Source organism: Paraburkholderia sp. BCC1876 (assembly GCF_902833695.1).
Classification (GTDB): domain Bacteria; phylum Pseudomonadota; class Gammaproteobacteria; order Burkholderiales; family Burkholderiaceae; genus Paraburkholderia.
The window spans coordinates 399227-796745 of sequence record NZ_CADFGI010000003.1 but is presented as its reverse complement, the minus strand read 5'-3'; the positions used below and the strand labels follow the sequence as shown (position 1 = coordinate 796745).

Sequence of the window (397519 nt, the reverse complement as noted above, 5' to 3'; positions counted from 1 at the left end):
GCGAAGAAGGCTGCGCCTGCCAAGAAGGCTGCCGCGAAGAAGGCAGCGCCTGCTGCGAAGAAGGCTGTTGCCAAGAAGGCTGCGCCTGCTGCGAAGAAGGCTGCTCCCGCTGCCAAGAAGGCCGCTCCCGCGAAGAAGGCTGCACCGGCGAAGAAGGCTGCCGCTCCTGCGAAGAAGGCTGCTCCTGCGAAGAAGGCTGTTGCCAAGAAGGCTGCACCGGCACCCGCAGCGACGTCCGTCACGAGCGCAGCACCGGCAGCGACGGTGAAGACCGCGCTGAACCCGGCAGCAGCATGGCCGTTCCCGACGGGCAGCCGTCCGTAAGTGGTAGCTTGAGCTTGAGAAGTACTTCGACACATCGCGCGATGTGTCCGATGATCGAGTGGCGCTTAAGGTAGGTTGAGAGCGCTACTCGGTCAGGGTCCCGTTGCCGGTTTCCGGCGACGGGACTTTTTTTTGCCTGGCGTCTGGACCTGAAACCTGCTGCCCGGCGCGCTGTGTTTGCCAGGCATCGCTGGCCAAAGCTGAAACCTGCGGGCGAAAAAAAACGCATGCACAGGGGAGGGCATGCGTGTGAGGTCGCCGCGGCGGTGGCCTGAGCCTTGCCGCGCGAGAGGGGAAACTTTAGTGCGTGACGCGCGTCACGCCGCCGCTCGACAGGAGTCGCACGCGGTCGCCGGCACGGAAGATCTCGCCGGTGGCGCTCTGCGTGATGGCGCGCATGTCGCCGTTATCGAGCCGCACGGTGATCTCGAGGCCGTCGTGGACCGCGACGCCGTTCTCGACCGCATTGCCGGCGACGGCACCCGCGAGGCCGCCGATGATGCCCGTGACGATCGAACCGCGGCCGCCGCCGAGCGCACTGCCGGCCACCGCACCCAACGCGCCGCCGCCGATTGCGCCGAGGCCGCTCGGCTGACCGTTGTTCGAACTGATCTTGACGGCGCGCACGCTGTCGACCGTGCCCATGCGGACCGTTTCTTCGCGCTGCGCTTGCGACGCCGTATAGACGTCGGCGGAACTGCTGTTATACGCACACCCCGACATGGCCAGTGAACCGGCGATCAAGGCGGCCACGACCAGGCGACTCGTTGTTCTCATTCCCTAACTCCAATAGCTTTCGGTATTACGGCAGGTCGTATCCGAACGCCTGCTTGAACCGTTCGTTGATCTCCGCCCGCGTGGGCGCGTAGTTTTGCGGGCCCTGGCATTCGATCTTCAGCGCGCCCATCAGGCTCGCCAGACGGCCGGTGGTTGCCCAGCCGAGCTTGTTCTCGATGCCGTACAGCAAGCCGCCGCGAAACGCGTCGCCGCAACCGGTCGGATCGAGCACTTGCTGTGCCTTGACCGGCGGAATGTCTTCGACGCCGCCGGCATGATGGATCTGCGAACCCTGCTCGCCGAGCGTGACGATCAGCGCTTCGACCTTGCCGGCGATCTCTTCGATCGACCAACCCGTTTTGTTGCTCACCAGTTTGGCTTCGTAATCGTTGACAGCTACATAAGTAGCAAGTTCAATCATGCGCCGCAGTGTCGCGCCGTCGAACAGCGGCAAACCTTGACCCGGATCGAAGACGAACGGCACGCCCGCCGCGGCCAGGTGCTCCGAATGCTGGACCATGCCGTCGAAGCCGTCGGGCCCGACGATCGCGAGCGTGATGCCTTTTGCTTCATCGGCGCGATTCAGATGCGACTGCATCATCGCGCCCGGATGGAACGCGGCGATCTGGTTGTTCTCGAGGTCCGTGGTGATCATCGCCTGGGCGGAGTGCGTGTCCGGCACCACCAGCACGTTTTCCGTCGACAGGCCGAGCGCCTTGAAGCGGTCCATGTACAACTGCGCGTCGACCGCGCCGAGCGTGCCCATGATGCGCGCGTCGCCGCCCAGCAGATGCAGCGCGTAAGCCATGTTGCCCGCGCAGCCGCCGAACTCGCGGCGCATGGTCGGCACCAGGAAGCTCACGTTCAGGATATGGACCTGCTCCGGCAGGATGTGCTCCCGGAAGCGGCCTTCGAAAGTCATGATGTTGTCGTAGGCGAGCGAGCCGCAAATCAGCGTAGCCAAGGCGAGGGTTCCTGTGAAAACAATAAAGAAAGCGCGCGACGATACGACAGCGCCGCGCATGAAGCGCGGCGCCGGGGTTCGTGCGCGAAGGTTTTACTTCAGTGCGGCGAGGGCTGCGTCGTAGTTCGGCTCGTCTTTGATCTCACCGACCAGCTCCGCGTGCACGACCTTGTCGTGCTCGTCGAGCACCACCACGGCGCGCGCCGTCAGGCCCGTCAGCGGTCCGCTCGTCACGTCGACACCGTACGCTTGCGCGAACTCGTGACCGCGGAACGTGGACGCCGTGACGACGTTCTCGATGCCTTCGGTCGTGCAGAAGCGCGACGCGGCGAACGGCAGGTCGCCCGACACGACGATCACGGCCGTGTTGGTCAGCTTCGCGGCGGCTTCGTTGAACTTGCGGGTCGACGTCGCGCAGGTCGGCGTGTCGAGGCTCGGGACGATGTTCAGCACCTTGCGCTTGCCGGCGAAATCGGCGAGCGACAGCGACTTCAGATCCTTGCCGACCAGCGAGAAAGCGGGGGCGTTCTGGCCCACCGACGGGAACGTGCCGGCTACGTCGATAGGGTTGCCACCCAGCGTGACTTGACTCATGTTCTTGTGCTCCGGAAATTCGTCAGTGTTGACGATAGATGCGACGGTGAATGCGCCCGATCATGGCCGGGCGCGTGAGGATGCGTTACGGATAAAAAATCTGTACGCGGAAATTGGAGGCGACCGCGTTGCCGGTGTCGAGATGCACGATCATCGTCTGTGTGCTGCGGGCCGGCAGGCCGGCCGCGATCGGAGTGCCGGGCGGGACGTAGTCTTGTGGCCACAGCACGCGGCGCACGGCGACGTTGTTCTGATCGTCGAGCAGCGTGAGTTCGATAGCGGGGTAGGCCAGCGCCACGTTGAAGCGGTTGCGCAGCGGCATCTTCAGTTCGAGCTTGTGCGGGCCGTCGATCTGCCGCAGATCGGACGGTTCGACCTGCAAGCCGTCGATGTCGTGCGGCGGCGTGACGAGGCAGCCGAGTTGCGCGCAGGCTTTCGCGTAGAGCGTCTGCGTCCTCGGGAAGTAGACCAGCACGGTTTCGCGTTGCCACCAGGCGAGTTGCGCGAGCAGCGCCAGCACCAGCAGCACGGCCACCACCGAACCGGCGATGATCCAGCCCAGGCGTCGCGGCTCGGCCGGGCGGGTTTCGCGAACGACCGGGAACGGATCGACGCCGTCGTTCACCGGGTGAACGGAGAACGGTTCGCCACTGGATGCGGCCGCCGCGCCGGAGAAGGCAGTCGGGTCGTCGGTTGCGGAGGTGTTGGCGGTCGATGCGCCGAAGCGCGCCGTCGTGCCGCCGTCGGCATCGGCATCGGCTTCGGCGATAGCGGCGCCGGCCGCCACGCCTGCACCAGCTCCCGCAGCAAAACTGGCCGCGTTAAAACGCGGTTCGTTATCCGGGATGCCATGCAGACTGGCCGACTCCGGCAGAACGGGTTCGTCCAACGAAGGTTCGGAGGACCGATCGGTCTTGTGCCAAACCCGCGGCGCGTCTTCAGCCGGCGGTTCGGTCCGGTAGGCGAACGGTTCGAGCGGCGCGTCGGCCAGCACTGGTTCGTCGTCAGGCGGAACCGGCGTGCTGAATGCGCTGGCCGGCAGATCGGGTTCGTGCGCGTGAGCGTGATGCGGCGTGACCGCTACGCCCGCGCTGGTGGAAACCGGCGAGAGCGGCACAGTGTGGGTGTCGTGCAGCAGGCGATTGTCGACCGCGGCGTCGGGCGTTGGCGCCCACGGATCCCACGCTTCAGCGCTGAAATCGGGGCTCCTGGCGCGAACGCCGGATAACGCTTCGATCGCGGCGGCGGCTTCGACGGGTTTGGCGGTGGAGAAGTCGCCGCCTTCGGTGACGTCGAACAGACTGCTCGAGGCGTCGAATACTTCATGGCAATGCCCGCAGCGCACGAGGCCGCGGCGCAGCGCGAGCTGCGCCGGTTGCAGGCGGAAGACGGTTTCGCAGAAGGGGCAACGCGTTGCCAGGAGCATATTGAGCCGATAAGCCGAAAGGCCGTTGGTTGGACAATACGCCTTATTCTAATGGCTTTCGCGGCGCGTTCCCGACAGACATACCCAACCTTCGTGTTCGCGCCATACGCCGATATCGATCCACTGCGCGTAGACCTGCGCGACTTCGTCCGCCTGGCGCGCCAGAATGCCGGACAACGCGATCTTGCCGCCCGGCTTGACCTTCGACGCCAGCATCGACGCCATCAGCTTGAGCGGGTTGGACAGAATGTTGGCGACCACGATGTCGAACTCGCCGCTCGGGCAGGTGTCCGGCAAACCGTACGTAACGTCCGCGCGGTTGCGTTCGCTGTTCTGACGCGCCGACTCGACCGCTTGCGGATCGATGTCGATGCCGAACACCGGATTCGCGCCGCATTTCTGCGCGAGGATCGCGAGAATGCCGGAGCCGCAACCGTAGTCGAGCACCGACTGCCCGGCCTGCACCGATTGCTCGAGCCATTCCATGCACAGACGCGTGGTGGGATGGCTGCCGGTGCCGAACGCGAGGCCCGGATCCAGTTCGAGCACGAGCGCTTCGGGGTCCGGCGCGTCATGCCACGACGGCACGACCCAGATGCGCTCGCCGATCTTGATCGGATCGAATTGCGACTGCGTGAGCCGCACCCAATCCTGGTCTTCGACTTCCCGCACCGTGAATGACGGCGCGTTCGCGAGGCCAATTTCATTAGCTGCGGCGGTCAGCAGCAGCGCCGGTTCGTGTTCCGGCGCGAGCAGAGCGATCACGCGCGAACGTTGCCACGCGCTGCGATCCGGCGTGAGACCGGGCTCGCCGAACAGCGGCTGCTCGTCGGGCGTATCGGCGTCCGCATCTTCCACCGACACGGACAACGCGCCCAACTCGAGCAGCGCGTCGGAAAACTCTTCCGCGTGCTCGCGTGCCAGCTCGACGATCAATTCCCGGTAGCTCATGGCTTACGCTTCTTCCGGTGCGGCCTGCTGCTTCGCGGCCAGCCGGTTTTCGAGGTAGTGAATGCTGGTGCCGCCTTCGACGAACTTCGCGTCCAGCATCAGCTCGCGGTGCAGCGGGATGTTGGTCAGAATGCCTTCCACCACCATTTCCGACAACGCGATGCGCATCCGGTTGATTGCCTGTTCGCGCGTCGCACCGTAAGCGATCAGCTTGCCGATCATCGAATCGTAGTTCGGCGGGACGAAATAGCCGTTGTAGGCGTGCGAATCGACGCGAATGCCGGGGCCGCCCGGCATATGCCACGAGGTCAAACGACCCGGCGACGGCGTGAACTTGAACGGATCTTCCGCGTTGATCCGGCATTCGATCGCATGACCCTTGAACACGATGTCGCGCTGACGGAAGGCGAGCTTCTCGCCGGCCGCGATGCGGATCTGTTCCTGCACGATGTCGACGCCCGTGATCAGCTCGGTCACCGGGTGTTCGACCTGCACGCGCGTGTTCATTTCAATGAAGTAGAACTCGCCGTTTTCGTACAGGAACTCGAACGTACCCGCGCCCAGATAGCCCATCTTCTTGCAGGCGTCGGCGCAACGATCGCCGATCCGTTCGATCAGGCGGCGCGCGATACCCGGCGCCGGCGCTTCTTCGATCACTTTCTGGTGACGACGCTGCATCGAGCAGTCACGCTCGCCGAGCCACACCGCGTTCTTGAACGAATCCGCGAGGATCTGAATTTCGATGTGCCGCGGGTTCTCCAGGAATTTCTCCATGTAGACCTGCGGATTGCCGAACGCGCGGCCGGCTTCTTCACGCGTCATGTTGACCGCGTTGACCAGCGCCGCTTCCGTGTGGACCACGCGCATGCCGCGGCCACCGCCGCCGCCGGCGGCCTTGATGATGACCGGATAGCCGACCTGGCGGGCAATCTTCACGATCTCTTTCGGATCGTCCGGCAACGCGCCTTCCGAACCCGGCACGCACGGCACGCCGGTCTTGATCATGGTCTGCTTGGCCGTGACCTTGTCGCCCATCATCCGGATCGTTTCCGGGCGCGGGCCGATGAAGGTGAAGCCGGACTGTTCGACGCGCTCGGCGAAGTCGGCGTTTTCCGACAGGAAGCCGTAGCCCGGGTGGATCGCTTCGGCGTCCGTCACTTCAGCCGCGCTGATCAGCGCCGGCATGTTCAGGTAGCTCAGATTGGAAGGCGCCGGGCCGATACAGACCGCCTCGTCGGCGAGCTTCACGTACTTGGCTTCCTTGTCGGCTTCCGAATAGACGACGACGGTCTTGACGCCGAGTTCGCGGCACGCGCGCTGGATGCGGAGCGCGATCTCGCCACGATTGGCAATGAGGATTTTTTCAAACATAGCGGTTTTTCGACTCATCAATGGGCGCCCGGCCGGTCACGGTGCAGGCTGCCTCAGAGGATCGGTCGCGCGCCCCGGGAGGGCGGACGCGCGGGCGGCAGGCGCAAAAAGCGCAAAGCGTGCCGCGTTAGCCGACCACGAACAGCGGTTGGCCATACTCGACCGCCTGGCCGTTATCGACGAGGATTTCCTTCACCACGCCGGCCTTGTCCGACTCGATCTCGTTGAGCAGCTTCATCGCTTCGATGATGCAGATCGTCTGGCCTTCCTTGACCGTGTCGCCCACCTGAACGAACGGCTCGGCGCCCGGCGACGGCGCGAGGTAGAACGTGCCGACCATCGGCGACGTCACCACGTGACCTTGCGGGACGACCGGCGCCGGCGTAGCCGGGGCGCCTGCTGCGGCCGCGGCAGGCGCTTCGCCGCCCGGGAACGGAGCCGGCTGCGCGTATTGCGGCGCGTACGAGGCGGACGGTTGCACGTAAACCGGCGGCGCGTTCTTGACGATGCGCACCTTGCCTTCGCCCTCGGTCACTTCGAGTTCGGAGATACCAGACTCCGAGACGAGGTCGATCAGAGTTTTCAGTTTACGTAGATCCATCAGGAAGCCCCTTTCAATGCGTAAAGTGCCGGCGCATACGCAGCCGGCGCAAATTAGACGTGTTTGGAATCAGCCGCGCGACGAACCGGCGGCGAGCCGGTCGAGCGCGAATTCGAGCGCGTACATATATCCCTTCCAGCCGAGGCCGCAAATCACGCCCTCAGCCTGGTCGGAGAAATACGAGTGATGCCGGAACGGTTCGCGACGATGCACGTTCGACAGATGAATCTCGACGAACGGGATGCCGACCCCCGCCAGTGCGTCCCGAATGGCCACGCTGGTGTGCGTGTACGCGGCGGGATTGATCAGTATGAAATCGGTTTTTTCAGTCCGGGCGGATTGGATGCGATCCACCAGAGCGCCTTCGTGGTTGCTCTGGAACGACGCCAGTTCGACGCCTGCGTCCGCTGCGCGGTCCGCCAGCGCCTGATCGATCTGCGGCAAGGTCACGCGACCGTAGACCTCGGGTTCCCGGGTGCCGAGAAGGTTGAGGTTGGGTCCGTGCAGTACCAGCAGTCGCGTCATGGTCGCTTCTTTTTCCGTGGAATTGGGCGCACTTTAGCGCTGATTAGAGAAACTTGTCTAGTTTCCCGCACGTAACGAGCGACGCGGGCGGCGATTTGCCGTCGCGCCGGGCGCCCATCTTCTCTCAAATTCATGCGATTTGCGCGTATTTTTGCGCGTACCGGCAGGAATCGAGCGTTAAAAGAATGTGAAATTTAAAGCGCGTCGAGGGTCTGCCGGAGCGCTTCCGGGTTGATTTGGCCTAATTTTGTCGAGCGCACATTGCCTTTGGCGTCGATCACCACGGTGAACGGCAGGCCGCCCGCGTTGTTGCCGAAGGCCCGCGCCAGGTCGGCACCGCCAAAGCCGGTAATGTAGATCGGGTACGCCACCTTCACCTTTTGCAGGAACGCCTGGACGTTTTTCTCCGAATCGACGCCAAGTCCAACGAATTGGATGCCTTTCTTCGCGTAATCGCGCTGAAGTTGCGACAGCGCCGGCATTTCCTCGACGCAGGGGCCACACCACGACGCCCAGAAGTTGACGACGATTGGGTGCCCTTTCAGCAAACTTAGCGACTGCGGCTTGCCGTCGACGGTGGTGACCGGCGCGGCCCACAGTTGTTCGACCGCGCTCGGCGCGACTGTGGTTTGCGCCGCGTGGGCGACTTCGCTGTCGCCGCTGAACCAGTGATTGGCCAGCACGCCGCCGCAGGCGGCAACGATCGCGACGAGCGCGCCTGTCAGAATCCGTCTCGTATTCATGGTTATCAGTCTAATTAGTAGAAGGGGTAGCTTCGCTGCTGGTGAGCAACGCTTGAACCGCTTGCAGATTGGCCCGGGCTGTGCGGCCGCGTGCGTCGGCGCGCACCGCGCCGCGCAGGTCGTCGGTTTCGTAAAGCGCGACGTGGATGCCGACCGGCTCCGCCTCGCGCCCTTCGTTTGCCGGACGCCACAGGAAGCTCAGCGTTTCGACGTAGCCGCGTCCGGCGAAATGCCGCGTTTCGGAGACGTCGTACTGGATGTTGGCGTTCAGGAAGTAGATCGCGACTTCTTTCGGGTTGTCGCAGAACACCTGCAGATGAACGTCCGAGTGCTCGCCGGCCGTGCCGCCGAGCACCGCGCCGGTCAGATACGGATTGAACGGCGCTAGCCGCTCCATCCAGTCGACCGCGACACGGCGGAAGCGCCGCAACAGCAGCGGCTGGCTGTCGCCCTGAAAGAGCGACTGGTATTCACGGATTTCTTCTTCGATCTGGTCGTTATCGGGCAGCCATTCGCCGGCAACACGGCTCTCGCCGACTACCTGCCGGGCCGCTTTGCGCTTGGCCGTGGCGTAGTCGAGACCGTCTTCGGCGATCATCCTGGCAGCCGCGATAGCGATTTCTTCGCGCACGCGCAGGGGATCGAAATGTGATTTGCGGACCATCCGGCAATGATACTAGAGATTGATGGCGCGACTTTCCGCCACCGGGCGCTACGCCCCGATGCTGGCCGAACGGCCGGCCCCGCATAGGGCGATCGGGAGCCGTCGGTTACAATAGCGTCCTTCGCAGACGGTCGCTTCGGCATCGTTCCGGCCGCTCTTCTGCACTCCCATCCCACGCAAAAAACGCCCGCGCGGCACGACAGGCTTATGCACATCCACATCCTCGGTATCTGCGGCACGTTCATGGGCGGTCTCGCGGTCCTCGCGCGCGGAGCGGGTCATACCGTGACGGGCTGCGACGCCGGCGTCTATCCGCCCATGAGCACGCAGCTCGAGGCGCAGGGCATCGGCCTGATCGAGGGTTACGACGCCGACCAGTTGAACGGCCTGAACGCGGATCTGTTCGTGATCGGCAACGTGGTCTCGCGCGGCAACCCGCTCATGGAAGCGATTCTCGACCGCGGCCTGCCGTATGTGTCCGGTCCGCAGTGGCTCGGCGAGCATGTGCTGAACGGCAAATGGGTGCTGGCGGTGGCCGGCACGCACGGCAAGACCACCACCAGTTCCATGCTGACCTGGCTGCTCGAAGACGCCGGCCTCAATCCGGGCTTCCTGATCGGCGGCGTGCCGTTGAATTTCGGTGTGTCGGCGCGGCTGACCGATTCGAGTTTCTTCGTGATCGAGGCCGACGAGTACGACACGGCCTTCTTCGACAAGCGCTCGAAGTTCGTCCATTACCGCCCCAAGACCGCGGTGCTGAACAATCTGGAGTTCGATCACGCTGATATCTTCCCGGATCTCGCCGCGATCGAAACGCAGTTCCATCACCTGATCCGCACGGTGCCCGGCATCGGCCGGGTTGTGACGAACGGCCGTGAAGACGCGTTGGAGCGTGTGCTGACGCGCGGTTGCTGGAGCGAAGTGGAGCGTTTCGGCGTGCAGGGCGGCTGGGAAACCCTGCCGGCGGAAGACGGCGTGCCGGTCGACGAGCGTTTCGCCGTGTATCACAACGGCGCGCGCGTCGGCGTGGTCGAGTGGCAGGTGCAGGGCGAACACAACCGCATGAATGCGCTGGCCGCGATCGCCGCCGCGCGCCATGTCGGCGTGCCGCCGGCGCAGGCCGCGCAGTCGCTGGCGAGCTTTCGCAACGTGAAGCGCCGCATGGAAGTGCGCGGCAGCGTCGACGGCGTGACCGTGTACGACGACTTCGCGCATCATCCCACCGCGATCGATACGACCGTGGCCGGCTTGCGCGCGCGCGTCGGCCGCGACAATACGCGGATTCTGGCCGTGCTGGAGCCGCGCTCGAACACCATGAAGCTGGGCGTGATGAAAGCGCAATTGCCGGCCAGCCTTGCCGACGCCGACCTCGTATTCGGCTACGGCGCGGCCGCCGGTCGCGACGCGCTCGGCTGGAACCTCGGCGAGGCGCTCGCGCCGCTCGGCGGCAAGGCGCAGGCTTTCGACAATCTGGACGCGCTGGTCAAAGCCGTGGTTCACGCCGCGCGCCCCGGTGACCAGATTCTGGTGATGAGCAACGGCGGCTTCGGCGGCGTGCATCAGAAGCTGCTCGACGCTCTTTCCGCGCGAGGCGCTTCGTGATTCTTTATCTGCACGGTTTCCGTTCTTCGCCCAATTCGTTCAAGGCGCGCGTGCTGGCGGCGCGTCTGGTCGAACTGGGTCGTAGCGACGAATGGTGCTGCCCGATGCTGCCGGTGTCGCCGCTTGAGACGGTGGCGCTGGTCGAATCGCTGGTGGCCGCGGCCGGCACGAAGCGCGTCACGGTGATCGGCAGTTCGCTCGGCGGCTATTTCGCCACGTATCTGGCGGAAAAACACGGCTGGCCGGCGGTATTGTTGAACCCGGCGGTGGTGCCGCAGCGCGACCTGAGCGCCTATCTCGGCGAGCAACCGTTGTGGCATGGCGGCGGCAGTATCGTCGTCGAGCCGCATCATCTGGACGAGCTGCGCGCGCTCGGTGTCGCGTCGATCACGCAGCCCGAGCGCTATTATTTGCTGGCGGCCACTGGCGACGAAGTGCTCGACTACCGCGAAATGCTCGCGCACTATCCGGGCGCACGCACTACGCTGATCGAAGGGAGCGACCACGCGATCAGCGAGTTCGCGCAATACGTCGATGAGGTGCTGGCCTTTTGCGGCGCGGAAGACGTCGAACCGCCGGCGCCGCGCGAGGCCGCCTGAGTCTGGACGGTCCGGCGAACCGGCGTGCGACAGTAAGCCGCCTGCCGCGTTGCACAAACAGTTTCAACAGGATTCAACCCAGCTTCAACCCGCCGGCGCGCGCATCGCGCCGCGGATCCACTACCACGAACACGTTGCCGTGCCGCGCACGCAAGTCACCGATCGCCGAACCGGGTCGGACGCGCCGGCAGATGCAAGTCAGAACGAGAGTATTGAGTGAACGTTTTCTTCGAGGAATCGGGCAGTTTCAAGGCGGGCAGCGTGCTGTCGCGCCAGGGCGATGCTTTTCAGGTCGAGTTGCCGGGCGGCCGGCGTGCCAAGGTGCGCGCCAAAGACGTGTTGATCGAATTCGAAAAACCGAGCGCGGCCGAGCTGATGCAACAAGCCGACACCGCCGCGCAGGAGATCGATCTGGACTTCCTGTGGGAGTGCGCGCCGGAAGACGAATTCCCGTTCGCCGCATTGGGCGCGGAGTACTTCGGCGGAAGCTTTGGTGCGATCGAGCGTGCCGCTCTGGTGCTGCGCCTGCATGGTTCGCCGGTGTACTTCCGCCGCAAGGGCCGCGGCATGTATCAGCGCGCGCCGCAGGAACAACTGAAGATGGCGCTGGCCGGCCTCGAGCGCAAGCGTCAGCAGGCGCTGGTGCAAGCGGGCTACGAAGACGAGCTGAAGGCTGGCCGCCTGCCGGAAGGTTTCACCGGCAGCAAGGCGCTGGGGCTGCTCACCAAGCCTGACAAGAACACGATCGAATACAAGGCGCTCGAAGCGGCCGCTGCGGCGCGCGGCATTTCGCAGGCGCGTTTGATGCTGGACAACGGCGCGATTCCGTCGGCGCGCGCGCTGCACGAGGCGAAATTCCTGTCGGAGTTTTTCCCGCACGGCACGGGTTTTCCGCCGGTCACGGTCGGCAGCTTGCCGGAAGATTTGCCGGAAGCCGACGTGCAAGCCTTCTCGATCGACGACATCACCACCACTGAAATCGACGACGCGTTCTCCGTCGAGCATCTCGCCGACGGCCGTTTGCGGATCGGCGTGCACATCGCCGCGCCGGCGCTCGGCATTCAGCGTGGCGACGAGGTCGACGAGATCGCTCGCACACGCCTGTCCACCGTCTATATGCCGGGCGACAAGATCACCATGCTGCCCGACAGCGTCGTCGAAGCGTTCACGCTGGCCGAGGGCGGCTTGCGTCCGGCGTTGTCGCTGTATGTGATCGTCAACCGTGAGACCCAGGAGATCGTCGCGAGCGAAACGCGCGCCGAGCGCGTGTTCGTGAAGAACAATCTGCGTCACAACACGCTCGACGAACTCGTCACCGAAGAGGCGCTCGCCGCCGGCACCGGCGAGTATCCACACAAGGACGACATCGCCGTGCTGTGGCCGTTTGCGCAGGCGCTGTTCGAAAAGCGCCAGGCCGCGCGCGCCGTTTACGGTCTGCGCCGCGAGGTGCAGCGCAATACCGACTTCAATTTTTACGTGGAAGGCGAGCACATCACGATCACGCCGCGTCGGCGCGGTTCGCCGCTCGACACGATCGTCGCCGAACTGGCGATTCTCGCCAACTCGTCGTGGGGCGCGTACCTGCACGACCACGGCGTGCCGGGCATCTATCGCACGCAGCGCGCGTTCGGCGCGCCGACCGGCCCGAAGCGCACCCGCATGCAGACCAACGCCGCGCCGCACGAAGGCCTCGGCGTCACGCAATACGCGTGGAGCACGTCGCCGCTGCGCCGTTACGTCGACCTGGTGAATCAGTGGCAATTGATCGCGTGCGTGCAGCATGGCGTGACCGCGAAGCTGGCCGCGCCGTTCAAGCCGAAAGACGCCGATCTGTTCGCCGTCGTACAAGGTTTCGACGACACCTACAGCGCGTATGCCGATCACCAGCGTCGCATGGAGTACTTCTGGTGCTTGCGCTGGTTGAAGCAGGAGAACCGCAAGCAGGTGGTGGCGTCGGTGGTGAAGGGCGATCTGGTGCGCCTCGAAGAGATTCCGTTGCTGCTGCATGTGCCGGGTCTCGGCGTGCATGCACGCGGTACGCGTCTGCAGATGGAAGTCATGTCGCTCGACGAATTGACCGTCGAAGCGTCCGTGCGTCTGCTGCACGTGCTCGACGCGCCGGCCGTGACGAGCGGTAGCGAGGCTGAAGAAGCCGAGGAAGCCGACGAGAGCGAAGAAGAGATCAACGACGCGCCGGACGACAGCGCCGAAGGCGAAGCCGAGGCTCAGGCCGAAGCGGACCTCGACGGTGCCGAAGCGAGCGCCGAGGGCGACAGCGACGCGCAAAGCGCGGATGGCGCTGGCATGACCGACGCAACCGATGCCACCAATGCCGCCGCGGATCAGCACATCGCGGAGCCGGGACGATGAACTCGACCGATTCTCTCGATCGTTACGCGGTGATCGGCAATCCGGTCGGCCACAGCAAATCGCCGTTCATCCACGGGCGCTTTGCCGCGCAGACCGGCGAGCCGGTCGAGTACGGCCACCTGCTGGCGCCGGTGGATGCGTTCGTGCCGCACGTGCGCGCGTTTGTCGAAGCGCGCGGACGCGGTCTGAACGTGACCGTGCCGTTCAAGCTCGACGCGCATGCATTCGCCGACACGCTGTCGCCGCGCGCGGCTGCTGCGGGCGCGGTGAACACCTTGCGTTTCGACGCAAACGGCGTTTATGGCGACAACACGGACGGCTTCGGCCTCGTGCGTGACATCGAAGTGAATCTTGGCGTGTCGTTGAAGGGCGCGCGCATTCTGTTGCTGGGCGCGGGCGGCGCCGCGCGCGGCGTGGTGCTGCCGATGCTGGACCGCGCGCCGCATACGCTGACCATCGTCAACCGCACGGCGGCCAAGGCTGAAGCGCTGGTCGACCAGTTCGCGCAGGCCGCGCGCGCCGCCGCGTGCCGTCTGAGTGGCGGCAGCGCGCGAGCGATCGAGGCGGGCGCTTACGACGTGATCGTCAACGCGACGGCGGGCAGCCTGGACGCGTCGTTGCCCGAGTGCGACGACCGCGCGTTTGGCGGCGGCACGCTGGCTTACGACATGATGTACGGCGCGCAGCCGACGGTGTTCATGGAGCATGCGCGCAAGTTGGGTGCGCGCGGCGCGGACGGGTTGGGCATGCTGGTCGAGCAGGCTGCCGAATCGTTTTACGTGTGGCGCGGCGTGCGGCCTGACGGCGCGCCGGTGCTGGCCGAGTTGCGTGTGTTATTGAGTGCGCCATCGCACGCGTAGGGCGGGCGGTTCACTTTGCCGAATTCACCGATTCGAGGACGGGAAGCACGATGACAGCGACGCGGCACGTGAGCCGGCCAGGTCCGGTGCGATGGATGTTTTATCTGGGCATGGTGGTGGCGATTGCGTGGCTGGCGACGCAGGCGTTTTATTTCGCGCAGATTGCGGTGTGGAATTCCGTTAATCCTTCTTCGACGGCTTTTATGCGGTCGGATGCGTGGCGGTTGTCGCAGGATCGGCCGGATCTGGCTTTGCAGCATACGTGGGTACCGTATGAACAGATTTCGCACAATCTGAAGCGGGCGATTATTGCTTCTGAAGATGCGAATTTTGTTAATAACAATGGTTATGAAACCGATGCTATTTTGCAGGCTTGGGAGCGGAATAAGGCCAAGGGTAAGATTGTTCGCGGTGGTTCCACCATTACTCAGCAGCTGGCGCGGAATCTGTTTTTGTCTCGGGAGAAGAGTTATATCCGTAAGGGGCAGGAGCTTATTATTACCTGGATGCTTGAGACCTTGATGGATAAGCAGCGGATATTTGAAATCTATCTCAACTCCGTTGAATGGGGGAATGGGGTTTATGGGGCTGAAGCCGCGGCTCATTATTATTATAAAACTTCGGCCAGTAAGCTGACCGCCGGGCAGTCGGCCAGGTTGGCGGTTATGCTGCCGCAGCCTAAGTATTTTGATGAGCATCGAGGGTCAGGGTATTTGGCGCAGCGGTCCAGGGTTATTGCTCGGCGTATGGGCGCTGCTGAATTGCCCGATTAATCGGGGTTTTTGCCTGCGCGGCGCTTTGGTGGTGTTTTTTATGGCGTTGGCCTTTCCTTGCTTTGCTTCTGGTCTATTAGCGTTTGCCCTGTGCAGGCGGCACTTACTTTCTTTGCCGCCGCAAAGAAAGTAAGCAAAGAAAGCGGGCTCACACCGCTAATTCTTAAGCGGGTCTCCCGCACAGCCACGGTAGTGGCTCATCTGGAATCTGGGCTCTCGCGCATTCCGCGTTCGTGACACAGCAGTCATTCATCCGGCGGCGCTCCGCGCGCTGTCGCGGTTGTTCATGCACGGCCCCTGCTAAGCGGGGCCCTCGCGCAGCAGCGGTAGTGGCTCATCTGGAATCTGGGCTCTCGCGCATTCCGCGTTCGTGACACAGCAGTCATTCATCCCGCCTCGCGCTGCGCGCTCGCCGGAACGGTCCGCTGGAATAGTGGCCACGCTTGCGTAGCGAGCGCTCTCGATTTCGACTCGACGAAGCGCCGTGAATGTACTTGGCGTCTTATATTCGGCGCAAATGCACGTGCTTTGCGTGCAGAAGTCCGGGCGCACCTCACGCACCGGAAATGCCGGTGTCGGAGCGGTGTAGCTTCATCAACACGACAAATAATCTGCGCTTGAAATTGTGCTGCGTTAATACCGAAAGCGACAATGCACATTCAGCAAATCGGGCACCCCAAAAGGCGTGCCCGTCTGTGTTTTCGAGTGCGGTTCATGATCGCGGTTTTTTCCGTCGCGACGAAATTGCCGCGAGTCACTTTCAGTGCGTAACTACCGGACGCCGCGATGATGTTTTCGAGCGAACTCGCTTGCTCGGAATCGAACCGGTTGCAGAAGTACTCCCGCTAGCTTCCGATGCCTGTTGCGCGGCTTTTGTCAGGAGCTCCGTTGCGTGGCGCGTCGTAAGTTGCATTTGAGGAACACCCTTCGAATCAAGCGCGATGATGCCGTACAACTCACGGTCCACCTCGACCTCTTGACGATATTCCTCGGCGGTTTCGACCCAAAGTCCGAGTAGCGTTCGCTGGCGTGTTCTTTCGTCGAGCGTGATGGCTGGGTTCTGGTAAATCGAAGTCGCTAGCGTCGACAGTGTATTCAGTTGCGCTATTTGCCGTTCAACAAGCCGGAAAGCAGATAACGCCAGTTTCTCGTACTGAATCGCGTCAATACACGGCCGTGATGCGGTTCGAGAATTCTTGGGGGATTTGCTCATGTGCGATCTCCAATGCTGTGGAGTTCCACGTGCGACAGGCTTCGAAACCTGTTTGTCGTGACATGCACGACAAAACGAGTCTAAAACCTACGGCCCGTCGAGTGATCACCCGCGCAGGCTAAATAGAGCGCAACGGCCTCATTTCCGAAATTTCTCAACAGACTTGTCAGAGTTAAAGGTAATCAGCGATGCCGATTGAATCTGCGCTACTTGTGCGCGATTGCGATTGCGATTGCGATTGCTTGAGAGTTTGCGACAGCGTGCTTGCCGCTGTCTGAAAACTGACGTCGTTTCGACGCCGGCCGTTCCGGCGAGTGCGCAGCGCGAGGCGGGAGGAATGACTGCTGTGTCACGGCGCGGAATGCGCGCGAACCCCGATTCCAGATGCACCACTACCGCCGCTGCGCGAGGACCCCGCTTAGCAGGGGCCGTGCGTGAACAACCGCGACGGCGCGCGAAGCGCCGCCGGAAGAATGACGGCCTTGTCACGAGCGTGGAAGGTGCGAGGACTCAGATTCCAGATGAGCCACTACCGTGGCTGTGCGGGGGACCCGCTTAAGAATTAGCGGTGTGAGCCCGCTTTCTTTGCTTACTTTCTTTGCGGCGGCAAAGAAAGTGAGTGCCGCCTGCACAGGGCAAACGCTAATAGACCAGAAGCAAAGCAAGGAAAGGCCAACACTGCGAGAACCCAGCCCAAAACGAGCCCAAAGCACCAAAAAATCCCATTATATGAATCCAACACTCACATATTGGAGCTTTCCAAAAACCGCCCTAGAATCCACTCCAACACGCACAGCGGCGACAAAAAAGTCCCCGCCCAAGCGACAGCAACAAAAAAAACCGGAGACAAACCAAACCATGCCAACCAATCGAAGGCAGCCCCACCACGCCAGTGGCAAAGCGTGCAAAGCGGGCAAATCAGGCCACCTCTCCGGCCCCGCGCTGTAAGCGCAAAAAACCATCGAAAAGCGAATCGCCATGAACAAAGCGATGCCCCACGCCGCGAGCGCGTCCGAAGCTGACCTGGCGCTGCCAGCCGACCACGGAACGCAGGCTGCCGAGCGTGAGCCGATCACGGCCAAACCGCCGCACGCAGCCAGCAATGCAAACGCAAAAGCGAGCGCAAACGCCAGCCCAAAAGCGACCGCGCCCACCCAGCGCCCAGCAGCCGACGAAATCGCCCTCCCCAGCACGCTGCTAGACATCACCCCGCAACAAGCCGGCACACAAACACTGCTCCGCGGTCTCGCGATTCTCGAAGCCGCCGCCGCCGGCGTACGCGATCTGCGCACCTTCGGCGCCGCGCTCGGCACGACCCGCAGCACCACGCATCGGCTGGTCAGCAGCCTCGTCCAGGCGCGTTACCTGCGTCAGGTGCAAGGCGGCTATCTGCTCGGCCCGAAGCTGATCGAACTCGGCACCATCGCGCTCGAACAGATGCCGCTTACGGCGGTCGCGCGTCAGCATCTCGAATCGCTCGCGGAACAAACGCTCGACACGATTCACCTCGGCGTGCGCGACGGCGACGACGTGCTCTACATCGACAAAATCCCCGGCACCCGTGGCCTCGAAATGCGCTCGCGCGTCGGTCACCGTATGCCGCTGGCGTCGACGGGAATCGGCAAGGCGATGATGCTCGACCTCACGCCCGACGTCTGGCAGTCGCTGTTCGACGCGTCGCGTCGCGCGCTCGCCGGCGTCAGCTTCAAACCGGATAACCGTCCCGACGCGCAGACCTTCATGCAGCGCATGACCAGCTACGCAGCCGGCGGCTATACCTTCGATCTCGAAGAAAACGAGGCATCGATCCGCTGCGTCGCGGCGCCCGTGCGCGATGCGTCGGGCGCCGTCGTGGCGGCGCTTTCAGTGGCGAGCACGATTCCGTATATGTCGCTGGAACGGATGGATGAACTGATCCCGGTCGTGCAGCGCGAAGCGCGCGCAATCTCGGAGGAACTCGGCTGGCGTGCCCCGCAACCCGCAACTCGCAGGATCAAACGATGAAGTCAGCGGGTTCCTCCACACCGGCTAAACCTCCCGTCGCCGCACAAGCGGTAGAGGTGGCGGATGTCGTCGCGGCCAATTTCAGCCAGGCCGCGCTGATCGCGCTCGACTGGGGCACGACCTCGCTGCGCGCGTATCTCTTCGACGCAAACGGTCAAGTGCTGGCCACGCACGCCTCGACGGCCGGCATCATGAATCTGCCGCGTCCCGCTGAACAAGGCGGTTTCGACGCGGCTTTCGAAGACGCCTGCGGCGCGTGGCTCAAGCAGGCGCCCGGCGTGCCGGTGATCGCAGCCGGCATGGTCGGCAGCGCGCAGGGCTGGGTCGAAGCGCCGTACGTCGAGGCGCCGGCGAGTGCCGAAGCGCTGGTGGCCGGCATCGTCCGAGTGAAAGCGGCATGCGGCGTGACGCTGCATATCGTGCCGGGCGTGCTGCAACGCGGTGAGTTGCCCAACGTGATGCGCGGCGAAGAGACGCAGATTTTCGGCGCGCTCGGCCAGGAAGCGAACGCGGACAACGCCGCGAACACGGATACCGCCGCCAAACGCGCCCTGATCGGCCTGCCCGGCACGCACGCCAAATGGGCGATCGTGCACGCCAACCGCATCGAACGTTTTCACACCTTCATGACCGGCGAAGTATTCGCGGCGCTGCGCGATCACACGATCCTCGGCCGCACGATGCTGACGCCGGACCATGCGGACACCGCCGCCTTCCTGCATGGCGTGAAAATCGCCCGCGACCGGGGTCAGGCTGGTGTGCTCGCCACGATCTTCAGCACCCGCACGCTCGGTCTCACCGGACAACTGTCGCGCGAGCAGCAACCCGACTATCTGTCGGGCCTGCTGATCGGCCACGAACTGGCCGGCCTCGAAGCCGTGCTGATGCAGCAACAGAATTCGGTCGCGGGACAAAGCCTGCGTCTGATCGGCAATGAAGCGCTGTGCGAACGCTATCGCCTCGCACTGGCGCAATTCGGCTGCACCCAGGCGGAACTGGTCAAGCACGCCACCGAGCGCGGCCTGTGGCGCGTCGCCTCGCAGGCGGGACTGGTCAATCCGGCCGCCCACGCGGCGCGCGCCGGCTAAACGGCCACGCCGCCGCTCACGAAACAAGGAATCGACATGCAACCTCATATCAATTTGCCCGCACCGTATATGCCGCACGCGGGTCTGATCGCGGCCTTCGAGGCATGTCCGCTGATCGCGATCATGCGCGGCGTGACGCCCGCCGACGCGGCCGACCACGCTCAGGCGCTCTATGAAGCGGGCTTTCGCATCGTCGAAGTGCCGTTGAATTCGCCGCAGCCGTTCGACAGCATCGCGGCGATCCGCAAGGCGTTGCCGGCCGACGCGATCGTCGGCGCGGGCACCGTGCTGCATCCGAGCTTCGTCAACGAAGTGAAGTCGGCGGGCGGCGAGCTGATCGTCATGCCGCACAGCGACCCGGAAGTCGTGATCGCCGCGAAAGCGCAAGGCATGGCCTGCTCGCCGGGCGTCGCGACGCCGAACGAAGCCTTCATCGCGCTGAAGAACGGCGCGGACGTGCTCAAGATGTTCCCCGCCGAACAGCTCGGCTGCCAGGTCGTGAAAGCCTGGCGCGCGGTGATCGCGGCGCAGGTGCCGCTGGTGCCCGTCGGTGGCATCACGCCGGACAACATGGGGCCGTTTCTTAGCGCCGGCGCGAACGGTTTCGGCCTCGGCTCCGCGCTGTACAAGCCGGGCCAGAGCGCGGCCGTGACGAGCTCGCATGCGAAGGCGTTCATCAACGGTCTGCGGATTGCCCGCGCCGGGGCGAAGAAATGACACGGCTCGCCGGCAAAGCCGCGTTGATCACTGGCGCCGGGCGCGGCATTGGCGCGGCGATCGCGCTTGCCTTCGCCCGCGAGGGCGCGGCGGTCGTGCTGGCGGAGCTGGATCTCGACAGCGCGCAGCAGACGGCGGAACGCATCCGCTCGCAAACTGGTGCGCGCGTGCTCGCGGTGCGCACCGACGTCACTCAGTCCGCCTCGGTTCAGCACGCGGTGAGCGAGGGCGAACAGGCCTTCGGCCAACAATTGGACGTGCTGGTGAACAACGCCGGCATCAACGTGTTCTGCGACCCGCTGACCATGACCGACGACGACTGGCGCCGCTGCTTCGCGGTCGACCTCGACGGCGTGTGGAACGGTTGCCGCGCGGTGTTGCCGGGCATGGTGGAACGCGGCGCGGGCAGCATCATCAATATCGCGTCGACGCATTCGTTCAAGATCATTCCGGGCTGTTTTCCGTACCCGGTCGCGAAGCACGGCGTGATTGGCCTGACGCGCGCGCTCGGCATCGAATACGCGCCGCGCAATGTGCGGGTCAACGCGATCGCGCCGGGTTACATCGAAACGCAATTGACGCATGACTGGTGGAACGAACAAGCCGATCCGGCGGCGGCGCAGCAGGCCACGCTCGATCTGCAGCCGATGAAACGCATCGGTCGTCCGGAAGAAGTGGCGATGACGGCGGTGTTTCTCGCGTCGGACGAAGCGCCGTTCATCAACGCCAGTTGCATCACCGTGGATGGCGGTCGCTCGGCGCTGTATCACGACTGATTTTTGCAGCACTGTTGCATCGGTTTCGCAGTACCCAAATTGCGCTGGGGCGCAATGAGTTCACCGGACGACGCGCTGGCCGCGTGTGTCATACCCGGTACAAGAAGACGCGGCCAATAACCTTCTCGTTATCAATTAATTAGTCAGGAGACACGCATCATGAAACGTAGAATTTTCCTCACGCTGGCAGCAGCGGCGACGGGTGTGCTCTTCAACGCACCGGTGGCGCAGGCGGCGGACCCGGTCAAGATCGGCTTCCTTGTGAAGCAGCCGGAAGAACCGTGGTTCCAGGACGAATGGAAGTTCGCCGAAATGGCCGCCAAGGAGAAGGGTTTCACGCTGGTGAAGATCGGCGCGCCGTCGGGCGAGAAGGTGATGAGCGCAATCGACAACCTGGCCGCCCAGAAGGCGCAAGGCTTCGTGATCTGCACGCCCGACGTCAAGCTCGGACCGGGCATCGTCGCGAAGGCGAAGGCCGACGGCCTGAAGATGATGACGGTGGACGATCGTCTGGTCGACGGTGCGGGCAAGCCGATCGCATCGGTGCCGCATATGGGCATCTCGGCGTACAACATCGGCAAGCAGGTCGGCGACGGCCTGGCCGCGGAAATCAAGAAGCGCGGCTGGGACATGAAGGATGTCGGCGCGATCGACGTGACCTACGAACAACTGCCGACCGCGCATGACCGCACCAGCGGCGCGACCGACGCACTGGTCGCCGCCGGCTTCCCTAAGGCGAACATCGTGATGGCGCCGCAAGCGAAGACCGACACGGAAAACGCCTTCAACGCCGCCAACATCGCGCTGACGAAGAACCCGCAATACAAGCACTGGGTGGCCTACGCGCTGAACGACGAAGGCGTGCTCGGCGCGGTGCGCGCAGCGGAAAGCCGCGGCTTCAAGGCGGACAACATGATCGGTATCGGCATCGGCGGCTCGGACTCGGCATTGAACGAGTTCAAGAAGTCGACGCCGACGGGCTTCTACGGCACGGTCATCATCAGCCCGAAGCGCCATGGCGAAGAGACCTCGACGCTGATGTACGACTGGATCACGCAAGGCAAGGAACCGCCGATGCTCACGCTGACAACCGGCATGCTGGCTACGCGTGACAACGTCGCCGACGTGCGCGAAAAGATGGGCCTCGCGTCGAAGTAAGGCGTCAGCAAAATCGCAGCAAACGCAGTGCGATGAAGTGAACTGCCGGTGCGTCGTTTCTCCAGGGATTGGGCGCACCGGCAGCAGCAATACAAGATAAGCAGGATGAGTAGTTGAGACAAACAGAGGAGGCGGAAGTGTCAGCGACGCTACGTTTTGACAATATCGGCAAAGTCTTTCCAGGCGTGCGTGCGCTCGACGGTGTGTCCTTCGACGTCAACGTCGGCCAGGTGCACGGCCTGATGGGCGAAAACGGCGCAGGGAAATCGACCCTGCTGAAGATACTCGGTGGTGAATATCAGCCCGACTCGGGCCGCGTCATGATCGACGGCAACGAGGTGCGCTTCACCAGCGCGGCTTCGTCGATCGCGGCGGGGATCGCGGTGATTCACCAGGAACTGCAATACGTGCCCGATCTGACGGTCGCGGAAAACCTGCTGCTCGGCCAACTGCCGAACTCGCTCGGTTGGGTCAACAAGCGCGAAGCCAAACGCTTCGTGCGCGAACGGCTCGAAGCGATGGGCGTGGCGCTCGATCCGAACGCGAAGTTGCGCAAGCTCTCGATCGCGCAACGGCAGATGGTCGAAATCTGCAAGGCGCTGCTGCGCAACGCGCGTGTGATCGCGCTGGACGAGCCGACCAGTTCGCTGTCCCATCGCGAGACCGAAGTGCTGTTCAAGCTGGTGCGCGACCTGCGCGCCGACAACCGCGCGATGATCTACATCTCGCACCGCATGGACGAGATCTACGAGTTGTGCGACGCCTGCACGATTTTCCGTGACGGCCGCAAGATCGCGTCGCATCCCACGCTTGAGGGCGTGACGCGCGACACCATCGTCAGCGAGATGGTGGGGCGTGAGATCAGCGACATCTATAACTACTCGGCGCGGCCGCTCGGCGAAGTACGCTTCGCGGCGAAAGCGATCGAAGGCCATGCGCTCGCGCAGCCGGCCAGCTTCGAGGTGCGGCGCGGCGAGATCGTCGGCTTCTTCGGTCTGGTGGGCGCGGGCCGCAGCGAACTGATGCACCTGGTGTACGGCGCGGATCACCGCAAGGCCGGCGAAATCGTGCTCGACGGCAAGCCGATCAAGGTGCGCAGCGCGGGCGAAGCGATTCGCCACGGCATCGTGCTGTGCCCGGAAGACCGCAAGGAAGAAGGCATTGTCGCGATGGCGACCGTGTCGGAGAACATCAACATCAGTTGCCGCCGTCACTATCTGCGCGCGGGCATGTTCCTCGACCGCAAGAAAGAAGCGGAAACCGCCGACCGTTTCATCAAGCTGCTGAAGATCAAGACGCCGAGCCGTCGCCAGAAAATCCGTTTTCTGTCGGGCGGCAACCAGCAGAAGGCGATTCTGTCGCGCTGGCTCGCCGAGCCGGATCTGAAGGTGGTAATTCTCGACGAACCGACGCGCGGCATCGATGTCGGCGCGAAGCACGAAATCTATAACGTGATTTACCAGTTGGCCGAACGCGGCTGCGCGATCGTGATGATTTCGTCGGAGTTGCCGGAAGTACTCGGCGTGTCCGACCGGATCGTCGTGATGCGCCAGGGTCGGATTTCCGGCGAACTGTTACGCAAAGATGCATCGGAACAAACTGTGTTGAGCCTCGCGTTGCCGCAAAGCTCGACCGCACTACCCGGAACCCAGACCGCCGCTCAGCAGGCAGCCTGACCATCATTTGGACGAAAGTCCGGCAACCCGTGGGGAACGGGAGGAGTCTTCAACATGCAAGCTAGAGAAAACCTCGCGCAACAAGCCGTCAAAGGCGCGGCCGATGCGCTGATTCCGCAGACCACCGACAAGACGAAATGGTGGCAACACGTCACCGAGTACAGCCTGATCGTGATTTTCGTGGTGATGTTCGTCACGATGTCGCTCACGGTCGACCATTTCTTCTCCATTGAGAACATGCTCGGTCTCGCGCTGTCGATCTCGCAGATCGGCATGGTCGCCTGCACGATGATGTTCTGTCTCGCGTCGCGCGATTTCGATCTGTCGGTGGGTTCGACGGTCGCGTTCGCCGGCGTGCTGTGCGCGATGGTGCTCAACGCGACCGGCAACACCTTCATCGCGATTATCGCGGCGGTGGCGGCGGGCGCGGTGATCGGTTTCGTCAACGGCGCGGTGATCGCGTATCTGCGCATCAACGCGCTGATTACCACGCTCGCGACGATGGAAATCGTTCGCGGTTTCGGCTTCATCGTGTCGCACGGTCAAGCGGTCGGCGTGTCGTCGGAGACCTTCATCGCGCTGGGCGGGCTGAGCTTTTTCGGCGTGTCGCTGCCGATCTGGGTCACGCTGCTGTGCTTCATCGTGTTCGGCGTGATGCTCAACCAGACCGTGTACGGCCGTAATACGCTGGCAATCGGCGGCAATCCGGAAGCGTCGCGTCTGGCCGGTATCAATGTGGAACGCACGCGCGTCTACATCTTCCTGATCCAGGGCGCGGTGACGGCGCTGGCCGGTGTGATTCTGGCGTCGCGTATTACGTCGGGTCAACCGAATGCCGCGGAAGGTTTCGAGCTGAACGTGATTTCGGCGTGCGTGCTGGGCGGCGTGTCGCTGCTCGGCGGACGCGCGACGATTTCCGGCGTGGTGATCGGCGTGCTGATCATGGGCACGGTCGAAAACGTGATGAACCTGATGAACATCGACGCGTTCTATCAGTACCTCGTGCGTGGCGCGATCCTGCTGGCCGCAGTGCTGCTCGACCAGTTGAAGAACCGCGGTTCGCGGGATTAACTTACCTAGCTCTGAAAGGAATCGAACGATGTCGTCTCCGGCCAATGCAAACGCCCGTCTCGCGGACACCGCGTTCGCGCGCTATCCGAGTCTCGTCGACCGTACGGTGTTGATCACGGGCGGCGCGACCGGCATCGGCGCATCGTTCGTCGAGCATTTCGCGGCGCAGGGCGCCCGCGTCGCGTTCTTCGATATCGACGCGAGCGCCGGCGAGGCGCTCGCCGACGAACTCGGCGATTCCAAACACAAACCGCTGTTCCTGCCCTGCGATCTGACCGACGTCGACGCGCTGCAAAAAGCGATCGCCGACGTCAAAGCCGCGCTCGGCCCGATCCAGGTGCTGGTGAACAACGCGGCGAACGACAAACGCCACCAGATCGGCGAAGTCACACGCGAGTTTTTCGACGCGGGTATCGCGGTGAATATCCGTCACCAGTTCTTCGCGGCGCAAGCGGTGATGGAAGACATGAAGGCTGCCAACAGCGGCTCGATCATCAATCTCGGCTCGATTAGCTGGATGCTGAAGAACGGCGGGTATCCGGTCTACGTGATGTCGAAATCGGCGGTGCAGGGTTTGACACGCGGCCTCGCGCGCGACCTTGGGCACTTCAATATTCGCGTGAATACGCTGGTGCCGGGCTGGGTCATGACGGAGAAGCAGAAGCGCCTGTGGCTCGACGACGCGGGCCGTCGTTCGATCAAGGAAGGCCAGTGCATTGACGCGGAACTGGAACCGGCCGATCTGGCGCGCATGGCGCTTTTCCTCGCCGCCGACGACAGCAAAATGATCACCGCACAAGACCTCATCGTGGACGGAGGCTGGGCGTGACGGCGAGTCCGCGCACGCAGCCGGCCGCGCTGCTGCTCGACACGCAATGCGCGCTCGGCGAAGGCGCGACGTGGTGCGCGAGCACCGGCCGCTTTTACTGGACGGATATCGAAGGCGCCTGTTTGTGGCGCTACGACCCGAGCGACGGCGACACGACGCAATGGAGCATGCCGGAGCGGCTCGCCACGTTCGCGCTGTGCGCGGACCCGCGCTATCTGCTGCTGGGTCTGGCCACGCATCTGGCGTTTTTCGATCTGACGACGGGCAAGACGCGCCGAATCGTCGACGTCGAACCCGGCATGAACACGCGCGTGAACGACGGTCGCTGCGACCGCCAGGGGCGCTTCGTGTTCGGCACGAAAGACGAAGGCTCGCCGTTGCAGGCGGTGGGCGGGTTTTATCGGCTGAATCACGATCTGTCGCTGGAGCGTTTGCCGTTGCCGGCGCCAGCTATTTCGAACAGCATCGCGTTCAGTCCCGACGGCGCCACGATGTACTACTGCGATTCGCCGACGCGTGAAATTCGCGCCTGCGACTATCGCGCCGACGGCAGCGTCGCGAACGACCGTCTGTTCACCACGCTGACCGACGCCACCGGCGAACCCGACGGCTCGACCGTCGACCGCGACGGCGGATTGTGGAACGCGCAGTGGGGCGGCCGGCGCGTGGTGCGCTACGGCCCCGACGGCGTGGAAACGGAGCGCGTCGACGTGCCGACCGCGCAGCCCAGTTGCGTCGCGTTGGGCGGCGCGTCGCAGGGAACGACCATCGGGCGCGCGCAGCTCGACACGCTTTACGTCACCAGCGCGCGCATCGGTCTCGATTCTGCGGCGCTCGCGAACGACGCAGGCGCGGGTGGCGTGTTCGTCGCGCGTGTCGAAAGGGCGGGTTTGCCGGAAGCGGTGTTCCAAGGTGCGCCCGCATAGCGCAGAATGACGCAGCCGCTTTTTCAGGGCGGCGGCTTGGGGCGGTAGCGTCGATTGCCGCTCAGGCATCTCGTCGCACGTACCAGGCTTTACGCATCACGCGTTACGCAGTGACCTTGAAATCGATTCAGCCGTAAATGCCGCGATCCCAGTGCCCGCAAATTATTAGCCTGCATTGCAGGACCCAGAGGCGACCGGTTCAAGAAAATCGCCCAACAGCATCCGTCAGCGATGACGGCCATGTCCAACGCCTCTCGATGGAGTCAGCTATGACTGTTGCGAATCTTGTTTCCGCCGCCCCGCCGACCTCCCAGAGCCGGCGCTCGCGACTTGCCGCGGCGGCCAATCCGGTGCTGCCGGGGCCGAGCACGTCGGCGGTGGCGGTCGGCGAAAGCAGCGGCGGCGAGCTCGCGTGCATCACGCTCGCCAATACCCATTTGCGCCTCGACGTCGCGCCGACGCTCGGCGGCGGCATCACCCGTTTCGACTGGCGCAACGACGGCGCGCTGACGCCGATTTTCCGGCGCTGCCGCCATGTCGCGGCCGATACACAACCAAACCAGTTGGCCTGTTATCCGCTGTTGCCGTATTCGAACCGCATCGGCGGCGGTCGTTTCGATGTGGCGGGACGGCGCGTGGACGTGCCGCGCAATCGCGCCGACGAACCGTTGCCGATTCACGGCGACGGCTGGCTGTCGGCGTGGCAGGTGGCCGAGTCGGCGCGCGAAAGCGTGCGCCTGACGCTCGATCGCCACGACGGCAAACCGTACGCGTTCCGCGCGGCGCAAACCTATACGCTCGATGGCCCGACGCTTGCCGTCACGCTCGAAATCGAAAACGCGGGGCGCGAGGCGCTGCCGTTCGGGCTCGGCGTGCATCCGTTCTTTGTGCGCGACGCGGATACCGAGTTGTCGGCGGCGGCCGGCGGCCTGTGGCTGTCCGGCGACGACTGGCTGCCGGTGCGCCATGTGCCGGCGCCGCCGGCGTGGCAATTCGGGGTGGCGTATCCGTTGCCGGATACCGTCGTCAATCATGCTTTTACCGGCTGGAGCGGGCAGGCGGCCGTGGTGTGGCCGAAGCGCCGACTGTCGCTGAATATCTCCGCCGACACCGACTACTACGTGCTGTACACGCCGACGGGCGAAGACTTCTTCTGCTTCGAGCCGGTGGATCATCCGATCAACGCGATGAACCTGGCCGGCGGCGCGTGCGAAAACGGCATGACCTTGCTGAAGCGCGGCGAGCGGCTGACGCGGACGTTCCGGTTTACTGTCGAGCGGACGGGTTTGCGTTCGATGCCGGGCGCACGTGGAACGAAGCGGCGGCAATAACGTTTGGGCGAAGCGGTGGCGGTAACGCACCGAGCGAAGCGGGCGCGATGGCGAGCGGGGTGTCGCGGTGACCGTAGTGCTCGCGGCGGGAGTTCAACGCCGGGAAACCGCGCCGCCGCGTGCAAAGCACGCCCCGCGTCGCGGCCCCTTGCGCAGGACGGGTAAAATACGCGCCACTTCCGTTCACCTGCTCGCCGCGAGACCTCCATGTCCCATTTCATCCCGACACTCAACGACGCCTGGCAGCGCACCAACTCGCTGCTGTGCGTCGGCCTCGATCCCGAGCCCAGCAAATTTCCGGGCGCGCTCGCGGGCCGCCCCGAAGCGATTTTCGAGTTCTGCCGCACGATCGTCGACGCCACCGCACCGTACGCGTCGTCGTTCAAGCCGCAGATCGCCTACTTCGCCGCGCATCGCGCGGAAGACCAACTCGAGCAACTGATCGCGCACATTCACGCGAATCATCCGGGCTTGCCGGTGATTCTGGACGCGAAGCGCGGCGACATCGGCAGCACCGCCGAACAATACGCGCGCGAAGCCTTCGAGCGTTATCAAGCCGACGCGGTGACGGTCAATCCATACATGGGGTTCGATTCGATCCAGCCGTATCTGGAGCACGAAGGCAAGGGCGTGATCGTGCTGTGCCGCACGTCGAACCCGGGCGGTTCCGATCTGCAATTTCTGGAAACCGGCGGCCGTCCGCTGTATCAGGTCGTCGCGCAGCTGGCGGCCGACAAGTGGAATGCGAGTGGTCAGCTCGCGCTGGTGGTCGGCGCGACGTTCCCGAAGGAAATCGAAGTGGTGCGTGGGATTGTCGGCGATATGCCGCTGCTGATTCCGGGCATCGGCGCGCAAGGCGGCGACGTGCAGGCGACCGTCAACGCGGGCCGCACCGCGAATGGCACGGGCATGCTGATCAACTCGTCGCGCGCGATTATCTACGCGAGCAAGGGCGACGATTTCGCCGACGCCGCCGCGAAAGCCGCGATGGAAACGCGGGATCGGATCAACGCATTCCGGTGAGGTTTTCGGCGAGGAATGTGCTGCGGTTTCTGATGGCGGCGCGTTTCTGCTGAGACTGTTCCACCGCAATTCTCCGGAGCGCTGTCTACGCGCTCCGCTCAAGCAAGGCCGGCTAAACCGCCGGCCTTAGTTTTTCAATGAAGCCCTCATGCTGAGGATGCCGCGCCTTCAACGCGTCGACATCCGCCAGTTCGAACTCGCTGAATTCGAATCCCGGCGCGACGGTGCAGCCCACCAGCGCGAACGTCGACGGATCGGCGCACTCCGCGGCGAACCACAAGCCCGCCGGCACCACGGCCTGAAACACGGCATCCGGATGCGTCAGCGCATTGCCCAGCTTGTGGGTGATCAGCGCACCGTTTTCATCGAGCACGTGAACGTTCAGCGGCTCGCCGGCGTAGAAATGCCAGACTTCGTCGGACTTGATCCGATGCCACGCCGAATGCGCGCCGTCGCATAACAGGTAATAGATCGCGGTCGACGCCGAGCGCGTCTGCGCCGGCTCACCATCGCGCATCACGCGCCCGGCCGACCGGTACGTCTCGCTGAAAAATCCGCCCTCGGGATGCGGCTTCAGATCGAAGCGGCGGATCAGTTCGTCTTTGGCCGTGGCGGCGCGTGATTCGGACATGGTTTCGCGGCTCCCCAATGCTTAGCTTTGACGAACCATCAATGCTCGCGTTCATCGAGCAACGCCAGCACGCCGCGCAGCGCATGCGTGGCGGCCTGCACGCGAATCTGTTCGCGATCGCCCTTGAAAACCTTCGTTTCCACCGACGTATGCAGCCGGTTGCTCCAGCCGAACGAGACCATGCCGACCGGCTTGGTCTCGGTGCCGCCGCCCGGACCGGCGACGCCGGTGATCGACACCGACACCTGCGCGCGACTGTTGCGCAGCGCGCCCTCGGCCATGGCGCGCGCGACCTGCTCGCTGACAGCGCCATGCTTCTCGATCATGTCGGCCGGCACGCCGATCATCTCGCTCTTCGCCTGATTCGAATACGTGACGAAGCCGCGTTCGAACCAGCCGCTGCTGCCGGAAATGTCGGTGATCGCGGTCGCCACCATGCCGCCCGTACAGGATTCGGCGGTGACGAGCATCAGGCGTTCGTCGCGCAGGCGGTTGCTCACGCGAATCGCGAGCTGGTGAACCACGGAATCGGTAGGCATGGCGTCAATCCGGAAAACGGGGGCCCGCGGGCGAGGTCCGGCGGCACAGAGGGCCGGCCACCGGCGAGGATTAAACCGACATGCGCCAGAGCGCAATGACGAGCAGCGTGAAAAATGCGGCAACCAGGTCATCGAACATGATGCCAAAGCCACCTTTCAGACGGCGATCGAAATAACCGATGGGCGGCGGTTTCACCATGTCGAAGAAGCGGAACACGATGAACGCCCACAATTGCTCGGTCAGCGTGGCGGGCGTGACCATCAGCAGCACCAGCCAGAACGCGACGATCTCGTCCCACACGACCGGCGACGGGTCGTCGATGCCCAGCCTCTTCGCGGTAAAGCCGCACAGCGCGATGCCGCCGACAAAACCGAACGCGATCAGCAGACCCCATTCGGTCACGGTCAGATAGCGGCTCAGAACGATGAACGACGCCCACGCGAACAGCGTGCCGAAGGTGCCTGGCGCGATGGGCGACAAGCCGCTGCCGAACCCCAACGAGAGCATGTGCAGCGGATGCGACAGCATGAACCGCGCGCTCGCACGGCGCGGCCGTGGGCGCGGATTGGGCGCGTTAGGCTCTTTCGGCGGCTGGCCGTCGATGAGTTCGTTGGCGGGGCCGAGCGGGGGATCAGTCTGCATGAAAGTGGTCGAAGCCTTGCAACGTCAGAGTGAGCGGCGCGCCGGCGGCGTCGCGCCAGCCGATCGCCGGGCGGTCGGCCGCCGTTTGGAGAGCGCTTATTGTACCGATGCGGGTGACCGGCACGGCCGCCTCGCGACCGGCGTTTTGCACCGCGGCGCGCGCGGAAGTCGGCGCGGTGAAGCACAGTTCGTAATCGTCGCCGCCGGCCAGCGTGCAGCGCTGCTGGATGGCCGGCGACAAACGCCGCAGCGCGGCCGAGCGCGGCACCGCGTCGATGTCGACGGTGGCCTGCAAGTTGGAGCGTTCGAGAATGTGCAGCAGATCGCCGGCGAGCCCATCCGACAGATCGAGCGCCGCGTGCGCGATGCCGCGCAGCGCCAGGCCGAGCGCGACGCGCGGCTCAGGGCGTTCGAGGGCGCGACGAAACGTCGCAGCGTCGTCGGCATCGGCCTGCCACTCGCCGCGCTGCACGCCGAGCCCGGCGCGTGCGTCGCCGAGGGCGCCGGAAATCCAGATGTCGTCGCCGGCTTGCGCGGCGTCGCGGCGCAGCGCTACTTGCGGCGGCACGCTGCCGAACACGGTGATGCACAGATTCAACGGGCCGCCAGTCGTATCGCCGCCGATCAGCGCGCAATCGTAGCGTTCGGCCAGCGCGAAGAGTCCTGCGCTGAAGGCGGCGAGCCAGGTTTCGTCGGCTTTCGGCAACGAGAACGCTAGCGTGAACGCCTGCGGCCGCGCGCCCATTGCCGCGAGATCCGACAGATTCACCGCGAGCGCTTTGTGACCGAGCGCTTGCGGATCGACGTCGGCGAAAAAGTGGCGGCCTTCCACCAGCATGTCCGTCGAGATCGCCAGCATTTCGCCGGGGCGTGGCGCGAGCAGTGCGCAGTCGTCGCCGATGCCGAGCGCGCCGCTCTCCGCGTCAGACGGTTGGGCGGCGGCGCGGCGCGCGAAGAAACGATCGATCAGCGAAAACTCGGAGAGCATGGCGGCGGTGCGTAAACAGTAAGTGAGCGGTGGATGAGCGGTAGCTGAGCCGTAGTGAGCGATAGTTGAGGCAATAAGCGCCGCGAACGTCGGCTAACGGCGCGCATTGTACGAAGCGGCCACTGGTTCAATCCGGGTTCAATCCCTAATGCGCCGGCAACGCCCAAGCGAGTAGGCTGTACGGCACGTCAACACTGCATTTCGACCGATGCACATTGCATCGACCTTTCGCACTGTTTCGGTCGCGGCAGTTGTACCCGTTTTGAACGAATTGAGCCGGCAATTGGGGCTACAATGCCGTCGAACATCTATTCTAATCCGCACTTCGAAGCCCGCCTTATGTCGACTCCCGTCAATAGCAAACTCCGCGAAGCCGCCCTCGATTACCACGAGTTCCCCACCCCGGGGAAGATCGCGATCGCCCCGACCAAGCAGATGATCAACCAGCGCGATCTCGCGCTGGCGTATTCGCCGGGTGTCGCGTTCGCGTGCGAGGAAATCGTCGAGAATCCGCTGAACGCCGCGCGTTTCACCGCGCGCAGCAACCTGGTCGGCGTCGTCACGAACGGCACCGCGGTGCTGGGTCTGGGCAACATCGGGCCGCTCGCGTCGAAGCCGGTCATGGAAGGCAAGGCGGTGCTGTTCAAGAAGTTCGCCGGCATCGACGTGTTCGATATCGAGTTGAACGAGTCCGATCCGCACAAGCTGGTCGAGGTGATCTGCGCGCTCGAGCCGACCTTCGGCGGGATCAACCTGGAAGACATCAAGGCGCCGGATTGCTTCATCGTCGAACGCGAATGCCGCAAGCGCATGAAGATTCCGGTGTTCCACGACGACCAGCACGGCACGGCGATCGTCGTGGCGGCGGCCATCACCAATGGGTTGAAGGTGGTCGGCAAAGACATCAAGTCGGTCAAGCTGGTGTCGTCGGGCGCGGGCGCCGCGGCGCTGGCCTGTCTGGATCTGCTGGTCGATATCGGCCTGCCGCTCGAAAACATCACCGTCACCGATCTGGCCGGCGTGGTCTACAAGGGCCGCGTCGAACTGATGGACCCGGACAAGGAACGCTTCGCGCGTGAAACCGACGCCCGCACGCTCGCTGAAGCAATCGGCGGCGCGGACATTTTCCTGGGTCTGTCGGCTGGCGGCGTGCTGAAGCAGGACATGGTCAAGCAGATGGCGGACAAGCCGCTGATTCTGGCGCTCGCCAATCCGACGCCGGAAATTCTGCCGGAACTCGCGCTCGAAGTGCGTCCGGACGCGGTGCTGTGCACGGGCCGCACCGACTATCCGAACCAGGTGAACAACGTGCTGGTGTTCCCGTTCCTGTTCCGCGGCGCATTGGACGCGGGCGCGACGACGGTGACGCGGGAAATGGAAATCGCGGCGGTCAACGCGATCGCCGAACTGGCGCGCCAGGAGCAGAGCGATATCGTCGCGACCGCTTACGGCATTCAGGATCTATCGTTCGGGCCGGCCTATCTGATTCCGAAGCCGTTCGATCCGCGCCTGATCGTCAAGGTCGCGCCGGCCGTGGCGAAGGCCGCGATGGATTCGGGCGTCGCCGAGCGTCCGATCGAAGATATGGACGCGTACGAACAGCATCTGCAGCAGTTCGTGTATCACAGCGGCACGACCATGAAGCCGATTTTCCAGGTGGCGCGTGGCGTCGAGCCGGAGAAGAAGCGCATTGTGTTCGCGGAAGGCGAAGAAGAGCGCGTGCTGCGCGCCATGCAGATCATCGTTGACGAAAAGCTGGCCAAGCCGATTCTGATTGGCCGTCCGGCGGTGATCGAGCAGCGGATCGCGCGCTACGGTCTGCGTCTGATCGCGGGTCAGGACTACACGGTCGTGAACACCGACCATGACGAGCGTTATCGCGACTTCTGGCAGGAATACTTCAAGATGATGTCCCGCAAGGGCATCACCGAGCAGATGGCGAAGCTCGAAATGCGACGCCGCACCACGCTGATCGGCGCAATGCTGGTGAAGAAGGGCGAAGCGGACGGCATGATCTGCGGCACGGTCAGCACGACGCACCGTCACCTGCACTTCATCGATCAGGTAATCGGCAAGAAGGAAGGCCGCAAGGTCTACGCGGCGATGAATGGTCTGGTGCTGCCGAATCGGCAGATTTTCATCGTCGATACGCACGTGAACGTGGACCCGACGCCGGAGCAACTGGCCGAGATCACGATCATGGCCGCCGAAGAAGTGCGCCGTTTCGGTATCGAGCCGAAGGTCGCGCTGCTGTCGCATTCGAACTTCGGTTCGAGCAATGCGCCGACCGCGCAGAAGATGCGCGACACGCTGGCGATCCTGCGCGAGCGCGCGCCGGAACTGCAAGTGGACGGCGAAATGCACGGCGACGTGGCGCTCGACGCCAATCTGCGCCGCGAAGTACTGCCCGATTCGACGCTGGAAGGCGACGCTAACCTGCTGGTGCTGCCGAACATCGACGCGGCGAATATCTCGTACAACCTGCTGAAGACCGCCGCGGGCAACAACATCGCGATTGGTCCGATGCTGCTGGGCGCGGCTCAGCCGGTTCACGTGCTGACGGCGTCGGCAACGGTGCGCCGAATCGTCAACATGACGGCCCTGCTGGTCGCGGACGTGATCGCGGCGCGCTGATCGGGCCTGCATCGAGTCTGTTGATCGAACCTCGTGTGGCGCAGGGGATCCTCGCCACACGAAAACGGGAAAAAGCGGAAAAAAAAGCGTGCCCGCAATGGGCACGCCTCGGGTGAACTGGGGAATAGTCACCCTGAAATGGCAAACCGCACGATCCAGCTTCCAACGAATTTAGCCCTCCGGGCACGCGCCAGAAGGCGGCGCGCCCAGGCTGGCCGCATGCTGAACCTCGCGCAATCAGCGTGCGATTGCTAGATCGAGCTAAAGTTTAGCTTGACTAAGCTAACAATTCTGTCAAAAGTCGTCAAAGCCACTCTGGTGGGCGTTTTCGCTTGACTGATAGCGAACGTCAGCCGGGTGAACGTTGATTCCAAAGGCTATTAGCGATACCCTTACGACTTTCATGGTCGTCAAACTCGTGATTTAACAGCGGGAACCCTGGTACATGGCACGCAAGTGGCTGCGCATGAAAGGCGTGCTGATCGGTGCTTTAACGCTGTGCGTGTTATCCGGTTCCGTGCCTGGCGCGTTGGCGCGCGACTACACGGCGCCCGCCGATGCAAACGCACAGGTGCAGGGCGTCGTCGCGCTGGCGCAGTTGCCGCGCGAAGCGGTCAATACATTGAACTTGATTGCTGCCGGCGGGCCTTACCCGTATGAGAAGGACGGCATCGTATTCGGCAATCGCGAACGGTTGCTGCCGGCCCATCGGCGCGGCTATTACCACGAATACACCGTTCCCACGCCTCGCGCGCGTAATCGCGGGGCGCGTCGCATCGTCTGCGGTGGTCCGCTACAGCGAACCGACAATTGTTACTACTCGGACGACCACTACACCAGTTTTAATCGTATTGTTGAATGACATCGGGATGAACGGCATGAGCGACAACGTCTACGCGCACGACTCCGGAGTCGCGACGGATCTTTTCGCGGCCGGCGACGGCAATTTGTTCCAACGCGTCATGCAGATGCGAGCCGGCGATCAGGGCCGCGAGAACCAGAGCGAAACAGGCACTGTGGTTTCATCGAACGAGGAGCCCATGAGTCTTTTCAAGACCGTACGACCGAACATCGTACAGTCGATCCGCGCGTTCCGCGTGCAGGATCTAGCTGACGAGGCCGAGCAACTCGGCCAGCATTTCCTCTATGCGTATTGCGCGAACGCGCAGTCCAAGCAGGAAGTGCTCGAGACTATCGCGACATCGTTCCTGTTTCCGAAGCACTTCGGCAAAAATTACGACGCGCTCTACGATTGCCTGACCGACCTGGTTCATAAGGCCGGAACGCAACCCGGCTTCGTGATCGTGCTCGAACAGTTGCCGGTCGCTCAGAAGTTCGACAAGGAAGGGCGCGAAACGCTGCTGGACGTGTTCCGCGAAGCGGCCGAGTTCTGGGCCGAGCGTAAAGTCGCGTTCCGGGTGTTCTACTCGTTTGCGTAACGTTTGGCCGTGCAGCGCAGTCGCTGCGTGAGGCTAAGAAATGAAAAAGGCCCGCCGATTGGCGGGCCTTTTGCTTTTAGTGCGCGGCGTTGAGTGAGCCGTCGATGTCGGCTTACCACCCACCCCAGCGCGCGGCCAACGCGGAAAGCACCGCGATCCCCGCCGTCTCGGTGCGCAACACGCGTGGGCCGAGCCCAACCGCGGTAAAGCCGTGATCGGTCGCGGCGGCTTCTTCGGCGGCGGAAAAACCGCCTTCCGGGCCGACCAGCACGGTCACGCGGCCGAGCGGCGGCGTGGCGGGCAAGGCCGTAAAGCTGATGCTCGCGCGCGGCGACAGCAGAATCCGCAGTTCGCCGTCTTCCGGCGTGGGCGGCAGCGCGCCGAGCCAGGTCGCGATTTCGCGCACCGGCATGACTTCCGGCAGACGATTGCGGCCGCACTGTTCACACGACGCGCGCACGATCCCTTGCCAATGCGCATGCCGCCGCTGCGCGCGCTCGCCGGACAGGCGCACGACGCTGCGCGTGGTGGTCAACGGCATGAAACACGACGCACCGAGTTCGACCGCTTTTTCGATCAGCCAGTCCATCTTGTCGCCGCCGGCGATGCCTTGCGCGAGCGTGAGGTGATATGGCGCTTCGATTTCGATGGCGCGGAATTCGCGCACCACGACCTTCACCGAGCGGCGTTCGACCTCGACGAGTTCGGCGCTGTACTCGCCGCCTTCGCCGTTGAACAGCACGATCGAGTCGCCGGGTTGCAGGCGCAGAACGAGGATGTGACGTACAACGTCGTCCGGAAGCGGCAGGATGTCGTCGGAGTTGAGCGCCGTATCGACGAAGAAGCGAGGCATCAGAGAAATACTCATTGGTTCAGGAAAGGTGGCGAGCGAGCGCCCAACGGTAGCCGTCCAGGTCTTCGACCTGGGCGAAGCGGTCGCCCCAGAACTGATCCTGTGGCTCGCTCAACGATTTGGCGCCGGCGGCCAGCGCCCGCGTGTAAACCGCGTCGACGTCGTCGACATAGACATAGAACGATTGCGGCGCGATTGCGCCCGCACTTTTTGGGGTTTTCGCCGCGGACCCGAAGGCGCCTTCCGGCGCGAACATCACGATCAACTGGCCTTGATAGGTCATCTCGACATGCATGACGACGCCGTCGTCCTGCACGCTGTCGCGCACTTCGAAGCCAAACGCTGCCGAGAAGAACGCGCTCGTGGCGCCTGCGTCGCGTACTGTCAGATAGGGGGTCAACCAGGGCACACCGGCTGGGCGGGAGGCGGTCATGGGGTTCTCCGGATCGAGAGGGGTTGGCGGGACGCAGGCTGCGCGGTCAGCGGGACGACTGCGCAATCGGTGTGTCGATTGTGCGGCCCGGGCGAACCGTGCATTGTGCCCACGCTTCAGTGTGTTGACGTTAAGAATTGACTTAGTTTATCGCGCACGGCGCGCGATGCCGAGAACAGTCCCGCGTGCAGGGCCGGGTCGTAATGCCTCAGCGAAGCGGGTTCGAGCCGGCGCGTGGCGAAACCTGCGGCGAGCGTGTCGGCGTCGAGGGCCGTGGGGTCGAGCGTGTCGCTGGCGGTGGCCATCATCCACAGCGAGCCGTACAGCGGGATAAAGGCGCTCATCGTGCGGACAATCGCGAATGCCGCGCGCAAGCCGTCGAGCAGGCCGGCTACGCGCTGCGCATGAAAGTACGGCGAGCCGAGATGCACGGAGAGCGCGGCGGTTGGGGTCATCGTCCGTTTGAGCTGGGTGTAGAAGGCTTGCGTGTACAAGCCCGCTGCGGGTGAGTCCGGCGGCGTCAGGTCGAATATCACCAGATCGAACCGTGTCGCCGCCGATGCTGCCGTCGCCGCGACGTAATCGGCGGCGTCGCCGATTACCAGTTCGACGCGCGGGTCGTCGAAAGCGCCGCCGTGTACGTCGGGCAAATGCTCGCGCGTCAGGCGCACCACCTCGGCGTCCAGCTCCGCCACCACGATTCGTTCGATGCCGGGATGCTTCAGTAATTGCCGCGCGGCGCCGCCGTCACCGCCGCCCAGCACCAGCGCAGACTTCGGCGCCGGATGCGTGAGCGCGGCCGGGTGCACCATGCATTCGTGATAGATGAACTCGTCGCCGACGGAGGTCATCGGACGGCCGTCGAGCGTAAAGAGCCGGCCGAGCTGAGGCGTGTCCCACACCTCGATACGCTGATACGGCGAGTCGACACAAGCGATCCGTCGTGCGTGCGGAAATCCGTAGACGGCGTCGGGACTTGGGTGGAACAGCAGCGGAGCGCTCACGGCGGACGGGCTCCGTCGGGAGCGCGGTAGGTTCAGGTTGTCCAATTGTAAACCGCGAACCGAGCCGAACCGAGGCGAACCGCAGCACACCCCAGCGCCCACGTGCGGCCTCGGGCCATGCGGGTTTCCGCTCGGGAGCCGCGCAACGTTCTGCTAGAATGTCACGCTTTCAGCCTTGTCCGTTTGCTCTGCCCGTTTCGCGTCTCCTGGCGCCGCACCGTGCGCCGAAGCGAACTGGCCGCCGAGCATCCGGGACTCAAGCGCACACCGCTTTCTGACTCTGTCTCCGGACTCGACATGACGACCCCGTCTCCCGCACCCACCTCCCTGATGGCCAACGCAATCCGCGCGTTGTCCATGGACGCCGTTCAAAAAGCGAATTCCGGTCACCCCGGCATGCCGATGGGCATGGCCGAAATCGGCGTGGCCTTGTGGTCGCGTCATCTGCGTCACAACCCAACGAACCCGCAGTGGTCGGACCGCGACCGCTTCGTGCTGTCGAACGGCCACGGCTCGATGCTGCTGTACTCGCTGTTGCATCTGACCGGCTACGATCTGCCGATCGACGAGCTGAAGAACTTCCGCCAGATGCATTCGAAGACGCCGGGCCACCCGGAATACGGCATCACGCCGGGCGTCGAAACGACCACCGGTCCGCTCGGCCAGGGTCTGGCGAACGCGGTCGGCATGGCGCTCGCCGAGTCGCTGCTGGCCACCGAATTCAACAAGCCGGACGCGACGATCGTCGACCACCACACGTACGTGTTCGTCGGCGACGGCTGCCTGATGGAAGGCATCTCGCACGAAGCCTGCTCGCTCGCGGGCGTGCTGAAGCTGAACAAGCTGATCGCGTTCTACGACGACAACGGCATCTCGATCGACGGCGAAGTGGTGAACTGGTTCCACGACGACACGCCGAAGCGCTTCGAAGCGTACGGCTGGAACGTGGTCCCGAACGTGGTCGGCCATGACGTCGACGCGGTCGACGCGGCAATCAAACAGGCGAAGCTGTCCGACAAGCCGACGCTGATCTGCTGCAAGACCGTGATCGGCGAAGGCGCGCCGACCAAGGCCGGCAGCCACGATTCGCACGGCTCGCCGCTCGGCGACAAGGAAATCGCGGCCACGCGTGAAAAGATCGGCTGGAAGTGGGAGCCGTTCGTGATTCCGCAGGAAGTCTATGCAGCGTGGGACGCGAAGGAAGCGGGCGCGCGCATCGAATCCGAGTGGGACAAGGCGTTCGCGGCCTACCAGGCCAAGTATCCGCAGGAAGCCGCCGAATTCACCCGCCGTATGGCCAAGCAGTTGCCGGCCGATTGGGCGGAACAGGCGAAGGCGATCGTCGCCGGCGCGAACGAACGCAAGGAAACCATTGCTACGCGTAAGGCGTCGCAACAGGCTATCGAAGGTCTGTCGGCCGTGCTGCCGGAACTGCTGGGCGGCTCCGCCGACCTGACCGGTTCGAACCTGACCAACTGGAAGGCCGCCAAGCCGGTGCGCGTGAACGCGGAAGGCCGCGCTGCCGGCAATTACGTGAACTACGGTGTGCGCGAGTTCGGCATGAGCGCGGCGATCAACGGCATCGCGGTGCACGGCGGCTTCAAGGCCTTCGGCGGCACGTTCCTGACGTTCTCCGACTACAGCCGCAACGCACTGCGCGTCGCCGCACTGATGAAAGCGCCGTCGATCTTCGTGTTCACGCACGACTCGATCGGTCTCGGCGAAGACGGCCCGACTCACCAGTCGATCGAACACGTCGCGAGCCTGCGTCTGATTCCGCATCTGCAAGTGTGGCGCCCGGCCGACACGGTCGAAACGGCGGTGGCCTGGACCCACGCGGTCGAACATCACGGCCCGTCGGTCCTGATCTTCAGTCGTCAGAACCTGCTGTTCTCGGAACGCACGGACGCGCAGATCGCCAACATCGAGAAGGGCGGCTACGTGCTGCGCGACTGGAACGACGAAATCCCCGCGCGCAAGATCATCCTGATCGCCACCGGTTCGGAAGTCGAACTGGCGCTGAACGCGGTCGAGTCGCTGGCGCGTGAAGGCATCGGCGCCCGCGTCGTGTCCATGCCGTCGACCACGGTGTTCGACAAGCAGGACGCCGAGTACCGCGAACGCGTCTTGCCGCAAGGCGTGCGCCGCGTCGCGATCGAAGCAGGTGTCACGGATTTCTGGCGCAAGTACGTGGGTCTGGAAGGCGGCGTGGTCGGCATCGACACGTTCGGCGAATCGGCCCCGGCTGGCGTGTTGTTCAAGCATTTCGGCTTCACCGTCGAGAACGTGGTAGCGACGGCCAAAGCGGCACTCGGCTGATCTTCGGCAAGTCTGGCCGCATGCGTTGCGGTCAGACTGGGAAGCGCAGACGAATAGAGACGAATTTTTTTCAGCCATCAGGAGATAGACCATGACGATTCGCGTCGCAATCAACGGCTACGGCCGGATCGGCCGCAACACGCTGCGCGCCTTCTATGAAAACGGCAAGAAGCACGATATCGAAATCGTCGCCATCAACGATCTCGGCGATGCCAAGACCAACGCTCACCTGACGCAATACGACACCGCGCACGGCAAGTTCCCGGGCGAAGTGTCGGTGGACGGCGACTACCTGGTTGTCAACGGCGACAAGATCCGCGTGCTGGCGAACCGCAACCCGGCCGAACTGCCGTGGGGCGAGCTGAACGTTGACGTCGTGCTGGAATGCACGGGCTTTTTCACGACCAAGGAAAAGGCGAGCGCGCACATCAAGGGCGGCGCAAAGAAGGTGATCATCTCGGCGCCGGGCGGTAAAGACGTCGACGCAACGATCGTCTACGGCGTGAACCACCATGTGCTGAAGGCATCGGACACGGTGATCTCGAACGCATCGTGCACGACGAACTGCCTCGCGCCGCTCGTCAAGCCGCTGAACGACAAGATCGGCCTCGTGAACGGTCTGATGACCACGATTCACGCTTACACGAACGACCAGGTTCTGACGGACGTGTACCACGAAGACCTGCGCCGCGCACGTTCGGCCACGCATAGCCAGATCCCGACCAAGACCGGCGCTGCGTCGGCGGTTGGCCTGGTGTTGCCGGAACTGAACGGCAAGCTCGACGGCTATGCGATTCGCGTGCCGACGATCAACGTGTCGGTGGTCGACCTGTCGTTCATCGCCGCGCGCGACACGACGGTCGAAGAAGTCAACGCGATCATGAAGGAAGCGTCGGAAGGCTCGCTGAAGGGCATTCTCGGTTACAACGAGGCGCCGCTGGTGTCGATCGACTTCAACCACAACCCGGCTTCGTCGACGTTCGACGCGACGCTGACCAAGGTGTCGGGCCGTCTGGTGAAGGTGTCGAGCTGGTACGACAACGAGTGGGGCTTCTCGAACCGCATGCTGGATACGGCTGTGGCGCTGGCCAACGCGAAGTAAGGTCGACAACGCATCGCGCTGCCGGCTTTGAGTCGGCGGGGCTGAAGCGTCGGAGACAAAGAAAAGCCGCTCTTCGGAGCGGCTTTTTTACGCCTGCGTTCTGCGCCTGCGCGTTTGGCATGGCTGACGCATCTGCTTGGTCTATCGCGTCTACCTCTACGTTCGCGTCTGCGGCGTCGGGAAATACACGCCGGCGCGCTGCGCCGCGTTCGAGATATGCGTCTCGATCGCCTGGCCCGCCGCGATGGAATCGCGCGCCTTCAGCGCATCCAGAATCACACGATGTTCGATGTACGTGGACAGCACCAGCTCGCGTCGGTAAAACGGCATGCGCTGGCTTTCCTTCATGATGTCCGCGCTGCTGCTCAGAATCGATTCGATTGCCGCGTTGCCGGCAATATTCACGATCCGCATATGGAAGTCGTAGTCGAGGCACGCGGCCTCGTCGAGTTCGTCGCACGCGAGCGCCGTTTGCATGGCCGTGATGTTGTCTTCGAACCAGGCGAGGTCGGCCTCGCTGACGGCGAGCGCCGCCATGCGCGCGATAAAGCCTTCCAGCGCATAGCGCATCTGGTAGGTATCCGGCAGCGACGATTGCTCCGAGAAGCGCCACGATTGCGCGGCCACGGCCTGCGCGCTTTCCACGTAGACGCCCTTGCCGGGCCGGATCATCAGCAGGCCGAGCGCTTCGAGCGTGGACAACGCCTCGCGCAACGAAGCGCGACTAATCTCCAGTTCCTCGGAAAGCTGACGCTGCGCCGGCAGCAAACTACCTACCGGATAGACGCCCGCTTCGATCCGTTCGCGAATGGTCGCGATGGCGGCGTCGGTGACGGTGTGCGGGGCGTTTTTCATCGTAACTCACTTGAAAGCGTGGTCAGACCAGCATTGTATTACGCGTGTCGAACGCTCATACGGCACATCTTTGCGCATTCGCGATACGGCCCGAAAAGGCGGTAAAAACAACGGGTAAACACTGTTCCTTGAAACCTTGACGTCAGTATATCGGCTTCCTACTATCTGCCATAACAGCACTGGTCGGACCAGTCTGAACAGATCAGCATCTCAACCAGGAGAAAGCCGTGTTGAAGTTTTTCAATTCGCTGTTTGGCCGGGTCGTCATAGCGCTGGTGGCCGGCATTGTGATCGGCGCCGTGTATCCACATTTCGCCCAATCGCTGCGTCCGCTCGGCGACGGCTTTCTCAAGCTGATCAAGATGGTGATCGGACCGATCGTGTTCTGCGTCGTGGTGAGCGGCATGGCGCACGCCGGCGATCTGCGTAAAGTCGGCCGCGTCGGTTTGAAGGCGGTGGTCTACTTCGAGGTCATGACGACGATCGCGCTCGTGATCGGCGCGGTGCTCGCGTATGCCACACGTCCCGGCGTCGGCATGAACATCAATCTGCATTCGCTCGATCCCGCTTCGCTGGCCACGTACACCGAGAACGCCAAGAGCCTCAAGGACACGGCGGGCTTCCTGCTGAAGATCATCCCCGACACGGCGATCAACGCGTTCGCGACCGGCGACATCCTGCAGATTCTGGTGTTTTCGGTGCTGTTCGGCTCGGCGCTGTCGCTGCTCGGCAATAAAGCGCAGCGCGTCAGCAGCCTGATCGACGAACTGTCGCAAGTGTTTTTCCGCGTGATGGGTTTCATCATCAAGCTCGCGCCGCTCGGCGTGCTCGGCGCGATCGCTTTTACGACGGGCACCTATGGCGTCGAATCGCTGAAGCAACTCGGCCTGCTGGTGCTGGTGTTCTACGCGAGTTGCTTCGTGTTCGTGGTGGTGGTGCTGGGCGTAGTGATGCGGCTGGCCGGCTTCAGCATCTTCAAGCTGATCCGCTATCTGCGCGAAGAACTGTCGATCGTGCTTGGCACCGCTTCGTCCGACGCCGTGCTGCCGCAGATCATGCGCAAGCTCGAATGGATGGGCGTGAAGGATTCGACGGTCGGGCTGGTGATACCGACCGGCTACTCGTTCAATCTCGACGGCTTCTCCATCTATCTCACGCTCGCGGTGATCTTTATCGCGCAGGCCACCAACACGCCGCTGTCCTTGCATGACCTGATCGTGGTGGTGCTGGTGTCGCTGGTGACGTCGAAGGGCGCGCACGGCATTCCCGGCTCGGCAATCGTGATTCTGGCCGCGACGCTGTCCGCGATTCCGGCGATCCCCGTGCTCGGCCTCGTGCTGATTCTGCCGGTCGACTGGTTCGTCGGCATCGCCCGCGCGCTGACCAACCTGATCGGCAATTGCGTGGCGACCGTGGTGGTCGCCGTGTGGGAAAACGATATCGACCGGGTGCGCGCGCATCGCGTGCTGAACCGCGATGCGGCGCTGCGCTACGTGCCGGCCGGCGAAGATTCGAGCGATGAACGGGCCGCGGGCGAACACGCACCGGCGGTCTGATTTTCTGCCGACTCCCGAATGCCGCGCGCCGACGCAGCGCGCTTTCAGCCTCGGCGGATGACGACAATCCGCCGACACTCCATCACTTTTTCGTTGCCTGACCGAGACTATGGCCAATCCGATCCTCGACCCCAACGCCCCCGCTTTTACCCGTCGCTATATGAATCTCGCCGACCCGCGACTGGGTGCGAAAGCGCTCCATGCCAGCGACGAATTCTTCGCGCCGAAGGACCGCATGCTGGAGCCGCAACCGGCGGTGTTCATCCCCGGTAAATACGATGACCACGGCAAGTGGATGGACGGTTGGGAAACCCGCCGCAAGCGCACCACCGGTCACGACTATTGCGTGATCCGCCTGGCGCGTCCGGGCGTCGTGCATGGCGTCGATCTGGACACGAGCCACTTCACCGGCAATTTCCCGCCGGCTGCGTCGATTGAAGCCTGCTACGCGGACGGCGACGTGCCGCCCGATAACGCCGACTGGCAACGCCTCGTGCCGGCCACCACGCTGCAAGGCAACCAGCACCATTACGTCGAAGTGAGCGACGCGCGCGCGTTCACGCATCTGCGGGTGAATCTGTATCCGGACGGCGGCCTTGCCCGTTTGCGCGTGTACGGCCAGCCGAAACGCGACTGGGAGCGGGTCGATAGCGGCACGCTGCTGGATCTCGCCGCGGTCGAGAACGGCGCTTATCTGGTCGCGGCCAACAACCAGCACTTCGGGCCGGCCTCGCAAATGCTGATGCCGGGCCGCGGCGTGAACATGGGCGACGGCTGGGAAACCCGCCGCCGTCGCGAGCCGGGCAACGACTGGGCGATCGTCGCGCTGGCGCGGCCGGGCGTGATTCGCAAGATCGAAGTCGACACCGCGCACTTCAAGGGCAATTACCCCGACCGCTGCTCGCTGCAAGCGGCCACGGTGACGGGCGGCACCGACGATTCGCTGATCACGCAGGCCATGTTCTGGCCGGTGCTGCTCGGCGAACAGAAGCTGCAGATGGACCACGTCCACACCTTCGCGGACGGCATCGCATCGCTGGGTCCGGTCACGCATGTGCGTTTCAATATCTTTCCGGACGGCGGCGTGTCGCGCCTGCGCTTGTGGGGCGAAATCGCGTAACGGAGCCCGTCGATGAAAACATTGCAGATGGAGCGCCTGACGCGGACGGCCTTCGCGCCGTTCGGTGATGTGATCGAACTGGACGGCGCGCGCCACTTCGCGATCAACGGCGGTACGACCGAGCGCTTTCACGACCTCGCCAGCGTCGACGTGACGGAGCAGGGCGGCCGGCCGCTGATCAACCTGTTTCGCGCGCAACCGCGCGCGCTGCCGGTGGAGATCGCGATGATGGAGCGGCATCCGCTCGGCAGTCAGGCTTTCATTCCGTTGACGGCGGGCCGCTATCTGGTGGTGGTCGCGTCGGCGGGCGAATTCGACCCAGCGCGGCTGCGCGCATTCTGGACCGACGCCTGGCAGGGCGTGAACTACGCGAAGGGCGTGTGGCATCACCCGTTGCTGGCGCTCGATCGGGTGAGCGATTTCGTGGTGGTCGATCGCGGCGGCGAGCAACCCAATTGCGATGAATTGTCATTAGCCGAGCCGTGGCGGCTGGTATTCGAAGCGAGCGCGGAGTTGGTCGATTAGGCCGTGCGCGCGCTGCGGATAGACTGCCCCACCTCAGCGCAGAAGCAAAAAGACCCGGCCGATTCGCCTCGGCCGGGTCTTTTTTTGCCTACCTGCCGGACCGCGCACCCCGACGCGGCCGACTCTCGCTCACTACGCCCGAAGGCGCGTCAATGCTTGCGATGCGGGCAATTTTCTTTGGTGCACGCACCGTACAGCGCCAGCGCGTGTTCCTGCAGCTTGAAGCCGCGTTCCTTCGCAATGGATTGCTGACGGCTTTCGATCTCGGCGTCGAAAAACTCTTCGACGAGCCCGCAATCGAGGCAAACGAGGTGGTCGTGATGCGAACCTTCGTTCAGTTCGAACACCGCCTTACCCGACTCGAAGTTGCTGCGCGACAGCAGGCCAGCCTGCTCAAACTGCGTCAACACGCGATACACGGTTGCCAGGCCGATATCGAGTTCTTCGTGCAACAGGTTGCGGTACACATCTTCGGCGGTCAGGTGACGCACCGGGCTGTGCTGGAAAATCTCAAGGATTTTGAGGCGCGGAAGGGTCGCCTTGAGCCCGATATTCTTGAGATCGGTTGGATTGGTCATGACAAGGGATCCCTAGAGTACAATGCTGGGCTCTCATAGTAATGTGTTTTTGCCGTTCTGGTCATCTTCGATGGAATGAAACTCGCGCGGCTCGTCCACGGGCCCGCACGGTGAGTGAAATGATTTCAAAATCTCAATTGATCTACCGGGGGAGCCGCATGCGGGGTACCTTGATCGCTGTTGCGACTGTCGCGGTTCTTGCCGGATGTTCCACTTACGACAGCCTGACACAGCGCGTTGCCCAAAGCATCACGCCGTACCGCATCACGGTCGTGCAGGGCAACTTTGTTTCGAAAGAAGCGGCTGCACAGATGCAGGCCGGCATGTCGCGCGCGCAGGTGAAGCAATTGCTCGGCACGCCGCTGTTGACCGACATGTTCCACGCGGACCGCTGGGACTACGTGTTCTATTTCAAGCGCGGCTCGACCAACGTCGTGCAGCAGCGCGATTTCGTGGTGATGTTCTCGGGTGACCGTGTCGCGAGCTGGAGCGGCGGCGAAGATCTGCCGTCCAACCTCGAGTTGCTGGCTGAAATCGACGGCGACAAGCTCGGCAAGAAGAAGGCCGCGGCGTTGCTCAGCCCGGCTAGCGGCGCGAGCGCGCCGGCAGCGGCCGCTGCTGCACCGGCATCGTCGGCGGCAGTTGAAGGCGCTGCCGCGGCAGCCGTGCCGTCCACGGACGCCAACGCGGAAGCGGCGCAAGCCGCCAATCGCGCGACTAACGCGGTGTCGTCGGGCGGTGGCCTGCGGCCGTCGGTGCCTAGCGCGCCGACCGCCAGCGGTGGTGGTATCCCGTCAACGGGTCCGACGGCTGCGGGTCAGCCGCAGTTCCAGTTCCACCGTCCGCCGCCGCCGCAAAATCCGAATACGGACAACAGCAATCCGGTCGGCCCGACGGGTCCGCAAAGCAGCAACGGCGGCCCGACGCACAACGCACCGCTGACCTCTTCTCCGTCGACTTCGGGAACGGGCGGCTAATCCCGCTGTCCGTGTCTTAAGACGGGCACAGGATCGGGCACCGCGCACGCGCCATCGCGTTGTGTGCGCGGCGCCGGTCCGGTTCTCTGCATTTTTCAGTGATGCGCGGCGCCCGGGCGTGCTGCTCGCCGCCGCTTCCCCCCGCATTTGCCGGGGTTTTTGCTTTTTCCGAACCCTCGAAGCCATGAAAATTGCCATTGCTGGCGCATCGGGCCGTATGGGCCGCATGCTCATCGAAACCGTCCTCAACGATGCCGACGTCACGCTGTCCGGCGCGCTCGACCGGGCGGGCGCTCCGCAACTCGGTCAGGACGCCGGTGCGTTTCTCGGCCAACAGACGGGCGTGCTGCTCACCGACGACATCGAGCGCGTATTCGCCGAGTCCGACTACCTGATCGACTTCACGCGCCCCGAAGGCACGCTGATGCATCTCGAAGCGGCGCAGCGCCATAACGTGAAAATGGTGATCGGCACGACCGGCTTCGACAACGAGCAGAAGGCGCAACTGCGCGCCGGCGCGGAGAAGGTCGCCATCATGTTCGCGTCGAACATGAGCGTCGGCGTGAACGTCACGCTGAAGCTGCTGGAGTTCGCGGCGAAGCATTTCGCGACCGGCTACGACATCGAGATCATCGAGGCGCATCACCGTCACAAGGTCGACGCGCCGTCCGGCACGGCGTTGACCATGGGCGAAACGATCGCCCACGCGCTCGGCCGCAATCTCGACGACTGCGCGGTCTACAGCCGCGAAGGCGTGACCGGCGAGCGCGATCCGTCCACCATCGGTTTTTCGGCGATTCGCGGCGGCGATATCGTCGGCGATCATACGGTGCTGTTCGCGGGCATCGGCGAGCGGATCGAAATCACGCACAAATCGGCGAGCCGTCTGTCGTATGCGCAAGGCGCGCTTCGTGCTGTGCGTTTCCTCGAAGGTCACGCAACCGGCTTTTTCGACATGCAAGACGTGCTCGGCCTGCGCGACGCAAGTTAAGCAAGCCACGCGAGCAGGCTGCAGGGGCAATGCTGCCCCTGTCGCGCCCCTGAAATCACTTTCTCCCGGCGAGGTCAGATGGCAGGCAGCAGCGGCATCATCCATTACCTGCAAACCAGCGACGCGATCACGCATGGCGTCGCGTATGTGCTGCTGGCCATGTCGATTGCGAGCTGGTGCTTTCTGATCGTCAAAAGCTGGATTCTCACGCGCGCGAAGCGTCAGGCGAGCCGCGCGATCGCTCAATTCTGGCAAGCGTCCACGTTGTCCGAAGGCGTCGCGGCCTTAAAGCGCGTGGACCGTGAGCGCGTGTTCACGCCGCTCGCCGAAGCAGCGCTGCATGCGGCCGAGGTGGATATTCCGGGTGCGTTGCTGGCGCGCGTCGAACGCGGTGAGCGGGTGTTGCGGGCGTTGCGGCAGGCGCTCAATGCGTCGCAACGGCGGCTTGAATTCGGTCAGGTGCTGCTGGCCTCGGTCGGTAGCACGGCGCCGTTCGTCGGTCTTCTCGGCACCGTGTGGGGCATTTATCACGCGCTCGGCAGCATTGCCGCGAGCGGCCAGGCGCAGATCGAGAATGTCGCCGGTCCGGTCGGCGAGGCGCTGATCATGACCGCGTTCGGCCTCGTGGTCGCGATTCCGGCCGTGCTCGCGTACAACGTGCTGGGGCGGATGGTGCGGCAATTGTCCGAGGAACTCGACGGCTTCGCGCACGACCTGCACGCGTACGTGTGCGCGCCGGCCGAGCAGCGCGAAGCGCCGGCGCGAGTCCAGCAGACCTCGACTCACTAACTCACTGATCCACCGTTCCACCGGCGCGCGTCACGCGGCACTCAGGCAGAAGGAGGCGACATGGCATTCGGCGGACTCGAGAAAAAGCAGACGGCCGCGCCGATGGCCGAGATCAACATGACGCCGCTGATCGACGTGATGCTGGTGCTACTGGTGATTTTCATCATTACCGCGCCTTTGTTCACGCATGCGATCCGGCTGGATCTGCCGAAAGTCGCATCGGCGCCCGCGCGGCAGACGCCGCAGACCATTTCCCTTTCCATCGATGCCGCCGGCAAGCTCTACTGGAACGCGAAGCCCATCACGCTGGAGCAGATGCGCGCCCAGTTCACGCAGGCGGGAAAGCAGACGGACCAGCCGGAAATCCAGCTACGCGCGGAGCGCTCCACGCGTTACGAAGTGATCGCGCAGGTCATGGGCGCGGCGCAGCAGGCTGGGCTCGAGCGGATCGGTTTCGTGACGGACCCGCCGCCGCCGGGCGGATTGCCGCAGGGCGCCGCGCACTAGTCGCCTACCCGGCACACACCAGGCGCGTACTCAGTGCGTACTCAGCGCACACCAAGCGCGCCGGAGCGCATCACCGCGCCTGACGCCGCGCGGCGTACCCGCTCGCGAACGGTATAATCAGCCCTTTCCCCCGCAGAAGGGGAACGACGCCATTTCATCCAGCAGAGCACCAAAGCGGCCGGTGCGAAAGCACCGAACCCAGCGATCCCATCACACCATGCACGAAAAATACGTTCCCTCCGACGTCGAATCCGCCGCGCAAGGGCAATGGCGCGCCATCGACGCGTACAAGACTTCGGAAACCACCGAGAAACCCAAGTTCTACTGCGTCTCGATGCTGCCGTACCCGTCGGGCAAGCTGCACATGGGTCACGTCCGGAACTACACGATCAACGACGTGATGTACCGCTATCTGCGGATGAACGGCTACAACGTGCTGATGCCGATGGGTTGGGACGCGTTTGGCATGCCGGCGGAAAACGCGGCAATGGCCAACAACGTGCCGCCCGCGAAATGGACCTACGACAACATCGCTTACATGAAGAAGCAGATGCAGTCCATGGGCCTCGCGATCGACTGGTCGCGTGAAGTCGCGACCTGCAGCCCCGATTACTACAAATGGAACCAGTGGCTGTTCCTGAAGATGCTCGAAAAGGGCATCGCGTACAAGAAGACCGGCACCGTGAACTGGGACCCGATCGACCAGACCGTGCTCGCGAACGAGCAGGTGATCGACGGCCGCGGTTGGCGTTCGGGCGCGCTGGTCGAAAAGCGCGAAATCCCGATGTACTACATGCGCATCACGCAGTACGCGGACGAACTGCTGAACGACCTCGAAGGCCTCGGCTGGCCCGAGCGCGTCAAGGTCATGCAGCAGAACTGGATCGGCAAGAGCTTCGGCGTGAACTTCGGCTTCCCGTACGAGATCGACGGCGAACAGAAGCTGCTGCGCGTGTTCACCACGCGCGCCGACACGGTCATGGGCGTCACGTTCTGCGCGATTGCCGCCGAGCATCCGCTCGCCACGCGTCTCGCGAAAGACAAGCCGGAACTGCTGCCCTTCATCGAAGAATGCAAGCGCGGCGGTGTGGCTGAAGCCGACGTCGCGACCATGGAAAAGAAGGGCATGGGCACCGGCTTCTACGTCACGCATCCGCTGACGCAGGAACAGGTCGAAGTGTGGATCGGCAATTACGTGCTGATGAGCTACGGCGAAGGCGCGGTAATGGGCGTGCCGGCGCACGACGAACGCGACTTCGCATTCGTGAAGAAATACGGCCTGCCGATCAAGCAGGTGGTGGCCGTGGAAGGTAAGGAATTTTCCACCGAAGCCTGGGCAGAATGGTACGGCGAGAAGACCGGCACGCTGATCAACAGCGGCAAGTACGACGGCCTCGCCTACGAGCCGGCGGTCGACCAGATCGCCGCCGACCTGAAGGAACTCGGTCTTGGCGACAAGCAGATCACGTGGCGTTTGCGTGACTGGGGCGTGTCGCGCCAGCGTTACTGGGGCACGCCGATTCCGATCATTCACTGCCCGAAGTGCGGCGACGTGCCGGTGCCGGAAAAAGATCTGCCGGTGGTGCTGCCGGAAGACCTCGTACCGGACGGCACGGGCAATCCGCTCGCTAAATCCGAAGCGTTCGTGAACTGCACCTGCCCGACCTGCGGCAGCGCGGCCAAACGCGAAACCGATACGATGGACACCTTCGTCGATTCGTCGTGGTACTTCTACCGCTACGCGTCGCCGAATGCGAAGACCATGGTCGACGAGCGCACCGATTACTGGGCGCCGATGGACCAGTACATCGGCGGTATCGAGCATGCAATTTTGCACCTGTTGTACTCGCGTTTCTGGGCGAAGGTGATGCGCGACCTGGGTCTCGTCAAGTTCGGCGAACCGGCGAAGAACCTGCTCACGCAGGGCATGGTGCTCAACGAAACGTACTACCGCGAAAGCGATGCCGGCAAGAAGACCTGGTATAACCCGGCCGACGTCACAGTCTCGTTCGACGACAAGGGCCGCCCGGTCGGCGCGATCCTGAACGCGGACGGCCAGCCGGTCGTGCTCGGCGGCGTCGAGAAGATGTCGAAGTCGAAGAACAACGGCGTCGATCCGCAATTGCTGATCGACCAGCATGGTGCGGACACCGCGCGTCTGTTCGTGATGTTCGCCGCCCACCCCGAGCAGTCGCTCGAATGGTCCGGTTCGGGCGTGGAAGGCGCGAGCCGCTTCCTGCGTCGCGTGTGGAGCTTCAGTCAGGCGAACGAAGCCGCGTTGCGCTCGGGCGGCACGTTCGACGCCGCCAAACTCGGCGACGTCGACAAGACGCTGCGCCGCGAGATCTACAGCGTGCTGAAGCAGGCTGACTTCGACTACCAGCGTTTGCAGTACAACACGGTGGTGTCGGCCGCGATGAAGATGCTCAACGCGCTGGATAGCGCGAAGGGCGCCCAGCCGGCCGTATTGCGTGAAACGTACAGCGTGATGCTGCGCGTGCTGTACCCGGTGGTGCCGCACCTCACGTTCCAGTTGTGGCAGGAGCTCGGTTTCGCCGACGTCCACGGCTCGCTGCTCGACGCGGCATGGCCGAAGGTCGACGAGCAGGCGCTGGAACAGTCGGAGATCGAACTCGTGCTGCAGGTGAACGGCAAGGTGCGCGGCGCGATCACCGTGGCGAAAGACGCCACGCGTGAAGCGATCGAACAGCTCGCGGCCGCTCACGAGATGGTCGCGAAGTTCAGCGAAGGCAAGGCCCCGAAGAAGATCGTCGTGGTGCCGGGCCGACTCGTGAACGTGGTCGTTTGACACGCGACGAGAACATGGCAGCGGACAGGGGCGGTCGCGCACGGTGGCGCCTGTCTCTCGCTGCGGAATCTACTGCGAACCAGGAGCCAATGTGACTCGCAGAATGGTATTGACGCTGGCTTGCAGCGTGTTGATGTTGTCCGCTTGCGGCTTCCAGTTGCGCGGCCAGCAGGACTACGCGTTTAAACGCCTGTTCATCTCCGGCGGTTCGGCGTCGGCCGCCGCGCGGCTTACGCGCATGGTGCAGGGTGGCAGCGATACGGTGGTGGTCACTTCGTACACGAACGCGGACGCCACGCTGCAAATCTCCGAAGGCCGTGGCGTCAGCACGCTGACGCTGAATTCGCTGGGCGTGGTCGAGGAGTATCAGATGAACCTCTCGATGAGTTACTCACTGGTCGGGAAAGACGGCACAGTGCTGATTCCGTCGAGCGTGATCTCGTTGAACCGCGCGATGACCTATAGCGACCAGTATTCGCAAGCCAAGGCAGCGGAAGCCGACATCCTGTTCGCCGACATGGAAAACGACGCGATCGACCAGCTCACGCGCCGTCTGTCGATCGTGCGCTCGCTGCATCCGGCGCCGGGTCAGGAAGTGCCGGCGGTGTCGCCGCGCGCGCCGTTGCCGCCGCCGCCGCTGTGACCGTGGTGCTTCGTTCAACTTCGCCGGACGGTCCGCATGCAACTGCGACTTGACGCGCTCGAAGCGCATCTCGCCAAAGGACTCGCCGGCCTGTACGTCGTGTTCGGCGACGAGCATCTGCTCGCGCAGGAAGCGTGTGATCGCATTCGTGCGACGGCGCGCGCGGCCGGCTTCACCGATCGCTCGGTGTTCACCGTCGAGCGCGGTTTCGACTGGAGTTCGCTGCTGGGCGCGAGCCAGTCGATGTCGCTGTTCGGTGACCGTCAACTGGTCGAATTGCGGATTCCATCGGGCAAACCAGGCAAGGAAGGCGCGGATGCGTTGAAGGCGCTTGCCGCTGCCGTCAACGACGACGTGCTGACCATGGTCACGCTGCCGCGACTCGACGCGGCCACGCAGAAATCGGCGTGGTTCATGGCGCTGGCCGATGCGGGCGTCGCGTTGAAGATCGATCCGGTGGAGCGCGCGCAGTTGCCGAACTGGGTCGGCCAGCGGCTCGCGGCGCAGGGACAACGAGTTGCGGCCGGTGAGGAAGGGCGGCGCGCGCTGGCCTTTATCGCCGAACGGGTGGAAGGCAATCTGCTGGCGGCGCATCAGGAAATTCAGAAGCTCGGGCTGCTGTATCCGGCGGGTCCGTTGAGTTTCGACCAGGTTCAGGACGCGGTGCTGAACGTCGCGCGTTACGACGTTTTCAAGCTGAACGAGGCGATGCTCGCCGGCGATGTCGGCCGTTTGTCGCGCATGCTCGACGGGCTGCGTGGCGAAGGCGAGGCGGCGGTGCTGGTGCTGTGGGCGGTTGTCGAAGAGGTGCGCACGCTGCTGCGGATCAAGCGCGGCGTCGAGGCGGGCAAACCGCTTGCGATGCTGGTGCGCGAGAACCGTGTATGGGGACCGCGTGAGCGGCTGATCGGGCCGGCGCTGTCGCGCGTCAGCGAAGGCGCGCTGGAGAAGGCGCTTGCTTTGGCGGCCAAGCTGGATCGGCAGGTGAAGGGTTTGTCCGGCGGTACGCGGGGGGATCATCGTAACGATCCGCCGCCTGATCCGTGGGACGGTCTGTTCGAACTGGCGATGACAGTGGCGTCGCCGAAAACGGCGGCTGTGCCGCCGCCGCGGGCTCGAAGCGGAGCCGCCGCGCCCGCGCGCCGGCCAGTTTGAGCGGCCTGAGCGCCCCTGATTCGCTCAGACCGCCGCCTCAAGCAAATCACCTCCACCCGTCTTACAATCTTTTGATGTTTCGCTAATTCTGTCCGTCCGCTGCGCCTGAGCGTGCGCGGCACCAAGAGAATCTCCATGGATATCGACCAGTACATGACCGACCTCGGCCGCCGCGCCCGTCACGCATCGCGTGCAATGGCGCGGGCGTCGACGGCGGCGAAGAACGCCGCGCTCGCGGCTGTCGCTCACGCGATCGAACGCGATGCCGCGCTGCTGAAAGAAGCCAACGCGCGCGACCTGGCCAAGGCTCGCGACAAAGGGCACGACGCGGCGTTCATCGACCGTCTTACGCTGTCGGACAAAGCGCTGAAGACGATGGTCGAAGGTCTGCGGCAAGTTGCCGGCCTGGCCGATCCGATCGGTGAGATCAGCAACATGAAGTATCGGCCGAGCGGCATTCAGGTCGGCCAGATGCGCGTGCCGCTGGGCGTGATCGGCATCATCTACGAATCGCGGCCGAACGTGACGATCGACGCCGCCGCGCTTTGCCTGAAATCGGGCAACGCGACGATTCTGCGTGGCGGTTCGGAAGCGCTTGAGTGCAATACGGCGCTGGCGAAGCTGATCGGCGAAGGGCTGGAAGCGGCCGGGTTGCCGCAAGACGCGGTGCAAGTCGTGGCCACGGCGGATCGCGCGGCGGTCGGCAAGCTGATCACGATGACCGAATATGTCGACGTGATCGTGCCGCGAGGCGGCAAGAGCCTGATCGCACGGTTGATCGAAGAAGGCCGCGTGCCGATGATCAAACACCTCGACGGCATCTGTCATGTGTATGTGGACGACCGCGCGGATCTGACGAAAGCGCTGACCGTCTGCGATAACGCGAAGACGCACCGTTACGGCACTTGCAACACGATGGAAACGCTGCTGGTCGCGCGTGATATCGCGGCTGAGATGCTGCCGGCGTTGGGCAAGCTGTATCGCGCGAAGGAAGTCGAGTTGCGCGTGGATGCGGCGGCGCGGGCGGTGTTGTCCGACGCGGGCGTGACGCCGCTCGTCGATGCTACCGAAGAAGACTGGCGCACCGAGTATCTCGCGCCGGTGCTGGCGATCAAGGTCGTCGATGGTCTGGATGCGGCGATCGAGCACATCAACGAATACGGCTCGCATCACACCGACGCCATCGTCACGGAAGACCACGATCGCGCGATGCGTTTCCTGCGCGAAGTGGATTCCGCGAGCGTGATGGTGAATGCGTCGACGCGTTTCGCCGATGGTTTCGAATTCGGCTTGGGCGCGGAAATCGGCATCTCGAACGACAAGCTGCATGCGCGCGGGCCGGTGGGTCTGGATGGGCTGACGTCGCTGAAGTACGTTGTGCTTGGGCACGGCGAAGGCCGTCAATAAGCGCTGCGCCGCCTCGGCGGGCGCATGACACAAGTGCGGCTGTGCAATGCGGTCGCGCTTGTTCCCCAATCAACGCAGTCAACAATCGCATAGCCACAGGTACCGCCGATGCTCTGGGTCAAAACGTTTCACATCGTCCTGATTGCTTCCTGGTTTGCCGGCCTGTTCTATTTGCCGCGCATCTTCGTCAATCTGGCGATGGAAACGGAGCCCGCCGCAACGGCGCGTTTGCTGATCATGGCGCGCAAGCTGTTTCGCTTCATGACGTTCATTGCGGTGCCGGCGCTGGCCTGCGGGATCTGGCTGTGGCTGGTGATCGGCATTGGCCGCGGCCAGGGCTGGATTCACGCGAAGGTCGGCGTGGTGGTGTTGTTGATCATCTATCACGCTTACTGCGGTGTGTTGCTGCGGACTTTTGAACGTGGCGAGAATAAGCGTTCGGATAAGTGGTATCGGATGTTCAATGAGTTGCCCGTGCTGGGCATGCTGGCAGCGGTAGCGCTGGTGGTGATCAAGCCGTTTTAAGCTTTTGGTGGGAGCGCAACGCTCCACACTGTTAGACGTTATGCACCGACCCGAGAGTCGTATGTGACGACGCGACACGCCAGGTATCGCCACGTCGCACATAGAGGTCGGTGAACGCGTAATCGATCGTTTTCAAACCCGATGCCGGCGTGTAGTGATTGACGCCGGACACCATCGCGACATTTCCCAAAACACGCACTTTCAGATTGCCGAGCGACTGCGCGGCGCCGGGTGGTAGCGCGGGCGCGAATAGCACGTCGGCTTTGCCGCGGCGCGCGCCGTTGGGCATGGTTTCGATGAACGAGTTGTCGAGTAGTTCGTCGAGCAGGACGCCGTCGCCCTGAAGGGCGGCGTTGACCCATGTTTGTTCGAGCGAAGCGAGCGTTGTTTCGACTTGGACCTCGGTGTGGAGGCCGATGGCTAGCACACAGGTGGATAGGCCAAGAGTGGCCAGGAAGGCTAAGCGTTTCACGATCATTTCCTCATTGGATGGATGGCTTGTGCAGTTGCGCGAGCAAGAATCCTGTGGAAATGATGCTCTGATATGTCGCGCGTGCGGCACGGGGTTGCCCGTGCGCTTTAGATTTCTAGCTGTGCTGCTTACTTCTTTGTTCGCTCTGGTTATGCGATTACTTGCGCGTCATTTGTGCTGAGACGGCACGCCAACCAGTTTCTCTGCGGACGAAAACATCGGTGAACGAGTAGTCGCTTGGCTGGGCGTTCGCGCCTGGATTGAAGTGATTGGTGCCAGTGACAATGGCTGTATCGCCGTTCACGCGGACTTCGAGGTTCACTAGGGTCTGCGTCGAACTCGGCGGTGGAGGCGGCGCGAGAAGCACGTCGCTCTTGCTACGGCGCGTGCCGGTTGGCGTGGTGTCGATGAATGAGTCGTCGAGCAGCTTGTCGAGCGTAACGCGATCGGTGTTCGAGGAGGCGGTGATCCAGGTTTGTTCGAGCGACTTCAGCCTGTCTTCGTCGTGGTCAGCGGCATGAGCTGGGAATACGGTCGAAAGAGTGAGGGTAGCGACAGCGGCTAGCCGGATAAGGGGCTTCATGGCGATTCCTTTGGAACGTAATTAGCTGGGTTGTCTAACCACAGTTGCCGGATTTCGTCCGGAATATTCGTTTGTGATTTGGTGAATGGCGATGATTCGGTATATGGGTCGGATCGATTTCGCTATCCCGGTTGATTGACGATAATTTTAAGAGTCATTTCCTGGATTTTATCTGGGAAAAGTCTTATTTAGACGAGGTTAATGCTAGGAATGATCCTAATTTGCGAAGTCGCTTTTGGATTGTTGACTGATTTGGGGCGATACATTTAGAGCGTGTTAGGAGCTTTGAAGTACCGGCGCTGCGTGAACGAGCGTGAGCATGGCGAATACGACGAAGTGAAGACCGGCCAGTGTCTCAGGCAGTCGCTCGTAGTCACGTGCCAGACGCCAGAAGCGGTTGAGCGCAGCCGAAGCTGCGCTCAACCACCCACCGCCGTGGCAACAGTACAAAGCCCTTTTTCGCCTCGGACAACTTGATGACCTGCAATGCGATGCATTCATCAAGTGCGGCCTGCGCGGGCTCCTTGCCGGGGTATCCCTGATCTGCAAATGCCACCTTGACCGTGTTTGCCGTCACCTGCCGGACCTGATGCGCGAGTTCCGCGACCTGTGCGCGCTCCTGTTCGTTGGCCGGCGTCACATGGACCGCCAGCAACTGTCCGAGTGTATCCACCGCCATATGCACCTTGCCGCCACGCTTGCGTTTGTAACCGTCATAGCCCGCACGCGGACCGCTTTCGGAAGTCGACTGGATCGCGCGACCGTCCAGAATGACCGCGCTGGGCTGCCCCTGCCGTCCCTGTGCCACGCGTATCACCGAGCGAAGGTCGCTGACCATGCTCTCAAACAGCCTCCCTGTAACCAGCGTTGGGTCTGCTGATACAGCAACTCCCAAGGTGGAAAATCATTGGGCAACATCCGCCACGGCGCACCAGCGCGCGCCATCCAGCGCGGCCCATCAAACAGGTCGCGCAGTTCATATTTGCGCTGCGGCGCCATCACGTTCATCAGCGTCAGATACGGTGCCGCGAAGCTCCATTCTTCTTCGGAAACATCGCTCGGATACCCTTTGCGGTCTACTCTTTTCATGCCGCCAGAATACCAGGTCCTTCGCCAAGTTCTTAACACGCTCTAGATAGATAACGCTGAATCAGGGTAGGCCGCTGAAGTCACACGTCGATTGTTGCGCCGTTCGGTTCTGCATCGCGCAATCAGGATTTTTTTGATCTTGAATTTTCCTAAATAAATTGGGTGGTTTCTTTGAAAAATGAGGATTTTTCTTAGATGTTTTCGATTTTTAAGAATTATCCCATTAAGGCGCGGGACGCTTAAATCTACATTTATGTCACTAGCCGAAGGGTGAGTGATGTGGTCCGGAAGTTCTCATTCGTACGATCGCTTTTTCATTCCCTCGGTGATCGACTGATATGCGTGAAACGCCAACTTGGTCGCCCGAAAAACAGAACCAGTTATCACACTTTCTAGGATGAAATAGTGAACAAGTCTTACAAATCCGTTTGGAATGAAAACACCGGGACCTATGTGGCTGCATCGGAAGTGGCGAAAAGCCGGGGGAAGAAAAGCAAGAGTAAGAAGGTGTTTGTTGCTGCAATGCTGGCAGCGGGCGCTAGCGCTTCGATGAATGCAAGTGCCAGTGGGTTGGACGGTGGCGCAGTGGTCAAAAGTAGCCAGGTGGCCATCGGTACGAACGCACAGGTGACCGCAAATACAAACGATGGCGGCACAGGTGTGGCCATTGGTGCGGATTCCCTTTCGTCGGGGGGCTATGCTACTGCATTGGGAGCTCTGGCCACCGCATCCGGTGAAGGGAGTGTGGCTGTCGGTGAGGGGGCGAACGCTTCCGGGAAGTGGAGCGATTCGTTCGGTTATCACGCGACGGCAAGTGCCAATTATGGTTTAGCGTTCGGGACGGGAGCGCTAGTGAATGGGTATAGTGGGGTGGCGGTAGGCCACAATTCAGTGACCGGTGGTACTAACGCAGTGGCGCTCGGAGATTCAGCGGTGGCAACGGCAACGAACTCGGTGGCCTTAGGGGCAGGTTCGACGACAACGGCGAACCTGTCGGCAGCGGCCTACAACCCGGGCGCGAGCGTGTCGTCAGGTGTCGCCACGGCGGCGAATGGCGAAGTTTCGGTGGGTTCGGCGGGCGCAGAGCGTCGTATCACGAATGTCGCTGCCGGTTCGGCAGCAACGGATGCGGTGAACGTGAGTCAGTTGAAGTCGGAAGACGCGAAGGTAAGCATGGGAGGCACGACGACGGCAACAGCGCTCGGTGGTGGCTCGACCTACGACACGACGACGGGCGCGATCAACGCGCCGACCTACACGGTGCAGGGCCAGACGACCAGTGACGTCGGCACGGCATTGTCGAAGATCGATAGTGCGACCACGAAGAACACCGGTGACATCACGACGATCAACAGCAACATCAACAACTTGCAGAAGGATTCGCTGCAGTGGAACGCTACGGCAGGCGCATTTGACGCCAAGCACGGCACGTCGGCCACGAACAAGATCATCGACGTGGAAGCGGGCACGCTGAGCGCCACCAGCAAGGACGCGGTGAACGGCTCGCAGCTGTACGGCGTGGCCAGCAGCGTGGCAAAGGATCTGGGCGGCGGCGCGAGCGTGAACGCGGACGGCACCGTGAGCGCACCGAGCTATGTGGTGCAGGGTGCGACGAAGTCTGATGTGGGTTCGGCGTTAAGCGCGCTGGACACGGCGACGACGAAGAACGCGGGCGACATCACGACGCTGAACACGACGGTGAACAACATCAGTAACGGCACGGTTGGTCTGGTGCAGCAGGACGCGACGAGCAAGGCGATCACGGTAGCGGGCAAGACGGCGGGCACGACGGTGGACTTCACCGGGACGGTGGGTGCGCGTCAGTTGAAGGGAGTGTCCAGAGGCACGGCTGACACCGATGCAGTGAACGTGGCGCAACTGAAGGCCGTAGGTCTGAGCACGGACACGTCGGGCAATGTGACGAACGCGTTCGTGGCGTACGACAGCACGACGAAGGACAAGGTAACGCTGACGGGCGGCGCAACGGGCACGACGCTCACGAACGTGAAAGCGGGCGCGCTGTCGGCGTCGAGCACTGATGCAATGAACGGTTCGCAGCTGTTCGCGACCAATGCCAACGTGACGACCGCACAGAACACGGCGGACGCAGCGAAGACGGCAGCGTCGACGGCGCAGACGACGGCGGATGCGGCATCGACGGCGGCAGCGAACGCGGTGCAGTTCAGCGCGACGGGCGGTAATGCAGACGTGAAGAACAAGAGGCTGGTGAACGTGGCGGCGGGTACGTCGGACACGGACGCGGTGAACATCAAGCAGATGAAGGCCGCAGGCCTGAGCACGGACATGTCCGGCAACGTGACGAACGCGTTCGTGGCGTACGACAGCACGACGAAGGACAAGGTGACGCTGGGTGGTGGTGCAACGGGCACGACGGTCACGAACGTAAAGGCAGGCGCGCTGTCGGCGTCGAGCATGGATGCGGTCAATGGCTCGCAGCTGTATGCGACTAACCAGAACGTGAGCAATGTCACCAGCACGGTGACCAACATCACCAACGGTGGTGGCATCAAGTACTTCCATACTAACAGCGCGCTGGCCGATTCCACCACGAAGGGTGCGGACTCGATTGCGGTTGGGGGCGGTGCAAGCTCGGACGGCAAGTGGGGCGTGGCGCTCGGTACGAACTCAAGTGCGACGGGCGACAACAGCGTCGCACTGGGCAACGGCTCAGTGGCCGATCGTGCGAATACGGTATCGGTGAGCAACGCCAGCGCGCTGCGCCAGGTCGTGAACATGGCCAAGGGAACGGCTGACACCGACGCAGTGAACATATCGCAACTCAAGGGCGTGACGGGCGCACTGGGCGGTGGCTCGGCAGTCAATGCTGACGGCACGATCAAAGCCCCGACCTACACGGTGCAGGGCCAGACGGCGACTGACGTCGGCACGGCGTTGTCGAAGATCGACGGCGCGACCACGAAGAACGCCGGTGACATCACGACGATCAACGCCAACATCAACGGTTTGCAGAAGGATTCGCTGCAGTGGGATGCGGCGGCAGGCTCGTTCAGCGCCAAACACGGCACGTCGGCGACGAATAAGATTGCGAACGTGACAGCGGGCACGGCAGCAACCGATGCGGTCAACTTCGGCCAGCTGACGGCAGCATCGACAAGCGAAGCGGCAGCACTGGGCGGCGGTTCGACGGTGAATGCCGATGGCACGATCACCAAGCCGAAGTACAAGGTCGGCGGCAAGGACGCAGTGGGTGTCGACGGTGCGGTCACCGCACTGGACGGCCGTATCGACGGCGTGGCTGGCGATGTCAGCACCATCACCAACAACATCAACAACGGCACGACGGGTCTGGTGCAGCAGGCATCGAAGGGCGCGAAGCTGACGGTTGGCAAGGCCACCGACGGTTCGATAGTGGACTTCCTCGGCACGGCCGGCGCACGTCAGTTGACGAACGTCGCGAAGGGTGCGGTGAATGCCACGAGCGTTGACGCGATCAATGGCTCGCAGCTTTACGGCACGGCACAAAGCGCAGCCGACGCATTCGGCGGCGGCACGACCGTTGACGCGAATGGCAAGGTCACGAAGCCGAAGTACAGCATCGGCGGCACCGACTACAACAACGTCGGCGACGCGCTAGGCGCCGTGCAGTCGACGGCCGCTGGCACGGATGAGATGGCGGTCAAGTACGACACCGCAGCCAAGACCCAGATCACGCTGGCAGGTCAGGACGGCACGACGCTGGCCAACGTGGCGACCGGCAAGGCCGACCTGGACGCGGTCAACGTTAAGCAGTTGAAGGACGCAGGCGTCCTTGACGGCGACGGCAACTCGGTGAAGGCGGTGCTGTTCAACGGTCTGAACGGCGAAGCTAACGTAGCGGGCAAGAAGATTGTGAACGTGGCAGCCGGCACAGCCGCAACAGATGCGGTGAACTTTGGTCAACTGACGGCAGCGTCGACAAGCGAAGCCGCAGCACTGGGCGGCGGTTCGACGGTGAATGCCGATGGCACGATCACCAAGCCGAAGTACAAGGTCGGCGGCAAGGACGCAGTGGGTGTCGACGGTGCGGTCACCGCACTGGACGGCCGTATCGACGGCGTGGCTGGCGATGTCAGCACCATCACCAACAACATCAACAACGGCACGACGGGTCTGGTGCAGCAGGCATCGAAGGGCGCGAAGCTGACGGTTGGCAAGGCCACCGACGGTTCGATAGTGGACTTCCTCGGCACGGCCGGCGCACGTCAGTTGACGAACGTCGCGAAGGGTGCGGTGAATGCCACGAGCGTTGACGCGATCAACGGCTCGCAGCTTTACGGCACGGCACAAAGCGCGGTAACGGCCTTGGGCGGCGGTTCGGCAGTCAACGCTGACGCCACGATCAAAGCCCCGACCTACACGGTGCAGGGCCAGACGGCGACTGACGTCGGCACAGCATTGTCGAAGATCGACAGTGCGACCACGAAGAACGCCGGCGACATCACGACGATCAACACCAACATCAACGGCCTGCAGAAGGATTCGTTGCAGTGGGATGCGACGGCAGGCTTGTTCAGCGCCAAACACGGCGTGTCGGCGACCAACAAGATTGCGAACGTAACAGCCGGCACAGCCGCAACAGATGCGGTCAACTTTGGTCAACTGACGGCAGCGTCGCAGGCCGAAGCCGACGCGCTTGGCGGCGGTTCCACTGTGGACGCTAACGGCAAGGTCGCGAAGCCGAAATACAAGCTTGATGGCAGCAAGACGAATGCGGACAACGTTGGCGATGCGATCACCAACCTTGACGGTCGTACCACCGACAACAGCTCGGCGATTACTAACATCACCAACAACATCAGCAACGGTACGGTAGGTCTGGTGCAGCAGGCGTCGAAAGGCGAAAAGCTGACGGTCGGCGAGAACACCGACGGCAAGGAAGTGAACTTCATCGGCACGGCGGGCGATCGCATGCTGACGGGCGTAGCGGCTGGCACGGTCGACAACGCGGCGGTCAATCTCGGTCAACTCAAGGGAGCGGTTGACGGTCTGGGCGGTGGTGCATCGATCGACCCGACCACCGGCGCAATGACGGGCCCGACGTACAACGTGACCAATATCGACGGTACGACCACGGAAGTGCACAACGCAGGCGATGCGATCTCGACCATCGACGGCCGAGTGACCAACATCGACGGTCGCGTGACGAATGTGGAAGGCGATATCACCAACATCATGAACGGCACGTCCGGTCTGGTGCAGCAGGCTGCCGCAGGCGAGAAGCTGACGGTGGGCAAGGACACGGACGGCAAGGAAGTCAACTTCACCGGCACGGCGGGCGACCGCATGCTGACGGGCGTAGCGGCCGGTACGGTCGACAATGCAGCGGTCAATCTCGGCCAGTTCAAAGCTGCGGTAGACGGTCTGGGCGGCGGTGCATCGATCGACCCGACCACCGGTGCGGTAACAGGCCCGACGTACAACGTCACCAATATCGACGGCACGACGACCAAGGTGCACAACGCAGGCGATGCGATCTCGACCATCGACGGCCGAGTGACCAACATCGACAGCCGCGTGACGGAGAACACCACGAATATCAGCACGATCAACAACACGCTGAACAACATCACCAACGGCGCAGGTATCACTTACTTCCACGCCAACTCGACGCTGGCGGATTCGCAAGCGCTGGGTATGGAGTCGGTGGCGATCGGCGGTAACGCGCAGTCGCGGGCAGCGAACTCGGTTGCATTGGGTTCGAACTCGGTGGCTGATCGTGCGAACTCGGTGTCGGTGGGCGCGGCAGGTAACGAACGCCAGATCACCAACGTAGCGGCGGGTACGGCTGATACGGACGCCGTGAACGTCGCGCAGTTGAAGGCGTCGGGCATCATCAATCCGAACGGTACGACGAACACCGCGGTGACGTACGACAAGAATCCGGATGGTACGACCAACTACAACAGCATCACGATGGGTAGTGGCGTTGACGGCGGCACGACGATCCACAACGTGGCAGCAGGTGCGACCGGCAACGACGCGGTCAACGTGAGCCAGATGAACCAGGCGATCTCGAGCGTCACGAACATGGCTCAAGCGGCGAACAATCCGATGTTCTCCGCCGACGGCAACCGTGACACGGAAGGTGCGATCGCATCGGGTTCACACGCTACGGCGATGGGTGCAAACGCCAAGGCCAACGCAGCTAACTCGGTGGCGATGGGTGCGAACTCGGTGGCGGATCGTGATAACGCGGTGTCGGTGGGTTCTTCCGGTAACGAACGCCAGATCACCAACGTCGCGAACGGTACAGCGGCGACCGATGCGGTCAACGTGGGGCAGATGAACGACTCGATCGGCGCGGCTGTCGGCAACCTGCCGGGCGGCGTGACGGCCAAGGACTACACGGACCAGCAGGTCAAAGCTGTGCAGTCGGGCGTGAATCAGGTGGCGCGAGGTGCATACAGCGGTGTGGCAGCAGCAACCGCGTTGTCGATGATTCCGGATGTCGACCTGGGCAAGACCATTGCAGTCGGTGTCGGCACCGCGAACTACAAGGGCTACCAGGCTACGGCGATCGGCGCGTCGGTTCGTGTCACGCAGAACCTGAAGGCCAAGCTCGGCGCGGGTATCAGCGCAGCGGGCACCACCATCGGCGCGGGCGCATCGTACCAGTGGTAATGGCTAGGACGGGACTTCGGTTCCGTCCGCCCACCGACCTGATCGGACTCAACGGGAAGCGCGCCTTTTGTCGGCGATTCACGCCGCAAGGTGCCGCTTCCCTCAACTGAATATCTGAAAATGAACGCGACTCTGCTTAACTATCTCCGCGCGCCGTTGCTCGGTGCGTTTGTGGGTTTCCTTGCTGCGTGTACCTCGCAGTCCGGCCCGACCTACACGCTTCACGCGATCACCGTAGCGAACCAGAAAGTACCCGTCTACCGCGTCAGCTGTGACGGACTTCTGGAAAGCTCGAATAGCTGTGCCCGCGTTGCTGAAGAAACCTGTAAAGAAAATGGCGTGACGCTGCTTGAATCGATCGACCGCGTTGACGCTACCGTACCGAAGGCGGATCCGCGCGAATTGACCTTCATGTGTGGCAAGCCGGCCGTGCAACACCCGGCCTCGAACGACACGGCTGAAGGCCGCGCACAGAACCGCCGTGTCGAAGCCAGCGTACCTGTCGAATAAATCGCAGCACACATCGTTTTGACCTCAAAGGCCTGCCATCGAGCAGGCCTTTTTCATGTCAAGTTCCTTAAGCTTCGCCGTCGATCCTCAACCGCCCAATCACCCCTTTCGCTTGCCCCAGCCGCTCCACAAGCTCGGGGCCGCGACTCAGCGCCACGCCCACCGCCAGAATGTCCCCAATCGCCAGATGCGACATGCGCGACGTCATCGGCGAAAACACATCGGTTTCTTCCACCACGTTCGAGAACAGGCAGATCGTCGCCACTCGCGCCAGCGGCGAGCTGCCGTGCGTAATCGCGATTACTTTCGCGCCACGAGCAAGCGCCGAGCGCGCGGCTTCGATGATGTCGCGTGTGCGGCCGGTGTTGGATACCGCCACCACGACATCGCCAGGTTCGAGCAACGCCGCCGACATCGAATACGTATGCGGATCGGAATACGCGACGCTCGGCATCCCGAGCCGGAAGAACTTGTGCTGGATATCCTGCGCGGCAATCCCTGATCCGCCCGCGCCGTAGAACTCGATACGCGCCGCATTGGCGAGCAGTTCCACTGCCGCGTGAACACTATCCGGCGACAGGTTATTGCGCACCTCGATCAAGGTCCCGATAGTCCGGTCGAACACTTTCGCAATCAGTCCCGGCGCGCCTTCATCCGGCCGCACGTCGCGATAGACGGTCGGCACGGCCGCCGCGATCCCCTGCGCCAGCCGGATCTTGAACTCGCGAAACCCCGAAAACCCCAGCGCATGACAAAACCGCGCGATAGTCGGCTGACTCACGCCCGCGCGCGCGGCCACCTCGGTCATTGACAGATCGAGCACCTCACGCGGCGCCTCGATGATGTAATCGGCCAGCTTGCGTTCGGACGGCCGCAACTGATCGCGCATCTCTTCCACCTGGGACAGCATCATCGGAAAACTCGCACTATGCTGAAGAATGCGTGGACTATAGCTGATTGCCACAAAAGGTACAAAAACTACAAATCATCGCGTAGGTGTAATCCCTAACTTTCACCGATTCCCCGCATACGGGCCACCAGTATGGCTCAACGTATATCGGCAAGATGCGGCGGCGCAGCAAGACATCGCATTGCGATCGTGTAGTTTTTCTACTAAGATGACGTGGGTCGGCTGATCCGACATCCCCTGCGATACCTACCTGGCACGGCGCGCATGCGCCCCTCAAAGCCAGCGACGAAGGAGCTCCGATGGTTTCCCCGCATTCGCAATTGTTGAAAGTCACGCAACGTGTGATCGAGCGCAGCAAGCCCACGCGCGAGGCCTACCTGGCCCGCATCCATCAGGCGCAGGGCAAGTTCCCGGCGCGCGGCGCGCTCTCATGCGCCAACCTGGCTCACGGCTTCGCGGGTCTGGAAGGCAACGACAAGCTCGTCATCAAGCAGATTCGCGAGCCGAACATTGGCATCGTGTCCTCGTACAACGAGATGTTGTCGGCCCACGCGCCGTACAAAAACTACCCGGACATCATCAAGCAGGCCGCGCGTGAAAACGGCGGCGTCGCGCAATTCGCGGGCGGCGTGCCGGCCATGTGCGACGGCATCACGCAAGGCAACGCGGGCATGGAACTGTCGCTGTTCTCGCGCGAAGTGATCGCCATGAGCACAGCGGTCGCGCTGACCCACAACATGTTCGACGCGGCGCTGTGCCTCGGCATCTGCGACAAGATCGTGCCGGGTCTGCTGATCGGCGCGCTGCAATTCGGCCACCTGCCGACCATCTTCGTGCCGGCCGGCCCAATGGGCAGCGGCCTCTCGAACGACGACAAAGCCAAGACGCGCCAGCTCTTCGCCACCGGCCAGTGCGGCCGCGACGCGCTGCTCGAAGCGGAGGCCGCCGCGTATCACAGCCACGGCACCTGCACGTTCTACGGCACCGCGAACAGCAATCAGATGCTGATGGAAGTGATGGGCCTGCATCTGCCGAGTTCGGCATTCGTGCATCCGCACACGCCGCTGCGCGACGCGCTGACCGCGCAAGCCGCGCGCCGCGTGCTCGATCTGACGGTGGAGCGCGGCAACTACACGCCGATCGGCCATGTGGTCGACGAGAAAGCGGTCGTCAACGGTATCGTCGCGTTGCTGGCCACGGGCGGCTCGACCAATCACACACTGCATCTGGTCGCGATTGCACGCGCGGCGGGCATCGTGATCGACTGGGACGACTTCGACACGCTGTCGCAAGCGGTGCCGCTGCTCGCCAAGATCTATCCGAACGGCAAGGCGGACGTAAATCACTTCCACGCTGCGGGTGGCGTCGCCTTCCTGGTGCGCAATCTGCTGGAAGGCGGCTTGCTGCACGAAGACGTGAACACCGTCGCGGGCAAGGGCCTGCATCACTACACCGAAGAGCCGAAGTTGCTCGACGGCAAGCTCGAATGGGTGCCGGGCGCGCAGGTGAGCGAAGACGCGACCGTGCTGCGCGGCATCAAGGAGCCGTTCCAGCCGGACGGCGGGTTGCGTCTGATGCAAGGCAAGCTCGGCCGCGGCGTGATCAAGATTTCGGCGGTGGCGGCGCAGCATCGCAAGGTGAAGGCGTCGGCGATCGTGTTCGATTCGCAGGAAGCGGTGCAGGAGGCCTTCGACAAAGGCGAACTGAAGCGCGACTTCATCGCCGTGGTGCGCTTCCAGGGCGCACGCGCAAACGGTATGCCTGAGCTGCATCGTTTGACGCCGCTGCTCGGTGTGTTGCAGGATCAAGGTTTCCACGTCGCGCTGGTCACCGACGGCCGCATGTCGGGCGCGTCGGGCAAGGTGCCGGCGGTGATTCATCTGTCGCCGGAAGCGCTGCTGCAAGGGCCGATCGGCAAGGTACGCACGGGCGACATGCTGGTGATCGACGCCGACGCCGGCGTGCTCGACGTCGAGATCGACGCAGCCGAATGGGCCGCGCGTCCGAATGCCGTGCCGCAGCATCAGGCGGAAAACGAAGTCGGCTTCGGCCGTGAACTGTTCGGTGTGTTCCGCGCGGCGGCCGCGCCGGCGGAGCAGGGCGCTTCGGTGTTCGGCGCAATGGTGGGCGAGCGTCCGGCCCATCAAACCGCCCACGCGAAAGCGCACAGCGAAACCCACACAAGCACCACTCAAGCCAGCTAACCGCTGCAGAAACAAGGAGTCTGACTATGACGTCGAAAACAGTAAGCGATATCGTGCGCCTCGGCCCGGTGATTCCGGTGCTCGCATTCGACTCGGCCGAGCAGGGCGAACACGTGTCGCGCGCGCTGCATGCGGGCGGCGTGAAAGTGCTTGAGATCACGCTGCGTACCGCGGCCGGCCTGGCCGCGATCGAACGCGCGAGCCAACTCGCGGACGACATCGTGGTCGGCGTCGGCACGATTACGAAACCCGAGCATTGCGCGCAGGCGAAGAAAGCGGGCGCGCAGTTCGGCGTCTCGCCGGGCCTGACCAAAGACATGCACAAGGCCGCGCAGGACGCTGGCCTGCCGCTGCTGCCGGGTGTGATGACGCCGAGCGACATCATCCAGGCGCTGGAACTGGGCTACGAGATCGTCAAGTTCTTCCCGGCGCAGCAAGCCGGCGGCGTGCCGATGCTGCAGGCATTTCATGGCCCGTTCCCGACGCTGAAGTTCTGCCCGACCGGCGGCATCACGGCTGAAACCGCGACGCATTTCCTGTCGCTGCCGAACGTGGTCTGCGTGGGCGGTTCGTGGCTCACGCCGAAGGCCGCGCTGGCCGCGCAGAACTGGGACGAAGTCACCCGTCTCGCGCGTGCCGCGAGCCAGCTGGCCGCGCCGGCGCATTAAGCTCACCGGACCGCTCGCGCTTTAGTCCGCTCTCCAGGCCGACACAAAGGAGCCTCGTCGATGCAGCCAGTCAGGCTGTCGCGGCGAGGCTCCTTTTCGATATCCGCGCCCGATTGGCGGGCGTTTTGCGGCAACAGACAGTAAAATTCAGCGTCCGCGCGGTCAGCCCGGTTTTCAGGCGTCGCGCAGGTCGCCGTGAGACGAGGTGCCGGCCGCTTGTCCTGCACTCAGAATGAATAACGCAAAGGAGGAGCTTCATGGGAGCTACCCACGGCAGCCTGCTGCTGGTCTTCGGCGTGATCGCCATCGCCTTGCTGATCTTGCTGATCACGCGCTACAAGGTCTATCCGTTCCTCGTCCTCATTATCGTGTCGCTGCTGCTGGGGCTCGCCTCCGGCATGCCGATGGCGACCATCGTCAAATCGTTCGAAACCGGTAACGGCAACACGCTCGGGCACATTGCGATCGTGGTTGGTCTCGGCACCATGCTCGGCAAGATGATGGCCGAATCCGGCGGCGCCGAGCGCATTGCCACGACGCTGATCGACTGGTTCGGCGAGAAGCATATTCACTGGGCGATGATGGTCGTCGCGATCATCGTCGGCTTGCCGGTGTTCTTCGAAGTCGGCTTCGTGCTGCTGATTCCGATCGCTTTCAACGTCGCGAAACGCACCAATAAATCGCTGCTGCTGGTCGGCCTGCCGATGGTTGCGGGCCTTTCAGTCGTGCATGGTCTGATTCCGCCGCATCCGGCTGCGATGCTCGCGGTCCAGGCGTATCACGCGGATATCGGCAAGACGATTGCCTACGGGCTGATCGTCGGCATTCCGACCGCGATCGTCGCGGGTCCGCTGTTCGCGTTGCTGATCAGTCGTTATATCAAGCTGCCGAAAGAGAACGCGCTTGCCGCGCAGTTTCTCGGCGGCGCAGGTGCGGTTGCAGGCGCAGGTGCTGGCGCGAACGACACCGCGAAAACCGGCGCACAGAACACCGCGCCGAAACGCGAACTGCCGAGCTTCGGCATCACGCTGTTCACGGTCCTGTTGCCGGTGATCCTGATGCTGATCGGCAGTTGGGCCGATCTCATCACCGCGCCGAAGACGCTGCCGAACGATCTGCTGCGTTTCGTCGGCAATTCGGATGTCGCGCTGTTGATCGCCGTGCTGGTCAGCTTCTGGACTTTCGGTGCGAGCCGTGGCTTCACGCGCGAGCAGATCCAGAAGTTCTGCGGCGACTGTCTCGCGCCGATCGCGGGTATCACGCTGATCGTCGGCGCGGGCGGCGGTTTCGGTCGCGTGCTGATGGACAGCGGTATTTCCAAAGAGATCGTCAATGTGGCCACGTCGGTCCATATGTCGCCGTTGCTGTTCGGCTGGCTGGTCGCCGCGCTGATCCGTCTCGCGACGGGTTCGGCCACGGTCGCCATGACCACGGCCTGCGGCATCGTCGCGCCGATCGCGGCGGCGGGTGGCGTGCAGGTTCAGCCGGAATTGCTGGTGCTGGCCACCGGCTCGGGTTCGCTGATCTTCTCGCACGTGAACGACGGCGGCTTCTGGCTGATCAAGGAATACTTCGGTATGACGGTGGGGCAGACCTTCAAGACATGGTCGCTCCTCGAGACCATCATCTCGCTGATGGGGTTGGGTTTGACCTTCGCACTCGCGGCGGTCGTGTAAGGAGTTTTTGATGATTCTGATCGCAATGGGCGTGTCGGGCGCCGGCAAGACAAGAATTGGCGAAATGCTGGCGGAACGCCTGCAGTGCCCGTTCACCGACGGCGACGCGTTTCACAGCGCCGCCAACAAGGAAAAGATGCACCACGGCATTCCACTCACCGACGAAGATCGCTGGCCATGGCTGCAAACCATCCGCACCGCGATCGTGGAAAAGCAGACGGCGGGCGAGACGGCGGTGTTCACGTGTTCGTCGCTGAAGCGTTCGTACCGGGACGTGCTGCGCAACGGCGATAAAGACGTGTGCTTTGTCTATCTGAAGGGTTCGCGCCAGGTGCTGGAAGAGCGGCTGACTACGCGCACCGGGCACTTCTTCGATCCGTCGCTGCTGCAGAGCCAGCTCGATACGCTTGAAGAACCGGGCCCGGATGAAGCGATCACGGTGAGCATCGAGCTGACACCGGAACAGATCGTCGAAGAAGTGTTGAAACAGGTGGAGGCGCGCTAAGTTTGTCTATCGACACACCGCCGCATAGCTGAAAAAAAGACGCTCCGAGGAGCGTCTTTTTATGCCTCAAACGACGAGGCTATGATCAATCAATGGCGGCGGGGCTCAAGCAATCCGCTTCGCCAGTTCCACGGCCATGCCGATATACGAACCCGGCGTCATCGCCAGCAAACGATCTTTCGCGTCCTGCGGAATCGCCAGACCGCTGACGAATGTTTGCAGCGCCTCACGCGTAATGCCCTTGCCGCGCGTCAGTTCCTTCAACTGCTCGTACGGATTGTCGATGCCGTACACGCGCATCACCGTTTGCACCGGCTCCGCCAGCACTTCCCAGCAATTGTCGAGGTCTTCGTTCAGACGTTGCGCGTTCACTTCGAGCTTGTCGAGACCGCGGATCAGCGAGTCGTACGCGAGCAGCGAGTAACCGAACGCGACGCCGATATTGCGCAGCACCGTCGAGTCGGTCAGGTCGCGCTGCCAGCGCGACACCGGCAGCTTGTCGGAGAGGTGGCGCAGCGTAGCGTTCGCCAGGCCCAGGTTGCCTTCCGAGTTTTCGAAATCGATCGGGTTGACCTTATGCGGCATCGTCGACGAACCGATTTCGCCGGCCTTCGTGCGTTGCTTGAAGTAACCGACCGAGATGTAGCCCCACACGTCGCGGTCCAGATCCAGCAGGATCGTGTTCGCGCGCGACACCGCGTCGAACAGTTCGGCCATGTAGTCGTGCGGCTCGATCTGGATCGTGTACGGATTGAACGTGAGCTTCAGGCGCTGTTCGACCACTTCGCGCGAGAACGCTTCCCAGTCGAACTCCGGATACGCCGACAGATGCGCGTTGAAGTTGCCGACCGCGCCGTTCATCTTGCCGAGCAGTTCGACCTTCGCGATACGGTCGATCGCACGTTCCAGACGCGCGGCGACGTTCGCCATTTCCTTGCCGAGCGTGGTCGGGCTGGCCGGCTGGCCGTGCGTGCGCGACAGCATGGGCTGTTCAGCGTGCGCGTGCGCCAGCGCGACGAGGCGCTGATGCACCGAGCGCAGCGCCGGCAGGATCACGTGTTCGCGGGCGCCGGCCAGCATCAGGCCGTGCGACGTGTTGTTGATGTCTTCAGACGTACATGCGAAGTGGATGAACTCGCTCGCGCGTTCCAGTTCTTCCTGACCCTTGACCGATTCCTTCAGCCAGTATTCAACAGCCTTCACGTCGTGATTTGTCACGCGCTCGATGTCTTTGATGCGCGCGGCGTCGTGCGCGGTGAAGCGCTCGGCCAGTTGCAGCAGGAACTGTTCGGACGCTTCGGAAAAGCGCGGCACTTCGGCGAAACCGGCGCGCGACAACGCGATCAGCCAGTGGATTTCAACCGTGACGCGATTGCGCATGAAAGCGGCTTCCGAGAGCCATTCGCGCAGGGCTTCGGTTTTCGACGCGTAACGACCGTCGAGCGGGGAGAGCGCGTTCAGCGCGAAGAGGGTGTCGGGGCGGGTGTCGGACATGATGGGGGCCGGGTCGAAGCGTTGAGCGCTCAGGGAGCGGATCGGGAACGGAGGGAACCGCGAATTTTACCACTGTGCGAAGGCGACCCTCAGCCGCACCCACTAGAATGCTGACTTCTTCCCACTTGCCGGCAGCAGACCTCGCATGGAACTGAAATGGCTCGAAGACTTCGTTTCGCTCGCGGAAACGCGTAGTTTCAGCCGCTCGGCCGAATTGCGCCACGTCACGCAGCCGGCTTTCTCGCGACGGATTCAGGCGCTCGAAGCGTGGCTCGGCACCGAACTGATCGACCGTTCGGTTTACCCGACGCGGCTGACGGCCGCCGGTCAGGTGTTCAACGAGCAGGCGCTCGCGATGCTGTCGCAGTTCCACGAAGCCCGTGCGCTGCTGCGCGGTCACACGGCGACGCCGCAGGCGACCATCGAATTCGCGGTGCCGCACACGCTGTCGCTGACGTACTTTCCGCGCTGGCTGCAGCGCATCGAAGCGCAGATGGGTCCGATCCACACCCGGCTGCGGGCGCTGAACGTGCACGATGCGGCGCTGGCGCTGGTGGAAGGCGGCTGCGATCTGATGATGGGTTATCACCATCCGAGCCACCCGGTCGCGCTCGACCCGGGCCGCTACGACATGCTGACGCTCGGCAACGAGCCGATCAGCCCGTTCTCCGCACCGGGCCGCGTCGGCCGGCCGCGCTACACGCTGCCGGGCACGCCCGAGATGCCCGCGCCGTACCTCTCCTATACGCCGAACGCGTACCTGGGCCGCATGACCGAGGTGATTCTCGCCAACGCGCCGGAGCGTCTGCATCTGGACCGACTCTATGAAACCGACATGGCCGAAGGACTCAAGGCGATGGCGCTGGCCGGCCACGGCATCGCGTTCCTGCCGCACAGCGCGGTGGAAGACGCGGTCGCCGACGGCAAACTGATCCGCCTCGATCGCGCGACGCGCGGCACGCCCGAGGGGCAGCTCACGCTGAGCATGGAGATTCGCCTGTATCGCGACAAGCTCGCGGCGAAGAGCGACGACGCGCGGCAGATTCTCGTGCGACAACTGTGGGACGTCGTCGCCGAAGAGCTGACGCAGCGTAGCGCCTGAGCTCCCGCGGTCCTGCCTCCACGCGACGCGAATTTGCGGCTTCTTGAGCGTTATGCACAAAAAACATAACGGGATAATGAAACGGCATTGGATTTCAAATCGGCGTTTTTCCACAATGCTGCTATTCGATCAACGCCGGAGCGTTCATGTCTTCCCAGCAACAAATCGCACAATCCGCATCAACGTTGCAGTCGGTTCCCTCCTACCTGAATAAAGACGACCTCGGCCCGTGGGGCAACTACCTGCGCCAGGTCGACCGCGTCGCGCCGTACCTCGGCTCCCTGTCCCGCTGGCTCGAAACCCTGAAGCGCCCAAAGCGCATTCTGATCGTCGACGTGCCTATCGAACTCGATAACGGCACGGTCGCGCATTTCGAAGGCTATCGCGTGCAGCACAACGTGTCGCGCGGTCCGGGCAAGGGCGGCGTGCGTTATCACCAGGACGTGACGCTGTCGGAAGTGATGGCCTTGTCGGCATGGATGTCGGTGAAGAACGCTGCGGTGAACGTGCCGTACGGCGGCGCGAAGGGCGGTATCCGCGTCGACCCGCGTACGCTGTCGCGTGGTGAGCTGGAGCGCATGACGCGCCGCTATACCAGCGAAATCGGCATCATCATCGGACCGAATACCGACATTCCCGCGCCGGACGTGAACACGAACGAGCAGATCATGGCGTGGATGATGGACACGTACTCGATGAACCAGGGCCAAACGGCCACGGGCGTCGTGACCGGCAAGCCGATCATCCTCGGCGGTTCGCTGGGCCGTCGTGAAGCGACGGGCCGCGGCGTGTTCGTGGTCGCTAGCGAAGCGGCACGCCGCATCGGCGTCGATATCGAAGGCGCGCGGATTGCGGTGCAGGGCTTCGGCAACGTCGGCGGGATCGCCGCGCGTCTGTTCCAGGAAGCGGGTTCGAAGCTGGTCGCGGTGCAGGATCACACCGGCTCGCTGTACAAGTCGACCGGTATCGACGCAGTTGCCTTGCTCGATCACGTCGCTAAGACGGGCGGCGTGGGCGGTTTCCCGGAAGCGGACGCCGTCACGAACGAAGAATTCTGGAACGTCGAATCGGACATTCTGATTCCGGCTGCGCTGGAAAACCAGATCAACGAGAAGAATGCGGCCAAGATCAAGACGAAGATCGTCGTGGAAGGCGCCAACGGCCCGACCACCACGGCTGCGGACGACATCCTGCACGATCGCGGCATTCTCGTGATTCCGGACGTGGTGGCCAACGCCGGCGGCGTGACCGTGTCGTACTTCGAATGGGTGCAGGATTTCTCGAGCTTCTTCTGGACGGAAGACGAGATCAACCAGCGTCTGGAACGCGTGATGCGCGAAGCCTTCGCCGCGGTATGGCAAGTGTCGAGCGAGCAGAAGGTGTCGGTGCGGACCGCGGCGTTTATCGTCGCGTGTAAGCGGATTCTGGAAGCGCGCGAACTGCGCGGCCTGTATCCCTGATCGTTCTGCGTGAAACGGCGGACTTGCGTACTCGCGGGTCCGCTGGACGTTTCAGCTTCAGTTTCAGCGTCAAATCGTTAGCTTCAACGCGGTCCACAAGACGGCGTGTTTGACCCGGCGGGCGGCATCGTATCGATGCCGCCCGCCTTTGCATGTCCGGCAGCGGCGTAACGCCGCTGCCGCAAACGCCGCGAAACCGTAGCGGCGTAGGCACAACACCATGGTTTATCGCCATACTTTCAAAATAATTACTTTGCTAAACTGGCGCCGGTTCTTGCCAAGGAGATCACCACATGAAGGTTAAAAAAGCTGCGCTGCTGCTCGCGACTCTCGGACTGTTTACCGTTGGCGCGCATGCGCAAGACGCGGGTACGCTGAAAAAGATCAAGGACACGGGCGTCATTTCGCTGGGTCACCGCGAATCGTCGATCCCGTTCTCGTATTACGACGACAAGCAGAACGTCATCGGCTACTCGCAGGAATTCGCGCTGAAGGTGGTGGAAGCCGTCAAGCAGAAGCTGAACATGCCGAACCTGAAGGTGAAGCTCACGCCGGTCACGTCGCAAAACCGTATTCCGCTGGTGCAGAACGGCACCGTCGACATGGAATGCGGCTCGACCACCAACAATGCTGAACGTCAACAACAGGCCGCGTTCTCGAACACGATCTTCGTGATCGGCACGCGTCTGATGACCAAGAAAGACTCCGGCATCAAGGACTGGGCCGACCTGAAGGGCAAGACGGTCGTGACGACCGCCGGCACCACCTCCGAGCGCCTGCTTCGCAAGATGAATCAGGACAAGAGCATGGGCATGAACATCATCAGCGCGAAAGACCATGGCGAGTCGTTCCTGACGCTCTCCACCGGCCGTGCCGCTGCCTTCATGATGGACGACGCATTGCTTGCGGGCGAACGCGCCAAGTCGAACACCCCGACCGACTTCGTGATCGTCGGCACGCCGCAATCGCACGAAGCGTACGGCTGCATGATTCGCAAGAACGATCCTGAATTCAAGAAGGTCGTGGACGACGCGATCGCGAAGGTCGAAACCTCGGGCGAAGCCGATGCGATCTACAAGAAGTGGTTCGAATCGCCGATTCCGCCGAAGGGCCTGAACCTGAACTTCCCGGAAAGCGATGACATGAAGGCGCTCTTCAAGAGCCCGAATGACAAGGCAATCGATTAAACCTTAGCTGTTTTTTTGAAACGCTGAACGGAACGGAAGGGGCCACGCGCTTCTTCCGTTTCTTTTTGCTGGAGTCTTGGTCATGTCATATCACTGGAACTGGGGCATTCTGCTGAGTCCGGTCTCCACCGGCGAGCCGACCACCTACCTGGGCTGGCTGCTGTCCGGCTTCTGGGTGACGATTACCGTGTCGCTGTCGGCATGGGTGATCGCGCTGATCGTCGGATCGTTTTTTGGCGTGCTGCGTACGGTGCCGAACAAATGGGCGTCGGGCGCCGGCACGGTTTACGTCGCGGTTTTCCGCAATATCCCACTGATCGTGCAGTTCTTCATCTGGTATCTGGTGATACCGGAGTTGCTGCCCGTATCCATCGGCAACTGGTTCAAGCAACTGCCGCCGGGCGCGCAGTTCTTCTCGTCGTCGATTCTGTGTCTCGGGCTGTTCACCGCCGCGCGTGTTTGCGAGCAGGTGCGCTCGGGCATCAACGCGTTGCCGAAGGGGCAGCGCGCCGCGGGTCTGGCCATGGGCTTCACGCAATGGCAGACCTATCGCTACGTGCTGCTGCCGGTCGCGTACCGCATCATCGTGCCGCCGCTCACGTCGGAGTTTCTGAACATCTTCAAGAACTCGGCGGTTGCTTCGACGATCGGTCTGCTGGATCTGTCCGCGCAGGCGCGTCAGCTGGTCGATTACACGTCGCAAACGTATGAGTCGTTTATCGCGGTCACGCTGGCCTATGTGCTGATCAATCTGGTCGTGATGCAACTGATGCGCTGGGTCGAAGCCAGAACCCGGTTGCCTGGCTATATCGGAGGCAAGTAATGCACCATTTCGACTGGAGCGGTATTCCGGGCGCACTGCCTACGCTGTGGACCGGCGCGATTGTCACTTTCCAGATCACGTTGATCGCGATCGTGTTCGGTATCATCTGGGGCACTATTCTCGCGATGTTGCGGTTGTCGTCGTTCAAGCCTTTCGTGTGGTTCGCGAAGGCTTATGTGACGATCTTCCGTTCCATTCCGCTGGTGATGGTGCTGCTGTGGTTCTTCCTGATCGTGCCGCAAGTGCTGCAGAACGTGCTCGGGTTGTCGCCGGATATCGACATTCGCCTTGCGTCGGCCATGGTCGCGTTCTCGCTGTTCGAGGCGGCCTATTACTCGGAGATCATCCGCGCCGGCATTCAGGCGGTGCCGCGCGGGCAGGTCAACGCGTCGTTCGCGCTCGGCATGAACTATTGGCAGGCCATGCGTCTCGTGGTGCTGCCGCAGGCTTTCCGCGCCATGGTGCCGCTGCTGCTCACGCAAGGTATCGTGCTGTTTCAGGATACGTCGCTCGTCTACGTGATCAGCCTCGCCGACTTCTTCCGCACCGCCACCAATATTGGCGACCGTGACGGTACGAATATCGAAATGGTACTGTTCGCGGGCGCATGTTACTTCGTGGTCTGTGTGATCGCGTCGAGCCTCGTCAAAGGTCTTCAGAAAAAGGTCGCAAGATGATCTCAATCAAGAATGTTTCGAAGTGGTACGGTCAATTCCAGGTGCTAACCGACTGCACGACGGAAGTCAAAAAAGGTGAAGTGGTGGTGGTGTGCGGACCGTCGGGTTCGGGCAAGTCCACGCTGATCAAGACCGTCAACGGCCTCGAGCCGTTCCAGAAGGGCGAGATCATCATCAACGGCCAATCGCTGACGGATAAGAAAACCAATCTGTCGAAACTGCGTTCGAAGGTCGGCATGGTGTTCCAGCATTTCGAGCTGTTTCCGCATCTATCGATCGTGCAGAACCTGACGCTCGCGCAGGTGAAGGTGCTTGGCCGTTCGAAAGACGAAGCGAACGCGAAGGGCCTGAAGCTGCTCGATCGCGTGGGCTTGCGCGCGCATGCGGATAAGTTTCCGGGGCAGTTGTCGGGCGGTCAGCAGCAGCGGGTGGCCATTGCGCGCGCGTTGTCGATGGATCCGATCGCCATGCTGTTCGACGAGCCGACCTCGGCGCTCGATCCGGAAATGATCAACGAAGTGCTCGACGTGATGGTCGAACTCGCGCAGGAAGGCATGACCATGATGTGCGTCACGCACGAAATGGGCTTCGCGAAGAAGGTCGCGCACCGCGTGATTTTCATGGACCAGGGTTTGATCGTCGAAGACGACCGCAAGGAAGACTTCTTCGCGAATCCGAAGTCGGATCGTGCGAAGGATTTTCTGGCGAAGATTCTGCACTGAGTTGCAGACGGGCCGCGCGGGTTGGATCGCGCGCGGCTTCGTTGGCTGGAATCAGAAACAGAAAAGCCGCTCCTGGGAGCGGCTTTTCTGTTTCTACGTCTATTCGGTGCTTAGCGATCAGGACTCGAACGCGGCCGTATCGTCCGCGGCTTCGAGATCGAGTTCGGCCAGGGCCGGCTCGTTCGCATCGTCGGTCGCGGCAATCGTCGTGGCCGATGCCGATGCATCCAGCGCCGGGTTCCGCAACTTCTCAAGCACCGAAGCCGGCACCGGCACGTTGACGCGGCCGATCACTTCGCCGTGCTGGAACATCATCAGATCGCCCGGTTTGAACGCGGTCCAGACTTCGTTGTCGGTCAGCGGCTTGGTCGCGATTACCGCGACGCGGTCTTCCGGCGTTGTGTATTTAGCGAAGTCGATCGACACGTCCGCGTCGACCAGATGAGCGGTGGAAAACGGCCAGCGCCGCACGATGTAGTGCAGATGCGTCGAGCAATGCGAGAACAGCGCCTGACCGTTCGACATCAGGAAATTGAACACGCCGAACTGCGTGATTTCGCGCGTGAGGGTTTCGAGCGCGGCGAACAGTTCGTCGAGCGGTGGCTGTTGCGCGCCGGGAAAGGCCTTACGCAAACCTTCGAGCAGGGCGCAGAAGGCGAGTTCGCTGTCGGTCGTCCCGACCGGTTGATACACGCCCGACAACACCGGCGAATAGTCTTTCAGATCGCCGTTATGCGCGAAGATCCAGTGACGCCCCCACAATTCGCGCATGAACGGGTGGCAGTTTTCGAGCAGGATATGCCCTTGCGTCGCCTTGCGAATGTGCGCGATGGTGTTCTTCGATTTGATCGGATAGCGCTTGACCATCTCGGCGATCGGCGAGGTGGCCGACGATTGGTGGTCGATGAACAAACGGCACGCTTTATCTTCGAAGAAGGCGATGCCCCAGCCGTCGGCATGGTGATCGGTGACGCCGCCGCGGGCCGCAAAGCCGGTGAACGAGAACGTGACGTCCGTCGGCGCGGCGCAGTTCATTCCGAGAAGTTGGCACATGTTGCGGGTAAGCCTGTGAACGGGGCGAGCCGTTACAATGATGATTTTCCAAGCATATCACCGAGCCAGAAGCGCCAAATAGCAAAATTGACGTGGGTTTGTGCCGCAAATGACGGTTTGACCGCATCAATTGGCTTTTTTCGCTGAGCCTCGTCCCCACTCGCCATGACCGCATCCAACGCTTCCATCGACTCCATCACGCTCGCCCGCCCGGACGACTGGCACCTGCATGTTCGCGACGGCGCCATGATGGCCGCCGTTCTGCCGGACACCGCGCGCCAGTTCGGCCGCGCGATCATCATGCCGAATCTGAAGCCGCCGGTGACCACCACGGCCATGGCTGCGGCGTACCGCGAGCGGATCGTCGCCGCGATTCCGGAAGGCGCGAAGTTCGAACCGCTGATGACGTTGTATCTCACCGACAACACTCCGCCCGACGAAATCCGCCGCGCGCGCGAAAGCGGTTTCGTGCATGGCGTGAAGCTGTATCCGGCGGGCGCGACGACCAACTCGGACGCGGGCGTCACCGACGTCATGAAGTGCGCCAAGACGCTTGAAGTCATGCAGGAAGTCGGCATGCCGCTGCTGGTGCATGGCGAAGTGACGGATGCGTCGATCGATCTGTTCGACCGCGAGAAGGTGTTCATCGACCGTGTGATGACGCCGCTGCGCGCCGCGTTTCCGGCGCTGAAGGTGGTGTTCGAGCACATCACCACGAAAGACGCGGTCGACTATATCCGCGAAGCCGGCGTGGCGCCGGGGCTGCTGGGCGCGACGATCACCGCGCACCATCTGCTGTACAACCGCAACGCGATCTTCCTGGGCGGCATTCGTCCGCATTACTACTGCTTGCCGGTGCTGAAGCGCGAAACGCATCGCGTGGCGCTGGTCGAGGCGGCGACGTCGGGCAATTCGCGTTTCTTCCTCGGCACCGATAGCGCGCCGCATCCGAAGGGCTTGAAGGAACACGCGTGCGGCTGCGCGGGTTGCTATACGGCGCTGCACGCGCTCGAGCTTTATACGGAAGCGTTCGACAACGCCGGCGCGCTAGATAAGCTCGAAGGCTTTGCGAGCTTCTTCGGTGCGGACTTCTACGGCCTGCCGCGCAGCACTGAGCAGGTCACGCTGCGTCGCGAGGAGTGGACGCTGCCGGCGGAGTTGCCGGTCGGCGATACGCCGGTGGTGCCGCTGCGTGGCGGCGAGTCGATTGGTTGGCGCCTGGTCTGAGCTTGCCGGCGTTGAGTTCCATGCAGGTGAGCGAGGTTCAGCGCGCGGGCTTCGCCGGGATCGACTGGTCGATGCCGTGGTTCGCGCAGTTTGCCGGGCGCGGCGAGCGTTGGCAGCAGGCCGCGCTAACGAGCTACGCGGCATTGCTTGCTGAAATGAACGCCGACGCCGCCGTGATGGGGCAAACCACGGGGCGCGGCGAGCGCCTCGCGTTCATCGCGCAAGACGATCTGCCGCCCGGCGCGTCATACGAGGCGCATATCTCGGCGACGGGCTGCGTGCCGACGCGCCACAATCTGCACGACTTCTTCAACGCGTCGATGTGGTTTGCGTTTCCGCGGATCAAGGCGGCGCTGAACGCGCGGCAGTCGGCGGCCATCGACGTGTTGGGCGTCGGTCCAACCCGCGGCGGCGTGCGCGATACGCTGACTTTGTTCGATGAAAACGCGTTGCTGTTTGCATGTGCCGATCCGGTGTTGAGCAACGCGCTGCGAGGTTTCGACTGGCAGACGCTGCTGGTCGCCCGGCGTGACGCGTGGGGCGCTAGCTGCGAAGTGCGCTGCTTCGGTCATGCGTTGCTGGAAAAACTGATCGCGCCGTTCAAGGCCTGCACGGGGCACGCGTGGATCGTCGACGTGCCGCCCGAGTATTTCGATTGGGACGTCATAGAGCGAAACGCCTGGCTGGACGCATCAGTCGGCACGGCGCTGCTGAACACCGAAGCGTTGACGAGCCGTATGTTCGCGCCGCTCCCTGTGCTGGGCATTCCGGGCTGGTGGCCTGAAAACGAAGCGCCCGCGTTCTACGACGACGCTTCAGTATTTCGTTCCGGACGACGAATTCGTTAAATCCAAATGCGTGGTGTGGCGTGGTAACGGACGTCGAAAATGTCCGGCGACGCCGCGAAAGCGCGCCCGTGTGGCCTTGTCCACCCGGCTATTTCAACCGCCGATGCGGAGCATCAGCCCCACAGGTGTTAAAATCCCGCCCAGCAAAGTAGGCTAGGCAGTCGCGGCCTCTGCGGCTTCGGCCAAAGAGGGCGAGGAAAGTCCGGACTCCACAGGGCAGGGTGATGGCTAACGGCCATCCGTGGTGACACGCGGAACAGGGCAACAGAAAGCAAACCGCCGATGGCCCGGCGCAAGCCGGGATCAGGTAAGGGTGAAACGGTGCGGTAAGAGCGCACCGCGGCTGCTGCAAGGCAGACCGGCACGGTAACCTCCACCCGGAGCAATTCCAAGTAGGCAGGCTAGCATCTTCGAGATGCAGGGCGGTGCCCCCGTCACGTCTGCGGGTAGGAAGCTTGAGCGCGTCAGTAATGGCGCGCCTAGAGGAATGACTGCTACGCGCGCGGCGTTTTCGGACGTAGCGCGTGCACAGAATCCGGCTTATCGGCTTGCTTTGCCACCCAAACAAAAAATGCCGGCGTCCGTCAGGACGTCGGCATTTTCTTTTGCGGCGCGGGTTTTACCCGCTCGCCGATCCGGCGGTCAGCGCACGGTGCGGGTTTGCTCGTGCTGCACTTTTACGCCGCTGCGCCGAGTTCGCGCTCAGCCCGCGACGATGTCGAACGAGTGCGTCAGTTCAGCGGTCTTCGCGATCATGATCGACGCCGAGCAGTATTTATCGTGCGACAGATTGATTGCGCGTTCCACAGTGGCCGGGTTCAGGTTCTTGCCGGTCACCGTGAAGTGAAAATGAATCCTGGTGAAAACCTTTGGATCTTCGCTGGCGCGCTCGGCCTTCAGCGTCACTGAGCAGCCGGCGATTTCCTGGCGGCTTTTCTTCAGGATCATCACGACGTCGTACGCCGTGCAGCCGCCCGTGCCGAGCAGCACCATTTCCATCGGACGCGGCGCCAGATTGCGGCCGCCGCCCTCGGGCGCGCCGTCCATGGCCACCAGATGGCCGCTGCCCGTTTCGGCCGCGAACGCCATGCCGTCTTGCCCCATCCAGCTTACTTTGCATTCCATGCCGTGCTCCACCGCGCTGCGCAATATCGAGACGGCATTGTAGCCCGGGGTTTGCGGATTCGCCCGAGGCGACTTTGGCCGGGACTTATGCGTAATGACGGCTTGCGTGTTGCGCTGCCGCATGTTCAGCCGATTCGGGAATGCCCTGATCGTTTTAGGGGTTTTACTCTAGGCGACGTCTGTTCGAAACGAGGGGTGTGAGCGGTTAATCTATTGATTTATAAGGGAATTTTGAGATTTTTATTGTTGTGGCTCAATTGTCACACTGTGAAATCGCGTTTCACAATGCAAATGTTCTTGCGTCGCACAAGGGTGCCTCATATAATCGTTTCCATCGGTTGCAGCAGTTGCTCAACCTCCGCTGTCTCCTCCACCTCCTCCTTTGGTGGATTAAACCCGAACCGCTCGTTCGGGTTTTTTTTCGCCCGTGTTTTGCGCTCGGATGCCTGCCCCATCCTCGCGCCGTTTTGCTCGGATAGACGCCAAAGCGCATCAAATCACGCCGGTCTGGCCCGCAAATCGACGGATATTTCCGGCAAACTCCCGCACGTTTTGACTTGCGGAAGGAAATTCCATTATAATTCAAGGCTTTTCCGCATCCGCGCCCGCGGAGGAAGAACTAGGGAGAGCCTGCACGCGCCTCGATGCGCACACTACAAGCAGGAAAAAACACATTGGGCGCAGCATTTTTTTTGGATCGATCATGAAGACGTTTTCCGCAAAAGCCCATGAGGTTACGCGTGAATGGTACGTGATTGACGCGACGGATAAGGTTCTCGGGCGTGTCGCCAGCGAAGTGGCACTCCGTCTTCGCGGCAAGCACAAGCCTGAATTCACTCCGCACGTCGACACCGGTGATTTCATCATCGTTATCAACACGGGTAAGTTGAGAGTCACGGGCAACAAGGCTACTGACAAGAAGTACTATCGCCACTCGGGCTACCCGGGCGGTATTTATGAAACGACGTTCAGCAAGATGCAAGAACGCTTCCCGGGCCGTGCGCTCGAGAAAGCGGTCAAGGGCATGCTGCCGAAGGGTCCGCTCGGCTACGCGATGATCAAGAAGCTGAAGGTCTACGCTGAAGCAACGCATCCGCATTCGGCGCAACAGCCGAAAGCGCTCGAGATCTAAGGGGAGCCCACATGATCGGTAACTGGAATTACGGCACGGGCCGCCGCAAGAGCGCCGTCGCACGCGTCTTCATCAAGGCAGGCAAGGGCGACATCATTGTGAACGGCAAGCCTATCGCCGATTACTTTTCGCGCGAAACGTCGCTGATGATCGTGCGTCAGCCGCTGGAACTCACGAACCACGGCGTCACGTTCGACATCAAAGTTAACGTGAACGGTGGCGGTGAAACGGGTCAAGCCGGTGCGGTTCGCCACGGCATCACCCGCGCGCTGATGGACTACGACGCAACGCTGAAGCCGGAACTGTCGAAGGCTGGCTTCGTGACGCGTGACGCTCGTGAAGTCGAACGTAAGAAGGTCGGCTTCCACAAGGCACGTCGCCGGAAGCAATTCTCGAAGCGTTAATCGTTTCGAGTGCGAGCCGGCTCTCGGGCCGGTGCGCTGCAAAAGCCGCCAACGCTTTCGCGAAGGCGGCTTTTTTTATAGCTTCGCCGTTTGGTGGTTTCTTCGTTGGGTGGCTCCGCGGCTCCGTCGCGCCGTCTGGTCGCAGCAAGTTGGGCTGCCGCGCTGCGGCGCTTTGCGCGATTCGAACCGGGTGGCGACGCCAAGCCGCGCTCCCGCTCGATTCCTCGGGAAGAACCCATTGATTCTGTGGGGTTAAGCACGATATTGAGATCAGCCCTACAATAGCGGCTAGAAGCTTTTTGGAGAGTCCGAATGAACGCAGTCACCGAAACACCCGTGACCGAAATGCCCGCCCCCTTCGTTTTTACCGACGCAGCGGCTGACAAGGTCAAGCAACTGATCGAAGAAGAAGGCAATGCGGAGCTGAAATTGCGCGTGTTCGTGCAAGGCGGCGGCTGCTCGGGCTTTCAGTACGGTTTTACGTTCGACGAAGCCGTCAACGAAGACGACACCGTCATGAACAAGAGCGGCGTCCAGCTGCTGATCGATTCGATGAGCTACCAGTATCTGGTTGGCGCTGAGATCGACTACAAGGACGACATCAACGGCGCGCAGTTCGTCATCAAGAACCCGAACGCTTCGACCACCTGCGGTTGCGGCTCGTCGTTCTCGGTGTGATGGCTGCGGCCTGAGCGCGAGTTGTACGAATAAAAAACGGGGCCTCGGCCCCGTTTTTTATTGTCTGCGCCTAAGCATACGTGTGCGCTACACCGCCGCGTCGATTTGCGCGTACGCAATTCAGCGCGGGTAGATCGCGCCCAGCACGCGTTCTGCTGCCGCGCCGGTGACCGCCGGCAGGTTGCCCGGCAGCCGCGCCACGCAGCGCATGGCCAGCCACGCGAAGGCCAGCGGCTCGACCTGGCTCGGCGGGACGCCGAGCGCGTCGGTCGTCATCACCGGGACGCCGCTCACGCCGCTGTCCTCCAAGGCCTGCTGCAGCGCTTTCAGAATCTCAGGATTGCGCGCGCCGCCGCCACACACATAGACCGCCTTGGCATCCGATGCATGCCGTTCGATTTCACGCGCCACCGTCACCGCGGTCAGTGCGACGAGCGTAGCCTGCACATCGGCCGGGGCGAGCGAGGCGAACGGCTGGAGCTTCGCCTCGAGCCATTCGGGGTTGAACAGGTCACGCCCGGTACTTTTGGGCGGTTGCTGCGCGAAGAATGGCTCATCAAGCAGCGCATTCAGCAACGTGCGATCCACCTGGCCGCCGGCCGCGAAATGGCCGTTTTCGTCGAAAGGCTTGCCGAGATGGCGCTGCGCCCACTCGTCGAGCAGCGCGTTCGCCGGCCCGCAGTCGAAGCCGCGCACGCTACCCGTCGCGTTGAGAACCGTGATGTTGCTGATCCCGCCAAGATTGCAGACCACCCGGGTTTCGTTCTTCGCGCCGAACACCGTGGCGTGAAACGCCGGCACCAGCGGCGCGCCCTGGCCGCCGGCCGCGACGTCGCGGCTGCGGAAGTCGGCGATCACGTCGATATGCATCATTTCCGCGAGCAGCGCCGGGTTGTTGATCTGCCGCGTATAGCCCTTTTCCGGCCGATGCCGCACCGTCTGCCCGTGTACCCCGATCGCGCGCACTTCCGTGGCGGACACGCGGCTTTCGCGCAGCAGTTCGTGGCAGCACACCGTGTAGCGGGTGGCGAGCGCGTTGGCGGCCAGGGCTTCACGTTCGATCTCGTTGTCGCCGGGCTGCTGCAGCGCGAACAACGCGTCGCGCAGGCCCGCTGCGAAGCCGACGAACGCCTCGGCCAGCACCACGGGCGCCTTGCCTTCGGCAAATCTCACGGCCACGCCGTCCACACCGTCCATGCTCGTGCCGGACATCAATCCAAGGTAGACGCCGTCTGCGGTGTCTTGCGCCACGTTGCTGCTCCTGTCGAGGTTCGTTGCGATTGGTTGTAGCAGATTATCCCGCGAAGCGCGGTCGAATATAAAGCGCAGTGACGCCAACAGCCGGGCCCGCCGCGCGGAAAATGTGCATAAATCGCGCACCGCCGGGCCGCTTGCGACGGCGTCAGTGGGCGCGGCGGCGCGCATCTATGGGACAATCTCTTTTTTTTCGCGACTTCAAGTTTCCAGCATGAGCACCGAGTCCACCAAGCCTAACCCCGCTGCCGTCCTTCCGCTCACCGACGAAGTTCGTCACGCGCTCGCCGTCACCAAACGCGGTGTCGACGAACTGCTGATCGAAGACGAATTCGCGCAAAAGCTCGCGAAGAGCGCCGCGAGCGGCAAGCCGCTGCGCATCAAGCTCGGGCTCGATCCGACCGCGCCGGACATCCATATCGGCCATACGGTCGTGTTGAACAAGATGCGCCAGTTGCAGGATCTCGGCCACACGGTGATTTTCCTGATCGGCGATTTCACGTCGCTGATCGGCGATCCGTCGGGCCGCAACGCCACGCGTCCGCCGCTCACGCGCGAACAGATCGAATCGAACGCGAAGACGTATTTCGAGCAGGCCGCGCTGGTGCTCGATCGCGATAAGACCGAGATCCGCTACAACAGCGAATGGTCGATGCCGCTCGGCGCCGACGGCATGATCAAGCTCGCATCGCGTTACACGGTGGCGCGTATTCTCGAGCGCGAAGATTTCACCAAGCGCTTCCAGGGCGGCGTGCCGATCTCGATCCACGAGCTCCTGTACCCGCTGATGCAAGGCTACGACTCGGTCGCGCTGAACGCCGACCTCGAACTCGGCGGCACCGACCAGAAGTTCAACCTGCTGGTGGGCCGTGAGTTGCAGAAGCAGTACGGCCAGGAACAGCAGTGCATTTTGACCATGCCGTTGCTCGAAGGGCTCGACGGCGTCGAAAAGATGTCGAAGTCGAAGAACAACTACATCGGCATTAGCGAAAAGCCGACAGATATGTTCGGCAAGCTGATGAGCATTTCCGACGTGCTGATGTGGCGTTACTTCGAACTGCTGTCGTTCCGCCCGATAGACGAGATCGCCGGCTTCAGGAAAGAGATCGAAGCGGGCCGCAATCCGCGCGATTTCAAGGTGATGCTCGGTCAGGAGATCGTCGCGCGCTTCCACTCGCAAGCGGATGCCGAGCGTGCGCTCGAGGACTTCAACCATCGCGCGAAGGGCGGCGTGCCGGACGATATCCCGGCGGTGACGCTCGCGGGCGCGCCGCTCGCCATCGGCCAGTTGCTCAAGCAGGCGAACCTGGTGCCGTCGACCAGCGAAGCGCTGCGCAACATCGAGCAGGGCGGCGTGAAGATCGACGGCGCGACCGTGTCCGATAAGGGGCTGAAGGTCGACGCGGGCGAGTACACCGTGCAGGTCGGCAAGCGCCGTTTTGCACGCGTCACGCTGACGGCCTGATCGCGCTCGATCGGAATCACTCAGCAATGACACGAACGCTGCTGCAGCGCGAGTCAAACCCAAAGTCGGAGTCGCGCCGATGATCGCGCTGATCCAACGCGTGCGGCGCGCGGAAGTGCGCGTGGCCGACCGCGTGACCGGCGCGATCGAAGCGGGCTTGCTCGCGCTCGTGTGCGCCGAACGCGGCGACACCGAGGCGGCCGCCGACCGACTGCTCGCCAAGGTGCTCGGCTACCGCGTGTTTAGCGACGCGGCCGGCAAGATGAATCTCTCTGTGCAGAATCTGGACGGCGCCGGGCGCGCGGGCGGCTTGCTGCTCGTGTCGCAGTTCACGCTGGCTGCGGACACCAACAGCGGCCTGCGTCCCAGCTTTACGCCGGCCGCACCGCCGGACGAGGGCAAGCGCCTCTTCGATTATTTCGTTGCCGCCGCGCGTGGCAAGCATCCGATCGTCGAGACCGGCGAGTTCGGCGCCGACATGCAGGTGTCGCTCGTCAACGACGGCCCGGTCACGTTCTGGCTGCAGACCAACGCCTGATTTACCGGCAGTTTTTGTCCCTGGCAACACGGCGGCGCGTTTGCGTTCACCTCTCCCTCCAGCCGCTTTTTGCGACAATAGCGGTTCGGCATAACCGGCGAATGGCGCCCACTTTCATCCCATGACCACGCAGATTCTGTTCATCCGGCACGGCGAGACCGATTGGAACCGCATCAAGCGCATTCAAGGTCACATTGACATTCCACTGGCGACGACCGGTCTGGCCCAGGCGCAACGTCTCGCGCGTCGTATGGCCGACGAGGCGAAGCAGGGCGCGCGACTCGACGCGATCTATTCGAGCGACCTGCAGCGCGCGCAGCAAACCGCGCAGCCGATCGCCGACGCGCTCGGCCTGCCCCTGCAGCTTCGCGAAGGTCTGCGCGAGCGCTCGTACGGCGCGTTCCAGGGCCATGACAGCGACGAGATCGCGCTGCGTTTCCCCGACGAATATGCGCACTGGCAAACACGCGACGCCGGCTTCGCGCCGCCGGACGGCGAGTCGCAACGCACGCTTTACCACCGCGTATTGCATGCGATCGAACCGCTGGTCGCCGCGCATCCCGGTGGACGGATTGCGTGTGTCGCGCATGGCGGCGTGCTGGATTGCGTGCGCCGTTTCGCCTGCGATTTGCCGCTCGACGCGCCGCGCGATTACGCGTTGCTCAACACGAGTGTGAATGTGGTGGATTTCGACAGCGGCCGCGCGACGATCGTGTCGTGGGCGGACGTGTCGCATCTCGACGCGCCGAGTTCGGACGACACCTTCAAGAAGGTCCCGGAACCGGGACGTTAAGCGTCGGCGTGCAGCGAGAACTGCGCGCCGGGTTGATGCCCCAGCTCAGGTCGCAGCCGAATTCCAGATACCCGGCAACGCGCTCGACGAATCCGGCGCGGCCAACCCGAAATGCCGGTACGTGAGCATCGTCGCAACGCGGCCGCGCGGCGTGCGCTGCAGGAAACCTTGCTGGATCAGATACGGTTCGAGCACGTCTTCGATCGTGTCGCGCTCTTCACCGATAGCGGCCGCCAGATTGTCGACGCCAACCGGGCCGCCGTCGAACTTGTGCAGGATCGCTTCGAGCAGCTTACGGTCCATCAGGTCGAAGCCGACCGCGTCGACGTCGAGCATTTTCAGCGCGGCGTCGGCCACTTGCGCGGTGATGTTGCCGTCGGCTTTCACCTCGGCGAAATCACGCACGCGACGCAGCAGGCGGTTCGCGATCCGCGGCGTACCGCGTGCGCGCCTGGCGATTTCGATTGCGCCATCAGGATGAATCTGCGCGTTCAGCAGCGACGCCGAACGCGTGACGATGCGCGCCAATTCCTCGGCGTTATAAAACTCGAGCCGTGCGACGATCCCGAAACGGTCGCGCAGCGGATTGGTCAGCATGCCTGCACGGGTGGTCGCGCCGACCAGCGTGAACGGCTGCAGGTCCAGCTTCACGCTACGCGCGGCTGGCCCTTCGCCGATCATGATGTCGATCTGATAATCCTCCAACGCCGGGTACAGAATTTCTTCGACAACCGGCGAGAGCCGGTGGATTTCGTCGATGAACAGGACGTCGTTGGCTTCGAGATTGGTGAGCAGCGCGGCCAGATCGCCGGCGCGTTCGAGCACCGGACCGGACGTTTGCCGCAGATTGACGCCCATTTCCCGCGCGATGATGTGCGCGAGCGTGGTCTTGCCGAGGCCCGGCGGCCCGAAGATCAGCACGTGGTCGAGCGATTCGGAGCGGCGCTTGGCGGCCTCGATGAAGATTTCCAGCTGGCCGCGCACTTTTTCCTGCCCGACATATTCGTCGAGCTGGCGCGGACGCAACGCCCGCTCGAACGCTTCTTCGTTCGACGAGACGGGCGTGGGCGCGATGATGCGCTCGGCGGCAAGTTTGTCGGTTTCGATCATCTGGTCATTGTACCGCGCTGGCCTCGTGGCGAAACCCGGCCGAACGGCCAGGGTGCGCTAAGCCCATGGCCTGTGCGAAGCTGTACCGGTCGCATGCAAGGCCTAGGTCCGGAGCGCAGCGTCAGCCCTTGGACAACGCTTTCAGCGCGAGCTTGATGCCCTCGGAAACGCCGGTGCCGGCCGGCACGTTCTTGACGGCCGCCAACGCTTCTTTTTCGGAGTAACCCAAGGCGAGCAGTGCGTTCAGGATATCGGAGGCGTGGTCGGAGGCCGACGCCGCGCCCGCCATCGCGCCCAGGTCGGCGCCGAGCTTGCCCTTCAGTTCGAGCAGCAGGCGCTCGGCCGTTTTCTTGCCGATGCCCGGCACGCGTGTGAGGCGAGCCGCGTCCTGCATCGTTACGGTTTGCGCCAGTTCGTGCACGCTCATGCCGGACAGCACCGCGAGCGCCATGCGTGCGCCGATGCCGGAAATCTTCAGCAGTTCGCGGAACGTGGCGCGTTCGTCGGTGGTGCCGAAGCCGTACAGCAGATGCGCGTCTTCGCGCACGATCATCTGCGTGAGCAGCACGACGCGTTCGCCGGTCGAGGGCAGGTTGTAGAACGTGCTCATCGGCACGTCGACTTCATAGCCGACGCCGTTGCAGTCGACGAGCAGATGCGGCGGGTTTTTTTCCAGCAGAACGCCGGCAATGCGACCGATCATGGCGGATTCGATTTCGAGAGAAAGGGCGAGTGTAGCGTAGCGGGTGGGGCGCGCGCGATGCTGGCGGGTAATGGCGGTCGTAACCGAAAGGGCGGCCTCGAGTGCAACCGCATGGATAGCCGTAACCGCAGCGGCAAGGTCAGCCGCAACGGCGGTTGACCCGCGCGATCTGCCCCAATAGACTGAGATCCCTTTTGGCGGGTTCTCGCCCGATTCAACCAGAAGGAGCTTCCATGCTGAGTCTCACCACCCTCGCGCTGTTCGCTGGCGCGTGTCTCGCGCTCACCGCCACGCCCGGCCCCGACATGTTGCTGATCGCTTCACGCAGCGTGAGCCAGGGTCGCGCGGCCGGCTTTGCTTCGCTGGTGGGTATTCAAGCCGGCACTTACTGCCACGCGTTGGCAGCCGCGTTCGGTTTGTCGCAACTCTTTCTCGCGGTGCCAATGGCCTACGACATCGTGCGATTCACGGGTGCCGCGTATCTGTTGTACCTCGCGTGGAAGACCTTCCGCGCGCAAGGCACGATGCTGTCGCCGGATGCGACGATGAATCGTTATCCAATTGGCCGGATTTTCCGTCAGGGCCTGTTCACGAATCTTCTGAATCCGAAAATGGCGCTGTTCGTACTCGCGCTGTTTCCGCAATTCGTGCGGCCTGAAGCGGGGTCGGTCGCATTGCAGATCATGCTGCTTGCCACCGTGCTGAACCTGATCGGGCTGATGGTGAACGGCGCGGTGATTCTGACGGCGAGCAAGCTGAGCCGTAAGCTCTCGGCGGGGCGCCGGCCGTCGCGCGTGCCGCAGTATGTGTTGGGGACGGTGTTTGCTGGCTTGGCTTGCCGATTAGCGTTGGCCAGCCGGAATTGAGCGGACCTGGCGCGAAACCGGCCAGCAACTGTCTGCGCGCCTAGCCCACCAGCCGCCCGCGTCTCACGCGCAAGCCCTTCTTCGCGAGCGCCGGTGCAATACCGCCCAGCGTACTCAGCGTCGCACCGCTGTGCGCATGACAGATCGCCATGCCGAGCGCGTCGGCGGCGTCGGTGCCGGGCACGCCCGACAGGTTCAGCAGCCGCACCACCATCTGCTGCATCTGCTCTTTGGTCGCGCGGCCGTAGCCCACCACGGCCTGCTTCAATTGCAGCGCGGTGTATTCGGCCACCGGCACGCCGCCCGCGACCAGTCCGCAGATCGCCGCGCCGCGTGCCTGACCGAGCAGCAGCGTGGACTGCGGGTTGACGTTGACGAACACCTTTTCGATCGCCGACTGATCCGGCGAGTGCTGGCGAATCAGCGTCGAGATGCCTTCGAAAATGGTGCCCAGACGCGAGGGCAGATCGGCGTCGGCGGTTTTGATGACGCCGCTCGCAACGTAACTGAGCGTGTGGCCGCTTTGATCGATCACGCCGAAGCCGGTCACGCGCAAGCCGGGGTCGATGCCGAGAATTCTCATGAGGTGCCGCAAATGCCGTAAAAACCAGGTGCTTGCGATACTACAACACGCACACCGCGTGACGGCCGGCAGGCGTCGAGATCGGCGGAATAAAAGCGGCAACGTGTGCAGTTCAGCGGCGAGGACACGATCGCATTCGCGGAGACAAAAGAAAACGGCCCGGCGGGAAATCCCGCCGGGCCGTTTCACTGAACTTGAGCTAGTCATCCAGGGCGAGCTGCCTTACCACGAGCCTACCAGGCCGCCGCCGCCACCGTCAGACCGGCCAAAAAATCAATGCCGGAAGTGACGCACACCGGTCAACACCATCGCGATGTTGTGCTCATCCGCCGCGCCGACCACTTCGTCATCGCGCATCGAGCCGCCCGGTTGAATCACGCAGGTCGCGCCTGCCGCCACCACCACATCCAGACCGTCGCGGAACGGGAAGAACGCGTCCGATGCCACCGCCGAACCCGTCAGCGTCAAACCGGCGTTCTGCGCCTTGATGCTGGCGATACGCGCCGAGTCCACGCGGCTCATCTGGCCGGCGCCGACGCCCAGCGTCATGCCGTTGCCGCAGAACACGATCGCGTTCGACTTCACGTACTTCGCCACGCGCCATGCGAACAGCAGGTCGTCCATTTCCTTCGGCGTCGGGTGACGCTTCGTGACCACGCGCAATTCGTGCGGCTGCACGTTCTTCGAGTCGAGCGATTGCACCAGCAGACCGCCGCCCACGCGCTTCAGATCGAACGCGTTGTGGCCGTCGCCCAAAGCGATTTCCAGCAGACGCACGTTCTGCTTCGCCGTGAACACCTGGCGCGCTGCCGTGCTGAACGACGGCGCGATCAGCACTTCGACGAACTGCTTGGCCACCGCTTGCGCCGCCGCTTCATCCACTTCGCGGTTGAACGCGATGATGCCGCCGAACGCCGACGTCGGATCGGTCTGCAGCGCCTTCGCATACGCTTCGTGCGCGTCCGCGCCGATCGCCACGCCGCACGGGTTCGCGTGCTTGACGATCACGCAGGCCGGCACGTCGAAAGTCTTCACGCATTCCCACGCTGCGTCGGAATCCGCGATGTTGTTGTACGACAGTTCCTTACCCTGCAACTGGCTGTAGTTCGCCAACGCGCCGGCCGGCACCGACAGATCGCGGTAGAACGCCGCGCTCTGGTGCGGGTTTTCGCCGTAGCGCAGGTCCTGCACCTTGTCGAAGGCCAGGTTGAACGTAGCGGGGTACGTGTTGCGCGACGCGTGTTGCAATTCGTCGGTCAGGCTGGTCAGGTAGTTCGTGATCGCGCCGTCGTACTGCGCCGTGTGCGCGAATACCTTGGTGGCGAGGCGGAAATTCGTCTTGTACGACACCGCGTTGCTGTTCGCGCGCATTTCGTCGAGCACGACCGCGTAATCGGTCGGATCGACCACCACCGTCACATCGCGGTGATTCTTCGCCGCCGAACGCAGCATGGTCGGGCCGCCAATGTCGATGTTCTCGATCGCGTCTTCCAGCGAGCACTCTTCTTTCGACACGGTCTGCACGAACGGGTACAGATTCACGACCAGCAGGTCAATGGTCGGAATGTCGTGCTTTTCGAGCGCTGCCATGTGTTCCGGCAGATCGCGGCGCGCCAGAATGCCGCCGTGTACCTTCGGATGCAACGTTTTCACGCGCCCATCGAGCATTTCCGGGAAGCCCGTGTAATCGGCGACTTCGGTGACGGGCAGACCTGCGTCCGCGAGCAGTTTCGCGGTGCCGCCGGTCGACAGGAGCTTGACGCCGAGGTCGGACAGCGACTTGGCGAAGTCGACGATGCCGGACTTGTCGGAAACGGAGATGAGCGCTTGCTTGATCATGATGAAGACGAAAAGCCGAAGGGAAACGTGGCAGGGCGCGAGAAAACTACAACGAACTACAACAAACCGTGCTGTTGCAGCTTCTTGCGCAGCGTATTGCGGTTAATGCCGAGATACTCGGCGGCCAGCGACTGATTGCCGCCGGCCTGCTCGAGCACCACTTCGAGCAAGGGTTTTTCTACGCACGAAATAACCATGTCGTAGACGTCGTGCGGATTGGAGCCGTCGAGATCCTGGAAATATATCCCCAGGCTGTCGCGGACAGATTGTTCGATATTGTTCTTGCTCATGCTGCTAGTCGGTCGGTTGGGTCCGGCTCGCCGTTCTCGTTGAGCGTTTCGTCGACATAGACAAGGCGGTCGGAGATCGCCTTTTGTGCGTCGAAGAACTCGTTGACGGCGAGGAGTTGTTCGCGCGTGGTGTCCAGCGTATTCATGCGATGCCGGAACACGTTGGCGCCAGAAAGGCCGCGAGTGTACCAGCCGATGTGCTTACGCGCAGTGCGCACGCCGGTAAATTCCCCGTAGAACGCGTAGTGATCTTCGAGATGCTCGTTCATCACCTGCTGGATTTCGTCGATGCGCGGCGGCGGCAGCAACTCGCCCGTTTTCAGAAAATGTTCGATCTCGCGAAACAGCCACGGACGCCCCTGCGCGGCGCGGCCGATCATGATCGCGTCGGCGCCGGTGGCGGCGAGCACTTCGCGCGCCTTGTGCGGCGACGTAATGTCGCCGTTCGCGACCACCGGAATGCGCACGGCGGCTTTGACGGCGGCGATGGTCTCGTATTCGGCGTCGCCGTGATAGAGATCGGCGCGGGTGCGGCCGTGCACGGTCAGCATGGCAATGCCGGCGTTTTCGGCCAGATGCGCGACGCTCAGCGCATTCTTGTTGTCGCGATTCCAGCCGGTGCGGATTTTCAGCGTGACGGGCACCGCGTCGGGCCCGATGCCCACCGCGCCGACCACCGCCTCGACGATGCGCTGCACTAGCGGTTCGTTTTGCAACAGCGCCGAGCCGGCCGCGACATTGCAGACCTTCTTGGCCGGACAGCCCATGTTGATGTCAATGATCTGCGCGCCGTTCGCGACGTTGTGGCGCGCGGCTTCGGCCATCATGAGCGGATCGGCGCCGGCGATCTGCACGGAGATCGGCTCGACCTCGCCGGTATGGTTGGCGCGGCGCATGGTCTTCTCGCTTTTCCACAGCTGCGCGTTCGAGGCGACCATTTCCGACACCGCATAGCCCGCGCCCAGCCGTTTGCACAGTTGCCGGAACGGCCGGTCGGTCACGCCCGCCATGGGAGCGACGAACAGGTTATTACGCAGATTGTGGGAGCCGAGAGTGGGCATAGCGTGGACGCGCGGCGCGGCCGATTGCGCAAATTCTGTCAATCGGAGCGTTCGCGAAATGCGAGAGAAAACCACCATTTTAGCGTTAACAGATAGCCGGCACCCGACATGCGTGTGTCGTAACCCATTAAATCTTCTATGAAAGTGGTCCGATTCATAGAACCGGCATCTCACAGACGGTGCGCGCCGCGCCGCGTAAAAAGACCGCGCGGCGCGAGCGGGCGGCGCGTCTAGCGACGCTGTCCGAACATCATTTGACGCGCCAGCGCGGTTTTCACCGGCGGCACGAATTCGAGCGCGGTGAGCGCGAGACCGCGCACGATCGCGAGTGGGGCGAAGTCGACGGTGAACAGGCGCGCGAGCGTGTCGGTCGCGCCGATCGTGAGGCGCCGGTCGAGCGCGCGGCGTTGGGCGAAGGTGGCGAGCGCGAGCGGCGTGGGGCCTTCCGCGGACAACGCGTCGGCAAGCGAGTGCGCGTCGCGCAGACCGAGGTTCAGCCCCTGGCCGGCCACCGGGTGCAGGGTTTGCGCCGCGTTGCCGATCGCGACGACGCGGCCCTGAACGAGCGTCTCGACCGCGTTGAGGCCCAACGGGAACGACGCGCGGCCTTTGATCTGCGTGAAGCGGCCCATGCGGTCGCCGAAGGCCGCGCCGAGTTCGCGCAAAAAGTCCGCGTCGGAGAGTTGCGCGCGGCGTGCGGCTTCTTCCGGCGCGCAGCACCAGACCAGCGCGTAGTCGGCGCCGCGCACGCCGCCCATGGGCAGCAAGGCGATCGGACCTTGCGACGTGAAGCGTTCCCAGGCCACATGCGGTTGCGGCGAGGAGACAGTCACCGTGCCGACCAGCGCGGTTTGTCCGTAATCGCGCGAAGCACTGTCCTCGCCGGTTCGTTTGCCGGCCTTCTGATCGCCGAACAACCCGCCTTCGGCATTTACCAGAATCCGCGTGCGCAACGACCGCGCGACACCCGCCGTTTCGATCGGCAGCGTCACGCCGTCATGCTCCTGGGTCGGCGCGGCGGCCGAGGTCGAGCGGAACCAGTGCACCGGGCTCGCATGCACCGCTTCGGCGAGACCATGCACGATCGACCCGTAACGCAGCACATACCCCAGCGCCGGCAAGCCGTGCTCGGCATGATCGATCAGCGTGCGGCCGAAGTGTCCGCGCTGCGACACGTGAATGCGCTGGATCGCGGTGGCGTCGGCGGGCCAGCGCAGCGGCTCCAGAATCATCCGGCTGCCGTGCGAGACGGCGATTGCGCGCGGATCGGCGATCGAATCCTCCGGCTCGCGCGCGTCGACCAGCGCGATCTTCAGCGCCTGGGTCGCGCTGCGGCGCGCCAGCCAGCCGGCCAGCGCCAGCCCGACCGGTCCGGCGCCGACGATCGTCACGTCAAAGTCGTACGGATGAGCGGCCGAGGCGGGCTTCAGAATCACCGTCGACGGGGAAACATCGTTCATTGCGGATTACTTCCTTGTTTCGTGGGCCGCGCGGGCTTCCTGCATCAGCGCCTCGATCTCGTCGGCGGCGACCGGCACGTCGCGCGTGATCAGCTCGCAGCCGGTCGGCGTGACGATCGCGTCGTCCTCGATACGGATGCCGATATTCCAGTAGCGCTCGGGCACGCCCTCTGTCGGGCGGATGTACAGGCCGGGCTCGATGGTCAGCGTCATCGACGCCTGCAAGGTGCGCCACGGCAACACGCCCGCTTCGTCGCGCGCCGCGCCGCGTTCGCGGTAGTCGCCAACGTCGTGCACGTCCATGCCGAGCCAGTGGCCGGTGCGGTGCATATAGAAGGGCGCGTAGGCGCGCTCGGCGATCACGTCGTCGACCGAAGCGAAATTCGCGCGGTCGATGATGCCGGTGTCGAGCAAGCCCTGCGACAGCACGCGCACGGCCGCCTGATGCGGATCGTCGAAAGTGGCGCCGGCGCGGGTGGCGTCGACGGCGGCCTGCTGCGCGGCCAGCACGATGTCATACAGCTCGCGCTGCGCCGGCGTGAAGCGGCCGCTGGCGGGGAAGGTGCGGGTGATGTCGGACGCGTAGCCGTCGAGTTCGCAGGCCGCGTCGATCAGGATCAGATCGCCGTCTTGCGCCACGGCGTTGCCGGCCGGGTAGTGCAGCACGCAGGCATTGGCGCCCGCTGCGACGATCGACGTATAAGCCGGCGCCTGTGCGCCGAATTTGCGGAACGTGTAGAGCAGTTCGGCTTCGAGTTCGTATTCGCGGATGCCCGGATGGCACGCGGCCATCGCGCGGCGATGCGCCTGCGCCGAAATCTGCCCGGCGCGGCGCATGACGGCGAGTTCGTGGTCGTCTTTGACGAGCCGCATCTCGTCGAGCAGCGGGATCAGATCGCCGGCGGCGGTGGGTGTTGCGACGCCGCTGCGGCCTTGCGCGCGCACCGTGTCGAGCCAGCCGCGCACCTGTTCGTCCAGTTGCGCCGAGCTGCCGAGCGCGTAGTGCAGCGACGGCTTGTCGGCGAGCAGCCGCGGCAGTTGCACGTCGACGTCGCCGATTGCGAACGCGGCGTCGAAACCGAACGCCGTGCGCGCACCCTCGGGACCGAAGCGGAAGCCTTCCCACGTTTCGCGCTCGACGTTCTTCTCGCGGCAGAACAGGACCGACGCCGGTTCGCCGGACGCGGCGCTGGCGTCGAGCACCAGCAGCGCCTCCGGTTCGGTGAAGCCGGTCAGGTAGTAGAAATAGCTGTCGTGCCGGTACGGATAATCGGCGTCGCGGTTGCGCAGCGCTTCCGGTGCGGTGGGGACGATGGCGACGCCGCCGCCCGTCGCGCGCAGCGCGGCGAGGACGCGCTCGCGGCGCGTTCGGTAGACGTCGATGGCGAGGGTGGGTTCGGTCGGCTGGTTCATCGTGCGATTGTAGCGCCCAATGCACGGACTTATTTTGCGCGGATACTGGTCGCAGCGTCGCCGTGCCGCTGTTGCAATCCATCCACAGCGAGTCTGCATGCGGCTTGCGAAGAGGCGCCGGTACACTCGCGAAGGCCGCCAAGCACTTATACTTTCGCCGGATTCAGACAAAGGCAGATGGTAATGATGAAACTCATCGGTTCGCTCGGTAGCCCGTATGTGCGTAAAGCGCGGATCGTGCTGGCCGACAAGAAGATCGACTACGAACTGGTGCCCGAGAACGTCTGGGCGCCCGACACCACGATTCACACCTTCAATCCGCTCGGCAAAGTGCCGTGCCTCGTGATGGAAGACGGCGAAGCGGTGTTCGACTCGCGGGTGATCTGCGAATACGTGGATACGCTGTCGCCGGTCGGCAAGCTGATTCCGCAGTCCGGCCGTGAACGCGTGGAAGTGCGCTGCTGGGAAGCGCTCGCCGACGGTATTCTCGACGCGGCGGTGCTGATTCGCCTCGAAAGCACGCAGCGCGCGCCGGAGTTGCGCGTGGACGCGTGGGTCGCGCGCCAGCAACGTAAGATCGACGAAGCGCTGATCGCGATGTCGCAGGGTCTGGGCAGCAAGACGTGGTGCGCGGGCAATCACTACACGCTCGCCGATATCGCCGTGGGATGCGCTTTGGGTTATCTGGATTTCCGCATGCCCGAGTTGAACTGGCGCGAACCGTATCCGAATCTGGATAAGCATTTCCAGAAGCTCTCGCTGCGGCAGTCGTTTATCGACACGGTGCCGGCGAATTGAGTCGCGAATTGAGTCACGCTGGCTGGGAAGTTTGAGTATTGCAAAATGCTGTCAATCAAGCTTCCAGAATAATGAATTAAAGCTTACGTTTGTGGTAAAAATGCGCCTGCCCGTCAGGCGCATTTTTTTTGTCTGTCGCGTGGCGCAATGGCTTATGTGGTTTATGCAATCAACATATTCGGTGAATTGGCCGATGAATTGCAGCCATTGCGAATAGGCGCCGTATGAGAGAACGCGCCGCTCAAATCAAACAACTTCGCACAGAGACTTCCACCATGAAACCTTATCGCTTTGTCATTGCCGCTTCCGCCTGCGCATGGTTTGCGGCCTGCTCGAATGTCGGCACTGTCGATCCGTCCGCGTTGATCAAGTCCGGCCAGATGGCCACCCAGGCCGCCACGCTGAGCGACGCCGACGTGCGCGCGTTGACCGACAAGTCCTGCGCGCAACTGGACGGCGAAAACAAGATCGCCGCCGCGAACAGCAAGTACCAGAAGCGCCTGAACAAGATCGCCACGCAACTGGGCGACAACATCAACGGCACGCCGGTCAACTACAAGGTGTACATGACCAAAGATGTCAACGCATGGGCCATGGCCAACGGTTGCGTGCGCGTCTACAGCGGCTTGATGGACATGATGAACGACAACGAAGTGCGCGGCGTGGTCGGCCACGAAATGGGTCACGTGGCGCTCGGTCACACGAAGAAGGCGATGCAGGTTGCTTATGCGACGTCGGCGGTGCGCGGCGCGGCGAGCTCGGCGGGTGGCCTGGCGGGATCGCTGTCCGGCTCGCAACTGGGCGACTTCTCCGAGAAGCTGATTAACGCGCAATTCTCGCAAACCCAGGAAAGCGCCGCCGACGATTATTCGTTCGATTTGCAGAAAAAGAAGAAACTGGATCCGTCGGGACTGGTGACGGCATTCAACAAGCTCGCGCAACTGGATGGCGGTCAATCGAGCATGTTCAGCTCGCATCCGTCGTCGCCGGAGCGCGCGCAACATATTCAGCAGCGGATTGCTTCGAATCAGTAACAGCCCATGAATGAAAAACGCGCGCTCTGGAATGCCAGCAGCGCGCGTTTTTGTTTCCGGGCGTTATGTTTTGTGCGGCGATCAATCTAATCGCATGGCTTAAAACATCATCGCCGGGTAAGGCGTTTTAGGACGTTTTACGGCGTCGGGTAATGCCCGGCCCAAATGCAAATCCAAATGCCAGCAGCAGCAACGACACCGCCAGCACCGTGTTATTGCCGCTCGTCACATACGGCGTGCTGCCGGACGTGCCTTGCACCGTCACGTCGAGCGAGCCGATCGTGAACGGCTTGAGGCGGCCGAGCACTTTGCCGTTCGCATCGATCGCGGCGGTCATGCCGGTGTTGGTGGCGCGCAGCATCGGCCGGCCGGTTTCCAGCGAACGCATGCGCGCGATCTGCAGATGCTGGTCCAGCGCGATCGTGTCGCCGAACCAGGCAAGGTTGGTCGAGTTCACCAGCACGCCGGCCGGCGTGTCGCTTTCGCGAATGCTGCGGGCAATCTCTTCACCGAAGATGTCTTCGTAGCAGATGTCGACCGAGACCGGCTGGTTGTGCACCATGAACGGCTTCTGCACTGGCGCGCCGCGGAAGAAATCGCCGAGCGGAATGTTCATCAGATTGACGAACCAGCGGAAGCCCCACGGCACGAACTCGCCGAACGGCACGAGGTGGTGTTTGTCGTAGCGGTACACGTCGCGGGAACCGGGCGTGACGCCGAACAGGCTGTTCGTATAGTCGGTCAACTGGCCTTCCGGCGTGACCGTGCCGCCGAGTGCGCCGAACAGGATGGCGCTGCCGGTCGAGTCCGAAAAACGGCGCACTGCCGACGCGAACGGCGCTGGCAATTGCTGGATGAAAACCGGAATCGCCGTTTCCGGCGTGACGATCAGATCGGCGGGCTTCGACGTGATCATTTGCTGATACATGTCGATCGCGGCGCGCATGCCGGATTCTTCGAACTTCATCTCCTGTTTGACGTTGCCTTGCAGGAGACGCACGGTCAGTGGCGCGTTGGCGGGGACCGTCCATTGCGCGAGCGGCAGCAGCAGACCGGCCGCGATCAGCGCCAGCGCGATGACGCCGGGCAGGGCGGCGCGGACGCCGCCGGGTTTGCCGTTTGGTTGGCCGCCGTCAGCGGTGTTCCGGTTATTGCCGCCGACATCGCCGACACCACCGGCAGCGCTCCCGCTCGCCTGGCGCAAAGCCGTCAATTGCATCAGCGCCTGCACGATCAGTGCGGCCACCAGCGCTAGTACCCAGCCCACGCCATACACACCCGCCACCGGTGCAAAGCCGGCGAACGGGCCATCCACTTGCGCATAACCGCTCGCGAGCCACGGAAAGCCGGTGAACACCGTGCCGCGCAGCCATTCGCCGATCGCCCACGCGCTCGCGAACGCCAGCGCGCCATGCCAGGTCGGCGAGAACGGCGTGCGGTCATCCGCGGCGCCGTTGCGCGCATGACCGGCGCAGAACGACCACAGCGCAGCGGCGAATGCCGGATAAATCGCCAGATACAACGAAAACAGCACGACCGCCGCGCCAGCGAGCGGCGCGCTCATGCCGCCGTAGAAATGCATGCTGACATACAGCCACCACACGCCGCTGACGAAGTTGCCGAAGCCGAACGCGCCGCCCGTGAGGGCCGCGCTTTTCCAGCCGGTGCTGCGCGTGAGCCACGCGAAGTAAAACGCGAAGATCGCGAGTTCGAGCCAGCCGCCATGCGGCGTCGGCGCGAATGAAAGCGTATTGGCTGCGCCGGCGACGACGGCAACGAGGTAATGCCAGCGGGGCAGCGCGCGGCCGCGGACGTCTTGAGCGGCAGAAGCGCTCACGCCGCGGCGCGAACGGGAAGTTATCGGGTCGGCCATTGTTGCGCGGTCGGCGTGAGGTGTTGAGGAAGCGAAGAAAGCGAGCCCGTGAGGGCCAAGCTCAGGTCTGCACGTGCTGCGCTTCGCGCTCGCGCTGGCCGGCCAGCGGATCGCGGCGCACCAGCAGCATGTGGATCTGGCGGGCGTCGCCGCGCAGAATCTCGAAGATCAGATCGTCGAGGCGAACCTTCTCGCCGCGATGCGGCACGCGGCCGAAATGATGCGTGACGAGTCCGCCGATCGTATCGACTTCGTCGTCCGGGTAATCCGTGCCGAAGGCTTCGTTGAACTGCTCGATCTCGGTCAGCGCACGCACGCGGAAACGTCCGTCCGGCGACGCGATGATGTTGCCGCTTTCCTCGTCGAAGTCATATTCGTCTTCGATATCGCCGACGATCTGTTCCAGCACGTCTTCGATCGTGATCAGGCCGGCCACGCCGCCGTATTCGTCGACCACCACCGCGAGGTGATTGCGATTCACGCGGAAGTCGTGCAGCAGCACGTTCAGGCGCTTCGATTCGGGAATGAACACGGCGGGGCGCAGCATGCCGCGCACGTCGAACTCTTCTTCGGCGTAATAGCGCAGCAGGTCTTTCGCCAGCAGCACGCCGATGATGTTGTCGCGATTGCCCTCGAACACCGGATAGCGCGAGTGCGCCTTTTCCAGCACGTAGGGGATGAATTCGGCGGGACTGTCCGCGATGTTGATCGCGTCCATTTGAGCGCGCGGCACCATGATGTCGCGGGCGCTAAGCTCGGAGACCTGGAAGACCCCTTCGATCATCGACAGCGAGTCGGCGTCGATCAGGTTGCGCTCGTGCGCGTCCTGCAGGATTTCCAGAAGTTCTGCGCGCGAGTCGGGCTCGGGCGAGATGAAGTCGGTAAAACGCTCGAGGAGTGAGCGCTTTTCTTGCGGTTTGTCGAGTTGGCGTCGACTGGGATACGTGTCGTTCATGGTAGTGCGCCCGGCGAGTCTGGGCGCGCTGTTGCAGAGCATTAAGGATACACCAGGCACATGGCAGGACCGTGTCCCGCCGGGCCGGGCGAAGAGTGAAGCAGGGGTGAGGCGCGGTAAACGCACTGCGCCGCAAGGGCGCGAGTGGGTCAATCCTAACTGATTACGCGAACAACGGCGTTTTGAAGCAAAAAAGTACACGTGATGGCCGACATGCGCGACGCCATGGCGGCCGTTGCTAGCGGATTAGATGATGTGCGGCAGGGCACTGGCGCTGACTACGCCCGCCGGCCGGCGCTGTCCGGGCGATCGGCATCGAGGCCGGCTTCGCGGCTTTCTTCGCGGCAGCGTTCCAGCAGCGCTTCGAGCGCGCGATCCGGCATGCCGCTTTCGCGCAATGCGTCGACAGTGCGGCTGACGTAATCGAGCGTGGTGCCGTAGCGGCCGCACGCGCAGCCGAACACGGTCTTGACGACGTCGTCGCGCAGTTTGCCGGTGTAGCTCGCCACGTCGCGGCGCATCACGAACGCCAGCGCGTCGACGCGCCGGCCGTCGGCGAGTACGCACGGCAGCCACGCCGGGCGGTACGAGCCCATGGCCATTTCGCGGCGCCACAAGGCTTCCAGATGCGGCATCGCGCCGTCAGCCGCGACGCGAAACGCGATGCCGGTGCACGAGCCGCCGCGATCGAGCGCGAGCACGAGGCCCGGTTGCTCGGGCGTGCCGCGATTCACGCGCGACCACAAATACAGTCCGCGGTGATAGCCGTGCACTTTCGAGCGGCTGGCTTCGGCAGTGGGCAGGCCGGGATTCCAGATCAGCGAGCCATAGCCGAACAGCCATAGATCGCTCTTCCGGTCCCAGTCGCGCAGTGTGCATTCGAGCGACGCGCGCAATTCCTCGTCCGTCAGCAGCCTCGATTCGCCGAGCGCCGGCGGGTAATCCGGGCAGGGTGTGCGGGTCGCGGCTTCAGGGGATGAGGTACTCACGGCGTGCTTTCGGCGAGATTAAATGGGGTGGCTACAGGTAAGGATCCGGAAAGCCGAGCTTGCCGAGAATCTCGGTTTCGATCGCTTCCATTTCCTCGGCTTCTTCTTCGACTTCGTGGTCGTAACCCTGCGCGTGCAGCGTGCCGTGTACCAGCAGATGTGCGTAGTGCGCGAGCAGCGGCTTGCCCTGTTCGGCGGCTTCTTTTTCCACCACCGGACAGCACAGGATCAGGTCGCCCGTGACCGGATCGTCTTCCGTTTCGGCATAGGCGAAGGTCAACACATTGGTCGAGTAATCCTTGCCGCGATAGCTGCGGTTCAGCGTGCGGCCTTCTTCGGCGTCGACAAAGCGCACCGTCAGCTCGCCGTCCGCGAACAGCGCCGCCTTGATCCAGCCGGCCACCGTGGCGCGTGGCAGCAGCGCCTTGTGTTCCGGCCAGGTCTTGGCGGCGGGGAATTGCAGATTCAACGTCAGTTTCGGGGCGCGGCTCATGCTGATTGGATGTATTGCGGTTTTTGCAGCGGCATAAAAGAACAACTCAGAACAATGCAGTTCAGCGCGAATCAACGCGAATCCGCCGGACCGGCAGTTTTCTGCGAATGCGCATCGTACGCCTCCACAATCCGCGCGACCAGCGGATGCCGCACCACGTCCGCGCTGGTAAAGCGCGTCATTGCGATGCCGCGCACATCCGACAGCACCTGTTGCGCTTCGTTCAGCCCGCTCTTGTGGCCGCGCGGCAAATCGACCTGGGTCGTGTCGCCGGTCACCACGGCCTTCGAGCCGAAGCCGATCCGCGTGAGGAACATCTTCATCTGTTCGGGCGTGGTGTTCTGCGCCTCGTCGAGGATGATGAACGCGTGGTTCAGCGTACGGCCGCGCATGTACGCGAGCGGCGCGATTTCGATCATCTGCCGCTCGAACATCTTGGCGGTTTTGTCGAAGCCGAGCAGGTCGTACAGCGCGTCGTACAACGGCCGCAGATACGGGTCGACCTTCTGCGCCAGATCGCCCGGCAGGAAGCCCAGACGCTCGCCCGCTTCCACGGCCGGCCGCGTCAGCACGATGCGTTTGACCTGATCGCGTTCGAGCGCGTCCACCGCGCAGGCCACCGCGAGGTAGGTCTTGCCGGTGCCGGCCGGACCGATGCCGAAGGTGACGTCGTGGGCGATGATCTGCTTCAGATACTCGCGCTGCGCCGGCGTGCGGCCGCGCAGATCCGCGCGCCGCGTGTACAGCTTCGGGCCGAGCGCTTCGAGGTCGTCTTCGGCGCCGTCTGCGGGCTGGTCGAACGGATGGTCGGGATTGCCCGGGAAACGCGGATCGCCCGCTTCGTCGCCGTTCGTGCCGCTACCGTTGCCGTTCGGCCGATGCCGCGCCGGATGCCGCACCTCGATGAGCGCGAGCTGGATGTCGTCGATCGACAGCGGCGCGCGCGCCTTCTCGTAGAAGTTTTCAAGCGCGGTAAGCGCGAGTTTCGCGCCACGTCCGCGAATCGTGATGCGGTGGCCCCGGCGTTGCAGCGTGACGTCGAGCGCCTGCTCGATCTGCCGCAGGTTTTCGTCGAGCGGTCCGCAGAGGTTGGCGAGCCGCGCGTTGTCGTCGCGCGGTGCGGTGAATTCCAGTTGCTGCTGAGTGGTCTTCAAGGCGGTGGTTCGATCCTGTCGGTTTCGATACGCGGAGTGGGCGGCGCGGTTCGCGCAGCGGGTTATTTACTGTCGCTCAGTGGGTCGTGGCGGGCGCGTCGTCATGCACCAGCACCAGTTCGCCACGTAGCGAATGGGGGTACGCATGGACGATTTTCACGTCCACCATCTGGCCGATCAGTCGCGCGTGCGACGCAACCGGCGCCGGAAAATTCACCACCCGGTTGTTTTCGGTGCGGCCCGCGAGTTCGTTCGGGTCCTTGCGCGCCGGGCGTTCGACCAGAATGCGCTCGATCTTGCCGACCATCGAATCGCTGATGCGCTGCACGTTTTCTTCGATCGTAGCCTGCAGATGTTGCAGGCGCTTGAGCTTCACTTCGCGCGGCGTGTCGTCGTGCAGATTCGCGGCGGGCGTGCCGGGACGCGGGCTGTAGATGAACGTGAAGCTGGTGTCGTATTGCATCTCGTGCACGAGCGCCATCATCTTGTCGAAGTCTTCTTCGGTCTCGCCGGGGAAGCCGACGATCATGTCGGTGGACAGCGACAGGTCAGGGCGGATCGCGCGCAGCTTGCGGATCACCGATTTGTATTCGAGCACCGTGTAGCCGCGCTTCATCGCCATCAGAACGCGGTCGGAGCCGTGCTGCACCGGCAGATGCAAATGGCTGACGAGCTTCGGCACCTTCGCGTAGGTGTCGATCAGGCGCTGCGTGAATTCCTTCGGATGCGACGTGGTGTAGCGAATCCGTTCGATGCCCGGAATATCGGCGACGTATTCGATCAGTTGCGCGAAGTCGGCGATTTCGGTCGAGCCGAGCGTGATGCCGGCACGGTACGCGTTGACGTTCTGGCCGAGCAGCGTGACTTCACGCACGCCCTGGTCGGCGAGGCCGGCGATTTCGGTCAGCACGTCGTCGAGCGGACGCGACACTTCTTCGCCGCGCGTGTACGGCACGACGCAGTAGCTGCAGTACTTGCTGCAGCCTTCCATGATCGACACGAACGCGCTCGGACCGTCGACGCGCGCCGGCGGCAGGTGATCGAACTTTTCGATTTCCGGGAACGAGATGTCGACTTGTGCGCGGCCAGTTTCACGGCGCTTGTCGATCATTTGCGGCAGACGGTGCAGCGTTTGCGGACCGAACACCAGATCCACGTAAGGGGCGCGCGCCACGATCGAGGCGCCTTCCTGGCTTGCCACGCAACCGCCCACGCCGATGATCAGATTCGGGTTCGCTTCCTTCAACTCGCGCACGCGGCCGAGTTCGGAGAAGACTTTCTCCTGCGCTTTTTCGCGCACCGAGCAGGTGTTGAACAGAATCACGTCGGCATCTTCCGGCGTGTCGGTCTTGACGAGGCCTTCAGCCGCGCCGAGTACGTCGACCATCTTGTCGGAGTCGTACTCGTTCATCTGGCAGCCATACGTCTTTACATAAACTTTCTTGGTCATCGATTTTCGCCGGTCGCAGTGGTTAACCTGGGGGCGTCTTTTAAAAGGTGGAGTGGGGGCAGAACAGGCAGGCAAGGCGCTGCGTAACTCAATATTATAGCCCTTCAACGGCCGGGCTTTCCGCGCCCGCGTTGCCGCCCGGCCGCTCCGGCGGCAAGCCCAGCAGGCTTTCCAGTTCGCCTGAGACCTGCGCGAAGCGCTCGCTCAGGAAATCCAGCAGCACGCGCACGCGCGGCGCCATGAAGCGGTTGCGGTGGTAGAGCGCGTGCAGCGGCGCGTCGGGATAGCGCCAGTCGGGCAGCAGTACTTTCAGGCCGTCGGCGCGCAGATCCGCTTCCACGTCCCACATCGACTTGATCACGATGCCGTAGCCGCGCAGCGCCCATTCGCGGGCGACGGCGCCGTCGTTGGTCTCGCGGGCGGTTTCGAACGGCACCGTGTAGTGCTGCGTTTCGTCGCCGCGCGTGAAGCGCCATTCGTTCGCGAGGCCGGTCGCGGTGCCCAGCACGATGCAGTCGAAATGGGCCAGATCGAGCGGATCTTTCGGTTCGCCCTTGCGCGCGATGTAATCCGGCGACGCGCACAGCACGCGCCGGTTCGGCGCCAGTTTACGGGCCACCAGCGAACTGTCTTGCGGCACGCCGAAGCGGATCGCCAGATCGATGTCTTCCTGCACCAGATTCGACAGCGAATCGGACAGCGTCAGCGCGAACGTCACCTCCGGGTAAAGCGCGTTGAACTCGTCGAGCCAGTGCATCAGCAGATTGCGGCCGAAATCCGACGTCGCCGAAATGCGCACCTTGCCGCGCACCACGCCCTGGCCCGCTTGCAGCGCGGCTTCGGCGTCGTCGAGCGATTGCAGCGCCTGGCGGCAACAGTTCAGGTAGAGGCGGCCTTCGTCGGTGAGCCGGAGCTGGCGGGTGGTGCGCTCGAACAAGCGCGCTTTCAGCCCGGCTTCCAGTTTGGCGAGGCGTGCGCTGGCGGCGGCCGGCGTCAAACCCATCTTGCGGCCCGCCGCCGACAGGCTGCCCTGCTGCGCCGCTTCGACGAAGAGGCGGATGTCACCGAGGTTATCCATCGCGTGGCTTTCAAAAATAATTTGATAATGCTTCAAATGCTACGCCAATTATCAAACCGTCGCTCAGCGCCGACAATCCACTCCTCGAAAACCCTAATGCCTTGCGCTGAGGCGTTCACACCATGCAACTCGATCACGCAACGATCGTCACCGCCGACCTCAACACTGCCCGACGTTTTTTCGTCGACGTCGTGGGCCTGGTCGACGGCGCGCGTCCGCCTTTTTCGGTCGATGGTTACTGGCTGTACGCGAACGACGGCCGGCCGGTGATCCATCTGATCGACGCGACGGTGCCCGCCGTGACCGGCCGAGCGGCGCCGCGTATCGACCACATCGCGTTCCGGCTGGAGAGCGCCGCCGAGTGGCAGGCGTTGCTCGGGCGTCTGCACGCCACCGGCGTGGATTACCAAAGCGCGCAGGTGCCGCAGATGGGACCGCAACCAGCCGAACTGCAGCTCTTCGTGGCGCTCGCGCCGGGCGTCGTCATCGAATTCGTGACGGCGCTGCAGCACGCTCAAACTTGATTCATGGAGTCTTAAAAAATGCCCATTCCATTACTCGCGCTAGCCATTAGCGCATTCGCGATCGGTACGACCGAATTCGTCATCATGGGCTTGCTGCCCGACGTCGCGCGCGATCTGTCTGTCTCGATTCCGTCGGCGGGTTTGCTGGTGAGCGGCTATGCGCTCGGCGTCGCGGTCGGCGCGCCGCTGCTGGCGGTCGTCACCAGCAAGATGCCGCGCAAGCTCGCGCTGCAACTGCTGATGGGCGTGTTCATCGTCGGCAATACGCTGTGCGCGATCGCGTCCAGCTATTCCGTGCTGATGATCGCGCGGGTCGTGACCTCGTTCGCGCATGGCTCGTTCTTCGGGATCGGCGCGGTGGTGGCGGCCTCGCTGGTGCCGGCTGAAAAGCGGGCCAGCGCGATCGCGCTGATGTTCACCGGCTTGACGCTCGCGAACGTGCTCGGCGTGCCGTTCGGCACTTTCGTCGGTCAGGAATTCGGCTGGCGCGCGGCGTTCTGGATTGTCAGCGTGTTCGGCGTGCTGTCGCTGGCAGGCGTGTCGCTGCTGGTGCCGAATCGTCACGACGCTGGTCCGGTCGGTCTTGGTCATGAAGTGCGCGTGCTGAAGGACCCGCAGGTCTGGACCGCGCTCGCGATGACCGTGCTCGGCTTCGGCGGCGTGTTCGTGGTGTTCACTTATATCGCGCCGATTCTCGAGCAGGTGAGCGGTTTCTCGCCGCGCGGCGTGACGTTGATTCTGGTGCTGTTCGGTGTGGGGCTCACGATCGGCAACACGGTGGGCGGCAAGCTCGCGGATCGCGCGCTGATGCCTTCGCTGATGGGTATTCTGGTTGCGCTCGCGGTGGTGATGGCGATTTTCGCGCGCACCAGTCACTCGCAGGTGGCGGCGGCGATCACGATCTTCGTGTGGGGTATCGCGGCGTTCGCGACGGTGCCGCCGTTGCAGATGCGGGTGGTCGAGAAGGCGGCCGCGGCGCCGAATCTGGCATCGACGTTGAACATCGGCGCGTTCAATGTGGGCAATGCCGGCGGCGCGTGGCTGGGTGGGTTGGTGATCAACCACGGGTATTCGCTGGATACGTTGCCGTGGGTCGCGGCTGCGGTCAGTGTGGTGGCGTTGCTGTTGACGTGGTTTGCCGCGCGGAGGGATGCGCCGGGTTCGGCGGTGGCGCAGCGGGCTTAAAAACTGGCGCGGCGGCGCATATGAAAAATTCGCACAAGCTTTGCGAGAATCGTCCTCCGCAATGCTGATAACAGTGTGAAGATAACTTCGTTGGGCGTGGCCAATCGCGATGCTATCTTGCTTCCACTAACTGCTTGCCCGCCGTCCGGCGGCGCTCCTGGAGGCAATCATGCATTCCCCGCTTGCGCTGGTTCGCGATCCCGCGGCTGATACCGCAGCGTCGCCGCGTGCCGCCGAACCTTTCGATGCACTCGAACATCTCGTCGGCGTGAATCTGGCCCGTTTGCGCGCCGAGCGGCAACTGTCGCTCGACGCGTTGGCCCGCGCTTCCGGCGTGTCGCGCGCCATGCTCGCGCAGATCGAATCGGCGCGCAGCGTGCCGTCGATCAAAGTGCTGTGCAAGGTCGCGGCCGCGTTGAAAGTATCGGTCGCCGCGTTTCTGCGACGCCATGCGACCAACGGTTTTGAACACTTGCCGGCCGAGCGCTCGTCGCGGCTCGTCAGTGCCAACGGTCGCTATTCGGCGCGACCGCTTTATCCGGATGCCGAGCCGACCGTCGCCGAGTTTCACGAGTTGCGTATCGCGGCGTTGCATACCGAAGCCGGCACGCGTCGCGCGCCGGGCACCACGGTGAATCTCGTGGTCAGCGAAGGCACGCTTGAAGTCAGCGTGCACGACCAGCGTCAATTGCTCGCCACGGGCGACGCGATCGTGTTCGACGCCGACCAGCCGCACAGCTTGCGCAATCCCGGCGACACCGAAGCGCGCGCATTTCGCGTGACGTTGAAGGCTGAAACGCCGCCGCGTTGGGACGTGCCGGCGTCGCACGAGACCGTGCGTGAAACCACGACGCACGCCGCCACGCGCGACACCGCACATGAAGCGCATGACGCCCATGAACCGGTCCGCGAGGCCGCGCCAGTTTGACCGTAGTTTCAGAACGGACGCGCTCCACACCGACTACGTGGCGTTCTCCATCCGTTCAGTAGGGGTTGCGCTGCAGACCCGGCGTGACTGCTGTATGCTTTGCCAGCCGGTCGTTTCCGGCAAATCAGTGCGTCTTCAGGGCGGGGCGAAATTCCCCACCGGCGGTATGCCGGCAGCGCGAAAGCGTGAGCCGGCGAGCCCGCGAGCGCCCGCATCGCGCGGTCTTTCGAGTCGGAGAAATCGCAGCGGGGTCAGCAGATCTGGTGAGAAGCCAGAGCCGACGGTCATAGTCCGGATGGAAGAAGATGTGCAGATAGTCATGTTCGTTTCCGTGACGCCGCTCGCAGTTTTGAGCGGTGCGCGAGCGTCGCTTTGCGCGGCGTTCAACGGCGCGTCTTTGTCTGTTTGCAATGCCCTGAAACGTTTTTCGCCCAACTTTTGCGATGAGCGTTTCAATCATGACCTTTGCTACTTTTCCTGTTCCGTCGACGATTGCGGATGACGCATTCCTCGATCTCCCGTTGCTCGCCACCGAACCCGTTCCGCCGCGTATCGCCGCCGCGTTGCAAGCCATGCGCGATGGCCGCGCCGTGGTCCTGCAAGACGACCACGATCGTGAGAACGAGGCCGATCTGATCGTCTCGGCCGAGCGTCTTTCCGTCGAAACCATGGCGTTGCTGATCCGCGAATGCAGCGGCATCGTCTGCCTGTGCCTGCCCGACGAGAAGATTCGCGCGCTCGAATTGCCGCCCATGGCAGTCAACAACGAAAGCCGTCACGGCACAGCGTTCACGGTATCGATCGAAGCGCGCGACGGTGTGACGACCGGCGTGTCCGCGCTCGATCGCGTGACGACGATTCGTGCCGCGATCGCCGATAACGCGAAACCTGCCGACATCGTGCGTCCAGGTCACGTGTTCCCCTTGCGAGCGATGCCCGGCGGCGTGCTGGCGCGTCGCGGCCATACCGAAGGCACGGTGGACCTGGCGGTTCTCGCGGGTCTGAAACCGGCCGGCGTGCTGTGCGAACTGATGAACGCCGACGGCACGATGACGCGTGGCGCGGAGGTGGAGCGCTTCGCCGCGCAACACAATCTGCCGATGCTGACGATCGCGGAACTGGTGAAGTTTCGTCAGGCGCTGGCGCAGGCACGCGAGTGCGTGGCTGACGAGGCATGATGAGGTGACGCTGCGCAGGATGACCTGATCGCGCGTGCGTCGCCAGTGCCAGTAGAAATGCAAAAAGGCCGGCTCTCATTGAGAGCCGGCCTTTTTTCTGGGCAACCGCAGGCGCTTACGACTGCTGGTCGCCGAACTCGCCGCGCACGCCGGCTTCCACCAGCGCGGGCAATTCATCCATGTGCTTCATGATGCGCGTCATGCCCATCTTGCGCAGCGCGTCTGCATAGCCTTCCGGAATATGGCTCGCGCCGACGAACGCGATCGTCTTCATGCCCGCCGCGCGCGCGGCGTTCAAACCCGCGACACTGTCCTCCACCACGACACAACGCGACGGTTCCACGCCCAGCGTTTGCGCGGCGAACAGATACACGTCGGGATAAGGCTTGGGTCGCGCCACCTGTTCGGCGCTGAAAATCCGCTCGCCGAAAATCTGCTGCAAACCCGCGCGCCGCACCGACGCATGCACGCGCGCCATGCGGCTGTTCGACACGACGGCCGCCGGCAAGCTGACGCGCTGCAAGGCCTCGCGTACGCCGTTGATCGGGCTGAGCGACGCCGCGAGTTCGAGCTCGACGTTGTGTTCGACGGTGTTCAGGAAATTCGCGGGCAGCGTAATGTCGAAGGACTTCTCGATGCCTTCGAGAAAGCGCGACATCTGCTGGCCAAAAGCCGTTTTGACGACGGGTTCGAAGTCGAGGCCGGGGAAGGTCGCGTTGAGCGTGGCGAGCATCACGCGGTCGGCGATGATTTCGCTGTCGACGAGTACGCCGTCGCAGTCACAGATGAGGTGGTCGATCATGCTTGGGAACGGAAAGCGGAGCGCGCGTTGGCAAGACAGTTGCAAGCCCGTGCGCGCAGATTGAAAGCATCATGATACGTGCTTTGGCGTCGTCTGCGCGACGCCGCTGCGTGCCACTGCGTTCCGCTGTGGCCGGGACGGCCCTCGGAGGTACATCGTCCCGGCTCGGGCCCGCTGTGTCGCGAGCTTAGTGCATGGTGTGCAGGAACATGTACAGCGCTGTGGCCGCCGCGCCGCCCAGCAGCGGACCGCAGACCGGAATCCATGCATAGCTCCAGTCACTGCCGCGCTTGCCCGGAATCGGCAGCAGCGCGTGCATCAGACGCGGCGACAGATCGCGCGCCGGGCTCATCGCGTAACCCGTCGGGCCGCCGAGCGAGATGCCGATACCGAGCACCAGCAGGCCGACCGGCAGCGCGTCGAGCGCGCCCAGACCGACTTGCGGCGACGCCAGATACAGCACGCCGAGAATCAGCACGAAGGTGGCGATCATTTCGGTGAGCAGGTTATGCGGCACGCTGCGAATGGCCGGCGCGGTGCAGAACACGCCGAGCTTCACGTCGGCATCGGCTTCCTTCTCGAAGTGCTGACGATAGGCGATCCACACGAGCAGCGCGCCTGCCATCCCGCCGAGCATTTGCGCGGCCACGTAGCCGGGCACCTTGGCCCATGCGAATTTGCCGGCCAGCGCGAGGCTGATGGTCACGACCGGGTTCAAATGAGCGCCGCTGAACGATGCGGTGACGTAGACCGCGATGAACACGGCCATCGCCCAGCCCATCACGATCACGATCAGGTCCGCGCCCTTGCCCTTGGTGCGCGCGAGCAGCACGTTGGCGACCGCGCCGTTGCCGAGCAGCACCAGAAGCGCGGTGCCGATGAATTCCGCAATGTAAGGAGACATGATTTGGTATCCGAAATATAGTTGTTAGGGAAGCCGCTGGATAAGCGGCTTCTTTATGTCGAAAGTTTGTCTGGTGGAGGGGTAACGCTACGCTCAGGGCGTATCGGCCCACACCTTGGCGGCGCGGATCGCGCGCTGCCAGCCGTCGAGGTTGGCCTTGACCTCGGCGTGCGGCAGTGCGGGCGTGAAGCGACGGTCGAGCGCCCACTGGCTTTGCAACTCGTCCACGTCTTTCCAGTAGCCGACCGCGAGACCGGCCAGATACGCCGCGCCGAGCGCGGTCGTTTCCGACACCTTCGGGCGCACCGCATCGACGCCGAGAATGTCGGCCTGGAACTGCATCAGCAGGTTGTTCGCGCATGCGCCGCCGTCCACGCGCAATTCGCCGATGCGAATGCCGGAGTCGGCTTCCATCGCCTTCAGCACGTCGAGCGACTGGTAGGCGATCGAATCGAGCGCGGCGCGGGCAATGTGCGCCGAGCTCGTGCCGCGCGTCACGCCGAACAGCGTGCCGCGAGCGCGGGCGTTCCAGTGCGGCGCGCCGAGGCCGGCGAACGCGGGCACAAGATACACGCCGTCGGTGTGCGGCACGCCGCGCGCCAACGTTTCGATTTCCGCCGCGTTCTTGATGATGCCGAGGCCGTCGCGCAGCCATTGCACCACCGCGCCGCCGATAAAGATGCTGCCTTCCAGCGCGTAGTTGATCTTGTCGCCGATCTGCCAGGCAATCGTGGTGACGAGGTTGTTCTTCGATTCGATCGGTTTTTCGCCGGTGTTCATCACGAGGAAGCAGCCCGTGCCGTAGGTGTTCTTCACCATGCCCGACTGCGTGCACATCTGGCCGAAGAGGGCAGCGTGCTGATCGCCGGCGATGCCCGCGAGCGGAATCTTCGAAGCGAATACGGTGGTCTTGGTCGGGCCATACACTTCCGACGAAGGACGCACTTCCGGCAGCATGTTGCGCGGAATGTCGAGCGCTTCGAGCAGTTCGTTGTCCCACTGCAGCGTGTGGATGTTGAACAGCATGGTGCGCGACGCGTTGGTCACGTCAGTGACGTGCAGGCCGCCCTTGGTGAAATTCCACACTAGCCAGCTATCCACCGTGCCGAATGCGAGGCGGCCTTGCCTGGCTTTTTCGCGCGCGCCTTCCACGTTGTCGAGAATCCAGCGGATCTTGGTCGCCGAGAAATACGAGTCGATCGGCAGGCCGGTTTTCGCGCGGACTTTTTCTTCGAGACCCTGCTCCTTGAGCTGGTCGCAGAAATCGGCGGTGCGGCGGTCTTGCCAGACGATCGCGTTGTAGATCGGGTGGCCGGTTTCACGATCCCACACGATGGTGGTTTCGCGCTGATTGGTGATACCGATCGCCGCGATCGACGTGCCGTTCATGCCGGCGCGCGTGACCGCTTCGGCGGCGACGCCGGCCTGGGTCGACCAGATTTCCTGCGGGTCGTGTTCGACCCAACCCGGACGCGGATAGATTTGCTGGAATTCTTTTTGCGCCGTCGACACGACATTACCGAGCCGGTCGAACAGCATGGCACGCGAGCTCGTCGTGCCCTGGTCGAGGGCGAGAATGTACTGATCCTGCATTGTCTCTTCTCCATGCGTTTTATGAATCGCCGGACTCTTGAACGGCGACGGGAACGGCTTGTTGTTTTAAGCGGGCTGCAACAGCAACAGATGTGGTGGTGCGTCCCGGCTTGCTTCAGCCGAGGGGTGAAAGGAATCCGGTTTGCCGCGAGCAGCGAAGGCGCTGCTCGCTGATGTGCCTGACTACGCGCTCTGTCGGAACGGTTCGCGGACGAACCATGCATCGATTTCTTGCGTGATCGAATCGAGCGTGCCCGGTTCGACGTGCAGGCCGAGTTTCGAACGGCGCCACAGCACGTCCTGAGCGCTGCGGGCCCATTCGGTGTCGCGCAGGTAAGTCAGTTCGGCTTCGTAAAAACCTGGCGCGAAGGCGCGGCCGAGGTCTGCAATCGAGTGCGCGTTGCCGATCACGTGCTTGACGCGCGTGCCGTACGCACGGGCCAAACGGTGCGCGAGGTCGGCCGGCAGCCAGGCGTGCTGCTGCTTGAATTCGGTCAGGAAGCGCTCGAAGTTCGCGTTCGGCATGTCGCCGCCGGGCAGTGGCGCGCCGGCCGTCCACGAAGCTGCGCTCTTGTGCAGCGCGTGCGTGAGTTTGTCGACGGCTTCTTCCGCAAGCTTGCGGAAGGTGGTGATCTTGCCGCCGAACACCGACAGCAGCGGGGCTTCGCCCGCGGGCGAATCGAGTTCGAGCGAGTAGTCGCGCGTGACCGCCGACGGATTGTCCGCGCCTTCTTCCTCGAGCAGCGGACGCACGCCCGAGTAGGTCCAGCGCACGTCGGCCGGCGAGATCTTCTGCCTGAAGTAGCGGTTGATCGAGTCGCACAGGTACTGCGTTTCTTCCGGCGTGATCGCCACTTGCGACGGGTCACCGCGGTATTCGATATCGGTGGTGCCGATCAGCGTGTAGTCGTGTTCGTACGGAATCGCGAAGATGATGCGCTTGTCCGGATTCTGGAAGATGTACGCGTGATCGTGGTCGAACAGGCGCCGCGTGACGATGTGGCTGCCTTTCACCAGGCGCACGCTGTGCGACGCTTCGCGGCCGAGCGCACCATGCAGCAGCTCGCCGACCCACGGGCCCGCGGCATTCGCGATCGAAGCGGCGCGCACGTCGAGAATCGTGCCGTCCGCGCGCTTCAGTTGCGCGCGCCATTCGCCGCCGGCGCGCACCGCGCTGACCAGCCGCGTGCGGGTGAGAATCTTCGCGCCGCGCTCTTCGGCGTCCAGCGCGTTCAGCACGACGAGGCGCGCGTCGTTGACCCAGCCGTCCGAATACACGAAACCGCGCTTGATCGAATCGACCAGCGGCGCGCCTGCGGGATGGTTGCGCATCACGATGCCGCGCGAACCCGGCAGCATTTCGCGTTTGGCGAGGTGGTCGTACAGGAACAGGCCGGCGCGGATCATCCACGCCGGGCGCAGATCGGGCATGTGCGGCATCACGAAGCGCAGCGGCCACATGATGTGCGGCGCCGCGCGCAGCAGCGTTTCACGTTCCTGCAGCGCTTTGCGCACCAGGCCGAACTCGCGGTATTCGAGGTAGCGCAAGCCGCCGTGAATCAGCTTGGTGCTGGCCGACGACGTATGCGCCGCCAGATCGTCCTGTTCGCAGAGCAACACCGACAGGCCGCGGCCCGCCGCATCGCGAGCGATGCCTGCGCCGTTGATCCCGCCGCCCACGACGAGCAAATCGTATCTCGAGCCTTGCGTCACCTGCTGTGTCCCCTGCGTCTGTTTTCGGAAAGCCGTTAGGAAAAACTATCGAACCGATAGTGTTCGTTTTCGAACTTTAATGAACATATTCGAAAAAGTAAAGTTCGCTTGTCTTAGGGGAACCTCTAACTCGGTGGTCGAGGTGGTGGCGCAACGCGCGGCCACGGACGATACTCTCGGCAGCAGCCATTTCGAGGTGAATTCATGCGTGGACTTTTGATGATTGGCGCCGCCGTACTGCTCGCGGGATGCGTCAGCTCGCCGAGCCTGAGCGGCACGATGGGCGCACCGTCGTTCGTGTCGTTGCAGCAGATGTGCAGCGCCCAGACGGTCGACTACGGCAAAGACGCGCAAAGCGTTTACGACGCGCTGTTCGATGCTTATGTGGCGAACCGCCACGGCAAACTGTCGAAAGAGGATTTTTGCGGATTTCAGGCTTCCATCGCGCAGCGCTTTGCGAGCCAGGGTTTGAGTACGGATCCGCAGGTGCGCAATCAGTGGGTGGCGTTCTTTATCGATCAGCGGGCCAAGGCGTTGAGCTGGCGCGCGGCGGCCGATCCGACTTTGCGGAACGGTTGAGGCGGGGGCGCTGCGGGAACGGTTGGGGTGTTGGCCGGTCGCTTGAGTGGGCGGCGTGAGTTGGTGCTTAAGACCGGGCTGTGCGGCGGCTATGGCTGTGGCTGAGCGCCGCGCCACAACATCCGGCGAAGCTGGGCGAGCACCGCTTCCCGCGTCGGTGCCGTATGCCCGGCCGGTTGCTGCGCCTCGGGCAACGGCAACTGATTGGCGAGCGCGAGCATCGTGAATCCGTGCAGACTTGCCCAGTACGCATAGCCAATCAACTGCGGATCGCCTTCCAGAAGACCTGCGTCGACCAGCTGTTCGAAATGCGTGGTCAGCATTTCCTGCGCACGCAGCGCCGCAGCGGCGAGATCCGGATAGCCGCCTTCCGGCTGATTCACATCGAACATCAAACGGTACGCGTGCGGTTCGTCGAGGGCGAACGCGACGTAGGCGTCGCTCACCGCCAGACGATTGTCGCCGGACGCGTTCCCCGCGGCGGCTTCGAGGTGCAGCGCGAAACGATTGAACGCGGCGGCGCGGACCATCGCGAGAATGTCGTCCTTGTCGCGGAAATAGCGGTAGGGCGTCATTGCACTGCAGCCCAGCTCTTTCGCCAGTTCGCGCATCGTCACGCCCTGCGCGCCGCGCGTGGCGAACGCGTTCTCTGCTACGCGGCGCATCGCTTCGCGGAATTGCTGGATGTCGTCGGCGGAAAGGGTTTTGGGCATGCGCGAGCGGTGGAAGTCCGTCGCGTCAATTTACTGTGTAAATGCGTTGCGCACAACAAAAGCGGGCGTTCGGATGAACGTCCGCTTTCATTCAGGGTAATAAGGCAAGCCTGCCGTCCGACTGACGCTACGAAAAACGTTTGATCGCCCGCAATGCGCTGTCGCCGATTTCAGTCACGCGCCATTGTTCGTTGCCCGACGCGAGCCGTTCGAGTTGGACCAATTGGCGTTCCAGCAGGGCGTCGAGTTCTTCTCGCTCCATGTCGACTTGATGGGGAGCGTCCTTGACGAGCAACAACGTGGCGAATTCATGCGGACTTAGCATTGTTCTCTCCATGTCAAGCAAACGCGGACAGCCTTGTCGGCAACTGGCCAGGTGCCAGTGAAGTCCGCTAGAGGATCAGGCGGGAAGTACGGTTCACACGACAGATTCACGCAGCCGCCGCTACGCAAATTGCGCAACAGACGCCGGGGAACTGGAGTGTAGTCAACCGCACGTTAAACACCAAAGGGGCCCCAGTAAATTTTCCCTTTGACAATCCGGTGCTGCCGAGGCGGTTTGGAGCCTCGGCTAAAAGCTTGATTTCACTCGAAGTTTCGCGTGCGGTGCAGCATGGCGGAAAACGCCTGGGCGGGGTGGGTGGAGCAGGGGAAAATTGGGCACGACGCGGCGGCAAGTTGTCGTCGGCTGGGAGGCGACGCAACCGCAACTGGGAGGCGACGCAATCTCGACTCAGCGCCAACCCACCCGCCGCACCTAACGCCACTTACTCGGCGATATACACCTGGCAATTCGCCGCGATCAGCGTCTCGGCCATTTCCGCAGGCGGCGCGGCGTCCGTAAAGAGTGCGTCGATCTGATCCAGATGCCCCTGACGAACCAGCGCCGGTCGGCCGAATTTGGAGTTGTCGGCGGCCAGAAACACCGTGCGCGCATGCTCGATGATTGCTTCGGCCACGCGCACTTCGCGGGTGTCGAAATCGCGCAGCGTGCCGTCCGTTTCGATCGCCGAGGTGCCGATGATCGCGAAATCCACCTTGAACTGGCGAATGAAATCGATTGCCAGTTCGCCCACGATGCCTTTGTCCCACGGCCGCACGATCCCGCCGGTGACCAGCACCTCGCAATCCGGATAGCCGCTCATCATGCTGGCGACGTTCAGATTGTTGGTAATCACGCGCAGCCCGCGATGCCGGTTCAGCGCGCGGGCCACTTCTTCGGTCGTGGTGCCGAGGTTGATAAACAGCGACGCCTGATCGGGAATGTGAGTGGCCACTAACGCCGCGATGCGCCGTTTCTCTTCGTGGAACATGCGCTGACGCGCGGTGTACGAGACGTTTTCGGAACTGGTCGGCAGACTCGCGCCGCCGTGATAGCGGCGCAGCAGATTCATGTCGGCGAGCCAGTTGACGTCGCGGCGGATCGTCTGCGGCGTCACGTCGAAGTGGGCCGCGAGGTCGTCCACGGTCACGAAGCCGTCGCGTTGCACCCACTCCAGCAGTTCCTGTTGCCGGGCATTGAGAGTCAGGCGGGGGTCTCGGGTCATGTGTCTCGGTTCGTGGGTTTTTTGTCGGCGCCGGCCGCCACCGACGCTGCAAGCTAATCTGGAACGCGGCGGAGGCGTGAACGGCGATAGGGCTATTGTAAGACCATCGCCGGGGTTGTCTGCCAGGTTGTGCGACATCCATAAGATACCGGACGACTTACCCTCGATCCATTCAGGCCATTTGCGCATTTATTCATTTGATAAATGAATTTGTTTTTTGGGCCAGATCGCGCTGCAATCCGAGGTCCTGCGCTGTCTGTATGTGATCCGCATCTGATCCGACGTTGATTCAATTCCCCCTGGTTGCCGGCCGCTGTCACGAGCCGGAACCGCGCTTTCGAGAGTGTTCGACATGACTGGCTTCAACTGGCAAAACCCTTACCCGACGCCGCGTCTGCCCGTATTCGCGCGCAACATCGTTTCGACTTCGCATCCGCTCGCCGCGCAGGCGGGACTGCGCATGCTGTGGAAAGGCGGCAATGCCGTCGACGCGGCGATCGCCGCGGCCGCCGCCATCACGGTGGTCGAGCCGGTGTCGTGCGGCCTTGGCGGCGATGCGTTCGCACTGGTGTGGGACGGCAAGAAACTGCATGGTCTGAACGCGTCCGGCGTGTCGCCGGCGGCGTGGAACGTCGACTACTTCAAGCGCAAGTACGGCGAGGAAAACGGTCTGGCGAAACAACCCAAGCGTGGCTGGGACGCGGTGACGGTGCCCGGCGTGATCGCCGGCTGGGAAGCGCTGCATCAGAAGTTCGGCTCGCTGCCGTTCGCCGACCTGATGGAACCGGCGATCGAAATCGCCGAGCGCGGCCACGCGGTGGCCAGCATCGTCGCCTATAAATGGGCGGCCGCCGTGCCGGAGTTGAAGGATCTGCCGGGCTTCGCGCAAACCTTCATGCCGCGCGGCCGCGCGCCGGAAGTGAGCGAACTGGTGCGCTTTCCCGGCCACGCGAAGACGCTGCGCAAGCTCGCCGAGCAAGGCCCGCGCGCGTACTACGAAGGCGAGATCGCCGAACAGATTGCCGCGTTCGCCCGCGAAGGCGGCGCCGCGCTGACGCTCGACGACCTGCGCAACTACCGCGCGGATTGGGTCGAGCCGATCGGCAAGGAATATCGCGGCCACACCGTGCATGAGATTCCGCCGAACGGCCAGGGCATCGCGGCGTTGATCGCGCTGGGCATCCTCGAAAAATTCGACGTGAAGGAACTGGCGGTCGACAACGTCGAGTCGCAGCACTTGCAGATCGAAGCAATGAAGCTGGCGTTCGCCGATGTCTACCGTTACGTGGCCGATCCGCGTTCCATGGACGTCACGCCCGAGCAGATGCTCGACGACGCTTACCTCACGTCGCGCGCGAAGCTGATCGATCACAAGCGCGCCACGCAGTTCGACTTCGGCATGCCGAAGGCGGGCGGCACGATCTACATGTCGGTGGCGGACGAGCGCGGCATGATGGTCAGCTTCATCCAGTCGAACTACATGGGCTTCGGCTCGGGCATCGTGGTGCCGGACAGCGGCATCGCGATGCAGAACCGCGGTTGCGGTTTTTCGATGGACCCGAAGTCGCCGAACGTGGTGGAAGGCGGCAAGCGGCCGTTCCACACGATCATTCCGTCGTTCCTCACGCAGCAGGTAGACGGCCGCCAGGAAGCGGTGATGAGCTTCGGCGTGATGGGCGGCGACATGCAGCCGCAAGGCCATCTGCAATCCATCGTGCGGATGCTCGACTACGGCCAGCAGCCGCAGGCCGCGTGCGACGCGCCGCGCTGGAAGGTCAATCGCGACTTCACGATCGACATCGAATCGACGCTCGATCCGCGCACCGCCGAGGCGTTGCAGAAGCTGGGCCACACGATCAAGTCGGTAGACGATCCGTACATGGATTTCGGCTCCGGCCAGTACATCTGGAAGCTTGATCGCAACGAACCGGAGCGCGGTTATGTGGCGGCGAGCGATAGCCGTCGCGACGGCCTGGCGGCCGGCTTCTGATTCCGTCACACAGGCGAAGCGGCGCGGTTCAGGAGGTTCAGGACGCCGCGCTGTTTCGCGTTTGACTCACGGGTAGTACCGGAGACGACGCGGGTTCGTGCGGGGCTTCGGTGCGTTTGTGGGGTATGCATTAAGCATGGTTAGTGGCGCTTCAGGCCCATCACGGTTCAGACCGGTATCAGACAAGGTAGAGACATCATGCACACCCCCGCGTCGCCTTCGGCGGCAGTTTCCCCTCTTGCCGCGCCCGCACCGCTTTCCAAAGCCATGGTGCGGCGAATCGTGTTTTCCTCGTCGGTTGGCAATGCGCTCGAGTGGTTCGACTTTCTGGTCTACGGCTACTTCGCGACCATCATCGCCAAACAGTTTTTCCCGATGCAGGACGAGTGGCTGTCGACGCTGCTCGCCATCGCCACCTTCGGCATCTCGTTCCTGATGCGGCCGCTGGGCGCCGTCGTGCTCGGCACGTACGGCGACCGCAGGGGCCGCAAGGCGGCGCTGACGCTCGCCATCGCGCTGATGATGGTCGGCACCTTCACGATGGCCGTGATGCCGCCGTATGCGTCGATCGGTCTGGCGGCGCCGGTGCTGATCCTGCTCGCGCGGCTCGTGCAAGGTTTCGCGGTGGGCGGCGAGTTCGGCAGCGCGACGGCCTTCATGGTCGAACACAGCGCGTCGCGTCGCGGCTATTACGCGAGTTGGCAGTTCGCGAGCCAGGGGCTCGCGGCGATCACCGCTGCGGCCTTCGGCTCGCTGCTGACCGCGTGGATGCCGCCCGAGCAACTCAATAGCTGGGGCTGGCGTCTGCCGTTCATGTTCGGCTTGCTGGTCGGGCCGGTGGGCTATTACATCCGCTCGCACCTCGACGAAACGCCGGAGTTCCTCGCGCTGCACAAAGCGCGTGAAGCCCGCGAGGCGGCCGGCCTTCGCCCCGTCGCGAACGATCAAGAAGCGAACGGCGCCTCGTTCTCCAGCCAGTGGGTCAATCTGCTGCTTGCCGTGGGCATCGTGGCGCAATCCACGGTGGGCGTGTACGTGCTGCAGTTGTACATGCCGATGTACGCGGTCAAGCAGTTGCACATGCCGGCGGCGGCATCGTTCGGCGTGGTCGTGCTCAACGGTGGCCTGCAGTTTCTGCTGTCGCCGGTCATGGGCGCGCTGTCGGATCGCATCGGCCGGATTCGCATCATGCTGACGACGTCGGTGTTGATGGGCACGCTGATCTATCCGATGTTCGCCTTGCTGCAGTCGCATCCCACCATCGGCTGGTTGCTGCTGCTTCAAGGCACGGCGGGTATTTTCAAAGCCGCTTACTCCGGACCGATGCCCGCGCTGATGTCCGAGATCTTCCCGACGCAAGTGCGCTCGACCGGTCTTTCCATTGGTTACAGCATCGGCGTGACGATTTTCGGCGGCTTTGCGCCGACGATCGTCGAGACCTTCATTCACGTGACCGGCGACAAACTCGCGCCAAGTTATTACGTGCTGATCGCCGCGGTGTTGTCGGGGTTGTCGCTGGTGGTCGTGGCGTTTCGCATGCGCCGGGTGCGCCTGATGCAGGCCGTTCAGCCGGCCTGAGCGGATCGATCCACGCCTTCGCTTAGCCCGTCATGGGCCGATTCGAAGCCGCTCGAAGTAGCTTCTCCCAAAGCAAAAGCCAGCTCGTCGAGCTGGCTTTTTTTGCTTCATGCAGGCTGAGTTTTTGTCAGACCGAAGAGTTCGACTACCCGCGAATTGGAACTGTAACGACCCGGCATGGTCTGTGCTGGGTTATCTGCAGAGTTGCGAAACACCGGCTAAGATGCAAGATACAAGGGGTTAACTCTAATTCAAAGTGCTGTATCTGACACGGCGGACCGTCCTGCGAGAGCCGGCGGTTGCGGGCATGCTTCACGAGTCGATACAGCTTTCGGAGCAAGACAAGATGCACACAGAGCTGAACCACGTCATGCCTTGGCGGATCGAGGATATCGACCTCACCCGCATTGACCGGCAGAAGGCGGTTGCCAATGAAGATCTGTTGCTGCTGTTGTGCGCCGCTTCGTTTATCGAAAGCGGCACCGACCTTTATACAAGCAATCTGAGTACTTTTTTTGACGGCGATCCGGAAGTGTCGGCCTGGCTCAACAACGAGTGGGAGCCGGAGGAAATGCAGCATGGCCGCGCGCTCAAAACCTACATCGCTTATGTGTGGCCCGAGTTCGACTGGGACAAGGCGTTCAGCCAGTTCATGGAAGAGTACTCGCTGACCTGTTCGATGGAGGATTTCGAAAAGACTCGCGCGCTCGAAATGGTGGCGCGCTGCGTGGTGGAAACCGGCACGGCCACGTTGTATCGCGCGATCGGCGAATGCTCGGACGAACCGGTGCTCAAAGAGATCACGGACAACATCCGCGTCGACGAAGTCCGTCACTACAAGCACTTTTTCCGGTTCTTCAAGAAGTACAACAAGATCGAAGGCAACGGCCGTCTCGCCGTGCTCGGCGCGTTGATGCGCCGTGTGATGGAGATGAAGAACGAAGACTCGGAAATCGCGTTGCGCCATGTGTTCGCGGTGCGTTATCCGGAGCGCGTGCATGACTCGGCGTATAACCGCGAACGCGCGGCGCGGATCAATGCGTTGGTGCGGCGTAATCTGTCGGCCGATATGTGCGTGAAGATGCTGCTCAAGCCGTTGGATCTGCCGGCGCGTATTCAGCCCGGCGTGCATTACCCGCTGGCGAAGATCACGCATTATGTTTTCTTCCGCTGATTGACTGGTTGCCTGATCGACTGGTCGACGTAAAAGTTTGACGATGCAAATGGCCCGCTGACGCGGGCCATTTGCTTTTCGAGGCATGATGCGGACTTAGCTATTTCTTGTCATCGGAGCGGCACGACCATGAGCGATTCTCCCGCACCCGAACGTTCGCTGGAACAGACCGTGTTCGATGAATGGCCCGACGCCGTGCGCGCGTTGTTCGACGGTTCGTCGCTGGCGAGCAAGATGGGCTTCACCGCGTCGCTGTTGAGCGTCGATGCGAACGGCCATATCCGCAGCTCGCTGCTCGGCGTCGGCGAGTTGTATGCGCCCGATTCGCGTACGCTGTGCATCGCGTTGTGGCCGCAGGCAAGGGCGACGCGCGCGATCACGCAAAGCGGGCGCGCGGCGCTGAGCTTTGTTTGCGATGAGGTGTTCTATCAGGTGCAGTTGCGCGTCAAGCCATTAGCGAGCGCGGCAGGCGACGATAGCGGGCTGGTCTATCTGATCGGTTCGATCGACACAGCGGAGGCGCAGAGCGTGCGTTATGCGCGTCTGACGAGCGGCATTACGTTTGAACTGGCAGGGGAGAGGGAGACGGTGCTCGATCGATGGGAACGGCAGATCGAGCACCTGAAGCAGGCGGCGGCTGGAGCCGGACGCCTTGACGCGTAATGCAGCTTGAAGCTTGACGCGGCTTAGCGCCCGCGCTGACCGCTGCGCGACGGCTGGCCGCCACGCGGTCCATCATTACGCGGCTTCGCGCCACCCAGCAACGCGCCCGGATTGCCGCCTTGCGGCTTGTTGCCCTGCGGCTTGCGCGGCGCATGCTGCGCGCCGCTGCCTTCATGCGCGACCGCGCGCGGACGGTCGTCCTGACGCTGACCGTCACGGCGCGGCTGACCGCCGTTGCCGGCCGGCTTCGCGCCTTGCGGCTTCGGCTGTTGCTGGCCACCGGCCGGGCGTTGACCCGAGCGTTGCGCCGGCTTCGCGGCACCCGCGCCATCGCGCTTCGGCGCGCCTTGACCCTGACGCGGCGAACGTCCGCCACCACCACCGCCGCCACCCTGGCCGCGACGCAGAATCGGCTCCGGCTTCGCGGTCGGATCCGGTTCGAAACCGGCGATCACTTCCTGCGGCACCGCACGCTTGATCAGCTTCTCGATGTCCTTCAGCAATTGCAGTTCGTCGACGCACACCAGCGAAATCGCTTCGCCGGTCGCGCCCGCGCGGCCCGTACGGCCGATGCGGTGCACGTAGTCTTCCGGCACGTTCGGCAGATCGTAGTTGACCACGTGCGGCAACTGATCGATATCGATACCGCGTGCGGCGATGTCGGTCGCCACCAGCACTTGCAGCGTGCCGTCCTTGAACTCGGCGAGCGCGCGCGTGCGTGCCGACTGGCTCTTGTTGCCGTGAATCGCGAGCGAGCTGATGTCGTCTTTGGTCAATTGCTCGGCCAGACGATTCGCGCCGTGCTTGGTGCGCGTGAACACCAGCACCTGGAACCAGTTGTGCTGCTTGATCAGATGCGTGAGCAGCTCGCGCTTCTTGTCGCGGTCCACCGGGTGAATCTTCTGCGCGACCGATTCAGCCGTCGTGTTACGGCGCGCGACTTCGATCAGCGCCGGCGAGTCGAGCAGATTGTCGGCAAGTGTCTTGATTTCGTCGGAGAAGGTCGCCGAGAACAGCAGGTTCTGACGCTTCGGCGGCAGCTTTGCGAGCACGCGCTTGATGTCGTGGATGAAGCCCATGTCGAGCATGCGGTCGGCTTCGTCGAGCACGAGAATCTCGAGATGCGACAGGTCGATAGTCTTCTGCTGCATGTGATCGAGCAGACGGCCCGGCGTCGCGACGACGATGTCCACGCCGCTGCGCAGCGCGCCGATCTGCGGATTGATGCCGACGCCACCGAACATCACGGTCGACTTCAGCTTCAGATACTTGCCATACGCGCGCACGCTTTCTTCGACCTGGGCGGCGAGCTCACGCGTCGGCGTGAGGATCAGCGCGCGCACGACGCGCTTGCCGGAGGCCGTCGTTACGCCGGGCATGCTGTTCAGGCGCTGCAGGATCGGCAGCGTGAAGCCGGCGGTCTTGCCGGTGCCGGTCTGCGCGCCGGCCAGCAGATCGCCGCCGTTGAGCACGGCCGGAATAGCCTGGGTCTGGATCGGAGTCGGGGTGGTGTAGCCGAGTTCGTGTACAGCGCGGACCAGCGGTTCGGACAAGCCGAGGGAATCAAAAGACATAAAAGCTCTTTGCAATGCAGTTTCGCGAACGGCACATAGGGGCCCAAACAGGCATGAACGCGGCATCGACACACCCGCATGGCGTGTTCGAGGCCCCGAGCCCAGTTCCGGTCGCAGAGAAATCGGCGGCACGCGGGACACGCATGCCGAATGCTTCAACGCGCTATCAAGACACGTTGACTGGCCTTAAGTTGCATTTCGCCGCCGTGGGCGTGTCACGCGACGTAGCGCGCGACACTGACGAATTGACACAGACTGCCCGCCAGTACGAACAGGTGCCAGATACCATGTCCGTGCCGGATGCGCTCGTCGTTGATGAAGAAGTAGATGCCGGCGCTATAGATGATCCCGCCGGCCACGAGCCAGGCGGTACCCGCTGCCGGTAAAGCTTGCACCAGCGGGCGGACGGCAACGAGCGCGAGCCATCCCATCAACACATACAGCACCATCGAAACGCTGCGGGTGCGTCGCCCGAGCGTCAGTTCCTGCACGATGCCGAGAGCGGCAAGCCCCCAGCTTACGCCGAATAACGACCAGCCCCACGGCCCACGCAACGTGACAAGCGTGAACGGGGTGTAGCTGCCGGCGATCAGCAGGTAGATCGCCGAATGGTCGCATTTCTGCAGAACCGCTTTGACACGCGGGTTGCGCACGCTGTGGTAAAGCGTCGAGATAGCATACAGCACGATCAGCATCGCACCGTAGACACTGAAGCTGACCACCTTGTACGCGTCGCCGTCGAGCGCGCCCATCGTGACGAGCGTAGCCAGCCCCGCCACCGACAGCACGGCGCCGACGAGGTGGGTAATGCTGTTGAAACGCTCACCGACATGCACGGCTCTTTCCTCCTGCGCGGTTTCATCGGACTAAAAGTGCCCATATGATACCGGTCCTGAAAAAACGAAGGGCGCGGCCGCGTTTTCCGCAGGCCGCGCCCAGGGTGCGACGAACGCTGCTTAGTCGAGCGGCGCCGAACGCAGATCGGACACTTGCTGCGGCGACACCGCCGTGCCGTGGTTGCCCCACGACATACGGATGTAGGTCACGACAGCTGCGACTTCCGTGTTCGACAGGGCCTGCGCGAACGGCGGCATGCCGTACGGATGCGGGTTGCCTTCCGTGCTCGGCGGATAACCGCCGTTCAGCACCATACGGATCGGATTGACCGCCGACGGCATCTGGATCGACTGGTTATTCGCCAGCGGCGGGAACGACGGCGGCATGCCGAGGCCGTTTTCCGCGTGACACTTCGCGCAGTTGTCAGCGTAGATCTTCTGACCTTGCTTCAACAGTTCGCCGCCGAACTTTTCCGACGTTTCGAGCTGCAGCGCTTCCGGTGCCTCGCTCTTCTGCGGAATCGTCTTCAGGTACGTGGCCATCGCGTTGATGTCCGTGTCCGACATGTACTGCAGGCTGTTGTGAACCACTTCGGCCATCGGACCGAACACCGCGCCGCGGCTCGACACGCCGGTCTTCAGCAGATCGGCGATGTCTTTGGTTTCCCAGTCGCCGAGGCCGGCTTCCTTGTTCGACGTCAGCGACGGTGCGTACCAGTTCTGCAGCGGGATCAGACCGCCGGCAAATGCCGCCGAGCTGACCGGGCCGCCCATGGCGTTGATCGACGTGTGGCACATGCCGCAATGGCCGAGGCCTTCGATCAGGTAAGCACCGCGATTCCATTCGACCGACTTGGTCGGATCCGCCTTGTACTCGCCTTCACGGAAGAACAGCGTGCGCCAGCCGATCAGCATGTTGCGCTGGTTGAACGGGAATTTCAGTTCGTGCGGACGGCTCGCCACGTTGACCGGCGTGACCGAACGCAGATACGCGTAGATCGCGTCCGAGTCGGCGCGCGTGACCTTCGTGTAGCTGGTGAACGGGAAGCCCGGATACAGCAGGCTGCCGTCTTTCGACCGGCCGGTGTGCATGGCGCGGTAGAAGTCGTCCTGCGTCCACTTGCCGATGCCGTATTGATCGTCGGGCGTGATGTTCGGCGTGAACATCGTGCCGAACGGCGTGGCCATGGGCAGGCCGCCGGCGAATTGCTTGCCGCCGCGCACCGTGTGGCAGGCGATACAGTCGCCGGCGCGGGCGAGGTACTCGCCCTTCTTGATCAACGCGGCCTGGTCGGCGGGCGTTGCGGCCATGGCGGAACCGTTATGCAGGTTGTCGCCGCCCGACCACAGGACGGGAACGAGCGCGGCAGCGGCTACGACGATGACTGCCGAGAGGGCGAACAAAGACTTGCGTTTCATTTAGTGTCTCTCCCGGTGCCTTATTGCGGTTCGCTGCCGCAGGCAAGCGGAGTCTTCATCGAGCGGGCCGGAGCCGGCACGGGGTTTTGTGGAGCCTTCTGCGTGGCGAGCCACGAAGCGACGGCGTTCACATCTTCGTCGGTGAGGCGCGTGGCGATGGTGTGCATGCAATCAGGCGCGATCGCGTGACGCGAACCCGAGCGCCAGGCGCCCAGTTGCGCGCTGATGTAGTCCGAATGCAAGCCGACCAGCCCCGGGATAGCCGGTTGCATGCCGGTCAAGCCCTTGCCGTGGCAGGCCGCGCAAGCCGGAATCTGTTTGGATGTGTCGCCATTCAGCACGATCTGCTGGCCGCGATCGAGCGTGGTTTGCGACACGGTCGGCTTGGCCGGCGTCGGATACGGCGGACGCTGTTGCGAGAAGTAAGTGGCGATCTGATGAAGGTAGTCGTCGGAGAGATACGTGACGAGGTAGTTCATGGGCGGGTACTTGCGGCGCCCTTCGCGGAAATTCTGGAGCTGGTTGTACAGATAGTCGGCCGGCTTGCCCGCGAGACGGGGGAAGTAGTCGTTGTCTGTACCTTGGCCGTGGCTGCCGTGACATGCCGTGCACCCTTGCACGCGCGCTTCCATCGTGTCGGGGGCCTTCGGTTGAGTCTGCGCTTTCGCAGCGCTATAGACACCCGCGGAGCCGATCAGCAGAAGGGCGAGCAACGGGCGGAAAAGGCGTCTTGAAGACACGCGTAACTCCATCAATATCGGGGACCTGACCGAACTTCGAGCGGCTCGGTGTGAAGGGCAGCCGGCGCTGCGGCGACGCAGCATTCTATCATCGAAGGCTGATGCTGACTATTTGGCACATTAGAGAAGGTTCCGTGTGTCACCGCGATGCGACAGTTTGACGCTGGCCTATGTTTCGTGCTGCTTGCCTGCCATTCGACGTCCGAAGCTCGCGGCCAGGCGCTGGGAGCGGGTCCGTCGCGCCGCCGAAAACAAACCAGGTTGAACCGACGCGCGCACGCGCCATCGAAGCGTACACTTCCGGGCTCGCCGGCCTCTGTCCGGCCGGGACGTGCCCGGTTCGACGTCCACCGTTTTCCTGATCATCCGCTATCGGCCCTACATGAAGCTATTCAAATTTTCCCGTACGACGTCGCGTGCGTTGGCGCTCGGCGTCGCGGCGCTGCTTGCCGCGTCCACTGCGTCGACCGCGTTCGCGCATGCGCATCTGGTGTCGAGCGAGCCGGCGGCGAACGCCGCGGTCGCCGCGCCCACCGAAGTGACGATCCATTTCACCGAGCCGCTCGAGCCCGCGTTCAGCCGGATCGAGCTGGCCGACGCAAGCGGAAAGCCCGCGCTGCCGGCGGCATCGGCCGCCTCGCTGGTCGATAAGGACGATGCCAAGGTTATGCATCTGCCGTTGCCGCCATTGAGCGCGGGCCGCTACGCGGTGCATTGGACGGCGGTGGCCACGGACGGCCATCGGACCCAGGGCAACTTCGCGTTCATCGTCCAATGAGCTTCGACGGATTGTGGATCGGGCAGGTCGCCATGGCCGCGCTCATGAACGTCGCGTTTGCGTTTGCCGTCGGTTCGGCGTTGCTCGGCGCGTGGCTCGCCAAAGACGCGCAGACCAGGATCTCGCCGGCCCGCCCGGCCTGGTTGCGTGCGCAACGGTCGATGCTGACCGCCACCGTCGTGCTGGTGCTCGCCGACCTCGGCTGGCTGCTGTATCAGGCGGCGTCGATGAGCGGCGTGGCGTTGCCGGCGGCCATCGGCGTGGTGCCGACGGTGCTGACGCAAACCCATGTCGGCTATGGCTGGAGCGTGGCTTTCGCGGGTGCGCTGGTGTTGCTCGGCACGGCCATCACCAGTCATACCGGGATGGTGCGCAATGCGCTGCTGTGGCTCGCGGTGATCGCGGTCGCGGCCGGCAAGGCGTCGCTCGGTCATGCGGCCGATGCCGGCGTGGCGTCGGCGGCGATCGGCATGCAGACGTTGCACGTGCTGGTGACCAGCGTGTGGGGCGGACTCGCGATGGCGGCCGGGCTCTCGGTGCTGCCCGCGCTCGGCACGTCGACCGCGCGCGGCATGCTGATCCGCACGGCGACGCAGGTGTCGAATGTGTCGGTGGTGGCGGTCGGGCTGGTGCTGCTGTCGGGTATCTTCAACGCGGTGCGCGGGTCGGGCGGGTCGTTCGAAGCGATCGAACTGAGCACGTGGGGTCATGTGCTGATGCTCAAGCTCGCGCTGGTCGGGATGGCGCTCGTGCTTGGCGGCCTCAACCGCTTTTCGGCGTTGCCGCGCCTGCGCCGCACGGCGTCGACGATGGACGCGCATACCTTCGTCAACGTGCTCTATCTGGAAGCGCTGGCGATGATCGGCGTGTTCGTCGCGGCGGCCGCGCTGTCGCATAGCGTGCCGGCGTTCGCGGCGCTGGGTTGAGCGGTGCGCGTGAGTCGCGCTGGCTGAGCTGGCGCGGCCCAAGCACCGCTGTTCGGGCAAGCACCGCAAGCACCAACGCCCCGCGTCACGCAACGATCACGTCCGTCATGCGCCACTTCTGCAACACCCATCCGCCAGACAAAACAGATCAAGCAGACCGATCAAGCAGATAAAAAAGCGCCGCACAGCAAAAGCGTGCGGCGCAATACACACGGTCGCCTGGCGGTGGCCAGCACATCCGTTACTGCTCTTTAAGCGGCGAGCGCATGGCTCGCCCGCTCGAGGGTCTCCTCCGGAAACATCTCCTGCTGGAGTTCCCCCGCGTCGCTGAACCACTGGCAGATCAGCCAGTTGCCCGGTGCGAACAGCACCGGCCCGTTCCAGATGGCTGTCATCGGACGCCCGCCTGACTTCAGCCTCAGTACCTCGCCCGCGCGATACGCGGGTGTCGCGTGTCGCCTTGTCAATCGCATGGTGAGTTCCCGTCGAACGAAAAAGGCTTACTCGAAGCCGAGCCGGTGGCCGAGGATCGGCGCGCAGAACAGCGCGATCGCGCAGCCGGCGGCCTTGCCTTCGAGTTCGGCGCCCGCGGTGCGCGAGCCGTACAGATGCGTCAGCAGATCGAAAAGCTGCGGCAGGCAATAGATCACGGCCGCGCTGATGAAGCATTTCTCGACCACCGAGATGCGCCAGCCGCGTTCGAATGCGAGCGCCGCGCCGACGATGCGCAGCACGCCGAACATGACCAGTGCGCCGACGGCGGCCTGTTCGCGGATCAGATAGTCAGGAAGGAATTCGCCCATGATGGTCCCCGATGCATGTGGTGTTTGCATGCATTTGAGCAAGGACCGGGCCATGTGTATGTCTGATGCCGAACAATCGGCTGGCAAGCCTTGATGGCTAAGGCTTTGCACGGAAATAGCAGGGACCTTGAAAGAGCCCGCAAACGCCTGTTCGAGCCTGTTTGGTCCGGAGTGTTACGTTACTGCGACGGCCCGCGCGTCACGTCACCGTAACGCGCGGGCAAGCGGTTTAGCGAAGCGTTAACGAATCCGCTCGATCTTCCCGACGAGGAACAGATAGGACAGCGCGCCGACCACGCCGACCGCGCTCATGAACACCAGCGCCGGTTTGAAATCGTTGTTCCTGACGATAAAGCCGATCACCACCGGCACACAGATCGACGACAGATTGCCCATCAGGTTGAACATACCGCCGGTGAGGCCGAGCAATTCCTTCTTTGCCATCGACGACACCAGCACCCACGTGATCGACGAAAAGCCGCTGCCGAAGAACGCGATCGCCATGAACAGGATCACCATCGCGGGCGTCTCGACATAGTTCGCGCCGACGATCGCGGTCGAGAGCAGCAGCCCCGTCACGATCGGCGCCTTACGCGCCACGGTGACCGACACGCCGCGCCGGATCATCCAGTCCGACAGGAGCCCCGAGGCCAGAATGCCGACGAATGCGGCGAGGAACGGCACAGCCGCCATGAAGCCGGCCTTCAGGAAGTCCATGTGCCGGTATTTGACGAGGTAGGTGGGGAACCAGGTGAGGAAGAACCACAGCGTCGAGGTCACCGCGATCTGCCCGATATACACACCCCACAGCTTGCGGTTGCCGAGCACGGCGCGCCAGTCGGCGGCGCCGTAGCGGGCGCGGCGCGGCTGCGCGGAGCCGCGCTCGGATTTACCCAGATCGACGAGGCCGCCGCCCGCGCGGATCGTCTCGAGTTCGGCTTCGTTGATGTCGGTCGCTTCCGACGGTTCGCGGTACGACGCGTACCACACCAGTCCCCACAGCACGCCGATCGCGCCGGTCAGAAAGAACACGCCCTGCCAGCCGAAATGCTGCTGCGTGAGCACGAGCGCCGGCGTCAGGAACGCGAGGCCGACGTACTGGCCCGAGGTATAGCTCGCGATCGCGCGGGCCCGTTCGTTGTCGGGAAACCAGGTGGTGACGACGCGGTTGAGCGTTGGGTAGGCCGGCGCCTCCAGCGCGCCGAGCAGCACGCGCAGCGACAGCAGCATGGCGAACGCGCTGGCGAAACCTTGCAGGATCGTCGCGAGCGACCACAGGCCGATGATCAGCGCCAGCAGCCGGCGCGGCCGCGTGCGGTCCACCAGCATGCCGCCCGGAATCTGCAGCAGCGCGTACGACCAGCCGAACGCGGAAAACACCAGCCCCATCTGCGCCGGATCGAGTTGCAGATCCTGGTCGATCGCGGTGGCGGCGATCGACAGATTGCTGCGGTCGAGATACGTGATGACCACGGTGATGAACAGCATCGCGAGGAGGCGGTGACGCTTGCCGGTCGCTCGCGACTGGATGTGGGTTGTCTCCACTGAGGGTGTCCTCGGGTTGGTTTTTATTGCACACCGAAAGCGCAAAGCAAAACGCCGCCCGAGGGCGGCGTTCATTCACGCATTTACCACTCGGCGACGCTGCCGTCCTCATGGCGCCACACCGGATTGCGCCAGCGGTGGCCGACCTTCGCCATCTCGCGCACCTTCTCTTCGTTGACCTCGATGCCCAGACCCGGGCCCTGCGGAATCGACACGAAGCCGTCTTCGTACTTGAAGACTTCCGGATTCTTGATGTAGTCGAGCAGGTCGTTGCCCTGGTTGTAGTGAATCCCCAGGCTTTGTTCCTGGATGAACGCGTTGTAGCTCACCGCGTCGATCTGCAGGCAGGTGGCCAGCGCGATCGGGCCGAGCGGGCAATGCAGTGCGAGCGCGACGTCATACGCTTCGGCCATCGACGCGATCTTGCGGCACTCGGTAATCCCGCCCGCGTGCGACGCGTCCGGCTGAATGATGTCGACGTAGCCGCCCGACAGAATGTGCTTGAAGTCCCAGCGCGAATACAGGCGCTCGCCGAGCGCGATCGGCGTATTGGTCTGATTGACGATGTCGCGCAGCGCCTCGGCGTTTTCCGACAGCACCGGCTCTTCGATGAAGAGCAGCTTGTACGGGTCGAGTTCTTTCGCCAGCACCTTCGCCATCGGCTTGTGCACGCGGCCGTGGAAGTCCACGCCGATGCCGATGTTCGGCCCGACCGCCTCGCGCACCGCCGCGACGTTGTTGATCACGCCTTGCACCTTGTCGAAGGTGTCGATGATCTGCAGCTCTTCCGAGCCGTTCATCTTGACCGCCTTGAAGCCGCGTTCGACCACGGCGCGCGCGTTATTCGCGACGTCGCTCGGACGGTCGCCGCCGATCCACGAATACACCTTGATCTTGTCGCGCACCTGGCCGCCGAGCAGCGCATGAATCGGCACGCCGTGATGCTTGCCCTTGATGTCCCACAGCGCCTGGTCGACGCCGGCAATCGCGCTCATGGTGATCGGGCCGCCGCGATAGAAGCCCGCGCGGTACATGACCTGCCAATGGTCTTCGATCAGCAGCGGGTCTTTGCCGATCAGATAGTCGGCCAGTTCTTCCACCGCCGCCGCGACCGTGTGCGCGCGCCCTTCGACCACCGGCTCGCCCCAGCCGACGATACCTTCGTCGGTTTCGATCTTCAGGAAACACCAGCGCGGCGGGACGATGAAGGTTTCGAGCTTGGTGATTTTCATGGTGCGTGTCTCCTTGCGGCTTGGGCGCCTGCGAACATTTCGAGGATTCACATGCTACAACAAAAGCACGTTTAAGTACTATTAATAGTACTATTCGCCAGATAGTGATCGGATGGCGGTCACGGCGGGCAAGCTGCCGAAGCATGGGTCTGCAGGTTGAGATGCCCGATAATCGCGCTCGTTCCGGCCTGGGTTGCCTCAGTTCCGATATCAATAACGCCGCGAGGCTGCTGGGAGAAAGCTATTCAGCACGATCTGCATGGGCGCGTCGCCCATCTGCTGGCGACCGCGATTCTGCGCGGCGACTACGCGCCCGATTCGATCCTGCCGCGCGAAGCGGAGTTGATGGAGACGTTCGGAGTGAGTCGCACGGTGTTGCGCGAGGCGCTGCGCACGCTGACGTCGAAAGGGCTGATCGAATCGCGGCCGCGGGTGGGCACGCGCGTGCGGCCCAAACAGGCGTGGAATCTGCTCGATGTCGACGTGCTCGACTGGTACTCGCGCGTCGCCGAGCCGATGGCGTTCGCGCTCAAGCTGCAGGAAATGCGCGAGATGATCGAACCGTATGCCGCGGCTCTGGCGGCGGCTTCACATACGGAAGACACGTTTTATGTGCTGGCCGCGGCGCATGGAGCGATGGTGGCCGCGCGCAATGTCGACGAATGGGTGCGGGCCGATCTGCAGTTTCATCTGAGCGTGCTCAGCGCGTGCAGTAACGAATTGCTGATTCCGTTGGGCACGTTGATCGAGCGAACGTTGGAGGCGCAGTTGCGGCTGAATGCGAAACGCGCGGACGTGTTCAACGCGTCGCTCGGTGAGCATACCGCCGTGTTCGAAGCGATTCGCGAGCGCGACGCCGACGCGGCGCGCGCGGCGATGGCGGGGTTGCTGGGCGTGACGCGAGGGCGGATCGAAGGCTAGGGTGGGTGGTTTGCCGCGGCGAGCTTTGCGGCGAATGACGCAGGCAGTCGGTGTTGCGGGTGCTGCGACTGGCAGCGGTGTCGCGGGTCCGCCACCCGCTCGCGTTTAAGCCGCCGCGATGCGGTTCAACTCCGCGTCGTTGGGCAGTTGCAGCGCGCACGACGTGCCACCGGGCGTGTACATCATCACCACGCAGCGATTGCACGACGTGCAGCCCGACTGCGTTGCCGCCTGTGCCGCTTTTGATTGAGTTGATTGAATTGATTGAGCCGCCGCTCGCTCCGCTTGCGAGCGCAACTGCCCGGCAAACCTTGGATCGAACACCAGCGCACGCGCCATCGCAACCGCTTCGAAACCTTCCCGCATCGCCAGTTCGACATTCGCCAGCGACCGCACACCGCCGAGATAAGCCAGCGGCATCCGCACCGCTTCCCGCACCTTGCGCGAATGTTCGAGGAAGTACATCTCCCTGAAGCCGTCGAATTTCGGCTCGGTCAGTTTCTGCAGCGACATCGCGCATCGCACGATCGGGTTCGAGACGTTCGCGCGCGCTTCGGCCGGCATCGGGCTGCCGAACAATTGCCACACCGATTCCACATTCATCCCGCCGCTCAGCACCAGCATGTGCGCGCCGTCGGTTTCGAGGAGGCGGGCGATCGTGGCGGCGTCGTCGGCGGTGCCACCGCCTTTCACGCCTTCGGTCACGCCGATCTTGCACAACACCGCCATATGCCGGCCGACCGCGTCGAGCACCGCGCGCAACACCTGGCGCGGAAAGCGGGCGCGCTCTTCGGGCGAACCGCCATACGCGTCGCGTCGATGGTTATAAAGCGGCGACAGGAACTGGCTCAACAGATAGCCGTGGCCCATATGAATCTCGACCGCGTCGAAACCCGCTTCGCGCGCGACGCGTGCCGCCTGCGCGAATTGCTGCGCGTAGGCGTCCATGTCGCGTTCGGTCATTGCCTGTTTGAAGAAGCGACCGCTCATCAGGCCGACTTTGTTGAAGCCGCCCGATGCGCTGAGCGGCCGGCGTGTCGATAGCTCCGGCAAGAACGTGAAGCAGCCGCCGTGCGTGATCTGCGCGCAGGCCGCGGCGCCATGACGATGCACCGCATCGGTCAACGCGCGTAACGGCGCGACCGTCGCGCGCGTCAGTTGCGCCTGATCGACGAACGTGCGGCCGTCGGCGCTGACCGCGCAATACGCGACGGTCGTCATCGCGGCACCGCCCGCCGCGATTTGCTCGTGCAACCGGACGAGCATCCGCGACGGTACGCCGCCGGGCGTCATGCCTTCATTGGTGGCCGATTTGATCAGGCGGTTGCGCAGCGTGACAGGCCCGATGCGAAGCGGGCTGAAGGGACTCGGAGGACTCGGATGATTCGGGGCAGCACTCATGGACGATGACGATGGCGTGGGTAGCTCGCGACCGCCTCATTCTGAAGTCGCCGCCGCGCCGCACATCGTCCGTCCGGACTAGTCGAGGCTTGCCGTCAAAGCTAATCCATCGCCGCATGCGCGACCGACGCATCCGGCGCCCTATGCGAAGGCCGGATCAGCAACAGCAGCGGAATCACCAGCAGCGTCGCCACGAACATCAGCTTGAAGTCGTTCAGATACGCAATCATCGACGCCTGCTGCGTGATCGACACGTTCAACGCCGCCATGTCGTAATTCGAGCCGCTCGCGAGCATGGGCTGCATCGCCGGATTGAACAGCGTGACGTTCGCTGCGAGATCCGCGTGCGAGACCTGAGTGTTGCGCGTCATCAGCGTCTGCACGATCGAAATGCCGATACTGCTGCCGATATTGCGCATCAGGCTATACGTCGCGGTGCCGTCTGCGCGCAGTTCGGGCGTGAGCGTCGAGAAGGTCAACGCACTCAGCGGCACGAACACGAGTCCGAGTCCGAAGCCCTGAATCACCCCCGGCCAGACGATATCCGACTCCGACAGCACGATCGTGTAATGCATCATCTGCCACAGCGCGAACGCGGAGATCAGGAAGCCGGCGAGCAGCAACAGCCGTGCGTCGATCCGTTTCAGCAAGCGCCCGGCGAACAGCATCGCGACCATCGTGCCGGCGCCGCTCGGCGCGGTGACGAGGCCGGTGGTCGCGACCGGATAATTCATCAGGTTCTGCAGCATCGGCGGCAGCAACGCGCGCGTGGCGTACATCACCGCGCCGATCACGAAAATGAAAAACGTGCCGGTGGCGAAGTTCGGGTCTTTCAGCAACTCGTATTTGAAGAACGACTTCTTGCCGACCGTGGCCGTATGCACGAGAAAAAACGCGAACGCGATCGCCGCGACCAACGCCTCGATCACGATCTCGTGCGAGCCGAACCAGTCGAGTTGCTCGCCGCGATCGAGCATGGCCTGCAATCCGCCGATCGCCAGGCCGAGTGTGACGAAGCCGAAGGCGTCGAACTTCGCGTCGGGTTTCGGCGCGCGCGTGGGCAGAAAGGTCGCGACGCCGAACAGCGCGAATGCGCCGATCGGCACGTTGATGAAAAACACCCAGCGCCAGTTGTAGCTGTCGGTGAGCCAGCCGCCGAGCGTCGGCCCGAGAATCGGTCCGACCATCACGCCCATGCCCCAGACCGCCATCGCCTGGCCCTGCTTTTCGCGTGGATTGATGTCGAGCAGGATGGACTGCGACAGCGGCACCAGCGACGCGCCGAACACCCCCTGCAGCAAACGCGACGCGACGATCTGCGTGAGCGTCTCCGACAACCCGCACAGCGCCGACGACACCGTGAAGCCGCCGATCGCGACGATCAGCAGCCGCTTCACGCTCAGCCGGTCGGACAGCCAGCCGGTGAGCGGCGTGGCGATCGCGGCGGCGACGATGTACGAGGTCAGCACCCACGTGATCTCGTCCTGCGACGCGGACAGCGTGCCTTGCATATGCGGCAGCGCCACGTTGGCGATCGTGCTGTCGAGCGTTTGAATCAGCGTCGCCAGCATGATCGAGATCGTGATCATGGGCCGGTTGAGCGGCGCGGCGGCGCTGGCCGGCAGGGAGTCGGAAGACATGAATGAGTGGCGTGGCCGAATAGTAAGCATGCTTAGTATATCGGCTGGAAAAGGCGCCGCAATCGGGAGTTATGCGGAGCCTGAATTGCACGGCTTCAATCGCGGAAACGGCGGCGGCTTCGTATAATCCGCGCATGAAAACCCAACTCGATGAGCGCTTCGGCTTTCTGATTTCCGACGTCGGCCGTCTGACCGGCAAGCGTTTCGACGATCTCGCGAAGTCATCGGTCGATCTGACGCGCGCGCAGTGCCGCGTGCTGGCTTACCTCGCGCATTACGGCGACATCAATCAGGCGCGCCTCGCGGACCTGCTCGAAGTCGCGCCGATCTCGGCGGGCCGTTTGCTCGACCGGATGGAAGAGGGCGGCTGGATCGTGCGGACCGCCAATCCGCAGGACCGCCGCGAGCGCCAGGTCGGCATGACGCCGAAGGCCGAGCGCACGCTCGGCAAAGCGCGCAAGGTCGGCGACGAGGTCGCGCTCGAAGCGCTGGACGGTTTCAGCGACGACGAAGCGAAGCAGTTGATCGCGCTGCTGCAACGGGTGCGCGGCAATCTGAGCCGGCTGGTGGACCGCTGAATCGAGCGCGGCGCTTCGCCTCCCCGCTGTCTGCCGCATGTATCCCCCCTGTCTCCCGACACCCGCGATTGACCCGTCATTGCGACCTTGAACCACGCCGACAATGGCTTTCGACCTGCCAACATGATCAGGCGGGCGTCACCCGATCTTTCACGCTCTGTGGTCCCCGCACAGGACTGGCGCGTTTGCCGCTAGCCTGGCACGTTCAACGTCGCCAACCGCCGCGCACGGCTTGCAAGTCGACCGGCATCGCTGTGGGAGAGTGAACGATGAAAACCGTCGCAACGAGAACCGCCTGGATCGTCTCCACACTGGCGTTGGCCGGGTGCGGCGGCGAAGATTCCGCGCAGTCGCAGCAGCAACACACTGCCGCGCTGAAACGGGCTTCGGTACTGAAACCGTATCTGAATCAGACGGTGGCCTGGCGCCCTTGCGACAAGACCCGGTTGCCTGCCGCCTGGGCGGCACTGGCCGACAATCCGCGCTTTCGTTGCGCAAGCATTCGTGCCCCGATGGATTGGGGCGATCCGGAAAAAGGCGAGATTACGCTCGCGCTAACACGGGTCGCCGCGAAAGATCCCGCCACGCGCCTCGGCTCGCTCCTGTTCAACCCCGGCGGTCCGGGCGCGGATGGCCTTCTGGCCAACGTCCAGTTCTCCGCGCAGATAGCCAATGGCGGGATCGCGGCCCAACGGGAAGTGGCCAGCCGGTACGATCTGATCGGTTTTTCGCCACGGGGCATGGGTTCGAGCACGCAACTGACCTGCAACTCGGACGAACGTCCCAGCGCGGTCTTGTGGAGTGGCGACACCCACGCGTCGACCGTGAATGCGCTGCTGCGCAATGTCGAACTCAAATCGCGGGCCTGCCAGGACAATCCGCTCGCGCCGTCTATCGACACGGCGCAAATGGCGCAGGACATGGATCTGATCCGGGCGATCGCCGGCGACGCCAAACTCAATTACATCGGCCACTCGTACGGCTCGTGGCTCGGCGCCTGGTATGCGGGTCTGTTTCCCGATCGGGTTGGACGAATGGTGCTGAGCGGCAACACGGACTTTTCCGCGCGGACCTGGGCCGAAGGCGGCATTCTGTTGCAGCCGTCCGCAACCCAACGCATCGCCGACGAGATCGTCGGGCCCTATGCGGCACGCCATGACACGACCTTCAACCTGGGCACCGATCCGGCAGCGACGGGACAGCTCTTTACCGCCTTCTCGCCGGCGCTGAAAGCAGCGACCGTTGCGGCGCTCCGCGAGTCGCGGGTATTCGCGTTGTCGGGCTATGTCGACGACGGGGTGTCGGTGTTCGTGGCGGCGAAGGGGGTGCGGCAGATACTCGAGCAGAACTCGGGCACTACGCAGGAGCGGGTGCTGGCGCTCGCCAGGCATCACGTTTTCTCGAGCCATCCACCGGTGAGTGAGATGGCGCTGGAGATCGCAACGAAGACGCTGATCCCGCGCTACTTCAAGGCGATGCAATTGCCTTCACGTGAGGAAAGCACGCTGCGGGTGGATACCGAGGAAGCCGTGGACCTCGCTGTCATGTGCAACGACACACCCGCGCTCAGTACGGATCGGCAATTCTGGATCGACAAACACGTCGACTATGCACAGCGCTATCCATTGGGCAGCGGCGTGCTGGGTGGCAGCGTGCTCAACTACAGCTGTCTGTTCTGGAACCCGCCGCAAGCCGCCGCGATCAAGCCGACTCTCGACGAAGTGGCGCGTGCGCCGTCGATCGTGATGATTCAGGCGGAATTCGACGGCATGACCGCTGCCGAAGGCGCACTGCGCATGTTCGACGGCTTGCCGAATGCAAGCCTGCTCTACCTGAAGGACGCATATTCCCATAGCAGCTATCCATCCGGAAACCCATGCGTGGACGAACCGGTCACGCAGTATTTGCTGCATGGCGCGCCGCCGCCACGGCGAGTGGACTGCCCGCAAAACCGCGCGCTGTCACTCGATAATTTGCATGAGCCGGAGGCGGTCTAACCGGGGCAGCGGGCTGGCGCGGTGGCGGTTCGCTGAGCGGGACGTTGCTTTTGCTTACAACCGACAAAGACAAAAGCAGTTTGTAACGTAATTGCCACGTCCCGGTAATAAATTGGAAGTTTTCCCTCTGGCCTTCCATGCTCGCTCCGCTTCTGGTTGCCTTTTATGAAACCGTCCGGCAGGGCAGCGTGACGGCGGCGGCAAAGCGCCTCGAAGTCAGCCAGCCGACCATCACCGCGCGGATCCAGCAACTCGAAAAGCAGTACGGCGTCGAACTGTTCCACCGGCGCGGCAGCCGCTTCGATCTGACCGACGCGGGCGCGGCGCTGATGCCGTTGATCGACCGGATGCAGCAAACCGAAAGCGATATCGATTTCACGCTGCGCAACGAACGCGAACTGGCGGCCGGCAATCTGCGGGTCGGTGCGACCGGGCCGTACTACATTCTGCCGGCCATTGCGGCGTTTCATCGGCAGTATCCGGCTGTGAAGATTCACATCGAGATCGGCAACTCGCAGCAGATTCTGGACGCGTTGCTCGACTTTCGCGTCGATCTCGCGGTGTCGTCGCAACGTGTCGACGATCCGCGTTTCGCACGCCGTACGATCGCCGACGATCCGCTCGTGGTGGTCGCGCATTGCCGGCATCCGCTGGCGGCGCAGAAAGTGGTGCGTCTCGCCGACGTCGCCGCCCATACGCTGCTGTTGCGCGAGCCCGGTTCGCGCACGCGCGAGGCGACCGAGACCGCGCTCAAACGCATCGGTCTCGAACCCGCGATGCTGATCGAAATCGGCAGCCGCGAAGCGATCTACGAAGCGATCCGTCACAACATGGGCTGCACGCTGATGCCGGTCGGCGAAGCGCCGGCGCATCCGGATCTGCGGCAACTGCCGCTCGAATCCGACGCGCCGATCCTGCAGGAATATCTGTATCACCTGCAGGCGCGTGCGAGCTCGCGGTTGATCACGTCGTTCATGGCTAACATCGACGCGCCGGCTTAACACGCTTCACGAACCGGAATGAAGACGTAGCGTCAGGCATCGCCCGCAAAAAACCGCCCTCACAAAATTGCTGATGCCGGTATCGGCCAGCTTGCGTAGAACGACATACCCGCGTCGCCCGCGGTCCCTATCGTTGCATCGATTCGCCGGATGGTCCGGCGCACATCGGCATCGGAGAGGGGACGAACATGAGACGGCACACCGTCGTGCAATTGGCATGCGGACTGGCGCTGCTCGGCGCGCTCAGCGCTACGGCGAGCTTGAGCGGTTGCGGTGGCGGCGTGTCGCAATCGGGCGGCAGCGGTTCCGGCGGCACTTCGGGCAGCGGCGCGGCGAACACGCAACCCGGCACGCCGGCGAGCACGCCGGCGGCCACCGGTCCCGCAGCGAAGAAAATGCTGCTGGTCGAACTGGATGGCGTGACCTACAACGCGTTGAGCGCGGGCATTGCCGGAGGCACCTTGCCGAATCTCGCGAAGCTGACCGTGGCGCCCGCCTACAGCGGCGGCGTCAACGGCACGCTGTCGCAGCAACCGAATCTCGACACACCCGGCTGGGCGAGCATCCTGACGGGCACCTGGGCCGATCGTCACCAGATCAACTCCGACGCACCGAATCAGGCCTCGCACAGCAGCACCGTATTCCAGCTTCTCAAGACCGCGGGCTTCGGCACGATGGGCGCGGCCGTCGATTCGAACGGCCTCGCTTCGCTGCTGACGCCGGATCAGAACGCCGGCAATCTCAACACGCTGGTGAACTGCGCCTCCGTCGACGCCTGCGTCACGCAGAACGGCGTGAGCATGATCGACAACGGCTATTCGCTGGTGGTCGCGCAATATCATTCGGCGCAGGACGCGGCGCTCAACGCCGGCCTGTCGTCGACGAACTACGCGAGCACGCTGACGCAACTGGACGGCGCGCTCGGCACGCTGGTCGCCGAAACCGCCAAACGCAGCAATGAAAACTGGCTGGTCGTGGTGACCAGCAGCCACGGTTTGAACGCGGCCGGCGGCACCGACGGTTTGCCGCTGCCGCTCGAATCGACCAGCTTCATCGCGCTGAATCAGGCGCCGAACGCGCGTCTCGGCAACACGACCGCGCCGTCGACGATGGCCGCGCTCTACACGCGCGCCAGCATCGCCGACGTCACGCCGACGCTGCTCGCTTATCAGAGCGCGCTGCCGGCCGCCGCGACCTATGCGCTCGACGGCGGTCAACTGATCGGCGCGACGCCCGTGTCGCAACTGATCGGTACGACCGGCAGCGACAACGCCAGTCTCGTGCTGACGTGGAGCGCGCCGGCCAGCGGTGCGATCAGCGTGCTGCGCAACGGCACGGTGATTGCCAGCCTGCCCGCCGGCACCGCGACCTACACCGACAGCCAGCTCGGCCTGACCGCAACGGGCGTCTATCCGTTCAATTACACGGTCGTGGCCGGCAGCGCGCCGCTCGCGACGATTACGCAGGTCGTCTACGTGCAACCGCCGCCGCCTCCGCCGCCCCCGCCGCCGCTCGCGACGACGCTGACCACCGGTTTGAGCAGCTACTACCCGTTCGGCGCGTTGCCGCCGGTCGATCGCCTGAACGCCAGCACGATGGGCCCGTGGGCTGCGGACGCCGACGGCGGCTCGCTGTTCACCGATCCGTTCGGCGGCAAGGGGCTGCAGATCGACACGCATACGGTCGACACCAACGGCTTCGACGGCTACAAGTTGACGCAGACCAACGACGTAACGACGCACGCGCAGTTCACGATCGGCTTCTGGTTCTACACGTCCTGCGCGAATCTGACGGGCAACGGCACGCCGATCTTCTCGAACAAGAACTACTACTCGGGCGGCAATGCGGGCATCGCGATCGGTCTGTTCCCGGGCTCGAGCGCGAGCTGCAACATCCGCTTCAATCTCGGCGACGGCAGCACGCGTAACGACATCAACAGCCTGAACGTCAGTGCGAACAAGTGGACCTATCTCGCACTCACCATCGACACGGCGGCGAAGCAGATCAACGCCTACGTGTTCGATCCGGTGCTCGGCGAGCAGAAGGTGCTGGCCCAGACCTTGAGCGTGAACATCGCCAAGCTGCCGGGTCTCGGCGTGTTCGGGCTGAACGAGGACGGCACCGGCCACTACTACATGAATGCCTGTAACGACACGCCGCCGTACACCGTCGGCAAGTGCGCGGCCACGCCGCCGGACGTGCAGGCGTTCAGCGACCTCGCGCTGTGGACCCGTGTCGTTACCGAGACCGAGTTGCAATCGGTGTTCGGTTCGGGGCAGCCGCTGTCCACGCTCACTCACTAACCGGAGTCTCGCGATGAACCCGACACGTTCTTTCCCGAACGCGCAGCCGTCGCATGAGCGGCTGCATAAGCCGCGCAAGACGCGCGGCGCGCAGGCGGTCTGTGAGATGCCCGCGGCCGGCACGCGTCACGGGCCGGCGCGCAAGCGCGGCCTGCTGAGCGCCGCGGCCTTGTGTGCGCTGTGCTGCGTCGCGCTGGCCGGTTGCGACGGCAGCTCGAGCGGCAGCAGCGCGAGCGGCTCCAGCGGCAGTCCCGCTGCCGCGAACAACGCGGCGGCCGGCGCGGGCGGCGCGAGCGCGGCGGTGCCGATCGTCGCCGCGCCCGCTTCCGGCGCCTGCGCCGCGTTGGGCGCGAGTGCCGTGCAGCCGTTGCAGAACACGCAACTCGTCTGCGCGCCGTGACCCACGTGCGCGCCCCCATTCCGACGACGACCCCAACACGCCCAACATGACCTCACTGGACCGCCGTACTTTCCTGCGCAGCGCCGCGGGCGCTGCCGCGCTGAGCCTGTTTCCGCCCGCGATTCGCCGCGCGCTTGCGATTCCCGCGAACAACGCGACCGGCACCATCAACGACGTGCAGCACGTCGTGATCTTCATGCAGGAGAACCGCTCGTTCGACCACTACTTCGGCACGCTGCCGGGCGTGCGTGGTTTTAGCGACCGCTTCACGATTCCGCAGCCTGGCGGCACGACCGTGTTCCAACAGAACGACGGCACCCGCACGGTGCTGCCGTTTTACCTCGACAGCACCAAGGGCAACGCGTTGCTCGCGGGCGGTCCGCACTCGTGGACCGACGCGCACGCGGCGTGGGACAGCGGACGCATGACGCAATGGCCGAAAGCCAAGGGCGATGTGTCGATGGGTTATCTGAACCAGTCCGACCTGCCGTTCCATGTGGCGCTGGCGAATGCGTTCACGATCTGCGACGCCTATCACTGCTCGCTCCATGGCGGCACCAACTCGAACCGCATCTTCCTGTGGACCGGCACCAACGGCGCGAGCGCAGGCTCCAATCCGGTGGTCAACAACGACGGTTGGGACGGCCTTGGCGCATCCGCGACCGGCCTCACGTGGACGACGTATCCCGAACGTCTGCAAGCGGCGGGCGTGAGCTGGAAGGTCTACCAGAACATGCCGGACAACTACACCGACAACTCGCTCGCCGGCTTCGCGACCTATCGCAAGGTCAACGAGACGCTGCCGGGTTCGCCGCTGCTGCCGTACACGCAGTCGCTCGAAGCGGTGGCGCCGCTGTACAAGGGCATCGGCAACACCATGCCCGACGGCGGCTTCCTGCAATCGCTGAAAGACGACATCGCGGCGGGACAGATGCCGCAGGTGAGCTGGATCGTGTCGCCGCAGGCGTACTGCGAACATCCGGGCGCGTCGACGCCGGGGCAGGGCGGCTACTACCTGCAACTGCTGCTCGATACGCTGACCGCGAATCCCGACGTGTGGAGCAAGACCGTACTGTTCGTCAATTACGACGAGAACGACTGCTTCTTCGACCACATGCCGCCGCCGGACGCGCCGACCAAAAATGCCGACGGCACCTTCGCCGGTAAAACGACGGTCAACGCGCAGTACGAGTACTTTACGAAAACCAACCCGTCGGGCGATTCGTCGCCGCTCGTGCCGGATGGTCAGACCTTCGGACCGGGGCCGCGTGTGCCGATGTTCGTCGTGTCGCCGTGGAGCACCGGCGGCTGGGTCAACTCGCAGGTGTTCGACCATACCTCGGTGCTGCGCTTTCTCGAGCAGCGCTTCGGGGTGGCCGAAACCAACATCAGTCCGTGGCGGCGCGCGGTGTGCGGCGACCTGACCTCGACGTTCAATTTCCGCAATCCGAACGATGCGCCGGTGGCGGCGCTGCCCGCGCCGACCAAGGCCCAGGCCGACGCGCAGAACGTGCAGCAGAGCGCGCTCGGCGCGGTGCCCGTGCCGGCGGCGGCGAGCCAGCAGATGCCGACCCAGGCGTTGATGTCGCGGCCGTCGCGCGCGCTGCCGTATCTGTTGCACGTGAGCGCCAATGCGGATACGCAGGACGGCCTGATCTGGCTGATCTTCAGCAATACCGGTACGGCCGGCGCGGTGTTCCATGTGTACGACCAGTTGCATCTCGACCGCGTGCCGCGGCGGTACACCGTCGAAGCCGGCAAGGAACTGTCGGATTCGTGGAGCGCGCTCACCGATGATCAAGGCAATTACAGCCTGTGGGTGCTCGGGCCGAACGGTTTTCATCGCGCGTTCCAGGGCAATGTGGCCAGCGTCGCGACCGGGCCGAATCCGGAAGTGCGGGTCTGCTACGACGTGAACAACAACGCGGTGTATCTGACGATCATGAACGTCGGCAATGCGGCCGCCAACGTGACGGTCAAATCGAACGCGTATCGCAGCGACGGTCCGTGGACCTACGCGGTGCCGGCGGGGATGCAGGTCGAGCCGTACTGGTCGGTCGGCGCTGCCGGCGGCTGGTACGACTTCACGCTGACGATGGCGGGCGGCTTCTCGCGGCGCTTTGCCGGCCGCGTGGAAACCGGCAAGGACAGCATCAGCGATCCGGCGATGGGTGTGGCGAGCTAAGCGAACGGATTGGAGCAGTAACGGCAGCGAGCAACAGCAGCAGCAAGCAACAGCAGCAGCGCGCGAATAGCGCGAGAAGTGGCACTTCAGGGAGTCAGCGAGGGCTGACTCCCTTTTTTTATCCCAACGGATGCTGACTGTCGTGTGACCCGACGTCGCGATACGCCGCTTTGTATCTGATTTCCAACATTTTTTTCGCCCGCTGCTTTCGCGTGGATAATGCCGCCTGCATGTTCGGACCACCGTTGACGCGCAACGCGCTACCCGTGGTTACCCGTAGACGGAAAGAGCCAGTGGACGGCCTCTCTTTTCGCTTACCAAGCCGTCCATCAAAGACCAAACCAATGAACAATAAACAGCTCACCGTCAAAGCCCGGCTTGCGACGGCCTTCGGGGTACTCGCGGCAAGCGTCCTGCTCGTGTCAGGCCTGGCCGTCAATTCTCTCAACGATGCGGACCAGCGGTTCGCGGATTACGTCTCCGGTATCAGCGCGCGCGCCGAACTGGCGTCACGGGTGCGCACCGCGGTCGATCGCCGCGCCATTGCGGCCCGCAACATGGCGCTGGCCACGAAGCCGCAAGACTTCGAGGTCGAGAAGACCGCCGAGGCACAAGCCCAGCAGGACGTGCAGACGCGCCTCGCCAAACTCAGGCAGATGGTCGACACCGCCGCCGACGCGTCCGGCAAAGCGCGCGAGCTGGTCGCCGAGATGAGCCGCGTCGAGGCAGCGTACACACCGGTCGCGCAAGGCATCGTTGCGCTCGCAACGGACGGCAAGCGCGACGAAGCGGTTGCCAAGATCAACGACGAATGCCGTCCGTTGCTGGCGGCGCTGATCAAAGCCACCAACGACTACGTCGAGTACACGCACAGCCAGGCCGAACAGAGCGTGCAGGACGCGGACGCACGCAATACCCGGCAGCGCAATCTGCTGATTGCGATCTGCCTGCTCGCGACCGGCGTGGCGGCGATTGCCGGCGTGCTGATCACGCGTGGCCTGACGCGTGCGTTGGGCGCTGAGCCGGCGGCATTGAGCGAAGTCACGCAGCGGGTCGCCAAGGGCGATCTGAGTCCGGTGGCGGGGGCGCGGCAGGCGCCGGAGGGCAGTGTGCTGGCGTCGATGGGCGCGATGCAGCAGAGCCTCGTCACGCTGATCGGCCAGGTGCGCTTTGCCGCGGATAGCATCGCGACCGGCTCGAGTCAGATTGCCGCGGGCAATGTGGATCTGTCGTCGCGGACGGAGCAGCAGGCGTCGTCGTTGCAGCAGACCGCGTCGAGCATGGAAGAACTGACCGCGACCGTGCGTCATAACGCCGATAGCGCGCAGCAGGCGAGCGTGTTGTCGACCAACGCGTCGGAGATCGCGCAGAAGGGCAACGAGGTGGTGAGCCGCGTGGTGGGCACGATGGGCGACATCAGCGCGAGCTCGGCGAAGATCGCGGATATCACCGGGATCATCGAAGGGATCGCGTTTCAAACCAATATCCTCGCGCTGAATGCGGCCGTCGAGGCGGCGCGCGCGGGCGAGCAGGGGCGCGGCTTCGCCGTGGTGGCGAGCGAGGTGCGCAGTCTGGCGCAACGTTCGTCGGTGGCGGCAAAGGAGATCAAGGATCTGATCAACGCGTCGGTGGAGAAGATTCGCGACGGTTCGTCGTTCGCGCAGGAGGCGGGCAGCACGATGGCGGAAGTCACGCACGCGGTGGCGCGCGTAACCGACATCATGGGTGAGATCGCGGCGGCCACCGGCGAGCAGAGCCGCGGCATCGAGCAGGTGAATCAGGCGATCACGCAGATGGACACCGTGACGCAGCAGAACGCCGCGCTGGTTGAAGAGGCGGCGGCGGCTTCGCAGTCGCTGGAGGGTCAGGGGCGGCAGCTCAACGAGGCGATCGCGTTTTTCAGGCTGGAGGCCGGGCGCGGGTGAGGTGGGCGATGGCGGCTAGCGCTTGCCTGATGGTTGTTCGGATGAGGTGGGCAGGGCGCTATGCGCTTACGCGTGTAGCGGCTACTTCGATTCGGAAGGCACCGGCGTTCCTGATGGCGGGACCAGTTCGTAGCAGACCGGGGGCGTGGTTGGCGTCTTCGTTCTGGCTTCCGGCGGCTGCGGGTCGATGCATTTGAACGCGCTCTGGTCGCGCTGGACGAAAATCGTGTCGGCTGTCCCGGCGCTGCCGCGCGCGCTGTTGACGACGGCGACGATCTTGTAGCCGTCCTGCAGGAGCGTGGAGAGCGTGGTCGGAGTGGGGCGCCACTGGCTGTCGGGTGGGGTTTGGGATTGAGCTTGAGCTTGGGCGGGTGGCGGTGATGCGGCGGCCAGGAGGGCGACGGATGCGGCTGCGGCGGCGAGCTTGGCGGTGCGGGACTTCATCAAGAAACCTCCTTGAAGTTGCGATTTGGGGCTGTTGGAAGGCCATCGGCCGATCGCGTCACGGGCATGACACGGCTGTCTTTCAAGACCGCAAGCAATTCGAAGAAGTTCACGCATGACCGGAGATATACTGTATGGATATACAAGGGAACCGGCCTGAATGGATTGTACGTATGCCGTATCAACGACGTTGACACACTGGTGATCCAGGCATAAGATAGATTGTGTATCAACGCGGTATCAACGTATGACCCCTTTAACCGGAGAGTCAGAAGTTACCGGCCGCGTTGACCGGCAGCTTCTGATGATGGAGTGCGGACCTTATGGCTATTCAAACCTTAAAGCGTTGGGGAAATAGCCTTGCTGTTCGGATCCCCGCGAGTGTCGCCGGCGAGGTGGCCTTCACGGAAGGTCAGGAAGTAGACGTCGAAGTGCAGGACGGGAATGTGACGATTCGTCCGCACACGGCAATCAGGCGTTTCTCGCGCGAACGTTATTTGCAGCAACTCCGCGAGAGCAAGCTTGTGTCGCACGAGACGATCGACTTTGGCGAACCGCAAGGCTCGGAACTCGGTGGACCCGACGACCCGGCGCGATTCGACAAATGGTAGGAGCGCATGCAGAACGACATACCGGAAGCTGGCGACATCATCCGGCTCTACATTGGGCCAAGTAGGGGCAACGAGCAGGACGGGTATCGAGCGGTTCTGGTGCTCAGTCCGCTGGACTTCAATGAGCTGACCGGACGCGTTACAGGGCTGCCCATCACCTCTTCGATGAGAGGGTGGGAAACGGAGATACCGCTCTCCAGTCTTGCGCGGCCGGGTGTGGCCCTGGTCGACCAGATCACCACGCTTGCCTTCAAGGCTAGGGGCTTCAAGTTCAACGGGGAGCGGGCTACAGACGAAGAAATGGAAGCCGCGAAATATGCGGTGAAAATGATCCTCGATCTGTGATCGGAAGGCGCCAGAGATGGCGCCTTTTTTTGAGCCTTAGTTTTGGGAGAGAGCGATGTTCAGCTTTATCGCCAAGACCTCGTGTGCTTCAACGGCGAACCAAAAACAAAAAAGCCGCTGAACCTTGCGGATCAGCGGCTTTTTCTTGCAACTGGTGGCGAATCAGGGACTCGAACCCCGGACCTGCGGATTATGATTCCGTCGCTCTAACCAACTGAGCTAATTCGCCGAAAGAAGCGAGATTATGCGGACCACGCCGGAGGCTGTCAACCCCCGGCGCACAACTTTTTCAAGTTGGCGATTCATCACGCGTATCAGTCCTGCGCGTAGATGTCCGAGTCCTTGGTCTCCTTCACGAACAGCATGCCGATCACGAAGGTGCCCAGCGCGATCACGATCGGATACCACAGCCCCGAGTAAATGTTGCCCTTTGCCGCCACGATCGCGAACGCGGTCGCCGGCAGGAAGCCGCCGAACCAGCCATTGCCGATGTGATACGGCAGCGACATCGACGTGTAACGGATCCGCGTCGGGAACATCTCCACCAGCATTGCCGCAATCGGCCCGTAGACCATCGTCACGTAGATCATCAGGATCGTCAGGATCACCACGCTCATCGGCCAGTTGATCTGCGATGGATCGGCCTTCGACGGATAACCCGCGGTCTTCAGCGTGCCGGCGAGAGTCTTGTCGAACGCCTTGCCCTGGTCCTTGGCGTCGGCGGCCTTGCCGTCATACGTGTTGACCACCGTATCGCCCACCTTGATCTCGGCCAGCGTGCCCGCCGGTGCCGCCACGTTGTCGTAATTCAGGCCGGCCTTCGAGAGCGCGCTCTTGGCGATGTCGCACGAACTCGTAAACTTCGACGTGCCCACCGGATTGAACTGGAACGAGCACTCGTCCGGATTCGCGATCACGACGATCGGCGCCCGCGCGCTGGCGGCTTCCAGCGCCGGGTTGGTGTAGTGCGCCAGTGCCTTGAACAGCGGGAAGTACGTGCAAGCGGCGATCAGCAAGCCGGCCATGATGATCGGCTTGCGGCCGATACGGTCCGACAGCGAGCCGAAGAACAGGAAGAACGGCGTGCCGATCAGCAGCGCGATCGCGATCATGATGTTGGCGCTGCTGCCGTCCACTTTCATGGTCTGCGTCAGGAAGAACAGCGAGTAGAACTGTCCCGTGTACCAGACCACAGCCTGGCCGGCGGTCAGGCCGACCAGCGCGAGAATCACGATCTTCAGGTTCTTCCACTGGGCGAACGATTCCGTCAGCGGCGCCTTGGAGGTCTTGCCTTCGGCCTTGATGCGCTCGAACACCGGCGATTCGTGCAGTTGCATACGAATCCACACCGACACGGCCAGCAGGATGATCGATGCGACGAACGGCACGCGCCAGCCCCAGGCGCCGAATGCTTCTTCGCCGATCGCCGTGCGCACACCCAGAATCACCAGCAGCGACAGGAACAGGCCGAGCGTGGCGGTTGCCTGAATCCACGACGTGTAGAAGCCACGGCGTCCCGCCGGCGCATGTTCCGCCACATAGGTGGCCGCGCCGCCGTACTCGCCGCCGAGCGCGAGTCCCTGCAGCATCCGCATCGCGATGAAGATCACCGGCGAAGCGAAGCCGATCGACGCGTAGCCCGGCAGGAAACCCACCAGGAAGGTCGAGAAGCCCATGATCAGGATCGTGATCAGGAACGTGTACTTGCGTCCGACCATGTCGCCGAGGCGCCCGAACACGATCGCGCCGAACGGCCGCACCGCGAAACCCGCGGCGAAACCGAGCAGCGTGAACACGAAGGCGGCGGTCGGATTGACGCCGGAGAAGAAGCTCTTGCTGATAAAGGCCGCGAGCGAGCCGGCCAGGAAGAAGTCATACCACTCGAACACCGTGCCCAGCGACGATGCGAAGATCACCCGCTTCTCATCGCGCGTCATCGGCACGTGCGAGATTTGCCCGCCAACGGTAGCCATATATCGTCTCCAATCTCAATATTGATATGTACGTGGCGCGTCCATCCATCACATCGCCCGTGCTGGGATTATTGGAGTGGAAACTTACGGCGTACTGACGTGGCGGGGGGAGATTGCGATTCTCCATGTGACGCGAAATTTCCGCCAAGATCGCTAAATTTGCTGAAGTTGTCGGTCAACGTCGTTCAATCGTGTCTCAATATTCAATTGAGGTTTTTGCTTGCCCGGGCACCGTTAGGGTAAGTCCCGCCCCCGCTCATGCACCGCCAAACTGACACGAACGAGGGTGCCGACCAGTCGCGGCGAGGTCTGATAGACGTTGTCGTCGATAGTCAGCTCGCCGCCATGCATGGTCGCGATCTCGCGGACGATTGCCAGTCCGAGCCCGCTGCCGTCGGCTTCGCGGCCCAGAATCCGGTAGAAGCGCTCGACCACCCGCGAACGCTCGGCGACCGGAATGCCAAGCCCGGTGTCCTCGACTTCCAGATGCACGCGGCGCGCGGCCATGTCGTGCCTCACTCGGACCGTGATGCGGCCGCCCGGCGGCGTATAGCGGATCGCGTTGTCGATCAGGTTCGACAGCATTTCGCGCAGCATGACCGGGTTGCCGTCCACGTCGACGGGTTCGTCGGGCGCTTCGTAGCCGAGGTCCATCTGCTTGGCGAGCGCGGCCTGCACCCAGTCGCGCACCGCACTGCGTGCAACTTCAGTCACTTCGACCGGCGTGAAAATCTGTCCCGACAGGCGGTTTTCCGCGCGCGCCAGCGCCAGCAACTGCGTGACGAGCCGCGCCGCCTGCTCCGAGCTGGTCGCGATCTGTTCGAGCGAGCGGTGTACTTCCGCCGACGCATCCTGGCGCAACGCCAGTTCGGCCTGAGTGCGCAGTCCGGCGAGCGGCGTTTTCATCTGATGCGCGGCGTCGGCGATAAAGCGCTTCTGCAGCTCCATGTTCTGTTGGAGACGCGTCAGCAGGTCGTTGAACGAGGTCACCAGCGGCTCGATTTCCGGCGGCGCGCGGCGTGCTTCGAGCGGCGACAGATCGTCCGGCCGGCGCGCCCGGATATGCGCCTGCAGCGCGTGCAGCGGCGCGAGGCCGCGCGACAGACCGAACCACACCAGCAGGATCGCCAGCGGCAGGATCACGAACTGCGGCAGGATCACGCCTTTGATGATGTCGTTGGCGAGCTGGCTACGTTTGTCGAGCGTTTCGGCGACCTGCACCAGCACCGGCTGCGCGCCGGGCGTCTGCGGGAATTCGACGGTCGTATAGGCGACGCGGATGTCGTTGCCGCGCAGCATGTCGTCGCGGAACTCGACGAGGCCCGGTTGCGGCCGGTCTTCTTCATGCGGCAGCGGCATGTCGCGCTCGCCGCCCACCAGTTCGCCGCGCGTGCCGAGCACCTGATAGAACACGCGGTCCACGTTGTCGGTACGTAGAAAATCGCGCATGGCGTCGGGCAACGTCAGCTCTGCCACCCCGTTCACCGGATGGATCTGGCGGGCCAGTACATAGGCGTCGGTTTCGAGCGCGCGGTCGAACGGGCCGTTCGCGATCGACTTGGCAACCAGATAGGTGACCGCGAGGCTCATCGGCCAGAGCAGCAGGAGCGGCGCGAGCATCCAGTCGAGAATTTCGCCGAATAACGAGCGCGGGCGCGCTTCGGCGGCGGCTTCGGTTTCGTCGGGCGGGGCGAACGGGTTCGCGTAGCGGGCGTCGCGCGCCTCGTCGAGATCCGCCGCTTGCGCCGCGGCACGGTCTTCGCGCGCGGACATGGGCGCTCTCTATTTGAAGTGGTGACTTGCCGGCATCGCGCCGGACGGCGGCGCAGCGGGCGGTTCGGGGTCGGCGGGGGTGTGCGTTCGCGCTTGCGCGGGTGAGGCTGGCGGGTTCGCGTCGACGGGCGAAGCGGCTTTCTCCAGGCAATAGCCCAATCCCCGCACGGTAATGATGCGCACGCCGCTCGGCTCGATCTTCTTGCGCAGCCGGTGTACGTAGACCTCGATCGCGTTGTTGCTGACTTCCTCGCCCCATTCACACAGATGATCGACCAGTTGCTCCTTCGAGACCAGCCGGCCGATCCGCTGCAGCAGCACTTCGAGCAAGCCGAGTTCGCGCGCCGACAGGTCGAGCACCTGGTCGTTGACATGGGCGATCCTGCCCACCTGATCGAACGACAGCGAACCATGCTTCACCACGGTCGGGCCGCCGCCCGCGCCGCGCCGGGTCAGCGCCCGCACGCGCGCTTCGAGTTCGGTCAGCACGAAGGGCTTGGCCATGTAGTCGTCGGCGCCGAGATCGAGGCCCTTGACGCGTTCGTCCACGCTGTCCGCGGCGGTCAGGATCAGCACCGGCAGGTTGGAATTGCGCGCGCGCAGGCGGCGCAGCACCTCGAGTCCGGACATGCGCGGCAGGCCCAGATCGAGAATCAGCAGGTCGAAAGTTTGTACCGAAAGCGCGGTGTCGGCGTCGACACCGTTCTTCACTAGATCAACGGCATAGGCCGATTGGCGGAGTGATCGAACCAGACCGTCCGCGAGTATGCTGTCGTCTTCGGCAATCAGAATTCGCATGATGCGCCAGCCACCTTGCCGGCACCGTGAGGTGTGCCCCGGCGCGCAGCGGTCTCCGAAAATTATTGTGGGTAGTTGGGCAGTGCGACGGTAAAAATGCGTGTTCGCATGAGAATCGCCTTGCCAAAACTACTGTTTTTTTATACAGTGTCTGAGTTTCGTGTGTCGCCATCACAAAGTGGACTGCACACCTGCCTCAGACGCCGTTCATCATAGCAAAGGACGATTCATGGAAGAAAGCAAGAAAGGCTCGGCTGGACTGACTGCTGAAAAGAGCAAGGCACTCGCTGCCGCACTCGCGCAGATCGAAAAGCAGTTCGGCAAAGGGTCGGTCATGCGGCTCGGCGCAGGTGAGGCAATCGAAGACATCCAGGTGGTTTCAACCGGATCGCTCGGTCTCGACATCGCCTTGGGCGTCGGCGGTTTGCCGCGCGGCCGTGTGGTCGAAATTTATGGTCCGGAATCGTCCGGTAAAACCACGCTGACGCTGCAAGTCATTGCCGAAATGCAGAAGATCGGCGGCACGGCGGCGTTTATCGACGCGGAACACGCGCTGGACATCCAGTACGCAAGCAAGCTTGGCGTGGACGTGAGCGAACTCCTGGTGTCGCAGCCAGACACCGGCGAACAGGCGCTCGAAATCGCCGACGCACTGGTGCGCTCGGGCTCGATCGACATGATCGTGATCGACTCGGTCGCGGCACTCGTGCCGAAGGCTGAAATCGAAGGCGAAATGGGCGACTCGCTGCCGGGTCTGCAAGCGCGTCTGATGTCGCAAGCGCTGCGCAAGCTCACCGGCACGATCAAGCGTACGAACTGCCTGGTGATCTTCATCAACCAGATCCGTATGAAGATCGGTGTGATGTTCGGCAATCCGGAAACCACCACGGGTGGTAACGCGCTGAAGTTCTACGCGTCGGTGCGTCTGGACATTCGCCGTATCGGTTCGATCAAGAAGAACGACGAAGTGATCGGCAATGAAACGCGCGTGAAGGTCGTCAAGAACAAGGTCGCACCGCCGTTCCGCGAAGCGATTTTCGACATCCTGTATGGCGAAGGTATTTCGCGTCAGGGTGAAGTCATCGATCTGGGCGTCGCAGCCAAGATCGTCGACAAGGCTGGCGCCTGGTACAGCTATAACGGCGAACGTATCGGTCAGGGTAAGGACAACGCGCGTGAATTCCTGCGCGAAAATCCGGAAATCGCCCGTGACATCGAAAACCGTATCCGTGAATCGCTGGGCGTGAATGCCATGGCCGACGCGGTGACGGGTGCCGGTGCTGAAGTCGCTGGCGAAGAAGAGTAACCATCACGTGATACGCAAGGGCCGGCCGTTGTCTCATGCTGCACGCAGTGCGGACGGCCCGCGTGATGATCAGGACGATTCGTCGGAGCGGTTCGATCCGTTCGAATCGTTCGACGCGCATGATCGCGCCGAGGGCCATGACTCGCGGCGTGTATCGTCTAAATCTTCCCCGCCTTCCGGTTCGGATCCCTTCGAAACCGCTGAGGTTGCCGAATTCACCGAGGCGACCTACAGCCGCTCGCGTCGCCAGCCAGGCGAAGCGAAGCCGGAGCAGGACGAAACCAAGAACTCCAAACGCCCAGCCCGTTCGCTAAAAGGACGCGCGCTCGGCTATCTCTCTCGCCGCGAATACAGCCGTACCGAACTTGCGCGCAAGCTCAAACCGTTCGTCGAAGAAACCGATTCGCTCGACACGCTGCTCGATCAGTTGGAAGCCGAAAACTGGCTGTCCAATTCGCGTTTCGCCGAAAGCCTGATTCACCGCCGTTCGTCGCGTCTTGGCGCCAGTCGGATCCTCGGTGAATTGAAGCAGCACGCAGTCGACCCGACGCTCGTCGAAGACGCCAAGGCGCAATTGCGTGAGACCGAGTTCGCGCGCGCCCAGGCTGTTTGGCAGAAAAAATTCGGCCAGCTTCCCGAAACGCCCGCCGAGCGGGCCAAGCAGCAGCGCTTTCTGGCGTCGCGCGGTTTTTCGGGTGCAACCATCGGCAAAATCCTCAGAGGCATCGACGAGGAGTAGGGTAGCAACCCGCCGCTGTCGCCCGCCAACGGCTCGCCGAATCACGCCAAATCACGCCGCAAGAAGCCTCTTCGAGATAGCGCTCAACCCGCTCAGCCGCACGCCGGGCGGGCCTGCGCATTCCGGCCTGTACCAAATACCCAGTATGCTAAAATTCATGGGTTTTCCAATCCGGCCTTTCCTTCCCGCATGCCGCTCTCCCCGCCAGTGTCCCGTCAGTTGCGGCATCGTCGCGCAATCAGAGCGGAAGCCTATGAGCGCGCCGATGGCCTGTGGGATGTGGAAGCGTGCTTGACCGACGAAAAACCGCGCGACGTGGTGCTTGCGTCGGGCGTCCGGCCCAATGGTCAGCCGATCCATGAACTCTGGCTTCGCATCACCATCGATCGCAAGCTCAATGTCGTCGACGCCGAGGCGTCGTCCGACTGGGTGCCCTATCCAGGGTTGTGCCAGGTCAGCAATCCCGCCTACCGTGCCCTCATCGGGCTCAATCTGCGTCAAAACTTCCGCCGTGAGGCTGCCCGTTTGCTCGGCGGCACGGAGGGTTGCACCCATCTCACCGAGTTGTGCGCAATCCTGCCGACCGCCGCGATTCAGGCATTCGCGGGCGAGGTGTGGAGCACCGGTGACAGCGCGAAAGGCGCGAAAGCCAGTTCAGGAAACGAATCGCCTGACGGCTCGAACGAGCATTCCAACGACAAACCGCCATTCCAGTTGGGACGCTGCCACGCGCTGCGTTTCGACGGCGAGGCGGTGCAGCAGTTTTATCCGCGCTGGTATGGCCACGCACCGCGTTCGGTGGAGCGCGTGGCATCGTCAGGCGACGGGGCAGTCCGCCAGACAGGTAAGGGCGGCAACGCGTCCGGCATGAACGACGGCAGCGGAAACGAAGTTCAATCCAACTCTCAGACTGAAGGGAATCACGCATGAAGATTCACGAGTACCAGGGTAAGGAAATCCTGCGGAAATTCGGCGTCGCGGTACCGCGCGGCAAGCCGGTCTTCTCGGTGGATGATGCGGTCAAGGCCGCGGAAGAGCTCGGCGGCCCGGTATGGGTCGTGAAGGCTCAGATCCACGCGGGTGGCCGTGGCAAGGGCGGCGGCGTGAAGGTCGCCAAGTCGCTGGAACAGGTTCGCGAGTTCTCGAACCAGATCCTCGGCATGCAGCTCGTCACGCACCAGACCGGTCCGGAAGGCCAGAAGGTGAATCGCCTGCTGATCGAAGAAGGCGCTGACATCAAGAAGGAACTGTATGTCGGCCTGGTGATCGATCGCGTTACGCAGAAGATCGTCGTGATGGCATCGAGCGAAGGCGGCATGGACGTCGAAGAAGTTGCGGAAAAGACGCCCGAGCTGATCCACAAGATCGCTGTCGATCCGGCAACGGGTCTGAAAGACGCCGAAGCCGACGAGCTGGCCACGAAGATCGGCGTGCCCGCCGCTTCGCTGCCGCAAGCCCGTTCGATCCTGCAAGGCCTGTACAAGGCATTCTGGGAAACCGACGCGTCGCTCGCCGAAATCAACCCGCTGATCCTGACCGGCGACGGCAAGGTCATCGCGTTGGACGCCAAGTTCAACTTCGATTCGAACGCGCTGTTCCGTCACCCGGAAATCGTCGCGTATCGCGATATCGACGAAGAAGATCCGGCTGAAGTCGAAGCGTCGAAGTTCGACCTCGCGTACATCTCGCTCGACGGCAACATCGGCTGCCTCGTGAACGGCGCTGGCCTCGCAATGGCAACGATGGACACCATCAAGCTGTTCGGCGGCGAACCGGCGAACTTCCTGGACGTGGGCGGTGGCGCCACGACCGAGAAGGTCACGGAAGCGTTCAAGATCATGCTGAAGAACCCGAACCTGACCGCGATCCTGGTCAACATTTTCGGCGGCATCATGCGCTGCGACGTGATCGCGGAAGGCGTGATCGCGGCGTCGAAGGCCGTGTCGCTGAAGGTGCCGCTCGTGGTCCGCATGAAGGGCACGAACGAAGACCTGGGCAAGAAGATGCTCGCTGAATCCGGTCTGCCGATCATTGCGGCGGACAGCATGGAAGAAGCGGCTCAGAAGGTCGTCGCGGCTGCATCGGGCAAGGCGTAAGCCTCGTCCCACGGCGGCTTTTGCCACGGGCTTTTGCCAAGATTAACCAGGCATTACGAATGGCGGCGTGCGAGCGACGCGGGCGAGAACATTCCGCCTCGCGACGCCATCGCATGACGCCAAACGAACAGAGGTCAATACATGTCGATTCTGATTAACAAAGACACCAAGGTCATCACGCAGGGCATTACCGGCAAGACCGGTCAGTTCCATACGCGTGCTTGCCGTGAATATGCAAACGGCCGCGAAGCGTACGTTGCAGGCGTGAACCCGAAGAAGGCCGGCGAAGATTTCGAAGGCATTCCTATCTACGCTAGCGTCGCTGAAGCCAAGGCTGAAACGGGCGCGACCGTGTCGGTGATTTACGTTCCGCCGGCAGGCGCTGCTGCCGCGATCTGGGAAGCGGTCGAAGCCGACCTGGACCTGGCGATCTGTATCACGGAAGGCATTCCTGTCCGTGACATGATCGAGCTCAAGGCACGTATGCGCGCGAAGAACAGCAAGACGCTGCTGCTCGGACCGAACTGCCCGGGCACGATCACGCCGGACGAACTGAAGATCGGCATCATGCCGGGTCACATCCACCGCAAGGGCCGTATCGGCGTCGTGTCGCGTTCGGGCACGCTGACGTACGAAGCAGTCGGTCAATTGACGGCGATCGGCCTCGGCCAGTCGTCGGCAGTCGGTATCGGCGGCGACCCGATCAACGGTCTGAAGCACATCGACGTGATGAAGATGTTCAACGACGATCCGGAAACGGACGCCGTCATCATGATCGGCGAGATCGGTGGTCCGGACGAAGCGAATGCCGCTGAGTGGATCAAGGACAACATGAAGAAGCCGGTGGTTGGCTTCATCGCCGGCGTTACGGCGCCTCCGGGCAAGCGCATGGGCCACGCTGGCGCGCTGATCTCGGGCGGTGCGGATACGGCCGAAGCGAAGCTGGAAATCATGGAAGCCTGCGGTATCACGGTCACGAAGAACCCGTCGGAAATGGCGCGTCTTCTGAAGGCGATGCTGTAATACCAAAATTCGCGCGCTGTAAGCGCGCGTTTTTTGATACGCTTACGAGATCCTTTCGTGAGCGTACGGTTTCAAAAAAAGCGGGGGCGTGCAAACTCCTCCGCTTTTTTATTGCCTGTGCGCCAGACTTCCCGGCCTTTCGCCCATGCTCGAGTTTTTCGCCACGCTCCATTGGGGCGCCGTCATTCAGATCATCGTGATCGACATCCTGCTGGGTGGCGATAACGCGGTTGTCATCGCACTGGCTTGCCGTAACCTGCCGCCGTCCCAACGCACCAAAGGCGTGCTGTGGGGTACGGCCGGCGCGATCGTGCTGCGCGTTGCGCTGATTGCGTTCGCGGTCGCGCTGCTCGACGTGCCGCTGCTGAAGTTCGCGGGCGGCCTGCTGCTGTTGTGGATCGGCGTGCGTCTGATGGCGCCCGCGCACGACGCGCATGAGAACGTCAAACCGGCCGACAAGCTGTTGTCGGCGATCAAAACCATCATCATCGCGGATGCGGTGATGAGCCTCGACAACGTGATCGCAATTGCCGGCGCGGCGGAAGCGGCCGATCCGGAACACCGGCTCGCGCTGGTGATCTTCGGCCTGATCGTGAGCATTCCGCTGATTGTGTGGGGCAGCCAGTTGGTGTTGAAGCTGCTCGACCGTTTCCCGATCGTCATCACGCTCGGCGCGGCCTTGCTGGGGTGGATCGCGGGCGGTTTGATCGTCAACGATCCGGCTGGCGACCGTTGGCCGATTCTCGATACGCCGTTGGCCGAATACGGCATGAGCATCGCGGGTGCGTTGTTCGTCGTGATTCTGGGTTATCTGCTCAAGCGGCGTCACGCCAACCGCGCTAGTGCATAGCGCATAAACGCAGAGCACTTGGCATGCAACGTTAGCCATTCGGCTGACTGTGAGTCGCGGGCGCCTCTCGCTACGATAGAAACGCCTGTCCCCGATCCGTGGGGCAGGCGTTTTTCGTTTCAGGAGTCTGCCCATGAACGTTACCTTGCCGTGTTCCCCTTATTCCCAATCCTCGCTGCCCCCGCGTTTTACGATTGAGCGAGCGCGCTGGTCCGCGCGTCTCGCGCGTGCCTGCCGCCGCCTCGGGCTCGGCTTCACGCTGATCGAACTGATGATCGTGCTGGCGATCGTCGGCGTGATCGCCGCGTATGCGATTCCCGCGTATCAGGACTATCTGGCGCGCAGCCGCGTCGGCGAAGGCTTGTCGCTGGCGACCTCCGCGCGTCTCGCCGTCGCTGAAAACGCGGCCAGCGGCAGCACGTTCAGCGGCGGGTATGCATCGCCAACCGCTACCCGCAACGTCGAGTCGGTTCGCGTCGACGACGACACCGGTCAGATCACCGTCGCATTCACCACGCGCGTGGCGCCCGCGGGGTCGAACACGCTGACGCTCGTGCCGTCGGTACCGGACAATGCCGACGCACCGACCGCGCGCATCGCGTTGAGCAAGGGTTCGATGCAGGCGGGCGCGCTCACGTGGGAGTGTTTCGCCGGCGGCAAAGCGGCCTCGTCGTTGCCGGCGCCGGGCGCGGGACCCGCTCCGACGGAAGCGTCCACGCTGTCAGCGAATCTCGCACCGCCCGAGTGCCGTTCATGAGCGACAGCGCGAGTAGTCGGATGAGTAGCCGAGCGCACGTAAAAGGCTGATTTTCGGGATATTTCAGCCCGGCCGGCGCACAGCAGGAGGATTTTTTTGTATAGTGCGCCGGTTGCTGACGCCCACCGGTTACTCGATGCCCACCCCATTCGCGCGCTACCTTTCACTCATTCTGTTGGCCCTTGCGTTGATGCTGCCTTATGCAGTCGTCAACCATACGTATCCGATTCCGACCTTCTACGCCGAATTCACGGCGCTGGCGTTGCACCTGCTGACCGGCGCGGGCGTCGTGCTGATGGTGGCGAGCGCCAGGCCGCGCGTCACATTCGCGTCGCCGGTGGTGGCGCTGGTGCCGTTGCTGTTCGGCCTGGTCGTCGTGGCGCAATCGGTGTTGCTGCCGGTCACGCAACCGTCGATGAACTGGCTCGGCGGCGGCTTCCTGCTGGCGGCTTTCATGGCGGTGCACGCCGGCTACGGCTTCGCGCGCGTCAAGCTCGACGAAACCGCGCTGCGCTGGGCGGCGGGCGCGTTGATTCTCGGTGGGCTGTTTGCGGTGTTCTGTCAGGTGATCCAGTTGTTTCACCTCGAAACGCGCGTGTCGCCGTTCGTGGTGGCGTACAACATTACCGTCGAGCGTCGGCCGTTCGGCAATATGGCGCAGGCGAATCACCTCGCCACGTACATTGCATTCGCGATGGCCGGCGCACTGTTCCTCGTGCAGTCGCGACGCATTGCCGTCAGCATCTGGTTCCTCGTATCGACGATTTTCGCGGTGGGTCTCGCGCTGACCGTGTCGCGCGGGCCGTGGCTGCAAATGGGCGTGATCGTGGTCGCGGGTTTCTGGATGGCGTTCGCGCAGACGCGCAGCGAGCCGCTGCTTCGTCGCAGTAACCGTCAATGGCTCGTGCCGATCGTGCTGGCATTGTTGTTCGTCGTGGTCAATGCGCTGATCCGTTGGGCCAATGTGCGCTATCACCTGGAGCTGGGTCAGTCCGCGGCGGAGCGCTTCAAGGATGCCGGTCAGATCGCGCCGCGCCTCGCGCTGTGGAAGTACGGCTGGACGATGTTCAAGACGCATCCGCTGCTGGGTGTCGGCTGGGGTGAGTTTCCGAGTTATCAGTTCGCGCTGGCGAAGAATCTCGGCGGCGTTGAAATCGCCAATAACTCGCACGACATCTTCGTCGACCTGCTGGCGAAAACCGGTTTGATCGGCTTCGCGATCGTGCTGTTCGGCCTGGTCACCTGGCTGGTGCGTGTGGTGCGTGCGCCGCACAGCGCGGCGCGCGTGTTCGGCATCTCGCTGATCGGCGTGCTGGTGATGCACGCGCTGGTCGAATATCCGCAGCAGTACATGTTCTTCCTGCTGCCGGCCATGTTCGTATTCGGCTTGCTGGAAACCCGCTCGCTGCGGCTCGTGCCCGCGCGCCTGTCGTTCGGCGCGTTTGCCGTGGTGGTGTTCGGTGGGCTGGCCGCGCTGTATCCGGTGTATCGCGACTATGCGCGCGCCGAGGTGCTGTATTACGGCTCGCGTCCTGCCGAGCAGTATCGTGCGGACCCGTCGTTCCTGTTTCAGGCGTGGGGCGAATATGGTCTCGCGACGCTGCTTCCGATGAACTCGATGGATCTGCAGCACAAGCTCGCGATGCACCGTCAGGCGCTGGCGTTGCTGCCGGGTGAAACCGTGTTGCGCCGTTATGCGGTGTTGCAGGCGTTGAGCGGCGATACGGCGGGGGCGTTCGATACGGTTGAACGCCTGAAGATTTTCGCGCTGGAGCTGAACGACTGGCCGTCGCAGTTGGGCTACCTGTACGAACTGTGCGATGAGCAGAAGACGTTGGTGGGCTTCAAGGCGGAGCTGATGAAGCGCTATGGCGTGCCGCCGAGCAACGTCAATCAGGACGACGATAGCGACGACGACTGAGTCGCCGCGTTTGTCGGTCTTAAAGTTTCAAAGGTGGAGTGGGGTGGTGACGAGGGTCGTGCAGGCCCTCCTCAACCCGCCACCCAATCTCCCGACTTCCCACCGTGCTTTTCAAGCACGCGCACATCGGTGATGGTCATTCCCCGATCCACCGCCTTGCACATGTCGTACACCGTCAGCAGTCCCACCTGCACGGCAGTCAGCGCTTCCATCTCCACACCGGTCCGCCCAAGCGTTTCCACCTGAACCGTGCAATGCACGCCGGGCAGCGCTTCATCGAGTTCGAAATCCACTTTCACACGCGTCAGCGCGAGCGGATGGCACAGCGGGATCAGATCGGCGGTGCGCTTCGCACCTTGAATCGCGGCAATACGCGCGATGCCGATCACGTCGCCCTTTTTCGCGTTGCCGTCGCGGATCAGCGCGAACGTGTCCGGCAGCATGCGAATCGAGCCGCGCGCAACGGCAATGCGCTTGGTTTCCTGCTTGCCGCCGACGTCCACCATATGCGCCTGGCCGGCAGCGTCGAAATGAGTGAGTTCAGGCATGGTTGGGCTCCTTCAGAGGGCGCCTATCATAGCAGCGGTGCGGCGACCGTTCGAAACACGAACGCCCGATTCCGGGCGTCGAATGATTACAATTACCCTGTACCTGCCCGCTATCTTATTCCGTGCAGCGGGCGTCGCCTTTCGACTCCGTCCCATCGACCTCGCGATGCGTCCGAAACGGTTTCTCGCTGCGTTGTTATCCGTTGCGCTCATTGCGCCGCCGGGCGCGTTCGCGCAATCGCACGGCAATTCGAGTCTGTTGTCGCTCAACACGCAGTCGGTTGAACCGCCGTTGATCAGCGGCCCAACCGACGCCTACGCCGATCCCATCGTGCCGCCCGACATCGCGCAGGGCGTATTCGGCGTGTACGGCGGCGCGCAGAGCCGCTTTTCCGGTCAGTCCGGCGCGAATACCAGTTGGCGCGCGCCGCTCGTCACGCAGCAGTTGCCCGATCTCGGCAACGGCGGCGCCGGTTCTCTAACGCCGCAAGCCGAGCGCAAACTCGGCGAGCGCGTGATGCGCGAATTGCGCCGCGACCCCGACTATCTCGACGACTGGCTCGTGCGCGACTACCTGAACTCCGTCGCCGCGAAACTCGCCGCGGCGGCCACCGCGCTCTACATCGGCGGCTATCGTCCCGACTTCGATCTGTTCGCGGTGCGTGACGCGCAGATCAACGCGTTCTCACTGCCGGGCGGTTTCATCGGCGTGAACACCGGGCTGATCGTGACGACGCAAACCGAGTCGGAACTCGCGTCCGTGCTCGGTCACGAAATGGGTCACGTCCTGCAGCGCCACATTTCGCGGATGATCACGACCGGCGAGCGCAGCGGCTATGCCGCGCTCGCCGCCGTGCTGTTCGGCGTGCTGGCGGGCGTGCTCGCGCACAGCGGCGACCTCGGCAGCGCGATTGCGATTGGCGGCCAGGCCTACGCGGTCGACAACCAGTTGCGCTTCTCGCGCTCGGCCGAGCACGAAGCCGACCGCGTCGGCTTTCTGCTGCTGGCCGGCGCCGGCTACGATCCGTACGCGATGACCACCTTCTTCGGCCGTCTCGATCGGGCGTCGATGAGCGACGCGGGCGTTCCGGCTTACGCGCGTACGCATCCGCTGACGGGCGAACGGATCGCCGACATGGAAGACCGGGCGCGCCGCGCGCCTTACCGGCAACCGCATCAGGCGTCCGAATACGGCTTCGTGCGGGCGCGTTCGCGTCTGTTGCAGGAGCAGTCGAGCAGCGAGTACACGGATGAGATTTCGCGTTTGCGTTCTGAAATCGAGGACCGGACCGCGGTCAACGTGGCGGCGAACTGGTACGGCATCGCGTATGGGCAAATGCTGCTGGAGCGTTACGACGAAGCCGCGGCGTCGCTCGCGCTGTGCCGCGCGGCGTTTATCACGGGCGAGCAGACCGAGGGCGAGCCGGCGCGGAGTTCACCGAGCCTCGATGTGCTGGCCGCCGACATCGCGCGGCGCGCCGGCCGCGACGACGAAGCCGTCCGTCTCGCCGAGTTCGCGCAGCAGCGTTGGCCGCAGTCGAATGCCGCGATCGACATGCATATCCGCACCTTGCTGACGTTGCGGCGTTTTGCCGAGGCGCAGGCGCTGGCGCAGAAGGAAACCGTCGCGCATCCGGACCAGCCGGCGTGGTGGCTGTATCTCGCCCAGGCGAGCGCGGGCAGTGGCGATGCGTTGACGCAGCATCGGGCGATGGCGGAGAAGTTCGCGCTCGAAGGCGCATGGCCTTCGGCAATCCGGCAATTGAAAGACGCGCGGGACATGAAGGCGATCGGCTACTACGATCTGGCGACCGTCGACGCGCGACTGCACGAGATGGAAAGTCGCTACAAAGAGGAGCGGCTGGACGAGAAGAGCTAGACGCTGCTCGAAGCAACCGGAAGCTTAGACCGTTGCCGCCGGACTGGCCACGAACCCGAACCGCGTGGCCACCTCGGCGCGGCGCACCGCTTGCAGCGGCAACACCACACCGTCGTTCCAGCGGAATTCACCGCTCATTGCGTCGTCGGCGAGTTCGGCGTGATCGGAGAACACGTCCAGATCGTGATCGTGCAGGACCGCGACTCTAGGCGGTGTCGAGTGATCGGCAAACAGAATGCCGCCTTCTTCATCGATCAACACCGCGGCGGGATCGAAGCTGTCGCCGGCCTGGTCCTTGAGCGCGAGCGCGTCATGCCCGGCATTAGCATCGGCAGCGGCATTTGCATCGGCCGCGAATCGCACCACCCACGGCGTATAACCCAGCTCCACATAAACCCGCTGCGGACCGTTCTGGAAAAACCACTGCCCGTGCTCATCGGCGGCATAGTTGCGGTTGATGAAACCAAGCAGCGCCTCATGCCGGATCGGCGTGCCGGGCGAGCCGCTCGCCTGCGCGGCCTCGTCGCGCATGCGCCAGTTGCCGCGCCGGTCGAGCATCAGCCAGCCGGTGCAACTCGGCACATTCGGCCATTTGGCCAGAGCCTGTTTGACGATGTCATCCATGGTCGACGTGCCGCTCCAGGTAGCCGAACACGCGCCGCGACAGCCAGTCGATGCGGCCCGGGAACGGTCCGGTCATGAAGCCGGCGTGGCCGCCGTGCTTCGGTTGTTCAAGCTCCACCGCTGCCGATACCTCGTGCCGCGACGGCAACGCTTCCGCCGGCAGGAACGGGTCGTTGCGCGCGTTCAGCACCAGCGTCGGCACCTGAATATGCGGCAGCAGCGGACGGGTGGTCGCCTGGCTCCAGTAGTCTTCGGTATTGCGAAAGCCGTGCAGCGGCGCGGTGACGACGTTGTCGAACTCGTACATGTTGCGGCTCGCGAGCATCGTGTCGCGATCGAACAGGCCGGGATACTGAACCAGCTTCTGCGTGGCCTTCTGCTTGAGCGTCTTCAGAAAGCTGCGCGCGTAGACGAGGCCGAATCCTTGCGACAACGCGCGGCCGCCGGCATGGACATCGATCGGTGTTGAAATCGCCGCGGCCGCGCTGATGAGGGAGGCGGCCTCTTCGCGCCGCTCGCCGAGCCAGCGCAGCAGCACATTGCCGCCGAGCGACACGCCCGCCACCACGATCGGCCCATTGTGCGCGGCGCGCAGACGCCGCAGCACCCAATCGACTTCGTCGCTGTCGGCGAGGTGATAGAAGCGCGGCAAGCGATTCAATTCGCCGCCGCAACTGCGAAAGTGCGGCACCACGCCATGCCAGCCGGCTTCGCGCGCGGCGGCCATCAGCGACATCGCGTAGTGCGAGGCTGAACTGCCTTCGAGGCCGTGGAATAGCACGAGGAGCGGGGCGTCGGCGGCGGGCGCCGTCGGCGCGTCATGCACCACCCAATCGAGGTCGATGAAATCGCCGTCCGGCGTATCCCACCGCTCGCGACGCAACGCCACCGTGGGGCGGCGCGCGAACAGTGACGGCACGATGGTCTGAGCATGCCGGTTCGGCAGCCAGAGCGGCGCGCGGTACAACGATTCGACGGCCGCGGCCACGACACGCGCCGCGCCGGACGACGTGGGCGCTGAATGAGTCAGGGTTTCCGCCGGCTCAGGATCGGGAGAATGCTTGCGGGGCGTGCTCATGCCGGCTGGGAAGACAAAAGAGTCAAGCCGAGCCGCACGTCAGTGCAGCGACCCCTGGTGGCCGTGCCGCATCTTGGTGGCGAACTGGCTGGCGGCCTCGTTCGGCATGGGGCTCGCATGAATGTGCGCGATGCGCCACTCGCCGCGTTCGTGAACCATCACGTAGGTCGTGAACACCATGGCGGGCGTGGCCTTCGGGTCGGCCGGGCGGTGCGCTTCGGCGATTGCGTAGACGACCGTGCCGAGGCTGTCGTAGACGCGAATGTCGAGCGGTTCGATCGTGACGCGTGCGGTTTCGAGCTGGATCTGCAAGCCGGCGCGAATACTGTCGAGGCCGTGCAGGTGGGAGCCGTCGGCGCAAATGCAACTGACGAACTCCTCATCGATCCACAGGCCCATCAAGCTGTCGATATTGACCTCGGAGACGGCCTGATAGTAGGCGTTGAGGGTATCGGCGGCGGCTTCGAAGATATGGGCAAAACGTGGCATGGATCGTCAGTCTCTTGTGCGCGGCGCGCGGTTGCGGGGCAGCGGTCAGCGGGACAGTCCGGGACACCGGACCATCGCACCCGAGCGCCAGATTGCCCGCGCTGCAAGGCGCGAACATGACGCGACGCGCTCAGGGGCGTGCGGTGTTGCGTGCAAGTGTCAATCGGCTCAGCGCTGCGTGAGCAGCATGCCGCGCAGATCGCTGAAGACCTGCTCGGCGCTCAACTGCTTCAGGCAGTTCAGATGACCGAGCGGACACTCGCGCTCAAAACAGGGGCTGCATTCGAGATGAAGCCATTGTACCTTCGCGAGCTCGGACAAGGGCGGCGTATGGCGCGGATCGGTCGAACCGTACACGGCCACCAGCGGCCGGCGCAGTGCGGCGGCCACGTGCATCAGGCCGGAGTCGTTCGTGACGACCGCGTTGGCTCGCGAGATCAGCGCGCAAGCCTCGCCCAGCGCGGTCTGGCCGCACAGGTTGCGCACGTTCGGTGCGCGTTCGGCGATGGCCTGGGCCAACGGCGCGTCTTTCGGCGAACCGAGCGCGACGATCTGCGTGTACGGGAACGACTGGCCGACCATTTGCGCGAGCGCGGCGAAGTGCTCGGGCGGCCAACGCTTGGCCGGACCGTACTCGGCGCCCGGACAGAACACCAGCAGCGGCACCCGCGTATCCAGATTGAAGCGCGCCGAGACCCGCGACGCTTCGTTCAGATCGGCGTCGAGGCGCGGCATCGGCAGGTCGTCGGGGACCTTGGCGCCGGGCGCGTAGGCGAGCGCGGCGTACTGGCCGACCATTGGCGGGCGCTCGTCTTTACGCGGATTCGCGTGACGCACGTTGAGCAGGCCGTAGCGGCTTTCGCCGGTGTAGCCGATGCGCAGCGGCACGCCGGCTAGCCACGGAATCAGCGCGGATTTGAGCGAATTCGGCAGCACGTACGCCGCGTCGTAGCCGACATCGCGCAGATCGCTCGCCAGTTGCCAGCGGCGCAGCATTTGCAGCTTGCCGTGCGCGAGGTCGGTGGCGTAGACGTCGCGGATTTCCGGCATGCGTTCGAGCACGGGCGCAACCCACGAGGGCGCGACCGCATCGATCACGATGCGCGGATGCAATTTCACGAGGCGCGCAAACAGCGGCTGCGCCATCAATGCGTCACCGATCCAGTTCGGTGCGATAACCAACGCGCGACGCATCAGAGTGGGTGTCCGGTGTCGAAACGAAGCGCCGCGCGCGGTGGGCGCGTGGCGTTCGGGTATGTCAAAAGGGAAGGGCCGCTCGCCGCATGGCGCGCTGCCGGCGTGGCCGGACGCGCCGCGGTGGCGGCCGTATTGCGGTGTGCCTGCTGGTACGTTCGCGTAATCGCGGCCCGCTGCTGCCGCGTTATAAGCCCGATCAGGTCCGGCAGGCGACGCCGCAAGCGGATCGTACTCAGCGGAGCGGGATCAATGACCCCGAACCACTTCGCCGTCACGCAGCTTGTAACGCGTGCTGCAATACGGGCAACGCGCTTCGCCGTGCGTGACGTCGATAAAGACGCGCGGATGTGCGCTCCAGCGCGGCATGGCCGGGTTCGGACAGTACGCCGGCAGGTCTTTCGCCGACAGTTCGACCAGCGGCATTTCCTTGATTTCGCTCATGGGACGTTCTCGTTGTATGCAGGGTTCGTGCGTTGCGTCCCAACTCGCCAGCAGGAGCCGGCGGGCTTGGCGCAGCGCGCGTTAGATCTTGGTGAGCCAGTGCGCGTACTTGTCGCTCTTGCCGTTCACGATATCGAAGAAGCCCGATTGCAGCTTCTCCGTGATCGGGCCACGCGTGCCCGAGCCGATCGTGCGGTTGTCGAGTTCGCGGATCGGCGTGACTTCGGCGGCGGTGCCGGTGAAGAACGCTTCGTCGCAAGTGTAGACCTCGTCGCGCGTGATGCGCTTTTCGATCACCTCGATGCCCGCGTCGCGCGCCAGCGTGATGACGGTGTCGCGCGTGATGCCGTCGAGGCATGACGCCAGGTCGGGCGTGTACAGCTTGCCGTTGTTGACGAGGAAGAAGTTCTCGCCGGAGCCTTCCGACACGTAGCCGTCCACGTCCAGCAACAGCGCTTCGTCGTAACCGTCCGTGATGGCTTCCTGGTTGGCGAGGATCGAGTTCACGTACCAGCCCGACGCCTTGGCGCGGACCATGGACACGTTCACGTGATGGCGCGTGAACGACGACGTCTTGACGCGAATGCCCTTGGCAATGCCGTCTTCGCCGAGGTAAGCGCCCCACGGCCACGCCGCGATCGCCACGTGGATCGTGTTGCCCTTGGCCGACACGCCCAGCTTTTCCGAACCGACCCAGATGATCGGGCGCAGATAGCAGGATTCGAGCTTGTTTTCGCGCACCACTTCGCATTGCGCGGCGGCGAGCGTTTCGTGGTCGAACGGCACGTCCATCTGGAAGATCTTGGCCGAGTTCAACAGACGCCTGGTGTGTTCCTGCAGGCGGAAAATCGCCGTGCCGCCGTCCGCCGTTTTGTAGGCGCGGACGCCTTCAAAAACGCCCATGCCGTAATGCAGCGTGTGGGTAAGCACGTGGATCTTGGCGTCGCGCCAATCGATGAGCTTGCCATCCATCCAGATCTTGCCGTCGCGGTCGGCCATTGACATACGATTCTCCAGCGGGTGCGTTGTGAGTCCCCAAACCCGCCGCCGGGCGGCAGGCCCACGAGGGCGCAAGACAACCGGCGGTTGGCCCGGCGGTTTGTCGTGGGGTGGGGCGAAGAGCGTCATTTTAGCGTCTTTTGCACACGAAACGGGCATTCCGCCGCAGGTCGGACGCTATAATCCAGCGCACGCATAATTCATATCCGGATGCGCCAGCGGGTGCTTGACGACCTGGCGCCGACTTCCCATCGCAGCGGCGTTCTTTGGCGCCCTCGTTTCGCCTCATGCTCGCTCGTCTGTCTGATACCGATCGCCGTGCCTTCCGTGAGGGCGCGCGCGACTATTCGCCGACGCTGATGGCGATTTTCTCGTGGGGTCTCGTCACCGGTATCGCCATGAGCAAATCGGTGCTCACGCTGCCGCAGGCGCTCACCATGTCGCTGCTGTGCTACGCCGGTTCGTCGCAACTGGCGGTGCTGCCGCTGCTCGCCGCCAAACTACCGATCTGGACCGTGCTGCTCACCGCGGCCATGGTCAATACGCGCTTCGTGATCTTCAGCGTCGGTCTCGCGCCGCATTTTTCCTATCTGCCGATGTGGCGCCGTATCGTGCTCGGCTACTTCAACGGCGACGTGATCTACCTGCTGTTCCAGAAGAAGAGCTTCCCGGCCGGCTACCTGCCGGGCAAGGAGGCGTACTACTGGGGCATGGCGTTGTGCAGCTGGTTGTCGTGGCAGGTCTCGTCGATCGCGGGGATTCTGCTGGCGAGCCTGATTCCGGACAACTGGGGGCTCGCGCTGGCGGGCACGCTCGCCTTGCTGCCGATCATGGTGTCGGCGATCGCGAGCCGCTCCACGCTGGTGGCGGTCAGCATTGCCGGCGTGGTGTCGCTGCTCGCGTTCGACCTGCCTTACCGGCTCGCACTGCCGCTCGCCGTGATCGCCGCCATCGTGGCCGGCAGCGCCGCCGACCTGATGGTCGAGCGCGCCGACTTGCGCCGCATCCGCAGCAGCGCCGGAGATTCCCGATGAGCTCCACCCAGATCTGGCTTGCCATCTTCGGCATGACCTTCGTCACCGCGGTGACACGCGCCATGTTTCTAATCGGCGGCGAGCGCACGGTGTTGCCGCCGCGCGTGCAGAAGATGCTGCGCTACGCGCCGGCCGCGGCGCTGGCGGCAGTGGTGCTGCCCGATGTGCTGGCCACGCCCGACGGCCTGTCGTTCGCGCCCTCCAACCACGAGTTCTACGCGACGCTGGCGGGTCTCGGCTGGTTTTTGTGGCGGCGCAGCATGCTCGGCACGATTGTCGTCGGCATGCTGGTGTTCACGTTGTTACGCCTGGTACTGTAGCGGCCGGCCAAAAAAATGCTGCATTGCCACATTCAATGGGCATCCAGCGCGCATTCTCCAAATACGGGACATTCGCCCGCTTGCGGGTCAGAAGGCAGTGTGGATCAGTTAAAATGCTTGTTTCCGGGATAACCGCGCTGGTGCTAGGCGCGCGAGCCGCGGCTTTGCCGCCGGCGCCCGATTCTGTGGAGCCGCTGCTGTGCCTTAGCGCTGGAGTTCGCCGCGCTGGGAAACGATAGCGCGCCGTCCGCCACCGCCTTCTTCTCAACTCGCACACAAACGCCCATGAACAAGGTATTGCGTCTCTCCGATCTGATCGCCGAAGGCAAGCTTTCCGGCAAACGCGTGTTCATCCGCGCTGATCTGAACGTGCCGCAGGACGATCAAGGCAACATCACCGAAGACACCCGCATCCGCGCCTCCGTGCCGGCCATCAAGGCCGCGCTCGACGCCGGCGCCGCCGTGATGGTCACGTCGCACCTGGGCCGCCCGACCGAGGGCGATTTCAAGCCGGAAGACTCGCTCGCGCCGGTCGCGAAGCGTCTGGCCGACCTGCTCGGCCGCGATGTGCCGCTGGTCGCCAACTGGGTGGAAAACGGCGTGAACGTCGCGCCGGGCTCGGTCGTGCTGCTGGAAAACTGCCGCGTCAACAAGGGCGAAAAGAAAGATTCCGACGAGCTCGCGCAGAAAATGGCGAAGCTCTGCGACATCTACGTGAACGACGCGTTCGGCACCGCGCACCGCGCCGAAGCGACCACCCACGGTATCGCCAAATACGCGCCCATCGCGTGCGCCGGCCCGCTGCTGGCGGCTGAACTCGAAGCGCTCGGCAAGGCGCTCGGCGCGCCGAAGCGCCCGCTGGTGGCGATCGTCGCCGGTTCGAAGGTGTCGACCAAGCTGACCATTCTGAAATCGCTCGCCGACAAGGTCGATCAACTGATCGTCGGCGGCGGTATCGCCAACACGTTCATGCTGGCCGCCGGCCTGAAGATCGGCAAGTCGCTCGCCGAAGCCGATCTGGTGGACGAAGCCAAAGTCATTATCGAAGCCGCCAAGGCCCGCGGCGCCTCGGTGCCGATCCCGATGGACGTGGTCACGGCCAAAGAGTTTTCGCCGACCGCCAAGGCTGAAGTGAAGGCCGTCGCCGACGTGCAGGACGACGACCTGATCCTCGACATCGGACCGGAAACCGCCAAGGTGCTCGCCTTGCAACTGGAAAAAGCCGGCACGATCGTGTGGAACGGCCCGGTCGGCGTGTTCGAATTCGACCAGTTCGGCAACGGCACGAAAACGCTGGCGGACGCTATCGCCAGGTCGTCGGCGTTCTCGATCGCAGGCGGCGGCGACACGCTCGCGGCGATCGCCAAGTACGGCATCCAGGACAAGATCAGCTATATCTCGACCGGCGGCGGCGCCTTCCTCGAGTTCCTCGAGGGCAAGAAACTGCCCGCTGTCGAAGTTCTGGAATCGCGGGCTTAACGTGACGGCGCGCTCCCCCATGACAAAGTCTGCAAAATCGCGTGGCGCCAAGTCGCCGCGCAACACCGAAGCAGCACAGGCAGGGGAGCGCGAAGCGCGCTCCGCGGCCACCCAGGCTGCGGCGGACCCGACCGCGGTGAACACCACGGAAACGCCGCAACCCGAAGAATCCGGCTCGCCCCTCGCGCACGCGGAGTTGACCACTACCGGCGAAGCAGCGGAATTGTCCACCGGACAAGCCGCGCAATCGCAGGCAGAACTCCCGGACGACGAGGTCGCGCTCGCCGAACCGCCAGCACGCCCTGTGCTGGTGTCGAACACCGCTTCACCCCATAAAGCGACGCTGGTTTCAACCGGCGCGCAGCCCCCGGCAGCATCTTTCGGTGCGCAGCCTCCGCATCCGACTCGCAGCGCTATTCCCAGCGATCTCACCCAGACGAGGAGACTCATGCATCGCGCCACCAAGATTGTCGCCACCATCGGACCGGCTTCCAACACGCCGGAAATCCTGCTGCAAATGATTCAGGCAGGACTGGACGTGGTGCGGCTTAATTTCTCGCACGGCACTGCCGACGACCACCGCCAGCGCGCCGAATTCGTGCGCGAGGCGGCCCGCCAGGCCGGCCGTGAAGTCGCCATCATGGCCGACCTGCAAGGCCCGAAGATTCGGGTCGGTAAGTTTGAAAACGGCAAGATCATGCTGGTCGCCGGCGAGCCGTTCATCCTCGACGCCGAATGCGAACTCGGCAACGAGCAGCGCGCCGGTCTCGACTACAAAGACCTGCCGCGCGACCTGAAACCGGGCGACGTGCTGTTGCTCAACGACGGCCTGATCGTGCTGGACGTCGCACGCGTGATCGGCAGCGAGATCCATACGATCGTCAAGATCGGCGGCGAGCTGTCGAACAACAAGGGCATCAACCGCCAGGGCGGCGGGCTGTCGGCGCCCGCGCTGACCGCGAAAGACATGGAAGACATCCGCACGGCGATGTCGCTCGGCGTCGACTATGTCGCGGTTTCGTTCCCGAAGAACGCCACCGACATGGAAATGGCTCGCCAACTGGCGAACATCGCCGGTGCGCCGTACGGCATCAAGCCGAAGATGATCGCCAAGATCGAGCGCGCGGAAGCGATTCCGGCGCTGCAAGGCATTCTCGACGCGTCGGACGGCATCATGGTCGCGCGTGGCGATCTGGCCGTGGAAGTGGGCAATGCCGCAGTCCCGGCGCTGCAAAAGCGCATGATTCGGATGGCGCGTGAATCGAACAAGTTCGTGATCACCGCGACCCAGATGATGGAGTCGATGATCTACGCACCGGTGCCGACCCGCGCTGAAGTGTCGGACGTCGCCAACGCAGTGCTCGACGGCACCGACGCGGTGATGCTGTCGGCGGAATCGGCGGCCGGCAAGTACCCGGTGCAAACCATCGAAACGATGGCGGCGATCTGTGTCGAAGCCGAAAAGTCGGAGCAGTCGGAGCTGGACAAGGATTTCCTCGACCGCACGTTCACCCGCATCGACCAGTCGATCGCGATGGGCGCGCTCTTCACCGCCTATCACCTGGGCGCGAAGGCGATCGTGGCATTGACCGAATCCGGTTCCACCGCGCTGTGGATGTCGCGTCACTGGACCCACGTGCCGATTTTCGCGCTCACGCCGCGGGTCGGCAGCGAACGCGCCATGGCGCTGTATCGCAACGTGACCTCGCTGCATCTGGATACCAACACCGACCGCGACACCGCGTTGCAACAGGCGCTGGAAACCGTGGTGAGCAAGGGTTACGCGTCGCGCGGCGACATGGTGGTGCTGACCGTCGGCGAGCCGATGGGTCAGGCCGGCGGCACGAATACGTTGAAAATCGTGCGAGTCGGCGAGCCGTATTGATTTGACTGGCAGCCACTGTCCGGCATGGGACGAGAGTCGGCGCCAAGGGCGCTCACTCTCGTCGACAGGAGACAGACTGCCCGATCGGCACGGAGAGGATTTAAGCGAAGCGGCTGCATGCCCCGCGAGAGGCGGCGCACTCGCTCCAATCGCGCATGGCGGCGTCCAGGAACGCCCGGCGCTTTAGGGCGGGTGTGGACAGGTGTACAGCGGGTATGCGGTTTGCTTCGCGATAAAATCGCCCAAAAGATGCCGACGGCACAAGAATTCGTTTCAATCTAAGGAGTTAAGCATGCCTCTCGTATCAATGCGTCAACTGCTGGACCATGCCGCCGAAAACGGCTATGGCCTGCCGGCATTCAACGTGAACAATCTGGAGCAGGTGCAGGCGATCATGATGGCGGCCGACAAGGTCAACGCGCCGGTCATCATGCAGGCTTCCGCCGGTGCGCGTAAGTACGCGGGCGAGCCGTTTCTGCGCCATCTGATCGAAGCCGCGGTCGAGTCGTATCCGCATATTCCGGTCGTGATGCACCAGGACCACGGCCAGTCGCCGGCGGTCTGCATGGCCGCGATCCGCAGCGGTTTCACCAGCGTGATGATGGACGGCTCGCTCGAAGCCGACGGCAAGAGCGTCGCGTCGTACGAGTACAACGTCGAAGTGTCGCGCCGCGTCGTGGACGCCGCGCACTCGATCGGTATTACGGTGGAAGCGGAACTGGGCGTGCTCGGTTCGCTGGAAACCATGAAGGGCGACAAGGAAGACGGTCACGGCGCCGAAGGCCTGATGACCCGCGAGCAACTGCTGACCGATCCGGAGCAGGCTGCCGACTTCGTCAAGCTGACGCAATGCGACGCTTTGGCGATCGCGATCGGTACGTCGCACGGCGCGTACAAGTTCAGCAAGAAGCCCACGGGCGACATTCTGTCGATCCAGCGCATCAAGGAAATCCACCAGCGCATTCCGAACACCCATCTAGTGATGCACGGTTCGTCGTCGGTGCCGCAGGAACTGCTCGCGGAAATCCGCGAATTCGGCGGCGACATGAAGGAAACCTACGGCGTGCCGGTCGAAGAAATTCAGGAAGGCATCAAGAACGGCGTGCGCAAGATCAACATCGACACTGACCTGCGTCTGGCGATCACCGGCGCGATCCGCCGCTACATGGCGACCAACCCGGGCAAGTTCGATCCGCGCGATTACCTGAAGCCGGCGCGCGACGCCGCCATGAAGGTCTGTATCGAGCGTTACACGCAATTCGGCTGTGAAGGTCAGGCTGGCAAGATCAAGCCGGTTTCGCTTGATAAAATCGCGGAGAAGTACAAATCGGGCGAGTTCGCGCAAGTCGTGCGCTAAGCCCGTTAAGTCCGCTAAGCTGATATCTGGCCCGACGCCCAGGCTGTATGCCTGGCTATCCGGCCAGGTTGTGGTTAGACCGCCGTTCCCGCATCATCCGGGGAACGGCGTTTCCCTTTTGTTCCGGTCACACTTTTTGCCCCACTTTTAGCGAACCACGACGATGTCTACCCTCTACGAATCCACGCTCCGCTCGCTGCCGTTGCTCGGCCGCGGTAAAGTCCGCGACAACTATGCGGTGGGCAACGACCAGTTGCTGATCGTCACGACCGACCGTCTGTCGGCGTTCGACGTCATCATGGGCGAGCCGATTCCGAATAAGGGACGCGTGCTCAACGAAATGGCGAACTTCTGGTTCGACAAACTCAAGCATGTGGTGCCGAATCACCTGACGGGCGTGGCGCCCGAATCCGTGGTGGCGGCCGACGAAGTCGAGCAGGTCAAGGGCCGCGCCGTGGTGGTGAAGCGCCTCGAGCCGATCCTCGTCGAAGCCGTGGTGCGCGGCTATCTGGCCGGCAGCGGCTGGAAAGACTACCAGGCCACCGGTTCGGTATGCGGCGTGGAACTGCCGGCGGGTCTGCAAAACGCGCAGAAGCTGCCCGAGCCGATCTTCACGCCGGCCGCCAAGGCCGAAATGGGTCATCACGACGAAAACATCACGTACAACGAGATGGAGCGTCGCATCGGCACCGAACTGTCGGCCACGATCCGCGACATCTCGATCAAGCTGTACAAGGAAGCGGCGGATTACGCGGCGACCCGCGGCATCATCATCGCGGACACCAAGTTCGAATTCGGTCTGGACAACCACGGCAAGCTGTATCTGATGGACGAAGCGCTGACCGCGGATTCGTCGCGCTTCTGGCCGGCGGATCAGTATCAGGTCGGCACGAACCCGCCGTCGTTCGACAAGCAGTTCGTGCGCGACTGGCTCGAAACGCAAACGTGGAAGAAAGAACCGCCGGCGCCGAAGCTGCCGGACGACGTGGTCACGAAGACGGGCGAAAAGTATCAGGAAGCGCTCGAACGCCTGACCGGCCAGAAGCTCGCCTGATTACGGTTTGCACGGATCGAGACACAAGGAAGCCGTAACATGAGTGACGTTCAAACCGCCCATACGCATGGCGCGCCGGTTGTCGGCGTGCTGATGGGCTCCAGTTCCGACTGGGAAGTGATGAAAAACGCCGTGGCGATTCTGCAGGAATTCGGCGTGCCGTACGAAGCGAAGGTGGTGTCCGCGCACCGCATGCCCGACGAAATGTTCGCCTATGCTGAAAGCGCGCGCGAGCGCGGGATCCGCGCGATCATCGCGGGCGCGGGCGGCGCGGCGCATCTGCCGGGCATGCTGGCGGCCAAGACCACGGTGCCGGTACTCGGCGTGCCGGTGGCGAGCAAGTACCTGAAAGGTGTCGATTCGCTGCATTCGATCGTGCAGATGCCCAAGGGCGTGCCGGTGGCCACGTTCGCGATCGGCGAAGCGGGCGCGGCGAATGCTGCGCTGTTCGCGGTGTCGATTCTGAGCGGTACGAGCGCCGAGTATGCGGAGAAACTGGCGGCGTTCCGCGTTCGCCAGAATGAAGCGGCTCACGCGATGGTATTGCCGGCGCTGTAAGCGCCGGGATTGATCCTATAAAGACGTCCCCTGTCCGATCAGCGGTAGCGCTTACGCTGGTCCCATACAAGATGTTGCTGTCCGACCCCCGGCCGGGTGCCTGCCTGTCTGTACTAAGGCAAGCCCACCCGGCCGCGACCGACCACTAAGATGAACCCAGACAACACACCGGTTTCACCGATTCTGCCCGGCGCATGGCTTGGCATGGTTGGTGGCGGCCAGCTCGGCCGTATGTTCTGCTTTGCCGCTCAGGCCATGGGCTATCGCGTCGCCATACTCGACCCGGACGAAAACAGTCCGGCGGGCGCCGTGGCTGACCGCCATCTGCGCGCGGCTTACGACGACGAAGCGTCGCTGACCGAACTCGCGCGATTGTGCGCGGCGGTGTCGACCGAATTCGAGAACGTGCCGGCGGCGAGCCTCGATTTCCTCGCCAGAACCACCTTTGTCAGCCCGGCCGGCCGTTGCGTCGCTGTGGCGCAGGACCGCATTGCCGAGAAGCGCTTTATCGCGTCGTCGGGCGTGACGGTGGCGCCGCACGTGGTGATCGAATCGTCGGACGCGCTGGCCGCGCTCAACGACGCGGCGCTCGAAGCCGTGCTGCCCGGCATCCTCAAAACCGCCCGTATGGGCTACGACGGCAAAGGCCAGATTCGCGTGCGCAACGCGGAAGAAGTGCGCGAGGCGCATGCGTCGCTCGCCGGCGTACCGTGCGTGCTCGAAAAGCGTTTGCCGCTGAAGTTCGAAGTCTCCGCGCTGATCGCGCGCGCGGCGAGCGGCGCGTCGGCGGTCTATCCGCTTGCGCAGAACACGCATCGCGACGGCGTGCTGTCGCACACCATCGTGCCGGCGCCGGACGCGAGCCCGACGCTCGTCGAACAGGCGCAACAGGCCGCGCTGCAAATCGCCGAGAAGCTCGGCTATGTGGGCGTGCTGTGCGTCGAGTTTTTCATTCTCGAAGACGGCTCGCTGGTGGCCAACGAAATGGCGCCGCGCCCGCACAATTCCGGCCACTACACGGTGGACGCCTGCGCGACCAGCCAGTTCGAACAGCAGGTGCGCGCCATGACCGGCATGCCGCTCGGCGACACGCGCCAGCACTCGCCGGCGGTGATGCTGAACATTCTCGGCGACGTGTGGTTCCCGGACGGCCCGAAGGGCGCGGCGGTCACGCCGCCGTGGCACGAAGTCGCCGCCATGCCGGCGGCGCGTCTGCATCTGTACGGCAAGGAAGAAGCGCGTTGCGGCCGCAAGATGGGCCACGTGAACTTCACCGCGGCGACGCTTGAAGAAGCCCGCACGGCCGGACGCGATTGCGCGCGGCTTTTGCACATCCTCACGAGCTGACGCGCGCGCCATGCCGGATCAACCGAAACCCGCTGAAGCCGAAGGCGCCGCGAGCGTCTTGCCCGTGAGCGCCGCGCAGATCGAGCACGCGGCCGCGTTGCTCGACGCGGGCGGGCTGGTCGCGTTTCCCACGGAGACGGTGTATGGCCTCGGCGGCGACGCCGAGAGTCCGGACGCGGTCGCCCGCATTTACGCGGCGAAGGGGCGGCCGGCGAATCATCCGGTGATCGTGCATCTCGCGCCGAATGGCGATCCGAACTACTGGGTCGAGCATTTACCCGCCGACGCGCAACGTCTGATCGACGCGTTCTGGCCGGGCCCGCTCACACTGATTCTGAAGCGCGCCGCGCACATCGATCCCGCCGTCAGCGGCGGGCAGGATTCGGTGGGCTTGCGTTGCCCGTCACATCCGGTGGCGCAAGCGTTGCTGCAAGCGTTCAGTGCATTGCGCGGCGGACATGGCGGCGTGGCCGCACCGTCGGCGAACCGCTTCGGGCATGTCAGTCCGACCACCGCGCAGCATGTGCGCGACGAGTTCGGCGGGGCGATTCATGTGCTGGACGGCGGCGCGTCGGACGTCGGCATCGAGTCGACGATTGTCGATCTATCGCGCGGATTCCCAGCGCTGTTGAGACCGGGCCGCGTCACCCCGCAAGATATCGCCGACGTGCTCGGCGAAGCGCCGCGTCTGCCGGATGGATCGGACGCCACCGCGCCGCGCGCTTCGGGCACGTTGAAGGCGCATTACGCGCCGCGCACGCCGCTGGCCTTGTTGCCGTTCGGCGCGCTCGAACCTCTGCTGGCTGCGCGCGAAGCGGGCGAGCGGGTCGCGCTGGTAGCGCGGGCATCGCGAGCGGGCCATTGGGCGGATGCCGAAGGCGTGCATTTCATCGCCGCGCCGGAAGATCCGCATCTCTATGCACGCGAGTTGTATGGCTTGCTCAGAGCGCTAGATCGCGCGAACGTCACGCGTATTCTGATCGAGAAGCTGCCCGACACGATCGAATGGATCGCGGTCAATGACCGGCTGGGGCGAGCCGCCGCGGCGTTTGAGGCGCAGGGGTAAGCGGCGGGTTTGATGCAAGCGGCTACTTGCGCAGTGCCGAATAGCGCAGGGCTTGCACGGCGCACGGCGAACACAAGCTGCACACACAAGCATGCTTTTCCACCCCGCCCGGCCCGCCAACCCCACGACCCAACAAAAACGCCCGGCTTGATGATCAAGCCGGGCGTTTTCACATCTGCATCCGTCGCCGCTACACGGCGACCTTCAACTTACTTGCCCAGACCCGTTGCAGCGATCTGTTGCGTGACGTACGTGGCGAACAGCGCGTGCAGGTGTGTGCTCGGGTGAACCAGATCCGCGAACATGTAGGTCTGGTCGGCGCCGGCCACCGTATAGGTCTGCGGCGAGCAGAACAGCGACGAGCCGAACTGCGAGCCGTACTGAGCCGGCGTCAGGCCGTTCGTGGCGCTCGGGTTCGCCGTAGCGTACGCGGTTGCATTCGCCACCATCGACGACAGGTTACACGCCGTGCCCGTGTTGGACACCGTGAAGCCCAGCGCCTGGTAGTTCGGCAATTGCTGGTCCAGCCACGTGAACGCATCGGCCACGATGACCTTGCCCGTACCCACCAGGCCGCGTGCCTGCAGGTTTTGCAGCAGGATGCCGTTATACGCCGCGGTAATACCCGTCAGCAGCGCAGCCGCGCCGGGCGAGGCCGCATTCGCCTGCACGCCTTGCGGCGTGTTGCCGATGTCCGGCACCGTCGAGACCACCACGTGCGTGGCGCCCGAGCTGACGATGGTTTGAATCTGCGCGGCGAGTTGCGCGGCCGCCTGTGCGATCTGCGGGTTCGGCAACTGTTGCAGATAGCCGGCGATGAACGTCACCTGGCCTGCCGGCGTAGCCGGCAGTTGGCCGGCCGCGACGAGCTGCGGATATTGCGTAGCCAGCGCGGTGGCGAGCGCCGTCAGATTCGCCGTGGTGCCCGCGAATTGGAAGATGTCGTTCGCGCCGCCGTTGATCAGCACGAGCTGGTTCGCGTTGAAGCTTCCATGCGCGCTCACGTAGTTGGCGACCTGGGTCACCACCGGCACGGTCGTCGCTGCCATGTTGTTCGGCGCCCAACCCTCGCCTTGCGGGTTGACGACGTCCGAGCCGCCTTGCGCGTAGCCGAAGCCGCCGGTTGCGACCAGCGGTTGGCCGAAGCCACCCAGATACGCGGCGCTCAACGTGCCGCCGTAGTATTCCGCGACCTTCTGCGTCCACACTTCGCCCGGGTTCGTCGTGAAGCGGCCGCCGCCGAAGCTCGACTGGATCACCGGTGCGTACGTGCCGACGTCCGACAGGCTGTCGCCGAACGACACGACCTGCAGTTTCACGCCGCCCGCCGGGGTGGCGCTGGCGTTGTTGTTATTGTCGCTGCCGCCGCCGCAAGCGACGAGCATGGCAAACGCGGTGCTGGCCAAGGCGATCTGCGTGACGCGGAACCAGGCTTGTTTTTTCGATGCTGTTTGTTTCATGTTGACTACATCTCCTCGTATGTGTGGCCCTTGCGCCATGTGTTGCAGGCAGCGTCCACCGCGTCGGCGGCGTGACGACAGCTTACAGAATCTTCTACGGCCCGCGCGGCGTTTCAAACGCTGCCGTATGGTTTTCCTCTACCTCCGCCATGCTGCCCGAAGCGGCTGAGCTCGCGGCGCGATGCGCATGATATTGCGCGGCCCACGCGGGCGGCGCAAACAGCGCGCGCCACTTGTTGCGCCAGCCGCGCACGCTCGCGAAGTCGGCGGCCATCGACGTCCATTCGTGAAACGTCGCCTTCAGCGGGTTGTAGGTGTGCAGCGGTTCGACGATGCCGTACACCGGCGCGTCGTGCGAATCTTCTTCCACGTAGCTGCCGAACAGGCGATCCCAGATCACCAGCACGCCGGCATAGTTGCGGTCGATATAGCGATCGTTGCGGGCGTGATGCACGCGATGGATCGACGGTGTGTTGAACACGTATTCGAGCCAGCCGAGCTTGCCTATCGCCTGCGTATGAACGAAGAACTGGAAGCCGAGATTGATCAGCACGATCGCGACGATCTGCTTCGGCGGAAAGCCGAGTACGGCGAGCGGAATCCAGAACAGCCACATGCCCGCGATCGGATACATCAGGCTCTGGCGGAACGCGGTCGAAAAATTCATCCGCTCCGACGAGTGATGCACGACATGCGCGGCCCACAACCAGCGCACGCGATGGCTGCAACGATGGAACACGTAGTAGAGCAGATCCTGCGCGATGAACAGCACCACGAACGAGACCCAGTTGGCCTGCCACGTGGTGACGCGATAGTGATCGTAGAAGAACGCGTAGACGGGAATGATGGCGAGCCACGCGAGCTTGTCGGCGGCTTGCTGCATCAGCGCGAGCGCGGCGTTGCAGAACGTGTCGCGCCAGCTATAAAGCTGCGCGCCCGGGCGTGTGCGCCGCAGGTGCCACGCCTCCCAGCCGATGCATGCGAGAAAGACTGGCGCCATGGCGAGCAGCAGCAATTCCGCATCGAATTGCATCGTGTCTTCCTCCGTGGTCCCTGGCCGCTGCGCGATACGCAGCGGGTCGTGTCGTTATCGTTTGATTAGGCCACGCGACCGCTACGGATGCATGGCTTGTGCGCCACGCAGAGCGTTTTACGCGCACCTCAAACACTGCCCGACAGCGTACACGCTTGGGAGCATCGCGGCGCGCGGCTTCGCTAGAAGGAAACCTCAGTGGGCCGCGCGCTGGTGCGGGTTTTTCCTGGGCTTGCTGGCGCGGCTGCCGCGCGGTTCCGCGACGGGATCGGACACTTTCGTGAAGCCCTGGGACGGACCCTGGTAGACCCATTCGAGTAGCGCATCATGGGCCGCGCGCGCGGCTTCGGAATGCGGATCGTTGATCAGGCTGACGACCACGTAGCTGTTGCCGTCCGCCGATGCCACGTAGCCCGCGATCGCACGCACGTCGCGCAACGTGCCGGTCTTGATGTGCGCGTTGCCGCCCGCGCCCTGGTTGGTCAGGCGGTTGCGCATGGTGCCGTCCACGCCCGCGATAGGCAGCGATTCCACGAACACCTGGGCGACCGGACTTGCATTGGCCCGCTGCAACAGATCGGCAAGCGAGAGCGCGGTGACGTGCTCGTCGCGCGACAGGCCCGAGCCGTTGTCGAGCGTCAGGTATTCCATGTCGACGGCGTCGCGGCGCAGAAACGCCTGGATCGCGCGCGCGGATTTGGCGGGCGTCGCGGGAGGTTTTTCTTCGGCGGCGCCGATGGTCAGGAACAGATTGCGCGCCATCGTGTTGTTGCTGAACTTGTTGATGTCGCGAACGATGTCGGCCAGCATCGGCCCGTCGTGGGTGGCGACCAGTTTGGCGCCCACCGGCACCGCGCCTTCGCGAGTCGCGCCGTTGAAGGTGCCGCCGGTTTGCTGCCACAGCGCGAGAAAGCCGCCCGCGAAAAACGCCGAATGATCGAGCACCGCGACGTTGATCGTGCGCGGGCCGCAGCGCACCGAATAGTCGCCGCTGAACGACGCGACGACCGTGCCGTTCGGCTGCGGCGTGACGCTCGGCGAGACCGTCGACGCATCGCCACGGCACGGGCCGTTGACCGCGTGCATCTGATTGTCGATCTGCAATTGCGCGAGCGCCGGCAGCACGTCGATCGCGACGCTGCCGTCGGGCGACGGCGTGAGCGTGAACGACAGCGATTTGAATGCATACAGCAGCGGATCGGGGCCGACGTTGTACGGCGCGGTGGCGTCGTCGTCGAACGGCGGCAGGTCGCGCGTGGACGGATCGAAATAACGCTTGTCGAGCACCAGCGCGCCATCGATTCCGGTGATGCCCGCCTTGTGGATCTTCTGCACGAGGTCGATCAATTCTTCCGGCACGAGCTTCGGATCGCCCGTGCCCTGAATGTAAAGATTGCCGTGCAGCACGCCATTTGCGTCGACGTTGCCGTCCGCGTACGCACTGGTGCGCCAGCGATAGTCGGGGCCGAGAATCGACAGGCCGGAATAGGTGGTGACGAGCTTCATCGTCGAGGCGGGCATCATCGGTTTGCCGGCGTTCAGCGCGACGATCGGCGTGCGGTCGCCGACCTTTTCGACGACCACGCTGATCGACGACAAGGGCACGTGCGCGCGCTGCAAGCCGAGCATGACCGACTGCGGCAGCACGGTGGTGACGTTGACGCTCGGATGCGTCGCCTTGACACGCGCCTGCGCGGCGAGCGGCAGCGAAGCAGCGGCGCCGCTGCCGAGCATGGCGCAGACGAGCATCCACCCGGCCGCGGGCCGCTGCGCGAAACGGCGCGGCATGCGGGCCGAAGCGGCATCGGTAGCGGGAACGGAAACGGAAACGGAAACGGGAGAAGAAAACCAGCGCGAGCGCAGCGCGACATGATGCAGGCGGCGTGCGAGAGAAGACAGAAAAGCGTGCGTCATGGACGGGCGAAAAAGCAAGATGTCAGGGCGTGGGGCACGCGGCAATCCGGGGATGCATCGAGGCGCGTCGCATCGCGCATGGGTTTCGAGGTTCTCGTCGCTCATGCGACATGAAAGCATCGAAAGACGCAACGCGTGTGCGAACGATCGACGCACCCCGCATACACAGCACATTGCGCGGGCCTTTCAGCGCCGCGCGACGCAAAGCGCCCATTGTAGAGACATGCCGTGAGGCTGCGGTGAAAAAAGCGTCAAGCGGCGTGCACGGTGGTGGCGGGCGCTAGAATGCGGCATCGCTTAACGTTTCGGAACGGATAATCATGCGCATCTTGCTAGTCGAAGACGACCGGATGATCGCCGAAGGTGTGCGCAAGGCACTGCGCGGCGAGGGCTTCGCGGTCGACTGGGTGGAAGACGGCGAAGCGGCGCTCAGCGCGGCCGGCTCGCAACCTTACGATCTGGTGTTGCTCGATCTCGGTTTGCCCAAGCGCGACGGTCTCGACGTGTTGCGCACACTGCGCGCGCGCGGCCATGCGCTGCCGGTGCTGATCGTCACCGCGCGCGACGCGGTGGCCGATCGCGTCAAAGGGCTCGACGCCGGCGCCGACGATTACCTTGTCAAACCTTTCGATCTCGACGAACTCGGCGCCCGCATGCGCGCGCTGATCCGTCGTCAATCGGGCCGCAGCGATTCGACGATTCGCCACGGCAATCTGACGCTCGATCCCGCTTCGCATCAGGTCACGCTCGACGGCGCGCCGGTGGCCTTGTCGGCGCGTGAATTCGCGCTGCTGGAAGCGTTGCTCGCGCGCCCCGGCGCGGTTCTGTCGAAGAGCCAGCTCGAAGAAAAAATGTACGGCTGGGGCGAAGAGATCGGCAGCAATACCGTGGAGGTCTACATTCACGCGCTGCGCAAAAAGCTCGGCGCGGAACTGATTCGCAACGTACGCGGCCTCGGCTACATGATCGCGAAGGACGCCTGAGCCGATGCGTTCGATTCGTCGTCAATTGCTGATCTGGCTGCTGGCGCTGGTGTTGCTCGGCGTCGGCATTGCGGGGTGGCTGATTTACCGCCAGGCGCTGGCGGAAGCCAACGAACTGTTCGATTACCAGTTGGAGCAGATTGCCGCGGCGCTGCCGTCGGAACCGTTCTCGCAGGTGCTCGGTTCGCGCGATACCGGCGACGAAGGCATCGTGCTGCAAATCTGGAATCGCAACGGCGTGCTGATGTACTACTCGCGTCCGCGTGCGCCGCTCGCGCCGCGCGCCGAGCTGGGTTTTTCGACCGAGCACACGGAGCGTGGTGACTGGCGCGTGTATGGCGCGATCGTCGGCGATAACGTCGTGCAACTCGCGCAGCCGGTGTCGGTGCGCAACCGTCTCGCCGCGAGCGTCGCGCTGCGTACGCTGTGGCCGCTGATCGTGCTGCTGCCGTTGATGGGCGTGGCGGTGTGGGTGATCGTCGGGCGTGGCCTGAAGCCGCTGCGGCGTGTCACCAGCGCGCTCGACACGCGCCATCCCGAAGCGCTCGATCCGCTGCCCGACCAGCGTCTGCCGCTCGAAGTGCAACCGCTCGTGCGAGCGTTGAACGGCCTGCTCGAACGGCTCGCCACCGCGCTCGATATTCAGAAGGCGTTCGTTGCCGATGCCGCGCATGAATTGCGCACGCCGCTCGCCGCCGTGCAGATTCAATCGCAACTGGTGGCGCGCGCGAAAGACGACGCCTCGCGCAGCGAAGCGCTCGCCGATCTGCAGGCGGGCGTGACGCGCGCCACGCGTCTCGCCGAACAACTGCTGGCGCTCGCGCGCTCGGAACCGGACGGCCTCGCCGCCACCGACGCGATCGATCTGCGCGCGTTGCTGCAGGACTGCGTGGTGAAGTACGCGCCGCTCGCGCAGAATCGCGGCGTCGATCTCGGCATCGAGGTGAGTGAAGCCGCTACGGTAATCGGCGACGCCGACGCGTTGCGCGTGATGTTCAACAACCTCGTGGACAACGCAACCAAATACACACCACGCGGTGGCCGGGTGGACGTCAGTCTGCGTCTCGAAGAAGGACACCCAACCGTGCGGATCGCCGACAGCGGACCGGGCATCGAGCCGGCCGAACGCGATCGCGTGTTCGACCGGTTCTATCGCGCGGGCGCCAGCGCGAACCGCGTGCGTACCGATGTCGCGGGCAGCGGTCTCGGGCTGGCGATCGTGCGCCGGATCGCCACGCAACACCATGCGGCCGTGTCGCTCGACGAGTCGCCCGCAGGCGGCTTGCAGGTCAACGTGCGCTTCGGAAGAAGCTGAGGCTTTCTGTTCGTAAAGTGGCTTAAATGGGGCTTAAACGGGGCTTAAAGCAGCCCTAACACGGGGTTTGAAGCGATCTGGCGCTGCTTAAGACTCTTTTAAGCAGCGCCCCGTACGCTTCGAGTCATCCAGTAGCCTCTTTCTCCCAGTCAGGAGTACACGATGAACGCGAAAACCTTGTCTCGCAGCGCTGTTGCAGTAGCTGTCGCCGTGGCGCTTTCCGCCGGCTATGTGGCGGGGCATCGCGACGTACCCGCGCCGCAGGTGATCTCGCCGGCGCAAGCCGCGATGATGCCCGCCGAAGCCGCGGCCAAAACCGGCATTCCCGACTTCTCGGGCCTGGTCGAAACCTACGGCCCGGCCGTCGTCAACATCAGCGCGAAGCACGTGGTCAAGCAGACGGCGCTACGCAGCAACGGCAACGGCGGCAACGTCGGCGGCAATCAGTTGCCGATCGATCCGAGCGATCCGTTTTACCAGTTCTACAAGCACTTCTTCGGCGGTATGCCGGGCATGCAAGGCGGCGACGGCGGCGATGCAGCCGATCAGCCGAGCTCGAGCCTGGGCTCGGGCTTTATCGTCAGCAGCGACGGTTACATCCTGACCAACGCGCACGTGGTGGACGGCGCCAACGTCGTCACCGTGAAGCTCACCGACAAGCGCGAATTCAAGGCCAAGGTGATCGGCGCCGACAAGCAGTCCGACGTCGCCGTGCTGAAGATCGACGCGAGCAATCTGCCGACCGTGAAGATCGGCGATCCGCGTCAGAGCAAGGTCGGTCAGTGGGTGGTCGCGATCGGCTCGCCTTATGGTTTCGACAACACCGTGACCTCGGGCATCATCAGCGCGAAGTCGCGTTCGCTGCCCAACGAGAACTACACGCCGTTCATTCAGACCGACGTGCCGGTCAACCCGGGTAATTCGGGCGGTCCGCTGTTCAATCTGCAAGGCGAAGTGATCGGCATCAACTCGATGATCTACTCGCAGACCGGCGGCTTCCAGGGGCTCTCGTTCGCGATCCCGATCAATGAGGCGATCAAGGTCAAGGACGACATCGTCAAAACCGGCCATGTGAGTCGCGGCCGTCTCGGCGTCGCGGTGCAGGGCATGAACCAGACGCTGGCCAATTCGTTCGGCCTGCAGAAGCCGCAGGGCGCGCTGGTCAGCTCGGTCGATCCAGGCGGCCCCGCCGCGAAGGGCGGCTTGCAGCCGGGCGACGTGATTCTGTCGGTGAACGGCGAGACGGTCAGCGACTCGACGGATCTGCCGGCGCAGGTCGCGGGTCTGGCGCCGGGTAGCTCGGCCACCGTGCAGGTGTGGCGCGACAAGGCCACCAAAGATCTGAAGGTGACGATCGGCTCGTTGTCGGATGCGAAGGTCGCCTCCGACAAGGTGGAGCAGCCGACCCAGTTGCAAGGCCGTCTCGGCGTGGCGGTGCGACCGCTGACGCCGGAAGAGAAGAGCGGCGCGTCGATCTCGCACGGTCTGCTGGTGCAGCAGTCGGGCGGCGCGGCGGAAAGCGCCGGCATCCAGCCGGGCGACGTGATTCTCGCGGTCAACGGCCGGCCGATCACCACGGTCGATCAGTTGAAGCAGATGATCGCCAGCGCGGGCAGCAGCATCGCGCTGCTGATCCAGCGCGACAACGCGCAGATCTTCGTGCCGGTGGATCTGGGCTGATCGTGGAGCGGGCAGGGCGCGGCCGTGTCGCGTCCTGCTGACCGATCGGTTGACGGACTGGCGGACCGGTTGGCCGATTTGCCCGGGAATTGAAGTAACGCTTGCCGGTCCTTGCACTTACTGCCTGCGGACCGGCATTTCTTTATCCGTCTTTATCGTCTTTTTTATCGCTGTTTTTATCTATCACGCAGTACCGAAGCAAGGCGCTGTGCGCCATGCAGTGCGGCGCAACAGCGGTTTCCGGACGACGCGATCTGCCCTGTGGCACGCAGGTTGCGTCTGCCTTGTTCCGGGCCGTCGCGGGACGGCGCCGGAAGGGATACGACCTCAACAAGGAGCGAATCGATGAAAACCCAACGCAATCAGCGAAGGATCGTAGCCGCCGCGCTGTGCGCAGCGCTCACGCTCGGTCTGGCGGGCGGCGCGTATGCGCAGCAGGCGAACGGCACTACCGGCGGCACGACCACCGACGAGAGCAGCGCAGGCAATGCCAATGGCGGCGGCATGCCGCAAATCCAGCACAAGGGCGACGTCGCGTTCGTGTCGGGCGGCGTCGGGCAGGACGAATCGAAGGCGCTGCAGCACGCGCAAAGCCAGTGGCCGTTGTCGTTGCGCTTCACGGGCCCCGGCTCCGACTTTCTTGCTGACGTTCACGTGCGAGTGGTCGACGCGCATGACGGCGAGGTGCTGAGCACCACGTCGCGTGGACCGTACATGCTGGTCAAGCTGCGCCCGGGTCGTTACACGGTGCATGCGCAGTACAAGGACCGCGACCAGAGCAAGGCGGTGACGATCCCGGCCAAGGGCTCCGCGAAGGCGGACTTCTACTGGACGACGCAGTAAAGCGTGTGATCGGGCCGAGCGGCGGTGCACTGCAGTCGGAGCGCTGCATAGTGCTGCATTGCGGCAAAAGCCGCCGCGGAACCGGCGCCGTTTTGTTGCGCAAGCCGTCGCGCGGTGAAGGCCGCCCGGCGGGGAGATCGCTCCGCGATACCGCTCAGTTGCTCGATTCAGGAAGCTCGCGCACTTGCCGGAAGTTTGGTCGATAATGAAGCCACGGGCGCGCCCCGTGGCTTTTCCGTTCGTACGACCCGTTCGCACGACCGCACACCATCACGGAGCCGGGACATGAGCGATGCCTTGACACCTCACGGAAGCCCCGGCGCGGGCGCGGGCGGACATACCATCTCGATCACCGGCAACAGCCACCGGGTGCGGATGATTCACGGCGGCGTCACCATGGCCGATACCCAGGCCGGGCTCACGCTCTCCGAAACCGGCCTGCCGGACGTGTTCTATTTCCCGCGCGCGGACGTGAACATGGCCCGCCTCGAACGCTCCACGCATACTTCGCACTGCCCGTTCAAGGGCGACGCGTCATACTTCCATCTACGTACCGAAGACGGCCTGATCGAGAACGCCGTCTGGAGCTACGAAACGCCGCTCGAACCGGCGCAACAGATTAAAGGGTATCTGGCGTTTTACGCATCGCGCGTCGATCGCATCGATCAGACTTCCTGATCGGGCCGCGCGCGTTTATCGGGGAGGCTGCAATGGAATTGAACGACGCGTTAAGAATTCCGCTTGGCGCCTCCGACGTCTGGGAAGCGCTGCAAGACCTCGCGCTGTTGCGCGCCAGCCTCGATAACTGCGAGTCGTTCACGCGCCTCGCCCACGGCGAATACGAACTGGTGCTGACGGTGCCGCTCGGGCCGTTGCGCGCGCGATACGAAGCGCGCGCCCACGTGGCGGGCCAGGATTCCGGACCGGCCGACGCGCAGCGCCGCACCATCAACTTCAAGGCCCGCGCCGAAGGAATCGGCGCGTTGCGCGGGCAGATCGAAGTGCGTTTGCGCGCGGACGAAAGCACGCTCGGCGCCGGCAAACAGCGCGGCACGCGGATCGATTACACGATCTGGGCGACTTCGTCCGGACCGCTCGCCGAACTGCCGACACGCCAGCTCGAAAACGCGCTGCATCAGTTGGCGGATGATTTCTTCGCCGAATTCGACGCGGTGGTGCGGGCGAAATATGGAGCAGGTCCGAATCGCGCACGGGGTTCGGCGGCGCGTCGCCAGCATGTGTTTTTGCGGCCGATCAACTTGGGCGGCATCGCGCGGCGCACGCGCGCGGATCACAACGCGCTGACCGGGCGGGCGGCGAGTGCGTCGCATGGCGTATCGCATGGAGCGTCGCATGGGGTCTCGCGGCACGAGTCCAGTCCGCATGCACTGCCGTATTGGGCCTGGGCGGCGATGATTTTTCTGGTCGCGTTGCTGTTGTATGTGGCGCGCTGGATTAGCGAGCATTGAGGGGTGGGTTGTTGTTTGCGTTGTCGCGCCGATGCGACTACGAAATCCAGGCGACTGACTACGAAACGACGTTGGCGGCGTGGTCTCTCGAACGCCGCTTAAGCCGGGTCTACCGCCTCGTGCGCTCCTGCTTCGTGAAAGTCGGCCTGCCGGACGAAAAGCGAGCCCGCTCCGCTATCTGCTTGAGCCGCGTTCAACCTTCCCCGCCTTCACGCTCCGCGAAACTCCCGCCGCCAGGCGGACGGCGACGTGCGAAACGCTTCCGCGAAATGCTGCCGTAACGAAGCCGTCGAACCAAACCCCGCGATCGTCGCGATCGCTTCCACCGATTCATCGCTGCTTTCCAGCAACTGCTGCGCGCGCGCAAGCCGTTGCGCCAGCAGCCACGCGCCGACGGTTGCGCCGGTGGCGAGCCGGAAGCGTCGCGTGAAGGTGCGGCGGCTCATCAACGCGCGCGCGGCCAGCGTGTCGAGCGTGTGCGGCGCGGCCAGATTGCCGCTCACCCAGTCGAGCAGGCCGGACAGCCGGTCGCCGCGCACGTTCGGCGGAATCGGCTGCTGGACGTATTGCGCCTGACCGCCTTGCCGATGCGGCGACACCACCAGCCGACGCGCGACGTAATTCGCCACTTCCGCGCCGCACATCTTGCGCAGCACGTGCAGACAGCAGTCGAGGCCGGCGGCGGTGCCGGCGGAGGTCAGCACGTTGCCGTCGTCGACGTAGAGCACGTCGGGGTCGAGCCGCACGCGCGGGTAGCGGCGCGCGAAGTCGTCGGCGCAGGCCCAGTGCGTGGACGCCGGCCGGCCGTCGAGAATGCCGGCGGCGGCCAGTACGAATGCGCCCAGACATAACCCGACCAGTTGCGCGCCGCGTGCATGCGCCGCGCGCAGGGCGGCGAGCAACTCGGCGGGCGGCGTTTCGTCCGGATCGCGCCAGCTTGGGACGATGATCGTGTCGGCGTCGGCGAGCGCTTCGAGTCCGTGGGTGACGGCGATCGAGAAGCCGGCGGTCGTGGTGAGCGGGCCGGCTTCGGCGGCGCAGACGCGAAAGTCGAAATCGGGCAGGCCGCCGCCGCTGCGCTCTTCGCCGAACACCACACAGGGCACGGAAAGGTGGAACGGGCTGATGCGGTCGAACGCGACGACGGCGACGACGTGGCGCGGTGGAGTGGGGGCGGCCGAAGCCGAAGCCGAAGCCGAAGCCGAAGCCGAAGCCGAAGCCGAAGCCGAAGCCGAACCGGATGCGAGAACAGAAACCGCCATCGACCACCTCGACAATTCGACAATGGCCCGATTCTATCGATTCCTGTCATCCGGGTCACTGTCGTGAAACTCCCGGTCGGCCAACAATGCAGTCATCGCCGCCACTCATGAAGCACCGCCCGCCCGGGCAGGCGCCAGCGGCGCGAAGCATCGAACCTTTGAACCGTCTCTGACAGGAGTCTTGCCATGACCACACCGCGCCGTGCGCTGATCGTTATCGACGTGCAGAACGAATACGTGACCGGCGATCTGCCGATCGAATATCCGGACGTGCAGACCTCGCTTGCCAATGTCGGCCGCGCGATGGATGCCGCGCACGCCGCCGACATCCCGGTCGTGGTCGTCCAGCACTTGTCGGCAGCGACTTCACCGTTGTTCGCTCGCGGTAGCGCTGGGGCCGAGCTGCATCCGGTAGTGGCCTCGCGGGCTCGCGATCACCTTGTGGAAAAGTCGATGGCGAGCGCGTTCACCGGGACTGACCTCGCCGACTGGCTGGCCGCGCGGCAGATCGATACGCTGACGATCGTCGGATACATGACGCATAACTGCGATGCGTCGACGATCAATCACGCGGTCCACGCCGGCCTGGCCGTCGAATTCCTGGAAGACGCGACCGGTTCGGTGCCGTATGAGAACAGCGCGGGTTTTGCCAGCGCGAAGGACATTCACCACGCGTTCAGCGTAGTGTTGCAGTCGACCTTCGCGGCGGTGGCGAGCACCGACGCGTGGCTCGCAGCAGTGAAAAACGGCACGCTGCTGCAGAAAGGCGATATCTATTCGTCGAACCAGAAGGCGCGGGCGCGCCGGAACGCCGCGTAAGCACGAGGGCGTAAAAAAAGCGGCCGGGTTTGCTCACCCGTCCGCTTTTTTGCGTGGCCCGTTATGTTCTTCTTAATTAGCGAGCCGACTCATCCGCCAACTCTTGCACCGGATTCTTCAACAACGCCGGGCTCATCCGCAACGCGTCGAACATCCCATCCACCATGCGCTGCGCGTAAGCACCGAAATCCGTCGCGTCGGGCAGGAACAGCATGTCGCGCAACGAGCCGCTGACGAACGCATGCACCATGGCCGCCGCCAGCCGCGTATCGAGTTCCGCCGGCATTTGCCCTTTGGAGATCGCGTTGCGCAGACCGCCCTCGATTTTCATCAGCCCTTCGCGCATGTTGGTCTGATAGCGGATCCGCACCGGGCCCATTTCCTCGACCAGTTCGCATTTCAGGAACAGGATGTCGAACACGCGGCGGCGGTGCGGGTCGTTGGCGGTGTCGCGCAGGCAGACCACGCAGATTTCCATCAGACGCCCCAGCGGATCGGGCTCGTTGGGGTCCAGCGACGCGGCTTTGAGTTCGTCCAGCGGCAGCAGCACGCGGTCGAACATTTCGGTAAACAGATCGCTCTTATGCGCGAAGTGCCAGTAGATCGCGCCGCGCGTGACGCCCGCCGCCTGCGCGATGTCGGCCAGTGACGTGCGCGATACGCCTTTCTCGAAGAAGACCCGCTCGGCTGCGTCGAGAATGCTGGTGCGCGTCTCAAGCGCCTCTTCTTTGGTTCTTCTGACCATATTCGTGTGACTCGCCGTGATTGTGGGGTTTTCCCGCGCGCTATTAAGTCCGCGGGATGACAATCTGTCTGCCGTTAAGCGAATTGCGAAGCGTTCCTGCAGGCCCCCCGCCCACAAGAGAAGTAAACGCACTTATACATGCATTCGTGAATGTATATATAATAGCATCCCACGATCGGATAGCCCAAGCCGTGACGACCGGTTAATATCCGTCACTGTTGCCTTTCAAAACGCTCTTGCGCCGTGCCTGGACGGGCGGCGCCGTGCGGCATTTCCCAGGATTGGCGCATTTTGCTCAGGGTGCCCAGCAGCTTCGGTTTGCATTCACGGGCTTTCGGTCAAGCGTCGCAAGACGCATGTGTGCGCTGTCGTCCCCGGGGTAGGGATGCGCGCACTTTTTCATTCTCAGTCTTTGACAGAGGTCGCTCCATGCGCGTCGAACGGGTTCCATTCCGCTTAATCAGTGCCGCGACGGCTGCCGTATTGCTGGCAGCGTGCGGACCAAAACAATCTGCCCCGCCGCCACAAACGCCCGAAGTGGGCGTCGTCACCGTTCAACCGACTTCGGTGCCCGTCGTCACCGAACTGCCCGGCCGCACCAGTGCTTTCCTCGTCGCGCAAGTGCGCGCACGGGTCGACGGCATCGTGCTGCGCCGCGAGTTCACGGAAGGTGGCGAGGTCAAGGCGGGTCAGCGTCTGTACAAGATCGATCCGGCGCCGTATATCGCCACGTTGAACAACGCGAAGGCCACGCTGGCCAAGGCGCAAGCCAACCTCGTATCGACCACCGCGCAAGCTAACCGCTACAAGGTGCTGGTGGCCGCGAACGCGGTCAGCAAGCAGGACTACGACAACGCGGTCGCCTCGGAAGGCCAGGCAGCGGCAGACGTCGCCGCCGGCAAGGCAGCGGTCGACACGGCGCAGATCAATCTCGGCTATACGGACGTGACCTCGCCGGTGACCGGCCAGATCGGCGTGTCGCAAGTCACGCCGGGCGCGTATGTGCAGGCGAGCGCCGCCACGCTGCTGGCTACCGTCCAGCAACTCGATCCGGTCTACGTTGACCTGACGCAATCGAGCCTCGACGGTCTGAAGCTGCGTCGCGAAGTGCAAGAAGGCAAGCTGAAGACGAGCGGTCCGGACGCGGCCAAGGTCTCGCTGATTCTCGAAGACGGCCGCACCTATTCGGAAAAGGGCAAGCTGCAGTTCACCGACGTCACGGTCGACCAGAGCACCGGCTCGGTCACGGTGCGCGCGCTCTTCAAGAACGCGGACAAGGTGTTGCTGCCGGGCATGTTCGTGCGCGCGCGGATCGAAGAAGGCGTCAACGACAACGCGCTGGTGGTGCCGCAGGTCGGCGTCACGCATGACCAGAAGGGTCAGCCGACCGCGCTGGTCGTCGGCGACGACAACAAGGTCGCGTTGCGTCAGCTCGTCACGTCGGGCACGTACGGTTCGAACTGGGTGGTCGAGAGTGGCCTGAAGCCCGGCGATCGCGTGATCGTCGCGGGCACCGAGAAGGCGCGTCCGGGTCAGCAGGTCAAGCCGGTTGCCGCGCAACTTCCCGCCACACCCGCTTCCGACGCATCCGCTCAGGGTGCGCCGGCCGCCAGCGGTGCTGCACAGACGGCTCAACCCGCCTCTGCGGCATCGGGCGCGTAATAACAGGGAGCCCGCCTCATGGCAAAGTTCTTTATTGATCGCCCAATTTTTGCATGGGTGATCGCCATTATTCTGATGCTCGCGGGTATCGCGTCGGTCTTCACGTTGCCGATCGCGCAGTACCCGACGATCGCGCCGCCGGCCGTGCAGATCAGCGCAACGTACCCGGGCGCCTCGGCGAAGACGGTGGAAAACACCGTCACGCAGGTGATCGAGCAGCAGATGAGTGGTCTCGACCACTTGCTGTACCTGTCGTCCACGTCGGACGACTCGGGTACGGCAACCATCACGCTGACGTTCGCGGCCGGCACCAATCCTGACATTGCGCAGGTGCAGGTGCAGAACAAGCTGCAACTGGCCACGCCGTTGCTGCCGCAAGCCGTGCAGCAGTTGGGCACCAAGGTCACGAAGTCGAGCAGCAGCTTCCTGATGGTCCTCGCGTTCAACTCCGAAGACGGCAGTATGAACAAGTACGACCTGGCGAACTACGTCGCGTCGAACATCGAAGATCCGCTTAGCCGGATCGACGGCGTGGGCACTGTGACGCTGTTTGGCTCGCAGTACGCCATGCGGATCTGGCTGGACGCGAACAAGCTCACCAACTTCGGCTTGACGCCGGTGGACGTGCAGACCGCGTTGACGAACCAGAACGTGCAGGTCGCGGGCGGTTCGCTCGGCGGCACGCCGTCGGTGCCGGGTCAGGTGCTGCAGGCCACCATCACGGAAGCCACGCTGCTGAATACGCCTGAACAGTTCGGCAACGTGCTGCTGAAGGTGAATCCGGACGGTTCGCGAGTCCGTATCAAAGACGTGGCCCGCATCGAGCTGGGTGGCGAAAACTACAACTTCGACACCAAGTACAACGGCCAGCCGACGGCAGGCTTCGGTATTCAGCTCGCGACCGGCGCTAACGCGCTGGCCACCGCCAAGGCTGTCCGCGCGAAGATCGACGACCTGTCGAAGTACTTCCCGCACGGTCTGGTCGTGAAGTATCCGTACGACACCACGCCGTTCGTGCGCCTGTCGATCGAAGAAGTGGTCAAGACGCTGCTCGAAGGTATCGTGCTGGTGTTCCTGGTCATGTACCTGTTCCTGCAGAACCTGCGCGCCACGCTGATCCCGACGATCGCCGTGCCGGTGGTGCTGTTGGGCACGTTCGCGATCATGGGTCTGGTGGGCTTCTCGATCAACACGCTGTCCATGTTCGGGCTCGTGCTGGCCATTGGCTTGCTGGTGGACGATGCGATCGTGGTGGTGGAAAACGTCGAGCGGGTCATGCAGGAGGAGGGTTTATCGCCTCGTGACGCAACCCGCAAGGCGATGGACCAGATTACCGGCGCGCTGGTTGGCGTGGCGCTCGTGCTGTCGGCGGTGTTCGTGCCGGTGGCGTTCTCGGGCGGTTCGGTCGGCGCGATTTACCGGCAGTTCTCGCTGACGATCGTGGCCGCCATGGTGCTGTCCGTGCTGGTCGCGTTGATTCTGACGCCGGCGCTGTGCGCGACGATTCTCAAGCCGATCGAGAAGGGTCACCAGGAGCGCACCACAGGCTTCTTCGGCTGGTTCAACCGCACCTTCAACAAGAGCCGCGACAAGTATCACTCGGGCGTGCACCACGTGATCAAGCGCTCGGGCCGTTGGCTGATCATCTATATGGTGGTGATCTTCGCGGTCGGCCTGCTGTTCGTGAAGCTGCCGAAGTCGTTCCTGCCTGACGAAGACCAGGGCACGATGTTCGTGCTGGTGCAAACGCCGTCGGGCTCGACGCAGGAAACCACGGCGCGCGCACTGAAGGACGTGTCGGACTACCTGTTGAACACCGAGAAGAACATCGTCGAATCGACCTTCACGGTGAACGGCTTCAGCTTCGCCGGTCGCGGTCAGAACGCGGGTCTCGTGTTCGTGCGGATGAAGGACTACTCGGTGCGTCAGCACGCGGACGAGAAGGTGCAGTCGCTGGTCGGCCGTCTGTTCATGCATTTCGGTGGCTACAAGAACGCGCTGGTGTATCCGGTGAATCCGCCGTCGATTCCTGAACTCGGCACCGCTGCGGGCTTCGACTTCGAGCTGCAGGATCGCGCGGGTATCGGCCACGAAAAGCTGATGCAAGCGCGCAATATGCTGCTCGGCATGGCCGCGAAAGATCCGACGCTGGCCCAGGTGCGTCCGAACGGCCTGAACGATACGCCGCAGTTCAAGGTGGATATCGATCACGAGAAGGCTTCGGCGCTCGGCGTGTCGCTGTCGACGATCGACCAGACGTTCTCGATCGCGTGGGCATCGCAGTACGTGAACAACTTCCTCGATACCGACGGCCGGATCAAGAAGGTGTATCTGCAAGGCGACGCACCGTTCCGCATGACCCCGGAAGACCTGAACGCCTGGTACGTGCGCAATTCGGCGGGCACCATGGTGCCGTTCTCGTCGTTCGCCAGCGGCACGTGGACCTACGGTTCGCCGAAGCTCGAACGCTACAACGGTATTTCGGCAGTGGAAATCCAGGGCGCGGCTGCACCGGGCAAGTCGACCGGTCAGGCCATGACGGCAATGGAAGCACTCGTGGCGAAGTTGCCGGCGGGTATCGGCTACGAATGGACCGGCTTGTCGCTGCAGGAACGCCAGTCGGGTTCGCAGGCGCCGATTCTGTACGGCATCTCGATCCTCGTCGTGTTCCTGTGTCTCGCGGCGCTGTATGAAAGCTGGTCGATCCCGTTCTCGGTGATCATGGTGGTGCCGCTCGGCGTGATCGGCGCACTGCTGGCCGCTACGCTGCGCGGGCTCGAGAACGACGTGTTCTTCCAGGTGGGGCTGTTGACCACGGTGGGGCTGTCGGCGAAGAACGCGATTCTGATCGTGGAATTCGCCCGCGAGTTGCAGCAGGGTGAAGGCATGGGGCCGGTCGAAGCAGCGCTGGAAGCAGCGCGTCTGCGGCTGCGTCCGATTCTGATGACCTCGCTCGCGTTCATTCTCGGCGTGATGCCGCTCGCGATCAGCAACGGCGCGGGTTCGGCCAGCCAGCACGCGATCGGTACCGGCGTGATCGGCGGGATGTTGACAGCCACCTTCCTCGCGATTTTCATGATCCCGATGTTCTTCGTCGTGATCCGCGCGAAGTTCGGTGGTGAGACGGAAGACCCGGATGCGGCGTTCGAACATTCCAACCAGCTCCATTCGCACGATCCGCAAGGTGGTGCGTCGGGCGGTAACGGCTCGGGCAAGGACGGACATTGAGATGCAAAAACACTCTTTGATTGCAGTGGCGGTTGCGTTGTTCGCCGCGGGTTGCACGATGGCGCCGCATTACCAGCGTCCGGCGGAACCCGTGACGTCGATGTTCCCGACCGGCGGCGTGTACGACACGCAACCGGGCGCGACCCAGCCGGGGGCCGAAACGGGCCAGCAAAAACCCGGCGCGACGGCTGCCGCGCGTAGCGCGAACGGTGTGGCCGCGGCCGATATCGGCTGGCGCGAATTCTTCGTCGATCCGCGCATGCAGCGGCTGATCGAGATTGCGCTGAAGAACAACCGCGATCTGCGTGTGTCGGTGCTGAACATGCAGGTGTCGCAGGCGCAGTACCGGATTGTTCGTGCCGGTCTGTTCCCGACGCTCAATGCCGCGGCTTCGCAAACCAAATCGCGTACGCCGACGGACCTGGCGTTCGGCGGTCAGAACATTTCCAACTCGTACTCGGTCGGTCTGAACGCGTCTTGGGAAATCGACTTCTTCGGGCGGATTCAAAGTCTGAGGGATCAGGCGTTGGCGACCTACCTGGGCACGGCGCAGGCGCGCAAGGCGGCGGAAATTGCGCTGGTCTCGCAGGTGGCGAATCAGTATCTGACGGTGCTCGAACTGGACGATCTGCTGAAGGTCACGCAAGACACGCTGAAGACCGCGCAGGAGTCGTATCGGATCACCAAGCTGCAGTTCGACAACGGCACGGGTTCCGAACTGGATCTGCGCCAGGCGCAAACAGTGGTCGAGACGGCCAACGCCAACCTGCAGGCGCAGGCGCGTTTGCGGGCACAGGGCGAAAATGCGCTGGTGCTGCTGCTGGGCGAGCCGCTGCCGGCTGATCTGCCGCCGGGTCTGACGCTGGACGACCAGAATCTCCTCACGGATATTCCGGCCGGTCTGCCGTCCGATCTGCTCACGCGTCGTCCGGACATCATGGAGGCCGAGGAGAACCTGCTCGCGGCCAACGCGAATATCGGCGCGGCGCGCGCGGCGTTCTTCCCGAAGGTCTCGCTGACCGGCAATTTCGGCACGCTGAGCCCGTCGCTCGGCGGTCTGTTCAAGCCGGGTTCGGCTGCGTGGGGCTTCGGTCCGTCGATCACGGTGCCGATCTTCGAGGGTGGCGAGAACATCGCCAACCTCGACGTCGCGAACCTGCAGAAGAACGTCCAGATCGCTACGTACGAAAAGGCGATCCAGACGGCCTTCCGCGAGGTGGCGGACGGTCTGGCGGCGCGCGGCACGTACGACCAGCAGATCCAGGCGCTGGAGCGCAATACGTTTGCGGAACAGCGTCGTCTGGATCTGTCGAATCTGCGTTATACGAACGGTGTCGACAGCTATCTGTCGGTGCTGACCGCGCAGACCGATCTGTACACGTCGCAAACGTCGCTGATCACCGCGCGCATGGAGCGCCTGCAGAACCTGGTGACGTTGTACCAGGCACTCGGCGGTGGCTGGGTCGAGCACAACGGCGATCAGCCGCGTCCCGCCGACGCACCGGTGAATTACGGTGCGGCAAGCGCGCCGGTGGCGGCTTCGGCGGCGACGGCGGGTTAAGTCGGCGCCGTGTCGTAGCCAACGCATAGAACGGCTTTCGGTGTCACGGAAGCCGTTCTACGCAGCCAGCGCAAGACACACGTAAGCACACGGCAACAAACAGCAGCACAAAGCTGAAAACAAAAACGCCACGGCATTGCCGTGGCGTTTTTGTTTGTCCGCAGAGGACGAGTTGCAGCAACTACGTTTGCCGCACCTCAGTCACTCAATGCAGATCCGCGGCACGCATCATTTCATCGTGCGGCGGCTCATTTCCACCGCGTCCGTCGAAATCGTGACCGGCTTTGCGAATCTCGCACTGCGCCTTTTTCTCGCTCTTCACTCCGTTGAAGATCAGGTTCAGCACGACCGCCGACACGGACGCCAGCAGAATCCCGCTATGCAGCAGCGGCGTCAGCGCGGCCGGCAGCTTCGAGAAGAAGTTCGGCGACACGACAGGCACCAGACCCAGACCGACGCTTACCGCGACGATAAACAGGTTGTGCTGGTTCTTCACGAAGTCGACGCGCGACAGCACCTTCATGCCGTTTGCCGCGACCATGCCGAACATCACGATACCCGCGCCGCCGAGCACGAAGGCCGGCACCGACGCGACCACTTGCGCCATCTTCGGGAACAGGCCGAGCAGCACCAGAATCACGCCGCCCATGGCGCAGACGAAGCGGCTCTTCACACCGGTCACGCCGATCAGGCCGACGTTCTGCGAGAACGACGTATGCGGGAACGAGTTGAAGACACCGCCGATCAGCGTGCCCAGACCGTCCACGCGCAGGCCGCGCACCAGCGCTTTCTGATCGACCGGGCGATCCACCATGTCGCCGACCGCGAGGAACATGCCGGTCGATTCGATGAAGGTGACGAACATCACGGTGATCATCGTTGCGATCGACAGCGGATCGAAGTGCGGCAGGCCGAAGTGAAACGGCATCACGAAGCCGACCCACGGTGCGTGCGTGACGCCGTCCATGTTGACGCGGCCGAGCACCAGCGCGATCACGAAGCCGGCGACGATGCCGAGCAACACCGAAATATTGGCAAGGAAGCCCTTGGCGAACTTGTTGATCAGCAGAATCAGCGTCAGCACGATGAACGACAGGCCGAGATAGATCGGATTGCCGTAGTCGGGATTGCCCACGCCGCCGGCTGCCCAGTTGATGCCCACTTCCATCAGCGACAGACCGATCACCGAAATCACCACGCCGATCACCACCGGCGGGAAGAAGCGCAACAACTTGCCGACTGCGGGCGCGAGCAGAATGCCGATCACGCCAGCCGCGATCGTCGAGCCGAAGATGTCGAGAATGCCGAGCGAAGGATTGGTGCCGATCGCGACCATCGGACCGACGGCCGCGAACGTGCAGCCCATGATGACCGGCAGGCGGATCCCGAAGATCCACAGACCGAGCGTTTGAATCAGCGTGGCGATGCCGCAGGAGAACAGATCGGCGCTAATCAGGAAGGCGATCTGATCCTTCGGCAATTTGAGCGCCGCACCGATGATCAGAGGCACTGCGACGGCGCCGGCATACATCACCAGAACGTGCTGGATGCCGAGCGTCAGCAACTGGCCCGCGGGCAGTCGCTCGTCGCACGGGTGAACCGTGTTCGATTGCATATCTTCTGTCTCCACCATCTAGTTTTTGAGATGACTCCAAGGTATCGGGGACGATAAAGTGCAACAAGACCACTGGGGCCTATTCCGGCATTCCCGGTGACGATATGCGTTGTGCCGGTTTGAAAGGCAATTTAAAGCTGCGAGTTTGTGCCATCGGCGGACAGCCCCTTGTGGCCGTGGTGCGGGTCGTTAAGCCGCGCGCGCCATCGCCAGACTGATATGTGTGAGAATCAATGAGGTGTATCTCATACGGCGCATAGTGCTGTTTTCATGCGGCTCGCGGCGCGGCGGGGTTAACCCGCGATTCGGCAAAATCGGCGTGTTTTTGGATGCGCTCTCCGAGGCGCGTCGCGGTGACGAAAAAAACCGCCTTCGGGGCACCTTTCGCGTGCGCCTCGCGACCCTCATTTTCACCCCTCTTTTGACGTGCAATCGCCCATGAGTTTTCTTGGCATCGACCTCGGCACCGGTTCCCTCAAAGTAGCAATCGTCGATGAAAACGGCCGCGAGCAGGCGGTCGCGAGCGTCGCTTATACGTTGGAGACACCGCACGCGGGTTGGGCGGAGACCTCGGTGCAAACGTGGTGGCGCGCGCTGTGCGAAGCGGTGTCGCGTTTGCCGCCAGCGTTGCGCAGCGACGTGCGCGCGATCGGCTTCTCCGGGCAGATGCACGGGGTCGTGCTGATCGACGCCGCCGGCGACGCCGTGCGGCCCGCCATGCTGTGGCCCGATACGCGCGCGCTGGGTTTGCTCGACGCGTGGCGCGAGCCGCAAGCGAATCCGGTGGCGCCCGGCATGGCCGGGCCGTTGCTGCGCTGGATCGTGCTGAACGAACCGCACGCCGCGCACAGAACGCGCTGGGCGTTGCAGCCGAAAGACTGGCTGCGCGTGGCGTTGGGCGGCGCGGTGCTGACCGATCCGTCCGATGCCTGCGCGACCGCGCTCGCCGATCCGGCCGGCGTATGGGATACGGCGCTGCTGGCGCGGCTGGAGATTCCGCGTGAATGGTTCGCGCCATTGGCGCCGTCGTATGCGGCGGGCGGCGTGCTGTCGGAGGCGGCGGCGCAGGCGCTGGGGTTGCGCGCCGGCATCGTGCTCGCGACCGGCGCCGCCGACACGCCGTGCGCGGCGCTCGGCAGCGGACTCGCGCGCGACGGCGATGCGTTGCTCACCACTGGCACGGGCGGACAGATCGTCGTGCTGGCGGGGCAGGAGCCGACGGCGGCGAAGGGCTTGCATCGCTATCGGGCGGCGAGCGATCACTGGTATCGGATGGCGGCAATGCAGAACGTCGGCATTGCACTGGAACGCGTGCGCGGCTGGTTGTCGTATGAATGGGCTGATGCTTATCGGGATGCGTTCGGCGAGGCCAACGCGATTGCACTGAACGACGCGTCTGGCGACGTCACTACCAGCGCGTTCGGCGAAGCAAGCAGCGCGACCTCCGGCAGCGCCTCGGAACGTACCCACGGCGCTGCAGCGCCCACAAGCGGCCTGACCTTTCTGCCTTACCTCACCGGCGAACGCACACCGTGGCTGAACCCATCGGCGCGCGGCGGCTGGCTCGGCCTCGCGCTCGAACACACGCGCGGCACGATGATGCGCGCCGCGTTCGAAGGCGTCGCGTTTTCGCTGCGCGCCGGTCTCGACGCGATTCGCGCGAGCGGCGCGACGGTCACCACGTTGAAGCTCGCGGGCGGCGGTTCGGTCGACGCGCGCTGGCGGCAGTTGCTGGCCGATGCGCTGGACGTCGAACTTTATGCGGTCGATTGCCCCAACGCGGCGCCGCGTGGCGCGGCGATTCTCGGCGGTCTGGCGAGCGGCCATTGGCACGCGAACGATCTCGCGGCGCTCGCGCCGGGCGCGACGCGGGTCGCCGGTCCGCGAGGCGATGCGGCGCTGGCCGAACGCTATGCACGCTTTCTCGATCTTTATGGCCGGGTCGAAACCTGGTTCGGCGGCACGGGGCGTCGGTGACGCTGCCTGCGCTCGTCGACGCCCGTCGACGATGAGCGCGCCGATGTCCGGTACGGACAATGCCGTGACGCACTTTGCAATACCATGACGCTTTTCGCGCGCTAAGTTAGAGCGCGGCACATCATGCCGGACGCGCGTCGCACTCACAGACCTCAAGGAGCATTCACGATGAAAACCAAAGCCGCCATTGCATGGAAAGCCGGCGCCCCATTGACGATCGAGGAAGTGGATCTGGAAGGCCCGCGCGCCGGTGAAGTGCTGATCGAAGTGAAGGCGACGGGCATCTGCCACACCGACTACTACACGCTCTCGGGCGCTGACCCGGAAGGCATTTTCCCGGCGATTCTCGGCCATGAAGGCGCGGGCGTGATCGTCGATACGGGTCCGGGCGTCGGCACGCTGAAGAAGGGCGATCACGTGATTCCGCTGTACACGCCGGAATGCCGCCAGTGCAAGTTCTGCCTGTCGCGCAAGACCAACCTGTGTCAGGCGATCCGTTCGACGCAAGGCCGCGGCCTGATGCCCGACGCCACCTCGCGCTTCTCGCTGGACGGCAAGCCGCTGTTCCATTACATGGGCACGTCCACGTTCTCGAACTACATCGTCGTGCCGGAAATCGCGGTCGCGAAGGTGCGTGAAGACGCGCCGTTCGACAAGATCTGCTACATCGGCTGCGGCGTGACGACGGGCGTCGGCGCGGTGGTGTATTCGGCAAAGGTCGAAGCGGGCGCGAACGTGGTGGTGTTCGGCCTCGGCGGTATCGGTTTGAATGTGATTCAGGGCGCGAAGATGGTCGGCGCGGACAAGATTATCGGCGTCGACATCAACCCGGGCCGCGTCGAGCTGGCGAAAAAGTTCGGCATGACGCACTTCATCAACCCGAACGAAGTCGAGAACGTGGTCGACCACATCGTGCAACTTACCGACGGTGGCGCGGACTACTCGTTCGAATGCATCGGCAATACCAAGGTAATGCGTCAGGCGCTCGAATGCACGCACAAGGGCTGGGGCCAATCGTTCATCATCGGCGTGGCGGCGGCGGGCGAGGAGATCAGCACGCGCCCGTTCCAGCTGGTGACGGGCCGCGAGTGGAAGGGCTCGGCATTCGGCGGCGCGCGTGGCCGTACGGATGTGCCGAAGATCGTCGACTGGTACATGGAAGGCAAGATCAATATCGACGATCTGATCACGCACCGTCTGCCGCTCGAACGGATCAACGAAGGCTTCGACCTGATGAAGAAGGGCGAGTCGATCCGCTCGGTCGTGCTGTACTGATGCGGAACGTGACGAACGCAACCCACGCAACCCACCGAAAGGAGCAGGGCGATGTTTGAACTTCTGTCGTCGCATGCCTGCCATGGCGGCGAGCAGCGTATCTACCGGCACGACTCGCAGACCGTCGGTCTGCCGATGCGCTTCTCGGTCTATCTGCCGCCGCAGGCGTTGCAAGCGAACGCGAACGTGCCCGCGCTGTTCTATCTCGCGGGCCTCACCTGCACGGAAGAAACCTTTCCGATCAAGGCCGGCGCGCAGCGTTTCGCGGCACAGCACGGCATCGCGCTGATTTCGCCCGATACGAGTCCGCGCGGCGCGGGCGTGCCGGGCGAAAGCGCGGCGTGGGACTTCGGTGTGGGCGCGGGTTTCTACGTCGATGCGACCCAGCAACCGTGGGCGCAGCACTATCGGATGTACTCGTATGTGCGTGACGAGCTACGCGAAACGGTGCTGGCGAATCTGCCGGTGGACGGTGCGCGCCTGGGTATTTTCGGGCACTCGATGGGCGGTCACGGCGCGTTGATGCTGGCGCTGCGCAATCCGGAGATTTATCGCTCGGTGTCGGCGTTCGCGCCGATTGCCGCGCCCACGCGCTGCCCGTGGGGCGAGAAAGCGTTAGGCGGGTATCTCGGCGACGATCGCGAAGCGTGGAAGCAGTACGACGCGAGCGAGCTGGTCGCGCATGCGTCGCGCAAGTTCGCGGCGGGGATTCTGGTGGATCAGGGGCTGGCGGATCAGTTCCTGGCGGAACAGCTCAACCCGGATGTGTTCGAAGCCGCCTGCCAGGCGGCGGGTCAGCCGCTGACGTTACGCCGTCACGCGGGCTACGACCATGGGTATTACTTCATCTCGACGTTCATCGAGGATCATCTCGCGCATCACGCGAAGGTGTTGCTCGGCTGAACGTGCCGTTGTATGGCGATGACGGTAGCGCGTAAAAGTGCCCGCCGTCATCGCTGTCCACTCAACGGCGCTTCACCAAACTCCCGCCGTACACCACCGCCGACAGCACGGTGATCCAGAAGCTCGTGGGCCAATCGGTATAGAACGCCAGCGTCAATCCCAGCCACGCCTGCAGCAGCGCGAACACCGCGGCCAGTACGAGTCCGGTCGACAGACGCGTCGTCATGTTCTGCGCGGCCGCAGCCGGCCCGACCATCAAGGTGAACACCAGCAACACGCCGACGATCTGCGTACACGCGGCTACCGCCAACGCGGCAATCGCCAGAAACAGCACCGACACGAGCCGCAGCGACACACCCTTTGCTTCGGCCAGTTCAGGCTGCAACGAAGCAAACAGCAACGGCCGCATGATCGCCGCCAGCGCCAGCAAACTGACTACGCCTAGCGCCGCCAGCACGCCAAGCGTCGACGTATTCACGCCGAGCACATTGCCAAACAACAACGCGGTCACTTGCGTCGCGTACGCGGTGAAGAAGTGCAGAAACAGCAAACCGAAACCGAGCGACAGCGAGAGGATCACGCCGATCGCCACGTCGCGTCCGGCGAGGCGTTCGCCGAGCGCGCCCATGCCGACGCCCGCCGCGAGCGTGAAGCCGATCATCCCCCAGATCGGCGAGATGCCGATCAGCACCGCGCCGGTCGCGCCGGTGAAGCCGACGTGCGATAGCGCGTGGCCGGCGAAGGTCTGTCCGCGCATCACCAGAAAATAGCCCACGATACCCGCCAGCACCGCGACGATCCCCGACGCCGCGAACGCGTTGACCATGAAATCGTATTCAAACATCGTGCGTGTGTCCGTCGCGTGAGTCGTGCTGGTGTGAGTGGCTGTGGCCGTGCGCGCCGTGCGAATGGCCGTGGCTATGGCCGCCGTCTTCGTCGTGTTCGTGCTCGTGATCGTGCTTCTCGACTTCGACGTCGCCCGACATCACGAAGATGCGGCCGTTCACCCGCATCACGTCGATCGGCGAGCCGTACAGGCGCGACAGGACCGGGCGGGTGATCACTTGGTCGACGGTGCCGAGCGCGGCCACGCCGCTGCCGAGATACAGCACGCGATCGATCGAGTTCAGCAGCGGATTCAATTCGTGCGCCGAAAACAGCACGGCAATGCCGAGTTCCTGCTGCACGCGCCGCACCAGTTCGACCACGCTCTTCTGATGATGCGGGTCGAGGCTGATCAGCGGTTCGTCGAGCAACAGCAGCTTCGGATTACCGAGCAGGCATTGCGCGAGCAGCAGGCGCTGTCGCTCGCCGCCCGACAGTTCCGACAACGGCCGCTCGGCCAGCTTGCGGCCGCCCACCAGATCCAGCACGCGCTCGACATCGGCGCGAGTGCGGGCGTCCGCATGCGGCAAGCCCCAACGATGACCGTCGGCGGCCATCGCGACGAAATCGCGGCCGCGCACGCGCCGTCCGGCGAGCGCGCTGCGCGTCTGCGGCATATAGCCGATCGACGCATTGCCGCGCTCCACCGGCTGCCCCAGCACGCGGATCGTGCCGCTCGCGGCCGGCACGAGGCCGAGCACCGCGCGCATCAAGGTGGTCTTGCCCGCGCCGTTCGGCCCAAGCACGCCGATGAATTCGCCCTGATTCACCACGAAACCGGTGTCGCGCAGAATCGTGCGGTCGCCGAGTTCGAGCGTGACCTGCTCGAGTTCGAGCACGGGCGCGTTGGACGGTGCGCCCGTGGGCGCACTTGCTGCAGGGGCTGGCGCGTTGCGGCCAGTCAGAGTCATGGTGTCGTTCCTTTGCTGCCGGAAGCCGCCACCGCGCCCGCGCCGTTCGCTTCGCCCGCGATCAGCGCGGCGTTCAGCGCGTCGAGCTGCGTCAGCATCCACGTCTGATAGGTCTTGCCGGCCGGTTCGGTCTCGGTGACGCTCATGGACGGCACCTTCGATTGCTGCGCGAGCTTCAACATGCGTTTGGTCAGGGCCTCGGTTGCCTGGCTGTTATAGATCAGAACGCGCACGCGCTTTTCGCGCAGGTCGCGTTCGAACGCGGCGATATCGGCCGCGCTGGCTTCGGTGTCGTTCATCGTGGCGAGCTGGAAGCGCAGATTGCGCATGCTCAGCCCGATCGCGTCCGACATATAACCGAACACCGGCTCGGTCGCCGTGACCGGCACGCCCGCGTAGCGGCCATGCAACTCGGCGACCTTGGCGTCGATCGGCTTCAGCGAATCGAGAAACTTCGCGAGGTTCGCATCGTACGCCGACTTGTGTGCCGGGTCAGTCGCGACGAGCGCTTCGCTCACCGCGCGCGCGACCTTCGGCATGGTGGCCGGGTCGTACCAGAGGTGCGGATTATCGCCGCCTTTCTTGCCGGTGAGGTCGGCGGCGACGATCGTCACGCGCTTCGACCCCTTCGACGCGGCCAGCAATTTTGCCATCCACGGATCGTAGTCGGCGCCGTTGTACACCACAAGGCTCGCATGCTGCAACGCGCGCGCCGTCTTCGGGCTGGCTTCGAACAGATGCGGGTCCTGGTCCGGATTGCTGAGAATGCTGGTCACGTCGACGCGATCGCCGCCCAGTTGCTGCACCACGTCGCCGTAAAAATTCTCCGCCGCGACCACCGGGATTTTCGCATCCACGGCGAAGGCGCTGTGACCGATCGCGAACGCGGCCGTGGCCGCCGCAACGTATTTCGACAGCTTCAGCGCGCGGTGCGCTCCGTTCAACATCGAGCCGAGTTTGTTCATCGTTGTTTCCTGCTGCGTGAGAGTTGAGTGAATCACTAACGTTAGGAGAGGGTGCGGCGGCCGCGCGCGGCCAATGAAGCGCGGTCGAAATGATATAACGTATCTCAAATAATTGTCAGCGCCTTATGCAGAAAGCGACTTGGCCTTCCCCGATTTCTCGTATTAGTGTTGTTCAGAGCCGGAACGAGGGCGCGCGTGTCCTGCCGCGCTGCACCATCGAAATCTGCGCGGGTGCCTTGACATGACCCTGTCCGTATCCGATCATTCGATCACTAACAGAGCAATTGTTCGCGCAATGAGCGTTCGCTCACTGCGAGACAAAACGCAATGAACCGGAGACAGGCAGTGGCGGCACGATTGCAAGACAAGGTGGCCATTCTGACGGGCGCGGCAAGCGGAATTGGCGAGGCCGTGGCGCGCCGCTATCTGGACGAAGGCGCGCGCTGCGTGCTGGTGGACATGAAGCCGGCCGACAGTTTCGGCGACACGTTGCGCGCCGGATACGGCGACCGGGTGCTGAGCGTCAGCGCCGACGTCACGCGCCGTGAAGATATCGACCGTATCGTTGCGAGCACGCTCGAGCGTTTCGGCCAAATCGACATTCTGTTCAACAACGCGGCGCTGTTCGATATGCGCCCGCTCCTCGACGAATCCTGGGACGTGTTCGACCGCCTGTTCGCGGTCAACGTGAAGGGCCTGTTCTTCCTGATGCAAGCCGTTGCGCAAAAAATGGTCGAGCAGGGTCGCGGCGGCAAGATCATCAATATGTCGTCGCAAGCGGGGCGGCGTGGCGAGGCGCTCGTGTCGCATTACTGCGCGACCAAGGCGGCGGTGCTCAGCTACACGCAATCGGCGGCCTTGGCGCTCGCACCGCACCAGATCAACGTGAACGGCATCGCGCCGGGCGTCGTCGATACGCCGATGTGGAAGGAAGTCGACGCGCTCTTCGCCCGTTATGAAAACCGTCCGCTCGGCGAGAAGAAGCGCCTGGTCGGCGAAGCGGTGCCGCTCGGCCGCATGGGTGTGCCGGACGACCTGACCGGCGCCGCCCTGTTTCTCGCGTCGGCGGATGCCGACTACATTACCGCGCAAACGCTGAACGTCGACGGCGGCAACTGGATGAGTTGACGCAGCAGGCACGTCGCCGCGGTCGCGACGTGCGCATCATCCCCGTCATTTTCGTAGAACAAACGCAGCATCACATAACGTACGAGAAAGGAGACAACACATGAAGCCAATCCTCAAATCCGCGCTGAAAGCGGCTAGCGTCGGCGCCATGGCGTGCTTCGCGTTAAGCGCGTCGGCGGCGACGGTGACGATCGCCACGTTGAACAATCCGGACATGATCGAGCTGAAGAAGCTCTCGCCCGCTTTCGAGCAGGCGAATCCGGACATCAAGCTGAACTGGGTGATTCTCGAAGAAAACGTGCTGCGTCAGCGCGCCACCACCGACATCACGACCGGCAGCGGCCAGTTCGACGTGATGACGATCGGCGCCTATGAAACGCCGCAATGGGGCAAACGCGGCTGGCTCACGCCGCTCACCAACCTGCCCGCCGATTACGATCTGAACGACGTCGTGAAGACGGCCCGCGACGGCCTGTCGAGCGGCGGCCAGTTGTACGCGCTGCCGTTCTACGTCGAAAGCTCCATGACGTATTACCGCAAGGATCTGTTCGCAGCCAAGGGTCTGAAAATGCCGGACCAGCCGACTTACGACCAGATCGCGCAATTCGCCGACAAGCTGACCGACAAGGCCAACGGCATGTACGGCATCTGCCTGCGCGGCAAGGCGGGCTGGGGCGAAAACATGGCGTACGCGACGACGGTGGTGAACACCTTCGGCGGTCGCTGGTTCGACGAGAAGTGGAACGCGCAGCTCACCACGCCGGAATGGAAGAAGGCGATCACCTTCTACGTCGATCTGCTGAAGAAAGACGGCCCTCCGGGAGCGAGTTCGAACGGCTTCAACGAAAACCTGACGCTGATGTCCTCGGGCAAGTGCGCGATGTGGATCGACGCGACGGTCGCGGCCGGCATGCTGTACAACAAGCAGCAATCGCAGATCGCGGACAAGGTCGGCTTTGCTGCCGCACCGATCGCTGTCACGCCGAAGGGTTCGCACTGGTTGTGGGCGTGGGCGCTGGCGATTCCGAAGTCGTCGAAGCAGACTGACGCGGCGAAGAAGTTCATCGCATGGGCGACCTCGAAGCAATACATCGAACTGGTCGCGAAGGACGAAGGCTGGGCCTCGGTGCCGCCGGGAACGCGTCAATCCACCTACGCACGCCCCGAGTACAAGCAGGCTGCTCCGTTCGGCGAATTCGTGCTGAAGGCGATCGAAACGGCGGACCCGGATCACCCGACGCTGAAGCCGGTGCCGTACACCGGTGTGCAGTTCGTGGGTATTCCTGAGTTCCAGTCGTTCGGTACCGTGGTGGGTCAGAGCATCTCCGGCGCAGTGGCCGGCCAGATGACGGTCGATCAGGCGCTGGCCGCCGGCAATGCGACCGCGAATCGCGCGGTGCAACAGGCCGGCTACCAGAAGTAATAGAAGTACTGGAAGTGATGCGGCAACCCGCCACCTGAAGCACGTGGCACGCGCCGGCTGACGCCCGTCAGCCGGCCCACGCAGCACAGCGGGCTGTCCTGATCGCGCGGCGCGCCGCGATACCGGCAAGGTGTCGCGCCGGCCGGCGCGCTTCACGCCGCGAGCAGTTCGCGGCGGACAGTCCGCGCATTACCGAACAGGTGGTCCACCATGCGTCCTCTGCGCCTACCTCTCATGCAAGCTCATCCCCAGACAGAAAAAGAACGCGAAGTCCGCAAAGCCAATTCCGCGCGCTGGCTAGTCACGCCCTCGGTGGCCGTACTGGTGTTGTGGATGGCGATTCCGCTCGCCATGACGATCTGGTTTTCGTTCTCGCGCTACAACCTGTTGAACCCGGACCTCAAAGGTTTCGCCGGTCTCGACAATTACAAATACCTCGCGACCGACCCGTCGTTCGGCCCTTCGATCGGCCATACGCTCGAGCTGATTATTTCGGTGCTGGTGATCACCGTGGTCGGCGGCGTGCTGATGGCGATTCTGTTCGACCGCAAGTTCTACGGTCAGGGCATCGCGCGGCTGCTCGCCATCGGACCGTTCTTCGTGATGCCGACGGTCAGCGCGCTGATCTGGAAGAACATGATCCTGCACCCGGTGTATGGCCTGATCGCGCAGGGCATGCGCGCGATGGGCATGCAGCCGATCGACTGGTTCGCCGACTATCCGCTCACCGCCGTGATCATGATCGTCGCGTGGCAGTGGTTACCGTTCGCGTTCCTGATTCTGTTCACCGCGATCCAGTCGCTCGATCAGGAGCAGAAGGAAGCGGCAAAGATCGACGGTGCGGGTCCGTTCTCGATGTTCTTCTACATCACGCTGCCTCACCTGAAACGGGCGATCGCGGTGGTGGTGATGATGGAGACGATTTTCCTGCTGTCGATCTTCGCCGAAATCTATACCACCACGGGCGGCGGTCCGGGCACCGCGACGACCAATCTGTCGTACCTGATCTATTCGCTCGGCCTGCAACAGTTCGACGTCGGGCTCGCTTCCGCCGGCGGCATTCTCGCGGTCGTGCTGGCTAATGTCGTGTCGTTCTTCCTCGTGCGCATGCTCGCGAAGAACCTGAAAGGGGAGTACGAAAAATGAGCCAGGTTGCCTCCACTCCGGTGTCGAGCTCGACACCCATGACCGTGCCGACGAAGTCGCCGTTCGCCGCGATTCGCCGCGCCATTCCCGGCGTGATCGCCTGGCTGGTCGCGTTGCTGCTGTTCTTCCCGATCTTCTGGATGACAATCACCGCGTTCAAGACGGAACAGCAGGCTTATTCGTCGTCGCTGTTTTTTATTCCGACGCTGGATAGCTTCCGCGAGGTGTTCGCGCGCAGCAATTACTTTGCGTTCGCGTGGAATTCGGTGCTGATCTCGGCGGGCGTCACGGTGCTGTGCCTGATTCTTGCCGTGCCGGCCGCGTATGCGATGGCGTTCTTCCCGACCCGCCGCACGCAGAAGGTGCTGCTGTGGATGCTGTCCACCAAGATGATGCCGTCGGTCGGCGTGCTGGTGCCGATCTATCTGCTGTGGAAGAACACCGGCCTGCTCGATTCGGTGTCGGGTCTGGTGATCGTCTACACGCTGATCAATCTGCCGATTGCGGTGTGGATGTCGTTCACGTACTTCGCCGAAATTCCGCGCGACATTCTCGAAGCCGGGCGGATCGACGGCGCGAGGACGTGGCAGGAAATCGTTTATCTGCTGATGCCGATGTCGCTGCCGGGGCTCGCGTCGACCGCGCTGCTGCTCGTGATCCTGTCGTGGAATGAGGCGTTCTGGAGCATCAACCTGTCGAGCTCGAACGCGGCGCCGCTGACGGTGTTCATCGCGTCGTATTCGAGTCCTGAAGGCTTGTTCTGGGCCAAGCTGTCGGCCGCTTCGCTGCTGGCGGTGGCGCCGATCCTGATTGTCGGCTGGCTGTCGCAGAAGCAACTGGTGCGCGGTCTCACGTTCGGGGCGGTCAAATGACAGCGGGGTCGAATGTGGGTTCCGGTGTCGGTCAATTTGCGCTGATCTGCGATTGCGACGGCGTGCTGATCGACAGCGAAGCCGTGGCGGCGCGCATGCTGGTGCACGAACTCGAAGCGCGCTGGCCCGAGACGGACGTCGAGCCGGTGGTGTTGCCGCTGCTCGGCCTGCGCATCGAAGCGGTGTTGCAGGGTACGGCGACGCAGCTCGGCAAGAGCCTGTCCGTCGCCGATATCGACGCGATCCGCCGCGCGGTCGAAGCGGCGGCGATGCAGGCACCGGCGGTGGAAGGGATCGAGGCGGCGCTCGCTCAGGTGCCGCTCGCCAAAGGGTGCGCGAGCAACAGTTTCCGGCCGTACGTGGAATCGGTGCTGGCGCGCACGGGGCTGGTGAAGTTCTTCGGCGACCGCCTGTTTTGTGCCGATGCGGTGCCGAATCCGAAGCCCGCGCCCGACGTCTATCTGGCGGCGGCGCGCGGTTTGGGACTCGCGCCGTCGGCGTGTCTGGTGGTGGAAGACAGCGTGACCGGCGTGACGGCGGCGACCGCAGCGGGCATGACGGTGCTGGGCTTTATCGGCGGCGGTCACGCGAGCGACGCGCAGATCGACAAGCTGCATGCGGCCGGCGCGCGTCACGTGTTCGACGACATGCAGCAACTGCCGGAACTGGTCGCGCAATGGACGCTGAGCGCGACGGCGGCCACGCCGCCGTAAATGGCGTGGCGGCGTCGGCCCGAGCATAGAGAAGCGAGCTGCTGAAGCAAACGAAGCAAACGAAGCAGCGTAAGCAACGGACAAGCAATACCTAGAGCATTACACGGAGACACATCATGGCAAGCGTAACTCTGCGCAACATCAGAAAGGCCTACGACGACAACGAGGTGATGCGCGACATCAACCTCGACATCGCGGACGGTGAGTTCGTCGTGTTCGTGGGCCCGAGCGGTTGCGGTAAATCGACGCTGATGCGCATGATCGCCGGCCTCGAAGACATCAGCGGCGGCGACCTCAGCATCGACAGCGTGCGCGTGAACGACGTGGCGCCCGCCAAACGCGGCATCGCGATGGTGTTCCAGTCGTACGCGCTGTATCCGCACATGACGCTGTACGACAACATGGCGTTCGGCCTGAAACTCGCCGGCACCAAGAAGCCGGAAATCGACGCCGCCGTGCGCAACGCCGCGAAGATCCTACACATCGATCATCTGCTCGATCGCAAGCCGAAACAGTTGTCCGGCGGACAGCGTCAGCGCGTGGCGATCGGCCGCGCGATCACGCGTAAGCCGAAGGTGTTCCTGTTCGATGAACCGCTGTCGAATCTCGACGCCGCGCTGCGCGTGAAAATGCGCCTCGAATTCGCGCGTCTGCATGACGAGCTGAAGACCACGATGATCTACGTGACGCATGATCAGGTCGAAGCCATGACGCTGGCCGACAAGATCGTCGTGCTGTCGGCGGGCAATCTGGAGCAGGTCGGTAGTCCGACCATGCTGTATCACGCACCCGCCAACCGTTTCGTCGCCGGCTTTATCGGTTCGCCGAAAATGAACTTCATGGAAGGCGTGGTGCAGTCGGTCACGCACGACGGCGTGACGGTGCGCTACGAAACCGGCGAGACGCAGCGCGTCGCGGTGGAACCGGGCGCGGTCAAGCAGGGCGACAAGGTGACGGTCGGCATTCGGCCCGAGCATCTGCACGTGGGCAATAGCGACGACGGCATCTCGGCTCGCACGATGGCACTCGAATCGCTCGGCGACGCGGCGTATTTGTACGCGGAATCCAGCGTCTCACCGGACGGCCTGATCGCGCGGATTCCACCGCTCGAACGGCATACGAAAGGCGAGATGCAGAAGCTCGGCGCGACGCCGGAGCACTGCCATCTGTTCGACAGCGCGGGCAAGGCATTCCAGCGTAAGATCGTCGAAGTGCTGGCCGCCTGACCGCGTGATGTTGGCGAAAGCGGCGGGCGCGCCGCTTTCCTTTCAACCACGCCGGGAAACGCTCATGTCCGCCTACGTTGTCATTACGCGCGAGAAAACGCTCGACCAGGCCAAGCTCGACGAATACAAGCAGGTTGCGCCCGCAACCTTCGAACAGCATCCGGTCACCATGCTGGCGAGCCACGGGCGCAAGGAAGTGGTGGAAGGGCCGGCGATCGAAGAGATTCTGATTCTCGAATTCGCCGGCTATGACGAGGCGATCGCGTGGTATCGCAGCCCGGCGTATCAGGCGGTCAGCGAGACGCGTCTGAAGGGCGGCGATTACCGGATCATCATTACCGAAGGTTTGCCGCTGGTGTAGTGCGAGTGCGAGTGCGGGTTGCGGCGATCAATTCGCCGCGGCGGAGCGTACTGCTCGAACTGCTCAACACGCTGAGCCCCCAAGCGCTCTCAAGCCTCAAGCGCCGCTCGCGCGCACAACTCGTCGGTCACCAACCCCGACAACCATCCGCCTTTCAGCACCGCGATCAACGCTTCCCGCTTGCGCTCGCCGCCCGCGAAACCAATCGTCGGGCGCCGCGGCGGCGAATCGAGTGGGAGGCTGGTCACGCGCCGACCGGTCGGCGACTCGACGTGCGCGCCGGTCGCATCGATCGGCAGACCGAGCATTTCGGCCACGGCGCCGCCTTGCATCATGTCCTTCACTTCCGCCGCCGTAATGAAGCCGTCTTCATGCAGCGGGCAGGTCGGCCCGATATTGCCGACGCCGACGAACGCGACATCCGCCTCCGCCGCCAGCGTTTCGACGATCCGGTACAGCCGGTGATTGCACCACTGCGAACGCTCCGCCTCGCTATCGGCGAGCAACGGAGCCGGCAGCAGAAAATGCTTGCCGCCCGTCTTCTCGGAGATGTGCAGCGCGACGTCGTAGCGGTTCGAGGAGCCGTCCTGAGCGATCGCCCCGACCAACGACACCAACCGGTGCTGCGGACGGTCTAGCTGCGCGATCTGATCGACCGACGCCTTCAGCGTCCGGCCGCTGCCGACCGCGACCACCATCGGCTTTTCTTCGTTCAGATGGCGCTCCATCACCTGCGCGCCGGCCACCGCGAGTTTGCGGTCGATTTCCTCGGGCGTGTCGCCGTCCACCGGCACGACTTCGCACATGGCGAGGCCATAGCGCCTGGACAGTTGATCGGCGAGCGACAGACAGTCCGCCAGTTGATGATCGACGCGCACGCGAATCAGGTTCTTCTCGACGGCGAAGGCGACCAGGCGCTGCGCGACCGGACGCGACACCTGCAGCTTCTCGGCGATCTCGTTCTGGGTGTTGCCGGCGACGTAGTAAAGCCACGCGGCGCGGGTAGCAAGATCTAATTTTTCTGTGGACTTGGGCACGGTGACGGCTCGCTGATAGTGCGCCGATGATAGCAGCCGGCTCTCCTGTCTCCCCGGAGAGCGGCTGCGGCTTGCCGTCGCTCAGGCGAGCGGCGCGCGTGCCGGATCGAACAGCGGACGCACGTGGCGATACAGCGCGCGATACGCTTCGAGCCGCGCGCGCAGTTCGGCATGACGGCGCGGATTCGGCGTGAATTCCTTTTCGATGGGCGGCTTGGTCAGCACCGTGGCCGGATCGCCGCCCGCGGCCAGCCAGCCGAGACGGGCCGCGCCGAGGGCCGCGCCGGTTTCGCCGCCGCCGTGCTTGCGGGTGGCGGTGTCGAGCGCGTCGGCCAGCAACTGCGCCCAGTAATCGCTGCGCGCGCCGCCGCCGAGCAGCGACAACGCCTTCGCTTCGGTGCCGGCCGCGCGCAATGCGTCGAGGCCGTCGGTGAGCGCGAGCGTCACGCCTTCGAGCACCGCATAGCCGAGCAGCGCGCGATCGGTCGCGTGATTCATGCCGAAGAACACGCCTTGCGCGTACGGGTCGTTGTGCGGCGTGCGTTCACCGGACAGATAGGGCAGGAAAAGCGGCGCGGTGTTCAACGCGTCGGCGGGCAGCGCTTCGATTTCCGCGAGCAAGGTCGGTTCGTCGGTCGAGGTCAGTTTGCAGACCCAGCGCAAGCAACTCGCCGCCGAGAGCACCACGCTCATCTGATGCCAGCGATCCGGAATCGCGTGACAGAACGCATGCACGGCGGACGCCGGGTTCGGCCGGAAACTGTCGCCGACCACGCACAGCACGCCCGAAGTGCCGAGCGACACGAAGCCGTCGCCTGGTTGCGTCGCGCCGATGCCGATCGCGCTGGTGGCGTTGTCGCCGCCGCCGGCCGCGACGATCACGCCGTCGCTCAAGCCGAATTCGCGCGCCACCTCGGGCAGCAACGTGCCGGACGGCGCGCTACCTTCGCAGAGGCTCGGCATTTGCGCGCGCGTCATGTTGCAGGCCGCCAGCAACGAATCGGACCAGTCGCGTTGGGCGACATCGAGCCACAGCGTGCCGGCCGCGTCCGACGGATCGGACACCTTGCCGCCGGTCAGTTGCAGACGCAAGTAATCCTTCGGCAGCAGCACGCAGGCGGTCCGCGCGAAAATCTCCGGCTCATGGCGCGCGACCCACAGCAGCTTCGGCGCGGTGAAACCCGGCATGGCCAGATTGCCGGCCACGCTGTGCAGATCGGGCGCGCGCTCGGTCAACTCCGCGCATTCCTTGTCGCTGCGCATGTCGTTCCACAGAATCGCGGGACGCAGCACGCGGTTTTCCGCATCCAGCAGCACCGCGCCGTGCATCTGCCCCGACAGGCCGATGCCGCGAATCTGCGCGAACTCGTCCGGGTGTCTGGCGCGCAACGCGGCGAGCGCCGTGCGCGTGCCGGCCCACCAGTCTGCGGGATTCTGTTCGGCCCAGCGCTGATGCGGACGGGAAACGGTAAACGGGGAGCCTGCGGTGCCGATTACGCGTCCGTTGGAGGCGAGCAGCAGGACTTTCACTTCGGACGTGCCGAGGTCGATGCCGAGATACATGGGCGCGGAACCTTCGTCGTTGGAGATGCGCTACTTTAGCCGCACACCGCGCGCGCTGCCATGCGCATTAAGCCTGGCAGCGGCGCGCCGCGTCGCTGGGTTGCTACGTTGCTAGGTTGCCGCGTTGCCGCGGCAGGTGCGTTCAGGCCGCGCCGCGTTTGGCGAGCCACACGTCGACGCGCGCCAGTGCGCCTTCCAGCGCCGACTCCAGTTCCGGCGTCTGCGCCATGCTGCCCCACAGCAGGCGGTCGGCGGCGAACGCTTTCAGCGGATCGGGCGCGGCGAAGAAACCGCGCGCGACCTTTTCGTCCATCACGCCGTCCTGATACGCGTATGGCAACTCGCCCGACTGCCAGCGTTGCAGAAAGCGGAAGAACAGCGCGGGCAGCATTGCCGTGGCCGCCGGGGTGACGCCACGTTCGAAACACTCGGCCAGCGTCGGCGCGATAAAGCCGGGCAGCTTCGAAAAACCGTCGGCCGCGACGCGCTGATTGGTGTCCTGGATATACGGATTGCTGAAGCGTTCGAGCACCACGTCGCGATACCGGTCGAGATCGAGCGGACTCGGCGTGAGGCACGGAATCACGTCTTCGGTCACGTAGTCGAACGCGAATTTGTTGATGTCGGCGTCGAGCGTGCCTTCGTGAATGTAGTTCAGGCCGACCAGCGTGCCCGCCCACGCAATGCAGCTATGCGGTGCGTTCAGAATGCGGATCTTCGCTTCCTCGTACGGCATCACCGAATCGACCAGTTCTGCGCCGACTTTCTCCCAGGCAGGGCGGCCGGCAATGAAGCGATCTTCGATCACCCATTGAATGAACGCTTCGCCCATCACCGGGCAGGCATCGTCGACGCCGGTCGCGGCTTTCACGCGCTCGCTCACATCCGGCGTGGGACGCGGCGTGATGCGGTCGACCATCGAACTCGGGCAGGCGGTGTTGTCGTCGAACCATTGCGCGAGTTCGTTCGCGCCGCGTCGTTCGAGAAACTCGCTCATGCCCGCGTGAAAACGCTCGCCGTTGCTGCGCAGGTTGTCGCAGGTTTGCAGCGTGACCGGGCCCGCGCCGCGCTTCATGCGCGCGTCGAGAATCGCCGCGAGTGCGCCGTAGATCGTGGTGTGGCCACCGTTGAGGTCGGCGGCGAGATCGGCGTTCGCGGTATCGAGTTCGTCTTCTTCGTCGAGGTAATAGCCGCCTTCGGTCACCGTGAACGCGATGATCTTGCAGGCCGGATCGGCGCCCGCTTCGATCAGGCCGTCGAGGTTCTCGGTCCAGGGCAGTACGCGTTCGATCGAACGGATCGTCTCGTACGCGCGTTCGCCTTGCGGCGTGACGGTTTCGAGTGTGTACACGCCGTTCTGCGCGGCAAGCGCGTCGAGCACCGCGTTCATGTCGCTGCGAATATTGCCGACAGTGAGCGACCAGTGCGGCTCGCCGGGCACCTTCGCTTCGTTCAAACGGTGCAGATACCACGCCTGATGCGCGCGATGAAACGATCCCGCGCCGATGTGCAGGATCACGTGTGCGGCCGCGCCGCTGCCTTGCCCGCTGTTCATGTACGTCTCCTGAATGTCCTGGCTCGCACGGCTTTAAAGCCGGCGTTTCTTGTGGTGGAGCATTTGCTCTGCGTGTGAGCGAATGATCGTACCCGGCGAAACGAATGTCAAGGCGAGGCCGCCGGGTTTTCGTGGCGCAGCGCGGCGTGGCGGGGCTTGCGGGCGACCGTCACGACGTACGGTTGCAGGACGGACGTGCTTTGCCGTGCGGATCAGCGTGTATTGCATTGCATCAAATTTGACCTTTTCCGGGCCAGGACTAACCCGAATGCAAAAAAGTATCAGTCCGCGGTTTCATTTTTAGTGGTGGCGAGCGCGTTTGAGGGCTACTTTTCGCTATAGAAGACAACAAGACGAAGCGTTGGCGACGCCCCCGGCGAGCCGCTTCATGGAGGCAGACAGTGCAACCCGATCTCGAACTCGTGGCCGTGCGCCGCGACGAATCGTTCAAAGTGTGGTCGCATGGCTATCCGTATCGCACGGTGCGCTGGCATTTCCACCCGGAGTACGAGATTCATCTGATCGTCGCGACGACCGGCAAGATGTTCGTCGGCGATCACATCAGCAGCTATACGCCCGGCAATCTCGTGCTGATGGGGCCGAACCTGCCGCACAACTGGGTGAGCGACGTGCCGGAAGGCGAGACCATCGCGCAGCGCAACCTGGTTGTGCAATTCGGCCAGGAGTTCGTGTCGAGTTGCGTCGACAGTTTTCCGGAGTGGCGTCAGGTCGAGGCCTTGCTCGCCGACTCGCGCCGTGGCGTGTCGTTCGGCGCGCAGACAAGCGAGGCGATCAAGCCGCTGTTCCTCGAACTGCTTAGCGCGCGCGGCTTGCGGCGTCTTGTCCTGTTCATGTCCATGCTTGAAATGCTGATGAACGCCGAAGACCGCGAAGCGCTCGCGAGCCCTGCGTATCAGGCCGACTCGACCGGTTTCGCGTCGACCCGGATCAATCATGCGCTGTCGTATATCGGCAAGAACCTCGCGAACGATCTGCGCGAATCGGATCTGGCGCAGCTCGCGGGTCAGAGCGTCAGCGCGTTCTCGCGCTATTTCCGCCGTCATACCGGGTTGCCGTTCGTGCAGTATGTGAACCGCATGCGGATCAACCTCGCGTGCCAGTTGCTGACCGACGGCGAACTCAGCGTGACCGATATCTGTTTCAAGGCGGGTTTCAATAACCTGTCGAATTTCAACCGGCAGTTTCTCGCAGTGAAAGGCATGGCGCCTTCGAAATTCCGCCGCTATCAGCAACTCAACGACGCGAGCCGCGACGCCTCCGAACAGGCCGCCGCGCGCGGCGTGGGCATCGACGACGCGCCCGCCATCGTGCTCGCGCCGGGGCTGCCACGCCCGGCCGCCGCCGCTTATCCACCGACGTAGTTTCCCGCTTCGACCAGGTTGAAGCCTTGGCCGAAGCGTTCCACTTCACCCGCGTTGCAACACGTATCGCGCTGTCCGACGACAGCGTGAGGGACGTGCTTACTTTTAATAACGGAGACAACCATGACGCAATCCCTTTCGAAGCCGGCCTCGTTGAAGAGCTTCACTCGCAACGCGGCCGCTATCGCCGCGCTCGCCTTCGGCCTGTCGTTTATCGCTGCGCCGGCCGCACAAGCCGCGCCGCTGAAAATCGGCATGACGTTTCAGGAGCTGAACAACCCGTACTTCGTGACGATGCAGAAGGCGCTCAACGACGCGGCCGCGTCGATCGGTGCAACCGTGGTCGTGACCGACGCGCATCACGATGTCAGCAAGCAGGTCAGCGACGTCGAGGACATGCTGCAGAAGAAGATCGACATTCTGCTCGTGAATCCGACCGACTCGACCGGCATTCAATCGGCGGTGACGTCGGCGAAGAAGGCGGGCGTGGTCGTGGTCGCGGTGGATGCGAACGCCAACGGTCCGGTCGATTCGTTCGTCGGCTCGAAGAACTTCGACGCGGGTGAAATGGCTTGTGACTATCTGGCGAAGGCGATTGGCGGCAGCGGTGAAGTAGCGATTCTCGACGGCATTCCGGTCGTGCCGATTCTGGAGCGCGTGCGGGGTTGCAAGGCGGCGCTCGCGAAGGTGCCGGGCATCAAAGTCGTCGATACGCAGAACGGTAAGCAGGAACGCGCCACCGCGCTGTCGGTTACCGAAAACATGATTCAGGCGCATCCGAATCTGAAGGGCGTGTTCAGCGTGAACGACGGTGGCTCGATGGGCGCGTTGTCGGCGATCGAATCGTCGGGCAAGGACATCAAGCTGACCAGCGTCGACGGCGCGCCGGAAGCGATCGCCGCGATCCAGAAGCCGAACTCGAAGTTCATCGAAACGTCCGCGCAATTCCCGGCCGACCAGGTGCGTATCGCGCTCGGCATTGCGCTCGCGAAGAAGTGGGGCGCCAATGTGCCGAAAGCGATTCCGGTCGACGTGAAGATGATCGACAAGAGCAATGCCAAGGGTTTCAGCTGGTAAGACGACAGGCGCGCCGCACCGTGTTCGCTTTGCCTGACGAGCGACACGGTGGCGCGCCGCAGAGGAGCACCCGATGGACACCATTCTCAAACTCGACAACATCACCAAGAGCTTTCCCGGCGTGAAAGCGCTGCAAGGCATTCATCTCGAGATCGCGCGCGGCGAGATCCACGCGTTGCTTGGCGAAAACGGCGCCGGCAAATCGACGCTAATGAAAATCCTCTGCGGCATCTATCAGCCGGATGAAGGCGCGATCACGATCGCGGGCGAGGCGCGCCATTTCACGAACTATCACGACGCGGTGGCGGCGGGCGTCGGCATCGTGTTCCAGGAATTCAGCCTGATTCCGTATCTGAACGCGGTGGAGAACATGTTTCTCGGCCGCGAATTGAAGAACGGCCTGGGCCTGCTCGAACGCGGCAAGATGCGCCGCACGGCGGCGGCGATTTTTCAGCGGCTCGGCGTGGCGATCGATCTGTCGGTGCCGATTCGCGAGCTCTCTGTCGCGCAGCAGCAGTTCGTCGAAATCGGCAAGGCGTTGTCGCTGGAAGCGCGCATTCTGATTCTGGATGAGCCGACCGCGACGCTCACGCCTGCCGAGGCCGAGCATCTGTTCGCGATCATGCGCGATCTGAAACAGCAGGGCGTGGCGATGATTTTCATCTCGCACCACCTCGAAGAGATCTTCGAAGTGTGCGACCGCATCACGGTGCTGCGCGATGGGCAATACGTCGGCATGACGGAAGTGGCCGAATCCGACGTGGGCCGCCTCGTGGAAATGATGGTGGGCCGCCGCATTGAAAGCAGCTTTCCGCCGAAGCCGCCCTTGCATGCCGACGCGAAAATCGTGCTGGAGGTTCAGAAGCTGCAATTGCTGAAGGACAGCCCCGTGCTGAGTTTCGCGCTGCGTGAAGGCGAGATTCTCGGTTTCGCGGGTCTCGTGGGTTCAGGCCGCACGGAAACCGCGCTCGCGGTGATCGGCGCGGATCCGGCGTACGTGAAGGAGATTCGCATCAACGGTGCGGCCGCGAAATTGTCCGACCCCGCCGATGCGTTGCGCGCCGGCGTCGGCATTCTGCCGGAGAGCCGCAAGACCGAAGGTCTGATCACCGACTTCTCGATCAAGCAGAACATCTCGATCAACAACCTTGGCAAGTATCGCTCGCTGCGTTTCTTCATCGACCAGCGCAGCGAAGCGCGCGCCACCGCCGACATCATGAAACGCGTGGGCGTTAAAGCGCCGACCATGCACACCGAAGTCGCGACGCTGTCGGGCGGTAACCAGCAGAAAGTGGTGATCGCCCGCTGGCTGAATCATCACACCAACATCCTGATCTTCGACGAACCGACACGCGGCATCGACGTCGGCGCCAAAACCGAAATCTATCTGCTGATGCGCGAACTCACCGCGCGCGGCTACTCGATCATCATGATCTCGTCCGAACTGCCGGAGATCGTCGGTATGTGTGACCGCGTCGCCGTGTTCCGCCAGGGCCGCATCGAAGCGATGCTCGAAGGCGACGCGATCGACTCCAATGCCGTGATGACCTATGCCACCGCCGGCTCCCTGGGAGCAAAACATGAACACGCCTAATCCTTCTTCTTCACCGAAAACTTCCACGGTCAGCAGCGACACGCCGGGTGCGCCGGTGCGCTTCACATGGGCCGCGTTGAAACGCTCGACGGTGTTCTATCCGTTCATCGGCCTGCTGGTGGTCTGCATCGTGATGGTGTTCGCGAGCGACAGTTTTCTCTCCGCCGCCAACATTGAAAACGTGCTGCGCCAGGTGTCGATCAACGCCATCATCGCCGTGGGGATGACGTGCGTGATTCTGACCGGCGGGATTGATCTGTCGGTGGGCTCGGTGATGGCGCTGGCGGGCACGCTCGCGGCAGGGCTGATGGTTGCCGGCATGAACGCTGTGGCCGCGTTGGCGATTGGCATTGCCGTCGGCCTCGGCTTCGGTGCGGCGAACGGTTTCTTCGTCGCGTTTGCCGGCATGCCGCCGATCATCGTCACGCTGGCGACGATGGGGATCGCGCGCGGTCTCGCGCTGATCTACACCGGCGGCTATCCGATCGACGGTTTGCCCGATTGGGTCGCATTCTTTGGCAGCGGCAAGATTCTCGGCGTGCAGGCGCCGGTCGTGATCATGGTGGTGATCTACGCGATTGCGTGGGTGCTGCTCGAACGCATGCCGTTTGGCCGCTACGTGTACGCGATCGGCGGCAACGAACAGGCGACGCGTTTGTCCGGCGTGCGCGTGGCGCGCGTCAAGCTGATCGTCTACTCGATTGCCGGCCTGACCTCGGCGTTTGCCGCCATCGTGCTGACCGCGCGTTTGATGAGCGGCCAGCCGAACGCGGGCGTCGGCTTCGAACTCGACGCGATTGCCGCCGTGGTGATGGGCGGCACCTCGATCTCGGGCGGGCGCGGCTCGATCATCGGCACGTTGATCGGCGCGTTGCTGCTCGGTGTGCTGAACAACGGCCTGAACATGGTTGGCGTGAATCCGTATGTGCAGAACGTGATCAAGGGCGGAATCATTTTGCTGGCGATCTATATCAGCCGCGACCGTAGAAAGTAACTCTCCACTGACTTCCCATTTCAAGCAGGACCACAGCAATGACGACTCAAACCGACAAGCAGAACATGACAGCCATTGTCTGTCATGCACCGAAAGACTATCGCGTCGAACAGGTGTCGAAACCCACGGCGCGTGCGCATGAACTGGTGATTCGCATTGCCGCGTGCGGTATCTGCGCGAGCGATTGCAAATGCCATTCCGGCGCGAAGATGTTCTGGGGCGGCCCGAGCCCGTGGGTGAAAGCGCCGGTGATTCCGGGGCACGAGTTCTTCGGTTTCGTCGAAGAGATCGGCGAGGGCGCGGCGGAACATTTCGGCGTGAAGCTGGGCGACCGGGTGATCGCTGAACAGATCGTGCCCTGCGGCAAATGCCGGTATTGCAAATCCGGCAAGTACTGGATGTGCGAGGTGCACAACATCTTCGGCTTCCAGCGCGAAGTAGCGGACGGCGGCATGGCCGAGTACATGCGGATTCCGCCGACGGCGATCGTACACAAGATTCCCGATGGCATTTCGCTCGAAGACGCCGCGATCATCGAACCATTGGCGTGTGCGATTCACACCGTCAATCGCGGTGAAGTGCAACTCGACGACGTCGTCGTGATCGCGGGCGCCGGGCCGCTGGGACTGATGATGACGCAAATCGCGCATCTGAAGACGCCGAAGAAACTGGTGGTGATCGATCTGGTGGAAGAACGGCTCGCGCTCGCGCGCGAATACGGCGCCGACGTGACGATCAATCCGAAACAGGAAGACGCGTTGGACATCGTTCATTCGCTCACTGACGGCTACGGTTGCGATGTGTATATTGAAACCACCGGCGCGCCGATCGGCGTTAATCAGGGCATGGACCTGATTCGCAAGCTCGGGCGCTTCGTCGAGTTCTCCGTGTTCGGCGCGGATACCACGCTCGACTGGTCGGTGATCGGCGACCGCAAGGAACTCGACGTGCGTGGCGCGCATCTCGGACCGTACTGCTATCCGATCGCGATCGATCTGCTGGCGCGCGGACTGGTGACGTCGAAAGGGATCGTGACGCACGGCTTTTCGTTGGAAGAATGGGACGAGGCGATCAAGGTCGCGAACTCGCTCGATTCGATCAAGGTGTTGATGAAGCCGCGCGCCTGAGCCTCGTCGGGACGGGATAAGCGGCCAATAAAACGGAGACTGTATGGATTACGTCATCGGCGTCGATATCGGCACGCAGAGTACCAAGGCGTTGCTCGTCGACCGGCACGGCGCGATCGTCGCGCAACATGCGTCGAGCTATCAGCCGGATACACCTAAGCCCTTGTGGGCCGAACAATGGCCCGCAGTGTGGTTCAAGGCGGTCGTGGAGTGCATCGCCGCGTGCGTTGCGAAGGCGAAGGAGGCGGGCGGCGCGGCGAAGTCGATCAAGGCGGTGTGCGTGAGCAGTCTGTACGGCGGCTCGGGCATTCCGGTGGATAGCGAAATGCGGCCGCTATATCCGTGTCTGATCTGGATGGATCGCCGCGCGACCGCGCAGGTGGAGTGGGTGCGCTCGAACGTCGATCTCGACCGGCTGCGCACGATTACCGGTAATGGCGTGGACAGCTATTACGGTTATACGAAGATGTTGTGGCTGCGCGATAACGAGCCGGAAGTGTGGGCGCATACGCGTTATTTCCTGCCGCCGAATGCGTACGTGATCTACATGCTGACCGGCGAGGTGGCGGTCGATCACAGTTCGGCCGGCAATATCGGCGGTATCTACGATATGGCGAAACGCGACTGGTCGGACGAGGCATTGGACATGCTCGGCATTCCCGCGACCATGATGCCGGAGCGATTGGTCGAATCGTCCGACGTGGTGGGCGGCTTGCTAACGCAATGGACCGAGACGCTTGGATTGGATGCAGGCACGGCGATCGTGGCCGGCGGCGTCGATGCGGCGATGGCGACGTTCGCCGCCGGCGTCACGCACGCGGGGCAGCATGTGGCGATGATCGGCACCAGCATGTGTTGGGGTTATATCAATCAGAGCGTCGATGCGCGGCATGGGTTGATCAGCATGCCGCACGTGTTCAATGGGCAGCACGATATTTATGTGTTCGGCGGCGCGATTACGGCGGGCGCGTCGGTGACGTGGTATCGCGAGCAGTTCTGTCACGCGGAGATCGAGGCGGCGCGTGCGACGCCGCATGGCGATCCGCATCGGTTGCTCGAGGAAACCGCCGCGAACGTGCCGGCCGGGTCGGATGGGGTGATGTTCCTGCCGTATCTGATGGGCGAGCGGAGTCCCGTGTGGGATGCGAAGGCGAGCGGCGCGTTTGTCGGACTCAGTCTCTTCCATACGCGGGGGCATTTGTATCGCGCGGTGTTGGAGGGCGTGTCTTTTGCGCTGAAGCACAACATCGAGGCGGGACGTCAAGGCGCGTTGTCGCTGGATGACAAATTGATCGTGGTGGGCGGCGCCGCGCATTCGGATTTGTGGATGCAGATTATCGCGGACGTGACGGGTTATCCGGTCTATACGATTGAGCAGGATGTCGAGGCGGCGATGGGCGCGGCGCTGCTCGCGGGTGTGGGTGTTGGCTTGGTGTCGCGGGAAGAGGCGCAGGGCGGTTGGGTGACGCTGGTGGAACGGGCGCAGCCGGACGCGGTGCGGATGGCGCTGTATGAACAGCGGTTCGGCATTTATACGGATTTGTATCCGGCGTTGAAGCCGGTCATGCATCGGTTGCAGACATCATGAATGCTACTTTTGATTTTTCTGGGCGGTCGGTTCTCGTTACGGGCGCTTCTAGTGGGATTGGGCGGGCTATCGTCGAGGCTTTGTGTGCCTCTGGCGCGCATGTTGTTGCCGCTGCGCGGAATGTGAATGAGTTGGCGCGGTTGGCTGAAGAGACGGGTTGTGAGCCGTTGATGCTCGATGTGAGCGATGAAGGCGCCATCGATGAGGCGTTCGAATCGCTTGGGGTGTTCGATGGGCTCGTGAATTGTGCGGGGATCGCGTTGCTCGAGCGGGCGGTGGATACCACGGCGGCTAGTTTCGATCGGGTGATGGCGGTGAATGCTCGGGGGGCCGTGCTGGTTGCGAAGCATGTGGCGCTGGGGATGATCGGCGCTAAGCGCGCGGGCAGTATCGTCAATGTCTCTAGCCAAGCTGCGCTTGTGGCTCTGGATGATCATTTGAGTTACTCGGCTTCCAAGGCTGCGCTTGATGCTGTGACTCGTTCTCTGTGTGTTGAGTTGGGGGAGTTTGGGATTCGGGTTAATAGTGTGAATCCTACGGTTACGTTGACACCTATGGCGGTGCTGGCCTGGAGTGATCCTGTTAAGCGTGAGCCCGCCTTGAAGGCTATTCCTCTTGGGCGGTTTGCTGAGTCTCGTGAAGTCGCTGCTCCTGTTTTGTTTCTGCTGAGTGAGGGGGCTTCTATGGTTAGTGGGGTTTGTTTGGCTGTTGATGGGGGGTATACGGCCAGGTAGTTTTGGGACTTTGGCCTGTGCGGTGGTTTGGTGGTTGGGCTTGCCTTTTGTTGTGTTGCTTTTGCTTGTGGTCTATTAGCGTTGCCCCTGTGCGGGGCGGCACCTACTTCTCTTTGCCGCGGCAAAGAGAAGTAGGCAAGAGAAAGCCGCTCACACCGCTAATTCTTAAGTGGGTTCCCCGCACAGTTGCGGTAGTGGTGCATCTGGAATCTGGGTTCTCGCGCATTTCGCGGCAGTGGCACAGCAGTCATTCTTCCGGCGGCGCTTCGCGCGCCGTGGCGGTTGTTCACGCAAGGCCCTTGCTAAGCGGGTTTCTCGCGCAGTCGCGGCATTTCTCTTTGGTGGGCCGCCAGCTTTGGCGTTCCATATTCTTGGGTTTTTCTTCCTCGCGCATCACGAGCATTCGATCTTCTCGCGTGTGACCGTGCGACGAATTTCATGTCGCTCGTGACGCTGATGTTCTTCCTCGTCCTCTTCGCGCTCATGGCGTGACCCGCGTTTATCGTCGTCGTTGATTCTCGATCGACACGTCCGCGGCATAGCAGCGCGGGAGGCTCTTGTCGCAAATTTCGCGTGTATGTTGATGACCTGTGCGAGTGAGTTGGCGTGTCCCCGGCGCATCGTCAGAAATTTTGACGTGCATCGGACTCGCACATTGGCTAGTACTTTGCGTCTACTTTGAGGTCAGTGCGAGGGCAGGCACGTTGTCCTTCTCCGTTGGTACGCACAAGGCACACCTTGCATCACCGTCGGATCGTCATAGAGATCACGCGCTCGCGCTCCTCTGTCGATGCCGTTCGATAGTCAACCGTTCTCTCTATCGCACTTCGAAGATGCCATGGCGCGATAGGGGGAAGTGTTATGGAGAAGAGACCATGTACGAGAATATGTATCGCTCATTCACGCGGCGTCATTGGGCCATTGCGTTGACTGCGTTATTCGGCGTCACGCTTGTTCATGCTCACGGGCGATTGACTCAACCGGCTTCTCGTATTGTGTTGTGTGTGGAGCGAAAGAACGTCAATTGCAACGTCGACGCATGGCAGGCCAACGCGATGGAGAATGGCAAATTTTTCCCCGCCACGCAGGCGGGCCTGGTGGATGTTTTTGCGCCGCAAGATGTGCGTAACGCCCAGCCGCCGAAGGATGGTGAGATTGCCGGATCGAGTGTGAACGGGCGCATTGCGGTATTGAATGAACAATCCGCGGACCGATGGACGAAGATTCCGGTGCGGGCCAATTCGATTCAAATTTTCAAGTGGGAATATTCGGCGGTACACGCGACGCGGCGCTGGAACTACTTCATCACGCGTTCCGGTTGGGATCCTGCGAAACCGCTGACGCGAGCGCAGTTCGACGAGAAGCCGTTCTGCACGATCCAGAACGACGGCCAACCTTATTGGAAGTTTGATCTGAAGCCTGCTCAACCGACGATACATCAATGCCAATTACCCGATCGCACTGGCTACCAGGTCATTCTCGCGGTCTGGGAAGTTGCCGATACGCAGATGGGTTTTTACCAGGTCGTCGATACCCACTTTACGGATACAAAGGGCAGCCCCGTAATGAGCCCGTTCTAGGAATCGAGTACGAGAGCGCGGCATGCCAGATCCACGACGAAGGTGCAGCAACGCGACCAACCAGAGCAGCGCCGCGAGAACAACCGCGCGGCGCGCGCAGCGCTGCCGGAAGAATGACTGCCTTGTCACGAACGCCAAATGCGCGAGAGCTCGGATTCCAGATGCACCACTACCGCAACTGTGCGGGGAATCCACTTAAGAACTAGCGGTGTGAGCGGCTTTCTCTTGCCTACTTCTCTTTGCCGCGGCAAAGAGAAGTAGGCCCCGCACAGGGGCAACGCTAATAGACCACTAACACAGCAAGTAAAGGCCAACACCACAACCAAAACCCCACCCCGCCGAGCAGGCCCAAAACCCTACCTAAAGCATAGTCCGAACATGCCAAAGCTCAGGAAACAAAACCACATCAAGCATCTTCCGCAGATAGGTAGCCCCACTAGTCCCACCAGTCCCTTGCTTGAACCCAATAATCCGTTCAACGGTAGTGACATGTCGAAACCGCCACTGCCGAAACGCATCTTCAAGATCGACAAGTTCCTCGGCCATCTCATACAGTTCCCAATACTGGGAAGGATTCCGATAAACCTCAAGCCACGCAGCTTCAACCGAAGCATCATGCAAGGTAGGCTGAGTCCAGTCCCGCTCCAACCGCGAGGCTGAAATAGGAAACCCCCGCCGCGCCAGCAACCGCACAACCTCATCATAAAAAGAAGGCGCCTCAAGCGAAGCCTTAACCTCAGAAAAAACCTCAGCCCGATGCGCATGCGGCTTCAGCATCTGCTCATTCTTATTGCCGAGCAAAAACTCAATCTGCCGATACTGATAAGACTGAAACCCGGAAGAACTCCCAAGAAACGGCCGCATAGCGGTGTATTCAGACGGCGTCATCGTGGCAAGAACACTCCACGCCTGGACGAGCTGCTCCATGATCCGCGAAACACGGGCGAGCATCTTGAACGCCGGCGGCAATTCATCGCGATGCACGGCCTGCAGCGCCGCGCGCAGCTCATACAACGCGAGCTTCATCCACAGCTCACTCGTCTGATGCTGAATGATGAACAGCATCTCATTGTGATCCGGCGACATCGGATGCTGCGCATCGAGCACGGACCCGAGCGACAGATAGTCGCCGTAACTCATCGATTCGGAGAAATCGAGCTGCGCGTCATGCCAGCCATCGCCTGAAGAATCCGCAGGAGAAGATGCAGAAGCCCCACCCTCCAAACTCCCGTGCCCAAACGGGCACCCTTGCGCAGGCTTCTCTTCCGGCAACCCCGGCGTTTGCATATGATCGTTCATCGCCCGCTCCTCAGGTCACCACGCCGCGAGCGGCAAATTCAGGCGCCCGCCAGGTCTCATGCACGAGCACGTCGCGCAGGGTCTCCACGGCGTCCCACACATCCACAAAGCGCGTATACAAAGGCGTAAAACCAAACCGCAACACACGCGGCTCGCGATAATCGCCGATCACGCCACGCGCGATCAACGCCTGCATCACCTCATAGCCATGCGGATGCTCGAAGCTCGCATGCGAACCCCGCTGCGCATGCTCGCGCGGCGTGACGAGCGTCAACGGAAACTCGCCGCAGCGCGCTTCAACCAGTTCGATGAACAGATCGGTCAACGCCAGCGACTTGCGACGAATCGCCTGCATATCGGTTTGCAAAAACACATCAAGACCGCACTCGACCAGCGACATCGAGACCATCGGCTGCGTGCCGCACAAAAAGCGGCCGATGCCGTCATCCGGTCGATACGCCGGGTCCATCTCGAACGGCGCGCGATGTCCCCACCAGCCGGACAGCGGCTGGGTGAAATCGTTTTGATGACGCTGGGCCACCCACGCGAATGCGGGCGAGCCCGGTCCGCCATTCAGATACTTGTACGTGCAACCCACCGCATAATCGGCGCCCACGCCATTCAGATCGACCGGCACGGCGCCGGCCGAATGCGCGAGGTCCCACAGCGCAAGCGCGCCTTTGTCGTGAATCAGCTTCGTCAGCGCGGCCATGTCGTGCATGTAGCCGGTGCGGTAGTTCACATGCGTGATCATCGCAATAGCGGTGTCGTCGCCGATCGCGGCAGGCAATTCGGACGGATCGTCGACGAGACGCAGTTCATAGCCGCGATCGAGCTGTTCGATCAAACCTTGCGCGATGTATAGATCGGTCGGGAAATTCGAGCGCTCGGACACGATCACACGACGCTTCGGGTCGCGTGCATTGGCCACGCGCACCGCCGCGGACAGCAGCTTGAACAGGTTGATCGAAATCGTATCGGTGACGACCACTTCGTTGTCCGCCGCGCCGATCAGCGGCGCGAGCTTGTTGCCGAGGCGGCGCGGCAGCGCGAACCAGCCGGCGCTGTTCCAGCTGCGGATCAGGCCTTCGCCCCATTCGGCGGCGATCACGGTTTGCGCGCGCTGCGCGGCGGCGGCCGGCGGCACGCCGAGCGAATTGCCGTCGAGATAGATGGTGGTCGGCGACAGCGCGAACTGGTCGCGCAGTAAGGCGAGCGGGTCGGCGCTGTCGAGCGCCAGGGCTTCTTCACGGTGGTTCATGATGGTTCCGTCAGTCGGATCGGGAGCGGGATGGTGGGGGATTCGGCGGCGGTTGGCCGTTTAGCGTTCAGCAGGCGTCGGCGTCAGAAGTCGGCAGCGGCGTTCGCCGCCGGCAACGCACGCAGGATCGCGCGCACCGGGCTCGCGTCGAGCGTGGTCAGCTTGAGCGGCAGCGCGATCAGCTCATAGTCGCCGGGCGCGACGGCATCCAGCACGATGCCTTCGAGAATCGCCATGCGGTGCGCGCGGATTCGGTGGTGCGCATCCATCGTCTTCGACTCTTGCGGATCGAGCGACGGCGTATCGATACCGATAAGTTGCACGCCGCGTGCGGCGAGCAGATCGATCGTCTCTGGCGCGACCGCGCAAAACGCACTGTCCCACGCGGCGGTTGGCGCGGTTTTGTAAGTGCGTAGTAAGACTCGCGGCGGCAGGTCGTCAAGGGAACCGGTCAGGTGTTGTGGCGTCACAACAGGCGCGGCGCCGATGCAATGAATCACGCGGCATCGGCCGAGGTAGGCATCGAGCGCCACTTCGCCGATTGCGGCGCCTTGCGCGTCATAGTGCAGCGGCGCGTCGGTGTGCGCGCCGGTGTGCGGCGACAGCGTCAGGCGCGCGACGTTGACGGGCGAGCCCGCCTCCATGCGCCACACGCGTTCTATGCCGACCGGCGTATCGCCCGGCCAGACGGGCGTTGCGGTATCGACGGCGGGGGTGATGTCCCAGATTGTTTGCATGTCTCCAACGGCGGATTGTGTCTATCTCGAAATGATAGGTGGCCTGCCGCGAAATGTGATTGCGAAAAAATCTCCTTCTGCGTCGTGTCTTGGAACATAATTTGGCATAAATGGGAAAGGGAGACCGAATATGAACGCGATCTCGCTCGACGCCACCGATTGCCGTATCTTGACGGTGCTTCAGCAAGAAGGACGGATCAGCAATCTCGACCTGGCGGAGCGCATCTCGCTCTCGCCATCGGCCTGTCTACGACGTCTGCGCCTCCTGGAGGAGCAGGGCGTCATCGAACATTACCGTGCGTGTCTGAACCGCGAAGTACTGGGTTTCGAACTGGAAGCGTTCGTGCAGGTGTCCATGCGCAACGACCAGGAGAACTGGCACGAGCGCTTTGCCGAAGCGGTGCGGGACTGGCCGGAAGTGGTCGGCGCGTTCGTCGTGACCGGCGAGACCCATTACCTGCTGCGGGTTCTCGCGCATAACCTCAAACACTATTCGGATTTCGTGCTGCAGCGCCTCTACAAGGCGCCCGGCGTGATGGATATTCGTTCGAATATCGTGCTGCAGACGTTGAAGGAAGATTCCGGCGTGCCGGTGGCGCTGGTGACCAAAACCAGCGGCCACGGCACCGCGCATAACGACCGCTGATCGAGCGAACGCGCCGCCGGCCAATGAGCCGCGGCGGCGCGGTTCAGATCGATTTAAGCCCGTGGAACTGGCCGCTCTGGAACACCAGCGGCGAGATCTCGGCGGCATTCTCGTGGATGCCGCAGCGCTCCACTTCGCCGACGAAAATCACGTGATCGCCTTCCTCGTAGCGGCTACGGTTATGGCATTCGAACCACGCTAGCGCACCGTCGAGCACCGGCATGCCGGAGTCGCCCGCCGCATGCGACACGCCTTCGAAGCGGTCACCCTTGACGGTGGCGAAGCGTTTGCACAGATCGAGCTGCGACGCGGCCAGCACATTCACCACGTAATGGCTATTGGACCGGAACACCGGCATCGAGGCCGAGCGCGTGGCGAGACTCCACAGCACCAGCGGCGGGTCGAGCGAAACCGAATTAAACGAACTGGCCGTGATGCCGATCAATTGGCCGGACGCCGCACGCGTTGTAATAACGGTGACGCCGGTGGCGAATTGGCCGAGCGCCTGTTTGAAGGCGTTCTGGTCGAAGTTGGGCGGACTGGCGTGCTTCATCGGCAGGATGCCCCTCGTGCAGACGGGACCCACTCCGGAATGAACCCGTCGCACGCGTGGCCGAAAACAAATGATTCGAAAGTCATAGTGAAAATCGTCGATTTATCCCAATTTTAACTGCAATCGCGGCGAATTGGCCGCGACCCCAGCCGACATGTGGGTAAGCGCACTAAGCTGGAAGGTCCCGGTGGTGGCATGAGCGTTGCGGTAAAGCGGAACCGGCATCGGCCGTTTATGCGTATCTAGGAGCGTGCAGCATGAGTCAGACAGGCGAAGTCGCCACTCTCGGTGGCGGGTGTTTCTGGTGCCTCGAAGCGGTGTATCTGGGCGTCGACGGTGTGAACTCGGTGGAGTCGGGCTATGCGGGCGGCCAGACCCAGCATCCGACCTATGAACAGGTGTGCGACGGCGTGACCGGTCACGCTGAAGTCGTGAACGTCGACTTCGATCCGGCGAAGATCGACTATCGCGAGATTCTGGATATTTTCTTCGCGATCCACGATCCGACGCAGTTGAACCGGCAAGGTAACGACGTTGGCACGCAATACCGGTCGGTGATTTTCACGCACTCGGAAGCGCAGCGTGAGACGGCGTTGCAGGCGATTCGCGAGATCGGCGAGCAGCAGATTTACGACGATCAGATCGTCACCCAGGTGCTGCCGCTGGACGGCAATTACTGGCCGGCCGAGGCCTATCATCAGAACTATTTCGCGCAGCATCCGAATCAGGGCTACTGCTCGTTCGTGGTGGCGCCGAAGGTCGCGAAGTTTCGGCAGAAGTTCGCGCATCGGATCAAGGCGGGTTGAAAGAGAGCGGCCAGCGATGGCCGCTTTTTTCTTATCTGCCGGGGTTTATTGCATTACCGCTTATGGACTATCGCGTTGCGGTTCTTCATGCGGCGGCGCCTGGTCCTCGCGGCCGGCTTCGTGTTCCTCGCGCCCAGCGTCGTGCTCATTCTCATGTTCATGAGCTTGCCGCGCGTACGCTTCGATAATCTCTCGCGCCAACTCCACGCAACTCAGCGGCGCCGACCCCTCCGCCTTATTGTTGATCGCGATCACCACCGGCTGGCCGGCCAGCGCGTAACGCGCGGCGAGTTCGGCGAGCGACGCGCGAGTCGCCGGGTCGTGATCGACCAACTGGTTGAACGGTTCGTACTTGGCTTTCGCCTGTTCGTATTTGAAGCCGCCGTGCAGACTCCAGCGCACGATCAGCGGCCCAGCCGGCTCGCCGTCCAGTAGCGCGAGCGCCGCCGCCTGCCGCAACGGATCCGGCATGCGCGCGTGAATCCCCACGCAATAGCGCACGCCCGCGGTCTTCAGCGTACGGATGAAGCGCGGCGTCAGCAGACTCGCGTCGCGGATTTCGATCGCGTAGCAGGTGCCCTCGGGCAGCGTGGGCAAGGCTATCAAAAACTCGGCCAGACGTTCGATGAACACCGCCGGCTGCGCAAGCATCTGATCCGGCAACGGCGAAAGCTGGAACACCAGCGCGCCGGCCTTCGCGCCGAGTCCTTCGACGCATGGCGTGACGAAGTCGTCGATCGCCATTTGCGCGTTCAGAAAACACGGGTTCAGCGAGACCGGCTCGCCGCGTTCGGCGCGCACGGTGGCGTCGGTGATCGTCATCGGCGCTTTGACGATGAAGCGGAAGTGCTCGGGTACCTGCTGCGCGTAGCGCAAGTACTCGGTGACCGTGAGCGCCTGATAGAACGAACGGTCGATGCTGACCGTCTTCAGCAGCGGATGCGCGCCATAGGCCGTGAGACCTTCGCGCGAGAGTTTGCTGTTGCTGTATTCGTCGCCATAGACGATGCCGTTCCAGCCCGGGAACGACCAGGTGGAGGTGCCGAGGTGGATCTGCGGCGGAAGACTCGCGGCGAGCGCGACGAGTTCGGGCGAGGGCGGGGCGGCGATGACGTCGCGGGCGCGGCGTTTTTTCTTCGGCTCCGCTTCTGCTTGCTCGCGTAACGCTTTTCCAGCCGCCTCACTTGGCGCAGCAGCCACCGCCACACGCGCCACCGGCATCCCGAACAGATCGAACTGCACAGCGTCGCCGTCGGCGTCCACCGCGCCCGCCACTGTCTGCTCAACTTCACTTGTCCCGCTCCGGCCCATCGATCGTCGACCTGCTGTTCAAAGGTTGCGCCGCGCCGGGCCGCTATTGCACGCCGCCGCGGCGCAACCGCATCACAGCGCTTTGTCGTACATATAACGGCGCGACCACGGCAAGGTTTTCGCGCTACGGCCGGCTTTGCGGCACACCACCTGGTAGATCGAGACGTCGTCGGCTTCGAACGCATACGCGCAACCGGCGAGGTACACGCGCCAGATGCGGAATTTTTCGTCGTCGACCAGCGTGCGGGCTTCGTCCGCATGCGCTTCGAAATTGTCCGCCCACAGATCCAGCGTGTGCGCATAGTGACGGCGCAGGCTTTCGACGTCAACCGCTTCGAGCCCGCCGCGCTGCATCGCTTCGAGCGCGAGGCCGATGTGCGGCAGTTCGCCGTCCGGGAACACATAACGATCGATAAACTCGCCGCCGCCCAGCGCAGTCTCGCCGCTGTCGGAATCGCTCGACGTAATACCGTGGTTCATCGCCACGCCGTCATCGACCAGCAGATCGTGAATCTTCTCGAAGTAGCCCGGCAGATTCTTGCGGCCCACGTGCTCGAACATGCCGACGCTGGTAATCCGGTCGAACTGTCCTTCGACGTCGCGATAATCCTGCAGACGAATTTCGATCTGGTCTTCGAGACCCGCGGCTTTCACGCGAGCGGTGGCGAGATCGAACTGGTTCTGCGAGAGCGTCACGCCCACACACTTCGCGCCGAACTTCTGCGCCGCGCGCAGCACGAGCGCGCCCCAGCCGCAGCCGATATCGAGCAGACGCTGCCCGGGCTGCAACTGGATCTTGGTGAGGATGTGATCGATCTTCTTGATCTGCGCGGTGGCGAGATCTTCGTCGCCGTTCTCGAAGTACGCACACGAGTACACCATGTTCTCGTCGAGCCACAGCTTGTAGAACTCGTTCGAGACGTCGTAGTGATACTGGATCGCCTTCTTGTCCGACGCTTTCGAGTGATGGAAATAGCGCCGCACGCGCGCCAGCTTGCTCGCGCTGTTGACGGTATTGCGCGCCAACTGATAGCTGATATTGATGATGTCCGACAGCTTGCCTTCGATGTCGATCTTGCCTTTCACGTACGCCTCGCCGAGATTGTCGAGGCTCGGTTCGAGCAGATAGGGCAGCGCCGTGGCGCTTTTGACATGAAGGGTGACCTGAGGCGCCGCGAACTGCCCGAAGTCATGTTGCTGACCGTCCCACAGCACGAGGCGTGCGGGCAGGTTAGCTTTGGTTTTTACGTCTTCCACCCACTGCGCCAGCTTCTTCTCCCAGAACATGTGATCTCTCCGTGTCCGTTGAATTAAAGCAAAGCTTGTGTGGATCGCAGCCCAGTGCGGCGCAACTCCCTTGCCGCGAGATGCCATCCGGCCGGCGTGCGCCGCTACGTTGGCAGCGCGCGCGACGGCGTTAAATTCCGATTCAGGGCGACAGACGGGAGATTTGCCAGTCGCTGTGTTCGCTTGAACGCGTGTAGAGCAGACGGTCGTGAAGACGCGACGGCCGGCCCTGCCAGAATTCGATTGCTTCGGGTACCAAACGATAGCCGCCCCAATGCGGCGGACGCGGCGGCTGGTCGCCGTAGAGCAGGCTGATTTCGCGTTCGCGTGTTTCGAGTTGCGAGCGGCTTTCAATTACCTGACTCTGATTGGATGCCCATGCACCGATGCGTGAACCGAGCGGACGCGAGGCGAAGTACTTGTCGCTTTCTTCCGCGCTGGTTTTGACAATGCTGCCCTCGATCCGCACCTGGCGTTCGAGTTCGATCCAGTAAAACAGCAGGCTCGCGTACGGATTCGCGGTCAGTTCGCAGCCCTTGCGGCTTTCGTAATTGGTGAAGAACACGAAGCCGCGTTCGTCGACGCCTTTGATCAGCACAATGCGCGCTGACGGCCGGCCGCGCGAGTCGACCGTGGCGAGCGTCATGGTATTCGGCTCGGGGAGTTGGGCGTTGACGGCCTGTTCAAACCACGTATCGAATTGACGAAACGGGTTGCGGTCGACATCGGCAACGTCCAAAGAACCGAGCGAATAGTTGTTTCGAAGATCGGCGAGTGAGGTCATGTTCTTATGCGAACGCTACAGTCAGTCCAGTATAGCTAAGGAGAGAAATCTTTGCGCGCGACCAGGTCAAGGCCTCGCGCCGTACACCAGTGTATTGCGCCATATTCGCGCTCGCTTGCGCTGAGTCACCCTTGCGCCGATAGGGATTGACGCGATCAGGCAAAATACCGGCTGCGAACGCGTGAGCGCCGCACATTTCCGTTTTACCTGTTTCGCCTGATTTCCAACGAGCCCCGCCACCATGTCCAGCCCCACCGCGCAATCCGATCTTACTACCAGCCTCGACGGGAGTGAAACCGCCGACCGCGCGCGGCGCTTCGGCGGTATCGCCCGTCTGTATGGGGCGCCGGCGCTGGCCGCATTCGAAGCGGCGCATGTCGCGGTGATCGGTATTGGCGGCGTGGGGTCGTGGGTGGCCGAAGCGCTCGCGCGCAGCGCGGTCGGCACGCTGACGCTGATCGATCTCGACAACGTGGCCGAGAGCAACACTAACCGGCAGATCCATGCGCTCGACGGCAACTACGGGAAACCGAAAGTCGAAGCCATGGCCGAACGCATCGCGGCGATCAATCCGTATTGCGATGTGCGGCTGATCGAAGACTTCGTCGAGCCGGATAATTTCGCCGCGACGCTCGGCGGCGGCTTTGATTACGTGATCGATGCGATCGACAGCGTGCGCACCAAGACCGCGCTGATCGCGTGGTGCGTCGAGCGGAATCAGCCGTTGATCACGGTGGGCGGCGCGGGTGGGCAACTCGATCCGACGCGCATTCGCATCGACGATCTTGCGCTGACGATCCAGGACCCGTTGCTGTCGAAGGTGCGCGCGCAATTGCGCAAACAGCACAATTTCCCGCGCGGGCCGAAAGCGAAGTTCAAGGTGAGAGCGGTGTATTCCGACGAACCGCTGATCTATCCGGAAGTGGCCGCAGTCGATATCGACGAGGACGCGGAGCAGGTGAACACGTCGCCTGTAGGCCCGGTCGGTTTGAATTGCGCGGGGTTTGGCTCGAGCGTGTGTGTGACCGCGAGCTTTGGATTTGCCGCCGCCGCGCATGTGTTGCGGGCGTTAGGGAAGCCGGCCGCGGCTTGAAGAAACATGCGGTGGCCGCATAGGCTGCCACCGCATTCGGGCATTGCGCGGTTTGTTTAAAACAACGCCGCGCTCAACTTACGCCGCCATTGCGACACCAGCTCCGGCTGATGCGCGGCCAGATCGAACACCGACAGCATCGTCTTGCGGCCGATATCGTCACGGAATGTGCGGTCGCGTTGCACGATCGCCAGCAGATGTTCCAGCGCCCCTTCGTACTTACGATGCGCAATCAGCGCGCTGGCCAGATCGAAGCGCGCTTCGAGATCCGCCGGATCGGCGGCGACTTTGGCTTCGAGTGCGTCCGTGGGCGGCAGGTCCGCGGCGGCATCCACGGCGTCGAGCCGTGTCTTGATCGCGTTGAAACGCGCGTCGATGCCCTGCGTGGTTTTCGGCGACAGCAGATCGACTTCGTTGCGGGCTTCGTCGATCAGGTTGTCTTCGAGCAGCATCTCGATGCGGTCCATGCGCGCTTCGTCGAAACCCGGGTCGTAGGCGAGGGCGGCTTGCAGCGCGTCGTACGCGTCGTCGCGGCGGCCTTCGGCCAGCGCGGTTTGCGCTTCGAGACGCGCCGCGTCCGCGCCTTGCGGTACCAGCCGCTCGATAAACTCGCGCAACTGACCTTCAGGCAGCACGCCGACGAACTGATCGACCGGCCGGCCGTCGGCAAACGCCATGACGTGCGGAATGCTGCGCACCTGGAAGTGCGCGGCCAGCTCCTGGTTTTCGTCCACGTTCACCTTCACCAGCTTCCATTTGCCGGCGGCTTCGGCTTCTAGCTTTTCGAGCATCGGGCCGAGCGTCTTGCACGGGCCGCACCAGGGCGCCCAGAAATCGACCAGCACGGGGGCCAGCGTCGACGCCGTGATGACGTCCTGTTCGAAAGTGGCCAGAGTGGTGTCCATTGCGTCCTCGTCGATAAAACGGTTTGTCATTAAATGGGGCCGGTCGGCGTGGATTCAATACGGCGTGTGCCGACGCGTCTCCTTCGCCGATCAAGCGCCTTTGCGTTCCGGCAGCGGAATCCATTCAGTCTCGCCCGGCACCTTGCCCATCTCCTGATTCGTCCAGGCCAGCTTCGCGGCTTCGATCTTCTCGCGCGAACTGGCGACGAAATTCCACTCGATAAAGCGCTCGCCTTCCAGCTTCTCGCCGCCGAGCAGCATCACGCGCGCGCCGTGCGTGCTGGCGAGTGTGACGGTTTCGTCGAGCGCGAGCACGGCCATCTGACCGACTTCGAGCGGCGTGCCGTCGATCTCCAGATCGCCGTCCACCAGATAGACGCCGCGTTCCTCGTGTTCCGGTTCCAGCGCGAAGGCGCCGCCCGGCGCGAACTCACCGGCCACATACAGCGTGCCGGAGAACGTGACGACCGGCGAGGTCTCGCCGAAAGCGGTGCCCGCGATCACCCGCAGCGTGACGCCGTTACGCTCGACGACCGGCAGCGTGTCGCCGGCATGATGTGAGAACGACGGCTCGATGTCTTCGTCGTCCAGCGGCAACGCGACCCAGGTCTGAATGCCGTGCATGGTCAGGCCGGTCGCGCGGTCTTCTTCCGGCGTGCGTTCGGAATGGACGATGCCGCGGCCCGCGGTCATCCAGTTGACGTCGCCGGGGACGATCTTCTGCTCCGAGCCGAGGCTGTCGCGATGCATGACCGAGCCTTCGAACAGATACGTCACGGTGGCGAGGCCAATATGCGGATGCGGACGCACGTCGAGGCCGACGCCGGGTTCGAGCGTGGCCGGACCCATGTGATCGAAGAAGATGAACGGACCGATCAGACGTGCGGCCATGGCGGGCAGCACACGCCGCACGGTCAGACTGCCGACGTCGCGCAGATGTGGTTTCAGGACTGCTTTGATCGAAGAAGACATGGGCAGGCTCGGCTGGAATTGTGTGGGGATTTTGCTTAATGGATGATTCTACTGCGGAGGGCGTGACGACGACGGTTCGGCGCACCTTGCCGCAGGCTGTCGCAGGTTGACGCTCCGGGAATCCGTAGCAAGGAGCGTTTGTCTCGTGCAAAAGAAAACGGCCGCTTCGTTGTGGAGAGCGGCCGGTTTGTTTGGGCGTTTGCTTGCGCGTTTCGCGCGGTGTGATTCGACAGGTAGACGATCGGGGTGTGAACTTGTGATCTTGTGAGCTTGTGAACGCCACGCTCACGCTGTATGACGCTCCTAACCCCCAACACATCATCACGTCATACGGTTCTTCGCCAACGGCGGATTCGCCGCGAAATAACGCTTGATGCCGTTCATGATCGCGTCGGCCATCTTGTCGCGATACGCGTCGTCGTTCAGGCGGCGTTCTTCATCCGGGTTGCTGATGAAGGCCGTCTCCACGAGGATCGACGGAATGTCCGGCGCCTTCAGCACGGCGAACCCGGCCTGTTCCACCGAGCCCTTGTGCAGCTTGTTGATGCCGCCGATTTCCTTCAGCACGAAGTTACCGTAGCGCATCGAGTCGCGAATCTGCGCGGTGGTCGACATATCGAACAGCGCGCGATTGACGCTGGCGTCGGCGCTCTTGATGTTGATCCCGCCGATCTGATCCGACGAGTTCTCCTTGTTCGCCATCCAGCGCGCCGCGGCGCTCGAGGCGCCGTGGTCGGATAGCGCGAACACCGACGAGCCCTTCGCCTCGGGCGTGGTGAACGCGTCCGCGTGAATCGACACGAACAGGTCCGCGCCGACGCGCCGCGCCTTCTGCACGCGCACGTTCAGCGGCACGAAGAAGTCGGCGTCGCGCGTCATCATGGAGCGCATGTTGGGCTGCGCGTCGATCTTCGCGCGCAGCTTCTTCGCGATGTCGAGCGCGACGTGTTTCTCGTACGTGCCGGAACTGCCGATCGCGCCCGGGTCTTCGCCGCCGTGACCCGGGTCGATCGCGACTGTCAGCAGACGCACCGTGTTGCTCTTGCCGGATTTCGGCGCGGTGAAAGCGTAGTTGTCGTCGCCGCCGTTGTCGTCGTCACCGCCCAGGTTGTTTGCGCTGTTGCCGCCTTTATTGCGAGCAATCGCGGTAGGCGGCGCGACCGGCGCGGTGGGCCTGGCGATGATCGGTGGCATGGGCGTAGGCGCACCATGTACCGGCGGACGCGGCACGTCGTTCGACGAACCGGCGCCAGCGCCGCCGTTCTGCGCATAGCGGTCGAAGAACGCCTCGCTGTTGTCGGCGGTAGGCGGCGTGGTGCCGGGGCCGCTCAGCGTAGCGGGCGGCGCGCTGTTTTCGTTCAGCGTCTGCTGCTTGTGTTCGGTCTGCGCGAGCAGATCCATCAACGGATCGGGCGCGACCGCCGGATACAGGTCGAACACCAGCCGGTACTTGTACGCGCCGACCGGCGGCAGCGTGAACACCTGCGGCTTCACCGAACCCTTCAGGTCGAACACCATGCGCACCACGTGCGGCTGATATTGCCCGACCCGCACCGACGAGATTTGTGGGTCGTTCGGCGTGATCTTCGACACCAGATCCTTCAGCGCCTGATCGAGGTCGAGGCCGCTCAGATCGACCACCAGCCGGTCCGGTCCCTGCAGCAGTTGCTGGGCGTTCTGCAACGGCTGATCGGATTCGATCGTCACGCGGGTGTAGTCGCGCGCCGGCCAGACCCGCACGCCGAGCACCGAGCTGGCCCATGCGAGCCGCGGCGTGACGAGGCCGAGCATCAGCGTGGACGCGCCCGCGCACAGAATCTGCCGACGCCGCCAGTTATGCGAGGCGGTAGCCGCCGATTCGATCGAGCGGAACGGTTTGATCAACATCTTTCGAGACATGCCTTTCCTGATTCGCTATATGCGCGTGCGACGAGTACGCGGCCTTCGCCCGTGTGATCCAGATCGAGCGTGAAGACGAGATCCGGCACGCCCAGGAGACGCCCCGCGCGTTGCGGCCATTCGACGAGGCAGACCGCGCCGCTGTCGACGTACTCCCGAAAGCCCGCATCGGCCCATTCGGCCGGATCGGTGAATCTATACAGATCGAAGTGATAGAGCGTGAGTTCCCCAGCGGGCCGTTCGAGCTCGTAGGGTTCGACGAGGGTGTAGGTGGGACTGCGCACGCGGCCGGTGTGACCGAGACCGCGCAAGGTCGAGCGGACGAGGGTGGTTTTGCCGGCGCCGAGATCGCCGACCAACTGCACTTGCAGCCCGTGAAATGCCGTGTCGCCGTCAGCGCCTGGCGCCGCTTGCCGCGTTTCGCCCGGCGTGCCGCGCAGGCTTTCGATCGCTTGCGCGAAGCGCGCGCCGAAGGCGAGCGTGGCGGCTTCGTCCGCGAGCGCGAAGGTGCGCTCGAGCAGGACTGCAGTGGGCGGTTGGATCGCTTGATCGGGATTGACAGGCATTCTCGTAAAATGGCGTGATGAACCGAAGTCCGGAGTCCCCTGTTTCCAGCACGCCAGCGTCTAACCACGACGCGGGTGCCGAGCGTCCATTCGATGAAGCGGCGCTGAATGCGCTCGCGCTCGACATCAAAAGTTGGGGCCGTGAACTGGGTTTCGGGGCGATCGGCATTAGCGACACCGACCTCTCCACTGCCGAAGCGCCGCTTGCAGCCTGGCTGGAAGCGGGTTGTCACGGCGAGATGGATTATATGGCGAAACACGGGTTGAAACGCGCGCGCCCGGCCGAGCTTGTGGCCGGTACGCGACGTGTGATTACCGCGCGCATCGCCTATTTACCCGCGCAGACATTGAGCGGAAAGGCGCACGAAAGCGCTTTGCAGGACGCGCCGCTCGCTGTGCCGCTCGTTGTGCCGCTCGTGCAGGACTGGCGTGCGGCCGAAACGGCGCGGCTTGCGGATCCGTCGGCGGCGGTGGTGTCGATCTATGCGCGCGGCCGCGATTATCACAAGGTCATGCGTAACCGTTTGCAACAACTTGCCGAGAAAATCGAGGCCGAGATCGGCGCGTTCGGTTACCGCGTATTTACCGATTCGGCGCCCGTGCTCGAGGTAGAACTTGCGCAGAAGGCCGGCATCGGCTGGCGCGGCAAGCACACGCTGCTGCTGCAACGCGATGCGGGCTCGCTGTTTTTCCTCGGCGAAATTTATGTCGACTTGCCGTTGCCGACCGACGCCGAGATCGCGCCCGACGTTGCGCCGGAAACGCCCGGCGCGCATTGCGGCAGTTGCACACGCTGCATCGACGCCTGTCCGACCGGTGCGATCGTCGCGCCGTATAAGGTCGACGCGCGGCTGTGCATCTCCTATCTCACGATCGAATTGAAAGGCAGTATTCCCGTGGAGATGCGGCCGCTGATCGGCAATCGCGTGTATGGCTGCGACGATTGCCAGCTCGTGTGTCCGTGGAACAAGTTCGCGCAGGCGGCGCCGGTCGCCGATTTCGACGTGCGGCATGGGCTGGATCGTGCGCCGCTCGTCGAGCTGTTTGCATGGAGCGCGGAAGACTTCGACACGCGCATGCAGGGCAGCGCGATTCGCCGCATCGGTTACGAAAGCTGGCTGCGCAATCTCGCGGTGGGAATGGGCAATGCGTTGCGCGCGGCGTCGCCGGAAAGCTTGAGCGAGGAGGCGCGCGAGCGCATTGTTGATTCGCTAAGGCTGCGTGCCGACGACCCGTCCGCGGTGGTGCGCGAGCATGTGGAATGGGCTTTGGAAGCGGCGTAAAGTAGCGGCATTCCGCGCCAGTCAGGGAGCAGGTAACCATGTTCAACGCAGTGATCGATGCGCCGTTCGGCAAAGTCGGCATTCGCCTCGAAGGCGACGCCGTGCGCGAGATCGTCTATCTGCCGGAGTCGATCGAGAACGTCGCGCCGGACACGCCGTTGGCCCGGCAAGCGGTCGAGCAGATCGAACGGTATTTCGAGCAGGCGTCCGCCACCTTCGAATTGCCGCTCGCGCCGGTCGGCACTGCGTTCCAGCAGCGCGTCTGGCAGGCGATCAGCGCAATTCCTCCGGGCGTCGTGCTGACTTACGGGCAACTGGCGAAGCAGGTGGGCAGCGTGCCGCGCGCGGTCGGGCAAGCATGCGGTTCGAACTATTTCCCGATCGTGATTCCGTGTCATCGGGTGGTCGGCTCGGGCGACATCGGCGGTTTCGCGCATCATGCCGGCGACGGTTTCTTTCGCAACGTCAAACGCTGGCTTCTCAAGCATGAAGGCATTCCCTACGCATGAGCGATACCCTGGCTGACGGCGCGAGCCTCGCGTCGCCTCTGTTCGCGGCGAGTTCCGCCTCGATCGACGCATTCTGCGACGCGCTGTGGCTCGAACACGGCCTGTCGCGCAACACGCTCGACGCGTATCGCCGCGATCTGCGTCTGTTCTGCGAATGGCTGGCGCAGACCCGCAACACGTCGCTCGATATTGCCGGCGAAGCCGATCTCAACGCATATAGCGCCGCGCGTCAGAAGGACAAATCGACGTCGGCGAACCGCCGGCTTTCGGTGTTTCGGCGGTATTACGCGTGGGCGGTGCGCGAACATCGCGCGAAGGTCGATCCGACGCTGCGCATCCGCTCCGCAAAACAGCCGCCGCGTTTTCCGTCGACGCTGAGCGAGGCGCAAGTCGAAGCGCTGCTCGGCGCGCCCGATGTCGCCACGCCCTTAGGTTTGCGCGACCGCACGATGCTGGAACTGATGTACGCGAGCGGTCTGCGTGTCACGGAACTCGTCACGCTGAAGACCGTGGAAGTGGGCCTGAACGAAGGCGTGGTGCGCGTGATGGGCAAGGGCTCGAAGGAGCGTCTGATTCCGTTCGGCGAAGAGGCGCATGGCTGGATCGAACGTTATCTGCGCGAGGCGCGGCCGGCGCTGCTCGGCGCGCGCGCCACGGACGCGCTGTTCGTGACGAGCCGCGCGGAGGGCATGACGCGTCAGCAGTTCTGGAACATCATCAAGCGGCATGCGGTGGCGGCGAATGTGCATGCGCCGTTGTCGCCGCACACGTTGCGGCATGCGTTCGCGACGCACCTGCTCAACCATGGCGCCGATCTGCGCGTCGTGCAATTGCTGCTCGGACATACCGACATCTCGACCACGCAGATTTACACGCACGTGGCGCGCGAGCGGTTGAAGTCGCTGCACGCGGAGCATCATCCGCGTGGGTGAGGTGGTGTGGCGCCCGCAGCGGCGCGTCGGTTGTCGCTTCAGAGATACTCGCGCAACCGGTGCTTGAGAATCTTGCCGGTCGAAGCGGCGGGTAACGCGGCAAGCACTTTCACTTCGGCCGGGCGCTTATACGGCGCGAGCCGCTCGCCGCACCACGCAATCAGCTCAGCCGCCGTCACCTTCGCGCCCGCGATCAATTCGACGAACGCGACCACTTCCTCATTACCCTCGACCGCCCGCCCGATCACCGCCGACTGAACGACCTGCGGATGCGCGTTCAACGCATGCTCGACTTCGGCTGGATACACGTTGAAGCCCGAGCGGATGATCAGCTCCTTGCTGCGCCCGACGATATGCAACGCGCCGTCCGCGTCCTGGCGCGCGAGATCGCCGGTCTTGAGCCAGCCGTCTTCAGTCACGGCGACACGCGTTTGCTCCGGATTGCGGTAATAGCCGAGCATCACGTTCGGGCCACGCACCCACAACTCGCCGATCTCGCCGGGCGCGGCATCCACACCGTCGAGTCCGACGAAGCGCACCTCGACGCCCGGAATGACCTCGCCAACCGAGCAGTCGCTACGCGGCCGGTCGAGCATGGTGTGCGAGACGGTCGGGCTGCTTTCGGTCATACCGTAGCCGTTGTGCAGCGGCAGACCGTAGACGGCTTCGACCTGCGACTTCAGCGCGGCGTCGAGCGGCGAGCCGCCCGAGTAGGCGAAGCGCAGACGCGGCGCGGACCACGCATGGCCGTGCGTCTGCAGATGTTCGAGCAGCTTGGCGTGCATGGCCGGCACGCCCTGGAAGATCGACACGCGTTCGTCGGCGAGCGCGCGACGCACGGCTTCCGGCGCGAAGCGCGGCGCGAGCCGCAAGGTCGCGCCCGCGTGCAGGCTGCCGAGACACACCGACGCGAAACCGTACACGTGCGAGATGGGCAGCACGGCGTAGACGACGTCGTCAGGGCCGACGTTGCGCAGGCGGCTCGACACCGACGCGATGAACATCAAGTTGCGATGCGACAGCATCACGCCCTTCGGCGCGCCGGTGGTGCCGGTGGTGTAGATCAGCGCGGCGCATTGGCGGTGGTTGGCGGCTTCGACGGGTTCGGCCTGCACGTTGGCCTCGACCGTGTAGGACCACGCGCCGATGTCCGGTGTAAACGCCGGCGCTGCGATCGCCTGATGACGCACGGCATGCTGCTCGGCGTCCTTCGAACTTTCCACCGCGTACGCGACCACGCGGGGCTGCGCGTGCGCACGGATCGAGTCGAGTTCCGCAGCGGACAGGCGCGCGTTCGACACCAGCGCCCACGCGTCCAGCTTCGCCGTGGCGAACAGCAGCACGATCTGCGCGATGCTGTTTTCCGCGACGATCATCACGCGGTCGCCGCCACGTACGCCCGATTCGCGCAGCAGCGCGGCGGCGGCTTCGACGGCGGCCAGCAGTTGCGCGCTGGTGAGACGGCGCGCATCTTCGATCAGCGCAACGTGCTGCGGATCGCGGGCGGCGGCGAGCGCCGGAATCTCGGCGATGCGCGCGGGCAGGGCGGCGAGCAAGGCGGGGATGTCGATCGTGGAACGGGGGGAGGACTCGAGGCTCAACGCTGTCTCCGTGCAACATGGTTGCGGTTAGCGATTCGGTGCCCAACGTGCGGTGCGTCGGACGATTTGCGAACGATCGTGCCACAATCGCCGGACCCGCACAATTGGCCGTTCGGCAAATAGCCGTTGTGCAAACTCGCCATTACAATGCGCCGATGAGCAAATCCAGACACGTTTCCGAAACGCCGGCCACGCAGTTTCTGCGCCGCCATGGCGTCGCGTTCGGCGAACATCCTTACGATTATGTCGAACACGGCGGCACCGGCGAATCGGCGCGCCAGCTCGGCGTAGACGAACATCATGTCGTGAAGACGCTGGTCATGGAAGACGAACACGCCAAGCCGCTGATCGTGCTGATGCACGGCGACCGGACCGTCAGCACCAAGAACCTCGCGCGGCAGATCGGCGCGAAGCGCGTCGAGCCGTGCAAGCCCGAGGTGGCGAACCGGCACTCCGGCTATCTGATCGGCGGAACCTCGCCGTTCGGGACGCGCAAGGCGATGCGTGTGTACGTCGAGTCGAGCATTCTCGAGATGGACACGGTCTGGCTGAACGGCGGGCGGCGCGGATTCCTGGTCAGTATCGAGCCGAAGGTGCTGACCGGTCTGCTGGCCGCGAAGGCGGTTCAGTGCGCGAGCGTCGATTGACGTTTGCCTGAATGTTTTCCGGGCGGGCGGGTTGGGTAGAATGTGCGCCGCTTTGTCGTCCGCTGTGTTTGCGGGTGTGTCTGTCCGTTGCACGCCTTGTTGTATGCCCTGTTGCGGTTGGGGTATCGAGTTTCAGACCGCCGATCCTTATAAGAGTCCCTTGATGCAAAACCTGATCGTTGCTGTCGTTGCCTACCTGATCGGTTCGCTGTCGTTTGCCGTGATCGTCAGCAAAGCGATGGGCCTCGACGACCCCCGCTCGTACGGCTCGGGCAATCCGGGCGCTACCAACGTGCTGCGCAGCGGCAGCAAGAAGGCCGCGATTCTCACGCTGATCGGCGACGCCTTCAAGGGCTGGCTGCCGGTGTGGGTCGTGGTGCACTTCGGCGCGCGTTTTGGGCTCGACGATACGTCGGTGGCGATCGCGTCGATCGCGGTGTTTCTCGGCCACCTGTATCCGGTTTTCTTCCGCTTCAAGGGCGGCAAAGGCGTGGCCACTGCCGCGGGCGTGCTGCTCGCGATCAATCCGATTCTCGGTATCGCTACGCTGCTTACGTGGCTGATCGTGGCGTTCTTCACGCGCTATTCGTCGCTGGCCGCGTTGGCTGCGGCGGTGTTCGCGCCGCTGTTCGATGGCTTTCTGTTCGGGCCGCACATTATCGCGCTGGCGATCGTGGTGATGAGCACGCTGCTGGTGTGGCGTCATCGCGGCAATATCGCCAAGCTGATGCGCGGGCAGGAAAGCCGGATCGGCGCCAAGAAGGCGGAGGCGGCCGCGAGTCCGGCGGCGGGGAATGATCGTTGAGGGTGAAGCCGAGGGGTGTGGCGGGTTGTTGAGTGTGGGCGCACTCTGCGCCTCCTCCAAGGCTGGGGTGACGCGTGGGCGGTGGGCTGCTAGCGCTTTGTCGACACCGCCGCGCATAAGTCGCGCGGCGCCTTCGCGGCCGTGCCGCCCGGCGGGCGCCTGGTTACCCAGGCGCCCATCCGCGTAACTGACGCTCAGTCGCGGAAGTTGTTGAAGTCGAGCGGCGTGTCGGTCACGTCTTTGCGCAGCATCGCGATCACGCTTTGCAGATCGTCGCGCTTGCCGCCGGTAATGCGCACCGCGTCGCCCTGAATGCTCGCCTGGACCTTGATCTTGCTGTCCTTGACGAGGCGCACGATTTTCTTCGACAGGTCGCCGGACACGCCCTTCTTGATCTTGATGACCTGCTTGACCTTGTCGCCGCCGATCTTCTCGGTCTTGCCGTAGTCGAGGAAGCGCACGTCCACGTTGCGCTTGGCCATTTTGGACAGCAGCACGTCGGTCACCTGGCCGAGCTTGAAGTCATCGTCCGCGTAGGCGGTGATTTCGTTTTCCTTGTGTTCGACGCGCGCGTCCGACCCTTTGAAGTCGAAGCGGGTTGAGATTTCCTTGTTGGACTGCTCGATCGCGTTCTTCACTTCAATCATGTCTGCTTCACAGACGACGTCAAACGATGGCATTGCATTCTCCCAATAGTGCTGCGGTGCGTGACGCGGCCGGTCGGCTGCTCACGGGGCACTCGCTATAATCACGGACCGGTCGTCATTTTACCGACGCCGTTCCCTTTTGCCCAAGGCTGCCGTGCATTGTCGCGCGGACCGGGGCCGATGTCGTTTCATTCGACGCTCATTCCTCTCATTCCGATGTCCCAATCCGAATCCCCCGAGTTCATGGCCGGCTACTCGCTGAAGGCGCACAACACCTTCGGCTTCGACGTTCGCGCGCAGTTTGCGTGCCGGATCGAGCGCGAGGAGCAACTGATGGCGGCGGTGCGCGACCCGCGCGCGGCCGGCTTGCCGCGTCTGGTGCTGGGCGGCGGCAGCAACGTGGTGCTGAGCGGCGATTTCGGTGGAGTCGTGTTACTGGTGGCGCTGCGCGGCCGCCGTGTCGTGCGCGAAGACGACGCGGCGTGGTACGTCGAAGCGGCCGGCGGCGAGTCGTGGCACGAGTTCGTGGCGTGGACCTTGGCGCAAGGGTTGCCCGGACTGGAAAACCTCGCGCTGATTCCGGGCACGGTCGGCGCGGCGCCGATTCAGAATATCGGCGCGTATGGCCTGGAGATGTGCGAGCGCTTCGCATCGCTGCGCGCGGTGGAGCTCGCCACGGGCGAGACGGTCGAGCTGGACTCACAGGCCTGCCGGTTCGGCTACCGCGACAGTTTTTTCAAGCGGGAAGGGCGCGACCGCTTCGTGATTACGTCGGTGACGTTCCGTCTGCCGAAGGCCTGGCAGCCGCGCGCTGCTTATGCCGATCTGGCGCGGGCGTTGGCTGCGAACGGTCATGTGGATGCGTCGCCCACTGCGCAGGCCATTTTCGATGCGGTGGTCGCGGTGCGGCGCGCGAAGCTGCCGGATCCGCTGGAGCTCGGCAATGCTGGCAGTTTCTTCAAGAATCCGGTGGTGGAGGCGCAGCAGTTCGAGGCGTTGAAGTTGAAGGAGCCAGAGCTCGTGTCATATCCCCAGGCGGATGGGCGGGTGAAGCTCGCGGCAGGCTGGCTGATCGATCAATGCGGCTGGAAAGGGCGCGCGATGGGCGCAGCGGCGGTGCATGAACGGCAGGCGCTGGTGCTGGTGAATCGCGGCGGCGCGAGTGGGGCGGAGGTGCTGGCGCTCGCGAAGGCGGTACAGCGCGATGTGTTCGCGAGATTTGGTGTGGAGCTGGAAGCGGAGCCGGTTTGTTTGTGATCGGCTGACGAGCGGTCGGACTATTGAGTTGTCGCTGGTTCTGAGCGGCGGCCGGAAAAGAAAAAGCGCCGGGAGATTTCTCCCGGCGCTTTTTTTGCGTCTACTTTTCGGCGCTTAACTTCGCTTGCGCGAAGTTAGCCTACGCCGAAATGCTCACCTTCAGTCACGCTGACGGCGCGCATTTTCCGCGATCCGCATACGCAGTGCGTTCAGCTTGATGAAGCCGCCGGCGTCGGCCTGGTTGTAAGCGCCGCCGTCGTCGTCGAACGTGGCGATGGTCTTGTCGAACAGCGTTTCTTTCGAATCGCGCGCGACAACCGACACGCTACCCTTGTACAGCTTCACACGCACCCAGCCGTTGACCTTGTCTTGCGTATGGTCGATCAGCACCTGGATCGCGCGACGCTCCGGGCTCCACCAGTAGCCGTTATAAATCAGCGACGCGTAACGAGCCATCAGGTCGTCTTTCAGATGCGCGACTTCACGGTCGAGTGTGATCGACTCGATGCCGCGGTGCGCCTTCAGCATGATCGTGCCGCCCGGCGTTTCATAGCAGCCGCGCGACTTCATGCCGACGTAACGGTTTTCCACCAGATCCAGACGGCCGATGCCGTGCTTGCCGCCCAGACGGTTCAGCTCGGTCAGCATTTCCGCCGCCGACAGACGCTTGCCGTTGATCGCGACCGGATCGCCGTGCTCGTATTCGATATCGAGGAATTCAGCCTGGTCCGGCGCCTGTTCCGGCGACACGGTCCAACGCCACATATCGGCTTCGGCTTCGTTCTTCGGGTCTTCCAGATGACGGCCTTCGAACGAAATGTGCAGCAGGTTCGCGTCCATCGAATACGGCGCGCCGCCTTGCTTGTGCTTCATTTCGATCGGAATGCCGGCCTTTTCCGCGTAAGCGAGCAGCTTTTCGCGCGACAGCAGATCCCATTCACGCCACGGCGCGATCACCTTGATGCCCGGTTCCAGCGCGTAGTAGCCGAGTTCGAAGCGAACCTGGTCGTTGCCCTTGCCGGTTGCGCCGTGCGACACCGCCTGCGCGCCGGTGGCGCGAGCGATCTCGATCTGACGCTTGGCGATCAGCGGACGCGCGATCGACGTGCCCAGCAGGTACTCGCCTTCATAAATCGTGTTGGCGCGGAACATCGGGAACACGTAGTCGCGCACGAATTCTTCGCGCAGGTCTTCGATGAAGATGTTGTCCTGCTTGATGCCGAGTTGCAGGGCTTTCTTGCGCGCCGGTTCCAGCTCTTCGCCCTGGCCGATGTCGGCCGTGAACGTGACGACTTCGGCGTCGTAATTGTCCTGCAACCACTTCAGGATGACGGAGGTGTCGAGGCCGCCCGAATAGGCGAGCACGACTTTCTTGATATCGCTCATGGTGAACTCGTAGCTGGAAAAAGCGGGAAAACAAGGCGCGCCGGCGGTTCCGGAGCGCGGAAAAAGCACTATTTTGACACTAAACCGCCACGCGCCCGCGGTTTTGGGGCTAGGTGGCGGGTCGGCCAGGCTCTTATGAAGCCCTGACATTCGGCCGGATGCGTGGCGCTGACGTGGATGCCTTGCCTCGTATTCAAGGCCCCGTCGCGCTTCACGCAGATGCTGCTGATCGTGCTGGGCAGCGGCTCGCTCAGTGATTCAGCTTGCCGAGCAGCAGGTATTCCATCAACGCCTTTTGCACGTGCAGACGATTTTCCGCTTCGTCCCACACGACGCTTTGCGGGCCGTCGATCACTTCGGCGCTGACTTCCTCGCCGCGGTGGGCGGGCAGGCAGTGCATGAACAGCGCGTCGGCGTTGGCGCGCGCCATCATGTCGGCGTCGACGCACCAGTCGGCGAAGGCTTTCTTGCGCGCTTCGTTTTCAGCTTCGAAGCCCATGCTGGTCCAGACGTCGGTTGTGACGAGATCGGCGCCCGCGCAGGCTTCGTTCGGGTCGTCGAACTCTTCGTAGAACGGCGCGCTTTCCGCGGCAACCATGGTGTGATCGAGCTTGTAGCCCGGCGGCGTGGACAGGCGCAGTTTGAAGCCGAGGATTTGCGCGGCTTCAATCCACGTGTACAGCATGTTGTTGGCGTCGCCGACCCATGCCACCGTCTTGCCGCGAATCGGGCCACGGTGTTCGAAGTACGTGAAAATGTCCGCCAGCACCTGGCACGGGTGATATTCGTTGGTCAGCCCGTTGATCACCGGCACACGCGAATTCTCGGCGAAGCGCTTGAGAATGTCCTGGCCGAACGTGCGGATCATGATGATGTCGACCATGCGCGAGATGACTTGCGCCGCGTCTTCGATCGGTTCGCCGCGGCCGAGCTGGGTGTCGCGCGTGCTCATGAACACCGCGTGGCCGCCCAGCTGGAAGATGCCGGCTTCGAACGACAGGCGCGTGCGTGTCGAATTCTTTTCGAAGATCATGGCCAGCGTGCGATCGTGCAGCGGGTGATAAGTCTCGTAGCTCTTGAATTTGCGCTTCAGAATGCGCGCGCGTTCGAGCACGTACTCGTAGTCGTCCAGCGAGAAATCCTTGAACTGCAGATAGTGGCGAATTTTCTTGGCGGTCATGAAACAAATACGGCGGTCTCACCCGGCAGGATTGCCGGACGGCGCCGCCGTCGTTTGTGGTAACTCAATGCAGCATAAAGGATTTCGCCCCGTTTGACGAGTCGGCTAAAAGGCCGGGCAAGCTGTCTGAAAGCCGCTCGCAAGTGTCGGACAAGTCTTGTGTGCGCTGCGGAAAAAGGTCCGCTGCGCTATAATCTTGCGGTTATCCCAAAGCCCAGCAAGCCCATATTTCGCTTGCGGGACACGGCTCGCGCGGCTCAGAAAGCCCTCACGCGGTGCGCCGTCATGACCAGCGCCGAGGCAGTTCAGTCGGCCCCTGGCGGTTTCCGGTGGCGCGATTCGTCGGCATGGCGAGTTCACGCAGTGCATGTCGCCGTGCCGTCCGCTTTGCTGTCATCCCGCTGGGCAGTTACACAGGTATTCCTACATGGCCGAAGAAGCTCCAACCGAATTTTTCATTCAGGGCATCACGTCGAAGGGAAAGCGGTTCCGACCGAGCGACTGGTCGGAGCGGCTTGCGGGCGTGATGGCATGCTTCGGCCCCGGGTCGAAAAAGGGGCCGAACGCCTACATGCAGTATTCGTCCTACGTCCGGCCGACCATGATCGGCGACCTCAAGTGCGTGATTCTCGATTCGCGCTTGCGGGACATCGAACCCATGGCCTTCGACTTCGTGCTCAACTTCGCGAAAGACAATGACCTTCTCGTGACCGAAGCGTGTGAATTGCAACTCGAGCACGCCACGCCGCAAGAAAAAAGACACGTGATTTAACGCGTGTCAGCCGGATCGGCAAAAACAAAAACCCGCCAGTAGCGGGTTTTTTTGTGTCTGAAGCGGCGGTGGCTTCAGCGAGTAGGGCGGCCTGAGCGCAAAATGCTAACCGCCGAGCCCCAAGCAAAAAAGCCCACCAAAGCGGGCTTTTTTGTGCAGCGGAAACAGGAGGTAGCCCACCGAAGCGGGCCGACCGGAATTACTGCGCTGCGGGCGCTTGCAGACCCTTGAGGGCTGCGGCGAGACGGCTCTTGTTGCGAGCAGCCTTGTTCTTGTGAACGATTTTCTTGTCGGCAATGATGTCGATGGTCTTCGACGATGCCTTGAAGATTTCAAGGGCCTTAGCCTTGTCGCCGGCGTCGATCGCCTTGCGGACAGCCTTGATGGCCGTGCGGAACTTCGAGCGCAGTGCCGAGTTGTGCGAGTTTGCCTTGGCGGCCTGGCGGGCGCGCTTACGTGCTTGTGCGGTATTAGCCATGACGGTTCCTTATCCTGTTCCTGTTTCCAGTACCCGACCTTCAAGTGGTGAGGTGCTGCTTTTAATCCGAACTCCTGGAAGCGATTGCCCAAGAGCGCAAAAGTGTCGAAAAAATTCGATCGTACGACGCGAAGGCGGGCCGTGTTTCGGAGGATTTGAGGCTTTGAGCAGGTGGCGTGGTGCCGACCTGAACCCCGTCCGAAAGTTGAGCGAGCTTCGAAACCGGCGATTATAGCAACAAAATCAGGCACGTGGCAACGGGGAATGTGCTACCGCGATCGGACCGCCCGCTCGGAATGTGCATTAGATCGCGGTCGGATCGAACGTCCGCGCGACAAATCTGTCCGATTCGCGGTCTGCGCGATCCAATTCGCGTTCCGGCTCGTCGTCCGCTCCTGCGGCACCCGTATAATAAGCGCCCCATGAATCTATTCCGAGCCCTGCTGACGGTCAGCGGCTTCACGCTGCTGTCGCGCGTGACCGGACTGGCCCGCGAAACGCTGATCGCACGCGCGTTCGGTGCCAGTCAATACACTGACGCGTTCTACGTCGCCTTCCGCATTCCAAACCTGCTGCGCCGTATTTCGGCCGAAGGCGCGTTCTCGCAAGCCTTCGTGCCCATCCTCGCCGAGTTCAAGAACAGCCAGGGGCATGACGCCACCAAGGCGCTGGTCGATGCCACGTCTACAGTGCTTGCGTGGGCGCTGGCGGTCATGTCGATTCTCGGCGTGGTGTTCGCGTCCGGCGTGGTGTTCGTCGTCGCGTCGGGTTTGGCGCACGAAGGCCACGCGTACACGCTCGCGGTCACCATGACCCGCATCATGTTCCCGTACATCATCTTCATCTCGCTGACGTCGCTGGCGTCGGGCGTGCTGAATACGTACAAGAACTTCTCGTTGCCCGCGTTTGCGCCGGTGCTGCTGAACGTAGCGTTCATTGGCGCGGCGGTGTTCGTCGCGCCGCGCATGCAAACGCCGGTCTATGCGCTCGCGTGGGCGGTGATCGTCGGCGGGGTGTTGCAGTTCATCGTGCAACTGCCGGGTCTGAAGAAGATCGACATGATCCCGCGCATCGGCCTGAATCCGCTGAAGGCGCTCGCGCATCGCGGCGTAAAACGCGTGCTGGCGAAGATGGTGCCCGCCATGTTCGCGGTCTCGGTCGCGCAGATCAGTCTGATCATCAACACGAACATCGCGTCGCGCATCGGCCCGGGCGCCGTCTCGTGGATCAACTACGCCGATCGCCTGATGGAGTTCCCGACCGCGCTGCTGGGCGTCGCGCTCGGCACGATTTTGCTGCCGAGCCTGTCGAAGGCGCACGTCGACGCCGATCCGCACGAGTATTCGTCGCTGCTCGACTGGGGTCTGCGCGTCACCTTCCTGCTGGCCGCGCCGAGCGCGATCGCGCTGTTTTTCTTCGCCGAACCGCTGACCGCCGTGCTGTTCCACTACGGTAAGTTCGACGCCAATTCGGTCGTGATGGTCAGCCGCGCGCTCGCGGCGTACGGCGTCGGCCTGATCGGCCTGATTCTGATCAAGATCCTCGCGCCGGGTTTCTACGCGAAGCAGGACATCAAAACGCCGGTGAAGATCGGCGTGGTCGTGCTGGTGCTGACGCAACTCAGCAACTATGTATTCGTACCGATTTTCGCGCATGCCGGCCTCACGCTGAGCGTCGGGCTCGGCGCGTGCGGCAATGCGCTGCTGCTGTTTCTGGGCCTGCGCAAGCGCGGCATCTATATGCCGTCGAGCGGCTGGCTCAAATTTTTCGTGCAATTGCTCGGCGCCTGTCTGGTGCTCTCCGGCGTGATGCACTGGCTGGCCATCAGTTTCGACTGGATCGGCATGCATGACCGGCCGGTCGACCGGATTGCGTTGCTGGCGGCGTGCCTCGTTCTGTTCGCCGCGCTATATTTCGGTATGCTTTGGCTGATGGGCTTCAAGTACGCGTATTTCAAAAGACGAGTGAAGTGATCACGATGACGCGAGTTCTCGACTATTTCAGCACGCTCGTCGCGGAAGACGACAGCCTGCCGCTCACCGAGGCGGCGCTCTCGCTAGCGCAGGACGCTTATCCGGACCTCGATCTGCAAGGCACGCTGGCCGAGATCGATGAGTTAGTGGTGCGCCTGCAGCGCCGCATGCCGGACGACGCCGACATCCGGCAGAAGGTCGGCATTCTGAATCGCTTTTTCTTCCGCGAACTGGGTTTCGCCCGAAACCTCAACGATTACGAAGACCCCGACAACAGCCATCTGAACGCGGTGCTCAAGCGTCGCCGCGGCATTCCGATTTCGCTCGCGGTGCTGTATCTGGAAATGGCTGAGCAGATCGGTATTCCGGCGCGCGGCGTGTCGTTTCCGGGGCACTTTCTGCTGCGCGTCACCACGCCCGACGGCGACGTGATGCTCGATCCGACCAACGGACATTCGCTGTCCGAGTCGCAGATGGTGGAGATGCTGGAGCCGTATGTGGCGTCGGCCAGCGACTCGGTGAGCCGCGCGTTGCGTATGCTGCTGCAACCGGCCACGCGGCGCGAGATCATCGCGCGAATGCTGCGCAATCTGAAGTCCACGTATCTTCAGACGGAACGTTGGCAGCGGCTGCTGGCGGTGCAGCAGCGTCTGGTGATCCTGTTGCCGAATAGTATCGAAGAGGTGCGGGATCGCGGCTTCGCTTATGCACGGCTCGATTATTTGCGCCCTGCGCTCGAAGACCTTGAACGCTATCTTGGCGATTGTCCGGATGCCGAGGACGCAACCGTGGTCGAATCGCAATTGCATGAGTTGCGGCAACGCACGCAGCACAACGACGGCGACTAGCCTCGCTATCTAAACCAGACGCAATAAAAAACGCCTGTGCATGATTCATGCGCAGGCGTTTTTGCATTGGCGCGCGCCGCCCGATCGAACCCAGCGGGGCACAGCGGCCTAGTCAAGTTACTTCGGCTGCATCCGGATCGCGCCGTCCAGACGAATCACTTCGCCATTGAGCATCGGATTGTCGAAAATCTGCTTGGCCAGCATCGCGTATTCGATCGGCTTGCCGAGGCGCGGGGGGAACGGCACCATCGCGCCGAGGGCGTCCTGCACTTCCTGCGGCATGCCGAGCAACATCGGCGTTTCGAAGATGCCCGGCGCGATTGTCATCACACGGATCGCGTTGCGCGACAGGTCGCGGGCGATCGGCAGCGTCATGCCGGCTACGCCGGCTTTCGACGCCGCATAAGCCGCCTGGCCGATCTGCCCGTCGAATGCCGCCACCGACGCCGTGTTGACGATCACGCCACGTTCGCCATTCGCGTTCGGTTCGTTCTTCGACATGGCTGCGGCCGCGAGCCGGACCATGTTGAAGGTGCCGATCAGGTTGATCGAGATGGTGCGCGAGAACGACTCGAGCGGATGCGGGCCATCTTTGCCCACCGTCTTGACGGCCGGCGCGACACCCGCGCAATTGATCAGGCCGCGCAGCGTGCCGAGCTTCGTGGCGGCTTCGACGGCTTGCGTCGCGTCGTCTTCGCGGCTCACGTCGCATTTGACGAACACGCCGCCGAGTTCCTGCGCGAGCGCCTGGCCGGCCGCTTCGTTCAGGTCGGCGAGCACCACCTTCCCGCCGTTTTCGACGAACAGGCGCGCCGTTGCGGCGCCGAGACCCGATGCACCACCGGTGATCAGGAATACGTTGTCATGAATCTCCATGTCTTCTCCTTTGCTACGGTTTGTTCAGTTGTGTCTGGATCGAATATCTTTTCGATAATCGATTGTAACGGCTATGCTGCATTGCGGAAAGCGCAGCGGCTGCGTCGGCAGGCCAGTTGCCTTTCGACCCCGAACCGCTACGGATGGCTAATTAATCCTAATCGCGGCAGCCCAAGATGAACTTGATAAAAGTCACGCCGCAAAACGAAAAAACCCGCCGGCAAGGGCGGGTTTTTCATCGGACAAACTCGGTGCGAGGCGCGCTTACTTCAGCGCTTCGAATGCGCGGCCGCGAATTTCGTCGACGCTGCCGAGGCCCGAAATGCGACGGTATTGCGGGGCCTTCAGTGAAGTCGACGCGTCGCCGTTATTGGCCCACGTGGTGTAGTACTCGATCAGCGGCTTGGTTTGCGCTTCATACACTTCCAGACGCTTCTTGACCGTTTCTTCCTTGTCGTCGTCGCGCTGGATCAGCGGTTCGCCGGTCACGTCGTCCACGCCTTCGACCTTGGGCGGATTGAACTTGACGTGGTACGTACGACCCGACGCGGCGTGCGAGCGACGGCCGCTCATGCGCACGATGATCTCGTCGAACGGCACGTCGATCTCGAGCACGTAGTCGATCGCGACGCCGGCCTGCTTCATGGCTTCGGCTTGCGGAATGGTGCGCGGAAAACCGTCGAACAGATAACCGTTCGCGCAGTCGGCCTGCAGCAGACGTTCCTTCACCAGATTGATGATCAGCTCGTCTGTGACCAGCTCGCCCGCGTCCATGAAACGCTTGGCTTCGATGCCGAGCGGCGTGCCGGCCTTGACGGCCGCGCGCAACATGTCGCCGGTGGAAATCTGCGGAATGCCGAATTTTTCCTTGATGAAGGTTGCCTGAGTGCCCTTACCCGCACCGGGCGCACCCAAAAGGATCAAACGCATGTGATATCTCCAGATCTATGTGAATTCTTGGGCGGCGCTGCAGTCATCCCACGATGCGTCGAGGGGGCCGCGTCGACTGCCGTGGTGAATCTTGCGCTGCACGTCGAGACGACGGCGCTGCAAAGACGACCACGGCGCGACCGGGCAAACCCCGACTCTCGCTTGTCACGGGAGGCGCGCACAACCGTCCGATTATGCCATGGGTTTTTCTGCTCAAGACCCGAATAAAGCCTGCACGCGTGCGAGATCGGCCGGTGTGTCGACGCCGGGTAGCGGCGCGTTGTCGGTGACGCGCACCGCGATGCGCTCGCCATGCCACATGGCGCGCAATTGCTCGAGCGCCTCGACCTGCTCGATCGGCGAGATCGCGAGCGTGGGGTAGGTGCGCAGGAATTGCGCACGATATGCATACAGCCCGATATGCCGGTAGACGACCGCGGGGGCCGGCGGCGTGGGCATCGACTCGACATCCGGCCAGTGCGGCTGGTAAGCGTCGCGCGACCAGGGAATCGGCGCGCGCGAGAAGTACAACGCCACGCCGCGCGCGTCGAGTACGACCTTGACGACGTTCGGGTTGAAGATTTCAGCGGGGTCGGTGATCGGATGGGCCGCGGTGGCGATCGCGCAGCCGTGGCTCGCCGCGAGGTGCGACGCAACGCCGCACACCAGCGCCGGATCGATCAGCGGTTCGTCGCCCTGCACGTTGACGACGATCGTGTCGTCGCTCCAGCCGAACAGCGCGGCGACCTCGGCGAGACGGTCCGTGCCCGACGGATGATCGGCGCGCGTGAGCACGGCTTCGAAGCCGTGGTCGCGGGCCGCGTCGAGCACCGCTTGCGCGTCTGATGCGATCAGCACCTGCTGGGCGCCCGATTCGCGTGCGCGTTCGGCGACCCGCACCACCATCGGCTTGCCGCCGATGTCGGCGAGCGGCTTGTTGGGCAGGCGCGTCGAAGCGAGCCGGGCCGGCACGACGGCGATGAACGGGGGAGTGGTGGCGTTGGCTTCAGTCATCGGAAGAGGGGCGAGTTACGCCACCGAGCCCGGATTCAGATCGACCGGCGTGCCTTCCACGGTCTGCCGTGCTTCGTCGACCAGCATGACGGGAATGCCGTCGCGAATCGGATAAGCCAGCTTGTCCGCGTTGCAGATAAGTTCCTGCGCGGCGCGGTCGTAGCTGAGCGGGCCCTTGCAGATCGGGCAGACGAGAATTTCAAGCAGGCGAGCGTCCACGGACTTTCTCCACAACTAATGCAATGAGGCGATGATCGAGCGCGGCTTCGACCGGGACAACCCAGATGCGCGCGTCGTGCCAGGACCCTAATTTTACCGCATCCTTTTCCGTTATCAGGATCGTGTCGGCGTCCACATCGGTAAACGGATTGCGCTCGAACGCGTAGTGATCGGGCAGCGCGCGGGTGGCCGGCGTGAGACCGGCGGCGCGCAACGTCGCGAAAAAGCGCTCGGGTGCGCCGATGCCGGCCGCGGCTAGCACGCGCTCGCCGCTGAATTGCGCGAGCGGACGACGCAGCGCGGGATTGTCGAGGTGCCAGGCGTCGGCGGGGGCGAGCGGCAGCGCGAAGGTGTTCGGCCACGCGGGCAAGGTGCGCGCATACGGATCGTTGACGAGCGTCGCATCGCGACGGCGCGACAGCGGTTCGCGCAGCGGACCGGCCGGCAGCAGAAACCCGTTGCCGCCGAGCCGGTGGTCGAACACCACGAGTTCGGCGTCGCGCTTCAGGCGGTAATGCTGCAAGCCGTCGTCGCTGACGATCACGTCGACTTCGCGATGTGCGGCGCACAGCGCCTGCGCGGCGGCCACGCGGTCCGGACAGACCCACACCGGCGCACCGGTGCGGCGCGCGATCAGCAACGGTTCGTCGCCGCCGACGCTCGCCGCCGAAGCGGGCGTGACCGGCGTCGGCGCTTTCACGCGCGCGCCGTAGCCGCGCGACACCACGCCGGGTTTGAAGCCCGCGGCGCGTAACGCTTCCACCAGCGCGATCACGGTCGGCGTCTTGCCGGTGCCGCCGACGGTCACATTGCCGACCACCACCACGGGCACGCCGATGCGCACGGATTTGAGCCAGCCGAGGGAAAACGCGGCGCGGCGCGCGGCGGCGATCACGCCGAACACGCAGGCGAAGGGCGTCAACGCCCAGGCGAGCGGGCCGCGCTGCTGCCATTCGCGCGCGAGGCGTGCTTCGAGACGGTCGTTGAAGTCGCTCATGGGCAAGTCGTGTGGACGAACAGCGCGCTGGCCGCCGAAGCGGGCCGGCGCGGCGGCATGAAGGCGTGGGCCGCAAGACGGGACGTCAGGCCGGACATACTACGCGGGGTCAGCATCAACGCGGTTCTCCGGACGATCAAAAAGTGAGGCGGAAACGATCCAGCAGCAGCGGGTGACAACAGGTGACAACCAGCGGCAGAGCCTGGCTTATCCACGCAGCGCATCACGCTTCGCTGGGCTTACGGTTTGCCGTCAGAACCCGCCACTCTAGCGCGCGAGCGTCCAGCCCGGCAAGTCGCCCGACTTGACAAAGACGCGAATTCGGCCCTTCGCACGCGCTCCGCAACCTGTGGATAACTTTGTGGAGAACCTGCCGCCCAACCGGCGGAGAAGGCCGTTCCGAGCCCTCCGCATCGGCAATGATTCTCTTTAGCGAGATATAAATGCCATATAAATCAACGGGATGCTTCGACTTTCCGCGCTCTGGCGGCAGCTCTGGCGGGATTCGTCAGGCGTTTCCCGCCATGTGGACACTTTTAACAATTCACCCGCCGCGCTGGACGTGGATGGCCGCTCGGTCTATCGTCTGTCCGGCCAGTCACAGACATTCCTCGCATGAATCCCGAAAGCCCTTTTTCTTCGTCCGCTGCGCCCGGCGGTGAGGTCGTCGTTCCCGTTTCCGCGCTCAATCGCGCGATCGGCACGATGCTCGAACGCTCGTTTCCGCTCGTCTGGGTGGCGGGCGAAGTGTCGAACTTCACGCGTGCCGCGAGCGGTCACTGGTACTTCTCGATCAAGGACGCGCAAGCGCAGATGCGTTGCGTGATGTTCCGCGGCCGCGCGCAATACGCCGAGTTCACGCCGCGTGAAGGCGACCGTATCGAAGTGCGCGCCCTTGTGACGATGTACGAGCCGCGCGGCGAGTTGCAACTGAATGTGGAAGCGGTGCGGCGTACCGGACAAGGGCGGCTTTATGAAGCGTTCTTGCGTTTGAAAGCGCAGCTCGAAGCGGAAGGGCTCTTTGCCGCTGAACGCAAACGCGCGCTGCCGTCGCATCCGCGCGCGATTGGCATTGTCACGTCGCTACAGGCCGCTGCGTTGCGCGACGTGCTGACCACGCTGTCGCGCCGCGCGCCGCATATTCCGGTGATCGTCTATCCGGCGCCGGTGCAGGGCGTGGGCGTCAGCGCCAAACTCGCGGCGATGGTCGACGCCGCCAATGCGCGCCGCGAAGTCGACGTGCTGATCGTGTGCCGCGGCGGCGGCTCGATCGAAGACCTGTGGGCCTTCAACGAAGAAGTGCTGGCCCGCGCGATCGCCGAAAGCGCGATCCCGGTGGTGAGCGGCGTCGGTCACGAAACCGATTTCACGATCGCCGATTTCGCCGCCGACGTGCGCGCGCCGACCCCAACTGGCGCCGCCGAACTCGTCAGCCCGCAACGTGTGCTGTTGCTGCGCGACCTCGATCAGCGGCACGCTACGCTCGCGCGCGGCTTCGGCCGCATGATGGAGCGGCGCGCCCAGCAACTCGACTGGCTGGCGCGCCGGCTGGTGTCGCCGGCCGAACGTCTGGCGCGGCAACGCACGCATTTGCAGCAGTTGAGCGTGCGGCTCGCGTCGGCGGGCGCGCGTCCGGTGCGCGATGCGCGAGCGCGGTTTTCGCTGTCGCAGATGCGCTGGCAGCGCTGGCGTCCCGATCTCGCCGCGCATCAGGCGAAGCTGGGCAATCTCACGCAACGTCTGGACGCGGCATTGTTACGCCAGCATGAACGTCAGAGCGCGAAGATCGGAACGCTGGCCGCACGGCTCGAAGTGCTGAGCCCGCAGCGCACGCTGGAGCGCGGCTATGCGGCGGTGCTCGACGCGCAGAACGGTCGCGCGGTGCGCGCACCGTCGTCGTTGAAGCCGGGGCGGCGTCTCACCGTGCATCTCGCGGAAGGGTCCGCGGATATCGCAATCGCCGACGTGCAAGCCCGTCTCTCCGACGATTTCTGAGCGACTGCCAAAGGTCCCCGAACGCTGCAATTTCGACTGTCGCGAAGGGCGGGCACAACGCATGCGACAGCACTAATTACGCCCAATGTGCGGCATGTTCGCCGATGCCGGGCATAAAGTCCGTTGGTTTGCGGGGTTATTCCAACTCGCCTACAATCGAGTGCTCAAAAGTGTAGTCCGCAGACTCCCCCACAACAGATACAGACAAAGGAAAGCACCATGGAACATACGCTCCCGCCGCTGCCGTTCGCGAAAAACGCACTCGTCCCGCATATGTCGGAAGAGACGCTCGAGTTCCACTACGGCAAGCATCACCAGACCTATGTGACCAACCTGAACAATCTGATCAAGGGCACGGAGTTCGAGAACCTGTCGCTCGAAGAGATCGTCAAGAAGGCAACGGGTGGCCTGTTCAACAACGCCGCCCAAGTGTGGAACCACACGTTCTTCTGGAACAGCCTGTCGCCGCAAGGTGGTGGTGCTCCGACCGGCGCACTGGCCGACGCGATCAACGCCAAGTGGGGTTCGTTCGACAAGTTCAAGGAAGAGTTCGCTAAAACCGCAGTCGGCACGTTCGGCTCGGGTTGGGCATGGCTGGTGAAGAAGGCTGACGGTTCGCTCGACCTCGTGTCGACCAGCAACGCCGCTACGCCGCTGACCACCGACGCGAAGGCACTGCTGACGATCGACGTGTGGGAACACGCGTATTACATCGACTACCGCAATGCGCGTCCGAAGTTCGTCGAAGCATTCTGGAACATCGCCAACTGGGAATTCGCGTCGAAGAACTTCGCGTGAGATTGCCGGTTGTAGCGTGAGCGACTAGTTGGTCACGCTGGTATCAAGGAAAGCCCTCCACTGTGAGGGCTTTTTTGTTTTCGCCGCGTCTCGTTTCGTTTCGCTGAACGCAAGCCGATAGAAACGTGACAGTTGGCCATTTCGTCGTATTCCCGCCGCAGTTCGACCCGCTTCCCACGCGCTATCCGCACGCACTATTACTTACGGTTTACCGGATATTTCTTCCAAAGGGCAAGCATCGTCAGGCGATCGCATCATGGCGCGTCTCTTGCCGAAAGCCCCGCGTTTCAGCATCGAAAGATTTTTTTCTTCCGGCCCCATCGGTTGAGCAAGGCTAGCGCCGTGCTGGCTATATCCGCAGCGTCTGGTGCGGCTTGCTTGCGATTGCCCACGGCCTACCGCGCCGCATGATTGCCGCGCTCCTGTCCCGTCCATTCCGCCGTATCGCCAACCTGTTTCACCATGTTGCCGCCGGTGCGAACCGGTAAACATCGGTAAGAGCCGGCTCGCTATCGTTCCCGAGCGTTCGTCCCCCGTCGCGCAGCCGACGATTCGTCTCGCTGACGGCATGACGGGGACGCCATCCGGACAACCGTCCGGGTCGACGCGCAATCGATGAAAAAGCGTTACGCCCGGGGGCACGATGGACAGCAAGCAGATTCTGGAACTCGCAACAGCACACCACGTCGCGGGCGAGTTCGGTCCCGCGCGCAAGTTGTACGAAAGCGGGCTCGCCATCGAGCCCGGCAACGCGAACTGGACGTACCGCCTCGGCGTGCTCGACATGCAATGCGGTGCGTATGATGCCGCGCTCGGCTGGCTCGACAGCGCGTTGAGCCTGGTTCCCGATAACGCGCGTTATCACTTCGTGCGCGGCCAGGTGCTTGCCGGCGCACAAGAGTTCACGGCCGCGATTGCCGCTTACCGGCAAGCGCTGGCGCTCGAACCGGAGGTATCGGTCGACGTGCTGTTCTCGCTGGCGGCCGCGCAGCAATCCGCCGCCGATTACCCCGCCGCGATCGACACGTACACCTCAGTCCTCGCGCTCGACGCCACGCACGCCGACGCGCTCAACAACCTCGGCAACTGTCATCGTCAACAAGGCGACGCGGAGCACGCGGAAGCCGTATACCGGCGCGCGCTCGACGCGCAGCCCGGCGACGCCAACGCGCTCACCAATCTCGGCACGCTGCTCGAAGCGCTCGGCCGTCTCGACGAAGCGCTCGTGCTGCTCGAAGCGGCGGTGCGGGCCGCGCCGGCGTCGCCGTGCGGACTTGTGAATCTCGGTGTCGCGCTGCATCGACGTGGCGATTTCGCGCGCGCGGTGGACTTGCTGACGAGCGCGATCGAGATCGATCCGGTGTTCCCGGAGGCGTCGTATAACCTCGCCAATGCATTGCACGCGCTCGGCAAAAAGCGCGAAGCAGTGATCCACTATCAACGCGCCATCGCGCAGGCGCCCGCCCATGCGGACGCGTACAACAACCTGGGCATCGTCTATCAGGAAGCCGGTTCGCGTGTCGAAGCCGCCAACGCGTTCGTCACGGCGATTCAACTGCGGCCAGGTTTCGTCGCCGCGCTCAACAATGCCGCGACGCTGATGCGCACGCTCGGCCGTTTCGCCGATGCCGAAGCGCATCTGCGCGACGCATTGGCCGTCGAGCCGCATCATTCCGTCACGCATAACAATCTCGGCAATGTGCTGAAAGACCAGGGGCGTCTCGCGGATGGCATCGACAGCTATCGTCGCGCGTTGACGTGCGATCCGTGCAACGTCGTCGCGCACAGCAATCTGGCCTACGCGCTGACGTTTCAGGCGGAACACTCACAACCGCTGCTGCACGAATGCCGCCGCTGGTCGGCGCGTCATGAAGCACCGTTTCGCGGCGCGCATCAGCCGCATTCGAACGACCCGACGCCGTCGCGCCGCCTGCGTATCGGCTACGTGTCGCCGGATTTTCGCGATCATTGCCAGACGCTGTTCACGCTGCCGCTGCTGTCGCATCACGATCACGAACGCTTCGAGATTTTCTGTTACGCGAGCGTCGCGCGGCCTGACGATCTGACGCAACGCGTGGCTACTCACGCCGACGTCTGGCGCGACGTGCGCAACCTCGACGACGAACAGCTCGCGCAGACGATCCGCGACGACCGCATCGACATTCTGATCGACCTGACCATGCATATGGCGGATGGCCGTCCGCTGCTGTTCGCGCGCAAACCCGCGCCGGTGCAGATTGCGTGGCTCGCGTATCCGGGGACGACCGGCATCGGCGCGATCGACTATCGCCTGACCGATCCGTGGCTCGATCCGGCTGGCGCCGACACGATGTATAGCGAGCGTTCGATCCGCCTACCGGATTCGTTCTGGTGCTACGACCCGTTGACGGAGACGCCGGAGGTCAACGCGCTGCCCGCGCTATCGAACGGTTATCCGACGTTCGGCTGCCTGAACAATCCGTGCAAGCTGAGCGACGCGACTTTCGCGATGTGGGGCAGCGTGATGCGCGAAGTGGCCGATGCCCGTCTGCTGCTGATGGCGCCAGCGGGTGCGGCGCGCGCGAGTCTGGTCGAGCGGCTCGGCCAGCAGGACATCGCAGCGGAACGGATCGCTTTCACGCCGTTCCGGCCGCGTGCGGACTACCTGCGCACGTATCACCGGATCGACGTGGGCCTCGACACGTTTCCGTATAACGGCCACACGACGAGTCTCGATTCGTACTGGATGGGCGTGCCGGTCGTCACGCGGGTCGGCGAGACGGCCGTGGGGCGCGCGGGCTTGAGCCAGTCGGCCAACCTCGGACTGCGCGAACTGGTTGCGGATACCGACGCGCAGTTCGTCGACATTGCCGTTCGGCTGGCTCGCGATCTGCCGCGTTTGGGCGATATCCGCGCAGGTTTGCGGGCGCGTCTCGCGGCGTCGCCGTTGATGGACGGCGCGCGCTTCGCGGTGCATGTCGAAGCGGTGTACCTCAAGGTCTGGCGGGAGTGGTGCGATCAGTCGCGCCGTCTCGCGCGAAGCAGGCGTGAGCGGGCGGGAGGCGTTGAAGCGGGTGGTGAGGCGCGGTCGCTGCCGGGTGTCGGGATTAATCGCCCGTTTTGAGGGGCGGCGTTTGTTTTTCGCGTTGGGTTTGGGTTGCGAGCGATGCTAGCCGCTGCATGGGGGGAAGCGGGCGGTGGTGGCGTCGTTCGGAGCGCTTGCGGCGTGTCATCACTGAGCTCACCCACTTGCTCCCTCCCTCGCTCGCGAAATCTCGTGGTTCGTGCCCACCGGGCCACTTTGCGGTGCAAGCTTTGTCACAGTTGGTAACTGCGGCGCGACGGTCGGACGGCTGTGTGAGAGCGCCTGATTCGTCGACGGGTACGGACGAGCGCCACGGATTACGGTTGCGTTGATCCGCTGCTGTCCGTGCTGGCATCCGTCGACGTCTGCCGGCGCCGATGGCCGCCACGGCCCCCGCCGCTCGGTGCGACCGCACTAGCCGGTGCGGGCGGCGGCGGATGATTGATGTACTGGAAGTTCTGCGCGACGGAGGCGCTGGAGAACGTCGTGGTCGTTGCCGGTTGCGCGAACACCGAGTTCTGCAAAGCCGGATTCGACTGCGCGAAGGCGGCCGGAATACAGGCCGCGCAAGCCGTGCCCACTACGAAAACAAGCCGTTTCATCGTGTCGTTCCTGATGTGTCGTTGACGGGTTTCCGTCGAGCCCGAGTCGTGTGCACGCCGCTGCGCGCGACGCGTCCGCAATCCGCACGACGTCGTTCGGATGCACTTCTGAACGTGTCACGCCGGCCGCCCTGGTCACGCCTTAGTGACGCCATTGCGCGGCAGGGCGGAGGCCAGTCTAGGCGGCTCAAGTCGCAAACAGGTTGCGGATGCGCTTACAAGCGTTACCCGATATGTCGGCGCAGCAAGCGTGTAATGAACCACCTCGCTGTGCCACGCCCGGCCGGCGCGAGGCGACGCCAGGTTGTAAGCAAAAAAACGATCTGTAACGATCCCGTAACCAAGCGTTGCCGCTATTGGCCTAACGTTTAAATTCCCATAGCTTCTGAAGCGCTCCAAGATGATCTCCAGCACTAAATCGATTGGCATCGCGATACCGGTCGCCGTCATGGCGCTTGCGCTCGGCGGATGCGCGGTGATGCCGCCGAGCGGCCCGAGCGTGGTCGCGATGCCGCGCAGCGGTGAGCCGCTCGGCCAGTTCCAGCAGGACGACTACGCCTGCCGCGACTATGCGAACCGGTCCACCGATCCCAATGGCACGGCCTCCCAGGCCGCCACGACGAATAGCGTGAACAGTGCGGCGCTCGGCACGCTCGGCGGCGCCGCGGTCGGCGCGCTGATCGGTGCGGCTGCCGGCAATGCGGGCGCAGGTGCGGCGATCGGCGCGGGCAGCGGCTTGCTGCTCGGCGGCGCGAATGGCGCGAACGGCGCGCAGTATTCCGCAGCGGGTTTGCAAGCACGCTACGACGCTTCCTACGCCCAGTGCATGACGTCGAAGGGCAATACGATTTCGCAGCCGCAGCCCGCTTATCAGCCCGTGTACGTGCAGCCGCAGCCGTACTATTACGCGCCGCCGCCGCGCTACTACGCTCCTCCGCCGGTGATGTACTCGCCTTATCCGTATTACTGACCGGCCGACCACCTCGATCGGATCGGTATGCCGGCCCTGTCGATTGGCGGGGTCCGGCCGGTGGAGCGGGCCGGTTTATTGCTGCCAAACATTTGTCATATCTGGCGGAAAGACGCGAAGGGATGGCGGCAAAGCCGCCGGCAAAACGCCTAGGTTTGAAAGGAGGTTTTGCGGCCGCCGGTTGTCTGACGGTCCTGCTTGGTGAGCAGCCTTAGTCAGTACCATCAGTCAGCACCATCAGTCCTTTCCGGCCGGTACATCTGCTTGTTGACTTCGTTACCCTGGGTGCGGAGCGAGCCGGATTTCGCGCGAACGAGGCGAACATGCGGCGACTGCAAACCGGCCTGGTCAATCCGAGCGTGGGGTCGCGCGTGCGCGCGTGGCTGGCGATGGCGTTTGTTACGGCCTGCTTCGTGTCGTGCGGCGGCGGTTCGGGCGGCTCGTCGACGGTGGCGTCGGGCTCGGCGAGCGGTAGCGGTAGCGGCACGACGGGCGGGACCGGTTCGGGATCGGGCAGCACCGGCACCGGAAGCGGCTCGCCCGGCACCACGCCCACACCCTCGACGACCACGACGATTGCCTTCGCGACCGACGTGCTGATGCATCACAACGACCTTGGCCGCACCGGCCAGATGCTCGCCGAAACCACGCTCACGCCTGCCAACGTCAATTCCACGAGTTTCGGCAAAGTCGCGTTTCTCGCCGCCGACGGCAAAGTCGACGCGCAACCGCTATTCGTCACCAGCCTTTCGATTGGCGGCACGTCGCACGACGTGGTTTACGTCGCGTCCGAGCACGACAGCCTCTATGCGTACGACGCCAACACCTTCGCGCTGCTGTGGCAGGTCTCGCTGACCGGCAGCGGCGAAACCGCCAGCGACAATTTCAGTTGCCAGGACTTCACGCCTGAAATCGGCATCACGTCGACGCCGGTGATCGACCGCAACCGTGGACCGAACGGTGTGCTGTACGCGGTGGCGATGACGAAAGACGGCGGCGGCAACTATCACCATCGTTTGCATGCGCTCGATCTGGCGACCGGCGCGGAGTTGTTCGGTGGTCCGACGGAGATCGCGGCGAGCTTTCCGGGCAACGGCGCGGGCAGTGTCAACGGCGTCATCACTTTTAGCGCGTCGATGTATACGGAGCGCGCCGCGCTGACGCTGGTGGGCGGCAACATCTATATGGGCTGGACTTCGCACTGCATGTCGGGCGCTTACACCGGCTGGATCATGGCGTATAACGCCGACACGCTGAAGCAGACCAGCTCGCTCGACGTGACACCGAACGGCAGTCAGGGCTCGTTCTGGATGGCGGGCTCGGGGATGTCGTCGGACGGCACGTCGCTGTACGCCGTGGGCGCCAATGGGACGTTCGGCACCACGCTGAATGCGCAGGGCTTTCCCGTGGATGGCGATTATGGCGACTCGGCGATCAAGATGACCTTGGGCACGCTGCAGATCACCGATTACTTCGCGATGGACAACGTTGTAGCCGAGGCAAGCGCGGACAACGATTACGGCTCGGGCGGCGTGATGCTGTTGCCGGATCAGAACACGGCAGCGGGTGTCGTCAAACACCTTGCGGTGACGGCGGGCAAGGATAACAACATCTATATTCTCGATCGCGATTCGATGGGCAAATTCAGTCCGACCGCGAACAATATCTGGCAGGAACTGGTTGGGACGTTGGCGGGCGGGATCTGGGGATCGCCGGCTTATTACGGCGGCGTGGTGTACTACGGCGGATGGAACGATAGCCTGAAGGCATTGCCGATCACGGGTGCGTATCTCGCGACGACGGCGGCGTCAAAGAGTGCGACTACGTTTGCTTATCCTGGGGCGACGCCGGCTGTGTCGGCCAACGGGTCGAGCAATGCGATCGTGTGGGCGGCGGAAAACGGCACGGTTGGCGCTTTGCATGCGTACAACGCCAGTAATCTCGCGAGCGAGTTGTACAACAGCAATCAGGCAGGAACGCGCGATCAATGGGGCGCGGGCAACAAGTTCATCACGCCGATGATCGCGCGAGGGAAGGTTTATGTTGGGGCGACGAATGGAGTGGCGGTGTTTGGGTTGTTGTGAGAGTGTAGGTTTAGGGTGGTGGTTTGGGCGGGACTGACTGATGGCGGTTTGCTTTGTGGGCTGACTCGGAATAGAAAAGCCCCTGCTCGCATTGCATGAGCAGGGGCTTTTTTTCGCTGTTGCCTTTGTTGCCGCTGTTGCTGCGGCGCTCCTATTGGGCGCTCTTATTACGGTGGGTAACGCATCTGATTTTCATGCGTAGCGCCCAACGCCGCGCGCTTATTCGGCGTCGCTCGCGGCAGCTTTACGAGGACGACGACTGCGCGGTGCTGCTTTGCGCGCGGCTTTTTTCGCGGCCGGTTTGGCTGCCTGATTCGTGGCTACTGGCGCTTCTTCCGCTTCAGCGCGATCAACGCGCTCGACGCGTTCAACGGGCGCCGCCGATGCTTCAGCAGGCGCGGCGATCGCCGGTACGTCGTCGATCGTTCGCGGCGTGCTCTTCTTCGCTTTCTTCGCGGCAGTCTTGCGCGGCGCGCGAGCGTTGCGACGCTCGGTCGGCTTGCCGGTCGGTTCCTTGTCTTTTTCCTCTGCTTCCTCTTCGTCGTCTATGGCGATCGGGGCAGGCTCAAAATTCTGCGGACCGGGCCACGGGAATACCGGCTGCTCGAAGAAGGCCGGCTCGCCTGTGGACAGAGCGTAGTCGTCTGTACTGTCCGCATGGTCCGCATGTTCAGCGTTGTCCGGTTCAGCTTGCACGCCGACGGTACGTTCGACGCTAGCGCGCTCTTCCTGGACACTTTCCTGTTGACCACGGCCTGCCTTGCGATTGCCGCGGCTTCGACGACGCGACTCGTGTTTTCCACCCGACTCGGCCGGCGCCGTTTCGGCGACCTGCGTTTCATCCAACTGCTCGGCGGATTCGACGGTTTCAGCCAGTTCCTGCGCATTTTCGCTCGCCGCGTTCGCGGCTGTGCTCCGATACACATACGCGCCGGACTTCTCGTCGCGACCGAATTCGAGCAGACCACGCGCATGCGCTTCTTCCAGCAGATTGCCGAAGGCGCGGAAACCGTAGTACGTCTCGTTGAAATCCGGCTTGCGACGCTTGATCGCATTCTTCAGCACGGACGCCCATATCTTGCCGCTGTCGCCGCGTTCGGAAGCGAGCGCGTCGAACGTTTGCACCGCGATCTCGACCGCTTTCGTGCGACGTTTTTCGAGGTCGTCCTTGTTGCGGTTTTTCTCTTCGTCGGGTGCGCGTTTGGCTGCCGGCTGGGCGGCCTGTTGCGGGCGCGACGATTCGCGTTTGGCGACCGCGCGCTGACTCTCGCGCACGAGGTCGTCGTAAAAGAAAAACTCGTCACAGTTCGCGATCAGCAGATCGGACGTGGATTGCTGCACGCCAACGCCGATCACCTGCTTGGCGTTCTCACGCAGCTTCGACACCAGCGGCGAGAAATCCGAGTCGCCGCTGATGATCACGAACGTATTGACGTGCGATTTGGTGTAGCACAGGTCGAGCGCGTCGACCACGAGCCGGATGTCGGCGGAATTCTTGCCCGACTGGCGCACGTGCGGAATCTCGATCAATTCGAAATTGGCCTCGTGCATTGCGCCTTTGAAACTCTTGTAGCGATCCCAGTCGCAATAGGCTTTCTTCACGACAATGCTGCCCTTGAGCAACAGACGTTCGAGCACCAGCTTGATATCGAACTTGTCGTACTTCGCGTCGCGCACGCCGAGCGCGACATTTTCGAAGTCGCAGAATAGCGCCATGCTGACGGTTTCGTTGGATGACGCCATGTATATCTCCATTGAAGCGATTCGCCGAATTCGACGAATCGCGACCATGATAGCGATTCCAGCGGAGGTGATCAGCTTTTGTGTTCATGGCGCACCGATGCGGGACGGGAAAATGCGCGGGTGAATCGGGTTTTCGGCGACGTGCCCAGCGCCGCTTCGCGCTGCTCGGTGGCGCGGCGGCGTGCCGGGCTACAGCGACATGCCGGGCGCCACGCTGCGTGTGCCGACCGTGCAAGCCGTACCAAGCGCCGGGCTACCTCTCCTGATGGCGGGTCGGACTACCGAGCGCCGCACGCGTTTCCAGCACTTCATCGACGAGCCCATATGCCTTTGCGTCATGCGCCGACATGAAGTTATCACGGTCGGTGTCGCGCTCGATTTCCTCCACGCTGCGCCCGGTGCATCCGGCCATCATGGCATTCAGCCGACCGCGCTGATAGAGCACCTCTCTGGCCTGAATCTCGACATCCGCCGCTGTGCCCTGGCTGCCGCCGGAGGGCTGGTGAATCATGATGCGCGCGTTCGGCAACGCATAGCGCTTGCCACGCTGCCCCGCGGTCAGCAGAAAGGTGCCCATGCTCGCGGCAAAGCCCGTGCACAACGTGGAGACCTCCGGCTTGATGAATTGCATGGTGTCGTAAATCGCCATGCCGTCGTACACCGATCCGCCCGGCGAATTGATGTAAAAAGAAATATCCTTGTCGGGATTCTCGGATTCCAGAAACAGCAACTGCGCGACGATCAGGCTGGCCGATTGTTCGTTCACCGGCCCGACCAGAAACACGATCCGCTCGCGCAGTAGACGGGAATAGATGTCGTAAGCGCGCTCGCCGCGACCGGACTGTTCGATGACGGTCGGCACGAGGCCGAGACCGGTGATGGAAGGGTAGCTGGATTGCATAAGTGCCTCGTGACAGGCGGCGCGGCACCGTGACCCGGTAGCGCGGCGGCTGATTCGTCGAACCGCGCGCCCGATGCGCCGGTTTCTGCTCATATGACGACGGCGCGGCCGGCAGCGTGACAGGAATATTTTTGCGTGCCGCTGTCACATCGGGGATCGCTGGCACGTCAAGCTGAAAAGGATGCCGATTTGCAGCGCGCGTCTGAAATCCCGCAGGCAGCCAGGCAGGCGCCGCGCGCTCACTACTAAGCACGATCCGGAGGTCCACGCATGACGGAACAAGTAATCGACAAGGCATCCAGCTTCCAGGCCGCCCGCGCCCGCCTGTTCGCGCTGGCGTACCGAATGCTCGGCAGCCGTGCGGAAGCGGAAGACGTGGTCCAGGACGTCTGGCTCAAATGGCATCTCGCCGCCACGCAAGAGGTGCAGACGCCGGCGGCCTGGCTCACCACGCTCACCACACGCACGGCGATCGATCGGCTGCGGCACGTGCAGCGCGAGCGGGCGTCGCAAGCTGCCGGCTGGTTGCCGGAGCCCTGGCTCGATGACGTGGCGCCGTCGGCGGAGGAACTGGCCTTGCGCGCCGCGGAGATGTCGTATGGCGTGATGCTGCTGCTCGAACGGCTGAAACCCGACGAACGCGCGGCCTTCGTGCTGCACGAGGCTTTCGACTGCGATTACGCGGAGATCGCGAAGATTCTTGAGCGCACGCCGGGCGCCTGCCGGCAGATCGTCCATCGGGCGAAGGAGCGTCTGCGGCGTGCCGGCGCGCCGTTGGAGCGACCCGACCCGGCCGCACACGCACGGATCGTCGAGCGGCTGCGTTGCGCGCTGGAGGCGCAAGATCGCGCCGGCCTGCTGCGGCTCTTCAGTGAAGCGCCGGAAGTGGTCAGCGACGTGGCACCGAGTGCATTTGAACCGGCCCAAGTGTCCGCATTGGCAAAGGCACAGGTATTGGTATCAGCGTCGGCACAGACCTCGGCGTTGGAATCAGCGCAGGGGCAGGCGCAAGCACAGGCATCCGCGTTCGCCTCCGCACCCCGACCCCTGCCCACACCCACCTCAACCCCCGTGTTCGCAACACACGAACCGGCGGTGGCGGGTTGGATCGAGAAAGTCACGTCGCTGGCGCGGCAAGCACGCCATGCGGAGATCGTGTCGGTGGGCGGTGCCACCTGCGTTGCGCTGATCTGCGAGGGCGAGGTCGTCGGCGTGATCGACGTATCCACGGGCGGTCTGCCGAGCGATTCGCCGAAGATCGTCGCATTGCGCGCGGTGACCAGCGCCGCGCGTTTGCAATCGGCCAACCGTGCGCTGGGACGCGCGGCGATCATCCAGCTGCTCGCGCGAATCCAGCGGGAGGCGGTGGTGTCAGTTGCGGTGCGCCGCGACTTCCCAGTTGATGTCTACGCATAGCACCTGCGTGCCGTTCGGTGTATGCGCGGCGATCGAGGCGGTCACGCAGAGGTGGGCTTCGTTGATCGACAGGTAAGGCGGCGTCAGATGCACGCGGCCAGGCGCGCGCATTGCCTGGATGAAGTAAGGCCGGCGTTCCCAGCTTGCGCCTTCCGAATGCAGCAGCGGCCGGAATCGCTTCGCGCGTTGCGAGGCGCGACCCGGCGGCAGCACGTTGTCGCCGATCTGCCGGCCTGAGCCGTCCAGCACGAAGCAGCGTGCCGTCTCGCCGAGCGTGAGCAGCGGCGCGGTGGCTTGCGCAACCGACTCGCCGGCAACCAGTTGCGCGGCGGCGGTTTCCAGCGCCGTGACATAAGGGGCGAGGCGGGCCGACTGGGCGCGTTCGCGTGCGGCGACGCGTTCGCGCAGCGCGGCGGAAAGCGAGTCCATCAGGCCGGCCGCGGCCTGCGGCTTGACCGGTTCGACGCTCGCGCCCGCGAAGAACGCGCCCTGCACGAAGTCCACGTTGCATTCGAGCGCGATCAGCGCGTCGCGCTCGGTGCTGAGTCCGCCCATCAGCACCAGTTGCCCGGATTCATGCAGCAGCGAGACGAGGCCCGGCAACACCCGCTCGATGTGCGAGTGTTCGCTGGCTTGCGCGAGAATGCAGCGGTCGAGCGTGACGATGTCCGGCCGCAGGTTCCACACGCGGTCAATGTTCGAGTGCTTGGCGCCGAAGCCGTCGAGCGCGATCAGGAAGCCGGATTTGCGCAGCGAGTCGATGATTTCGGCAAAGCGCGTGGTTTCGCCGCCCGCCTGCTCCGAGACTTCCAGTACGACGCGCTGCGGCGGCAACCCGAGCGCCTTGAGGCCGGCGAGCAGTGCGTCGCCGTAACTGGTGTCCATCAGCGCAGCCGGGTGCAGGCTCAGAAAGAGCCATTCGTCGTGACTGTCGAACGCGTTGAAGTTGCCCAGATGCAGCGATTCGGCGAGCCGCCCGAGTTCCAGCAGGTCGCCGCGTCGCGCGGCCTGCGTAAAGACTTCGTGCGAGGGCACTTGCTTCGCGTGCTCGTCGTGCGCGCGCAGCGAAGCGTGGTAGCCGATAGCGCGCCGGTGCGACACCGAGAAAACGGGCTGAAACACGCTGAAGACGGTGTAGCCGCCGTACAGAACGGTGCGCCGGGAGCCTTCGTCGCCGGCCATCGGGCGAGGGGGCTGGAAGCCGGGAGGATCGAGTTCGATCATGCTCATCTTGTCAGTCGTGTGGAGGTGGCGGTGCGCCTGCATGCTCAACACGAGTCCGCACGCGCTAAATGGGAGTTTACAGGATAGGCGAGCAAGAACTATGCGCGCGCGGAAACACACTACGCGTGCTCGCTGACCACGGTCTCCAGCGGCGATTGTGCGCCAGCGCGGGCGCGAAGGCCACGATTCGCACTTCGCTGGTGCGGCCCGCGCCCTGTTGCGGGTCGGCGGGCCACTCCCTCAGGTCCGCTCCGAAGGATCCGTCTTTTTCGCCGGCGTGCGAATGTCCGGCGCCAGTTGCGCGAAGATCCACGACGAGCCCGCCGTGATGATCCCCACGCACAGGAAGGTCGCGTGAAACGCGGGCAGCGAATTGGCCGCCGTCACGCGCGGCAACAAGCCGGTGAAGGTCGCGAGCAGGGCGCCGGCAATCGTCACGCCGAGGCTCATCGACAGCATCTGGACCAGCGAAAACAAACTGTTGCCGCTGCTCGCGCCGCCGGTGCCCAGGTCTTTGAGCGTCAACGTGTTCATCGCGGTGAACTGCATCGAGTTGACGCCGCCGAAGAACGCCAGTTGCACGAGCCGCAGCCATAGCGGCTGATTCGCGCTGGTGAGCGCAAAGCTCGCCATGGTCAGGCCGACCAGCACCGTGTTGACGATCAGTACGCTGCGATAGCTGTATTTCACGATCAGCTTTGTCACGAGCCGTTTGGACGCCATGCCCGCCGCCGCGACCGGTAGCATCATCATGCCGGCTTCGAATGCGCTATAGCCGAGACTCACCTGCAGCAGCAGCGGAATCAGATAAGGCATCGCGCCGCTGCCGATCCGCGCGAACAGATTGCCGAGCAGGCCGACGCTGAACGTGTGAATCTTGAAGAGGTCGAGCGAGAAAATCGGCGCTGGTTCGCGCACGGCATGCAGGCCGTACGCAACGAACGCGGCGAGGCTCAGGATCAGCAGCACCAGCACCGTAGCGTGCTGAATGCCGAACTCGGTGCGGCCGTCGAGCGCGAACGAGATGGCGACCATGCCCACCACCAGCAGCAGGTAGCCTTTCATGTCGAATTTGCCGACGTGTTCGTTGCGGCTGTCCGGCATGAAGATAAACGTGGTGATGCAACCGACAATCCCCACCGGCACGTTGATCAGAAAGATCCAGTGCCACGAGGCGATCTTCACGAGCCAGCCGCCGAGCGTCGGGCCGATCAGCGGTCCGATCAAACCGGGAATCGCCACGAACGACAACGCCGCCAGGTACCGTTCCGCCGGAAAGGTGCGCAGCACCGCGAGCCGTCCGACCGGCAGCAGCATCGCGCCGCCCACGCCTTGCACGATACGGAAGATCACGAGCTGGTTGAGCGTATGCGCGTTTGCGCACAGCAGCGAGCCGATCGCGAACACCAGGATCGCGCTGAAGAACACGCGCCGCGTGCCGAGCTTATCCGCGAGCCAGCCTGAGACCGGGATCATGACCGCCATCGTCAGCGAATAGGCGATTACGACCGACTGCATGCGCAGCGGCAATTCGCCGAGGCTCGTCGCCATGGCGGGCAGCGCGGTGTTGACGATGGTCGAGTCCAGCGTCTGCATGAAGAAGCCGGTGGCGACCAGCCACAGCATCACGGTCAGCGAGCGGGGCGAGGGCGAAGGCGAAGGCGACGACGGTGCAGCGTCGGAGGGGGTGGCGGGCAGGGTCGGCGGCGTGGTCATGGAGAGCGGCTGGGAACGCGGAGACCCGGAACGGGCAGGGACTCGCTATTCTAGGGAAAAGCGCGGGGCGACGCAGCGGGCATGCCGCACACCGCCGCACACGACCTCACTCCGACGCCGGCAACGCCGCCGCCGCGCGAAAAAACGCTTGCGCCAACGGGTCGTTGCCGAACGCGATATGGATCCGCGTCCACGGACTCACTTCCATACCTGGCCGGAAATAGTGGCCCGGCGCAACCGTCACGCCCATCGTCGCGCCGCACTCCACCAGCCGCTGCGCATTGCCGACATGCGGCACGCGAGCCCAGACGAACTTGCCGCCCACGGGCTTATCGAACAGCTCCCAGCCGGCGCTTTCGAGCGTCTGGATAGTCGAGCCGAGCGCCTCGCGCATGCGGCGGCGCAGCCGCTCCAGGTACTTGCGGTACGCGCCGCGCTCCAGCAGCGTGGCCGCGACCGCTTCGGCAAAGCGCGAGCCGCCGATGCTCGTCAGCATCTTGATGTCGACCAGATCCTTGATGATCGCCGGGCTCGCCACCACGCAGCCGATCCGTAACGACGACGACAGCGTCTTCGACAAACCGCCCACGTAGATCACATGTTCGAGTTGATCGAGCGTGGCGAGACGGTCGGTGATATCGGTCTGCAGATCGGCGTAGATATCGTCTTCGATAATCGAGAAGCCGTGTTCGCGCGCCAGTTGCAGCAGCCGGAAGGCGACCGGCGGCGCGACCGTGGTGCCGGTCGGGTTGTGGAACACGGTGTTGATGAACAGCAGCTTGGGCCGGTGCAACTTCAACTGCGCCTGCATGACGTCGAGGTCGGGCCCGTTGCGGGTACGCGGAATGCCGATCAGTTTCACGCCGTGCAGCTTCAGCAGACCGTACAGATTGTAGTAACCGGGGTCTTCGACAAAGATCGTGTCGCCGGCCTTGAGCATGTAGCGCATCAGCAGATCGAACGCCTGGCTCGCGCCGTTGGTGATCACGATCTGCGAGGTGTCCGCCTGAATCCCCAACTGGCCGATGCGCGCCTGCAGATGCTCGCGTAAGGCCATGTTGCCGAACGGGGTGGCGTAGTCGACCATGCTCGCGGGGTCGGTGCGCGAGACGTGGCGGATTGCCTGCGCGATGCTGTCCGTGTCGCGCCACGCTTCCGGAATGAAACCGCTGCCGAGCTTGAGCGTTTCGCCGGGGTGGTTGAACTGCTGCAGCAGGTGGTCCGTGTCCTCTTCGGCGCGGCGCGGATCCGAGGTGCCCTGGCAAGTCGTGCCCATCGGTTGCCGGTCGGCCACATAGAAGCCCGACCCGTGGCGCGAGTCGACATAGCCGAGCGACACCAGCCGGTCATACGCCTCGATCACGGGAAAGCGGCTCACGCCGTAGTCGGCGGCAAACTGGCGGATAGACGGCAGCTTTGAACCGGGATGCGCGGTGCGCGCCCGGATCCAGCCGGTAACACCGGTGACGATCTGCTCGGTCAGCGGCACGCCGTTGTCCCGATCGAGCTGAATGTCGAGTTTCATGCGGTTCTCTCCTTCACCGTTGGCCGAGACGATGCCTCGACGCCTCGACCTGACAACTGTACGGTTTTTTGACTGAACAGTTCCGATGAAAGTGTTCGGAACTGTGCATGGGTATCCGATGATCCTACGTCAATAATCGGCACAACAGAAAAGTTCTTTGAAGGAGAACGGCGATGCGTGAAGTCCGGATTTTTGAATTGGAACAGGGCGAACCCGTGGCGGCCTGGCGTGTCGCGCGGCCGTCGATCTTCAAGGTGATCTCGGGCGAGATCTGGCTGACCGTCGAAGGCGAAACCATGGATCATTGGCTCGCCACCGGCGAATCGGTCGAGTTGCCGCGGCATGCGGTGGCGTGGATCAGCGCCGGTCAGGCCGGCGCACGTTTCGCGGTGGCGAGCGGCTCGGAACAGGTGGTGGCCAAGCTGATTCCGGGCTTGTCGATGTTCGCCTGGCTGCCGCGCTGGTTGAGTGCGGCTTGATAGCCTGAGCCAGCCCAATACAGCCTAATAGTCTCCAACGTAGCGCGCGCGTGGCCGGATCAAGCGGCCGTCGCGCGCCTGTTCCATGGCGTGCGCGATCCAGCCGATCACCCGGCCCACCGCAAATAACGTGAACGCCGCACCGGCCGGCAGGCCGAGCACGCGTTCGATCGCCACCAGCGCATAGTCCACGTTCGGTTGTGCGCCGGTCGTGTCGTGCACCGTGCGCGCCAGCGCGAGCACGTCGCCAAGCGGCGAGCGGGCCGGCGCGCAATCGGCGAGCATGCTCAGCAGGACGCGTGCGCGCGGATCGCCATCCGGATACAGCGGATGCCCGAAGCCCGACAGCGTCGGCCCATGCGCGCCGTGTTCGAGGCGCGCGAAACGGTTCGCGAGATAACGGTCGAGATCGGGCGCGCGCGACGCTTCTTCGAGCAACGCGGCGATCCGCACGGTTTCGCCGCCATGTCGCGGCCCGGACAACGCGGCGAGTCCGCCCGCCACCGCACCGAACAAATGCGTTCCCGTCGACGTGATACAGCGCACCGTAAATGTCGACGCATTCAGCTCATGATCCGCGCAGGCCACCAGAGCCGCCCTCAACAACCCGGCCTGCTGACGGTTGCGCACCTGCCACGCGGTCGCGAGTTGCCGGTGCAGCGGTTCGTTCGACGGTGACGCCGAGATCATCGCGGCGGCCAGCAAGCGCATCACGGCGCACGCCGTATCGAGTTGCGCATCGCGGCCGAGCGCCCACACGCGCGGCATCTGCGCCGCGGCGGCCGGCAGCAGCACGAGCGCGCGGTCGAGCGGCGTGCTGTCGCCCCACAGCTTCAGCCATGCGCTCCACTGCGCGGCGGCGAACGGCACCGCCGGCGCTTGAGCGATGCGTCGCTCGCTACATTCCCATAGCAACGCGGCCACGTCCTCGAGCGACGCGCTACCCGCCAGTTCCATCGCATCGCGCCCGCGATACAGCAGACGGCCGTCGGCCACCAGCGTGATCGACGATTCGAGCACCGGCACGCCCCAGTCCAGCACCTTCTGCGCGACCTTGCCGGCGCGCTTGCCGTCTTCCTTGCGCTTGGCGAGGCGCCGCACTTCCGCAGCGTCGTAGAGGCGGTGCTTGCTTTGCGCATCCGGCATCGACTGAAGCATGCCGCGGCTCACGTACGCGTACAGCGTGGGCAGGCTGATACCGAGCGCGGCGGCGGCTTCCGGTGCGGTCAGAAAATTCGAGGCGGGCATGGGAGCGGGCATGAAAACCGATAAGAACCGAAGAAATCAATATATATTGATTATCATAATCAAGGTTGATTGAGAAGGGTGGGGATTCTAGACTCGGTTTCACTTTCCCTCGCTTCGGTACGAACGCCATGACGCCTGAACTCGCTCTCAAACAGATCTGGACGCTCGCGGGCTGCGACCCGACAGCGCTGCACGCCGTCACGCTGAGCGGTGACGATCCGGGCTTGCCGTCGGTCTTCCGGGTCGGCAGCCTGGCGTCGGCGACCATCGCCGCGACCGGTCTCGCGGCAGCCGAATATCACCGCTTGCGCACGGGTCACCGGCAGCATGTCGCGGTGCAGATGCGGCGTGCGCTCGCGTCGTTTCGCAGCGAACGGTATTTGCGTATCGACGATGGCCCGCCGCCCGCACTGCGCGATCCGGTAATGGGTTTCTACGAGACGCGCGACGGCCGCTGGATTCAACTGCACACGAATTTCCCGCATCACCTGCAAGGGGTGTTGACCGTGCTCGGCTGCGAGAACAGCCCTGCCGCGGTAGCTGCCGCGATTCGCGAGTGGGACGGTGCAACGCTCGACCAGACGCTCGCCGATGCGGGCCTCTGCGCGGCGCTGATTCGCACGCCCGAGGAGTGGGCCACGCTCGACCAGGCGCAGGCGATCGCGGGTTTGCCGCTGTTCGAGATCGAGCGCATTGGCGACGCGCCGGTCGAACCGCCGCGTATAGGCGACGCGAATCGGGCATTAGCGGGGGTGCGGGTGCTGGATCTGTCGCGCATCATCGCGGGGCCGGTGGCGGGGCGCGCGCTTGCGCAACACGGCGCGGACGTGCTGATGATCAACGGCCCGCATCTGCCGAACATTGCGCCGCTGGTGATCGACAATGGACGCGGCAAGCGCTCGGCGCTGGTCGATCTGCGCGAGGCGGCCGGACGTGAAACCTTGCGCGGCCTTGCCGGCGGTGCCGACGTGTTTTTGCAGGCCTATCGCCCCGGCGCGCTGGCGGCGCGTGGCTTCGGTCCCGAAGAACTGGCGCGGATCCGGCCGGGCATCGTGTATGTGTCGGTGTCCGCGTATGGACACGAGGGACCGTGGTCGCAACGGCGTGGCTTCGATAGCCTGGTGCAGTCGGCGAGCGGCATTGCGTCGACCGAGCGGCAGGCGGCGGGCTGGACCGAGCCGAAACATCTACCGTGTCAGGCGCTGGATCACGCGACCGGTTACCTCGCCGCGTTCGGTGCGATGGTCGCGTTGGCGCGGCGCGCGACTGAAGGTGGAAGTTGGCACGTGCGGCTTTCGCTGGCGCAAACGGGACGCTGGTTGCAGTCGTTCGGGCAGATTGCCGATGGCTGGAAAGCGCCCGATGTGTCGATCGATGACGTACGCGATTGTCTGGGGACGGTGGCCTCCGACTTCGGCCGCGTGCTGGGCGTGTTGCCCGCCGAAGAGCTGGACGAAACGCCGGCGTTTTTCGCGTTGCCGCCGGCCCGGCCAGGCGCGCACGAGGCCAGGTGGTAGTGGCCGCGCTTAGCGCTAACGGCCGCGTTGCCTACTTCCGCAACTCTGCGACAAAGTCGTAGTAATCGTTGCGGCAATACGTGTCGGTCAATTCGATGGCCCGCTGGTCGGCGGTATAGCCCACGCGGGTGATCAGCAGCAGCGCGTCGTTCGGCGCGATGCTCATCTGCTGCGCGATTTCGTCGCTCGCATTCACCGCGCGGAAGTGCTGCAGCGCGCGCACGATCGTCAGTCCGCGCTGTTCAAGGTACGTGTACAACGAATCGCCGATAGCCTGAGGATCGGGAATCACCGCAGAAGGGAAAGTGGAGTTCTCCACCGCCATCACGATGCCGTCGGCCAGCCGCAAACGCCGCAAACGCGTGACCGCCGCCGCCGGCGACAAGCCGAGCTGAATCACTTCGTCGCGATTGGCCGGCAGGATTTCGCGCGACAGCCACTTCGAACTCGGCGTGAAGCCCCGCCGCCGCAGCATTTCGCTAAAGCTCGACAGACGCGACAGCGGATCTTCATAGCGCGGTGTGATGAAACTGCCCGCACCCTGCGTGCGCCGGATCAGGCCTTGCTCGACCAGCAACGCGATCGCCTTGCGCGACGTGATGCGCGATACGCCAAGCGCCTCGGACAGCACGCGCTCCGAGGGCAGGGCCTCGCCGGCGTTCCAGCGGTTTTCGTGAATCGCGGTGCCGAGCTTGCGGGCAAGTTGCAGATACAGCGGCGTGTCGTTTTCCGGGTCCGGGCGCAGGTCGCGCCAGCGGTCTTCCGAGGCAGAGTTCATGGGGCTCACGCAAGAAGGGCAAGCGGCAATTCTATGACATCGGCGCGCTGCGTTATAGCGGGCTTTTGCCTGGTGCCGGATCGAATGCCCATTCAGCCGCTAAACTCGTCGTGTGTTTTTCGGCCACTTCGAGGAGTCAGCATGACGAGCGATATCGCAAGCGTGAGCCTGCCCGACGGCGAACGCATTCCAAAACTGGGGCAGGGCACGTGGGAAATGGGCGAGGTGCCGACGCGGCGCGCCGCCGAAATCGCCGCGCTGCGCTGTGGGATCGAACTGGGCATGACGCTGATCGATACGGCGGAAATGTACGGCGACGGCGCGACCGAACAGCTAGTCGGCGAAGCGCTCGCCGGCTTGCGCGATCAGGTGTTTCTGGTCAGCAAGGTGTATCCGCATAACGCCAGCCGGCGCGGCGTGATCGCGGCCTGCGAACAGAGCCTTAAACGGTTGAAGACGGACCAGCTCGATCTGTATCTGCTGCACTGGCGCGGCTCGGTGCCGCTCGCGGAAACGGTCGAAGGTTTCGAGGCGCTGCGCCGGGCGGGCAAGATCCGCCATTGGGGCGTCAGCAATTTCGACACGGACGATATGGAAGAACTCGTCGCGACACCCGGCGGGGACGCCTGCGCGACCAATCAGATTCTCTATAACGTGGCGCGTCGCGGGCCGGAGTTCGACCTGCTGCCATGGCTTGCCGCGCACAAGATGCCGGCGATGGCGTACAGCCCGGTCGATCACGCTCGCTTGCCGAAGCGCTCGCCGCTCGACGATATCGCCGACGCGCGCGGCGTCTCGGTGTTTCAGGTGGCGCTCGCGTGGGTGTTGCGCGAGCCGGGCGTGTTCGCGATTCCGAAAGCGGGGCGCGTCGAGCATGTGCGGGACAACCATCGCGCGTCGCAACTGCGGCTCGGCGCCGATGAGCTCGCGGCGCTCGACGCTTACTTCAAACCGCCGCGCAGCAAGCGGGCGCTCGAAATGCTGTGAGCGCGGCCGCCTTTAATTGCAACTGTGATGCAGGTGCACGGAGCCTAGCACCGCGACTTCCGCGGGGGTGTGCTTAAGCGAATCGTCGCTGACTTGCGCGGCGTCGGTGATGAAATCGTCGACGATCGACGACACCTGCGTGTTGCGCAGGCACAGCGACACGCGCTGGGTTTCATTGGCCGGCAACGCGGAACGCTGACCGAGGAACAGCACGCCGTACTGATAACCGTGGATGATCCCGCGGATCGCGCCGACGCATTGACCCTGCGCGACGTTGTCGTTCTTCTGCTTGCAGGTCTGCGCGAGCGAGTAGGCGGAAAAGCTGGGGTCGACCGGCGGCGCCGCTTGCGACAGCGTGGGTGACAGCGGCGCGGCCGCCTGTGCGGGTTGCGCGGGTGTTTGCGCCGGGGTTTGCGCATGAGCGAGCGATGCGAGGCCCAGCGCGGCGGCCATCAGCAGGCCAGATGCCACGCGTGTTGCGAAGGGGGGGACGTTTCGTTGCATGTTGTGGTGCCCTCATATCGAACGTTGAATCTGATATGAGGCGATCGATGCGGTTTGGTTCCAGGCGGGCACCGACTTTGCCCGTTTGGGTCGCTGTCGCCAGCGAGCGCGTTGGTGTGCCGCGCTGCGCGTGACGAGGCCGATTGACGGCCGGTTGGCATGGACGTGTCGTCTGACTGAACCGGCCTCGCGCGGTGACGCTCGACCGGGGGATCGAGACATCACCGCCGATGCCAGCGGACAGCGCACGGTAGCCGGCCGTGTCGTCGGCGAGGGTAGGGCGCGGGGGCCCCCTACCTATGAAACGGGCGATTGCTAGTGCCCGTTTCCTCCGCCGTTGCCACCGCCGTTACCGCTGCCACCCTTGCCTCCGTGACCGCCGCCGAAGCCTCCGCCAAAGCCACCGCCGAAACCGCCACCGAAGCCACCGCCAAAGCCACCACCGAAACCACCGCCTTTGCCACCGCTTGGGCCGCCGCTGGAGCCGCCGCAACCACAGCCGGCGCTCCCGCTGCTGCCGCTGCTGCCGCCACCGCTGCTACCGCCACCGCTGCTTCCGCCGCCGCTGCTTCCACCACCGCTGCTTCCACCGCCGCTGCTTCCGCCACCGCTGCTTCCACCGCCGCTGCTTCCGCCGCCGCTGCTGCTTCCACCGCTGCTACCGCCACCGCTGCTTCCACCACCGCTGCTTCCACCACCGCTGCTTCCACCGCCGCTGCTTCCGCCACCGCTGCTTCCACCGCCGCTGCTTCCACCGCCGCTGCTTCCGCCGCCGCTGCTGCTTCCACCGCTGCTACCGCCACCGCTGCTTCCACCACCGCTGCTTCCACCACCGCTGCTTCCACCGCTATTTCCCTTACCACCCGTACCCGAAGAACTTCCGCTGCCGCTGCCACTGCCCGATCCAGCTGCACCACCCGCCGCACCGCCCGCCGCGCCACTACCATTCGCACCCGCGCCGCTGTTGCCTCCGCTCGCTGCACCGTTGCTGCCGCTGCCGCCGCCATGATGGCCGCAGCCCGCAATATTGACGCCCTCGCAGCCTTGCGGCTGGAAGATCGCGGCGGCGTCGTCGGCGGCGGTCGTGTCGCCGGGCGCGGCGCCCGTCGCCGATTCGCCGGCGGCCATGCCCGTCGTCAATTCACCGGCCGTTGCGCCGTCGGCCTGCGCGAGCGAGCGCGTCGTGCCTTGCGTGCCGCTGGCCGGCAGCGGCGCATCGGCGAGCACGATCCACTTCGGGATCACATCGGTCGATGCCGGGTAAGCGAGTTGAGTGGCCAACGCGGTGACGCCTGCTACGATCGCCGCGCTCCGCAGGACCCCGAAGTAATACCGTTTATATCTGGTGGTCTTCATCACATCTCTCCCGAGGAACGCCGGCGCCTCGCTGCCGCCATCTCTCATGCTGATTCCGCGGCGGCGGACCTGTCTGTTGCGGGCTTCGCCGCGCCCCCGAGTCTGTTTTGCCGATACTCGTCAATCGCTCGTTTGTTGTCGTTTGAAACGCGCGTGCGCAGTCGTTACGCTGAGATGCGCTCGCCGGTTTTTTTATCTGATTCCCCATCGGTTGCCGCGCCCGCTTGCCGGGGCGCCTGCGTTCCTATGTCTGGACACTACTTAGCGATATCCATGCCACTGACCGCAAAGCCTTGCGGCCACAGGCGTCGAATAGGGGTGTGCGATGCCGGCGTTGAAAAAACACCGGAAAACGTTTCGGCGATGAAACGCGCGGCCCTGAAACTCAGGAGACGCCGCGCGATGCCGCGTTATTCGCTGCGTCCGGCGCTTTCCGGCGCGCTGTCGGCGCCGTTGCCAGGGAGCGTGCCTGCGTCGTCGCGCGAGGCGGCTTGCAGGGTGCGCAATTCGTCGATAGGGATATGACAGCGGATGCGATGCACGGCCGCTTGTCCACCGTTCACGTCGACGCCGCCGGCATCGACGAACGGCGGGTCCTGCTCTTCGCAGATCGCGCCGAGCTTGCGCGGGCAGCGTGTGTGGAACACGCAACCGGACGGCGGTGAGGCCGCGCTCGGCAGATCACCGGACAGCCGGATACGCTTGCGAGCGGGGCGGCCGGTGCCGTCGGCCTGAGCGTCGTGGGTGGTATCGAGCGTCGGTACGGAAGACAGCAACGCCTCGGTATAAGGATGATGCGGCCCGCCGAACACCGCGGCCGCCGGTCCGATTTCCAGCAGTCGGCCGAGATACAGTACGGCGATGCGATCGGCCAGATAGCGCACCACGTGCAGATCGTGCGAGATAAAAACGTAACTCACGCCGCGCTCGCGCTGCAAGTCGGCGAGCAGATTGAGAATCGCGGCCTGCACGGAGACGTCGAGCGCGGAGGTCGGTTCGTCGCAGACCACCACGCGCGGTTCGCCGGCAAACGCGCGGGCAATCGCCACGCGCTGCTTGAGCCCGCCGGACAGTTGGCGCGTGCGCGAGCCGAGATAGCGCTCCGGCAAACGCACGGCGGCCGTCAGCGTGGCGAGCCGTTCGTCGATCGCGGGCCCGCGCAACGGCGTGAGCCGCGACAGCGCACGGCCGATCAAACGCTTGACCGAATGCGCGCGATTGAGCGCCGAGTCCGGGTTCTGGAACACGATCTGCAGCGACTTGACCTGTTCGTCGTTGCGCCGCGTCACGCGCGCGGCGAGGGGCGCGCCGTCGAGTTCGAGCACGCTGCCGGCGTCCGGCGTGAGCAGGCCGAGCATCAGCTTGGCGAGCGTCGTCTTGCCGCTGCCCGATTCGCCGACGAGGCCAAGCGTCTCGCCGCTCGCGAGGTCGATCGAAACATTGTCGACCGCGCGCAACGGTGCGCCGCCCACATGGAAAGTCTTCGAGAGTTTGTCGGTGCGCAGCACGAGCGGACGCGCGTCGCTATCAAACGACTCAGGACGGCGTTCCGGCAACGTGGCCTCAGCCGCCTCGGCGACCTCAGCGGACGCGCGCGGCAATTCAAGCGCGCGTTCGTGGTAATGGCAGCGCGACATCTGATCGCCATGCGCGGCGCTCACCCGATACGGCGGCGGCGCTTCGCGACGGCAGCGGTCGTCGGCGAGACGGCAGCGCTCCGCGTAGATGCAGCCCTGCGTGACCGAGCCCGGCAGCGGCAGACTGCCCGCGATCGTGTCGAGCCGCTCGCTGTCCTTGCTGCGTCCGGCTGTCGGCAAACAGCGCAACAGCCCGACCGTATAAGGATGGCGCGGCCGCGTGAAGACGTCCTGAGTGGCGCCTTCCTCGACCAGCTTGCCCGCGTAGAGCACGCCGACGCGCTCGCACATCCGCCCGATCACCGCGAGGTTATGGCTGATGAACAGCACGGCGGTGCCGAGTTCTTCGCGCAACTGCGCGACGAGGTCGAGCACTTCGGCTTCGACGGTGGCGTCGAGGCCGGTGGTCGGTTCGTCGAGAATCAGCAACGCGGGGTTCGACGCGAGCGCCATGGCGATCACCACGCGCTGCTGCATACCGCCCGACAGTTGATGCGGATAGCTCTCCATCACCCGCTCGGGCGCCGCGATGCGCACGCGCTGCAGCATCTCGCGCGTGCGTCGCAGTGCTTCGTCGCGCGCGACGCCAGCCGCTTCGAATGCTTCGGAGACTTGCCGCGCGATCGTCAGCGACGGATTCAGCGCGCGCCCCGGGTCCTGATAGACGATCGAAATCGCATTCGCGCGCAGATGGCGCAGCGCGTCGGCGTCGAGCTTCTGCACGTCTTCGCCGGCGATCACGATCTTGCCCGCTTTCACCTTGCCGTTGCGCGGCAGATAGCGCAGCGTGGCCATCGCGACCGTCGATTTGCCGCAGCCCGATTCGCCGACGAGTCCGTACGCCTCGCCGCGTCGCACGCGAAACGATACGTCCTGCAGCACTTCGCGATCGCGTCCGCGCATCCGGTACGTCACGGTCAGGCCGACGACGGTCAGCGCGTCGGTGCGGTCGCTCTTCGACACATCGAAGGCGGGGAAGGAGGAGGGCGGCGGGCCGTTCATCGGTCGAGCACGCCTTGCACGCTGTCGGCGATCAGATTGACGCCGACCACCAGCGACGCGATTGCACCTGCCGCGAACACCACGGTCCACCAGGCGCCGCCGGCCATCAGCGTGTACGACTCGGAGAGCGCGAGGCCCCAGTCGGCGGAAGGCGGCTGAATGCCGAAGCCGAGAAACGACAGCGTGGCGACCGCGAAGATCGCATAGCCGAGCCGCACGGTGGCCTCGACGATGATCGGCGGCAGCACATTCGGCAGAATCTCCGCGAACATGATGTATGGCGCGCGTTCGCCACGCAGTTGCGCGGCGGCCACGTAGTCGAGATGGCGTTCGGCGAACACGGCGGCGCGCACGGTGCGCGCGGTGATCGGCGTGAAGGTGATGCCGATCACGAGGATCACCGTGAAGTTCGACGCGCCGACCGCGGCCAGCGCGAGCAGCGCGACGATCACGAGCGGCAGCGCGAGCACGGCGTCGATCGCGCGGCCGACCACGTTGTCGACCCAGCCTTCGAAATAGCCGACGATCAGGCCCAGGGTCGTGCCCGCCACGGTGCCGAGCAGCGTGGCCAGCGGCGCGATGGTCAGAATGTCGCGCGCGCCGACGATCACGCGCGAGAACACGTCGCGACCGAGCTGGTCGGTGCCGAACCAGTGCGTGCGGTCGGGCGGCATCAGCGAATTGAGCGGATCGGACGCGTAAGGGTCGATCCGCACGATCCACTGCCCGGCGAGCGCGCAGACAATCCACCACGCGACGATCACCACCCCCACCACGAAAGTGGGCGAACGCAGCAGCACGCGCAATTGATCGAAGCGCGGCTCGGCGAGCGCGCGTGGGGTAGCGGGTGTCGGCGGAACGATCGTGCTCATTCGGCGCTCCTCACGCGCAAGCGCGGATTGAGCAGCACGTGCAGCGCATCGGCGACGAGATTCGCCACCGTGTACACCACGCCGATGGTCAGCACGCCCGCTTCGAGCATCGGAAAGTCCTTGGCCTTGGCGGCGTTGTAGATCAGCGAACCGATGCCCTGGTAGTGGAACAGCGTCTCGACCACTACCAGCCCGCCGATCATGTAGCCGAGCTGCGTCGCGGCCACGGTGATGGTGGGCAACAGCGCGTTGCGCAATACGTGCCGCCAGATCACGACACGGCGCGGCAGGCCCTTGAGAATCGCGGTGCGGGTGTAGTCGGCGTCGAGCGCCTCGACGGTGCCCGCCCGCGCCATGCGCGCGATGTAGCCGAAGAACACCAGCACCAGCGGCAGCACCGGCAGAATCAGATGGCGCAGTTGTTCGAGCACGCTCGCGTCGGGCGGATACGACGCTTCGATCGGCAGCCATTGCAGCCAGATGCCGAACACCAGAATCAGCACGATCGACGAAACGAACTCCGGCACCACGGTCGCCGACAAACCGGCAATGCTGATCGTGCGATCGAGCCAGCGCCCCGCGTGCATGGCCGACCACACGCCGCCCGCAATGCCGAGCGGCACGACCACGATAAAGGCGAGCAGACCGAGCTTGGCCGAATGCGCGAGCGCGTCGGCGATAAACGGGCCGACCGGCTCACGGTACGCGTACGAAAGCCCCATATCGCCGCGCAGGAAATGCGAAATCCACTCGACGTATTGCGTGAGCAGCGGTCGATCCGCGCCGAGCTGATGATTGAGCGCGGCGACCGCGCGCGCATCGGCGAGCGGCCCCAGCACCGCGCGGCCGATATCGCCGGGCAGCAACTGGCCGCCCGCGAACACGATCACCGAGAGCAGCCACAGCGTGATCAGCGACAAGCCCACGCGCGTCGCAAGAAAACGCACGACGCGCGCCGCGTTGCCGCCGGCGACCGAACGCGTGGGCGGGGCAGGCGACGTGGGTGAAGTGGGCGGGGTCACCGTGGTCGACATCGTGAGCTCCTGCCGAAGACGCGCCGGCGCTTACGCGCTCAACACCGCGCGGTCGAAATAGAGTTGCGCGAGCGCGGTGAAGCGCACGCCGTTCACGCCCTTACGCATCGCGATCAATTGATCGTAGAAGAACGGAATGATGACGGGCGTCTCGTCGAGCAACAGCGTCTGGATCTGCCCGGAGATTTTCCTCTGCGTGCCGAGATCGACCGCGGCGACGAATTGCGCAACCAGTTGATCGTATTGCGGGTTCTTGAAGTGGGCGGCGTTCCATGTGCCGGTGCTGGTGAGCGGCGCATTCAGGAACACGTTCGGCACGCCGCGATGACCGTAGTCGGTGATGCCGAGCGGCGAGTCGAGCCAGTCCGATTTGCCCGGCGTGCCGGCGCCGTAATACAGCGACTGGCTCTCGACCTTCAGGTTGATGCGCACGCCGATCGCTTTCGCCGCGTTCTGCACGACGACCGCGAGATCGGGAATCTCCATGTACTTTTCGGTGGTCAGCGTCACGTCGAAGCCGTTCGGCACGCCGGCCTGCGCGAGCAGTTGCTTCGCCTTCGCGACGTCGAGCTTGCGTTGCGGAATGCCCGCGTCCGACGACGGAAACACCGGCGCGAAGGGACTATCGTTGCCGAGTTGCGCGCGACCCTTGAAGAGCCCGCGCACCAGCACGTCGCGATCGAGCGACAACGCCAGCGCCTGGCGCACACGTTTGTCCTTGAACAGCGGACTGTCGTTGCGCATGTGAATCTGCCGGTGCGCGCTCGACTTCACGCCGACGGCCTTGTACTCCGGATTGTTCAGAATGCTGGCGCCGCCCTGCACGGTGAAGGTGCCCATCACGTCCGCCTGATGGCCTTGCAGTGCGAGCAACTGTGCCTGTTCGTCGGCGTAGAAGGAGAACTGTACGCGTTGCGGTAACGCTTTTTCGCCCCAGTAATCCGGGTTGCGCACGAACGACGCACCGACCTTGGCCTGATACTTTTCGAGCTTGAACGGACCCGTGCCGATGAAGCTCTTTTCATAACCGCCCGCGTAATTGGCGGGCAGGATCACGGCGTTGTAATTGTCCGAGGAAACGTAGTACGGAAAGTTGCCGTTCGGCGCGTCCAGATGAAACGCGACCGTGTGGTCGTCGACCACTTTCGCGCCGCCTTTCGACAGCACGCCCTTGAGCACCGAGAGCGCCGCCGAGCCGCTCGCCGGATCGGCGAGGCGGTCGAAGGTGGCGACCACGTCTTTGGCGCCGAACACCTGGCCGTCGTGGAACTTGACGTTGGGGCGCAGCGTGAAGGTCCACACGTCGCCCTTGTCGTTCGGCTTCCACGACAACGCGAGCGCCGGCTTCAGCACGAGTTTTTCGCCGTCGTCGTCGATCAGGAATTCACCGGTCTGGTTCAGCAGCGCGAGGCTCGCGGCGTCCGTGACGGTGAGCGGATCGACCGCGCCCGCGGGCGTCAGGTGGGCCACACGGATCGTCTGATTGGACGCGGCTGCATTACCCTGGGCGCGGGCACGCGGCGCGTTCAGCACGCCACCGCCCACCAGCGACAAACCGATCACGCTCGCATAGCGCAGCAGTTCGCGGCGCGTCAGGCGGCCGGCGACGAATTCGTCGAGGGCGTGGTGGCCGTACGCGTCGGCGGTGAGGCGGGCTGCGTCGAGGTCGGGGAATCGGTCCGCGGGAGTCTTCATCGAAGGAGTGTCCAGTCCGTTTCTGCTGCCGGTTCTGAAGGACCGCACGAGACGCGCGCGCGAGCGGCGACGTTAGGGCGGTGAAAAAAGCGCAGCGGCGTACGCGGGGTAGCGAAAAGCTGCGTAAAACGGCTTCAGTGTAAGCGATTGCTCTGCGATCCGGCGCGCTTGCCGCGCTGCCGGGTTGCGGATCGGCGGATAAAAGGGCCGCTGTGTATCGCCATCACAACGTTCTGCGAAGCCGCCTCGCGACGGCGGCCGCGAGTCAATGATCGTGTGGATGCTTGTGAATCGGATCGACCCAGAAAACCGTTTCCGGTGCTTCCACCGCGTCGATGTTCAGATTGACCACCACGGCCTCGTTGTCGCTGCGCACCAGCACGCATTCGAGCGGGTCGTCGGTGCTCGCGTTGATCTCCTGATGCGGCACGTACGGCGGCACGAAGATGAAGTCGCCGGGACCGGCTTCGGCGGTGAACTCGAGGTGTTCGCCCCACCGCATGCGCGCCTGGCCGCGCACCACGTAGATCACGCTTTCGAGCGCGCCGTGATGATGCGCGCCGGTCTTCGCATTCGGATGAATCGTCACCGTGCCGGCCCAGATTTTCTGCGCGCCGACCCGCGCGGCGTTGATCGCGGCCGCGCGATTCATGCCCGGCGTCTGGGCGGTATTGCTGTCGAGCTGATCGCCCTTGATGACCTTCACGCCGTGCTCGCGCCAATCGACCGGCTCCGCCGGTTGCTCGGCCTTGTAATGCGGATGTTCGTGATCCTGGCTCATGATGTGTCTCCTCGTGGGCGTCGGTCCCGCCGATCGGCATGGCGCCGTCCTGCATTTTTGCACGTTCGCAAACGTTCGGAAACCGGCGGGTGAACGTGCGTCCGTTGAATGAAAAAAGCCCGTCCACAGGGGACGGGCTTGTTCGAGTCGTGAGCCTATGAGCCGCCCGCTTGCGCGTGACGGAGCTTATGGCGCACGACGCGTGCCTGCTACCGCAGCGCTTATTTGTGCTTCGCGTTGATCACCGCTTCGGCGACGTTGTTCGGCGTTTCGGCGTAGTGCTTGAACTCCATCGTGTAGGTGGCGCGGCCTTGCGTGGCCGAACGCAGCGACGTGGAGTAGCCGAACATCTCCGCGAGCGGCACTTCGGCGCGCACCAGCTTGCCGCCGCCACCGGCGATGTCTTCCATGCCTTGCACCAGACCGCGACGGCTCGACAGGTCGCCCATCACGTTGCCCATGAAGTCTTCCGGCGTTTCCACTTCGACGGCCATCATCGGTTCGAGCAACACCGGTTTGGCTTTACGCATGGCTTCCTTGAAGGCCATCGAACCGGCCATACGGAATGCGTTTTCGTTCGAGTCGACGTCGTGGTACGAACCGAAGGTCAGCGTCACCTTCACATCGACCACCGGATAGCCCGCCAGCACGCCGGCCTTCAGCGTTTCCTGAATGCCCTTGTCCACCGCCGGAATATACTCGCGCGGAATCACGCCGCCCTTGATCGCGTCGACGAATTCGTAGCCCTTGCCCTGCGCCGCCGGTTCGAGCGTCACCACCGCGTGGCCGTACTGACCGCGACCGCCCGACTGCTTGACGAACTTGCCTTCGACGTCTTCGACCTTGTTGCGCACCGTTTCACGATACGCGACCTGCGGCTTGCCGACCGTGGCTTCCACGCCGAACTCGCGCTTCATCCGGTCGACCAGAATTTCCAGGTGCAGCTCGCCCATCCCGGAGATGATCGTCTGGCCGGATTCTTCGTCAGTCTGCACGCGGAACGACGGGTCTTCCTGCGCCAGACGGTTCAGCGCAATGCCCATCTTTTCCTGGTCGACCTTGGTCTTCGGCTCGACGGCCTGCGAGATCACCGGTTCCGGGAAGATCATCTTTTCAAGAATGATCACGTTGTTCGGGTCGCACAACGTGTCGCCCGTGGTCGCTTCTTTCAGGCCGACGGCCGCGGCGATGTCGCCCGCGTAAACCTCTTTGATTTCCTTGCGCTCGTTGGCGTGCATCTGCAGGATCCGGCCAAGGCGTTCCTTCTTTTCCTTGATCGCGTTGTAGACCGTGTCGCCCGAATTCACCACGCCGGAATAGACGCGGAAGAAAATCAGCTGGCCGACGAACGGGTCGGTCATGATCTTGAAGGCGAGCGCCGAGAACGGATCGGTGTCGGTCGGATGGCGCTCGATTTCCTTGTCGTACTCGTCGTGGCCCTTGATGGCGGGCACGTCGACCGGCGACGGCAGATAGTCGATCACCGCGTCGAGCATGGCCTGCACGCCCTTGTTCTTGAACGCGCTGCCGCACAGCATCGGCACGATTTCATTGGCGATACAGCGGGTGCGAATGCCGTGCTTGATTTCCTCTTCGGTCAGCGTCTCGCCGCCGAGGTATTTCTCGAGCAGTTCCTCGTTTGCCTCCGCCGCGGCCTCGACCATTTTGTCGTGCCATTCCTTCGCGGTGTCCGCGAGTTCCGCGGGGATATCGCGGTACTCGAACTTGATGCCCTGGTTTTCTTCTTCCCAGTAGATCGCCTTCATCTTGACGAGATCGACCACGCCCTGGAAGTGATCTTCCGCGCCGACCGGAATCTGGAGCGGCACCGCGACGCCCTTCAGACGATCGCCGATCTGCCGCTGCACGCGGAAGAAGTCCGCGCCGACGCGGTCCATCTTGTTGACGAAGGCAATGCGCGGCACCTTGTACTTGTTCGCCTGACGCCAGACGGTTTCGGATTGCGGCTGCACGCCGCCGACTGAGTCGTACACCATGCAGGCGCCGTCGAGCACACGCATGGAACGCTCGACTTCAATCGTGAAGTCGACGTGTCCCGGCGTGTCGATGATGTTGATCCGATGTTCGGGGTAGTTGCCGGCCATGCCCTTCCAGAAAGCGGTGGTGGCCGCCGACGTGATGGTGATGCCGCGCTCCTGCTCCTGTTCCATCCAGTCCATCGTTGCCGCACCGTCGTGAACCTCGCCGATCTTGTGGGTCACGCCTGTGTAGAACAGGATGCGTTCAGTGGTGGTGGTTTTGCCGGCGTCGATGTGAGCGCTGATGCCGATATTCCGGTAGCGCTCGATGGGAGTCTTGCGGGGCACGTGAACCTCCTTGGAATGGCGCGCCAGAAACACTTGCCGGGTGGCCGTCTTGTGCTACCCGGCAAGCTGGGTGCTGCTTTACTAAGATTACTAGGATAGCGCGTCGGCCCGGCTTTTGCAGGAATCTTGCCAGGCGGGTCAACGGCCTGCCGACGGGGTTCCGGCGGTTGCCGTCCGCACGCGTGGCTACGATATGGGGACACGTGGCCAATAAAAAAGCCGGCGCCTGTTTTGCGGGCACCGGCTTTGTCGAAAGCGGCGGGATGAAGCGGTGGTTTCGACCGGCGACGCTAACCGCCGCGATCGAGGTAATCGATGTGATCGATGTGATCGATGTGATCGACCTCGTGGCTTATTGCGCGGCCGGCAAACCCTGGATCTTCATCCCCGGTTTGATGCCCTTCGACGTGAACCAGCCTTTGCTCATTTCCAACGCGTACATGCCGTTGTTCTTCGGGCAATGATTGTCGGTGGTCTCGGCCTGCATTTCGTCGATGTCGGTGACCGTGCCGTCGGCGCGCATGAAGGCGATCGACAACGGAATCAACGTGTTCTTCATCCAGAAGCAATGCACGGCCCGTTCGTTGAAGACGAACAGCATGCCTTCGTTCGGCGCGAGGGTCGTGCGATACATCAGACCTTGCTCGCGGTCCGCGTCGGTCGAGGCCACTGCCGCGTCGATCACGAACATGCCGGCGGTCAGCTTGGCGCGCGGAAATTCGCTGGGCTGCTTGGCACCGGGCGGCATGTCCTGCGCGTGAGCAGGGGCGGCGGTGCTGGCGGCGAACGAGAGCGCGGCGAGCGGCAGTGCAACGGCAACGGCGAAGCGCGCAATCAACGAGCGCATGGGAAATCGCACGGCATGACTCCTTGCTGGAAATTAACCCGCGAATGTTACGCGAGCGCGTCAAAAACAAAAAGGCAGATCGCCTTGCGGTGATCTGCCTTTCAACGCCGTAAGAACGGCAATGAAGCTAGTTCTTGACTGCGTTTTTACAAACTTATTCCGAAGCGCCCGAAGCTGCTGCTGCTGCAGCTGCCTTCTTGTGCGACTTCTTGTGTGCTGCCTTCTTCGTGGTCTTCTTTGCCGACGAAGCTGCTGCCGGTGCCGACGCTGCTGCGACCGGTGCCGATGCTTGTGCGAATGCTGCCGTTGCGAAAAGGCCAGCGACCAGAGCGGCGATCAGTTTGTTCATTTTGAGAATCCTCAGCTTTAGTTAATTAACCAAATGACCCGGTTATGTAAGAGTCATGTCGGTAAACGTGCCATCCACCTTTCGGTTGACAGCGCATCGAACAAATTTTTCGACACGTCTGTTTAGCGCTCAGACTCCCCGCGTCGACCGCGTGAGCGGCTTGTGCAAAGGCCCTTAAGGCTGAATGCCGGATAGCTTCGGGCGGCATCTGCGTCGATTAACGCGTGAGCTGACAACGCGGTTGACGTAATTTTTCTGAAAAATTTATATGCCCTTGAGCTGAAGCAAATGGATTAGTGCGAGGGTGTCGCGCGCCTACTTGTTTCACGCTTTTTTAATGACGGTTTCACGCGATTATTTGTTTGCGGATACAACGAGTTAGTCCGCTTATCCACAGCGCGCGAGTCAGGTTCGGTGCGCGGCGTCCCTGCGCGGATCGATATGTCAGGCGATACCTTCCCAGGGCGCCTTCAGCGGCAATTCGACGCTTTGCCCCGGTTGGAGTCCGAGTGAAAGAATGTCGAGCGCGCCGATGCCCACGCGTACGAGACGCAGTGTCGGGAATCCGACCGCGGCCGTCATGCGGCGCACCTGGCGGTTCTTGCCTTCAGTGATCGACAACTCGATCCACGTGGTGGGGATCGCGGCGCGATAGCGGATCGGCGGCGTGCGGGTCCACAGTGTGTCGGTCGGTTCCACGTAGTCGGCGCGGCAGGGCTGCGTCACGTAGTCGCCGAGGTCGACACCGCACGCGAGTTTCTTCAACGCGGCGGGGTCCACCGCGCCTTCCACCTGCGCCCAATAACGTTTGACGAGCTTGTGACGCGGTTCGGCGATGCGTGCCTGCAATGTGCCATCGTCGGTGAGGAGCAGCAGACCTTCGCTATCGGAATCGAGCCGGCCCGCCGGATAGACGCCCGGCACCTTGACCCAGTCGGCCAGCGACGCGCGCGTCTCGTGAGGGGAAAACTGGCAGATGGTGCCGAACGGTTTGTTCAGAGCGAGCAGACGCATGGAGAGGGCAGGGTAAAAGTCGCGCCGAGTCGCGCGGCGCGAGTGGCGGCGGGCCGTGCCGCTTAAGCCTGGCAGGGCGTTTGGCCGGATAGTCAATGGCGGGATGATAATGCATAATGCGCGCCGATAAGCCTCTTGTCTTATATAAGACATAAGACCTATGCTTCGCGGATGAGCATGCCGCGAACGTGCGGCCGACGTGCCGCCATGTTGGAAAACCCCGAGCCGCGGCGGCCGTGTTGCGCCGGCCGCGTGGGCTAGAATAACGGCCAGGCCGCTTGCAGGCGTCCGGCATTGCGCGTAGCGAGGAAGCGCCCAGTTTCGCAGTCTCCCATCAGCTTTCAGCCTAGCCTTCACTGGAGTCCGATCATGCCGTATCAGCACATCAAGGTCCCCACCGACGGTGACAAAATCACCGTCAACGCCGATTTCTCGCTCAACGTTTCCGACCAGCCGATCATTCCGTTTATCGAAGGCGACGGCACGGGTCTCGACATCACGCCGGTCATGATCAAGGTAGTGGATGCCGCGGTAGAAAAAGCGTACGCAGGCAAGAAGAAAATCCACTGGATGGAAATCTATGCCGGCGAGAAGTCGACCAAGGTGTACGGTCCCGACGTGTGGCTGCCGGAAGAAACGCTGCAGGTGCTGAAGGAATACGTCGTGTCGATCAAGGGACCGCTCACCACGCCGGTCGGCGGCGGCATCCGTTCGCTGAACGTCGCGTTGCGCCAGGAGCTGGATCTGTATGTGTGTCTGCGGCCGGTGCAGTATTTCAAGGGCGTGCCTTCGCCGGTGCGTGAGCCTGAAAAAACCAACATGGTGATCTTCCGCGAGAACTCGGAAGACATTTACGCCGGTATCGAGTGGGCCGCCGAGTCGGAGCAGGCGAAGAAGGTCATCAAGTTCCTGCAGGAAGAGATGGGCGTGAAGAAGATCCGCTTCCCGAACACGTCGGGGATCGGTATCAAGCCGGTGTCGCGCGAAGGCACCGAGCGCCTCGTGCGCAAGGCGATCCAGTACGCGCTCGACAACGATCGTCGCTCGGTCACGCTGGTGCACAAGGGCAACATCATGAAGTTCACCGAAGGCGCGTTCCGCGACTACGGTTATGGCCTCGCGCAGAAAGAGTTCGCCGCGGAACTGATCGACGGCGGCCCGTGGATGAAGATCAAGAATCCGAAAACAGGTAGCGATATCGTCGTTAAAGACGTGATCGCGGATGCGTTCCTGCAGCAGATCCTGTTGCGTCCGGCCGAATACGACGTGATCGCCACGCTGAACCTGAACGGCGACTACGTGTCGGATGCGCTGGCCGCGCAAGTCGGCGGGATCGGTATCGCGCCGGGCGCGAATATGTCGGATTCGGTCGCGATGTTCGAAGCGACGCACGGCACCGCGCCGAAGTACGCGGGTAAGGACTACGTGAATCCGGGTTCGGAAATTCTCTCGGCGGAAATGATGCTGCGTCACCTCGGCTGGTTCGAGGCGGCGGAACTGATCATCAAGTCGATGGAAAAATCCATTCTGCAAAAACGCGTCACGTACGACTTCGCTCGCTTGATGGAAGGCGCGACGCAGGTGTCGTGTTCGGGTTTCGGTCAGGTGTTGATCGAGAATATGTAAGCGCAGGAGGAGCGCCTTGCGCGCTCCGCGGCGATCCGGTAAACCCCGATGGGCACGATGTGCCGTCGGGGTTTTTGTTTTTTAGCGCGGATGGAGCGTTAAGGCGACGGGCGAAGGTCGGTCGTGCGCATCGGCGCACCCTCGCTCCGCTCAACGAACGTTGAAACTGTAATGCCCTGAGCCAGCCTTATAAATTGAGAATCCCGGTTCGTTGCGGACAAAACGGGCGCCGTCGCTTTGCACTTTCCTGCCCCTGTTTTGCACCCAGATTTCGGCGCTCGTGTTCACGGGGACGCTCACCGCAAGTTTTAATCCGTCGGCGCCGCTGTTCCAGCGCACCGCAATCGGTCCGTAACCCGACAGATAACGCGCATCGACCGAATGCACGTTGCCGCCCGGCACCGGTTTGACGACGAATCGCTGATAACCGGGCGCGCTCGGGCGGATCCCCGCGACGTTCTGATACATCCAGTCACCGACCGAACCATAGGCGTAGTGGTTGAACGAATTCATCGCCTTGTCTTCAAAGCTGCCGTCCGGCCGGATGCCGTCCCAGCGTTCCCACATGGTCGTTGCGCCTTTGCCTATCTGATAGCCCCAGGACGGGAAAGTCGTTTGCATCAGTAAGCGGTAGGCCACATCCGTGTGACCGGTTTCCGTTAGCGCGGGCAGCAGCCGGGGCGTACCCAGGAACCCTGTGGACAGGTGCCAGCCCTTGTCCTTGATCAACTGGACCATACGATCCGCAGCGGGTTTACGCAACGCGGTGGGCAGGAGATCCATGGTCAGCGCAAGGGCGTAAGCCGTTTGCGTGTCGGCCTTCAATCTGCCGTTGGGTAACACATAGGCATGGTCGAATGCATTGCGAATATTTGCACGGAGCTCGTCATAGCGGCGCGGGTCTTTGTTGAGCACGCGGGCGGCGTTGGCCAGTGTGCCGGCGCTGTCCGCGAAGAAGGCGGTCGCAATCAGGTCTTTGGGTGTCTCGTCGTTCACATTCAACCAGTCGCCGTACCCGCTGTCCGGGCGCAGATACGCCTGGCTGTTTTTTTCAAGGTACGACAGCCAACGATCCATCGAATCAAAGTTCTGCTGAAGTACATGCACGTCGCCATAGCGCCGGTACAGGGTCCACGGCACGGAGACGCCTGCGTCGCCCCAACCGGCGTCAGCGACGCCAATTCCCTGCAGCGTGGGTGCGATATTGGCAAACGCGCCGCTGGGCGCCTGCGTGTCACGCAGATCGGTCAGCCACTTTGCGAGGAAGGAGAGTGTGCGCATGTTGTAGGAGGCCGTGCCCGCGAACGCGGCGATGTCGCCGGTCCAACCCAGCCGCTCGTCGCGCGCGGGGGTGTCCATGGGCACCGACAGAAAATCGCCGCGCTGGCTCCACAGAATGTTCTGCTGCAACTGGTTCAGCATGGGCACGTTGGTGGTGAACGACCCCGTCAACGGCATGGCCGTGTGTAACACGCGCCCGACGATCACCGGCCGGATGCTCGATCCGCTGACCTCGACATAGCGGAAGCCATGGAACGTAAAGACCGGTTCGAAGGTTTCCGTTCCCTTGCCGCTCATGATGTATTGATCCGTAGCCTTTGCGGTGCGGAGGTTGTCGGTGTATAGCGTGCCGTCCTTGTTCAGCACTTCCGCGTGCCGCAGGGTGATGACCTGTCCGGCTTTGCCACGGACACGCAGCTTCACGACCCCCACCATGTTCTGGCCCAGATCGTAGACGTAGGTGTCCGGCTTGATCCGCGTGACCTTGACTGGCCTGATGTCACGATCGACGCGCACGGGCGGATCGACCTGGGCGACGAGGGCGGCTTTGACGTTCGGGCCGATCAGCACCGGCTGCCACGCTTTGTCGTCGAAGTTCGGCAAAGTCCAGCCCGGCGTAGCCAGGCGGGCGTCGTATTGCTCACCCATGATCAGATCGGAGCTGATGATGGGGCCGAGCGTGCTTTTCCAACTGCCGTCGGTATCGATCTGAGCGGTGGTGCCGTCCGCGTAACGCAATTCGAGTTGCGCGCGCAGGTAAGGCAACTGGCCATATTGGTTCGGACCCAGCGAGCCGACGTTCCCGGCATACCAGCCAGGGCCGAGATCGGCCGCGATGGCGTTGTTGCCTGGGTGGACCAGTTTGGTGACGTCGTAAGTCTGGTACTGAATCCGCTTCCGGTAGTCGGTCCAGCCCGGCGCGAAGTAATCGGCACTGGCGGGTTGACCGTTGATCTGTACGCGATACAAGCCGAGCGCGGTGATATACAACCTGGCTTGCGCGATAGTCTTGGTGGCGGAAAACTCATGACGCAACTGGGATGTCAGACCGTCGCGTCCCCGTTCACCGCTGATTTCCCATTTTGTCTTGCGATCGCCCGGGATTACCGTCTTCCCGGCGTAGCCCATGCCATACGCATATTTGCAGTCGGGATAGGTGTACCACCCAGCCTTGCCGACGAGATCGGATTGCTCCAGATAGTACTTGCCCGCTGGCAGCGGCTTGCTGAGCTTCAACGTCGCCCAGTCGTTATCGAGATGGTTCGTAATGCGCTGTCTGGCCAGCAATTCGCCACCAGGGCCGTTCCTGTACAGCGATAGCGTAAAGCCGGAGTCTTTGGTGCCGAAAGTCGGCACCTCTGCGCTGACTGACGCGATGGCGTGGTCGGTCGTGAAACTTTGTCCCTGCACCTCGCCCGCCTTGAATGCGGACGGTATGGCGGGCAGTTGCGCTTTGATAATGTCCGGCGGCAAGGGCACGTTACCGCCGCGGCCAATCCACTGGGCCTGCCAATCGGTGTCGTTCAGCAAGCCCGTTTCCCACCAGGACGGTTTGCTCCAGGCGGAAGGATGGCCGTGAGCGTCCCACACGCGGACCATCCAGAAATACCGGCTCCGTGAACGTAGTGCGGCACCTTGATACGGAACGAACTGCGACTGATCTCCGGCGACCTTGCCGCTATCCCAGATGTCAGGTGTGCGCAGTTTTTCCGGACTTCCAGCGACGCGAATCTGATAAGCGGTCTGTTTCTGGTTGCGCTCGTTTGCCGCGATGACCCAACTGAATCTCGGCGTCATGGCGTCGATGCCAAGCGGAGTGGGCTTGTTTTCGGTGGACACGCTCTCGATGCTGACGGTCTTGGCGTTAGCTGGCGCCACTGCGCAGCACCAAAGAATCGACGCCGAAGCAAAGACGGAAAAGAGGCCTCGAATTGTCATGTGCGTTAAGGCTTGGGTCTCGGCCACCCGGGGAGTCGCCGAACACGCGGAAATGGGAAGTTCAAGATGTTAGCAGGCCATCTCGGCATCGATTCCGGCATGCGGACTTAACTGTCTGACGTGCCGCATTTAAAAATAATCGCGAGCCGCAGCGATGTGACGCCCCCAAAAAAAGAAACCCGGCACGAAGCCGGGTCTCAAAGGACGGGTAACGAACCGTATCAGGCGGGTGCCTGGATGTTCGATGCCTGTTTGCCTTTCGGGCCTTGCACGACCTCGAAGGTCACCTTTTGGCCTTCCTTGAGGGTTTTGAACCCATTCATCTGGATGGCCGAGAAGTGTGCAAACAGATCCTCACCACCTTCATCAGGCGTGATGAATCCGAAACCTTTTGCGTCATTGAACCATTTGACCGTACCAGTTGCCATTCCAACTTCCCCTGTAACTCATGTCACTACCACGAGCCCTCGAAAAGCTCGACGACCGCGCGAGCAGCCGCTCCCTCCTCACAAGCTCACCATCGGCATTTTTTCGATTTATGGCTCAGTGAAAAAAGTGCCAGCTTGATTGTTGAGGCTCTTTATTCGGGTGTCAAGAAAATTTTGAGACGCTAGCTGAGGCGTTGCAAACAGGCGCTTTCCAGGGTTTTTCCCGCTTTCGTTATGTGCGGTTGCGCAAGCGGGCTGTCTTGAAAAGTCGCATAATCGACTCACATGCTGTTCTGCGGGTCGCCTGCCGCCGATTGGCACGGGGCGAGCCTTCCAGCCAGCTCCGGCAGGTTGTGCGATACTCGATCCGACTGCGGTGCAGCAAGGCCGCGATGCATCAGGATAGGGGGCCGGCTCCGCAAACGGCTCGTCGAATGGCGCACGCATGGCGGGTAGTTACTCATCAGGCGGTAGCGAACGGGCTCACCGGCCGGTCGGCCGGGTTTTGACAGGATTGCGGGCCTGTCCTAGTTGTTTAGAATGGGTGTATGGCGATTATCCCGGACAAGCAGGACGGCACCGTACTGGAGCGGCAGGAGAAGAAACTCAAGCCGCCGTCCATGTACAAAGTGGTGCTGCTGAATGACGACTTCACGCCAATGGAATTTGTCGTGATGGTCGTGCAGGAATACTTCAATAAAGATCGTGAAACCGCAACACAGGTAATGTTGAAGGTGCATCGCGAGGGCAGGGGAGTTTGTGGGGTCTATACGCGGGACATCGCGTCGACCAAAGTCGAGCAAGTCGTTACCCACGCACGGCAGGCCGGGCATCCGCTGCAGTGTGTGATGGAGGAAGCATGATTGCCCAGGAACTGGAAGTCAGCCTGCACATGGCGTTCATGGAAGCACGCCAGGCGCGGCACGAGTTCATAACGGTCGAACATCTTTTGCTGGCACTGTTGGACAATCCGACAGCGGCGGAGGTGTTGCGTGCATGCGCGGCCAATATCGAGGATCTGCGCCAGAACCTGCGCAACTTCATACATGACAACACGCCGACCGTGCCTGGCACGGACGACGTCGACACGCAGCCCACGCTGGGTTTCCAGCGTGTGATCCAGCGCGCCATCATGCATGTGCAGTCCACCTCGAATGGCAAGAAGGAAGTGACCGGCGCGAATGTGCTGGTCGCGATCTTCGGCGAGAAGGATTCGCACGCGGTGTACTACCTGCAACAGCAGGGCGTGACGCGTCTGGACGTGGTCAATTTCATCTCGCACGGCATCGCCAAGACGAGCAGCACGGACGCCGCGAAAGCGAGCGACGCGAATGCCGAGTCCGACGAAGCCGCCGCGCAGAAGGAAACGCCGCTCGCGCAGTTCACGCAGAACCTGAACCAGATGGCGAAAGACGGCCGCATCGATCCGCTGATCGGACGCGAGTCGGAAGTCGAGCGTGTGGTGCAGGTGCTGTGTCGCCGGCGCAAGAATAATCCGCTACTGGTCGGTGAGGCGGGGGTCGGTAAGACCGCGATCGCCGAAGGTCTGGCGTGGCGAATTACGCGCGGCGAAGTGCCCGACATCCTCGCGGATGCTCAGGTGTACTCGCTCGACATGGGCGCGCTGCTGGCCGGCACCAAATATCGTGGCGACTTCGAACAGCGTCTGAAGACGGTCCTCAAGGAATTGAAGGAACGTCCGCATGCGATCCTGTTCATCGACGAAATTCATACGCTGATCGGCGCGGGCGCGGCATCGGGCGGCACGCTGGACGCGTCGAATCTGCTGAAGCCGGCGTTGTCGTCGGGCACCCTGAAGTGCATCGGCGCGACCACGTTCACGGAATATCGCGGCATCTTCGAAAAAGACGCGGCACTGTCGCGTCGTTTCCAGAAGGTCGACGTGACCGAGCCGACCGTCGAGCAGACGGTGGCGATTCTGCGTGGCCTGAAGTCGCGTTTCGAAGAGCACCACGGCGTGAAGTATTCGTCGGGCGCGCTGTCGGCGGCGGCTGAGTTGTCGGCACGCTTCATCACGGATCGTCACTTGCCGGATAAGGCAATCGACGTGATCGACGAAGCCGGCGCCGCGCAACGCATCCTGCCAAAGTCGAAGCAGAAGAAGACTATCGGCAAGAACGAGATCGAAGAGATCATTTCGAAGATCGCCCGCGTCCCGCCGCAAAGCGTGTCGCAAGACGATCGCAGCAAGCTGCAAACGCTGGATCGCGATCTGAAGAGCGTGGTGTTCGGGCAAGACCCGGCTATCGACGCGCTGTCGGCCGCGATCAAGATGGCGCGTGCAGGGCTCGGCAAATTGGACAAGCCGATCGGCGCATTCCTGTTCTCCGGCCCCACGGGCGTCGGCAAGACGGAGGTGGCGAAGCAGTTGGCGTTCACGCTGGGTATCGAACTGATCCGCTTCGACATGTCGGAATACATGGAGCGTCATGCGGTCAGCCGTTTGATCGGCGCGCCGCCGGGCTATGTCGGTTTCGACCAGGGCGGTCTGCTGACCGAAGCCGTCACGAAGAAGCCGCATTGCGTGCTGCTGCTCGACGAAATCGAGAAGGCGCATCCGGACATCTACAACGTGCTGCTGCAGGTCATGGACCACGGCACGCTGACGGACAACAACGGCCGCAAGGCGGATTTCCGCAACGTCATCATCATCATGACGACGAACGCGGGCGCCGAGGCAATGGGCAAGTCGGTGATCGGTTTCACGAATCGTCGGGAAACCGGCGACGAGATGGTCGACATCAAGCGCATGTTCACGCCGGAGTTCCGTAACCGTCTGGACGCAACGATCAGCTTCCGTTCGCTCGATGAAGAAATCATCATGCGTGTGGTCGACAAGTTCCTGATGCAGTTGGAAGATCAGTTGCACGAGAAGAAGGTCGACGCACTCTTCACCGACGCGTTGCGCGCGCATCTCGCCAAGCACGGTTTCGATCCGTTGATGGGCGCACGGCCGATGCAGCGTCTGATCCAGGACACGATCCGTCGTGCGCTGGCCGACGAGCTGCTGTTCGGCAAGCTGATGAACGGCGGCCGCGTATCGGTCGACGTCGATGCGGAAGACAAGGTGCAGTTGACCTTCGACGAGCATCCGGCGCCGCGCAATCCGAATCCGGAAGCGGTCGAAGTCGAGTAAGTTTCAGGCGTTACTACACGGCTAAGCCAGGCAAAAAAACGGCGCGGGTTTTTAACCCGCGCCGTTTTTTTATGTGCGCTCCGGCTTCGGTGCCGGTTGGCGACTACGCGCTCAATGCTTGCCCGTGCTACCGAACCCGCCCGCACCGCGATCGCTCGTCTCGAAGTCGTCGACGATATTGAACTCGGCTTGCACGACCGGCACGATCATGAGTTGTGCGAGGCGTTCCATCGGATTCAGCACGAAGGTGGTCTCGCCGCGATTCCACGTCGAGATCATCAACTGACCTTGGTAATCCGAATCGATCAGGCCGACCAGATTGCCCAGCACGATACCGTGCTTATGTCCCAACCCCGAACGCGGCAGAATCAACGCCGCATAACCCGGATCACCGACGTGAATCGCCAGCCCGGTCGGCACCAGCGCCGTCTGGCCGGGCTCGAGCGTCAGCGGTTCGTCGAGGCACGCACGCAGATCGAGGCCGGCGCTGCCGGTGGTGGCGTAGGCCGGGAGTTGGTCGCGCATGCGCGCATCGAGAATCTTGAGGTCGAGTTTCATGCGGGTTGGAAAGGTTGAAGAGGGTGGAAAGTAGAGGTTAGGACTCAATGCGCCAATTGGAACGCATCGGCAAGGAGTTCATAAGAGCGCAGGCGGGCGCGATAGCTGCCCGCCACGGTCAGCACGATCAGCTCATCGGCCTGGAACTGCTCCTGCAACGCATGCAGGCGTTCAGTGACGATCTCCGGCGTACCGACAATGCTGCGTGGCCTTTCCCGCGCGATCACCAGTTGCTCGCGCTCGCCGTACTCCTGCGCGATGCCTTGTTCGATCGACGGAATGGGTTCGTTCAGGCCGTACGCCATTTGCACGCGGCGCAGATCGACGGCCTTTTCCAGATCGGCCGCTTCCTGTTCGGTGTCCGCACAGATCACAAAAACCGCGGCGGCGAGATAAGCCTGTTGCGCTTCCTGACTGGCCTTGAAACGCTCGCGATAAGCCAGCGCCACCTGATGCCCGAAATGCGCGTTGATGAAATGCGCGAACGCGAAACGAATGCCGAGTTGCGCGGCCAGCAAGCCGCCGAATTCGCTCGATCCGAGCATCCACAGTTGCGGGCGCGTATCGATTTGCGGTTGCAGTAGCACGCCATGTGCGACGTGATCGTCGGGCAGCGTGCCGTGCATCAGCCCGACCAGATCCGCGACCTGCTGCGGAAAAATATCGCCGCGGTTGTAGTCGCCGGCCGCGACCGCTTGCGCGGTGCGCATGTCGCCGCCCGGCGCACGTCCTACGCCGAGGTCGATCCGATTCGGAAACAGCGCCTCGAGCATCATGAATTGCTCGGCGACTTTGAACGGACTGTAGTAAGGCAGCATCACGCCGCCTGAGCCGAGGCGAATGCGTTTCGTCACACTGCCGAGGCGCGCCAGCAGCACTTCCGGGCAAGGATTCGATACGCCGCGCAGGCCATGGTGTTCGGCGCACCAGTAGCGCGTGTAGCCGAGGTCGTCGGCGAGTTGCGCAAGTTCCACGGTGGCGGCGATCGCATCCGCCACCGAGTGCCCGGCGATCACGGGCGTTTGATCGAGCACGGATAGTAGCGTCATGTCGGCACGGCTCCAGATGAGTCACGTCGCTGCGCGTTTTGACCTCGTGACGGCGAACTTGCCGTGAGGTCAAACGCGAGCGGCGTTCAGCGAATCAGACTTGAATCGGGCAAGCGCTTCGCGATCTCCGCGATCAGCGTGCGCGCGAGCGTCTGCTTGTCGGCGCGCGGCAGCTTCGTGGCGCCGCTGGCTTCGAACAGGATCACTTCGTTGTCGTCGAGGCCGAAAGTCAACGGGCCGAGATTGCCGATCAGCAGCGGCACCTTCTTGCGCGCGCGCTTTTCTTCGCCATGCACTTCGAGATCGCCGCTTTCCGCCGCGAAGCCGACCGCGAACGGTGGATGCGGCAGTTTCGCGACCGTGGCCAGAATGTCCGGATTCTCGACGAACGTGAAGGTGGGCAGCGTGCGCTCGGCGGTCTTCTTGATCTTGTGCTCGCTGGCGTGATCGGCGCGCCAGTCGGCCACGGCGGCCACGCCGATAAAGATATCGGCATCCGCGACCGAGCGCATCACCGCATCGTGCATTTGCTGCGCGGTCTGCACGTCTTCGCGGAACACGCCCCACGGCGTTTCCAACGCGACCGGGCCGGCCACCAGATGCACCTCGGCGCCGGCCTGTTGCGCGGCGCGCGCCAGCGCGAAACCCATCTTGCCGCTCGACCGGTTGGTGATGCCGCGCACCGGATCGAGCGGTTCGAAGGTCGGTCCGGCGGTCAGCAACACGCGCCGGCCGGCCAGAATCTTGGGCGAGAAAAACGACGCGATCGCTTCATACGTGGCGGCCGCTTCGAGCATGCGCCCGTCGCCGATTTCGCCGCAAGCCTGCGGGCCGGAGTCGGGGCCGAGCACCTGAACGCCGTCCTCGCGCAGTTGCGTGACGTTGCGCTGCGTGGCCGGGTTCTGCCACATCTGCCTGTTCATGGCCGGCACGACCAGCAGCGGACAGTCGCGCGCCACGCACAGCGTGGACAGCAGGTCGTCGGCCATGCCGTGGGCGAGCTTGGCGAGGAAGTCGGTGGAGGCGGGCGCGATCACGATCGCATCCGCTTCACGCGACAGATCGATGTGCGCCATGTTGTTCGCCATGCGCGCATCCCACTGGCTCGTGTAGACCGGACGGCCCGAGAGCGCCTGCATGGTGACGGGAGTGATGAACTGCGTGGCCGCTTCGGTCATGACGACCTGCACGGTCGCGCCGGCCTTGGTCAGCAGACGCGTGAGTTCGGCGATCTTGTAGCAGGCGATGCCGCCCGTCATGCCGAGGACGAGGTGTTTTCCTGCGAGTTCTGCGGTTGCCAACGAAGCCTCCGACAAAGCGTGGTGGCGGGCGGCGCGGTGGGGCGTTGCACCCGGGCCGCCGCGTCTTTCGAACCGGACCCCGGCGCGCGGATTCAGACGAACCCGGACACCGGCGTCTGCGGCGTTAGCGTGACGCGCCGCGGACGCGCCGCAACTCGTCGAGCACCAGCAGGATCGCGCCGACGGTAATCGCGCTGTCGGCGAGATTGAACGCCGGCCAGTGCCACGTGCGCACGTGAAAATCGAGGAAGTCGATCACGTGGCCGTACGCGAGCCGGTCGATCACATTGCCGAGCGCGCCACCGAGAATCAGCGAGAGCGCCGTGCAGAACATCTTCTGCCCGCCGTGGCGCTTGAGCAGATAGCAGATCACGAGCGCCGCGATCACGCCGAGCGCGGTGAAGGCCCAACGCTGCCAGCCGCCGGCCATGGCGAGGAAGCTGAACGCCGCGCCGCGGTTGTACACGAGGATCAGGTTGAAAAACGGCGTGATCTCATGCGGGACACCGTACGCGAACACCTTTTGGATCGCGATCTTCGTCAACTGATCGAACAGAATCACGATCAGCGCGACGCCCAGCCAGGGCGCCAGCGAACTATGGCCGCTCGATGCTTTGGACAGGGTTCGTGCCATTATGCCGCGCTCCTCGATTCACCGTCGCCGAACAGATTGCTGAAGCAGCGGCCGCACAGCGTGGGGTGATCGGCGTGCGCGCCGACGTCTTCGCGGTAGTGCCAGCAGCGCTCGCATTTCAGATACTTCGACGCGATCACTTCGACGCCTTCTTCCGCTTCGCTCGCGACCTTCACGACATTCGCCGCCGACGTGATCAGCACGAACTTCAGGTCTTCGCCGAGGCTCGCAAGCACGTCGTAACGCGCGCCGCTCGCGCGGATTTCGACTTCCGCCTGCAGCGACGAACCGATCAGGTTCGCGCCGCGCGCTTCTTCCAGCGCCTTCGTCACGTCGCCGCGCGCGGCGCGCAGCAGCGTCCACTTGTCGAGCAGTTCGCCCGCTTGCGGCACGGCCGGGAACGCGTGATACGTCTCGGTGAAGATGGTTTCGCTATTCGGCTGGAACACCTTCCACGCTTCTTCGGCGGTGAAGGACATGAACGGCGCCATCAGACGCAGCAGACCATGTGCGATGTGATACAGCGCGGTCTGTGCCGAACGGCGCGCGACCGAATCCGCCGCCGTGGTGTACAGGCGGTCCTTCAGCACGTCGAGGTAGAAGCCGCCGAGGTCTTCCGAGCAGAACGTCTGCAACTTGGCGACCACCGGATGAAACTCGTACTTGTCGTAGTGCGTGAGGATGTCGTTCTGCAGGTTCGCCGACAGCGCGACCGCGTAGCGATCGATCTCGAGCCAGTCTTCAACTGGACGCGCGTGCTGCGCGAAGTCGAAGTCCGACAGGTTCGCGAGCAGGAAGCGCAGCGTGTTGCGGATCCGGCGATAGCTTTCCGTGACGCGCTTCAGGATTTCTTCCGAGATCGCCAGTTCGCCCGAGTAATCGGTCGACGCGATCCACAAGCGGATGATTTCCGCGCCCAGACGGTTCGCCACTTCATGCGGGTCGATCCCGTTGCCGAGCGACTTGCTCATCTTGCGGCCTTCGCCGTCGACGGTGAAGCCGTGGGTCAGCAGCGCGTTGTACGGCGGACGGCCGTCGAGCATCGAGGCGGTCAGCAGCGACGAGTGGAACCAGCCGCGGTGTTGATCCGAGCCTTCCAGATACAGATCGGCCGGAAATTGCAGTTCGTCTTTATGCGAGCCGCGCAGCACATGCCAGTGCGTGGTGCCCGAATCGAACCAGACGTCCAGCGTGTCGCGGTTCTTTTCGTACAGGTTGGCTTCGTCGCCGAGCAGTTCGCGCGGGTCGAGCGTTTGCCACGCTTCGATCCCGGCCTTCTCAACGCGTTGCGCGACTTCTTCGAGCAGTTCCACCGTGCGCGGATGCAGCTCGCCGGTTTCCTTGTGCACGAAGAACGCCATCGGCACGCCCCATTGGCGTTGACGCGACAGCGTCCAGTCCGGGCGGTTGGCGATCATGCTGAACAGACGCTGCTTGCCCCACGCCGGATAGAACGCGGTGTTTTCGATGCCTTCCAGCGCGGTCTCACGCAGCGTTCTGTCGCTGTCGTTCGGCTTCACGTCCATGCCGGCGAACCATTGCGAGGTCGCGCGGTAGATGATCGGCGTCTTGTGGCGCCAGCAGTGCATGTAGCTGTGCGTGTAGCGCTCGGTGCGCATCAGCGAGCCGGCCGTTTGCAGCGCCTCGACGATCTGCGGATTCGCCGCCCAGATCGACAGGCCGCCGAACAGCGCGAGCGATTCGATGTAACGGCCGTCGCCCATCACCGGGCTGATGATGTCGGAATCGGCCATGCCGTGCGCCTTGCACGACACGAAGTCTTCCACGCCGTAGGCCGGCGACGAGTGCACGACACCCGTACCGGTTTCGGTCGTCACGTAGTCGCCGAGATAGACCGGCGCGGTGCGCTTGTAAGCCGGATGCGCGGCCGCGAGCGGGTGATTGAAGCGCAGGTTGACGAGCTTCGCGCCCGGCGCGGTGGCGACGATCGTGCCTTCCAGGCCGTATTGCTTCAGGCACGCTTCAACGCGCTCTTCCGCGAGGATCAGCAGACCGCGCGGCGTATCCACCAGCGCGTAGACGATTTCCGGATGCAGGTTCAGCGCCTGGTTGGCGGGGATGGTCCACGGCGTGGTGGTCCAGATCACGATGCCGCCTTCTTCGCGCGGCAGTGCGTTCAGGCCGAACGCGTGCGCGGTCTTTTCCGGTTCGGCGAAGCTGAACAGCACGTCGATGGTCGGATCGTTCTTGTCCGCGTATTCGACTTCCGCTTCAGCCAGCGCCGAGCCGCAGTCGAAACACCAGTTGACCGGCTTCAGACCGCGGAACACGTAGCCTTTTTCCAGGATCTTCGCGAGCGCGCGGATTTCGCCGGCTTCGTTCGTGAAGTTCATGGTCTTGTACGGATTGTCCCAGTCGCCGAGCACGCCCAGACGACGGAAGCCGACCTTCTGCTTCTCGATCTGTTCGGTCGCGTAGGCGCGCGCCTTCTGCATTACTTCGGCGGCCGGCAGCGATTTGCCGAACTGCTTTTCGATCTGGATTTCGATCGGCATGCCGTGACAGTCCCAGCCCGGCACGTAGACCGCGTCGAAGCCCGCCAGATTGCGCGCCTTGACGATCATGTCCTTCAGGATCTTGTTCACCGCGTGACCGAGGTGGATGTCGCCGTTCGCATACGGCGGCCCGTCGTGCAGGATGAACTTCTTGCGGCCCTTGCTGGCGGCGCGGATCTTTTCGTAGATCTTGCCTTCCTGCCATTCCTTGACCCATTGCGGCTCGCGCTTGGGCAGGTCGCCGCGCATCGGGAACGGCGTGTCGAGCAGGTTCACGGGATAGCGTGACTGCGGTTTCGAATCGGCTTTCTTGTTGCTCATGATGTGGTCGCGGTGAATTCGTTCTGTGCACAGCGGGGCGCGGAATGCGCACGCTGCGCGTGGGCGTGGGGCGCGCCCGGCAGGCATGTCGCGTGATCCACGGACGCCCTTCGATGCGCGCGGCGAGGGTCCAGGCGGCGTACGGCATGCGCGCATGGACCACGGCGGCTATCTAATTCGGTCGGTGGCCGAGGTGGCGAAGCCGGTGGACCGACTGCCCGGCGTGCCGGCGCCGACAGCCGCGAACCAGACGCGGGCGTTGGCGACGTCGCGCGCGATCGCGGCGGTCAGCGTTTCGAGGTCGACGTACTTTTCCTCGTCACGCAGCTTCTTCAGGAATTCGACGCGCACGAGTTTGCCATACGCGTCGCCGTGCCAGTCGAGCAGATGCACTTCGAGCAGCACGCGGCCGGAATCGTCGACGGTGGGGCGCAGCCCGAGGCTCGCGACGCCCGGCAGCGGCTCGTCCGCCACGCCGTGCACGCGCACCACGAAAATGCCCGCGAGCGCCGGCCGCTTGTGAGCGATCGGCAGATTCAACGTGGGGAAACCGAGATCGCGGCCCAGCTTCATGCCGTGCACGACGTGGCCGCTGATCAGATAATCGCGGCCCAGCGCGGCCCGTGCCGAATCGAGGTCGCCCGCCACCAGCGCAGCGCGAACGCCCGAGCTGGAAATGCGCGCGCCGGACGGATCGGCGACGGTGGCCATCTGTTCGACTTCGAAGCCGTATTGCTGGCCCGCGGCCTTGAGCGACGCGAAATCGCCCGCGCGTTTGGCGCCGTAGCGGAAGTCGTCGCCGATCATGACCCAACGCGCGTGCAGGCCGTTGACGATGATCCGTTCGACGAACGTATCCGGCGACTGGCTTGCGAACGTGTGGTTGAAATGCTCGACCACCACGCGATCGACGCCGTTGGTGCGCAGCGCCTCGAGCTTGTCGCGCAGCATGGCGATACGCGGCGGCGCGCCGGCGGGATTGAAGAACTCGCGCGGGTGCGGCTCGAAGGTCATCACGCAGACGGGCAGGCCGCGCGCGTCGGCCGCTGCGCGCACGTGCGCGAGCAGAGCCTGATGGCCGCGGTGGACACCGTCGAAGTTGCCGATGGTCAGTGCGCAGGGCGCACGGCTTTCAGCATTGGGAAGACCGCGGAAGACTCTCACGATAGCGCGTTGGAATAGGGCGGGCGGGGTGCCGCAAAACAAACGATTATAAACGCTCGGCGCGTGAGACGGCGGCGCGTCGCGGTTTCAGGGTCCCCCGAATGATAAAATCCGCGGATGAAAAAACTCGTCATCCTGATTTCGGGGCGGGGAAGCAACATGGAAGCCATCGTTCGAGCCTGCTCGGACGAGGTTTGGCCGGCGCAAGTCGCCGCCGTGATTGCCAACCGTCCTGACGCCGCGGGCCTTGCGTTCGCGGCGTCGCACGGTATTGCCACGGCGGTGGTCGACCACCGCCAGTATCCCGACCGCGACCGCTTCGACGCGGCGCTGGCCCAGCAGATCGACGGCTTCGCGCCCGATCTCGTGGTGCTCGCCGGCTTCATGCGCGTGCTGACGGCCGGTTTCGTCGACCGTTACGCCGGGCGCATGCTGAACGTGCACCCGTCGCTGCTGCCGAGCTTTCCGGGCCTGAAAACCCATCAACAGGCACTGGACGCGGGCGTACGGCTACACGGCGCGTCGGTGCATTTTGTTACGTCGCAACTGGATCACGGGCCGATCGTCGCGCAGGCGGCGGTTCCCGTGGAAAACGGCGACACCCCCGCCATGCTCGCCGAACGCGTGCTGGCGATCGAACACATTATTTATCCACGCGCGGTGCGCTGGTTCGTCGAAGGGCGTCTTGCTCTAGATGGTCTGCGCGTCACGCTTACGCCGTCAGAGCCGCAATGGCTCTTTGCCGGTCACACCGCCGGAGAGGGCGCATGAGATTACATGGTTTTTTGATTGGACAAACTGAGACTTTGCTGGCTGAAGTCCTGAAACTCACCGGCCCGGCCGATGCCACGACCAGCCGCTTTTTCCGCGCCCATCCGAAGCTCGGGCACGGCGAGCGCGGCGTGATCGCGGAAGCGGTGTTCGCGGTGCTGCGCCGCCGGATGGAATTCGCCCATCTGGCCGAAAGCGGCGCCGGCAGCCCGGCCCGCCGTATGGCGCTGCTCGGCCTGATGCAGACGGCGGGGCGTAACGCGCTCAAGCCGTTCGTGACGGAACAGGAGTTGAGCTGGCTCGAACACGTGTCGAAGATCGACCCGCAAAGCCTGCCGCTGCGCATTCGCCTGAACCTGCCCGACTGGATCTATCAGGCGCTGGCCAAGCGTTTCGAGCCCGCCGAACTGGCGCAACTGGCCGCCGCGCTGAACTACCCGGCGCCGCTGGATCTGCGCGCGAACCCGATCAAGGCAAGCCGCGAAGACGTGCTGAACGCGCTGTCGAAGGCCGGTATCGAGGGCGGTGAAACGCCGTTCGCGCCGTTCGGCGTGCGGGTGGTCGGCAAGCCGCCGCTCACCAAGCTCGACGCGTTCCAGCACGGCTGGGTCGAAGTGCAGGACGAAGGCAGCCAGTTGCTGTGCTCGCTGGTCGCGCCCAAGCGCGGCGAGATGATCGTCGACTTCTGCGCGGGCGCGGGCGGCAAGACGCTGGCGCTGGGCGCGGCGATGCGCTCCACCGGCCGTTTGTACGCCTTCGACATCTCGGAGCGTCGTCTCGCCAAGCTCAAGCCGCGCCTCGCGCGCAGCGGGTTGTCGAACGTGAATCCGGTGCTGATCGATAGCGAACACGACGCCAAGATCAAGCGTCTGGCCGGCAAGATCGACCGCGTGCTCGTCGACGCGCCGTGCAGCGGGCTGGGCACGCTGCGCCGTAACCCGGACCTGAAGTGGCGCCAGTCGCCGGAATCGGTCGCCGAACTGGCGCCGAAGCAATTGTCGATTCTGGCGAGCGCCTCGCGTCTGGTGAAGAAGGGCGGCCGCCTCGTCTACGCGACCTGCTCGATTCTGGAAGCGGAAAACGAAGCGGTCGTGCAGCAGTTCCTCGCCGACCATCCGGACTTCGTACTGGTGCCCGCACGCGACGTGCTGGCCGAGCAGCGTATCGAACTGGAAATGGGCGACTACCTGTCGCTGTGGCCGCACCGCCACGCAACCGACGGCTTCTTCGCCGCCGTGCTGGAACGCCAGAGCTAAGCAACACGACAGGCTTTTTTGCCGGCGTACTGTGGGTTGGGTAGTTGACCCGCGGCACGCCGGCGATTTCGGCGACATCATGCAAAACCGTATTTTTTCTCATATGTTCGGCGACCTTGCGCGCGACTTTGGCCAGCCCGTCATGCTCTGGCAGGTCGGCGTGCTGCTGGGGACGCTCGCGCTCGCGTGGCTGCTCGCGCGCCTGTTGCGGCGCACGCTCGATCTGCGCCGGCAAACGCGTTACCAGACGCTGCGCTTCGGCGCGGAAAGTCTGAACCGCGCCTTCTTTCCGCTGATCGGCGCGGCGCTCGTGTGGCTCGCACGCACGATCACCGCGCCGTTCATGCATACCGCGCTGCTCGATCTGGCCTTGGTGCCGCTGTTCGGCATCGGGTTGATCTATATCGTGTTTTTCATCGCGCGACGGGTTTTTAGCCACGACGGCGTGACGCATCCCTGGCTGTTTCTGGTCGAAAAACTGGTCTCGCTGATTGTCTGGGTCGGCATGGTGCTGACCGTGATGGGCATTCAGGACGACGTGATCTCGTGGATGGGCAGCGTCCATTTCCGCGTGGCCAATGCGCACATGACGCTGCTGTCGCTCACCACGGGCCTGCTGTGGGTCTGCGTGACGATGATCGTCGCGATGTGGCTCGGCTCCACGTTCGAGGACCGCCTGATCCGTTCGACCACGCTCGACGCCAATCTGAAGGTGGTGGTGGCGCGCGTCGGCCGGGCCGCGTTGATGCTGGCGGCGATTCTGATCAGCCTGTCGCTGGTCGGCATCGACATCACCGTGCTGGGCGTGTTCGGCGGCGCGTTGGGCGTCGGGCTCGGGTTCGGGCTGCAGAAGATCGCCAGCAACTACGTGTCGGGCTTCATTATCCTGATCGACCGGTCGCTGCGGATCGGCGACACGATCAACGTGAGCGGCCTGCAAGGCATGGTCACGCAGATCCGCACGCGTTACACCGTGGTGCGTGGGCTCGACGGCATCGAAACGCTGATCCCGAACGAAAAACTGATCACCGACGTGGTGCAGAACCAGTCGTCGTTCCTGACGCGCGGATATTCGAAGGTGGCCGTGCAGGTCGCTTATTCGTCGGACGTCGAGCAGGCCATGGGCCTGCTCGCGCAAGCGGTCGAAGGCGTGCCGCGCGTGCTCAAGGAGCCCGCGCCCACGCCGTATCTGGCGAGCTTCGGCGCCGACGGCATCAATCTCGAGCTGGGTTTCTGGATCGAAGACGCGGCAACCGGCACGTCGGGTGTGCGCTCCGCCGTGAATCGCAATATCTGGCGTCTGTTCTCCGAACACGACATCTCGATTCCGTTCGCGCAACGCGAAGTGCGGATCGTGGGCAATGTGAGTGCTGCCATGCCGCAACCGGTAACAATGACCGCGCCTGCGGCCAATCAGGCGGACGGCGCCCTCTGACGGGTGTTTCGAACCCGCCGACCGCGGTAAAAACCCTGTCGGCGTTTTCCATCCCATTGATATCGCACAAAAAATCCCCATTTGTTACAAACACTTGGAACGGTTCAAGTAGAATGACGTCCAATCCCGCTGTATGCTTTCACTTTCTTGACACGCGCATGTTGCGTGTGTCTCGTGTCTCTCGTTCCACAGGTAAATTGCCTTGTTGAATTCCTTGCTCGACTTCCTTGCCCACGGTCTGCTGCACTTCTCGTGGTGGCAACTCGTGGTGTACACGCTGATCGCGACGCACATCACGATTATCGGCGTGACGGTCTATCTGCATCGCTGCCAGGCGCACCGCGCGCTGGAGCTGCATCCGGTCGTCAGTCATTTTTTCCGTTTCTGGCTGTGGATGAGCACGGGCATGCTGACCGGCCAATGGGCCGCGATTCACCGTAAGCACCACGCCAAGTGCGAGACTGAAGAAGATCCGCACAGCCCGCAAACGCGCGGTATCTGGAAGGTCTTGCTCGAAGGCGCGGAGCTTTATCGCACCGAGGCCAAGAACGAAGAAACGATGCGCAAATTCAGCCACGGCACGCCGAACGACTGGATGGAACGCAACGTCTACACGAAGTACCCGATCCTCGGCGTGAGCCTGATGATGGTGCTGAACATCGCGCTGTTCGGCGTGGCCGGCCTGACGATCTGGGCCGTGCAGATGGTGTGGATTCCCTTCTGGGCCGCTGGCGTGGTCAATGGCCTTGCGCACTTCTGGGGTTATCGCAACTTCAACTCGTCGGATGCGAGCACCAACATCTTCCCGTGGGGCATCCTCATCGGCGGTGAAGAGCTGCATAACAATCACCACACGTATGCGACGTCGGCCAAGCTGTCGAACAAGTGGTACGAGTTCGATATCGGCTGGATGTACATCCGCATCATGTCGGCGTTCCGTCTTGCCAAGGTGAAGAAGGTCGCGCCGACGCCGCGTCTGACCACCGGCAAGCTGGTGCTCGATCAGGACACGCTGCAAGCCGTGCTGGCCAATCGCTACGAAGTGATGGCGCGTTACGGCAAGGCGCTCAAGCGTGCCTATCGCCAGGAATTGGCTCATCTGAAAGAAGTCGGCGCGCGCGAGAAGTATCAGGTCATGCGCGGTGCGCGTAGCTGGTTCCACAAGGAAGAGGCCGGTCTGAACGAGCCGCAGAAGCGCCAGTTGCCGCAAATCTTCGCAAACAGCCAGAAGCTCAAGACCTACATCGACATGCGCAACGAACTCGCGTCCATGTGGGAGCGGTCGAATGCGTCGCGTGACCAGTTGCTGGTTCAGTTGCAGGACTGGTGCCATCGCGCTGAGCAGAGCGGTATCAAGGCGCTGCAGGAATTCGCTTTGCGACTACGTCGTTATGCCTGATTGCGAAATCCATTAAAATCTCGTTACGTCACAAAACCCCGCGTTGGCGGGGTTTTGCTTTTTGGGCCGCGAAAACTGCAACGACACGTCGTTGACCGTCCGCGGCGGCAGAGCGAAGGCAGAGGAGATCATGGATCAGCAGGCGATCAGGACCGTCGAATACGACCGGCCGCAAGCGCAGGGCACGACCTGCGGAATCGGGCAGGCTTGGGCGAAGGTGCCCGACACGCCGTCGGCGCAGGAAAAGGCGGCACTGAAGACACGCATCCGCGCACTGCTTGAGCGCGAGAAAGCGGTGCTCGTCGCGCATTACTACGTCGACGCGGAGTTGCAGGAACTCGCCGATGAGACCGGCGGCTGCGTGGCCGATTCGCTGGAAATGGCGCGCTTTGGTCGCGATCACGATGCGCAGACGCTGGTGGTGGCGGGCGTGCGCTTCATGGGCGAGACGGCCAAAATTCTGAGCCCCAACAAGCGCATTCTGATGCCCGATCTCGACGCGACCTGTTCGCTCGATCTGGGCTGTCCGGTGGACGAATTCTCAGCGTTCTGCGACGCGCATCCTGACCGCACAGTGGTCGTGTATGCGAACACCAGCGCGGCGGTGAAGGCGCGTGCGGACTGGATGGTGACGTCGTCGATCGGTCTGGAAATCGTCGCCGATCTGCACGCGCGCGGCGAAAAGATCATCTGGGCGCCGGACCGGCACCTCGGCAGCTACATCCAGAGCAAGACCGGCGCGGACATGCTGCTGTGGCAAGGCTCCTGTCTCGTGCATGACGAATTCAAAGGCATCGAACTCGACCTGCTGCGCGCGGAGTATCCGGACGCGAAAGTGCTGGTACATCCGGAGTCGCCGGCTAACGTGGTCGCGCAAGCGGACGTGGTGGGGTCGACGACGCAATTGATCGACGCCGCGCAAAAACTCGATGCCACGCATTTCATCGTCGCGACCGATCTCGGCATTCTGCACAAGATGCAACTCGCTGCGCCCGGCAAGACCCTGATCGCCGCGCCCACAGCCGGCAACAGCGCGACCTGCAAGAGTTGCGCGCACTGCCCGTGGATGGCGATGAACGGACTCGCGAATCTGGCCGACGTCCTGGAGCGCGGGCATAACGAAATTTTCGTCGACCGTGCGATCGGCGAGCGGGCGCGTCTGCCGATCGATCGGATGCTGGACTTCGCCGCGCGTCAGAAGAAACGCGTGCAGGCAAGCGGCGATCTCGCGCGCGACGCGCAACTGTATTCGAATGTGGGAGCAGCGTGATGGGGGCGGTTGAGAGCATGGTCGAGCGCGATCCGGGTGAGGCGGTGTCGCCGCTGTTCGCTGAAATTCACGCGCAATACGGTGCGGCGTTCGACGCCGCGCTCGCGCGCAACGTCGCCGATGCGCTGGCCGAAGACGTCGGCGCTGGCGATCAGACTGGACGCCTGGTGCCTGCGGACGACATACGCAACGCGCGCATTATCGTGCGCGAAGATGCGGTGTTGTGCGGCGTGCCGTGGTTCAACGCGGTGATGCGCGAGGTGGATTCGCGCATCGACGTGCAATGGCTCTACCGCGAAGGTGATCGCATGACGGCGGACACGCCCGTTTGCGAACTGCGCGGACCGGTGCGCGCGTTGTTGACGGCCGAGCGCAACGCGCTGAACTTTCTGCAGTTGCTGTCGGGCGTGGCGAGTGCAACGCGCCGTTATGTCGACGCGATCGCCCATACGCGAACGCGCATCCTGGACACGCGTAAGACGCTGCCCGGTTTACGGCTCGCGCAGAAATATGCGGTGCGTGTGGGTGGCGGCGCGAATCAGCGGCTCGCGCTGTACGACGGCATTCTGATCAAGGAAAACCACATTGCCGCAGCCGGCGGCGTGGGCGCGGCAATGGACGCGGCGCTTGCGCTGAACGCGGGTATCTCCATCCAGATCGAGGTCGAGACGCTGGAGCAATTGGAGACGGCGTTGGCGCATCGTGCTCAATCCATTCTGCTCGACAACTTCTCGCTCGACGCAATGCGCGAGGCTGTTCGCGTGACAGCAGGACGAGCGGTGCTGGAGGTGTCGGGCGGCGTGAACTTGGACACGGTGCAGACGATTGCGGAAACGGGCGTTGACCGGGTATCGATCGGCGCGCTGACTAAAGACGTGCGCGCGACCGATTACTCGATGCGGATTGTTTGAGGCAGCGCGTTTGCGCGTCCAAGCGTTTATTGCGCTGGAAAAAAGGCCATCGCCAGTGTGTTCACCGGCGATGGCCTTTTCGTTTCAACTCACCTTCAATCACACGTTGCGGTTGCGCACATGCTCCGGCGATAGAACCGACGGCAGCGCCTTCGGCAACGTAGCGGGCCAGTCGCGGCTGAAATGCAGGCCGCGACTCTCGCGCCGCGACCGTGCGCCTTCCACGATCAGCGACCCCACGTCCACCAGATTGCGCAACTCAAGCAGGTCGCGGCTGACCTTGAAGTTGGCGTAGTACTCGTGGATCTCGTCGCGCAGCAGGGCGAGCCGATGTTTGGCGCGCATCAGACGCTTGTCGGTGCGCACAATGCCGACGTAATTCCACATCAGCCGGCGCAACTCGTCCCAGTTGTGCGCGACCACCACTTCCTCATCCGGATCGGAGACACGGCTCTCGTCCCAATCGGGCAGCGGCGCATGGACGGCGGCGCTGAAGCCTTCTGCCTCGATAGCCTGCGCGGCGGAGCGCCCGATCACGAGGCATTCGAGCAGCGAATTGCTGGCCAGCCGGTTCGCGCCGTGCAGACCCGTGCAGGACGTTTCGCCGACCGCATAGAGGCCCGCGAGATCGGTGCGGCCCGCTAGATCCGTCACGACGCCGCCGCACGTGTAGTGCGCGGCCGGCACGACCGGAATCCCTTCTTTAGTGATGTCGATACCGAATTCCAGGCAGCGCGCCAGGATTGTCGGAAAATGCTCGCGCAGGAATTCGGGCGATTGATGGCTGATGTCGAGATACACGCAATCGATGCCGCGCTTCTTGATTTCGAAGTCAATCGCACGCGCGACGATATCGCGTGGCGCGAGTTCAGCGCGCTCGTCGTGGTTCGGCATGAAGCGGGTGCCGTCCGGTAGCTTCAGAATGCCGCCTTCGCCGCGCACGGCCTCCGAGATCAGGAACGACTTCGCGTAGGGATGGAACAGGCAGGTCGGATGGAACTGGATGAACTCCATGTTCGATACGCGGCAGCCGGCGCGCCACGCCATCGCAATGCCGTCGCCCGTCGCGGTGTCGGGGTTCGTTGTGTACAGGTAGACCTTGCCGGCACCGCCGGTGGCGAGCACGGTATGCGGCGCCTCGATCGTGACGGTGCGGCCGCTCTGCAGATCAAGCGCGTACAGACCGTGACACCGACGACCCGGCAAGCCGAGGCGGTCGGATGTGATCAGATCGATCGCGTAGTGATCTTCGAGCAGCGTGATGTTCGGATGACGGCGCACGCGCTCGCTGAGCGTGGCGACCACGGCGTGACCCGTTGCGTCCGCGGCGTGAATGATGCGCCGATGGCTATGGCCGCCTTCGCGCGTCAAATGGAAGCCGAGTTCCGCGGCGTCGTCTTTGGTGAACGGCACACCTTGCTCGATCAGCCATTCGATCGCGGCCCGCCCGTGTTCGACGATAAAGCGTGTCGCCGCCTCATCGCACAAGCCGCCGCCGGCAATCAGCGTATCGCGCACATGATTTTCGATGCTGTCTGCCGAGTCCAGCACTGCAGCGATGCCGCCCTGCGCCCAATCGCTTGCGCCTTCGGTCATCGATCGCTTGGCGACCACCGCAACCCGCCGGGTCTCGGCGAGATTGAGCGCGACGCTCAAACCAGCCAGACCGCTACCGACAATCGCCACATCGAATTCCATTACCCGCATCTCCCACTGTCGTTTTGCCATGACGGCGAAACATTCGTTCGCCGCTAAAACGAGAAAGGATACGCGTCGCGATGGAGTAGGGAAAGCTAGCCGAACGGGTTAGGACTATCTCAGCGTGTAAAGGGAATGCGGCGACATGGTCGTTGAGATTGGAGCAGTGGAAAACAGGCCCTTAGAAAACAAAAAAGCCTCGCATGAATGCGAGGCTTTTTGCGCCTGTCTTTGCCTTCGTCAGGCAGGAGCCAAGATTTATTTAATCTTGGTTTCCTTGTAGTCAACGTGCTTACGGACGACCGGATCAAATTTCTTGATCAGCATCTTTTCCGGCATGTTGCGTTTGTTCTTCGTCGTCGTGTAGAAATGACCCGTGCCTGCGGTCGATTCCAACTTGATCTTGTCGCGTGCGCCTTTCGCCATGATTTACTCCTTAGGCTTGGCCGCGTGCGCGCAGATCTGCGAGCACAGCGTCAATACCGTTTTTGTCGATCAGGCGCAGGCCGGCGTTCGAAACGCGCAGACGCACCCAACGGTTTTCGCTTTCCACCCAAATACGGCGGTTTTGCAGGTTCGGCAGGAACCGGCGCTTGGTTTTGTTGTTCGCGTGGGAAACGTTGTTGCCGCTCATCGGCGCTTTCCCAGTTACTTGGCATACGCGTGCCATGAGAGCACTCCTAATACGCTAATTCTGAGTTCGAACGCCGTGAAAGTTTCCCGAAAAGAGCCACGCTTAAGTTATGAAACTAGAGGCGCTTGGTCCTTTCCGGAACGCCTTGGTGGCTTCGGAACAGGGGGTTGGAAATAGGCAAACCGGAATTATAGCGGAAAAAAAGCCGCAAAATCAAACCTTATTTGCGATGCCTGACTCCGCGCAACGCCCGTGCGGTCCAGGTTCAGGCCGGATTCGGCCCGGGTTCAAGCCCTGTCACGGCCAGCCGGCGCGGGCGAACGAGTAAACCTGGTCGGTGCCGATCACCAGATGATCGATCAGTTGCACGTCGATCAGCGAGAGGGTGTCGCGCAGTGTGCGCGTCAGGCGGCAATCGCTCGCGCTCGGCTCGACGACGCCGGAGGGGTGATTATGCGCGACGATCAGGCTGGCTGCATTCAAACTTAAGGCGCGGCGGGCGATTTCGCGCGGATACACCGCCATCCGCGTGAGCGTGCCCTGGGCACTTTCCTCGCATTCGATCAGCCGATGACGGGCGTCGAGATACAACGACATGAACACTTCCTGTTGAAGTGAGCCGATCCGCAGACGCAGAAAGTTCTCCACGGCTTCCGGCGAGTTCATCAACGAACGTTCGCGCATGCGGGCGACCAGCGAGCGGCGCGCCATTTCCATGATGGCCAGCAACTGGGCGATCTTCGCCGGTCCGATGCCGCGGATGCCCTCGAAATCTGAATAGGTTGCGTCGAGCATCGCGCGTAACGAGCCGAAACGCTCCAGCAACGCGCGCGCGACGCTGAACACGTCGTGTCCGGGCAAGCCCGAACCCAGCACCAGCACGATCATCTCGGTGTCCGACAACACGCCGGGTCCGTGGCCGATCAGGCGCTCGCGCGGCATGTCCTGCTTCAGCCACTTGCCGCGGATAAGCCGCGGGCGTGGCCGTTTGCCGCGCGCCGCCGGCGCCGGGTGTACGGCGGGCAACGGTGTTTCGTCGATCATGCTGGCGTAATCTGCCATATATAGAGAGTCCTCCGGTTCGGTTTGAGGGCGGCGCCGATGCCGCGGCGCTCTGCGACGCAGCCAAGCCAGCGCAGACTATGTGGCTTACAATAGGCGCTTTGCGCACGGCACCCCCGACGGTCTGCCACACGCGTACTGCGGCGTCGACTGCGCCCGCGGCGCACGCGTGCAGCGCGCTTCGACTGAGCGAGCATTGCATGAGCATCATCGACATTTCCGAAGTGAAACCCGGTTCACACGTGACGCTTCATTACCGGCTTTCCCTTGCCGATGGCGCCGAAGTCATCAACACCTTCACCGAGAAACCGGCCACGCTGCTGCTCGGGGCCGGTCAACTGGCGCCGCCGCTGGAAGATATTTTGCTGGGTTTGAAGGTGGGCCACCACTCGACCTTTCAGCTAATGCCCGGTCAGGCGTTCGGTCCCCGCAATCCGGAATTGATCCAGCGCGTGTCGCTGGCCACGCTGCGAGAAAACAGCATGATCGGCGAGGATTTTTCTCCCGGTGATCTGGTCGAATTTAACGCGCCGGGTGGCGGCCGCTACGCCGGCGTCCTGAAGGAGGTCGGCGAAACCTCGGCCCTGTTCGATTTCAACCACCCGCTTGCCGGCCAGGCGCTGGCGTTTGAAGTGAAAATCATCGGGATTTTGTAAACATGAGCATCACGGATACGACTCTTGCCGAAACCGAGATCCTGCTGGCGCAGCCGCGCGGGTTCTGTGCCGGCGTCGATCGGGCGATCGAGATCGTCGAGCGGGCTATCAAATTGCACGGCTCGCCGATTTACGTACGTCACGAAATCGTCCACAACGCCTATGTCGTTGAAGATCTGCGCAAGAAGGGCGCGATTTTCATCGAGCGGCTGGAAGAGGTGCCGGCCGGCAATACAGTGATTTTCAGCGCGCACGGTGTGTCTAAAGCCGTGCGTTCCGAAGCCGAGTCGCGCGGGCTGCGGGTGTACGACGCCACGTGTCCGCTCGTGACCAAGGTGCATATCGAAGTGGCGAAAATGCGCCAGGACGGTTTCGACATCATCATGATTGGCCACAAGGGGCATCCTGAAGTCGAGGGCACCATGGGCCAGGCCGGCGAGGGCATGCACCTGGTCGAAGATATCGAAGACGTGCAGGCTTTGCAGCTCGACGACCCGGAGCGGATCGCGTTCGTCACGCAAACCACGCTGTCGGTCGACGACGCCGCCGAAATCATCCGCGCGTTGAAGACCAAATTTCCGTCTATCCGTGAGCCGAAGAAGCAGGACATCTGCTACGCCACGCAAAACCGTCAGGACGCGGTCAAGTTCATGGCGCCGCAGTGCGACGTCGTGATCGTGGTCGGCAGCCCGAACAGCTCGAACTCCAACCGCTTGCGCGAGTTGGCCGAAAAGCTCGGCGTACCCGCCTATATGGTGGATTCGCCGGATCAGATCGATCCGGTCTGGGTCGAGGGCAAGCGCCGTATCGGCGTGACGGCGGGCGCCTCGGCGCCGGAAGTGCTGGCGCAGGCGGTGATCGCCCGCTTGCGCGAACTTGGGGTGCGCAACGTGCGCGCGCTGGAAGGCATCGAGGAAAATATTGCGTTTCCGCTGCCGCGCGGGCTAGGTCTACCCGCCTGACAATTAGCTGACCATGAAAGGAAAGCGCACCCGAGGGTGCGCTTTTTTTATGTCCGTCGATCGGGCGATCTCAGAATAAATAAAGTGCCAGATCACGGGTCAAGCTCAGTTTTAGTGGCCTTGCGCACAAATTCTTTTGAAAACCGATCTGGTTTTTAAACCCGTCCCCCATGATATAGCCCCGTTTATTTCCAGTAAAAGCGCTTGCGCCGATTTTTGACGCACTAAAATAGTGCGTGATCGTTGAATCGATAGAAACGTAATACTTATCGCGAAACGCGCTGCAATCGGGGCTTGGGCCAATTCGCCGCAACACTTGATGCCACGGGGCGCGGCGCTGGTGCAACTGATGCACGAAAAATAGTCGCAACCGGGTTGCGCCTTTTAGTGAATTTCGCTCTCAAAATAAGGTTGCAATGCAGGAAAACCCTGCCGGTTCAACAATATTGCCCGTCGCAAAATTGGAGTTACAATGCGCGCGTTCTCAAGGCCTCCGGGTCCCGAACACGAGATTTTGCAAGGCGCAGGAGACCTACTTAATGCGAGTCAAATTTGCTTACGCCGTGTCCATCGCGGCCGCGGTTGCGATGCTGACCGCGTGCGGCAAGAAACAGGATGGCGAGGCGGGAGCAGGTGCATCGGCGGCCATGACGGCAGCGGCGCCGGCAAGCGAAGCGACGGTTGTGAAAATTGGTCATGCGGCCCCATTGACGGGCGGTATTGCGCACCTTGGCAAAGACAATGAGAACGGCGCGCGTCTGGCGGTCGAGGAAATCAACACACAGGGTTTGACGATCGACGGCCACAAGATCCAGTTGGAGCTCGACGCGCAGGACGATGCAGCGGACCCGAAAACGGGCACCGCCGTCGCGCAGAAGCTGGTCGACGATCACGTGGTCGCGGTGGTCGGGCATCTGAACTCGGGGGTGTCGATTCCGGCTTCGAAGATCTATAGCGATGCGAACATCGTGCAGATCTCGCCGTCGTCGACCAATCCGGCCTACACGCAGCAAGGATTCAAGACGACCTATCGGGTCGTCGCCACGGACGCGCAACAAGGTCCGGCGCTCGCCGATTACGCCACGAAGGCGTTGGGCGCCAGACGCATCGCGGTAGTGGACGATGCAACCGCCTACGGTAAGGGGCTCGCGGACGAATTCGCGAAGACCGTAGAGGCGAGCGGAGCGAAGATCGTCGCGCGGGAAGCGACGAACGACCGGGCCACGGATTTCCGGGCCATCCTCACAAAGATCAAGAGTGTTCAGCCGGACGTGATTATGTTCGGCGGCATGGACGCGACGGGCGGGCCGTTTACCAAACAGGCGGCGGCGCTCGGTATCAGGGCAAAAATCCTTGGCGGCGACGGTGTGTGTACCGACAAGGTGGGGGAGCTGGCGGGATCCGCCGTGCAAAACCTGGTCTGCTCGGAGGCGGGACTCGCGCTTTCGAAGATGGACAAGGGAGCGGACTTCGAAAAGAAGTACGTGGACCGCTTCCACACGCCGGTGCAGATTTACGCACCGTTCACGTATGACGCTGTGTACGTGATTGTCGATGCAATGAAGCGCGCTAATTCGATCGAGGCGCCCAAGGTGCTGGCTGCGATGCCGTCCACCGATTACAACGGGGTAATCGGCCACATCGCGTTCGACGACAAGGGTGATTTGAAAGAGGGCGCCATTACGCTTTACGACTTCAAGGACGGCAAGAAAGCGGTTCTCGACGTCGTGAAGATGTGATGACGGGACGTTCAGCCTGACGGCACCGAAACCACCCAACGGTGCCGTTTTTGCATCCGCTCAAGGCGAGCCTGCGACCGCATCCCGGTCGTTATGGCAAACCGGCGGCGGATAACCCTTACCGGTCTTTTACATCAGTACCCGCAGTGCCGTTGAGATTCCGTGACGCATCACCGCCCACCGGCTGATGAAGAACGCGAATCCAGTCGCACGGGCTAAGGAGCATTAAATGGATATCTTCATCCAGCAGGTCCTCAACGGGCTGGTGCTTGGCAGCGTTTACGCCATCATCGCACTGGGCTATACGATGGTTTACGGCATCTTGGGCATCATCAACTTCGCTCACGGCGATGTGTTGATGGTGGGCGCGATGGTTGCGCTCTCAGCCATAGGCGTGCTTCAGAACCACTTCCCTGGCCTCGGCAACGTGCCGACGCTCATCATCGCGCTGATCATCGCCGCCATAGTGTGCGCGGCCGTCGGCTACACGATCGAGCGGGTGGCCTACCGGCCGTTGCGTAAAGCGCCGCGTCTCGCCCCGCTGATCACCGCGATCGGCGTGTCGATCCTGCTGCAGACGCTGGCCATGATGATCTGGTCGCGCAATCCGCTGCCGTTCCCGCAGCTGTTGCCCACCGACCCGATCAACGTGATCAAGGCCACCGACACGACGCCGGGCGCCGTGATCTCGATGACTGAAATCGTGATCATCGTGGTGGCGTTCCTCGTGATGGCCGGCCTGCTGCTGCTGGTGCACAAAACCAAGCTCGGCCGCGCGATGCGTGCCATTGCCGAGAACCCGGGCAATGCCAGCCTGATGGGCGTGAACCCGAACTTCGTGATTTCGGCAACCTTCATGATCGGCTCGGCGCTCGCCGCTCTGGCCGGCGTGATGATCGCGTCCGAATACGGCAACGCGCACTTCTACATGGGCTTCATCCCCGGTTTGAAGGCCTTTACCGCGGCGGTGCTGGGCGGCATCGGTAACCTCGGCGGCGCGATGGTGGGCGGGGTGATCCTCGGCCTGATCGAGCAGTTGGGCGCCGGCTATATCGGCAACCTCACCGGTGGTGTGTTCGGCAGTAATTATCAGGACGTGTTTGCTTTCATCGTGCTGATTATTGTGCTGGTGTTCCGTCCGTCGGGCCTGCTCGGCGAACGCGTTGCGGATCGCGCCTGATTCTGGGAGTAAATAAACATGACCTCAATTCAACCGATCGAGCCGTCCACGACGCTCATCCCTGAAAAGAACCGCACCAAGACGCTGACGGTCGGCATCATCACCGCGATCTTCGTGATAGCCGCGCCGATGATCATCGGCACGGCCGGCGGCAACTACTGGGTCCGCGTGCTCGACTTCGCGATGCTGTACGTGATGCTCGCGCTCGGCCTCAATGTGGTGGTCGGCTTTGCCGGCCTGCTGGATTTGGGCTACATCGCGTTCTACGCGGTCGGCGCGTACACGTCCGCGCTGCTGAGTTCACCGCACCTGTCGTCGCAGTTCGAGTGGATCGCGCACTTCGCGCCGAACGGGCTGCATGTCCCGTTCCTGCTGATCGTGCCGTGCGCGATGGCCGTCGCCGCGTTCTTCGGCGTGATTCTCGGTGCACCGACGCTGCGTCTGCGGGGCGATTACCTCGCCATCGTGACGTTGGGCTTCGGGGAAATCGTGCGGATCTTCCTGAACAACCTCGACCGTCCGGTGAACATCACCAACGGCCCGAAGGGGATCACGGCGATCGACCCGGTTCACTTCGGCGACTTCAGCCTCGCGCAAACGCACACGCTGTTCGGCTTCCAGTTCCCCACGGTGTACTCGTACTACTACCTGTTCGTGATCGCGGCGTTGGCCGTGATCTGGGTGTGTACGCGTTTGCAGCACTCGCGTATCGGCCGTGCATGGGCCGCGATCCGCGAAGACGAAATCGCTGCCAAGGCGATGGGCATCAACACCCGCAACGTGAAGCTGCTGGCGTTCGCGATGGGCGCGTCGTTCGGCGGCCTGTCGGGCGCGATGTTCGGCTCGTTCCAGGGCTTCGTGTCGCCGGAATCGTTCACGCTGCCGGAATCGATCGTGGTGCTGGCGTGCGTGGTGCTGGGCGGTATGGGCCACATCCCGGGCGTGATTCTCGGTGCGGTGCTGCTCGCGGTGCTGCCGGAATTCCTGCGCTCGACCATGGGTCCGTTGCAGAACATGGTCTTCGGTCATGAAATCGTCGACACGGAAGTGATCCGTCAGTTGGTCTACGCACTCGCCATGGTGCTGATCATGCTGTATCGCTCGGAAGGTTTGTGGCCATCGCCCAAACATGAAGACAAGATTGCGAAACTGACGAAGCGTGGCGGCAAGAAGCCGGTTCGCGCCTAAGCCGGGGAGAGAAAAAAATGAGCGACAACATTCGACTGTCGGTGAAGGGCGTCAACAAGCGCTTCGGTGGCTTGCAGGCGCTGTCCGACGTCGGACTTGAAATCAAGTCCGGCCAGATTTACGGTTTGATCGGCCCGAACGGCGCCGGCAAGACGACGTTCTTCAATGTGATCACGGGCCTGTACACGCCGGATTCGGGCGAGTTCAAGCTCGACGGCACGCCGTACACGCCGACTGCGGTGTACCAGGTGGCGCAGGCCGGTATTGCGCGTACGTTCCAGAACATTCGTCTGTTCGGCGGCATGACCGCGCTGGAAAACGTGATGGTCGGCCGCCATGTGCGTACCAAACACGGGCTGCTCGGCGCGGTGTTCCAGACGCCGTCCGAACGCAAGGAAGAGCGCGAGATCAAGGAACGCGCAATCGAACTGCTGGAATACGTCGGCATTGCGCAGTACGCGGACTACACGTCGCGCAATCTGTCGTACGGCCACCAGCGCCGTCTGGAGATTGCCCGCGCATTGGCAACCGATCCGAAACTGCTCGCGCTGGACGAACCGGCCGCCGGCATGAACGCGACGGAAAAGGTCGATCTGACCAAGCTGCTCGACAAGATCCGCAGTGACGGCAAGACGATCCTCTTGATCGAACACGACGTGAAACTCGTGATGGGTCTGTGCAACCAGATGACGGTGCTCGACTACGGCAAGGTGATTGCGCAAGGTCTGCCGTCAGACGTGCAGAAGGATCCGAAGGTGATCGAAGCTTATCTGGGTGCGGGAGTCCACTGATGTCCACAACGCAAGCAATGTTGAAAATCAAGGGCCTGCAGGTCAATTACGGCGGCATCCAGGCAGTCAAGGGCATCGACCTCGACGTCCAGCAGGGCGAGCTGGTCACGCTGATCGGCGCGAACGGCGCGGGCAAGACCACGACGATGAAGGCGATCACGGGCCTGAAGCCCTACACGATCGGCGACATCGAGTACATGGGCGAGTCGATCAAGGGCGTGCCGCCGCATCTGTTGCTCAAGCGCGGTCTGGCGATGGTGCCGGAAGGCCGCGGCATCTTCTCGCGTATGTCGATCATCGAGAATATGCAGATGGGTGCGTATCTGCGGACCGATACCGACGGCATCAAGGCGGACGTGGATCGCATGTTCGGCTTCTTCCCGCGTCTGAAGGAACGGGCTACGCAGTACGCGGGCACGCTCTCCGGCGGCGAACAGCAGATGCTGGCGATGGCGCGCGCGATCATCAGCAAGCCGAAGCTGTTATTGCTCGACGAACCGTCGATGGGTCTGTCGCCGATCATGGTCGAGAAGATCTTCGAAGTGGTGCGGGCGATCTCGGCCGAAGGCATGACCGTGCTGCTGGTCGAGCAGAACGCGCGTCTGGCGTTGCAGGCGGCGAACCGCGGCTACGTGATGGACTCGGGTCTGGTCACGATGTCGGGCGACGCGAAGCAGATGCTGGACGATCCGAAGGTGCGCGCGGCTTATCTGGGTGAGTAACCTGGTTTAGCCGGACGAGACCAAAAAAAGGCTGCATGCGCAAACGCATGCAGCCTTTTTCTATTCCGACGCGGCGTCTCAGGTCGCCGCCACCGGCTCCGCGAGTTCGCCCAGCCGCTTGCCCAAACTGATTACCGCGTCGGCGCGATAGCCGAGCGCTTCGTAAAACTCACGGATATCCGTCTTCGCGGACAACACCTGCAGATTCAGCTTCGGGCAACCCAGCCCGGTCAACACCTGTTCGACGTGCGCGACCAGCCGCGTACCGATTCCGTGACGTCGCACCGATTCGTCGACGGCGAGCGAATAGAGCCAGCCTCGGTGACCGTCGTAGCCGCCCATCACCGTGCCGACGATGCGCTCGTCGAGTGTCGCGACAAAGAACAGTTCCGCTTGCGTCGCCAGCTTGTTGGCGATCGACAGATGCGGGTTGCGCTGCGGCCTCGTCACGTCCCGATACTCGGGGAAGGCTTCTTGCCACAGCGCGACCACGGCATCGGTGTCGCGCGCGTCGAAGCGGCGGATCGATAACGTGGAGGTCGTCGTCATAGGTGCGTTCCTTTGGCTTACAGCGTGTCGAGAATCGAACGCAGCATCGCCATCATCTGGTCGATTTCTTCGTTCGTCACGTTCAGCGCCGGCATGAAGCGCAGCAGGTTCGGGCGCGCCGCGTTCAGCAGCAGACCGTCGGGCTGCATCACCCGAGCCTTCTCGACGATCTGGTTGCCGATGTCCTTGCCGAGCAGCAGCGCGCGCAGCAGGCCCTCACCGCGTTCGCCCTCAAAGCCGCGTTCCGCCGACAACTCCAGCAGCTTCGCGCGCAAATATTCGCCGCGCGCCCGCACGCCTTCGAGGAAGCCCGGCGCCACCAGTTGCGAGATCACCGAATAGCCGACCGCGGTCATCAGCGGATTGCCGTTATAAGTGCCGCCCTGATCGCCGGCTTCGAACACGGCGACCTCCGCCTTCGACAGCAGTGCCGCGAGCGGCACACCACCGCCGATGCCCTTGCCGAGCGTCATGATGTCCGGCTCGATGCCCGACAGTTCATACGCGAACAGCGTGCCGGCGCGGCCGCAACCGCTTTGCACTTCGTCGACGATCAGCAGCAGGTTGTGCTGTTGCGTCAGCGCGCGCAGTTGCTTCATGAATTCGGGGGCCGCCGGAATCACGCCGCCTTCGCCCTGAATCGGTTCGAGCATCACGGCAACGGTCTTCGCGTTGATGAGCTTTTCCACCGACGCGATGTCGTTCAGATCCGCCTTCGGGAAGCCCGGCACTTGCGGTGCGTAGATCGTGTCCCAGCCCGGCTTGCCGCTGGCCGACATGGTGGCCAGCGTGCGGCCGTGGAAGCTGTGATCGAAGGTGATGATCTCGAACGCGCCGTCCTTGAACTTCTTGCCCCACTTGCGCGCGAGCTTGATCGCGCCTTCGTTGGCTTCGGCGCCGCTGTTGGTGAAGAACACCTTGTCGAAGCAGCTGTGTTGCGTCAGCAGGCCGGCGAGTTGCGCCATCGGTTCGTTGTAGAACGCCGGCGACGGATTGAACAGCAACTTGGCCTGCTTGTTCAGCGCTTCGATCATGCCTTCGTTGCAATGGCCGAGGCTATTGACCGCCCAGCCCTGGATGAAGTCCAGATATCGCTTGCCGTTATTGTCGTAGAGCCACGAGCCCTTGCCGTGCGTGAAAACGATTTCGGGCCGGTTCGTGATGTACATCAGCGACTCGATCGGGTACTCAGTGAAATTCATGACGGCAGGCTCCAGACAACGGGTGAAGGGGGGATGAAAGTTGGCCGGATACGCAACAGAGCGGCCGGGGATACAACGGAACGGCAAAAACAAAAAAGCCACGGCATGCCGTGGCTTTCATGATTCGAACTGCGTGCGCCGGTGTGTGGCGCGAATCCGTGACGAAGCCAGCGGCGTCCCTAAGGGAGCGGCGAGCGGCGACGTCGAAGTTCGGACTGGATGCGGTTCATGCGCGAAAGAATACGACAAGGAAAGCGCTGGTGTAAACCATGAATTTGCATCGGACGGATTTTTTTCTCCGACGTGCAAGCTTATGCGGCTTGCCGATTATGAGATCGGCCGCTGACTAGAATGTGACGGCGGTTGTTTTTTGGGCGTTGTTCGCACGGGCGGCAACTCACAACAAACCATCGCCGCAAAAGCAAATGGGCGCTCAACCGAGCGCCCATTCTGAATCAGGAAGCCGGGGGTCCGCCCATCCGAAGATAGCTGCCGACGCTGATCCCGACTTATCGCCAACAATTCTAAAAGCCAAGGAGGTGCCCGTCAATGGACCACCTGACAGATGATGAAATTTCAGCAATTACCGCGCTGCTCTCTGAAGATCGCCTCAGCACTTTTCAGACAATGGCCGACACGACTCGCACGGCCATCGCGCTTCATCAGCAGATGTTGCAGTTGGCCGGGGCGCTGATGAGCGTCACGGCAGTTGTCGAGATAGCGCTTCGTAATTCGGTCTGTGACCGGCTAGGCGATCACTTCGGCGTGGACGGCTGGTTGCGTCGTCCACCGGTGCCTTTCGTCTGGAAAGACGAGGAGCGCGGCAAGATCGAAGCGGCCGTTCGCGGGGCACAACGTGCAGCCTATGCAAAACTGAATGCTTCGGATAAATCCTCGGTCGATCAAGCGGCGTTCCGTCGCGGCGTGCCGCCGGGTCTGGACCATGAATTTCGGGTCGCGGCGCGGCAAAAGGCAATCGTTGTGCGAAGTGGTCAGGTGATTACCCAACTCACGATGTACTTCTGGAAGCGGCTCTTCTCTCGCGATTACGAACAGACGCTGTGGAAGCCTGCGCTAAGACGCATCTTTCCGAACAAGGCAATTGATCGATCGGCGGTTGCCATTCAACTGGAGCGAATCCACCAGTCACGCAATCGCGTCGCGCACCATGAACCGGTGTATGGGCACAGACTATTCGACACGCTAAACGCGGTCGATTTTCTTGCTTCGAATCTCGGCGCGACCGGCAGCGACGGCTGTACTGCACTACATAAAATGCTGCGATCCGAGCGTGCGGCGCTCGAGGATCGGGCACACTTGCTTCAGCTCAAAGTCGAGACCGGCGCGGGCGCAACCTCTCCATGCGCGAAGCGCGGCCAGGTGCATGGCCGCGCTTCCAGAATCGTACGTTGCGAGCATCGGCGCATCTGCACCGACGTCGCTCACCTCAAACCGCGTTCGCCAGATCCGCGGCGCTCGTGAACGAGTCCGCATAGAACTCATCTTGCGGCAGGCCGTGGTGCTGGGTGAAATCGCGCTGAGCCGATTCGACCATCACGGGTGCGCCGCAGGCATAAACCTGATACGCCGACAGATCGGGCAAATCTTCGATCACCGCGCGATGCACGAAGCCGACGCGGCCCGTCCACGCGTCGTCCGCATCGGGCTCCGACAACACCGGCACGAACTTGAAGTTCGGAATCTCGCGTGCCCACTGCTCGGCCAGTTCGAGCAGATACAAGTCTTTCTTGCGGCGTGCGCCCCAGTAAAGCGTCATGGGACGATCCAGGTTCTTGAACACCGCATGCTCGACGATCGCCTTCAGCGGCGCGAAGCCCGTGCCCGAGGCCAGCAGCACGATCGGCCGGTCGGAATCTTCACGCAGGAAGAACGTGCCGAGCGGCGCTTCGAAGCGCAGAATGTCGCGCTCTTTCAGCGTGTTGAACACGTGGTCGGTGAAGGCGCCGCCGGGCATGTGGCGAATATGCAGTTCGACCGGGCCTTCCGCGTGTGGCGCGCTCGCCATCGAATAGCTGCGGCGCTTGCCGTCTTTCAGAATGAATTCGAGGTACTGGCCGGCCAGATATTGCAGACGTTCGTTGGCGGGCAGTTGTAGCTTCAGCACGACGACGTCGTCGGCTTTGCGCTCGATCGCGCTGACGCGGCACGGCAGCTTCTTGACCTGCACGTCGCCCACACCGGCCACTTCGCGAATGTCCACTTCGAGATCGGAGCAGGCGGTCGCGCAGCACAACAGCGCCATACCGCGAGTCTTTTCGTCGTTCGACAATGCCGACGACGAATGCGCGCGCTGTTCGACTTCGCCGCTGAGCACAGCGCCCTTGCACGAGCCGCAAGCGCCGTTCTTGCAGCCGTAAGGCAGGCCAATGCCCTGGCGCAACGCGGCGCTCAGCACCGGTTCGTCCTGTTCTACCTGAAACTGCCGGCCGCTTTGCCGGAGCGTGACGTTGAATGCCATAAAGTGTGGGGAAATCGAAAAGTCGGTAATCGTTATCGGACCCGCCGCGTTCGCGGCTGACGGCTACAATGCGTCCACCATGAAAGCGACACGAAACTTCCGCCGGCCGCGCGTGTTGATCGTAGGTTGCGGCGATGTCGGCATGCGCTGCGTGCCCTTGCTGCAGCCACGTGCACACGTTTTTGCACTGACCAGCCATGCCGGGCGCTGCGCAGAATTGCGCGCCGCGGGCGTCACGCCGCTAGTCGGCGATCTGGATCAACGTCGCAGCCTGAAACGGCTCGCGGGCCTCGCGCCGACGGTGCTGCACCTTGCGCCGCCGCAAAAAAATGGCGACGACGATCTGCGTACTCGCGCCCTGCTTGCAACACTTGGCGCTCGTGGCGCCCGCGCGCTGCGAGCCGCGGCGGCGCCTGCCGTGGCGCCGGTTGGGCGGCTGCGTCGCGAACGGGCCGCGCGTGCCGGGTTTGCTGATTTTGCCCTGTGGGACGGATCCGGGAAAGCCAATATTGTACCCGACGGGGTCAGCCGTGCCGCCGCTTCGCGCGCGCCGGTCCGCCTCGTGTACGCGAGCACGACGGGCGTCTACGGCGACTGCGGCGGCGCCTGGATCGACGAGACGCGCGTCACGCAGGCGACCAATGCGCGCGCCAAACGTCGCGTGTCGGCCGAGCGGCAACTGCGGCGCGCGACCGCTCGCGGCGCGGTCCGCGCCAGCATCGCGCGGATTCCCGGCATCTATGCGGGCAACCGTCTGCCGCTCGCGCGGCTCGAAAAACGCACGCCGGCCTTGATCGATGCCGACGACGTCTACACCAACCATATCCACGCCGACGATCTCGCCGCGATCCTCGTGCGGCTCGTCACACACGGCCGGCCGGCGCGCGTGATCCACGCGAGCGACGACTCGTCGTTGAAAATGGGGGAGTACTTCGATGCGGTCGCCGATGCGTTCGGCGTCGCGCGTGCGCCGCGTATCACGCGTGCGCAGGCCGAGCAGGCGATCGAGCCGACCATGCTGTCGTTCATGCGTGAATCGCGACGGCTGATGAACCGGCGGCTCAAGACGGAATTGCGCGTGCAATTGCGCTATCCGAGCGTGGCGGATTTTCTGCGTGAGGCCACCGCGCAAGCGTGACCTCCTGCGCCGCGCTGGCCTAAGTCAGCGCCGGCAATGCCTCCAGCAGCAGGAAGCACAGCATTGCGCCGATCAATGCGCCGATCAGATTCGGATGGTAGTTATGCCGCAGCCGCATCGCGATCAGCAGTCCGCCGATCAGAACCAGTCCGAGACACATAAAAGCAATCATCACGGACGAGATCCGGATAGTGTCGTGGATCATCATGGCGCGCCTCCTTGTACCCTTTGTTGTCTTTGTTTAAAGGAGTATAGGGTGAGCTGTAAGCAAGAGCATGCTGCGGCGCAGCGCATGAAGACCGCCCGCCACGCCTTGTGTGCGGCCGCGCACAGGCTTTTTCCAGCCGCATCAAGGCCTTGGTGCGCGACTACCGGTTTACCCGCTCCGTAAAGATCCGAGGTCGGTTTCGTCGAGCCATTGCCATGCGCCCGGCGCGAGCGTCGCGGGCAGCGCGAGTCCGCCGATCCGCTCGCGATGCAACGCCTCGCAGCGGTTGCCGGCGGCGGCGATCATCCGCTTGACCTGGTGGTACTTGCCTTCCATGACCGTGAGCGCCAGCGCGTGCTCGCCACGCGCGACGGCGTCGACTGCGGCGATCGGTTTCGGCTCGCCGTGCAGCAGCACGCCGTCGCGCAGCGCGCCTAATTGCGTGTCGTCGAGCGGATGGCGCGTGGTCGCGACATACACCTTCGGCACCTTGCGTTTCGGCGACGTGAACAGGTGGACGAACTTACCGTCGTCGGAGAGCAGCAGCAGGCCGGTGGTGTCCTGGTCGAGCCGGCCCACGCATTGCACGCCGCGCTCCGCGAACTGCGGCGGCAGCAGACTGAATACGCTCGGATGATGCTGCGGGTCGCGCGAACATTCGTAGCCGGCCGGCTTGTTCAGCAGCAGATAAGCGTGCTCGCGATACGGCCAGACGACGCCGTCCACACTGAAGTGGAAGGCGTTGCCGGTGACGGGGAAATCGGCGTCGGCGTCGGTGCAGACGGCGCTTTCGATGCTCACGCGCGCGTCGCCGATCAGCGCGCGGCATTGGCGGCGCGAGCCGAAACCTTGAGTGAAGAGAATGCTTTCGAGATTCATGGCGAGCGAAGAATAACACCGCAAGAAGCGGAGCGCCCCACGGCGCGAACCGGACGACGATGGGCTCCTCATCACCGAGCCCAAGGAGTGCTTCGATGCCCGTCGTTTCCTCTTCTTCTCCCTCGATCCGATCCCGCTTGCCGGCCGCCTTCCAGCGGCTCGCGTGGTCGAACCTGGTCGCGCAGTCGGCCGAACAGATCAGCCTCGCCGCCGCGCCGCTCGTCGCGGTGTTCATGCTCGGCGCCGACGCGCGCGACACCGGCTTGCTGCAAACCGCGCAGACGCTGCCGTTCCTGTTGCTGTCGATCCCGCTCGGCGTCTGGGCCGACCGCCGCTCGCGCCGGCTGTTGATGACGCTCGCCGAAAGCGTGCGTGTGATCGCGATGCTGTGTGTCCTGCTGCTCGTGTCGACGCATGCGTTGAGCCTGCCGCTGCTCGCCGCGCTCGGCTTCGTGGCGGCGACCGGCACGGTGGCCTACAACGTCGCGGCGCCGTCGCTGGTGCCCGCGCTGGTGCCGCGCGAGGCGTTTGCCAACGCCAACGGCCGGCTCGAACTCGCGCGCAGCGTCGCGTATTCGGCGGGTCCGGCGCTGGGCGGTTTGCTGGTCGGCTGGATCGGGGCAGGGTGGGCATACGGCTGCGCGGCCGGGCTCTCGGCGCTAGCCGTCGCGCTGCTGGCCGGACTGCGCGAACCGCCGCGCGCGGCCATGCCGCAGCGTCACTTCCTGCTGGAGTTACGCGACGGCACGCGCTTCGTGCTGCGCGATGCGCTGCTGCGGCCGATGCTCGCGACCGCCGTGTTCTTCAACCTCGGCTTTTTCATCCTGCAAGCGGTGTATGTGCCGTACGCGGTGCATCGCTTGGGGCTGAGCGCGTCGATGGTCGGCGTGACGCTCGGGGCCTATGGCGTGGGCATGGTGTGCGGCGCGCTGGCCGCGCCGGCGATCGCGCGGCGTCTCGCCTTCGGACGCGTGCTGATCATTGGGCCGTCGTGCGGCCTGCTCGCGTCGCTCGTGATGGTGGCGACGCTCGTCGCGCCGTCGTTCTGGCTGGCGATGTTGAGTTTCTTCCTGGTCGGCGCCGGGCCGATTCTGTGGGTGGTCGGTTCGACCACGCTGCGCCAGGCGATCACCCCCGAACGGATGATGGGCCGCGTGTCGGCGCTCAACAGCACCGCCACCTACGGTGCGCGTCCGCTGGGCGCGTTGCTCGGCGCGGCGATCAGCGCGCGCTGGGGCATGGACGCTTGTCTCGTCGCGGCCGCGGCGGCGTTTGTCGTGCAGGCGCTGATCATCTTCATGTCGCCGGCGGCGCGGCTCGAGCGCATTCCCGAGCAGAGTGCCGCCGCCTGCTGAAAACAGGTTTTCATCCGGTCGCGTCGTGCCAGCCGGAGGTGCGTGGAGGTGCCGCACGAGCCAATACGCATCATCCGGAGAAACCCTTGAAAATGAAAATGAATTTTTTTTTGCGTGATTTCTATGTAAATATACTTTCATTCATTTTCATTACAGCATCGATCCAGCCAACCCGCTCGCATGATTCATCAACCGTCCGTTGCCCCTAATTCCGCCGAGCAGGCTATCGCGGCGCGCATTGCCGCCGCGATGCCGACGCTCACGCCGATTCACCGGCGTATGGGCGATTACGTGCTGGCCAATCTGTTCCGCGCGGCCACCATGCGGATCGACGAACTGGCGAGCGTGGTGGGCGCGTCGGTGGCAACGGCGAATCGTTTCGCTCGCGCGCTCGGCTTCGACGGTTATCCGCAGTTTCGCGACGCGCTCGTGCGCGGCTTCGAAGCGACGCTCGCGCCGGTCGAGCGCTTGCGCAGCGCGCAGGAGTCGCTGGCGGCCGGCGACGCTGTGCTCGACGCGTCGCTCGAACAAGCCGCCAATAATCTGCACGCCACCCGCACGGCGATCGACAAGAACGCAGCCGAAGCCGCCGTCGAAGCGATCATCGCGGCGCGCCGTGTGTTCGTGCTCGGCTATGGCGCCAGCGCGTTCCTCGCCGGGCTGATGGAGCATGGCCTGATGCCGTATCACGACAACGTGCAGTCGCTCGCGCTGATGGGCGGCCCGTCGCATGCCGCGCGGCGTCTGTTCGCCTCGAACGAGGACGATCTCGTGATTGGCCTCGCGTTTCCGCGTTACGTCGAAGACACGATCGAACTCGCGCGCCGCGCCGCAAGCCGTGGCGCTCGCGTGCTCGCGCTGACCGACAGTCCGCGTTCGCCGCTCGCGCAATTCGCGGATCTCTCGCTCTACATTCGCGCCGACCGACGGCTCGCGGCCAATGCCGATTCCGCCGTGCTAGCCGTGATCGAAGCACTGTGCGACGCGGTCGCGTACCGGGCGAAACGCTCGGTGAAAGCCGCCGCCGAAGTCAGCGAATTCGTGCTGCCGTGGCTGGTCGATCCGCACGCCGAGAACGCCGGCCCGAACGAGCGGCCAGCGCGCGCGGTCAGCCGTGGTGCGAACGACGCCGGCAAACCCGGCAAGCCTGGCAAACCTGGTGAGCCTGGCGTTGCGGCCACGCCCCGATCCACCCGAACCTCCAGCAAGACTCAAGCTAAACGATGAACTCCAACGCAGTCATTGCCATTCATGGCGGCGCCGGGACGATCCTGCGCGCGTCGATGTCGGCCAGCGCCGAAGCCGATTACCACGCCGCGCTGCACGCGGTGCTGAGCGCCGGCCAGCGCGTGCTGGCGGACGGCGGCAGCGCGCTCGACGCGGTGAGCGAAGCGGTGCGTCTGCTCGAAGACTGTCCGCTGTTCAACGCGGGCCGCGGCGCGGTGTACACGGCGGCCGGCACGCACGAAATGGACGCCGCCATCATGGACGGCGGCACGCTCGAAGCCGGCGCGATCTGTTGCGTGAAACGCGTGCGCAATCCGATTCTGGCGGCGCGCAAGGTGCTGGAACGCAGCGAACATGTGCTGTTCACCGGCGAAGGCGCGGAGGCGTTCGCCGCCGCGCAGGGACTCGAATTCGCCGAGCCCGAGTATTTCCATACCGAAGCGCGTCATCGTCAATGGCTGCTCGCGCGCGATCAGCACCGCGCGATGCTCGATCACGACGGCGCGTCGCTCGCCGCCACGCCATCGGCGGAGCATGACGACAGCGGCAACGACAGCAATAACGACAACGGCGACGACCCCATGCCGCACGAACCCATCGACCCGAACCGCAAGTTCGGCACGGTCGGCGCGGTCGCGCTCGATCGACACGGCCATGTGGCCGCGGCGACCTCGACGGGCGGCGTTACCAACAAGCAGGCGGGCCGGGTCGGCGACACGCCGCTGATCGGCGCGGGCTGCTATGCGGACGACGCCACCTGCGCGGTCTCCACCACCGGCTCCGGCGAAATGTTCATGCGCATGGTCGCGGCCTACGATGTCGCCGCGCAAATGGCCTACCGCCAGGTGTCGCTGCAGGAAGCGGCGCACGACGTGGTGATGAACCGCTTGCCGAAGATCGAAGGCCGTGGCGGTCTGATCGCCGTCGACGCGCGCGGCAACATCACGCTGCCGTTCAACACCGAAGGCATGTATCGCGGCTTCGCGCGTCTCGGCGAAACGCCGGTGACGGCGATCTATCGCTAGCAGGCCTCGCCGGATCTCACTGAATCATGGTTCGAACGCTCGCGCGACCGCGCGCTTGCGTTCTGGCTAGTCGCGTTCGAATTCAAAGGAACCACCGTGCCGACTTCATTGCACACCGCCCGTCCGCTTATCGAAACCCTGCCGCCGCAACGCGTGCTCGCGGTCGACGATCTGTCGGTCGCGTTTCGCCGCGGCGAACAGGCCTTCAACGCGGTGCGCAATCTGTCGCTGACAGTCGAGCGTGGCGAAACGCTCGCGATCGTCGGCGAATCGGGTTCCGGTAAATCGGTGACTTCGCTCGCGTTGATGCGGCTGATCGAGCACGGCGGTGGGCGCCTGGCCGGCGGCAGCATCGCATTCCGGCGCCGCGACGGCAGCGTGCTCGACCTCGCGAAAGCGTCGTCCGGCACGATGCGCTCGATTCGCGGCGCCGACATCGCGATGATCTTTCAGGAGCCGATGACCTCGCTCAATCCGGTCTTCACGGTCGGCGATCAGATCAGCGAAGCGATTGCATTGCATCAGGGCAAGAGCCGTTCGGCCGCGCACGCCGAAACGCTGCGCCTGCTCGACCTCGTGCGGATTCCGGAGGCGCGACGGGTGGCGGCGCGATATCCGCATCAGTTGTCGGGCGGCATGCGCCAGCGCGTGATGATCGCGATGGCGCTGTCGTGCAAGCCCGCGCTGCTGATCGCCGACGAACCGACCACCGCGCTCGACGTGACGATCCAGGCGCAAATTTTGCAACTGATTCGCGGCTTGCAGGACGAGATGAACATGGGCGTGATCTTCATCACGCACGACATGGGTGTCGTCGCCGAAGTGGCTGACCGCGTGCTGGTGATGTATCGCGGCGAGAAAGTGGAAGAGGGTGCGTCGGACACGATCTTCGCCGCGCCGTCGCATCCTTATACGAAGGCGTTGCTCGCCGCCGTGCCGCGTTTAGGCGCGATGCAAGGTACCGATCAACCCGCCAAGTTTCCGATTCTGACCGTCGAGCAGGCGAGTTTGAGCGGTGCGGAACAGGCGGTGCGTGCCGCGTCCGCCGTCGCCGAAGAAGCGCAGCCGCCGGTACAGGAGAGCACGCCGCCCATTCTGCGCGTGCGCGATCTGGTCACGCGTTTTCCGGTCAAGACCGGCGTGTTCGGCCGTCTCACCGGCCGCGTGCATGCGGTCGAAAAAGTCAGCTTCGATCTGCGGCCGGGTGAAACGCTCGCGCTGGTCGGTGAATCGGGTTGCGGCAAATCGACCACGGGTCGCTCGTTGCTGCGTCTGGTTGAAAGTCAGAGCGGCTCGATCGAGTTCGCCGGCAAGGAAATCAGTTCACTGACGGGACCCGCGTTGCAGGCACTGCGCCGCGACATCCAGTTTATTTTCCAGGACCCGTTCGCGTCGTTGAATCCGCGGTTGACGGTCGGCTTTTCGATCATGGAGCCGTTGCTCGTACATGGCGTGGCGCAGGGCGCCGAAGCGCAGGCGCGCGTCGCGTGGCTGCTCGACAAGGTCGGTTTGCCGCACGAAGCGGCGCGCCGTTATCCGCATGAATTCTCCGGTGGTCAGCGGCAGCGGATCGCGATTGCCCGCGCGCTGGCGTTGAACCCCAAAGTCGTGATCGCCGACGAATCCGTCTCCGCGCTCGACGTCTCGGTGCAGGCGCAAATCGTCAACCTGATGCTCGATCTCCAACGCGAGCTCGGCGTGGCTTATCTGTTCATTTCGCACGATATGGCCGTGGTCGAACGCGTCAGCCATCGCGTCGCGGTGATGTATCTCGGCCAGATCGTCGAAATCGGTCCACGCCGCGCGGTGTTCGAAGCGCCGCAGCATCCGTACACGAAGAAGCTGATGGGCGCGGTGCCGGTTGCCGATCCCGCGCGCCGTCACGCCAAACGCATGCTCGCCGCCGATGAAATTCCAAGCCCGATCCGCGCGCTGAACGACGAACCCATGGTGGCGCCGCTGGTGGCGGTGGGCCCGGATCACTTCGTCGCGCAGCATCGCGTTGGCGGCGCTTACTAGACCGACAAGCCCAAGCAAAAAAACGTTTCCTCTCGCAGTCCCTCAACCCGTTTTCATTTCGCAGCCTGGAGTCATCCTCATGAACCTGCTGGTCCCGTCTTCTCCGTTTCGTTTGCGCGCGCTGGTCAGCGGCGGCGCGGTGGTGTTCGCGATGCTCGCGGGCAATGTGGCGCATGCCGAGACCACGGCCGTGATGGCCGTCGCGTCGACCTTCACGACGCTCGATCCGTACGATGCGAACGACACGCTGTCGCAAGCCGTCGCGAAGTCGTTCTATCAAGGGCTGTTCGGTTTCGACAAGGACATGAAGCTGGTCAACGTGCTGGCCGACAGCTATGAGGCCAGCCCGGATGCGAAGGTTTATACGTTCAAGCTGCGCCACGGCGTGAAGTTCCAGGACGGCACCGACTTCAACGCCGCGGCGGTGAAAGCGAACTTCGACCGCGTGACCGATCCGGCCAACAAGCTCAAGCGCTACAACATGTTCAGCCGTATCGAGAAGACCGAAGTGGTCGATCCGTACACGGTGAAGATCACCCTGAAGGCGCCGTTCTCGGCTTTCATCAACGTGCTGGCGCATCCGTCGGCGGTGATGATTTCGCCGGACGCGCTGAAGAAGTACGGCAAGGACATTGCGTTTCATCCGGTGGGCACGGGGCCGTTCGAACTGGTCAAGTGGGATCCGGCCGGCGATCTGACGGTGAAGAAGTTCGCCGGCTACTGGAAGAAGGGCTATCCGAAGGTCGACGCAATCGACTGGAAGCCGGTGGTCGACAACAACACGCGCGCCGCGCTGATGCGCACCGGCGAAGCCGATTTCGCGTTCCAGGTGCCGTTCGAACAGGCCGCGCAATTGCAGGCGAGCCCGAAGGTCGATCTGATCGCGTCGCCGTCCATCATTCAGCGCTATATCAGCCTGAACATGAACCAGAAGCCGTTCGACAACCCGAAGGTGCGCGAAGCGCTGAACTACGCGGTCAACAAGGACGCGCTGACCAAGGTCGCGTTCGCCGGTTATGCGACGCCGGCCGACGGCGTGGTGCCGCAAGGCGTCGATTACGCGGTGAAGCTTGGGCCGTGGCCGTACGACCCGGCGAAGGCGCGTGAGTTGCTGAAGGAAGCGGGCTATCCGAACGGTTTCGAAACCACGCTGTGGTCGGCCTATAACTACTCGACCGCGCAGAAGGTGATCCAGTTCGTGCAGCAGCAACTCGCGCAAGTGGGCATCAAGGCGCAGGTCGAAGCGCTCGAAGCCGGGCAGCGCGTCGCCAAGGTGGAAAGCGCGCAGGACCCCGCCACCGCGCCGGTGCGCATGTACTACGCGGGCTGGTCGTCGTCGACGGGTGAAGCCGACTGGGCGATCACGCCGTTGCTCGGCTCCGTGTCGTTCCCGCCGAAGATGGTCAACACCGCGTACTACAAGAACGACGCGGTCGACAACGATCTGAAACAGGCGCTCGAAACCACCGACCGCACGCAGAAGGCCGCGCTCTATACCGACGCGCAAAAACGCATCTGGGCCGACGCGCCGTGGATCTTCCTCGTCAAGGAGAAGGTCGTGTACGCGCGCAGCAAGCGTCTGTCGGGTGCGTACGTGGCGCCGGACGGTTCGTTCAATTTCGACGAGATCGCGATCAAGTGATCGGCTGACCGTTCGTGCTCCGGCGTGTTCGATGAATACGCCGGAGCGTGAACGGTTCTGACTCACAGGCCGCACCGGATCATTCGTTACCCGCATCATTGCCGGATTGGGTTTCATGCTGAACTTCCTCGTCAAACGTCTCTTTGGCCTGCTGCCGACGCTCTTTATCGTCGCCGTGCTGGTGTTCCTGTTCGTGCATCTGTTGCCGGGCGATCCGGCGCGGCTCGCCGCCGGTCCCGAAGCGGACGAGGCGACCGTCGCGCTGGTGCGCGCGGATCTCGGTCTCGACAAACCGATGCCGCAGCAGTTCGTCAACTTCTTCGTGAAGATCGCGCACGGCGACTTCGGTATCTCGACGCGCAGCAAGCGGCCGGTCAGCGAGGAAATCGGTGAACGCTTCATGCCGACGCTGCTGCTCACACTCGCCAGCATGGTGTGGGCGGTCGTGCTGGGCATGGGCATCGGCATTGTCTCGGCGGTGTGGCGCAACCGCTGGCCCGACCGGCTCGGCATGACGCTCGCGGTGTCGGGCATTTCGTTTCCGGCCTTCGCGCTCGGCATGGTGCTGATGGAGATTTTCTCGGTGAAGCTCGGCTGGCTGCCGGTGGTCGGCGACGGTTCGTGGCAGAGCTACGTGCTGCCTTCGCTGACGCTCGGCGCGGCGGTCGCGGCGGTGATGGCGCGCTTCACGCGGGCTTCGTTCGTCGAGGTGCTGAACGAGGACTTCGTGCGGACCGCGCGCGCCAAGGGCGTGCCCGAACGTCTCGTGATCCTCAAACACTGTCTGCGCAACGCGCTGATTCCCGTCATCACGATGATGGGGCTGCAATTCGGTTTTCTGCTGGGCGGCTCGATCGTGGTCGAGGTGGTGTTCAACTGGCCGGGCCTCGGACGCCTGCTGGTGGACGCTGTGTCGATGCGCGACTATCCGGTGATTCAGGCTGAGGTACTGCTGTTCTCGCTTGAATTCATCATCATCAATCTGATCGTGGACGTGTTGTACGCCGTGATCAATCCGACCATCCGTTTCAAGTGAGGCCCGCATGAGCATCTCCGCAACCGAGGCGAATGCGGCCAAGGCCGCTATCGTCGAGAAAACGATCCGCACACCGTGGGGCGAGTTCTGGCGCAAATTCCGTAAGCAGCATGTGGCGCTCGGCGCCGGCATTTTCGTGCTGCTGCTGATCGTGGTCGCGATCGCCGCGCCGCATCTGGTGCCGTACGACCCGGAGAATTTCTTCGACTACGACGCGTTGAACGCGGGGCCTTCGGCGGCGCACTGGTTCGGCGTCGATTCGCTGGGCCGCGATATTTTCAGCCGCATTCTCGCGGGCTCGCGCATTTCGCTGGAGGCCGGGTTTCTGTCGGTCGCGATCGGCGCACTGATCGGCACATTTTTCGGCCTGCTGGCCGGCTATTACGAAGGCTGGTGGGATCGTATCGTGATGCGGGTGGCCGACGTGCTGTTCGCGTTCCCCGGCATTCTGCTCGCCATCGGCGTGGTGGCGATTCTCGGCAACGGCATGATCAACGTGATCTGCGCGGTGGCGATCTTCAGCATTCCGGCGTTCGCGCGGCTCGTGCGCGGCAACACGCTGATGCTCAAGCAGCTCACGTATATCGAAGCGGCGCGCAGTATCGGCGCGTCGGACTGGACGATCATCGTGCGCCATATTTTGCCGGGGACGATTTCGTCGGTGGTGGTGTACTTCACGATGCGCATCGGCACCTCGATCATCACCGCCGCGAGTCTGTCGTTTCTCGGACTCGGTGCGCAACCGCCCACTCCCGAGTGGGGCGCGATGCTCAACGAAGCGCGCGCCGATATGGTCACCGCGCCGCATATCGCGCTGTTTCCGAGTCTGGCGATCTTCGTGACCGTGCTCGCGTTCAACCTGCTCGGCGACGGTTTGCGCGATGCGCTCGATCCGAAGCTCGACCGCGCATGAGCGTGTCCTCTGCTGAAAACGCGCCGCATATCGGCGCTTTGCCGCGCGGTCCGCTCGGCACGATTGCCGATGTGCCGGGCGTAACCGTCGGACATTGCACGCTCGACGAAGGCGCGCTGCAAACCGGCGTGACCGTGATTCGCCCGCATGACGGCGATCCGTTTCGCGACAAGGTGCCCGCCGCGGTGTCGGTGATCAACGGCTTTGGCAAGAGTATCGGGCTCATGCAGGTCGAGGAACTCGGCACGCTGGAAACGCCGATTGCGTTGACCAATACGTTCGGCGCCGCCGCCGTTGCACAGGCGCAGATTCGCGCGGCGATTCGTGCGAATCCGCGAATCGGGCGCGAGTGGTCGACGGTGAATCCGTTGGTGTTCGAGTGCAACGACGGCTATCTGAACGATATCCAGGCAATGGCGGTCGGCTCGCAACATTTCGACGACGCGTACGCGGCCGCGAGCGCCGAGGTTGCCAGCGGTTCGGTGGGGGCGGGGCGCGGTATGTCGTGCTTCGATCTGAAGGGCGGTATGGGCAACGCGTCGCGCGTGGTGGAGGCCGCAGGGCAACGTTATACCGTCGGCGCGCTGGTGCTGGCGAACTTTGGCCGCTTGCCGATGCTGACGCTCGACGGCGTGCCGCTCGGCCGCATGCTGAGCGAACGCGCGGCTGCAACTGCGAACGCTTCGACCACGACGAAGCCCGAGCAAGGCTCGATCATCATGATCGTCGCCACCGATGCGCCGCTCGACGCACGTCAGCTCAAGCGTCTCTCGCTACGCGCGGCAGCCGGTCTCGCGCGCACCGGCTCCGTGTACGGCCACGGCAGCGGCGATATCGCCCTGGCGTTTTCGACCGCGTACACCGTGCCGCACGAAGCGCAATTCGTCACGCTGCCGCCGCTACTCGCCGATGAACGTCTGGACCCGCTGTTTCGCGCCTGCGCGGACAGCGTCGAGCAGGCCATCGTCGACGCGTTGTGGAACGCTGTCTCGGTGACCGGACGCGACGGTCATCGACGTCTGTCGCTCCACGACAGCGCGCCCGATCTTTCCCAACTACTCAACTCCGCTCGCTGATGAAAGTCCTCATTTCCGCCGACATCGAAGGCGTGGCCGGCGTGTTTCATCCCGAGCAAACGCGCGCGGGCAACGGCGAATACGAAGCCGCGCGCCGCTGGATGACGCTCGAAGCCAACGCCGCGATCGAAGGTGCGTTCGCCGGCGGCGCCACGCAAGTGTGGGTCAACGACTCGCACGGCGGCTTCCGCAATCTGCTGCCCGATCTGCTCGATCCGCGCGCGCTGGTGGTGCTCGGCAAACCGCGCACGCTCGGCATGATGGCCGGGCTTGAATATGGCGCGGCGCTGGTCTTCATGATCGGCTATCACGCCAAGTCGCAAACGCGCGGCATCCTCGCGCATACGATCAACAGTTTCGCGTTCGCGCGCGTGTCGCTGAACGGCGTGGAAGTCGGCGAGGCGGGAATCTACGGCGCGCTGGCGGAAGAATATGGGGCACAGGTAGCGCTTTTATCCGGCGACGATGTGTTCGCCGAGGAAACTGCGCCGCGTTTTCCCGGCGCACGTTTTGTCGTCACCAAGAGCGCGACGGGCCAGTCGAGCGGTGTCACGCAGTCGCCGGCGAATGCGCGCGAGGCGATCGAAACGGCGGCGCGCGAAGTGGTCCGTCAACATCTCGACGGTGGCCGCGCGCCGCAGGCCACGCGTGCGGCGGCGCAACCGGTTGTGTGCGAACTGCGCGTGCAGACCAGCGCGCTCGCCGATCTGTTCTGCCAATGGCCGACGCTTACACGCGTCGACGCGGTCACGTTGCGTTTCGACGCGGCGTCGGCGGAGCACACAGTGCGTATGCTGAACTGCCTGTCCGCGATGTCGTTCATGCTGCGCTAGCCGGGCAGCCCGCGCTACGGTTGCGCGCAAATCACGTGCGGCCATTTTCAACTCGCTTACGGATTGCTGCCGACTGTAAAGAAGTACACGCAGCGAACACGTTCGGTGAGGACGCGGTACTCTCTGTTTTCCAAAAAGTACCGTCTTTCTCACTGAGCGGAGTACAGCATGGGTAAGCAGACTATCGCGGATTATCTGGCCAAAACCCTGGCGGCAGCGGATGTCGAGCGGATCTGGGGCGTGACGGGCGACAGCCTGAATGGCCTGTCGGACAGCTTGCAGCGCGTCGGCTCGATTCGCTGGATGCACACGCGTCACGAAGAGGTCGCGGCCTTCGCCGCCGGCGCCGACGCCGCGGCGACCGGCAAGCTCGCCGTCTGTGCGGGCAGTTGCGGTCCCGGCAACCTGCATCTGATCAACGGTCTCTTCGACTGTCACCGGAATCATCAACCGGTGCTGGCGATTGCCGCGCACATTCCTTCGTCGGAAATCGGTCTCGGCTACTTTCAGGAAACGCATCCGCAAGAGTTGTTCAAGGAGTGCAGCCACTACGTGGAGCTCGTGACGAATCCGTCGCAGTTTCCGCGCGTGCTGGCGCGCGCGATGCGCACCGCGATCGAAGAACGCGGCGTCGCGGTGATCGTGCTGCCGGGCGACGTGGCACTGAGCGATGCGCCCGACGAAGCGCCGGCATGGTCCGGCACGCTGGAACGTTCGACGCTGACGCCGTCCGGGCCCGATCTCGATCGTCTCGCCGATCTGCTGAATCAGGCCGGCGCCGTGACGCTGCTGTGCGGCAGCGGTTGCGAGGGCGCGCACGACGAAGTGGTCGCGTTCGCCGATCAGCTCGGCGCGCCGACCGTGCATGCGTTGCGCGGCAAGCAATACGTGGAGTGGGACAACCCGTTCGACGTCGGCATGACGGGGTTGATCGGCTTCAGCTCCGGCTATCACGCGATGATGTCGTGCGACACGCTCGTGATGCTCGGTACCGACTTCCCGTATCGCAACTTCTATCCGTCGCACGGCAACGTGGTGCAGATCGACCGGAACGGCTCCGCGCTCGGCAAGCGCACGCCGTTGAAGCTGGGTCTGGTCGGCGACGTCAAGGCGACCTTGCAGGCGTTGCTGCCGAAGCTTCAGCGCAAGACCGACCGGGGCTTTCTCGATAATGCGCGCAAACACTATACGGACGCACGCAAAGGGCTCGACGATCTGGCGCGTCCGTCCGCGCCGGGGCGCGCGATTCATCCGCAGTACCTCGCCAGCATTATCGACAAGGTCGCGAACGAAGACGCCGTGCTGACCGCCGACGTCGGCACGCCGACGCTGTGGGCCGCGCGCTATCTGACCATGAACGGCAAGCGCAGTCTGCACGGCTCGTTCAATCACGGTTCGATGGCGAACGCGATGCCGCAGGCACTCGGGGCGCAAGCCGCCGAACCGGGTCGTCAGGTGATTTCGCTATCCGGCGACGGCGGGTTGTCGATGCTGCTCGGCGATCTGCTCACCGCTCGTCAGCTCAATCTGCCGATCAAGGTCGTGGTGTTCAACAACAGCGTGCTCGGTTTCGTCGCGATGGAGATGAAGGCCGGCGGCTATCTGGAAGCCGGCACCGATCTCGCGACCACCGACTTCGCGGCGATTGCGCGCGGCGCGGGCATCTACGGTGTTCGTATCGAACTGTCGGAGAACATCGAACCGGCGCTGCGCGAAGCCTTCGCGCATCCGGGACCGGCGGTGATCGATGTGACGACCGCGAAGCATGAACTCGCAATGCCGCCGAAGATTCAATGGGCGCAGGCGAAGGGCTTCAGTCTTTATATGCTGAAGGCGGTGCTGAACGGACGCGGAGACGAGATCGTCGAACTGGCGACGACGAATCTGCGCTGAGGTGGCGAGTTGCTGAAGTGCTGAAGTGCTTTGCGACCGCTAACGCGCGGTCGGATTGCGGAAGAAGTTAGCGTATGCGCGGCCACGCTGCCGCGCATACGCACGCACCGCGTGTTAGCCGCTACTGCTGCCGGCTCAATTCCCGCGCCGCGCGATCGATCACGTCGGCAATCGCACCGGCATGCGACACCGGCGCGAGATGGCTCGACGCCATCGGCACGATCTTCGCGCCCATCCGGTCGGCCATGAATTTCTCGACGTCCGGCGACACGGCGCGGTCTTTCGTCGTCAACACATACCACGACGGTTTTTCTCTCCACGCGACATGACTGACCGTTTCGCTGAACGCCTTCGCGGCGATCGGCACTTGCGCGGTGGCGAGTACGCGCGTGAGATTCTCGGGCACGTCAGCGGCAAAGTCCGCATGATATTTGGTGCGATCGAGCCACAGAAAACCGCTCGCATCCGGAATGATGGCCTGGGCCGCCGGCATCGGCTCGGCGCGCTTCATCAGGTCTTGCGTCGATTCGTGAAGGTCCGGCGCAATCGCCGCGATGTACACGAGACCCGCGACATTCGGCGCGTTCGCGCCTGCCTCGGTGATCACGACACCGCCCCACGAATGGCCCACCAGCATGGTCGGTCCGTCCTGACGCGCGAGCACCCGACGGGTCGCGGCGACATCATCCGCGAGGGACGTCAGCGGGTTTTGCACCGAACTCACGTGATAACCCTTCTGCTGCAATTTGGCGACCACGCCGTTCCAGCTCGACCCGTCGACGAACGCGCCGTGCACCAGCACGATGTTGCGCACAGGGCCGGTCATCGGCGCGGGGGGCGGCGTGGGCGCCGCGGCTGCCGGCATTGGGGCAGGGGCTTGCGCTGCGGGCGTGGGCGGCGTCATGGGTGGTTGTGCTGCGGGCAAAGCGGGCGCTTCGGGTGCGCTGGCTGCCATGCCGGGTTCGTCGGCGGGTTCGGGAGAGGGCGCCATGCTGGGTGTCGCCATGGGCGCCTCGGCAGGCGCCGCGGTTTGGGCGCGTACGCCCGTCCCCGTGAAACAGAGACACAAAGCAGCGGCGCAAAGCAGACGTTTGGGCAACATGTTGAATCTCCGGAGGCGGGAACCTCGACTAGGCGACCATACAGAAGCCCCAGGCCAGTGACAATCCCTAACCGCGCCGTTAAGTGCGGCGCTGAACGAAGCGCGGGTTGGTCCCAGTATTTGACTTATATCGGCCACGGTAAAATTTCAGGTTACGCCCGGCAGGGACCATAAGTCCGCTCGGGCGATCGATTTCCATACACTGGGGCGCAATGTTGAATAGTGCACAGCAGCAAGACGGCCTGAAGCGCGGGCTGAAGAATCGCCATATCCAGTTGATCGCGCTGGGCGGCGCGATCGGCACCGGCTTGTTTCTCGGCTCCGCCAGCGTGTTGCAGGCAGCCGGCCCGTCGATGATTCTCGGCTACGCGATCGGCGGCATCATCGCGTTCATGATCATGCGGCAGCTCGGCGAAATGGTCGCGCAGGAACCGGTGGCCGGCTCGTTCAGCCACTTTGCGTACAAGTATTGGGGCGACTTTCCCGGCTTTCTGTCGGGCTGGAATTACTGGGTGCTGTACGTGCTCGTGAGCATGGCCGAGCTGACCGCGGTCGGTACCTACGTGCATTACTGGTGGCCCGGTGTGCCGTCGTGGATATCGGCGCTGGTGTGTTTCGTCGCGATCAACGCGATCAATCTCGCCAACGTCAAGGCGTATGGCGAAACCGAGTTCTGGTTCGCGATCATCAAGGTGGTCGCGGTGATCGGCATGATCGTATTCGGCGGCTATCTGCTGTTCAGCGGTCACGGCGGCCCGCAAGCGTCGATCACCAATCTGTGGAGTCATGGCGGCTTCTTCCCGCACGGCTTTCACGGCCTCTTCATGATGCTCGCGGTCATCATGTTCTCGTTCGGCGGGCTGGAGTTGATCGGTATCACGGCAGCCGAGGCCGATCAGCCGCAAAAGAGCATTCCGAAAGCGGTGAATCAGGTGATCTACCGGATCCTGATTTTCTACATCTGCTCGCTGACGGTGTTGCTCTCGCTGTATCCGTGGAATGAAGTGGCGGCCGGCGGCAGCCCGTTCGTGATGATCTTCTCGCAGATCGGTTCGACGCTGACCGCCAACGTGCTCAACGTGGTGGTGCTGACGGCGGCGCTGTCGGTGTACAACAGCGGCGTGTATGCGAATAGCCGCATGCTTTACGGTCTCGCGGAGCAGGGCAATGCGCCGCGCGCGCTGATGAAGGTCGATCGTCGCGGCGTGCCGTATATGGCGATCGGTTTGTCGGCGCTTGCTACGTTCACCTGTGTGATCGTCAACTATCTGATTCCCGCCGAAGCGCTCGGTCTGCTGATGGCGCTGGTCGTTGCCGCGTTGGTGCTGAACTGGGCGCTGATCAGCCTGACGCATCTGAAGTCGCGCAAGGCGATGGTGGCGGCGGGCGAGACGCTGGTGTTCAAGTCGATCTGGTTCCCGCTCAGCAACTACCTCTGCCTCGCGTTCATGGCGCTGGTGCTCGTGATTCTGGCCATGACGCCTGGGTTGTCGGTATCGGCGTGGCTCGTGCCGGCGTGGCTGGTGGTGATGTGGGCCGGCTATGTGTTCAAGCGCCGGCGCGCGGCGCTGCAGGGTGGCGCGCGAGTGGCCGGGCGATAAGGAGCAAAGCTATGGAAGCGAGCCGCGATCTCGAGCAGTTGCTACGCGACATGACGCCGGTTGTTGCCGCGCCGGCTTATGTTTTCTGTAGCTTTGCCGATCGTCGTCTGCCGGCGGGCGTCGACGCGGTCTGTCTGTTCAACGAGGCCGAAGGCCTGACCGCGATTCTCGATCAGTCGGATGCCGATCGCCTCGGCATCGCCTACGACTTCACCGCGCGCATGATTACGTTGACGGTTCATTCGGATCTTGCCGCAGTGGGTTTTCTCGCCGTGATCTCGACGAAGCTGGCGCAAGCGCGAATCGCGTGCAACGTGGTGTCGGCTTTTTATCACGACCATCTGTTCGTGCCGGCCGAGCGTGTCGATGAGGCGATGAACATATTGCGTGCGTTGTCGGCGCCTTCGGACGCGGCAGAAGCATAAACACGCGCGCATAAAAAAACCCGCGAAGCGTGAGGCTCTCGCGGGTTTATTCAAACAAGCTGGTCAAACTCGAATTCGATTTGGTGCCCAGGGCCGGAATCGAACCGGCACGCCTTGCGGCGGGGGATTTTGAGTCCCCTGCGTCTACCAATTTCACCACCTGGGCAGGTCTTGCAGCACACGCGTCGGAACATGGCGCGCGGCGAAGACGCAGATTATGGCAAAAAATCGGACGACGGGCAAGCCGGTTGCTCGATTCAGCCGCGATGCCGTCAAACCGTCCGCGAAAATCGTTCGAGTGTCTGCTGACCGAGGTAGTGGTCGAACACCATCGCGATGTTGCGCACCAGCATGCGTCCGGCCATTCGCACTTCGAGCTTGCCGGCGCCGAGCGTGACCAGTCCGTCGTCTTCGAAACTGCGCAGACGCTCCAGCTCGGGCTCGAATGTGTCGGCGAAGCGAATGCCGTAAGCCGCTTCGAATTCGTCGAAGCGGAGTTCCAGATTGCACATCAGTTGCGTGATCACGTCGCGGCGCAGACGGTCGTCGGCGGTGAGGCGCACGCCGCGTGTGATCGCGAGCCGGCCTGCGTCGATCGCGGCGGCGTAGCCAGGCAGGTCCTTGACGTTCTGCGCGTAGACATCGCCGACCTTGCCGATCGACGACGCACCGAAGCCGATCAGATCGCATTCCGCGCGCGTGCTGTAGCCCTGGAAATTGCGGTGCAAGGTACGCTGCGCCTGGGCGCGCGCGAGCTCGTCGGTGGGCAGCGCGAAGTGATCCATGCCGATGTACACGTAGCCCGCGCCGGTCAGGCGCTCGACCACCCGTTGCAGGATCGCGAGCCGCACTGTCGGTGACGGCAGCGTGGCCGGGTCCATCTGCCGTTGCATCTTGAAGAGCTGCGGCATATGCGCGTAAGCGAACACCGAGAGGCGATCCGGCGCGAGTTCGAGCATCGTGTCGAGCGTGCGGCTGAAGCTCTCAACCGTTTGATGCGGCAGCCCGTAGATCAGATCGACGCCGATCGAATGAAAGCCGGTCTCGCGCGCGGCTTGCATGACCGACGCGGTCATGGCGAGCGGCTGAATGCGGTTGATCGCCTGCTGCACGACCGGATCGAAATCCTGTACGCCGAGGCTGAGCCGGTTGAAGCCGAGCTGGCGCAAATGCGCGATCGTGTCGGGCGAGGCTTCACGCGGATCGACTTCGATCGAATACTCGCCTTCGGCTTCGGGCAGCAACGTAAAGTGCTCGCGCGCGGCGGCCATCAACTCCGCCATTTCATCGTGCGACAGGAAGGTCGGCGTGCCGCCGCCTAAATGCAGTTGCGATACCGGACGCCGCGTGTCGAAACAGGCGGCCTGTAACGCCATCTCGCGCTTCAACTGGTCGAGGTAGGGCCGCGCGTGGGCGCGGTTCTTTGTCGCGACCTTGTTGCAGCCGCAGTAGAAGCACACGGTGTCGCAGAACGGGATATGGAAGTACAGCGACAGGTCCGTCGTGGCGGCGCCCGGGTCGGCGGCGGCGCGCAGGTAGTCGGCGGGATCGAACTCGTCGCGGAACTGCAGCGCGGTCGGATAGGACGTATACCGTGGACCGTTCGCGCTGTATTTGGCGAGCAGGTCGGGGCGGAACAGCGTCTCGGCGGTGGTCATGAGGTGCTCGGGTTGGTTGGCCACCCTGGAAGAGGCAGGCTCGGGCGCGCTTTGCCTGAGCGGAACGGGATCGGACATCACCGGTCGGTGCCTCTTGAGCGTGGCCTTTGTGATCCTCTGAGTTTACGTGAGCGGCCGTTTGCTGGATTGCGTAAAAAGGTCGCATGGAATGCGATGGCACAATGCGGGTCTACAGGGTGGCGGCGGTTGGTGGGTTTCGGGAGATGGCGTGAGTGACTGGGTGGATGAAGCGGTGAATGACGTGGTGAACGAAGCGAAAGATCGAGTGCGAAACGCAGGGCAGATCGACGTGCCGAACCCGGCGCAAAACGCCGTGGCGGACCGCGCGGGGAAACGCGAGTCGCCGTTTCGCGTCGCGGGTCACGCGTGCCGGCCCGATTGCGGCGCGTGCTGTATCGCGCCGTCGATTTCGAGTCCGATTCCCGGTATGCCCGACGGTAAGCCGGCCGGCGTGCGCTGCGTGCAACTCGGCGACGATCTGCGCTGCGCGATCTTCGGTCAGCCGGAGCGTCCGGCGTGCTGTTCCGGTCTGCAACCGCAGATGGACATGTGCGGCACGGACCGCGACGAAGCCCTCGCCTGGCTGATGCAGCTCGAAGTGCAAACCCGGCCGCGCAATGACACAACCCGCCCCGACCCCAACCGCGTGCACAACCCACCTTCTCCAGGAGATTCCGCATGATTGAACCCACCGCGCCGGCCCGGCGCCGCTTTCTGCTCGCCGCGCTGACAAGCTGTAGCGCGCTGGGCATCACCATCTCGCTGGCCGCTTGCGCGACGCCGACTTTCCCGTTCATCCCCTCACACTACACGTTCTCGCAGCAGCAGGTGCAGGACGCGGTGCAGCGCAAATTCCCGTATCAGCGCACGGTTTCGCAAGTGTTTGACGTGGCGCTGTCCAACCCGGTGGTCGGCTTCCTGCCGGACGCAAACCGTATTTCGGTGAAGCTCGACGCGCGTTTCGCGAGCCCGTTCATGCCGCAGCCGGTCGACGGCGTCTTCACGCTATCGAGCGAACTCGCCTATGACGCCGCCAGCAAGTCGGTCGTGCTGAAGTCGCCGAACGTCGACAATGTTAGCGTGAGCGGCCAGGCGCAGGCCTATACGCAACAGATCAGCGCCGCAGCGGCGGTGCTCGCCACCCAATTGCTGACCAACTATCCGATTTACACCTTCAAGCCCGAACAGTTGCAATTTGCCGGCGTGAATTACGAACCCGGTACAATCACGATCCTTACAAACGGCATACGCGTGCAGATCGTCGAAAAATGACGTGGCGTGCGGCCGTCAGGGCCGCGCCTGAGCGTGCCGGCCCTGTCGTTCCGACTATTTACCGCGATGAGGGTCACGAATGGACTGGCTAATGGCTTGCAAGGCGCTGATTCTGGGCGTCGTCGAAGGGTTGACGGAATTTTTGCCGGTGTCGAGCACCGGGCATCTGATCGTCGCGGGCAGTCTGCTGAATTTCACGGACGCGCACGCGAAAACCTTCGACGTCGTGATCCAGCTCGGCGCGATTCTCGCCGTGTGCTGGGAGTTCCGGCGGCGTATCGGCAGTGTGGTGACCGGTTTGCCGAGCCGTCCCGACGCGCGCCGCTTCACGCTGAACGTGATCATTGCGACGATTCCGGCGATCGTGCTGGGCTTGCTGTTCGAGAAGTCGATCAAGGCGGCGCTGTTTTCGCCGGTGCCGGTCGCGTTCGCGCTGGTGGCGGGCGGCGTGGTGATTCTGTGGGCGGAAGCGCGGCAGCGCGCGCGCGGCAATGCGCCGGCGCGTGTGAAAAACGTCGACGAACTGAGCCCGCTCGACGCGTTGAAAGTTGGCCTCGCGCAGTGTTTCGCGCTGATTCCGGGCATGTCGCGCTCGGGCTCGACGATCATCGGCGGGATGTTGTTCGGTCTCGAACGGCGCGTCGCCACCGAGTTTTCGTTCTTCCTCGCGATTCCGATCATTTTCGGCGCGACCGCTTACGAGCTCTATAAAGACTGGCACCTGCTTTCCGTCGATGCGCTCGGCAGCTTCGCGCTCGGCTTCGTGGCGGCCTTTGTCAGCGCGTTCGCCTGCGTGCGCTGGTTGCTGCGCTATATTTCCGCGCACGATTTCACCTTGTTCGCCTGGTATCGGATCGGCTTCGGCTTATTGATCCTGCTGGTTGGTTATAGCGGCGCGTTGAGTTGGGCGGATTGAGTTTTCTCGCGCCGGGTGGTTAGCTTGAACCATGAAAAAAGGTCCGCGTTTGCGGACCTTTTTGTTTGACGACGGCGGTTTTACCGTTCCGTCTGAGACGTTGCCGTCAGTCGCGTTTGCGGAATACGAGATCCCAAACGCCGTGGCCGAGCCGCAGCCCGCGGCGCTCGAACTTCGTCACCGGACGATAGTCGGGACGCGGGGCGTAACCGTCGGCGGTATTGGCCAGCGCGGGTTCGGCGTCGAGTACTTCGAGCATCTGCTCGGCGTAGTTTTGCCAGTCGGTCGCGCAGTGCAGATACGCGCCCGGTTTCAGCCGCGACACCAGCAATGCGACGAACTTCGGCTGGATCAGCCGGCGTTTGTGATGACGCGCCTTGTGCCACGGATCCGGAAAGAAGATGTGCACGCCGTCGAGGCTGTCCGGCGCGATCATCTGCTCGAGCACTTCCACCGCGTCGTGCTGAATGATGCGGATGTTCGACACGTTCTGCTCGCCCATCAGTTTCAGCAGCGCACCGACGCCGGGCTCGTGCACTTCGACGCCGAGGAAATCGTCGTCAGGGCGGTGCGAGGCGATCTCCGCCGTGGTCGCGCCCATGCCGAAGCCGATTTCCAGCACGCGCGGCGCGGCGCGGCCGAACACGCTGTTCCAGTCGGGTTGTTGCGGCGTGAACGGCACCACGTAGCGCGGGCCGAGCTCGTCCATGGCGCGGCGCTGGCCGGTCGAGACGCGGCCGGCGCGCGTCACAAAGCTGCGGATGCGGCGCAGGTGCAGGGCTTCGCCTTGCGGCGCGGCGGCGTCGCCGGTGGCGGGGTGGTCGTCGGCTGCGCTGGAAGGCGTAGGGAGGTCGTCCGGCAGGCCGGCGTCGTTGGGATCGTGGATCATTGTCGATGCTGCTACAAGGGTCAGGGCTGCGCGGCTCGGGCGGCGTATCGCTACGCGGCGCTCCGCGCTCGCGGTGTATTGCGCGTGACATGGGCCATGGGCCGCCGTGGTTCGCACGCGCGGTTTGTCAGCACCGTGCGCGGCGAATCGCGCCGCCGGGCCGCCGCCACTACAAAAAAGCCGCCTTCGTGGAGGCGGCTCGTGCTGGATTCTGCTGAGGTTCAGCAGCAAGGTGGAGCGGGCGTTGCAAGTGCGCGTAAGGTAGCACAACCGAAAAGGGTGCGTCCAGACGGACAGGGGTTGCTTTACGCATGGAAATCGTCGGGTACATTACATTTATATAACCGTGATGAGCGTTCGTGTGATTTAATCGTTTTGTAAGCCACCTGTTTCCAACGATTATCTGAACGACTATCCACTATGAGTAAGCACGCACACAATCATCGTCAGGCGAAACCGGCCAAACAGGGCTGGGTGGCTGTCGATCCGAATACCGTTCCGACCACTTCACGACATGCGCTGCGCGAGGCGTTGTCGATCGAAAAAGTATCGCTGACCCAATTCGACGATTTACTGTGGTTGATGGCGCAGGAATCGGGCGGGGTCGTGGACCTGCGCAATCCGAAGATTGCCGCGCGCGGGCTTTATCAGTTACTGCCGGCGCAGTCCCGATTGAATCCTGATGGCGACAAGTCTTTCGGCAATGCCGTTGAAGAATGCCAGGGCGGCATTCGCTATATTCTTGGCCGTTATCATCATGCCGGCGCCGCCAGGTTGGTGTGGGAAGCGAATCACTGGGTTTAATGCGCGTTGCGATGCGCCGTGGTTCTAGGTGGTACGGCGCAATTCGTGTTCGAGCTTCGCGCTGGCAATCTCGTCCAAAGGCCGAATGGCTTGCTCGAGAATCCTGATGAGCGACGGGGTGGCGCCCTGCGCTTCGAAGACGGTCTTCCAGCTTCGAACCGCGGCCCAGACGCGGCGGATAACGCCAAGCGCGGCGGGGCGATCCGGCACGAAGGCCGCGAATTCGCTCATGGCGTTGTCTAGCGTGGCCAGTTTTCCCTGGGTTCCAACGCTCAGATGCAAGCGCCTCTCCTGCGAGGCCGACGGCCGCGGGACCACGTCGTACAAGGGGCTTAGCCGCCAGCCCTGTAACTGCGCGTCGTAGGAGAACGCGTGATTGCGCAGGTGGTCGTCGTCATTGGTCACGAAGATGTTAAGCACCATCCGGGCGAACAGCTCTTCGTTGTCGCGCGCAATACACTGGGGATGAACCTGCTCGCGGATGGTCTGCGCGAGATCCTTGTAGCCCTTGGCGATCGATTCCATCTCGGGGCAAGCCATCAAGGTCAGCGCGCTGACTTGCGGAATGCGTCCTTCAGTGAATCCCGCCCGCGGTTCGGTGTCGTAGCCGCGCGCCATGGCCGTGAGCGGCTGGCCCGTCGGCGCCCAGAAACGGTCGAACCGGCGAATCAGCAGAACCGGATGGTCGCCCACGGCGATGATCCGCACCGGCGGCACCGTCAGACCGGCCGCACGGGCTAGTTCCAGAGCGCCTGCCTCGGCAATCGCCAGGTTGTACGCGTCGTTTTTTGCCGGAAATTTGGCGAGCCACAGCACGCCGTGTTCGTCGCGTACGGACGCTTTGGGACGCGCGCCACCGGCCGACGGTGCGCCGCCCAGGTAGGGCAGGAGATTCGCCGGAATTGGTTCGCCTGCTTCGACGGCCGCCGCTGCCTGGAGCAGATACGGCAAGCCCAGCATATTGCCGGCGGCCTGTCGGGGCGGTGTGTCGAGGCGTTCGCGAACGTCGAGCGCGCCGACCCGATCGCTGCCGGCTTCCAGCAGATAGGTGAATTCGTCGAGGCTATTCGGCGCGGCCTGGAGCCGGGCCTCGATGACGCGCCGGCCCCAGGCGTCCGGTGCGGCGTCGCGAATGCCGCCAAATTCTCCGACCGCCGGCAGCGGATACCACCGTGCGCCGGGATTTTCGCGTGCCTTTGCCAGGTTTAGCGCGAGCGGGTCCACCTCGAAGGCTTCTGGGCGTTTTACGTAGCGTGTGCCGTAGGCAAAACTGACGGTCCGTTGATCCGCTGCGGCTGTCTCGCTGTCCAGCAGGCCGGCCGGCACGAATTGATGCGCGCCGTCGACCTGATCGGGCACGTGAGCAAAAACAGCTACCCGGTCAGGGACGCTGCGAGTTGCCAAGTACGGCTCCTTAAAAGTCGAGATCGCGAAGTTCGGTTTTGGTCGCGCTACGCACGCGCTGCGGCAACTTGCGTGCGTGCAGTGCAATCAGGGCGGGCACGTCGCCAGCCAGTAACGCTTGCAACGACACTTCCGGTGCCATGGCATGCACGTAGCGCAGGACTTGCGCCAACGTGCGCCCAGGGTCGCCCTTTTCTATAAGAATCGCCGTGGACCGGGACAGCCCGGCACGCGCCGCCGCGTCGGACTGGCGCAGCTTGACGCCTTGCCTGAGTTGGGCGATGCGCTCGCCCAGCATTTGCGCTTCGGTGAGACGGACGGAGGGCAGGAGAGGCGTTTCGTTGCGCTTCATAATGTCTGCAATCGTAGTCTTAAAGTGACTTATGGCTTGTGATTGAGAACATGCTATGCCGCTCGGGTTTCGTCGTCAAGACTGGAATCATAGACCTTATGTCGGTTAAGGGCTGGGATTGCAGACATTTTCGGGTTATGGTCGCGAGTCAATCCCAAGCACACAGGCCAAGCGCGCGCCAATTTCGCCAGACGACGACGGATTAACCCGAACGGAGCGGCTTTTGCAATCAATGATTCTGGTGAATGTCGACCAGGTCCAGCACGGCCTTGATGAGATAGGCGGATGAACCACCTTGCAACGCTTCACGAACGGAAGCGGTGGAGCGGGCGATGGGAATCCTATCCAGAATCCCGCAAACCCCCGCCAATCCTACATCCACACACACCTGTGCACAAAAAATAGGCAAAAAAGTGTGGGTGAAAAGCGTGGGTATCTAACCCAAGCTGGGGCGAAGTATACCAAGTATCCGGCTACTTGCTGACCTCGTCGTCTCCGGTCTTATCCAGGTCAGCGAAAAATTCAGATGGATGAACGCCAAGGGTCCGGATGATTTTCATGATGTTAACGAGTGCAAGGTTGTGCTCTCCCCGCTCGATGCCACCCATATAACTGCGATCAATGCCACATGCGTCACCGAAGGCTTCCTGTGAGAAGCCTTTCTGTTTCCGTCGGCGTCGCACTGTTTCACCAAATGCGACTAGAACGGGATGTTTTGCCTTGTCAGGACTGGGAGTCGAGGAGGTTGCCATACCCAATGTTTCCTCCACAGTGAATAAATTTCCACGGGATAAGAAAACACGGGTTATAAATACGCGGGATATAGTTACAGTTTACGCTATGATCGCCCCGAGCATGGCCGGTGCCATGCCATTCAACCAAGAGCGGGGGCGAGATGCGTATGAAGGTAGCGATGGCGGTGATGCTTGCGGTGTCGTTGGCCGCCTGCGGTGGTGGAAGTGGTAACAGTGGAAATAGCCAGACCAGTTCATCAAGCAACGGTTCTTCGTCGTCGGTTGTTCTGAGCGATGCACAAATCTTGGCTGATATCGCCACGAGCCAGAGCACGACAACGAACACGCCGATCTGGGATACCTCACAAGCGTATGGTGCGGTCGGCAATCCGTTCAAGGGCACCGTGGACGGCCAGCATTCCTATCGCTGGAACATTGAGCGCGATGGCTTGATCCCGATTCTGGACACAAGCGGTCGTCCGGAACTAACCATGGCACTGAACAACCTCGAAGCGGCTGCGGGCAAAACGCTGTTTAACCGCCTACCGTCGACCACGAATCCGGCTCAACTGGAACGGGGTGTCATTTTCAACAACCAGACGCCGCCGACGCAAGGCACCAGTGAGCCGAATAACTGTGGCGAGTTGTATGCCAACCGGCAGAACCTGTTCAGCGAATGGTTTGACCCGACTTATTCCATTGATCCGCCGTTGGCTTCCGACTGGCAGGCCGAAGTGGATTCTGGCCCGCTCATCGATCCCCGCACAACATTCAATGTCGATGTCGATTTCAGTAACGCGAACTGTGCTCCGCTCGAACCGCTTGTTGAACATGAGTTGCTGCACGCACTCGGGCTGACCAATCACTTCGATGGTTTCGGTGAAGGCAGTGGTGGCAACTGCAATGGAGCACTGTGCACCGACCGCGCGTATCCCGTTCTCAAGACGCTTTACGCGAATCCGCCGATGACCGTCATATCAAGCATGACCGTCGCCCGGTAACGAAGGGAATTCCATGGAAACTACTATCAAATACAAGCAAGCCTGCCAGGTCACGACTCAACCGGATGGCTCTGTTGCCATCACCTTCCGGCAACGACGCATCAACTGGGCTGCTGCCGACATGTTGATTGCCTTGCCTGCCTTTGCTCTGCTGATTGTCGGCTTGCTGGCAAGTGCGGTGGTTGGTGTCAATCACGGATTTATCCTTGGTCTGCTGACACTTTTCGTCGTGTTCTTCCTGCCCGTCATCCTGTTCTATCGCCTTAACTGGACGACTGCGACGATCACCGTTGAGCGCGATGGCATCAGGTGGGGACGGCATGCCATGAATTACGACGACATCGATTCCTTCGGCTGGAATCGCAGGACACGCACTGGTCAACGCAAGGTGAACGACTCTTACGTCTACATCACCTCCGAGGGCAGGGAAATTGTCATCACCAAGGAAATCAACGGAGAAGGCGGCCGTGACATTGCTGAGGCGTTGGACAAGGCTGCCGCGCATCAGGTGAACCAGTTGTCCCCAATCGTCAGATAAACCCGCGGTAGTCCATATTCTGAACGGCTTATCCACGGTTTTCGAAGCGACCGCCACTATCGGTCACGGGCTAGAAAACGGTGGGTAAGCCGTTCTGACTTTCAATGCTTTCCGCCTCCGGAAATGCGTGCGGCACCGCTTCCCATGTTGAGTTGCCGCTGTCGGGCCTGGGCAAGCTGCAATTCCATTCGCCGTTTGCGTTCCATGAGTGCCATCAATTTCCGCTCGGCACTGGCCTTCTGCTCGGGGCTTCTCGCGCTGTTCATCTCGGCAACTGCGGCATTGATGTTCGACTCGATATCGGACAAGCCTGCCATCAAGCCGCCGATCCCAAAATCGCTCGTCATGTTGGCACGGTCACCGGTCACGGCCTGATCGCGCATCATTTTGATCGTCTTCATCACGCCAGGTTTGTCCCCAAACCTGACTGGCGACGAATCGGTGGTCTGCTGGTGTGCGACGGCTGGAGGTGCGTTCTTCGCTTTCATGATGTTCTCCTTGATTGTTATGGTTGGTTGGGAAACGGTTTGTGGCTGTTGCTGCTGGCGTTGCTGCAACCGTTGGGATCGCAGCACGCGAGGCATCAGGTAGGCACTGACATTAAACTGCCTGCGTGCCTCGACAAGCTGTCGCAGGGTGTCTTGTACCTGCCGGTATTCGGTGGGCGACAGGCGATGCTCCTGGCGGTTGTCTCGTGCCTGGATGACGATCTGCCGGTAATCGGCATCCGCACGATAGAGCGGGCCACGAAAGCGTTTCGCTTTCGCGGCACCGGGAAACTTCATCGACAGATAATCCTGACCCTTGCGGGTGATCTCGACCCCGTATTCGCTCGACAGGAAATCGCACAACTGGTCGCGGTCGGCTATCTGCCCCGTGCGGATAGCTTTGGTCAGACGGCGATGCAGGTATAGCTTGTTACTGCGATCCCGCTTGCCGTCCGCCGTGTATCGTTCAAAATCGCTGAGGGCAAGTTTGAGCGGATCGGGCACGACCTGGGCATAGCCGAGCCGGTGATTGCTCACCTGGGTAAAGGCTTCATAGAGCCGGATATTCTGTTGGCCCGGTGGGTGGATGTTCATGCGTTTGCCGGTCATCTCGGTCATGGGCACGATGAAATGGATTTCAGTGTTGCCCTTGTCACGGTGCAGGACAAACAGGCTATTGAAATGCTCAGGCCCGAGGCCGGGACACATAGTCTGCTTGAATGACCGAATGACTTCGCGCATCTGCTCGCGCGTTGGCTGTTCGTTGTCGCGAAATGCGATCGCACCCGACACGTATTTATGTTTCCGCTGGATGCTGTTGATGACGGCGACCGTGAGGTCGGGATTGCCTTCGATAATTTCCGGGGCAACCGAACGGGGCTGGCCGGTGTGATCACGGTCGCCCATCAGATAGTTGACCGGGGACTCGCCACGCGAAATCCCCGCATTGAAAACACGGACGATCATGCGTTGCCCGTGTTTCTCCCCTGCTTTACTTCTTTCCAGACATATTCCGCACACTCCTGAAGCTGGAGCAGGGCGACCAGCATCTCGTCGTCGGGCTGCTGGCGATCCCGGAGCAGGGTGGCGATTTCGGCGACATTGTTGCCGATGAAGTTGATGGCCTGCAGCCATGCAGTATGTGCGTCGCCGGATAATGATGCCGAGCCTGCGAGTGCGGTTTCGCGAAGGTATTGGGCGAGGTTGCCGTAACCGGCTTCGAGGGCAAGCTGGCCGATCTTGTCACGTTCGGCTGGACTGACACGGACATCGATATGTCGATCGCGGCGATGGATGTTGCCGTCGATGCCGCTCTGTCCTGCTTGCTTCTTGATTGGGGCGGCGAGTGCCGCATGCTGTTGCTGTTCCATAATGGCTCCTGTTTTAGTTGTTATTTGGGCCGTGCGTTGCTGCGTCCGTATCTGTGCGGCGATGTTGCCTTTCAGGGGACTGGGGGAACCCCAGATATATCGTTTCACACGGCGCGTCCCTGTGAAACGTTGACCTGGCTTAGATTCCAGTTTTTCGACTCTCTATATCAATACCGGAATTTTCATGTAATGCAAGGGCCATCCGACGAACGGCGAGGATACCGCTTGAGCGGCATCCGAATCTCGGTCACGCATTTCGACTGTGGACTCAACCGGTGGATGAAACAGGTTGAGCGGCATTTAGGATCGGTGCACTCATGAGCCGTCCAGTAACAGTGTCTGGAACATGCTTCGGACTTCACTCTCACTTAGCGAACTTCGGGGGAGAGTCTGATTAGGCAACCCAGTCCCAACCTCTGGCTTCTCTGCTTCATCAGGAATGGCGGCAATCTCGTCGCGAACTTTACCTAGCGGAGCCGTGAAGAATCGTGACCTCTTCTTGCGTTGCGCCAACTCAGACAAATTCTCGATTATCCGCGCTCTGTCATACGAGTCTTCGCAGTCTTCAAGATCATTTCGCCAGCCACCGTTCATGTACGACCGAAGACCCTCAAAGAACTTCTGCCCATTACGTTGCTGCCAGCCTGCCGTGGAGTCAGGGAGATCTATCAGAGCCCGCCAGTGGTACGACCGCGCGTGTGGTAACGCATCCAACAGCTTCTCCAGCAAGAGCTGCCGAATGCTTGCCCCACGACCCCCAACGAATCTTTCCATTTCCGACATCTCTTGCAAAAGCGTCGGCGTATCCCAAAGATTGACAAACTCCGGAGACCACTTCGTAATTAGATGTTCCATGGCGTCATAGATCTGATCGAGGCAAAGCTCTGCGAACTCGGTATCGCAGAATTCGGCAAGGAATCTCAGTCGTTCGTCCGTTCCATAGTCCACCCGATGCCAAATTCGCTCGCCTTCCGTCGAAGTGGTCCAAACATAAGCCGGGCCATCCGATAGTGTGGTGAGCTTTGACACGAGGGCTGCACTGTGATGCAGCGGAAGCTGCTGCATTGAGGGGAGTCCAACCTCTTTCCTCAGCCGCCAAAGTACTGCGACCTGCCTGAAGCGGCTAGCAGATTCAAAGATGTCAGAATAGGTTTCCGGATCGCCAACAATAACTGACGCGACATATCCCTTAATCGACGGATTCAAGTAGTCAACACCTCGGGTTCCAATGGCTACGAACCCCCCTTCAAGTATCTTAAGAGTCGACTCGAATTCATTTGGCTCAATCTGCTGGTTGTACCTCTTGGCTCTTGCCTTGCGAAGCGTGGCGTAGCAGGATGCCAGTTCGAAAAGGCTGTCGCCGCCATGCGTGTACAGGGCCAGTAGGAGGCAGCGACCGGCCTCTGGAATCTGCGTTCGATAGGCGTGATCCCAGATCTTTTCCGGGTTATTGAGCAGTTCCTCAACGTAACTTTGATAGTCCGCCGCCCTTACCGATCCGACGCGGCTCATGTCCGCTAACCACTCAATCAGTCGAGGATTGAAATGTGGATGACGGATAACCCGCAGGAAAAAGTCGCCGCTGAGCGCCTCGGATTTATGCGTCTTAGGTAATTCGCTGAAGTAGAGGTGGTTGTAGAGGATTCTTGCGCGATCACCAAAGCTGTAGTGCTCCAACTTAAGCACAATACGATCACGGATCAGAGTGCTGCCATCAAGCCGTTCAGAAAGCCGGATCGCACTGCTGAGGATGTGTTCCCGAGTAGTCAGGATGAACTTCGAGTCCGGTGACTGTCTGACCATTTCGATGAAGTCGACCACGGCCTTGTCTTGGTTACGACCGAAGTACTCGCGGCTGTCGCCGAGGAAGGTTTGGCCAAGGAAGTCGTCGTAATAAAAGATCTGTCGGGATCCACGTCGAAATAATTTTTTTGCCTCAGCAATGTCGGCTTGAATCACCACGGGCTCGTAACCTTCCTCCAGGCTCGAATATAGGAGCATCTCCGCTAGCGTCGTCTTTCCTATTCCCGGCGGACCAGAAATCACCAGGATCCGATTTGCTCTCAGAATCTCGTTCGCTTGCGGATAGGCTTGGTTCTGAACGAAGAGCGGGAGCTTGCGCCTGATGCGCTCTACCTCGAACTCGGTTTGGCATATTTCCGCATTGTGCAGAATCCGATCAATAACACTGACGCTTGTCAGCCACAGCTTGAAATTTGCTCGTTCCACGTTTGGATGCTTCGCAAGCAGCCCATTGAGATCGTCCGCACCGAGAATGTCCGATGGTGACTTCACGTAAGGAGTTAGCGTTTGTAGGAGCGACCGCTTGTTATCAGGTGAAAGGCCGACTGTCGTTGCGACGACATACCGGCTCGGACTCAACTTCGCAATCTTCGGCAGTTCGGAGTCTCTCAAGTGCCGCAGGAGTGCGGCAAAGCCAGATTTGGCATAATGTTTGCACTGAATAATCACGGTGTTATCAGGGGACGTGGTGTAGCGCAAGTCGATACCACTGTCGCGACCTTCCTTGAAGGCCTCCAACGCGACATTCCATTCTGCCTGCAAGAGATCCCGCGAGATTTCCTCAAAGTCCTGAGGTGAGAGCGCTCCGTAATTGTAGTTCGGCATCTGCGATCTTTTTCCGCACGTTTTCAAAAGGTCCTAAGTAACATCGCCGATGCGCGTGAGCCTTGAGTCCGGGTTCATGTCGTGCATTGGCTAGGGCCGGCAAATTTGGCATCTTAGAATGCTTGATCGGCATCCTGGGCATGCCTGCCGCTCAAGCGGTAGGCTCGTCATCCCCCTGATACCGGACATCGTTTCCGCCATTCATCTTTTTCAGCATCTCCAATCCCTGTGCCATCGCTTCGCGCTGCCGATCCCGCAGAATTTCCAGATACACCTTGACGTGCCGCGCAATGCCCCACGGATCGAACAGATCATAAACCGCCTTGTGAAGTAACCCTGTCATCACGAAGTCCATCATCGGATAGGCGATCCCGGACAGGATGCTGAGCCGGAACAAGGCGACCAGCACGGTGAAGCGTTCCATGCTGATCGTCGTCTCGCCTTTATTGATGGCATAGGCGAGCACATTGCGCTTCACATCGAGATCCCACTTCGGAAAGTATTCAAGAAATATTTCTCTTGGAAGGATCGGGTCGGTGACCGAAAACATCAACTGCTCTAAGGGCACACCGGCCATCTGTGCACGCCAGAGCGTGTCGTCATACCAGTTGAGCACTGCACGCACTGCCTCTATCGGCCCGGCCATGGCTAGCCATAGAGGTGCAACACCACTATCGCATTTCGGCCCGATCAGGAATGCGTCTTTCGTGGTCGGCAGGACAAGCTCGACCCGATCCAGTGTTACTTCTGACGGCGTTACGCCCCCTACCAAATACCGTTGAAACTGGATCTCAGGCCAGTCTTTCTCGCCTTCATCTTCCTTATCGTCCTCGTTTTCCTCCATCGCAGCTATCGCCGCCTTCTCGGCCGCTAGATATTCCATTTGCAGCTCGTTAAAGCGAACCGTAAGGGCGGTTTGAGTGGGCTTGCATTCAGCCTCCATGGCGACGCCATGGACCCATGCCAGGACACGAATGTTCTCGATCAGGTCTCGCTCTGCCATATTTTTTCGCCTTTGTCAAAGGCACGCTGATCGTTCAGCGTGCCCTCCAGGAATATGCCCCTGCCTTAGTAATCTCCGTCTGGTCGCAACGCACTGCAATACAGCGGTAACCGATGCGTCAAAGTGTTTTTCAACCCGCATCCCACCAGGCGATGCACTTTTACAGGAGTCTTATATGGAACTGAATTATGACCAAATCGCGCATGAGATGCGCACGCTCGTTGAGCAAAACCTGATGGCCGAGCAGGCGGCAGCTATCAGCAAACCGATGGCCGATGTCCAGGCCGCAGCCCAGATGGTGGCCGAAGTGATGACCGGGATCGATCTTGGCAATCCCGATAGCTGTGCATTGGCGGTGCCGATGCTGCATGAGCTGCTGCAGACGGCCCATGCCGAACTGAACAGGGTCGAGCAGATCAAGGCCGGCTATGTCGCGGCCTTGGCTGATCCCCGCACCCATCACGAAATCATCAGCCGGTACAAGAAAGCATCCGGCGCGGATTGGGCCGAACGGCATGTCCGCCCGAACGGCTGTGCCGTGATTCCCGAATTGGAAAACCGCGAATTCTCTGGTCAGACGATCGCCGAGGTCGTGCGTGCTTGCCTGCCGGCAATCGAATCGGCTCTCAAGCAGTTCTCGCTGGCCAAAGTGCATGCCTTCTTTGTGGCCAAGGGACTGCATGGCAAGCAGTCGTCGTTCTACCAGGCCATCAACGCCGCACGGAAGTAATCACCGGGCCGGCAGGGTGCCGATCCGACTGTCATAACCACAAGGAGAATTTATATGACGAATATCAAAAATACTGAATACCTGATTCACAGTGCTGCCGCACTGTTTCCCCCGATGTCCGACGAAGAGTTCGCGGAACTCAAGGCCGACATCGACAAGAACGGCCAGCAGATGGCGATCCTGGTCTATCGCAACAAGATCGTGGATGGCCGTCAACGGCTGCGTGCGTGTCAAGAACTCGGCATCGAGCCGGTTTACAAGGATGTGGGCAAACTCGATGTGCCGACGCAGGCTTTCATCGTCAGCCAGAATTTGCACCGTCGCCATCTGGACAGTAATCAACGCTCGCTGATTGCGGCCAAGTTGTCCAATACCAAGAAGGGGGCCAATCAGCATACCGCTGAAGCGGTTTCCCAGAAACAGGCGGCCGAGGCCTGCAAGGTTTCGGTCGATTCCGTGCAGCGTGCGGCCAAGGTGCTTGAATCCGGGCATGAAGGGCTGATCCAGGCCGTCGAGTCTGGCAAACTCGATGTCAGTAATGCCGCGGCAATGGTCACCATGTCCCGGGATGAACTGGACGAAACTGTGAAGCGGTCGGCCAAGGAAATGATCGCCCGTGCCAAAACGGAACGCGAGGAGGCCCGTGCTGAAGCGCGCAAGCTCAAACTTGAGCAGATTGCGAAGACGCGCAAGAACAGCCAGCCGTTCGACCACGGTGTCGGGCCGTTCAATGTGATCTATGCTGATCCGCCCTGGGATTACATCCCCGAAGTGCAGCTTGGTTATCCGACCATGAAGTTCGATGCCATTTGTGATCTGCTTCGCGGTAGCAAGGCGGTCTCGTTTGATGCCGTGCTGTTTCTCTGGGTTCCGGCTTCGCTGATCGCCGAAGGGCTGAAGGTGATCGAGGCGTGGGGCTTCCGTTACATCACCCATGCGATCTGGCATAAAGGGGAGAGCGGCATGGGCTCGTATTTCCGGATGACTCATGAGGTGCTGATGTTTGCGACTCGCGGCAGCACGGTGATTCCCGAAGTGCCGACCGAGGAGCGGCCTGGATCGGTGTTCACCTACAAGCGTGGCATGCACAGCCAGAAGCCGGAAGAGTTGTATGGTGTGATCGAGCGGATGTACCCGGAACTGCCGAAAATGGAACTGTTCCGCCGTGGGGTGTCCCGTGACGGCTGGTATTGCTGGGGTAACGAAGTGCAGCATGGCCCGGCGGTTCCGCTCGGGCAGCAGATTGTCGACGCGATGGTGGTCGAGCCGGTGGCTGGTGAACTGGCGGAAATGGCCGAGGCAGGCGAGGCGGTCAACGATCTGGAGCAGCAGGCAGCATAGTGGTCAAAAGCCCTCTGCCCATGAGCACATCGCAGAGCGGTTGAAGCAGGCAGTTTGATGATTGATGCAGTACAAGAATGGTCGAAATGTGCTTCGGCCATTTTTTATTTCTATTTGCCCTTCGGGCTGGCGTTTCCTTCCGGTTGTCCTATTCCGGGCTTCGATTTCCCCCTGATCTGCATGCCGCTCGTGCGGTATCCTGCCGTTGGCTGTGCGCGAGCGCGATCCCAGCATACGGGCTAATTACCTGACCGGGGCCGTTCCGGTCGAAAAATAGTGAAAGCGGCTATGAGCAGCCGTTCGATACGGTTGTCCAATACATCGACAATTCCACCTCATGAACGAAGCCTGGATTCTTCAAACATCCGAAATACGACGACCGTTTGCACGTGCGACGTGGATTCCCCTTCGCGCATCTCAACACGAAGAGAAGCTCGGGTTAAAGGATGTCGGATATGTCAGTGACTTGTTCGCTTGCGGTTCGGTCGCCTTTCCGCCGCGGCATCGCGAACTCGCTGAACGCCTCAGCTGGAGCGATATTGGCATTGGGCACACGGTGGCACCTTATGCTTACCCAGATGGTCATTACTCCCCGATCGATGAATATCAGTACAACGACAAGGAGCCTGTCGGGGTCAACCTTGTCTTGGAGCACCCGCAGCCAGTCGTCGGCGGCCGACAATGGATCTTGAATTCAGACTTGGTAGTCGCACTTGGTCTGATTAAGGAGGGGGCTAACTGGGTCAGGCCGGAAGAGGACTTCACCGTGGTCGCAAGGGAGACGGTGGATAGCGACGGCGACCATTGTCTAATCGAAATCAAGCGAGAGTTCCTGATGGATTACCTCGCAGCACGGAACCTATCGCTTCGCCTGTCCTATTACCGCCAGCGTGTCGAGAACGTGTCGAGCCTCGAGGACAGTCCCTACGCCAAGCTGTCTGACGACAGCGACCAGCGCGATGGCGGAAGATATGAACTCCGAATTCGCGAGTTGGATGCTGTTTTTGGAGGGAGCTGGGCGTCGTTCCGAATGTGGCGAACAGATGTCGATGAAGAGGACGACGCGCCGGTCATGGGGCCGGAGAACAACGACAACACCGCCTCGGAGAGTTCGAAGGGCTATCGAGGTGGTCACCCCGGCGTGCGCGTCGAAGGGGAGTTCTGGCGAGACGAGTGGATTGACCATCAAGGAAAGAGCACCCGTGTTCGCGGTGACGTCGATCAGAACCTGCCCTTTTTCATCGTTGACACCGACGGCACGCGCAAGCCATCGGCAGAGTTGGACGACGAGGACATCGGTAGATGGCTCTGGTTTCGTCCATCCGTGATCATCGAGCTTCTGACCCATCGAGGTTTTTCTTTGAAGTGGTACACCGCCGAAACAGGCGCGATCAACTCCAGCTCCGGGTACCCGACGCATTTTGGGATTAACTCATCTGAGCTCATCACAGTCTATGCTTACGATATTGCAAAGCTGCCTGCATGGGAGCAGTTCCTCTGGGCCGCGAACAACGTCGCCCCTGAGGGCAAAGTTTCCGCTGAACTCTTGGCATCCCAGGTCAAGGCCCAGCCAGCGGACACGCATGCCGTTGAGGACTTGCTATTCGGGTGTATGCGATTGCTTGGACGAGAATTCCGCAAAGAGTTCGATGTTCCCCTGTTCTCGCATGAAATTGACGATGCCTTGTCGATGCAACAGGTCTCTCGATTTGCGAGCAAAGATCAAGCATCTCTCTTGAGACTCGCTAAGGAGCTTGTTCGCGTTTTCTCCGATCGACTTGATGTACGCTCACTTCGAAAACTCTCGAATCACCCCGAGAAGGAAAAGTTGGGCTCCAACAAGTTGCTTCAGAGCATTCTGGCCCAGAAGGCCGGGGACGAGCGGGCGCGAGAGATTTTTGGAGCCATCGCCGGTGCATATGACATGCGCCTCGGCGACGCACATCCGACCAGTTCAAAGATCGGAGACGCTCTCAAGCTCGCCGGCATCGATACTTCCTCTTCGTATCTTCGGCAGGGAGAGCAGTTGATTGGTAACTTCGGTCATGCGGTTTGGTGGACCGGAAAATTGCTTTTCAGCGGGAATGACCGCTGCGAGGAATAGCCCCCGATTCCATAGGCGCGTTCTGGATTGCAAGGCAGCGGATGCCTGCATTGAAGAGAGGCATCCAAATCGATCAACCTCGGAGTCGGAGGTGTGCGGTTGCTTCCTGGAAGTATTTGCTAACAGTCTTGACGTTCATGCCGGTGTGCTCCACGAGCAGACGACGGCTGAGCTCGTTTCCATAGACCGGATACAGCTCGTTGGCTGCGTTGACCAGCGTGTCCAGCGATTTCCGCCGACGCACGGCGTTGGTGTGGTCTGCTCCCTGACGCATGCGTTCGACGGCTGTTTCATCGGTGAAAGTCAGCACGTGGCGACGGCTATCGACCGAGTTCCGGTTTTTCCAATGCCATTTGGCAACAGATCGAGTGGTCGCCCTGATTTCGGAAACGGGTAGTGGTCTGTCGAAATGTCCATTGATTTCCTCGGCTTGGGCAAGGGCTGATCGATACCAGGCATCTATATCGCCGTGCTGACGCACGGCACTGTATGCCCACAGGCGAAGCGTATGGAACAGTTCGTCGTTACGGCCTTGGATGATGAGGTTGCCGGGAAGCGAATGCACGGTCGACCGTTTGGGCAGGTCGATCCATTCGCTAAAATCTGGCAGGTCGTAGCTGGTCGGGAATGTGATGACTTCCCAGACAGGATGCAGCGGGTTCTTCGTAAGCGTGTGATTGAACGCGAGGTCGGCTGACAGGCGGGATTCCATCTCGGACTGAATCGCCTCGAAATAATCTTGCGGGGCACTCCGGCTGTTCCGGTGATACGCAACTGGGGTATTGAGCCGGTAGAGCATGTGGCAATGCCCGTTCGTCCGGTTCACTGTGATGATTGTGGGGACGGGCAGATTGGCGTCCTCAAACCGGAATGCCGATGCGGGACTGTCGAGGTCGAAGCTGAGATAAGCCCGGTAGACCGGGTTCAGCCCGCAATAGGCGAACTGATCGACCTTCTCGCGTTTGCGGAATTTGGTGCCTTCGGCGAAATCGTTGGTGGTGACTACGGCGTCGTTCAGATGGTTATAGAAGTCTTCTAGTTGTTGGTTCATTCATTTTGTTTGTTAGCCTTGCGACTAACAAACAAAATTTCTTCCCCGAAGTCAAGGCCGGCGGAAAACTATCGCGCTATACGGCCTTGAGATTGCATGTCGATCGCTCAGAACACGGTAAAGGCGATGGCGGGATTGAACTGGCTTAGATCGATCCGCTCGTGAAAGTCGAGGGCCTCGATTCCGGCTTGAAGAGTGAGCATCGGCAATGGATGCAGATAGTCGAAGTGCGCGTTTTTCTTGTCGACGTGCCCGGTCAGCTGGTAGACGGTACTGTCGTTTACCATCCTCGCCGAAAGGCGGGTAATGACGGTGTGCCGAAGCGAGTGGAAGCAGGTGGTTGGGTCTTTCACGCCGATCTTGACCAGATACTCCGAAAAACGCCGGGACAGATTTTTCTTCGTGCCGTTGTGTCCATCCACCAGATACCAGAACAGTCGATCATTTTCGCGATTCTTGGCGGACTGCGACAATTTTACGAACTTCATAAACCCGAGTTCGATCAGCTTGGAGTGGATAGGAATAACGCGGTTGCCGGCCTCTGTTTTCGCATCGGTCACGCGAAAGAAGTGCACGCCATCTTGCTCCTTGATGTCGTTCAGTTCGAGCGAGGTCGCTTCCTCGATGCGCATGCCCGAGTAGAGGCACATGAGCGGGCCCCAGAAGTAATCGGGTTTGATCGCAAGCTTGCGATAATTCGTCCAGTCGAAAATCACTGCGAGGTCGTCGTCGTAGAACATGTCGCGCTTCTTGATGTTGTTCTTGGCGTGCTTGATGAACATATCGTCTACCGGATTCTGTTCGATCTTGGCGTAGCCGTTGTTGGTGGTAAAGGCGAAGAAGCTTCGCAGGTGTGAAAGGCACTGGTTGACGGTATGCGCAACCTTGCCTTCGTTCAGCATGCGGGTTTTGAACGACTTGATGTCGTCCTTCGTGTAGGCATCAACCGACTGGTCACCTGCCTGCCCGAGAAAAAGCTTGAGGGTCTGCTTGTGCTTGTAGACGGTTGCCGGACGCAAGGTCGCGTCAATCTCCTGGATGTAGAACGGCTCGACCTCACTCATCTTGCGGGATGGACGTTTTTCGGCCTTGGCGATCGGCTGGACTGCAACGGCTGGTGCATTGTGCCGTTCGTTCGACCGGGTAGGGCTGGTCGCTGCGGCGAGTTGCAGCCTCCCCATCTGTTCGAGGATTTTCAGGCCGCGTTCCTGTTCCTCTTCCGTATCGGCCTCGAACACGCCTTCGCTGATGTTGATCTTGAGAAGTTCCCTGATCTTGCCAAGGTTGATTGGCTTGCTCATTTCGATCCCGTAGTTAAGCATCGCGGCCATGGCGCGAGCCTGTTTATTGTTTCTGGTCCGAAGGGAAGTATAAATGCTCGTCTGGTTAGCTTGAATAGCCAGTTGACGGGGCAGGGTGTAGCGGAAATAGAAGATGCCCGTCTTGTTGTCGCGGACGAGGCGAGGGACTTTGATCGGCACTGGATGGGCTCCAAGTGCCTATTTATTGAGCGAACTGTGGGTGCTACGTGTGGGTGGGATTCTCCATCACCATGCTCAAAGCCTTATCTGGCGGGCCTGAGAGGGTTTTGGAGCGGGCGATGGGAATCGAACCCACGGCTCTAGCTTGGGAAGCTAGGGTATTACCATTATACGACGCCCGCAGAGCGCATGATTTTACTCGGGAAAGGGCGGTTAGCGCAAATCGCGCCGCCATTTCCCGTCAAAGCCGATGCCGCGCTCAGCTTCAGATCACGAAGTAAGTCAGTTGAACCGCCGCGCGCGTCACCACCATCAGCAGCACCTGCACGATCACGAACAGCAGAATCGGCGAGAGATCGATGCCACCGAGCTGCGGCACGACCCGGCGCAGCGGATTCAGAAACGGCGCGGTCAGCTGATACAGAATCGGCATGGCCGGCGAACGCGGATTGAGCCACGACAGCAGCGCCATCAGGATCGTCATCCAGATGATCAGATTCAGCGCCCACTTGATCAGCGTCAGCACGGCGACGATCAGCAGCGTCGGCACGAGGGTCAGCGGATCGGCGCCGGTCAGGACCACCATCAGCACCACATAGACGATCGCCGCGATCAGCGCCGCGACAAGGCTCGCCCAGTCGATGCTGCGGGTGCTCGGCAGAATGCGCCGCAGCGGCAGCACGATCCAGTTGGTGGCTTGCAGCACGGCGTTCGTGACCGGGTTGTACGGCGGCATGCGCACGACCTGCAGCCAGGCGCGCAGCAGCAACGCCGCGCCGAACAGCGTAAAGACGGTATTGAGCAGAAAACGGGCGATATCGCCAAACATCGTGTGTCCTTATCCTTCTGATGGCGGCCGTCGATCGGCCGCGGGGAGCCGGCGCGAGCCGATCGGTGCGCCGGCGGTTTCATTCGGTTTCCATGCGCCGATTCCGCGGAAGGGCGCGTCATGTGCGGTTTCGAGCGGCCGCTCGGCGTTTGCCCAGCTTACTTCGATCGCGCTACCTTCCAGCGAGCTTGAGCGGCTGGTGCAACGATAAGTCGCCGCCCTGGCCGTCTCCGCTCGCCATCACACGGAAATCTTGATCTCGCTGATCAGAATCGTGCCGTTGCCGCCGTCGGTGTAATTGGGAATGTCCGCGGTGAGTTGTTCGGCTGCGGACTTGAAGACCTTGTAGAAGTCGTCCGTGCTCTCGAACAGGAAGTGTCCCGCTGCGACGTACGGCGGCGGCGTTCCCGGCGGCCCGGCGTTGATGCCGACGTCGACCGACCAGCCTTTCAGCGACGGCCCGAACAGCCTGGCCGCCAGCGGCATGTGCGTGACGCAGTAATAGTCCACGTCGAAGTGGCCGTTTTCCCGGTACGGATAAAGGATGCTGACCTTGATCATTGTGCGTTCTCGTCTGTTGGTCCCGAAGCGCGGCGCTGGCGGATTGCGCGCGGCGCCGGACGTCACATTATCACGGCTTACTTGACGCTTGCACCTGCTGCCGCCTGATTCAGCGAGCGGTTGAGCGATTCTTCGACAACCTCGGCGATCGCGTCGATGGCGGCGGGCGGCGTGGCGCGGCGTTCGGCGAGGCCGACCGCGCGCCGCGACAACAAACCGTATAGCGCGGCGTGGTCGCCGCCGAGCCCTTCCAGCAGCGCCAGCTGCTTTTCGACGACACCCGTGTCGCCGCGCGACACGGGGCCGGCGAGCGCATTGGACAGGCCCTTGTCGCGCGCCGTTTCGATCGTGCCGGCGAGCATCGGCAGCAGCGCGCGCAGGGCGTCGTCCTCCGCGAAACCTAGCGTGCGCCACAGCGCGACGCATTCGGCGAGGCTGCACAGCGCGAAGCTGGCGGCATAGTGCGCGGCCGCGTGATACAGCATGCGGCCGCCTGCCGGAATCGACAGCGGATGGCAGCGTAGCGCGACGGTTAGCGCCGTCAGCGCGTCTTTCAGCGCGCCGTCGGCCTCGATCGTGACCGAGCAGCCGGCAATCCGCTCGAGGTCGGCGAGGTCACCGCCAAAGAGGTACAGTGGATGAAAGCCGCCGATCGCCGCGCCCTGATCGCGCGCCGGGGCCAGCAGCTCGACCGGCGAGGCGCCGCTGCAATGCACCAGCGCCTTACGCGAGTCGCTCGCTGCCGGGCCGAAGCGCAGAGTGTGGGCTGACGAACCGATATGGTCGTCCGGAACGGCTAAAAAGATGATGTCGGCGGCGTCGACTACCTGTTGAGGGTCGTCACAAGCCGCGCAATGCCCGATTTGACTGGCGAGCCGGCTGGCTGAAGCCGCTGTGCGGCTCGTCACCGCCGTGACCGGATAGCCGGCGCGGGAAAAGCTCAGCGCGAGGCACCGCGCGAGCCGGCCTGCACCGATAAAGCCGAGGCGCGGCAGAGAAGACTGGGACATGGTTGCCTGCTCCAGACGGAACATTGGGACGGGAAAGCAGAAGTATCGCGCATCCGGCCGCGCTTTCCTCTGATCAGATGGCGCGCCGTATGGCGCAGCAGGCCGGTTATCCGGCGGCACGCGCCCCGCAGGCTTGAAAACTGCTCACAATTTCTTCATGTACCGCTTTAGGCCGTTGCAGTTCCGGGTATTTCGTCTCGCAGTCAGATTCGGGAGGTCACGATGAGCATTTTTTCTTACCGAAAGCACTTGCGGTTCCTCACCCACGCCCAGCGCCGCCGCTGGTGGGACCAGAAAAAACGCCTGACGCCGCGCGTGCGGATTAGCGGCGCCTACGTCCCGCCGAGCGTGTCGCGCGAATTCGCCTACGTGAAGGTCGGTTGACACACCGCTGCTAGCGCTGTTTGCAGGTAAGAGATGCCCGGCCTCAGCGCCGGGCATTTTTCGTTTTGGCGCGTCAATCGAGCCGTCAGGATTGAAGCTAATTTGTAATCAAAGATTACTGAAAAGCGCGCATTCGACACCGCGCGCTTCGTCAAGCGGCCAATGAAATCCCGCGGCCGCGCGGAAACCCTTAGTTTTCAGCCCGCTACGTCGGCCGTTCGGCATTTCTCGCGCACTGGCGAATTGCGGCGTATTGCCGTCAATTGCAATTTGCAACAAATGCGCACAAATACGATTGGGCTTTTTCGATACATTGGATTCATAGCATGCAACGCGTGCAAAGTCGGCGACCTGAGTGGGCCGCGCCAGGAGAATACAAGTGAAAAAGATCGTTCCGTTTGTCGTTGCCGCTGCACTCGGCTTAGGGCTCGCCAGTGCAGCCGAAGCACACGTTTCCGTGGGTATCGGTATCGGGGTGCCGATCGCGCCGGCTTATCCGGTTTATGCTGCGCCGCCGCCGGTTTATTACGCACCGCCGCCGGTCTATGCTCCGCCGCCGGTCGTGTATGCGCCGCCGCCTGCCGTCGTGGTGGGCGGGTATTACGGTGGCTATGGCCGTCCTTATTACCATCACGGTTATTATGGCCGCGGCTATTACGGACACGGTTATTACGGCCATGGTTACTACCGCCGCTAATCGCACCAGCGTTTAGCGCGGGTTTAACGGCGTAACGCCGGCTTGATCGCCGGGTTACGCCGTTTGTCTTTTGTTGGCGCGGCCGTGATCCAAAGCACCGGTGAAGCTGGGACAATGGTTGTTTAACGATCGCTCTGGAGAGTTTCGCCGATGCATGCGCTTCCCGCTCCCACTTTCGACGACGTCCTCGACGCCGCCGCGCGTCTCGAAGGCGTCGCGCATCGCACCCCTGTTTTGACATCGAGCACGTTCAACGAACGCACGGGTGCGTCGGTATTCTTCAAGTGCGAGAATTTTCAGCGCATGGGCGCCTTCAAGTTTCGCGGCGCCTATAACGCGATTTCGCACTTCGACGCGGAGCAGCGCAAAGCCGGCGTGCTGACGTACTCGTCGGGCAATCATGCGCAAGCCATTGCTTTGTCCGCGCAGCTCGCCGGCATCCGCGCGACGATCATCATGCCGCACGACGCCCCCGCGGCCAAAGTCGCGGCGACCAAGGGCTACGGCGGTGAAGTCATCATCTACGATCGCTACACGGAGAACCGCGAAGAGATCGGCCGCCGCCTCGCCGAAGAGCGCGGCATGACGCTGATTCCGCCTTACGACCATCCGCATGTGATCGCGGGGCAGGGCACCGCGGTGAAGGAATTCATCGATGAAACCGGCCCGCTCGACATGCTGTTCGTCTGTCTCGGCGGCGGTGGATTGATCGGCGGCAGCGCGTTGTCGGCGGCGGCGTTGAGCCCGGCATGCACGGTGATCGGCGTCGAACCGGAAGCCGGCAACGACGGCCAGCAATCGCTCGCGCGCGGAGAGATCGTGCGTATCGACACGCCGCGAACTATCGCCGACGGCGCCGCCTCCACGCATCTCGGCGACTACACGTTCGCGATTATTCGCAAACTGGTGGCGCGAATCGAAACGGTCAGCGACGCGCAATTGATCGACACGATGCGTTTTTTCGCACAGCGCATGAAGATCGTGGTCGAGCCGACGGGCTGCCTCGCGGCGGCGGCGGTCCTGAACGGCATCGTGCCGGTTGAGGGCAAACGCGTCGGCGTGGTGATCAGCGGGGGGAACGTCGATCTGGAGAAGCTCGCGCAGTATCTCGCGTGATAGATCGCTCGCGTTGCCGCGTACGCTGACGTTCGCTGAACGGAATAGAAGGTCGCAGATGGAAAAACGGCTCGCCTAAAGCGAGCCGTTTTCGTATCAACTCACCGCGTGCGCGGTCTGCACGATCAGATCGCGATACCCGTTGACGATCACGCTATAAGAGAAGTACGCGAACAGCAGCGCGGACAGCACATGACACGCGCGCAGCAAACCGGTGCCGGCGCGCTTGCGGCCGTGACTGCCGAGCCCGCAGATAAAGATCGTCCAGCACAATCCGCCGAGAAAGAAGCCGCCGAGAAACACCGGCGCCGTCGTGACGCTCGTCGCGCCCGCTTTCGCGATCAACGCGCCGCCGACGGCCGCGAACCACAGAATCGCCGAAGGCGACGACACCGCCAGCAAGACGCCACGCAAAAAGCCGCGCCATGCGGACAGATGCGGCGCATTCGCGTCCGCCTCGCCGGCGACTGCCGGCGCCGACGCCGGGAACATTGCCTCACGCGCCATCTTCCACGTGAGAAACAGCAAAATCGCCGCGCCGCCGATCCATACCACCCAGCGCACCGATTCGAACTGTAGCAGCGCGGCCATGCCCGCGAGCGCGAGCGCTGCGTAAATCAGATCGCCGATGCAAGAGCCGAGGCCGAGCCAGAAGCCGGGTTTGAAGCCGTGCGAGAGCGTCAGCGAAATCATCGCGACATTCACGAGACCGATATCCAGACACAACGACAACGACAGAAAAAAACCATCCGACATCATTGAAAAAGCATGCATCCGCGCAACCACTCCCTCGGTGTTTTGTTATTTGAACTTGTCGTGCGGCTTGCCTACAGGCCCAGCTCGTTCCACAACGAGTCGATGCGTTGTTTGACCGCTTTATCCATCTCGATCGGGCGGCCCCATTCGCGATCGGTTTCGCCGGGCCACTTGTTGGTGGCGTCGAGCCCCATCTTCGACCCGAGCCCCGCCACCGGCGACGCGAAATCCAGATAGTCGATCGGCGTGCGGTCCACCAGCACCGTGTCACGCGCGGGATCGATGCGCGTGGTAATCGCCCAGATCACCTCTTTCCAGTCGCGAATATTGACGTCTTCGTCGACCACAACGATGAACTTCGTATACATGAACTGCCGCAGAAAACTCCACACGCCGAACATCACGCGCTTGGCGTGGCCGGGGTAGCTTTTCTTCATCTGCACGATGGCCATGCGGTAGCTGCAGCCTTCGGGCGGCAGATAGAAATCGGTGATCTCGGTGAACTGCTTCTGCAACAGCGGCACGAACACTTCGTTGAGCGCGACGCCGAGCACCGCGGGTTCGTCGGGCGGTTTGCCGGTGTAGGTGGAGTGATAGATCGCATCGCGCCGCATGGTGATGCGTTCGACGGTGAAGACGGGGAACCACTCCTGCTCGTTGTAGTAGCCGGTGTGGTCGCCGTACGGGCCTTCCAGCGCATGTTCGTAGCCGGCCGATGCACCCTTTGTGGGCCGCGGCGGCGCGCCGGCCGGAGCGGGCGAGGGCGTGCCTTCCTGCGGATAGATGAACCCTTCGAGCACGATCTCGGCGCGCGCGGGCACCTGCAAACCGTCGACGCCCGGCGTGATGCATTTGGCGAGCTCGGTGCGCCCGCCTCGCAGCAGTCCGGCGAACTGGTATTCGGACAAGGTATCGGGCACCGGCGTGACCGCACCGAGGATCGTGGCCGGATCGGCGCCCAGCACGACCGCCACCGGATACGGTTTGCCCGGATTCTGCAGCGCGAACTCGCGGAAATCGAGCGCGCCACCGCGATGGGCGAGCCAGCGCATGATCAGTTTGTTACGCCCGATCAGTTGCTGGCGATATATACCTAAATTTTGTCGGCCCTTATTCGGGCCTTTTGTGACGGTCAGGCCCCATGTGATCAGCGGGCCGGCATCGCCCGGCCAGCAGGTCTGAATCGGCAGTCTGGCGAGGTCCACGTCGTTGCCTTCCCAGACGATTTCCTGGCAGGGCGGCGCGCTCACCGTTTTGGGCGCCATGTCCCACACCGCCTTGGCCAGCGAGAACAGTTTGCCCGCGTCCTTGAGGCCTTTCGGCGGCTCCGGTTCCTTCAACGCGGAGAGCAACCGGCCGACGTCGCGCAGCGACTCGAGCGCAGCGCCGTCGCCTTCACCGGCCTGCGCGTCGACACCCATGCCGAGCGCCACCCGACGCGGTGTGCCGAACAGGTTGCCGAGCACCGGAAACGCATGCTGGGCACGACTCTCGAATAACAGCGCCGGGCCGCCGGCACGCAGCACGCGGTCGCATAGTTCGGTCATTTCCAGGACAGGCGAGACGGTTTGCGAGATACGGCGCAGCTCTCCGATCGATTCGAGACGGCCGACGAAATCACGCAGGTCTTTATATTTCATCTGGTGCGGTTCAGTGCCGCGCGAGCGGCGGGAAGGAAGGGCGCGGCAGGCTGCTACCGCACCAAAACGATTGTCGATTTTACCTGCGTTGACTAGCGCACGTAGCTCAGCCGAACGGCCTGGGTAGAGGAACTCATTTGAGATGGCCCAAAAGGCGCATGCTGCGCGGTTCTTGACCGACTGAACACCGTTCATTATTACAATTAGTTATACTTTTGCCCGTCTATAGTGTTGACGATCTATAAAACCCTGCATAGAATCCGTCCACATTGGTTGCAGGGCGTGAACCTTTTTACCACTGCCCCCGGTCCCTTTAGACGCAACGCGTCACCGTTTACCGAACCCCTGCACGGTATCTGACGGCCTTACTGAAGTCCTCGCCAGCGCCAACTGACGCTGGTTTTTCGCGTGGGAGCCATCGCCTGCATACTTTTTTGGTATGCCGCGTCCACTTTTCAGGACGGCTCCCCACAGAGACGGTATTTGCCGTTTTCCCGACGTCGCTGCTGCCCTAACCAGACAGAGCACGCGATGTCTTGACTCTTCGAACGTGTGTTACCGCCTGTTTACATGGCGGAGTTCGGGGATCATGCACCATGGGAGATCTGAATGAACGCCTGGTTATCGTGGCGTCCCGATGAGCGTATTGCGCAGGTTGTGCGTGGTGTGCTGCGTCGCGGGACGCGAATGAGTCATCACCTGTTCAGCATTGTCGGCGGTATCGCTGTCGTGCTGGCACTCGTACTGTGGCTGATGCCGGCCCTGCGCGGCACGCTCGCCGCCAAGCTGATGCCGGTTGTGTCGGCCGCCGTGCAAGCCGGGCCCGCCCGGTTGCTGCAGGGCAACCCGCTGCCGTCGTTCGGCCCGCCGGGCAGCCCGTCTTCCGACGAATCGCTGTCCGCCAATTCGAACGGCGCCGACAGCGCGAGCGGTGCGACCAACGGCAACACCGCCGCCACCGTAAGCAATACCAGCTTTGACGGCGCCTTCGACGGCTCCGGTTCGGCCGGTATGGGCGTCGCAGCCCTCAACGGGCTCGACCCGCGCACCATGCAAAGCGTCAGCGCGCTGGCGCGTCTGATCCCGTCGCAGCGTGTCTCCGCCGACGCCCGCGATGACCGCGTGCTGGTGTCGACCCGTGAGCAGGATCTGGTCGCGTCTTACCTGGCGCGGCGTTATCGCGTCGCCCAGGAGCCCGTTAGCGAGCTCGTGAAGGCCGCGTTCGACACCGGCCGCGAAGTCGGTCTCGACCCGCTGCTGCTGCTGTCCGTGATGGCGATCGAATCCGGCTTCAACCCGTACGCCGAGAGCGGCGTGGGCGCGCAAGGCCTGATGCAGGTCATGTCGAAGGTGCACTCGGACAAGTTCCAGTACTTCGGCGGCCAGAGCGCGGCGCTCGAACCGGTCGCGAACATCAAGGTGGGCGCGCTGGTGCTGAAGGATTGCATCGCCCGTGGCGGTTCGTTGCCGGGCGGCTTGCGCCTGTATGTGGGCTCGACCTCGCAGGACGACGGCGGTTACGGCGCCAAGGTGATGGCTGAGCGCGGTCGTCTGCGCGACGTGGCGCGTGGCCGCAAGGTGCCGATCAATGCACCGCAATCGCCGGTTCTGACGACCGCATCGGCGAATACGACGGCTGCGGCGGCTGCCAGCGGCAAGCGCGTACAGATGACGCTCGACGGCGGTCATCCGCTGAGCGCGGCGCCGGTGAAGACGCCAGTGTCCGAGCAGGACGACGCCAGTTCCAACGCGACCAAGCATGTCGCTTCGAATTCGGAGTTCGGCGCTTAACGTTTAGCGTTGTTTTGCGTCGGCGATATGAGCTGAACGCGACTGGGCCGATGCAAGGCCGTCGCCCATAAAAAAGGACACCCTCGGGTGTCCTTTTTTGCGTCTGGCGATCCGGAACGATCAATGCTGCCCGAACAGCTTCGCCAGCCGGTCGACGGCTTCTTCCAGCTTCGGATAAGCCGTTGCATACGACAGCCGGATGTAGTCCTTCGGCGCATGCGTGCCGAAATCCATTCCTGGCACCAGCACCACGCCCGCATCGTGCAGCATCGCTTTGGTCAGCGCGGCGCTGTCGCCGGCGGCCGGATGCGCGACCGTGCGGCAATCCGCGTAGACGTAAAACGCGCCGTCGGGCACGACCGGCACCGAAAACCCCAGCGATTCCAGAGCCGGTGCGATGAAGTCGCGCCGACGCTTGAATTCCAGCCGCCGGCCTTCATAAATGGCGATGGTGTCTGGCTCGAAGCACGCGAGCGCCGCGTGCTGCGCGAGCGCCGACGCGCAGATGAACAGGTTCTGCGCGAGCTTTTCGAACGCGCCGACCATGTTTGGCGGCACCACCAGCCAGCCGAGTCGCCAGCCGGTCATGTTGAAGTACTTGGAGAAACTGTTGACGGTGATCACGTCGTCGCCGAACGACAGCGCTGACACGGGCTTCGCGTCGTAGCTCAAGCCCTGGTAGATTTCGTCGACGATGGTAAAGCCGCCGCGCGAGCGCACCGCTTTGACGATGCGTTCGAGTTCGGCGGGTTCGATCGACGTGCCGGTCGGATTCGACGGCGACGCCAGCAGCACACCACGGGTGTGCTCGTTCCACAGACGTTCGACGTCGGCGGCGGTCAGCTGGAAACGTTCGGCCGGGCCGCTCGGCACCATGACCGGCTTGCCTTCGGCGGCGATCACGAAATGCCGGTTGCACGGATAGCACGGGTCGGGCATCAGCACTTCGTCGTCGCGATCGACCAGCGCGGCGCATGCCAGCAGCAACGCGGCGGAAGCGCCGGCCGTGACCACGATCCGCGCCGGATCGACGTTCACGCCGTAGAAGTCGGCGTAGTGCGCGGAGATGGCTTCGCGCAGCGGCTGCAGGCCGAGCGCATTGGTGTATTGGGTGACGCCGCGGCGCAGCGCGTTCGCGGCGGCCTCGATGACCGGTTCGGGCGCGGTGAAATCGGGCTCGCCGATTCCCATGTGAATGATGTCGCGCCCGTCGCGCTCCAGCAGCGCGGCCTCCTTGGCCAGCTCCATCACATAGAAAGGCTGGATGGCATCGACGCGAGCGGCGAGCCGCACCAAGGGTTCGGTCACGGAGTTCATACGATCAGATCAGATCCATTCAGAAGCAAAGACGGCAGAAGCAAAGACGGACGGCGCCTTTCGCGGCAACGCGCTTCACGTTCAAGCGCGCACAGCCAGACTCAGCAAACCCAGCACATGCCGCGGCTCACGCCGCAGTCATGTGCTGCATCAAACTCAAGACTTGCGGGCCGCTTGCGTTTCGGCCGAGCGCAATTGCGCCGCCAGCTTGTCCAGCACGCCGTTCACGTACTTGTAGCCGTCCGCGCCGCCGAACGTCTTGGCGAGTTCGACCGCTTCGTTGATGACCACGCGATAGGGAATATCCACATGGTTCTTGAACTCGTAGGCGGCGACCAGCAGAACCGCGCGTTCGACCGGCGAGAGCTGTTCGAGCGGACGGTCCAGACACGGCGCGATGTCGGCGGAGAGCGCTTCCGAATCGCGGATCACGCCTTGCAGCAGCGCGTTCAGATGTTCGTGGTCGGCCTTGTCGTAGCCTTGCGCGCCGCGCAGTTGCGCGTCGATTTCGCTGCCGGACGAACCTGACAGCAGCCACTGGTAAAGCCCCTGCGTGGCCAGTTCGCGGGAGCGTCGGCGTGCGCTCTTCATGCCTCTTCCTCTTCTTCGTCTTCTTCTTCGTCGTCGCCGCCGAGTTGTTCGAGCGCGACGGAGAGGTTCGCCATTTCGACGGCCACGCGCGCTGCGTCACGACCCTTTTCGGTCATGCGGGCGACGGCCTGCTCGTCGTTTTCCGTGGTCAACACGGCGTTCGCGACCGGAATGCCGAAGTCGAGACCGATACGCGTGATGCCCGCGCCGCTTTCGTTCGAGACCAGTTCGAAGTGGTACGTCTCGCCGCGAATCACCGCGCCGAGCGCGATCAGTGCGTCGAATTGCGCGCTTTCGGCGAGCTTTTGCAGCGCCAGCGGAATTTCCAGTGCACCCGGCACGGTGACCAGCAGCACGTCTTCGCCGGTCACGCCGAGGCGTTCGAGTTCTTCGATGCAGGAGTCGGCGAGGCCGTTGCAAACGGGTTCGTTAAAGCGCGCCTGGACGATGCCGATGCGCAGTCCGTCGCCGTCGAGATTCGGTTGGTATTGTCCGATTTCCATTGTGAATTCCGTAGTGTTTTGAGTGGGCGCTAATGCGCGAGAGTGGTCGGATCAGCCTTGTGGAGCTTGTGCCTTGCTGCCCGGCATCGGAACGAAACCGGTGACTTCGAGACCGTAACCCGACATGCTGCCCAGCTTGCGCGGGTTCGACAGGACCTGCATCTTGCCGACACCCAGCTCGCGCAGAATCTGCGCGCCGATGCCGTACGTCTTGAAGTCGACCGGACGGCGTTTGAGCGCCTCGGCTTTTTCCTTCGAATCGAAGGCCTTGAACACGTCGATCAGATGGTCTTTCGAGTCGCCGCAGTTCAGCAGCACGATCACGCCGCAGTCGCGCGCGGCGATTTCTTTCATGGCCGCGTCGAGCGTCCACGAGTGGGTGGATTCGCTGACTTCCAGCAGATCCAGCACCGACAGCGGCTCATGCACGCGCACCAGCGTGTCCTGATCCGTGCACGGCGTGCCGCGCACCAGCGCGATATGCGGCTGGCCGCTCGGCTGGTCGAGATACATGACCGCGCGGAACGCGCCGTGCGCCGTTTGCATGGTGCGTTCGCAAATACGCTCGACGATCGACTCGGTGCGGCTGCGATAGTGGATCAGATCCGCGATCGTGCCGATCTTGAGATCGTGTTCTTTCGCGAACTCCATCAGGTCCGGCAGGCGCGCCATGGTGCCGTCGTCTTTGATGACTTCGCAGATCACCGCGGCCGGCGTGAGGCCTGCCAGCGCGGTGAAGTCGCAACCGGCCTCGGTATGGCCGGCGCGCACCAGCACGCCGCCCGGCTGGGCCATGATCGGGAACACGTGGCCCGGCTGCACGATGTGCTCGGCCTTGGCGTCCGGCGCGACCGCCGCGGCGATCGTGCGGGCGCGGTCCGCCGCAGAGATGCCGGTGGTCACGCCTTCAGCCGCTTCGATGCTGACCGTGAACGCCGTGCCGTACTGCGTGCCGTTGCGGTACGTCATGAGCGGCAGGTTCAGCAGCTTGCAGCGCTCCTGGGTGAGCGTCAGGCAGACCAGGCCACGGCCGTAGCGGGCCATGAAGTTGATCGCTTCCGGCGTGACGAATTCGGCGGCGATTACGAGGTCGCCCTCGTTTTCGCGGTCTTCTTCGTCGACGAGGATCACCATCCGGCCGGCTTTCAGTTCGGCGATGATCTCTAAAGTGGAGGCGAGCGTCATGTTGGCGGAGATTTTCGGGAAAGCGCGTATTTTACGCCACGCGCGGTCTCAAGTCGCCATCCGCCGGATGGGATAGGCCATTCGGCCGGCTTGTGGAAGGCCCGGCGGACCTCCACAATCGGCCGGCCAACGCTTACCAAACCACTCAGTGATCCGTCAGGTTCGCCTGCAGCACGGTCAGCGCCGTCATGTTGACGATCCGCCTGACCGTCGAGCTCGAGGTCAGGATATTGACCGGCGCGTTGACGCCGAGCAGGAACGGACCCACGGCGACATTGCTGCCCGCGCCGGTTTTCAGCAGGTTGTAGGCAATGTTGCCGGCGTCCACGTTCGGGCAGACCAGCAGATTGGCCGCGCCCTTGAGTGGCGAGTTGGGCAGAATACGAAGGCGCAACGCTTCGTCCAGTGCGCAATCGCCGTGCATTTCGCCGTCCACTTCGAGCTCGGGCGCCTGCGCCCGCACCAGTTCCAGCGCGCGGCGCATCTTCGCGCCGGAGGCCGCGGCGCCCGAGCCGAAGTTCGAGCGCGACAGCAGGGCGGCCTTGGGCGTCAGGTTTAGCCACGCCATCTGCTTCGCGGCGGCGATCGTGTATTCGGCGATCTGTTCGGCGGTGGGGTCGTCGTTGATGTGCGTGTCGACCAGCGCGACCGTGCGCTCGTCGAGCAGCAGAATGTTCATCGCCGCATAGGTGCGCGCGCCGGGCTTCTTGCCGATCACTTCATCGACGAAGCGCAGATGGTCGTGATACGCGCCGACCGTGCCGCACACCATGCCGTCCGCGTCGCCCAGGCGCACCATCATCGCGCCGATCAGCGTCAGGCGCCGACGCGTCTCGACGCGTGCCATTTCCTTCGTGATGCCGTCGCGGCACATCAATTCCCAGTACGTCGTCCAGTACTGCGTGAAACGCTCGTCGTACTCGGGATTGGTGACTTCGACGTCCTGGCCGAGCCGCAAGCGCAGACCGAATTTCTCGATGCGTGCGAGCAGCACCTCCGGCCGCCCGACTAGAATCGGCCGTGCGAGCTTTTCGTCGACGACCACCTGCACCGCGCGCAGCACACGTTCGTCCTCGCCCTCGGTGAAGACGATGCGTGCCTTGCCGCCGTCGCGCACGAATTGTCGCGCGTTCGAGAAAAGCGGCTTCATGAACGCGCCCGAGTGGTAGACGAACTGCTGCAACTGTTCGACGTAGGCGTCCAGATCCGGCAGCGGCCGGGTCGCGACGCCGCCTTCCATGGCAGCCCGCGCGACGGCCGGCGCGATCCGCACGATCAGGCGCGGGTCGAACGGCTTCGGAATCAGGTATTGCGGGCCGAACGCCACGTCGTAGGCGCCGTAGGCGGCCGCGACCACGTCGTTCTGTTCTTCTTCCGCGAGGCCGGCAATGGCGTGCACGGCGGCAATTTCCATCTCCCGCGTGATGGTGGTGGCGCCCACGTCGAGCGCGCCGCGGAAGATATAAGGGAAGCACAGCACGTTGTTGACCTGATTCGGATAGTCCGAGCGGCCGGTCGCGATCACGACGTCGTCGCGGGTCGCGTGCGCGAGTTCCGGGAAAATCTCCGGCGTCGGATTGGCGAGCGCGAGGATCAGCGGCCGCGCGGCCATCGTTTTCAGCATGTCCGCGCTCAGAATGCCGCCCACCGACAGACCGAGGAACACGTCGGCGCCCTCGATCACCTCGGCCAGCGTACGCGCCGGGGTTTCCTGCGCGAAGCGCGCCTTGTCCGGGTCCATCAGCGTTGTGCGGCCGCGATAGACGACGCCTTCAATGTCGGTCGCCCAGATGTTGTCCACCGGCAGGCCGAGGTCCACCAGCAAATCGAGGCAGGCCAGCGCCGCCGCGCCCGCGCCGGACGTGACGACCTTGACCTCGGCGATGGACTTGCCCACCACCTTCAGGCCGTTGATAAACGCGGCCGACACGGTGATCGCCGTGCCGTGCTGATCGTCGTGAAAGACCGGAATCTTCATGCGCTCGCGCAGCTTGCGTTCGACGATAAAGCACTCCGGTGCCTTGATGTCTTCGAGGTTGATCCCGCCGAAGGTCGGCTCCAGGCCGGCAATGATGTCGACCAGCTTGTCCGGGTCCGTTTCATTGATCTCGATGTCGAACACGTCGACGCCGGCGAACTTCTTGAACAGCACGGCTTTGCCTTCCATGACCGGCTTGGAGGCCAGCGCGCCGATATTGCCGAGGCCCAGCACCGCGGTGCCGTTGCTGATCACGCCGACCAGGTTGCCGCGCGCGGTAAAGCGATACGCCTGAAGCGGATCTTCGGCGATGGCCGAGCACACGCTGGCGACGCCCGGCGTGTAGGCGAGCGCCAGGTCGCGCTGGGTCGCGAGCGGTTTGCTGGCCACCACGGAGATCTTTCCCGGGGTCGGGAATTCGTGATAGTCGAAAGCGGCTTGCTGGTCGGTCGGGTTCATGATTTTCGCCTTGGTGCGCGCCGGGCCGGTCCCGGTGCGATCTGTTAAGGCGATTCTAGAGAGCCGTTATAAGGGGATCATTCTGTTTTAATATCGACCCATCACTTTTTTATGATGAGCGCGGGCTAACCGGCAACTTTGCGACGACTTTGCGATGACATTCGAATCGAACGATCTGGTCAGGCGCCTGGGCGCGCGGCTAAAAATGCGGCATCTGGTGCTGTTGCTGCACATCGAGCAGCACCGGTCGCTCACGCGGGTCGCCGAGCACATGGCCAGCAGTCAACCCGCCGTGACCAACGCGCTGGCGGAGTTGGAGAGCATGTTCGGCACGCCGCTGTTCGAGCGCTCGTCGCGCGGCATGCTGCCGACCGCGTTGGGCGCCGTGGTGCTCAGGCGCGCGCAGGCCATGGTCCACGATCTCGACCACCTCGCGCGCGATATGCAGGCGGTGGCGTCCGGGCATGCGGCGCATCTGCACGTCGGGGTGATTCCGTTCATTTCCGGGCAGATGTTGTCGGCGACCTTACGGCGCCTGAAATCCGGCATGGAGCGGCGCCTGACCGTGACGATTCACGAAGGCACCAGCGAGCAGTTGCTCTCGCAACTACACGACCATGCCGTCGACATTGTGATCGGCCGGGCGTCGGCGGCGGTGGATCTGGCGCAAGTCGGCTTCCAGGTGCTGTACCAGCAACAACCCCGGCTGATTGCGAACCGGCGGCTGGCCGCGCAACTGGCGCGCGTGAAGCTCGACTGGAACACGCTGCGCACACTCGACTGGATTCTCGGCGCACCGCAGACGCCGATGCGCGAGCAGGTGTCGGATCTGTTTCTGGCTGCGGGCGCGGCGCCACCCGTGCCGATGGTGGAGAGTTACTCGTCCAAGCTGATCGGCGAAATGATTGCGTCGGGTGAAAACGCCGTGTCGATCGTTCCGGCCGATATCGCCGAAGAGCTGGTTCGAATCGCGGGCGTGGCGATCGTGCCGTATTCGTTTCAGTGGACGCTGCCGCCGATCGCCGTGTTCACACATTCGCAACGGCCGCGTCCGGAGGCGCTGACGCTTTTCATCGCATCGTTGCAGGCGATTTGCGCGGAGACCTATGCGGAACGGCGCAGGGAAGGGTGAGTCGAGAGTCGGATCGTGTCGTTGCGCGGGCGGGTGACTTGCCGAACTTCTCGCGAGCGGAGTGAAAAGGCGGCAATTACCCGCTCTATTCGCCGCGTTCGCTGCCAGGGAGGCACGATATAGTCGGTCGGCATGGCTGTTTCAGCCACCCCTTCTCACGACGGACGTCGAAATGATTCCAATCGGTCTAGCCTCAACGCTGCTCAGCAATGTGGGCAGCGCAATCCGTTCCGGTCTGTCGCAACTGGCCGGCAACAAGAGCAGCTCCAGCGCATCGGGCGCCAGCGCCAGCCAGCAACCCACTTTTGCCACCCACCTGAAGGCGGCGACCTCGTCGACCAGTACGACGGGAAGCCATCACCCTCATCTGCATTCCAAGGGAATCGTGGTGAGCGCGTCGGCCGATGCCGTGCCGTCGACGTCGCAAGCGAGCGGCGCTAATGCCGCGGTGGGCAAGAGCATCGATATCAGCGCGTAAGCGTTTGATGGTTTAGCGGTTTAGCGGTTTAAGCGTCGGCTTTTCCTGGCCGACGGTTAAACCGTCAGAACTCGCTTCGGTAGGCGAAAAGCCCGGGCAGACCACCGGTCATGACGAACAGGATGTTCTGTCCTGCGCGGTAGTGCCCGGCGGCGGCGTTTTCCACGAGACCCGCGAACGCTTTTCCACCGTAGACCGGATCGAGCAGCAATCCTTCCGTCGACGCCATCAGGCGAACTGCTGCGCGCATGCCATCGGTTGGGATGCCGTAGCCGGCGCCGAGTTGGGCCTCGTCGATTGAAATCGCGCTGCTGTCCACGCGGAGAGTCGCGTTGATGAGTTGAGCCGTCTGGTTCGCTTTGTCGAGCGTGGTCGAGCGGGCCGCTTCGGCCTTGCCATACACCGTGAACGCGCTCACGAGCGACGGATCCCGTCCCATCGCCACCAATCCGGCGACGAGCCCGGCGTGCATCCCACCGCTGCCGTTGGGAACCACGATGCGATCGAACGACAGGCCATCCGCCTTCGCCTGGCCGACGATTTCAGCCGCGCAATCCGCATAGCCCAAACAGCCCACCGGACTCGAGCCGCCCAACGGACAGACATAGACGCGACGGCCTTGCGCACGCAACTCGTTCGCGCGGTCCTCGGCGAATTGCAGCGCGTTGGCCGAGCCCGGCAAATCGTGCACGCGCGCGTTGAACAATGCGTCGAGCAGAATGTTGCCGTTGTCGACGTAGTCGGGGTCGTCACGCGGCACCGCTCTCGTCAGAACCAGCTCGCACCCGAGGCCGACACGCGCAGCGGCCGCGGCCGTCAGGCGCGCGTGATTCGACTGCCGCGCGCCGACGGTAATGATCGTGTCTGCGCCGCTCGCTAATGCTTCGCCGATCAGGAATTCGAGCTTGCGCAACTTGTTGCCGCCACCGCCCAGACCGTTCAGATCGTCTCGTTTGACGAACACGTTCACGCCGCCTAAGTGGGCGCTCAGGCGAGGCAGATGCTGGATCGGCGTCGGCCCTTCGAGGAGGGCGCGGCGCGGAAACTTCGACAGATCGAGTTGGGGTGTGGGGGCGAGGGCCATTAGCTTTGCGACGTCGACAGCATCCGCTCCACATACCGCGCAATCAGATCAATCTCCAGATTAACCGCCGACCCCTCGCGCAGATTCTTCAGCGACGTTACCTGCACCGTGTGCGGAATCAGATTGATCGAAAACTCGCAGCCATCGTCGCGATCTTTAACCGAGTTCACCGTCAGGCTCACGCCATTCACCGTGATCGATCCTTTAAACGCCAGGTAGCGGCCAATCTCACGCGGCGCCAGCACGCGCAGTTCATGCGATTCACCCACCGGCGCGAAATGCGTGACCGTGCCGAGTCCGTCGACGTGACCGGAAACGATATGCCCGCCCAACCGGTCATGCGCGCGCAGCGCCTTCTCGAGATTCACCTCGCCGGTTTCGCCGAGCCCTGCCGTGCAGTTCAAACTTTCGCGCGACACGTCGACTTCGAACGAATGCGCGGTCAGCGCGACCACGGTCATGCAGGCGCCCTGGATTGTGATGCTGTCGCCGAGTTGCACGTCGCCGAGATCGAGCCCACCCGCTTCGACGTTCAGGCGCACGCCCGCGTCGCCGTCGGTGCCGAGCGGCTTGACTGATTCAATGCGGCCCACTGCCGCAACGATTCCTGTGAACATCGTGCTAATCCTCGATCAATTTGAAATGGGTTCAGACGTGGGATCGGTGCCGGGCTCGCTCGCGCCGTGAGGCGTGAAGCGCGCGAGAATCCGCAGATCGTCGCCGATCCGGTCGATCGCATGGAAATTCAGTTTGACGCGGCTGTCCAGCGTGTCCGGCGCGCTCAGATTGAACATGCTCATCGAGTCCATGCCGAGCAGGCTCGGCGCGAGGTAGACGAGCAGTTCGTCGACGCAGCCTTCACGCAGCAGCGAGCCGTTCAGCTTGTAGCCTGCCTCGACATGCAGTTCGTTCACGTTGCGCTGGCCGAGGACATTCAGCACGGCGGGCAGATCGACCTTGCCGGCGGGATTCGCCAACTGGACGATCTCGGCGCCGCGATCGCGCAGCGCGTTGGCGCGCTCGGTATGGCGTTGATCCAGATTGCCGCAAAAAATCAACGTGGGCGCACCGGCCAGAATCTGCGCCTCGGGCGGCACGTCGAGCTGACTGTCGATCAACACGCGTTGTGGCTGGCGCGGCGTGTCGACGGCGCGCACGGTCATGCGCGGATCGTCTTCCCTGACGGTGCCGATACCCGTCAGAATCGCCGACGCCCGGGCGCGCCACGCGTGACCATCGGCGCGCGCCGCTTCGCCAGTGATCCACTGGCTGACACCCGAAGGCAAGCCCGTGCGGCCGTCGAGCGACGCCGCCACCTTCATGCGCACCCACGGGCGGCCACGCGTCATGCGCGATACGAAGCCGATGTTCAGTTCATGCGCTTCCTGCGCGAGCAGTCCGCAACGCACTTCGATCCCGGCGTCGCGCAATATTGCGAGGCCGCGTCCGGACACTTGCGGATTGGGGTCTTCCATTGCCGCGACCACACGCGCGACCTGCGCTTCGATCAACGCATTCGCGCACGGCGGCGTGCGGCCGAAGTGGCTGCACGGTTCGAGCGTGACGTAGGCCGTGGCGCCGCGCAGATCGTGACCGCGCGAACGCGCGTCTTTCAGTGCGCGGATTTCCGCATGATCCTGGCCGGCCGGTTGCGTGAAACCTTCGCCGATCACTTCGCCGTTCTTGACGAGCACGCAGCCGACCCGCGGGTTGGGATCGGTGGTGTACATGCCGCGCTTCGCGAGAGCGAGCGCGCGTTCCATATGGACGAAGTCGGTTTGCGAGAACATCGGCTTC

General features: G+C 63.1%; 355 protein-coding genes, 3 tRNA genes, 1 other RNA gene, 3 pseudogenes and 1 riboswitch (1 of these 363 only partly in view). Of the genes and pseudogenes, 192 read left to right on the top strand and 170 right to left on the bottom strand.

Annotated features, from left to right (window positions below):
• Positions 1-324: pseudogene (locus HWY05_RS15385) on the top strand (histone); the annotation flags it as partial.
• A gap of 300 nt (positions 325-624) precedes the next feature.
• Here the strand turns inward: HWY05_RS15385 and HWY05_RS15380 are convergent.
• The 10 genes from HWY05_RS15380 to HWY05_RS15335 form a co-directional block, all read right to left on the bottom strand.
• Positions 625-1101: a glycine zipper 2TM domain-containing protein gene (locus HWY05_RS15380; protein WP_035548728.1), complete on the bottom strand. Its 477-nt coding sequence runs from the start codon at positions 1099-1101 to the stop codon at positions 625-627.
• Between the two features lie 25 nt (positions 1102-1126).
• Complete coding sequence (locus tag HWY05_RS15375) at positions 1127-2065, bottom strand: carbohydrate kinase family protein (RefSeq protein ID WP_176058850.1); 939 nt, start codon at positions 2063-2065, stop codon at positions 1127-1129.
• A 93-nt stretch (positions 2066-2158) separates the two neighbouring features.
• Positions 2159-2659 carry a thiol peroxidase gene (tpx, locus tag HWY05_RS15370; RefSeq protein ID WP_035548722.1) on the bottom strand — a complete coding sequence of 167 codons (501 nt, stop codon included), beginning with the start codon at positions 2657-2659 and terminating at the stop codon, positions 2159-2161.
• A gap of 85 nt (positions 2660-2744) precedes the next feature.
• The gene (locus HWY05_RS15365) at positions 2745-4085 is read right to left on the bottom strand and encodes a zinc-ribbon and DUF3426 domain-containing protein (RefSeq protein ID WP_176058849.1); all 1341 of its coding nucleotides are present in this window, start codon (positions 4083-4085) and stop codon (positions 2745-2747) included.
• A gap of 48 nt (positions 4086-4133) precedes the next feature.
• Positions 4134-5036, bottom strand: a complete 903-nt coding sequence (gene prmA, locus HWY05_RS15360) for a 50S ribosomal protein L11 methyltransferase (protein ID WP_176058848.1) — start codon at positions 5034-5036, stop codon at positions 4134-4136.
• Positions 5037-5039: 3 nt separating this feature from the next.
• Positions 5040-6407: an acetyl-CoA carboxylase biotin carboxylase subunit gene (gene accC / locus HWY05_RS15355; RefSeq protein WP_035548712.1), complete on the bottom strand. Its 1368-nt coding sequence runs from the start codon at positions 6405-6407 to the stop codon at positions 5040-5042.
• Between the two features lie 127 nt (positions 6408-6534).
• A complete protein-coding gene (accB, locus tag HWY05_RS15350; RefSeq protein WP_035548710.1) occupies positions 6535-7008 on the bottom strand; it encodes an acetyl-CoA carboxylase biotin carboxyl carrier protein in 474 nt (157 codons plus the stop codon).
• Between the two features lie 69 nt (positions 7009-7077).
• The gene (gene aroQ / locus HWY05_RS15345) at positions 7078-7533 is read right to left on the bottom strand and encodes a type II 3-dehydroquinate dehydratase (RefSeq protein WP_176058847.1); all 456 of its coding nucleotides are present in this window, start codon (positions 7531-7533) and stop codon (positions 7078-7080) included.
• Between the two features lie 194 nt (positions 7534-7727).
• Positions 7728-8276 (bottom strand): TlpA disulfide reductase family protein, encoded by a 549-nt coding sequence (locus tag HWY05_RS15340; protein WP_035548706.1) that lies wholly within the window; start codon positions 8274-8276, stop codon positions 7728-7730.
• Between the two features lie 10 nt (positions 8277-8286).
• Positions 8287-8940, bottom strand: a complete 654-nt coding sequence (locus HWY05_RS15335) for a hypothetical protein (RefSeq protein ID WP_035548703.1) — start codon at positions 8938-8940, stop codon at positions 8287-8289.
• 207 nt (positions 8941-9147) lie between these two features.
• Between HWY05_RS15335 and mpl the strand changes: the two genes are divergently transcribed.
• The 5 genes from mpl (at position 9148) to mtgA (ending at position 15144) form a co-directional block, all read left to right on the top strand.
• On the top strand, positions 9148-10542 hold the full coding sequence (mpl, locus tag HWY05_RS15330; RefSeq protein WP_176058846.1) for a UDP-N-acetylmuramate:L-alanyl-gamma-D-glutamyl-meso-diaminopimelate ligase: 1395 nt from the start codon (positions 9148-9150) through the stop codon (positions 10540-10542).
• Positions 10539-11141 (top strand): YqiA/YcfP family alpha/beta fold hydrolase, encoded by a 603-nt coding sequence (locus tag HWY05_RS15325; protein WP_176058845.1) that lies wholly within the window; start codon positions 10539-10541, stop codon positions 11139-11141. Before mpl ends, HWY05_RS15325 begins: the two co-directional genes overlap by 4 nt.
• A gap of 216 nt (positions 11142-11357) precedes the next feature.
• Positions 11358-13511, top strand: a complete 2154-nt coding sequence (locus HWY05_RS15320) for an RNB domain-containing ribonuclease (protein WP_176058844.1) — start codon at positions 11358-11360, stop codon at positions 13509-13511.
• Positions 13508-14371 carry a shikimate dehydrogenase gene (gene aroE, locus HWY05_RS15315; protein ID WP_176058843.1) on the top strand — a complete coding sequence of 288 codons (864 nt, stop codon included), beginning with the start codon at positions 13508-13510 and terminating at the stop codon, positions 14369-14371. Before HWY05_RS15320 ends, aroE begins: the two co-directional genes overlap by 4 nt.
• 50 nt (positions 14372-14421) lie before the next feature.
• The gene (mtgA, locus tag HWY05_RS15310) at positions 14422-15144 is read left to right on the top strand and encodes a monofunctional biosynthetic peptidoglycan transglycosylase (protein ID WP_035548687.1); all 723 of its coding nucleotides are present in this window, start codon (positions 14422-14424) and stop codon (positions 15142-15144) included.
• Positions 15145-15904: 760 nt separating this feature from the next.
• Here the strand turns inward: mtgA and HWY05_RS15305 are convergent.
• Positions 15905-16357 carry a hypothetical protein gene (locus tag HWY05_RS15305; protein ID WP_176058842.1) on the bottom strand — a complete coding sequence of 151 codons (453 nt, stop codon included), beginning with the start codon at positions 16355-16357 and terminating at the stop codon, positions 15905-15907.
• Positions 16358-17335: 978 nt separating this feature from the next.
• Between HWY05_RS15305 and HWY05_RS15300 the strand changes: the two genes are divergently transcribed.
• From HWY05_RS15300 to pyrF, 11 genes are all read left to right on the top strand, one after another.
• Entirely contained in the window at positions 17336-18361 is a 1026-nt protein-coding gene (locus HWY05_RS15300) for an IclR family transcriptional regulator (protein ID WP_176058841.1), read from the top strand.
• Positions 18358-19449 (top strand): 2-dehydro-3-deoxygalactonokinase, encoded by a 1092-nt coding sequence (locus HWY05_RS15295; protein WP_176058840.1) that lies wholly within the window; start codon positions 18358-18360, stop codon positions 19447-19449. Before HWY05_RS15300 ends, HWY05_RS15295 begins: the two co-directional genes overlap by 4 nt.
• A gap of 36 nt (positions 19450-19485) precedes the next feature.
• On the top strand, positions 19486-20166 hold the full coding sequence (locus HWY05_RS15290; protein ID WP_176058839.1) for a 2-dehydro-3-deoxy-6-phosphogalactonate aldolase: 681 nt from the start codon (positions 19486-19488) through the stop codon (positions 20164-20166).
• On the top strand, positions 20163-20942 hold the full coding sequence (locus HWY05_RS15285) for an SDR family oxidoreductase (RefSeq protein ID WP_035548676.1): 780 nt from the start codon (positions 20163-20165) through the stop codon (positions 20940-20942). The genes HWY05_RS15290 and HWY05_RS15285 overlap by 4 nt, the downstream gene beginning before the upstream one ends.
• Before the next feature lie 159 nt (positions 20943-21101).
• On the top strand, positions 21102-22100 hold the full coding sequence (locus HWY05_RS15280) for an arabinose ABC transporter substrate-binding protein (protein WP_035548675.1): 999 nt from the start codon (positions 21102-21104) through the stop codon (positions 22098-22100).
• A gap of 137 nt (positions 22101-22237) precedes the next feature.
• The gene (gene araG, locus HWY05_RS15275; protein WP_035548672.1) at positions 22238-23776 is read left to right on the top strand and encodes an L-arabinose ABC transporter ATP-binding protein AraG; all 1539 of its coding nucleotides are present in this window, start codon (positions 22238-22240) and stop codon (positions 23774-23776) included.
• 54 nt (positions 23777-23830) lie between these two features.
• Complete coding sequence (araH, locus tag HWY05_RS15270; RefSeq protein ID WP_035548669.1) at positions 23831-24847, top strand: L-arabinose ABC transporter permease AraH; 1017 nt, start codon at positions 23831-23833, stop codon at positions 24845-24847.
• Positions 24848-24875: 28 nt separating this feature from the next.
• Complete coding sequence (locus HWY05_RS15265) at positions 24876-25676, top strand: SDR family oxidoreductase (protein ID WP_035548666.1); 801 nt, start codon at positions 24876-24878, stop codon at positions 25674-25676.
• The gene (locus HWY05_RS15260) at positions 25673-26602 is read left to right on the top strand and encodes an SMP-30/gluconolactonase/LRE family protein (protein ID WP_176058838.1); all 930 of its coding nucleotides are present in this window, start codon (positions 25673-25675) and stop codon (positions 26600-26602) included. Before HWY05_RS15265 ends, HWY05_RS15260 begins: the two co-directional genes overlap by 4 nt.
• Positions 26603-26871: 269 nt before the next feature.
• The gene (locus HWY05_RS15255; protein ID WP_035548660.1) at positions 26872-27933 is read left to right on the top strand and encodes an aldose 1-epimerase; all 1062 of its coding nucleotides are present in this window, start codon (positions 26872-26874) and stop codon (positions 27931-27933) included.
• A gap of 207 nt (positions 27934-28140) precedes the next feature.
• The gene (gene pyrF, locus HWY05_RS15250) at positions 28141-28956 is read left to right on the top strand and encodes an orotidine-5'-phosphate decarboxylase (protein WP_035548658.1); all 816 of its coding nucleotides are present in this window, start codon (positions 28141-28143) and stop codon (positions 28954-28956) included.
• Between the two features lie 112 nt (positions 28957-29068).
• Here pyrF and HWY05_RS15245 read toward each other — a convergent pair whose 3' ends face one another.
• The 4 genes from HWY05_RS15245 to thiL form a co-directional block, all read right to left on the bottom strand.
• On the bottom strand, positions 29069-29587 hold the full coding sequence (locus HWY05_RS15245; RefSeq protein WP_176058837.1) for a cupin domain-containing protein: 519 nt from the start codon (positions 29585-29587) through the stop codon (positions 29069-29071).
• Positions 29588-29625: 38 nt separating this feature from the next.
• Positions 29626-30126, bottom strand: a complete 501-nt coding sequence (locus HWY05_RS15240) for a CinA family protein (RefSeq protein WP_035548656.1) — start codon at positions 30124-30126, stop codon at positions 29626-29628.
• Positions 30127-30196: 70 nt separating this feature from the next.
• Positions 30197-30769, bottom strand: coding sequence for a phosphatidylglycerophosphatase A (locus tag HWY05_RS15235; RefSeq protein WP_176058836.1), 573 nt, complete (start codon positions 30767-30769; stop codon positions 30197-30199).
• A complete protein-coding gene (gene thiL, locus HWY05_RS15230) occupies positions 30759-31757 on the bottom strand; it encodes a thiamine-phosphate kinase (RefSeq protein WP_176058835.1) in 999 nt (332 codons plus the stop codon). The genes HWY05_RS15235 and thiL overlap by 11 nt, the downstream gene beginning before the upstream one ends.
• Positions 31758-32051: 294 nt before the next feature.
• Between thiL and HWY05_RS15225 the strand changes: the two genes are divergently transcribed.
• The 3 genes from HWY05_RS15225 to HWY05_RS15215 all read left to right on the top strand — a co-directional run bounded on the left by HWY05_RS15225 (position 32052) and on the right by HWY05_RS15215 (position 35830).
• The gene (locus HWY05_RS15225) at positions 32052-34391 is read left to right on the top strand and encodes an NADP-dependent malic enzyme (RefSeq protein WP_035548650.1); all 2340 of its coding nucleotides are present in this window, start codon (positions 32052-32054) and stop codon (positions 34389-34391) included.
• A 445-nt stretch (positions 34392-34836) separates the two neighbouring features.
• Positions 34837-35253 carry a ribonuclease gene (locus tag HWY05_RS15220; RefSeq protein ID WP_035548646.1) on the top strand — a complete coding sequence of 139 codons (417 nt, stop codon included), beginning with the start codon at positions 34837-34839 and terminating at the stop codon, positions 35251-35253.
• Positions 35254-35269: 16 nt separating this feature from the next.
• Positions 35270-35830 (top strand): barstar family protein, encoded by a 561-nt coding sequence (locus HWY05_RS15215; protein WP_035549518.1) that lies wholly within the window; start codon positions 35270-35272, stop codon positions 35828-35830.
• A 112-nt stretch (positions 35831-35942) separates the two neighbouring features.
• On the opposite strand, the gene HWY05_RS15210 is transcribed toward HWY05_RS15215, so the two are convergent.
• The 3 genes from HWY05_RS15210 to speE form a co-directional block, all read right to left on the bottom strand.
• Entirely contained in the window at positions 35943-36683 is a 741-nt protein-coding gene (locus tag HWY05_RS15210; protein WP_176058834.1) for a 16S rRNA (uracil(1498)-N(3))-methyltransferase, read from the bottom strand.
• A gap of 19 nt (positions 36684-36702) precedes the next feature.
• A complete protein-coding gene (locus HWY05_RS15205) occupies positions 36703-37116 on the bottom strand; it encodes a VOC family protein (protein ID WP_035548641.1) in 414 nt (137 codons plus the stop codon).
• Positions 37117-37232: 116 nt separating this feature from the next.
• The gene (speE, locus tag HWY05_RS15200; RefSeq protein ID WP_176058833.1) at positions 37233-38120 is read right to left on the bottom strand and encodes a polyamine aminopropyltransferase; all 888 of its coding nucleotides are present in this window, start codon (positions 38118-38120) and stop codon (positions 37233-37235) included.
• A 297-nt stretch (positions 38121-38417) separates the two neighbouring features.
• Between speE and tkt the strand changes: the two genes are divergently transcribed.
• Positions 38418-40439, top strand: a complete 2022-nt coding sequence (tkt, locus tag HWY05_RS15195) for a transketolase (protein ID WP_035548637.1) — start codon at positions 38418-38420, stop codon at positions 40437-40439.
• 91 nt (positions 40440-40530) lie between these two features.
• The gene (gene gap, locus HWY05_RS15190; protein WP_035548635.1) at positions 40531-41541 is read left to right on the top strand and encodes a type I glyceraldehyde-3-phosphate dehydrogenase; all 1011 of its coding nucleotides are present in this window, start codon (positions 40531-40533) and stop codon (positions 41539-41541) included.
• Between the two features lie 156 nt (positions 41542-41697).
• Here the strand turns inward: gap and HWY05_RS15185 are convergent, their stop codons facing one another.
• Positions 41698-42396: a FadR/GntR family transcriptional regulator gene (locus tag HWY05_RS15185; RefSeq protein WP_176058832.1), complete on the bottom strand. Its 699-nt coding sequence runs from the start codon at positions 42394-42396 to the stop codon at positions 41698-41700.
• A gap of 227 nt (positions 42397-42623) precedes the next feature.
• On the opposite strand from HWY05_RS15185, the gene HWY05_RS15180 reads away from it, so the two are divergent.
• The 3 genes from HWY05_RS15180 to HWY05_RS15170 all read left to right on the top strand — a co-directional run bounded on the left by HWY05_RS15180 (position 42624) and on the right by HWY05_RS15170 (position 45597).
• Positions 42624-43952: a C4-dicarboxylate transporter DctA gene (locus HWY05_RS15180; RefSeq protein WP_035548629.1), complete on the top strand. Its 1329-nt coding sequence runs from the start codon at positions 42624-42626 to the stop codon at positions 43950-43952.
• 109 nt (positions 43953-44061) lie between these two features.
• Entirely contained in the window at positions 44062-45072 is a 1011-nt protein-coding gene (gene alc, locus HWY05_RS15175; RefSeq protein WP_176058831.1) for an allantoicase, read from the top strand.
• Between the two features lie 12 nt (positions 45073-45084).
• The gene (locus HWY05_RS15170) at positions 45085-45597 is read left to right on the top strand and encodes an ureidoglycolate lyase (RefSeq protein WP_035548623.1); all 513 of its coding nucleotides are present in this window, start codon (positions 45085-45087) and stop codon (positions 45595-45597) included.
• 149 nt (positions 45598-45746) lie between these two features.
• On the opposite strand, the gene fur is transcribed toward HWY05_RS15170, so the two are convergent.
• Entirely contained in the window at positions 45747-46175 is a 429-nt protein-coding gene (fur, locus tag HWY05_RS15165; RefSeq protein WP_035548620.1) for a ferric iron uptake transcriptional regulator, read from the bottom strand.
• 158 nt (positions 46176-46333) lie between these two features.
• Between fur and HWY05_RS15160 the strand changes: the two genes are divergently transcribed.
• The 9 genes from HWY05_RS15160 (at position 46334) to HWY05_RS15120 (ending at position 55978) form a co-directional block, all read left to right on the top strand.
• Entirely contained in the window at positions 46334-47152 is an 819-nt protein-coding gene (locus tag HWY05_RS15160; RefSeq protein ID WP_176058830.1) for an outer membrane protein assembly factor BamE, read from the top strand.
• A gap of 184 nt (positions 47153-47336) precedes the next feature.
• Positions 47337-48143 carry a 4-hydroxy-tetrahydrodipicolinate reductase gene (dapB, locus tag HWY05_RS15155; RefSeq protein WP_035548613.1) on the top strand — a complete coding sequence of 269 codons (807 nt, stop codon included), beginning with the start codon at positions 47337-47339 and terminating at the stop codon, positions 48141-48143.
• Between the two features lie 78 nt (positions 48144-48221).
• Positions 48222-48932: a MotA/TolQ/ExbB proton channel family protein gene (locus HWY05_RS15150; protein WP_035548610.1), complete on the top strand. Its 711-nt coding sequence runs from the start codon at positions 48222-48224 to the stop codon at positions 48930-48932.
• Positions 48933-48992: 60 nt separating this feature from the next.
• Complete coding sequence (locus tag HWY05_RS15145; protein ID WP_035548607.1) at positions 48993-49439, top strand: biopolymer transporter ExbD; 447 nt, start codon at positions 48993-48995, stop codon at positions 49437-49439.
• A 217-nt stretch (positions 49440-49656) separates the two neighbouring features.
• Positions 49657-52248: a leucine--tRNA ligase gene (leuS, locus tag HWY05_RS15140; protein WP_176058829.1), complete on the top strand. Its 2592-nt coding sequence runs from the start codon at positions 49657-49659 to the stop codon at positions 52246-52248.
• Between the two features lie 91 nt (positions 52249-52339).
• Complete coding sequence (gene lptE, locus HWY05_RS15135; RefSeq protein ID WP_035548602.1) at positions 52340-52891, top strand: LPS assembly lipoprotein LptE; 552 nt, start codon at positions 52340-52342, stop codon at positions 52889-52891.
• A gap of 36 nt (positions 52892-52927) precedes the next feature.
• Entirely contained in the window at positions 52928-54046 is a 1119-nt protein-coding gene (gene holA / locus HWY05_RS15130) for a DNA polymerase III subunit delta (RefSeq protein ID WP_176058828.1), read from the top strand.
• Between the two features lie 135 nt (positions 54047-54181).
• Positions 54182-55453 (top strand): glutamate-5-semialdehyde dehydrogenase, encoded by a 1272-nt coding sequence (locus HWY05_RS15125; protein ID WP_176058827.1) that lies wholly within the window; start codon positions 54182-54184, stop codon positions 55451-55453.
• Between the two features lie 108 nt (positions 55454-55561).
• A complete protein-coding gene (locus HWY05_RS15120; RefSeq protein ID WP_035548595.1) occupies positions 55562-55978 on the top strand; it encodes a CopD family protein in 417 nt (138 codons plus the stop codon).
• A gap of 31 nt (positions 55979-56009) precedes the next feature.
• On the opposite strand, the gene HWY05_RS15115 is transcribed toward HWY05_RS15120, so the two are convergent.
• The 3 genes and pseudogenes from HWY05_RS15115 to HWY05_RS15105 all read right to left on the bottom strand — a co-directional run bounded on the left by HWY05_RS15115 (position 56010) and on the right by HWY05_RS15105 (position 58122).
• On the bottom strand, positions 56010-56450 hold the full coding sequence (locus HWY05_RS15115; RefSeq protein ID WP_176058826.1) for a nuclear transport factor 2 family protein: 441 nt from the start codon (positions 56448-56450) through the stop codon (positions 56010-56012).
• Positions 56451-56607: 157 nt separating this feature from the next.
• Complete coding sequence (locus HWY05_RS15110) at positions 56608-57033, bottom strand: nuclear transport factor 2 family protein (RefSeq protein WP_176058825.1); 426 nt, start codon at positions 57031-57033, stop codon at positions 56608-56610.
• 276 nt (positions 57034-57309) lie between these two features.
• A pseudogene (locus HWY05_RS15105) lies at positions 57310-58122 on the bottom strand (IS5 family transposase).
• A gap of 933 nt (positions 58123-59055) precedes the next feature.
• On the opposite strand from HWY05_RS15105, the gene HWY05_RS15100 reads away from it, so the two are divergent.
• A complete protein-coding gene (locus tag HWY05_RS15100) occupies positions 59056-64764 on the top strand; it encodes a YadA-like family protein (RefSeq protein WP_244146612.1) in 5709 nt (1902 codons plus the stop codon).
• A gap of 120 nt (positions 64765-64884) precedes the next feature.
• Entirely contained in the window at positions 64885-65274 is a 390-nt protein-coding gene (locus tag HWY05_RS15095; RefSeq protein WP_176058823.1) for a hypothetical protein, read from the top strand.
• Positions 65275-65341: 67 nt separating this feature from the next.
• Here the strand turns inward: HWY05_RS15095 and HWY05_RS15090 are convergent, their stop codons facing one another.
• Positions 65342-66187 carry a MurR/RpiR family transcriptional regulator gene (locus tag HWY05_RS15090; protein WP_035548584.1) on the bottom strand — a complete coding sequence of 282 codons (846 nt, stop codon included), beginning with the start codon at positions 66185-66187 and terminating at the stop codon, positions 65342-65344.
• Positions 66188-66483: 296 nt separating this feature from the next.
• On the opposite strand from HWY05_RS15090, the gene edd reads away from it, so the two are divergent.
• The 4 genes from edd to HWY05_RS15070 all read left to right on the top strand — a co-directional run bounded on the left by edd (position 66484) and on the right by HWY05_RS15070 (position 71237).
• Complete coding sequence (gene edd, locus HWY05_RS15085) at positions 66484-68388, top strand: phosphogluconate dehydratase (RefSeq protein ID WP_176058822.1); 1905 nt, start codon at positions 66484-66486, stop codon at positions 68386-68388.
• A 26-nt stretch (positions 68389-68414) separates the two neighbouring features.
• Positions 68415-69056 carry a bifunctional 4-hydroxy-2-oxoglutarate aldolase/2-dehydro-3-deoxy-phosphogluconate aldolase gene (eda, locus tag HWY05_RS15080; RefSeq protein ID WP_035548579.1) on the top strand — a complete coding sequence of 214 codons (642 nt, stop codon included), beginning with the start codon at positions 68415-68417 and terminating at the stop codon, positions 69054-69056.
• 257 nt (positions 69057-69313) lie between these two features.
• Positions 69314-70732 carry a gluconate:H+ symporter gene (locus HWY05_RS15075; RefSeq protein WP_035548576.1) on the top strand — a complete coding sequence of 473 codons (1419 nt, stop codon included), beginning with the start codon at positions 69314-69316 and terminating at the stop codon, positions 70730-70732.
• Between the two features lie 10 nt (positions 70733-70742).
• The gene (locus HWY05_RS15070; protein ID WP_176058821.1) at positions 70743-71237 is read left to right on the top strand and encodes a gluconokinase; all 495 of its coding nucleotides are present in this window, start codon (positions 70743-70745) and stop codon (positions 71235-71237) included.
• Positions 71238-71342: 105 nt separating this feature from the next.
• Here HWY05_RS15070 and purB read toward each other — a convergent pair whose 3' ends face one another.
• A complete protein-coding gene (purB, locus tag HWY05_RS15065; protein ID WP_176058820.1) occupies positions 71343-72731 on the bottom strand; it encodes an adenylosuccinate lyase in 1389 nt (462 codons plus the stop codon).
• Between the two features lie 145 nt (positions 72732-72876).
• Here purB and HWY05_RS15060 point away from each other — a divergent pair, with 145 nt between their 5' ends.
• From HWY05_RS15060 to HWY05_RS15035, 6 genes are all read left to right on the top strand, one after another.
• Positions 72877-73833: a LysR family transcriptional regulator gene (locus tag HWY05_RS15060; protein ID WP_035548569.1), complete on the top strand. Its 957-nt coding sequence runs from the start codon at positions 72877-72879 to the stop codon at positions 73831-73833.
• Between the two features lie 146 nt (positions 73834-73979).
• A complete protein-coding gene (locus tag HWY05_RS15055; RefSeq protein ID WP_035548566.1) occupies positions 73980-75293 on the top strand; it encodes a Glu/Leu/Phe/Val dehydrogenase in 1314 nt (437 codons plus the stop codon).
• A gap of 293 nt (positions 75294-75586) precedes the next feature.
• Positions 75587-76480 carry a glutamate/aspartate ABC transporter substrate-binding protein gene (locus HWY05_RS15050; RefSeq protein ID WP_035548563.1) on the top strand — a complete coding sequence of 298 codons (894 nt, stop codon included), beginning with the start codon at positions 75587-75589 and terminating at the stop codon, positions 76478-76480.
• An 82-nt stretch (positions 76481-76562) separates the two neighbouring features.
• On the top strand, positions 76563-77303 hold the full coding sequence (locus HWY05_RS15045) for an amino acid ABC transporter permease (protein WP_035548560.1): 741 nt from the start codon (positions 76563-76565) through the stop codon (positions 77301-77303).
• Positions 77303-77980, top strand: a complete 678-nt coding sequence (gene gltK / locus HWY05_RS15040; protein ID WP_035548559.1) for a glutamate/aspartate ABC transporter permease GltK — start codon at positions 77303-77305, stop codon at positions 77978-77980. Before HWY05_RS15045 ends, gltK begins: the two co-directional genes overlap by 1 nt.
• Positions 77977-78702 carry an amino acid ABC transporter ATP-binding protein gene (locus HWY05_RS15035; protein WP_035548557.1) on the top strand — a complete coding sequence of 242 codons (726 nt, stop codon included), beginning with the start codon at positions 77977-77979 and terminating at the stop codon, positions 78700-78702. The genes gltK and HWY05_RS15035 overlap by 4 nt, the downstream gene beginning before the upstream one ends.
• Before the next feature lie 117 nt (positions 78703-78819).
• Here HWY05_RS15035 and HWY05_RS15030 read toward each other — a convergent pair whose 3' ends face one another.
• Both HWY05_RS15030 and HWY05_RS15025 read right to left on the bottom strand, forming a co-directional pair.
• The gene (locus tag HWY05_RS15030; protein WP_176058819.1) at positions 78820-79755 is read right to left on the bottom strand and encodes a class II glutamine amidotransferase; all 936 of its coding nucleotides are present in this window, start codon (positions 79753-79755) and stop codon (positions 78820-78822) included.
• 32 nt (positions 79756-79787) lie between these two features.
• A complete protein-coding gene (locus HWY05_RS15025; protein ID WP_176058818.1) occupies positions 79788-79943 on the bottom strand; it encodes a hypothetical protein in 156 nt (51 codons plus the stop codon).
• Here HWY05_RS15025 and pyrC point away from each other — a divergent pair.
• The 3 genes from pyrC (at position 79921) to rnpB (ending at position 82389) form a co-directional block, all read left to right on the top strand.
• A complete protein-coding gene (gene pyrC / locus HWY05_RS15020; RefSeq protein WP_035548553.1) occupies positions 79921-80982 on the top strand; it encodes a dihydroorotase in 1062 nt (353 codons plus the stop codon). The two genes, HWY05_RS15025 and pyrC, sit on opposite strands and share 23 nt — an antisense overlap.
• A 20-nt stretch (positions 80983-81002) precedes the next feature.
• Positions 81003-81830, top strand: a complete 828-nt coding sequence (locus HWY05_RS15015) for a DUF3025 domain-containing protein (RefSeq protein WP_176058871.1) — start codon at positions 81003-81005, stop codon at positions 81828-81830.
• A gap of 145 nt (positions 81831-81975) precedes the next feature.
• Positions 81976-82389, top strand: an RNA gene (rnpB, locus tag HWY05_RS15010) — RNase P RNA component class A.
• A 143-nt stretch (positions 82390-82532) separates the two neighbouring features.
• Here the strand turns inward: rnpB and HWY05_RS15005 are convergent.
• Positions 82533-82955: an OsmC family protein gene (locus HWY05_RS15005; protein ID WP_035549512.1), complete on the bottom strand. Its 423-nt coding sequence runs from the start codon at positions 82953-82955 to the stop codon at positions 82533-82535.
• A gap of 703 nt (positions 82956-83658) precedes the next feature.
• On the opposite strand from HWY05_RS15005, the gene rplM reads away from it, so the two are divergent.
• The 3 genes from rplM to erpA all read left to right on the top strand — a co-directional run bounded on the left by rplM (position 83659) and on the right by erpA (position 85169).
• Positions 83659-84087, top strand: a complete 429-nt coding sequence (gene rplM, locus HWY05_RS15000) for a 50S ribosomal protein L13 (protein WP_035548548.1) — start codon at positions 83659-83661, stop codon at positions 84085-84087.
• An 11-nt stretch (positions 84088-84098) separates the two neighbouring features.
• On the top strand, positions 84099-84491 hold the full coding sequence (gene rpsI / locus HWY05_RS14995) for a 30S ribosomal protein S9 (RefSeq protein ID WP_035548545.1): 393 nt from the start codon (positions 84099-84101) through the stop codon (positions 84489-84491).
• A 312-nt stretch (positions 84492-84803) separates the two neighbouring features.
• Positions 84804-85169 (top strand): iron-sulfur cluster insertion protein ErpA, encoded by a 366-nt coding sequence (gene erpA / locus HWY05_RS14990; RefSeq protein WP_035548542.1) that lies wholly within the window; start codon positions 84804-84806, stop codon positions 85167-85169.
• A gap of 120 nt (positions 85170-85289) precedes the next feature.
• On the opposite strand, the gene HWY05_RS14985 is transcribed toward erpA, so the two are convergent.
• The gene (locus HWY05_RS14985; RefSeq protein WP_176058817.1) at positions 85290-86420 is read right to left on the bottom strand and encodes an anhydro-N-acetylmuramic acid kinase; all 1131 of its coding nucleotides are present in this window, start codon (positions 86418-86420) and stop codon (positions 85290-85292) included.
• Positions 86421-86637: 217 nt separating this feature from the next.
• On the opposite strand from HWY05_RS14985, the gene tyrS reads away from it, so the two are divergent.
• The 3 genes from tyrS to HWY05_RS14970 all read left to right on the top strand — a co-directional run bounded on the left by tyrS (position 86638) and on the right by HWY05_RS14970 (position 89219).
• A complete protein-coding gene (gene tyrS, locus HWY05_RS14980; protein ID WP_176058816.1) occupies positions 86638-87888 on the top strand; it encodes a tyrosine--tRNA ligase in 1251 nt (416 codons plus the stop codon).
• A 79-nt stretch (positions 87889-87967) separates the two neighbouring features.
• Positions 87968-88426 (top strand): D-aminoacyl-tRNA deacylase, encoded by a 459-nt coding sequence (gene dtd / locus HWY05_RS14975; protein WP_074765712.1) that lies wholly within the window; start codon positions 87968-87970, stop codon positions 88424-88426.
• Positions 88427-88547: 121 nt separating this feature from the next.
• Positions 88548-89219, top strand: a complete 672-nt coding sequence (locus tag HWY05_RS14970) for a histidine phosphatase family protein (protein WP_035548534.1) — start codon at positions 88548-88550, stop codon at positions 89217-89219.
• Positions 89220-89264: 45 nt separating this feature from the next.
• Here the strand turns inward: HWY05_RS14970 and ruvB are convergent, their stop codons facing one another.
• Both ruvB and ruvA read right to left on the bottom strand, forming a co-directional pair.
• The gene (gene ruvB, locus HWY05_RS14965; protein WP_035548532.1) at positions 89265-90329 is read right to left on the bottom strand and encodes a Holliday junction branch migration DNA helicase RuvB; all 1065 of its coding nucleotides are present in this window, start codon (positions 90327-90329) and stop codon (positions 89265-89267) included.
• A gap of 121 nt (positions 90330-90450) precedes the next feature.
• Positions 90451-91032 carry a Holliday junction branch migration protein RuvA gene (ruvA, locus tag HWY05_RS14960; protein WP_035548529.1) on the bottom strand — a complete coding sequence of 194 codons (582 nt, stop codon included), beginning with the start codon at positions 91030-91032 and terminating at the stop codon, positions 90451-90453.
• A 233-nt stretch (positions 91033-91265) separates the two neighbouring features.
• Between ruvA and HWY05_RS14955 the strand changes: the two genes are divergently transcribed.
• A complete protein-coding gene (locus tag HWY05_RS14955; protein ID WP_035548527.1) occupies positions 91266-91898 on the top strand; it encodes a LysE family translocator in 633 nt (210 codons plus the stop codon).
• Positions 91899-91938: 40 nt separating this feature from the next.
• On the opposite strand, the gene ruvC is transcribed toward HWY05_RS14955, so the two are convergent.
• From ruvC to HWY05_RS14925, 6 genes are all read right to left on the bottom strand, one after another.
• Positions 91939-92481 carry a crossover junction endodeoxyribonuclease RuvC gene (gene ruvC / locus HWY05_RS14950; protein ID WP_176058815.1) on the bottom strand — a complete coding sequence of 181 codons (543 nt, stop codon included), beginning with the start codon at positions 92479-92481 and terminating at the stop codon, positions 91939-91941.
• Positions 92482-92754: 273 nt separating this feature from the next.
• Positions 92755-94320, bottom strand: coding sequence for a bifunctional phosphoribosylaminoimidazolecarboxamide formyltransferase/IMP cyclohydrolase (gene purH, locus HWY05_RS14945; protein ID WP_035548521.1), 1566 nt, complete (start codon positions 94318-94320; stop codon positions 92755-92757).
• A 56-nt stretch (positions 94321-94376) separates the two neighbouring features.
• The gene (locus HWY05_RS14940; protein ID WP_006049915.1) at positions 94377-94610 is read right to left on the bottom strand and encodes a Fis family transcriptional regulator; all 234 of its coding nucleotides are present in this window, start codon (positions 94608-94610) and stop codon (positions 94377-94379) included.
• Positions 94607-95671 (bottom strand): tRNA dihydrouridine synthase DusB, encoded by a 1065-nt coding sequence (gene dusB, locus HWY05_RS14935; protein WP_176058814.1) that lies wholly within the window; start codon positions 95669-95671, stop codon positions 94607-94609. Before dusB ends, HWY05_RS14940 begins: the two co-directional genes overlap by 4 nt.
• A gap of 230 nt (positions 95672-95901) precedes the next feature.
• Positions 95902-97131 (bottom strand): UbiH/UbiF/VisC/COQ6 family ubiquinone biosynthesis hydroxylase, encoded by a 1230-nt coding sequence (locus HWY05_RS14930; protein WP_035548518.1) that lies wholly within the window; start codon positions 97129-97131, stop codon positions 95902-95904.
• A gap of 6 nt (positions 97132-97137) precedes the next feature.
• On the bottom strand, positions 97138-98544 hold the full coding sequence (locus tag HWY05_RS14925; RefSeq protein WP_176058813.1) for an aminopeptidase P N-terminal domain-containing protein: 1407 nt from the start codon (positions 98542-98544) through the stop codon (positions 97138-97140).
• Between the two features lie 183 nt (positions 98545-98727).
• Between HWY05_RS14925 and HWY05_RS14920 the strand changes: the two genes are divergently transcribed.
• On the top strand, positions 98728-99342 hold the full coding sequence (locus HWY05_RS14920; protein ID WP_176058812.1) for a glutathione S-transferase C-terminal domain-containing protein: 615 nt from the start codon (positions 98728-98730) through the stop codon (positions 99340-99342).
• A 275-nt stretch (positions 99343-99617) separates the two neighbouring features.
• The gene (locus HWY05_RS14915) at positions 99618-100376 is read left to right on the top strand and encodes a M48 family metallopeptidase (RefSeq protein ID WP_035548510.1); all 759 of its coding nucleotides are present in this window, start codon (positions 99618-99620) and stop codon (positions 100374-100376) included.
• A gap of 127 nt (positions 100377-100503) precedes the next feature.
• Here the strand turns inward: HWY05_RS14915 and lnt are convergent, their stop codons facing one another.
• The 7 genes from lnt to HWY05_RS14880 all read right to left on the bottom strand — a co-directional run bounded on the left by lnt (position 100504) and on the right by HWY05_RS14880 (position 108368).
• Positions 100504-102249: an apolipoprotein N-acyltransferase gene (lnt, locus tag HWY05_RS14910; RefSeq protein WP_035548508.1), complete on the bottom strand. Its 1746-nt coding sequence runs from the start codon at positions 102247-102249 to the stop codon at positions 100504-100506.
• Positions 102250-102310: 61 nt separating this feature from the next.
• The gene (locus HWY05_RS14905; RefSeq protein ID WP_035548505.1) at positions 102311-103204 is read right to left on the bottom strand and encodes a transporter associated domain-containing protein; all 894 of its coding nucleotides are present in this window, start codon (positions 103202-103204) and stop codon (positions 102311-102313) included.
• Between the two features lie 278 nt (positions 103205-103482).
• Positions 103483-104193 (bottom strand): gamma-glutamylcyclotransferase, encoded by a 711-nt coding sequence (locus tag HWY05_RS14900; RefSeq protein ID WP_176058811.1) that lies wholly within the window; start codon positions 104191-104193, stop codon positions 103483-103485.
• Between the two features lie 31 nt (positions 104194-104224).
• Entirely contained in the window at positions 104225-104686 is a 462-nt protein-coding gene (gene ybeY, locus HWY05_RS14895; protein WP_035548500.1) for an rRNA maturation RNase YbeY, read from the bottom strand.
• Between the two features lie 71 nt (positions 104687-104757).
• Positions 104758-105840 (bottom strand): PhoH family protein, encoded by a 1083-nt coding sequence (locus HWY05_RS14890; protein WP_176058810.1) that lies wholly within the window; start codon positions 105838-105840, stop codon positions 104758-104760.
• Between the two features lie 76 nt (positions 105841-105916).
• The gene (gene miaB, locus HWY05_RS14885) at positions 105917-107290 is read right to left on the bottom strand and encodes a tRNA (N6-isopentenyl adenosine(37)-C2)-methylthiotransferase MiaB (RefSeq protein WP_035548494.1); all 1374 of its coding nucleotides are present in this window, start codon (positions 107288-107290) and stop codon (positions 105917-105919) included.
• A 94-nt stretch (positions 107291-107384) separates the two neighbouring features.
• The gene (locus tag HWY05_RS14880) at positions 107385-108368 is read right to left on the bottom strand and encodes a LysR family transcriptional regulator (RefSeq protein ID WP_176058809.1); all 984 of its coding nucleotides are present in this window, start codon (positions 108366-108368) and stop codon (positions 107385-107387) included.
• Between the two features lie 122 nt (positions 108369-108490).
• Here HWY05_RS14880 and HWY05_RS14875 point away from each other — a divergent pair, with 122 nt between their 5' ends.
• From HWY05_RS14875 to ribB, 4 genes and pseudogenes are all read left to right on the top strand, one after another.
• Complete coding sequence (locus HWY05_RS14875; protein ID WP_176058808.1) at positions 108491-108892, top strand: VOC family protein; 402 nt, start codon at positions 108491-108493, stop codon at positions 108890-108892.
• Between the two features lie 18 nt (positions 108893-108910).
• A complete protein-coding gene (locus HWY05_RS14870; protein ID WP_176058807.1) occupies positions 108911-110077 on the top strand; it encodes an MFS transporter in 1167 nt (388 codons plus the stop codon).
• Positions 110078-110246: 169 nt separating this feature from the next.
• Positions 110247-110900: pseudogene (locus HWY05_RS14865) on the top strand (XRE family transcriptional regulator); the annotation flags it as partial.
• Positions 110901-111132: 232 nt separating this feature from the next.
• Positions 111133-111316: riboswitch (FMN riboswitch) on the top strand.
• Positions 111317-111463: 147 nt separating this feature from the next.
• Positions 111464-112183: a 3,4-dihydroxy-2-butanone-4-phosphate synthase gene (gene ribB / locus HWY05_RS14860; protein WP_176058806.1), complete on the top strand. Its 720-nt coding sequence runs from the start codon at positions 111464-111466 to the stop codon at positions 112181-112183.
• Between the two features lie 115 nt (positions 112184-112298).
• Here ribB and HWY05_RS14855 read toward each other — a convergent pair whose 3' ends face one another.
• The 4 genes from HWY05_RS14855 to glpD form a co-directional block, all read right to left on the bottom strand.
• On the bottom strand, positions 112299-112985 hold the full coding sequence (locus tag HWY05_RS14855; RefSeq protein ID WP_035548485.1) for an HAD family hydrolase: 687 nt from the start codon (positions 112983-112985) through the stop codon (positions 112299-112301).
• Positions 112986-113172: 187 nt separating this feature from the next.
• Entirely contained in the window at positions 113173-113889 is a 717-nt protein-coding gene (locus HWY05_RS14850) for an MIP/aquaporin family protein (RefSeq protein WP_035548482.1), read from the bottom strand.
• 93 nt (positions 113890-113982) lie between these two features.
• Positions 113983-115482, bottom strand: a complete 1500-nt coding sequence (gene glpK / locus HWY05_RS14845) for a glycerol kinase GlpK (protein WP_176058805.1) — start codon at positions 115480-115482, stop codon at positions 113983-113985.
• 183 nt (positions 115483-115665) lie between these two features.
• Entirely contained in the window at positions 115666-117195 is a 1530-nt protein-coding gene (gene glpD, locus HWY05_RS14840) for a glycerol-3-phosphate dehydrogenase (RefSeq protein WP_176058804.1), read from the bottom strand.
• Between the two features lie 204 nt (positions 117196-117399).
• Between glpD and HWY05_RS14835 the strand changes: the two genes are divergently transcribed.
• Positions 117400-117774, top strand: coding sequence for a hypothetical protein (locus HWY05_RS14835; RefSeq protein WP_081935750.1), 375 nt, complete (start codon positions 117400-117402; stop codon positions 117772-117774).
• An 89-nt stretch (positions 117775-117863) separates the two neighbouring features.
• Here HWY05_RS14835 and HWY05_RS14830 read toward each other — a convergent pair whose 3' ends face one another.
• From HWY05_RS14830 to HWY05_RS14820, 3 genes are all read right to left on the bottom strand, one after another.
• On the bottom strand, positions 117864-118487 hold the full coding sequence (locus tag HWY05_RS14830) for a TetR/AcrR family transcriptional regulator (RefSeq protein WP_176058803.1): 624 nt from the start codon (positions 118485-118487) through the stop codon (positions 117864-117866).
• 127 nt (positions 118488-118614) lie between these two features.
• Entirely contained in the window at positions 118615-118812 is a 198-nt protein-coding gene (locus HWY05_RS14825; protein WP_035548469.1) for a hypothetical protein, read from the bottom strand.
• Between the two features lie 442 nt (positions 118813-119254).
• Positions 119255-120034 carry a DeoR/GlpR family DNA-binding transcription regulator gene (locus tag HWY05_RS14820; protein WP_035548466.1) on the bottom strand — a complete coding sequence of 260 codons (780 nt, stop codon included), beginning with the start codon at positions 120032-120034 and terminating at the stop codon, positions 119255-119257.
• 352 nt (positions 120035-120386) lie between these two features.
• Here HWY05_RS14820 and HWY05_RS14815 point away from each other — a divergent pair, with 352 nt between their 5' ends.
• From HWY05_RS14815 to HWY05_RS14800, 4 genes are all read left to right on the top strand, one after another.
• Complete coding sequence (locus HWY05_RS14815) at positions 120387-122024, top strand: gamma-glutamyltransferase family protein (RefSeq protein ID WP_035548463.1); 1638 nt, start codon at positions 120387-120389, stop codon at positions 122022-122024.
• A 198-nt stretch (positions 122025-122222) separates the two neighbouring features.
• Positions 122223-123602, top strand: a complete 1380-nt coding sequence (locus HWY05_RS14810) for an MFS transporter (RefSeq protein ID WP_176058802.1) — start codon at positions 122223-122225, stop codon at positions 123600-123602.
• A gap of 346 nt (positions 123603-123948) precedes the next feature.
• Entirely contained in the window at positions 123949-124776 is an 828-nt protein-coding gene (locus tag HWY05_RS14805) for a ferritin-like domain-containing protein (protein WP_035549498.1), read from the top strand.
• A gap of 129 nt (positions 124777-124905) precedes the next feature.
• Complete coding sequence (locus HWY05_RS14800; protein ID WP_176058801.1) at positions 124906-125439, top strand: hypothetical protein; 534 nt, start codon at positions 124906-124908, stop codon at positions 125437-125439.
• Positions 125440-125462: 23 nt separating this feature from the next.
• On the opposite strand, the gene HWY05_RS14795 is transcribed toward HWY05_RS14800, so the two are convergent.
• The 4 genes from HWY05_RS14795 to HWY05_RS14780 all read right to left on the bottom strand — a co-directional run bounded on the left by HWY05_RS14795 (position 125463) and on the right by HWY05_RS14780 (position 130020).
• Complete coding sequence (locus tag HWY05_RS14795; protein ID WP_035548455.1) at positions 125463-127013, bottom strand: DEAD/DEAH box helicase; 1551 nt, start codon at positions 127011-127013, stop codon at positions 125463-125465.
• 215 nt (positions 127014-127228) lie between these two features.
• Positions 127229-127849 carry a hemolysin III family protein gene (locus HWY05_RS14790; RefSeq protein WP_035548452.1) on the bottom strand — a complete coding sequence of 207 codons (621 nt, stop codon included), beginning with the start codon at positions 127847-127849 and terminating at the stop codon, positions 127229-127231.
• Between the two features lie 120 nt (positions 127850-127969).
• On the bottom strand, positions 127970-129268 hold the full coding sequence (locus HWY05_RS14785; RefSeq protein ID WP_035548449.1) for a cytochrome c: 1299 nt from the start codon (positions 129266-129268) through the stop codon (positions 127970-127972).
• Between the two features lie 20 nt (positions 129269-129288).
• Positions 129289-130020 (bottom strand): c-type cytochrome, encoded by a 732-nt coding sequence (locus HWY05_RS14780; RefSeq protein ID WP_035548447.1) that lies wholly within the window; start codon positions 130018-130020, stop codon positions 129289-129291.
• A gap of 370 nt (positions 130021-130390) precedes the next feature.
• Between HWY05_RS14780 and copC the strand changes: the two genes are divergently transcribed.
• Together copC and HWY05_RS14770 are read left to right on the top strand one after the other, a co-directional pair.
• The gene (copC, locus tag HWY05_RS14775; protein ID WP_176058800.1) at positions 130391-130786 is read left to right on the top strand and encodes a copper homeostasis periplasmic binding protein CopC; all 396 of its coding nucleotides are present in this window, start codon (positions 130391-130393) and stop codon (positions 130784-130786) included.
• Entirely contained in the window at positions 130783-131712 is a 930-nt protein-coding gene (locus HWY05_RS14770; RefSeq protein ID WP_176058799.1) for a CopD family protein, read from the top strand. Before copC ends, HWY05_RS14770 begins: the two co-directional genes overlap by 4 nt.
• 251 nt (positions 131713-131963) lie before the next feature.
• Here the strand turns inward: HWY05_RS14770 and HWY05_RS38635 are convergent, their stop codons facing one another.
• The 4 genes from HWY05_RS38635 to dgoD all read right to left on the bottom strand — a co-directional run bounded on the left by HWY05_RS38635 (position 131964) and on the right by dgoD (position 135292).
• Positions 131964-132185: a YodC family protein gene (locus HWY05_RS38635; RefSeq protein WP_176058798.1), complete on the bottom strand. Its 222-nt coding sequence runs from the start codon at positions 132183-132185 to the stop codon at positions 131964-131966.
• A gap of 27 nt (positions 132186-132212) precedes the next feature.
• On the bottom strand, positions 132213-132515 hold the full coding sequence (locus HWY05_RS14760; protein WP_176058797.1) for a hypothetical protein: 303 nt from the start codon (positions 132513-132515) through the stop codon (positions 132213-132215).
• 240 nt (positions 132516-132755) lie between these two features.
• A complete protein-coding gene (locus HWY05_RS14755; protein WP_244146618.1) occupies positions 132756-134003 on the bottom strand; it encodes an MFS transporter in 1248 nt (415 codons plus the stop codon).
• A gap of 140 nt (positions 134004-134143) precedes the next feature.
• Complete coding sequence (gene dgoD, locus HWY05_RS14750) at positions 134144-135292, bottom strand: galactonate dehydratase (protein ID WP_035548440.1); 1149 nt, start codon at positions 135290-135292, stop codon at positions 134144-134146.
• 243 nt (positions 135293-135535) lie between these two features.
• Here dgoD and HWY05_RS14745 point away from each other — a divergent pair, with 243 nt between their 5' ends.
• Complete coding sequence (locus HWY05_RS14745) at positions 135536-136213, top strand: FCD domain-containing protein (RefSeq protein WP_347880807.1); 678 nt, start codon at positions 135536-135538, stop codon at positions 136211-136213.
• 105 nt (positions 136214-136318) lie between these two features.
• On the opposite strand, the gene HWY05_RS14740 is transcribed toward HWY05_RS14745, so the two are convergent.
• Entirely contained in the window at positions 136319-137614 is a 1296-nt protein-coding gene (locus HWY05_RS14740) for an NADH:flavin oxidoreductase (protein WP_176058795.1), read from the bottom strand.
• Between the two features lie 101 nt (positions 137615-137715).
• Positions 137716-139254 (bottom strand): DHA2 family efflux MFS transporter permease subunit, encoded by a 1539-nt coding sequence (locus HWY05_RS14735; RefSeq protein ID WP_176058794.1) that lies wholly within the window; start codon positions 139252-139254, stop codon positions 137716-137718.
• Positions 139255-139388: 134 nt separating this feature from the next.
• Here HWY05_RS14735 and HWY05_RS14730 point away from each other — a divergent pair, with 134 nt between their 5' ends.
• From HWY05_RS14730 to HWY05_RS14700, 7 genes are all read left to right on the top strand, one after another.
• The gene (locus tag HWY05_RS14730; RefSeq protein WP_035549493.1) at positions 139389-139832 is read left to right on the top strand and encodes a MarR family transcriptional regulator; all 444 of its coding nucleotides are present in this window, start codon (positions 139389-139391) and stop codon (positions 139830-139832) included.
• Between the two features lie 269 nt (positions 139833-140101).
• Positions 140102-141829, top strand: a complete 1728-nt coding sequence (locus HWY05_RS14725; RefSeq protein ID WP_176058793.1) for an alpha/beta fold hydrolase — start codon at positions 140102-140104, stop codon at positions 141827-141829.
• A gap of 137 nt (positions 141830-141966) precedes the next feature.
• Positions 141967-142830: a LysR substrate-binding domain-containing protein gene (locus tag HWY05_RS14720; protein ID WP_176058792.1), complete on the top strand. Its 864-nt coding sequence runs from the start codon at positions 141967-141969 to the stop codon at positions 142828-142830.
• Between the two features lie 188 nt (positions 142831-143018).
• Positions 143019-145133, top strand: a complete 2115-nt coding sequence (locus tag HWY05_RS14715) for a LamG-like jellyroll fold domain-containing protein (RefSeq protein WP_176058791.1) — start codon at positions 143019-143021, stop codon at positions 145131-145133.
• A 13-nt stretch (positions 145134-145146) separates the two neighbouring features.
• A complete protein-coding gene (locus HWY05_RS14710; RefSeq protein WP_244146611.1) occupies positions 145147-145533 on the top strand; it encodes a hypothetical protein in 387 nt (128 codons plus the stop codon).
• Positions 145534-145579: 46 nt separating this feature from the next.
• The gene (locus HWY05_RS14705; protein WP_176058790.1) at positions 145580-147718 is read left to right on the top strand and encodes a phospholipase C, phosphocholine-specific; all 2139 of its coding nucleotides are present in this window, start codon (positions 145580-145582) and stop codon (positions 147716-147718) included.
• 344 nt (positions 147719-148062) lie between these two features.
• Positions 148063-149643 (top strand): methyl-accepting chemotaxis protein, encoded by a 1581-nt coding sequence (locus HWY05_RS14700; protein WP_176058789.1) that lies wholly within the window; start codon positions 148063-148065, stop codon positions 149641-149643.
• An 81-nt stretch (positions 149644-149724) separates the two neighbouring features.
• Here HWY05_RS14700 and HWY05_RS14695 read toward each other — a convergent pair whose 3' ends face one another.
• The gene (locus HWY05_RS14695; RefSeq protein ID WP_176058788.1) at positions 149725-150087 is read right to left on the bottom strand and encodes a hypothetical protein; all 363 of its coding nucleotides are present in this window, start codon (positions 150085-150087) and stop codon (positions 149725-149727) included.
• A gap of 323 nt (positions 150088-150410) precedes the next feature.
• Here HWY05_RS14695 and HWY05_RS14690 point away from each other — a divergent pair, with 323 nt between their 5' ends.
• Together HWY05_RS14690 and HWY05_RS14685 are read left to right on the top strand one after the other, a co-directional pair.
• Positions 150411-150698 (top strand): AbrB/MazE/SpoVT family DNA-binding domain-containing protein, encoded by a 288-nt coding sequence (locus tag HWY05_RS14690; RefSeq protein ID WP_176058787.1) that lies wholly within the window; start codon positions 150411-150413, stop codon positions 150696-150698.
• 6 nt (positions 150699-150704) lie between these two features.
• Positions 150705-151043, top strand: a complete 339-nt coding sequence (locus tag HWY05_RS14685; RefSeq protein ID WP_176058786.1) for a type II toxin-antitoxin system PemK/MazF family toxin — start codon at positions 150705-150707, stop codon at positions 151041-151043.
• Between the two features lie 152 nt (positions 151044-151195).
• Here the strand turns inward: HWY05_RS14685 and HWY05_RS14680 are convergent.
• From HWY05_RS14680 to HWY05_RS14665, 4 genes are all read right to left on the bottom strand, one after another.
• A tRNA-Met gene (locus HWY05_RS14680) sits at positions 151196-151272 on the bottom strand.
• An 85-nt stretch (positions 151273-151357) separates the two neighbouring features.
• Positions 151358-153016, bottom strand: coding sequence for an MFS transporter (locus HWY05_RS14675; RefSeq protein WP_035548421.1), 1659 nt, complete (start codon positions 153014-153016; stop codon positions 151358-151360).
• A 234-nt stretch (positions 153017-153250) separates the two neighbouring features.
• A complete protein-coding gene (locus HWY05_RS14670; RefSeq protein WP_176058785.1) occupies positions 153251-154789 on the bottom strand; it encodes a sensor histidine kinase in 1539 nt (512 codons plus the stop codon).
• Positions 154790-154798: 9 nt separating this feature from the next.
• Positions 154799-155587, bottom strand: a complete 789-nt coding sequence (locus HWY05_RS14665; protein ID WP_035548418.1) for a response regulator transcription factor — start codon at positions 155585-155587, stop codon at positions 154799-154801.
• Between the two features lie 229 nt (positions 155588-155816).
• On the opposite strand from HWY05_RS14665, the gene recA reads away from it, so the two are divergent.
• From recA to HWY05_RS14625, 8 genes are all read left to right on the top strand, one after another.
• Positions 155817-156893, top strand: a complete 1077-nt coding sequence (gene recA / locus HWY05_RS14660; RefSeq protein WP_035548417.1) for a recombinase RecA — start codon at positions 155817-155819, stop codon at positions 156891-156893.
• A 7-nt stretch (positions 156894-156900) separates the two neighbouring features.
• Positions 156901-157632 (top strand): recombination regulator RecX, encoded by a 732-nt coding sequence (gene recX, locus HWY05_RS14655; protein WP_176058870.1) that lies wholly within the window; start codon positions 156901-156903, stop codon positions 157630-157632.
• A gap of 189 nt (positions 157633-157821) precedes the next feature.
• Entirely contained in the window at positions 157822-158562 is a 741-nt protein-coding gene (locus HWY05_RS14650) for a DUF2889 domain-containing protein (RefSeq protein ID WP_035548415.1), read from the top strand.
• Positions 158559-159728, top strand: a complete 1170-nt coding sequence (sucC, locus tag HWY05_RS14645) for an ADP-forming succinate--CoA ligase subunit beta (RefSeq protein ID WP_035548413.1) — start codon at positions 158559-158561, stop codon at positions 159726-159728. Before HWY05_RS14650 ends, sucC begins: the two co-directional genes overlap by 4 nt.
• A 141-nt stretch (positions 159729-159869) precedes the next feature.
• On the top strand, positions 159870-160751 hold the full coding sequence (gene sucD / locus HWY05_RS14640) for a succinate--CoA ligase subunit alpha (RefSeq protein ID WP_035548412.1): 882 nt from the start codon (positions 159870-159872) through the stop codon (positions 160749-160751).
• 145 nt (positions 160752-160896) lie between these two features.
• Positions 160897-161601 carry a TerC family protein gene (locus HWY05_RS14635; protein WP_176058784.1) on the top strand — a complete coding sequence of 235 codons (705 nt, stop codon included), beginning with the start codon at positions 160897-160899 and terminating at the stop codon, positions 161599-161601.
• Positions 161602-161734: 133 nt separating this feature from the next.
• Positions 161735-162358 carry a pilin gene (locus HWY05_RS14630; RefSeq protein ID WP_035548406.1) on the top strand — a complete coding sequence of 208 codons (624 nt, stop codon included), beginning with the start codon at positions 161735-161737 and terminating at the stop codon, positions 162356-162358.
• A 136-nt stretch (positions 162359-162494) separates the two neighbouring features.
• Positions 162495-164279, top strand: a complete 1785-nt coding sequence (locus HWY05_RS14625; protein ID WP_035549484.1) for a Wzy polymerase domain-containing protein — start codon at positions 162495-162497, stop codon at positions 164277-164279.
• 71 nt (positions 164280-164350) lie between these two features.
• Here HWY05_RS14625 and moaC read toward each other — a convergent pair whose 3' ends face one another.
• Positions 164351-164827 (bottom strand): cyclic pyranopterin monophosphate synthase MoaC, encoded by a 477-nt coding sequence (gene moaC / locus HWY05_RS14620; RefSeq protein ID WP_035548404.1) that lies wholly within the window; start codon positions 164825-164827, stop codon positions 164351-164353.
• A 166-nt stretch (positions 164828-164993) separates the two neighbouring features.
• Between moaC and HWY05_RS14615 the strand changes: the two genes are divergently transcribed.
• A complete protein-coding gene (locus HWY05_RS14615) occupies positions 164994-166706 on the top strand; it encodes a M48 family metalloprotease (RefSeq protein WP_176058783.1) in 1713 nt (570 codons plus the stop codon).
• 24 nt (positions 166707-166730) lie between these two features.
• Here the strand turns inward: HWY05_RS14615 and HWY05_RS14610 are convergent, their stop codons facing one another.
• The 6 genes from HWY05_RS14610 to HWY05_RS14585 all read right to left on the bottom strand — a co-directional run bounded on the left by HWY05_RS14610 (position 166731) and on the right by HWY05_RS14585 (position 171540).
• A complete protein-coding gene (locus tag HWY05_RS14610) occupies positions 166731-167330 on the bottom strand; it encodes a DUF2946 family protein (protein ID WP_035548398.1) in 600 nt (199 codons plus the stop codon).
• Entirely contained in the window at positions 167323-168408 is a 1086-nt protein-coding gene (locus HWY05_RS14605) for a hydrolase (protein WP_244146610.1), read from the bottom strand. Before HWY05_RS14605 ends, HWY05_RS14610 begins: the two co-directional genes overlap by 8 nt.
• 39 nt (positions 168409-168447) lie before the next feature.
• Entirely contained in the window at positions 168448-168897 is a 450-nt protein-coding gene (locus HWY05_RS14600) for a nuclear transport factor 2 family protein (RefSeq protein WP_035548395.1), read from the bottom strand.
• A gap of 168 nt (positions 168898-169065) precedes the next feature.
• A complete protein-coding gene (gene waaF / locus HWY05_RS14595; protein WP_105509336.1) occupies positions 169066-170091 on the bottom strand; it encodes a lipopolysaccharide heptosyltransferase II in 1026 nt (341 codons plus the stop codon).
• Positions 170092-170340: 249 nt separating this feature from the next.
• Positions 170341-170535: a zinc-finger domain-containing protein gene (locus HWY05_RS14590; protein ID WP_035548391.1), complete on the bottom strand. Its 195-nt coding sequence runs from the start codon at positions 170533-170535 to the stop codon at positions 170341-170343.
• Between the two features lie 81 nt (positions 170536-170616).
• Positions 170617-171540, bottom strand: a complete 924-nt coding sequence (locus HWY05_RS14585; protein WP_035548388.1) for a branched-chain amino acid transaminase — start codon at positions 171538-171540, stop codon at positions 170617-170619.
• A gap of 281 nt (positions 171541-171821) precedes the next feature.
• On the opposite strand from HWY05_RS14585, the gene HWY05_RS14580 reads away from it, so the two are divergent.
• From HWY05_RS14580 to HWY05_RS14540, 9 genes are all read left to right on the top strand, one after another.
• Entirely contained in the window at positions 171822-172568 is a 747-nt protein-coding gene (locus tag HWY05_RS14580; RefSeq protein ID WP_105509333.1) for an AzlC family ABC transporter permease, read from the top strand.
• Positions 172565-172888 carry an AzlD domain-containing protein gene (locus HWY05_RS14575; protein WP_035548382.1) on the top strand — a complete coding sequence of 108 codons (324 nt, stop codon included), beginning with the start codon at positions 172565-172567 and terminating at the stop codon, positions 172886-172888. Before HWY05_RS14580 ends, HWY05_RS14575 begins: the two co-directional genes overlap by 4 nt.
• A 285-nt stretch (positions 172889-173173) precedes the next feature.
• Positions 173174-174367 (top strand): phosphoglycerate kinase, encoded by a 1194-nt coding sequence (locus tag HWY05_RS14570; protein WP_176058782.1) that lies wholly within the window; start codon positions 173174-173176, stop codon positions 174365-174367.
• A gap of 448 nt (positions 174368-174815) precedes the next feature.
• Positions 174816-176252, top strand: a complete 1437-nt coding sequence (gene pyk / locus HWY05_RS14565; RefSeq protein WP_176058868.1) for a pyruvate kinase — start codon at positions 174816-174818, stop codon at positions 176250-176252.
• 292 nt (positions 176253-176544) lie between these two features.
• A complete protein-coding gene (gene fba, locus HWY05_RS14560; protein WP_035548376.1) occupies positions 176545-177609 on the top strand; it encodes a class II fructose-bisphosphate aldolase in 1065 nt (354 codons plus the stop codon).
• Between the two features lie 163 nt (positions 177610-177772).
• Entirely contained in the window at positions 177773-178663 is an 891-nt protein-coding gene (locus HWY05_RS14555; RefSeq protein ID WP_035548374.1) for a phosphoribosylaminoimidazolesuccinocarboxamide synthase, read from the top strand.
• A gap of 39 nt (positions 178664-178702) precedes the next feature.
• Positions 178703-179221: a 5-(carboxyamino)imidazole ribonucleotide mutase gene (gene purE / locus HWY05_RS14550; protein ID WP_035548372.1), complete on the top strand. Its 519-nt coding sequence runs from the start codon at positions 178703-178705 to the stop codon at positions 179219-179221.
• Between the two features lie 150 nt (positions 179222-179371).
• Positions 179372-180568: a 5-(carboxyamino)imidazole ribonucleotide synthase gene (locus HWY05_RS14545; RefSeq protein ID WP_035548368.1), complete on the top strand. Its 1197-nt coding sequence runs from the start codon at positions 179372-179374 to the stop codon at positions 180566-180568.
• 10 nt (positions 180569-180578) lie between these two features.
• Entirely contained in the window at positions 180579-181634 is a 1056-nt protein-coding gene (locus tag HWY05_RS14540) for an L-threonylcarbamoyladenylate synthase (RefSeq protein WP_176058781.1), read from the top strand.
• A 209-nt stretch (positions 181635-181843) separates the two neighbouring features.
• Here HWY05_RS14540 and HWY05_RS14535 read toward each other — a convergent pair whose 3' ends face one another.
• The 3 genes from HWY05_RS14535 to dacB form a co-directional block, all read right to left on the bottom strand.
• Entirely contained in the window at positions 181844-183094 is a 1251-nt protein-coding gene (locus tag HWY05_RS14535; protein ID WP_035548363.1) for an SGNH/GDSL hydrolase family protein, read from the bottom strand.
• Positions 183095-183188: 94 nt separating this feature from the next.
• On the bottom strand, positions 183189-184127 hold the full coding sequence (locus tag HWY05_RS14530) for a sterol desaturase family protein (RefSeq protein WP_176058780.1): 939 nt from the start codon (positions 184125-184127) through the stop codon (positions 183189-183191).
• Between the two features lie 195 nt (positions 184128-184322).
• The gene (gene dacB, locus HWY05_RS14525; protein ID WP_176058779.1) at positions 184323-186041 is read right to left on the bottom strand and encodes a D-alanyl-D-alanine carboxypeptidase/D-alanyl-D-alanine-endopeptidase; all 1719 of its coding nucleotides are present in this window, start codon (positions 186039-186041) and stop codon (positions 184323-184325) included.
• Positions 186042-186361: 320 nt separating this feature from the next.
• Between dacB and HWY05_RS14520 the strand changes: the two genes are divergently transcribed.
• From HWY05_RS14520 to HWY05_RS14495, 6 genes are all read left to right on the top strand, one after another.
• Positions 186362-187024: a response regulator gene (locus HWY05_RS14520; protein ID WP_012434228.1), complete on the top strand. Its 663-nt coding sequence runs from the start codon at positions 186362-186364 to the stop codon at positions 187022-187024.
• Between the two features lie 4 nt (positions 187025-187028).
• Positions 187029-188339, top strand: a complete 1311-nt coding sequence (locus tag HWY05_RS14515) for an ATP-binding protein (protein WP_176058778.1) — start codon at positions 187029-187031, stop codon at positions 188337-188339.
• 162 nt (positions 188340-188501) lie between these two features.
• A complete protein-coding gene (locus tag HWY05_RS14510) occupies positions 188502-190019 on the top strand; it encodes a DegQ family serine endoprotease (protein ID WP_176058777.1) in 1518 nt (505 codons plus the stop codon).
• Positions 190020-190364: 345 nt separating this feature from the next.
• Positions 190365-190862, top strand: coding sequence for a carboxypeptidase-like regulatory domain-containing protein (locus HWY05_RS14505; RefSeq protein WP_035548349.1), 498 nt, complete (start codon positions 190365-190367; stop codon positions 190860-190862).
• 285 nt (positions 190863-191147) lie between these two features.
• Complete coding sequence (locus HWY05_RS14500; protein WP_176058776.1) at positions 191148-191540, top strand: DUF427 domain-containing protein; 393 nt, start codon at positions 191148-191150, stop codon at positions 191538-191540.
• A 32-nt stretch (positions 191541-191572) separates the two neighbouring features.
• Positions 191573-192331 (top strand): SRPBCC domain-containing protein, encoded by a 759-nt coding sequence (locus HWY05_RS14495; protein ID WP_176058775.1) that lies wholly within the window; start codon positions 191573-191575, stop codon positions 192329-192331.
• 209 nt (positions 192332-192540) lie between these two features.
• Here the strand turns inward: HWY05_RS14495 and HWY05_RS14490 are convergent, their stop codons facing one another.
• Positions 192541-193593 carry a helix-turn-helix domain-containing protein gene (locus tag HWY05_RS14490; protein WP_176058774.1) on the bottom strand — a complete coding sequence of 351 codons (1053 nt, stop codon included), beginning with the start codon at positions 193591-193593 and terminating at the stop codon, positions 192541-192543.
• A 186-nt stretch (positions 193594-193779) separates the two neighbouring features.
• Here HWY05_RS14490 and HWY05_RS14485 point away from each other — a divergent pair, with 186 nt between their 5' ends.
• A complete protein-coding gene (locus HWY05_RS14485; RefSeq protein WP_176058773.1) occupies positions 193780-194412 on the top strand; it encodes a cysteine hydrolase family protein in 633 nt (210 codons plus the stop codon).
• A gap of 76 nt (positions 194413-194488) precedes the next feature.
• Here HWY05_RS14485 and HWY05_RS14480 read toward each other — a convergent pair whose 3' ends face one another.
• Positions 194489-195157, bottom strand: a complete 669-nt coding sequence (locus tag HWY05_RS14480; protein ID WP_176058772.1) for a TetR family transcriptional regulator — start codon at positions 195155-195157, stop codon at positions 194489-194491.
• Positions 195158-195586: 429 nt separating this feature from the next.
• On the opposite strand from HWY05_RS14480, the gene HWY05_RS14475 reads away from it, so the two are divergent.
• Genes HWY05_RS14475 through HWY05_RS14465 form a run of 3 tightly spaced genes read left to right on the top strand, consistent with a single transcriptional unit; the run spans position 195587 to position 201608 of the window.
• On the top strand, positions 195587-196819 hold the full coding sequence (locus tag HWY05_RS14475) for an efflux RND transporter periplasmic adaptor subunit (RefSeq protein WP_035548336.1): 1233 nt from the start codon (positions 195587-195589) through the stop codon (positions 196817-196819).
• Between the two features lie 18 nt (positions 196820-196837).
• Positions 196838-200047, top strand: a complete 3210-nt coding sequence (locus tag HWY05_RS14470; RefSeq protein ID WP_176058771.1) for an efflux RND transporter permease subunit — start codon at positions 196838-196840, stop codon at positions 200045-200047.
• A gap of 1 nt (position 200048) precedes the next feature.
• Positions 200049-201608, top strand: a complete 1560-nt coding sequence (locus HWY05_RS14465; protein WP_176058770.1) for an efflux transporter outer membrane subunit — start codon at positions 200049-200051, stop codon at positions 201606-201608.
• 205 nt (positions 201609-201813) lie between these two features.
• Here the strand turns inward: HWY05_RS14465 and HWY05_RS14460 are convergent, their stop codons facing one another.
• Positions 201814-203223: a nucleobase:cation symporter-2 family protein gene (locus tag HWY05_RS14460; protein ID WP_035548327.1), complete on the bottom strand. Its 1410-nt coding sequence runs from the start codon at positions 203221-203223 to the stop codon at positions 201814-201816.
• A gap of 438 nt (positions 203224-203661) precedes the next feature.
• On the opposite strand from HWY05_RS14460, the gene HWY05_RS14455 reads away from it, so the two are divergent.
• The 3 genes from HWY05_RS14455 (at position 203662) to fghA (ending at position 207378) form a co-directional block, all read left to right on the top strand.
• On the top strand, positions 203662-205200 hold the full coding sequence (locus tag HWY05_RS14455) for an FGGY family carbohydrate kinase (protein WP_176058769.1): 1539 nt from the start codon (positions 203662-203664) through the stop codon (positions 205198-205200).
• 168 nt (positions 205201-205368) lie between these two features.
• The gene (locus HWY05_RS14450) at positions 205369-206475 is read left to right on the top strand and encodes an S-(hydroxymethyl)glutathione dehydrogenase/class III alcohol dehydrogenase (RefSeq protein ID WP_035548321.1); all 1107 of its coding nucleotides are present in this window, start codon (positions 205369-205371) and stop codon (positions 206473-206475) included.
• A gap of 51 nt (positions 206476-206526) precedes the next feature.
• Entirely contained in the window at positions 206527-207378 is an 852-nt protein-coding gene (gene fghA / locus HWY05_RS14445; RefSeq protein ID WP_176058768.1) for an S-formylglutathione hydrolase, read from the top strand.
• 61 nt (positions 207379-207439) lie between these two features.
• On the opposite strand, the gene HWY05_RS14440 is transcribed toward fghA, so the two are convergent.
• From HWY05_RS14440 to HWY05_RS14430, 3 genes are read right to left on the bottom strand one after another with little or no spacing between them, the layout of a single operon-like run.
• The gene (locus tag HWY05_RS14440; RefSeq protein ID WP_035548314.1) at positions 207440-208222 is read right to left on the bottom strand and encodes a metal ABC transporter permease; all 783 of its coding nucleotides are present in this window, start codon (positions 208220-208222) and stop codon (positions 207440-207442) included.
• Positions 208215-209174, bottom strand: a complete 960-nt coding sequence (locus HWY05_RS14435) for an ABC transporter ATP-binding protein (RefSeq protein ID WP_176058767.1) — start codon at positions 209172-209174, stop codon at positions 208215-208217. Before HWY05_RS14435 ends, HWY05_RS14440 begins: the two co-directional genes overlap by 8 nt.
• The gene (locus tag HWY05_RS14430) at positions 209171-210139 is read right to left on the bottom strand and encodes a metal ABC transporter solute-binding protein (protein WP_176058766.1); all 969 of its coding nucleotides are present in this window, start codon (positions 210137-210139) and stop codon (positions 209171-209173) included. Before HWY05_RS14430 ends, HWY05_RS14435 begins: the two co-directional genes overlap by 4 nt.
• 345 nt (positions 210140-210484) lie before the next feature.
• Here HWY05_RS14430 and HWY05_RS14425 point away from each other — a divergent pair, with 345 nt between their 5' ends.
• The 7 genes from HWY05_RS14425 to HWY05_RS14395 all read left to right on the top strand — a co-directional run bounded on the left by HWY05_RS14425 (position 210485) and on the right by HWY05_RS14395 (position 217008).
• The gene (locus HWY05_RS14425; RefSeq protein ID WP_244146609.1) at positions 210485-211267 is read left to right on the top strand and encodes an L-iditol 2-dehydrogenase; all 783 of its coding nucleotides are present in this window, start codon (positions 210485-210487) and stop codon (positions 211265-211267) included.
• A 100-nt stretch (positions 211268-211367) separates the two neighbouring features.
• Positions 211368-212690 carry a sugar ABC transporter substrate-binding protein gene (locus HWY05_RS14420; protein WP_035548302.1) on the top strand — a complete coding sequence of 441 codons (1323 nt, stop codon included), beginning with the start codon at positions 211368-211370 and terminating at the stop codon, positions 212688-212690.
• A gap of 210 nt (positions 212691-212900) precedes the next feature.
• On the top strand, positions 212901-213836 hold the full coding sequence (locus tag HWY05_RS14415; RefSeq protein ID WP_035548300.1) for a sugar ABC transporter permease: 936 nt from the start codon (positions 212901-212903) through the stop codon (positions 213834-213836).
• A 38-nt stretch (positions 213837-213874) separates the two neighbouring features.
• The gene (locus tag HWY05_RS14410; RefSeq protein ID WP_244146617.1) at positions 213875-214708 is read left to right on the top strand and encodes a carbohydrate ABC transporter permease; all 834 of its coding nucleotides are present in this window, start codon (positions 213875-213877) and stop codon (positions 214706-214708) included.
• Positions 214705-215421, top strand: a complete 717-nt coding sequence (locus tag HWY05_RS14405; protein ID WP_176058763.1) for an HAD family phosphatase — start codon at positions 214705-214707, stop codon at positions 215419-215421. Before HWY05_RS14410 ends, HWY05_RS14405 begins: the two co-directional genes overlap by 4 nt.
• A 116-nt stretch (positions 215422-215537) precedes the next feature.
• Entirely contained in the window at positions 215538-216647 is a 1110-nt protein-coding gene (gene ugpC, locus HWY05_RS14400) for a sn-glycerol-3-phosphate ABC transporter ATP-binding protein UgpC (RefSeq protein ID WP_035548290.1), read from the top strand.
• Positions 216648-216711: 64 nt separating this feature from the next.
• Positions 216712-217008: a DUF1330 domain-containing protein gene (locus HWY05_RS14395; RefSeq protein ID WP_035549475.1), complete on the top strand. Its 297-nt coding sequence runs from the start codon at positions 216712-216714 to the stop codon at positions 217006-217008.
• Between the two features lie 89 nt (positions 217009-217097).
• Here HWY05_RS14395 and HWY05_RS14390 read toward each other — a convergent pair whose 3' ends face one another.
• The 3 genes from HWY05_RS14390 to dalD form a co-directional block, all read right to left on the bottom strand.
• Positions 217098-218045, bottom strand: coding sequence for a sugar-binding transcriptional regulator (locus HWY05_RS14390; protein ID WP_035548287.1), 948 nt, complete (start codon positions 218043-218045; stop codon positions 217098-217100).
• 81 nt (positions 218046-218126) lie between these two features.
• Entirely contained in the window at positions 218127-219608 is a 1482-nt protein-coding gene (gene xylB / locus HWY05_RS14385; RefSeq protein ID WP_176058762.1) for a xylulokinase, read from the bottom strand.
• Between the two features lie 142 nt (positions 219609-219750).
• A complete protein-coding gene (gene dalD, locus HWY05_RS14380; RefSeq protein ID WP_176058761.1) occupies positions 219751-221163 on the bottom strand; it encodes a D-arabinitol 4-dehydrogenase in 1413 nt (470 codons plus the stop codon).
• Positions 221164-221564: 401 nt separating this feature from the next.
• Between dalD and HWY05_RS14375 the strand changes: the two genes are divergently transcribed.
• The 8 genes from HWY05_RS14375 to HWY05_RS14340 all read left to right on the top strand — a co-directional run bounded on the left by HWY05_RS14375 (position 221565) and on the right by HWY05_RS14340 (position 231239).
• Positions 221565-222545 (top strand): AraC family transcriptional regulator, encoded by a 981-nt coding sequence (locus HWY05_RS14375; RefSeq protein ID WP_176058760.1) that lies wholly within the window; start codon positions 221565-221567, stop codon positions 222543-222545.
• Positions 222546-222668: 123 nt separating this feature from the next.
• Entirely contained in the window at positions 222669-223622 is a 954-nt protein-coding gene (locus HWY05_RS14370) for an ABC transporter substrate-binding protein (protein ID WP_051980410.1), read from the top strand.
• 73 nt (positions 223623-223695) lie between these two features.
• Positions 223696-225216, top strand: coding sequence for a sugar ABC transporter ATP-binding protein (locus HWY05_RS14365; protein WP_176058759.1), 1521 nt, complete (start codon positions 223696-223698; stop codon positions 225214-225216).
• Complete coding sequence (locus HWY05_RS14360; RefSeq protein ID WP_176058758.1) at positions 225203-226210, top strand: ABC transporter permease; 1008 nt, start codon at positions 225203-225205, stop codon at positions 226208-226210. The genes HWY05_RS14365 and HWY05_RS14360 overlap by 14 nt, the downstream gene beginning before the upstream one ends.
• 38 nt (positions 226211-226248) lie before the next feature.
• Entirely contained in the window at positions 226249-227337 is a 1089-nt protein-coding gene (locus HWY05_RS14355; protein ID WP_176058757.1) for an alcohol dehydrogenase catalytic domain-containing protein, read from the top strand.
• A 43-nt stretch (positions 227338-227380) separates the two neighbouring features.
• On the top strand, positions 227381-228925 hold the full coding sequence (locus HWY05_RS14350) for an FGGY-family carbohydrate kinase (RefSeq protein WP_176058756.1): 1545 nt from the start codon (positions 227381-227383) through the stop codon (positions 228923-228925).
• On the top strand, positions 228922-229659 hold the full coding sequence (locus HWY05_RS14345; RefSeq protein ID WP_176058755.1) for an SDR family oxidoreductase: 738 nt from the start codon (positions 228922-228924) through the stop codon (positions 229657-229659). The genes HWY05_RS14350 and HWY05_RS14345 overlap by 4 nt, the downstream gene beginning before the upstream one ends.
• Before the next feature lie 875 nt (positions 229660-230534).
• A complete protein-coding gene (locus HWY05_RS14340) occupies positions 230535-231239 on the top strand; it encodes a lytic polysaccharide monooxygenase (RefSeq protein ID WP_244146608.1) in 705 nt (234 codons plus the stop codon).
• A gap of 360 nt (positions 231240-231599) precedes the next feature.
• Here HWY05_RS14340 and kynA read toward each other — a convergent pair whose 3' ends face one another.
• The 3 genes from kynA to kynB all read right to left on the bottom strand — a co-directional run bounded on the left by kynA (position 231600) and on the right by kynB (position 234536).
• Positions 231600-232538 (bottom strand): tryptophan 2,3-dioxygenase, encoded by a 939-nt coding sequence (gene kynA, locus HWY05_RS14335; protein ID WP_176058754.1) that lies wholly within the window; start codon positions 232536-232538, stop codon positions 231600-231602.
• 10 nt (positions 232539-232548) lie between these two features.
• Complete coding sequence (gene kynU, locus HWY05_RS14330) at positions 232549-233799, bottom strand: kynureninase (RefSeq protein WP_035548258.1); 1251 nt, start codon at positions 233797-233799, stop codon at positions 232549-232551.
• An 83-nt stretch (positions 233800-233882) separates the two neighbouring features.
• Entirely contained in the window at positions 233883-234536 is a 654-nt protein-coding gene (gene kynB, locus HWY05_RS14325; protein WP_176058753.1) for an arylformamidase, read from the bottom strand.
• A gap of 130 nt (positions 234537-234666) precedes the next feature.
• On the opposite strand from kynB, the gene HWY05_RS14320 reads away from it, so the two are divergent.
• On the top strand, positions 234667-235182 hold the full coding sequence (locus tag HWY05_RS14320) for an Lrp/AsnC family transcriptional regulator (RefSeq protein ID WP_035548253.1): 516 nt from the start codon (positions 234667-234669) through the stop codon (positions 235180-235182).
• A gap of 43 nt (positions 235183-235225) precedes the next feature.
• Here the strand turns inward: HWY05_RS14320 and HWY05_RS14315 are convergent, their stop codons facing one another.
• The gene (locus HWY05_RS14315) at positions 235226-235735 is read right to left on the bottom strand and encodes a flavin reductase family protein (RefSeq protein ID WP_035548252.1); all 510 of its coding nucleotides are present in this window, start codon (positions 235733-235735) and stop codon (positions 235226-235228) included.
• A 257-nt stretch (positions 235736-235992) separates the two neighbouring features.
• Here HWY05_RS14315 and msrA point away from each other — a divergent pair, with 257 nt between their 5' ends.
• Positions 235993-236541, top strand: coding sequence for a peptide-methionine (S)-S-oxide reductase MsrA (gene msrA, locus HWY05_RS14310; protein WP_176058752.1), 549 nt, complete (start codon positions 235993-235995; stop codon positions 236539-236541).
• Between the two features lie 60 nt (positions 236542-236601).
• On the opposite strand, the gene HWY05_RS14305 is transcribed toward msrA, so the two are convergent.
• From HWY05_RS14305 to pdxH, 3 genes are all read right to left on the bottom strand, one after another.
• A complete protein-coding gene (locus HWY05_RS14305; protein WP_176058751.1) occupies positions 236602-237852 on the bottom strand; it encodes a DUF72 domain-containing protein in 1251 nt (416 codons plus the stop codon).
• Positions 237853-237924: 72 nt separating this feature from the next.
• Entirely contained in the window at positions 237925-239139 is a 1215-nt protein-coding gene (locus HWY05_RS14300; protein ID WP_035548244.1) for a cyclopropane-fatty-acyl-phospholipid synthase family protein, read from the bottom strand.
• Positions 239140-239281: 142 nt separating this feature from the next.
• The gene (gene pdxH / locus HWY05_RS14295; protein ID WP_035548241.1) at positions 239282-239923 is read right to left on the bottom strand and encodes a pyridoxamine 5'-phosphate oxidase; all 642 of its coding nucleotides are present in this window, start codon (positions 239921-239923) and stop codon (positions 239282-239284) included.
• A gap of 241 nt (positions 239924-240164) precedes the next feature.
• On the opposite strand from pdxH, the gene tcdA reads away from it, so the two are divergent.
• Positions 240165-241016 (top strand): tRNA cyclic N6-threonylcarbamoyladenosine(37) synthase TcdA, encoded by an 852-nt coding sequence (tcdA, locus tag HWY05_RS14290; RefSeq protein ID WP_176058750.1) that lies wholly within the window; start codon positions 240165-240167, stop codon positions 241014-241016.
• A 56-nt stretch (positions 241017-241072) separates the two neighbouring features.
• On the opposite strand, the gene trxA is transcribed toward tcdA, so the two are convergent.
• The 4 genes from trxA to tsaE all read right to left on the bottom strand — a co-directional run bounded on the left by trxA (position 241073) and on the right by tsaE (position 245358).
• Entirely contained in the window at positions 241073-241921 is an 849-nt protein-coding gene (trxA, locus tag HWY05_RS14285; RefSeq protein ID WP_035549467.1) for a thioredoxin, read from the bottom strand.
• A 90-nt stretch (positions 241922-242011) separates the two neighbouring features.
• On the bottom strand, positions 242012-242893 hold the full coding sequence (locus HWY05_RS14280; RefSeq protein WP_176058749.1) for a pirin family protein: 882 nt from the start codon (positions 242891-242893) through the stop codon (positions 242012-242014).
• A gap of 321 nt (positions 242894-243214) precedes the next feature.
• The gene (locus tag HWY05_RS14275; protein ID WP_176058748.1) at positions 243215-244792 is read right to left on the bottom strand and encodes an N-acetylmuramoyl-L-alanine amidase; all 1578 of its coding nucleotides are present in this window, start codon (positions 244790-244792) and stop codon (positions 243215-243217) included.
• Entirely contained in the window at positions 244774-245358 is a 585-nt protein-coding gene (gene tsaE / locus HWY05_RS14270) for a tRNA (adenosine(37)-N6)-threonylcarbamoyltransferase complex ATPase subunit type 1 TsaE (RefSeq protein ID WP_176058747.1), read from the bottom strand. The genes HWY05_RS14275 and tsaE overlap by 19 nt, the downstream gene beginning before the upstream one ends.
• Positions 245359-245375: 17 nt before the next feature.
• Between tsaE and queG the strand changes: the two genes are divergently transcribed.
• The 3 genes from queG to xerD are packed head-to-tail and all read left to right on the top strand — an operon-like array spanning position 245376 to position 248082.
• Positions 245376-246641, top strand: a complete 1266-nt coding sequence (gene queG / locus HWY05_RS14265; RefSeq protein ID WP_176058746.1) for a tRNA epoxyqueuosine(34) reductase QueG — start codon at positions 245376-245378, stop codon at positions 246639-246641.
• Between the two features lie 38 nt (positions 246642-246679).
• Positions 246680-247150, top strand: coding sequence for a methylated-DNA--[protein]-cysteine S-methyltransferase (locus HWY05_RS14260; RefSeq protein WP_035548223.1), 471 nt, complete (start codon positions 246680-246682; stop codon positions 247148-247150).
• Entirely contained in the window at positions 247147-248082 is a 936-nt protein-coding gene (xerD, locus tag HWY05_RS14255; protein WP_176058745.1) for a site-specific tyrosine recombinase XerD, read from the top strand. Before HWY05_RS14260 ends, xerD begins: the two co-directional genes overlap by 4 nt.
• Positions 248083-248120: 38 nt before the next feature.
• Here the strand turns inward: xerD and HWY05_RS14250 are convergent, their stop codons facing one another.
• Positions 248121-249683: an AMP-binding protein gene (locus tag HWY05_RS14250; RefSeq protein WP_176058744.1), complete on the bottom strand. Its 1563-nt coding sequence runs from the start codon at positions 249681-249683 to the stop codon at positions 248121-248123.
• Positions 249684-249838: 155 nt separating this feature from the next.
• Between HWY05_RS14250 and ybaK the strand changes: the two genes are divergently transcribed.
• Together ybaK and plsY are read left to right on the top strand one after the other, a co-directional pair.
• Positions 249839-250330, top strand: a complete 492-nt coding sequence (ybaK, locus tag HWY05_RS14245) for a Cys-tRNA(Pro) deacylase (RefSeq protein ID WP_176058743.1) — start codon at positions 249839-249841, stop codon at positions 250328-250330.
• Positions 250331-250493: 163 nt separating this feature from the next.
• Complete coding sequence (gene plsY, locus HWY05_RS14240; RefSeq protein ID WP_035548212.1) at positions 250494-251135, top strand: glycerol-3-phosphate 1-O-acyltransferase PlsY; 642 nt, start codon at positions 250494-250496, stop codon at positions 251133-251135.
• Between the two features lie 194 nt (positions 251136-251329).
• Here plsY and HWY05_RS14235 read toward each other — a convergent pair whose 3' ends face one another.
• Entirely contained in the window at positions 251330-251815 is a 486-nt protein-coding gene (locus HWY05_RS14235; protein WP_035548209.1) for a YajQ family cyclic di-GMP-binding protein, read from the bottom strand.
• Between the two features lie 183 nt (positions 251816-251998).
• On the opposite strand from HWY05_RS14235, the gene murB reads away from it, so the two are divergent.
• Positions 251999-253039, top strand: coding sequence for a UDP-N-acetylmuramate dehydrogenase (gene murB / locus HWY05_RS14230; RefSeq protein WP_035549463.1), 1041 nt, complete (start codon positions 251999-252001; stop codon positions 253037-253039).
• A gap of 159 nt (positions 253040-253198) precedes the next feature.
• Here murB and HWY05_RS14225 read toward each other — a convergent pair whose 3' ends face one another.
• Positions 253199-254425, bottom strand: coding sequence for an argininosuccinate synthase (locus HWY05_RS14225; RefSeq protein ID WP_035548206.1), 1227 nt, complete (start codon positions 254423-254425; stop codon positions 253199-253201).
• A 250-nt stretch (positions 254426-254675) separates the two neighbouring features.
• Positions 254676-255605 carry an ornithine carbamoyltransferase gene (gene argF, locus HWY05_RS14220; RefSeq protein WP_035548204.1) on the bottom strand — a complete coding sequence of 310 codons (930 nt, stop codon included), beginning with the start codon at positions 255603-255605 and terminating at the stop codon, positions 254676-254678.
• A gap of 427 nt (positions 255606-256032) precedes the next feature.
• Here argF and HWY05_RS14215 point away from each other — a divergent pair, with 427 nt between their 5' ends.
• Positions 256033-256377 carry a DUF3579 domain-containing protein gene (locus HWY05_RS14215; RefSeq protein WP_035548200.1) on the top strand — a complete coding sequence of 115 codons (345 nt, stop codon included), beginning with the start codon at positions 256033-256035 and terminating at the stop codon, positions 256375-256377.
• A 199-nt stretch (positions 256378-256576) separates the two neighbouring features.
• Here the strand turns inward: HWY05_RS14215 and rpsT are convergent, their stop codons facing one another.
• The gene (gene rpsT / locus HWY05_RS14210) at positions 256577-256855 is read right to left on the bottom strand and encodes a 30S ribosomal protein S20 (protein ID WP_035548198.1); all 279 of its coding nucleotides are present in this window, start codon (positions 256853-256855) and stop codon (positions 256577-256579) included.
• 422 nt (positions 256856-257277) lie between these two features.
• Between rpsT and murJ the strand changes: the two genes are divergently transcribed.
• Both murJ and HWY05_RS14200 read left to right on the top strand, forming a co-directional pair.
• A complete protein-coding gene (murJ, locus tag HWY05_RS14205) occupies positions 257278-258828 on the top strand; it encodes a murein biosynthesis integral membrane protein MurJ (RefSeq protein ID WP_035548194.1) in 1551 nt (516 codons plus the stop codon).
• A 5-nt stretch (positions 258829-258833) separates the two neighbouring features.
• On the top strand, positions 258834-259676 hold the full coding sequence (locus tag HWY05_RS14200; RefSeq protein ID WP_035549461.1) for a SirB1 family protein: 843 nt from the start codon (positions 258834-258836) through the stop codon (positions 259674-259676).
• 117 nt (positions 259677-259793) lie between these two features.
• On the opposite strand, the gene HWY05_RS14195 is transcribed toward HWY05_RS14200, so the two are convergent.
• From HWY05_RS14195 to lpxK, 5 genes are all read right to left on the bottom strand, one after another.
• Positions 259794-260552: a 3-hydroxyacyl-CoA dehydrogenase gene (locus tag HWY05_RS14195; protein ID WP_035548190.1), complete on the bottom strand. Its 759-nt coding sequence runs from the start codon at positions 260550-260552 to the stop codon at positions 259794-259796.
• A 264-nt stretch (positions 260553-260816) separates the two neighbouring features.
• Positions 260817-261482 (bottom strand): adenylate kinase, encoded by a 666-nt coding sequence (gene adk, locus HWY05_RS14190; RefSeq protein WP_176058742.1) that lies wholly within the window; start codon positions 261480-261482, stop codon positions 260817-260819.
• 213 nt (positions 261483-261695) lie between these two features.
• Positions 261696-262496 carry a 3-deoxy-manno-octulosonate cytidylyltransferase gene (kdsB, locus tag HWY05_RS14185; protein WP_176058741.1) on the bottom strand — a complete coding sequence of 267 codons (801 nt, stop codon included), beginning with the start codon at positions 262494-262496 and terminating at the stop codon, positions 261696-261698.
• A 15-nt stretch (positions 262497-262511) separates the two neighbouring features.
• Positions 262512-262715 carry a Trm112 family protein gene (locus tag HWY05_RS14180; protein ID WP_007180583.1) on the bottom strand — a complete coding sequence of 68 codons (204 nt, stop codon included), beginning with the start codon at positions 262713-262715 and terminating at the stop codon, positions 262512-262514.
• On the bottom strand, positions 262696-263712 hold the full coding sequence (gene lpxK / locus HWY05_RS14175) for a tetraacyldisaccharide 4'-kinase (protein WP_035548182.1): 1017 nt from the start codon (positions 263710-263712) through the stop codon (positions 262696-262698). Before lpxK ends, HWY05_RS14180 begins: the two co-directional genes overlap by 20 nt.
• A 615-nt stretch (positions 263713-264327) precedes the next feature.
• Here lpxK and xseA point away from each other — a divergent pair.
• From xseA to HWY05_RS14160, 3 genes are all read left to right on the top strand, one after another.
• Positions 264328-265707 carry an exodeoxyribonuclease VII large subunit gene (xseA, locus tag HWY05_RS14170; RefSeq protein WP_176058740.1) on the top strand — a complete coding sequence of 460 codons (1380 nt, stop codon included), beginning with the start codon at positions 264328-264330 and terminating at the stop codon, positions 265705-265707.
• Positions 265708-265926: 219 nt separating this feature from the next.
• Positions 265927-266505 carry a superoxide dismutase [Fe] gene (gene sodB, locus HWY05_RS14165; RefSeq protein ID WP_035548176.1) on the top strand — a complete coding sequence of 193 codons (579 nt, stop codon included), beginning with the start codon at positions 265927-265929 and terminating at the stop codon, positions 266503-266505.
• A 643-nt stretch (positions 266506-267148) separates the two neighbouring features.
• Entirely contained in the window at positions 267149-269608 is a 2460-nt protein-coding gene (locus tag HWY05_RS14160) for a tetratricopeptide repeat protein (RefSeq protein ID WP_176058739.1), read from the top strand.
• A 278-nt stretch (positions 269609-269886) separates the two neighbouring features.
• Here the strand turns inward: HWY05_RS14160 and HWY05_RS14155 are convergent, their stop codons facing one another.
• Positions 269887-270171, bottom strand: coding sequence for a hypothetical protein (locus HWY05_RS14155; RefSeq protein ID WP_035548172.1), 285 nt, complete (start codon positions 270169-270171; stop codon positions 269887-269889).
• A 400-nt stretch (positions 270172-270571) separates the two neighbouring features.
• On the opposite strand from HWY05_RS14155, the gene HWY05_RS14150 reads away from it, so the two are divergent.
• Together HWY05_RS14150 and HWY05_RS14145 are read left to right on the top strand one after the other, a co-directional pair.
• Positions 270572-271141: a glycine zipper family protein gene (locus tag HWY05_RS14150; protein WP_035548169.1), complete on the top strand. Its 570-nt coding sequence runs from the start codon at positions 270572-270574 to the stop codon at positions 271139-271141.
• A 389-nt stretch (positions 271142-271530) separates the two neighbouring features.
• The gene (locus HWY05_RS14145) at positions 271531-273225 is read left to right on the top strand and encodes a PQQ-binding-like beta-propeller repeat protein (protein WP_244146616.1); all 1695 of its coding nucleotides are present in this window, start codon (positions 271531-271533) and stop codon (positions 273223-273225) included.
• A 219-nt stretch (positions 273226-273444) separates the two neighbouring features.
• On the opposite strand, the gene HWY05_RS14140 is transcribed toward HWY05_RS14145, so the two are convergent.
• Both HWY05_RS14140 and clpP read right to left on the bottom strand, forming a co-directional pair.
• The gene (locus tag HWY05_RS14140) at positions 273445-274968 is read right to left on the bottom strand and encodes an NYN domain-containing protein (RefSeq protein WP_035548166.1); all 1524 of its coding nucleotides are present in this window, start codon (positions 274966-274968) and stop codon (positions 273445-273447) included.
• Positions 274969-275221: 253 nt separating this feature from the next.
• The gene (gene clpP, locus HWY05_RS14135) at positions 275222-275869 is read right to left on the bottom strand and encodes an ATP-dependent Clp endopeptidase proteolytic subunit ClpP (protein WP_176058737.1); all 648 of its coding nucleotides are present in this window, start codon (positions 275867-275869) and stop codon (positions 275222-275224) included.
• Positions 275870-276139: 270 nt separating this feature from the next.
• On the opposite strand from clpP, the gene HWY05_RS14130 reads away from it, so the two are divergent.
• Positions 276140-277285, top strand: a complete 1146-nt coding sequence (locus HWY05_RS14130; protein WP_176058736.1) for a sigma-70 family RNA polymerase sigma factor — start codon at positions 276140-276142, stop codon at positions 277283-277285.
• Here HWY05_RS14130 and HWY05_RS14125 read toward each other — a convergent pair.
• The 3 genes from HWY05_RS14125 to HWY05_RS14115 all read right to left on the bottom strand — a co-directional run bounded on the left by HWY05_RS14125 (position 277241) and on the right by HWY05_RS14115 (position 281750).
• A complete protein-coding gene (locus tag HWY05_RS14125; protein WP_035548158.1) occupies positions 277241-278515 on the bottom strand; it encodes an EAL domain-containing protein in 1275 nt (424 codons plus the stop codon). The genes HWY05_RS14130 and HWY05_RS14125 overlap by 45 nt on opposite strands.
• A 234-nt stretch (positions 278516-278749) precedes the next feature.
• Positions 278750-280225, bottom strand: a complete 1476-nt coding sequence (gene mdtD / locus HWY05_RS14120) for a multidrug transporter subunit MdtD (protein ID WP_176058735.1) — start codon at positions 280223-280225, stop codon at positions 278750-278752.
• Between the two features lie 106 nt (positions 280226-280331).
• A complete protein-coding gene (locus tag HWY05_RS14115) occupies positions 280332-281750 on the bottom strand; it encodes a PLP-dependent aminotransferase family protein (RefSeq protein ID WP_176058734.1) in 1419 nt (472 codons plus the stop codon).
• 173 nt (positions 281751-281923) lie between these two features.
• Between HWY05_RS14115 and HWY05_RS14110 the strand changes: the two genes are divergently transcribed.
• Positions 281924-282229 carry a DUF2917 domain-containing protein gene (locus HWY05_RS14110; RefSeq protein ID WP_035548149.1) on the top strand — a complete coding sequence of 102 codons (306 nt, stop codon included), beginning with the start codon at positions 281924-281926 and terminating at the stop codon, positions 282227-282229.
• Positions 282230-282253: 24 nt separating this feature from the next.
• On the opposite strand, the gene HWY05_RS14105 is transcribed toward HWY05_RS14110, so the two are convergent.
• A complete protein-coding gene (locus tag HWY05_RS14105; protein ID WP_035548146.1) occupies positions 282254-283477 on the bottom strand; it encodes a citrate synthase family protein in 1224 nt (407 codons plus the stop codon).
• 128 nt (positions 283478-283605) lie between these two features.
• On the opposite strand from HWY05_RS14105, the gene HWY05_RS14100 reads away from it, so the two are divergent.
• Positions 283606-284994: a CoA transferase gene (locus tag HWY05_RS14100; RefSeq protein ID WP_176058733.1), complete on the top strand. Its 1389-nt coding sequence runs from the start codon at positions 283606-283608 to the stop codon at positions 284992-284994.
• Between the two features lie 31 nt (positions 284995-285025).
• Here the strand turns inward: HWY05_RS14100 and HWY05_RS14095 are convergent, their stop codons facing one another.
• The gene (locus HWY05_RS14095; protein ID WP_035548140.1) at positions 285026-285772 is read right to left on the bottom strand and encodes a GntR family transcriptional regulator; all 747 of its coding nucleotides are present in this window, start codon (positions 285770-285772) and stop codon (positions 285026-285028) included.
• Positions 285773-285913: 141 nt separating this feature from the next.
• On the opposite strand from HWY05_RS14095, the gene HWY05_RS14090 reads away from it, so the two are divergent.
• On the top strand, positions 285914-286759 hold the full coding sequence (locus HWY05_RS14090) for an aldo/keto reductase (RefSeq protein WP_176058732.1): 846 nt from the start codon (positions 285914-285916) through the stop codon (positions 286757-286759).
• A gap of 12 nt (positions 286760-286771) precedes the next feature.
• Here HWY05_RS14090 and HWY05_RS14085 read toward each other — a convergent pair whose 3' ends face one another.
• Positions 286772-287263, bottom strand: a complete 492-nt coding sequence (locus tag HWY05_RS14085) for a hypothetical protein (RefSeq protein WP_035548134.1) — start codon at positions 287261-287263, stop codon at positions 286772-286774.
• Between the two features lie 293 nt (positions 287264-287556).
• Positions 287557-288108 carry a hypothetical protein gene (locus tag HWY05_RS14080; RefSeq protein ID WP_176058731.1) on the bottom strand — a complete coding sequence of 184 codons (552 nt, stop codon included), beginning with the start codon at positions 288106-288108 and terminating at the stop codon, positions 287557-287559.
• 182 nt (positions 288109-288290) lie between these two features.
• Here HWY05_RS14080 and HWY05_RS14075 point away from each other — a divergent pair, with 182 nt between their 5' ends.
• On the top strand, positions 288291-288527 hold the full coding sequence (locus HWY05_RS14075) for a hypothetical protein (protein WP_176058730.1): 237 nt from the start codon (positions 288291-288293) through the stop codon (positions 288525-288527).
• A 502-nt stretch (positions 288528-289029) separates the two neighbouring features.
• On the opposite strand, the gene HWY05_RS14070 is transcribed toward HWY05_RS14075, so the two are convergent.
• From HWY05_RS14070 to HWY05_RS14030, 9 genes are all read right to left on the bottom strand, one after another.
• On the bottom strand, positions 289030-291258 hold the full coding sequence (locus HWY05_RS14070; protein WP_035548129.1) for an ABC transporter ATP-binding protein: 2229 nt from the start codon (positions 291256-291258) through the stop codon (positions 289030-289032).
• Positions 291255-292130: an ABC transporter permease gene (locus tag HWY05_RS14065; protein ID WP_176058729.1), complete on the bottom strand. Its 876-nt coding sequence runs from the start codon at positions 292128-292130 to the stop codon at positions 291255-291257. The genes HWY05_RS14070 and HWY05_RS14065 overlap by 4 nt, the downstream gene beginning before the upstream one ends.
• On the bottom strand, positions 292127-293164 hold the full coding sequence (locus tag HWY05_RS14060; protein WP_244146607.1) for an ABC transporter permease: 1038 nt from the start codon (positions 293162-293164) through the stop codon (positions 292127-292129). The genes HWY05_RS14065 and HWY05_RS14060 overlap by 4 nt, the downstream gene beginning before the upstream one ends.
• 30 nt (positions 293165-293194) lie before the next feature.
• Positions 293195-294859: an ABC transporter substrate-binding protein gene (locus HWY05_RS14055; protein WP_176058728.1), complete on the bottom strand. Its 1665-nt coding sequence runs from the start codon at positions 294857-294859 to the stop codon at positions 293195-293197.
• Between the two features lie 265 nt (positions 294860-295124).
• Entirely contained in the window at positions 295125-295640 is a 516-nt protein-coding gene (locus tag HWY05_RS14050) for a cupin domain-containing protein (protein WP_035548116.1), read from the bottom strand.
• 221 nt (positions 295641-295861) lie between these two features.
• Positions 295862-297967, bottom strand: a complete 2106-nt coding sequence (gene fusA / locus HWY05_RS14045) for an elongation factor G (RefSeq protein WP_035548114.1) — start codon at positions 297965-297967, stop codon at positions 295862-295864.
• Between the two features lie 352 nt (positions 297968-298319).
• Positions 298320-298826: a DUF192 domain-containing protein gene (locus HWY05_RS14040; protein WP_176058727.1), complete on the bottom strand. Its 507-nt coding sequence runs from the start codon at positions 298824-298826 to the stop codon at positions 298320-298322.
• 142 nt (positions 298827-298968) lie between these two features.
• A complete protein-coding gene (locus HWY05_RS14035; RefSeq protein ID WP_081935744.1) occupies positions 298969-299163 on the bottom strand; it encodes a hypothetical protein in 195 nt (64 codons plus the stop codon).
• Between the two features lie 444 nt (positions 299164-299607).
• The gene (locus HWY05_RS14030; protein WP_035548105.1) at positions 299608-300177 is read right to left on the bottom strand and encodes a pseudouridine synthase; all 570 of its coding nucleotides are present in this window, start codon (positions 300175-300177) and stop codon (positions 299608-299610) included.
• Between the two features lie 369 nt (positions 300178-300546).
• On the opposite strand from HWY05_RS14030, the gene icd reads away from it, so the two are divergent.
• On the top strand, positions 300547-301803 hold the full coding sequence (icd, locus tag HWY05_RS14025) for an NADP-dependent isocitrate dehydrogenase (protein WP_035548103.1): 1257 nt from the start codon (positions 300547-300549) through the stop codon (positions 301801-301803).
• A 150-nt stretch (positions 301804-301953) separates the two neighbouring features.
• Here icd and HWY05_RS14020 read toward each other — a convergent pair whose 3' ends face one another.
• Positions 301954-305049 (bottom strand): glycoside hydrolase family 78 protein, encoded by a 3096-nt coding sequence (locus tag HWY05_RS14020; RefSeq protein WP_208459091.1) that lies wholly within the window; start codon positions 305047-305049, stop codon positions 301954-301956.
• A gap of 194 nt (positions 305050-305243) precedes the next feature.
• Positions 305244-305450, bottom strand: a complete 207-nt coding sequence (locus HWY05_RS14015; RefSeq protein WP_007180614.1) for a cold-shock protein — start codon at positions 305448-305450, stop codon at positions 305244-305246.
• Between the two features lie 548 nt (positions 305451-305998).
• Between HWY05_RS14015 and clpS the strand changes: the two genes are divergently transcribed.
• Together clpS and clpA are read left to right on the top strand one after the other, a co-directional pair.
• Entirely contained in the window at positions 305999-306313 is a 315-nt protein-coding gene (gene clpS, locus HWY05_RS14010; RefSeq protein WP_012434130.1) for an ATP-dependent Clp protease adapter ClpS, read from the top strand.
• Positions 306310-308607, top strand: coding sequence for an ATP-dependent Clp protease ATP-binding subunit ClpA (gene clpA / locus HWY05_RS14005; protein WP_035548100.1), 2298 nt, complete (start codon positions 306310-306312; stop codon positions 308605-308607). The genes clpS and clpA overlap by 4 nt, the downstream gene beginning before the upstream one ends.
• Before the next feature lie 111 nt (positions 308608-308718).
• Here clpA and dut read toward each other — a convergent pair whose 3' ends face one another.
• The 6 genes from dut to HWY05_RS13975 form a co-directional block, all read right to left on the bottom strand.
• Positions 308719-309165: a dUTP diphosphatase gene (gene dut / locus HWY05_RS14000; RefSeq protein WP_176058726.1), complete on the bottom strand. Its 447-nt coding sequence runs from the start codon at positions 309163-309165 to the stop codon at positions 308719-308721.
• Between the two features lie 44 nt (positions 309166-309209).
• Positions 309210-310214 carry an LLM class flavin-dependent oxidoreductase gene (locus HWY05_RS13995; protein ID WP_176058725.1) on the bottom strand — a complete coding sequence of 335 codons (1005 nt, stop codon included), beginning with the start codon at positions 310212-310214 and terminating at the stop codon, positions 309210-309212.
• Positions 310215-310300: 86 nt separating this feature from the next.
• Positions 310301-311515, bottom strand: coding sequence for a bifunctional phosphopantothenoylcysteine decarboxylase/phosphopantothenate--cysteine ligase CoaBC (gene coaBC / locus HWY05_RS13990; protein WP_176058724.1), 1215 nt, complete (start codon positions 311513-311515; stop codon positions 310301-310303).
• Between the two features lie 124 nt (positions 311516-311639).
• Positions 311640-312149, bottom strand: coding sequence for a signal peptidase II (lspA, locus tag HWY05_RS13985; RefSeq protein ID WP_035548088.1), 510 nt, complete (start codon positions 312147-312149; stop codon positions 311640-311642).
• Positions 312149-314986 (bottom strand): isoleucine--tRNA ligase, encoded by a 2838-nt coding sequence (gene ileS / locus HWY05_RS13980; protein ID WP_035548084.1) that lies wholly within the window; start codon positions 314984-314986, stop codon positions 312149-312151. The genes lspA and ileS overlap by 1 nt, the downstream gene beginning before the upstream one ends.
• A 168-nt stretch (positions 314987-315154) precedes the next feature.
• Positions 315155-316150: a bifunctional riboflavin kinase/FAD synthetase gene (locus HWY05_RS13975; RefSeq protein ID WP_176058723.1), complete on the bottom strand. Its 996-nt coding sequence runs from the start codon at positions 316148-316150 to the stop codon at positions 315155-315157.
• A gap of 117 nt (positions 316151-316267) precedes the next feature.
• Between HWY05_RS13975 and purN the strand changes: the two genes are divergently transcribed.
• The 6 genes from purN to nadC all read left to right on the top strand — a co-directional run bounded on the left by purN (position 316268) and on the right by nadC (position 323192).
• Positions 316268-316921 carry a phosphoribosylglycinamide formyltransferase gene (purN, locus tag HWY05_RS13970; RefSeq protein ID WP_035548078.1) on the top strand — a complete coding sequence of 218 codons (654 nt, stop codon included), beginning with the start codon at positions 316268-316270 and terminating at the stop codon, positions 316919-316921.
• On the top strand, positions 316918-318177 hold the full coding sequence (locus HWY05_RS13965) for an RsmB/NOP family class I SAM-dependent RNA methyltransferase (protein WP_176058722.1): 1260 nt from the start codon (positions 316918-316920) through the stop codon (positions 318175-318177). The genes purN and HWY05_RS13965 overlap by 4 nt, the downstream gene beginning before the upstream one ends.
• Before the next feature lie 79 nt (positions 318178-318256).
• A complete protein-coding gene (locus HWY05_RS13960; RefSeq protein ID WP_035549454.1) occupies positions 318257-319612 on the top strand; it encodes a mechanosensitive ion channel domain-containing protein in 1356 nt (451 codons plus the stop codon).
• Between the two features lie 202 nt (positions 319613-319814).
• Positions 319815-321011, top strand: a complete 1197-nt coding sequence (locus tag HWY05_RS13955; RefSeq protein WP_035548072.1) for a fatty acid desaturase — start codon at positions 319815-319817, stop codon at positions 321009-321011.
• A 130-nt stretch (positions 321012-321141) separates the two neighbouring features.
• Complete coding sequence (nadA, locus tag HWY05_RS13950) at positions 321142-322281, top strand: quinolinate synthase NadA (RefSeq protein ID WP_176058721.1); 1140 nt, start codon at positions 321142-321144, stop codon at positions 322279-322281.
• Complete coding sequence (gene nadC, locus HWY05_RS13945; RefSeq protein WP_176058720.1) at positions 322281-323192, top strand: carboxylating nicotinate-nucleotide diphosphorylase; 912 nt, start codon at positions 322281-322283, stop codon at positions 323190-323192. Before nadA ends, nadC begins: the two co-directional genes overlap by 1 nt.
• Positions 323193-323291: 99 nt before the next feature.
• On the opposite strand, the gene nadB is transcribed toward nadC, so the two are convergent.
• The 4 genes from nadB to radC form a co-directional block, all read right to left on the bottom strand.
• Positions 323292-324890, bottom strand: a complete 1599-nt coding sequence (nadB, locus tag HWY05_RS13940; RefSeq protein WP_035548066.1) for an L-aspartate oxidase — start codon at positions 324888-324890, stop codon at positions 323292-323294.
• Between the two features lie 258 nt (positions 324891-325148).
• Entirely contained in the window at positions 325149-325316 is a 168-nt protein-coding gene (gene rpmG / locus HWY05_RS13935) for a 50S ribosomal protein L33 (RefSeq protein ID WP_006050116.1), read from the bottom strand.
• A 10-nt stretch (positions 325317-325326) separates the two neighbouring features.
• Entirely contained in the window at positions 325327-325560 is a 234-nt protein-coding gene (gene rpmB, locus HWY05_RS13930) for a 50S ribosomal protein L28 (protein ID WP_035548063.1), read from the bottom strand.
• 261 nt (positions 325561-325821) lie between these two features.
• Positions 325822-326586, bottom strand: a complete 765-nt coding sequence (gene radC, locus HWY05_RS13925; RefSeq protein ID WP_051980407.1) for a DNA repair protein RadC — start codon at positions 326584-326586, stop codon at positions 325822-325824.
• A gap of 200 nt (positions 326587-326786) precedes the next feature.
• On the opposite strand from radC, the gene HWY05_RS13920 reads away from it, so the two are divergent.
• The 7 genes from HWY05_RS13920 (at position 326787) to HWY05_RS13890 (ending at position 333824) form a co-directional block, all read left to right on the top strand.
• The gene (locus HWY05_RS13920; protein WP_105508083.1) at positions 326787-327242 is read left to right on the top strand and encodes a peptidylprolyl isomerase; all 456 of its coding nucleotides are present in this window, start codon (positions 326787-326789) and stop codon (positions 327240-327242) included.
• 2 nt (positions 327243-327244) lie between these two features.
• Positions 327245-328204, top strand: coding sequence for a 4-hydroxy-3-methylbut-2-enyl diphosphate reductase (gene ispH, locus HWY05_RS13915; protein WP_035548057.1), 960 nt, complete (start codon positions 327245-327247; stop codon positions 328202-328204).
• Positions 328205-328743: 539 nt separating this feature from the next.
• Positions 328744-329943, top strand: coding sequence for a branched-chain amino acid ABC transporter substrate-binding protein (locus HWY05_RS13910; RefSeq protein ID WP_176058719.1), 1200 nt, complete (start codon positions 328744-328746; stop codon positions 329941-329943).
• Positions 329944-330172: 229 nt separating this feature from the next.
• Positions 330173-331123 (top strand): branched-chain amino acid ABC transporter permease, encoded by a 951-nt coding sequence (locus tag HWY05_RS13905; RefSeq protein WP_035548051.1) that lies wholly within the window; start codon positions 330173-330175, stop codon positions 331121-331123.
• A gap of 18 nt (positions 331124-331141) precedes the next feature.
• A complete protein-coding gene (locus tag HWY05_RS13900) occupies positions 331142-332311 on the top strand; it encodes an ABC transporter ATP-binding protein (RefSeq protein ID WP_176058718.1) in 1170 nt (389 codons plus the stop codon).
• Positions 332312-332328: 17 nt separating this feature from the next.
• Entirely contained in the window at positions 332329-333102 is a 774-nt protein-coding gene (locus HWY05_RS13895; protein ID WP_035548046.1) for an ABC transporter ATP-binding protein, read from the top strand.
• Complete coding sequence (locus HWY05_RS13890; RefSeq protein ID WP_035548043.1) at positions 333102-333824, top strand: ABC transporter ATP-binding protein; 723 nt, start codon at positions 333102-333104, stop codon at positions 333822-333824. The genes HWY05_RS13895 and HWY05_RS13890 overlap by 1 nt, the downstream gene beginning before the upstream one ends.
• 78 nt (positions 333825-333902) lie before the next feature.
• Here the strand turns inward: HWY05_RS13890 and HWY05_RS13885 are convergent, their stop codons facing one another.
• Complete coding sequence (locus tag HWY05_RS13885; protein ID WP_035548040.1) at positions 333903-334373, bottom strand: GNAT family acetyltransferase; 471 nt, start codon at positions 334371-334373, stop codon at positions 333903-333905.
• A gap of 17 nt (positions 334374-334390) precedes the next feature.
• Positions 334391-335575, bottom strand: a complete 1185-nt coding sequence (locus HWY05_RS13880) for an acetylornithine transaminase (RefSeq protein ID WP_176058717.1) — start codon at positions 335573-335575, stop codon at positions 334391-334393.
• Between the two features lie 549 nt (positions 335576-336124).
• Here HWY05_RS13880 and HWY05_RS13875 point away from each other — a divergent pair.
• Positions 336125-337057 carry a hypothetical protein gene (locus HWY05_RS13875; RefSeq protein ID WP_176058716.1) on the top strand — a complete coding sequence of 311 codons (933 nt, stop codon included), beginning with the start codon at positions 336125-336127 and terminating at the stop codon, positions 337055-337057.
• Here HWY05_RS13875 and HWY05_RS13870 read toward each other — a convergent pair.
• On the bottom strand, positions 337023-338054 hold the full coding sequence (locus tag HWY05_RS13870) for a CDP-6-deoxy-delta-3,4-glucoseen reductase (RefSeq protein ID WP_176058715.1): 1032 nt from the start codon (positions 338052-338054) through the stop codon (positions 337023-337025). The genes HWY05_RS13875 and HWY05_RS13870 overlap by 35 nt on opposite strands.
• Before the next feature lie 79 nt (positions 338055-338133).
• Between HWY05_RS13870 and HWY05_RS13865 the strand changes: the two genes are divergently transcribed.
• Positions 338134-339192, top strand: a complete 1059-nt coding sequence (locus HWY05_RS13865) for an NAD-dependent epimerase/dehydratase family protein (protein WP_176058714.1) — start codon at positions 338134-338136, stop codon at positions 339190-339192.
• Positions 339193-339211: 19 nt separating this feature from the next.
• Here the strand turns inward: HWY05_RS13865 and HWY05_RS13860 are convergent, their stop codons facing one another.
• The gene (locus HWY05_RS13860; RefSeq protein ID WP_176058713.1) at positions 339212-339400 is read right to left on the bottom strand and encodes a hypothetical protein; all 189 of its coding nucleotides are present in this window, start codon (positions 339398-339400) and stop codon (positions 339212-339214) included.
• 168 nt (positions 339401-339568) lie between these two features.
• Entirely contained in the window at positions 339569-340279 is a 711-nt protein-coding gene (locus HWY05_RS13855; protein ID WP_035548026.1) for a 16S rRNA pseudouridine(516) synthase, read from the bottom strand.
• Between the two features lie 95 nt (positions 340280-340374).
• Here HWY05_RS13855 and HWY05_RS13850 point away from each other — a divergent pair, with 95 nt between their 5' ends.
• The 10 genes from HWY05_RS13850 to poxB all read left to right on the top strand — a co-directional run bounded on the left by HWY05_RS13850 (position 340375) and on the right by poxB (position 353298).
• Positions 340375-341634 carry an MFS transporter gene (locus tag HWY05_RS13850; protein ID WP_176058712.1) on the top strand — a complete coding sequence of 420 codons (1260 nt, stop codon included), beginning with the start codon at positions 340375-340377 and terminating at the stop codon, positions 341632-341634.
• Positions 341635-341814: 180 nt separating this feature from the next.
• On the top strand, positions 341815-342861 hold the full coding sequence (locus HWY05_RS13845) for a MurR/RpiR family transcriptional regulator (RefSeq protein WP_176058711.1): 1047 nt from the start codon (positions 341815-341817) through the stop codon (positions 342859-342861).
• Positions 342858-343886 carry an isoaspartyl peptidase/L-asparaginase gene (locus HWY05_RS13840; RefSeq protein WP_176058710.1) on the top strand — a complete coding sequence of 343 codons (1029 nt, stop codon included), beginning with the start codon at positions 342858-342860 and terminating at the stop codon, positions 343884-343886. Before HWY05_RS13845 ends, HWY05_RS13840 begins: the two co-directional genes overlap by 4 nt.
• Positions 343887-343982: 96 nt before the next feature.
• Positions 343983-345905, top strand: a complete 1923-nt coding sequence (locus HWY05_RS13835; protein WP_176058709.1) for a dipeptide ABC transporter ATP-binding protein — start codon at positions 343983-343985, stop codon at positions 345903-345905.
• Between the two features lie 79 nt (positions 345906-345984).
• The gene (gsiB, locus tag HWY05_RS13830) at positions 345985-347547 is read left to right on the top strand and encodes a glutathione ABC transporter substrate-binding protein GsiB (RefSeq protein WP_176058708.1); all 1563 of its coding nucleotides are present in this window, start codon (positions 345985-345987) and stop codon (positions 347545-347547) included.
• 115 nt (positions 347548-347662) lie between these two features.
• A complete protein-coding gene (gene gsiC, locus HWY05_RS13825; protein WP_176058707.1) occupies positions 347663-348583 on the top strand; it encodes a glutathione ABC transporter permease GsiC in 921 nt (306 codons plus the stop codon).
• 7 nt (positions 348584-348590) lie between these two features.
• On the top strand, positions 348591-349496 hold the full coding sequence (gene gsiD / locus HWY05_RS13820) for a glutathione ABC transporter permease GsiD (RefSeq protein ID WP_035548011.1): 906 nt from the start codon (positions 348591-348593) through the stop codon (positions 349494-349496).
• Positions 349493-350572 (top strand): P1 family peptidase, encoded by a 1080-nt coding sequence (locus tag HWY05_RS13815; protein ID WP_176058706.1) that lies wholly within the window; start codon positions 349493-349495, stop codon positions 350570-350572. The genes gsiD and HWY05_RS13815 overlap by 4 nt, the downstream gene beginning before the upstream one ends.
• A complete protein-coding gene (locus tag HWY05_RS13810; protein WP_176058705.1) occupies positions 350572-351405 on the top strand; it encodes a M55 family metallopeptidase in 834 nt (277 codons plus the stop codon). The genes HWY05_RS13815 and HWY05_RS13810 overlap by 1 nt, the downstream gene beginning before the upstream one ends.
• Positions 351406-351573: 168 nt before the next feature.
• Positions 351574-353298 (top strand): ubiquinone-dependent pyruvate dehydrogenase, encoded by a 1725-nt coding sequence (gene poxB / locus HWY05_RS13805; RefSeq protein WP_176058704.1) that lies wholly within the window; start codon positions 351574-351576, stop codon positions 353296-353298.
• Positions 353299-353419: 121 nt separating this feature from the next.
• On the opposite strand, the gene HWY05_RS13800 is transcribed toward poxB, so the two are convergent.
• Positions 353420-354400, bottom strand: coding sequence for an alpha/beta hydrolase (locus tag HWY05_RS13800; protein ID WP_176058703.1), 981 nt, complete (start codon positions 354398-354400; stop codon positions 353420-353422).
• A 215-nt stretch (positions 354401-354615) separates the two neighbouring features.
• Here HWY05_RS13800 and HWY05_RS13795 point away from each other — a divergent pair, with 215 nt between their 5' ends.
• Both HWY05_RS13795 and HWY05_RS13790 read left to right on the top strand, forming a co-directional pair.
• Positions 354616-356001, top strand: coding sequence for an amino acid permease (locus HWY05_RS13795; protein ID WP_176058864.1), 1386 nt, complete (start codon positions 354616-354618; stop codon positions 355999-356001).
• An 11-nt stretch (positions 356002-356012) separates the two neighbouring features.
• Positions 356013-356426, top strand: a complete 414-nt coding sequence (locus HWY05_RS13790; protein WP_176058702.1) for an ACT domain-containing protein — start codon at positions 356013-356015, stop codon at positions 356424-356426.
• Positions 356427-356507: 81 nt separating this feature from the next.
• Here HWY05_RS13790 and HWY05_RS13785 read toward each other — a convergent pair.
• Positions 356508-356592, bottom strand: a tRNA-Leu gene (locus tag HWY05_RS13785).
• 106 nt (positions 356593-356698) lie between these two features.
• A complete protein-coding gene (gene hemN, locus HWY05_RS13780; protein WP_176058701.1) occupies positions 356699-358084 on the bottom strand; it encodes an oxygen-independent coproporphyrinogen III oxidase in 1386 nt (461 codons plus the stop codon).
• A 334-nt stretch (positions 358085-358418) separates the two neighbouring features.
• On the opposite strand from hemN, the gene HWY05_RS13775 reads away from it, so the two are divergent.
• From HWY05_RS13775 to HWY05_RS13765, 3 genes are all read left to right on the top strand, one after another.
• Positions 358419-358787 carry a YkgJ family cysteine cluster protein gene (locus HWY05_RS13775; RefSeq protein ID WP_176058863.1) on the top strand — a complete coding sequence of 123 codons (369 nt, stop codon included), beginning with the start codon at positions 358419-358421 and terminating at the stop codon, positions 358785-358787.
• The gene (locus HWY05_RS13770) at positions 358784-359377 is read left to right on the top strand and encodes a DUF1439 domain-containing protein (RefSeq protein ID WP_035547844.1); all 594 of its coding nucleotides are present in this window, start codon (positions 358784-358786) and stop codon (positions 359375-359377) included. Before HWY05_RS13775 ends, HWY05_RS13770 begins: the two co-directional genes overlap by 4 nt.
• Positions 359378-359456: 79 nt before the next feature.
• A complete protein-coding gene (locus HWY05_RS13765; protein ID WP_176058700.1) occupies positions 359457-360293 on the top strand; it encodes an undecaprenyl-diphosphate phosphatase in 837 nt (278 codons plus the stop codon).
• A gap of 106 nt (positions 360294-360399) precedes the next feature.
• Here HWY05_RS13765 and trmB read toward each other — a convergent pair whose 3' ends face one another.
• A complete protein-coding gene (trmB, locus tag HWY05_RS13760) occupies positions 360400-361182 on the bottom strand; it encodes a tRNA (guanosine(46)-N7)-methyltransferase TrmB (protein WP_035547839.1) in 783 nt (260 codons plus the stop codon).
• Positions 361183-361656: 474 nt separating this feature from the next.
• On the opposite strand from trmB, the gene HWY05_RS13755 reads away from it, so the two are divergent.
• Positions 361657-361986 carry a hypothetical protein gene (locus HWY05_RS13755; RefSeq protein WP_244146606.1) on the top strand — a complete coding sequence of 110 codons (330 nt, stop codon included), beginning with the start codon at positions 361657-361659 and terminating at the stop codon, positions 361984-361986.
• A gap of 24 nt (positions 361987-362010) precedes the next feature.
• Here HWY05_RS13755 and HWY05_RS13750 read toward each other — a convergent pair whose 3' ends face one another.
• The 3 genes from HWY05_RS13750 to HWY05_RS13740 all read right to left on the bottom strand — a co-directional run bounded on the left by HWY05_RS13750 (position 362011) and on the right by HWY05_RS13740 (position 364494).
• A complete protein-coding gene (locus HWY05_RS13750; protein WP_176058698.1) occupies positions 362011-363390 on the bottom strand; it encodes a type II toxin-antitoxin system HipA family toxin in 1380 nt (459 codons plus the stop codon).
• A 10-nt stretch (positions 363391-363400) separates the two neighbouring features.
• The gene (locus HWY05_RS13745; RefSeq protein ID WP_035547834.1) at positions 363401-363742 is read right to left on the bottom strand and encodes a helix-turn-helix domain-containing protein; all 342 of its coding nucleotides are present in this window, start codon (positions 363740-363742) and stop codon (positions 363401-363403) included.
• Positions 363743-364215: 473 nt separating this feature from the next.
• On the bottom strand, positions 364216-364494 hold the full coding sequence (locus HWY05_RS13740) for a helix-turn-helix transcriptional regulator (protein WP_176058697.1): 279 nt from the start codon (positions 364492-364494) through the stop codon (positions 364216-364218).
• Between the two features lie 149 nt (positions 364495-364643).
• On the opposite strand from HWY05_RS13740, the gene HWY05_RS13735 reads away from it, so the two are divergent.
• Entirely contained in the window at positions 364644-365477 is an 834-nt protein-coding gene (locus HWY05_RS13735; RefSeq protein ID WP_176058696.1) for a hypothetical protein, read from the top strand.
• A 13-nt stretch (positions 365478-365490) separates the two neighbouring features.
• Complete coding sequence (locus tag HWY05_RS13730) at positions 365491-366015, top strand: hypothetical protein (RefSeq protein WP_176058695.1); 525 nt, start codon at positions 365491-365493, stop codon at positions 366013-366015.
• A gap of 101 nt (positions 366016-366116) precedes the next feature.
• On the opposite strand, the gene HWY05_RS13725 is transcribed toward HWY05_RS13730, so the two are convergent.
• The 4 genes from HWY05_RS13725 to HWY05_RS13710 all read right to left on the bottom strand — a co-directional run bounded on the left by HWY05_RS13725 (position 366117) and on the right by HWY05_RS13710 (position 371504).
• Positions 366117-367469: a relaxase/mobilization nuclease domain-containing protein gene (locus HWY05_RS13725; protein WP_176058694.1), complete on the bottom strand. Its 1353-nt coding sequence runs from the start codon at positions 367467-367469 to the stop codon at positions 366117-366119.
• Positions 367466-367873 carry a plasmid mobilization relaxosome protein MobC gene (locus HWY05_RS13720; protein WP_176058693.1) on the bottom strand — a complete coding sequence of 136 codons (408 nt, stop codon included), beginning with the start codon at positions 367871-367873 and terminating at the stop codon, positions 367466-367468. Before HWY05_RS13720 ends, HWY05_RS13725 begins: the two co-directional genes overlap by 4 nt.
• A 315-nt stretch (positions 367874-368188) precedes the next feature.
• Positions 368189-370501 carry a restriction endonuclease gene (locus HWY05_RS13715; RefSeq protein WP_176058692.1) on the bottom strand — a complete coding sequence of 771 codons (2313 nt, stop codon included), beginning with the start codon at positions 370499-370501 and terminating at the stop codon, positions 368189-368191.
• A gap of 151 nt (positions 370502-370652) precedes the next feature.
• Positions 370653-371504 (bottom strand): hypothetical protein, encoded by an 852-nt coding sequence (locus HWY05_RS13710; RefSeq protein WP_176058691.1) that lies wholly within the window; start codon positions 371502-371504, stop codon positions 370653-370655.
• A 175-nt stretch (positions 371505-371679) separates the two neighbouring features.
• On the opposite strand from HWY05_RS13710, the gene HWY05_RS13705 reads away from it, so the two are divergent.
• The 3 genes from HWY05_RS13705 (at position 371680) to HWY05_RS13695 (ending at position 375679) form a co-directional block, all read left to right on the top strand.
• Positions 371680-372234 carry a hypothetical protein gene (locus tag HWY05_RS13705; protein WP_176058690.1) on the top strand — a complete coding sequence of 185 codons (555 nt, stop codon included), beginning with the start codon at positions 371680-371682 and terminating at the stop codon, positions 372232-372234.
• Between the two features lie 54 nt (positions 372235-372288).
• Positions 372289-373575, top strand: coding sequence for an MT-A70 family methyltransferase (locus HWY05_RS13700; protein WP_176058689.1), 1287 nt, complete (start codon positions 372289-372291; stop codon positions 373573-373575).
• A 337-nt stretch (positions 373576-373912) separates the two neighbouring features.
• A complete protein-coding gene (locus HWY05_RS13695) occupies positions 373913-375679 on the top strand; it encodes a hypothetical protein (RefSeq protein ID WP_176058688.1) in 1767 nt (588 codons plus the stop codon).
• 73 nt (positions 375680-375752) lie between these two features.
• Here the strand turns inward: HWY05_RS13695 and HWY05_RS13690 are convergent, their stop codons facing one another.
• The 6 genes from HWY05_RS13690 to HWY05_RS13665 form a co-directional block, all read right to left on the bottom strand.
• Entirely contained in the window at positions 375753-376730 is a 978-nt protein-coding gene (locus tag HWY05_RS13690; RefSeq protein WP_176058687.1) for a replication initiation protein, read from the bottom strand.
• 107 nt (positions 376731-376837) lie between these two features.
• Entirely contained in the window at positions 376838-378211 is a 1374-nt protein-coding gene (locus HWY05_RS13685) for a site-specific integrase (RefSeq protein WP_176058686.1), read from the bottom strand.
• A 108-nt stretch (positions 378212-378319) separates the two neighbouring features.
• Positions 378320-378393: transfer RNA gene (locus HWY05_RS13680), tRNA-Gly, on the bottom strand.
• An 83-nt stretch (positions 378394-378476) separates the two neighbouring features.
• On the bottom strand, positions 378477-379040 hold the full coding sequence (locus tag HWY05_RS13675) for a YggT family protein (protein ID WP_035547831.1): 564 nt from the start codon (positions 379038-379040) through the stop codon (positions 378477-378479).
• A 240-nt stretch (positions 379041-379280) separates the two neighbouring features.
• Positions 379281-379601 (bottom strand): EthD family reductase, encoded by a 321-nt coding sequence (locus HWY05_RS13670; protein ID WP_035547830.1) that lies wholly within the window; start codon positions 379599-379601, stop codon positions 379281-379283.
• A 77-nt stretch (positions 379602-379678) separates the two neighbouring features.
• A complete protein-coding gene (locus HWY05_RS13665) occupies positions 379679-380611 on the bottom strand; it encodes a DUF2520 domain-containing protein (RefSeq protein ID WP_176058685.1) in 933 nt (310 codons plus the stop codon).
• Positions 380612-380833: 222 nt separating this feature from the next.
• On the opposite strand from HWY05_RS13665, the gene HWY05_RS13660 reads away from it, so the two are divergent.
• The 3 genes from HWY05_RS13660 to HWY05_RS13650 all read left to right on the top strand — a co-directional run bounded on the left by HWY05_RS13660 (position 380834) and on the right by HWY05_RS13650 (position 382808).
• On the top strand, positions 380834-380995 hold the full coding sequence (locus tag HWY05_RS13660) for a hypothetical protein (RefSeq protein WP_176058684.1): 162 nt from the start codon (positions 380834-380836) through the stop codon (positions 380993-380995).
• A 379-nt stretch (positions 380996-381374) separates the two neighbouring features.
• Positions 381375-381692, top strand: coding sequence for a hypothetical protein (locus tag HWY05_RS13655; protein WP_035547823.1), 318 nt, complete (start codon positions 381375-381377; stop codon positions 381690-381692).
• 150 nt (positions 381693-381842) lie between these two features.
• Positions 381843-382808, top strand: a complete 966-nt coding sequence (locus HWY05_RS13650; RefSeq protein ID WP_176058683.1) for a threo-3-hydroxy-L-aspartate ammonia-lyase — start codon at positions 381843-381845, stop codon at positions 382806-382808.
• 96 nt (positions 382809-382904) lie between these two features.
• On the opposite strand, the gene HWY05_RS13645 is transcribed toward HWY05_RS13650, so the two are convergent.
• Positions 382905-383582, bottom strand: coding sequence for a LysE family transporter (locus HWY05_RS13645; RefSeq protein ID WP_176058682.1), 678 nt, complete (start codon positions 383580-383582; stop codon positions 382905-382907).
• A gap of 53 nt (positions 383583-383635) precedes the next feature.
• Positions 383636-385204 (bottom strand): UbiD family decarboxylase, encoded by a 1569-nt coding sequence (locus HWY05_RS13640; protein ID WP_176058681.1) that lies wholly within the window; start codon positions 385202-385204, stop codon positions 383636-383638.
• Between the two features lie 609 nt (positions 385205-385813).
• Here HWY05_RS13640 and HWY05_RS13635 point away from each other — a divergent pair.
• A complete protein-coding gene (locus HWY05_RS13635; protein WP_035547812.1) occupies positions 385814-386995 on the top strand; it encodes a lytic transglycosylase domain-containing protein in 1182 nt (393 codons plus the stop codon).
• 120 nt (positions 386996-387115) lie between these two features.
• Here HWY05_RS13635 and HWY05_RS13630 read toward each other — a convergent pair whose 3' ends face one another.
• From HWY05_RS13630 to HWY05_RS13610, 5 genes are all read right to left on the bottom strand, one after another.
• Entirely contained in the window at positions 387116-388312 is a 1197-nt protein-coding gene (locus HWY05_RS13630) for a pyridoxal phosphate-dependent aminotransferase (RefSeq protein ID WP_176058680.1), read from the bottom strand.
• A 156-nt stretch (positions 388313-388468) separates the two neighbouring features.
• Positions 388469-388903 carry a transcription antitermination factor NusB gene (gene nusB / locus HWY05_RS13625; RefSeq protein WP_176058679.1) on the bottom strand — a complete coding sequence of 145 codons (435 nt, stop codon included), beginning with the start codon at positions 388901-388903 and terminating at the stop codon, positions 388469-388471.
• A complete protein-coding gene (ribH, locus tag HWY05_RS13620) occupies positions 388900-389406 on the bottom strand; it encodes a 6,7-dimethyl-8-ribityllumazine synthase (RefSeq protein ID WP_054037335.1) in 507 nt (168 codons plus the stop codon). Before ribH ends, nusB begins: the two co-directional genes overlap by 4 nt.
• Positions 389407-389457: 51 nt before the next feature.
• On the bottom strand, positions 389458-390591 hold the full coding sequence (gene ribBA / locus HWY05_RS13615) for a bifunctional 3,4-dihydroxy-2-butanone-4-phosphate synthase/GTP cyclohydrolase II (RefSeq protein WP_035547800.1): 1134 nt from the start codon (positions 390589-390591) through the stop codon (positions 389458-389460).
• A gap of 145 nt (positions 390592-390736) precedes the next feature.
• Entirely contained in the window at positions 390737-393028 is a 2292-nt protein-coding gene (locus tag HWY05_RS13610; protein ID WP_035547797.1) for an NADP-dependent malic enzyme, read from the bottom strand.
• Between the two features lie 154 nt (positions 393029-393182).
• Between HWY05_RS13610 and HWY05_RS13605 the strand changes: the two genes are divergently transcribed.
• A complete protein-coding gene (locus tag HWY05_RS13605) occupies positions 393183-394160 on the top strand; it encodes a LysR substrate-binding domain-containing protein (RefSeq protein ID WP_176058678.1) in 978 nt (325 codons plus the stop codon).
• Positions 394161-394332: 172 nt separating this feature from the next.
• The gene (locus HWY05_RS13600; RefSeq protein ID WP_035547792.1) at positions 394333-394638 is read left to right on the top strand and encodes a hypothetical protein; all 306 of its coding nucleotides are present in this window, start codon (positions 394333-394335) and stop codon (positions 394636-394638) included.
• A gap of 64 nt (positions 394639-394702) precedes the next feature.
• On the opposite strand, the gene HWY05_RS13595 is transcribed toward HWY05_RS13600, so the two are convergent.
• The 4 genes in view from HWY05_RS13595 to hemL are tightly spaced (at most 15 nt apart) and all read right to left on the bottom strand, a layout consistent with a single transcriptional unit that may run on beyond the window.
• Entirely contained in the window at positions 394703-395722 is a 1020-nt protein-coding gene (locus HWY05_RS13595) for a D-cysteine desulfhydrase family protein (protein ID WP_176058677.1), read from the bottom strand.
• Positions 395722-396339, bottom strand: coding sequence for a riboflavin synthase (locus HWY05_RS13590; RefSeq protein WP_176058676.1), 618 nt, complete (start codon positions 396337-396339; stop codon positions 395722-395724). Before HWY05_RS13590 ends, HWY05_RS13595 begins: the two co-directional genes overlap by 1 nt.
• 15 nt (positions 396340-396354) lie before the next feature.
• Positions 396355-397512 carry a bifunctional diaminohydroxyphosphoribosylaminopyrimidine deaminase/5-amino-6-(5-phosphoribosylamino)uracil reductase RibD gene (ribD, locus tag HWY05_RS13585; RefSeq protein WP_176058675.1) on the bottom strand — a complete coding sequence of 386 codons (1158 nt, stop codon included), beginning with the start codon at positions 397510-397512 and terminating at the stop codon, positions 396355-396357.
• A gap of 5 nt (positions 397513-397517) precedes the next feature.
• Positions 397518-397519: a 2-nt sliver of a glutamate-1-semialdehyde 2,1-aminomutase gene (hemL, locus tag HWY05_RS13580; RefSeq protein ID WP_176058674.1), read on the bottom strand. Its footprint extends 1282 nt past the window's final position; only 2 of the gene's 1284 nt are visible here; its start codon lies off the right edge, out of view; only part of the stop codon is in view: it crosses the right edge, with 2 bases visible at positions 397518-397519.

Excerpts from the sequence above, each read along its gene's own strand:
- HWY05_RS15380 (WP_035548728.1), bottom strand. The coding sequence starts at position 1,101 with ATGAGAACAACGAGTCGCCTGGTCGTGGCCGCCTTGATCGCCGGTTCA.
- tpx (WP_035548722.1), bottom strand. The coding sequence starts at position 2,659 with ATGAGTCAAGTCACGCTGGGTGGCAACCCTATCGACGTAGCCGGCACG.
- HWY05_RS15365 (WP_176058849.1), bottom strand. The coding sequence starts at position 4,085 with ATGCTCCTGGCAACGCGTTGCCCCTTCTGCGAAACCGTCTTCCGCCTG.
- prmA (WP_176058848.1), bottom strand. The coding sequence starts at position 5,036 with ATGAGCTACCGGGAATTGATCGTCGAGCTGGCACGCGAGCACGCGGAA.
- accC (WP_035548712.1), bottom strand. The coding sequence starts at position 6,407 with ATGTTTGAAAAAATCCTCATTGCCAATCGTGGCGAGATCGCGCTCCGC.
- accB (WP_035548710.1), bottom strand. The coding sequence starts at position 7,008 with ATGGATCTACGTAAACTGAAAACTCTGATCGACCTCGTCTCGGAGTCT.
- aroQ (WP_176058847.1), bottom strand. The coding sequence starts at position 7,533 with ATGACGCGACTGCTGGTACTGCACGGACCCAACCTCAACCTTCTCGGC.
- HWY05_RS15340 (WP_035548706.1), bottom strand. The coding sequence starts at position 8,276 with ATGAATACGAGACGGATTCTGACAGGCGCGCTCGTCGCGATCGTTGCC.
- HWY05_RS15335 (WP_035548703.1), bottom strand. The coding sequence starts at position 8,940 with ATGGTCCGCAAATCACATTTCGATCCCCTGCGCGTGCGCGAAGAAATC.
- mpl (WP_176058846.1), top strand. The coding sequence starts at position 9,148 with ATGCACATCCACATCCTCGGTATCTGCGGCACGTTCATGGGCGGTCTC.
- aroE (WP_176058843.1), top strand. The coding sequence starts at position 13,508 with ATGAACTCGACCGATTCTCTCGATCGTTACGCGGTGATCGGCAATCCG.
- mtgA (WP_035548687.1), top strand. The coding sequence starts at position 14,422 with ATGACAGCGACGCGGCACGTGAGCCGGCCAGGTCCGGTGCGATGGATG.
- HWY05_RS15305 (WP_176058842.1), bottom strand. The coding sequence starts at position 16,357 with ATGAGCAAATCCCCCAAGAATTCTCGAACCGCATCACGGCCGTGTATT.
- HWY05_RS15300 (WP_176058841.1), top strand. The coding sequence starts at position 17,336 with ATGAACAAAGCGATGCCCCACGCCGCGAGCGCGTCCGAAGCTGACCTG.
- HWY05_RS15295 (WP_176058840.1), top strand. The coding sequence starts at position 18,358 with ATGAAGTCAGCGGGTTCCTCCACACCGGCTAAACCTCCCGTCGCCGCA.
- HWY05_RS15290 (WP_176058839.1), top strand. The coding sequence starts at position 19,486 with ATGCAACCTCATATCAATTTGCCCGCACCGTATATGCCGCACGCGGGT.
- HWY05_RS15285 (WP_035548676.1), top strand. The coding sequence starts at position 20,163 with ATGACACGGCTCGCCGGCAAAGCCGCGTTGATCACTGGCGCCGGGCGC.
- HWY05_RS15280 (WP_035548675.1), top strand. The coding sequence starts at position 21,102 with ATGAAACGTAGAATTTTCCTCACGCTGGCAGCAGCGGCGACGGGTGTG.
- araH (WP_035548669.1), top strand. The coding sequence starts at position 23,831 with ATGCAAGCTAGAGAAAACCTCGCGCAACAAGCCGTCAAAGGCGCGGCC.
- HWY05_RS15265 (WP_035548666.1), top strand. The coding sequence starts at position 24,876 with ATGTCGTCTCCGGCCAATGCAAACGCCCGTCTCGCGGACACCGCGTTC.
- HWY05_RS15255 (WP_035548660.1), top strand. The coding sequence starts at position 26,872 with ATGACTGTTGCGAATCTTGTTTCCGCCGCCCCGCCGACCTCCCAGAGC.
- pyrF (WP_035548658.1), top strand. The coding sequence starts at position 28,141 with ATGTCCCATTTCATCCCGACACTCAACGACGCCTGGCAGCGCACCAAC.
- HWY05_RS15245 (WP_176058837.1), bottom strand. The coding sequence starts at position 29,587 with ATGTCCGAATCACGCGCCGCCACGGCCAAAGACGAACTGATCCGCCGC.
- HWY05_RS15240 (WP_035548656.1), bottom strand. The coding sequence starts at position 30,126 with ATGCCTACCGATTCCGTGGTTCACCAGCTCGCGATTCGCGTGAGCAAC.
- HWY05_RS15235 (WP_176058836.1), bottom strand. The coding sequence starts at position 30,769 with ATGCAGACTGATCCCCCGCTCGGCCCCGCCAACGAACTCATCGACGGC.
- thiL (WP_176058835.1), bottom strand. The coding sequence starts at position 31,757 with ATGCTCTCCGAGTTTTCGCTGATCGATCGTTTCTTCGCGCGCCGCGCC.
- HWY05_RS15225 (WP_035548650.1), top strand. The coding sequence starts at position 32,052 with ATGCCGTCGAACATCTATTCTAATCCGCACTTCGAAGCCCGCCTTATG.
- HWY05_RS15220 (WP_035548646.1), top strand. The coding sequence starts at position 34,837 with ATGGCACGCAAGTGGCTGCGCATGAAAGGCGTGCTGATCGGTGCTTTA.
- HWY05_RS15215 (WP_035549518.1), top strand. The coding sequence starts at position 35,270 with ATGAGCGACAACGTCTACGCGCACGACTCCGGAGTCGCGACGGATCTT.
- HWY05_RS15210 (WP_176058834.1), bottom strand. The coding sequence starts at position 36,683 with ATGCCTCGCTTCTTCGTCGATACGGCGCTCAACTCCGACGACATCCTG.
- HWY05_RS15205 (WP_035548641.1), bottom strand. The coding sequence starts at position 37,116 with ATGACCGCCTCCCGCCCAGCCGGTGTGCCCTGGTTGACCCCCTATCTG.
- tkt (WP_035548637.1), top strand. The coding sequence starts at position 38,418 with ATGACGACCCCGTCTCCCGCACCCACCTCCCTGATGGCCAACGCAATC.
- gap (WP_035548635.1), top strand. The coding sequence starts at position 40,531 with ATGACGATTCGCGTCGCAATCAACGGCTACGGCCGGATCGGCCGCAAC.
- HWY05_RS15185 (WP_176058832.1), bottom strand. The coding sequence starts at position 42,396 with ATGAAAAACGCCCCGCACACCGTCACCGACGCCGCCATCGCGACCATT.
- alc (WP_176058831.1), top strand. The coding sequence starts at position 44,062 with ATGGCCAATCCGATCCTCGACCCCAACGCCCCCGCTTTTACCCGTCGC.
- HWY05_RS15170 (WP_035548623.1), top strand. The coding sequence starts at position 45,085 with ATGAAAACATTGCAGATGGAGCGCCTGACGCGGACGGCCTTCGCGCCG.
- fur (WP_035548620.1), bottom strand. The coding sequence starts at position 46,175 with ATGACCAATCCAACCGATCTCAAGAATATCGGGCTCAAGGCGACCCTT.
- HWY05_RS15160 (WP_176058830.1), top strand. The coding sequence starts at position 46,334 with ATGCGGGGTACCTTGATCGCTGTTGCGACTGTCGCGGTTCTTGCCGGA.
- dapB (WP_035548613.1), top strand. The coding sequence starts at position 47,337 with ATGAAAATTGCCATTGCTGGCGCATCGGGCCGTATGGGCCGCATGCTC.
- HWY05_RS15150 (WP_035548610.1), top strand. The coding sequence starts at position 48,222 with ATGGCAGGCAGCAGCGGCATCATCCATTACCTGCAAACCAGCGACGCG.
- HWY05_RS15145 (WP_035548607.1), top strand. The coding sequence starts at position 48,993 with ATGGCATTCGGCGGACTCGAGAAAAAGCAGACGGCCGCGCCGATGGCC.
- leuS (WP_176058829.1), top strand. The coding sequence starts at position 49,657 with ATGCACGAAAAATACGTTCCCTCCGACGTCGAATCCGCCGCGCAAGGG.
- holA (WP_176058828.1), top strand. The coding sequence starts at position 52,928 with ATGCAACTGCGACTTGACGCGCTCGAAGCGCATCTCGCCAAAGGACTC.
- HWY05_RS15125 (WP_176058827.1), top strand. The coding sequence starts at position 54,182 with ATGGATATCGACCAGTACATGACCGACCTCGGCCGCCGCGCCCGTCAC.
- HWY05_RS15120 (WP_035548595.1), top strand. The coding sequence starts at position 55,562 with ATGCTCTGGGTCAAAACGTTTCACATCGTCCTGATTGCTTCCTGGTTT.
- HWY05_RS15110 (WP_176058825.1), bottom strand. The coding sequence starts at position 57,033 with ATGAAGCCCCTTATCCGGCTAGCCGCTGTCGCTACCCTCACTCTTTCG.
- HWY05_RS15095 (WP_176058823.1), top strand. The coding sequence starts at position 64,885 with ATGAACGCGACTCTGCTTAACTATCTCCGCGCGCCGTTGCTCGGTGCG.
- HWY05_RS15090 (WP_035548584.1), bottom strand. The coding sequence starts at position 66,187 with ATGATGCTGTCCCAGGTGGAAGAGATGCGCGATCAGTTGCGGCCGTCC.
- edd (WP_176058822.1), top strand. The coding sequence starts at position 66,484 with ATGGTTTCCCCGCATTCGCAATTGTTGAAAGTCACGCAACGTGTGATC.
- eda (WP_035548579.1), top strand. The coding sequence starts at position 68,415 with ATGACGTCGAAAACAGTAAGCGATATCGTGCGCCTCGGCCCGGTGATT.
- HWY05_RS15075 (WP_035548576.1), top strand. The coding sequence starts at position 69,314 with ATGGGAGCTACCCACGGCAGCCTGCTGCTGGTCTTCGGCGTGATCGCC.
- HWY05_RS15070 (WP_176058821.1), top strand. The coding sequence starts at position 70,743 with ATGATTCTGATCGCAATGGGCGTGTCGGGCGCCGGCAAGACAAGAATT.
- purB (WP_176058820.1), bottom strand. The coding sequence starts at position 72,731 with ATGTCCGACACCCGCCCCGACACCCTCTTCGCGCTGAACGCGCTCTCC.
- HWY05_RS15060 (WP_035548569.1), top strand. The coding sequence starts at position 72,877 with ATGGAACTGAAATGGCTCGAAGACTTCGTTTCGCTCGCGGAAACGCGT.
- HWY05_RS15055 (WP_035548566.1), top strand. The coding sequence starts at position 73,980 with ATGTCTTCCCAGCAACAAATCGCACAATCCGCATCAACGTTGCAGTCG.
- HWY05_RS15050 (WP_035548563.1), top strand. The coding sequence starts at position 75,587 with ATGAAGGTTAAAAAAGCTGCGCTGCTGCTCGCGACTCTCGGACTGTTT.
- HWY05_RS15045 (WP_035548560.1), top strand. The coding sequence starts at position 76,563 with ATGTCATATCACTGGAACTGGGGCATTCTGCTGAGTCCGGTCTCCACC.
- gltK (WP_035548559.1), top strand. The coding sequence starts at position 77,303 with ATGCACCATTTCGACTGGAGCGGTATTCCGGGCGCACTGCCTACGCTG.
- HWY05_RS15035 (WP_035548557.1), top strand. The coding sequence starts at position 77,977 with ATGATCTCAATCAAGAATGTTTCGAAGTGGTACGGTCAATTCCAGGTG.
- HWY05_RS15030 (WP_176058819.1), bottom strand. The coding sequence starts at position 79,755 with ATGTGCCAACTTCTCGGAATGAACTGCGCCGCGCCGACGGACGTCACG.
- pyrC (WP_035548553.1), top strand. The coding sequence starts at position 79,921 with ATGACCGCATCCAACGCTTCCATCGACTCCATCACGCTCGCCCGCCCG.
- HWY05_RS15025 (WP_176058818.1), bottom strand. The coding sequence starts at position 79,943 with ATGGAAGCGTTGGATGCGGTCATGGCGAGTGGGGACGAGGCTCAGCGA.
- HWY05_RS15015 (WP_176058871.1), top strand. The coding sequence starts at position 81,003 with ATGCAGGTGAGCGAGGTTCAGCGCGCGGGCTTCGCCGGGATCGACTGG.
- HWY05_RS15005 (WP_035549512.1), bottom strand. The coding sequence starts at position 82,955 with ATGGAATGCAAAGTAAGCTGGATGGGGCAAGACGGCATGGCGTTCGCG.
- rplM (WP_035548548.1), top strand. The coding sequence starts at position 83,659 with ATGAAGACGTTTTCCGCAAAAGCCCATGAGGTTACGCGTGAATGGTAC.
- rpsI (WP_035548545.1), top strand. The coding sequence starts at position 84,099 with ATGATCGGTAACTGGAATTACGGCACGGGCCGCCGCAAGAGCGCCGTC.
- erpA (WP_035548542.1), top strand. The coding sequence starts at position 84,804 with ATGAACGCAGTCACCGAAACACCCGTGACCGAAATGCCCGCCCCCTTC.
- tyrS (WP_176058816.1), top strand. The coding sequence starts at position 86,638 with ATGAGCACCGAGTCCACCAAGCCTAACCCCGCTGCCGTCCTTCCGCTC.
- dtd (WP_074765712.1), top strand. The coding sequence starts at position 87,968 with ATGATCGCGCTGATCCAACGCGTGCGGCGCGCGGAAGTGCGCGTGGCC.
- HWY05_RS14970 (WP_035548534.1), top strand. The coding sequence starts at position 88,548 with ATGACCACGCAGATTCTGTTCATCCGGCACGGCGAGACCGATTGGAAC.
- ruvB (WP_035548532.1), bottom strand. The coding sequence starts at position 90,329 with ATGATCGAAACCGACAAACTTGCCGCCGAGCGCATCATCGCGCCCACG.
- ruvA (WP_035548529.1), bottom strand. The coding sequence starts at position 91,032 with ATGATCGGTCGCATTGCCGGCGTTCTGCTGGAAAAAAACCCGCCGCAT.
- HWY05_RS14955 (WP_035548527.1), top strand. The coding sequence starts at position 91,266 with ATGCTGAGTCTCACCACCCTCGCGCTGTTCGCTGGCGCGTGTCTCGCG.
- ruvC (WP_176058815.1), bottom strand. The coding sequence starts at position 92,481 with ATGAGAATTCTCGGCATCGACCCCGGCTTGCGCGTGACCGGCTTCGGC.
- purH (WP_035548521.1), bottom strand. The coding sequence starts at position 94,320 with ATGATCAAGCAAGCGCTCATCTCCGTTTCCGACAAGTCCGGCATCGTC.
- HWY05_RS14940 (WP_006049915.1), bottom strand. The coding sequence starts at position 94,610 with ATGAGCAAGAACAATATCGAACAATCTGTCCGCGACAGCCTGGGGATA.
- dusB (WP_176058814.1), bottom strand. The coding sequence starts at position 95,671 with ATGCCCACTCTCGGCTCCCACAATCTGCGTAATAACCTGTTCGTCGCT.
- HWY05_RS14930 (WP_035548518.1), bottom strand. The coding sequence starts at position 97,131 with ATGAACGATGTTTCCCCGTCGACGGTGATTCTGAAGCCCGCCTCGGCC.
- HWY05_RS14925 (WP_176058813.1), bottom strand. The coding sequence starts at position 98,544 with ATGAACCAGCCGACCGAACCCACCCTCGCCATCGACGTCTACCGAACG.
- HWY05_RS14920 (WP_176058812.1), top strand. The coding sequence starts at position 98,728 with ATGATGAAACTCATCGGTTCGCTCGGTAGCCCGTATGTGCGTAAAGCG.
- HWY05_RS14915 (WP_035548510.1), top strand. The coding sequence starts at position 99,618 with ATGAAACCTTATCGCTTTGTCATTGCCGCTTCCGCCTGCGCATGGTTT.
- lnt (WP_035548508.1), bottom strand. The coding sequence starts at position 102,249 with ATGGCCGACCCGATAACTTCCCGTTCGCGCCGCGGCGTGAGCGCTTCT.
- HWY05_RS14905 (WP_035548505.1), bottom strand. The coding sequence starts at position 103,204 with ATGAACGACACGTATCCCAGTCGACGCCAACTCGACAAACCGCAAGAA.
- ybeY (WP_035548500.1), bottom strand. The coding sequence starts at position 104,686 with ATGAGCCGCGCCCCGAAACTGACGTTGAATCTGCAATTCCCCGCCGCC.
- miaB (WP_035548494.1), bottom strand. The coding sequence starts at position 107,290 with ATGACCAAGAAAGTTTATGTAAAGACGTATGGCTGCCAGATGAACGAG.
- HWY05_RS14880 (WP_176058809.1), bottom strand. The coding sequence starts at position 108,368 with ATGGATAACCTCGGTGACATCCGCCTCTTCGTCGAAGCGGCGCAGCAG.
- HWY05_RS14875 (WP_176058808.1), top strand. The coding sequence starts at position 108,491 with ATGCAACTCGATCACGCAACGATCGTCACCGCCGACCTCAACACTGCC.
- HWY05_RS14870 (WP_176058807.1), top strand. The coding sequence starts at position 108,911 with ATGCCCATTCCATTACTCGCGCTAGCCATTAGCGCATTCGCGATCGGT.
- ribB (WP_176058806.1), top strand. The coding sequence starts at position 111,464 with ATGACCTTTGCTACTTTTCCTGTTCCGTCGACGATTGCGGATGACGCA.
- HWY05_RS14855 (WP_035548485.1), bottom strand. The coding sequence starts at position 112,985 with ATGATCGACCACCTCATCTGTGACTGCGACGGCGTACTCGTCGACAGC.
- HWY05_RS14850 (WP_035548482.1), bottom strand. The coding sequence starts at position 113,889 with ATGTCTCCTTACATTGCGGAATTCATCGGCACCGCGCTTCTGGTGCTG.
- glpK (WP_176058805.1), bottom strand. The coding sequence starts at position 115,482 with ATGCAGGATCAGTACATTCTCGCCCTCGACCAGGGCACGACGAGCTCG.
- HWY05_RS14835 (WP_081935750.1), top strand. The coding sequence starts at position 117,400 with ATGCGTGGACTTTTGATGATTGGCGCCGCCGTACTGCTCGCGGGATGC.
- HWY05_RS14830 (WP_176058803.1), bottom strand. The coding sequence starts at position 118,487 with ATGCCCAAAACCCTTTCCGCCGACGACATCCAGCAATTCCGCGAAGCG.
- HWY05_RS14825 (WP_035548469.1), bottom strand. The coding sequence starts at position 118,812 with ATGCTAAGTCCGCATGAATTCGCCACGTTGTTGCTCGTCAAGGACGCT.
- HWY05_RS14820 (WP_035548466.1), bottom strand. The coding sequence starts at position 120,034 with ATGACCCGAGACCCCCGCCTGACTCTCAATGCCCGGCAACAGGAACTG.
- HWY05_RS14815 (WP_035548463.1), top strand. The coding sequence starts at position 120,387 with ATGACTGGCTTCAACTGGCAAAACCCTTACCCGACGCCGCGTCTGCCC.
- HWY05_RS14810 (WP_176058802.1), top strand. The coding sequence starts at position 122,223 with ATGCACACCCCCGCGTCGCCTTCGGCGGCAGTTTCCCCTCTTGCCGCG.
- HWY05_RS14805 (WP_035549498.1), top strand. The coding sequence starts at position 123,949 with ATGCACACAGAGCTGAACCACGTCATGCCTTGGCGGATCGAGGATATC.
- HWY05_RS14800 (WP_176058801.1), top strand. The coding sequence starts at position 124,906 with ATGAGCGATTCTCCCGCACCCGAACGTTCGCTGGAACAGACCGTGTTC.
- HWY05_RS14795 (WP_035548455.1), bottom strand. The coding sequence starts at position 127,013 with ATGTCTTTTGATTCCCTCGGCTTGTCCGAACCGCTGGTCCGCGCTGTA.
- HWY05_RS14785 (WP_035548449.1), bottom strand. The coding sequence starts at position 129,268 with ATGAAACGCAAGTCTTTGTTCGCCCTCTCGGCAGTCATCGTCGTAGCC.
- HWY05_RS14780 (WP_035548447.1), bottom strand. The coding sequence starts at position 130,020 with ATGGAGTTACGCGTGTCTTCAAGACGCCTTTTCCGCCCGTTGCTCGCC.
- copC (WP_176058800.1), top strand. The coding sequence starts at position 130,391 with ATGAAGCTATTCAAATTTTCCCGTACGACGTCGCGTGCGTTGGCGCTC.
- HWY05_RS14770 (WP_176058799.1), top strand. The coding sequence starts at position 130,783 with ATGAGCTTCGACGGATTGTGGATCGGGCAGGTCGCCATGGCCGCGCTC.
- HWY05_RS38635 (WP_176058798.1), bottom strand. The coding sequence starts at position 132,185 with ATGCGATTGACAAGGCGACACGCGACACCCGCGTATCGCGCGGGCGAG.
- HWY05_RS14760 (WP_176058797.1), bottom strand. The coding sequence starts at position 132,515 with ATGGGCGAATTCCTTCCTGACTATCTGATCCGCGAACAGGCCGCCGTC.
- HWY05_RS14755 (WP_244146618.1), bottom strand. The coding sequence starts at position 134,003 with ATGCTGTTCATCACCGTGGTCATCACGTATCTCGACCGCAGCAATCTG.
- dgoD (WP_035548440.1), bottom strand. The coding sequence starts at position 135,292 with ATGAAAATCACCAAGCTCGAAACCTTCATCGTCCCGCCGCGCTGGTGT.
- HWY05_RS14740 (WP_176058795.1), bottom strand. The coding sequence starts at position 137,614 with ATGAGTGCTGCCCCGAATCATCCGAGTCCTCCGAGTCCCTTCAGCCCG.
- HWY05_RS14735 (WP_176058794.1), bottom strand. The coding sequence starts at position 139,254 with ATGTCTTCCGACTCCCTGCCGGCCAGCGCCGCCGCGCCGCTCAACCGG.
- HWY05_RS14730 (WP_035549493.1), top strand. The coding sequence starts at position 139,389 with ATGAAAACCCAACTCGATGAGCGCTTCGGCTTTCTGATTTCCGACGTC.
- HWY05_RS14725 (WP_176058793.1), top strand. The coding sequence starts at position 140,102 with ATGAAAACCGTCGCAACGAGAACCGCCTGGATCGTCTCCACACTGGCG.
- HWY05_RS14720 (WP_176058792.1), top strand. The coding sequence starts at position 141,967 with ATGCTCGCTCCGCTTCTGGTTGCCTTTTATGAAACCGTCCGGCAGGGC.
- HWY05_RS14715 (WP_176058791.1), top strand. The coding sequence starts at position 143,019 with ATGAGACGGCACACCGTCGTGCAATTGGCATGCGGACTGGCGCTGCTC.
- HWY05_RS14710 (WP_244146611.1), top strand. The coding sequence starts at position 145,147 with ATGAACCCGACACGTTCTTTCCCGAACGCGCAGCCGTCGCATGAGCGG.
- HWY05_RS14705 (WP_176058790.1), top strand. The coding sequence starts at position 145,580 with ATGACCTCACTGGACCGCCGTACTTTCCTGCGCAGCGCCGCGGGCGCT.
- HWY05_RS14700 (WP_176058789.1), top strand. The coding sequence starts at position 148,063 with ATGAACAATAAACAGCTCACCGTCAAAGCCCGGCTTGCGACGGCCTTC.
- HWY05_RS14695 (WP_176058788.1), bottom strand. The coding sequence starts at position 150,087 with ATGAAGTCCCGCACCGCCAAGCTCGCCGCCGCAGCCGCATCCGTCGCC.
- HWY05_RS14690 (WP_176058787.1), top strand. The coding sequence starts at position 150,411 with ATGGCTATTCAAACCTTAAAGCGTTGGGGAAATAGCCTTGCTGTTCGG.
- HWY05_RS14685 (WP_176058786.1), top strand. The coding sequence starts at position 150,705 with ATGCAGAACGACATACCGGAAGCTGGCGACATCATCCGGCTCTACATT.
- HWY05_RS14675 (WP_035548421.1), bottom strand. The coding sequence starts at position 153,016 with ATGGCTACCGTTGGCGGGCAAATCTCGCACGTGCCGATGACGCGCGAT.
- HWY05_RS14670 (WP_176058785.1), bottom strand. The coding sequence starts at position 154,789 with ATGTCCGCGCGCGAAGACCGTGCCGCGGCGCAAGCGGCGGATCTCGAC.
- HWY05_RS14665 (WP_035548418.1), bottom strand. The coding sequence starts at position 155,587 with ATGCGAATTCTGATTGCCGAAGACGACAGCATACTCGCGGACGGTCTG.
- recA (WP_035548417.1), top strand. The coding sequence starts at position 155,817 with ATGGAAGAAAGCAAGAAAGGCTCGGCTGGACTGACTGCTGAAAAGAGC.
- HWY05_RS14650 (WP_035548415.1), top strand. The coding sequence starts at position 157,822 with ATGCCGCTCTCCCCGCCAGTGTCCCGTCAGTTGCGGCATCGTCGCGCA.
- sucC (WP_035548413.1), top strand. The coding sequence starts at position 158,559 with ATGAAGATTCACGAGTACCAGGGTAAGGAAATCCTGCGGAAATTCGGC.
- sucD (WP_035548412.1), top strand. The coding sequence starts at position 159,870 with ATGTCGATTCTGATTAACAAAGACACCAAGGTCATCACGCAGGGCATT.
- HWY05_RS14635 (WP_176058784.1), top strand. The coding sequence starts at position 160,897 with ATGCTCGAGTTTTTCGCCACGCTCCATTGGGGCGCCGTCATTCAGATC.
- HWY05_RS14630 (WP_035548406.1), top strand. The coding sequence starts at position 161,735 with ATGAACGTTACCTTGCCGTGTTCCCCTTATTCCCAATCCTCGCTGCCC.
- HWY05_RS14625 (WP_035549484.1), top strand. The coding sequence starts at position 162,495 with ATGCCCACCCCATTCGCGCGCTACCTTTCACTCATTCTGTTGGCCCTT.
- moaC (WP_035548404.1), bottom strand. The coding sequence starts at position 164,827 with ATGCCTGAACTCACTCATTTCGACGCTGCCGGCCAGGCGCATATGGTG.
- HWY05_RS14615 (WP_176058783.1), top strand. The coding sequence starts at position 164,994 with ATGCGTCCGAAACGGTTTCTCGCTGCGTTGTTATCCGTTGCGCTCATT.
- HWY05_RS14610 (WP_035548398.1), bottom strand. The coding sequence starts at position 167,330 with ATGGATGACATCGTCAAACAGGCTCTGGCCAAATGGCCGAATGTGCCG.
- HWY05_RS14605 (WP_244146610.1), bottom strand. The coding sequence starts at position 168,408 with ATGAGCACGCCCCGCAAGCATTCTCCCGATCCTGAGCCGGCGGAAACC.
- HWY05_RS14600 (WP_035548395.1), bottom strand. The coding sequence starts at position 168,897 with ATGCCACGTTTTGCCCATATCTTCGAAGCCGCCGCCGATACCCTCAAC.
- waaF (WP_105509336.1), bottom strand. The coding sequence starts at position 170,091 with ATGCGTCGCGCGTTGGTTATCGCACCGAACTGGATCGGTGACGCATTG.
- HWY05_RS14590 (WP_035548391.1), bottom strand. The coding sequence starts at position 170,535 with ATGAGCGAAATCAAGGAAATGCCGCTGGTCGAACTGTCGGCGAAAGAC.
- HWY05_RS14585 (WP_035548388.1), bottom strand. The coding sequence starts at position 171,540 with ATGTCAATGGCCGACCGCGACGGCAAGATCTGGATGGATGGCAAGCTC.
- HWY05_RS14580 (WP_105509333.1), top strand. The coding sequence starts at position 171,822 with ATGCTCGCTCGTCTGTCTGATACCGATCGCCGTGCCTTCCGTGAGGGC.
- HWY05_RS14575 (WP_035548382.1), top strand. The coding sequence starts at position 172,565 with ATGAGCTCCACCCAGATCTGGCTTGCCATCTTCGGCATGACCTTCGTC.
- HWY05_RS14570 (WP_176058782.1), top strand. The coding sequence starts at position 173,174 with ATGAACAAGGTATTGCGTCTCTCCGATCTGATCGCCGAAGGCAAGCTT.
- pyk (WP_176058868.1), top strand. The coding sequence starts at position 174,816 with ATGCATCGCGCCACCAAGATTGTCGCCACCATCGGACCGGCTTCCAAC.
- fba (WP_035548376.1), top strand. The coding sequence starts at position 176,545 with ATGCCTCTCGTATCAATGCGTCAACTGCTGGACCATGCCGCCGAAAAC.
- HWY05_RS14555 (WP_035548374.1), top strand. The coding sequence starts at position 177,773 with ATGTCTACCCTCTACGAATCCACGCTCCGCTCGCTGCCGTTGCTCGGC.
- purE (WP_035548372.1), top strand. The coding sequence starts at position 178,703 with ATGAGTGACGTTCAAACCGCCCATACGCATGGCGCGCCGGTTGTCGGC.
- HWY05_RS14545 (WP_035548368.1), top strand. The coding sequence starts at position 179,372 with ATGAACCCAGACAACACACCGGTTTCACCGATTCTGCCCGGCGCATGG.
- HWY05_RS14540 (WP_176058781.1), top strand. The coding sequence starts at position 180,579 with ATGCCGGATCAACCGAAACCCGCTGAAGCCGAAGGCGCCGCGAGCGTC.
- HWY05_RS14535 (WP_035548363.1), bottom strand. The coding sequence starts at position 183,094 with ATGAAACAAACAGCATCGAAAAAACAAGCCTGGTTCCGCGTCACGCAG.
- HWY05_RS14530 (WP_176058780.1), bottom strand. The coding sequence starts at position 184,127 with ATGCAATTCGATGCGGAATTGCTGCTGCTCGCCATGGCGCCAGTCTTT.
- dacB (WP_176058779.1), bottom strand. The coding sequence starts at position 186,041 with ATGACGCACGCTTTTCTGTCTTCTCTCGCACGCCGCCTGCATCATGTC.
- HWY05_RS14520 (WP_012434228.1), top strand. The coding sequence starts at position 186,362 with ATGCGCATCTTGCTAGTCGAAGACGACCGGATGATCGCCGAAGGTGTG.
- HWY05_RS14515 (WP_176058778.1), top strand. The coding sequence starts at position 187,029 with ATGCGTTCGATTCGTCGTCAATTGCTGATCTGGCTGCTGGCGCTGGTG.
- HWY05_RS14510 (WP_176058777.1), top strand. The coding sequence starts at position 188,502 with ATGAACGCGAAAACCTTGTCTCGCAGCGCTGTTGCAGTAGCTGTCGCC.
- HWY05_RS14505 (WP_035548349.1), top strand. The coding sequence starts at position 190,365 with ATGAAAACCCAACGCAATCAGCGAAGGATCGTAGCCGCCGCGCTGTGC.
- HWY05_RS14500 (WP_176058776.1), top strand. The coding sequence starts at position 191,148 with ATGAGCGATGCCTTGACACCTCACGGAAGCCCCGGCGCGGGCGCGGGC.
- HWY05_RS14495 (WP_176058775.1), top strand. The coding sequence starts at position 191,573 with ATGGAATTGAACGACGCGTTAAGAATTCCGCTTGGCGCCTCCGACGTC.
- HWY05_RS14490 (WP_176058774.1), bottom strand. The coding sequence starts at position 193,593 with ATGGCGGTTTCTGTTCTCGCATCCGGTTCGGCTTCGGCTTCGGCTTCG.
- HWY05_RS14485 (WP_176058773.1), top strand. The coding sequence starts at position 193,780 with ATGACCACACCGCGCCGTGCGCTGATCGTTATCGACGTGCAGAACGAA.
- HWY05_RS14480 (WP_176058772.1), bottom strand. The coding sequence starts at position 195,157 with ATGGTCAGAAGAACCAAAGAAGAGGCGCTTGAGACGCGCACCAGCATT.
- HWY05_RS14475 (WP_035548336.1), top strand. The coding sequence starts at position 195,587 with ATGCGCGTCGAACGGGTTCCATTCCGCTTAATCAGTGCCGCGACGGCT.
- HWY05_RS14470 (WP_176058771.1), top strand. The coding sequence starts at position 196,838 with ATGGCAAAGTTCTTTATTGATCGCCCAATTTTTGCATGGGTGATCGCC.
- HWY05_RS14465 (WP_176058770.1), top strand. The coding sequence starts at position 200,049 with ATGCAAAAACACTCTTTGATTGCAGTGGCGGTTGCGTTGTTCGCCGCG.
- HWY05_RS14460 (WP_035548327.1), bottom strand. The coding sequence starts at position 203,223 with ATGCAATCGAACACGGTTCACCCGTGCGACGAGCGACTGCCCGCGGGC.
- HWY05_RS14455 (WP_176058769.1), top strand. The coding sequence starts at position 203,662 with ATGAGTTTTCTTGGCATCGACCTCGGCACCGGTTCCCTCAAAGTAGCA.
- HWY05_RS14450 (WP_035548321.1), top strand. The coding sequence starts at position 205,369 with ATGAAAACCAAAGCCGCCATTGCATGGAAAGCCGGCGCCCCATTGACG.
- fghA (WP_176058768.1), top strand. The coding sequence starts at position 206,527 with ATGTTTGAACTTCTGTCGTCGCATGCCTGCCATGGCGGCGAGCAGCGT.
- HWY05_RS14440 (WP_035548314.1), bottom strand. The coding sequence starts at position 208,222 with ATGTTTGAATACGATTTCATGGTCAACGCGTTCGCGGCGTCGGGGATC.
- HWY05_RS14435 (WP_176058767.1), bottom strand. The coding sequence starts at position 209,174 with ATGACTCTGACTGGCCGCAACGCGCCAGCCCCTGCAGCAAGTGCGCCC.
- HWY05_RS14430 (WP_176058766.1), bottom strand. The coding sequence starts at position 210,139 with ATGAACAAACTCGGCTCGATGTTGAACGGAGCGCACCGCGCGCTGAAG.
- HWY05_RS14420 (WP_035548302.1), top strand. The coding sequence starts at position 211,368 with ATGAAGCCAATCCTCAAATCCGCGCTGAAAGCGGCTAGCGTCGGCGCC.
- HWY05_RS14415 (WP_035548300.1), top strand. The coding sequence starts at position 212,901 with ATGCGTCCTCTGCGCCTACCTCTCATGCAAGCTCATCCCCAGACAGAA.
- HWY05_RS14410 (WP_244146617.1), top strand. The coding sequence starts at position 213,875 with ATGACCGTGCCGACGAAGTCGCCGTTCGCCGCGATTCGCCGCGCCATT.
- HWY05_RS14405 (WP_176058763.1), top strand. The coding sequence starts at position 214,705 with ATGACAGCGGGGTCGAATGTGGGTTCCGGTGTCGGTCAATTTGCGCTG.
- ugpC (WP_035548290.1), top strand. The coding sequence starts at position 215,538 with ATGGCAAGCGTAACTCTGCGCAACATCAGAAAGGCCTACGACGACAAC.
- HWY05_RS14395 (WP_035549475.1), top strand. The coding sequence starts at position 216,712 with ATGTCCGCCTACGTTGTCATTACGCGCGAGAAAACGCTCGACCAGGCC.
- xylB (WP_176058762.1), bottom strand. The coding sequence starts at position 219,608 with ATGTATCTCGGCATCGACCTCGGCACGTCCGAAGTGAAAGTCCTGCTG.
- dalD (WP_176058761.1), bottom strand. The coding sequence starts at position 221,163 with ATGAACAGCGGGCAAGGCAGCGGCGCGGCCGCACACGTGATCCTGCAC.
- HWY05_RS14370 (WP_051980410.1), top strand. The coding sequence starts at position 222,669 with ATGACGCAATCCCTTTCGAAGCCGGCCTCGTTGAAGAGCTTCACTCGC.
- HWY05_RS14365 (WP_176058759.1), top strand. The coding sequence starts at position 223,696 with ATGGACACCATTCTCAAACTCGACAACATCACCAAGAGCTTTCCCGGC.
- HWY05_RS14360 (WP_176058758.1), top strand. The coding sequence starts at position 225,203 with ATGAACACGCCTAATCCTTCTTCTTCACCGAAAACTTCCACGGTCAGC.
- HWY05_RS14355 (WP_176058757.1), top strand. The coding sequence starts at position 226,249 with ATGACGACTCAAACCGACAAGCAGAACATGACAGCCATTGTCTGTCAT.
- HWY05_RS14350 (WP_176058756.1), top strand. The coding sequence starts at position 227,381 with ATGGATTACGTCATCGGCGTCGATATCGGCACGCAGAGTACCAAGGCG.
- HWY05_RS14345 (WP_176058755.1), top strand. The coding sequence starts at position 228,922 with ATGAATGCTACTTTTGATTTTTCTGGGCGGTCGGTTCTCGTTACGGGC.
- HWY05_RS14340 (WP_244146608.1), top strand. The coding sequence starts at position 230,535 with ATGTACGAGAATATGTATCGCTCATTCACGCGGCGTCATTGGGCCATT.
- kynA (WP_176058754.1), bottom strand. The coding sequence starts at position 232,538 with ATGAACGATCATATGCAAACGCCGGGGTTGCCGGAAGAGAAGCCTGCG.
- kynU (WP_035548258.1), bottom strand. The coding sequence starts at position 233,799 with ATGAACCACCGTGAAGAAGCCCTGGCGCTCGACAGCGCCGACCCGCTC.
- kynB (WP_176058753.1), bottom strand. The coding sequence starts at position 234,536 with ATGCAAACAATCTGGGACATCACCCCCGCCGTCGATACCGCAACGCCC.
- HWY05_RS14320 (WP_035548253.1), top strand. The coding sequence starts at position 234,667 with ATGAACGCGATCTCGCTCGACGCCACCGATTGCCGTATCTTGACGGTG.
- HWY05_RS14315 (WP_035548252.1), bottom strand. The coding sequence starts at position 235,735 with ATGAAGCACGCCAGTCCGCCCAACTTCGACCAGAACGCCTTCAAACAG.
- msrA (WP_176058752.1), top strand. The coding sequence starts at position 235,993 with ATGAGTCAGACAGGCGAAGTCGCCACTCTCGGTGGCGGGTGTTTCTGG.
- HWY05_RS14305 (WP_176058751.1), bottom strand. The coding sequence starts at position 237,852 with ATGGGCCGGAGCGGGACAAGTGAAGTTGAGCAGACAGTGGCGGGCGCG.
- HWY05_RS14300 (WP_035548244.1), bottom strand. The coding sequence starts at position 239,139 with ATGTTCTGGGAGAAGAAGCTGGCGCAGTGGGTGGAAGACGTAAAAACC.
- pdxH (WP_035548241.1), bottom strand. The coding sequence starts at position 239,923 with ATGACCTCACTCGCCGATCTTCGAAACAACTATTCGCTCGGTTCTTTG.
- tcdA (WP_176058750.1), top strand. The coding sequence starts at position 240,165 with ATGTCCAGCCCCACCGCGCAATCCGATCTTACTACCAGCCTCGACGGG.
- trxA (WP_035549467.1), bottom strand. The coding sequence starts at position 241,921 with ATGGACACCACTCTGGCCACTTTCGAACAGGACGTCATCACGGCGTCG.
- HWY05_RS14280 (WP_176058749.1), bottom strand. The coding sequence starts at position 242,893 with ATGTCTTCTTCGATCAAAGCAGTCCTGAAACCACATCTGCGCGACGTC.
- HWY05_RS14275 (WP_176058748.1), bottom strand. The coding sequence starts at position 244,792 with ATGTCTCGAAAGATGTTGATCAAACCGTTCCGCTCGATCGAATCGGCG.
- tsaE (WP_176058747.1), bottom strand. The coding sequence starts at position 245,358 with ATGCCTGTCAATCCCGATCAAGCGATCCAACCGCCCACTGCAGTCCTG.
- queG (WP_176058746.1), top strand. The coding sequence starts at position 245,376 with ATGAACCGAAGTCCGGAGTCCCCTGTTTCCAGCACGCCAGCGTCTAAC.
- HWY05_RS14260 (WP_035548223.1), top strand. The coding sequence starts at position 246,680 with ATGTTCAACGCAGTGATCGATGCGCCGTTCGGCAAAGTCGGCATTCGC.
- xerD (WP_176058745.1), top strand. The coding sequence starts at position 247,147 with ATGAGCGATACCCTGGCTGACGGCGCGAGCCTCGCGTCGCCTCTGTTC.
- ybaK (WP_176058743.1), top strand. The coding sequence starts at position 249,839 with ATGAGCAAATCCAGACACGTTTCCGAAACGCCGGCCACGCAGTTTCTG.
- plsY (WP_035548212.1), top strand. The coding sequence starts at position 250,494 with ATGCAAAACCTGATCGTTGCTGTCGTTGCCTACCTGATCGGTTCGCTG.
- HWY05_RS14235 (WP_035548209.1), bottom strand. The coding sequence starts at position 251,815 with ATGCCATCGTTTGACGTCGTCTGTGAAGCAGACATGATTGAAGTGAAG.
- murB (WP_035549463.1), top strand. The coding sequence starts at position 251,999 with ATGTCCCAATCCGAATCCCCCGAGTTCATGGCCGGCTACTCGCTGAAG.
- HWY05_RS14225 (WP_035548206.1), bottom strand. The coding sequence starts at position 254,425 with ATGAGCGATATCAAGAAAGTCGTGCTCGCCTATTCGGGCGGCCTCGAC.
- argF (WP_035548204.1), bottom strand. The coding sequence starts at position 255,605 with ATGACCGCCAAGAAAATTCGCCACTATCTGCAGTTCAAGGATTTCTCG.
- HWY05_RS14215 (WP_035548200.1), top strand. The coding sequence starts at position 256,033 with ATGGCCGAAGAAGCTCCAACCGAATTTTTCATTCAGGGCATCACGTCG.
- rpsT (WP_035548198.1), bottom strand. The coding sequence starts at position 256,855 with ATGGCTAATACCGCACAAGCACGTAAGCGCGCCCGCCAGGCCGCCAAG.
- murJ (WP_035548194.1), top strand. The coding sequence starts at position 257,278 with ATGAATCTATTCCGAGCCCTGCTGACGGTCAGCGGCTTCACGCTGCTG.
- HWY05_RS14200 (WP_035549461.1), top strand. The coding sequence starts at position 258,834 with ATGACGCGAGTTCTCGACTATTTCAGCACGCTCGTCGCGGAAGACGAC.
- HWY05_RS14195 (WP_035548190.1), bottom strand. The coding sequence starts at position 260,552 with ATGGAGATTCATGACAACGTATTCCTGATCACCGGTGGTGCATCGGGT.
- adk (WP_176058742.1), bottom strand. The coding sequence starts at position 261,482 with ATGCGTTTGATCCTTTTGGGTGCGCCCGGTGCGGGTAAGGGCACTCAG.
- kdsB (WP_176058741.1), bottom strand. The coding sequence starts at position 262,496 with ATGACTGAAGCCAACGCCACCACTCCCCCGTTCATCGCCGTCGTGCCG.
- lpxK (WP_035548182.1), bottom strand. The coding sequence starts at position 263,712 with ATGAGCGACTTCAACGACCGTCTCGAAGCACGCCTCGCGCGCGAATGG.
- xseA (WP_176058740.1), top strand. The coding sequence starts at position 264,328 with ATGAATCCCGAAAGCCCTTTTTCTTCGTCCGCTGCGCCCGGCGGTGAG.
- sodB (WP_035548176.1), top strand. The coding sequence starts at position 265,927 with ATGGAACATACGCTCCCGCCGCTGCCGTTCGCGAAAAACGCACTCGTC.
- HWY05_RS14160 (WP_176058739.1), top strand. The coding sequence starts at position 267,149 with ATGGACAGCAAGCAGATTCTGGAACTCGCAACAGCACACCACGTCGCG.
- HWY05_RS14155 (WP_035548172.1), bottom strand. The coding sequence starts at position 270,171 with ATGAAACGGCTTGTTTTCGTAGTGGGCACGGCTTGCGCGGCCTGTATT.
- HWY05_RS14150 (WP_035548169.1), top strand. The coding sequence starts at position 270,572 with ATGATCTCCAGCACTAAATCGATTGGCATCGCGATACCGGTCGCCGTC.
- HWY05_RS14145 (WP_244146616.1), top strand. The coding sequence starts at position 271,531 with ATGGCGTTTGTTACGGCCTGCTTCGTGTCGTGCGGCGGCGGTTCGGGC.
- HWY05_RS14140 (WP_035548166.1), bottom strand. The coding sequence starts at position 274,968 with ATGGCGTCATCCAACGAAACCGTCAGCATGGCGCTATTCTGCGACTTC.
- clpP (WP_176058737.1), bottom strand. The coding sequence starts at position 275,869 with ATGCAATCCAGCTACCCTTCCATCACCGGTCTCGGCCTCGTGCCGACC.
- HWY05_RS14130 (WP_176058736.1), top strand. The coding sequence starts at position 276,140 with ATGACGGAACAAGTAATCGACAAGGCATCCAGCTTCCAGGCCGCCCGC.
- HWY05_RS14125 (WP_035548158.1), bottom strand. The coding sequence starts at position 278,515 with ATGAGCATGATCGAACTCGATCCTCCCGGCTTCCAGCCCCCTCGCCCG.
- mdtD (WP_176058735.1), bottom strand. The coding sequence starts at position 280,225 with ATGACCACGCCGCCGACCCTGCCCGCCACCCCCTCCGACGCTGCACCG.
- HWY05_RS14115 (WP_176058734.1), bottom strand. The coding sequence starts at position 281,750 with ATGAAACTCGACATTCAGCTCGATCGGGACAACGGCGTGCCGCTGACC.
- HWY05_RS14110 (WP_035548149.1), top strand. The coding sequence starts at position 281,924 with ATGCGTGAAGTCCGGATTTTTGAATTGGAACAGGGCGAACCCGTGGCG.
- HWY05_RS14105 (WP_035548146.1), bottom strand. The coding sequence starts at position 283,477 with ATGCCCGCCTCGAATTTTCTGACCGCACCGGAAGCCGCCGCCGCGCTC.
- HWY05_RS14100 (WP_176058733.1), top strand. The coding sequence starts at position 283,606 with ATGACGCCTGAACTCGCTCTCAAACAGATCTGGACGCTCGCGGGCTGC.
- HWY05_RS14095 (WP_035548140.1), bottom strand. The coding sequence starts at position 285,772 with ATGAACTCTGCCTCGGAAGACCGCTGGCGCGACCTGCGCCCGGACCCG.
- HWY05_RS14090 (WP_176058732.1), top strand. The coding sequence starts at position 285,914 with ATGACGAGCGATATCGCAAGCGTGAGCCTGCCCGACGGCGAACGCATT.
- HWY05_RS14085 (WP_035548134.1), bottom strand. The coding sequence starts at position 287,263 with ATGCAACGAAACGTCCCCCCCTTCGCAACACGCGTGGCATCTGGCCTG.
- HWY05_RS14070 (WP_035548129.1), bottom strand. The coding sequence starts at position 291,258 with ATGAACGGCCCGCCGCCCTCCTCCTTCCCCGCCTTCGATGTGTCGAAG.
- HWY05_RS14065 (WP_176058729.1), bottom strand. The coding sequence starts at position 292,130 with ATGAGCACGATCGTTCCGCCGACACCCGCTACCCCACGCGCGCTCGCC.
- HWY05_RS14060 (WP_244146607.1), bottom strand. The coding sequence starts at position 293,164 with ATGTCGACCACGGTGACCCCGCCCACTTCACCCACGTCGCCTGCCCCG.
- HWY05_RS14055 (WP_176058728.1), bottom strand. The coding sequence starts at position 294,859 with ATGAAGACTCCCGCGGACCGATTCCCCGACCTCGACGCAGCCCGCCTC.
- HWY05_RS14050 (WP_035548116.1), bottom strand. The coding sequence starts at position 295,640 with ATGAGCCAGGATCACGAACATCCGCATTACAAGGCCGAGCAACCGGCG.
- HWY05_RS14035 (WP_081935744.1), bottom strand. The coding sequence starts at position 299,163 with ATGAACAAACTGATCGCCGCTCTGGTCGCTGGCCTTTTCGCAACGGCA.
- HWY05_RS14030 (WP_035548105.1), bottom strand. The coding sequence starts at position 300,177 with ATGCGTCTGCTCGCTCTGAACAAACCGTTCGGCACCATCTGCCAGTTT.
- icd (WP_035548103.1), top strand. The coding sequence starts at position 300,547 with ATGCCGTATCAGCACATCAAGGTCCCCACCGACGGTGACAAAATCACC.
- HWY05_RS14015 (WP_007180614.1), bottom strand. The coding sequence starts at position 305,450 with ATGGCAACTGGTACGGTCAAATGGTTCAATGACGCAAAAGGTTTCGGA.
- clpS (WP_012434130.1), top strand. The coding sequence starts at position 305,999 with ATGGCGATTATCCCGGACAAGCAGGACGGCACCGTACTGGAGCGGCAG.
- clpA (WP_035548100.1), top strand. The coding sequence starts at position 306,310 with ATGATTGCCCAGGAACTGGAAGTCAGCCTGCACATGGCGTTCATGGAA.
- dut (WP_176058726.1), bottom strand. The coding sequence starts at position 309,165 with ATGAAACTCGACCTCAAGATTCTCGATGCGCGCATGCGCGACCAACTC.
- HWY05_RS13995 (WP_176058725.1), bottom strand. The coding sequence starts at position 310,214 with ATGACGCTACTATCCGTGCTCGATCAAACGCCCGTGATCGCCGGGCAC.
- lspA (WP_035548088.1), bottom strand. The coding sequence starts at position 312,149 with ATGGCACGAACCCTGTCCAAAGCATCGAGCGGCCATAGTTCGCTGGCG.
- ileS (WP_035548084.1), bottom strand. The coding sequence starts at position 314,986 with ATGAGCAACAAGAAAGCCGATTCGAAACCGCAGTCACGCTATCCCGTG.
- purN (WP_035548078.1), top strand. The coding sequence starts at position 316,268 with ATGAAAAAACTCGTCATCCTGATTTCGGGGCGGGGAAGCAACATGGAA.
- HWY05_RS13965 (WP_176058722.1), top strand. The coding sequence starts at position 316,918 with ATGAGATTACATGGTTTTTTGATTGGACAAACTGAGACTTTGCTGGCT.
- HWY05_RS13960 (WP_035549454.1), top strand. The coding sequence starts at position 318,257 with ATGCAAAACCGTATTTTTTCTCATATGTTCGGCGACCTTGCGCGCGAC.
- nadA (WP_176058721.1), top strand. The coding sequence starts at position 321,142 with ATGGATCAGCAGGCGATCAGGACCGTCGAATACGACCGGCCGCAAGCG.
- nadC (WP_176058720.1), top strand. The coding sequence starts at position 322,281 with ATGGGGGCGGTTGAGAGCATGGTCGAGCGCGATCCGGGTGAGGCGGTG.
- nadB (WP_035548066.1), bottom strand. The coding sequence starts at position 324,890 with ATGGAATTCGATGTGGCGATTGTCGGTAGCGGTCTGGCTGGTTTGAGC.
- rpmG (WP_006050116.1), bottom strand. The coding sequence starts at position 325,316 with ATGGCGAAAGGCGCACGCGACAAGATCAAGTTGGAATCGACCGCAGGC.
- rpmB (WP_035548063.1), bottom strand. The coding sequence starts at position 325,560 with ATGGCACGCGTATGCCAAGTAACTGGGAAAGCGCCGATGAGCGGCAAC.
- radC (WP_051980407.1), bottom strand. The coding sequence starts at position 326,586 with ATGGCAGATTACGCCAGCATGATCGACGAAACACCGTTGCCCGCCGTA.
- HWY05_RS13920 (WP_105508083.1), top strand. The coding sequence starts at position 326,787 with ATGAGCATCATCGACATTTCCGAAGTGAAACCCGGTTCACACGTGACG.
- ispH (WP_035548057.1), top strand. The coding sequence starts at position 327,245 with ATGAGCATCACGGATACGACTCTTGCCGAAACCGAGATCCTGCTGGCG.
- HWY05_RS13910 (WP_176058719.1), top strand. The coding sequence starts at position 328,744 with ATGCGAGTCAAATTTGCTTACGCCGTGTCCATCGCGGCCGCGGTTGCG.
- HWY05_RS13905 (WP_035548051.1), top strand. The coding sequence starts at position 330,173 with ATGGATATCTTCATCCAGCAGGTCCTCAACGGGCTGGTGCTTGGCAGC.
- HWY05_RS13900 (WP_176058718.1), top strand. The coding sequence starts at position 331,142 with ATGACCTCAATTCAACCGATCGAGCCGTCCACGACGCTCATCCCTGAA.
- HWY05_RS13895 (WP_035548046.1), top strand. The coding sequence starts at position 332,329 with ATGAGCGACAACATTCGACTGTCGGTGAAGGGCGTCAACAAGCGCTTC.
- HWY05_RS13890 (WP_035548043.1), top strand. The coding sequence starts at position 333,102 with ATGTCCACAACGCAAGCAATGTTGAAAATCAAGGGCCTGCAGGTCAAT.
- HWY05_RS13885 (WP_035548040.1), bottom strand. The coding sequence starts at position 334,373 with ATGACGACGACCTCCACGTTATCGATCCGCCGCTTCGACGCGCGCGAC.
- HWY05_RS13880 (WP_176058717.1), bottom strand. The coding sequence starts at position 335,575 with ATGAATTTCACTGAGTACCCGATCGAGTCGCTGATGTACATCACGAAC.
- HWY05_RS13875 (WP_176058716.1), top strand. The coding sequence starts at position 336,125 with ATGGACCACCTGACAGATGATGAAATTTCAGCAATTACCGCGCTGCTC.
- HWY05_RS13870 (WP_176058715.1), bottom strand. The coding sequence starts at position 338,054 with ATGGCATTCAACGTCACGCTCCGGCAAAGCGGCCGGCAGTTTCAGGTA.
- HWY05_RS13865 (WP_176058714.1), top strand. The coding sequence starts at position 338,134 with ATGAAAGCGACACGAAACTTCCGCCGGCCGCGCGTGTTGATCGTAGGT.
- HWY05_RS13860 (WP_176058713.1), bottom strand. The coding sequence starts at position 339,400 with ATGATGATCCACGACACTATCCGGATCTCGTCCGTGATGATTGCTTTT.
- HWY05_RS13855 (WP_035548026.1), bottom strand. The coding sequence starts at position 340,279 with ATGAATCTCGAAAGCATTCTCTTCACTCAAGGTTTCGGCTCGCGCCGC.
- HWY05_RS13850 (WP_176058712.1), top strand. The coding sequence starts at position 340,375 with ATGCCCGTCGTTTCCTCTTCTTCTCCCTCGATCCGATCCCGCTTGCCG.
- HWY05_RS13845 (WP_176058711.1), top strand. The coding sequence starts at position 341,815 with ATGATTCATCAACCGTCCGTTGCCCCTAATTCCGCCGAGCAGGCTATC.
- HWY05_RS13840 (WP_176058710.1), top strand. The coding sequence starts at position 342,858 with ATGAACTCCAACGCAGTCATTGCCATTCATGGCGGCGCCGGGACGATC.
- gsiB (WP_176058708.1), top strand. The coding sequence starts at position 345,985 with ATGAACCTGCTGGTCCCGTCTTCTCCGTTTCGTTTGCGCGCGCTGGTC.
- gsiC (WP_176058707.1), top strand. The coding sequence starts at position 347,663 with ATGCTGAACTTCCTCGTCAAACGTCTCTTTGGCCTGCTGCCGACGCTC.
- gsiD (WP_035548011.1), top strand. The coding sequence starts at position 348,591 with ATGAGCATCTCCGCAACCGAGGCGAATGCGGCCAAGGCCGCTATCGTC.
- HWY05_RS13815 (WP_176058706.1), top strand. The coding sequence starts at position 349,493 with ATGAGCGTGTCCTCTGCTGAAAACGCGCCGCATATCGGCGCTTTGCCG.
- HWY05_RS13810 (WP_176058705.1), top strand. The coding sequence starts at position 350,572 with ATGAAAGTCCTCATTTCCGCCGACATCGAAGGCGTGGCCGGCGTGTTT.
- poxB (WP_176058704.1), top strand. The coding sequence starts at position 351,574 with ATGGGTAAGCAGACTATCGCGGATTATCTGGCCAAAACCCTGGCGGCA.
- HWY05_RS13800 (WP_176058703.1), bottom strand. The coding sequence starts at position 354,400 with ATGTTGCCCAAACGTCTGCTTTGCGCCGCTGCTTTGTGTCTCTGTTTC.
- HWY05_RS13790 (WP_176058702.1), top strand. The coding sequence starts at position 356,013 with ATGGAAGCGAGCCGCGATCTCGAGCAGTTGCTACGCGACATGACGCCG.
- hemN (WP_176058701.1), bottom strand. The coding sequence starts at position 358,084 with ATGACCACCGCCGAGACGCTGTTCCGCCCCGACCTGCTCGCCAAATAC.
- HWY05_RS13770 (WP_035547844.1), top strand. The coding sequence starts at position 358,784 with ATGATTGAACCCACCGCGCCGGCCCGGCGCCGCTTTCTGCTCGCCGCG.
- HWY05_RS13765 (WP_176058700.1), top strand. The coding sequence starts at position 359,457 with ATGGACTGGCTAATGGCTTGCAAGGCGCTGATTCTGGGCGTCGTCGAA.
- trmB (WP_035547839.1), bottom strand. The coding sequence starts at position 361,182 with ATGATCCACGATCCCAACGACGCCGGCCTGCCGGACGACCTCCCTACG.
- HWY05_RS13745 (WP_035547834.1), bottom strand. The coding sequence starts at position 363,742 with ATGAAGCGCAACGAAACGCCTCTCCTGCCCTCCGTCCGTCTCACCGAA.
- HWY05_RS13740 (WP_176058697.1), bottom strand. The coding sequence starts at position 364,494 with ATGGCAACCTCCTCGACTCCCAGTCCTGACAAGGCAAAACATCCCGTT.
- HWY05_RS13735 (WP_176058696.1), top strand. The coding sequence starts at position 364,644 with ATGAAGGTAGCGATGGCGGTGATGCTTGCGGTGTCGTTGGCCGCCTGC.
- HWY05_RS13730 (WP_176058695.1), top strand. The coding sequence starts at position 365,491 with ATGGAAACTACTATCAAATACAAGCAAGCCTGCCAGGTCACGACTCAA.
- HWY05_RS13725 (WP_176058694.1), bottom strand. The coding sequence starts at position 367,469 with ATGATCGTCCGTGTTTTCAATGCGGGGATTTCGCGTGGCGAGTCCCCG.
- HWY05_RS13720 (WP_176058693.1), bottom strand. The coding sequence starts at position 367,873 with ATGGAACAGCAACAGCATGCGGCACTCGCCGCCCCAATCAAGAAGCAA.
- HWY05_RS13715 (WP_176058692.1), bottom strand. The coding sequence starts at position 370,501 with ATGCCGAACTACAATTACGGAGCGCTCTCACCTCAGGACTTTGAGGAA.
- HWY05_RS13710 (WP_176058691.1), bottom strand. The coding sequence starts at position 371,504 with ATGGCAGAGCGAGACCTGATCGAGAACATTCGTGTCCTGGCATGGGTC.
- HWY05_RS13705 (WP_176058690.1), top strand. The coding sequence starts at position 371,680 with ATGGAACTGAATTATGACCAAATCGCGCATGAGATGCGCACGCTCGTT.
- HWY05_RS13700 (WP_176058689.1), top strand. The coding sequence starts at position 372,289 with ATGACGAATATCAAAAATACTGAATACCTGATTCACAGTGCTGCCGCA.
- HWY05_RS13695 (WP_176058688.1), top strand. The coding sequence starts at position 373,913 with ATGAACGAAGCCTGGATTCTTCAAACATCCGAAATACGACGACCGTTT.
- HWY05_RS13690 (WP_176058687.1), bottom strand. The coding sequence starts at position 376,730 with ATGAACCAACAACTAGAAGACTTCTATAACCATCTGAACGACGCCGTA.
- HWY05_RS13675 (WP_035547831.1), bottom strand. The coding sequence starts at position 379,040 with ATGTTTGGCGATATCGCCCGTTTTCTGCTCAATACCGTCTTTACGCTG.
- HWY05_RS13670 (WP_035547830.1), bottom strand. The coding sequence starts at position 379,601 with ATGATCAAGGTCAGCATCCTTTATCCGTACCGGGAAAACGGCCACTTC.
- HWY05_RS13665 (WP_176058685.1), bottom strand. The coding sequence starts at position 380,611 with ATGTCCCAGTCTTCTCTGCCGCGCCTCGGCTTTATCGGTGCAGGCCGG.
- HWY05_RS13660 (WP_176058684.1), top strand. The coding sequence starts at position 380,834 with ATGAGCATTTTTTCTTACCGAAAGCACTTGCGGTTCCTCACCCACGCC.
- HWY05_RS13650 (WP_176058683.1), top strand. The coding sequence starts at position 381,843 with ATGCATGCGCTTCCCGCTCCCACTTTCGACGACGTCCTCGACGCCGCC.
- HWY05_RS13645 (WP_176058682.1), bottom strand. The coding sequence starts at position 383,582 with ATGCATGCTTTTTCAATGATGTCGGATGGTTTTTTTCTGTCGTTGTCG.
- HWY05_RS13640 (WP_176058681.1), bottom strand. The coding sequence starts at position 385,204 with ATGAAATATAAAGACCTGCGTGATTTCGTCGGCCGTCTCGAATCGATC.
- HWY05_RS13635 (WP_035547812.1), top strand. The coding sequence starts at position 385,814 with ATGAACGCCTGGTTATCGTGGCGTCCCGATGAGCGTATTGCGCAGGTT.
- HWY05_RS13630 (WP_176058680.1), bottom strand. The coding sequence starts at position 388,312 with ATGAACTCCGTGACCGAACCCTTGGTGCGGCTCGCCGCTCGCGTCGAT.
- nusB (WP_176058679.1), bottom strand. The coding sequence starts at position 388,903 with ATGAAGAGCGCACGCCGACGCTCCCGCGAACTGGCCACGCAGGGGCTT.
- ribH (WP_054037335.1), bottom strand. The coding sequence starts at position 389,406 with ATGGAAATCGGACAATACCAACCGAATCTCGACGGCGACGGACTGCGC.
- ribBA (WP_035547800.1), bottom strand. The coding sequence starts at position 390,591 with ATGACGCTCGCCTCCACTTTAGAGATCATCGCCGAACTGAAAGCCGGC.
- HWY05_RS13610 (WP_035547797.1), bottom strand. The coding sequence starts at position 393,028 with ATGAACCCGACCGACCAGCAAGCCGCTTTCGACTATCACGAATTCCCG.
- HWY05_RS13605 (WP_176058678.1), top strand. The coding sequence starts at position 393,183 with ATGACATTCGAATCGAACGATCTGGTCAGGCGCCTGGGCGCGCGGCTA.
- HWY05_RS13600 (WP_035547792.1), top strand. The coding sequence starts at position 394,333 with ATGATTCCAATCGGTCTAGCCTCAACGCTGCTCAGCAATGTGGGCAGC.
- HWY05_RS13595 (WP_176058677.1), bottom strand. The coding sequence starts at position 395,722 with ATGGCCCTCGCCCCCACACCCCAACTCGATCTGTCGAAGTTTCCGCGC.
- HWY05_RS13590 (WP_176058676.1), bottom strand. The coding sequence starts at position 396,339 with ATGTTCACAGGAATCGTTGCGGCAGTGGGCCGCATTGAATCAGTCAAG.
- ribD (WP_176058675.1), bottom strand. The coding sequence starts at position 397,512 with ATGTTCTCGCAAACCGACTTCGTCCATATGGAACGCGCGCTCGCTCTC.